We start from the raw sequence: 453,108 nt of genomic DNA, 5'->3' as shown, positions 1-453,108 counted from the left end.
TGAAGTTCAACGCAACATCGTCGCGCAGACGGTTCTGGGCTAAGGAGACAAGAACATGGATTTCGATTTTTCTGACGACCAGGAACAACTGCGCGACGCCGTGCGCAAGTGGGTGGACAAGGGCTACACGTTCGAGCGCCGCCGCGCCGCCGTGGCTGCCGGCGGCTTCGACCGCGCCGCCTGGGGCGAACTGGCCGAGCTGGGCCTGACGGCCCTCACCGTGCCCGAAGCGCACGACGGCATGGGCCAGGGCGCCATCGATGCCATGGTGGTGGCCGAGGAACTGGGCCGTGGCATCGTTCTGGAGCCCATCGCCCAGGCCTTCATGGCCAGCAGCGTGCTGTCGCACTACGCACCGGCCAACGTGCAATCGGCCTGGCTGCCCCGCGTGGCGAGTGGTGAAGCCTTGGTGGTGCTGGCCCAGCAGGAGCGCAAGGCGCGCTACCGCCTGGATGTTTGCGAGGCCAAAGCGGCCCCAGCGCAAGATGGATATTCGCTGACAGCTATCAAAAGCGTAGTAGCTGCCGGCGACAAGGCCGACGCGTTCATCGTGCCTGCCCAACTGGACGGCAAGACCGCCCTCTTCCTGGTCGAGCGCACCGCCACTGGCGTGACCACCCAAGGCTACGTCACACAAGACGGCAGCCGCGCCGCCGAGGTGAAGTTCACCAACGCCCCCGCCACGCTCATCACCACCGACGGCCTCGCCGCGCTGGAACTGGCCGTGGACACCGGCATCGCCGCCACCTGCGCCGAAGCCGTGGGCGTGATGGACAAGACCGTGGCCATCACCGTCGAATACATGAACCAGCGCAAGCAGTTTGGCGTGTTCATTGCCAGCTTCCAGGCGCTGCGCCACCGCGTGGCCGACATGAAGATGCAGCTGGAACTGGCCCGCTCGATGAGCTACTACGCCAGCCTCAAGCTGGGCGCCCCTGCCGCCGAGCGCCGCGCCGCCATGGCGCGCGCCAAGGTGCAACTGGGTCAATCGATGCGTTTTGTGGGCCAGCAGGCCGTGCAGCTGCATGGTGGCATCGGTGTGACGGACGAGTACATCGTGAGCCACTATTTCAAGAAGCTCACCCAGCTGGAAGTGGCCTTTGGCGACACGCTGCACCATCTGGGCGAAGTGTCCGCCCGCATGCAAGACACCGCAGGCGTGTTTGCCTGATGCGAACTGACGCAGCCATGTAACGCTCGCATGCCATGCTCGTGGATTCACCGATCCACGGGCATTTTTTCTTGTCGGAGACACCTTCATGAACAACAAATTCTGGCTGCAACGCCGATCTCTTCTGCTGGCAACCGCTGCAGCAGCTACCCTGGCCCTGGCCGGTTGCGCCACCAAGGGTCCCAGCCTGGCCGAAGCGCCGCCCATCGTCTTTGTGCACGGCAACGGCGACACCGCCGCACTGTGGCAAACCACCGTGTGGCGGTTTGAATCGAACGGCTGGCCGCGCGAACGCCTGCACGCCATTGACGTGCCCTACCCCCTGTCGCGTGATGAGGACGCCAAACCCCAGGCGGGCCGCACCTCGGCCGCAGAGCACATGGCCTACCTCAAGGCCGAAGTGGACAAGGTGCTCAAGGCCACGGGTGCAAGCCAAGTGGTATTGGTGGGCAACTCGCGCGGCGGCAACGCCATCCGCAACTACATCTACAACGGCGGCGGCGACAAGACGGTGAGCCACGCGATCCTCGGCGGCACGCCCAACCACGGCGTGTGGGCGATACCGGGGTTCCGAGAAGGCAACGAGTTCTCGGGCACGGGCCCTTTCCTCAAAGCGCTGAATGCTCCCAAGAACGCGGCGGGCGACGAGGTGAGCGGCCCCGTGAAATGGATGACGATCCGCTCGGACAACAACGACAAGTTCGCCCAGCCCGACGGTCTGTGGATAGGCCAGAAAGGCAAGCCCACCTACGTGACCGCCGCAGGCCCCGAACTCAAGGGCGCCACCAACGTGGTGATTCCGCGCATCGACCACCGCGAGACGTCGTACTCCCCCGCTGCGTTTGAAGCCACCTACCGCTTCATCACCGGCAAGGCACCGCAGGTCACCACCATTGCGGCTGAAAAGCAGGTGGTGCTCAACGGCAAGGTCACCGGCCTGGGCGTGGACCCGGCCGACCCCAAAACCGGCAACTTCGGCAACAACCTGCCCCTGGCGGGCGCGCAACTGGAGGTGTATGCCACCGACCCCGCCACGGGCGCCCGCGCGGGCAATGCCTTGCTGCGCAAGACCGTGGGTGCGGATGGCCAATGGGGACCACTGACGGTGCCCAGCGGCTCGCCCGTCGAGTTCGTGATCAGCGCACCCGGCTATGCCACCACCCACATCTACCGCAGCGGCTTTCCACGCAGCAGCAACCTCATCCACCTGCGCGCAGAACGCATGGCCGATGCCGACAAAAGCGCCGAGAGCGTGGTGACACTGACCCGCCCGCGCGGCTACCTGGACCCGGCACGCGACAAGATGCTGCTGGATGGCGCAGCACCTGCTGGTGTGCCCGCTGGGGCAGGTGTTGCATCTGCCAAGGTCAAGCCTGCGGGCGGCGTGCGCAGCATTGCGGGTGAGTTCAATGGCGAACGCCTGGTGGGACAGACCTGGCCGGCTGCCAGCGGCCATCTGGTGTTCCTGGAACTGACTTACTAAAGGAATAGGCGCTGCACCGTGTCTTTGCACCGTGTAGCACGCCCCCAAGAGCGGTCAAGACGGCCCCGATGGCTAGGAGCTCCGTCGCAGACAGTACGAAGGGCCTGTCAACCCTCTTTTCGGGGTCGCGAAGGCCCTTGCGGGCGTGCCAATCTAGGCGCGCGACGCAGCGTGCGCTCTTGCACACGTAAGGAGCGGAACGACGAGTGGCGCGCCCGCAGGGGCCTTCCCTTCGGGTTGCCCGGCCTGGGGGCCGTCTGCGGCGTTGCCCGCGCTTGCAAGGTGCCTACCTTGCTGCGCACAGGCGCCTTGCATCCCACCCCCAGGTCGGGCAACGCGATCCCCGAAAAGAGGGTTGGCAGGCCCTCACGGCAAGACGAAGCAACGACGCCAGCGGGGTCCTATTGGCCGCTCTACGCCAAAAGACGCGAGGACTTGGGGACGTGGGCCATCAGGAACTCCATCTGATCGGCCAGGATGCGCCGGTTACGCAGGATGAAGTCCTCCCACAGACTCGGCACATAGGGCGCATACAGCAGCGGCATGTGTGCCTGCTCTGGAGTGCGGGGGCCCTTGCGGTGGTTGCAGGGGCGGCACGCCGTGACCACGTTCATCCAGTGGTCCTGGCCGTTGCGGGCAAACGGCACGATGTGCTCGCGCGTCAGGTCTTCCTCATGAAAATGCCCGCCGCAGTAGGCGCACACATTGCGGTCGCGGGCAAAGAGCTTGCTGTTGGTCAGGCTGGGCTTGAGCTCGAACGGATTGATGCTGGGCACGCCCTTGGTGCCGATGATGCTGTTGATGGCGATCACCGATTGCTCACCCGAGATGGCGTTGTGCCCGCCCCGGAACCGGGCAATCTGTGCACCAGACTCCCAGCGCACTTCCCCGGCGGCGTAATGAATCACCGCCTGCTCCAGCGAAATCCACGATTGGGGCAGCCCTTGGGCTGACAGCTTCAAGACCTTCAAAACACGCCTCCTGGAACACAAAGTACACAAGGATCGGAACGCAGATGTCTCGCGGGCAGCCCTGCGCGGGGCCAGCCGTGGGTCACAATATACTCCGTTTTCATGACAAATTGGCGTCCTGCGCTTGATGGACTTGCGCATGCTGCTATCAAAAAGATAACAAACCGATGAAGATCTTTCGCGGATTCCACCACCCTGGCACTGCCAATGCCTGTGCGCTGACCATCGGCAATTTCGATGGTGTGCACCGGGGCCACCAGGCCATGCTGGCCTTGCTGAACAGCGAGGCTGCACACAGGGGCGTGGAAAGCTGCGTGCTGACGTTCGAGCCCCACCCCCGCGACTACTTCGCGGGCGCCCACCAAAAGCCCGAGCTGGCACCCGCACGCATCGGCACCCTGCGCGACAAGCTCACCGAACTGGCCCGCTGCGGTGTGCAGCAGACCGTGGTGCTGCCGTTTGACGCGCGGCTGGCCGCCCAGTCGCCCGACGCTTTCATCGACGAGGTGCTGGTGCGTGGTCTGGGGGCCCGGTACGTGCTTGTGGGCGACGATTTCCGCTTTGGCCGCCAGCGAGCGGGCGACTACGCCATGCTGGACGCGGCCGGGCAAGCCAAGGGCTTCGACGTAGCGCGCATGAACAGCTACGAAGTGCATGGGCTGCGCGTGTCCAGTTCCGCCGTGCGCCAGGCGCTGGCCGCAGGCGACATGGAAGCCGCGGCACGCCTGCTGGGACGGCCCTACACCATCAGCGGCCATGTGGTGCATGGCCGCAAGCTTGGGCGCGAACTGGGTGCTACCGCCGCCGGTGCAGGCGACGGCTTTCGCACCCTGAACCTGCGCTTTGCCCACTGGAAGCCTGCCGCCAGCGGCATCTTTGCCGTGCTGGTGCATGGCCTTGCCACCGAGCCATTGCCAGGGGTGGCCAACCTGGGCGTGCGCCCCTCGCTGGACCCGAACGACGTCAACGGCGGGCGCGTGCTGCTGGAAACCCATTGCCTGCATTGGCCCGCCTATCTGGGGCCCGAGGGGGCGTACGGTAAAATCGTGCGCGTGGAACTGCTACACAAACTGCACGACGAGCTGAAATACGACGGTCTGGATGCCTTGACGAAGGGCATCGCCAAAGACTGCGCCGACGCGCGTGCCTACTTTGCCTCGGCCCAGGCACCCAACCACACCGAAACCCGGCGCCAGACCACCCGCGACCGAATTTGAGGGAGCTGCTTCTCGCAGCGCCCGCCTGACGGGCCCGCCATCCTTCGCGCTCCAACCCCGTTCTTGCTCCGGGCCTTGCCCCGGAATGCCCCGTTTTTAAGGCTCCCTCATGTCCGACGACAACGCCAGCACTCCTTCCACGGATTACCGCAGCACCCTCAACCTGCCCGACACCTCCTTCCCCATGCGTGGCGACCTGCCCAAGCGCGAGCCGGGCTGGGTCAAGGACTGGGAAGACCAAGGCATCTACAAGCGCCTGCGGGATGCCCGTCGGGGTGCGCCCAAGTTCATCCTGCACGACGGCCCGCCCTACGCCAACGGCCAGATCCACATGGGCCACGCGGTCAACAAGATCCTGAAGGACATGATCACCAAAGCGCGCCAGCTCGAAGGCTTTGACGCGCTGTACGTGCCTGGCTGGGACTGCCACGGCCTGCCGATCGAGAACGCCATCGAGAAGAAACACGGCCGCAACCTGAGCCGCGACGACATGCAGGCCAAGAGCCGCGCGTTTGCCACCGAGCAGATCGCGCAGCAGATGGTGGACTTCAAGCGCCTGGGCGTGCTGGGCGAATGGGACAACCCCTACAAGACCATGAACCCCGCCAACGAGGCGGGCGAAATCCGCGCCTTCAAGCGCGTGATGGAGCGTGGCTTCGTGTACCGAGGCCTCAAGCCCGTGTACTGGTGTTTTGACTGCGGCTCTTCGCTGGCCGAGTTCGAGATCGAATACCAGGACAAGAAGAGCACCACGCTGGACGTGGCATTCAAGTCGCACGACCCCGCCAAGCTGGCAGCCGCCTTTGGCCTGCCAGCATTGGCCAAGGATGCGTTTGTGGTCATCTGGACCACCACCGCCTGGACCATTCCCGCCAACCAGGCGCTGAACCTGAACCCCGAGATCAGCTACGCGCTGGTGGACACGGGCGAGCGCATCCTGCTCGTGGCCGAGCCGCTGGTGGCCTCGTGCCTGGAGCGCTACGGCCTCGCCGGCAGCGTGCTGGCCACCACCCTGGGCAAGAACCTGGGCGGCCTGGAATTTGAACACCCGCTGTACGACGTGAAGAGCGAGGACGGAACCCAGGGTTACAAGCGCCTTTCGCCCGTGTACCTGGCCGACTACGCCACGGCCGACGACGGCACGGGTATCGTGCACTCCTCCCCTGCCTACGGCCTGGAAGACTTCAACTCCTGCCGCGCGCATGGCATGGCACTGGACGACATCCTGAACCCCGTGCAAGGCAACGGCACCTACGCGGCCGACTTCCCTCTGTTTGGCGGCCTGCACATCTGGAAGGCGGTGCCCGTCATCATCGAAGCCCTGCGCAACGCGGGCCGCCTGATGACCACCAAGGACATCACGCACAGCTACCCCCACTGCTGGCGCCACAAGACGCCGGTGATCTACCGCGCCGCCGCGCAGTGGTTCGTGCGCATGGACGAGGGCGAAGGCGTGTTCACCCAGCCCGGCATGAAGCCCGCCAAGACGCTGCGCCAGATCGCGCTGGATGCGATCGAACACACGAGCTTCTACCCCGAGAACGGGAAGGCCCGCCTGCACGACATGATCGCCGGGCGGCCCGACTGGTGCATCTCGCGCCAGCGCAGCTGGGGCGTGCCCATCCCGTTCTTTCTGCACAAGGATTCGGGCGAGCTGCACCCGCGCACCATGGAAATCATGGACCAGGCGGCTGACATCGTTGAAAAGGGCGGCATCGAGGCCTGGAGCCGCGTGACGACCGAGGAAATCCTGGGCGCCGAAGACGCGCCGCACTACACCAAGAGCACCGACATCCTGGAAGTGTGGTTTGACTCCGGCTCCACCTTCAGCCATGTGCTGCGCGGCACGCACCCCGAGGTGCACCACGACACCGGCCCCGAGGCCGACCTGTACCTGGAAGGCCACGACCAGCACCGCGGCTGGTTCCACAGCTCGCTGCTGCTGGCCTCGGCCCTCGAAGGCCGCGCGCCGTATTGCGGCCTGCTGACCCACGGCTTCACCGTGGACAGCCAGGGCCGCAAGATGAGCAAGTCGCTGGGCAACGGCATCGACCCGCAGGAAATCAACAAGAAGCTCGGCGCCGAAATCATCCGCCTGTGGGTGGCCGCCAGCGACTACTCCGGCGACATCGCGGGCGACGAGAAGATCCTGGCCCGCGTGGTGGACGCCTACCGCCGCATCCGCAACACACTGCGCTTCCTGCTGGCCAACGTGAGCGATTTCGATCCGGCCAAGGACGCCGTGCCGTTCGACCAGATGCTGGAGATCGACCGTTACGCCCTCACCCGCGCATCCGAGTTCCAGGCCGAGGTGCTGGCGCACTACAAGGTCTACGAATTCCACCCCGTGGTGGCCAAGCTGCAGCTGTACTGCTCGGAAGACCTGGGCGGCTTTTACCTCGACGTGCTCAAGGACCGCTTGTACACCACGGCGCCCAAGAGCCTGGCCCGCCGCAGCGCGCAGACCGCGCTCTACAACATCACGCACGCCATGCTGCGCTGGATGGCGCCGTTCCTGTCGTTCACGGCCGAAGAGGCGTGGAAGGTGTTCGGCAGCTCCGACTCCATCTTCCTGGAGACCTACGGCAACGTGGCGGGCGTGGGTGCCGGTGCCGACGAAGGCCTGCTGGCCAAGTGGTCGCGCATCCGCGAGATCCGCGATGCGGTGAACAAGGAGATCGAAGCACTGCGCGCCGATGGCAAGGTGGGCTCGTCCCTGCAGGCCACCGTTACCCTCACGGCGGCGCCCGAAGACCATGCGCTGCTGGCCAGCCTGGGCGATGACCTCAAGTTCGTGTTCATCACATCTGCTATTGAATTGGTAGCTGGTAGCGCATTACAGATAAGCGTCAAGCCCAGTTCTGATGCCAAATGCGAGCGCTGCTGGCACTACCGCAGCGATGTAGGGCAGGACGCCGCCCACCCGACGATCTGCGGCCGCTGCACCAGCAACCTCTACGGCGACGGCGAGAGCCGGGAGCACGCCTGATGGACCGCACATTGCAGGCCGGGCGTTCCGGCGCGAGCATGTGGCCCTGGCTGGCCTGGGCTGTGGTGCTTGTGGTGGTCGACCAGATCACAAAGACCCTGATCCTCAACCACTACCAGTTGGGCGATTCCACGTTCATCACCAGCTTCTTCAACATCGTGCGGGCGCACAACACGGGTGCTGCGTTTTCGTTCCTGTCGGACGCGGGGGGCTGGCAACGGTGGCTGTTCACCGGCATCGGCGTGGCAGCCACGATCTTCATCGTGTGGCAGCTGCGTGCCCACCCGGGGCAAAAGCTCTTTGGCTTTGCGCTGTCGAGCATTCTGGGCGGCGCGGTGGGCAATGTGGTGGACCGGCTGATGCACGGCTATGTCGTGGACTTTCTGGACTTCCATGTGAGCGGCTGGCACTTTCCGGCGTTCAACGTGGCGGACTCGGCCATCACGCTGGGGGCAGCGTGTCTCATTCTGGATGAGCTGCTTCGCGTGCGGCGCGAGCGCTGACGCCACCGGCATCCCCCGTGCAAGCCTTGCAACAGCCCGCCTCGTGCGGGCTGTTTGCTTTGTAGCGCCAGTTGCTCTTGCCGCATGCAGTGTCATGCGCATGTCACGGTCAGCGGTTGCAATGTAAACGTTTACATCAAATGTATTGCACCAAACTGCCATGAGCATTCTGGAAGTCGCCCGCGAGGCCGGTGTGTCGGTTGCCACCGTGTCGCGTGTTTTCAACCTGCCTGACAAAGTGGCCCCGGCCACGCGCGAGCATGTGGAGAACATCGCCCGCACCCTGGGCTATCTGCCCAACGCCAGCGCGCGCACCTTGCGCACCCAGCGCAGCCGCGTGCTGGGCGTGGTGTTGCCCACGCTCACCAACCCCGTGTTTGCCGAATGCCTGGAAGGCATTGCCCAGGCCGCCGTAGCGGGTGGCTACGCCATCTCGCCGTTCACCACCGACTACCGCCTGGACCAGGAAGACCGCGCGGTGAACCTGCTGCTGGCGGGCAACGTGGACGGGATGATCCTGGTGGTTTCGAACCCCGCCACCTCCACCGCACTGCAGCGGCTGGCCGAGGTGGGTCTGCCCTATGTGCTCGCCTACAACCACCACCCCGATCACCCCTGCGTGTCGGTGAACAGCGAGCTGGCTGTGGCCGACGTGGTGACCCATCTGGCCACGCTGGGGCACCGCCGCATCGCCATGGTCAGCGGGCTGCTCAGCGCCTCTGACCGCGCGCAACAACGCTGCCGGGGCTACGCGCGCGGCATGGAGCAGGCAGGCCTGCGGGCCCAGCCTGTGTTGCAGGTGCCCTTCGTGGCCGCTGCGCCAGAGGTGTTGGGCGAAGCCCTGAACAGCCAAGACCGCCCCACGGCCCTGGTGTGTTCCAACGACCTGCTGGCCATCCGCAGCATCCGCGCCGCGCACCTGGCGGGCCTGGCGGTGCCGCGCGACCTGAGCGTAGTGGGCTTCGACGGCATTGCGCTGGGGCAAGACCTCACTCCGCAACTGAGCACCGTGGTGCAACCCAATGCCGACATCGGCCGCCACAGCGTGGAGCTGCTGGCCCAGGCCGTGGCCAGTGGCAACCCGCTGGGCCCCGACATGGGTCTGACGCTGGCGCACCAGTTCCGCGCTGGCGAGTCCTGCGCACCGCCCGCCTCTTCCCTTGTTCCTCCCCTCACCTGAACCCAAGGAGCTGACCCATGAAAACAACCCTCAAAAACTTCACCCGCGCCACGCTGCTGGCCTGGGGCCTGGCCGCCGGTGCCACGGCCATGGCGCAAAACGCCATCTGCTACAACTGCCCGCCCGAATGGGCCGACTGGGGCAGCCAGATCAAGGCCATCAAGGCCAAGACCGGCATCACCGTGCCACCAGACAACAAGAACTCCGGCCAGTCGCTGGCCCAGCTGGTGGCAGAAAAAGCCAGCCCCGTGGCGGATGTAACCTACCTGGGCGTGACCTTCGCCATCCAGGCGCAAAAGGACGGCGTGGTGGCCGCCTACAAGCCCGCTGCATGGGCCGAGATTCCCGATGGCCTGAAGGACCCTGCAGGCCACTGGTTCACCATCCACTCGGGCACCCTGGGCTTCATGGTCAATGTGGATGCACTCAAGGGCAAGCCCGTGCCGCAGTCCTGGGCCGACCTGCTCAAGCCCGACTACAAGGGCCTCATCGGCTACCTGGACCCGGCATCGGCCTTCGTGGGCTATGTGGGCGCTGTGGCAGTGAACCAGGCGCGCGGCGGCACGCTGGACAACTTCGGCCCTGGCATCGACTACTTCAAGGCGCTGCAGAAGAACGAGCCCATCGTTCCCAAGCAAACGTCTTACGCCCGTGTACTGTCGGGCGAGATCGCGATCCTGCTGGACTACGACTTCAACGCCTACCGCGCCAAGTACAAGGACAAGGCCAATGTGCAGTTTGTGATCCCCACTGAAGGCACGGTGGTGGTGCCCTACGTGATGAGCCTGGTGGCCAACGCGCCGCACGCCGACAACGGCAAGAAGGTGCTGGACTTTGTGTTGTCGGACGAAGGCCAGGCGCTGTGGGCCAATGCCTACCTGCGCCCCGTGCGCGCCAGCGCCATGTCCAAGGAGGTGCAGGCCCGCTTCCTGCCTGCCAGCGAATACGCACGCGCCAAAACGGTGGACTACAGCAAGATGGCCGCAGTGCAAAAGGCCTTCTCGGACCGCTACCTGAAAGAAGCCCAGTAAGCCGGGGCGAGCTGGAGAGATGCACATGCGCCACAACAGCTTTGCTCCATCCCGCGCGCTGCTGCTGGCGTGTACCGCACCTGCCGTGGCATTCTTTGCAGCGTTCTGGCTGCTGCCCATCGTGCAGCTGATTGCGCTGCCCGCCAGCAAGGGCTGGGAGACCTACTTTGTGGTGCTCACCCACCCGCGCTACCTGCAAAGCCTGCTGCAGACACTGGGGCTGTCCCTGGCGGTGACGCTGGCCACCCTGGTGCTGGGCGCGGCCGTGGGCATCACGCTGGCGCGGCACCGTTTTACAGGGCGGCAGTTGCTGCTGTCGCTGCTGACGTTGCCGCTGTCGTTTCCAGGCGTGATCATTGGTTTTTTCATGATCTTGCTCGGTGGCCGCCAAGGCTTGGTGGCCGACCTGACGGACGCGCTGGGCCTGGGCCGCGTCACGTTTGCCTACGGCCTGGCCGGGCTGTTCCTGGCCTATCTGTACTTCTCGCTGCCACGGGCCGTTGCGACCTACACAGCGGCGGCCGGGGCCATGGATGCGGCGCTGGAAGAAGCCGCCCGCTCGCTGGGCGCGCCGCGCTGGCGGGTGGTGCGCGACGTGTGGGTGCCCGAACTCGCGCCCACCACGCTGTCGTGCGGGGCCATTGTGTTCGCCACGGCCATGGGCGCGTTTGGCACCGCGTTCACGCTGTCCAGCAAGTTCGAGGTGCTGCCCATCACCATCTACAACGAGTTCACCAACTACGCCAACTTTGCACTGGCCGCCAGCCTGTCGATCACCCTGGGGCTCATCACCTGGGTGGTGCTGTGGCTGTCCCGCCGTGTTGCGGGCCCGGCACCGGCTGCCGGGGCGTAACCACCACCATGCGCACGACCCAACAAGCCTCCTTCCCCCTGCTGGCGCTCACGGCGCTAGTGGCGGCGTTCATGCTCGCCCCCATCGCGCTGTCGGTGATGGCGGGGCTCGTCAACAACTACAGCACTGGCATTTCCAGCGGGCTCACCACACGATGGCTGCACGAGGTGTGGGACCTGTACGGCGGCACCGTGGGCTGGTCGCTGGGCCTTGCGCTGCTGTGTGTGCTGGGCAACCTGCTGATCGGGGTGCCCTGTGCCTATGCGCTGGCGCGCAGCCGCTCGCGCGCCGCACGCCTGTTTGAAGAACTGCTGACCTTGCCAGTGGCCGTGCCCGGCCTGGCCAGTGCGCTGGCCTTGATCCTGACCTACGGCACGCTGCAAGGCTTTCGCACCAGCTTTGCGTTCATCCTGGTGGGGCACATGGTGTTCACCCTGCCGTTCATGGTGCGCACCGTGGGCGCTGCATTCCAGCGCAAGGAACTGCTCTCGCTTGAAGAAGCGGCACGCTCGCTGGGTGCCAGCTTCGGGCAGCGCTTTTTGGGTGTGCTGGTGCCCGCCGTGTTGCCCGCCATCGTGGCGGGCAGCCTGATGGTGTTCACGCTGTCGGTGGGCGAATTCAACCTCACATGGATGCTGCACACCCCGCTGACCCGCACCCTGCCAGTAGGTCTGGCCGACAGCTATGCGTCCATGCGCATCGAGATCGGCTCCGCTTACACGCTGGTCTTTCTTATCGTCATCCTGCCCGTGCTGTGGGGCCTGCAGGCCGTCGGCACCCTGATCGAAAAACACCATGGAACTTGAACGCACGCGCGTGGAGATAAACCAATGCGCCAAAACCTACCCTGATGGCACGCGGGGCCTGCGGCCGACCGACCTCACTGTGGAGCCCGGCGAGGTCGTCGCCTTGCTGGGGCCATCGGGCTGCGGCAAGACCACACTGCTGCGCCTGATTGCCGGGCTGGAGGCGCCCGATGAAGGCAGCCGCATTGCCTTTGGTGGCACCGATGTGACGCGCCTGCCCATCGAGCAGCGTGGCATCGGCATGGTGTTCCAGCACTACGCCTTGTTCCCGCAAATGACGGTGGCCGCCAACATCGGCTACGGCCTCAAGATCCGCAACGTGCCCGAGGCCGAGCGCCGCCGCACCGTGGGCGAGCTGGTGGACTTGGTGCGCCTGCAAGGGTTGGAACACAAGCGCCCCGCCGAGCTCTCCGGCGGCCAGCGCCAGCGTGTGGCCCTGGCCCGCGCCGTGGCGGTGCGCCCCCGCGTGCTGCTGCTGGACGAGCCCTTGACCGCGCTGGATGCCAAACTGAAGGAGTCCCTGCGCGACGAGTTGGCCGACCTGCTGCGGCGCCTGCACATCACAGCCATCCATGTCACCCACGACCAGCAGGAAGCCCTGGCCATTGCCGACCGCCTGGCGGTGATGCACGCGGGCCAGATCGTGCAGGTGGGCGATGGCGAGACGCTGTACCGCGCGCCCACCCTCCCCTTTGTGGCGCAGTTTCTGGGCCGCGTGAACCGGCTCCAGCGGGACGCCGCCGCAAGCGCCCAGGCCGTGTTGATGCTGGGGGGGCTGCCTCTGCCCTGCCCTGCCGCCGTGCAGGCCCACACGGCCTTGCTCGTGCGGCCTGAAGACATCGAGGTGTCGGCCCTTCAAACTGACTGGGGTCAGGCCGAAGTCACGCGCCGCAGCTTTCTGGGCGACCGCGTGCAACTGGTTCTGACCCTGGCCGACCAGCCCCCGCTGATGGCCGATGTGCCGCGCGACCACCCCGCCCGCACGGGCGACACCGTGGGCGTGCGCATCGCCCCCGAGCGCCTCATGCCCTGCCACGAAACCAGCGACTGACCCAGCCAGCCCTACCCCGCCTGCACGCCTTTTAGCCATGACCACCACGCTGCTGCTCCAACTGTCTGACCCCCACATCCGCGAGCCCGGCCGCCTGGCCTATGGCCGCATCAATACCGCGCCCTATCTGGCCGAGGCCGTGGCCAGCGTGAACCGGCTGCCGCAGGCGCCCCATGCCGCCGTCATCACTGGCGACCTGACAGACTTTGGCCGCGCCGCCGAATACGAGCACCTGCGCGCCCTGCTCACGCCGCTGAACATGCCGGTGTACCTGCTGCCCGGCAACCACGACAGCCGCGAGCAGATGCGCGCGAGCTTTCCGCAGCACCACTACCTGGGGTCCGAGGGCTTCATCCAGTACAGCGTGCCGGTGGGCGGCATGCAGCTCATCGCGCTCGATACCGTGGTGCCCGGCGCCAGCGAGGGCAGCCTGTGCACAGAGCGCCTGCAATGGCTGGAGGAAGAGCTGGCACGCCACACCAGCCGCCCGGTGGTGATCGCCATGCACCACCCACCGTTTCGCACGCTGATTGGCCACATGGACGACATCGGCCTGCGCGAAGGCGCCGATGCGCTAGAAGCCATCGTGGCCCGCCACCCGCAGGTGGAGCGTGTGATCTGCGGGCACCTGCACCGGGCCATCCAGGTGCGGTTTGGCGGCACCATCGCGGCCACCGTGCCATCGCCCGCGCACCAGGTGCGGCTGGACCTGGCGCCCAACGCCGCCTCGGCCTGGATGCTGGAGCCGCCCGGCTTTGCGCTGCACGCCCTGCCTGCGGGGGGGCGGCTGGTCAGCCACACCGTGGCCAGCGGCCAATACGCGGGGCCCTACCCGTTTCATGACGGCGGGCAGCTGATCGACTGAAAAAACGGGCCCTGGCGACAAGACCTCCACCGCCGAGCACCCAGCCGCGACAGGGTCATCGCTGCACAACTCCTCAATCAGGAGTATGCTTATATGTCAGTTTTGTGACAAATGGTCCGGGTGCCGCAGTATTTTCTGCGCGCTCTTCATCCCGGAAGCCGAGCAGCCAGGCTCATGCCTCCCCGCCTGCCGCCGCCTACGGGCACAGAAATGAATGAAACCGCTTCCCTGCACGGGCGCCAGCTTTAACGCTTGCGTCTGCGCAGTGCATGGCGCATGCTCGTTTGGGTGGACACAAGAAGAAGAAACAACGGTTTTTCATGAAGCATCTCTTGAATCTGTTGGCAGCGGTGTCGCTGCTGATCTGGGGCACCCACTTGGTGCGCACCGGCATCCTGCGTGTCTTTGGCGCCAATTTGCGCCAGTTGATCGCGCACAGCGTCAGCAACCGGTTCACGGCCGTGCTGTCGGGCATCGGGGTGACCGCCGTGGTGCAGTCGAGCACGGCAACGGCGCTCATCGTGTCCTCCTTCGTGGGCCAGGGCCTGGTGGGCCTGCCCGCCGCGCTGGCTGTGATGCTGGGCGCCGACGTGGGCACCAGCGTGATGGCGGTGGTGTTCTCGATGGATTTGTCCTGGCTGTCGCCCCTGTTCATCTTCGCAGGTGTGGTGCTGTTCATCTCGCGCAAGGACACGGCCGTGGGCCGTGTGGGCAGGGTGCTGATCGGCCTGGGGCTGATGCTGCTGGCGCTGCGCCTCATCACCGAATCGACCACGGTGCTCACCCAGTCACCCACGGTGCGTACGCTGCTCGGGGCGCTGACCAGTGACCTGCTGCTGGAGATCTTCACCGGCGCCATCCTGGCCATCGTGGCGTATTCGAGCCTCGCCACCGTGCTGCTCACCGCCGCGCTGGCAGGCTCCGGCGGCATCCCGCCCGACGTGGCGCTGGGCCTGGTGCTGGGTGCCAACCTCGGCAGCGGCGTACTGGCGGTGCTGACCACGATGAAGGCCAACGTGCAAACGCGCCAGGTGCCACTGGGCAACCTGTTCTTCAAGATCATTGGCGTCATCATCATGACCCCGCTCACCGGGCTGTGGCTGCAGCATGTGCGCCCCTACGTGCCCGAAATCGCAGCACTGGTGGTGCTGTTCCACCTGGCATTCAACGTGGTGGTGGGCATCATCTGCATCGGCCTGACGGGCACAGTGGCGCGCGTGGTGCAACGCCTGCTGCCGAAGGAAAAGGCGCAGGCTGCGGGCACCCGCCCCCAGCATCTGGACCCCTCCGCCCTGGCCACGCCCTCGCTGGCCATCTCGTGCGCCGCGCGCGAGGCCCTGCACCAGGCCGACGTGGTCGAATCCATGCTGCTGGGCCTGCACAAGGTGATCCGCACCGACGACCTGCAGCTGGCGCAGGACCTGCGCAAACTGGACGACGAGGTGGACGGCCTGTACTCGGCCATCAAGTACTACATGACCAAGATCTCGCGCGAGGCCCTGGATGAACGCGAGGGCCGCCGCTGGGCCGACATCATCAGCTTCACGATCAACATGGAGCAGATCGGCGACATCATCGAGCGCGTGCTGATCGACATCGAGGACAAGAAGATCAAGAAGGGTCGCCAGTTCTCCGAAGCGGGCATGGAAGAAATCAACGAACTGCACGCCCGCCTGATCGACAACCTGCGCCTGGCGATGAGCGTGTTCCTCAACGGCAGCGTGCGCGATGCGCAAAAGCTGCTCGAAGAAAAAGCCCGCTTTCGCGACCTGGAACACGCGTATTCCGCCACCCACCTGGCGCGCCTGTCGGACAACACGGTGCAAAGCATCGAGACCAGTTCGCTGCACATCGACCTGATCAGCGAACTCAAGCGCATCAACTCGCTGCTGTGCTCGGTGGCCTACCCGATTCTGGAATCGGCCGGAGCACTGGCGCCCAGCCGGCTAAGGGCGATGGCGGACCAGGCTTGAGAAGCGCCTTCAGCAGAAATTCAAGCCTTTTCTGGTCTCTAGCGCTTTATCCATAAGCGCTAAAAGCTATTATTTTTATAGCAAAACCTCACCACTGCCGCTGTGCGGCGTTGTCTCGCCGTCACTCCACGTCCGCCACGTAGCGCTGCAGCCCCGTCCACAACGCATCCAGCGTGACCTTGCAGCGCGGGCTGGCGCGCAGGTCTTCGTGCATCACCACCCAGGTTTCCAGCCCGTACACAAACTGCTGTGGCAACACATGCACCAGCGCCGGGGTGCTACGGCGCGCCAGTGCCACCTGGCAAACGCCAATGCCGCCCCCGGCGCGCATGAAAGCCAGTTGCGCCACATCGCTGTCGCTGCGCACTGCAAACTGATCGCGCCGCCACGCGGGCACCGCCTTTTGTGCGGCGCGCAAAAAGGGCGTTTCTGCATCAAAACCAATCAGGCGGTGGTGGGGGAGGTCGGCCAGCGTCTCGGGCACGCCGTGCGCCTGCAAGTAGCTGGGGTGGGCGTGCAGTCCCAAGGGAATGCTGCCGACGCGGCGGGCGATCAACGCGTCCTGGCGGGGTTCGGTCATGCGGATGGCGATGTCGGCCTCGTGCTGCAGCAGGTCCTGCACGCGGTTGCTGAGCACCAGTTCCACCGTCAGCGCCGGGTGCTCGGCTTGCAGTTGCGCCAGGATGGGCGGCAGCACCTCCACGCCGATCACCTCGCTGGCCGTCACCCGCACCGTGCCCCGCACGCCGCCGCCATGGCTGTCGGCTGCGCGCACCAGGGCAGCGGCGGTGTGGCCCATGGCTTGCGCGTAGGGGCGCAGCGCCAGCGCCGCCTCGGTCGGCAGCAGGCCCTGCTGCGAGCGGGTGAACAGCACCAGTCCCAGCGCCTGCTCCAGCGCCGCAATGTGGCGCCCCACCGTGGGTTGTGTCACCCCCAGCGCGCGGGCTGCGCCCGAGAGCGATCCCTCTTGCACCACGCCCAAGTACGAGCGGTACAGCTCCCAGCCAATGTCTTTGTGTGCAGGTTGTGCCATACATAAATGTATAGCCATGCGCCGATTTTCGGTAATTCCATTTCACAACACCCACGACCACACTGCATCCATCACCACTTTTTTTTGGAGCAAAACATGGCAACCGCAGGCAATACGGTTCTGGTTCTCGGCGCGACCGGGGGCATCGGTGGCGAAGTGGCGCGGCAGCTGCGCGACCGGGGATGGCAGGTGCGCGCACTGCACCGGGGCGTGGCGCAGGCCGGGGAGCAACGCGACGGCATGGCCTGGATTCGCGGCGACGCGATGCGGTGCGAGGACGTGGTGGCCGCTGCCGCAGGCTGCGACGTGATCGTGCACGCGGTCAACCCGCCCGGCTACCGGCGCTGGAGCGAGCTGGTGCTGCCCATGATCGACAACACCATTGCGGCGGCCACCGCAGTGGGTGCCACCGTGGTGCTGCCCGGCACGATCTACAACTACGGGCCCGACGCCTTCCCGGTGCTGCGCGAGGACTCACCGCAGCGCCCCCACACCCGCAAGGGCACTGTGCGCGTGGAGCTGGAGCGGCGCCTGCAGCAGGCGACCCAGCCCCACCCGCTGAGTGCGGGCACCTGCCGCGTGCTCATCGTGCGGGCGGGGGACTACTTTGGCCCCCAGGTGGGCAACAGCTGGTTCTCGCAAGGCCTCGTCAAGCCCGGCCAACCCGTGAAGGCGGTGAACCTGCCCGGCGCACCCGGCGTGGGCCACCAATGGTCATACCTGCCCGACGTGGCGCGCACCATGGTGCAGTTGCTGGAGCGCCGCGCCACACTGCCCGCGTTTGCACGCTTTCACATGGCCGGGCACTGGGACGCCGACGGCACGCAGATGGCCGCCGCGATTGGCCGCACCGTGGTGGCACATGGTGGTGCGGCCCCGCACGTGCGGGCCTTTCCGTGGTGGCTGGTCACACTCGCCTCGCCGTTTGTGGCCACGCTGCGCGAACTGCGGGAGATGCGCTACCTGTGGAGGCAACCGGTGCGCCTGGCCAACGACCCGCTGCGCGCCGTGCTGGGCGAAGAGCCCCACACGCCGCTGGACGCGGCGGTGCAGGCCACGCTGTTGGGTCTGGGCTGCCTGCCAGGGGCCAAAGCGCCGCTCACAGCCCCAGGAAACCCGCAATCACCAGCCCGGCTTCCAGCGTGAACCGGCCCTGGGCAACCTGCGCGCGCACCTCTTCCAAGGGCAGCAGTGCAAACTCGTCCACCTCGCCGTCCTGGTTGTCGGGCGCCATGCCCTCGGGCACCACGGCGCGGAACCAGTCGATGCGCTCGACCATGTACCCCGCGCCGCCCCCCTCGCTGCTGGGGCGGCTGAACAGCACATGGCCACCGTGCGCCACGCCGGCAAGGGTGTGCACATGCAGCCCGGCTTCTTCCCAGGTCTCGCGCACCAGGGCTTGGGGCAACGAGTCGGCGGCCGAGATCATGCCGCCCATCAGCGTGTCCCACAGGCCTGGGTCGTTGGGTTTGTTCAGCGAACGCTTTTGCACCCACATGCGCCCATCGGACGCCAGCCCCACCAGGTGCACGGCGCAGGTGGTGATGCCCAGCACACGCACGGCACCCCGCTCCACGGTGCCCACGACTTCGCCGCTGGGGTTGGTCACCGCCAGTTGTTCGTTGCGCCACGGGCCACACAGGTTGGCGTCGCGCAGCGCTTCGGCCAAGGTGTTCAGGCCGTCGGTGGTGGCGTTGACGTTGGCACCAGAGGCCGCTTGGGGCGGCAGATGCAGACTCCATGCAGGGGCGCCGCCATGCTCACCCATTGATAGCTGGTAGCGCTTATCCAATAAGCGCTGGAGGCTTATTTTGCTTAGAAATCCTTCCGCCACCGACCCTACCACCTGCCCCGCCACCCGCAGGGGTTGGCGTGGCTGGCGGGCGGGCTGGTGCGCCAGTTGCCGCGCGCCCACCAGCCACTGGTCGAACGATGCGCCGGGGTAGGAGGCTGTCACAGCGTGAGGATGGTGCAGCCCGTGGTCTTGCGTGCTTCCAGGTCGCGGTGCGCCTGCTGCACGTCGGCCAGCGGGTAGCGCTGGTCGATGTGGATCTTCACCTGTCCACTGGCCACCACGGCAAACAGGTCGTCAGCCATGGCCTGCGTGCTTTCGCGCGCGGCGATGTGGGTGAACAGCGTCTGGCGCGTGACGTAGAGCGAGCCCTTGGCGCCCAATGAACCCGGCGCAAACGGTGCCACGGGGCCCGAGGCGTTGCCAAAGCTGGCCATGAGGCCAAAGGGACGCAGGCATTCGAGTGACTTGTCCCAGGTGTCCTTGCCCACCGAGTCGTACACCACCTTCACGCCCTTGCCGCCGGTGATCTCTTTGACCCGGGCTGCGAAATCTTCTTTTTGATAGTTGATGGCATGCGCCGCGCCGTTGGCCAGGGCCAGCTGGCACTTGGCATCGGTGCCTGCCGTGCCGATGAGCTGCAGGCCCAGCGCCTTGGCCCACTGGCTGGCGATCAGGCCTACCCCACCCGCAGCGGCATGGAACAGAACATGGTCACCGGGCTGCAGGCCTTCCACGGGCAGCGTCTTCTTGAGCAGGTACTGCGCCGTCAGGCCCTTGAGCATCATGGCCGCGCCCGTCTCAAAGCTGATGGCATCGGGCAGCTTGCATACACACTTGGCGGGCATCACCCGCACTTCGCAATAAGCGCCGGGGGGCTGGCTGGCGTAGGCAGCGCGGTCGCCCACCTTCAGGTGCGCAACGCCCTCGCCCACGGCTTCGACCACGCCCGCGCCTTCCATGCCGATGGTGGCGGGCATGTTCAGGGGGTACAGCCCCGTACGGTGGTACACGTCGATGAAGTTCAGGCCGATGGCGTGGTGGCGGATGCGGATCTCGCCGGGGCCGGGCTCGCCCACGGTGACGTCAACGATGTGAAGTTCTTCGGGACCACCGTGCTGGCGGATCTGGACGGCAAGGCTCATGGCAAAACGCTCCTGGATAACGGGTGTTGAACGGGTCCCAACGGGCATGGATAGGGCCTGTAACGGGCGAGACAAACGGCGGCCATCCTGCCATGAATCTGAAAGCCTTGTCCTGCCCTGCACCGTTACAGTGCAGCCCATGACTCAAAGACTCACGCCCGGTACGGCGGCGCTGCTGGTGATACCGCCGCTGCTGTGGGCTGGCAACGCCGTCACAGGCCGGCTGGTGCACGACCTGATCCCGCCCATCACGCTCAATTTCATCCGCTGGGTGCTGGCTTTCTTCATCCTGCTGCCGCTCGCGTACAACGTGCTGCGCAAGGACAGCCCGCTGTGGCCCCACTGGCGCCGCTATGCACTGCTGGGGCTGCTCGGCATTGGCCTGTACAACGCGCTGCAGTACATGGCGCTGCAGACTTCCACGCCCATCAACGTGACGCTGGTGGGCTCCAGCATGCCGGTGTGGATGCTGGCCGTGGGGGCGCTGTTCTTCGGCGCGACGGTCACGCGGCGGCAACTGCTGGGCGCGCTGCTGTCGATGTGTGGCGTGCTGCTGGTGCTCAGCCGGGGCGAGTGGTCGCAGCTGCTGGCTTTTCGCCTCGTGCCAGGCGATGTGTTCATGCTGCTGGCCACCATCTCGTGGGCGTTCTACAGCTGGCTGCTGTCGCGCACCAGCGAGCCCGCCCGCATCCGGGGCGACTGGGCCGCTTTTTTGATGGCGCAGATGGTGTTTGGCCTGGCATGGTCGGGCAGCTTCGCGGGCGTGGAATGGGCGATGGGCCACACCCACATCGCATGGGGCTGGCCGCTGATCGCAGCGCTGGCTTTCATCGCCGTGGGCCCCGCCGTGCTGGCCTATCGCTGCTGGGGCGTGGGGGTGGAGCGCGCCGGGCCTGCGGTGGCGGGCTTCTTCGTGAACCTCACCCCGCTGTTTGCAGGCATCCTGTCGGCCGCCTTTTTAGGGGAAACGCCACAGCTTTTCCACGGTGTGGCATTCGCACTGATCGTGGGCGGGATCGTGGTGTCGTCGCGGCGATAGCGACAGGCGGGGTCAACCTGCTGCGCCTTCGGCCGAGGCTTGTGTTGCGGCCTGCTGCAACAAGACTTCGAGCTCCGATACCGGCCCGGGCATGCCCAGCAAATAGCCCTGAAAGAGCTGGCAGCCATAGTCTGCCAGCAGGGCTTTCTGCTGTGCGGTTTCCACACCTTCGGCAATCACATCCAGCTCCAGGTTGCGCGCCATGCCGATGATGGTCTGCACGATCACGTCGTCGGTGTGCCGCACACCCAGGTTGCGCACAAAGGACTGGTCGATCTTGAGCTGGTCCAGCGGCAGCCGCGTGAGGTAGGCCAGCGACGAGTAGCCCGTGCCGAAGTCGTCCACCGAAAAGCGCACACCCTTGGTCTTGAGCAGGCCCATCTTGGCAATGGTGTCGTCCACGTTGTCCAGCACCAGCGACTCGGTCAGCTCCAGCTTGAGCAGGTGGGGCCGCGCGCCGGTCTCGCGCAGCACTTCGACCACGCGGGCCACGAAGTCGCGCTGGCGGAACTGCCGGGCGCTCACGTTGACCGACAGCGGTACGTGCCGGTAGCGGGCATCGTTCTCCCATGCCGCCAGCTGCTCGCACGCGGTGCGCAGCACCCAGTGGCCCATGGGCACGATGAGTTCGCTTTCTTCTGCCACGCCAATGAAGGCGCTCGGCGCAATCAGGCCGCGCTCGGGATGGATCCAGCGGATCAGCGCCTCGGCGCCCACGATGCGCCCGTCCAGATGGAACTGGGGCTGGTAGTGCAGCGCGAACTGCCGCGCGGCCAGCGCGGCCTGCAGATCCCCCTCCAGCTGCGCGCGCACGCTGATGGCAATCTGCATCTGCGGATCGAAAAAACACAGCGCATTGCGGCCCTGCGACTTGACCTGGTACATGGCGATGTCGGCCTGTTTGAGCAGATCGACCGAGGGCTGCAGCGCCCCGCCCATGAGCGTGGCCCCGATGCTGGGCGTGCTGTGGTGGCTGAGCCCGGCCAGCGAGTACGGCATGTTGAGCGTGCGCAGGATCTTTTCGCCCACGCGGCGCGCATAGGCAGCCGCCTCTTCGCTGTGCAGCGACAGCTCGTGCAGCATGACCACGAACTCGTCTCCCCCCAGGCGCGCCACGGTGTCCTCGCGGCGCACGCAGGTCTTCAGGCGCTCTGCCACCTGGCGCAGCAGCATGTCGCCCACTTCATGGCCCATGGTGTCGTTCAGCGTCTTGAAGTGGTCCAGATCCAGGAACAGCAAGGCCCCGTACTGCCCGCTGCGCACACTGGCCGCGATCACCTGCTGCATGCGGTCCATCAGCAGCCGGCGGTTGGGCAGATTGGTCAGAGGGTCGTAGAAGGCCAGGCTCTCAATCTCGGCGCTGGCGCGGCGCAGGGCCGTCACGTCGTGGTAAGTGATGACCAGACCGCCCTCGGGTGTGGGCCGTTCGGTGATCTGGATCGTGCGGCCATTGGGCAGCACCTGCTCATGGGGCTCATGGTGCTGGTTCTGCTTGAGCAGCCGCAGCTCCACCCAGCGCATGCGTTCTTCCTCGCTGGCGCGCGGCAGATGGTGCCGGGCGGTCTCTTCCATCACGCGCCGAAACGGCACCATGGGCGCCATCACGGCGCGCAGCCAGGGGAAAATTTCCTCAAACCGGCTGTTCCATTGCACCACGCGCTGCTCGCCATCGAGCAGTACAAAACCACTCACCATCGACTCCAGTGCCTGGTCGAGGGTGGCCTTGGACTGCGCAATGGCAAGCCGCGCCTGGGACATGCGGTCCAGGTAGCGCAGCGCCAGGTTGCCCGCTGCCACGATCATGGCCACAAACAACAACCCCGTCAGTGCAATGGCGTTGCGCTGGTCGCGCCAGCCTGCCAGCGCATCGCGCAGCGGAATGCTCGCCGAGATGCGCAGGTCCTGGTACAGGATGGGTCGGTAGACCACCAGCGCCGGCTCGCCACTCAAGCGGGCGGGTGCCTTCCACGCCTGCCCCAGGGCGGCCACCTCCTGCAGTGGCGGGGACAGCACGGGCGTGATCGCCTCTTCGCGGTTGGGCGCACTCAGCAGCAGCAGCCCTCCGGCACGCTCCAGCGTCACTTGCAGGCCTGTGATGTCCACACCCTGGACCAGCACCGAGCTGAGCGCCCCCACCGGCAATTCGGCAATGGCCACCACAAGGGAACTGTCGGCCATGCGCAGGTGGCGCGCAAAATACAGCACGCGCTCGGCAGTCGCAAAGCTCACCACCGGCGGGCTGATCATCAGGGTGGAAACGGGCTGCTCCAGCACAGACGCCAGAAAACCGGGAGGCAGCTGCAGCGGCAGCGCACTGCCAGCCGCATCGGAAGAGGCGATGGTCTTGCCGTTCGCGTCCAGCAGCGCCACATAGCGCACCATCAGGTTCTGCCGAGCGGAGCTGCGCAGGCGCTGGCTTGCAAGGTCAGGGTCCACCCATTCGCTCATCGAACCCGACAGGCCCAGCAGTTCGTCCATGCTGGCCAGCAGCACGTCCACCGCCAGCAGGGAACGATTGAGCGCCGCTTCGGCACCCGCCACAAAACGGGTGGCCTGGGCTTCGTAATCGTCCAGCGCCACCTTGCGAGCGTTCCATACCAGCGCGGCAGACACCATCACCACCGCCGCAATGAACACCGCCGCCCCGGCCCATACAAAGGCCCTGATGCGCAGTGGGGTCGTGGTATCCCTCATTTCGCCGGGGCCGCAGCCAGGCCACGGACGGGACCGATCGTCTGGTTCCACACCTGGGCGCAACGCGGCCCGCAGCGCTGCACCCAGCGCGGCAGCACGGTGGAGGCAAGGATCTCCTGGCGGCTGCGTTCATCCTGCGCAGACACCGGCACTACCACCATGCTGCCCTTGCGTCCCCCCACACAGGCGGGGATGCCACGGTTGCAGGCCATGCCGTCGGAGGTTTCGCGCTCGGACTCCTCCCAGATGGCGGCCTCCAGCCGGGGCAGCTCGCGCCGGAGCAGGGCACGCAGATCGGGCGGCAGCGCCTCCCAGGCGGCCTTGTTGGCGCTGAACACAGCCAGCCCCCAAGTCACGGGCAGCGCATGCACATGGGAGGTCATGGTATGCAGCCCCAGCGTGTTGCCCGACATGGTGCCGGTGATGGCGCACTCGGTATTGCCCGCCGTGAGGCTGGGCACGATCTGCGCGAAGCCAGTCAGCACGGGGATGCCGCCGAGCGCCCCGACAAAATCCGCCTGGGTGGATGACGACACGCGCGTGCGGCGCCCGGCCAGATCGGCCAGCCCGCGCAGGGGCTTCTTGCAAAACACCACCTGGGCCGGATACACATACATCGCCAGCGCCTCCACGCCGTGCTGGTCACGCAGACTCTTCTCCAGGTAAGGGCGAAACGCCGCCAGCGTGGTCTTGAGCGTGGCAATGTCGGGGTTCAGCCCCGCCAGATCGGGTGCGGTGTACTCGGGGTACTGGGCCGTGAACGAGCTCATGAGCGTGGTGCCAAAAGGCACCACACCCAGCTGCAGCAGGCGCAGCATTTCGGCGCCAGGCACGCCCGCTCGGTCAAAGGGCACGATTTCAGCGTCGAACCGGCCACCGCTCAAGCGGAGCAGTTCCTTGCTCCAGAAGGGCTCTTCCTGCCGGGTGTACTGGTTGATACCTGCCAGCCCCCCCACGATGCGCAGCTTGTAGGGCGCAGTGGCCGCTGCCGGGGTGGCCGCAGGCTGGCCCACAGCCTGTGGCGAACTACCCAGCGCGGCCCATGCCACGCACAGTGCAGCGATGCGGTGCAGAAGGCGGGAAGTCACAGCGGGTTTGGGCTGCATGGCAACTTCTGGCTCGTCAACCGGGGTGCAGTGAACGGCCACCGCCGCGCACCCTTCATGCCCAGGGCCATGCCAGCGCCCCAGCGGCATCCATGGATCGCATAGAGGTCTGGAAGGCCGCCCTGGGGAGGGATGCGCGGTGTCATGTTCCGGTACTTTCGGGTTGGAATGCTGGGGCACCATTCTTCACCAAGTTTTCCCCCTCGGCGGGCAAAGCTGTCTGCAAAACGCCACGCCCTGCCGCCAGGGAATCTCCTTCGCCCGCCAGTGACCACAGACGACGCGGTGACCTTCCGTCTCAGCGCGGGTCAGAAGGTCCCAGGATAAGCGCCGCCGTCCGCCAGCACGTTCTGCCCGGTCATATAACCCGCCTGCTGGCTGCACAGGAAAGCGCAGATGGCACCAAACTCCTGCGCCGTGCCATACCGCCCTGCCGGAATCTGGGCCTGCTGTTGCGCGCGAACATCGTCCACGCTCTTGCCAGCCTTACCGGCAGCAGCGGTCACGGTGGCGGCCAGTCGGTCGGTGTCGAACTTGCCGGGCAAGAGGTTGTTGATGGTGACGCCCCGTGCAGCGATCTTGCTGCGCGAGACCCCCGCCACAAAGCCCGTGAGCCCGCTGCGCGCGCCGTTGGACAGACCCAGGATGTCGATGGGCGCCTTCACCGCGCTGGAGGTGATGTTGACGATGCGGCCAAAGCCTCGCGCAGCCATGCCGTCAACTGTGGCCTTTATCAGTTCGATGGGGGTGAGCATGTTGGCGTCCACGGCCTTGATCCATGCATCGCGGTCCCAGTCGCGGAAGTCGCCCGTTGGCGGGCCGCCGGCATTTGTCACCACGATGTCAAAGTCACGGCCCGGGCCACCTGTCACGGAGAACACGGCAGCACGGCCCTCGGCGGTGGTGATGTCAGCAGCTACCGCCAGCACCGTCGGTTTGGAGCTTTTTTGGCCGCCAGCGCTTTCCTGCATTGCGTCTTCAGCTACCAATTGTGTAGCAGCCTGCTCCAGCGCCTGGGCATTGCGGGCGTTGATGACCACGTTGACGCCCTCACGCACCAGGGCCAGCGCACAGCCATAGCCCAAACCCTTGCTCGCGCCACACACCAGCGCCCATTTGCCTGCGATACCCAAATCCATAACAATCTCCGGTTCTGCTGCAAGCCGCAGCATTCACAGATCATCATAAGTGGAGAGCTGCAACATGAATTGGCTGCACCGCGGAGCCCTGGCCACCTGGCTGGCATGGGCCGCATTGGCACCCCTGGCAGGTAGCGCGCATGCGCAGGAGGCGGCGGTGGTCAAGCGTGCCACCCAGTTGCGCGACACCCCCGCCGACAGCGGTGCGAGCGTGGCCCCGCTGGAGGCCAACACCGTGGTCACGCGCAGCAACGAGCGCAAGGGCCCCTGGACCAAGGTGAGCACACAGCAAGGCGCCACCGGCTGGGTGCACATGTTCGACCTGGGACCGCAGTCGGGGTCGGCCACGCCCACCAACAACGCCGCCACCAGCGGCCTGCGAGGCCTGGGCGGGCTGTTTGGCGGCAACAGCGGCTCCACCACCACGGCCACGTCCACGGTGGGCATTCGTGGCCTGGATGCTGAAGACATCGCCAATGCGCAGCCCAATCCTGCCGCCGTCGGCCGGGCAGAAAGCCTGCGGGTGAATGCCGACCAGGCGCGCCAGTTCGCCAGCTCGGCGTCCCTGCAATCCCGGGATGTGCCCGCCCTGGCGCAGCCCGCACTGCCCACATCCAGTCGGGGCTCCGGCAGCGGGTCCAGCAACCCCTCCGACCCCAACTACAGCCCTAACTGAGGAAATGGCCATGAACCGGAATTCCACCTGGAAACGCCGCGCGCAGACGGCAGCCTTGTGCGCGCTGCTCGCCGCAGCGCCCCTGGCCGCCCACAGCCAGAACGTGATGAACATCCTCAACTCCCTGGGGGGCGGGCTGGGCTCGGCCATCACGGGGGGCAAAGCCGCTCCGGCGGCGCAGGGTGACGATCTGATCAGCCTGCTCACGCAGTCGATGGAGAACATCGACGAGGCCAAGGAAATCGAGATCGGCCGCCAGCTGGCCGCCCTGCTGCTGGGCGCCAAGCCCGCCCACCCGGACATGGCACTGCAGCGCTATGTGAACCGCCTGGGCCGGTGGGTGAGCCTGCAGTCGTCGCGCCCTGGCCTGCCGTGGACCTTTGTGGTGCTGGACGACGCAGGCTACAACGCCTTTGCCGCGCCGGGCGGCTATGTGTTCGTGACCAAGGGGCTCATTGACCGCTGCGCCGACGAGTCCGAGCTGGCGGGCATCCTGGCGCACGAGATCACGCACGTGACCTCCAAACACCACCTCCAGGCCATCCGGCAAAGCGCCATGGCGGGGGTCGGCACGCAACTGCTGGCCTCGCAGATCCGCACCAGCAACATCGCCGGGCAGCTCGTCAAGGACCAGCTGCTGTCGCTGTTCCGCACCGTCTACACCAAGGGGCTGAGCCAGTCCGACGAATTCGAGGCGGACCGCACCGGGGTGTCGCTGGCGGCCAAGGCGGGTTTTGACCCCTACGGTCTGGTCTCAGTGCTGCAGCAGCTGCGCACCGTCACGCCGGACAACCCCATGTTCACGCTGACGATGTCCACCCACCCCGCCGCACAGGCCCGTCTGGATTACCTGGAGCAATCCATGGGCCGCCAGCTCGATGGGCTGGGCGGGTCGCGCGCATCGATTGCACAGCGCCTGGGCGGCAGTGCGCCTGCCAATGCACCAGCACCCTCTGCCCGGCCTGCAGCGGCAAAGAAGGCGGGATAAGTCACCCCCAAGGAGAGCGCGCACCCGCTCTCCGCTGCCAGGTCAGGGCGCTTGGCGGCGCGCCAATTGGGTGAACACAAAAATACCCGTGATCACCAGTGCCGTGCCCGCAGCCACCCACACCGTGAACGGCTCACCCAGAATCCAGACCCCCATGAGGATGGTGGACAGCGGCCCCACCATGCCGGTCTGTGCGGTCATTCCAGCGCCCACGCGCTCAATGGCCATCATCACCATGAGCACGGGCGCAGCCGTGCAGAGCGTGGCGTTGAGGATAGACAGCCAGATCACCTCGGGCGCCACCACGGCAGCGCTGAAAGGCCGCAGCACCACAAACTGCAGCAGACACAGCAGGCACGCCACGGTGGTGGCCAGTCCCACCAGCCGCAGCGAACCCAGGCGCCGCACCATCTCGCCGCTGTAGACCAGATAGATGGCATAGCTCACCGCACTCAGGAACACCAGCAGGGTGCCCCAGGCTGCGTTGGTGCCCTGCAGATTGGCCTCGTGGCCGAACACCAGCACCACGCCGCAGTAGCTGATCAGCATGCCCACCGCCTGCCCCCAGGTAATGCTGCGCCGGTAAAGCACCCAGCCCAGCATCACCACCAGAGTGGGGTTGAGATACAGGATCAGGCGCTCCAGGCTGGCACTGATGTAGGCCAGCCCTGCAAAGTCCAGAAAACTCGCCAGGTAGTAGCCCGTGAGCCCCAGCCCCAGCACGCCCAGCCAGTCCTTGCGGGTCAGGGGGGGCTTGCCCCGGCTGGCCCACCAGGCCATCACGGCGAAGATGGGCAGCGCAAACAGCATGCGGTACATGATGAGCGTGACCGCATCGACACCATGGCGGTACGCCAGCTTGACGATGATGGCCTTGCCGCTGAAGGCGATGGAGCCCAGCAGGGCCAGGGTGAGACCGGTTGCTGCGTTTTTTGTAGCTGCTCGCGCTTTTACAGATTGGTCTATAGACACTTTTAATGTATTTTTCGGTTATCCATTGCGTTGCGCGGCAGCACAGCCCATGAAACTGGCACGCCCTGACGCGAGGTGGCCGCGGAACTGGCTTTGCCAGGCCGCTGGCCGCGTCCCCCTCCCGTAGCGCGCAGCGCGTAGAGAGAGGGGGAAGGCGCGAAGCGACTCAGGGGGTGTTCCATCAATACCCCGCCACCAGGCCGTCGCGACGCGGATCGCTGGCGGCCACATAGCCCTGTACCTTGGGGTCGCCCATGCGCCAGATGAACTGGCCGGCGCCAAAGTCCTGGTAGGAATCCTGGATCACCTCCATGCGGTGCCCCAGGCCCAGCAGGCCCTGCACCGTCGCGGCGGGCATGGCGGCCTCGACGTTGATCGACAGCCCTTCATTGAAGCGCCAGCGTGGTGCGTCGCAAGCCACCTGCGGGTTCTGGCCGTAGTCCAGCATGCGCACCAGGGTTTGCATGTGGCCCTGTGGCTGCATGTTGGCGCCCATCACTCCGTAGCTCATCACGGGCTGGCCGTTTTGCGTGAGGAAGGCGGGGATGATGGTGTGAAACGGTCGCTTGCCGGGCGCCACCAGGTTGGCTGGGTTGGGGCCCGCCGGGTCGGTGCTGAACGCCTGGCCCCGGTTCTGCAGGCTGATGCCAAAGGTGGGCTCCACACAACCCGAGCCGAAGCCCATGTAGTTGCTCTGGATGAAGCTCACCATCATGCCGTTTTCGTCGGCCGCAGTGAGGTAGATCGTGCCACCCTTGACCGGATTGCCAGCCCCGAAATCCTGCGCCTTGTTCATGTCGATGAGTTTGGCACGGGAGGCCAGGTACGCGTCATCGAGCATTTGCGCGGGGGTCACCTCCATGGACGATGGCTCGGCCACATGGCGGTACACATCGGCAAATGCGAGCTTCATGGCCTCGATCTGCAGATGCTGGGACGCTGCGCCATCCACGGGATGGCTCGTCAGATCGAATCGGTCCAGTATGCCCAGCGCAATCAGCGCTGCGATGCCCTGCCCGTTGGGCGGGATCTCGTGCAGGGTATAGCCTCGGTAGTGGCGGGCAATGGGCGTAACCCATTCAGGGCGGTGTGCTGCCAGATCCGCCAGTGTCAGGCTGCCGCCCTGGGCCTGCGAGAAGGCGACCAGCGCCTGGGCAATTTCGCCCGTGTAGAACGCCTGGCCTTGTGTGGCTCCGATGGCGCGCAGCGCTCGGGCTGCGGCGGCAAACTGGAACAGCTCCCCCACCTGCGGCGCGCGGCCCCAGGGCATGAAGCTTCGCGCAAACCCCGGCTGCGACTGCAGCTCAGGCACTGCAGCGGCCCATTTTTGCTGCACCACCACCGGCACCAGGTAGCCACGCTCGGCAATCTCGGCGGCGGGCTCCATCAGCGCGGCAAAGGGCAGCTTGCCGAAACGCTCGGACAGAGCGACCCACGCGCTGACGGCACCCGGCACAGTGACGGAATCGATCCCGCGTTTGGGAGGGCTCGCCGGGCTCTTGCCGTAGCGGCTGTGAAAGTACCCGGGTGTCCAGGCCGCAGGGGCGCGGCCCGAGGCATTGAGCCCGTGCAGGGCCTGTCCGTCCCACAGGATGCAGAACGCGTCGCTGCCCAGCCCATTGCTCACGGGCTCGCAGATCGTCATGGCCGCTGCCGCCGCCACAGCAGCATCAACGGCATTGCCGCCCTGCTGCAGCATGCGCAGGCCCGCCTGGGCGGCCAACGGATGCGAGGTGGAAACCACATTGCGCGCAAACACCGGCAGGCGGGTGCTGGCATAGGGGTGGGTGTAGCTGAAGTGCATCGAGCCATTATGGGTCGCATGCCATGTCCGCACATTGGGCATACGACAAGGGCCTGCCTGCCCGTCGGGCTTGGCCCCACCCCCAGCATCCCTGCTCAGCACTCAGCACGCCGCGGTGCGCTGAGCTGTCTTCTTGTGGATCCCTGCTAGCCGTGCTTGCGGAACACCCGGTGGTGCAGCCGCCTCAGCGACCACCACACGCCGCCCGCCACCACCGGAATGGCGATGGCCGCCGTGGTTTCCGGCGACAGGGGCCAACCAAGCTTCTGCGCCCCCTTGGCCAGGTAGCTCACCAGGCCCACGATGTAGTACGTGATGGCCGCCACCGACAGGCCCTCCACCGTGGACTGCATCTGCAGCTGCAGATCCTGCCGGTGGTTCATGGTGGTCAGCAGCGCCTGGCTGCTTTGCTGCTGCTCGATCTCCACGCGGGTGCGCAGCAGGTTGCTCATGCGCGAGACACGTTGCGACAGCGCATCCTGGCGCCGCGCCGCCCATTCGCAGGTGCTGCGTGCAGGCGTAAGGCGCCGGTCCATGAATTCCCGAATCGTCTGCATCCCGGCCAGGCGCGATTCGGCAATGTCCTGAATGCGCTTGTCCAGCAGTTCGAAGTACGCGCTGCTGGCCGAAAAACGCGAGTGGGTGGCCGCATACTGGCTCTCCACCTGCCCGGCCAGACGGGTCAGGCGGTCCAGCAGCGCAGGCTCTGCGTCGCGGTTGGCGGTGCGGATGGCGTCGGCCAGTTCGGCCAGTTCTCGTTCGGCAAAAGCCAGCACACTGGCGGCCTCGCGCGCAGCGGGCAGGCCCAGCAAGGCAGCCATGCGGTAGGTCTCGATTTCGAGCAGGCGCTGCACGAGGCGGCCCAGGCGGCGCTGCGTCATGCCGCCCGCGAGCAGCACCATGCGCGAGAACCCATCGGCGTGGATCGCAAAATCGGTGTAGACCTCGCCATGCCCGTCGGCCACCGTGGAGGCCACCAGCGTGTCCTCATGCAGCACATGCTTGACCAGCGACCCCGAACCAAAGGTGTGGGTGGGCAGTACCCACAGGTTCAGGCTGCACAGACAATGCCCGGGCAAAGCCGCCAGCCACCCGCGGGGCACCGCGTCTGCGGCGCTGGCCGGCTCCCGCTCGCCAAAGGCGTCGGCCGCCATGGGCACCATGAAGGTCCAGGACACAAATTCGGTGTGCAGCTCCCAGCGCATGCGGTAAGCCCCCAGGTCCATGCGCAGGTGCGTGGTGTCCGCATCGGGCAATGCCAGGTGGTGGTCGCGCAACAGAGCCGCCACATGGGCCCGGCTCGCTTCACGCCCTGCGGCATCGGCCAGCATCACGATGTGTGCAATGGCCAGCGGGGCCGTCATGGCCTCGGGCGGACGAGCGTGGATTTCGTTGTGCAGCATCGCCCGGTGGGGATGCTGTGGCAGATGGAATGGAGTGGACATGCGGGCCTCTTGCCCGCCATTGTGTACTGGCGCTGAGGGCGTGCTGCGGCTGCAGATCGCCAAAAAACAACGGCACCCGAAGGTGCCGTTGTTCTGGAGTCGGATGGAAAAGGCCGTGCCGTCAGTCTTCGACGAAGGCTTCCTCGCGCTTGCTCTTCACCGAAGGCAGCAGCACGATGATGAGCAGCAGTGCCGCAGCAGCCAGCAGGCCTGCCGACAGCGGACGCGTGACGAACACGCTCCAGTCGCCACGCGACAGCAGCAGTGCGCGGCGCAGGTTCTCTTCCATCATCGGGCCGAGGATGAAGCCCAGCAGCAGAGGTGCGGGTTCGGTGCCCAGCTTGTGGAAGATGTAGCCCACCAGCCCAAACGCACCCACCATCCAGATGTCCCAGGTGTTGTTGTTGGTCGAATACACACCCACCGCGCAGAACAGCACGATGGACGGGAACAGCCAGCGGTAGGGCACCGTGAGCAGCTTGATCCAAATGCCGATCAGCGGCAGGTTCAAGATGATCAGCATGGCATTGCCCAGCCACATCGAGGCGATCAGGCCCCAGAACAGCTCGGGATTGCTCGTCATCACCTGGGGACCAGGCTGGATGTTGTGGATCGTCATGGCACCCACCATCAGCGCCATCACGGCGTTGGGGGGGATACCCAGCGTCAGCAGCGGGATGAAGGAAGTCTGCGAACCGGCATTGTTGGCCGACTCGGGCGCTGCCACACCACGGATGTTGCCTTGGCCAAAAGGCACTTCACCGGGCTGGAGCTTGGTCTTCTTCTCCACGGTGTAGGCCGCAAACGCAGCCAGCAATGCCCCACCACCGGGCAGGATACCGAGGGCGGCACCCAGCGCCGTGCCCCGCAGCACGGCAGGAATCATGCGCTTGAAGTCGTCCTTGGTGGGGAACAGGCCTTCCACCTTGGCAGTGAACACTTCGCGCTCATCGTCAGGGCGCGAGAGGTTGGCAATGATCTCGCCGTAGCCGAAAACACCCATGGCGATGGTCACAAAGCCGATGCCGTCGGTCAGTTCAGGAATGTCGAAGCTGAAACGGGCCACACCCGAGTTCACGTCGGTACCCACCAGGCCCATCAGCAGGCCCAGCACGATCATGGCCACGGCCTTGAGCAGCGAGCCCGAAGCCAGCACCACGGCGCCAATGAGGCCCAGCACCATCAGCGAGAAGTACTCGGCAGGGCCGAACTTGAATGCCACTTCGGTCAACGGAGGTGCGAAGGCCGCCAGGATCAGCGTACCCACGCAGCCGGCAAAGAACGAGCCCAGGCCCGCCGCCGCCAATGCAGGGCCCGCACGGCCCTTGCGCGCCATCTGGTAGCCGTCGATCACGGTCACCACCGACGAGGACTCGCCCGGCAGGTTCACCAGAATGGCAGTGGTCGAGCCACCGTACTGCGCACCGTAATAGATACCGGCCAGCATGATCAGCGCAGCCACGGGTGGCAGCGCGTAGGTGGCTGGAAGCAGCATGGCGATGGTTGCCACCGGGCCGATGCCGGGCAACACACCAATGAGCGTGCCCAGCAAGCAGCCCACAAAGCAGTAAATGAGGTTTTGGAACGTGAACGCGACGCCAAAACCCATCGCGAGGTTGTCAAATAATTCCATGGTCGGTGCTCCTGCTCAACCCGTGATGAAACTCGGCCACACAGGGAACTGCAGCTTGAGCGCCCAGACGAATGCCACGTAACTGCCAATGGCCAACACGGTGGCCAAGATGAACACGGACTTCGCGTGGAACTCCTGGCCCGCCAGGCTTGCGATGAAGGTCAGTGCATAGATGCCCACGATGAGGCCCATCGCCGGGACACCTATGCTGGGCAAGCCGCCCAGCAGGATACCGAACGCAAAGTTGGCAGCCAAGATGAAGAACAGCGGCTTCCAGGCCCACTTTCCAATCTTGTCACCGTCTTGGGTTTCGACCGTAGTGGCCTTGAAGGTGATCGCGCCGCCGATGATGGCCAGCAAGATACCCAGCAGCAGCGGGAAGTAACCCGGACCCATGCGGGCCCCGTTTCCGACGTTGTACGTGGTGGCTCCCCACGCAAACGCAACACCAACCCCCATGAACATGAGGCCGGCAAAGAAGTCTTTTTGACTTTTGATTTTCACGAATTGTCTCCTTGGCGGGAAATCTCGACTGCGCGATTGTGCGTGCAACCAAGGCCCGCGCGGATGTGGATTCCACCTACATCCGGTAACGCTTGGGATGTCCTGCATAACCCTCGCGCGTCGGTGGTAGTGCGGATCGGGAAAGGCCGCAAGGCGTCTTTTTGCGGCCAATAGCATGGCTATTGGCAAGAAAAGCAACGCAGCGGACTGCCCGAGACCGCGCTATCACAGACCGCAGGGAGTTATGCAGGACATCCCTTGCTCCTGCGGAGCTGGTTCAAGGTCTTACTCCAGCGGCGGTGTCGCAGCAATCACCTCGTCCAGCGTGGTCAGGCCCTCTGCCACCCGCAGCGCGCCCGCCAGGCGCAAGGGCCGCATGCCATCCTGCACGGCCTGGCGGCGCAACTGGTCGATCGAGGGCGCCTGGTTGATCTTCTCCTTGAGCGCCTCGGTCACGGTGAGCAATTCATACAGGCCCATGCGCCCCCGAAATCCACCCATGCGGCAATCCACGCAGCCCACGGGCTTGTAGGGGTGATAGCCGCCACTGAGCTTCCACGGCTTGACCACCTCCACCAGCGTTTCGCGCTGCGCCGTTTCGTCCTTTTGTTTGCACTGCTTGCACAGCGTGCGCACCAGCCGCTGGGCCAGCACCCCCAGCAGCGTGGCATTGAGCAGATAGGGGGGCACGCCCAGTTCCATCATGCGGGTGATGGCCGACGGGGCGTCGTTGGTGTGCAGTGTGGAGAACACCAGATGCCCGGTCAGCGCAGCCTGAATGGCCATCTCGGCCGTCTCCAGGTCGCGGATTTCGCCCACCATGATGATGTCCGGGTCCTGGCGCATGAGGGCACGCAGGCCCTCGGCAAAGTTGAAGTCGAGCTGGGGCTGCACCTGGGTCTGGTTGAAGCTGGGCTCGATCATTTCGATCGGGTCTTCCACCGTGCTCACGTTCACCTCTTCGGTCGCCACCCGCTTCAAGGTGGAATACAGCGTGGTGGTCTTTCCCGAGCCCGTGGGCCCCGTCACGAGAATGATGCCGTGCGGGCGCTTGACCAGCGCCTCCCAGCGCTCGGCATCGTGCTGGGCAAAGCCTAGGGCGTCCAGATCCTTGACGGCATTGTCCGGGTCAAAGATCCGCATGACCATCTTCTCGCCAAACGCCGTGGGCAGGGTGGACAGGCGCATTTCCACCTCGTCCCCGCGCTGGTTGCGCGTCTTGATGCGGCCATCCTGCGGACGGCGCTTTTCCACCACGTCGATGCGGCCCAGCAGCTTGATGCGCGAGACCATGGCGTTGTGCACGCCCATCGGCATCTGGTAGACCGGGTGCAATACGCCGTCAATGCGAAAACGGATCACGCCCTGGTCGCGCCGTGGTTCCAGGTGGATGTCGCTCGCGCGCTGGTCAAAGGCATATTGCCAGAGCCAGTCCACCACCTTGACCACGCCCTGGTCGTTGGCGTCGAGCTGCTTGTTGCTCTTGCCCAGCTCCACCAGCTGCTCGAAGCTACTGCCCCCGGAGTTGCCCCCTGCCTTCTGCGCGGCACGCACGGACTTGGCCAGGGCAAAAAACTCTGCAGTAAACCGGTGAATGTCCAGCGGGCTGGCCACCACGCGGCGCACCGTGCGCCGGGACTGACGCTCCACCTCCGCCACCCAGTCCTCGATGAAGGGCTCGGCCGTAGCCACCACCACTTCCTTGGGGGTGACCTGCACGGGCAGCACCTTGTGGCGCTCTGCATAGGTGGCGCTCATGGTTTCGGCCACGCGCCCCACGTCCACCTTGAGCGGGTCGATGCGCAAATAGGGCAGGCCCGAGCGCTTGGCCAAGTACTCAGACAATGCCTCGATGTCCAGCGGCTTGCCATCGCTGGCACGTTCCATGGCCACGTTGGCCAGGCGCACCAGCGCGTGCTGGGAGCTTTCCGCCTGCGAGCAGCGGGCGATGGTGCGTTGAGCTTCTTCCTGGGAGATGACTTCATCATCGCTGAGCCACTGCACCATACGTCGCCAGTCCACCGGACCGACGTAGGGTCGCGCCGCAGTGCTGGCCAGGGAAGCGGAGATTGTTTTCATCAGATACCTTTCCGAAACGGGGCTGTGGGCGGCCCGGGGGCTCAGGCCGCGACGGGCTTGAATGCCCGTAGCCATTTGGTGGTCGGCAGGTCCCAGCGCGCCTGGATGGCCTGCGCCTGCACGTCGAGTTCCGCCCGCTTGGGGCGCGTTGGCGTCTTCTGGGCCAGCACCACGGTGTTGCCTTCTCGCGTGGGCTTGAAGGCCCAGAGTGCCTTGTCACCAAAGGCCGCCGCCATGCTCTGCAGGCTGCGCTCAAAGCTGGACGCCCGCCCGAACAGGTTGACCGTCATGCACCCCGTTTCGGTCAGCAAGGCGCGGCAGTCGGCATAGAAGTCTGCGCTGTCGAGCACCGGTGCTGCGGCCTCATGGTCGTAAAGGTCCACCGCCAGCGCATCCACGGTGCCCTGCCACATGGGGTTCTTGATCTCTTGCGCCGCATCGGCCAGCACCACCCGCAGCTTGGGGCCATCGGGCGGCAGCTTGAACCACTGCCGGCACACCGCCAAGACCTGTGGGTTGAGCTCGATGGCCGTGGTGCAGATGCGCAGCTTCTTGTGGCAGAACTTGGTGATGGCACCGGCCCCCAGCCCGAGCTGCATGGCGTGCCCCTTGGACACCTGGGGCAGGTCGGCAAACAACAGCCACGCCATCATGCGCTGCACGTACTCCAGTTCCAGTTCAAAAGGCTCTGCAACGCGCATGGACCCCTGAATCCACGGGGTGCCCAGGTGCAGGTGGCGCACTTCGCCGTCATCAGAGACGCTGACTTCGGGCAGTTCTTGTGATTTTTCTTTTTTGCGGGTCATTCACAACAATCAAAGCAGGCGGTGGGCTGCCATCAGGTCCGCCCAGGCAGCCAATTTACGTTCAAAGCTCCAGGAGGCATTGGCCGGGCTGGTCGAGGGCAGACGGTGCGATGCGATAGAGCGGGCGGGACCAGGCCCGGAACCCGAGCCCCCCCGCTGATCGGGAAGCACATCATCATGCGCCGCAGCGCGGGGGGGCCGGAAGCTGCTGAGCACCGCCGGGGCATGCTTGAAGCTCTCACCCCCATTGTGGGCGACGGCGGCGAGCTGCGGGCACGCCGCCTGCAAGCGCGCAAAGTCGTTGACCTGCGCGTTGCGGATGCTGGTGTCCAGGCTGCCCTCCCGCTCGCAGCTCTCATACACATCCCACAGGCCAAGCCCCCTTGCCAGCAACCAGTCGCAACGTGCGGCATACCCTTCGGCCCCTGCGGGCGGCAAGGGATGCTGCGGCCACAGCGCTTGCAAGATCTTCCAGAAATGGTTTTGCGGGTGTGCGTAGTACTGGCGCAGCCGCAAGGAGGCAGCCCCCGGAAAACTTCCGAGGACCAGCACCACCGTGCCTGCAGACACCACCGGCGGCAGCCCCTGGAGGCGCACCGGCGGAGCTGGCGCCGGAGCATCAGGGAGCGGAGGGGGCTGCGTCAGAGCGGCGTCGGGCATCCGCCGATTCTGAACCGAAACCCGTCAGCAACCCCGCGACATCCTCAAAAAAAACGATAGCTGTAAACCCTTTACCACAAAGCGCTGGCCTCCTAAAAACCTACCAATTGGTGGATCAGACGGAGACCAGAGCCTGCAACCGGGGCAGCGCAACCAGCGCATTGGCACAGGTGATACCCGCCAAATCCTCCAGCGGCTGACTGCGCAGCTCGGCCAATGCGCTTGCAATGCGCGGGAGTTCGCCGGGTGCATTGCGCCCTTGGGGCAGGCCTTCGAGCCGCTGGGCGGCGGTGGCATACAACCAATGGGGCGGGATGTCCGGCGCATCGGTCTCCACCACCAGGGCCTCTGCGGGCAGTTCTGCCGCCAGACGACGCAGCTGCAGCGCCCGGTCGTAGGTCATCGCGCCGCCAAACCCCAGCTTGAAGCCCAGGGCGATGAACGCCTGCGCCTGCTGCAGGCTGCCGTTGAAGGCATGGGCGATACCGCCTTGTACCGGCAGCTCCCGCAAGCCCTTGAGCAATTTGTCGGACGAGCGGCGCACATGCAGGATTACGGGCAGGTCGAACCGGCGCGCCAGCTGAAGCTGCGTGCGATAGAACTGCTCCTGCCGGGCTGGGTCCAGGCCGGGCACGAAGTAATCCAGGCCAATCTCTCCGATGGCCACCAGACGCTGGTCAGCCCGGTGTTGCTCCAGTTCCTGCGCCAGCAGCTCCAGATCTGCGTCGTGAGCGCGCCCTGTGTACAGGGGGTGAATGCCCAGCGCATAGCTATCGCCATGCCGATGGGCCAGGGCGCGCACCGTGGCCCAGTTGCTGCGCTCCACCGCCGGAATCACACAATGGGCCACGCCCTTGGCCCGCGCCTGGGCACGCACGGCATCGCGGTCGGGGTCAAATTCGGGCGCATCCAGGTGGCAATGGGTATCGATCCAGACAGTCATGGAGTGATGATGCCCCATCAGCCCCGACCGCTCCCTCGGCGTGAAACCTTGCAAGTGCACTCTGCAGCGATCCGTGCTAACGTGAAAACCGTGCGCCGTCTCGCGGCGTCTTCCGTAGAAAAGGTGACAGGATGCCCCGGCCCGCCCTCTACAGCAGCTCCCGCCACACCCGCCGCTCCCCGCCCGAGCCGGTTGAAAAAGCGCCTGCGCCCACCGAACAACCTGCGGCCAGTGTGATGGAGCCCTTTCCAAACCCTGCCATCAAGCCTGTGGCGGGCACGGCTCTGTCGCGGCGCCATCTGTACGCCCTGTGGGCGCTGATCGCGCTGCTGACCACATTGCTGCTCTACAGCCTGTGGCTGCACCAGCGCCCCGCCGCCCAGCGGATCACCCAGGAAGACATCGACGCCGCCGTGCTGCGCACGCTGGAGACGACCACCCCGCCCTCCGCCGCCGCCCGCGCCGTGGAAGCCATCTCGCCTTCCATCGTGCGCGTTGTGGGCTACGGCCGCAGCAAAAACGGCAAGGAAGAGGTGGAACGCGGCATCGGCACGGGCGTGGTGATTGTGGACAAAGGCATCATCCTGACCAACCTGCACGTGGTGGCGGGCTCAGACCGCATTGCCATCACCTTCCACGATGGCCTTGAAACCACCGCCAGCATCACGGGCGCCCAGCCCGAGAACGACCTGGCCGTGCTGCAAGCCCACAAAGTACCCGATGACCTCTTCGCAGCCCCGCTGCGCTCCACCCAGGACCTGCGCCCCGGCGACCACGTGGTGGCCGTGGGCTTCCCGTTCGGCATCGGGCCTTCGGCCTCAGCGGGCGTGGTCTCGGGCCTCCAGCGCGAATTCACCTCGCCCGAAGGCAAGCGCCAGCTCAGCAACCTGATCCAGTTCGATGCCGCGGCCAACCCCGGCAACTCCGGTGGCCCACTGGTCACGCTCGATGGCGAGGTGGTGGGCATCGTCACCGCCATCCTGAACCCCACGTCGGCACGCACCTTCATCGGCATCGGGTTTGCGGTGCCCATCGAGAACGCGGCTTCTGCCGTTGGCATGCCCCCCTTCTGATCCCGACCCTTCACAAGGAGCACCATGGAAACCACCCCATCGCCCTCTGCCATGAACAACGCCGCCACCGCCACCCTGATGGAGCAGGTGCTCTACGAAGTCAAGCGCGTGGTGGTGGGCCAGGACCGCTTTCTGGAGCGGGTCATGGTGGCCATGCTCGCACAGGGCCATCTGCTGGTCGAAGGTGTGCCGGGCCTGGCCAAGACGCTGACGGTGAAGACGCTGGCCAGCACCATCCAGGGCAGCTTCAAGCGCATCCAGTTCACGCCCGACCTGGTGCCCGCCGACCTGGTGGGCACGCGCATGTACAACCAGAAGACCGGCGAGTTCAGCACCACGCTGGGCCCGGTCTTTACCCACCTGCTGCTGGCCGACGAGATCAACCGCGCGCCCGCCAAGGTGCAAAGCGCCCTGCTGGAGGTGATGCAGGAACGCCAGGTGACGATTGCGGGCGAGACCCACAAGGTGCCCGAGCCCTTCCTGGTCATGGCCACGCAGAACCCCATCGAGACCGAAGGCACCTACGCGCTGCCCGAAGCCCAGGTGGACCGCTTCATGATGAAAGTGCTGCTGGGCTACCCCACCGAGGAGGAAGAGTTCGTGATCGCCCAGCGCGCGCTCGATGTGCCCGTGCAGGTGCTGCCCGTGGCCACCACCGCGCAGCTGGCGGCGCTGCAGGCCGAATGCCGCACCGTCTATGTAGACCCGTCGATGCTGCAATACGCCGTGAAGCTGGTGGCCGCCACCCGCGAGCCCACGCGGCATGGCCTCAAGGACCTGACCGGCTACATCAGCTGCGGCGCCAGCCCGCGCGCCACCATTGCCCTCGCAGAGGGCGCCCAGGCCCTGGCCATGCTGCGCGGGCGCAACTACGTGCTGCCCGAAGACATGACCGACCTGGCGGCCGACGTGCTGCGCCACCGCATCGCGCTGTCGTACGAAGCGCTGTCCGAAGGGCTGGATGCCGATGCCCTCGTCAAACGCATCATGGCCAAGATACCGGCGCCTGCTCGGCCTCTGCATCATGAGCAAAAAGTTGCCTGACACCACTTCAGCCACGGTCCACACGCTGCCCACCCTGCCCGGGCAGGCGGACCGGCTGCTGCGCGAGCTGGAGTGGAAGGTGGTCCGCCGCCTGGACGGGCTGCTGCAGGGCGACTACCGCACGCTGATGCGCGGCAGCGGCCTGGACCTGGCCGACCTGCGCGAATACCAGCCGCATGACGACGTGCGCCACATCGACTGGAACGTGACCGCGCGGCTGAACATCCCCCACGTGCGCGTGTTCACCGAAGACCGCGAGATGTCCGCCTGGTTTTTGCTGGACCTGAGCCCGTCCATCAACTTCGGCCCGCAGGGCAACGCCAAGCGCGACATCCTGACCGGCTTTGTGGCCGTGCTGTCGCGCCTGCTGACGCGCCACGGCAACCGCGTGGGCGCCATGCTCTACGGCGCAGGCAATGCACCCGCCCGCGCTGTGGATGCGGTGTTACCGCCCCGCAACAGCCGCGCCCATGTGCTGCATCTGGTGCACCGGCTGTTGACACCGCCCGCCCCTGCCACCGGCACATCCAAACCCGGCGGAGGCGCCACAGAACTGCACCGTTTGCTGCAAACGGGCCTGGCCAACCTGCGCCGCCGCTCCACGGTGTTTGTGGTGTCCGACTTCATCAGCGCACCCGGTTGGGAAAAGCCCCTGGCCCAACTCGCCCAGCGGCACGACGTGGTGGCCGTGCGCCTGCTCGACCCGCTGGAGCTGGAACTGCCCGATGTGGGCCTCATCACGCTGCGCGATGCCGAAAGCGGCGAGCAGCTGCAGGTGGACACCCACGACGCGGGCTTTCGCCGCCGCTTCGCCCGCCTGGCGACCGAGCGCGAGGCCGTGCTGCGCGAAGGCCTGACCCGCGCGGGCGCCGACACGCTGGAGCTGTGCACCGACGACGATCTGGTCGACGCCCTGCTGCGTTTCATGGACCTGCGCCAGCGCCGGGTACGCACCTCCCGAGCCGCGCCCTCCCGCGCTGCAGATCCGGCGCAGCACGCCGCCTGAACGAACCACGTCCCCGCCCGAAGGAACACACCATGGTTTTTCTCTGGCCCACCCTGCTCTGGCTGTTGCTGGTCGTGCCCCTGCTGGTACTGATGTACTGGTGGCTGCTGCACCGGCGCAAGAAAACGGCGCTGAGCTATTCCAGCCTGTCGCTGGTGCGCGAGGCCATGGGCCCCGGCCAGAACCTGCGCCGCCACATCCCGCCCGCACTCTTTCTGCTGGCGCTGGTGGCGCTGCTGCTGGCCACCGCACGCCCGCTGGCCGTCATCACCCTGCCCTCGCAGGACCAGACCATCATGCTGGCCATGGATGTCTCGGGCAGCATGCGCGCCGCCGATGTGGAGCCCGACCGCCTCACTGCTGCGCAGAACGCCGCCAAGGCCTTCATCGCCGAGCTGCCCCGCCATGTGCGTGTGGGCATCGTGGCGTTTGCCGGCAGCGCCCAGCTGGCCCAGCTGCCCACGCAAAGCCGCGAAGACCTCGTCAAAGCCATCGACAGTTTTCAGCTCCAGCGCGGCACGGCCACGGGCAACGGCATCATGCTGTCGCTGGCCACCATCTTCCCCGACGCGGGCATCGACATCTCCGCCCTGGGCGGCCGCCAGGCCATGCGCCCCAAGCCCATTGACGAAATTGGCAAACAAGACCCGGCCAAGGCTTTCACACCTGTGGCGCCTGGCTCCTACACCTCGGCCGCCATCATCATGCTGACCGACGGCCAGCGCACCACTGGCGTGGACCCACTGGAGGCCGCCAAATGGGCGGCCGACCGGGGGGTGCGGGTGTACACCGTGGGCGTGGGTACGGTGGCGGGGGAGACCATCGGCTTTGAAGGCTGGTCCATGCGGGTGCGGCTGGACGAAGAAACCCTGAAGGCCGTGGCCACGCGCACCAACGCCGAGTACTTCCACGCGGCCACCGCCGCGGATTTGAAGAAGGTGTACGAGACGCTCAGCTCACGGCTGACGGTGGAGAAGCGGGAAACCGAAATCTCGTCATTGCTGGCGTTGCTGGGGGCGACTTTGGCGTTGCTGGCAGCCGGGCTGTCGGTGTGGTGGCACGGGCGGATTTTGTGAGATTTTTTGGCTCTACAGCTTACTAGACAAGCGTAAATAGCTACTATTTTTATAGCATATAGCCTGTAGTGCTTGTTTCGGGCGTGCTTGGGATGCGAGTAAGCGCCATCGTGCACTCCTCAGCATTCTCCAAACCATAGACTTCAAAAAAGATAGCTGTCAGCGCATTACCAGCCAGCGCTACACCGCAAAATCTTTTGGAATCTGCTCACGCCGCTCCCAGCGCCATCCGCCCCGACGCCGTCGCCTGGCTCGCATGGCGCGTCTCTACCCGGTTGCGCCCCGCGCGCTTGGCGTCGTAGCACGCCATGTCGGCCGCATACAGCACCGACGGCACATCCTGCAGACTCGCATCCAGCACCACCAACCCGATGCTCACCCCCAGCGTGAAGCTGCGCCCCTGGTACGAAGGCTCCCACGCCTGTACCGAGGCGCGCAGCTGCTCCGCCACCGCCTGGCCCCGTGCCAGCGCGCATCCGGGCAGCACCACCGCAAACTCGTCGCCGCCCAGCCGCGCGGCCCAGCCGATCTGGCGCACCTGGGATTCGAGCAAGCGGGCCACATGGCGCAGCACATCGTCGCCCGCGTCATGCCCGGCAATGTCATTGACCACGGTGAAGTGGTCCAGATCCAGAAACAGCACCACGCCGTCCCCGGCTGCTTCGCTGCTGTCTGCATCCGGTGCACGCGGGCGCATCGAGCGTTCGGCCAGCAGCAGGCCCAGACGCTCGTCAAACGCATTGCGGTTGTATAGCTGGGTCAGGGCATCGTGCGTGCGCTCCCACGCCTGCTGCATCTGTGCCTCGCGTGCAGCGGTGATGTCCTCCAGAATCCAGACGGTGCCGCCTGCCATCTCGTCGGGCCGCACACCACGGCCCTGCACGCGGGCCCACACGGGGGTGCCATCCTTGCGCATGAAGCAGACATCGCCATCGAAGGCGCCATGTGCGGCGAACTCGGCCTGCACACGCTCGCCAATGCGGCCGTATTCAGCATCGTTGGCATACAGGGTGCGCGCCGGATGGCCCTGCAGTTCGCCCTCGGTGTAGCCCAGCATCAGGCAGGCCTGCCGGCTCACCACCTCCAGGATGCCGTGGCGCGAGATAACAATCCCCACGGAGGCACTGTCCAGCACGGCCTGGAACTGCCCGTCCAGCGTGGCCTTGTGCTGCTGCTGCAGGCTGCCCTGCTGCACCATGCCCTGGAACATTTGCACCAGTTCGCCCACTTCCCCCCCCGCACGCGGCCAGACGACGGTGCCTTGCGGCGGGCCAGCACGCGTGCTGCGCCGGAGCAGCTGGCGGGCACTGTGCGTGAGCTGCGCCAGCGGCTGCGCCATCCAGGCCATCAGCCCGGCCACAAGCAGCATGCACAGCGCCATGCTGGCGGCGGCCAGCCACCAGGCTTCGCGCTGTGCGCCCTGCAGGGGCGCCAGCAGCGCCTGCGAGGGGCTGACCCGCGCCACGATCCATTGCGGCAGCGGCATGCCCGCCATGCTGACGATGTGCTGGTCTTCAAGATGGGTCGTGCCCCGCCCCACCACCGGCTGGGCCTGCTCCAGCCAGCGGCTGTAGACGGGCGCCAGGCCCGTCTCGTCGCTCACCTTGCCCATGATGCGGGTCGGGTCCGAGTGCGAGAGGATGGTGCCGTCGCGCGTAAACACCAGCAGCCGAGAATCATCGCGCGCGGGCAGTGTCATGGACGGCGGCAGCAGGCCCTGCGATTGCAGGCGCAACGCACCCGCCACCACACCCAGCACAGTGCCGTCTTCGCGGTGCAGCGGCATGGTGAACATCACACGCGCGTCGCTGGTGCGCCCGGCAATCAGCTCGGACACCAGCGGCTTGCCGTCGATGAGCGTGCGGCGCAGCGCATCGCGCTCGGCGGGGTCCAGGTTGGAGGCCTTGTCCAGCCGCCCCCCGCGCAGGTTCAGCCGCAGTTCGCCGTTGTCGCGGGCGACCTGCATCGCATCAAAGAACTGAACGGCGGGCAGGCCCTGCTGGAGCAGCCATTCGAGGGCCGAGGGTGATTCGAGCATGGCGGGCGTAATACCAGCGGCCACCGTGCGCAACACCTTCTGGCTTTGCTCGATCTTGCTGGCCAGCAGGCGGGCCACCACCTCGACCTCATCGGTCTGCTGGCTCACCACCCGCCGCATGGCCTCTTGCCCGGAGGCCCGCGTAACCAGCCACGCCGACACCGCCCCCGACAGCCCCACGGCCAGCACCGCCACCAGCACCAACCGCAACACCAGCGGACCGGGCATTGACCAGCCCGGCGCGTCCTGTGGCGGCGCAGGGTGGGTCGGGGGCGTCATGGACACTCCGCGCAGGGAGCGCCCGATGGGCGCGAAGGGGTGGCGTTGGGCATGGGGACAGGTCAAACCGGACAGGTCCCAACAAATATACGCAGCCCCTGCAGCCCAAGGCTTGGGTAGAACCCTCAGTGAAACCCAAGGACAAACCCTGACGAGGAAGCCCCCCTGAGCCGCTGCGCGGCTTCCCCCGGAGGGGGACGCACCCAGTGGCCTGGCAAAGCCAGTTCCACGGGTGCGCTGGCGGGCGGCGCGCCAGTAGCAGAGGCGGTGCGCGCTATTTTTCGCGCGGCGCCGAAGCCATCCACACTGGGTTCAGTTCAGCAACCGGCCATCGACTGCAGCGCCCGAGGTTGGGGCAGGTTCAGCACATTGCCCGTGCCGTGGATAAGGCCCAGCTCCCGCAGATGGCGCAGTACGCGCGAGAAGGTTTCGGGGGCGATGCCCAACTGCGCCGCAATCAGGCGCTTGCGCTGGTGCAGCGTGACCTGCATGGTGCCGCTGTGGTCGGGCTGGGCGTGGTTGAGCAACCACTGCGCGCAGCGCGATTCGGCATCCTGCGCGAGGCGGCTCACGGCCAGCTCGGACTGCTGGCGGTAGCCCTGCGCCATGTCGAGCAACAGGCCCCGTGCACCCGCCGGCATTTCTGCAAGGCTGCGGCGAAACTCCTCGATGGGCAGGCGGCGCACCTGCACACGGGTATCAGCCACCATGTCCACCGGCAGCGGCATGCCCATCAGGGCCGACGCGGCATCGAGCCAGAACGGCCCTTCCACGGCCCCCAGCTGGTGGCGCAGGTAGCCATCGTCGAGCACACCGCGCAGCACGCGGCCACTTTCGAGGTGCAGCACAGACGTCAGCACCTCGTTGCGCCTGCGCAGCACTTCACCGGCGGCAATCACCTCGGTTTCGGCGGGCAGTGAGAAATAGGTAGAGGGCAGCATGGGACGGACTGTGCCGCGCCCCGGACCGCTGGGCATTGAGCAAGATCAAACCGAACCCTCGCGGCAGCCCTGCCGCTGCGCCAGGGTTGAGCCAACGCATGAACAACCTGCATGCCCCCCGAACGTCCACCCCAGGGAATGGCCAGTCACCTCACGGAAACAGTGTGTAACAAGGTTGTCACACCCGGCCGATATCGTGGGCATCTTGCTCAGAGCCCCCCATCTACCGTGACGCACAACCCCCTTTGGAGCCGACTGGAGGCGATGATGGCCTTGCTGTCCCCGGCTGCGCGCCATGGCAAGGGCCCTCTGGCACAACTCATGCGCGAAGGGGGCCTGCACTGCGTGTTCCAGCCCCTGGCCGACCTGCGCGAGGGCAGCGTGTATGCCCACGAAGCCCTGATCCGGGGCCCCGAGGGCACCCTTTTGCACACGCCCGATGCCTTGCTGGAGCTGGCGCGGCGCGAACACATCCTGCAGGACTTCGAGCTGCTGTGCGTGTTCACCGCCTTGCAGCAGTGGGGCGTTCAGAAGGCGCCGGGCCGCCTGTTTGTGAACATCAGCGCCGACGCGCTGGTGCACGGGGTGGCCCTGGTGGGCGCGCCGATGCTGGGCGAGGCCGTGCGCAGCTTTGGCGTGAGCGCCCGCCTTCTGGTGCTGGAAATCACCGAGCACGAGCGCGTGACCGACATGCCCCAGCTGCGCCAGGCCATCAAGGCGGTGCACGCCTGCGGCGCGCGGCTGGCGCTGGACGACTTTGGCGACGGGCGCTCCAGCCTGCGGCTGTGGTCCGAGGTGAAGCCCGACTTCGTGAAGATCGACAAATACTTCATCCGCGACATCAGCAACCAGCCCGAGAACCTGCAGATGCTGCAGGCCATCAAGGGCATAGCCCATATGTTTGGCACCAAGCTGATTGCCGAAGGCATCGAGACACGCGACGACCTGCGCGCACTGCGGGACCTGGACGTCCCTTACGGACAGGGCTGGCTGCTGGGCCGCCCTGCCAAGGCCCCGCGTGAGGCCGTGGAGAGCCCGGCACAGGAAGTGATGCAGGACCGCCGCGTGGCTGTGCTGCCGCACCTGGGCCAGACGGCGCGCCCGGGCATCCTGCGCAGCCTGCTGGTGGTGCAGGCGCCCACCGCCGCGCCCACCACCAGCAACGATGCAGTGGCCGCCATGTTCCATGAGCGCACCGACCTGCACGCGCTGGCTGTGGTGGACGGCACGCGCCCCGTGGCACTCATCAACCGCCAGCAGTTCATGAACCACTACGCCACGCTGTACTTTCGCGAGGTGCATGGCCGCAAATCGTGCCTGGCGTTTGCCAACCAGGCGCCGCGCGTGGTCGAGCTGGACTGTGACGTGGACCAGCTCGTGGGCATCCTCACCTCGCAGGACCAGCGGTATCTGAACGACGGCTACATCGTCACCGACAACGGCCGCTACCTGGGCCTGGGCACGGGCGACCAACTGGTGCGGGCCGTGACCGAGACCCGCATCGAAGCCGCGCGCCACGCCAACCCGCTGACCTTTCTGCCCGGCAACATCCCCATCAGCCTGCACATGCAGCGCCTGCTGGACCACCACACCGAGTTCGTGGCGTGTTATGCCGACCTGAACAACTTCAAGCCCTTCAACGACCACTACGGCTACTGGCGCGGCGACCAGATGATCCGCCTCGTCGCCCGTCTGGCCACGGCGCACTGCGACGCGCGGCGCGACTTTGTGGGCCATGTGGGTGGGGACGATTTCATGCTGATCTTTCAGAGCAGCAACTGGCTGCAGCGCTGCAAGAACATCGTGGACGCCTTTGCCCGCGAAGCGCTCACGCTGTTTGACGACGAGGCCCGGCGCGCCGGTGGCATCCAGGCCGAAGACCGGCATGGGGTGCCACGGTTCTTTCCGTGTACCACGCTGGCCATTGGTGCGGTGCGCATCACCCCCGGGCGTTTTCGGCATGCCGAGGAAGTGGCCAACCTGGCGGCCGTGGCCAAGCATGAGGCCAAGCAGGCAGCGACCGGTGTGGTGCTGCATGGTGGGTTTACTGAATCCGCCCTGGGCGCACTGGCTGCTACGCGGGCGCTGCAGGATGTGCTGGCGGCGTAGTTTCCGTCGGGTGTAGGGATGGGGCGATTCACGCTGCCAGCCAGTTCGCTTCGGACTCAGGCACGGCTTTGAGCGCCGCAGCTCCATCCGGTAATTGATTCTGCGCGCGGCCCCAATTGGAGTCTCGACCACCCGGCCTTTCAACTCCGCAAGCTATAGTTTTACTCGGCTGAGGCGTACCGGGTGTCGCAGTTTTTTTGCATCTGGATACCTTCCTAAATCCGAGGCTGCAAGCCGACTTGAGGAGGAGCCCGTATCCAGAAAATCCCGCACAGTCCAACTTGTTTCGCAAGATTTGCGGAATGCATCACCTTGAAGGTCACCAATGCTTGATTACGACGATCCAGATGTTGAAGCGCAATGGTTTGTAGACCGGCGCAAGGAAGTTGAAGAGTACTTGAGCCGCCAAGGCATCGCGCATGGTCAAGTCGGTGAGTTTCCGGCTTGGTCGGTCACACCCTATGTTTCCATTTGGGCCATAGAAAGTTTTAGAAGTCCCGGTAGCGTTGGCTGGTGGGCAATTTCAGGTGATTTGCCAAATGACTATGTCTCGGCGGAGGGCATCAACAGCCCAAGGGATGCCATGCGCGCTATAGCGACGTTGTGGCAAGAAGCGAGCGAGCACATGTTGCGTGGTGAAAAGCACCCAACTTTTAGCATCGGGGACGGCGACTCTGACGAAGAACTGGCGCCGTTGCTTGCGTCAAGGGCGAAAACTCTGCTCGAATGGGCAGATGATCCAGAGGTTTGGGAGGACGATGATTCTTAGCATTTCGCTCGGCGCGGACACTCAGCCGCAGGATGCTGATGCGCGGCGCTTGCTGCATGCCGCGCATGCTTGAGCATTAGGCGTCACAAAGACAACTCGCGCAGCATCTCCCCCCAACCACCCATGAACGAAGCCGAAATCGCCTCAGGCCTGCCAAGCACGCCGAACTATCAATACGCGCAGCGCATGGGGAATCAGCTCTTCCTTGCAGGCCAGGTGCCACAAGCTCCCGATGGCTCGATCATGGCGCCCGGAGATCCGTGCGCCCAGGCATCGCAGTGTTTGGAGAATCTGAGCAAGGTTCTGGCTGTTCACGGGTTTGCCGCGCCAGACATTCGCCGCCTTGTTGTCTACGTCGTTGGCGAACAGGCCGACCTTTCAGCGGCCTGGGGCGCCGTGACCGAGCACTTTGGGGGGCAAGTGCCTCCGGCAACGCTCTTGGGCGTCGCCCGCCTGGGATACCCGGGACAGGTGGTGGAGATCGACGCCACCGTCGTGAAGGGCTAGGAGTCTGCACGGCTTCGCTTGAGTGCAGAGTGACGCCTCCTCCACAACCCTCAAGGCCCTGTAGGCGCCCCCGCCTCAAACCACCGCCCAATCAGTGCCCGCTCCGCGTCGGTGATCTGCGTGGCGTTGTTCATGGGCATGAGTTTTTGCACCACCACTTGCTGGTAAATCGCCTGGGCGTGTTGCTTGACGCTGTCGGGTGAATCGAGCCGCAGGTTCTTCATCTGCACCGCCTCGCCGTGGCACAGGTAGCAGCGTTGCTCCAGCACGGCTTGCACCGACTTGTAGTCATTTTGGCCGCTAGCGCTTGCTGCAATTGCGCTAGCAGCTCCTGAAACAGGAGCACCACTGACAGCAGCCATGGGCGCGGGGCGCATCCACACGATGGCGCCGACGATGACGGCCACGCCCACCAGCGCATAGGGCAGCGGGTTGCCGTTGCGGCCCAGCTTGTAGCCGTGGCGCATCACAAAGAACTGGCGGATGGCGGCGCCCGCAAACATCATCAGGATCAGCACCAGCCAGTTTTGCGGGTGGCTCCAGGTAAAGCTGTAGTGGTTGCTCAGCATGGCAAACAGCACCGGCAGCGTGAAGTAGGTGTTGTGCACGCTGCGCTGTTTGCCGCGTTTGCCGTGGATCGGGTCCACCGGTTCGCCCGCCTTGATCTGTGCGATCACGGTGCGCTGGCCGGGGATGATCCAAAAGAACACGTTGGCACTCATGGCCGTGGCGATCATCGCGCCCACCAGCAAGAAGGCTGCGCGGCCAGCAAACCAGTGGCAGGCCAGCCACGAGGCGATGCACACCAGCACGAAGACGAGCGCGCCCACGATGGCGTCGCCGTTCTTCCTCTGGCCAAAGATGCGGCAGATCGCGTCGTACAGCAGCCAGAACACGACGAAGAACGCGAGCGCCACCACGATGGCCGTGACAGGCGCCCAGTCCATCTTCGACTTGTCGATGAGGTAGGTGCTGGCGCTGTAGAGGTACGACACGGTGAACAGCGCAAAGCCGCTGATCCAGGTGCTGTAGCTTTCCCAGAAGAACCAGTGGAGGTGGCCGGGCAGCTTGGGCGGCGACACGGCGAACTTGACCGGGTGGTAGAACCCGCCGCCGTGCACGGCCCAGAGTTCGCCGCTGACGCCCTGTTTTTTGAGGTCTTCGTCTTCGGGCGGCGTGAGGCTGCTGTCGAGGAAGACAAAGTAGAACGACGAGCCAATCCAGGCGATGGCGGTGATGACGTGGACCCAGCGCAACAGCAGGTTGGCCCAGTCGAGAAAGTAGCTTTCCATATCTCAACCTTGATGGCGCGTCAGCGCCAAACAGCAAACCTGCTCACCACTGCGGGCGCTCTGAGCAGAAATTTTGGTCGCGCACCTTGGCGGGCAAACCCGCCGGGGCACCGCTGCGACCCGTAAACCGTCAACAAATCCGTTGAAAAGTGTATGCAGGAATTGTTCCCGACTCCAGCCCCAATCCGAGGCATGGAGGCCCGGAATTACCCTCAGCCCGCCCCCTTCAGCGTCTGCAGCAGCTGTGCAGCCACCGCCACGGCGATCACTTCGGGCTCCTTGCCCTCAATGCCGGGGATACCAATGGGGCAGGTGACCTGTGCCAGTTCGTCCTGTGCAAAGCCGCGCCCGTTCAGGCGATTGCGAAACGTCGCCCATTTGGTCTTGCTGCCTATGAGGCCGATGAAAGGCAGGTCGCCCTGTTCACGCTGGCGGCGCAGGCAGGCGGCCACCACGTCCAGGTCTTCGGCATGGCTGAAGCTCATGATCAGTACGCGGCTGCCCGGCGCCAGGCGGGGCACAGCCAGTTGCACGGGCTCGGAGTGTTCGCAGACCACGCCCTCGGGCGTGGGGCTAGGGAAGATGCCGTCGCGGCTGTCGATCCAGGTCAGCGCAAACGGCAGCGGCGCCAGCACCCGCGCCAGCGCGTGGCCCACATGGCCGCCACCGAACAGTGCCACGGGGTGCTGGTGCGGCGACAGGCGCGCGCGCAGACCCGCAGCGGGGGCCAGGTCGGCAGCGGTCAGCACCTCAAAACCCAGGTACACCACGCCCCCGCAGCATTGCCCCAGCGCCGGGCCCAGTGCAAAACGCATGGGTGGCTGCCCCGGGGCCGGGCCGGGCACACCGCCCAGGCGGCGGCGCGCTTCGGCAATCGCCTGCAGCTCCAGATGGCCGCCGCCGATGGTGCCCACGATACGGTCTGCGAACACGGCCATCCACGCACCGGGTTCACGCGGGGCCGAGCCTTCGGTAGACTCCACCCTTACCAGACAGGCGGGGGCGGCTGCAAGGCCGTCCAGCAACAAAAGTACATCAGTCAATCCAGATCCTTCACGCCACCAAGGGTCGCCCGCCCCACGGGGCATCGTTCAGTTCACAAAAGCCATCATGCCGCCCACCCCCACCGAGCGCTCCTCCAGCCACCGCAGCCCCTGGCTGCTTGCCGGACTCATGGCCGCCGTTGCATCGCTGGTGGCGGCCTGTAAGTCGGCCCCCGAGCCACCAGCCCCGGCGCAGGACAGCACCATGCCCAGCCCGGACACCGCCAGCGTCAAGGGGCCTGTGCCCGCTGCCGCAGGCTCGGCGCGCGCGTCTGCCGCCAGCACGGCACGCGCCTACCGCGAAGACGCTGCCACCCACCTTTATGGCCTGAACGCACAGCGTGTGTACAAGGGCAAACTGCCGCCCATGCTGTATGCCATCGGCGTGCTGGAGGTGGATATCGACCGCGCCGGCAAGGTCACGCGCCTGCGCTGGATGCGTGCTCCCAAACACGCCCCCGAGGTGGTGGCCGAAATCGAACGCACCGTGCGCGCCGCAGCCCCCTTCCCTGCGCCCACGCGCATGGGCAAGGTCACCTACACCGACACCTGGTTGTGGGACAAAAGCGGGCATTTCCAGCTCGATACGCTCACCGAAGGGCAGCATTAGGTACATCCCCCTGAGCGGCTACGCCGCTTCCCCCTTCTCTCGAAATCGCTCCGCGACTTCGGGAAAGGGGACGATGCCCTCGCTGCGGGGCGGCCCTTGCTTGGCATCCCTGGTCCGGGCAGCGCCAGTAAATACGGCCACGCGATGCCACGCACCGCAGCAGTACGTCTCACGACCCACGGTAGGTCGAATAGCTCCACGGGCTCACCAGCAAGGGCACGTGGTAGTGCTGGTCGGCGTGCGCAATGCCGAAGTCCAGGCTCACCTGGTTCAGAAAATTGGGTTCGGGCAACTCCACACCCCGGGCCTTGAAGTACCCCGCCACATCAAACCGCAGCCGGTAGGTGCCGGTGCGCAGGCTGGCGTTGTCAAACAGCGGGGCATCGGTGCGGCCATCGTGGTTCAGCACCAGGCGCTTGATGAGGGTGGCGTTGTCGCCGTCGGTGGAGTACAGGGCCACCTCCATGCCAGCGGCGGGGCAGCCGTTCATGGTGTCCAGAACGTGGGTGCTCAATCCCATAGGGAATCTCCTGAAGTGGGGACCACGGCCGATCGGCGAGGATTGCCGGACCGCAGTGTGTAGACCAAAAGTGTATACACTTTTCGCCATCCACCGTATCATGCCGCCATGGAATCCTCATCCACCAGCGCCATTGTTGACGCTCTGACCCGCGCCATCGTGGAGCACCGCCTGCAGCCAGGCACCAAATTGGCCGAGCAGAAACTGGCCGACCACTTCGGCGTGTCGCGCACGCTGGTGCGCCAGGCGCTGTTCCAGCTCGCACAGAACCGCCTCGTCACGCTGGAGCCCGCGCGCGGTGCGTTCGTGTCCACCCCTTCGGTGGAAGAAGCGCGCCAGGTGTTCGCCGTGCGCCGCATGCTGGAGACCGAGATGACCCGCGCCTTCGTGCAGAGCGTAACCCCCGCCAAGATCAAGGCGCTGCGCACCCATGTGGCCAGCGAGAAGGCCGCCATGGACACCGCCGACGCCAGCAGCCGCACCGAGTTGCTGGGCGACTTCCATGTGCGCATGGCCGAGCTGATGGGCAACGAGGTGCTGGCGCAGATGCTGGGCGACCTGATCTCGCGCTGCGCCCTGATCACGCTGATGTACCAGTCGGCCAGCGCCGCAGAACACTCGCACGAGGAGCACGCCGACATCGTTACAGCCCTGGCCGCGCGCGACGAAGAACGCGCCGTCGCCCTGATGCAAAGCCACCTCGAACATGTCGAAGCCAGCCTGACCTTTGACCGCAAGCGCCCGGCCAGCGACCTGGCCGCCGCCCTGGCCCCCATCACTGCCTGACCTTCCGACGTTTTCCGCATTCCCATGATCTACGACTCCACCCAAGCCTACCCCCGCGACCTCATCGGCTACGGCAAGACCCCGCCCCACGCGCAGTGGCCGGGCGGTGCGCGCATTGCCGTGCAGTTTGTGCTGAACTACGAGGAAGGCGGCGAAAACGCCGTGCTGCATGGCGATGCAGGCAGCGAGCAGTTCCTCTCCGAAATGTTCAACCCCGCCAGCTACCCCGAGCGGCACATGAGCATGGAGGGCATCTACGAATACGGCTCGCGCGCCGGCGTGTGGCGCATCCTGCGCGAGTTTGAAAAGCGCAACCTGCCGCTCACGGTGTTTGGCGTGTCCACTGCTCTGCAGCGCCACCCCGAGCTCACAGCCGCCTTGGTGGAGCTGGGCCACGAGATCGCCTGCCACGGCCTCAAGTGGATTCACTACCAGCACATCCCTGAAGAGGTGGAACGCGCCCACATGCAAGAGGCCATGGACATCCTCCAGCGCATGACGGGTGAGAGACCCCTGGGCTGGTACACCGGCCGCGACAGCCCCAACACCCGCCGCCTGGTGGCCGACTTTGGCGGCTTTGAATACGACAGCGACTACTACGGCGATGACCTGCCCTTCTGGATGAAGGTGCGCAAAACGGATGGCAGCACGGCACCCCAGCTCATCGTGCCCTACACGCTGGACTGCAACGACATGCGCTTTGCCCTGCCACAGGGTTACTCGCACGCCGACCCGTTCTTTCAGTACATGAAGGACACCTTCGACGCACTGTATGCCGAGGGTGACCCCGACGGTGACAACGCCCCCAAGATGATGAGCATCGGCATGCATTGCCGCCTGTTGGGCCGCCCCGGCCGCATCACGGCGCTGCAACGTTTTCTGGACCACATCGCACAGCATGACAAGGTATGGGTGGCGCGGCGCATCGACATTGCGCGCCACTGGGCGCAGCATCATCCCGCGCCAACCGTGTGAGCCACATTGATGAACCAAATTGGACTCCAGCGCTTATCCGATAAGCGCTAGCAGCTCACTTTTTTGAAGCACCCACCATGCCACTGACCCTGGAACAACTCAACGCCGCCAGCCCCGCCGAGGCCTTGGCGCTGCTGGACGGGCTGTACGAACACTCGCCCTGGATTGCCGAGCAGGCCCTGGCGCAGCGGCCCTTCCGAACGCTGGCGCACCTGAAGCACGCGCTGGCGCAGGTGGTGCGCACTGCCGAGCTGGACGCCCAGCTGGGTCTGATCCGCGCCCACCCCGAGCTGGCGGGCAAAGCCATGGTGGCGAAAAACCTCACGGCCGAATCCACCAACGAGCAAAGCACGGCGGGCCTGACCCAATGCACGCCCGAGGAGTTCGAGCGCATCCAGCAGCTCAATGCGGCCTACAACGAGCGCTTCGGCTTCCCGTTCATCCTGGCCGTGCGCGGGCCGCGCGGCACGGGCCTGCCCAAGCGGGAGATCATCGACACCTTTGCGCGGCGCCTGGACAACCACCCCGAGTTCGAACTGGCCGAGGCCCTGCGCAACATCCACCGCATTGCCGAGATTCGCCTGAACGACAAGTTCGCGGCCGAGCCCGTGCTGGGCAACGACGTGTGGGACTGGCAGGAAAAACTGGCCGAACACTCCGACCCCGGCTTTGCCGAAAAAGGCCAGCTCACCGTCACCTACCTCACCGACGCGCACCGCGCATGCGCACAGCGCATCAGCCACTGGATGCGCGACTGCGGCTTTGACGAGGTGGAGATCGACGCCGTGGGCAACGTGGTGGGCCGCTACCACCCGGCGGGCCCAGGCGCACGCTACCTCATGACCGGCAGCCACTACGACACCGTGCGCAACGGCGGCAAATACGACGGCCGCCTGGGCATCTTCGTGCCCATGGCCTGCGTGCGCGAGCTGCACCGCGCCGGCAAACGTCTGCCTTTCGGCATCGAGGTGGTGGGCTTTGCCGAAGAGGAAGGCCAGCGCTACAAGGCCACTTTCCTGGGCTCGGGCGCTCTCATCGGCGACTTCAACCCCGCTTGGCTCGACCAGAAGGACGTGGATGGTGTGACCATGCGCGCGGCCATGCAGCATGCGGGCTTGTGCATTGACGACATCCCCAAGCTGCAGCGCGACCCTGCGCAGTACCTGGGTTTCATCGAGGTGCACATCGAGCAGGGCCCCGTGCTCAACGAGCTGGACCTGCCCCTGGGCGTGGTCACCTCCATCAACGGCAGTGTGCGTTTTCTGTGCGAGATGATCGGCACCGCCAGCCACGCGGGCACCACCCCCATGGACCGCCGCCGCGACGCGGCCGTGGCCGTGGCCGAGCTGGCGCTGTATGTGGAGCAGCGCGCCGCGCAAGATGGCGACTCGGTGGGCACCATCGGCCAGCTGCAGGTGCCCGCTGGCTCCATCAACGTGGTGCCGGGGCGTTGCCTGTTTTCACTGGATCTGCGCGCCCCCACCGATGCCCAGCGCGATGCGCTGGTGAGCGATGTGAAAGAGCAGCTCGCCCACATCGCGGCCCGGCGTGGCCTGCGCTACACCCTGGAAGAATCCATGCGCGCCGCCGCCGCGCCCAGTGCGCCCGCCTGGCAGCACCAGTGGGAGCGCGCCGTGGACACTCTGGGCGTGCCCGTGTTCCGCATGCCCAGCGGCGCGGGGCACGACGCGATGAAGCTGCACGAAATCATGCCCCAGGCCATGCTCTTTGTGCGCGGCCAGAACTCCGGCATCAGCCACAACCCGCTCGAATCCACCACCAACAACGACATGCAGCTGGCCGTGGACGCCTTCACCCAGGTGCTGCGCCAACTTGCCGAGGAACCACAATCATGACAACGAACAACAACTACGCCGCGCTGGACGCCTGGATCGACCAGCACTTCGACGAGGAAGTGCGCTTTCTGCAGGCCCTGGTGCGCGTGCCCACCGACACACCGCCCGGCAACAACGCACCCCACGCCGAACGCACGGCCGAGCTGCTCAAGGAGTTTGGCTACGAGGCCGAAAAACACGCGGTGCCCGCTTCCGATGTGCTGGCCTACGGCATGGAGTCCATCACCAACCTCATCGTGCGCCGCAAGTACGGTGCGCAGGGCGACGGCGGCAAAACCATTGCCCTGAACGCCCACGGCGACGTGGTGCCCCCCGGCGAAGGCTGGACGCACGACCCCTATGGCGCCGAGATCGTGGATGGCGCCATGTATGGCCGCGCCACTGCCGTGAGCAAGAGCGACTTTGCATCGTTCACCTTCGCCGTGCGCGCACTGGAAGCCGTGGCCAAGCCCACGAAAGGCGCGGTCGAGCTGCACTTCACCTACGACGAAGAATTTGGCGGCGAGCTGGGCCCCGGATGGCTGCTTCAAAAGGGGCTGACGAAGCCCGATCTGATGATTGCCGCAGGCTTCAGCTACGAAGTGGTCACCGCCCACAACGGCTGCCTGCAAATGGAAGTGACCGTACACGGCAAGATGGCCCACGCCGCCGTGCCGCACACCGGCGTGGACGCGCTGCAGGGCGCGGTGCACATCCTGAACGCGCTGTACGCGCAGAACGACGAATACAAGAAGGTCACGTCCAACGTCACGGGCATCAAGCACCCCTACCTGAACGTGGGCCGCATCGAAGGCGGCACCAACACCAATGTCGTGCCCGGCAAGGTGATGTTCAAGCTCGACCGCCGCATGATCCCTGAAGAGAACCCGGTGGAAGTCGAAGCCGCCATCCGCCGCATCATTGAGCAGGCGGCGGGCGAACGCGCTGGCATCAGCGTGGAGATCAAGCGCCTGCTGCTGGCCAACGCCATGACCCCGCTGGCGGGCAATGCACCGCTGGTCGATGCGATCCAGAAACACGCCCAGGCCGTGCTGGGAGAGCCCGTGCCCGCCGTGGGCACGCCGCTGTACACCGACGTGCGCCTGTATGTGGAGCGCGGCATCCCCGGCGTGATCTACGGGGCCGGGCCACGTACGGTACTCGAATCCCACGCCAAGCGCGCCGACGAGCGACTGCAGCTGGAAGACCTGCGCCGTGCAACCACGGTGATTGCGCGGGCGCTGTGCGATCTCCTGGCGTGAACTGTCAGGCAGAACTTGGGGGAAATTAGCCTCTAGCGCTTATCCATCAAGCGCTGGAAGCTGCAAAATTAATAGCGCACGGAAATCGTTTACGTTGGTGTGGGTAGGCCCCGTCACCACCAGATCCCCCAGGGGCTCAAAGAAGCCATAGGCGTCGTTGCGGTCCAGGTGGGCTGCGATGCGCAGGCCCGCCGCCTCGGCCCGCGCCAGCGTGTCGGGCGCCACGCGGGCACCCGCGTTGTCCTCCACGCCGTCGATGCCGTCGGTGTCTGCGGCCAGCGCCCACACACCCGGCTGCCCCTGCAGCGCCTGCGCCAGGCCCAGGCAGAACTCGCCCGCGCGGCCACCCCGCCCCCGGGGTGCGCCTGGCGGCTGTGGGCGTACCGTCACGGTCGTCTCACCGCCAGACAGGATCACGCACGGCCTTGTGAAGGGCTGACCACGCCGCGCCACGGCCCGCGCCAGCGCGGCGTGCACCTTGCCCACCTCGCGCGATTCGCCTTCGATTTCGTCCGACAAGATGTGCGCCTGCACACCCGCCGCCCGCGCGGCCTCGGCCGCAGCTTCCAGCGACTGCTGGGGCGTGGCGGTCATGTGCACCACATGGTGAGCAAACACGGCGTCGCCGGGCTTCGGGGTTTCCAGCGTGCCCGCTTCGAGGGCTGAGCGCACTGCAGAGGGTACCTCGATGCGGTAGCGGTCCAGGATGGACAGCGCATCGGCGCAGGTGGTGGCATCAGGCACCGTGGGGCCGCTGGCAATGACCGAAGGGTCGTCACCCGGCACATCGCTGATCGTGAGCGTCACCACGCGCGCGGGCGCGCAGGCCGCCGCCAGCCGCCCGCCCTTGATGCGCGAGAGGTGCTTGCGCACACAGTTCATTTCGTCGATGGCAGCGCCGCTTTCGAGCAGCGCCTTGTTGATGCGCTGCTTGTCCTCCAGCGTGAGGCCGTCGCCCGGGAGCGTGAGCAGGGCGGAGCCCCCGCCCGAGATGAGGCACAGCACGAGGTCGTTTTCAGTCAGACCCTGCGTCAGCGCCAGGATGCGCTGCGCAGCAGCCAGGCCCGCCGCATCGGGCACGGGGTGGGCGGCCTCAACCACTTCGATGCGCTGCGCCAGGCCTTGCGGCCGGGGCGGTGTGTGGTGGTAACGCGTGACCACCAGCCCCGACAAGGGTGCATCCGCAGGCCACAGTGCTTCGACGGCCTGCGCCATGGCGCCGCCCGCCTTGCCAGCACCCAGCACCAGCGTGCGGCCTCCGCTTTCGCGGCTGGGCGGCGGGGGCAAAAAGGCTGCAGTGTTGTGCAGCGGCAGCGCGCGGCGCACGGCAACACCGTAGAGATATTCGAGGAATTCGCCGCTCTGGCGAATGGGGTTTGGCACGGTGGGGGGGGTGGTCATGAATGGTCGTCTCCGCGAGCGATTGTGCGGGCACGGCCGGGGCATGACCGTGCGCAGAAGTCAAAACTACTTCAACCCAGCCCACGGCGGCATGACGCGGTGGCGACGCGGTTACCACGCGCAGCGCGGGATAACCCCATGTTCTGGCCCGCAACTGTTGTCTACAGTTCTTGTATGCAAGATTGACCAACAGTATCGCCTTCCTATCCAAAGGGTTCACATGCTCCGCTTTCTCAACTCCTTGTTTGGCCGGGTGGTCCTGGCCTTGATTGCTGGCGTGGCCATCGGGCTGCTCTGGCCCGACACGGCCGTGCAGCTCAAGCCGCTGGGCGACGGTTTCATCAAGCTCATCAAGATGCTGATCCCGCTCATCGTCTTTTGTGTGGTGGTTCACGGCATCGCGGGCACGGGCGACCTGAAGCGTGTGGGCCGCGTGGGCATCAAGTCGCTGATCTACTTCGAGGTGGTCACCACCATCGCGCTGGTGCTGGGCCTGGCGCTCGCGTTCTGGTTTGAACCCGGTGTGGGCATGAATGTGGACCCGAAGGCGCTCGACCCCAAGGCGATGGGCGCCTATGCAGACAACGCCACCAAGCTCACGGGTGGCGGCTTCAGCGACTTTTTGCTCAAGCTCATACCCACCACCGCCGTGAGCGCCTTCGCCAATGGCGATGTGCTGCAGGTGCTGCTGTTCTCCATCGTCTTTGGCTGCGCGCTGGCGCTGATGGGCGAGCGCGGCGCGCGCGTCACCAGCCTCATCGAAGACCTGTCGCACGTGCTGTTCAAGACCATGGGCCTGATCATCAAGCTGGCGCCGCTGGGTGTGTTGGGTGCGATTGCGTTCACGGTGGGCAAGTACGGCATTGGCTCGCTCAAGCAGCTGGGCATGCTGGTGGTGCTGTTCTATGCGGCAGTGGCCATCTTCGTGGTGGTGGTGCTGGGCCTGATCATGCGGTTTTCGGGCTTCAGCCTGTTCAAGCTGCTGCGCTACCTGCGCGAGGAGCTGGCCGTGGTGTTCGCCACCACGTCGTCCGACAGCGTGCTGCCGCAGATCATGGCCAAGCTCAAGCACATGGGCATCCGCGACTCGACCGTGGGCCTGGTGATCCCCACGGGCTACTCGTTCAACCTGGACGCGTTCTCGATCTACATCACGCTGGCGGCCGTGTTCATCGCCCAGGCCACGAACACGCCCATCTCGATGGCCGACCTGCTGACCATCCTGGCGATCTCGCTGGTCACGTCCAAGGGCGCTCACGGTGTGCCGGGCTCGGCCATTGTGGTACTGGCCGCCACGCTGCACGCAATCCCGGCCATCCCCGCCATCGGGCTGGTGCTGGTGCTGTCGGTGGACTGGTTCATGGGCATTGCCCGCGCCCTGGGCAACCTGATTGGCAACTGCGTCGCTACCGTGGCCATCGCGGCCTGGGAGGGCGACATCGACCGCGAGCGCGCACATGCCGTGCTGGACGGCCGCAGCACGCCGCCGCTGGCCCCCGAGGTCTCGCCAGAGATGGCGGCCCCGGTAGCGCCACAATCGGCCGCATGAGCATCAACCAGACCCAGATCGCCCAGCAGGTGGTGGAATCCATCCTTGCGCAAAAACTCTCACCCGGCGAGCGCCTGGGCGAGCAGGAACTGGCCGACCTCTTCGGTGTGAGCCGTACTCTGGTGCGCGAGGCGCTCATGCAGCTGCAGGCCCGTGGTTTTGTCGAAGTGCGGCCACGCCGGGGCTGGTATGTGGTGGAGCCCACGGTGGAGGACGCTCGCGATGCGTTCTCGGCCCGGCGCATCATTGAGTCGGGCATCCTGGCCGATGCGGGCCGCCCGCTGCAGAGCGTGACCCGCCGCCTGCGGGCGCACATCGCCGAGGAACAGCAGGCCATCGAAGGTGCAGATGCCGCCACACGCGCCTTTCTGCTCGCAGACTTCCACGTCTGCCTGGCCGAGGCGATGGGACACCGCAGCCTGAGCGACATCCTGCGCGACCTCACGGCGCGCACCACTTTGGCGGCCTCGCTGTACCAGTCGCAGCACGCGGCCAGCCAGTCGTGCGCCGAACACGCCTCCATCGTCGAAGCGCTGGAAGCAGGCAACACCACGCTGGCCCGAGAACGCATGCTGGCCCACATCGGGCATGTGGAAGGCGCCCTCAACCCCGGCCAGCCGCTGGTGCGGGACCGGCTGCGTGAATCCCTCGCACCGCTGACCAGCCAACGCACCAAGGCGGCATCGACAGCCCTGAGCTAGCCCAAGCCGGTCGCGCCCCGGCCACAAACCTTCCCATCGCCTGCATCCACTGCAGGCGGGTATTTTGCTGCGCCCCTCTAAGGGTTTACCGGGATAAGCGCGTCCTGTCATTTTGTATACGATTTTTGTATGGACACTTGTGCACCATCCGGCTCAGGTGTCCCTTCCGTATTCATACCCCCAACCCCCGAAAGACTCGCATGAACCCGCCTGTACACCCCGTGGACGAACACCTACCTTTGGGGCGACTCATGGCGCTAGGCTTGCAGCATGTGCTGGTGATGTATGCGGGCGCTGTAGCGGTGCCGCTCATCGTGGGCCGCGCCCTCAACCTCACGCCCGATCAGGTTGCCAAGCTGATTTCGGCCGACCTGTTTGTATGCGGGCTGGTCACGCTGATCCAGGCGCTGGGCGCCTCGCGCTGGTTCGGCATTCAGCTGCCCGTGATGATGGGGGTGACCTTCGCATCGGTGGCGCCCATGGTCTCGATGGCGCAGACCACGGGCGGCACGGCCGGGGCCGGGCTGATCTTTGGCTCGGTGATTGGCGCGGGCGTGCTTTCCATCCTGATCGCTCCGCTGGTCAGCCGCATGCTCCGGTTCTTCCCGCCGGTGGTCACGGGCACCATCATCGCGGTGATCGGCATCAGCCTGATGCGCGTGGGCATCAACTGGATCTTTGGCAACCCCGTGGGCCCCACGGCGCCCAGCGTGCCCAACCCCGAGCACCTCAAGTGGCTGGCCGATGCCCAAGCCGCTGCCGGAGCCCCTGGCTCTTCGCTGCCGCCGGTGCCCAAGGGCTTTGCAGTGGTGCCCACGGTGCCCAACCCCAAGTACGCGGACCTGACCGGCGTGGGCATCTCGGCCCTGGTGCTGCTGTCCATCCTGCTGATTGCCAAGTTCGCCAAGGGCTTCATTGCCAACATCTCGGTGCTGCTGGGCATCGTGATCGGCGCGGTGGTGGCCGTGGGCATGGGACTGATGAACTTCGACAAGGTGGCCAAGGCACAGTGGTTTGACCTGGTGCTGCCGTTTGAGATTGCCAGCCCCGTCTTCGACCCCATCCTGATCCTGACCATGACCCTGGTGATGATCGTGGTCATGATCGAATCCACCGGCATGTTCCTGGCCCTGGGGGAGATGACCGACCGCAAGGTGGACCAGGCGGCCCTCACGCGCGGACTGCGCACAGATGGCCTGGGCACGCTGCTGGGTGGCATCTTCAACACCTTTCCGTACACCAGCTTCTCGCAGAACGTGGGGCTGGTCGCCGTCACCGGCGTCAAGAGCCGCTTTGTGTGCGTGGCGGGCGGCGTGATCCTGATCGTGCTGGGCGTGCTGCCCAAGATGGCCGCGCTGGTCGAGTCACTGCCCACCATGGTGCTAGGCGGCGCGGGCCTGGTGATGTTCGGCATGGTGGCGGCCACAGGCATCCGCATTCTGGGCGGGGTGGACTTCAAGACCAACCGCTTCAACGCCATGATCGTGGCCGTATCCATCGGCGTGGGCATGGTGCCGCTGATCGCGCCCAACTTCCGCCAGTGGATGCCGCATGCCATCCACCCGCTGATCGAATCCGGTATCCTCCTGGCCTCGATCACGGCGGTGGCCCTGAACGTTTTCTTCAATGGCGCCAGCCGCGACACCTCCGCCGCTGTCAACGCCGCACGCCAGGCCGACGCCCACTAGCGTCCCGCTTGCACGCTGCCGAAAACCTGACACCGCCCGCGTGGCTCCGCCCCCTGTCCGCCATGGCTGCCAGGGGGTTTTGGCTTCATGCTGCATACGCATAAACCTGCATGCCAGCCGCCCACGCCATCGGGTACCCTTGTTTTGCATTCCGCCGAGGACTTCCAGGATTTCCGTATGACACAGAACATTTCCGCCGCCGAACAGGCCCTGCGCGACGCTGCGCGCGAATACCACCGCAATCCCACCCGGGGCAAGATTTCGGTCACCCCCACCAAGCCGCTGTCCAACCAGCGCGACCTGTCGCTGGCCTACTCGCCAGGCGTGGCCTATCCGTGCCTGGACATCGCGGCCGACCCCTCCAAGGCGTTTGACTTCACCTCGCGCGGCAACCTGGTAGCCGTGATCACCAACGGCACGGCGGTGCTGGGCCTGGGCGACATCGGCCCACTGGCCAGCAAGCCGGTGATGGAAGGCAAGGGCTGCCTGTTCAAGAAGTTTGCCGGTGTCGATGTGTTCGACATCGAACTGGCCGAGCGCGACCCCGACAAGCTCATCGAGATCATCGCGGCGCTGGAACCCACGCTGGGCGGCATCAACCTCGAAGACATCAAGGCGCCCGAGTGCTTTTACATCGAGCGCGAACTCAGCAAGCGCATGAACATCCCGGTGTTCCATGACGACCAGCACGGCACGGCCATCATCAGCAGCGCCGCGCTGCTCAACGGCCTGGAGCTGGTGGGCAAGCAGATCGGCGAGGTGAAGATTGCCGTTTCTGGCGCGGGCGCGGCCGCCATTGCCTGCCTGAATGTGATGGTGGGCCTGGGCGTGAAGATCGAGAACGTCTTCGTGTGCGACTCCAAGGGCGTGATCTACGAAGGCCGCCCCGGGGGCTACGATGAGTCGAAGGCGCGATACGCGCAAAAGACCGATGCCCGCACGCTGGCCGATGCCGTCAACGGCGCCGACGTGTTCCTGGGCTGCTCGGCCCCGGGCGTGCTCACGGCCGAGATGGTCAAGACCATGGGCCCCAAGCCCATCATCCTGGCACTGGCCAACCCCGAGCCCGAGATCCGCCCCGAACTGGCCAAGGCCGTGCGCCCCGACTGCATCATTGCCACGGGCCGCTCGGACTATCCGAACCAGGTCAACAACGTCCTGTGCTTCCCGTACATCTTCCGCGGCGCGCTGGACTGCGGCGCGACCAAGATCACCGAGGCGATGAAGCTGGCCTGCGTGCGCCAGATCGCCGACCTGGCCAAGGCCGACATCAGCGAAGAAGTGGCCAGCGCCTATGCGGGCAAAGAGCTGACCTTTGGCCCCGACTACCTCATCCCTACACCGTTCGACTCGCGCCTGATCCTCAAGATCGCGCCCGCCGTGGCCAAGGCCGCAGCCGAATCGGGCGTGGCCACGCGCCCCATCGAAGACATGGAGGCCTACAAGGAAACGCTGTCGCGCTTCGTCTACCAGACCGGCATGCTGATGCGCCCCGTGATCATGGCTGCCAAGGCCCTGCCCGACGCGCAAAAGCGCGTGGCCTACGCCGACGGTGAAGACGAACGCGCCCTGCGTGCCGCGCAGATGGCCATCGACGACAAGATCGCGCAACCCATCCTCATCGGTCGCCCTGCCGTGATTGCTGCGCGCATCGCCAAGGCCGGTCTGCGCATGCAGCTGGGCAAGGATGTGGAGGTGTGCAACCCCGAGGACGACCCACGCTTTCGCCAGTACTGGGAGCACTACCAGCAGCTCATGAAGCGCAACGGCGCCTCGCCCGAAGTGGCCAAGGCCGCCGTGCGCCGCTCCAACACCATCATTGCCTCGCTGATGGTCAAGCTGGGCGATGCCGACGCGATGATCTGCGGCCTGGTGGGGACGTATGAAACGCACCTGGAACGCATCCACAGCATCATCGGCCGCCAGGAAGGTGCCCACAACTACGCTGCCCTGAACGCGCTGATGACCAACCGGGGCACGCTGTTCATTGCCGACACCTATGTGAACGAAGACCCCACGGCACAGCAGCTGGCGGACATCGCCTGGATGTCGGTGCAGGAGGTGCAACGCTTTGGCATCCCACCCAAGGTCGCCTTCCTCTCGCACTCCAGCTATGGCTCGTCCAAGCGCGCATCAGCCCGCAAGATGCGCGAGGCGCGCGACCTGTTCGTGGCCGCCCACCCCGAGATCGAGTGTGATGGCGAGTTGCACGGCGATGCCGCGCTGGAGCCGAACATCCGCAACGCCTACATGGCGGATTCGACCCTGACGGACTCGGCCAACCTGCTGATCTGCCCCAACCTGGATGCCGCCAACATCCTCTACAACGTGCTCAAGACGACCACCAGCGGTGGCGTCACGGTGGGCCCCATCCTGATGGGTGCCGCTGCCACGGCCTACATCCTGACCCCGGCCGCCACCGTGCGCCGCGTGCTCAACATGACGGCCCTGGCCGTGGCCAGCGCTGCCGCCCGGCCACGCTGAGCGCGCTGTGCCGTGCTGACCGTGCGCAGTCCATGATCAGGCCTGCCCACACACCGTTGCAACGGGGCCCACGGGCCCCGTTTTTCATGGGCAAGCCAACCCCTCAACCGGCGCATGCACCATTTCGGGAAACCCAGCATGCTGACGTGCACCACTTCGGTGAACAATGGGGCGCAGCGAAACACCCGCGTACACAAACCGGGCATCGTTTTTGCTGACTGCAGGTGTATGGCCCCTGGATGGGGCCCATGCCTTCCCTCACCGCATTTCCCCTCGCCCGACAGGAGCCCCCGATGAAAAAGAGACTGTTCATGCAAACCGCTGCCGCCCTGGCCCTGATCGGCAGCACCTCACTGGCCCAGGCGCAGGCCACCACGCCCATCAAGTTCCAGCTCGACTGGCGCTTTGAAGGCCCCGCCGCGCTGTTCCTGCAGCCCGTGGCCAAGGGTTACTTCAAGGCCGCAGGCCTGGATGTGGCCGTGGATGCTGGCAACGGCTCGGGTGGTGCAGTGCAGCGCGTGGCCTCGGGCACGTACGACATGGGCTTTGCCGACCTGGCCGCCGTGATGGAGTTCCACGCCAACAACCCCGACGCACAGAACAAGCCCGTGGCGGTGATGATGGTCTACAACAACACGCCCGCATCGGTCATGGCGCTGAAAAAGAGCGGCATCACCAAGCCCGCCGACCTGGCCGGCAAGAAGCTGGGCGCCCCCGTGTTCGACGCAGGCCGCCGCGCGTTCCCCATCTTCCAGAAGGCCAACGGCATTGGCGCTGTGACCTGGACGGCCATGGACCCGCCCCTGCGCGAAACCATGCTGGTGCGCGGCGATGTGGACGCCATCACCGGCTTCACCTTCACCTCGCTCCTGAACCTGGAAGCCCGTGGCGCCAAGGCCGCCGACGTGGTGGTGCTGCCCTATGCCGATTTCGGCGTTAAGCTCTATGGCAACGTGATCATCGCGTCTCCAAAGCTCATCAAGGAGAACCCGGCCGCCATCAAGGCGTTCCTGTCGGCCTTCACAAAGGGTGCCAAGGAAGTGATCGCCAACCCCGCAGCCGCCATCGAGCATGTGAAGGCACGCGACGGCATCGTGAACGTGCCGCTCGAAACCCGCCGCCTGCAACTGGCCATCGACACTGTCATCAACAGCCCCGACGCCCGCGCCGAAGGTTTTGGCCAAGCCAAGCCCGGCCGCCTGTCGCTGATGGCATCGCAGGTGTCGGACGCGTTCAACACCAAGACCCGCGTGAACGCCGACGATGTGTGGAACCCCAGCTTTCTGCCCAGCACGGCGGAGTTGAACATCCTGCCGAAGAAGTGACACCCCCTGAGTCGCTTCGCGCCTTCCCCCTCTCTCGACTCGCTGCGCGAGTCGGGAGGGGGACGCCCCCGGTGCGGCGGGGCGGCCCTTGCACGGGGGCGCTGGCCTGGGCCGCGCCCAGCCCAACCTCGGTGCACAAACACTACTCACTACGGACCTCTGATGCAGGCTGCCGATTCCTATTTTGTCGACTTCCGCGACGTCTGGCTCGCCTACAACGACGAGCTGCGCGCCAAGAACCAGTTTGCGGTGGAGGCCATCGACCTGCAGGTACGCCAGGGCGAATTCATCGCCATCGTGGGCCCCTCGGGCTGTGGCAAGTCCACCTTCATGAAGCTGGCCACCGGTCTGAAGATGCCCTCCATGGGCAAGATCCTCATCGATGGCCAACCCGTGACCGGGCCGCTCAAGGTCTCGGGCATGGCCTTCCAGGCGCCTTCGCTGCTGCCGTGGCGCACCACGGTGGACAACGTGCTGCTGCCACTCGAAATCGTCGAGCCCTACCGCAGCAACTTCAAGCAGAAACGTAAGGAATACGAAGAACGCGCCCGCAAGCTGCTGCAGAAGGTGGGGCTGGCGGGCTATGAGGACAAGTTCCCCTGGCAGCTGTCGGGCGGCATGCAGCAGCGCGCCAGCATCTGCCGCGCGCTGATCCACGAGCCCAAGATGCTGCTGCTGGACGAGCCGTTTGGGGCGCTGGATGCCTTCACGCGCGAGGAGCTGTGGTGCATCCTGCGCGACCTGTGGACCGAGCAGAAATTCAACGTGATCCTGGTCACGCACGACCTGCGCGAATCGGTCTTCCTGGCCGACACGGTGTATGTGATGAGCAAGAGCCCGGGCCGGTTTGTGGTGCGCAAGGAGATCGAGCTGCCCCGCCCGCGCGACCTGGAGGTGACCTACACCAAGGAATTCACCGACATCGTGCATGAACTGCGCGGCCACATCGGCGCCCTGCGCAAGGCCGGCGCGCCCATCCAGCAGTAACCCGAAGACCTTCCCACCATGCACAAGAAAACCGTAGAGCGCTGGTCCCCCTGGCTGCTGCTGACCGCCACCATTCTGCTGTGGCAAATCATCTGTTCGGCCTTCAGCGTCCCCGAATTTCTCTTCCCCAGCCCCTGGGTCATTGCCACGCAGCTGGTCGAGTTCAGCGGCGTGATCGCCGCCCACGCTTGGCGCACCTACTGGGTCACGATGGCGGGCTTTGGCATTGCCATCGTGGTCGGCGTGCTGCTGGGTTTTGTGATCGGCAGTTCTCGCCTGGCCTATGCCGCCGTATACCCGCTGATGACCGCCTTCAACGCACTGCCCAAGGCGGCCTTTGTGCCCATCCTTGTGGTGTGGTTCGGCATTGGCGTGGGGCCTGCCATCCTCACGGCGTTTCTCATCAGCTTCTTCCCCATCATGGTCAACATCGCCACCGGCCTGGCCACCCTGGAGCCCGAGCTGGAAGACGTGCTGCGCGTGCTCGGCGCCAAGCGGTGGGACGTGCTGACCAAGGTGGGCCTGCCGCGATCCATGCCGTACTTCTACGGCTCGCTCAAGGTCGCCATCACGCTCGCGTTTGTGGGCACCACGGTGTCGGAGATGACCGCCGCCAACGAAGGCATCGGCTACCTGCTCATCAGCGCGGGCTCGTCCATGCAGATGGGCCTGGCCTTTGCGGGCCTGATGGTGGTGGGTGCGATGGCCATGGTGATGTACGAGCTGTTCAGCTGGATCGAAAAGCGCACCACAGGGTGGGCACACCGGGGTTCGCAAGGCGAGTAGGTAGGGTACATCCCCCTGAGTCGCCTTCGGCGCCTTCCCCGTTCTCTCGAATCGCTGACGCGATTCGAGAGAACGGGGACACCGCCAGCGCGGCGGGGCGGACCTTGCGCGGCGGTTCTCGACCAGGCCGCGCCGGTTTCGACGATTGCGCTCCTTGCCAGTGCAAAGGATGCGCCGGCACTTCCTCTTCAGAAGCAATGGGCCGTATTTCCCGCGCTGCCAACACGCCGCCGATATACTGCCCGCCCGTTGACCGCAGGACTCCCGGCATGCGCCTGACCGCCCTTTTCCACCCCATCGCGGCGTTTGCAGCGCCCCCCGCCATCCGGATCGCCATCGTCACGGCGGCGACCCTCTGTCTGGCGGCATGCGGCAGCACGGGCACCGCCCCCGCGCGCCCTGGCGATTCCACCAGCGCGCCGCTGGCGACATCTACCCCCGCACCCATCCGCATCGGGATCGCCCTGGGCGGCGGCGCGGCCAAGGGTTTTGCACACATCGGCGTGATCAAGATGCTGGAGGCCAATGGCTTTGCGCCCGCTGTGGTCTCTGGCACCAGTGCGGGCAGCGTGGTGGGTGCGCTGTATGCCAGCGGCATGAATGCGTTCGAGATGCAGGAAAAAGCTGTGGCGCTGGACGAAGCCAAGATCCGCGACCTGCAGCTCTCGTCCGGCGGCCTGGTGCTGGGCCAGAAGCTCGAAGACTATGTGAACGAGCAGGTGCGCCGCAAGCCGCTGGAGCAGATGGTCAAACCGTTTGTGGTGGTGGCAACGCGCCTCGAAGATGGCGAGCGCACAGTGTTTGCGCGCGGCAACACAGGCCAGGCGGTGCGTGCATCGAGCAGCGTGCCCGGCGTGTTCCAGCCCGTCACCATCGGCAAATACCATTTTGTGGACGGCGGCATCGTGAGCCCCGTGCCGGTGGACGCCGCGCGCCAGCTGGGTGCGGACATCGTGATCGCGGTGGATATCTCCAACAAGGCCCGGGGCCAGACGCCGGGCAACATGCTGGGCGCGCTCAACCAGTCCATTGCCATCATGGGCCAGAAGCTGGGCCAGGCCGAGCTGGCGCGGGCCGACGTGATCATCCGCCCGCAGGTGCTGGACATCGGCGCCGCCGACTTCAGCCAGCGCGCCAACGCCATCGTGGAAGGCGAGAAGGCCGCTCTGGCCGTGATGCCGCAAATCCGCGAGCGTGTGGCCCAGCTCCAGGCCGAGCGCAGCAAGGCGGCGGTGCAGGCCCAGCAGAAGGCGACCGAGGTGCAGCACCAGGCCTGCCTGGACAACCGCAGCCGGCTGCAGAAGCTGGCGGGCCTGGCCAAACTGGACGACTCCTGCCCGGCGCCCAAGTAGCGCGGCAAACAAACGATTCCGGCGCAGTGCCCTTCGGGTAAAGTCACCTGCGCCCCGGCCTGCCCGCACATCCCGGCACCGACTTCACGCCCCACTGCCCGCCCCGCCCATGTCTTCGCCGTTCTCCGCCGTCAAACCCAGCGCCAAGCTCTCCGACCAGGTGGCCAGCGCGCTGGAGGCCGAGATCCGTGCGGGCCGCATCCAGGCGTCCGACAAGCTGCCCACCGAGGCGGTGCTGGCGCAGCAGTTTCAGGTCAGCCGCACGGTGGTGCGCGAGGCCATCTCGCGCCTCAAGTCGCTGGGGCTCGTGGACTCGCGGCAGGGTAGCGGCGTGTATGTGCTCGCGCCGGGCATCGAGCCGCTGCAGTTCGATGTGCCCCTTGCCGCATCGCGCGAGGCGGTGATGCAGATCGTGGAAGTGCGCCGTGCGCTGGAGGCCGAGGTGGCCGAGCTGGCAGCCCTGCGTCGCACCGATGAAGACATTGCCGCCATCCGCGCCGCCATGCAGCACATTGCCGACGCCGTGCGCGCAGGCCGCGACGGGGTAGAGGAAGACGTGCTGTTCCACCGCGCCATCGCCCAGGCGGCAGGCAACCCGTTCATGATCAGCACGCTGGACTATCTGGCGCAGTTTCTCAAGGGCGCCACCCGCGTGACCCGCGCCAACGAGGCGCGGCGCGCCGACTTTGCCGACGCCGTGACCCATGAGCACACGCAGATCGTGCTGGCCATCGAGGCAGGCGATGCAGTAGCTGCCCGCGCTGCGGCGGCGCAGCACATGAAGAACGCACTGGCCCGCATCGAACAGGCCGACCTGGCCTTCTGGGCCCAGGACGGCGCGCGGCTGGCACAGCCGCTGGTGGCGGCATCCGGTCCACTGGTCTTCTGACCTTGTTGGCCGCCCTGCGGCGCGGGGACCTTGAGGCGGGAAAAGGTCTCTCCGAATTGCTATTAAATCAATAGCTATTAGCGCTTAACAGATAAGCGCTAGATAGCAAAAAACCTTGTAAACACGAGCGTAGCGCCCGCCGCAGATGGCTACCGATACGGGTTAACCCGAAGCGGAATAGAACGCGGTAATTTGTATGATAACCATATAAGCACATCAATCAAGGTACCGACAGGAGCTGCAAATCGGCCGCTTGCACTGACCCGTTGCTCCGTCTCCCACCCTTCCATCCCGGAGATATCCCTCACATGTCCACCCTCGCACTTCTCGGAATCGGCGCCGGCAGCATTGCCCTGCTTCTGTTGCTCATCATCCGTTGGCAAGTCCACGCCTTCGTGGCCATGATGCTCGTGAGCTTTCTCGTCGCCTTCGCCACGGGCATGCCCATCGGCGACATCATCAGCACGCTGATTGCGGGCATGGGCGGCACGCTGGGTTCGGTCGCCATCCTGGTGGCGCTGGGTTCCATGCTGGGACGGATGATCGAGGTCTCGGGCGGCGCAGCCAGCCTGGCCAACCGCTTCACGCAGCTGCTGGGGCCCACGCGGGTGCCCACGGCCCTCACGGCCGCCGCGCTGGTGCTGGCCATCCCGGTGTTTTTTGATGTGGGCTTCATCATCCTGGTGCCCATCGTCTACGGCTTTTGCAAGGCGGCGGGGGTCAACCCCATCAAATTCGGCCTGCCCGTAGCGGGCATCATGCTGGCCGCACACGTGGTGGTGCCACCGCACCCCGGCATCGTGGGTGGGGCAGCCATCGTCAAGGGCGATATTGGCTGGATCACCATCATTGGCCTGGCCATCTGCATCCCGCTCGCAGCGCTGTCGCAGGTCGTGTCGGGCTGGCTCAACCGCAAGGGCTACCCTATGCTGCCAACCACGGCAGAGCAGTTTGCGGCCTTTGGCAGCAGCCAAGAAGGCGCGGACTCCAAGGCCCCCAAGGCTGCCGTTGCCCCCGGCGTGGGCACCATCATGGCGCTCATCCTGATCCCACTGGCCCTCATCATGGCTGGCACCACCGGCGCCACGCTGCTGCCCAAGGGCGACAGCCTGCGCAACGTGCTGGGCTTCATCGGCTCGCCCATCTTTGCGCTGATGGTGGCCGTGGGCCTGGCCATGTTTCTGCTGGGCCGCAACCAGGGTTGGAACCGTGAACGCACCAACGCCATCATGGAATCCGCCCTGCCCCCCGCCGCCACCGTGATCCTGGTGACGGGCGCGGGTGGCGTGTTTGCCAAGGTGCTCACCGCCAGCGGCATTGGCACGGCGCTGTCGCAGAGCCTCACGGCCACGCACCTGCCGCTCATCCTGCTGGCGTTCATCATCTCGCTGGCGCTGCGTGCCGCCCAGGGTTCGGCCACCGTGGCCATCATCACCACCTGCGGCCTGCTGGCCGATGCAATGGCCGGTGGCGGGTATTCCCCCTTGCAAGTGGCGCTGCTCACGGTTGCCATTGGCTTCGGCAGCCTGGGCCTGTCGCACGTCAACGATTCGGGCTTCTGGATCGTGACCCGCTACCTGGGCCTGAGCGTGGGTGATGGCCTGCGCACCTGGACCGTGCTGACCACTGTGCTGGGCATCGCAGGTTTTGCAATGACCGCCCTGCTCTGGGTGGCCGTTGCCTAATTTTTTCTCTTTGCTCTAGAAAGACACCACTATGACCCAACCCACCGTCGGCATCATCGGCCTGGGCGCCATGGGCGCTGGCATTGCCAAAACCCTGCGCAACAACGGTTTCACCATCCACGTGTGCGACGTGCGCCCCGGCGTGGCCGATGCCTTTGTCGCGGACGGCGGCACAGCCCACGCCAACACCGCTGCGCTGGCAGCGGCGAGTGATGTGGTGGTGTCGGTGGTGGTCAACGCGGCGCAGACCGAGAGCGTGCTGTTCGGCGACGATGGCCAAGGTGGCGCAGCAGCGGCAATGCGCCCCGGCAGCACCTTTGTGATGTGCTCCACGGTGGACCCCAACTGGTCCGTGGCGCTGGAAGCCCGCCTGAACGTCCTAGGCCTGCACTATGTGGACGCGCCCATCTCCGGTGGCGCCGCCAAGGCCGCATCAGGCCAAATGACCATGATGACCTCGGCCAAGCCCGAGGCCTATGCCGCTGCGGGTGCCGTGCTCGACGGCATGGCAGGCAAGGTGTACCGCCTGGGCGACAAGGCGGGCGCCGGCAGCAAGGTCAAGATCATCAACCAGTTACTGGCCGGTGTGCACATTGCCGTGGCCGCCGAAGCCATGGCCCTGGGCCTGCGCGAAGGCGTGGAAGCCAGCGCCTTGTATGAAGTGATCACGAACAGCGCGGGCAACAGCTGGATGTTTGAAAACCGCATGGCCCATGTGCTGGCGGGCGACTACACGCCGCTGTCGGCTGTAGACATCTTCGTGAAGGACCTGGGCTTGGTGCTGGACACCGCACGCGCCAGCAAATTTCCCCTGCCGCTGGCGGCCACTGCGCACCAGATGTTCATGCAAGCCTCCACCGCAGGCTTTGCCAAGGAAGATGACAGCGCCGTGATCAAGATCTTCCCTGGCATCACGTTGCCCGAAGGAAAGGAGAAGGCATGACACGCGCGTTGCTGGGCTGCATTGCCGACGACTTCACCGGCGCGACCGACTTGGCCAACAACTTGGTGCGCGCAGGCATGCGCGTGGTGCAGGCCATGGGCGTGCCCCGGGCCCCTTTGGATACCGAGGCCGATGCCATCGTGGTCGCGCTCAAGTCGCGCACTATCCCCAAACAAGAAGCCATTGCCCAGTCGCTAGCGGCGCTACAGTGGCTGCAGGCACAGGGCGCGGAGCAGATCTACTTCAAGTACTGCTCCACCTTTGACAGCACGGCCGAAGGCAACATCGGCCCCGTGACCGATGCACTGATGCAGGCCCTGGGCACCGACTTCACCATCGCCACGCCCGCCTTCCCCGACAACAAGCGCACCGTGTTCAAGGGTTACCTATTTGTGGGCGATGTGCTGCTGAACGAGAGCGGCATGCAAAACCACCCGCTCACGCCCATGACCGACCCCAACCTGGTGCGCGTGCTGCAAGCGCAGACGGCCAGCCGCGTGGGCCTGATCGACCACAGTGTGGTCGCACAGGGCGAGGCTGCCATCCGCGCGCGCATCGACCAACTCAAGGCCGAGGGTGTGCGCATGGCCGTGGTCGATGCGGTGTCCAACGCCGACCTGCTGCGCCTGGGCCCTGCGCTCAAGGGCATGCCGCTGGTCACCGCAGGCTCCGGCGTGGCCATTGGCCTGCCGGGCAACTTTGGCGTGGCCCCCAGCAACGAGGCAGCCCGCCTCCCCGCCGCGCAAGGGCTGCAGGCCATCGTGTCGGGCAGCTGCTCGGTGGCCACCAACCAGCAGGTCATGGATTTCATCAAGGCGGGCAAGCCAGCCCTGGCCATCGACCCGCTGCGCATCGCCGCAGGCGTGGACGTGGCCGCCGAAGCGCTGGCCTGGGCCGAAGACCACATCGGCCAGGGCCCGGTGCTGGTGTATTCCACCGCCGAGCCCTCGGCCGTGCGCGCCATTCAAGGCAAACTGGGCTCCGAAAAAGCCGGTGCCATGGTGGAGGAAACCATTGCCGCCATTGCACGCGGCCTGGTGCAGCGCGGTGTGCGCCAGCTCATCGTGGCGGGTGGCGAAACCTCCGGCGCCTGTGTGCAGGCACTGGGCATCACGCAGATGCGCATTGGCGCGCAGATTGACCCCGGCGTGCCGTGGTGCCATGCGGTGGCCCCGGACGCCAAGGACGGGCTGCACATCACGCTGAAGTCGGGCAATTTTGGTAGCACCGATTTTTTCACCAAGGCTTTTGCACAATTGTTGGCATGACCTCTACCCCCGCCTTCATGGATGAGCGCCAAGCCCGCGACGAAATCTGCCGCGTGGGCCGCAGCCTGTTTGAGCGGGGCTATGTGCATGCCACCGCAGGCAACATCAGCGTGCGCCTGGCCGACGGTTACCTCATCACCCCCACCGATGCCTGCCTGGGCACGCTGCAGCCCGAGCGGCTGGCGCGCCTGGACGCACAAGGCCAGCAGGTGGCGGGCGACCGGGCCAGTAAGACCATTGCGCTGCACCGGCAGATTTACGAGGCATCGGCATCGACAGCCGCACCGGCCCGCTGCGTGATCCACACGCACAGCACGCATCTGGTGGCGTGCTCGCTGCAAGCCGACACCGCTGCAGGTGGCCAGCTGGCGCCCGATGCGCAATTGCTGCCGCCCATCACGCCCTACTTCGTCATGAAGGTGGGCCGGGTGCCGCACATCCCCTACCACCGCCCGGGTGATGCCGCAGCGGCAGCACTGGTGGCGCAGACCATCACCCGCTATGCCACACAGGGCAGCCCTGTGCGCGCCGTGATGCTGGCGCGGCTTGGGCCCAATGTGTGGCACGACACGCCTGCCGCCGCCATGGCTGTGCTGGAAGAGCTGGAAGAAACCGCGCGCCTGTGGATGCTTTGCCAGCCCCGCCTCACGCCGCTGACCGAGCCCCAGATCGAAGAGCTGCGCCAGAGCTTTGGTGCCCACTGGTAACTGGTAACGGACGGGCTGCGCACAAGGCGCGGGGATGAAAGAACACACACAAGGAGACACACCATGACCCTCTCTTTCTGGCGCAAAGCCTTTGCCCCCGTGTTGCTGGGCGTGCTGGCCACCGGCGGCGCAACGGCTGCGGACTACCCCGCACCCAAGCATGGGGAATGGGTCGTCAAGGACTTCCGCTTCCACACCGGCCAGACCCTGCCCGAACTCAAGCTGGCCTACTCCACCGTGGGCGAGCCCACCGGAGAGCCCGTGCTGGTGCTGCATGGCACCAATGGCTCGGCAGAGAGCATGCTCACACCCGGCTTTGCAGGCACGCTGTTTGGCCCTGGCCAGCCGCTGGATGCACGCAAGCACTTCATCATCCTGCCGGACGCCATCGGCACCGGCCGCTCCAGCAAGCCATCAGACGGCCTGCGCGCTGCCTTTCCAGCCTACAACTATGACGACATGGTGCAGGCGCAGTACCGCCTGTTGACCGAGCACCTGGGCGTGCGCCATGTGCGCGCCATCATTGGCAACTCCATGGGCGGCATGCACACCTGGGTGTGGGCCCAGCGCCACCCGGACTTCATGGACATTGCCGTGCCCATGGCCTCGCTGCCCGCCGCCATGTCAGGCCGCAACTGGATGATGCGCCGCCTGCTGGTGGATGCCATCCGCAACGATCCCGAATGGCAGGGCGGCAACTACACCCGCCAGCCCCGAAGCCTGCAGTTTGCGTCGGTGTTCTTTGGCACGGGCACCAACGGTGGCAATCAAGGCTTGCAAAAGCTGGCCCCCAACCGCGCTGCGGCCGATGCGCTGGTGGAGCAACGCCTCAAGGCCCCTTTCCGCGGCGATGCCAACGACCACATCTACCAGTGGGAAGCATCGCGCGACTACGACCCCGAGCCCGGGCTGGAACGCATCACCGCACGCGTGCTGGCCATCAACTCGGCAGACGATGAGCGCAACCCACCCGAGCTGGGTGTGCTGGACAAAGCCATCGCCCGCATCCCCCACGCCCAGGCCTACGTGATCCCTGCCAGCGCCGACACCATCGGCCACAGCACGGTGGGCCTGGCGCGCTTTTACCAAGACCGGCTGGCGCAGGTGCTCACCAGCGCACCGCGCCGCTGACCGCTTTTTTCACAGGAATCTTTCATGCCCCGCTTTGCCGCCAACCTGTCCATGCTCTACAACGACGTGGACTTTCTTGACCGTTTTGCCGCCGCCGCGCGCGATGGCTTCAAGGCGGTGGAGTACCTTTTTCCCTACGCCTACCCGGCGCAAGAACTGGCCGCGCGCCTGCAGGCCAGCGGCCTGCAGCAGGTGCTGTTCAACGCCCCGCCCGGTAACTGGGACGCGGGCGAGCGCGGGCTGGCCTGCCTGCCCGGGCGTGAGGCCGAGTTCCGCGACGGCATTACCAAAGCGGTTGAATACGCCCAGGCCCTGCAATGCCCCCGCATCCACGTGATGGCCGGGCTGGTGCCCCAGGGTGCAGATGCGGCCACCGTGCACGCCACCTACATCGCCAACGTGCGCTACGCGGCCGAACAGGCCGCGCCCCATGGCATCCAGATCCTGCTGGAGCCCATCAACGGCCGCGACATGCCCGGCTTCTTCCTGAGCCGCCAGGACCAGGCCCATGCGCTGATCGCCGAGATCGGTGCCCCCAACGTGAAGGTGCAGATGGACCTGTACCACTGCCAGATCGTGGAAGGCGACCTGGCCATGAAGGTGCGCCAGTACCTGCCCACCGGCAACGTCGGCCACTTCCAGATTGCCGGTGTGCCCGAGCGCCACGAGCCCGATGTGGGCGAGCTGAACTACACCTATTTGTTCAAGCTGCTGGACAGCCTAGGCTACGACGGCTGGATTGGCTGCGAATACCGCCCGGCACGCGGCGCGGCGCCCCATGCCACATCCGACGGGCTGGGCTGGCTCCAGCCCTGGCTGTAAGCCGCACGGCCACCGGCGGCCTACGCGCCATCAGTACGCCTTGAAGTTGGCCGCCACCCGCTGGTTCAGGTAGTCACCCGCAGCAATCGCCGGGTACTTCTTGCCCGGCCCTTCGATGATGGCGTCGCGGTTGGCCTGGGCAAAGAAGGCAATGCTGTAGCGCGGGCCCATGTACTCGCCCGGCAGCGGGTTCTTCACACGGTGGAAGTTGCTGGGCAGCTGGTCGTCGCTCCAGCGCATCAGCATGTCGCCGATATTGCAGGTGATGGCCTGCTCGTCGGGCTCCACCGAGGTCCAGGCCTGGGTGTCCATCTCCTTGCCCGGGCACACCTGCAGGCCGCCCTGGCCCTGGCGCTGAAAGAGCAGGGTCATGCAATCAAAGTCGGTATGCGCCCCGGCGCGCCACAGGCCCAGGCTGGCTTGTTGCTCGGGCGGGGTCGCAAAGTAGTGCAGCAGGCGCAGGGTGCTTTGGTAGCTGGCCTGTGCTGGGTCATGCGCGCGGGCAAAGAAGGCCTCGTCAAACCCCAGCTTCCACGCAAAACACGACAGCACCTGCATGGCCACCTGCCAGCACTGGCCCTCAAAGTTCAGCATGGTGGATTGAAAGCCCGCCAGCTCCTCGTCGGTGGGCCACAGTCCTGCCATGTGCGGGCGGGTGATCTGGTACGACTCCTTCTGGTCCGGTGTACCGGTGGAGGGACGCACCTGCGCGCGGCTCTCCCAGCCCACGTTGAGCGCCTTCTTGAGCGGGTACTGCGCCTTCACGGCATGCGGCAGCGCAAAGAAGCGCTCGGTCATCGCAAAGGCTTTGTGCACCTCGGCCAGGTCAATGCCGTGGTTCACGATCTGGAAAAAGCCGACATCGACTGCGGCGTCCCATAGCTGGTCGGCAATCTCGGTCTTGCGCTGAGCAAAGTGGCTGAGGTCGATGCGGCGGATCTCGCGGCTCGCGGTTTCCGAGCCCATCGCGCCCATGCGCGTTTCTTTTTGCAGCTCGGCGAGGTCGTAGGTGGCGGTGGTGGTGGTCATGCAGTTCTCCTGAAGACAAGTGGAAGGAAGAAAGGCCCTCCCGCTGGGTGCTTCAAGAGCGTTTGGCACCACCTGCTGCGGCCGTCCGTTCAACCCTTGAAGCCCCGGTGTGCAAGCGCACACCGCTGTGCGCACAGCGGGCTTCAAGAGCAATTTCCGACTGGCATCGCGTCGTGCAGGACTGCACAGGGGGCAACGCAGTGAACGCTTCTACTCTTGCCAATGGCGATGCAAGAAGAATGCCCACAACGCCTTGGGTTTGTGCCCGCGCAAAGTCAGAGCGCTTGTGTACAGCGCGCCGAAAGCCATGCACACATGTCACTGATTGTGATTGGCATGCCAAATGCATAGCGCCCCGCACCACAACGGCGGGCGTGCAGACGGCCTGGCGTTGCACAACGACAGCCACCAACCCACCATCGACGGAGACACCCCATGCACGCGCTCATGTCTGCACGCCCTGCCAGTTTTGACGACCCCACGTCCATCAACGACACCGACGGCACCTACCTGCGCCAGGCCATCGTCTGGTCCTGCACGGCACGAGCGCGCGGCAATCGTCCATTTGGCGCCGTGGTGGTGGGCGCAGGCGGCGAACTGCTTGCCGAGGCCTACTGCAACACCACCGAAACCGGCGACTGCACGGGCCATGCCGAAACCAACGCCGTGCGCCAGCTCAGCCCCCGCGTGGGCCGCGATGCACTGGCCAAGGCCACGCTGTACTCGTCGGCCGAGCCCTGCGTGATGTGCGCAGGCGCAATTTTCTGGTCTGGCATCGGTCGCGTGGTGTTTGGCATTGACGCCGTTCGCCTGCGGGTCTATCGCGGCGAGCGAGCGGAACAACGCGATGCAGAGCTGTCCTGCCGCGATGTGTTCGCAGCATCGCCCCATTCCATCGAGTGCATTGGCCCCGCGCTGATCGAGGAGGCCAGCGTTCCCCACATCGGCTTCTGGAAAGCGTGAAGCGAGCAGTAGCGCGCAAAATCGCTATCTTCTACCTGTTGTCTCTTGCAAGCCGCGCATCCTGCACCCCGCCCGTCCATGACTGAAACCGAAACCGATGTCGCCTCAGGCGCACTCCTGGGCCGCGCCAAACAAGGGCGCGAGCGCATCCTCACCGCCATCCGCGAGGCGGCGGTTGCCGAGTTCAGCCGCCATGGGTTCAAAGGGGCATCCACCAAGGCCATTGCCGAGCGCGCGGGCCTGACCAAGCCCCAGCTGCACTACTACATCAGCAGCAAGGAAGAGCTGTATGAAGAGCTGCTGTACTCGGTGCTCAACGGCTGGTCGGGCGCCTTCATTTTTGACAGCAACAGCGACGATCCCAAGAAGGTGTTGAGCAGCTACGTGCGCAAGAAGCTCGACTACGCGCTGGACAACCCGGGCCTGTCGCGCATCTTCACCACCGAGGTGCTGGGCGGTGGGCGCAACCTGGGCAAATACTGGCCCGTGGCCGTCAAGTCCACCCAGCAGAAGGTGGACCTCATCAACCGCTGGATTGCCGAAGGCCGCATGCGCGCCGTCAACCCCACGCTGCTGCTCATGCAGATCTGGGGCATGACGCAGCACTACGCCGACTACGGCGTGCAGGTGCACATCATGCTGGGCCTGGCGCCCGACGAGCCCATCGACCGCGAGCCCATCGTGCGTGAACTCACCAGCTTTGTGCTGCTGGGCTGCGGCCTCGCACCAGACTAAGGCCCCCGCCCCATTCTGGGCATCCCTTGGGTGCCCGAGGGGCGAAACCCGGGCAATTTGCACCAGCACGCGGCGTCAAAAGCCCCTTTCAGGCCGCGTTGATCCACCACAAAGACGTTTGACCGATTTCTGTGGCTGGCACAGCCTTTGCAATAGTTTGACCAATCGATCAAATCACATGGTCAAACAATGCAGACAGCCCCTGACACCGCCAGCGCCACCCGCACAGAACACACGTTCGAGCTGATCCTGCAGCGCAGCCAGATGCGCTTGCCCGTTGGCCCCGGCGAGAGCATGGCCGACGTGCTGCAGCTCGCTGGCGTGCCGCTGGAAACCCTGTGCGAGCAGGGCGTGTGCGGTACCTGCGTCACCCGCTGGCTGGACGGCGAGCCCGACCACCGCGACAACTGCCTGAGCGCAGCAGAGCAAGCCACCCACGTCGCCGTGTGCTGCGCACGCTGCCACGGGCCCACGCTCACGCTCGACCTCTGAACTTCAACAACCAGGAAGCCCCGCCATGCGCATCCTCGTGATCTATTGCCACCCGGTAGAGACCAGCTACAACGCCGCCCTGCACACCGAGGTGGTGCAGCAGCTGTGCGGCGCAGGCCATGAGGTGGACGACTGCGACCTGTACGCCGAGGGCTTCAACCCCGTGATGACACGCGAGGAGCGCCTGGGCTACCACGAGGTGCCCAGCAACCAGTTGCCCGTGCAAGGCTACGTGGACCGCTTGCTCTGGGCCGAAGCCGTGGTGTTCTGCTTTCCCACCTGGTGCTTTGGCATGCCGGCGATGCTCAAGGGATTTTTCGACCGCGTGCTCATGCCCGGCGTGGCCTTTGACATCAGCGATCCGCACAACGTCAAGCCCTCGCTCACGCACATCCAGCGCATCTCGGCCGTGGTCACTTACGGGCGCCCCCGCTGGACGGCCCTGTTCATGGGCGACCCGCCGCGCAAGTCCATCACCCGCTACATGCGCCTGCTCACGGGCGGCAAGGCGCGGGTGGACTACCACGCCTACTACCACATGAACGTGGCCACACCGCCCCGGCTGGCGGCCTTCAAGGCCCGCGTGGGCCAGGCGATGGCGCGCTTTGCGTAAGACCACGTTCTAAGGGCCACGGCATGCACGCATCCAACACTCCCGACCACATCCTGCGCGCCCGGTTGCCGCGCTGGCTGCTGCCCTCTGCGTGGCCGCAGCAGGGCCACCAGCCCGCACTGGCCGACCTGCACCTGGCCCAGGGCCGCATCGTGCAGGTGGTGCCCCACGGCACCCAGCCTGCGCCACATGGCACCGTGTGGGACGTAGCGGGCGCCTTGGTGTTGCCCGGCCTGGTCGATGCCCACACCCACCTGGACAAGGCCTTCACCCTGCCGCGCATGGGAGAGGTCAAACCCGGCCTGCTGGGTGCCATCGAGGCCATGATGGTGGATCGCCAAAGCTGGACCGAAGCAGACATCCACGCCCGCGCCAGCCGCGCGCTGCAATGGGCCTACGACGCAGGCACCGTCCACCTGCGCACCCACTGCGACTGGTGGGAGCCCGACGCGCAGCCACTGGCCTGGAACGTGTTGCGCGCACTGGCCCACGACTGGGCCGACCGCATCACGCTGGAGCGCGTGAGCCTGATCCCCTTGCACCTGTACGCAGACCGCAGCGCCGCCCTGCGGCTGGCCGCCACCGTGGCCGCCAGCGGCCCCGGCGCATTGCTGGGCGGCTTTGTGCATTCCACCAACTGGGACCCGCAGGCGCTGCGCCACCTGTTGGAAGCCGCACAACACCACGGGCTGAACGTGGACCTGCATGTGGACGAAGAACTGCACCCCGGCGCACAGGGCTTGGCGACCACGGCCGCACTGATCAAGGAGCTGCGCTTTGAAGGCCATGTGGTCTGCGGGCACACCTGCGCGTTGGCCGCACAGGACGAGGCCACAGCGCTCGCCACGCTCGACGCCGTCGCGCAAAAACCCATCACGCTGGTCACGCTGCCCATCACCAACCTGCTGCTGCAGGACGCCACCACCGGTCGCACGCCGCGCCAGCGTGGCCTGACGCTGGTGAAGGAAGCCCGTGCACGCGATATCCCGGTGCTGGTCGCCAGCGACAACGTGCAAGACCCGTTCTGCCCTGTGGGCAGCTTCGACCCGCTGGAGGCCCTGGCCACGGGCGTGCTGGCGGCGCAGCTGGATGCACCTTTCGACCAGTGGAGCGAATCGCTGTGCCGCACCGACTGGCTGCGCACCGGCCGCACTGGCACCACGGCGCTGCCCCTGCAGCCCGGTGCGGTGGCCGACCTGCTGGTCTTCACGCAGGCCGACCACTGGGGCTTTCCATCGCGCGCACAAAGCCGTGTGGTGCTGCGCCAAGGCCGCGTGGCCAGCGGCCATGCACCGGCTGCCTGGCATGTGCCCACCACCCAGTCCGCAAGGAGCCTCGCATGAGCCCCACATCTGCGCCCGTACCTGCGCCAGGTATCGCCCAGCCCCTGGCCCGCTACGCCGCGTGGCGCCGCGCAGGCGACTTCATCTACCTGAGCGGGATCATTGCCGTGGACCCTGTCGCCAGCCGCATCGTGCTTGGCTATGCCGACATCCCTGACGAAGCTGCCACGCTGATTGGCCGCACCGGCGAGTTCAGCAGCGACATCAAGGAGGGCCCCATCCTCGCGCAGAGCTGGTATGTGCTGGACCGCATTCGCCAGACCATTGAAGCGGCGGGCGGCCAGATGTCCGACGTGTTCAAGCTGGTGCAGTACTTCAAGAACCTGGACCACTTCCCACAGTACAGCCGCGTGCGCAAGCTGTTCTTTCCTGGCGAGCCCCCCGCATCCACCGTAGTGGAAGTGAGCGGCATGTTGCCCACCCCCGACATCCTCATCGAGGTGGAGGCCACGGCCTACCTCCCCTTGCGCTGACAACGCCTTCCTTCACGAAAGAACCACCGATGCTGCACGGCTACAACCCGCCCCACCGCTACCTGCCCTACCTGAGCTGGACCGAGATCGCCGACCTGCCCGACAAGGAAAACACCGTCATCGTGCTGCCCACCGGCGCCACCGAGCAGCACGGCCCGCACCTGCCGTGTGCGGTGGACACGGTGATCAGCGCGGGCGTGGTGGGCCACGCGCTGGCGCGCCTGCCGGCCGATGTGCCTGCGTTCGCGATGGCGCCGATCACCTACGGCAAGTCCGAAGAGCACCTGCACTTCCCCGGCACCGTCACACTGAGCGGCGAGACCCTGCTGGCCACCATGAACGAGGTGGGTGAGTCGGTGTACCGCGCGGGGTTTCGTAAGCTGCTGTTCGTCAACGGCCACGGCGGACAGCCACAGGTGATGGAGATGTGCGCCCGCGAGCTGCGCCTGCGCCATGGCGACTTCATCGTGGTGCCCAGCTTCACCTGGCGTGTGCCGCATGTGGCGGGCAAGTACCTGTCCGACACCGAAAAGAAGCTGGCGATGCACGCAGGCCACGCCGAGACCGCGTTGATGCTGGCGCTGGCCCCCGACACCGTGCACATGGAGCGTGCGGTAGTCAACTACCCACCCGTTTTTGATTCGCCCCTGCTCTCACCCGACGGCCGCCCGGCCTGCGCCTGGAGTGCGCGCGACTTCGGCCCCAGCGGAATCATTGGCGACCCGCTGCCCGCCACGGCCGAACAGGGCCACGCCATCCTCGACTCGCTGGCCGTGAGCTGGGCCGCCGCCATCACCGAGCTGCACAAGCTGCAATGGGCACGGCGCGCTGAGCCCACCTGGGGCCGCGCCCATCACACCGGGCACGTGGAGCACTCCAGCGCACTGGCCTGAAACCTGCGAACGCCACCGCAAAACCTTTTCGCCTTCCCCTTCGTTGTCCCTTCGTTCCACCTCCACCACCCTACCGGAGTACCACCATGATGAAGACCGCCTCCCGCCTTTCCAAACTTGGTGCAGCCGCGCTGCTCGCTGTTGGTGCCGTCGGCACCATGCAGGCCCACGCGCAGGAAAAGTTCACCTACATGACCAACTGGTACGCGCAGGCCGAGCATGGCGGCTTCTACCAGGCGGTGGCTACCGGTCTGTACAAAAAGTACGGGCTGGATGTGACCATCAAGATGGGCGGCCCGCAGGTCAACATCGTGCAGATGATGGCCGCCGGCCAGGCCGAATGTGTAATGGGGTCGAGCGACCTGCAGATGATCCAGATGCGTGAAGGCGGTGTGCCCGTGGTCAACGTGGCGGCCGTGTTCCAGAAGGACCCGCAGGTGCTCATCGCGCACGAGGACGTTAAGAAATTCGAAGACCTCAAGGGCAAAACCATCCTGATCGCCTCGTCGGCCCAGCGCGGCTACTGGCCCTGGCTCAAGGCCAAGTACGGCTTCACCGACTCGCAGACGCGCCCCTACACCTTCAACATCCAGCCCTTCGTGGCCGACAAGAACACCGCGCAGCAGGGCTACCTGACATCTGAGCCGTTTGCGATTGCCAAGGCGGGCGTCAAGGCCAATACGCTGATGTTCAGCGACCAGGGCTACCCAGCGTACGCCACCACCATCTCGTGCATGGAAAAGACGGTGAAGGACCGCGGCGCCGCCGTGGCCTCGTTCGTGAAGGCATCGATGGAAGGCTGGAAGAGCTACCTGGCCGACCCCGCCCCCGCCAACGCACTGATCAAGAAGGACAACCCCAACATGACCGACGAGCAGCTCGCCTACAGCGTGGCCAAGCTCAAGGAAATGGGCATGGCCACGGGTGGTGACGCCGCCACCATGGGCATCGGCATCATGACCGACGCACGCGCCAAGGCCAGCTACGACTTCCTGGTGGACGCCAAGCTCATCGACCCTGCCAAGGTCAAGCTGACAGAGACCTACACCACGTCGTTCGTCAAAGACCTCAAGGTTCTTCCCTGAGCCTGACAGCCCTGAAACAGCGGCCGGTGCGCTCCCTTGCACGCCCGGCCGCATCCATCGAAAGGCGACCATGACATCCCCCGCTGACTCTCCGCCGCTGGTGCACACCCCGATGCCAGCCACCTATTCCACACCCGCCGTGGAGGTGCTCTCCGCCGAAAAAACCTACCCCAACGGCACCCAGGCCCTGCTGCCGGTAGACCTGACCATTGAGGAAGGCGAATTCGTCACCCTGCTCGGCCCCTCGGGCTGCGGCAAGAGCACGTTGCTGAAAATGGTGGCGGGCCTGCTGGAGCCCACCGACGGCCGCCTGCACCTGTGGCGCAAGCCCGTGGCGCAGCTGGACGAGAGCGGCAAGAAGATGGCGTTTGTCTTCCAGTCGCCCACGCTCATGCCCTGGGCCAGTGTGCAGACCAATGTGCGCCTGCCACTGGACCTGGCGGGCGTGCCGCGTGCCGAGGCCGATGCGCGCGTGACCGAGGCACTGGCGCTGGTGGGCTTGTCAAAGTTTGCCAACGCCCTGCCCCGTGCGCTGTCGGGCGGCATGCAGATGCGCGTGTCGATTGCGCGCGGCCTGGTCACCCAGCCCGACCTGCTGCTGATGGACGAGCCCTTTGGCGCACTCGACGAAATCACGCGCCACAAGCTCGACGCCGACCTGCTGGATCTGTGGCGCAAGAAGAAGCTCACCGTGATCTTTGTGACGCACTCGATCCACGAGGCGGTGTTCCTTTCCAGCCGTGTGGTCATGATGGCCGCGCGCCCGGGCCGCGTGGTCGAAGAGTTCCGCATCGACGCGCCCTACCCCCGCACGGCCGACTTCATGGTGTCGCCCGAATTCAGCCGCTACGCCAAGCTGCTGCAGGACAGCCTGCTGCGCGCCAGCGTGGACACCGAGGAGACCGTGGCATGAGCACCCCTTTCCCTTCCGCACCCATGACGTCGCCCGTGGTCACCGCCCACCCCGCGGCCGCCCCGCGCTCAGCGCCTGCACCAGTCGCTGCCAAACCTGCCGCCAAGGCCACCCCCAAACGCCCGCCGCTCATGGCCCAGCCACGCGTGCAGCGCGTGGTGTACCCCGTGCTGGTGGGCTTGGTGCTGATCGCGCTGTGGCAGGGGCTGGTCACGGCCATGGAGCTACCACCCTACCTGGTGCCCTCACCCATCCTGATGATGAAGACGCTGTTCACCGACTGGGCCGCCCTGGGCGGCTCGCTGTGGGTCACCGTCAAGATCACGGTGCTGGCCTTTGTGGTGGCCACGGTGGCAGGCGTGCTGATCTCGTTCCTGTTCGTTCAGAGCAAACGCATCGAGACCGCGCTCTTTCCCTACGCCGTGCTGCTGCAGGTCACTCCCATCGTGGCCGTGGCACCGCTCATCATCATCTGGGTGAAGGACCCGACGGCCTCGATGGTGATCTGCGCCGCACTGGTCGCCCTGTTCCCCATCATCAGCAACACCACGCTGGGTTTGCGCAGTGTGGAACCTGACCTGCAAAGCTACTTCCAGCTCAACCGCGCCACGCGGCTGCAGACGCTGCTGCGCCTGCGCATCCCGAGCGCGCTGCCCTACTTCTTTGGCGGGCTGCGCATTTCCAGCGGCCTGGCGCTCATCGGCGCCGTGGTGGCCGAATTTGTAGCGGGCACCGGGGGCCAGGGTGCGGGGCTTGCGTACCAGATTTTGCAGGCGGGCTTCCAGCTCAACATCCCGCGCATGTTTGCTGCGCTGCTGCTGATCTCGCTCACCGGGGTCGCATTGTTCGTACTGATGGCGTGGCTGACGCGTGTCGCCCTGGGCGGCTGGCACGCCAGCGAAACGTCGCACGACTAGCCCTTTCAACCCCATCGCCAACACACCGCGCGCAGCCACTGGCGCGCGGCACGGGCTTCCTTTTGCCCAAAACGGCCACCAGCGGCCAAGGAGATACCGACATGACCAACGCCACCACCGCCCATCAACTGCCCGACCTGCTGCCCGACCTCGACTGGATCGCCGACCCGCTGCGCGTGGGCCGCCTCTCGCAGGACTTTGCCTGGTTCAGCCCCGTGCTCAAACGCGACCTGGCGGGCAAGCGCGGCGACATCGCCGTGCGCCCGCGCACCGAAGCAGAAATCCGGCAGGTGGTGGCCGCCTGCGCCAGCGCGGGCATCCCCCTCACCGTGCGCGGCAGCGGCACCGGCAACTATGGCCAGAGCACGCCACTGCACGGCGGCGTGATCCTGGACCTGTCGGGCTACAACGCCTTTGGCTGGGTGCGCGGCGGTGTGGGCCGCGCGCAGTCGGGCATCCGGCTGGCAGACTTTGACGCACAGGCCAAGCCGCACGGGCAAGAGCTGCGCTGGCTGCCCAGCACCTACCGCAGCGCCACGCTGGGCGGGCTGTTTGGCGGCGGCTTTGGGGGCGCAGGCTCCATCAACCACGGCCCGCTGGCCGCGCCCGGCAACGTGCTGGCCGTACGTGCGATGACGGTGGAGCCCGAGCCCCAGGTCACCGAACTGCGCGGCCCCGAGGCCATGCTGCTGCACCACACCTACGGCACGAACGGCATCGTGCTGGAGCTGGAAGTGGCCCTGACCCCCGCCGTGGAGTGGACCGAATGCATCGCCACCTTCGAGCAGTTTGACGCCGCGCTGGACTTTGCCGACCGCTTTGGCAGCGCCCCCGGGCTGGAGAAAAAAGAGGTGTGTTTTCTGGCCGCGCCCATCCCGCAGTACTTCACCAGTCTTGCAGAGCACCTGCCTGCCGACCAGCACGCGGTGCTGCTGCTGGTGGCCCCGCACTCCGAGGCCGGCATGCGCGACATGGTGGCGCAGCACGGCGGCCAGATTACCTACCGCAAGACGGCCGACGAAGTGGCCAGCAGCCACAAGACGCTGCTCGAATACACCTGGAACCACACCACCCTGCACGCCCTCAAGGTGGACAAGGGCCTGACCTATATCCAGAGCGGCTTCAATCCCATGCACCGCCTCAAGCAGGTGAAGGCGCTCGAGGCCGCGCTGAAAGGCGAGGTGATGATGCATCTGGAATTCTTGCGCACAAAGGAAGGCGCCTTCAACTGCAGCGGCCTGCAGATCATCCGCTACACCACCGAAGAGCGCCTGAACCAGATCATGCAGATCTACCGCGACCACGGCGTGCAGATCAACAACCCACATGTGTACATCGTGGAAGACGGCAAGCAGAACAACCTGGACCCGGCCGTGGTGGGCATGAAGCGCCGCTTCGACCCGCAGGGCCTGCTCAACCCCGGCAAGCTGCGCAGCTGGTATGCGGCAACACAATTGGCGCCCGAGACAAAGCCAGCGCGACAAACTGCCTGAGAGCGCCTCACAAACTTCCCTGGCGTCGTTGTCCCACCTTGCCGTACTCCTTGTACTGCCTGAGGCCGAACGCCTAGGGATGGCCGCTTCGCTGAGTTTTTTGAGCCGCTCTAAGTCCATCCCGCCCACCACTGCGCCCTCGTCCACAAGGCGAGAGGAAGGAAGCTCAGGTCAGATCCATCCGCTGCGCGCCAACCACTGCACCAGCAGCCGTGTCACCGTTTCAGGTTGCTCCATGGTCAGCATGTGGCCGCTGTCCGGCAAGAGGTGGTGCTCAGCACCGGGCACCAGCGCCGCAATCTCCGCCGAACATTCGGGCGGCGTGAGCTGGTCAGCCTCGCCGCATACCACCAGCACCGGGCAGGCCACGCCGGGCAGGTGCTGGCGGGCATCGGGCCGATGGATGACGGCGCGGTTCTGGCGAACCAGGTGGGAGGCGCCTGCGTCCAGCACAAAGTCGAGATAGGCCTGCACCAGCTCAGGCCGCGTGGCGTTGTCAGGATGAAAGGCAAAGGCCACGTTGGGCTCGATCACTTCGCGCAGGCGGCCTTGTTCAAAGAGTTCGATAGCGGCTTCGCGCAGCGCCCGCATATCCGGCGTCTCGGGCCGCGCGGTGGTGCCCAGCAGCGCGAGCCCGGCCACACGCTGCGGCGCCTGGCGCGCGGCCTCCGTGGCGATCATGCCGCCCATCGACGCACCCGCCAGCACCAGCGGCCCTGCGTGCTGCGCCAGCAGGCGTGCGGCAAAGTCTTCGATGCGGTGCAGGTTCACATCCTGGTGGGCCGTGGCGACAGCGGGGCGCAGCGCGGCGGGCAGCAGCGGCAGCACGCCGCGCCACATGCGTTCATCGGCAGCCAGGCCGGGCAGGAGCACAAGTTGGGGGGAGTGGGACATGGGTGAAAAAAGGCATCACCAAGTTGGTGCGCGATCAGCTAAAGAGAGACAGCCCCGGCAGCGGGGCACGGACCGCACATTGTGAACAGCCGATGACCGCTTGTCACCGCCCCCGGAATAGTTGCCCGCGATGGCTCGGGACTTGCTAGCATGGCCTGCATATGCCTATCCACGCCGCGCTCCACCACGTCACGCATTACCAATACGACCGGCTGGTAGGCCTCGGGCCACAGACTATCCGATTGCGGCCCGCGCCCCACTGCCGCAGCAATGTGATTTCGTACTCGCTCAAGGTCGAGCCCGCGCAGCACTTCCTCAACTGGCAGCAGGACCCGTTTGCCAACTACCAGGCGCGGCTGGTCTTCCCCGAAAAGACGCGCGAGTTCAAGGTCACGGTGGACCTGGTGGTGGAAATGGCGGTGTACAACCCCTTCGACTTCTTCCTGGAGCCCGAGGCCGAGAACATCCCGTTCAACTACAGCAGCGATGTGCAGCAGGAGCTGGCACCGTACCTGGCCACCGACCCGATGACACCGCTGGTGCAGGCCTATCTGGACAAGGTGGACCGCAGCAAGCAGCGCACCATCGATTTCCTGGTCAAGCTCAACCAGCAGGTCTCGCAAGACATCCGCTACCTGATCCGCATGGAACCCGGCGTGCAGACGCCCGAGGAGACGCTGCAAAAGGCCAGCGGCTCGTGCCGCGACTCGGGCTGGCTGCTGGTGCAACTGCTGCGCCACCTGGGGCTGGCGGCACGGTTTGTGTCGGGCTACCTGATCCAGCTCACCCCCGATGTGAAGGCGCTCGATGGCCCCAGCGGCACCGACCACGACTTCACCGACCTGCACGCCTGGTGCGAGGTCTACCTGCCCGGCGCAGGCTGGATTGGCCTGGATGCCACCAGCGGCCTGATGGCGGGCGAGGGCCACATCCCGCTCGCTTGCACACCCCAGCCCTCGGGCGCCGCGCCGATTGAAGGCGGCGTGGACAAGGCCGAGGTGGAGTTCAGCCACGAGATGCGCGTGACGCGCATCTACGAATCGCCCCGCGTGACCAAGCCCTACACCGAAGACCAGTGGCAGGCCGTGCTGGCGCTGGGCGAGCAGGTGGACGCCGACCTGGTGGCGGGCGACGTGCGCCTGACGATGGGTGGCGAGCCCACCTTTGTGGCCGTGGGCGACCGCGACGCGCCCGAGTGGAACACCGATGCCCTGGGCCCCACCAAACGCGGCTTTGCCACCGAACTCACGCACAAGCTGCGTGCCGAATATGGACAGGGCGGCTTCCTGCACTTTGGCCAGGGCAAGTGGTACCCGGGCGAGCAGCTGCCGCGCTGGGCACTGTCGATCTGCTGGCGCGCCGACGGCCAGCTCGCGTGGCAGAACCCCGCGCTGTTTGCCGACGAGCGTGACCCATCCCACTACACCAGTGCCGACGCCGAGCGTTTTGTGCGCCACCTCACGCGCAAGCTGGGCGTGACGGACCGATTCATCCAGCCCGGTTATGAAGACACCTTCTACTACCTGTGGCGCGAGCGCCGCCTGCCGGTCAACGTGGACCCGTTCGATGCGCGCCTGGACGACGAGCTGGAGCGCGCACGGCTGCGCCGCGTGTTCGAGCAAAAACTCGACAGCGTGGTGGGCTATGTGCTGCCGCTGCAGGCAGGCGAAGGCGCGGGCACGCTGGCAGGCAGCGTGTGGAGCACGGGGCCATGGTTCTTCCGCGACGACCGCATGCTGCTCATCCCCGGCGATTCGCCCATGGGCTACCGCCTGCCGCTGGACGCCCTGCCCTGGGTGAAGGCATCAGACACCGAGCACCTGATTCCGCAAGACCCGACCGCACCCCAGGGCCCGCTGGCCGCTGCCACCACGCTGCGGGCGCGGTATTCCGTGCCATCCGGCCCCGTCACCGGCGACCGTGATCTGCCCTACCTGGCAGGCGCCACCGCCCCTGGCGAGGCACGCCGCATGGCGCAAGGCACCGCAGGCGGCGACCACGCGCGCCAAACCGGGCAACCCGACCCGCATGCAGCTACGCAGCCCCCGGGCAAGTTCCAGTCGGCCGCAGGCCTGTCGCGCACGGCCCTGTGCGTGGAGGTGCGCGACCCACGCCGCGCCAGCGGCCCCAAGGCCGAGAAGGTGGGCGAGAAATACGGCGTGCTCTATGTCTTCATGCCGCCGCTGGCGCGCCTCCATGATTACCTGGACCTGCTGGCCGCCATCGAAGCCACGGCCGAAGAGCTGGGTGTGAAGATCGTGCTGGAAGGCTACCCGCCCCCGCGCGATGCGCGCCTGAAGGTGCTGGCAGTCACGCCCGACCCGGGCGTGATCGAAGTGAACATCCACCCCGCCAGCCATTGGAAGGAGCTGGTGCAGCACACCGAGTTTCTGTACCAGGCCGCATGGGAGACGCGCCTGTCGGCCGAGAAGTTCATGACCGATGGCCGCCACACCGGCACCGGTGGCGGCAACCACTTTGTGATGGGCGGCGCCACACCGGCTGACTCGCCGTTCTTGCGCAAGCCCGAGCTGCTGGCCAGCCTGCTGCTGTACTGGCACAACCACCCCAGCCTGAGCTATCTGTTCAGCGGCCTGTTCATCGGCCCCACCAGCCAGTCGCCGCGCGTGGACGAGGCCCGCAACGACCAGCTGTATGAGCTGGAGATCGCACTGCGCGAGATCGAAGCCAACCGCGCGGTCTACGGCCAGGACATGCCGCCCTGGCTGGTGGACCGCACACTGCGCAACATCCTGGTGGACGTGACGGGCAACACCCACCGCAGCGAGTTTTCCATCGACAAGATGTTCTCGCCCGACAGCAGCACCGGCCGCCTGGGCCTGCTGGAGCTGCGCGCTTTCGAGATGCCGCCCCACGCCCACATGAGCGTGGTGCAGCAGCTGCTGCTGCGCGCCCTGATCGCCCGCTTCTGGAAGACGCCCTACCGCGCGCCCGCCGCCCGCTGGGGCACCGAGCTGCACGACCGCTGGATGCTGCCCACGTTCATCCAGCAGGACATGCACGACGTCGTGGCCGAGATGAACGCCGCAGGCTACGCGTTTGACGCGGCCTGGTTTGCACCGCAGTTCGAGTTCCGCTTCCCCATGGTCGGCACCGTCAAGTCGATGGGTGTGGAGCTGACCCTGCGCAACGCGCTGGAACCCTGGCATGTGATGGGCGAGGAAGGCTCCGCCGGGGGCACCGTGCGCTATGTGGACTCGTCGCTGGAGCGCATCGAGGTGCGCGTGACGGGCATGAACGAAAGCCGCCATGTGGTCACCGTCAACGGCCAGCCGCTGCCCCTGCAAAGCACGGGCACGACCGGCGAGTTTGTGGCGGGTGTGCGCTACAAGGCATGGAACCCGCCCTCGGCCCTGCACCCGACCATTGGCGCCCACGCACCGCTCACGTTCGACATCGTGGACACCTGGATGAACCGCTCGCTCGGCGGCTGCCAGTACCACGTTGCGCACCCGGGCGGGCGCAACTACGACACCTTCCCGGTCAACGCGTATGAGGCCGAAAGCCGCCGCCTGGCGCGCTTCTCGCGCATGGGCCACACGCCGGGCCGGCTGGCGGTGCCGCCTGCGACCATTGAACTGCCGGGCAGCCGGGAGTTTCCGTTCACGCTGGATCTGCGGCGCAAGATGCGGAGGTAGAGAAGCCCCCCTGAGTCGCTGCGCGCCTTCCCCCCAGGGGGACGACGCCCTTGCTGCGGGGCGGCCCTTGCTTGGCGTCTCTGGCATCGGCCCCGCCAGTTTCGACGGTGCGGGTTACCCGCAGAGTGTTGTCGACCAAATGCCCGAAAATCGAGCGCAGTGAACCAATCCAACGACAGCCTCCCCACCCCCGACCCTTCTGACAGCGCAGCCCAGTTGGCGGCTGCACTGGCGCCTGCTGCGGCGTCCGGGCATTTTGACGAGTTGCGGGGTGCCAGCGTGGCGGACGCCCCCGGCGCTGCCACTGCATCAGCCACTCCCAAATCAATAGCAAATAAGCCATATATCACTAGCGCCTGGGCCCAATTCTTTGATCAATTGGGGCCCGAGGGCTTCCAGGACCTGGATCGGCGCATGCAGAGCCTGCAGCGCCAGGTGCGCGACAACGGCATCACCTACAACGTCTATGCCGACGCCGACGGCCCGCAACGGCCCTGGTCGGTGGACCTGTTCCCGCTGATCCTTTCGCAGGGCGCCTGGGCACACATCGAGCGCGGCGTGCTGCAACGCGCACGCCTGCTCAACCGCGTGATGGCCGACGTGTATGGCCCGCAGGAGCTGCTGCGCAAAGGCCTGCTGCCCAGCGCGCTGGTGCAGGGCCACCCGGGCTACCTGCGCGCCATGCATGGCGTGCAGCCCGTGGGCGGCACCCATTTGCACATCGCGGCCTTCGACATGGCGCGCGATGCGCAGGGCGACTGGTGGGTGGTGACGCAGCGCACGCAGGCGCCCTCAGGCCTGGGGTATTTGCTGGAGAACCGGCTGCTCATCTCGCGCCTGTTCCCCGAGGCGTTCAGCCAGATGCATGTGCAGCGCCTGGCCGCCACCTACCGCGCACTGCTCGACGGGCTGCGGCAGATGAGCCCGGCGGGGGCGGATGCGCGCATCGTGCTGCTCACGCCCGGCCCGTACAACGAGACCTACTTCGAGCACGCCTACCTGGCGCGCTACCTGGGCCTGACGCTGGTGGAGGGCAACGACCTCACCGTGCGCGATGCACGGCTGTACCTCAAGACGCTGCACGGCCTGCAGCCGGTGCACGGCATCTTGAAGCGCCTGGACGACGAGTTTCTGGACCCGCTGGAGCTGCGCAGCGACTCGCGCCTGGGCGTGCCCGGCCTGCTGCAGGCCATCCGCGCGGGCAACGTGCTGGTGGCCAATGCGCCGGGCTCGGCGTTCCTCGAATCGTCGGCGCTGCTGGGCTTCATGCCCGCGCTGTCGCGCCACCTGCTGGGCGAAGAGCTGGCCCTGCCGTCGCTGCCCACCTGGTGGTGTGGCGAGCGCTCGGCCATGCAGGCGGTGCTGCCGCAGCTCGCGCACAGCGTGATCCGCCCCACCTGGCCCATGGCGCAGCGCGTGCCCGTGCTGGGCGGTGCGCTGTCGGCGCAAGACCTGGCGCAGTGGTCCGCACGCATCGAAGCCCAGGGCGACGAATACACCGTGCAGGCCCACCTGCCACTGTCGCAAATGCCCACCTGGCGCAGTGACGCCGCAGAGGGTGTGGACCAGGACGGTGGCCCCATCGCCCCCCGCTCGGTGATGCTGCGCGTGTTTGCGGTGTGCGACGGCCCAGGCTCGTGGCGCGTGCTGCCGGGCGGGCTGGCCCGCCTGGCCCAGGGCGACAGCGGCATCACGTCGATGCAGCGCGGCGGCAGCAGCGCTGATGTGTGGGTGCAGACCGATGGCCCCGTGGACACCACCACGCTGCTGGCCCACAACCAGGCCGCGCCCGCCGTGGTGCACCGCAGCCGCCAGGTGACCAGCCGCGCGGCCGAAAACCTGTTCTGGCTGGGCCGCTACACCGAACGCACTGAGAACGTCACGCGCCTGGCGCGCATCACGCTGCAATGCCTCAATGGCGAGGACCAGACCTCGCAGCCGCTGCTGACCTGGCTGAGCGCCATGGGCGTGAGCCAGGGGCTGGTGCTGCCGACCGTGCCTGCGGCCGGGCAGGCACGGCGCGTGTTCGAGCGCTCGCTGATCGCCGGGCTGACGCAGCCCGCGCAGGTGACCAGCGTGGGCTACAACCTGCGCGGCATCCTGGGTGCGGCCTCGGCCGTGCGCGACCGTTTGTCGCAGGAACACTGGAACCTCATCGTGCGCGCCGAGGCGGAGTTTTTTGCGCCCCGCACAGGGGCCGAAGACGACGGCGACTATTCGCCGCTGGATGCGCTGCGCCAGCTGGAAGGCCTGAGCGGCCACACCGCCGCCATGACGGGCCAGCAGACCGACCGCATGACCCGCGACGACGGCTGGCGCCTGCTGTCCATCGGGCGCCATCTGGAGCGCCTGGGCTTTCTGGCCTCGGCGCTGGAAAGCGGCCTGCAGACCGGCGCCGTGCACGATGAAGGCGGCTTTGAGGCCATGGTGGCACTGTTTGACAGCACCATCACCTTCCACGCGCAGTACCAGCAGCGGCGCGACATGCCCGCCCTGCTGGACCTGCTGGTGATCGACCGCGACAACCCCCGCTCGCTGGCCTGGGTCGCGCAGACGCTGCGCGGGCGCATTGCCAAGATCGAAGCGGCCGCCGGTACGCCCGCAGAGTCCGCGGCCACGGGCATCCCCGAAGCGTCCGACCTGTCACTGGTGGCCCTGTGCGCACAGGATGCCGAGGGGCGCCATGCCGCGCTGGAGGAGTATCTGAGCCAGTGTGTGCGGGGTGTGATGGGCTTGTCGGATGTGCTGGCCACGCGCTACTTCACCCACTCCATCGATGCGTTGCGGCACAGCGTAGGAGCTTGACCATGAAGCTGCGCGTCATCCACGAAACGGTGTACCACTACAGCCCGGCGGTGCAAAACGCCCAGCACATGGCCCATCTGCGTCCGCGCACCGGCGTGGTGCAGCGCGTGCTGACCCACAGCCTGCAGGTGGACCCCGCCCCAACACAGTGCAACATGGTGCAGGACGTGTTTGGCAACACCCGCGCGTTCTTCAGCCTGCCGTTCACTCACGAGCAACTGCGGGTGCGCGCCGAAAGCCTGCTGGAGACCCTGCCCGTGCCCGCCGCACCGCCCGGCGAGCCCTGGGAGGTCGTGCGCGAGCGCCTGGGTTATCGGCGCGGCCAGCCCTACCACGCGGCCACCGAGTTCAGCTTTGCCTCGCCCTACATTCCCCGGCATACCGACTTTGTGGCCTATGCGCGCGAGAGCTTTGCACCCGGCCGACCGCTGATGCAGGCCGCCCGCCACCTGATGTCGCGCATCCATGCCGACTTTGCCTACACATCCAACGCCACCGACGCGGGCACGCCCGCGCTCGAATCGCTGCGGCTGCGCCGGGGCGTGTGCCAGGACTTTGCCCACGTGATGATCGGCTGCCTGCGCAGCCTGGGCCTGGCGGCGCGGTATGTGAGCGGCTACCTGCTGACCGAGCCCCCGCCCGGGCAACCCCGGCTGGTGGGGGCCGATGCATCGCACGCCTGGGTGTCGGTGTGGTCACCGGCAGCCGACGAAAGTGATGGCGCATCAGACGACAACACCTGGTTTGACCTGGACCCCACCAACGACCGCGCGGCGGGCGAGGACTACGTGACCCTGGCCATCGGCCGCGATTTTTCGGATGTGTCGCCGCTGCGCGGCGTGATCCACGGCGGCGACCACCATGTGCTGCAGGTGGGCGTGACGGTGGAGCCGGTGCCCGCCGCCACGGCCGCTATGGCCGCTGCGCCAGACGCACCAGATACACCCCTCACACCGCCGCAGGCACCAGAAAGTCCCGGCTGATCCGCGCGCCCAGGTCGTTCACCCGCTCCAGGAACTGGGTGAGGTAGGCATGCAGTCCATGGGTCAGGATTTCATCGATTCGTGCGAACTTGAGGTGTGCCAGCAGCCGCCCCGCGTGCCGCTGGGTCTCGGCCGACTGGCCGCTGCCCAGCATGTCGAGGTTGCCCAGCACCTCTTTCATGCAAGCGTGCAGTGAGCGGGGCATGTCAGCCCGCAGGATCAGCAGCTCGGCCACTCGTTCGGGTGTGATCACGTCGCGGTACACCTTGCGGTAGGTCTCGAAGCCCGACACGCTCAGCAGGATGGCGCTCCAGTGGTAGAAGTCGTAGTCTTGGTCCTGTGCTGTGGCCGCGCCCATGAAGTCGCTCTGCACCGCGTGGAACTTCACATCCAGCAGCCGCGCCGTGTTGTCGGCCCGCTCCAGAAAGGTGCCCAGGCGCATGAAGTGCAGCGCCTCGTCCTGCAGCATGGTGCCCACCGTCACACCCCGCGAGAGGTGCGAGCGGAACTTCACCCATTCGAAGAATCGCGCCGGGTCCTGCTCCAGTGCACCGCTGGCGATCAGGCGGTTCACTTCGAGCCAGGTCTGGTTCTGGATCTCCCAGGCCTCGGTGTTGAGCGCACCGCGCACGGCCCGCGCGTTCTCGCGTGCGGCCTGCAGGCAGGCCAGAATGGACGAGGGGTTGGAAGGGTCTTTGACCATGAAGTCCAGCACCTTCGCCGGAGTCACTTCGCCATGCTGGGTGGTGTAGGCGGGCAGCAGCTCGCTGATGGACAGCAACCCTTGCCAGCCCTGCTTGGCGACCTCGGTCGATTGCGGCAGCAGCGCGCTCTGGTAATTCACATCCAGCATGCGCGCCGTATTTTCGGCGCGCTCGGTATAGCGTGCCATCCAGAAAAGATGGTCAGCGGTGCGGCTCAGCATGGTCGCGCCCTCCCTTGGCGTCGTGTGTGGCTCGGTACTGGCTGCTCAAGGGGTTTCAATAGCCCCATGGCGGACACCTAGCAAGTTCCAGGCCGCCACCCTTGTCGCATCTTTGATGCAGGCAAAAAACCAAGAAAAAATGGCGCTAGCGCACGTCCTTGCTGGTTGTTTTGCTATTTTTTTTGACGTTTTGTTTGGGAGCCGGTGCGGGCTGCGGAGCCGGAGGGGCGACTGGGGCGGGCTGCCGGGCGGCTTCGCGCACCACGTCATGCACAAACCGCAGCTTGGCCAGCACCTCGCCTGCCAACGCAAACGGATAGGCATCTGGCTGTCCCAAGCTGCGGGTGAGGCTGTTGAGCAGCAGTGTCAGCGGCACCAGGTGCTGCACCATCGACTGGAAATCAGGCGCCGGGCTGGCAAACGGGTCGATGGCGCTGCTGCGCTGCGCCCCATAAATGCCCGGGATCGTGACCTCGGTCGCGTAGCTGGCCGACGTCTCCAGCAGATCGATCATGTGCAGGTAATGGGCCCATGTTTCGGCCCAGTCTTCCCAGGGGTGGGCAGCGGCATAGGCGCTGACATGGTGGTCGGCCCAGTCGCCCAGGTCGTTGCCCTTGGCGTAGTGAGCCTCCAGCGCGGCGGCGTAGTCCTGGCGCTCATCGCCAAACATCTGGCGGAAATCTTCCAGGCGGCCGCCGTCGCGCACCAGCTGGTCCCAATAAAAATGGCCGGACTCATGGCGCAGGTGGCCAATCAGCGTGCGGTAGGGCTCACCCAGCGCGATGCGGCGGCGTGCGCGCTCATCGTCATCGGCCTCGGCCACATTCAGCGTAATCGTTCCGCTGTGGTGGCCCGTCAACACCGGCGGACCACCTGGCACCTCGGCCAAAAATTCAAAAACGGGTCCGGTACGCCCGGGGGCGGGCTCCAGGCCCAAGCGGGCCAGGCTGTAAAACAGGCGCCGCTTGGCGGCCTCGATCTGCATCCAGCGGCCCATGTTCGCGGGCTCCGACAGATCGGGCAACACCCGGGTCTGGCGGCACGAGACACACAGTTCTGCATAGTCGTTGGCAGGCACGGCAAAGTTGCAGGCCTGGTGTTCGGTATGGTTGCGGCACATACGGTACAAGCGACCGCTGTAATCCGAGCCACCGCGCCCGCCCCGGCGGCGCCACAGGTCGGCGCCATCCTGCGGCGCAGGCGCCAGGGCCGCGATGGTCAACACATCGGGCAAAAATGCCAGCGCGCTGCCACAGTGCAGACACTGCACGCTGTCGAAAAAAACCAGATGACCGCAATGGTCGCAATTGAATACCCGCATGGTGTGGAGCTTATACCCGGTAGGGTGTGGCAAACGAGCAAGACCCAGGGGTATGCCTGCTGGCGCCCCATGAAAAAAGCAGGCTCCAGGAGGTACCCGGAGCCTGCTCAGCGGTCAGTGCCTATGCGCTACCGGCAGGAAGCCCGCAGCGCAATGTTCAGGCAATCCGGTCAGGGACGAACCACGATGCTGTTGCGCACTTCACGCACATTCTTGGTGTTGCGTGCAATGGCTTCAGCCTGGTTCTTTTCAGCCTGCGACTTGGCAAAGCCCGAGAGCTGCACCGTGCCGTTGAGCGTTTCCACGCTGATCGACGTGGCGGAGACGGATTTGTCTTCAGCCATTTTTGCCTTGACGGCGGTGGTGATGCCGGCGTCATCTACATAGGCGCCAACGGTCTGTTGTTCACGGGCCACCGAGCAGCCCGTGGCCGTGATGATGGTGATGCCAGCGACAGCGGCAAAGGCGAGTGCACGTGCGTATTTCATGGTGTTGTCCTTGTTTGAAAATGGTTGGGAACGCGGGTGCTGGAAGATTGCAATCTGCCGGTCTGTTGCACCCTCCGCGACCGGCGGACTGTAGGGATAGAGACAGGCTTCAGTAGGCGTGCTTGCGGCGCGACATCCAGAGCACCAGGGTTGCGAGTACGGCACCCGATGCTGCGGCGATCACCATCGATTTGCCGGGTTGCTCCGCCACATACTTGGTGGTGGCGTCTGCTGCATGCTGCATCTGGCGACGGGCACGGGCACTGGTTTCTGCGCAATAGCCGATGCTGCGGGCTGCTAGATCCTGGGCACGCGCTGCCAAGTCGTCAATGACGGGGTCGGTCTGGCTGCGAAGGGCACGTACGCCTTCTTCTGCTTTTTCCAGCGAGGTGTTAGCGGCCGTGCGGGTGGACTGCACGGCGTCTTGGGCGCTTTGCAGCACATCATCTGCGAGATGGCGTGCGCCGTTGGCAACTTTGTCGGTAGCGGTCTGGATACTCATGCGGAAACTCCTTGAAGGGGTGGATGCGGAATGCTTGGTTTCACGGCCGGGGCGTCAGCCCTTTTTGAGCAGACCCAGTACAAAGGTCACAACCGCCATGATGACGAACACGAAGAACAGAATCTTGGCGATGCCCACGGCACCGGCAGCAATACCGCCAAAGCCGAACAGGGCTGCGATCAGCGCGATCACCAGAAAAACAACTGCGTAGTGCAACATTTCTTTCTCCTTCTCCTCTTGAGGGGGCCGGTTGCCGGCGGGTGGGTTGGCACACGAATTTCAGCGCCTGGAATCCACTGTAAGGAGCATGGAGAGTCAAAGATGCCGGTGCCCGGCGCGCAAGCCTGTCGGCGGTGCAGCGGGCCGCCTGTAGGACGGCGCGCTGCGGCTCGCTATCCCTGGCCCAAGGCCGCTAGGTCAAGCGGCCAGAGAGGGCGGCTGCGACGACGCCTCGGCGCCATGGCGCTGCAGCGGGAGCACGGCAGAGACCAGGGTGCCGTTGCCCGGGCGCGAGGTGATGGACAGCCTGCCGCCCGCAGACTCCACGCGGTGGCGCATTCCCGACAGCCCGTGCGAGGTAGGACGCACCGTGGCGGGATCGAACCCCTCGCCATCGTCGCGCACCTGAACTGCCACATGCGTGGGGTAACCGTGTACCGACACCAGCACCTTGCTGGCTTTGGCGTATTTGCCGATGTTGGTCAACGCCTCCTGCACCATGCGGTACACCGTGAGTTGCGAGGCATCAGGCAACTGCACGGATTCCAGGCTCGTTTCCACTTCGATACCTGCGCGTTCGGCATATTCGCGCGTGAGGATCTCGATCGCGGCCGTCAGTCCGAGGTTGGAGAGCGATGAGGGCCGCAGGTCTTCAATGATGCGGCGCTTGAGCGCAATACCGCTGTTGAGCGTTTCGGTCAGGTGCTTGAGCCGCTCTGCCACCTCGGGGGCGTTGGCGTCGATCCTGGACTTGAGCCGCGCAACATCCAGCTTGGCCGCAGTGAGCAGTGCACCCAGCTCATCGTGCAGCTCGCGCGCAAGGTGCCCACGCTCATCTTCACGTACTTGCTGCAGATGGTTTGCCAGCTCGGAAAGAGTTGCGGTACGGGCCTTTACAAGGCCTTCCAGGCGGTCCCGTTCGCGCTCCAGCAGGGCCTGTTCGCGCTGGTTGACGACCTGCAGCGCCTGCGCCTGGCGCAGATACATGTAGAACGCCAGCAAGCCAATGACCGTCACCGTGGCAATGCCAATGCGCGACAGCATGAGCGACTGCTCGATCTGGTCCTGGCCTTGTTTCACGTGCATGTCGCTGCGGGCAATCAACTCCAGCGCGTGCTTGCGGATGGCCTCCATGTGCTCCTTGCCCACATCGGTATGCAGGATGAACTTCCAGGCATCTTCATTGCCCTGCCGGCGCAAACGCAGGCTCAGTTCCATCTCCGCGAGCTTGCGGGATATCTGCCGCGACAGCAGCGCAAATTCCTGCATGTCTTCGGGGGCATCCATGAACAGCCCGCGCAAGCCGTCCAGGTTGGTCTGCACGGTAGCCACCGCCTTGTCGTAAGGCTCCAGATAAGTCTCGTTGCCGGTGAGCAGATAGCCACGCTGCCCGGTTTCTGCGTCCAGCATGCTCTGCAGCAACAGGTTGACGGCCTTGCGCGTGTTCTGACCGTGGCTCATCTGCTCCACCGCATCTTGTGAGCGCATGTGACCCGTTTCGTTGATACCCACCAGCACCATCGCCGCCAGCAACGCCATGGGCAGGCTCAAGGCCATCTTGCGGACCTTGGGCAGCCAGATGCGGGTGTTTTCTTTAAGACTCATACGCGGTATTCTGGATAATGTGTGAAGACTGGGCACCACCCTGCCAACAGGGATGACGTGCCGGAGAAGCTTTCCAACCAACAAACATCAGGAGCGGCATCACCGCCCTGCGAAAGAAAGATCGATGATCAAGATTGGCATTGTGGATGACCACGCGATAGTTCGTTCCGGGCTGCGGCAGTTCCTGTCCGAGCATGTGGATCTGCGGGTGGAGGGTGAGGCCTCCAACGGCCGTGAAGCCATCGACCTGGTGCGCAACAAGGAAATTGATGTCCTGCTCATGGACCTGTCGATGCCCGGACAGAGCGGGCTGGATGCGCTGGCCATGCTGCGGGCCAAAGCCCCGGACATGGGCATCCTGATTCTGAGCGGCTACCCCGAAGAGCACTATGCGATCAACCTGATCCGCCAGGGCGCGAGCGGCTACCTGAACAAGGAGTGCGAACCCTCTGAAATCGTGGAGGCGATACGCACCATTGCGCTGGGCCGTCGCTACCTGACGCCTGCCGTGGCCGAACTGCTGGCCCAGCAACTCAATCGCAAGGACGACGCACCGCCCCACGAGCAGTTGTCGGAACGCGAGTTCCAGGTGTTCCTCAAGCTGGCCAAGGGAGAGACGGCAGGCGATATCGCCAAGGCCTTGTCGCTCAGCGTCAAGACGGTGAGCACCTACCGCACGCGATTGATGGAGAAGATGAGCCTGTCGTCCAACAGCGATCTGACCTACTACGCGCTCAAGAACCGCTTGATTGACTGACATGGAGCAGTGGCCTCAGTCCGGGGTCATTGGGCCTGACTCAGCCCGCTGGCGAGAAGAGTAGAAAACAAAAAACCCCGCCGCGCACGACCGCGCTGCAGGGCGCAGCATCACAGCGAATGGCCAGGCGACGACAGGGACTGGCCAGCTTCCATTCCCGCAGGACTGCTGCTGTGCTGGATGCAGTAGTCCACCAGCGCATCAATTTCGTTGGATTTGTCGAAGACCGCATCCACCCCCAGCTGTGCACAACGCATGCGCACATCGGGTGTCGCGTAGTTGCTCAGCACCACCATCTTCTGGCCAGGGCGGCGCGAGCGGCATGCCGCCAGGACGCCCAGCCCACTGCCTTGGCGCAGAAAAAGATCCACTATCGCCAGATCCCACTGTTCACCATGGGTGGCGAGCCAGTTCTTGCCCTCGTCCTCGGTCTCAGCGACCCCTACCGCCTCTACGGACGCCAACTCTTCGAGCGTCCCGATCAGGTTCTCTCGAATGGTGGCGTTGTCTTCAACGATATAGGTGAGGAGTTTCACAGAAGGGTCCCGTTTCACTACCAACGCACATTTACGCTGGTCGAGCCTCAAATTTAGTGGCTCAGCTGAGCGGATTCTGCCAGCCGCCGCACGCGGACGCTGTAGGAGTAATCCTACCGAGCAACACACACCGTGCAGTGCGGCGCACGCGCCACGTTCATCGTGCTCCACTCCATGGACCGTCCATCCAGCATCAACAAACGCCCAGCCAGTGACGTCCCGATGCCTGCAAGCAGCTTGAGCGCCTCGGCCGCCTGCAGGGCACCCACCACGCCCACCAGCGGGGCAAACACGCCCATGGTGGAGCAACGCACCTCTTCAAAATCCGCCTCAGGCGGAAAAATACAGGCGTAACAGGGCGACGCAGCCTGGCGCGGGTCCACCACCGTGATCTGGGCATCAAAGCGGATGACGGCCCCCGCAACAAGGGGCTTGCGATGGCGCACACAGGCCGCATTGACGGCGTGGCGTGTTGCGTAGTTGTCGCTGCAATCGAGCACCACGCAGGCGTCTTGCACCAGGGTATCGAGCACAGCGGCATCTGCGCGCGCCTGGAGCACGGTCACCTGCACTTCGGGGTTGATAGCTGCCATGGCGCTGGCTGCAGACGCCACCTTGGGCTGGCCGACGCGCGCGGTGGTGTGTGCGATTTGGCGTTGCAGGTTGGTCAGGTCCACCACATCGTCGTCCACCAGGGTGATGTGCCCCACACCGGCAGACGCCAGGTACAGCGCGGCAGGCGAGCCCAGGCCACCCGCACCGATGATGAGGGCATGGGACGCCAGCACCTGCTCCTGCCCCTCGATGCCCATCTCATCGAGCAGGATGTGGCGGGAGTACCGCAGGAGCTGGTCATCGGTCATGGCGAGAGTCTCAAGAAAAGAAGGGCAAGAAGGACAAGAAAAAAGGCCGGACTTCGCTGGAAATCCGGCCTTCAGCACAGGGAGCGAAAGCTCAATTTTCTTTCTTTTCGTCCTTGCGTTCCGTCAGTGTCTTGCTGACCAGCACGGGGCGGCCCTTGAGCTGGTTGAGCGCCTGCACGAGCTGGAAGTCCTTGTCCGAACCGAACTCTGGAGCCTTGCGTTCTGCTGCAGGCTTTTTGGCTTCTTCTTCCATGCGCTTGAGGGCGCTTTCACGGGCCTTTTCACGGGCCTCATCCTTCTTTTCCTCGCCTTGGCCGCTACCCAGGTGCTTGTCCAGATCGGCCTCGCGCATGCGCAAAGCAGCGAAGATGTTGCCTTCTTCCGATTCGTCGATCATCACGTCGGGCACGATGCCCTTGGCCTGGATCGACTTGCCGCTGGGGGTGTAATAGCGAGCGGTGGTGAGCTTGATGCCGGTATCAGGCCCCAGCGGACGCACGGTCTGCACCGAGCCCTTGCCAAAGGTCTGGCTGCCCATGATGGTGGCGCGCTTGTGGTCCTGCAGAGCGCCCGCCACGATCTCGCTGGCCGACGCAGAGCCTTCATTCACCAGCACCACGAGTGGCACGGACTTGAGGGCTGCGGGCAGGCGGCGCAGCGGGTCACCCCCGCCACGGCGCTGGTAGAAGTCGGGCGAGGCCTTGTAAGTGGCCTTGCTGTCCGCCAGTTGGCCGTTGGTCGTGACCACCGTGACGTTTTCTGGCAGGAACGCGGCCGACACGGCCACAGCCGCATCCAGCAGGCCGCCGGGGTCGTTGCGCAGGTCGAGCACCAGGCCCTTGAGGTTGGGTTCCTGCTTGTAGACTTCTTCCACCTTGCGCACAAAGTCATCGACCGTGCGCTCCTGGAACTGCGACAGGCGGATCCAGGCGTAGCCGGGCTCCACCACCTTGCCCTTGACGGACTGGGTCTTGATCTCTTCGCGCGTGATGGTGACCGGGAAGGTGCGGCTCTCGTCCTTGCGGAAGATGGTGAGCGTGACCTTGGTGTTGGGCTCGCCACGCATGCGCTTGACGGCATCGTTCAAGGACAGGCCTTTGACCGCCGTTTCGTCGATCTTGGTGATCAGGTCATTGGTCTTGAGGCCAGCGCGGAAGGCGGGAGACCCTTCGATGGGCGACACCACCTTGATCAAGCCGTCTTCCTGGGTGATTTCGATACCAACCCCCACAAACCGGCCGGAAGTGCCTTCGCGAAATTCCTTGAAGGACTTCTTGTCGAAATACTGGGAGTGCGGGTCCAGGCTGGCGACCATGCCGGAGATGGCGTCGGTGATGAGCTTCTTGTCATCCACCGGTTCGACATAGTCGGTCTTTACGAGGCCAAACACCGCCGACAGCTGCTGGATTTCTTCCAGCGGCAGCGGGGTCATCGCACCACGCGCGACCGTCTGCAACGAAACCGTCGTCAGAGCCCCAGCCACGACACCAACCGATACCCATCCCGCAATTTTGAGTTTGTGGCCCATACAACACCTTTACCGCTTCAAAACCAATATACACCTTGGAAGGACCAAACCCGCTGCAGTTCCGCGCAGGCACTCACTTTAGACAGGGTATCGGCGGGTTTTCCCCGTCTTTACCCAGGCTTTACGCCTTGCCTTGCGATGCCACTGCTGCAGCTGCCTTGGCAGCCGCTTCTGCATCGCCCAGATAGTAGTGGCGGATGGGCTTGAGGTCGGCGTCCAGTTCATATACCAACGGGATTCCGTTGGGAATGTTCAGGCCCACGATGTCCGACTCGGAGATGTTGTCCAGGTACTTCACCAGCGCGCGGATGGAATTGCCGTGCGCGGCGACCACCACGCGCTTGCCTGAGCGGATGGCCGGTGCCATGGCATCGTTCCAGAACGGCAGCACGCGGGCCACGGTGTCCTTCAGGCATTCCGTGAGCGGCACGCTGCCTTCGGCCAGAGCGGCGTAGCGGCGGTCGCTGCGCTCGCTGCGGGGGTCGGTGGCTTCCAGCGCTGGCGGCGGGGTGTCATAGCTGCGGCGCCACACCAGCACCTGCTCGTCGCCGTACTGCTTGGCCATGTCGGCCTTGTTCAGGCCCTGCAGGGCACCGTAGTGGCGCTCGTTCAGGCGCCAGTCCTTGACCACGGGCAGCCAGGTGCAATCCATTTCGTCCAGCGTGTACCACAGGGTGTGGATGGCGCGCTTGAGCACGCTGGTGAACGCCAGGTCGAACTCGTAGCCCTCGGCCTTGAGCAGCTTGCCGGCCGACATGGCCTGGGAAACACCGGTGGGCGTGAGATCCACGTCGGTCCAGCCGGTAAAGCGGTTTTCAAGGTTCCAGGTGGATTCGCCGTGGCGAATCAGAACGAGCTTGTACATGGTTTCCCCAGGAAAGGCAGGTCAAAAAAATGCGGGCCAAAACCCAGCATTCTAGAATTACGCTGTTCGCCAACCCAAGGAAGCTTCGTGAAATTCATTATTGATAACTGGTATCTGTTCCTCGTTGCACTGGCTTCGGGCAGCATGTTGCTGTGGCCGGTCCTCAAGAACGCCAGTGGCGGCTCGCTGACGCCAGCGCGCGCCGTGCAGCTCATCAACCGCGAAAAAGCGGTGGTCATCGACGTCTGCGAAACCGAGGAATTCGCCGCCGGCCACGTGAACGGAGCCAAGAACGTGCCCCTGGGCCAGCTCGAAGAGCGCCTGCCCACCGTGGTCAAGAACAAGGCCCTGCCCGTGGTGCTGGTGTGTGCCAGTGGCGCCCGCTCCAACCGCGCCGTCGCAATTGCCAAAAAGCTGGGCTACGAAAACGCCCAGTCGCTCGCTGGTGGCCTGAAGGCCTGGCGCGAAGCCAGCCTGCCTGTGGAAAAAGCCTGATCCGCCCCCAGTTATTGGGTCCGCGATAGTCTTGCCACTGATTTTTAGCCCCACAGGAAGAAAGAGGAAGGTCCGCCATGCAACCCGTGAAGATGTACACCACCGCCGTCTGCCCCTACTGCATCCGGGCCAAGCAGATCCTCAAGTCCAAGGGTGTGGAGCAGATCGAGGAGATCCGCATCGACACCGACCCCGCCGCGCGCAGCCACATGATGGAGATCACCGGCCGCCGCACGGTGCCGCAGATCTACATCGGTGACACCCATGTGGGCGGCCACGACGATCTGGTGGCGTTGGACAGCCGAGGCGAGCTCATGCCCTTGTTGGGCGCCTGACCCCCTCCCCGGGCGCTGCATAATGCAGCCCCATGTGCCCGCTGCGGGAGCTGCTCCCCGGCGGGTTTTGTTTTGCTAGCAATTTTGTAAGCTCAAAGAGACTTCACCATGGCCGATCAAGAAAACCCCGTGTTCCAGATCCAGCGCGTCTACCTCAAGGACCTGTCGCTGGAGCAACCCAATTCCCCCGGTATCCTGCTCGAACAAGAGCAACCCAGCGTGGACATCCAGCTGGGTGTGGAAGCCACTCCCGTGGCCGAAGGCATTTTTGAAGTGGCCGTGACGGCTACCGTGCAGACCAAGATCAAGGACAAGACCGTGTTCCTGGTCGAAGCCAAGCAGGCCGGCATCTTCGAAATCCGCAACGTGCCCGAAGACCAGATGGGCCCCATCATGGGCATCGCCTGCCCACAGATCGTGTACCCCTACCTGCGCGGCAACGTGGCCGACGTGATCAACCGCGCTGGCTTCCCGCCCGTCCACCTGGCCGAAATCAACTTCCAGGCCATGTACGAGCAGCAGCAAGCGCAGGCCGCCGGCCAAGCCTCGCCCATCATCACGCAGTGATGTAAAACGCCCCCTGAGTCGCTTCGCGCCTTCCCCCTCTCTCTACGCGCTGCGCGCTACGGGGGGGACGCAGCCAGCGGCCTGGCAAAGCCAGTTCCGCGGCTACCGCGCCTGGGCCACGCCGGTTCCACGGACGGCCGACGAAGCACAGCTCTGTGGGCCCTTGAAATCAATGCTATTTCGGCCTCTACCGCGCGATAGATAAGCGCAAGCAGCTATGAAAATCATAGTATTTGGCGCTGGTGCCTGGGGCTCTGCGGTCGCCATGAGCGCAGCCCAGCACCCTGCCGGGCACGCGGTCACCCTGTGGGCCCGCGATGCAGCCCAGGCGCAAAGCATGCGCGCCCAGGCACAAAACGCCCGCTACCTGCCGGGCATTGCCCTCCCCCCGGCCCTCTCAGTGGTCGATGGCGACTTCCGCGCGCTGTTGCCCGGTGCCGACCTGGTCATCGTGGCCACGCCCATGGCCGCCCTGCGCGGCATGCTGCTGGCGCTGCGCGGGTGCACGGCACCTGTGGCCTGGCTGTGCAAGGGCTTCGAGGCGGTGCCTGCCGGTGCCAATTCAGCATCTTTTGGGCTGCTGGCGCACGAAGTACAAGCCCAAGTAGCTCCTGATTTAATAGCAGGCGTATTCAGCGGCCCGAGCTTTGCGCAGGAAGTCGCCCTGGGGCAGCCCACAGCCCTGGTGGCCGCCAGCGCCCATGCCGCCGTGCGCGATGCGCTGGTCAAAGCCTTTCACAGCCCGAGCGTGCGCGTGTATGCCAACGAAGACATCGTGGGCGTGGAAGTGGGTGGCGCGGTGAAGAACGTGCTGGCCATTGCCACCGGCCTGTGCGACGGGCTGGCGCTGGGTCTCAACGCCCGCGCCGCACTCATCACGCGCGGCCTGGCTGAGATGACGCGGCTGGGCCTGGCGCTGGGCGCGCGGCCCGACACCTTCATGGGCCTGTCCGGCCTGGGCGACCTGGTGCTGACCGCCACCGGCGACCTGTCGCGCAACCGGCGCGTGGGCATGCTGCTGGCACAGGGCCAGACCCTGGCGCAGGCGGTGGAATCCCTGGGCCATGTGGCGGAAGGCGTCTACAGCGCCCGCACCGTGGTGCAGCGTGCGCAGACACTGGGTGTGGACATGCCCATCGCCGAGGCCGCCGTGGCGCTGCTTGACGGCCGCCTGCAACCTGCCGAGGCCGTGGCGCAGCTCATGGGCCGCGGCCCCCGGGGCGAGCTCTGACGGTAGAGGCCCCGCGCAAGACCTGACGGCTACCCTACCGACAGGCGCCGCAGCAGCCCCTCTTCATCGTCAGGGTGGAAGAAATAGGGGTAGAAGCTGCGCTCCACGCTGGCCAGCTTGGGCTGGCCGCCAAATTGGTCGATGAGGCGGCGCCCCTTGTCAGCGCCGATGTGCAGCAGCACGGCGGGCGCACCCACACGCTCGCACATGCGTTCGGGGCCGATCTGGTCAAAACACAGCATGCGCCGATAGAACGGGGCATGGCGCGGGTTCACCTCGATGACGATGTCGGTGGCGCGCCGGGCGCGGAAGGCCACGATCCACGCAATGTGGAAGATGGCACCCAGCACATGCTTGGAACGCACCCCGGGGTCCATTGCAAGCTTGCCCATTTCGCAGATGCGCGCGCCGCGCTGGCGCAGTTCGGCAATGAACTCGGGGTACTGCTCCTCCGCCGCCAGGTGCCCGTCGTCCATGCGCACCGAAATCGTCCCTTGCGACTGTCCATCAATCTGCACCACCAGGCTGCTCAGGTCGCAGTCGTGCGACAAGGTGGCCTGCATGCTGTAGCCCTTGCGGGCGTACATGCGGGCCAGCAGCCCCTGGCCCTTGCGGGACAGACGGATCTTGCAGGTCTTGGTTTCGGCATAGCCCAGGCGGCTCAGGTACTCGCCGGGGTAGGCCAGCTCGACAATGGTCTGTTCTTCGGCGTCCATGGCGGCTCCAGGGGTGGGCAAAGTGGCCTCTACCCGCCCGCGCGCCGTGCGTGGCGCGAGGCAGCCGGGGCCTCGTCGCTCCGTTGAAAACAGGGCGAAAGGCCAGCTTAGCGGCTTCTCTCGTCCCCTGGAGCCCGGGTTGGCATGGCAATCGGACGAACGGACGAACGACCTTGGCGAAAGGCATGCCCAGCAAAAAAGCCGCAGGGCACCATGGATAGGCGCCCTGCGGCTTTTTTGGCAATCCCCTTGCGGGGCAGGATCAGAACACGCCGAACAGCATGAGCAACAGAACAACGGACAGTGGGACGCCGAGCAGCCAGGCAATGATGGGCATAGTGATCTCCTGAAAAGGGTTGAAGGGGATAAGTGATTTCACTGTATGGCCCTCCTTTTCCCGCCCGTGTGCGCCAGCACGGCGCGTGGCCGTAGGCGCGCGCCTACCGGCTGTGGGAGCGGCACCCGCCCCACAGCACGATCAAAGCCCCAGTTCCAGCGCCAGCAGTTCGTCCACCGTCTGACGGCGGCGGATCAGGCGCGCCTGGCCATCGTCAACGAGCACCTCGGCAATCAGCGGACGCGTGTTGTAGTTGGAGGACATCGATGCGCCATAGGCCCCGGTGTCGTGGATCACCAGCAGATCGCCCACCTGGGCGGCGGGCAGGTCGCGTGGCAGCACCACGCCGCCGTCGCCCTGGGTGAACACGTCGCCCGATTCGCACAACGGGCCTGCCACCACCGTGGGTTGCTCTGCCGCCGCCGAGCCATCGCGACGCAGCACGCTCATGGCGTGGTAGCTGCCGTACATCGACGGGCGCATGAGTTCATTGAAGCCGGTATCGACCAGCACAAAGTGGTTGTTGCCCGCGTTCTTGGTGGCGCGCACCTGGCCCAGCAGCACGCCGGATTCGGCCACCAGATAGCGGCCGGGCTCGATCTCCAGGCCCAGCTTGTGGCCCACGATGGCCTCGGCCTGCTGGCGCGCGGCGTCCCACAGGCCGTGGTAATGCTGCGTATCGACCACCGGGTCGCCACCGCGGTAGGGGATGGACAGGCCGCCACCGGCCGAGATGGCGTGCAGGTCATGCCCGGCCGCATGCGCCGTGCGCACCAGGTTGACCATCGCACCACACACCTCCTGCAGGTGGCTGTAGTCCACGCCCGAGCCGATGTGCATGTGCAGGCCCACCAGCTTCAGGCCGTGCTGCTTGATCGCATCCAGTGCGGCAGGCAGGTCGGTGTGCCAGATGCCGTGCTTGCTGTGCTCGCCGCCGGTGTTGGTCTTGTTGCTGTGGCCATGGCCAAAGCCGGGGTTGATGCGCAGCCACACCGCATGGCCCGGCGAGCGCGCGCCCAGCTGGTGCAGCATGTCGATCGAGCCAGCGTTGACCGGCACGCCGTGTTCCACCACGCAGTCGAGCGTGGCGGCGTCGAACAGGTCGGCGGTAAAGACGATCTCCGACGGCTCTCCGCCGGCCGTGTAGCCGGCCGCCAGCGCACGCAGGATCTCGCCGCGCGAGACCGCATCCACCTTCACGCCCTGCTCGCGCATGAGCTTCAGGATGTGGATGTTGGAGCAGGCCTTCTGCGCGAACCGGATGGTCTCGAAATTGGACACCTGCGCAATGCGCTGGCGGATGGTGGCCGCGTCATACACCCACAAGGGGGTGCCGAACTGGTCGGCCAGGGACCACAGCTGGGCGGGCGAGAAGGGGTTGGACATGGGGACTCCGAAGGCACAAAGACTGATAGGACTTACGCAAATCGGGATGCAACAACCGCCTCGCCCTGGGGTGAACCGCTTGCCTGAACCCTGTTTTGCGTAAGTCATGACTGAATGGAAGCGCGGATGATGCCCCTTCCAAGGTATTTGGTCGAATGCTTTGATTTACATCCTCTATTCAATATGGATATGCTTTGCCCATGACCGACACCGCACTGGCCCACCGCATCACCCACCGGCACATCGAGGTGTTCCGCGCCGTGATGACCGCTGGCAGCGCCACCGGCGCCGCCGACCTGCTGCACAGCTCGCAGCCCACGGTGAGCCGCGAGCTGGCCAGGCTTGAATCGTTATTGGGCTATGCGCTGTTCGAGCGCATACAGGGCCGCCTGCGCGCCAACGCGCGGGCGCTGGCGCTGTGGGACGAGGTACAGCGCTCGTGGCAGGGGCTGGAGCGCGTGGTGGACCGCGCCGTGGCGCTGGGCCGGCCCGACGCCGTGCAGCTGGCAGTGCTGTGCCTGCCCGCGCTGGCGCATGCGCTGCTGCCCGGCGCGGCGGCGCGGCTGATGCAGGTGCAGCCCCACGCGCGCCTGTCGGTCACGCCGCAGGATTCGCCGCTGCTCGAAGAATGGATGAGTGCCCAGCGTTTTGACCTGGGCCTGTGCGAGCAGACCGCCGCCCCGCCCGGCACCCGCGCCGAGGTACTGCTCACCCTGGACGAAGTGGCTGTGCTGCCCGCAAGCCACGCCCTGGCCCGGCAACCCGTGCTGCAGCTGGCGGACTTTGCCGACCAGCCCTTTGTGAGCCTGTCGGCCGACGACCCCTATCGCCGCATCATTGACGCGCGCTTCGCCGAAGCCGCCGTGCCACGCACACTGCGCATGGAAACCCACAGCGCGGCTGCCGTGTGCGCGATGGTGGAGCACGGCCTGGGGCTGGCCATCGTCAACCCGCTGACGGCCCTGACCGCCGCAGCCAATGGCCGGCTGGTGGTGCGGCGGCTCGCGTTGTCGATCCCGTTCAGCGTGGCGGCCGTGCTGCCGCTGTACCGCCCACCGCTGCCCGAGGTGGCGCCCATGCTGGAGGCCCTGCGGACAGAGGCGGCGGAGGTGGCGCGCCGCCTGGAGGCCGTGGCGTGACCACTGCCGTCGCAGAGAGTTTGCTACTATTTATATAGCATTTCGCGCTTACCAGATAAGCGCCAGAGGCTATTTAGGCCAAAAATCAGGGCGGCGTGAGCGTGCGCACCTTCTCGGCCAGCCGCTGCTCCACCGAGGGCGACACAAACTTGGTCACCTCGCCGCCGAGCACGGCGATCTCGCGCACAAAGGTGCTGCTGATGAACTGGTACTTGTCGCTGGGGGTGAGGAACACGGTTTCCACCTGCGGCATCAGGCTGCGGTTCATGCCCGCCAGCTGGAACTCGTAGTCGAAGTCGGTCACGGCGCGCAGGCCACGCACCATGGCCTTGCCGCCACGCTCCACGACAAAATCGCGCAGCAGGCCAGAGAAGGCTTCGACCTGCACTTGTGGGTAGTTTTTGACCGCCTCGCGGACCATGTCGATGCGTTCTTCCAGGGTGAACAGCGTCTTCTTGTGGTGGCCCGCAGCCACGGCCACGATCACGCGTTCGAACAACTGGGTGGCCCTGCGCACCACGTCTTCATGGCCCAGCGTGATGGGGTCAAAGGTTCCGGGGTACACGGCGAGCACGTTCTGGGCCATGGCTGGTTGTCTCCTGTCTGGCTGTATAGACGTTGGCCCGGGCCCTGGGAGCGGATGAACCACCCGAGCCGCAGGGCCTGCGGGCCGCGTGCGCGCATTATGCAGTGCACTGCAACATGAACCGGCGGGCCGCCCTCTCCCCAAGAGATCACACCACCGCAATCCCCTGCAGTGCCACGTTGCCCGGTGCCAGCAGCATCAGCCGGGCCACCAGCGCCACCAGATCCTGCTGGCGCTGGGTGCGCGTCTTGGCCAGCAGCGCGCTCATCTGTGTGCGCACGGTCGAGATGCGCGAGCCGCGTGCGTCGGCAAAATCCTGCGGGGTCTGGCCGCGCATCAGCGCCAGCAGCAGGTCGGCCTCGGACGGGCTCAGGCGGTAGGCCTGGCGGGCCAGGGCGACGGCGGCCTCGCCGCACAGGCTGCGCTCCAGCACCACCCAGGCGATGCCTGGCGCGCGGTGGCACAGGCCCAGCGCGGCCAGGTCGCTCAGGGGCAGCGTCACCAGCAGCAAGCCGCCCTCGGTGCCGGGCAGCTCCACACAGCCGCTGCGGCCCTGCAGCGATTGCTGGAACAGCGCGCGCAGCGCGGCATCGGCCGTGCTGGCCAGCACCGGGCGGCGCAGCAGCGTGCGCAGGGCCACGCTTTCGGGCCGGGCGCTCAGCAGCCGGGCGCGTGCATTGGCGTGCAGCAGGCGGCCGGCAGTGTCAAAAAACAGCAGGCCCATGGGCATCTGCTCCATCAGCGACTCCAGGCCCTGGGTGCGCGCGCGCAGCGCCACCATCTCGCGGTGCAGAAAGGCCGCGCGCTGCACGCCGCCAAACTCTGCGCGAAAACGCGCGACTTCCTCCGGTGTGAAGCCCTCGTCGTCCCCCTGGCGGTACACCGACATGAACAAATTGCCCACCGGGTGCGACGCGCCCTGGCTGCCGCCAAACATGCGGGTGCCGATGCCGTACTCGCGCAGGAAGTCGCTGTAGATCTCGCTGCGGCGAAAGCCGCGCGTGGCGTGCACGGGCGCATCCGTGGCCACCCAGGCACCCGACGGGCCGGTGCGCGCACGCTGCGCCATGGCGTCGTCCCACAGCGGGTCTTGCAGGCGAAAGTGCGTGGCATAGCGCTGCGCCGCCTCGGGCGTCACGCCCATCGCCAGCAGCGCGGGCGCGCCGTCGCTCGATGGCGACTGCAGCCAGTAGTCCACCTCGGGGTGCGCGGCAAACTCCGCGCCCCACTGCGCCAGCTGGTCCAGATCGCTGGCCAGGAAGGCGCCGCCGAGCAGGTCCGCGCGAAAGCTGGCGGCGTAGCGGGCCAGCGTGTCGCCAAACCGGGTGCCGTCCGACACCGATGCCAGCAGATCGCAAAAAGCAGGATGCAAACCCATTCCCTTCATGCAGAGCCTGCTCCCGCCGGAAAGCTGCCCCAGCGTTTGCCCCCTACCCGTTACCTTTTGCAAAAGGCAGGCAGGCGGGCCGGACGCAGGCACCCGGCTTCGCACAGGCCATGTGTTTCATAGAAAGCGGCGGATCGTAGGAGCTGCCCCTGGCTGCCGTCATCATCTACCCGAATGAGAACATAGCGAGCGAGGCTCCTCCAGGTAGCGGATGGGCAAGGGCGCCGGGGCTTTCTACAGTCCCTGCGTGTCGCCGCTCGCGCCAGCGGGCGGCATGGTCCATTTCTTTCCAAGCCTCGCACCCATGAAACTCCGCCGCCGCATTTTCCGCGTTGCCCTGTTCCGCTCCGTGTCCGTCAGCGCCTGCCTAGCCGCAGGAAGCGCCCAGGCCCAGTGGGCCACCATCAACACCATCAGCAACCCGCCCGGCGCGTTCACCATTACCTGCACCGATTTCCCGGTGCCCGGCCCCCAACAGGTCTGCGCCGTTTCGCCGCCACTCCCCGTGGGCAGCACGGTCCGCGGCAACTGCGGCGGCAACGTCCGCATGGTCGATGACCCGGCCCGCCCCAACACCTGGCTGTACCAGGTGGGCCCCCGGCCCGCCAACCCACCCACGGCCACCTGCGACTTCACGGTGAACGCGCCCAACGTTCCCCCCGTCGGCGCCACCGCCGTGCCCACCCTGGGTGAATGGGCGCTGATCCTGCTGTCGCTCGCGGCGGCCACGCTGGGCATGGGGGCACTGCGTCGCAAGAAGTTTTAGGAATTTTTGGGTGCTAGCGCTTATCCATCAAGCGCTAATAGCTACACAAAAAATAGCAAATCCACGCAGCGCCGTCGCTCATCGTCGTTCATGTGAACGATGGCGGCTGCCGGGCCACAGCCTACGATCCGCAGCCCACCCCAGCCCGGCCTGCGCCGTTCCTTCCTTGTGATTCCCCGTCCGCCCCAGCCCACTCCCACCACCGTCAGCGACGCGCTGTTCGACACCCAGGCATGCCTGAACTGCGGCGCGGCGCTCTCTGGCCCGTTTTGCGCGCAATGCGGGCAGAAGAAGGCCGCGCGCATGGGCAGCAGCACCGTGCGCAAGGAAGCCTGGGAGCGTTTTCGCTGGTTTGAATGGAACACCCTCCGCAACGCACTGCGCGTGCTGCCCCAGCCCGGCACCACCGCACGCGAATACGTGCTGGGCCAGCGCAAGGACCACCCCCACCCGCTGACCCTGCTGTGCCTGACCATCGGCTTCCTGCTGATCGTGCTGGGCCACACCGACTACTTGCGGCCCGAGCTACCCAGCGAAGAGGCGCAGCGCATGGTCGCTCTGGTCACGGGCTACTCCAAGTGGTCGTTCTCGCTGGGCGCGGTGGCGGCTTTTGCCAGCATGTGGCTGGTGTTCCGCCGGTGGGGCTACAACGTGGCAGAGCTGCTGACCCTGGCACTGTATTGCCAGGCGGTGTTCATTGCGCTGCAGATGGTCAACCAGCTGCCGCTGGTGCTGGCGTCGTCGCCCGAGCTGTTCAGGTGGCACAAGGCCTGGTCTCCCTGGTACATGACGGCGCTGCAGACGCTGATGCTCATGGTGGCGCTGCGGCAGTTTTTGGTGCTGGATTGGCGGCGCGATGGCTGGCGGCTGCTGCTGGCCGGTGCGCTGTTCGCGGCGCTCAAGTGGCAGGCCACCCAGCTTTATGCCCGCGCAGTGGTCGAACTCGTGCTGTGGCAAATGGGCGCGTGAAAAGCGTGAACAAGTTCATGAAAACCTGTCGGGCCGCAGCCACATCCTTCACCTGAATGATGTTGCGGCGCAGGCATCAACCCTACCATCCGGCGCAGTTCATTCAACCTGATGAGGAGCACCCATTGAGCGGTGAAGAGCGGGACCCGCAGCCTGTGGGAATACCGGGTTTCGAGACCCTGATGGCTGAAAGCCTGGAGGCCCTGGGCGAGCCCGGCATGGTGGAGCGCCTGCTGCACCGCGTGGGCGAATCGCTGGGCAGCCACAAGGTGGTGCTGTTTTGCCCCCTGCCCGGCTCGGACGACCCGCTGGCCGCCTACCAATGGGGCATGCCCGATGATTTTCTGGCGCGCTATGCGAACCTGATCCAGGGCAGCGATGCGTGGAGCGAAGCGCTCGCGCGCCAGCAGGGTGAGGCGCTGGCACGCGGCGGTTCGCTGAGCCAGCAGCTCGTCAGCACCCCAGCCCTGCGCCGTGGCGCGTTCTATGCCGACTACCTCAAGCCCCTGGGCATCGATGCCATGGTCAACAGCATCGTGGAGGCCTCGCCCGAGGTGGGCATGCACGTGCTGGCGATGTACAACGACCTGGGCCAGAACGAGTTCACGCCCGAGCAATTTGCCCGGCTGCGCACCGTGACGCCCTGGGTGCGCAGCCTCATGCGCGCCCAGCGCCGCCTGCAGCAGGCCCGCCGCCACAGCAGTGCGCTGGAGCGCACGCTGGACCAGCTGCCGCTGGGGCTGATGCATGTGAACCAGCGTGGCGAGGTGCGCTACCTGAACGAACACGCCCGCGCCTGGCTGGGGGTGGAGGACGAATGCCGCATCCTGCTGCGCAACGCCACGGGCTGGCAGGCGCGCCAGCCCCTGCAACTGGCGCAGATCCACCCCGGGCTGACGCCACTGCTCACCGCCAGCCTGAGCACACGCTCGCCCGTCTCGGCCCGTCTGCAGACCCAGCACGACACCGCGCCGGGGACGCTGGTGGCACTGGCCGCGCCGCTGCGCAATGGCCCGGGGCCCGCCGCCGAGCCGCTGGCCCAGTTCATCCTGGTGCCCGAGGCACCACCCCACGCGGGCGCCACGGTGTCGGTGTGCAGCGCGCTCTATGGCCTGACCCCCGCCGAAGCCGCCCTGCTGCCCCTGCTGCTGCAGGGCATGACCCCGCGCGAAATGGCCGACAACCGGCACGTGAAGATGCCCACCGTGCGCTCCCAGCTGGCCAGCCTGTACGCCAAGACCGGCACACGCGGCCAGGCCGAACTGGCCCAGCGCGTGCTGCGCGTGGCGGCACTGGTGACGGCATGAGAACCCCCCTGAGTCGCCTTCGGCGCCTTCCCCCCGCTCTCGCATGGCTGCGCCATGCGGGCAGGGGGACGCGGCACTCACTGCGGGGCGGCCCTTGCTCGGCCGCCCTGGCTTGGGGCGCGACAGTATCGACGGCTGCGCGCAACACGCAGCGCAACCGGCCACCGCATTCACTGATCCCAACCCAAGGAACCCATCCCCATGAAACACCGCATTGTTCGCCCTGTCGCCTTCGCCTGCGCCACCATGCTGGGCCTGGCCGTGGGCGGCCTGGCCATGGCCCAAAAGACGGCTGCCGTGGCCAAGCCCAGCAAGGCCCAGCTGGCCGCTGAGCTGGCCGCTACGCTGCAGGCCTGCTCGTACGACGGCAGCCCACTGGCCTTCTCGCCACCCGACCTGTCCAAGGGCGGCGGCACCGGCAAACAGGTGGTGGCCGAGATCATGAAATACACCGGCCTGCCCGCCAACTTTGTGGTGGTGGAGGGCAAGGTGCCCAACGCGGCGGCGGTGATCATGCAGGGGCCTGACAAGGTGCCGCGCCGCGTGATTGCCTACAACCCGGCCTTCATGGGCGAAGTCATTCAGGCCACCAAATCCAACAACTGGGCGCCTGTGAGCATCATGGCCCACGAGATCGGGCACCACCTCTCGGGCCACACCATCGTGCCTGGCGGCAGCCAGCCACCCATCGAGCTGGAGTCGGACAAGTTCAGCGGCTTTGTGCTCTACAAGATGGGCGCGCCGCTGGCCGATGCCCAGCGCGCCATTGCCACGCTGATCCCCGAGAAGGACGGCGAAACCCACCCGGGCCGCAAGAAGCGCCTGGCCGCCATTGCCAGCGGCTGGACAGAAGCCTGCGAGCTGCAAGGCGGTGGGCCGCAGTGCTCCGGCGGGCTGCCAGTGCGCACGGCACCGGCATCCCCTGCGGCAGCGGCAGCGGCACCCACAGCCCCATCCCCCGCCCCGGCACCCACCACCCCGGTGGCCAAGGCGCCAGCTGCCACCCCATCGCCCGCGCCCGTGGCCGCACCACCCGCCAAGGCCCCGGCCCTGGCGGCAGCGCCTGCGGCCGAAACCCTGCCCAAGGCCGACGTGGCCGCCATCCCGTCCAAGGGCACCCAGTTCATCTACGACGAGTTCGGAATCCTGGACCCGGCCATCCGTGCTCAGTTTGAAAAGCAGATGTACGAGCACGCGCAGAAAACGGGCGTGGAGATCGTCACCCTGCTGGTGAAAGACCTGGGCGGCAAGAGCGCCAATGAATATGCCCACGCCATGATGCGCCAGCTGCGCGTAGGCAAGCTCGATGTGGGCAACGGCGCCGTGCTGGTGGTGGCCCCCGAGCAGAACCAGGCCGCCGCCGTGCTGGGCGCGGGCGTGGCGCTGGAGATGGACGGCCACCAGGACAAGGCCGAGCAGCTCAAGCGCTGGATCAGCACGGCCTGGCCGCTGTGCAAGAAGAAGAACGCCTGTGGCGGCTGGACCGAAACCCTGATGCTCGCCGCCGACCACCTGCGCCGCGATACCAGCCACGCAGACTGGACCATCGCCTACCAGTCGCTGGGCGACATTCAGAAGGCCGATGCCGCAGAAAGCGGCAAGGTCACCAACCCGAAGGACAGCAAGGTCTGGCGCAAGATCGTGCGCCTGTCGGGTACCGTGGAGAGCCTGAACCCGCCCACCGGCAACAAGGCGGCCTGGGTGAACGATATCAAGGTGAAAAACGGCAAGCAGGCCGTGCTGCTTCGCAGCGCCGAAGGGTTCACGGCCATGCTCTACGTAGACCCGCGCACCGCCGCCCTGCAACCTGGCGGCAAGCTGGAACAGGGCAGGGTGTACACGGTGATCGCCCGTGCGGACTGGATCTCGGGCAACCCCCAGCACACGCAGTCGCTGGATGTGCTGAGCTACGCCGTCACGGAGTAAGCCGCAGGCCCACCGCATGTCAGCCACGACCCTCACCATGCTCCTGGCGGGCGCTGCCAATCTGCTGCCCGCGCTGTTTTTCATGTTTACGGCACTGCTCGGCAGCAACGGGATGAACTCCACCCAGGGCGGAAAGCTGCTGGGCGCCCTGGCCGTGCTGCTGGTGCTGGGCTGGCTCGCCGCGCTGGGGCTTGCTCGCCACCTTGCCCACTGGGGCCAGGCGCGCGGCTGGTCCACCGTGGTCAGCGTGGCAGCGGCCAGCGGGGGCGCGGTAGTCGCTTTCACCGTGCTGGCGCTGCTGTCCACCCTGGCAGCGCTCCTGTGGGTGGGCGCATGAGCTCCGTGCACTCCCCCTGAAAAGAGAAGAACGCCAGAAAGAAGGACACCCCCCCATGCACCACCCCCTGCACCAGCCCTTGTACAACACCACCCTTGCGCTGCTGGCCGCACTCACCCTGCTGGCCGCCGGGACACACACAGCCCACGCCGCCGAACACTTCTGCGGCCAGACCTCTGCCCACCCCATCGACAAGACCCTGGCTGCAGCCGCCGAACGCAGCGGTGGCGTGACGGTGGACCTGCGTGACGCGCAGTCGGCCGCCTACGCCGCGTGGGACAAGGAGCTCAACCGCGTCTACGCCCAGGCCCTCAAGGCCGCTGGCCCCGCACGGCGTGACGCCCTGCGTTCGGCGCAGCGCGCATGGCTGGCGTTCGACACCGCGCAGGGCCAGTGGGACGCCATGCTGCATGCCGACCAGGGCACATCGGCCGCGCTCAACATCGCCGGTGCCGCGCTGGAACGCCGACGCGCGCGGGTGTGCGACCTGAGCAGGGACCTGCAAAACCTGAAGGATTCGGAATGATGCGTCGCACACTCCTGCGGCTGCTGCCCGTGCTGGCACCCGGACTGGCCCACGCGCAGGACCACCCCACGGTGTGGCTGCGCGTGCGCAACAACAGCCAGGAGGTGTTCGAGCATGTTTGGCAAGGCCTGCCGCGCACCCGCAGCGATGTGGACCTGGGCCCCTTGCGGCCCGGCCAGACCAGCCGGTGGCACGCCGTTCCGGCCACGCTGGCGCACTACCGCAAGACCCGCATCCAGCTGGCCCAGCGCCAGCTCACCGACGTGACCGACACCTCCTTCCCACAAGGCCGCGCCACACTGGAGCCGGGCCGCTACACCTTCGCCTACACGCTGGAGGGAGATGCACTGCGGTTGACGGTGATCCCGGAAGCCGGGACCACCGCGCCGGACAGATAACATCAAAAACAATAGCAGCTACCGCTTATCAGATAAGCGCTAGAACCCAATTTCATTCAAAAAATGGCGTCCATGAACACCTTCAGCACCTTGCACCCCGTCCGCATGGCGCGGCTCACGGCCCTGGCGGCCGCCCTGTTTGCGGCGGCCTGTGGCGGCGGGGACGCCAACGAGGCACCTACTCCCACTCCCACGCCAGCCCCAGGCACGGCGCCCGCACCAGGGCCCACGCCGGAACCCCCATCACCGCCCCCGCCGGCCCCCACAGCACCGCCGGTGCAGCCCCCGTCTGCACCACCCCCATCGCCGCCGCCGTCGCAGCCACCCTCGGTACCACCGCCGCCGCCACCTCCTGCGCCCCCCCCGCCCAGCGCGGGATGGAGCGTGGTTTCAGTGAATTCCCTGCTCGCGCCCCTGGCCATCGCCAGCGACCTGACCCCCAACCCCGGCCGGGGCTACTACCAGTGGCGCTCGGACCCGGGTGACGTGCCGCTCGCACAATCGGCACCACCCCAGGCCGCCTACCAGCGCTACCTCTGGAAAGACCTGGAAGGCAACACACCCGGCCAATACATCCTCGGCAACCTGGTGGCCGCGCGCGATGCCGCCCGGGCCGCTGGGCGACAGTTTGCGTTTCGCATCCAGGCCATGCGCGGCTACGGCACCAACACGCTGGACGTGCCCACCTACCTGCACGGTGCGGGCACGGCGCAGCCGCAATGCTCGGCACCCAACCCCGCCTGTGTGTGGGCGGCCCCGATGCCCGCCCCCACCCCGCCCGCGCCCGCATTGCCTCCCACGCTGGTGCCCAACTGGAACCACCCCTATGTGCTGGAGCGCATGCAGGCCCTGCTGCAGGCCGTGGCCGCCGCGCTGGGCGACACGTCGGACCTGGCCTGGATCGACGTGGGCCTGTACGGGCAGTACGGCGAGTGGGCCATGAGCACCAGCAACGTGGTCTACACACCGGCCCTGGAAACCCAAGGCATCACCCCGGCCTCCAACGCCACCAAGCGCAGCATTGCGCAGATGCATTTCGACAGGTTCCCGGATGCACAGCATGCGATGTTCATCCCGCATGCCAACCTGGATACGCTGCAGTACGCGTTCTTCCAGCAGACCACCACCACGCTGCCGGTGGGCCTGCGCTGGGATTGCCTGGCGCAGGACGGCTTCATGAAGCAGTGGACCGATCGCCCGAGCGACTGGGCACAGATCTCGGACCGCTGGAAGACCGCCCCCTGGATCGCGGAGTTCTGCCCCTTCGGCCCCGGCGAGTCCAAGACCAACGCCGCCACCGCGCGGCAGCAGGTGCGCGACTTCCATGTCTCCACCGTGGGCAATGGCAACCTGAACGCGCCGTGGTCCAGCTTTACGGGCACCGAACAGGCCCACCTGGCGGCCGTGGGGCGCGAGGCGGGCTACCGCTTTGCGCTGGGGCCCATCACTGTCACGGCCCCCACGCCCAGCACGGTGCAGGTGCAGGTGCGCGTGGACAACACGGGTAACGCACCGCTCTACACCCCTTGGCAACTGCAGGCTCAGCTGCGCGATGGCTCCGGCCAGGTGGTGGCCAGCCGGGAGCTGCTGAGCACCGCCCAGGCGCGTGCCATTCTTCCGGGTGTGCCCGCGCAGATCAACACCACCTGGACCTTGCCGATCCCACCTGCGGGCAGCTACACGGTGCACCTGGCCTGGGTGCGCCAGCCCACGCTGGCGGGGCTGCCGCAGACGCTGCGCTGGAACATGGCGGGCATTGAGGCCGACGGCAGCGCCCGGCTGGCGACGTTGAAAAGGTAGGCCGCTGCGGGTCTGCGGCCCTGCGTGCTTCAGGTGCTGCGCTGAAGCAGGTGCGCGTGCACGGCGCCGGCCTTGAGGTGGCGGTACAGCACCAGGCCACTCGCGGCCAGCTCCTCGTCCGTCCAGGCGCGGGGCGCTTCGAGGTAGACAAAGCCCTGGGCGGCCACAGCCTTGGAAGCGGCCTGCAGGGCAGCGACGAACAGGTCGCTGTCAAACGGCGGGTCCAGCAGCACAAGGTCGATGCTGGCGGGCGCCGCCTGTTTGAGGGCGGCAATCCCGTCGCCACGCTGCACGCGCACGGCCGTGGCCGAAAGGCGCTGCTGCAGGGTGTGCAGCTGGGCCACCAGAGCGGCATCGCTTTCCACCAGCTGCACGGCGGCCGCTCCACGCGAAGCGGCTTCGAGCCCCAACGCGCCCGTGCCCGCAAAGGCATCCAGGCAGCGCCAGCCGGTCAGGTCCTGGCCCAACCAGTTGAACAGCGTTTCGCGCACGCGGTCGGGCGTGGGGCGCAGGCCGGGGCGCTGGGCCACGGGCAGGCGGGTGCGTTTCCATTGCCCGCCAATGATGCGGATTTCGCCCGCGCCCTTGGGCGCTGCTGCGGCAACGGCCTTGTCCTTGGGCGCGCCCTTTTTGCCAGCGGCAACCGGGGGGGTGGCCGCTGCAGCCTGGGCTTTGCGGATCTCGGCGTTGATGGCGGTGGTTTTCAGGGTCGAGCGGCTCATGGCTTGCCCCCCACCACCACGGTCACCATGCGCTCGGGTTGCAGCTTCTTGGCCATGGCCGTGCGCACGTCGGCCACGGTGAGGGCTTCGACCTTCTTCGTCCACTGGTCCAGGTAGTCCAGCGGCAGCTCGTTCCAGGCGATGTTGGCCACGTTGCCCAGGAGCTTCTTGTTGCTGTCGATGCGCAGCGCAAAGCCGCCGATGAGGTTGTCCTTGGCGGCACGCAGCTCGGCCTCGGTGGGGCCTTCGGCCACAAAACGTGCGATCACGTCGCGCGAGACCTTCACGGCCTGGGCCGCCTGGTCGGGGCGCGTCTGCAGGCCCACCGTGAAGGCGCCGGCGTGCATGCCAGCGGCAAAGTAGCTGTACACGCTGTAGCTGAGGCCGCGCTTTTCACGCACCTCGTTGGTCAGGCGCGAGACAAAACCGCCGCCACCCAGGATGTGGTTGCCCACCAGCAGCGCCACAAAGTCCGGGTCGCGCCGCTGGAAGCCCGGCTGGCCAATCAGCACATGGGCCTGGGCCGAGGTGAAGGGGATGTTCTGCTCGGCGGGGGCAGCGAGCGCTGCGATCTCGCCCACGGGCGGCAGCGGCGCGCAGCCGGTGCTGGCGGGAAGGCGCGACAGCAGCGTGGCCACCAGCGCCTGGGCCTGTGTGCGCGACACGGCGCCCACAATGCTGACCTTGGCGCGGCAGGCGCCGATGTGCTGGGTGTGAAACGCCTGCATGTCGGCCACGCTGATGCGCGCCAGCGTCTCTGCGGTGGTCTGCACGCCATAGGGGTGGCTGCCGTACACGGCGGCTTCAAACGCGTGGTTGGCCACGGTGGCCGGGCGTGTCAGCGACTCTTTGATGCTGGCGCTCCAGCGGGCGCGGTCGCGTGGCCACACGTCGGCCGGAAAGCTGGGCTCGCCGATCTGGCGCGCGGCCAGACGGGCGGCCTTATCGAGCAGCGGCGGGTCGGTGAGCGAGCGCAGTGAATACTGCAGCCTGTCGTTGTCGGCGGCCACCTCGAAATTGGCGCCCAGGTCGGCCCAGGCCTCGCCCAGGCCGTTTTCGTCCAGCGCGGGTTCGGTGCTTGTGTCGCGCCCGGCCTTCACGCCCTTGCTGGCCATGGCGGCCACAGCGCTGGCCAGGCCCGACTGGCCCGCCGGGTCGCGGCGGCTGCCAGCATCGAAGTCGATCTGCACATCCACCATGGGGATGACCGGGCTTTCAACCAGGTAGACCTTGGCGCCGTTCCCCTCCGTCCAGTGCTGGATGGGCAGCAGCGCCCAGGCAGAATTCGAATATAAAACGGCTCCAGCGCTTATCAGTAAAGCGCGAGCAGCTATGTTTTTAATAGTAATCATGGAATAGGGCGCAAAGCGGGTTCAGTGGCGGGACGCACCGGGTGCGGGCTGTGCGCGGGGGCGGGGGGAATCCAGCGGCTGGGGCAGCAAGGTGGCCACCGTGAGCTGGTCGTCGCCAAAATATTTGGCGGCCACGGCTTGCACCTGGGCGGGCGTCACGGTGCGCAGCAGCTCCAGAAGGCGTTCGTTGGCGTCGAGCGGAAAGCCCTGAATCCAGTTGCCCCCCAGCTCCTGCGCCTGGTTCATCACCGAGTCGCGTTCGTACACGGTCGAGGCGATCCACTGCGTCTTCACGCGGGTCAGCTCAGCCTCGCTGACCCCATCGCGGGCGACGCGGGTGACCTCGGCGCGCAGCGCGTCTTCCACCTGCTGGGCCGTCTTGCCGGCAGCGGGCACACCGCTGAGCATGAACAGGCTGGGGCCACGGCCCGTGACCATGGCGCCGCTGCTGGCGCTGTCGGCCACGCGGTTTTCGCCCTGGGTCAGCGCACGGTCGAGCCGCGCGCCGTCGTAGCCGTTGAACACCGCCGACAGCACCATGAGCGCCAGAGCGTCGCGGTCGGTTTCGGTCAGGTTCTCCACACGGTTCAGGCTGGGCGCACGAAACGCCAGCGCCACGTAGGCCTGCTCGGCCGGAGCCTTGACGGCAATGCGGCGCAGGCCCTGCTGCGCGGGCTCGGTGCGGGGCTTGCGCTCGGGCAGCGCGTGGGCGGGCAGGCTGCCGTAATACTTCTCGGCCAGTGCGCGGACCTGGGCCACGTCCACATCGCCTGCCACCACCACGGCGGCGTTGGTGGGCGTGTACCACTGGCGGTAGAAAGCGCGCGCATCATTCGGTGTCATGGCATCCAGGTCGCTCATCCAGCCCACGATCGGGCGGCGGTAGGGCGATGCGGTGAAGGTGGCGGCAAACAGCTGCTCGGCCAGCATGGCGCGGGGCTGGTCTTCGGTGCGCAGGCGGCGCTCTTCCTTGACGACCTCCAGCTCCTTCTTGAACTCGTCGTCCGGCCAGTGGTTGTTGGCAAACCGGTCGGATTCGAGTTTCATCACATCTTCGAGCCGGTTGGACGGGATCTGCTGGTAGTAACCCGTGTAGTCGCGGCTGGTGAATGCGTTTTCGCGCCCGCCCAAAGCCGCCACACGCCGCGAGAACTCGCCCGGCGGCAACGTCTTGGTGCCTTTGAACATCATGTGCTCCAGCACATGGGCCACACCCGTGGTGCCATCCACCTCGTCCATGGAGCCCACGCGCACCCACACCATGTGCACCGCAGTGGGGGCACGCCGGTCGGGCTGCACGATAAGCTGCATGCCGTTCTTAAGCGTGAACTGCTGCGCGCCAGAGGCCGTGGCGGACGGCGTGGTGGAAGGCGCAGCGGGGGGTTGAGAGCCGGGAGGCGTTGCCGCAAAGGCAGCCCCGGACGAGAGGCAGGCCAGCAGGCCCAGTAGGGTGAAAGCACGTTTCATAGAATGGATGATTCTAAGAACCCTCCAATGTTCAGTTTTTTCAAGAAAAAGCCCGCCGCTCCGCCATCGACGCCTGCACCGTCCGATGCCCCCTCCCCGGCCGTTTCGCACGGCGCTCCGGCGCCTGCCGCCCCCCACACCCCGGTCGTGCCAGCGGCGACAGCTGCGGCGGCGCAGCCGCCGTCTCCGGCCCCTTCACACGCCCCAGCGCCCGTGCCCGCGCCACCGCCGGTCGAAGCCCCGGCTGCAGCACCGGCAGCGTTTGGCTGGCTGCGCAACCCGTTTGCCCCCAAGGCGCCCGAGGCAGCTCCGGCGCCCACGCCCGTAACAGCGCCAGCCCCACCGCCTGCGCCAGTGCCAGCCGCAGCGCCCCCGGCCACACCCGTTCCCACACCTGTGCCGGTGGCAGCCCCGGTTCAGGCAACTCCTGCGGCATCCATGCCGGTGGCAGCCCCCGCCATCGCTGCCCCAGCGCCCGCTTCTGCACCGGCAGCCGCCCCCGCGGAACGCAAGGGATGGCTGGATCGCCTCAAGGCCGGCCTGCGCAAAACCGGCAGCAGCATCACCACGGTGTTCACCGGCACGCAGATTGACGATGCGCTGTATGAAGAGCTGGAAGAGGCCCTGCTGATGGCCGACACCGGTGTCAAGGCCACCACCCACCTGCTGGCCGACCTCAAGCGCCGCGTGAAGGAGGCCAAGGCCACCGACCCCGCCGCTGTCAAGGGTTTGCTGGCCGACGCACTGACCGACCTGCTGCGCCCGCTCGAAAAAGCCCTGGTCATCGGCGAACACACCCCCACGGTGATCATGGTGGCGGGCGTCAATGGTGCGGGCAAGACCACGTCGATTGGCAAACTCACCAAACACTTGGCTGGCGAAGGGGCGGCCGTGTTGCTGGCGGCGGCCGACACCTTCCGCGCGGCAGCGCGCGAGCAGCTCGGCGTCTGGGCCGACCGCAACACGGTCGAGATCGTGAGCCAGGAAGGCGGCGACCCGGCCGCCGTGAGCTTTGACGCCGTCACGGCCGGCAAGGCGCGCGGCAAGGATGTGGTGCTGGTGGACACCGCCGGCCGTCTGCCCACGCAGCTGCACCTGATGGAAGAGCTCAAGAAGATCCGCCGCGTGGTGACCAAGGCCGACGCCACGGCCCCGCACGAGGTGCTGCTGGTGATCGACGGCAACACTGGCCAGAACGCTCTGGCCCAGGTGCGGGCGTTTGACGACGCGCTGCAGCTCACAGGCCTCATCGTGACCAAGCTCGACGGCACGGCCAAGGGCGGTGTGCTGGCCGCCATCGCGCAGGAGCGCCCGATTCCGGTGTATTTCATCGGCGTGGGCGAAAAGCTCGAAGACCTGGAAACCTTTAACGCGCGCGAGTTCGCGCAGGCGCTGCTCACCTGATGCAGCCCGGCGGTCCGGGCCGCCCCCTTCCCCCGCCAGCGTGATCCATGGCCCCTTCGGGGGCCATTTTCACGTTTACGAACTGCGGCAATTCCCCCATGATGGGCTTCCCCCTGGAAAGGCACGGAGGCCCATGTTCATTGAGCTGGTCAAAGGTGTTGCCCTGCTGCTGGCGCTGTGCTTTCTGCATGGGTTCAACATCCGCGTCTGGCGCCAGCATCCGCGCACCGGGCAGGTGTTCTCGGGCATTCTCTTTGGCACCATCTGCGTGGTGGGCATGCTCACGCCGGTGGTGCTGATGCCCGGGGTGATCTTTGACGCCCGCTCGGTGGTGCTGAGCATGGCAGGCCTGTTTGGCGGCCCGCTGGTGGCCTGCATCGCCGCCGCCATGGCCGCCACCGGCCGCCTGTGGCTGGGCGGCGCGGGGGCGGAGGTGGGCTTGATGGTGATCGCACTGTGCACCGCACTGGGCCTGGTCTACCGCGAGGGCCGGGCGCGTGGGCGCCTGGGGGTCGAGCCCGTGACGCTGGCGCTGTTCGGGCTGCTGGTGCACACCGCCGTGCTGGCGGTGTTTCAGCTGCTGCCGACCGAAGTGGTTCAGCGCGTCAACCAGACCCTGGCCCTGCCCTTTCTGCTGACCTTCACACCCGCCACGGTGGCCCTGGGCCTGCTGCTGCACGACGTGGAAGAACGCCTGGCCACCGAACGCGCACTGCACGGCACGGCCGCACGGCTGCGGGCCATTGCGCAGGCTATTCCCGACGTGCTGCTGGTGCTGGATGCCCAGGGGCGCTATGTGGAAGTGCTATCGCCCGACGACGCCCCGCTGGCCGCCAGCCCCGCCCAACTTGTGGGCAAGCGGATGCATGACGTGCTGCCCGCAGAGCAGGCCGACAGATTTGTGGAACTGATCCGCAGCACCTTGCTGTCGGGCCAGACGCAGAGCGTGGAATACGAGATGCAGACACTCTCGGGCACGCGGCAATTTGAAGGGCGCGCACAGCCCCTGGGGGTGACAGTGGGTGGCCAGGCGGCCGTGGTCTTCCTGGCGCGGGACATCACCCAACGCAAGCGCGCCGAAAGTGCGCTGCGCGAGTCAGAGCTTCGCTTTCGCTCGCTGCTGCGCAATATCCCGTCCATCTCGGTGCAAGGCTATCTGGAAGATGGCACCACGAGCTACTGGAACCAGGCCTCCGAGGAGCTGTATGGCTACACGGCCGAGGAGGCACTGGGCAGCAACCTGCTCGACCTCATCATTCCGCCCCCCATGCGCGACGCCGTGCGTGAACACGTACGCCACATGTTCGCCACGGCCGAGGCGATTCCCGCTGGCGAGCTGCAGCTGCAGCGCAAGGACGGTACGCCCGTGCATGTCTTCTCGAGCCATGCCTACATCCGGGTGCCAGGCCACCCACCGGAGATGTTCTGTATCGACATCGACATCTCGGGCCGCAAGGCGGCCGAGGACGAGGCCCGCTACCTGGCCTTCTACGACGCCCTCACGCAGCTGCCCAATCGGCGCCTGCTGGTAGACCGTCTGCAGCAGGTGTTGGCCAGCGGCGCGCGCTCGGGCTTGACCACAGCCGTGCTGTTTGTGGACCTGGACAACTTCAAGACCCTGAACGACACCCGCGGCCACGAGGTGGGCGACCTGCTGCTCAAGGAAGTGGCCCTGCGCCTGCGCGGCTGCGTGCGGGAGCAGGACACGGTAGCCCGGCTGGGGGGCGACGAGTTTGTGGTGGTGCTGCAGAACCTGAGCAGTGACCCGCCGGAAGCCGCCGCCCAGGCGCGCACGCTGGGCGAACTGATCCTGGCCCAGCTGCGCCAGCCCTACGATCTGGCCGGGCATGAACACCACTTCACAGCCAGCATCGGGGTGACGCTGCTGCGCGAGCACCGTGACTCGGTGGACGAGGTGCTCAAACAGGCCGACATGGCCATGTACCGCGCCAAGGACGCGGGCCGCAACACCCTGCGCTTTTTTGACCCTGACATGCAGCAGGCCGTGAACCGCCGCGCGCTGCTGGAAACGGAGCTGCACAACGGCCTGCGCCAGTCGCAGTTCCTGCTGCTGTACCAGCCCCAGGTGAACGCGCAGGGGCGGGTTACCGGCGCAGAGGCGTTGGTGCGCTGGCAACACCCCGCGCACGGCATGGTGCCGCCATCGGAGTTCATCCCGCTGGCAGAGGAATCCGGCCTCATCCTGCCCTTGGGTTATTGGGTGATAGAAACCGCCCTGCGCCAACAAGCCCGGTGGCGGCTGGATCCGGCAATGGCCCACCTGAGCCTGGCCATCAACGTCAGCGCGCGGCAGTTTCTGCAGGAAGACTTTGTGACACAGGTGCTGGCCTTGCTGCAGCGCACTGGCGCCGACCCGGCGCACATCAAGCTGGAGCTGACCGAAAGCCTGCTGCTGGACAACGTGGACAGCGTGATCGCCACCATGCGCGCACTCAAAGCCCAGGGCCTGGGCTTTTCGCTGGATGACTTTGGCACCGGCTATTCGTCCTTGAGCTACCTCAAGCGCCTGCCGCTGGACCAGATCAAGATCGACCAGGGTTTTGTACGCGACGTGCTGCTGGACCCCAGCGACGCAGCCATCGCACGCTCCATCATCGCGCTGGCCGGCAGCCTGGGTCTGGACGTGATCGCAGAGGGGGTCGAAACGGCAGCGCACCACCAGTTTCTGCTGGCGCACGGCTGCAAGGCGTTTCAGGGCTATCTGTTTGGCAGGCCGATGGCGCTGGAAGACTTTGAAGGGGTCGCGCGGGAGGTGCTGTGCCCGGAAGGCACCTCCAGCTGACCTTGGGCCGGTATCGGGATTGCATTCAAGGTACCGCGCAGAAGTGCCGATAACCAGGGGCCACGCCAGCCCGCACCGCGCCGGACCTCCGTGGAAACCATGGAGGTGCCCCATGAGAATCGAGTCGTCCACCCTGCAGATGCAGTCCCAGCATGTCGCCACGCGCATGCACAGCCAGACAAGCCGCCTGGAAATGTGGGTGGGCGACCGCCCCGCCAGCACGCCCCTCGCCCGCCAGCCACCGCCGCTGCAAATCTCCACCGCAGCCCGCCTGGCCCAGGCCGCCCATGCACCCCATGGGGTCACCACCTCGGTCGAGCCTCTGCCGGAGCGCGCCCGCGACGAGGGCCTGACGCCCCAGCTCGCCATGATCCGCGATCTGATCGAACGCATGACCGGGGTGCTCGTCCGCGTCTATGCCGGGCCGCAGTCCACCGACGCGCCCGCAGCTCCCCCGCCCCCCTTGGCCCCAACGAACAGCACGGCCGCAGCCCCGCGCCAGCGCGCGGGCTTTGGCCTGATCTATGAGCAGCGCGAAGTGCTGGAAGAAACCGAGCGCACCCAGTTTGCTGCAGCGGGCACTGTGCGCACCACCGATGGCCGGGAAATCCGGTTCACGCTGCAGCTGGATATGCAACGCAGCTACCGCGAGGAATCCTCCGTGAGCCTGCGGCTGGGCGACGCCGTGGCGGTGGACCCGCTGGTCATCAACTTCGACGGCACCGCCGCCCAATTGCAGGACCTGCGCTTTGCCTTCGACCTGGACGGCGACGGGCAGACCGAACAAGTGCCGCTGCTTGCCGGCAACCGGGGTTATCTGGCGCTGGACACCAACCAGAACGCGCGCATCGACAGCGGCCTGGAACTCTTCGGCCCGGACACGGGCAACGGCTTTACAGAACTGGCCCGGCATGACAGCGACGGCAACGGCTGGATCGATGAAGCCGACCCGGTCTTCCATCAGCTGCGCGTGTGGACCCCGAATGCAGATGGCAGCGGTAGCCTGCAGACCCTGGAGGAACTGGGCGTGGGCGCGGTGCAACTCACCGCCCAGGCAACGCCCTTCGCCCTGCGCACGGCGGACAACCACAACCTGGGCGCCGTGCGCTCCACCAGCATCTACCTGCAAGAAAACGGCAGCGCGGGCACGGTGCAGCAGATCGACCTGAGCGTGTGATCGCGATCCGAGAGTTTGAGCGACCCGTACCAGCGGCCGAGACGTCCGCAAACTGGGGAATGCCCAAGCTTCAGGCCAGCACCGTAGCGTGGGCCACCTGCGCATCCACCCAGTCAGCATATTCCGCAGACCCCTGCAGCGCGTGCGTGACCAGCTGCGGCAGCGCATAGGGATGCTGCGCCCGCAGCAGCGCCAGCAGCGGGTGCAGCGCACGGGGCACGGTCTTGCACACCAGCCGGAGCTCGCGGTCCTCCTGCAACGCGCCCTGCCAACGAAAGTAGGCCGTGATGGGCTCCACCTGCACACAGGCCGCCAGCCGCGCCTGCAAGACCAGCTGTGCCAGCCGCCGCGCTTCCGCTTCGGTGGCCACCGTGGTAGTGACAACGAGAATGTCGCAAAGGGCGGTCGGCTCAGTCATGCGCGTCTCCCGAGGGCGTTGGGCGGTGCAGTCTGCCATAGCGGGGGATGCAATGCCAGCGGCGCGAAAACCGCCAGGGATCCTCTGCACGAATCGAGCGGTAAGTGTGTGCTGCGGATCGGGAGGGGCGGCCAGGCGCAAGACGCAGCAATAGCCGTAGCTATTGCGAGTATTTGCAACACCGCAGACCACCCGAGTCCGCAGATCCAGACGGCGCGGTGATTCGTGCAGAGGGTCCCTAGGGATGTCCTGCACAACCCTCGCGAGGCGGTGGCAGTGCGGATCGGGATGGGGCGCAAGGCGTCATTCGGCAGCCAATAGACGGGCTATTGGCAAGAAAAGCAACGCAGCGAAACGCCCGGGCCATAGGGAGTTATGCAGGTCATCCATAGATCATGAAAACACTGTTCTATTTGTCGCAACAATCGGAAAAACTTGGCTACAAAGGGCTGGAACCCTGAACCCAGAACGCGCTCTGACAACGAAATACTGCGTTCATCGCGGCCTCTGCAGCCATAAAATTTCTTTTTGAATCAATGGCTTAGCAAAACCATCCAACCATATCGCGTTCGGATTCCTGGGCCAATGGTCCAGGCGACAGGCAGGCGGCATCGCCCACAACCGGAGGGGAACTCCTGGCTTAGCACTCTGTCCTATGGAGTGCTAATATCATGGCTTAGAGGAAAGGATTCCCGGAATGAACATTCAATCTGGAACCGCTACGACGACTTTGGCGCCCGCCAACCCCTGGGCGCTGGTGCCCCCATTGGGCAACCTGGACGCGTACATCTCCGCCGTCAATCGCCTGCCGCTGCTCACGCACGAAGAAGAGCAGACCTACGCGCGGCAGCTCAAGGACAACAACGATCTGGACGCCGCCGGTCGGCTGGTGATGTCGCACCTGCGTCTGGTGGTTTCGATTGCGCGCCAGTACCTGGGCTATGGCCTGCCCCATGGCGACCTGATCCAGGAAGGCAATGTGGGCCTGATGAAAGCCGTCAAGCGCTTTGACCCCGACCAGGGCGTGCGTCTGGTGAGCTATGCGATGCACTGGATCAAGGCCGAGATCCACGAGTACATCCTGAAAAACTGGCGCATGGTGAAGGTTGCCACCACCAAGGCGCAGCGCAAGCTTTTCTTCAACCTGCGTTCCATGAAGCAGGGGTTCAAGGCCGATGCGTCTGCCGCTGATGCAGCCACGCACCGCGATACGCTGTCGGACCAAGAAATCGACACGGTGGCTGCGCAGCTCAACGTCAAGCGCGAGGAAGTCATCGAGATGGAAACCCGCATGTCGGGCGGTGATGTGCTGTTGGACCCCGCACCCTCGGACGATGGCGAACAGGCTTTTGGGCCGATTGCCTATCTGGCCGACGCCTCGCACGAACCTACGGCCATGATCGAGTCGCGCCAGCGCGATGCCCTGGCCACCGATGGCATTGCCACGGCGCTGGGCAGCCTGGACGACCGCAGCCGCCGCATCGTGGAAGAGCGCTGGCTCAAGGTCAACGATGACGGCACGGGCGGCATGACGCTGCACGAGCTGGCAGCTGTGTATGGCGTGAGCGCCGAGCGCATCCGGCAGATTGAAGTGGCTGCAATGAAGAAGATGAAGAAGGCGCTGGCGGAGTACGCCTGAGCCTGAGGGCGGCGGGGTTAATATCCCCGGCTGCAGAAGTTGCCTCACGGGGCCCCAGTTCTGGGGCCCCGTGTCGTTTTGGCCCCTGAATGTTCTTGTTGAGGAGACCCCTTCCCATGTTGTCGTCACGTCCTGTTGTTTCTCGCCGTGCGTCTACGCTGCTGATTGCGCTGGCAGCCGCCTCCCCCTGGGCTCTCGCCCAGAACGCCGCCAAGCCCGGTGCCGCAGCAGCCGCCGCGCCCCTGGCATGGCCCACCAAGCCGCTCAAGATCATCGTGGGCTTTCCGGCCGGGTCTTCGCCCGACCTCACGGCGCGCACGTTCAGCGAGCCGCTGTCCAAGGCCCTGGGCCAACCGGTGATCGTGGAAAACAAGGTGGGCGCAGGCGGCAATATTGCGGCTGATGCCGTGGCCAAAGCGCGTGATGACCACACCGTCGGCCTGATGATCAACGGCAACATGACAATTGCCAAGCTGCTGAACCCGGCCGTACCCTACGACCCGCTCAAGGACTTGGCACCGCTGAGCCTCATCGGCACATCGCCCCTGATCCTGACCGCGCCCGTGAGCCAACCCGGAGTGCCCGCCAACAGCAGCGCCCGCGACTTCTTTGTGGCAGCCCGCAATGGCGGCGACAAGTGGAGCTATGGCACGCCCGGCGTGGGCACGGTGGGCCACATTGGCACCGAGTTGCTCAAGTCGCGCAGCAACATCAACCCGGTGCATGTGCCCTACCCGGGCTACCCGCAGGTGGCCACCGCCATGCTGGGCGGGCAGTTGCAGATGGCCTTGCTGCCCCCGGCCCTGGCGCAGGCCCAGGTGCGTGCGGGCAAGTTGCGCGCGATTGGTGTGACGTCTTCCGGGCGCAGCCCGCTGGCACCCGATGTGCCGAGCCTGGCCGAGGCCGGCATCAGCAACTTCAACCTGGAAATCTGGAACGCCTTTGCGGCGCCTTCGACCCTGCCCAAGCCCATCCAGGCCAAGCTGGCGGCGCTGATCAGCGAAATCGCGCGAAGCGAAGAGGTGCGCGGCAAGCTGTTCCAGCAGGGCTGGCAGACGGTGGGCTCGTCGCCCGAGGGGCTGGCCAACCGCGTGAAGGCCGACACCAACTTGCTGGGCGGCGTGATCGCGATGCGCGGCATCAAGGCGGAATAAATCTGCGCGACGGAAACGCCGCACGCCTTTGCTGCTAGCAAACATCAACCCGGGTCTGGCCGATGCGCCTGCCCGGGTTTTTTGTTGCAGGTGCTGTCAAACCAGCAGGCGGACTGGCGTGCCCGCAGAAACCTCAGCCCGCCTCGGCCAGCAGTGCCTTGACGTCTGCCGCCAGGGCCTGCGCGCCACTGCCATAGCGGTTGTAGATGCGCAGGCGCCCCGCCGTGTCATACACGTAGCTGCCCGCCGAGTGGTCCATGGTGTAACTGGTGGGCGTTTTGCCATCGACCTTCTTGTAGTAGATCTTGAAGTCCTTGGCGACCGCAGCCAGTTGCTCTGGCGAGCCATACAGGGCCAGAAAACTTGGATCGAAATTGGCCATGTAGGCCTTGAGCACTTCCGGCGTATCGCGTTCGGGGTCTACCGTGACGAAGATGCCCTGCAGGCGGTCGCCGTCCTTGCCCAGCATCTTCTTCACCTCGGCCAGCTCTTGCATGGAGGTGGGGCACACGTCCGGGCACTGCGTGAAGCCGAAGAACACCACCACCACCTTGCCCGCAAAGTCCTTGAGGTGTCGCGCCTGGCCGTTGTGGTCGGTCAGCGGGATGTCACGGGCATAGTCCGCACCGGTGATATCCACGCCACGAAACTCTGCCTTTTTCTCGGAACAGGCACTAAAAATGCCCGCAGCGCTTATAGATAAAGCGCTAACAGCTATCGTTTTAAGAGCACTTCTTTTCAGCATGGTCATGGCGGTCTTCACAGCACGTAGTGGTCCACCAGGAGGGCGGCAAACAGGGCGCTCAGGTGGATGAGGGAAAAGCGGAAGGTCTTGCGCGCGAGCGCGTCCGAATAGTTGCGCCACAGGGCAAAACCGTAGCCGCAGAAGCCCGCGCTCAGCACCACCGCAGCGGCCAGGTAGATCCATGAGCTCATGCCGTAAACGAAAGGCATCAGGCACCCGGCAAACAGGATCAGGGTGTACAGAAATACCTGCAGGCGGGTGAACTCGTTGCCATGGGTCACCGGCAGCATGGGCAGGCCAGACTTGCGGTAGTCCTCCACCCGGTACAGGGCCAGCGCCCAGAAGTGAGGAGGCGTCCACAGAAAGATGATGAGGAACAGGATGAGCGCTTCCGGGCCGACATCGTTGGTCATGGCCGCCCACCCGAGCACGGGCGGCATGGCGCCTGACGCACCACCAATCACAATGTTCTGCGGCGTAAGGGGCTTGAGAATCACTGTGTAGATGACCGCATAGCCAACAAATGTGGCGAACGTGAGCCACATCGTGAGAGGGTTCACCCAGAAGTACAACAGTGCGGACCCCGCACCACACAACACGGCAGAAAACAGCAGCGTCTGGGCGTTGGACAACTGGCCCTTGGCCGTGGGACGCCAGGCGGTGCGCTTCATCTTGGCGTCGATGCCCTGCTCCACGATGCAGTTGAAGGCGGCGGCAGCGCCCGCCACCAGCCACACCCCGGCACAGGCCAAGGCCATCAGCCCAAGTTGCGAGGCCGACGGAAGCCCAGGCACAGCCAGCACCATGCCAATGAGGGCACAAAACACAATGAGCTGGACCACGCGCGGCTTGGTCAGCGCATAGAACTGCGCAATGCGCGACGGCGTAGAAACAGCGGCGGGGGCAGCAACACTCATGCGGAAACTCTCGATGCACCCGAAGGCGCGGAAAACTCTTGCGGCGCGGACACCGCGCGGCTGGACACCAAGGCCCAGGTCAACACCACCACCAGCGCCGCAGCGCCACCGGTATGCAGCACGGCGGCCAGCAGCGGCCAGTCCAGCACCACGTTGGAGAGGCCGGTGGCCAGTTGCAGCAGCGCCAGCGCGGCCAGCAAGCGGGACTGAACCCGGAGCACGCCCGCCTGGCGAAGGCGCCAGCAAACGATGCCCAGGGCCAAGAGGACCACATAAGCCATGAGCCGGTGTACATAGTGGATGGCTGTGAGCCCGGCAAAACTGATGTGGCTGCCGTCCTGCAGCATACCCAGCGCGCGCCAGACCTGAAAACCCTGGCCAAAGTCCATGGCTGGCCACCAGCTCCCCTGACAGGTAGGAAAGGTGGTGCAAGCCAGCACCGCGTAGTTGGTGCTGACCCAGCCACCCAGCACCACCTGCACCGCCACGAGCACGCCGGTGATCACCAGGCCCCAGCGCACCCCGGTGGAGACACGCACAGGCAGCTTGCCCTGGGCGCTCTGGGTGTGGCGCACTGCCTGCACACATAGCAGCGCCAGCAGCACCAGCCCCCCGATGAGGTGCAGCGTGACGATGGCCGGAAAGAGTTTCATCGTCACCGTCAGCGCCCCGAAAGCCCCTTGCAGACACACCCAGAACAGCGTGAAGGTGGGCCACCACGGGCTGATGGGCGGACGCTCGCCCCCCATGCGCAAGGCCTTGCGGTGCTGCACCCACGCCGACACCGTGAGCACGATGATGAGCACGCCCACGCCCGTGGCCAGGTAACGGTGAATCATTTCAACCCATGCCTTGCCATGGGTCACAGGGCCGGTGGGCATGGCCTCCTGGGCTGCCGCGATCTCGGTGCGCGCCCCCACGGGGCTGGCGCTGCCGTAGCACCCGGGCCAGTCGGGACAGCCCAGGCCCGAGTCGGTCAGGCGGGTGTAGGCGCCAAAAAGCACCAGATCAAACGTCAGGAACAGGGTGAGCACCGTGAGTGCCTGCAAGCGCCGCATGGGGGAGCTGTTGCGGTTGCGCCAGCCCACCCAGGCGAGCGGCCCGAGCGCAATCAGCACGCCCAGCAGCATCAGCCGGGCGATGGGCGCCAGATCGTAGAGCGGCTGTGGGGTGTCCATCACGGCTTCCCGGGACGCCCGGCCTCATCCCATGACGAGGACGCACGCAACAGGCGTTCAAGATCCCGCTTGGCCTTGGCCGCGCCTGCCGCATCCATGGCTGCCGGAAAACGCATCATCCAGTTGCCCATGGGGTCCACCACATACAGGTGGTCCGCGATCTGGTGCCCCTCGGCAGGCGCAAGCCACGCATTGAGTGCAGCAGCATCCATGCGCAGCACCGTCGCTTTCTGCAATGCGGGCGTGAGCTCCGGGGGCACGCTGGTAGCGTCGTTCACCAGCCAGACCCAGTCCACGCGGTCTTTCTCCTTGCCCACACTTTCGCGCAGTTGCCGCTGCAGGTACAGGTGCTTCTGGCAGGCGGCATCACAGGCCCCTCCCGCAACGCTGACCAGAAGCCATTGCCCCTTCAGCGAAGCCAGGGGAACGGCCTTGCCATCGAGTGCCGTGGCGCTCACGTCCGGCAGGGTGCGCTGCGGGTTGATCAACTCGCCATAGTTGCGCCGGCCTTCGGGGCGGATGACGTAGTACGTGAAATACGAGGCGACGACAGGCGCCGCGCAGATGAGCAGCACGCCCAGCATCTTCAAACGCCCATGGCGCGTGCGCTGCGTCAAGGCCACGGCGCCCGCCGCTTCGGGCAGCGTGTGCACGGTGAGCCCCAGGGGATGGTCCCCCTGGGCTTCAGGCGGCAGGGTGGCTGCGCGGGCGAATGAACCGTCGGACGATTTGGAACCAGACATAGAGAAGTGCAATCAGGCCGCAGAGCCCGAACCATTGAAATGCGTAACCGTAGTGTTTGTCGACGCCTGCGCCGACCAAGGGCCAGTCGCGTTGAAGCCCCTCGCCTGCTTCGCCCGTCTGCAGCACCGTGAGGTGGGCAAGCGCCAGACCGGTTTCGGTGCGAAACGCTGCCAGATCGAGATTTTGCCGGATGCGAGAAGACCCCTGGGCACTGTCGGCGCCCTGGAACTCATACAAACGTGAAGGCGCGGGCGCCACACGGCCTTGCACCCGCACCGTCACATCCTGTGGCGTCTGCACCTGTGGCAGCCGCGTACGGTCCTGGAAATTGCGCGGCGCCCAGCCACGCTGCACCAGCACCGCCGCGCCACTTTGCCCTGCCAGCTGCAAGGGCGTCACCACAAAAAAGCCCGGACGCCCGTGCATCTGGCGGTTGTCGAGGTACACCGTGTGCTCCGACAGCCACCGCCCCTCCAGAACCACGGCACGGTGCACCAACGAAGAGGCGTCCTTCGAGGATGGATCTGCCACCGCAGCAGCAAGCAAGGCGCGGCCGTCAATGGCAGGCATGCGCCCCCGTTCGTCCAGCGCGGCCTGAAGCGCCTCTTTTTCGGCTGCGCGCGACAGCTGCCAGCGGCCCAGCGATGCCGTGACCAGCATGCCCGCCACTGCGGCGAGTGTGATCAACCAGAAACGCAGGCCTGCGGGACGGCGGAAAGTGGTCACGGGATAATGTGCTCCATGAAATACCTCGTAGTGCTGGCGTTCATCGCCATTCTGGCCAGCCTGGCATCCGCCCTGTTCTTCATGATGCGCAATGGACGCGATGACAAGTCCAAGGGCAACCACATGGCCAAGGCGCTGGCCGTGCGGGTGGGGATCTCCATCGTGCTGTTCCTGTGTATCCTGGTCGCCTGGCAGCTGGGCTACATCCAGCCTACTGGCCTGCCGGCAACCGCCCGCTAACCCCCTCCAACCGTGGCGAGCAGGACGCCGCCAGCGATGGACCAGGCTCTGCGCTGACAGCATGCATGCCAACAAAAAAAGCGCCGCGAGGCGCTTTTTTTACATGGCAGGCACGGTTTACATCCAGTAGACCAGCACGTACAGACCCAGCCACACCACGTCCACAAAGTGCCAGTACCAGGCAGCGCCCTCGAAACCGAAGTGCTTGTCGGCGGTGAAATGGCCCTTTTGCAATCGCAGCGTGATCACCAGCAGCATCAGCATGCCCAGGAACACGTGGAAACCGTGGAAGCCGGTCAGCATGAAGAACGTCGAACCGAACACGCCCGAGTTGAGCTTGAGGTTCAGGTCGGTGTAGAGGTGGTAGTACTCATAGCCTTGCACCAGCAGGAAGACAAAACCCAGCAGCACGGTTGCCCACATGAAACCAATCGTCTTGCCACGCTGGTTCTCGCGCAGGGCGTGGTGGGCAATGGTGAGCGTCACACCCGAGGTCAGCAGCAGAGCCGTATTGATGGTGGGCAGCCAGAAGGGGCCCACCGTCTGGAAGGGCTCGACGATGCCAGCCGGCGAAGCGGTCACGCCAGCAGCCAGACTGGGCCAGACCGCCTTGAAATCAGGCCACAGCAGTGCATTGTCCAGGCTTCCCAGGGCAGGTACAGAGTGCGAGCGCGCCCACCACAGGGCCGTGAAGAACGCGCCGAAAAACATCACCTCCGAGAAGATGAACCAGCTCATGCTCCAGCGGTACGACAGATCGATCTTGTGACCATACAGGCCACCTTCACTCTCACGCACCGCATCGCCGAACCACTGGTACAGCGTGAACAGCCACCACGCCAGGCCCAGCGCCAGGGAATACTTGCCCCAGTCGTGGCCGTTGATCCACTGCCCTGCGCCCAGAATGACGAAAAACAGGCCTGCAGCCGCCATCACAGGGTGACGCGACTCGGCAGGCACATAGTAGTACGGGGTTTCGCCGTGGGTTGATGCACTCATTTCAGCTCCTGACTCTCAAAATCTTTGTTTTCAGTATTTGTTCGTACCAACCAACACACACTCACACGATCCAATTCACTAGCCCGATCAGGCCGATGACCAGCAGAAAGACCGCGATCAATCCCACCACGATGATGTGCAGTGGGTTAAGTTTTTCGACATCCTGCTGGTATTCGCTGCCCTTGCGCAGGCCGATCAGCGACCAGGCCACGGCGCGCACGGTGCGCAGCAACGAGCCTTTGCGCGCATGCGGCTTCACCACGGGCTGCTCCAGTGGGGTATTCATGATCCAGCCCCTTCCAATGAGGAAATGGCCGGAAGGGATACATCCACGGCAGCTGTGGACTGCGGTGCTGCGGGTGTCTTGCCACCCACTTCAAAGAACGTGTAGGACAACGTAATGGTCGTCACGTCCTTCGAAATACGAGGGTCAATCACAAACGCCACTGGCCATTCCTTCTTCTCGCCGGGCTCCAGCGTGTACTGGTTAAAGCAGAAGCACTCCAGCTTGTTGAAGTGTGCAGCAGCCTGACGGGGCGCGTAGCTGGGAATGGCCTGCGCAGCCATGCGGCGGTTCTGAATGTTCTGAAACTGGTACATCACCGTGGTCAACTCACCCGGGTGCACCTGCACCGATCGCTGGGCAGGTTTGAAATCCCAGGGACCCCGCGCGTTGGCATCAAACTCCACCGTGATCGTACGGGTCTTGTCCACCTGCGTGTTGGCAGGAACCTTGACATCCTTGCCCGCCACGCCGTTACCAGGCACCTGACGCTCGGAGAGCGACAGGATGTTGATGCCCGTCATCTCGCAGATGTGCTTGTAGATGGGAATCAGCACATAGCCGAAGGCGAACATGCCAGCCGCGATCACGACCAGCTTGCCGACCATCTTGGCGTTTTCGCGGTGCAGACTCATGGCAGGTGTGGACTCAACGGGAAAGGAAGAACACCTTGGCCATGAACCCGACGAAGAACACCACCGCAATCGACGCCAGGATCAGCGCCATCCGCAGGTTGCTCTTTTTCTGCTCGGGTGTCATGGTCGTGATCCTCAGCCGATCACACGGGTGGCCGTGGCATCCAGCTTGGGTGGATTCTCAAAAGTGTGGAAAGGCGCTGGAGAGGGAACTTCCCATTCCAGACCTTCAGCACCGTCCCAAGGCTTAGCAGCTGCCTTTTCACCCTTGCCACGCATGGCAGGAACAATCACCGCCAGGAAGAAGTAGACCTGCATCAGACCGAAGCCCAGCGCGCCGACCGAGGCAATCGCGTTGAAGTCAGCGAATTGCATGGGGTAGTCGGCGTAGCGGCGGGGCATACCTGCCAGACCCAGGAAGTGCATGGGGAAGAAGGTGATGTTGAACGTGATCAACGAGCCCCAGAAGTGGATCTGGCCGCGCGTTTCAGAGTACATCACACCCGTCCACTTGGGCAGCCAGTAGTAGACACCAGCAAACATGGAGAACAGCGAGCCTGCCACCAGCACGTAGTGGAAGTGGGCCACTACGTAGTACGTGTCTTGCAACTGGATGTCGATGGGAGCCATGGCCAGAATCAGGCCGGTGAAACCACCCATGGTGAACACGAAGATGAAGCCCACGGCGAACAGCATGGGGGTCTCAAAGGTCATGGAGCCGCGCCACATGGTGGCGATCCAGTTGAAGATCTTCACGGCCGTGGGCACGGAGATCAGCATGGTGGCGTACATGAAGAAGAGCTGGCCCGTCACGGGCATGCCCGTCGTGAACATGTGGTGGGCCCACACGATGAACGACAGGATGGCGATGGACGACGTGGCGTACACCATGGAGGCGTAGCCGAACAGCTTCTTGCGGGCAAATGCAGGCACGATCTGGCTGATGATGCCGAAGGCCGGCAAGATCATGATGTACACCTCGGGGTGGCCGAAGAACCAGAAGATGTGCTGGTACATCACCGGGTCACCGCCGCCAGCGGGGTTGAAGAAGCTGGTGCCGAAGTGGCGGTCCGTCAGCGTCATGGTGATGGCGCCAGCCAGCACGGGCATCACGGCGATCAGCAGGTAGGCGGTGATGAGCCAGGTCCAGGCGAACATGGGCATCTTCATCAGCGTCATGCCGGGTGCGCGCATGTTCAGGATGGTCACGATGATGTTGATCGAGCCCATGATGGACGAGGCACCCAGGATGTGCATCGCGAAGATGCCGGCATCCATGGAGGGGCCCATCTGCAGCGTCAGCGGCGCATACAGCGTCCAGCCCGCAGCAGGAGCGCCACCGGGCATGAAGAACGATGCCACCAGCATGATGGCCGCAGGAATCATCAGCCAGAAGCTGAAGTTGTTCATGCGGGCAAAAGCCATGTCGGATGCGCCGATCTGCAGCGGGATCATCCAGTTCGCAAAGCCCACGAAGGCCGGCATGATGGCGCCGAACACCATGATCAGACCGTGCATGGTGGTCAGCTGGTTGAACAGCTCGGGGTTCACCAGCTGAAGGCCGGGCTGGAACAGCTCGGCGCGAATCAACAGCGCCAAGACGCCGCCCACCATAAGCATGGCGAAGGCAAACAGCAGGTACAGGGTACCGATGTCCTTGTGGTTCGTGGCATACACCCAGCGGCGCCAGCCGGTGGGACCATGGTGTCCATGGTCGTCGTGTGCGTGGTCGCCCGCATGCCCGTGGTTGTCGAGAACTGCACTCATCTTGGATTCCTCAATACGTTAGGGCGCTGATTACTTGCCGCGCTGGGCCACGATTTCAGCAGGCTGCACCAGCTGGCCGGTCTTGTTGGACCACGAATTCTTGGTGTAGGTGGCAACGGCTGCGATATCGGTATCGCTCAGTTGCGCCCATGCAGGCATGGCACCATTGGCTGCGCCCTTGAGCAGAACCTGGATCTGCTTGACATGGTCCGCGTCCAGCACGATGGCCGAACCGTCCAATGGCTTGATGGGGCCAGCGCCCTTGCCGTTGGCCTGGTGGCAGGCCGCACAGTTGGCGGCATACACCTTCTCGCCACGCTTCATGATGTCGTCCAGCGCCCAGACCTTGGTGGGGTCGTCCAGCTTGGCAGCAGCCTTCTTCTTCTGATCAGCCACCCAGGCGGTGTAGTCCTCAGCAGACACGACCTTCACATGGATGGGCATGTAAGCGTGCTCCTTGCCGCACAGCTCGGCGCACTGGCCGTAGTAGTCGCCAATCTTCTCGGCGCGGAACCAGGTGTCGCGCACAAAACCAGGGATCGCATCCTGCTTGATACCGAAGGCAGGCACCATGAAGGCGTGGATCACGTCGTTGGCCGTCGTAATGATGCGGATCTTCTTGCCCACTGGCACCACCATCGGGTTGTCCACCTTGAGCAGGTAGTCAGTCGGCGCATCCTTGACATTGCCACTGTCGGACATCACGCGATGGCTGCTGTCCAGCGTGGAGATGAAGGCCAGACCCTCACCCTCGCCGGTGATGTAGTCATAACCCCACTTCCACTGGTAGCCCGTGGTCTTGATGGTGAGGTCGGCGTTGGTGGTGTCCTTCTGGGCCACCAGCACCTTGGTGGCAGGCAGGGCCATCAGGATCACGATGATGAACGGAACAATGGTCCAGACCACTTCCACCGTCACGGATTCATGGAAATTGGCCGACTTGGCGCCCTTGGAACGGCGGTGTTTCCAAATCGAGTAGAACATCACGGAGAACACTGCAACAAAGATCACCGTGCAGATGATCAGCATCATCCAGTGCAGAAAATGTTGCTCTTCTGCGATCTTGGTGACCGGGGGATGCAGGTTCAGCTGGTTGACTGCAGGGCCGCCAGGCAGGTCCTGAACGGCATGGGCTGCGGAGCCCACCCATGCACCGGCAATCAGCAGCAGAGAAGCCAGCTTGTTGGAAATGCTCTTCATAGTTCTCACTTACTTCTAAGCCTCAATTTAACCAATCCCTTTCGCGCGCCTGCGTGGGGTCAGGCTGCGCGCAAGGCCATGCGGATCTCCGATGCCAGAGCCGGTCGAAGTTCGGGGCGCATGAAGCGCCCCACTTCGACCGTTCGGCCCTGCGCAGACAGCATGATCAGCGAACGGTCCCCAGACTTGGGCTCTACGCGAACCCAACTCCGGTCAAACTCGGCGCGCTCCAGCTTGCCTGCTGTCTCCAGTTCCACTACAAGGCGCGAACCCTGTAGCGAAATCCTCTCGCCATCCGCCGCATGGCGACCGTACATGGCGAATGCAATTCCTACCGCCACCATCTCCAGCCACGCAAAGGGCATGACCAGGCGGGCACCGAGTATCCAGAAGCACGTTGCGATACCCAGGGACACCACACACAAGGACAGATACATCCAGCCCAACTGCACCGGCGTGACCGAACAGTTGCGAACGAGACGCCAGTCAATGCGTTGACCCGACACCGTGGCAAAACGAAAAACCAAGCCCGTCACCAGAAGTGCTCACAAGACTGCCAGCTGGGTGCCTGTCATGCCCAAGGCAAGACAGGCGCAGCCCGCAAAGTTGCGCGGGAAGATGCCCGAAATCTCAATAACCCGGAATTGTAGCGTGCCTTGTTCCATGTCATTGACACGCCGTTACAGGCTAGTTCTCTTTGCCGCCCTGGCGCAACATGGTGCGCATGTCCTGCAGCGACACAGCGCTGCTGGAACTGACGCGCACCCGAGGCGCGGGCTTGAAGGCATGGCCATAAATGATTTCGAAAGTCAGTGCCAACTGACCACCTTGTTGCGGATCTGCCAACCGGTCGGACAGCACTTGGTAGAGCTTCTCGCGCCAGCGCCGACCGCGCAATGAGGGAAAGCGATCAGGGTGCAGATTGCAACCCAGCTCGCGCAGCTCTTGAACCAGCCGCTCGGGCGTGGCAAACGTGAGCGTGATGCGCTCCATGTCCATCACCGGTTCGGCAAAACCGGCGTGCACCAGCATGTCACCCCAATCGTGCATGTCGGTGAAGGCATGCCCTGCCGGGGGCCAGCCCAGCTCGGCATACACCGCATGCAGTTCTCGCAGGGTATCGGGCCCCAGGCACGAGAACATCAGGTAGCCATCCACCGCCAGGGCACGGTGCCATTGCGCGATCAGCGCCTGCGGGTCGGTTGCCGTGTGCAGCGCCATGTTGGCCCACAGCATCTGCACACTCGCATCTGCAGGCATACCCAGCTGGGGGTTGCCTGCGCTCCAGCGCGCAGGGCTCCACCACGGCTTGGCCAGCGCCTGCCGGGCAGAGTCCTCGCAATGGGCTGCCGTTTCGTAGATCTGGCAACGCGCTTTGGGATAGCGTGCGCTCACGAGCGCATGCGCCTGCAGGCCGCCACGCACTGCGTCCCAATGGCACCACGATTCAGGGGCCTGGCGAATCCACTGCAAGCGGTCCTCCATGCGGCGGGCCACTTCTTCATGAAGCCAGGGAGATACGGCGGGGGCTGCTGCATGCCAGCGGGCCGCAGCAACGGGATCAATGGTGGGGGGGCGCTCGGAGGACGTCATGGGCCGCGCGAGTATATTGATTCATGCTTTTTACGGGCCTGACAGGGATTTCGCGCCGTTTCCACACCTGGGCCCACCAGGTGCCCAGCCAGTGCGCGTTCTGCCACACCTGGCCCTCGCAGCGCATCTGCAACGCCTGCGTGGCGCGGTTTGCCCAGCCCACCACGCGCTGCCAGCGCTGCGCCCTGCGGGTGCCTGCAGGGGTAGAGGTCTGCGGCGCCTGCATCCAGACCCCGCCCAGCTTTGATGCCTGCATTGCCGCAGTGGACTACGCCTACCCCTGGGCCGATGCGCTGGCGCAGTTCAAGTTTCGCGGTGATCCGGGCTGGGCCAAGGCGCTGGCCACACTGATGCGCAGCACGCCGTGGATGGAACCGGCGCTGGAAGCGGCCGACCGCGTGCTTCCGGTGCCGCTGTCTACCGAGCGCCTGCGCGAGCGGGGCTTCAACCAGTCGGCCCTGCTGGCAAGGCACTTGGCAGGCACCAAAACCGACCACCACACCCTGCTGCGCCTGCACGCCACCGAGGCGCAGAGCAGCCTGCCCCGCGCCCAGCGCCTGCGCAACCTGCGCGGCGCCTTCGCCGTTGAACCCAGCCGCGCGGCAGCCCTGCGCGGCCAGCGGGTGGTGCTGATCGATGACGTGATGACCACCGGTGCCACGCTGCAGGCGGCCACCCTGGCGCTGCGCGAGGCAGGCGTGACGCATGTCACCGCCGCCGTCCTGGCGCGCACGGGGCGCGACTGAGCCCCGCAACCTCGAAGTACCAGCGGGATACTTTTGATTACGAGCGGTTGCTCAACTCACACGCCCAGCGATGACAATTGGCGGCATGTTCCATATCGTCCTCGTCGAACCCGAGATACCGCCCAACACGGGGAATGTGATTCGCCTGGCGGCCAACACGGGGTGCACTCTGCACCTGATCGAGCCGCTCGGGTTCTCGATGGAAGACCGCCAGATGCGCCGTGCGGGGCTGGACTATCACGAATACGCCCAGGTGCAAGTGCATGCAGGCTGGACCGCCTTCCTGCGGGATACCCAACCAGACCCGACCCGCATGTTCGCAATGACCACACACGGCTCGCAGCCCGTGCATTCCACCTGCTTCCTGCCGGGCGACTGGATGGTGTTTGGGGCTGAAACCCGGGGGCTTCCGCCCGAACTGCGCGAGAGTTTTCCGCCCGCACAACGCCTTCGCCTGCCCATGGTGGCGGGCCAGCGCAGCCTGAATTTGTCCAACGCCGTGGCTGTGACGGTGTTCGAAGCCTGGCGCCAGAACAGTTTTGCCATGCCCGACGGCGAAATCGCCGTGGAGCCAGAGGGCACCATCATCAGCGGATTTGCGCAGCTGGGTTGATGCCTGGCTGATTGTTGGTGGGCGCGCCACCCTGGCCGATGGCCTTGGGTTACTTGGCCTGCTGCCCGCGTTGGTCCGCCACGGCCAGGGGCACCTGCTCGCTGAGAAAGTCCAGAAACACCTTGGTGCGCGCGGGCAGCATGCGGCCGGACGGCAGCGCGGCATAGATGGTGTAGCGCGAAAAAATCCACGCCGGCAGGATGTGCACCAGTTCGCCACGGGCCAGGTGTTCCTCGGCCAGCAGGCGCGAGGTAACGGCCACCCCCGCGCCGTCTACCGCCGCGCGCAGAAGCAGCTCGGTGCTGACCGACTGCAGCACTGCCGGCACATCGACCTCTTGCGCGGGCAAGCTGCCGTTGAGCGATTGCAGGCGCAGCTTGCGCGCTGGCCCCAACTGCGCTCGCGCGGCCATCCCGGAGTCGCGCAGATAGTCGTGTTGCAGCAGGTCTTGCGGCTCGCGCGGAATGCCCTTGCGCTCCAGGTAGTCGGGCGATGCAACAACAATCGCCTCCCCCTTCAACAGGGGGCGTGCCACGATGTTGGCATCAAAATCCTCACCCGCCACCATGATGGTCACATCATATTCATCCACCCTCGCCGAGGCATAGGCGTCCAGGTCGATGTCAAGCAACAGCTTGGGGAACTCCGCATGCCACAGCGCCACCATGGGCGCCAGAAAGTTGGTCGCCAGCACCGGCGCCGCAACGATGCGGATGGTGCCGCGCAGATCGCGCGTGTTGGCCGCCGCTGCCGCTTCGGCGTCGTCGATCTCGTGCAGGATGGTGCGTACGCGCTGCAGATAGGCATCACCCGCGTCGGTGAGCGCCAGCTTGCGGGTAGTGCGCTGCAGCAGCCGCGTGCCCAGATGCTGCTCCAGCTCGGCCACCATGCGGGTGACCACGGGGGGTGACATGTCCATGGCGCGGGCGGCGGCGGCAAAGCCGCCCTCCTCCACCACACGCTCGAAAATTTTCATGGCTTGCAGGCGGTCCATGGTTCAGACCTCCTGCCCAAAAACACGAGCATCTAACGAGAACACAGTCCGTGGAACACGCTGGATCCAGGCCAGCGACCGCCGCGCAAGGGCCGCCCCGCCGCGCTGGCGGTGTCTCCCTTCCCGAATGGCGCAGCCATTCGAGAGAAGGGGGAAGCGGCGCAGCCGCTCAGGGGGTTGTCCTGCTACGCCGGAGCGCCGAAATTGCGCGCCAAAGACTCGGCCACGCACACCGGCTTGTCGCTGCCCTCGCGTTCCACCGTCACCAGCCAGGTCATCTGCATGCCATCGGGCGCCACGGGCTCGGCAGCCTGCAAGGTGAGGCGCGCGCGCAGGCGGCTGCCCACCGGCACCGGTGCCGTGAAGCGCACCTTGTTCAGCCCGTAGTTCACGCCCATGCGCGCACCCTCGATGGTCAGGCCCGTCTCGAAAAACTGCGGGATCAGCGACAGCGTGAGAAACCCATGCGCAATGGGCGCGCCAAACGGCCCGGCCTTGGCACGCTCGGGGTCCACATGGATCCACTGGTGGTCGCCCGTGGCCTGGGCAAACAGGTTGACCTGTTCCTGCGTGATGGTGATCCAGTCGGTCACGGCGACCTCCTGGCCCACGCAGGCGCTGACTTCGGAATAAGAGCGGAAGATTTTCATCGTCGCAATGTAGCCCCGCACCCAGGCGCGCCTTGTCTGCCGGGTGACAGGTGTTTTCCCGAGGGGCTGGTTGTACGTTCTGCTTCACGCTGTCCTTCAAGAATTGAGCCAGGCACAAATGCCTTGCCACTGCTCCAGGTCGCGCGCCACGCGGCCGGGCGCCACGTCAAACAGCGTGAGACCATGCGCCGCCAGGTGGATGTAGTTCTGCGTATCGCGCAGGTAGCCCAGCACCGGGAAGCCCAGGCTGTCCACAAAGTGGTGCAGCTGCTCGGCGGCCTTGGTGCGGGCGTCCACGCGCATGCCCACGATGCCGATCTGCACCCCTTCAGCGCGGCGGTGCTCGGCCAGCTGGTCCAGGAAACTGCGTGTGGCAAAGATGTCGAACACGCTGGGCTGCAGCGGCACGATGATCTTGTCGGCCAGCTTGAGCACATCGTTCAGCCGCCAGCCGTGCAGCCCGGCAGGGGTGTCGAGCACCGCGTGCGTGGTGCCCTTGGGCGGGCGGCTGATCACGTCCGAGCTGATGCCATCCCAGGCGCCAATGGGGCGCGCGGCTGGCGGGCGCAGACCCAGCCAGAGCTTGGCGGATTCCTGCCGGTCGGTGTCGCCCAGGATCACGGGATGCCCCTGGCTCGCGTAGTAGCCCGCGATGTTGGTGGACAGTGTGGACTTGCCCACACCACCCTTCGGGTTGGCGACAACAACTACTGGCATGACAACCTCCTTGGAATCTGCGTATCCATGAAAAACCAAGCCAAATCAGCCTCTAGCGCTTTATAGGCAAGCGTAAGCAGCTATTAAAATCGAAGCGCAACCATCCTATCAAGCGTGCTGCCCGCCGCGCTTGACGAAGAACAGCCCGGCGCCCACCGCCATCAGCAAGCCGCCAAACACACGGTTTTGCGCCCGCACCGCACGCGCGCTGCGCATCAGGCGGCGCAGCGCGCTGGCCCCTGCAGCGTAGCCGTGCATCACCACCACGTCCACCGTCACCGTGGTGGCGGCCATCACCACCAGCTGCGTCCACAGTGGGCGCGTGTCGGTCATGAACTGGGGCAACACCGCCACCATGAAGATGATGCCCTTGGGGTTGGTGGCGTTGGTCAAAAAACCCGTGAGGCAGCGTTTTTGCCAGGTGCCGGCCGACTCTGCTTCATCGCCCTGCACCGGCGATTTGTCCCCGGCACGCCACTGCGCAAAGCCCACATAGATCAGATAGCAGGCGCCCAGCACTTTCACCACGCTGAAAGCCACCTCGGACGCCAGCAGCAGCGAACCCACGCCCGCCCCGGCAATCAGCAAAATCAGCAACAGGCCCAGCTGCAGGCCCAGGATGGTGGCGCCCGTCTTGCGCACGCCGTACGACAGCCCATGGCTCATCGACAACACGGCCCCCGACCCCGGCGACACCGCAATCAGGCACGATGCCGCAAAAAAAGCCAGCCAAGTCTGAAAGTCCATGAATCACCAAGCCCGTGTGCGAAGAAGGGCGAGCATCTTAACAACGCCCCCGTGTCGCTGCCATGATCTGGATAAAAATGCCTGCTAGCGCTTGACCATAAAGCGCTACCAGCTATCAAAATAGAAGCATTTCAATGGCATGCCACGCGCACCCCCGCATCGCTACGGCAATGCCAGAATCCTGACACGCCCACGCCCGCCCGTCCGCACCCCTGCGACGCCCCTCCCAACGCCACCACTCTTGCCGCGCCTCCATGGAACACGCCCCCACCTGGCTCACCTACGGTTTCCTGTACCTCACCGCCGCCGTGCTGGCCGTGCCCATTGCCAAGGCGCTGGGCCTGGGCGCCATCATTGGCTACTTGGCGGCGGGCATCGCCATCGGGCCCTGGGGCCTGGGGCTGGTCAGCAACGTGCAGGACATCCTGCACTTTGCCGAGTTTGGCGTGGTGCTCATGCTGTTCCTGGTTGGGCTGGAACTGCAACCCAGCCGCCTGTGGGCGCTACGCCGCCCCATCTTCGGCACCGGCACGGCCCAGGTGCTGGGCTGCGCGGCCGTGCTGTTTGCGCTGGGCGCGCTGGCAGGCCTGCCCTGGCGCGTGAGCCTGGTGGGGGCGCTGGGCCTGGCGCTGTCGTCCACGGCGATTGCGCTGCAGTCGCTGGCCGAGCGCAACCTGATGCGCACGCAAAGCGGGCAGGCGGGCTTCTCCATCCTGCTGTTCCAGGACGTGGCGGCCATCCCCATCCTGGCCCTGCTGCCCGTGCTGGGCGCAGCCGCTGGCGAAGGCGCGGGCCACACGCCGGGCGAGATGGTGCTGGAGGTGCTCAAGATCGTCGGCGTGATCGCCGCCATCATCCTCGGCGGGCGCCTGCTGCTGCGCCCCGTGCTGCGCTGGATCGCCAAGAGCAACACCCCCGAGATCTTCACCGCCGCCGCGCTGCTGTTGGTGGTGGGCATCGCCTACCTGATGGTGCTGGTGGGCCTGTCGATGGCGCTGGGCGCATTCCTCGCCGGTGTGCTGCTGGCCGACAGTGAATACCGCCGCGAGCTGGAGGCCGACATCGAGCCCTTCAAGGGCCTGCTGCTCGGGCTGTTCTTCATCGCCGTGGGCATGAGCATCGACTTCGGCGTGATCCTGCGCTCGCCAGGCCTCATGGCCGCCATCCTGGTCGGCTTTCTGGCGGCCAAGGCCGTGGTGATCTACACGCTGGCCAAGATCGTCGGCATCCCCTACCAGGAGCGTCCGGTGTTCACCCTGCTGCTGGCCCAGGGCGGCGAGTTTGCTTTTGTGGTGTTCCAGGCCGCAGCCGGTGCCAGCGTGTTCCCGGCCGAGACCGCGTCGCTGCTCATCGGCGCAGTGGCGCTGTCGATGCTGATCAGCCCGCTGCTGCTCGTGGTGATGGACCGCGTGCTGCTGCGCCGCTACGCCAAACTCAAAACCACCACGCCCCAGGCCGAGGAAATCTCCGAGCCCCAAGAGGCGCCCATCATCATCGCGGGCTTCGGCCGCTATGGGCAGATCGTCTCGCGCGTGCTGCTGGCCCAAGGCATCCCCACCACCGTGCTGGACCACAGCGTGGACATGCTGGAAGTGGCGCGCACCTTCGGCTACCGCGTGTTCTACGGCGACGCCACGCGGCTCGACCTGCTGCGTATCGCCGGGGCAGAACACGCGCGCATCCTGGTGGTGGCCGTGGACGATGCCGAGCAGTCCCTGCAGATCGCCAAACTGGCGCGCGAGCACTTCCCGCACCTGCAGATCGTGGCCCGCGCGCGCGATGTGACGCACTGGAACAAGCTGCGCGACCTGGGCGTGACGCTGGTGCAGCGCGAGCTGTTCGAGTCCAGCCTGCAAAGCGCCCACACCGTGCTGGAGCTGATGGGCCTGCCACCCGCGCAAGCCACCGCCATCACCCAGCGCTTTCGCACCCACAACATCGCGCTGGCCGACCGCATGTACCCGCACCACAAGGACCGCGCCAAGTTCATCGCCGTGGCGCGAGAAGGGCGCAACCAGTTTGCGGAGCAGATGGCGCGGGAGCGGCAGGAAAGTGCGACGTTGAATGCGGCGGGAGGGGCGTACCCAGGGTATGGCGGGGCGGAGGGGGCCGAGGATGGGGAGGGGGCTACCTCCATCCAAAAATTGGATTAAAAATAGGTTTCTCCGCTCGACCATCATGACTTTTAGCTACACATTTAATAGCAAAAACCTCGCGCGGTGCGGAGGGCTCCAGAAAGCGCTTCTGCAGGGGTGACCAGCTCAACAAAGTGGCGCGCAAACCGCTTTCGCGCCAGCTACAAATCGCTTTCGCGCCACCTACTTTTGGCGCGATTTCTTTTCGCGACACACAAACTGACGCATCGGTGCTGGCCTACTGACATCCAGCGCACCACGCCTAATCGTTAGGTCAATGCCTAGACGTCAAGCACCGCAAGATTTGCTTCTGGGGCATGTCGCAACTTACGCTATGAGCCCCAAGCGGCCTCTTGCGTTAGGTCAGCTGACCGGAGCGAGAATGCGAGCAAAACTACCTGGGAGCTTTTCTTGACCACCGTTGCCATCACCCCTGCAATCAACGTCAGCAACAACGATGGCTTTGTGCTGTTTGGCGGCGTGAACGTACTCGAGTCCAAGGACATGGCGCTGCGCGCTGCGGAGGAATACGTCCGAGTCACCCGAAAGCTTGGCATCCCCTATGTCTTCAAGGCGAGCTTTGACAAGGCGAATCGCTCCTCTATCCACTCGTTCAGAGGCCCGGGCTTGGAAGAGGGTCTGAGAATGTTCGAGGCGGTCAAGGCAGAGTTTGGTGTTCCCGTCATCACCGACGTGCACGAACCATGGCAGGCGAATCCCGTCGCTGAAGTCGTGGATGTTTTACAGCTGCCTGCGTTTCTCGCTCGCCAGACTGATTTGGTCGTGGCTCTTGCCAGGACGGGCAAGGTCATCAACGTCAAGAAGCCTCAGTTCCTGAGCCCACCACAAGTGCTCAACATCGTCGAAAAAATCAGAGAAGCCGGTAGTTCTCCCGTCATTCTGTGCGACCGAGGAACCTGCTTCGGCTATGACAACCTGGTAGTGGACATGCTTGGCTTCGGAGTGATGAAGAAGGTCACCGGAAACTTACCTGTCATCTTCGACGTTACCCATGCCCTACAGCAACGCGAGGCGAATGCTGCCGTCTCTGGCGGTCGCCGTGACCAAGTGGTTGAACTGGCCCGCGCCGGTCTAGCAACAGGGTTGGCAGGACTCTTTCTTGAAGCACATCCCGACCCGCAACAGGCCAAATGCGATGGTCCCAGCGCTCTGCCGTTGGACCAGTTAGAGCCTTTCCTCGCACAGTTGAAAGCTCTGGACGACTTGGTGAAGTCATTCGCGCCTTTGCATATCCGCGCCTGAATGTGACATCGCGAATCAACAAATTCGATCTCGGCCGCTTGGGCTGCGGGCTGTGTTGAAGGGCGGCTCTTGGCCGAAGGCAGAAGTCTAGCCTCGGAGTTCAGATTGGGCTCCTGGCGGGGCCGCGTGCTGCTACATGGATTGCAACTTCGTTTCAACGATACGTTTCGCGTTGTCCCGGGATAGCCCAAACAGTCCCAGTTTTCGCGCCACACGGCGGTGGCGGTTATCTCAACTCCCTCAAGAAGGCACTGCGGTTTCTCGCACTCCAGTCATTTCATTGCAAAATATCAAACGATAACCATTCGCATTATAATTCATCACTTTCTCGCCAGCCAACGTCCCTTGCCACGTGAGCCAGCGCCCCCAGCGTTTGTTGTCCGCTCACCTCCATCGGGACCCCCATGTCTTCTCAGCCCCTGCGCCTCGCGCACGCCCCGCGCTTGCCATCCGTCCGCGCGGCCACTCTTTTCACCCTGACCCCGCTGGCCCTGTGCCTCGCCCAGGCCGCCATGGCGCAGCAGGGCAGCGCACCCACTGCAGACCCAGCAACGGCAGCGCCCCAGCTGCAAGAAGTCCGCATCAACGCCAGCACCGAAAAAGACATGGGTTTTGCGCCCGTGGAGGCACAGACCGCCAGCAAGGCGCCCATGCGGCGGTTGGAAACCCCACAGTCCGTCAGCGTGGTCACGCGCGAGCAAATGGAGTCGCGGCAGATCACCAACGTGCAGCAAGCGCTGCAGACGGTGGCGGGGGTCAGCCCGGTCAACTTTGGGCGCCGGGGGTTTGACGACCTGAACATCCGGGGATTTCGCTCCACCGAATCGATCCTGGTCGATGGCCTGGTGCAAAGCCCCGGCATGTGGGCCAAGCTGCAGCCCTACGGCTACGAGCGCTTCGAGGTGCTCAAGGGCTCGGCCTCAGTGTTGTACGGCCAGGTGCAGCCCGGCGGCATCGTCAACGCGGTGAGCAAGCGGCCCAAGAAGGAGGCGATCAACGAGGTGGGCGTGGAGGTGGGCAGTTTCGGCCAGCGCACGCTGCAGGCCGACATCAACAGGCCCCTGTCCGAATCGGGCAAGACGGCGCTGCGCATCAATGCGCATGTCTCCAACGTGGACGACCCCACACAGTTCGTTTACCGCAAGGACCGCTGGTTTGCGCCATCGCTATCCATCGACCTGGGCCCGCAGACCAACCTGGTGCTGTTTGCCACCTACAGCCAGAGCCAGTGGATGCGCCAGCAGGGCATCACGCCCTACGGCACGCTGCTGCCCAACCGCAACGGCACGCTGCCCGTCACGATGTTCACGGGCGACCCAAGTTTTGGCGGGTATGACGTAGAGAGCAAAACCGTGGGCTACACACTGGAGCACAAGATGTCGGAGGCCATGACCTTCCGCCAGAACGTGCGCTACGAGACCGAGAAGGGCACGGGCAACTTCGTCTCCAACCAGGCATTGCAGGCCAACCAGCGGCTGCAGAACCGCCAGGCCTCGCGCCAGTACATGGACTACGATCTGCTGGCCACCGACACCTCGCTGCTGTCACGCTTTGAAGCGCTGGGCGTGAAGCATCAGCTGGTGACGGGCCTCGATGCGCGCAGCGGCACCAGCCTGCTGGCCAGCCGCACCTGCCGCATCGGTGCGCTGGACCTGTTTGCGCCCGTGTATGGCATGCAGGCCACCTGCCCCGAGGCGCTGACGCAGGATGCGCCCGCCAAACTCACCGTGGCCGGGCTGTATGCGCAGGACCAGATCAAGTTTGGCCAGGGCTGGACGGCCCTGGTGGGCCTGCGCCGCGATTGGTCCACCAACGACACCAACAACCGCGTGGCCAACACGCAGACGCGCCAGAAGGACAACGCCACCACGCTGTCGGCCGGCCTGGTGTACGAGTTCAAGCCGGGCTGGGCCGCGTATGGCAGCTATGGCGAGTCCTTCCTGCCCCAGTCGGGCCTGACGTTTGGTGGATCGAACTTCGTGCCCGAAACCGGCAAGCAGTGGGAGGCGGGCGTGAAGTACGAGGCCCCCGGCGGCCAGATCACCGGCGCGCTCGCCGTGTTCGACCTGGTGCGCCAGAACGTGACCACCGCCGACCCGGTGAACACGGGCTTCAGCGTGCAGACCGGCGAGCAGCGCGCGCGCGGGCTGGAGCTGGAGCTGGGCGCCGACCTGAAGAACGGCTGGAAGATCACCAGCGCCTACACCTACACACAAAGCAAGGTCACGCGCGATAACAACGCGGCGATTGTGGGCCTGCCACTCAACCTCACGCCACGCCACACGCTCACGGCCTGGGCCACGTACAAGCTGCCGCAATACCAGCGCGTGACGCTGGGCCTGGGCGGGCGGTATGTGAGCGAGCAGATCGGCTCCTACCCCTTCACACTGCCTTCGTACTTCGTGGCCGATGCGTCCATCAGCTACGTGGGCGAGAACTACCGAGTGACCGCGGGCGTGAAGAACGTATTCAACAAGGCGTATTACGACGGCGCGATCAACGCCAACGTGGTCTCGCCCGCGTTGCCACGCAACTTCAGCCTGGGCGTGACGTACTTCTTCTGACGCGCAGCGCCACCCCGCCTCCCGCACGCCATGACCAGCCAGCGCACGCTCAACCGCCTGTTCACCCTGCACTCCTGGGCAGGCATCGTCACGGGGCTGTTGATGTTCATCGTGTGCTTTTCGGGTGCGGTGGTGGTGTTCAAGCACGAGATCGACCTTTGGGCCAATCCGTCGCTGGCGCAGCTGCCGCGCTCTCAAAAACCTGCCTCGCTCGACGCAGTGCTGACCCAGCTGCACACCCGCTACCCCGGCGCCACGGTGGAGACCATCGCGCTGCCGGATGCCGTCAACCCCAGCTACTTCGCCTTTGTGCGCGAGCGTGGCGCGCCCGCCAACACCCGCACCAAGGTGGCCTTGCGCTCCGACACCGGCACGGTGGTGGGCCCGGTGGACAGCCAGCTCGGCCAGTACCTGCGCATGCTGCATGTGTTCCTGTTCTTCGGGCCGCGGTGGATCGTGGGTTTCCTCGGGGTGGCGATGCTGGTGCTGATTGCCACGGGCATCGTCATCCACCGCAAGATCCTGGCCGAGCTGTTCACCCAGCGCTGGGGCCGCAGCTTTCGGGTGGTGATGTCGGACCTGCACAAGTCCGCAGGCATCTGGGGGCTGGGCTTTCACATCCTGATCGCGGCCACAGGCGCATGGATGGGGCTGGCGCCGCTGTTTGAGCAGGGCTACCAATACATCACCACCCCTGCAGCAATGAAGGCCACCAAGCCTGCGCGCAAGGCCGAGGCCAGCGAGCCCGTGCCCATGCAGTCGCTGGATGCGATGTATGCCGCCGCGCAGCAGGCCGTGCCGGGGCTGGAGGCGCGCTATGTGTCGCTGCGCCGCTGGGGCACAGGCACCGCCGAGGCGGGCTTCACCGGCAACCTGAGCGACCACCTGGCCAGCACCGCGCGGGTGGACATCAACGCTGCCACCGGCGTGCCCAGGAAGGTGCATGACCCGCGCACGGCGGGCTTCTGGTCGCTGGTCAATGGGCTGATGGAGCCCCTGCACTTTGGCGACTTTGGGGGGCTGGCGCTGAAATGGCTCTATTTCTTTTTGGGCATGACGCCCGCGTTTTTGTCGATCTCGGGCACGCTGATCTGGCTGGATGCGCGCCAGCAGCGCAGGCGCGAGGGGGAGGCTGCGCAGGGCGCTGCGGGCGGCATCGCGGCGGCAGGCTGACACCCACCAGCGTCTCTCTCACAGCGTCACAGCCTCGCCCACCATGCAACGTTTCTTTCTGGCACTGCACGCCACCACGCCCGCCGCGCTGATCGCGGCGGTGTTTGTGCACCTGTGGGGGCCTGCGGGCCTGCCCCCGCTGGCGCAGCGGCCCGTGTGGTCGGTGTGGGCGCTCATCGGCGTGTGGCTGCTGCTGTCGGCTGCGGCGGCGTGGGCGCTGCGCACGGTGGCGCTGTGGCGCGTCTCGCTGGGTGGCGCAGGCGCGCTGCTGGCCGTGGCCGGTGTGGCCGGGCTGGTGCTGGGCAGTGCACAAGGCCCTGCCATGTTCGTCAGCCTGGTCGCCATGGGGCTGGTCTGTGGGGGCATCGCGGTTTTCATCGGGCCCCAGCGGGTGCAGGCGCACCGGCGCAAGGCGTCGCGGTCTGCGGCCGTGGCCCGACCAGGCTCTGCAGTGCACGCAACCACCGCCCGCCCGCGCTGGCACCCACACCGTTGGGCCCGCTGGGTGGGGCCAGCCCACTGGCCCTTCTGGCTGACCGGTGTGCTGGCGCTGGAATCCTTCCGCCTGGCCCACATCGTGGCGACCGAACCCGCACGGTCGTCGGGCATGCTGGGCCTGCTGCTCGCCTTCTTCGTGGCCCTGCCCGCTGCCACCTTGCGCCACTGGACGCCCCGCACCGCCGTGCTGCTGTGGGCACTGGCCGCGTTGGCCTATGGCAGCCTGGCGGCCAAGGCGGGGCTCGTGCAGTGGGCTGTGGCGTCGGCGTTGTGTGCCCTGGCTGCGGGTGCACCGCTGCGGTGGCGCGCAGGACAGGCGTGGTGGGCGCTGCGCTGGCGGCGGGCGGGCCACGGGGCGCCGCACGCGCCCAGCCCAGGGCCCGAGCGCCACCCGCCGGAGGCTGCATGAATGAACTCATCGGCGCCAGCGCCGCGCTGGCCTCATTGATCGCACTGACCCGCTGGGCGCGCACCGTGCCCACCCGCGCCTGGGGCGACGGCACGCCCCCCGCCACTACGGCATCCCGGCGCGCCTGGGCTGTGGTTGTGGCTACCGTCGTGCTGCAGGCCCTCGCGGCCACCGCTGCGGCGGGGCTGGCGGCGGGGCTGGCGCTGGTGGTGGCGGCCTGGATGGTGCTGGGCTGGCTGCTGGTGCTGGCCATGAACCAATGGCCCGCGGGCAGCCTGCGCTGGGGACACCGCCTGGGCGCGCTGGGCGGGGCGGGCTGTTTGCTGGCGCTGGCCTGGCAGCTTCTTCGGGTGGGGGGGTTGGCGTCATGAAGCCCCCCAGTTGCCCAGGAGCAGGGACGTTGGCGGATTGTTTTTGGATAAAACAGGCCCCAGCGCTTGATCAGCAAGCGCTATCAGCTATGTTTTCAATAGCAAAATGTTTGAGAGACAGAGTGCTGCAAGCCCCTGCCCGCTCCCACAGCGCCACGGCACAATCGCGCCCATGGACCTGCCGCTCGACGCCCCCTGGATTCACACCCTGCGCTTCACGCTGGAAGTGGCCGCCACCATCGCGTTTGCCCTGTCGGGCGTGATCATGGCCGCGCGCAAGCGTCTCGATGCCGTGGGCGTGTGTGTCGTGGCCTTTGTGGCCGCGTTTGGCGGGGGCACGCTTCGCGACCTGCTGCTGGACCAGCGGCCTTTCTTCTGGATCCGCCACACCGAATTCGTATGGGGCATTCTGGCGCTGTGCATCGGCGCCATGCTGTTCATGCGCCAGCGGCACTTTCAGCCCACCGAGCGCGCCATGCTGCTGCCCGACGCCATTGGCCTGGGCCTCTTCGCCGCCGTGGGCGTGGACATCGCCACCGCCATCGGCATGCCGCCCATCATCAGCGTGATGATGGGTGTGACCACCGGCGTGTTCGGCGGCGTGCTGCGCGATGTGCTGTGCAACGAGGTACCCCAGGCCTTCAGCGACCACCGGCCCTATGCGCTGTGTGCCTTTGCGGGCGGCTGGGCCGACGTAGCGCTGCGCCACCTGCAAGCGCCCGACTGGGCACCGCTGGTGGTCTGCGTGCTGCTCACGGCTGGGCTGCGCGGGCTGGCGCTGTGGCGCAACTGGGAGCTGCCTGCGTGGCGGGTGTGATGGGGGCATCGAGCCCCAGCCGCGCCTGGCTGGCGCGCCTGTGACAGCATCGGGTGCACAGAAGCCACACACTGATTCCCGACAGACTGCAGGAGACACCCGCCCATGACCAGCACCCCCACGCCCGCCCACCTGCGTGCCACGGCCCTTATCGACAGCGACGCACCTTCCATCCAGGCCTTTGCCGCCCAACACGCACGCGGCACCACCGACCGCGAACGCGCCGTCGCCCTGTACCTGGCCGTGCGCGACGGCTTTCGCTACGACCCCTACCGCATCGACCTCTCCCCCCAGGGCATGGCGGCCAGCACGGTACTCGCCAACGGCTACGGCTGGTGCGTGCCCAAGGCCGCGCTGCTCACCGCCGCCTGCCGTGCAGCAGGCATCCCGGCGCGCATGGGCTTTGCCGATGTGCGCAACCACCTCAGCACCGAGCGCATGCGCGAGACGATGAAGACCGACCTTTTCATCTGGCACGGCTACACCGACATCTGGCTCGACGGCGCCTGGCGCAAGGCCACGCCCGCTTTCAACATCGAGCTGTGCGAGCGCTTTGGGCTGCTGCCGCTGGAGTTCGATGGCGAGAACGATTCGATCTACCACCCGTTCGACAAATCCGGCGCGCGCCACATGGAATATGTGCACCAGCGCGGCGCGTTTGACGACATGCCGCTGGCGCAGATCGTGGCGGACTTCCGCACGGTGTACAGCGGCTGGCTGCCCGAGGACGGCGCCACCCACAGCAGCATGGAGGGCGCCAGCTTTGCGCAGGATGTGGAGAAGGAGGCCCGCGCATGAGCAGCCATGCCGAGATCCCCCCGGGCTTTGCGCCACTGCAGTCTGGCGGCCCGTTCATCCAGCACAACGGCCCGCTCTACCTGCGCCACGAAGGCAGCGTGGTGCAGTTCGGCTTTCACGTGGAGAGCCGCCATGTGAACCCCATGAACAACCTGCACGGCGGCATGATGGCCAGCTTTTGCGACATGCTGCTGCCGCTGTCGGTGCACCGCAAAAGCGACCAGGTGGCCAACCGCTTCCTGCCCACCATCAGCCTGCAGATCGACTACCTGGCCCCCGCCCCGCTGGGCGCCTGGGTGCAGGGCGAGGCCGAGCCGCTGCGCGTCACGCGCTCGCTGGTGTTTGCTCAGGGACTGGTGACGGCCGATGGCGTGCCCTGTGCGCGGGTGAGCGGGGTGTTCAAGATCGGGCCTGCGGTGCCCAGCGACGCGGTGGAGTAAACGCCGACAGCCCGACAGGCCTGCGCCCCTTTTGGCGTTGCGCCAGTTACGGTATGCCCAACGCACCCACGACGTACTCCACAAACCGCGCCAGCTTGGGCAGTTGCCTCCGGTCGGGCGCATAGACCAGCTGCACGGGCCGCGGCGCGGGCAGGCAGGGCTGCATCACGGGCACCAAGGCGCCGCTGGCCAGGTCCTCGGCCAGTAGCACCTCGGGCTGCATGATGAGCCCCAGGCCGCGCAGCGCCGCCTGGCGCAGGCCGTCGCCCTGGTTGCAAACGAAGCGAGCGTTTTCGGGCCAGAAGAATTCCTCGTTGCCGTCGCGCAGCGTCCATTCCACGCGGCGCTGCCACACCGAGTGGCTGAGGCACTGGTGGCGGGCCAGGTCGGCGGCGCGCTCGGGCGTGCCGTGGCGCTGCAGGTACGCGGGTGCTGCGGCAATCACCATGCGGTAGGGGCGCAGCGGGCGGGCCACCAGGCCTTCATTCACCACCTGGCCAATGCGCACGGCCACGTCAAAACCCTCGCCCGCCAGGTCCACCACGCTGTCAGTGAGCTGCAGGTCCACGCGCACCTGCTCGTGGCGCTGCAGAAAGTCGGCCACCAGCGGGGCGATGACATGGTTGCCCAGCGTGAAGGGCGCGCTCACCCGCAGCAGGCCCTGGGGCACGGCGCGGCTGCGCTCCACGGCCGATTCGGCCCAGCGCACCTGCTCCAGCACGCGCTTGCTGTCTTCATAGAACGCGGCGCCCACCTCGGTCAGGCTGTTCTGGCGCGTACTGCGCTGGAACAGGCGCGCGCCCAGGTGGGTTTCGAGCTGCTGGATGTGCTTGCCCACCATCACCGCCGACACCTGCAGCTGGCGCGCGGCGGCCGCAAAGCTGCCGGCCTCGACCACGGCCACCATGACTTCCATGTTGCGCAGCTTGTCCATGGCTCCTGGATATTCCTAATCAATAGTTAGCACAAGCATAACTTGCACGTACTTTATGCATTGATTGATTCACAAAAGAATCGGGCTGTCAGTTCCTCATCAACCCTTTTTGACACCCAAGGAAAACACCATGTCCAAGATTCTTCTCATCGGCGCGAGCGGCACCATCGGCCAGGCCGTGCTGGCCAACCTGGGATCACGCCACGACGTGATCACCGTGGGCCGCAGCAGCGGCACGCACCGCGCGGACTTCTCGCAGCCAGGCGCGGTCGCCAACTTGTTCGAGGCCGTGGGCAAGGTCGATGCGATTGTGAGCACCGCAGGCAACCTGCACTTTGGCCCGCTGGCGGAAATGACGGCTGAGCAGTTCAACCTGGGCTTGCAAGACAAGCTGCTGGGCCAGGTGCAATTGGCGCTGGTCGGCCAGAAGTATTTGAACGATGGCGGCTCCATCACGCTGACGGCGGGCATCCTGTCGATCGAGCCCATCCGCAACGGCGCCAATGCCACGGCGGTGAACGCGGCCATTGAGGGCTTTGTGGCCGCCGCCGCCATTGAGCTGCCGCGCGGCCTGCGCATCAACGCCGTGAGCCCCACCATCCTGACCGAATCCGTGGGCGTGTACGGGCCGTTCTTCCCGGGGTTCGACACGGTGTCTGCCGAGCGCGCCGCGCGCGGCTACCAGCGCAGCGTGGAAGGGGCGCAGACGGGGCGAGTGTACCGGGTTCAGTGAGCCACACCACCTGGATTTGAAAGAAAAATAGCTGCTGCCGCCCGTCGAACAGGCGGCAGCAGCTATCAATTTGGTAGCTACAGTGATCGAAGGTGCAGATCAGTCGAGACTTGCGCCCGACTCCTTCACCACCTTGCCCCACTTCACCGACTCGGCCTGGATGAAGGCGGCGAACTGCGCGGGCGTTTCGCTCATGGCTTCCGCGCCCTGGTCATTGATCTTCTTCTTCACATCGGCCTGGTTCAGCACCTTGACCAACGCGGTGTTCAGCTTGGCCAGCACTGGCGCGGGCGTGCCTGCGGGGGCAAACATGCCGAACCACGACGTGGCTTCGTAGCCCGCCACACCCGCTTCGGCGATGGTGGGCACGTTGGGCAGCTCGGGTGAGCGCTTGGCGGTGGTCACGGCAATGGGCACCAGTTTGCCGCTGCGAACATGCTGGATGGCCGAGGGCATGTTGTCGAACATGATGCCGATCTGGTTGCCCAGCAGGTCGGTGACAGCGGGTGCGCTGCCCTTGTAGGGCACGTGCACCATGTCCACCTTGGCCAGGCTCTTGAACAGCTCGCCTGACAGGTGGATGGAGCTGCCGCTGCCCGACGAACCGAAGTTGAGCTTGCCGGGGTTGGCCTTGGCGTAGGCAATCAACTCCGGCACCGTCTTGAACGGCTGGGCGGGGTTGGCCACCAGCAGGTTCGGCACATTGGCCACGCGGGTCAGCGGCGCGAAGTCCTTCACGGGGTCAAACGGCATCTTCTTGTACAAGCTGGCATTGATGGCGTGCGTGCCCACCGTGCCCATGAACAGCGTGTAGCCGTCCGCGGGGGCCTTGGCAGCCATGGAGCCGCCAATGTTGCCGCCCGCGCCTGCGCGGTTGTCGACGATGACGGACTGGCCGAGTTCGGTGGTCAGCGCCTGGCCGATGATGCGCGCCAGGATGTCGGTGGTGCCGCCTGCGGCAAAGGGCACGACGATGGTGACGGGCTTGGTGGGATAGGCCTGGGCCATTGCTGCGCTGCTGCCCAGCAGGCCAGCACCGGCGATGGCGGCGCAGGCAGCGGCCGACAGCGCGAGGCGGCGGGTGGTGGTGATGGAACGGTTCATGGTTTGTCTCCTTCAGGAAGGTGGATGAAATGGGTCTCGCGAACGCGGCATCCGGCCGCGCCGTGGCCTCAACCGGGCGCAGAGGCCTCCGGGCGAGATCGGGGGTGCGCCCCTTGCGGGGCGGCAGGGGAAATCAGTTCAGGTTGTTAAACAGGCGCCACTCCCAGCGTGGTGCCTCCGCACACGTACAACACCTGCCCGGTCACGAAACCGTTGTCGGGCGACAGGAAGAACAGCGCCGCGCGCGCGACGTCGTCGGGCGTGCCCATGCGGCCCACGGCAATGCTGTTCAGGATGCGCTGCGTCTGCGGCGCACCGTCGGGGTTGCTCTGGCGGAACAGCTCGGTGGCAATCGGCCCGGGGCCGATGGCGTTAACGGTGATGCCGTCACGCCCCAGCTCCATGGCCAGCGTGCGCGTCATGCCGATCATTCCGGCCTTGGTGGCCGAGTAGACGATGCGCTCGTCTTTGCCCAGCGCGGCGCGCGACGACATGTTCACGATGCGGCCCTGGCCGCTCGCGCGCAGGCTGGGCAAGAACGTCTGCACCAGCAGCATGGGCGCGCGCAGATGCAGGCCCACCACGTCGTCCAGGTGCGCCGTGGTGGCGGTGTCGATGGTGCCGGGGCGTGTGGCGCCGGCGTTGTTCACCAGCGCCGTGACGTTGTGCTTTGCGGCGATCTCCGCCGCGCGATCGCGGGTCGAGGCCTCGTCGGTCAGGTCGCCCTGGTAGGACGTGAGCCGCGGGTGGCTCCAGCCGGGCAGCACGTAGTCGAGGTTGACCACGGCGCGGCCCTGGGCCAGCACGGCTTCGGCAATCGCGCGGCCAATGCCGTTGCTGGCACCCGTGATGACAGTGACCGGTGTGGGGTTGCGCTCAATCACGGTCACACGCGCTCCAGGATCACGGCAATGCCTTGCCCCACGCCGATGCACATGGTGCACAGCGCGTACTGGCCCGCGTGCTCGTGCAGGCGGTTGACGGCGGTGGTGACCAGGCGCGCGCCGCTGGCGCCCAGCGGGTGACCCAGCGCAATGGCGCCGCCCCAGGCGTTCACACGCGCGTCGTCGTCCTTGAGGCCCAGGGCACGCAGCACGGCCAGGCCTTGCGCGGCAAAGGCTTCGTTGAGTTCGATCACATCCATGTGGTCGATGGTCAGGCCCGTCTGCGCCAGCACCTTCAGGGTGGCAGGCGTGGGGCCAAAGCCCATGATGCGCGGCGCCACACCGGCCACGGCCATGCCCACCACGCGGGCGCGGGGCTTGAGGCCATATTTGGCGGCGTTGGCCTCGTCGGCCAGCAGCAGCGCGCAGGCGCCGTCGTTCACGCCGCTGGCGTTGCCCGCAGTCACCGTGCCATCGGGCCGCACCACACCCTTGAGCTTGTCCAGCGCTTCCAGGCTGGTCTCGCGGGGGTGTTCGTCCTGGCTCACGATGATGGCGTCGCCCTTCTTTTGCGGGATGTGCACGGGCACGATCTCGCGCGCCAGGTGCCCAGCCTTGATGGCGGCCACGGCGTTGAGCTGGCTGCGCAGCGCCATCTGGTCCTGGGCTTCGCGCTCGATCTTGAAGTCGGTGGCCACGTTCTCGGCGGTTTCGGGCATGGAGTCCACGCCGTACTTTTCCTTCATCAGCTTGTTGATGAAGCGCCAGCCAATCGTCGTGTCGTACACCGCGTTGTTGCGGCTGAAGGCCGACTCTGCCTTGGGCATGACAAAGGGGGCGCGGCTCATGCTCTCCACACCGCCCGCGATCATCAGGCCGGCCTCGCCCGCCTTGATGGCGCGCGCTGCGGTGCCCACGGCGTCGAGCCCCGAGCCGCACAGGCGGTTGATGGTGGCGCCGGCCACGTCGATCGGCAGGCCCGCCAGCAGGCTGCTCATGTGGGCCACGTTGCGGTTGTCTTCACCGGCCTGGTTGGCGCAGCCGTAGAGCACGTCGGTCACGGCCGCCCAGTCCACGCCGGGGTTGCGGTCCATCAGCGCCTTGATGGGGATGGCACCCAGGTCATCGGTGCGTACGCTGGAGAGCGCGCCGCCGTAGCGGCCGAAGGGGGTACGGATGGCGTCGCAGATGAAGGCTTGGCGTTGTTGGCTCACGGTTTTGTCTCCTCGTTTGTTGGGGGGGGATTCGGTCAGGCGGCTGCACGGATGGGCAGGCCCACCAGTTGCTCCAGCTCAGCGTGCGACAGGCCGGGCACGGTGTCGATGAGCTGCAGCTCGGCGGGCGTGCAGGCCAGTGTGCACAGATCGGTGTAGATGCGCTTCACGCAGGCGACACCGGTGAGCGGGTAGGTGCACTGCGCCACGATCTTGCTCGCGCCCTGCTTGGTCAGCAGGTCCATCATCACCCAGGTCTGCTTGGCGCCGATGGCCAGGTCCATCGCGCCGCCCACGGCGGGGATGGCGCCGGGCTCGCCCGTGCTCCAGTTGGCCAGGTCGCCCGTGGCGCTGACCTGGAAGGCGCCCAGCACACAGATGTCCAGGTGCCCGCCGCGCATCATCGCGAAGCTGTCGGCGTGGTGGAAGTACGCACCGCCGGGCAGCAGCGTGACGGGCTGCTTGCCCGCGTTGATGAGGTCGTAGTCCTCCAGCCCCGCAGCGGGCGCCGGGCCCATGCCCAGGATGCCGTTTTCGCTTTGCAGGATGACCTCGCGGCCTGCCGGGATGTGATTGGCCACCAAGGTCGGCTGACCGATGCCCAGGTTGACGTAGGCGCCGTCGTGGATGTCTTGCGCCACGCGCTTCGCCAGTTCTTCTTTACTACGCTTTTGATAGCTGCTCACGCCTGTTCCTTGTGCGATAGGGGCCGATTTCATGCCGATTTTTTGAAGCCGCCGGCCTGTGTGGCGGTGCGGTCGATCTTCACGACATGGGTCACGTAGATGCCGGGCGTGACGATGGCTTCCGGGTCCAGCGCGCCCAGCTCCACCACCTCGTGCACGGTGGCGATCGTGGTCTTGGCGGCCGTGGCCATCACGGGTCCGAAGTTGCGCGCCGACATGCGATAGGTCAGGTTGCCCCAGCGGTCGCCCTTCTCCGCCTTGATCAGGGCCACGTCGCCATGGATGGGGTACTCGAGCACGTAGTGTTTGCCGTTGATCTCACGCGTTTCCTTGCCCGCAGCCAATTCGGTGCCATAGGCCGTGGGGCAGAAAAAGGCGCCGATGCCCGCGCCCGCAGCGCGCAGGCGCTCGGCCAGATTGCCCTGGGGCACCAGCTCCAGCTCCAGCTTGCCACTGCGATACAGGTCGTCAAACACATAGCTGTCCACCTGGCGCGGAAAACTGCAGATGATCTTGCGCACCTGGCCCGCCTTGAGCAGCGCAGCCAGGCCCTGGTCGGCATTGCCTGCGTTGTTGTTGACCACCGTGAGGTCCCGCGCACCTTGGGCGATGAGGCCATCGATCAGCTCGCCCGGAATGCCGGCCGTGCCGAACCCACCTATCAACACCGTGGCACCATCCTTCACCCCCGCGAGGGCCTGGGCCACCGAGTCCGCCAATTTGTTGATCATTGCAACGCTTTCTTGGTTTCTCTGTTGTCTCTTTGAAATTTGTTCGCATATAGAACAAATGTTCGCTTAAAGAATTATAGTTGGCATACGTATGAATTCCCAAACCCCTGAAGCCAAAGACCCCAAACCGAGCGACAGCTATGTGCAGTCGTTCGCGCGCGGGCTGGAGGTGATCCGCTCGTTCAGCGCGGCCACACCGCAGCAAACCTTGAGCGAAGTCGCCGTGCAGACTGGCCTGACCCGCGCAGGCGCGCGCCGCATCCTGCTCACGCTGCAGACGCTGGGCTATGTGGAGACGGACGGCAAGCTGTTTCGCCTGAGCCCGCGCATCCTGGACCTGGGGTTTGCGTACCTGTCTTCGCTGCCCATCTGGAACCTGGCCGAGCCGGTGATGGAAGACCTGGTGGAAGAGGTGCGCGAATCGTCATCGGCCGCCGTGCTCGACGGCCTGGACATCGTCTATGTGCTGCGCGTGCCCACCCACAAGATCATGCGCACCACGCTGGGCGTGGGCTCGCGCCTGCCCGCGTGCTGGACGTCCATGGGCCGCATGCTGCTGGCGGGGTTGCCGGACGACGAACTGCAGGCCCGGCTGCAAGGCCACCCCATGCAGCGCTTTACCGAACACACCACCACCGATGTGGATGCACTGCTGGCCCACATACGCCAGGCGCGGCAGCAGGGCTGGTGCCTGGTGAACCAGGAACTGGAAGAGGGCTTGATATCGATTGCTGCGCCGCTGACCAACCGCACGGGGCAGACGGTGGCGGCGCTCAACATCAGCGGTCAGGCCAATCGCACAAGTGCGGCGGTGATGCAGGAGCGCCTGCTGCCCACACTGCTGAGTGCGGCCCGGACCATCTCGCGCATGATGGGCGCACCGAGGGGATGACGAAGGGAGGAAGGCACACCGAGAAAAGCCGATGATCCCCCCCCGCAACGAGCAGCCCGTGCTAAAGCACCGACTCCCGTCTTAGTTGGAGAGGGCAAGAACCGGAGTCGTAACTCCAGTCGCTCGCCATGACAGGTGAAATCAGTTCTTGCGAAACCCCAGCACCAGCACCACGCCGCCCAGCACCATCGCACCCAGGCTCATCCACTGGGGGATATTGACGGATTCTTTTTCCTTCACGGTGAGCTCCAGCGGGCCCAGCTTGGCTTGGGTGGTGTCCTTGGTAAAGCTGAAGCCGCCGGTCAAAAACCCGGCCAGCCCCACCACCAACAACAGCACACCAACGATTCGCATTGCATTCATGACACTTCTCCCGATGCCGGGTTTGGAGGACTGCGACAAAGTGGACCCGGCTCCCGACCTTTGCGCCAGCCCAATGTAGGTGCGCCAGCGCAGGGCCAGCGTAGGACGCCGCCCCGGCGCGATGTAGCAGGCGGGCGCGATCCGAACCGCCTTCCCCTGTGCGCTCCGGACTCTTGCCCTGCGTGCTACCCTCACGCCCCATGTTCAGCCCCTCCCAAGCCGATGTGCGCCGCTTTCTGTGCGGTGTGCACGCCAAGACCCAGAGCGGCGCCCCCATGGAAGCCATCGAGACGCTGGCCAGCCTGTGGATCGCCGAGCACCCCGAATACCATAGCGATTTGTCCGATGCCGATGCGGCCGTCACTCGTAACTACGACGAAACACCGGGGCAGACCAACCCGTTTTTGCACCTGTCGATGCACCTGTCCATCAGCGAGCAGTGCAGCATCGACCAGCCGCGCGGCATCCGCCAGGCGGTGGAGCTGCTGACGGCACGGCTCGACTCCTTGCACGACGCGCACCACGCCGCCATGGACTGCCTGGGCGAGATGCTGTGGGAGAGCCAGCGCGCAGGCCGTCCGCCCGATGGCGACGCCTACATCGCCTGCGTGCAGCGGCGCGCCACACGGGACTGACCACCCACGCTACATCCGCTGGCCGGTCACAACAACTTGAACGCCAGCACCGCCACCATGGTAGGTGGCAAGGCACCCAGCAGCAGCCCCAAGGGGTGGATGGCGTTGTCAGCGAACTTCTCTTTCAGGATTGCCGCGCCTGCGGGGTTGGGTGCATTGGCAATCACAGTCAGCCCCCCACCCGTTACTGCACCCGCCACCAAGGCGACCTTGAACTCGTCGCTCAGGCCTTCGACCAAAGAGCCCAGGTAGGTCAGCGCAGCGTTGTCTGTGAAGGCAGTGAGCGCCGCCGCCCCAAAGAACACGGCATTGGCGTCCATCTTCATGAGCACCGGCTGCAGCCACCACTGCTGCAACCCACCCAGCACCACCAGCCCGGCCAGGAAGAAAGCCACCAGCAAGGCCTCGCGCAGGATCAGCGGGTTTTGGTGGCGCTGGTAGGCCGTGGTGAACCCCATGAAAAACAGGAACAGGCCCATGAAGACTGCTGGGTGGTGCGCAAACAGCACGACAAGCCCCAGGAATACCAGATGCACCAGCATCACGGACACAGGCACGGGCGCCTCGTCCGTCGTGATCTTGCGTCCCATGTGCCCCACCTGTTGGCGAAACAGCAGCGTGGCGATACCGGCGTTGACCACCACCGCGACGGCCGCCTTCCAGCCAAAGTTGGACACCATGAACCACAGGTCCCAGTTCCACTGCGCCGCCACCATGAGCACCGGCGGCGCAGCGAACGGCGTGAGGGTGCCGCCGATCGAGATGTTGACGAACAGCACGCCAATGGTCGAATACTTGAGCTTGTTCGACAAAGGCTGCGAAAACAGGATGTCACGCAGCATCAGTGCCGCCAGCGTCATCGCAGCAGGCTCGGTGATGAAGGAGCCCAGCAGCGGAACGGCGGACAACACCACAAAGTACATCGCCACACCGCGCTGAAAAGGCATGCACCTTGCCAACACCCGCACCGCGGAGCCAGCCATCTGAAGAATCGGCCGTGTAGCCGCAATCACCATGATCGCGAACACAAACAGCGGTTCGGTGAAATTGCGCGAGTCCAGGTAGGCCGTGGCCTCCTGCTTGCCGCTGATGGAGAACATGAACAGCATGAGCACCAGCGCCCAGAAGCCGAAGACCACCTCGACCTCGCCCAGCAAATGCCAGATGCCCGCATGCTTGGGCTGCGTATGCGCCAGGCGTTCGAAATACTTGGTAGAGAAGGTGTGGAGGATGGCCAGGCCGAACAGGACGGCACCGATCACCTGGATCAGGGTGGGAGAGGAGTTCATGGGTCGCAGAAAAACCGCGTGGCGGCCCGACCAGCGCATGAACCTGCCGGGCCACCATGGCGCCGACACCCAACTTCCATTTTACCGTTGCACAACGGCGGCTCCGTGTAGGCGCAGCGCGCTTGGAACACCGCTCACGGCATACACACAACCATGCACCCTACTCGGGAGTCGCGCTTTCCAGACAATGCGGGCACCGTACCCGGAGGCACCATGCACAGTCACCCATCCGCACAACCCTTGTCTTCACCGCCCCCTGCGCCGATCCCTGGTCCCGTGGCCTGGCTGGGCTATGGTGGCCTGCTGCCGTTTGTGGCACTGGCGGCTGTAGGCCTGTGGGCACCCAGCACGCCTTGGTGGAGCGCGGCGCTACTGGCCTATGGCGCGGTGATTCTGAGTTTTGTGGGAGCGCTGTACTGGGGCTTCGCCATGGCGCTGAGCGGCCTCAGCACCGCCGAGCGCACAGGCTGCTTTGTGTGGAGTGTGGTGCCATCACTGATGGCCTGGCCTGCAACGCTGTTACCCCCAGCGGGAGGGGCAGCGCTGCTGGTGGCAGGCTTTGTGGCGCACCTTGTGCAAGACCATCGGCTGGCCGCACGCACATCGCTGCCCGCATGGTACCTGCCGCTGCGCTGGCGCCTGACAACCACGGCCTGCGTGTGCCTGGCCGTGGGCGCCATGGCTGCCAGCCGCTGACGATTCGATGGCCCAGCAAAAAGCCCGCCGAAGCGGGCTTTTATCAACGGTGGTCTGTCGTTTAACGGAAACGCGACTGGGGCACCGTGTGCAGATCGCCATCGAGGCCGCTGATGTAGTTGGACAGCGCCTTCAGCTCAGCGTTGGTGAACTGCTTGGCCACACCGCCCATGATGGCGTTGCCACGGCCCACATTGGCGTTCTTCTCCACCTTGTAGGACTTGAGTGCCACGAAGAGGTAGTCGGCATGCTGGCCGGCGATCTTGGGGTACGAGGGATCAATGGGCTTGGCGAAGTTGTCGCCGTGGCAGGACACGCAGGCGCCCTTCTTCAACAGCTCGGCCACCTGCACACTGGGTTCGCGGCCGGGCTTGGCGGGCAGCTCGGCCCCCGTCTTGCCGTGCTGTTCGTAGTAGGTCGACACGTCTGCGATGTCCTTCTCGGACAACGACTCGGCGATGCCGCGCATGGTGGGGTGCTTGCGCTCGCCCTTCTGGTAGGCGACCAGCGCTGCCGCAATGTACTTGGCGCTTTGGCCCGAGATCATGGGCACCTTGTGGATCTCAGGAAAGCTGGCCTGGTAGCCAACAATGCCGTGGCAGCCAATGCACATGGCAATCTTTTGCTTGCCGGCCTCCACGTCGCCTTTGGCTTCCTGGGCATGGGACAAGGCGGTCACGGAAGCGACAGCCAGGGCAAATAGCGTGGTCAGCGTTTTGTTCATTTTGCGCGCACAATCTCGTGGAGGTTCAGCTCTGGGCTCTGATCAGCCGCCGATTATAGCCAGCGCCCTGTCAAGCCCATTCATCAACGATCCGGTGTTTTCCCCCATGAAATTCCAAGGCTCCCAGAACTACGTCGCCACCCAGGACCTGATGCTCGCCGTCAATGCCGCCATCACGCTGCAACGGCCGCTGCTGATCAAGGGCGAGCCCGGCACGGGCAAGACGATGCTGGCCGAGGAAGTGGCCCAGGCGCTGGACATGCCGCTGTTGCAGTGGCACATCAAGTCCACCACCAAGGCCCAGCAGGGCCTGTATGAATATGACGCCGTGAGTCGCTTGCGGGACAGCCAGCTCAACGACGGCGACAGCGCCGAGCGCGTGAAGAACATCCGCAACTACATCATCCAGGGCGTGCTGTGGCAAGCCTTCACGGCCGACCGGCCCGTGGCACTGCTGATCGACGAGATCGACAAGGCCGACATTGAATTCCCGAACGACCTGCTGCGCGAGATCGACCGCATGGAGTTCTACTGCTACGAAACACGCGAACTCATCAAGGCCAAGCACCGCCCGGTGGTGTTCATCACGTCGAACAACGAAAAGGAGCTGCCCGACGCCTTCCTGCGCCGCTGCTTCTTCCACTTCATCAAGTTCCCCGAGGCCGACACCATGCGGCAGATCATCAACGTGCACTTCCCCACGCTCAAGAGCGAGCTGCTCAGCGTGGCGATGAAGACGTTCTACGACGTGCGCAACCTGCCCGGCCTCAAGAAGAAGCCATCGACCAGCGAACTGATCGACTGGCTCAAGCTGCTGGTGGCTGAAGACATTCCGCTCACCGCCTTGCAAAGCGCCGACAACAAGGTGGCGGTGCCCCCGCTGGTGGGGGCGCTGCTCAAGAATGAACAGGACGTGAGCCTGTTCGAAAAGCTGGTGTTCATGAATCAGCGCAACCGCTGACTCCCCGGCAATGTCCCAACACCCTACCCCTTCGCTGGCAGACGGCATTGCCGACGCCATTGGTTTTGTTGGCGGCGCACTCGCCGGTTTCTGGCTGGGCCAGTGGCTGGGCATGGACATCTTTGCGCCAGGCTACGGCACCCCGGCCCTGGTGGGCATTGCCCTGGTGGGACTGGGCGGCGGCCTGGGCCTGCACGCTGCGCGGCGCTGGCAGACCAGTCGGCGCAACAAGCCCTCCAAGGATTGACGAAGAGAAAAGACCCATGGCTTTTGTAGAACCAGTCACCCTGCGCGACCGAGGCATCCGCCTGGAGCCCCTGGCGCTCTCCCACGAACACGGCTTGGCCGCCGCTGCGGCCGATGGCGAGCTGTGGAAGCTACGCATCACCTCGGTACCCGAGCCCCAGGACACCCGCGCGTACATCGAAGCCGCCTTGAAGATGCGCGAAGACGGGAACCGCTTTGCCTTTGCTGTGGTGGATGACGCCACCGGCAAGGTGCTCGGCTCCACCAGCTACCACGACATCGTGCCGGCCGTGAAGCGCGTGGAGATCGGCTGGACCTGGTACTGCCAAAGTGTGCAGCGCACCCACGTCAACACCACCGCCAAGCTCTTGATGATGGGCCACGCCTTCGACACGCTGGGCTGCCATGTGGTGGGCTGGCGCACCGACAACTACAACTTTGCATCGCAAAAAGCCATCGAACGCCTGGGCGCCAAGAAGGACGGCGTGCTGCGCGGCCACGCGCTGCGCCGCGACGGCACCATTCGCGACACGGTGATGTACAGCATGCGCTCAGGCGAGTGGCCTGAGGCCAAGGCGCAGTTGCTATATCTTTTAGAGCGTCGAACGCTTACCAAATAAGCGCTGGAGGCCAAAATCATGCTGATCGACTTCTTCTACACCCTGCGCTCGGCCAAGTTGCCCGTGTCGGTCAAGGAATACCTCACCCTGCTCGAAGCCCTGCAGGCCGGTGTGGTGGGCCCCAAGTCGGATGACGCATGGAGCCTGGACGACTTCTACAACCTCTCGCGCCTCACGCTGGTCAAGGACGAGAAGCACTACGACAGGTTCGACCGGGCCTTTGGCGCCTACTTCAAGGGCGTGGAGATGGTGGCCGACTTCACCAAGGAGATCCCGGCCGATTGGCTGCGCAAGATCCTGGAAAACGAGCTCACGCCCGAGCAAAAGGCCGCCATCGAGAAGATGGGCTGGGACGAGTTGATGGAGACGCTGAAGAAGCGCCTCGAAGAACAAAAGGAACGCCACGAAGGCGGCAGCAAGTGGATCGGCACGGGCGGCACCAGCCCGTTCGGCCACGGCGGCTACAACCCGCAGGGCGTGCGCATTGGTGGCGCGGGCAAGAACAAGAGCGCGGTGAAGGTGTGGGAGCAGCGCGCTTACAAGGATTACGACGACCAGCAGGAGCTGGGCACGCGCAACATCAAGGTGGCGCTGCGCCGCCTGCGCAAGTTTGCGCGCGAGGGGCATGAGCTGGAGCTGGACCTGCCCGACACCATCCGCAGCACGGCCGCCAACGCGGGCTACCTGGACATCAAGATGGTGCCCGAGCGTCACAACAACGTGAAGGTGCTGCTGCTGATGGACGTGGGCGGCACCATGGACGAACACATCCAGCGGGTGGAAGAACTCTTCAGCGCGGTCAAGAGCGAGTTCAAGCACCTCGAGTTTTATTACTTCCACAACTGCGTGTACGACTTCATGTGGAAGAACAACCGCCGCCGCTTTGCCGAGAAGTTTCCGACCCTGGACATCATCCGCAAGTACAACAAGGACTACAAGCTGATCTTTGTGGGCGACGCGACCATGAGCCCCTACGAAATCCTGCAGCCCGGCGGCAGTGTGGAATACAACAACGAGGAAGCGGGCGCCGAGTGGATTCAGCGCCTCACGCACGCCTTCCCCAAGTTTGCGTGGATCAACCCCGAGCCCCAGGGCGTGTGGCAGTACCGCCAGAGCATCAGCATCATCCAGCAACTGGTGAGCAACCGCATGTACCCGCTGTCGCTCAAGGGGCTGGAAGAGACCATGCGGCTGCTGTCGAAGTAGGCGGGATGGGGCCCCAGCGCTTTGGAGCCCATCGCGCGGAACTGTCTGACACGACGGGGCTGATTTTCGGTGCATAGTGGCGGTGGGCCGGTTTTGCAGCCAGCCCCAACCACCCAAACCACCTTCTCCTGCCGTGCCTTTTCGCGTCCTGCGCCCCACTGCCCTTTTCTCAACGCCGGCCCCATGGTCGGCGTTGCTGCTTTTCAGCGCGCTGTGCCTGCAGGGCTGCAGCCTGCTGCCGCGCGGTGAGGATAGCGAGAGCACAGGCTCGGCACCCACCCCGGCCATTGCCGAATCGGGCACGCCCTCTTTCGCCGTTCAGGTCAACGCCCCCGCCAACGTGCGCGAGACGCTGGAGCGCCACCTGGAGCTGCAGCGCTTTCGCCACCTGCCCGATCTCCACGCCAACGAGCTTCAGCGCCTGCTGGGCGCAGCCGATGCCAACGCCCGCGAACTCTTGGGCACGATGGGCTACTTCGCACCCACCATCACGGTGGAGCTGACCGAAACGCCCGACAGCAAGGCTGCCCCTCGCACGGTGGTGGTCACGGTACAGCCCGGCACGCAGACCCGCATTGCCAGCGCGGACATCGACTTCACGGGCAACACGGGCGGCACGGACAGCTCCAGCGCGGAGCGACCAACAGAAGAAACTGGTACCAGCGCCGGCATCCGCCAGCAGCAGCGCGTGCAGCGCAACTGGTCCCTGCAGCCGGGCCAGCCGTTCACCCAGTCTGCCTGGGACTCGGCCAAGAACGACGGCCTGCGCCAGCTGCAGGCGCGCCGCCACCCCACCGCCCGCATCGCCAGCAGCCGGGCCGAGATCGATGCCGACCAACACGCGGCAAAACTCAGCGTGACCTACGAGCCCGGCCCGCCCTACCGCTTTGGGCCGCTACGGGTAGAGGGCAGCCAGCGCTACGACCCCGACGGCGCCCGGCGCCTGGCACGCCTGCCTACAGGTGCGGTGTATGACGAGACCGAACTGCTCGACGCCCAGCTGCGGCTGGCCAGCAGCGGTTACTACGATTCGGTGTTCCTCACGCTCGACACCGAGGGCACTGACCCGCAGGCCGCGCCCGTAGTGGCCCAGGTGCGTGAGGCACCGATGCAAAAGCTGGTGTTCGGCCCCGGCTTCTCAACGGACAGCGGCGCGCGCCTGTCGCTGGAGCACATCCACAACCAGTTGCCCGTCATCGGTTGGCGCGCGGTGAGCAAGCTCTCGCTGGACCGCGAGACCAAACACGCCAGCAGCGAATGGACCGACCTGCCAAACAACAACGGCTGGCGCTGGTTTGCAGGCGCCCAGCTGCAGCGCGAGGCGACGGGCGACTACGACGTCAACAGCGGGCGCGTGCGCTATGGCCGCAGCAAAAGCACCAAGAACATCGACCGCAACTACTTCCTGCAGTACGACTACGCCAACAGCCAGGGGCTTGCCGCCAACGTGCAGTCGCCGTCCGACACCAGCACGGCCCTGAGCGTGAACTACGGCTGGACGGGCCGCTACTTCAACAGCGCCACCGCCCCCACGCGCGGCCATGGCATCGCCGTGGAGCTGGGGCTGGGCACCACGCTGCGGCCTGAGCGCGACCCGTTTGTGCGCACCCTGGTGCGCTGGCAGTCGTTCATCCCCGCAGGCCGCGTGCAGGACGCCGCTGGCGTGGGCCGCAGTGCCCGCGTGGCCTTGCGCGCAGAGGGCGGGGCCGTGCTGGCGCGCGATGGCGCGCAGATCCCTGTCACCCAACTCTTCCTGACCGGGGGCGACACCACCGTGCGTGGCTACGGCTACCGCAGCATCGGCGCCCGCACCGACAACGGCCAGCTCTACGGCGGCCGCTACCTGGCCGTGGGCAGCGTCGAATGGCAGCGCCCCATCGTCTACCAGGGCGCCATGACCGACTGGGAGAGCACGCTGTTCGTGGATGCTGGCGCGGTGGCCGACCGCCTGGGCGACCTGGACCCGCGCGTGGGCATTGGCGCTGGCGTGCGCTGGCGCAGCCCTGTGGGGCCGCTGCAGGCCGACTTGGCCTATGGCGTGAAAACCAAGGAGGTGCGGCTGCACCTGCGGCTGGGGTTCAGCTTCTGATGAGCGCTGCACCCATGCCCCCCCACTCCCCGACACCCCGCGCACGCTCCTCCGATTTCAGCGCAGGGGCATCGCACCACCAGGGTGGCCAGCACCCTTCGCCACGCCGTGGCCGCCGTGTGCTGCGTGCACTGGGCTGGCTGTTGGTCGCAATGATTGCGCTGCTGATCGCCGCCGCAGCCGCCGTGTGGTGGTGGGCAGGCAGCAGCACGTCGCTGGCCCTGGCGCTGGCGCGCGCGGCGCAGTACCTGCCCGCCAACCAACAACTGGAAAGCCGCGAGGTCACCGGATCACTGCGCAGCGGGGGGCGTATTGGCTGGCTGCGCTGGCGCAGCCCCAGCCTGTCGGTGGAGGTGACCGACATCCGCCTGGGCTGGCAGCTGGCCCCGTTGCTGCAACGCCGCCTGGAGCTGGGCGAGGTGCATGCCGCACGCGTGCAGATCACGCCACTGGGCAGCCCGCCCAGTGCAGAGGCACCCACGCCCCTGACACAGCTGGTGCTGCCCTTGCAGATCGGCGTGCCGTTCCGCGTAGACCAGATCCAATGGGCGGGTGCCCCGGCCGTGGAGGCCCAGGGCCTGGCCGGCGACTACCGCTTTGACGGGCGCGAGCACCGCCTCAACGTCGCTAGCGTGGCGCTGGCCCAGGGTCAATACACCGCGCGGCTGACGCTGGAGGCCCAGGCCCCCATGGCGCTGAACGCCACTGTGGACGGCACGGTGAGCGCCGCCGTGCCCGGCGGCACCACCGCCCTGCAGGTGGGTGCACACGCTACCCTGCAAGGCACGCTGGCCACAGCGGCAGCGCATCTGCAACTGCAGGCGCGCATCAGCCCCACCGCCAAACCAGCAGCACCGCCACCACCCGCCGCAGAACCCATGCAGGCCGACCTGCAGGCCACGCTGGCACCCTGGTCCCCACAGCCCCTGCAATCGGCCCAGGCCACGCTGCGTGCCGTCAACCTGGCAGCTCTGTGGCCCCAGGCCCCGACCACCCGGCTGCATGGCACCGTGCAGGCCGGGCCCACCGGGAGCGGAGCAACGGCCGGCACTGGTTGGTCCCTGCAGGCACAACTGCGCAACGAACTGGCAGGCCCGTGGGACCAGGCCCGCCTGCCCATCACCACCCTGCAGGCCGATGCCAACTACGACGGCACCCGCTGGACGGTGCCCGGGGCCACTGTGAATACAGGCACCGGCGCAGTCACCCTGCAGGGCAACTACACCCCCGCCACCGGCGCGCTGGAGGGCCAGGCTGAACTGCGCAACCTGCGCCCAGACGCCCTGCACACCGCCTGGGCAGCCGCCCCGCTGGCGGGCCGCGTGGGCGCGCAGATGCAGGGCGACGTGGTGCGCTTTACGGCAGATATCCGCGCCACCGGCACCGCCGCCTCCGGCAAAACCCCCACCAACCGCCCCGCCTTGCTGCGCATCAACACGCTGACCACCCAAGGTAGCTGGCAACCCCCGTCACCCACCCAGCCCGGCGGCACCTTGCAGCTGGAACGCCTGCTGCTGGACGCCCTGCAGGCCCGCATTGAAGCCACCAACCTGCGTGTGGCCCCCGGCGATCTGTCGGGCCAGGGCCAGATTGCGCTGACCGTGCCCGGCGCCACAGCGCGCGCCCAGGGCAGCATGGCGCCCCAGGAGGGCGCGGGCGACCTGCAGGTCCAATGGACCGACGTGGACCAAACCCAGCGCTGGCTGGCCAGCCTGCCGCTGGTGGGCCCCCGTTTGAATGAATCCTTGCGGGGTGCCACCGCCAAAGGCGCCGTGCAGCTGAACGCGCGATGGAAAGGTGGCTGGCAGACAGCGGCCCGGCAACTGCAAGCCGCCACCGCAACCACCAGCGACAGCACATCCCCCAACGCCAGCCGTGCGGGCAACACGCCGCCATCAGACAAAGCCACCTTCGAGCTGCAAGCCAAGCTCTCCACCCCGCTGCTGGACCTGTCACTGCCTCCCAGTAAAGATGAGGGCGGCGGTTCCACAGCCGTGCAACTGCGCGCTGTGCAGGCCGGCCTCTCGGGCACCCTGGCGCAGGCCACGCTGACGCTGGATGGCGAAGCCCGGCTGAATGCATCCCAGCCCCAGCAGATGCAGCGGCTGGCCCTGCAAACCCGCGCCACGGGCGGGCTGACCACACCCACGCAAGGGGCGCAGGTGCAGATCAGCGAACTGCGGCTGGTGGCACAAGACACCGCACGCCCCGGCCCCTGGACGCTGCAACTGGCCGAGCCCGTATCTATCACCGCACGCGCCACCACCGGTACACGCTCGCCAACAGCGGGCTACACCGTGTTGGCCACTGCAGGCCAGGCCCGCCTGACTGGCCCCCTGCCCGGCACCGCCGTGCTGCGGTGGCAGCCCCTGCGCGTGGCCACCGGCGCGAACCCTGTGCAATTGCAAACCCAGGGCACCGTGCAGGGCCTGCCCATGGCCTGGGTCGACGCGCTGGGCCTGGGCAACACCCCGGCCGCCGCAGGCCGCCCTGCCCAGCCGCTGCTGGCCCGCATGGGGCTGGCCACCAGCATCGTGCTGGACGGGCAATGGAACGTGGACAACACCCAAGGCACCCTGCGTGCCAGCGCCAGCCTGCGCCGCGCCAGTGGCGACCTGCGCATCCTGGCGGGCGACGCCACCGCCATCACCGCCGTGCAAAGCAGCGGCCAGGGCACGGGCGCAGGCGCCACGGCGGTGATCGCCACCGAGGCCTCGGCAAGCCCCTCGGCATCAGCTGCTGCATCCGGTGCAGGGGCAGGCACCGCCGCCGGTGTGCGCCAGGCCGAAGTTACCGTCGAGATCGAAGGCGAGGCCCTGCGCGCCCAACTCGCCTGGGCGAGCGACCGGGCGGGCGAGGTGCAGGCCAACGTCAGCACCCGTCTCACACCCGGAGCACCCGGCGCCTCCGCCGCTGCGGGCGCCAGCCCCTCCTCGCCCGTCAACTCTTCGCCAGCCACCTCTTCGCCCTTCACCTGGGCGCCCGATGCACCCCTGGCCGGCACCCTGCGCGCGCGCCTGCCCGACGTGGGCGTGTGGTCGGCCCTGGCCCCGCCCGGCTGGCGCGTGCGCGGCACGCTGGACGCCAGCGCCACCTTGTCAGGCACCCGCAATGCGCCGCGCTGGGCCGGCACGCTGGGGGCTGATGACATGGCCGTGCGCTCGGTGGTTGATGGTGTGGACCTGCAAGGCGGCCGCCTGCGTGCCACGCTGCAAGGCAACCAGCTCAGCATCACCGAGTTCCGTCTGCAGGGTGGGCGCGGCAGCGGCGCGCGCATTGCGGGCTTCAGCGGCAACCGCACTTCCGCACCGCAAGACGGCGGCACACTCACCGCCACTGGCCGCGTGAGCTGGGGTGACAGCGCCACCGCAGCCACCGGCCTGTCGGGCATCACCATGTCGCTGCAGGCCGAGGCCAAGGCCCTGCAAGTGCTGGTGCGGGCCGACCGGCAAATCAGCGTGTCAGGCCAACTGCAAGCACAGCTTCAGCAAGGCCAGATCAGCCTGCGCGGCAAGCTCACTACCGACCGCGCCACCATCATCCTGCCCGACGAAACCGCGCCCACGCTGGGCTCGGACGTGGTCGTGCGCTCTGCTGCCAAAGACCGCGAAGACCAGGCCAAGGCCCAGGCCGCCGCCAAGGCCAACCAGGTAGCGGCCCAGGCCGAAACCGCCAAGCCCCCCGACATCGCGATCACCCTGAACCTGGGGCGCGACTTTGCCCTGAGCGGCCAAGGCATCACCACGCGGCTGACGGGCGAGGTGGACATCCGCAGCAGCGCCGTGCCCGGCGCCCCACCCCGCGTGACCGGCGAAGTGCGCACCGACGAAGGCCGCTACCGCGCCTGGGGCCAGATGCTGGACGTGGAAACGGGCCTGATCCGCTTCAACGGCCCGTACAACAACCCCTCGCTCGACATCCTGGCGCTGCGCCCCAACATCAGCGTGCGCGCGGGGGTGCAGGTCACCGGCAGCGCCCAGGCGCCGCGCGTCAAGCTCTATTCAGACCCCGAGCTGCCCGATGCCGAAAAACTCTCGTGGGTGGTACTGGGCCGCAACGCCTCCGCAGGCGGCGCCGAAGCCGCCGTGATGCAGCAGGCCGCCCTGGCCCTGCTGGGCCGCCGTGGCGGCGGCAACACCAGCGCCAACATCGCCAGCCGCATTGGCCTGGACGAAATCGGCTTTCGCAGCGCCACCACCGGCGAAGACGCCAGCGCCGCCGCCCTCACCTTCGGCAAACGCCTGTCCAAGGATTTGTATGTGACGTACGAGCGCAGCCTGTCGGGCACGCTGGGCACGCTGTACATCTTTTACGACCTTACCCGCAGCCTCACGCTGCGCGGGCAAACGGGCGAGAAGAGCGCGGTGGACATCATCTACACGGTGAAGTACGACTGAGGCTGGCACTCCGGCGGGCGTGCGCGTGCCCACTACAATGCGCGGCTGTCTTGCTCCTCGTAGTTCAATGGATAGAACGAGTGCCTCCTAAGCGCTAGATACAGGTTCGATTCCTGTCGAGGGGACCAGCGACCAGTCCGTAAGAGTCCAAACTCTTCCGGACTTTTTTATTTCTCCTTTGAAATCAGTATCTTAGCTGTCCAGACCCGTCCAACCCAATCCACCCCCATCCGCGCAAATTGGGGGCACATTTGGGGGCACATTTTTCAAAAGTGGGGGCACATTTCTTTTATGCCCCCACCCCAGGGGGAGATGCCCCATGGCAGAGGGCGGCCTCAGGGCGGTTTTACGCACGCCAGCAGGCCCAAACACCCCCTAAAGCCCACCGAACCCACACGCGGCAGCCGGATGTGCCTCCAGCCGCGCCGGTTTGTGCCCCACGCCTGACCCACAACCAGGCCTCCGTCCCGGGATAACTCCGCCGCGCACGATTGGGCCGAAGCACCCCCCTGAAACCCACCGAACCCACCAACCGCCCGCCGGTTGTGCCCCCAGTTCGGCCCTGATGTGCCCCCAGCCACTCCGGTTTGTGCCCCCAGAACTGACCGGCCGCCCTCGCCTCTCCGCCCGCTGAGCCAATTTTTGGGCGCGCGATTGGCCGTCCACAACCCCCCAAATCCAACCAAACCCACCACGCGGCGAGCTGCCCACCGGCCCAAAGTCCGCCTTTCGGAGTCCGCCCCGGCCACTTCGCCCAACTTCAGCATGTGTAGAGCGCACACACATGCAGCACTCGTTTGTCCACGGCCGTCCGTCCATGACCATAGAGGCATGCACACATCCACCGACATCCACCACGCAAAAAACACCCCTGCCTCTGAGCTGCGCCCTGTGCGCAATCGCCTGCTACGCCTGGCTGACGTGAAGCACATGACCGGCCTTGGCCGCAGCACGATCTATGCAGCCATTCGGGCCAAATCCTTCCCGGCCGCCGTGAACCTCACAGCCCACGCGGTGGCCTGGCGTGAGTCGGATATTGATGCGTGGATCGCTGCCCGCCCACCGGCCGCCCTGCCCATCGAACCGCCCGCACCCGTTGCTGCCAAGCCCGCGCCCAAGGCAGCGCGCACCCGCGCAACGGCCAGCGCTGCAACAAAACGGAGCCGCTCATGAGAATGCGCTGCCCCCACTGCAAGAGCTGGGCGAACGTTCGCAACAGCGTCGAAGTAACGCCCCTGCTGCGCGAGCTGTTCCTTGTCTGCAAGAACGCCGCCTGTGGCCACACCTTCGCGGCCGCGACCGAGATCAACCGCACGCTGTCCCCATCGGCTACGCCTGATCCGTCCATCCTGCTGCCCCTGAGTCCCCACGTCCGGCGCCGTGACGTGATGGAACAGATGGCACGACACCCTATCGCCCAATGCGACCGCCTGCCCCCGGCTGATGCCGACCGCCCGGGCACGGATACCGACGCCACAGAGACCGAATCGGCCGCCCTGGCGCCGTAGGTCCACCCTACCCCCAAAGCACCGCCTTGCGGAGCCGTTTTGCGGCCCTGCGGCCCGACCTACGCCCGAAGAACCCTGTTTGCCCCTTTTGCCCTTGATTCCCATGACCACCACCCCCAGCTCCTGCAGTCCTGGCCAGCCTGTTTTCCGTCCGTGCAATACCGCACACGCCGCGAACTTGCCGCGCCAGTTCGCCCCCAAACACCCACCAAAATCAACCAAACCCACCACGCGTCGCTATACTTCGGGCGTTACGTCACAAAAAGGCGTAATCGGGATTGGCGTCCCGTGTAACCCGCTGCGACGCAAGCCGCAGCCTCTCCCGCAGAGCAACTGCGGCTTGTTTGTTCGCGCCTCCAAGTTTTGGCGGCTCGGATGGGGAGCCGCAAGGCTCGCCGGTTCGCGCAAGCGGGTTCCCGGTACGCCAACCTGTTCGAGCCGCCGCCCCCAATTGGCGTTGGGAGTGACGGTTTTTGCAAACCGAACTCGCTTGGAGGCCTCCCATGGCTGACCGTACCCCCTCGGGCGCATCCGCGTCCGGCGCAGCTGCACGCGCGCATTCCTCTCCCTCTTGCTCTTGCCCTCCCCCGCTGTCTGACCGCGCCCCGCGTTCGCTGGCCCTTGATGCCGACGACAACGCAGGCGACCTGCGCACCACGCTGCAGGCCTATGGCGCCATCGAGAAGCTCATGAGCTGCCACGGCTCAAAGGACAGCCAGACCATCGTCGCCCATCGCGACGAACTGGGCGCCTTGCTTCGTCTGGTGAATGAGCGTTTCGCTCACGACCTGGACGCGCTCGATTCCACGCTGCAGACCCTGCACAGCGCCCTGGGCGCACGGGAGACCCTGCAATGAAGACCTACCTCATCAAGTGCATTGACGGGGCGGGCACATTCCACCGCTACACCCAGCAGGCCGCATCGCATGCGGCCATCGGCTCCAGCGCTTTCGAGCGCTTTGGAGACCTGCGTTTGCTGAGCGTGCGGAGGGTCTCATGAACGCGCCCGTTCGCATCAACCTCCAGCACGCCTACGAACAGAACCGCCAGCGCATCGCACAACTTTGGAACGAGGCACAGGCCATTGCATCGGACGATGCAGCGAGCCGCTATCTGGTGCGGCAGGGCTTGCGGGGGCACGACGCCGCGAACTGGCCCGACGCTTTGCGCCTGCATCCATCGCTCGACTACTGGCACACCGACAGCCAGGGCAGCGCCGCGTGCATTGGCGCCTTTCCCGCGCTGCTGGCCGCGCTGGAGATTGATGTTCACCCGCACGGGTTGTTCAAGCCCGCCGTGCGGCACACCGTGGCCCTGCAGCGCTTTTATCTGACCCCGCGCGGCACGCCTGCGCCGGTGCCTTCGTTCATCAAGGCCACGGGCACCGATGGGCACATCAAGGGCGCGGCCGTGCGGCTGTCTGCACCGCGTGTGCAAACCGATGGCGTGGTGCTGGGCGTCGCCGTGGGCGTGGTGTCCGCGCTGCGCTTCTCCTCTGCACTGCGCATGCCAGTGTGGGCTGTTGCAGACGCTGCAGCGCTCGCGCATTTCCTGTGGCCACGCGAGGTCACGCACCTGCATGTGTTCACCGACACCAGCGACGCGGCCCACGCGGTCCCGGCCTGCGAGCTGGCGCGCAAGGCTGCGCGCTGCGGTCTCAGCAGCTATGTGCAGACGGTCACGCCACGCACTGCCAACACCACCTCCGCCCCCAACGTTTGAAGGAATCACCATGGCAAAGAAGAAGGCCAACGCCACAAGCACGGGCGCGGCATCGAACGACACCAGCGCACAAGCCGCAGTGCAAGCAGCTCCACAAGGAGCTGCACCAGCTCGCGCACCGGCGCTGCAGTTCACCGTGTTCACGTCCACCGAGCCCGAGCGGCTTACCAAGGTGCTGAGCCTGAATCGCGACGGCACGCTGAACAAACAGGCGGCCGCTTCGATGATGGCGGGCACCGCGCAGCGCGTGCGCGTGTCAGGGCTGCAGGCCCTGGCCCAAGCGCTGGACAGCCTCACACCGGCTCAAGCGGTGGGCTGGGGAATCTGCGCGCCCGAACAAGCCGCCATCGTGGCGGAGCGGGATGCTCAGGTGAACGACGGAGCGCATGGAGCTATCTCCCGCACGCGCCAGCACTTCGCGTTCCCGCGTGGTCCGGGCGTCTTGATGCTGGACCATGACGGGTGCCCGAATGGCGAGCTGAACGCCGATGAACTGCGCCAGCGTTTGATCGATGCATGCCCTGCCCTGGCCGATGCGCCGATGCTCTGGCGCCCCAGCTGTTCGGCGGGTGTGCAGGCCCCGGATGGGCGCGTGCTGTCGGGCCTGGACCGGCACCGCCTTTACATCCCTGTGCGTGATGCCTCGCGCATCCCCGATGCGGGCAAGACGCTGTTCACGCTGCTGTGGGCATTTGGACAAGGTTGGTATGAGGTCGGGCGCGCTGGCCAAGCGCTGGAGCGGTCCCTCATTGATGCGACCGTATGGCAACCCGAGCGGCTGGACTTCTGCGCCCCTCCCGTGTTGCTCGATGGCCTGGACCGCCCTGGCGCTGCAGCGCGCATCTATGGCGATCCCTCTGCCTTGTTCGACCTTGGCCTGATCGAGTGCGACGGCGAGACCCGCAAGCAGGTGCAGAGCCTCAAGCGTGCGAAGCGCGAGGCCATCGCCGGGCAGTGCGCGGCGCAGCGTGAACGCTGGGCCAATGCGAAGGCGCCATCGCTGGCCATGCGGCGCGGCATCCCGTTGGAGAAGGCGCGCGATGTGCTGGTGCGGGCCAGTGAGAAACGGGTTTTGATGGGGCATTTCATGCTCACATCGGCAGAGGGTGAACCCGTGTCGGTGGGCGAGATTTTGGACGCGCCCGACCGCTGGCACAACGCGCAGTTCGCGGACCCGCTGGACCCGGACACCGACCGCCGCGTGGCCGTGGTGAACCTCAAGAGCGGACAGCGGCCGTACCTCTACACGCACCGCCACGGGGGCATGCGTTTTGAGCTGATGCGGCAGTCGGCGCGCGTGCAAATTGGGCGCGGGATGCGTGTCGCAACAACCGATGCAGTCCTGTCCGTGTTGAAGTCGCGCGGGGAGCTGTTCGACTATGGCGAGGGGGCGATTGCCTACGTCAGCGAGGGCAAGGCGCGGCCGGTGTCGCCCGACTGGTTGACCGACCACATGGGGCGTGTGTGCGACTTCTACTCCGTGCGCAAGCGCAAGGACTCTGCAGGGGATGACCAGACCGAGGAAGGCGCGGAGGATGCACCGCTGGGCGTGGCGCGCGCCATCCTGGCCAAGCATGGCGAGCGAGGTTTCAAGAAGCTTGTCGCCGTGGTCACTGCGCCCACGCTGCGGCTTGATGGGAGCATTCTGGATCGCCCTGGCCATGATGACGTTTCCGGGCTGCTGTTCTACAGCGAGCATCCGAACCCGCCGAAGGTGCCGACCAGCCCGAGCCCGGCCGATGCGCTGGCCGCGCTGCGGTTCCTGTGGCGGCCTCTGGCCCTGTTCCCGCTAGTGGACGATGTGGCGCGCGGGGTGGTGCTGCATGGCCTGCTGTCGGCCGCGTTGCGGGCCAGTCTGCCCACGGCCCCCGGCATCGGTTTGGATGCGCCTGCGGCGGGGAGTGGCAAGACGCTGCTCGCGCGCTGTATCGGCATCCTGGCGATGGGGACCGACCCGGCCATCCTGCCGCCCGCAGACACCGACGAGGAAACGCGCAAGCGCCTGTTCGCCGTGCTGCGCGAGGGCCAGCGCGTGGTGCTGTGGGACAACGTGCGCGAGCCCTTGGGCTCTGCATCACTGGATGCGTTCTTGACCGCGCCCACGTTCGCCGACCGCATCCTGGGTTCGAGCGAGACCGTGACGCTACCGAACCGGGCCTTGTTCATCGCCACGGGCAACAACCTGCGCATGACCTCGGACACCTGCCGCCGGGTGCTGACCGCCCGCATCGATACGCAGAGCGAGAAGCCCTACACGCGGGACTTCGCGTTCGACCCCGCGCAGATGATGACGAACGACCGGCTGCACTATGTGGTGGCGGCCTTGACCATCGTGCGGGCCTACATCACTGCGGGGCGGCCGAAGGTGGCCAGCGGGCGCACCGCGAGTTTCGAGCATTGGGATGATCTGGTGAGGCAGCCGCTGTGCTGGCTGGCGGGTCTGGTGCGGCAAGCCGGGGACCCGGAACTGCCATCGTTGGGCGACCCGATGGAGGCGGCCGCCAGGGCCTTCGAGCAGGACCCGGAAACAACAAAGCTCGCTGCGATGCTGGAGGCGTGGCACGAGGCGTTCGGGGGCATGCAGACCACGGTGGCCAGTGTCATCCGCCGGGGCGATACCGACGAGCGGCTGGGCGGGGCGATGGACGAGATCGCCGGGCAGGCCGGGAAGGTCAACTCGCGCATGCTGGGCCGGTGGGTGGAACGTATGACCGGGCGCATCGTCGGGGGCAAGCAGTTCGTGCGGATTGGCCTGCGGGCTGGGGTGCTGCATTGGTCGGTGGGCAAGGTGGGGGCATCGCCACCTGCCCCGACTTTGCAAACGCAAAACGTGAACGCGCCATCGGCCGCCGAACACCCACCAAAAGCCACCAAACCCACCAATCCGGGGCAGACCGGGCACGAACCGACCGATTCGCAAAATCAAAACGTGAACGCGCCGTTGACCGGCAGACACCCACCAAAAGGCACCAAACCCACCAAAAACGGGGGTTCGGACACCTCCAATGCACCCGGCGTGGTGGGTTTGGGGGGTTTTGGGGGGTTTCCGGCGGTCAATCCGCGCGCCAAAAATTCTGAGACCGGCGAAGCAGCAAATTCGGCCGGTGACGATGTGGAGTTCTTCCAATGACGGCCCCGCATTCATCGCCTTTGGTGGGTTTGGTGGCTTTTGGGGGGTTTACTTCGGACGACCGGCGCACCGAGATTCACGAAACCAAGGTTGAACCCGACCCGGCCTTGGTGGGTTTGGTGCGTTTTGGTGGGTGTTTGGCGGTCAACGGCGCGCACAAAATTTGCGCCGATGCCGTTTCAAGCGAGCCCGCCGTGGTGGGTTTGGTGGGCTTTGGTGGGTTCCTGGCGGCGAATCGAGCGAGCACGTTTAGCGCTGACGGTGGTTTGACCGATGCCGACAAGGCCCTGGCCAGGGCCGCCCGCGGCATTCTGCAGACGCTGGAATCCGCTGGTTTGACCCTGGCTGTGACGGATGCCGGAGCGCTGCAGGTCTCGCCCGCCAGTGCCTTGCGCCCCGACCAACGAGTGGCCATTCGCGACCACCGCGCGGGCTTGGTGGCCCTGCTACGGCTGCGCGGCGTTCTGTTCATTGATGACGAGCGCCACCGCTGCAGCGACTGCGTGCATCTGCAGCGCAAGGGCTATTGCGCGATGGCGCAGAAGGGCCTGATGCCCGGGGTCAATCCGTGGTTCACGCCTGCGCCCCACGTGCTGCAGCACTGCCACTTTTTCCACCCGAACGCGGTGGAACTGGGGGCGCCATGAGCAAGGCCACTTTCGCCACCGGCGACACCACACCGGCCAAGGCTCCCATGTCCAACGCCGAACGCCAGCGCAAGCACCGCGAGAAGCGCAAGGCGGAGTTGCAGGCACTGCGCGCTGGCGCTGCGGCCCCGCTGTCGCTGCGGCTGGCTCTGCCCTTGCAATCGGCCGCACCTGTTGTGCCAACTGTTTCGGCCCGTGCCCTGCCCGATGACTCGCCATCCCTGCGCCTGCAGCTCGATGCAGCCCGCAAGCGCTGCGAAGCGCAGGCGGCAGAGCTGGCGGCCCTGCGTGCGGAGCATGAGCCCTTGGTGGCCCGTTTTCTGGCCTTGCGCACGGTATTGAGGGCCGTCCTCGGCAAGTTCTCACCGGCGGCCCGGCATGTGGCGCGCAGCCACTTGCAGGAGACCGGGTTTATCGAGTGGCTGGACGCTGATTGAACGCTGCGGGGCACTGCCCCGCGCCTGTTGTTCCCTTCTGTTGTTCCCTTCTGTTTTTTCCGTTGTTTTCTTCCTTTTTTCACCTCTGAAAGTTCACCATGTTCGCCAATGAATCCAAGGCCCGCGCGGCCTATGTGTCCGCCAATCGCAAGCTCGAAGCCGCCCTGTCGGAGTACACGCAAGCGCGCACCGAGCTGCACAAGATCACGGGGGAGTTCTCTGCTGTCGATCAGAAGCTGTCCCTGCAGTTCAGCACCCGCTCGGGCAAGACCCAGACCGCCGAAGTTGTTCTCACCGACTGCTGAAAGGAATCACCACCATGACGACCCAAACCACCAAGACCGCCACGATTCAAGACGAGTTGGCCCAGGCCCAGGCGGCCTACGACAGCGCGCTGGCGAAGTTGCTCAAAGCCTGCGCGGATTTCAACGAGGGCTCGGGCAAGCAGTACGCGGAGCTGATGCAGCGCCATGCGGACCTGCGCGGCAAGATTGCCGCCCATGAGGCTGCGGCAGAGGCCGCCACGCTGGAGTTCAAGCAGTTGCTGGCGGCTGCGAATTTTGAGAAGACGAAGGCCGTGAAAGAGGCGCTGTTCAAGAAGAACGATGCGCTGGCCATTGCCGAAGAACTGCGCGAGGCGCTGGCCGATTCGGAGCGTACGACGTTGTCCCTGCGCGCCAGTGCGTCGCGCGCTGCGCAGACCTACGCCAACGCGCACGACGCGGCCTATGGGGCCTATGCGCGGCTTGAAGCCTACAAGGCCCTGGCAGAGTCCGAAGAGGCGCTCACGCGGGCCATGGCGCTTATGACGCATGCCTCGGAGCCCACGGGCATCGACCGGCAAGCCGACGATCCAAGGGCCTACCGGATGAAGTTCATCTGGCAGCGCCTGTCGGCCGTGGCGATGGAGCGGCCAGAGGCGCAGCAGCGGCCCGAAGTGGAGGCACTGGGGCCGCTGGAGCTGGGGGCGTTTGCGGGGCGTGCGTTCCTCACGCCGGTGAAGGTGATGCAGCTGCAGCGGGCGGAGGCGACCGCGACGGCCTGAGCATCACGATGAAGCGAGCCAGGCATGCGCCCTGGCGCTGAAAGACAAAAGGCCCCGGCAGTGATGTCGGGGCCTTTTTGCGTTGGTCGGTTAGGTACCGCCGGTGGCGGTTTCAGAAAGCGGAAGCTCAACGCTTGACATGAGCAGTGGCCGACCGGCGCAGTCGATTGGATATGCGTTCTATGGAAAGACTAGCCATCAACTTTTGCGTACGCGGAGGCGTGCCATTTGGTGCCGGACACTTGCCACGGGAGCGCCTCTTGCACACGCACCCTCTTATGGTTGCCGCCAGTAAAGACATAAGTCTGCAGCTCTTGAAAATGCCGCCGCTTCTTTGAATACGAGAAAGTCACGAGAAACACTATCAGCGGCTTGTCGATTCCTTCCCACTGCCGCCCAATGGCGTCGAGATTGAGCTGATGTGTGTCATTGTCAGTCCGGCTGTAGCCGACAAAGATGAATGTGTCAGCTTCGCTGGCTGCACTTGCCAGCTTCTCAATTTCATTTACGGTTTCAACCTTTGCCGGTGTCCATTCCCATTCTGCTTTCGCCCAGGCCTTCGCGTTTGAGTCTTGGATTACCGCGTCAGTTTTTCCGCCCGTTTCGAAGCATGTGTATAGACCGAGGTGGTCTGCAGCCATCTTGACCGTAGACGCGATATGTGTAGTCCAAAGCGCGCGACGACTGATGTCAATACGATCTGGCGTTATTGGAAAGTCCCGATACCAGAACGCATTGAACAAGGCGACGAAATCCTTAGTACGACTTTTCATGATTTGATGACAAACGTTTGAATTCAGCGGCCGCCGGGGGTGGTACTCAGGAATGAAGGCTAGACCACTGCTGGCGGCTCGCCCGGCAGCTCCTCCTTTGCGTGCACTAGTAGCTCGAAGACAGCGATGATGGCGCCCCACCAAGCAGAGAGTACGCGCCCCATCAGGGCGAATTTGACTCTGGAGTCTTAAGTCCTGAGGGCAAAACACTATCTGGAAGGATTCTGTCCCACTCGTCCTTGAAGAGGTGGCGGTGAACAGTTCGTTGGTACACCTCGTTGAAGTGCTCTTTGGCAAAGTACTTGATCATCCAACGTTGTTGATCGCCGGAGTGCTTCAAGTTAAAGAACGCATGAATGCCTTCCTCGGCAATCGTTGGGCTCACGTCTTCGAAGTCCTCGCATGAGGCCACGGTATAGGGCATGGAGTCAAGCCATGAGAGGTCAAGATTCGCCTCAGCCATTTTCTTGCGCACGCCTTCTGCCAAAAGGTATGCTGACGTGCCAAACAAGTACCAATCTTCGAGCGTCACGACGAGCGGAAAGATTGGCCGATCGTTTCGCGGCCAATGCGTGTGGCCTGCCAGTGCATCAGCTATGTTTTTGTATAGCTGTATGACGGCTTTCGCCAGGTAGTCCACTTGCTGGCCAATGATTGCTGGGTCAACCGCCGACTTAGCACCCACGGTCATCCGCTTGGCCTTGCATTCGACAAACAAGTTCGCCCGGGCGTCGGTCACTATCCAGTCCACGCCGTCTTTTCGAGCGCGCCCCACCTTGTACTCACGCTCTTCGTAAATCGTGAATTGAGGGCTTGGGAATGTCTTGCTCAGCACCTCACCAAAGTAGGCTTGAAACGAAGCACCAAATGGGTCGTTGAAGCCTTCTGCTTGAGCGATTTCGTAGAAGAGGCCTTGGCTTACCCGGCTCATGACATAGTGGGGAATAGGGCAATGGAGGCGCTCAGGGTGCGTCAAGTCCAAGCCCACGAGCGGTTTGGCTTCGAGTGGGTTCCACGTGTACATCCAGGTGTCGTCGTACCTGGCTGCGTCATTGACTTTTGATTGGAGTTCTTCGAGAGGCTGCGACAGTTTGTCAAACACAGTTTTGGATCGCTCCAGCTCAATGGCAACCGATCGGTAGTCCTGGTGAGCGGAGATCGTGCATTTGTGCTGTAGAAGGCCCACAGTGGCAAAGCCCACGAGAAACCATTCCTTCGTGCTGACCCCAGTCTGGCGAATCAGTAGGCGCTCCACGTCGGGCTCAGAGAACACCTTGAAGTAACGCATGAGCGCATTGAGTTGGCGCGTGCGCTGCCATGGAAACTGAAGATGGCCTGTCGGGTTCAAGCTGTTGCAGGCCTGGTCCGGCGTCATTGCCGGCCCCACCATGTCATTGGTGACTGTGCGCAGCATATTGAGCACGCGTGCCATGTTGGGCCAGGGGCGAAGACGAAGCGTTCCCCTTGGCGTCGCGTTCAACGCGATTTCGCGCGCAAGAATGGCGATCTCCCACTTGTGAAGTTCGGCCTTTAGCTTTATGAATCCTTGGCCGGTCCATACCTTCTCATTCGAGGAATGATGGTCCACCGCTTGGAAATACCACCATATGTCGTCGATTGAATCCTGTAGGTTGTACTGGCGCAGGAGATTTCGAAGCGGCTTGTATCGAAGGTAGTTGTTCAAGGTCTGAGCCAGGTTGAAGCTACAGCGAGCTGACAGACCGCAATCCGCCTTGACGAGGGTTGATGCCCCCCTGGATGGTCGCCTCTCACCGAATGCTGACGCGCCATCATCATATGTCCGCAACGTAACCGGGCACTCGCCCTCACTTATGAACGGCCAGACAAAAGCCGTCAAATCCCGTCACCCGAAAATGCGCGAAGACCGCCCACCAAGCCGCACCGTGCCTCGCGCAGTCCATGGTCGGCAAGGTCGTCAATTGAGGGCCATTTAGCGGGCAGGTGAGGCGGGGTCTCCACTGCGCGCCACCCCTCTACGTGGTAGTTCGTGCGTGGCGCGTAGCTGCTTAGGTCATTCCTCAACGTTGATTGCACTCTGGCCGTTACTACGGCTGCTGGGATACCAGCTGTCGGCTAGGACCAACATATGGCGTTTGCCACAAGCAGCCGCGCAGCGCCTGAATTAAGCCGCGCCGCGAAGCGGCGTCGGCTTGAATGAAATGTTAGGCCGCACCACCGTTACCCTCTAGGGATTCAATGATGGCTTCTATCTTCTCGCGGTAGCTCTCGCCGATCGCCTTTCCATGAACATCCAAGCTCGCATCAATTTCAATCAGCTTTAACTTCAACGATGCGATGGCGTTTAGACGCTGGAGTTCTAGAACTCGCGCCTGCACCACAGAGCTGTCGAGTAGCGCGTTTGCAGACCTCGCAAGTTCTTTGCGCGTTTCAGACAGCTCGAGTGATTGCAGATACACAGCAATGCCAGCTGCGGAGAAAGCTAAGCCTGTGAACAAAGCATTCACTGCGCCGAACATATCGCCGAACGTTCCTCTCTCAGGAACATGCTGAAGAGCGAAGAGGGAAATGAGCCAGATCGATATCACGATCGAAGGTAGAAGGATAAAGATGAGCTTTTTGGACATAAGCTACCTGTAGTGCGGCCTAACGCAAAGATAACCGGCGCATTGCCGCAACTTGTTCGAGTCGACCGATCGGTTAGCCGGCACCGGCAGGCCTTCACCGTCAGCCATTCTTTTCGGCGCTCTTCACTGTTCGAAGATCTAGGGTAAGCCTCTCGCCAGATGGCGTTGCCGACCAGAAGAGGTCCATTCCTCCAGCAATATTCTTCGTGTATTGGATATTGACGAGACCTAGGGCCTTTAATTGAACCGAAATAGTCTGAAAGACTTGATCTTCGAGGTCTGGCGAACTGCCTGAGGCGGATGACATCTTGAACAAGCCTTTCTCGAGGACACCCTTGACAGTGGAAGCCGCGGGATGACGAACGAGGTAAGGCGAAATGATGGAGAAGATTTGCCGCCAAGTCGGGCGCGCAGTCCAGAGATAGCCCGACCTACCTTGAGACCAGTGCTTACCAGACACCTCGATAGCTTCGTCGAGTCCTGCGAGATTTTCAACCTTCGCCGCCGGAGCGGTTCGTAAAGCTGCAAGCTCAGTTGAAAGAGCCGCGTTCCTCTTTCTGAGTTCGTTAATCTCGGCCAGCACTTCTTCCTTAGCGATGCGATCCGCCCTAATCCATCCTCGTGCGGGATACGTCTTGATGGTCTTGGAGAGACTGAGTGCCACAATCCCTGGTAGCTCATTTGCACTGTTCCAAAAGCGTACAAGTCTGCCCGTCGACACCTTCTCTCTAAACTTATCGAGCTTCGCCCGAAGCTCGGGATCCCTCTCCGACTTCCCCAATGGAATATCGTCCGGAGCTTGATGCAGAAGGGCTATGACCTTCAAGTCCTTCGCCACCGCATAGTCGTACTCTTGTTCTGTATAACTGATACCGGCAGAGGTTAGAGACCCGTAGCGCCCACCGATCACGAGAAGGTAGTAGTCACAATCATCAATGACCCTCTTGATGAATGCAAACTGCTCCTCGTCTACGGCGGGGAATAGCTCCATTCCGGCGGGGATGCAGTCCATCTCCATTAATGCCTGGATTACGCGCTGACGTTCATCCTTCAAGTCTGCGTATGTAGAGCTGACGAAAATTTGATATCTCTTGTCCATGATGATTGCTCATTCTTCTCGGCAAAAGGCCAGTTGTCGTTGGCGCCGCAAGGGGCTTGCAGCCTAGCTTTTCAGTACGTCATTGCATGGAAACAAGGTACCAGATTCAGCCATGAAACCCGCCACCCTCCTATGCTGCGCACCGCACGGTTGCTGGATCAATGCTGCGAGTGCGTTCGTTACAAACACTATAGCTTGCGCACGGACTACCGCCCAAACTTTGATTTGGCAGCCGCGCAAGACCACTACTTTCCAGTGCATACGAGCTCATCGGCTCTTTGACCGCGTTCCATCCAAGTAGTCGGCCCACCACTGCATCAGCTTGATACGGTCCGCCATGTACGTTGTCCGGTGGTACGCCGCCCGGATCTCGTTCTGTTCCCTGTGCGCGAGCTGCCTCTCGATCACATCCGGGTTCCATCCGTGTTCGTTGGCCACGGTCGAGAACAAAGCCCGGAATCCGTGGGCCGTAGCGATGCTCTTGTAGCCCATGCGCGCGAGTGCTGAGTTGAACGTGTTCTCGCTCAGTGGCTTGCTGGGGTAGTAGGGACTAGGGAACACCAGGTCGCGGCCGCCGCTGATGGCCTCGATCCTGGCCAGCACTTCGAGGGCCTGTTTGGACAGGGGCACGCGGTGTTCTTCCCTCATCTTCATGCGCTCTGCGGGGATGGTCCACAGGGCCGCCTTGCGGTCGAATTCCACCCAGCGTGCGCCGCGCACTTCCCCAGGCCTGCAAGCCGTGAGCATGAGCATGCGCAGGCCCAGAACGATGCTGGGGGCGCCGTCGTAGGCCGCGAGCTTGCGCATGAACTCGGGCAGCTCTTTTTCCGCCAGGGCGGCCCGGTGCTGGACGGTGCGTGGCTTGAGGATCTCGGAGGGCACGAGATCGAGCATGGGATTGGCGTCGATGCGCTGGTGCGTTACGGCCCAACGATAGATGGCCTTCACGCGCTGCAGCACGCGGCCGGCCTGATCGCTGGCGCCACGGGCCTCCACCGCTTTGACGGCTTCCATGACGTCCCGGGCTTTCAGGCTGGCCATCGGCCGCGAACCAAGGGTCGGGAACACATCCGATTCAAGCGAAGCCCGGATGCGGCCCATGGTGACGGGCTCCCAGCGGGTGGACTGGTGTTCGAGCCAGTCGCGGGCTACGGCTTCGAGAGTGTTGCGGTTTTCGTGGATAACCCGAGCCTTTTGCTCCTTGCGGGCCTCCCCGGGGTCTTGGTCGTCTTGGAGCAGTTTGCGGGCCTTGCTGGCGGACTCCCGGGCGGCCTTGAGACTGATATCGGGGTAGACGCCAAAGGCCAGGCGCTTTTCTTTTCCGGCGAAGCGGTACTTCATGCGCCAGTAGCGCCCACCTGCCTTGGAGATTTCGAGATACAGGCCCAAGCCGTCAGCGTGTTTGCCAGGTTCAGAGAGGGTGCGGAGCTTCGTGTCGGTGAGTTTCAAGGGGGCACCAAAAAGGGCTGGGGGCACAAATGGGGGCACATTCTGCCCGTATGATTCGCGGACCTAATATCCACGAGGCCTAGCGGCCAGACTTCGAGAGCTGTCGAGGGGACCAGATTTATGGTCAAAACTGCCCCTAGCGCTTATTGGACAAGCGCTAGCAGCTATCAAAACAGTAGTATTCAAAGAAGAAGCAACCCCGTGGCAGGGTCTTCGCAGTGTGTGCGGCGGGCCTGCCCGCCAAGCAGCTACCCAGCGCAACACACCGCAGCCACATGCTCCAAGACATCCAGAAAACCCTGTGGGCCACCGCAGACAAGCTGCGCGCCAACATGGACGCCGCCGAATACAAGCACCTGGTGCTCGGCCTCATCTTCGTCAAATACATCTCTGACACCTTTGCCGCCCACCACGCCACGCTGGTGCTGCGCCTGGCAGACCCCGACGACGAATACTTCTACGGTGATGCCGACCCCGCCGACATAGCGGCCGAGCTGGAAGACCGCGACTACTACAAAGAAGCCAACGTCTTCTGGGTGCCCGAAGCCGCGCGCTGGGAGCAATTGCGCAATGCCGCCAAGCAGCCCGACATTGGCAAACGCATTGACGACGCCCTCACGCTGATCGAGGCCGAGAACCCGACGCTCAAAGGCATCCTGGACAAACGCTACGCCCGTGCACAGCTGCCCGATGGCAAGCTGGGCGAGCTGGTCGATTTGGTATCGACCATCGGCTTTGGCGACACCCCCGACGTGGCCCGCGACACCCTGGGCCAGGTGTACGAATACTTTCTGGGCATGTTCGCCAGTGCCGAAGGCAAGCGCGGCGGGCAGTTCTACACCCCCGCCAGCATCGTCAAAACCCTGGTGGCCGTGCTCAACCCACACACCGGCAAGGTGTACGACCCGTGCTGCGGCAGCGGCGGCATGTTTGTGCAGAGCGAAAAGTTCATCGAAGCCCACGGCGGCAAAAAGGGCGATGTCTCCATCTACGGACAAGAGAGCAACCCCACCACCTGGCGCCTGGCCGCCATGAACCTGGCCATTCGCGGCATCGACTTCAACCTGGGGCGCGAACCCGCCGACACCTTTGTGCGCAACCAGCACCCCGACCTGCGCGCCGACTTCATCCTGGCCAACCCGCCCTTCAACATCAGCGACTGGTGGCACCCCAGCCTGGAGGGCGACGCCCGCTGGGTGTATGGCGACCCACCCCACGGCAACGCCAACACCGCCTGGCTGCAGCACATGCTGCACCACCTCAAAGCCACCGGCCGTGCTGGAATTGTTTTGGCGAATGGCAGCATGAGCAGCAGCCAGAACAACGAGGGCCAGATCCGCGCCGCCATGGTCGATGCCGACGTGGTGGAAGTGATGATTGCCCTGCCCGGCCAGCTGTTTTTCAACACGCAAATCCCGGCGTGCCTGTGGTTTTTGGCCAAGAGCAAAAAGCGCAAGGGCGAAGTGCTGTTCATCGACGCCCGCAAGCTCGCCACCATGATCAGCCGCGTGCAGGGCGAGCTGACCGACGAGGTCATCGACCGCATCGCCGCCACCGTGGCCGCCTGGCGCGGCGAGCCCGCGCCCACTGCCAACCCCGTTCGGGCTGCGACTGTCGAAGCCAGCGCACCCCCAACCGTTCAGGCTGAGCCCGTCGAAGCCCACCCCCACCACCCCGCCATCTACCAAGACATCCCCGGCTTCTGCCGCAGCGTCCCCCTGGCCGAGATCGCCCAACACGGCCACGTGCTCACCCCCGGCCGCTATGTGGGCGCCGAGGCGGTGGAGGACGACGACGAAGCCTTTGCCGACAAGATGGTCAAGCTGACGGAGAAGCTGGGCGAGCAGATGGCCAAAGGCGCAGAGCTGGATGCGGTGATTCGGCAGAAGTTGGGGGGGCTGGGGTATGAGTTCTGAATGGCGTACTCAAAAAATATCATCGCTGGGAGAATTTGACAGGGGCAAATCCAAGCACCGCCCAAGAGATGCAGCGCACCTCTACGGTGGTCCGTACCCGTTCATTCAAACCGGCGACATAACAAATTCAGGCGGCCGCGTTACCAGTTTTCGCCAGACATATAGCGAAGCAGGTCTGGCTCAAAGTCGCTTGTGGCCCGCGGGCACACTTGCAATAACCATTGCAGCAAATATTGCAGAAACAGCGCTGCTAACTTTTCCCGCATGTTTTCCAGACAGCGTTGTTGGATTTACCGCTGATCCCGGAAAGGCAGATGTTCGTTTCATTGAGTATCTTTTTCAGGCTATGCGCAAGCAGGTCAAAAGCCATGCCTATGGTTCTGCGCAGGAGAACATCAATCTTGAGGTACTGCGAAACCTTGAATTTCCTATTCCACCACTGAATATCCAGGCTGCAATTGCCGACTACTTGTCGCTTCTCGACGACCGCATCACCCTCCTGCGCGAAACCAACGCCACGCTCGAAGCCATTGCCCAGGCGCTGTTCAAGTCGTGGTTTGTCGATTTCGACCCCGTGCGCGCCAAGATGGAAGGCCGCGCCCCCGAAAGCATGGACGAGGCCACAGCAGCGCTGTTTCCCGATGCGCTGGTGGAGTCGGAGTTGGGGCGGGTGCCGAAGGGGTGGCGAATGAGCCACCTGGCCGACCTGACTTCAACACACCATGGGAGCATCCAAACAGGGCCCTTTGGCAGCCAACTCCATGCGTCGGACTACGTGGACTCCGGCGTGCCGGTGGTCATGCCAAAAGACATCAAGGACCGCCGGGTCATGACCGACTCGGTTGCACGAGTGAGCCAGGAAAACGCCGATCGCCTTTCAAGACACCAACTGATCGCGGGCGACATTGTTTTCAGTCGCCGGGGTGACGTAGAACGTCACGCTCTCATTACACAAAGAGAGGCTGGTTGGCTGTGCGGCACAGGTTGCCTTTTGCTTCGCCCAGGCAAAAGTTGGCGCTCTTCAACCTTTTTGTCCATGGCATTGGACGCAGCTCAGGCCCGCACTTGGCTGGTACAGCATGCGGTGGGTGCCACCATGCCAAACATCAACACCGGCATCCTTGGCTCGGTTCCCGTGCTCCTGCCGCCAGATGCGCTGCTTTCTGCCTTCGAGGATGTAGTCTCGGCAACTGAACTGCAGCGCAGTCACAACTCATCAACCGCAGAAACCCTCTCCACCCTCCGAGACACCCTGCTCCCCCGCCTGATCTCCGGCCAGTTGCGCTTGCCCGAAGCATTGGCTGAAATGTCCGTGGAGGCCGCGAGATGAGGAACTTAGACACTTTGAACCGCTGGTTGGTGGAAGCGCCCGAGGATGCCTTTTTGGGGGCAAAGTGCATAAACGCAAATCCGTTTAGCACCAAAGTTGTCAAAAACTTCCAATTGAATCAAAGACCTAATCGGTTAATTGCAATTCCACTTGAGATTTTCATGGCAGCGCGAGCCTGGCACCGACGCCATGACCGAAGTCCAACTCACCTGCTCCCCAGTCACGGCGCCATAGCGGTTTTTTCCTTGGGGCGTGCATGGGGGGACAGGACTGAAATGGGGCAGCAGCTGATGCCCATTGATAGCCTGGAGCCGCAACGACGTTTGGGGCTGCGGCAGCAGAAGTTGCCTTGTTCTGTGAAAGCACGCTTGCATACCGCGCTTTCATATTAAAGAATGCTTTAATACCGCAGCCGCTTATTAAAGAATGCTTTCATACGATGCGCAGCACCGGCACTTTCATCACATCCGCCACGCTCGGCGAGCCGGTCCAGGCGTTTGTGCCGCATTCGCTGCCCCCCGCCAAACCGCCGCTGGCCCCTGAGTCGTTTGCAGCGGCCAACCACGCGGCGGAAATGGCGCTGGCCCGCTTGGCCGGGGTGGCAGGGCTGGTGCCCTCTGTGGACTGGCTGCTATACAGCGCCATTCGCAAAGAGGCGTTGCTGACATCGCAGATTGAAGGCACGCAAGCCACCCTCACCGATCTGTTCGACGACGAAGCCGGTTTTGCTGTGAGCAACACCGACGACGTGGAAGAGGTGACCAACTACCTGCGCGCGTTCAGGCTGGTGCAGCACAACCTGCGTGACCCGGCCGGCCTGCCCATCAGCGTGCGCCTGCTGTGTGACGCCCACCGGTTGCTGCTCAGCGGCGTGCGCGGCACGGGCAAACAACCCGGTGAGTTACGCCGCTCGCAAAACTGGATTGGTGGCACCCGGCCGGGCAATGCCGTGTTTGTGCCGCCTCCGGCCGAGCGTGTGGCAGCGCTGCTGGGCGATATGGAGCAGTTCATTCACCAAGCCCACAGCCCATTGCCGCCGCTGGTCAAGATTGCGTTGGTGCACGCGCAGTTTGAAACCATTCACCCGTTTCTTGACGGCAATGGCCGCATTGGCCGCCTGCTGATTGCCGCACTGCTGGAGCATTGGGCTTTGCTGCCAGAACCCTTGATGTACCTGAGCGGCTACCTCAAACAACACCAGGCCGACTACTACCGCCACCTCTCTACAGTGCGTACGCAGGGCGACTGGGAGGGCTGGGTGGGTTTCTTTCTGCACGGCGTGGAAACCGCCGCATCCGAGGCTGAACGCGGCATTGTGGCGATTGCCAGCCTGGTGGCCGCAGACCGCAGGCGCCTGCTGCAAGCGCCCAAGGCGGGCCCAGCCAGCTACCGCTTGTTTGAACTGCTGCCCATGATGCCGCGCTTCACCGTGGAGCGGGTGCGTCAGCAATTGGGCACCAGCTTTCCCACCGCAAACGCAGCAGTGCAGATGCTCAGTGAGCTGGGCATAGTGACAGAGTTGACGGGGCAAAAGAAGAACCGCAGCTACAGCTATCAGCCCTACATCGAGCTAATGAAACTCTGAAAGGTGCGAGCAAAAGCCCATGACCGAAGACCAGCTCGAACGCGAAACCCTGGCCTGGCTGCAGGACGTGGGCTACGCCCACATGGCAGGCCCCGACATCGCCCCCGACGGCCCCGCGCCCGAGCGCAGCGACTACCGGCAAGTTCTGCTGGCGGGACGCCTGCGCGCTGCGCTGGTACGGCTGAACCCCAGCATGCCCGCCACGGCGATTGATGACGCGCTGGCGCAGGTGCAAGACCTGGGCGTGCCGGCGCTGCTGGCGGCCAACCGGCGGTTTCACCGGCTGCTGGTGGCCGGTGTGCCGGTGCAGTACCAGCGCGGCAACGAGACGGTGGGCGACTTTGTGCGCCTGGTGGATTGGGCCACGCCCGAGCGCAATGACTGGCTGGCGGTGAACCAGTTCAGCGTGCGCGGGCCGCGCCACACGCGCCGGCCGGATGTGGTGCTGTTTGTGAACGGCCTGCCGCTGGTGTTGCTGGAGCTGAAGAACCCCGCCGACCAGGCCGCCAGCGTGTGGAAGGCCTACGACCAGATCCAGACGTACAAGGAGCAGATCCCGGACCTGTTCCACACCAACGAGGTGCTGGTGATTTCGGACGGCACCGAGGCGCTGCTGGGGTCGCTGAGCGCAAGCGCCGAGCGCTTCATGGCGTGGCGCACGATTGACGGCGCCACGCTGGACCCGCTGGGCCAGTTCAACGAGCTGCAGACGCTGGTGCGCGGCGTGCTGGCGCCGCAGTACCTGCTGGACTACCTGCGCTACTTTGTGCTGTTTGAAGACGATGGCCAGCTGGTGAAGAAGATTGCGGGCTACCACCAGTTTCATGCGGTGCGCGCCGCCATTGCCCAGGTGGTGGCTGCCGCCACGCCAGGCGATGGTGCAGACCCAGCCACCAAGGGCAAGGGCGGCGTGGTGTGGCACACGCAGGGCAGCGGCAAGAGCATCACCATGACCTGCTTTGCCGCCCGCGTGATGCAAGAGCCCGCGCTGCAGAACCCCACCATCGTTGTCATCACCGACCGCAACGACCTGGACGGCCAGCTGCTGGGAGTGTTTGGCCTGGCGCAAGACCTGCTGCGCGAGCAGCCCGTGCAGGCCCGCACCCGGCAAGAGCTGCGCACGCTGCTGGCCAACCGGCCCTCGGGCGGCATTGTGTTTGCCACCATCCAGAAGTTCATGCCCGGCGAGGACGAAGACAGCTATCCCATGCTGTCGGACCGCCACAACATCGTGGTGATTGCCGACGAAGCGCACCGCACGCAGTACGGGTTTGAGGCGCGGCTGAAGGTGCGCAAGGCTGATGTGAAGGCCGATGGGAAGGAAAATTTCAAGCCAAATCAGGCTCTAGCGCTTGATACACAAGCGCCACCAGCTACCAATACAGTAGCAAACCCCATCACCACAGGCAGCGGCACCGCACCCGCACACCGTGCCGAGTTTGCGCCGCCCACCTACCGGGTTGGCACCGAAGCGAACACGGTGGAGCCCACCCGGGAACACTACCAGGTGGGTTACGCCCAGCACCTGCGCGATGCACTGCCCAACGCCACCTTTGTCGCCTTTACTGGCACACCCGTGAGCGGCACCGACCGCGACACGCGCGCGGTGTTTGGCGACTACATCCACGTGTATGACATGCAGCAGGCCAAGGAAGACGGCGCCACCGTGGCCATCTACTACGAAAGCCGCATGGTGAAGCTGGGCCTGAAGGCCGACGAGCTGCCCAGCATCGACGCCGAAGTGGACGAGCTGGCCGAGGACGAAGAAGAGAGCGTGCAGTCGCGGCTGAAAAGCCGCTGGGCCGCGCTGGAGCAGGTGGTGGGCGCCGAGCCCCGCGTGGCGCGTGTGGCGCAGGACCTGGTGGCGCATTTTGAAGAGCGCAACACGGCACAGCGCGGCAAGGCCATGGTGGTGGCCATGAGCCGCGACATCTGCGCGCACCTGTACAACGAGATCGTGCGCCTGCGCCCCGAGTGGCACAACGCCGACCCCGAGCTGGGCGCCATCAAGATCGTGATGACCGGCAGCGCCAGCGACAAAGCGCTGCTGCGCCCGCACATCTACAGCGCGCAAGTCAAAAAACGGCTCGAAAAGCGCTTCAAAGACCCGGCTGACCCGCTGCGCATCGTGATCGTGCGCGACATGTGGCTGACCGGCTTTGACGCGCCCTGCGTGCACACCTTGTATGTGGACAAGCCCATGAAGGGCCACAACCTGATGCAAGCCATTGCCCGCGTGAACCGCGTGTTCAAGGACAAACAGGGCGGCCTGGTGGTGGACTACATTGGCATCGGCAACGAGCTCAAAGCCGCCATGAAGGAATACACCGCCGCCCAAGGCCGCGGCCGCCCGACGGTGGACGCGCACGAGGCCTTCAGCGTGGTGCTGGAAAAGATCGACGTGCTGCGCGCCCTGCTGCACGGGTTTGACTACAGCGGCTTTCTGACGGGAGGCCACCGCGTGCTGGCGGGCGCGGCTGATCATATTTTTGGGCTGCAACGTCAGGCTGGACAGGACGGCAAAAAACGTTTTGCCGACACGGCCCTGGCGATGAGCCATGCCTTCACGCTGTGCTGCACGCTCGACGAAGCCAAGGCGGTGCGCGAGGAGGTGGCCTTCATGCAAGGCGTCAAGGTGATCCTGACCAAGCGCGACATCACCGCCAAACAGCGCACCGACGAACAGCGCGAGCTGGCGGTGCGCCAGATCATCAGCCAGGCCGTGGTGTCTGAAAGCGTGGTGGATATTTTTGACGCCGTGGGGCTGGAGAAGCCCAACATCGGCCTGCTGGACGAAGGCTTTCTGGCCCAGGTGCGGGCGCTGCCCGAGCGCAACCTGGCGGTGGAGCTGCTGGAGCGCCTGCTGGAGGGCGAGATCAAAAGCCGCTTTGCCAGCAACGTGGTGCAGAGCAAAAAGTTCTCGGAGCTGCTGGGTGGGGTGATCGTGCGCTACCAGAACCGCAGCATTGAAACCGCCCAGGTGATGGAAGAACTGCTGGACATGGCCCGCAAGTTCCGTGAGGCGCATGGCCTGGCCGACAAGCTGGGGTTGAGCGAAGACGAGGTGCGCTTTTACACCGCGCTGGCCGAGAACGAGGCCGCCGTGCGCACGCTGAGCGACGACACGCTGAAAAAAATCGCCCACGAACTGACCGACAACCTGCGCAAGAACCTGACCGTGGACTGGACCGAGCGCGAGAGCGTGCAAGCCAAGCTGCGCCTCATGGTCAAACGCATCCTGCGCAAGTACAAATACCCGCCCGACCTGGAAGCGGCAGCGGTGGAACTGGTGCTTCAGCAGGCACAGGCGCTGGGTGATGCGTGGAGCGAGTTGGCTGCAGCCTGATGGAAGTTTCCCAATGGGCGTCTGGCACGGAGCCCCGCTGAATCCAGAGGCGCTCCCCTGCAATAGGGCGCACAGCTCAGCAGTTCAGTCAGTGCGACCGATCACCCCTTTGAACTTTGTGTGCCTTTGTTTGTGCTTTGGGGCTTGGAGCCTTCAAGAGCAGGGTCCGGGGCCTCACCAGCTTCTTCGGTATTGACCGCCGTACCCGCTGCCGCGCCGCCCAGCGCACCCGCAATGCCGCCCAAGGTGCCTCCGACGACCACGCCCACCGGACCAGCGACTGCAACGCCCACGGCCGCACCGGCAGCCGCGCCCGCCATCATGCCGCCGCCCACCAGCACGGAATGGGCCTCGCGCTCTGCGTCTTCGGGCTCCAGGGCGGTCTGGGCGCCAGGTCGTGGGTCTTGCGACGGGATGCCGTAGCCGGGGCGGGCTTGGTCGGCCAGGTCTTCATCCACCGGTGGGATGGCCGGATGAGGGAGTGTGGATGGATGCATGTGCGTCTCCTGGGAAGTGGGTGACAAAACAAAACGGTTTCATCTCCCTCTCTTTTAGGGTCCACTCAGCGCCGTGTGCGCCATCCTGCAGACCGTGAGGCTGTCGGACAATGCCCGGTGCCCACGCAGACGCAGACGCAGACGCACAGCTTCTCAAGTCAATACGCCACTTGCCCACCTAAGAACCTGTTCAAGCTCTTTTCGGGGTCGCACAAGTACCTTGCCGGGATAGGATGCAAGGCGCGGTGCGTAGCCAATAGCTCGGCTATTGGCAAGCGCCGCAACGCTGCAGACCGCCCGGCAAGGCACTTGCCCGAAGGGTTGGAGTGAAATCGGGCGATTGGAAGCCCCGGCTGCTTGCATGGGCACAAGCCCATGCGGCGCATCCGTTGCATCCACTCATCCTGATTGCACTCCAATGCGATCCCCGAAAAGAGCTTGAACAGGTTCTAAGATCACCCCATGTCGGCATCCCCTTCCCCCTCCATCCTTCCCTTTGCCCCACAGCCCTCCGCCAGCGCACTGGCGCAGGCGCTGGGGATTCCCGTTTTTTCTCCGCACTGGCACATGCCGCAGTACCCCGACGGGGCCGTGGGGCCGTGGCAGATGAAGCGCACTGGGGTGGGGCTGGACCGTGGTTACCACAGCGGCCCGTGTGTCACCTCGGGATCGACGGTACTGATGCGCCAGAGCGCTGCAGGCGGGTGGGAAACCTGGATGTCACTGTCGCCGATGGAAGTGGAAAGCCAGGAACTGGCCTGCCGCCATGCGCGGGGCCACACGGTCGTGATGGGCCTGGGCATGGGCTGGGTGGCGGCCAACATCGCGCTGCAGCCCACGGTGGAGCGCGTGACCGTGGTGGAGCGGGATGGGGATGTGCTGGAGCTGTTTGGCCGTTGCCGCGTGCTGGAGGGGCTGCCGGAGTCCGCAGCGCGCAAGGTAGAGCTGGTGCAGGCCGACGCGCTGCAGTGGCACCCCCAGGGCACGCCCGTTGACTTCCTGTATGCAGACATCTGGCTGTACCTGGCGGAGCCACAAACCCTGGCGGAGGTGCAGCGCATGCAGGCCAACGTGCACGCCGACCAGGTGTACTTCTGGGGGCAAGAACTGGTGCTGGGTGCCATGGCCAGCGCACAGGCGGCGCCCGGTACGCCCGCATGGACCGACGCGGTGGACCATGCCGTGCGCGAGACAGGTTTACCGCTGCTGGCGCAGGCAGACGAAGGGTATGCCAACCTCATTGCACGGGTGTTGCAGCTGCGCCAAGGCGGCCGACCTACCGCCGGTTGACCGGCTGGCAGCCCAGCCAAGGGCGTCGGGCTATTGCGTTATTTGGTGAGCCACTTGCGCTGCGCGCGCGGCTGTACGGTGATGTCGACGCTCTGGTGCACGGCAGGCTGGCCGCTAGCGGCGTCGGTTTCCACCACGTCTTCCAAAGCGATGTCTTTGACCTCTGAATGGGTCGCTTCTTCCAGGTCAGCCAGGATCGCGCTGACCTTGCGTTCAGCCTCAGAGACCTTGGAATGTGGCAACGGCGAAGTGCGCATCATGGGCGGCTCCTGTGAGATAGACCCATTCTGGCCACGGAGCGCGCTCTGTGCGTGTCATCCTTTGCCGACGGCCGGGTGTCAGCGGGACGGCCATCCCGGAGGTCTGGATATGCCCAGGCGGTGCGCGATGGCGCCGGTCGCCCTCAGGCCGCCTGAGGCGCTGCGCGGTCGGCGCCAGAGGGCTGACCAGCAGTCATCGCACTGCCCATGGACGCCGCCACGATGCAACCAATGGCCAGCCACTGGATGGCGCTCAGGTGCTCGCCCAGCAGCAGCAAGGCGAGCACAGCAGCCACCGCAGGCTCCATGCTGATCATGATGCCGAAGGCCTCCTTGGGCAGGCGCTTCAGGGCCATCATTTCGAGCGAGATCGGAAGGGCGCTGGACACCGCCGCCACCGCCAAGCCGATGAGCAGCACAGTGGGCGACAGCAGCGCAGCGCCCGCATGTACCACGCCCACCGGCACCACCACCAGCGCCGCCACCAAGAGGCCCAGCGACACCGTGTGCCCGGCGTGCAGGTGCCCGGCGCGCTTGCCGAACACGATGTACAGCGCCCAGAACACCGCCGCGCCCAAGGCATACAAAACTCCCACCGGGTCCAGCGTGCTGCCGTTCAAACCCAGCGGCAGCAGCATGCCCAACCCGGCCATGGCCAGCGCCACCCACACAAAATCCACGGCGCGCCGCGAAGACCAGATCGCCACCGCCAGCGGCCCTGAGAACTCGATGGCCACCGCCAGCCCAAACGGCAGGGTGCGCAGCGACATGTAGAACATAAGGTTCATGCCCCCCAGCGCTGCGCCGTACAACATGACGGCACGCGCATCGGCCCGCGACAGATGCCAGCGCCACGGCCGCCACAGCAACAGCACCAGCAACGCCGAAAAGCCCACGCGCACGGCGGTGGTGCCCTGCGCCCCCACCACCGGAAACAGCCAGTGCTTGGCCCATGAGGTACCAATGCCCAACGCGGTGACGGAGCCCAGAACGGCCAGAAATGGGAAAAAACGGTGCAGAAGGGAAGCGCTCATGGGTTGAAAATATAGTGTGACCCCTGCGTGCTTTTTGCTCGATTTTCAGGGCCCGCGTGCAACTTTCGCTCACCACCACGAGGCGCCCCATGCCCGCCACCCCAGCACTCGACCGCTTTGATATCGCCATCCTGGACATCCTGCAGACCGACAACACCACACCCCAGCGCGTGATTGCGCAGGCGGTCAACCTCTCGGCACCCGCTGTGCAGCGGCGCATCCAGCGGCTGAAAGACAGCGGCGTGATCCGCGCCAACGTGGCCGTGCTGGACCCTGTGAAAGTGGGCAAACCGCTGACCATCGTGCTGGAGGTGCACCTCGAAAACGAGCGCCCCGACCGCACCGCCCCGCTGCGCGCGCGCATTGCCGGCGAAGACGCGGTGCAGCAGTGCTACAGCGTGACGGGCGAGGCGGACTATCTGCTGGTGGTGAACGTGGCGTCGATGGCCGACTACGAGGCGCTGACGCAGCGGCTGTTTGAGGGGGATGACAACATCAAGCGGTTCAGAACGTCGGTCGCACTGGCCAGCCTGAAGACCGGGCTGCGTGTGCCGCTGGACCACGCGCTTCCAACTGCCTGACTACAGCCCCAACGCCCTGCGCATCTGCGCGCCCGTGAGGCGCTGGCGCGGGCCGCCCAGCAGCTCGCACATGCGCGCATTCAGCGGCGCCTCCATGCCCTGCTGAGCCGCCAGCCTCACCACAGCCCCGCTGAGTGCATCAATCTCGGTCACACGCCCGGCTTCCAGGTCGTCCCACATCGATGAGCGCGCCTTGGCGTCGATCTGCAGCATGCGTTTTGCCAGCCGGGTGAAGAGCCAGTTGGGCAGGCGCAGCACATGGGGCAGCAGCGTGGGCGACACGGCGGTGACCTGGGCGGGTGCGATGCCTGCGCGCGCCATCACACGCAGCGCCTCAGTTTGCAGGGCAGCAAAGACGCGGCGGCAGTCGCGGTCGAGCAGCTCTTGCCGCAGAGGCAGGTCGGACAGCGCATTGACCGGGTTGTTGAGGTTGAGCAGCAGCTTGCCCCACTGCACCGCACGGATGTCGGCGGGCAACACGGTGGCCAGGCCTGCAGCGTTGAAGACCGGCGCGATGCGTTCGGTGACGGCATCACGCTGCAGTTGCAAATGGCCCGCTGTAGCGCGGTGCACCTGGGCTCCGCGCAGCACCACGTTGTAAGGCACCATGCCCGCCAGAACACTCAGGCCCGGCGCCCGGGCTGTGACACGGGCCACGTTGTCAACGCCGTTTTGCAGCGAGATGACGGGCGTTCCCGGCGCACAGGCGTCGGCCAGTTCGCGCGCAGCGGATTCGGTGGCGCCGCTTTTGACGCACAGCAGGATGATGCTGTCCGGGCCCGGCGCAGCGTCGGCCAGTGTGTGTGCCAGTTGCAGCGCAGACACGGGCACGGTACGGTCAAAGCCATCCAGGTCCGTGACTTTGAGGCCGTGCAACGCGATGGGCTCCAGCGCATGCGGACGGCCCACCAGGCAGACCGGCTGGCCGTGCGCGGCCAGGCGCCCACCCACATAACAACCAATGGCGCCTGCGCCGAGAACGATGAAGTGCATGCGGATGCTTTCTGGATCAACGGAAGACGGTGCCCCGCGATGGATGCGGCGCCTGCGCATTGTGCGGCGACACGCCCACAGGGCCTGGCGCAGAGGCGACGGTATCTGCAGACACCTGCAGCCTGCATATTTTGAGCTTTTTTGGCCCCTGGCGCTTATTCATCAAGCGCCGATAGCTATCAAAATAGAAGCACCATCAACAAACACCACCTGCGCCCAACGGGACTTCCAGCAGCAGCCCTCAGCCAAACCGCACCGTCACCAGCAGCCCCCCCAGACGCGGCGAAGCGCTGAGTTGCACCGTGGCGCCATGGCCTTGCGCAATGGCCTGCACGATGGCCAGGCCCAGGCCGCTGCCCGGGGCGCCTTCCGAGGTTTCGCGCACAAAACGCTGCATCACGCGCTCGCGGTGCTCGGGGGCGATGCCGGGGCCGCTGTCTTCCACCGTGAGCACGGCAGCATCACCCTCGCGGCGCACCTGCAGGTCCACCCGGCCGCCGGGCGGGGTGTACTTGATGGCGTTGTCCAGCAGATTGCGCGCCAGCATGCGCAGGGCTTCGGCATCACCACGCACGGTAACGGGCACGTTGGCGGCGTCGGAGTGAAGCAGGCCTACATCCATGCTGCGCGCCTGCGCGGCGGGGGCCACGTCGGCCAGGGCCAGCTGCGCCACGGCGTGCAGGTCCACGGGTTCGGTGGTGGCGGTGCTGGCCTCTTGCCGGGCCAGGGTGAGCAATTGCTCCACCAGGCGCGTGGCGCGGTCGATGCCGGCCGACAGGCGTTCGATGGCGACGGCACGCGCGGCATCATCGCCCGCGCGCTGCAGGCCCTGCAGCTGCAGGCGCAGCGCGGCCAGGGGCGAGCGCAGTTCGTGCGCGGCATCGGCCACAAAATGCTCCTGCGCGTCAAAGGCGCGCTGCACGCGCTCGAACAGCAGGTTGAGTTCACTGACCAGCGGCTGCACTTCGTCGGGCAGTTGCGCATCGCTCACGGGCGAGAGGTCATCCGCCTGGCGCTGCGCCAACTGGCGGCGCACGCGCTCCACCGGGGCCAGCGACCGGCTCACACCCCACCACACGGCCAGCACCAGCAGCGGAGCCATGATGGCCAGCGGCGCCAGCGTTCGCAACGCCAGGCTGCGGGCCATGTCGCGCCGCGCGGCCATGTTCTGCGCCACCTGGATCACCTGCGAACGCGTTTGCATCGAGAACACCCGGTAGGTACCGCCGCGCGCCTGCACGTTGGCAAAGCCCAGCACGGCGATCTGCGGCAGGGCCGCGCCCACGGCGGATTCAAAAATGCGCAGGCCTTCGTTGGTCCACACCTGCACGATGAATTCGTGGTTTTCGTCCTCGGGGTCCAGGCCCCTTCCCAGCCCTTGCGCATCCACCGGCAGGCCCGAGCGCAAGGCCAGTGCGGTTTGCTGCATGTGGTAGTCGAACAGCGCATCCGCCTCGTCCAGCGCACCCCGGTAGGCCAATGCGCCCTGCACTGCGCCGGCCAGCACGATGGCGGCCAGCAGGAACACCAGCAGACGCATGCGCAGCGAGCGCGGGAGCAGGCCCTGCAAGGGGTAAAAAAATTGGTTCATCTACATCTTCGGCACGAGGTAGCCCACCCCGCGCACGTTCAGCACCAGCTCGGGCCCCAGCTTCTTGCGCAGGCCGTGGATATAGACCTCCACCGCGTTGCTGCTCACCTCGTCGCCCCAGCCGTAGAGCTTGTCCTCGAGCTGCTGGCGCGACAGCACCATGCCGGGCCGTGCGATCAGCGGCTCCAGCACCGCCCATTCGCGTGCCGACAGCACGACAGGCGCGCCATTCACCGTGGCCTCGCGTGTGGCGGGGTTGATGCACACGCCCTTGTGCTCATACACCGGCTCGGCCCGCCCTGCAGCGCGGCGCAGCAGGGCGCGAATGCGGGCGAGCAGTTCATCAAGGTCGTAAGGCTTGAGCACGTAGTCGTCCGCCCCCGCGTCGAGCCCCTCGATGCGCTGGGCCACGGCATCACGTGCGGTGGCCACCAGCACCGGGGTGCGGTTCTTGCGCGCCCGCAGGTCGCGCAGCACGGCCAGGCCGTCGCGCTTGGGCAGACCCAGGTCCAGCAAGACCAGGTCGTAGGGCTGGGTGCGCAATGCGGTGTCGGCCGCGTCGCCATCACGCGCCCAGTCCACGGCGTAGTGCTCGGCGCGCAGCAGGTCTTGCACGGCTTCGCCGATCATGGGGTCGTCTTCAACTAGCAAGAGGCGCATGGTGGGCAAGCATAGCCAATGAAATCAATCGGGCCACCGAAGTGGCCCGTGCAGGCATCGCATCACAGCGGGCCACAAAGCTCAGCGCAGCGGTTCTGGCCAGGAGTCTGTCGGACTTGGAGCGTCGAAGCGAAAATTGGCCCCAGCGAGGACAGCTTTTGCCGGATTTGCAGCCCCATAGCCGAGCTATGGGGCAAAAAGACGGAAAAAAAATGGACCGCTGCGGCCAATTTGCAGCCGACGATTTCCAAGTCCGACAGCCTCCTACGCGTTTCGTCGCAGACAGTACCGAAAGTACGGCAAGACGGAACAACGACGCCAGGAGAGCCTTTGGGACCGCTTAGCCCAAACGCACCGGCACAAAGATCTTGTTGCCATCGCGCTCGATCAGCAACGCCACCGACTTGCCCGTGGTGGCCTTGGCCATTGCCGCGCGCACCTGCTCGATGTTCTTGGCGGGCGCGCCGTTGATGGCCAGCAGCACATCCCCCGGCTGCACACCGGCCGCCGCAGCGGGGCCGCGCGCCTGTTCGATCACCAGGCCCTCGGCCACGCCTACCTCGCGGCGCTCCTCGGGGTCCAGCGGGCGCAGCGACAGGCCCAGCTGGCCCTTGCCCACGGCATCGTCGTTGCGCGCCTGCTTGGTCGCCTTGTCGCTGGCGTCGCCCAGCGTGGCGGTCAGCTCCAAGGGCTTGCCCTGGCGCCACACCGACAGCTTGGCCTGCTGCCCCGGCTGCGCCTGGCCCACCCAGGCGGGCAGGTCGCCCGAGGCCACGATGGGCTGGCCGTTCACCTGGCGAATCACGTCGCCCGCCTGCAGGCCTGCCTTCTCGGCCGGGCTGCCCTTGCTGACGCTGGCGACCAAGGCGCCTTCGGGCTTGTCCAGCTGGAACGATTCAGCAAACGCCTGGTTCACCTCCTGCACGGCCACGCCCAGCTGGGCGTGGCGCACCTTGCCGGTGGCCACAATCTGGTCCTTGATCTTGGCGGCCAGCTCGATGGGGATGGAGAACGACACGCCCTGGTAGCCGCCCGAGCGGCTGTAGATCTGCGAGTTGATGCCCACCACCTCGCCACGCGCGTTGAACAACGGCCCGCCCGAGTTGCCGGGGTTCACCGCCACATCGGTCTGGATGAAAGGCACCAGGCTGTCGTCGGGCAGCGAGCGGCCCTTGGCGCTGACCACGCCCGCCGTCACGCTGTTTTCAAAGCCAAAGGGCGAGCCGATGGCCAGCACCCATTCGCCCACCTGCAGGTCGCGCGTGCTGCCCAGGCGCACGGTGGGCAAATCCTTGGCGTCGATCTTGAGCACGGCCACGTCGGTCTTGGGGTCGGCGCCCAGCACCTTGGCGCGGAACTCGCGCCGGTCAGTGAGCTTGACGACCACTTCGCTCGCGCCCTTGACCACGTGGGCATTGGTCAGCACCAGGCCATCAGGGCTGACGATGAAGCCCGAACCCTGGCCATGGGTGGGTACGTTGGGCTGGCCTTGCGGGCCCGCGCCGGGGAAACCGAACTGGCGAAAGAATTCGTAAAACGGATCGTTTGGGTCGATCTGCGGGCCACGGCCCTGGCGGGCAGCGGGTTGCTCGTCATCGTCGTCGTCATCGTTGGCCATCGCCGTCTTGGTGCTGCCCGTGACGCTGATGTTGACCACGGCCGGGCCGTTCTGCGCGGTGATCTGCGCAAAGCTGGGCAGCGCACCGCCCGGGGCCATGGCCGTCTGCGCCACGATGGGCGTGGAGGGTGTGACCGCGCGGGCCTGGTGCCCGCTGATGAGGCCGGCGCCGGTGGCGCCCACAGCGCCCGCGGCCACCAGGGCCAGGATCAGGCGGCGGGGAGTGGATGCAAGCGTGTTGTTCATGGTGTCTGCCTTTTCAATCAGGGTTGCGATGGAAGGCAGTGTGGGCACGGACACTTAGACGAAACTTAGGCGGAGTCGGTAAGCCATGAACCCGCGGGTATCGGTGCCGCATCCTGGTTTTCTACGGCCCGGCAACTACCTCAGTCTTTGATATCGCACGGCCCCACGCCAGTGCCACCGTGCAAGGGCCGCCATGCCGCGTATGCGGCGCTGCGCTTGCGTGCACGGGTGGCGTCCACCCGCTCTCGCATCGCGGAGCGATGCGAGAGCGGGGGGAAGGCGCGAAGCGACTCAGGGGGGTGTTCTCTGCTTCACAGGAACATGCCGCCCGACACCTCGATACGCTGGGCGTTCACCCAGCGTGTGGCCGGTTGCAGCAGCGAAGCGACCAGCGGGCCGATATCGTCCGGCACGCCCACGCGGCCCAGAGCCGTCTGCGCGGCCACAAAGGAGTTGAGCTGCGCGTTGTCGCGCACCGCGCCGCCGCCAAAGTCAGTCTCGATGGCGCCCGGGGCCACCACGTTCACGGTGATGCCACGCGGGCCGAGTTCTTTGGCCAGGTAGCGGCTCAGCACCTCGATGGCGCCCTTCATGGCCGCGTAGGCGGCGTAGCCCGGCAAGGCGAAGCGGGCCAGGCCCGACGACAGGTTCAGGATGCGGCCGCCGTCGTTCATCAGGGGCAGCAGGCGCTGCGTGAGAAAGAACACGCCCTTGAGGTGCACGTTGACCAGCGCATCGAACTGCGCTTCGGTGGTTTCGGTGATGGGCGCATGCACGCCCATGCCCGCGTTGTTGACCAGAAAGTCAAACCGCTCGCGCTGCCAGTGGCTGCGCAGGGTTTGCTGCAGCTGCGCAGCGAAGGCTTCGAAGCTGGCTACATCGCCCACATCCAGTGGCAAAGCCACAGCACGGCGGCCCAGCTTTTCGATGTCGGCCACCACAGCCTGGGCTTCGGCGGCCTGCTGGCGGTAGGTCAGCACCACGTCGATGCCGCTGTGTGCAGCGGCCAGCGCTGCGCTGCGGCCCAGGCCGCGGCTGCCGCCGGTGATCAAAACGACGGGGGTGGGGGTGGGGGCTGAAGAAAGGGATGAAGCGCTTGTCATGGCAGGGTCCTTTGCAGTGTCTGAAGCCCGGTCACACCGCGTGACCGGGTCTGGAGATGAACTTTATTGGAGTGCCAATCAAAGATAAACCATGCAAAATATGATTCATTGTCCATTCAATAAGAACAATGAACCCTTTAGACCGCATGCAGATCTTTGCCCGTGTGGCCGAGCTGAGCAGCTTTACCCAGGCTGCGCAGGTGCTGGGCCTGCCCAAGGCCAGCGCCTCTCTGGCCGTGCAGCAGCTGGAGGCCCACCTGGGCACGCGCCTGCTGCACCGCACCACGCGGCGCGTGCAGCTGACGCAAGACGGGCAGGCCTTTTACGAGCGCTGCAAGGACTTGCTGGACGATGTGGACGAACTGCAGGCCATGTTCCAGCAGCCCGACGGCACTGCGCTGCGCGGGCGCGTGCGCATTGACATGTCCACCGGCATTGCCCGCCAGCTGGTGCTGCCTGCGCTGCCCGATCTGCTGGCCCGCCACCCGCTGCTGGAGGTGGAGCTGAGCAGCACCGACCGCCGCGTTGACCTGGTGCGCGAGGGTTTTGACTGCGTGATCCGCGTGGGCCCGGTGGCAGAACCCGGGCTGGTGGCCCGCCCTCTGGGCCTGGTGCGCGTGGCCAGCTGCGCCAGCCCGGGCTACCTGGCGCGCAAGGGCACACCCCAATCACTGGCCGACCTGGCGCAGCATGACCTGGTGCACTACGTGAGCACGCTGGGCACCAAGTCCGCCGGATTTGAAACGATGGGCGACGACGGCAGCCCGCAGTTTCACCCCATGGCTGGGCGTGTCACCGTCAACAGCGCCGAGGCCTACCTGGGCGCCTGCGCAGCAGGGCTGGGCCTGATCCAGGCGCCTTTGCTGGGCGTGCGCGAGCTGATCGATCGGGGGCTGATGGTGGAGGTGCTGCCGCACCACCCTGCCCCGCCCATGCCGGTGACGCTGATCTACCCCCACCGGCGCCACCTGCCCCAGCGTGTGCGGGTGGTGATGGACTGGCTGGCCGCAGTGGTGCAGGCGCATCTGCAGAGCGAGGCCCATGGCGCACCTGCCGCCGCATGAAGGTTTCGCGCGGCGCTTCGACTACGCGCAGTCAATGGTTTCCAGTGGATTGAGACCGAATCGACAGCTATTAATTGAATAGCTACTAGCGCTTACTGGATAAGCGCTAGAGGCCAAAATCACTTAAAAATCACATGAACAGTGTCATCGCGACCCTCACCAAGTCCCGCCCAGCCTCACCCGGTGAAGCGGTACACGATGGCCCCCTGCACCACGTCGCCCGGCGCCAGCCAACGCACGGGAAACCCTGGCTGGTTGGGCGCATCGGGATACTCCATGGGCTCCAGGCAGATGCCGTCGCCCGGCTGCCATAGCCAGACGCCCTGCTCTGCGCCCCGCCCCAGGTCGCGCACCGGATCAGCCTTGAGGCCGTGGCCTGCGTAAACCTGCACCCCGGGCGCGGTACTCCATACCTCCATGGTGCGACCAGTGAGGGGCTCGCTCAGCAGCGCCGCAAGACGCAGGCCTTGCGAGGGCGTGACGGGTGACACCGGTGGCGTCCGCACCGCGCCCTCTTCGTCCCACACATGGTCATCCAGCACCAGGTAGTGGTCCAGCCCACCCGCCAGCGACAGCTGTTCGCTGGGCTCCGCCACGGCGGCACCCACGCTGCGGGCTTCGCGAAGGTCGAAAGGCGTGGCATCTACAGGCTGCACCAACCCGCTAGGACACACATCTGCCGCAAGCGGTACATAGCGGCTGGCGGGCACTTGCAGGGTGTGGCCGTGGGTGCTGCCAGCGCCCGCCAGGTTGAAGAACGCATGCCCGGTGATGTTGAGCAGCGTGGGGGCGTCCAGCGCCTCGCCCGTCCACGCCATATGCAGCGCGTTGTCGGCCGTGATGTGCAGGCGCAGCTGCAGGCGGAGCGTGCCCGGCACGCCGTCGTCCTCAGTGCGAAAGGTGTGGCTCAGGGTGAGCGCATCGGCCTGCACGTCATCCACCGCAAACACCTGAAAGCGGCTGCCCTTGGGCCCGCCATGGTGGTGGTGGGGGCCGCTGTTGGTGGGCAGTTGCCGCTGTGCGCCATCGGGCAGAGTCAACAAGCCACTGCGCAACCGCCCAGCCCAGCGGCCGATGAGGGCGCCCATGGAGAGTTGCCCGTCCAGGTAGCCCTGCTGGCTGTCGTAGCCCAGCGCCACATCAACGAGGCCGCCCTGCCCGTCGGGCACCGCCACTTGCACCAGCCGTGCGCCGTAGTTGCTGACGGCCACCTGCAGGCCACCAGCACCGCGCAGGGTGAAGAGGTCAGTCGGCTGGCCGTGAAGCTCTTGCTGAAACGCTTTGCGTGAAAGGGAATAGGCCATGGCTGCGAGTCTATTTGGTGGCGGACGCAGCGGGCGCATCGCGCGTGACCAGCCAGATGCCCCCGCACACCAGCACCAGGGCCAGCAGGTTCTTCCACTCCAGCAGCGCCTCGCCCAGGAAGACCGCCGACAGCGCCGCGCCGAAGATCGGCACCGTGAAGTTGAACACCGTGACCTGGCTCACGCGGTTGTACTTGAGCAAGATGCTCCACAGCGAGAACGCGGCTGACGACAGCAACGCCAAATACACCAGCAGCAGGGCCGAGCCCCAGGTGAAGCCAGCCAGCGAACCACCCAGGCCCCAGCCAATGGCCAGCAACGCCACGCCGCCAAGCCCCAGTTGCCAGCCCGTCATCACCACCGAATCCATGCGCTGCGACACCTGCTTGCCGTAGATGCTGGCAGCGGCCAGCACGAAGGCGGCAATCACCACAAAGCCTTCGCCCAGCAGCGTGAAGTCCATGTCCAGCGTGCCGCGCCCCAGGTTCACCACCATCACCCCCGCAAACCCCACCACGCAGCCCCACAGCTTGGCGTGGCTCAGGCGGTCGTTGTGATAGACCCAGTGCGCAAGCAGCACGCTGAAGAAGGTGCCGGTGGCATTCATGATGGAGCCCTTGACCCCCGTGGTGTGCGCAAGGCCCACATAGAAGAACACGTATTGCAGCGTGGTCTGCGCCAGGCCCAACACCACCAGCTGGCGCCCGGCCACAAAGCCCAGACCCCAGATGGCCTTGCGCGTGGCCACGGCCCAGGCCAGCAGGATCAGCCCCGCGCCCAGAAAGCGCCAGCCTGCAAACACCAGCTGCGTGGGAATGTCATTGCGGGCGATGCCGAACCAGGCGTAGCCGGTCTTGATAGCGGGGTAGGAGCTGCCCCAGAGCAGGCAACACAGCAGCGCCAGCGCGATGACGACCCTGGGGTCGGAAAAACGGGGATGTCCCATGTGAGTTCTTGGTCTCTCTAGTGAAACAGCCCGTGCAAAGACGGGCTGTGAGGGGGAGGTTTGCAGCCCCAGGACGCAGCCTGCAAGGCCACCGTTGCAGTGATCCGTTGCGCTACGCGCCACCACCAACGCATGCGAAGGGCGCGGCCCAGGCGAGGGCAGCCGCGCAAGGGCCGCCCCACCGCGGATGCGGCGCTTTGCTTGTGTGCGCTGGCTGCGTCCCCCTCCCGTGGCGCGCAGCGCGTAGAGAGAGGGGGAAGGCGCGAAGCGACTCAGGGGGTGTCACTTCAAGTCACCGGTGCGGGGTTGAACAGCACCAGCGCGTTGTGCAGCTTCCACTGCTCGGCCCAGGTTTTTTTGCGGCCACTCGCCACGTCGAGCAGCAGGTGGAACATCTCCCAGCCCAGCTCTTCGATGGTGGCTTCACCGTCCGCAATCTTTCCGGCGTTGATGTCCATCAGGTCATGCCAACGGCGCGCCAGGTCGCTACGCGTGGCCACTTTGACCACGGGGCATTCGGCCAGGCCATAGGGTGTGCCCCGGCCGGTGGTGAAGACATGCAGGTTCATGCCGGCGGCCAGCTGCAGCGTGCCGCAGATGAAGTCGCTGGCGGGCGTGGCGGCGTACACCAGGCCGCGCTGGTCGTGGCGCAGTTTTTCGCCCGGAGCCAGCACGTGCGCGATGGGCGCGGTGCCGCTCTTGATGATGGAGCCCATGGCCTTCTCGGCGATGTTGGACAGGCCGCCTGCTTTGTTTCCCGGCGTGGTGTTGGCCGCGCGGTCCACGCGGCCTCGGTCAAGATACTGGTCGTACCAGCCGAGTTCTCGCACGATGGCTTGCGCGACTTCAGGCGTGGCGGCGCGGCTGGTGAGCTGCTCCACGGCGTCGCGCACCTCGGTGTTCTCGCTAAACATCACCGTGGCACCCGCGCGCACCAGCAGGTCTGCGCAAAAGCCCACGGCGGGGTTTGCGGTGACGCCCGAGAACGCATCGCTGCCGCCGCACTGCACGCCCAGCACCAGCTCGCTGGCCGGGATGGTCTCGCGGCGGCGGGCGTTGAGGCGTTCGAGGTGCGGGCGCGCGCTTTGCACGATGTGGTCGAGCATGGACATGAAGCCCACATGCTCGTCGGCCTGCAGGCACACCGTCTCCGGGCCAAGGGCTGCGTCGCGCTCGTCGGTGATGGGGAAGCTGCCCGGGGGCAGCAGGCGGTCGGGCTGCAGCTTTTCGCAACCGAGACTCACCACCATGACCTCGCCCCCAAAGTTGGGGTTGAGGCTGATGTTGCGCAGGGTGCGGATGGGGATGATGGCGTCGGGCGCATCAATGGCCACGCCGCAGCCGTAGGTGTGCTCCAGGCCGATCACGTCGTCGACGTGCGGAAACGAAGGCAGCAGCTCGTCCTTGATGCGGCGCACCGCCAGGGCCACCACGCCCGCCACGCACTGCACGGTGGTGGTGATGGCCAGGATGTTGCGCGTGCCCACCGAGCCGTCGGCGTTGCGGTAGCCCTCGAAGGTGTAGCCGGTCAAAGGCTCCGGCACCGGCGGCTTCACCGTGGCCATGGGCAGGCCCTCGAGCGCGCGGGCCGAGGGCATCTGCAGCAGGCGCTCGTGCACCCAGCTTCCCGCCGGGATGGCCTTGAGCGCATAGCCGATGGGCACGTTGTAGCGGCGCACCACATCGCCCTCGGCCATGTCCTGCAGCGCCACCTTGTGGCCCTGGGGCACCTTGTCACGCAATGTGATGCCTGCGCCTGGCACGCCGGGTGGCAGCACCGTGCCGGCAGGAAGGCCTCCGTCGTTGGCGACGATGGCGACGTTGTCATCCGGGTGCATGCGGATGGTGAGGGCGGGTCGGTTCATCGGTGGCGCGGTCTCGTCAATTTATGCAATCTCATCAGGTATCAGGCATCAGGCTGCATGGGCAGCACGGTAATCCAGTTCGGGTTGAGCCCCACATCGTGCTCGGCCACCTGGGTCAGGGCACCGCTGCCAGGCGCGATCAAGTGCACACCCACACGGTGGCTGATCTGGCCTGCGGCAATCAGGTGGCGCCCGTCCGGAGTGATGGCAAAGCCCCGGGGCTGCAGTTGCGTAGGCCAGTGGTCGATGGGGGCCAGCAGGCCGGTAACCGCATCGACGGCAAACCCGGCCAGGGTGTGGCTGTTGCGCTCGCTGGTGTACAGCCAGCGGCCATCAGCGCTCAGGTGCAGGTCTGCGCCCCAGGCCGGGCCTGCAAAGCCCGGTGGCAATGTGGGCAGGCTTTGCAGCAGCTCCAGGCCTCCGCTGGCTTCGTCCCAGGCCAGCACATGCACGCAGGCATCCAGCTCACCCAGCAGATAGATGCGGTCGCCCCGCGCGTTGAAGCGCAGGTGCCGGGGACCTGTGCCTGCTGGCAGTGCGACCACGGCAGGGTCGGTGGGTTGCAGCGCGCCCGTGGCGGCGTCGAATCGGTAACGGTGCAATTGCCCACCCCCCAATGAGGCGGCCAGCACGAAGCGGTTGCCGGGGCTGACCAGCGCACTGTGGGCGTGGCGACCGGTGGCGTACGTGGTGGCACCACGCCCCGCAGCGACCACCCCGTCGGCAGCGATGGCCTGCACCGCGACCAGGTCCGCACCGTAGGAAGCACTCAGCAGCCAGCGCCCCGTGTTATCGGTGGCCAGGTGGGCCATGCTGGCGGGCAACGCGGCCTCGCTCAACACCTCGGCGCAACCCGCGCGCGCATCCACCGCCAGGGTGACCACGGCCAGCGGGTCGCTGCGGCGCGCCACATACAGGCGGGTGCCGTTCGGGCTGAGCGCCATGGGCATGAGCTGCCCGCCCAGCGCCAGGACCTGCTCGGTGCGCAGCTGCCCCGAATCCGACGCCAGACGGAGCACATGCAACTCACCGCTGTCAGCGCAGGAGACAAATACCAGGGTATCGGTAGCCATCGTGTGTGTAACCATTTCAGTGCACCACGGAGCTGCCCACTACCCTCGGCCGATGGAACGAGCAGGGACCAGGCCAGAGGCGCCGAGCAAGGGCCGCCCCGCAGTGAGGGCGTCGTCCCCCTTGAGGGGGAAGGCGCCGAAGGCGACTCAGGGGGTGCTTCATTTCTTCACAGTCCCATCGCTCGGGGCAGCCACAGCGAGATGGCTGGCACGTAGGTCACCATCAGCAGCACCACAAACAGCGCCACAAAGAACGGCATCATGGCCTTGGTAACCACACCGAGCGGCAGCTTGGCCACGGCAGCACCGGTGAACAGCACCGTGCCCACGGGCGGCGTGATGAGGCCAATACCCAGGTTGACCATCATGATCATGCCGAAGTGCACCGGGTCCACACCCAACAGCTTGACCACGGGCAGCAGGATGGGCGTGAGGATCAGGATGAGCGGGGACATGTCCATCAGGCAGCCCAGCAGCAGCAGCATGATGTTGATCATGGCGAGGATGACGTACTTGTTGTCCGACAGACTGGTGAGGAAGGCTGTGACCTTCATCGGGATCATCATCATCGTCATCAGGTAACCGAAGGCCGCCGCAAAGCCGATGAGGATCATCACCACCGTGACTGTCTTCACGGTGCGGTGCACCAGCTTGGGCAGGTCGCGCCACTTGTAGTCGCGGTAGATGAACATGGTCACGAAGAACGCCCACACCACCGCAATCGACGCCGACTCGTTGGCCGTGAACACGCCCGACAGGATGCCGCCCAGGATGATGACCATGGTCATCAGGCCCCACAGCGCCTCCACACAGATCTTGAGCGCCTGCTTGAGCGGGATGACCTCGCCCTTGGGGTAGCCTTCACGGTGCGCGGTGAACAGGCACAACGCCGCGAGCGTGAGGCCCATGAGCAGCCCCGGCAGCACACCGGCCATGAACAACGCAGCAATTGAGACCGTGCCACCTGCGGCCAGCGAATACAGCACCGCGTTGTGGCTGGGCGGAATCAGGATGGCCTGCACCGAACCGCTCACGGTGACTGCCGTGGCAAAGGGGCGCGGGTAACCCTTCTTTTCCATCTCGGGGATCAGCACCGAGCCGATGGACGCCGTATCAGCCACCGACGAGCCAGAGATGGCGCCGAAGAAGGTGGACGCCAGAATGTTGACCAGCGACAGCCCGCCCCGGATAAAGCCCACCAGCACGCCCGCAAACGCCACCAGGCGCCGCGCCATGCCACCCTCGGCCATGATGGCGCCAGCGAGCACGAAGAACGGAATGGCCAGCAGCGAGAACTTATTGACGCCAGAGGCCACCTGGATCATCACGGCATCGAGCGGAAGGTCAATCCACAACGCACCGACCAGGGCCGAGAGGCCCAACGAATAGGCGATCGGCACACCGATCATCATGAGCACGAAGAAGGTGCCCAGCAGTACCAAGGTATCCATGATCAGGCGCCTTCCGTCAGTTCTTCAAAGCGCACGATGCGCCGGTGGTTCTGCGGTCCGAAGACCATCTTCTCCAGCACAAACAGCAGCGTGACGGCCGCGCCGATGGGCAGCGACGCATAGGTGGCGCCCACGGGCAACCAGGGCAGCTCGGCAATGCCCTGGCCCCAGGTTTCAATGCACAGGTTGGTGCCATACCAGGCCACAAAGCCGCAGATGACCAGCATGAGCAGATCCACCAGCACCGCCAGCAGCCGCTGCAACGGGGCGGGCAATTTTTCGGTGAGCATGTTGACGGCGATGTGCCCGCCCGCACGGTAGGCCGCCGCAGCGCCGATGAAGGTGAACACCATCATGAGCAGGATGGCGATGGGCTCGGGCCACTGCGAGCCCGTGCCCATCACGTAGCGGCTGAACACGCCCCAGGGGATGATCAGCGACATGAAGAAGATGGCGGTGCCGGCCGCCCAGATGGTGGCTAGGTAGAGCCGGTCCATCCAGCGCAAAAAGGGGTGGTCCATACAAGCAGGTCTGAAAGACAAAGAAAAAAAGGCGCAGGCAACCCACCAGGAGCTCGCCCGCGCAAGACGCAAATCCAGTGCTTACTTCACCGCCTCAATGCGCTTCATCAGGTCTGCATAGTTGGCGCCGTACTTGGCACGCACGGGGGCAGTGGCGTCATAGAAGGCCTTGGTGTCCACGTTGATGAACTCCACACCGGCTGCCTTGAGCTTGGCGGTGTAGTCCTCCACGCTCTTGTCCCACAGGGCGCGCTGCTCCAGCTGCGCTTCGCGGCCAAACTTCTTGAGCAAGGCCTGGTCGTCCTTGGAGAGCTTGTCCCACGTGACCTTGGAGACCACCAGCAGTTCGGGAATGATCAGGTGGTTGGTCTGCGTGTAGAACTTGGCACCGGTGCTGTAGTGGTTGCTGGTGAAGAAGCTGGGCGCATTGTTTTCAGCGCCATCCACCACGCCGGTCTGCAGGGCGGTGAACACTTCGCCATAACCCATCGAGATGCCGTTGCCGCCCATGGCATTCATGGTGTCCACGAACAGGGGGTTGCCCATCATGCGCACCTTCTGGCCCTTGAGGTCCGCCGGCGTGCGTACGGGCTTCTTGGTGTACAGGCTGCGCGACCCGCCATCCATCCAGCCAATGGCCACCAGCTTGGCGGGCGACGCGCTGATCTTGGCCAGCAGTTCATCGCCAATGGCGCCGTCGATCACTGCACGCATATGGTCCTGGCTGCGGAACACGAAGGGCATGTTGAACACATTCACCTCAGGCACCACCGTGCCCACCGGGCCGAGCGAGGTGCGCAGGATGTTGATGGCGCCGAACTGCGTCTGCTCGATCATTTCCTTCTCGCCGCCCAGCACGCCACCGGGGAAGGTCTGGATCTTCAGGCGGCCATTGGTGGCGGCGTCAAGCTTCTTGCCCATGTTCTCCACCGCCACCACATTGGGGTAGCCAGCGGGATGCACGTCGGCCGCCTTCAGCACCATGGACTGGGCCTGGGCGGCAACGGGAAGCATTGCCATCGCGGCCACAGCGGCGGCGCAGGCAGTCAGCAGGGATCGGCGAAAGGTCATGGTTTGTCTCCGGTGTAATGGTTTTTGAGTGATGCGAAATGGACGGGAATCCCGGCGCCAAGGGTCATTCGGAAGGACCGGTGCGCACGAACGGACCGCCCTGGTAGATGACGGCGGGGTCGCTCAAGTCGGGGTGCGGGTCGGCCGCCTCCACCTTGGCGCGGAAGGGCTCGGAGCTGTCCTGCGGGCGGTAGCCGATGTGGCGCGCCAGGGTGTTGTCCCACCAAGTGGTGGTGTTGTCGCCCATGCCGTAGATGATGCTGTGGCCCACCACCGGTGCCGTGAGGCTGGCAACGACCAGGCGCTCCAGGTCGTCGTAGCTCATCCAGGTGGCCAGCATGCGGCGGTTGCGCGGCTCGGGGAACGATGAGCCAATGCGCAGGCACACGGTTTCAATGCCATAGCGGTCAAAGTAGAAGCGCGACAGGTCTTCGCCAAAGGCTTTGGACACGCCGTACAGGCCGTCAGGCCGGGCCGGGTCGTTGGGGCCCACCACTTCGTCCTGGCGATAAAACCCGGTGACGTGGTTGGAGCTGGCAAACACCACCCGCTTGACGCCTTGCTTGCGCGCCGCTTCATACAGGTTGTAGACACCCACGATATTGGCCTGCAGGATGGGCTCCCAGGGCTGCTCGGTGGAGACGCCCCCGAGGTGCACCACGGCATCAACGCCCTCCAGCAAGCTGAGCACGGCGCCCGCGTCTTCGAGGCGTGCGGGGCGCAGCTCCTCCCCTGCGCCTTCGTCGCCCAGGTTCGCGATATCAGACAACCGCAAGGTGGCGCAGTAGGCTTTCAGGCGTGCACGCAATTCCTGGCCCAGGCCTCCGGCAGCTCCGGTCAATAGCAGGCGTTGGAAACGAATAGGCGTCGGATGGCAAGGCATGGCGGTTACAAAGGCAGAGGTTCTTGGTACAGTGGCAACAGATTCAGTTGAACGTCATCAGTTGTCGTACAACGAAAAGCAATGTACCGCTTCTGCCCCCGGCGCCCCATAGGGATAACACCAAGAAATGACCACCGATACCCCGCTTCGCCGCAAGCCCCGCACACTGGCCCTGGAGCTTGTCGAATCCCTGGGAGACCGCATCCGCGACGGCCGCCTGGCCCTGGGCGACAAGCTGCCCACCGAGGCCGCCATCATGGCCGAGTTCAGCGTGAGCCGCACCGTGGTGCGCGAGGCGATTTCCAAGCTGCAAGCCTCTGGCCTGGTTGAAACGCGGCACGGCATCGGCACCTTTGTGCTGGGGCTGGGGCAGGCGCCCGGCTTCAAGATCACCCCCGACCAGTTCAGCACCCTGCGTGACGTGATTGCCGTACTGGAGCTGCGCATTGGGGTAGAAACTGAAGCCGCCGCGCTGGCCGCGCAACGCCGCACCGAGGGCAACCTGAAAGCCATGCGCGAGGCGCTGGACGCCGTGGCAGCCGCCGTGGATGCGGGCCGCGACGCGGTGGCGGCGGACTTCCAGTTCCACCTGGAAATCGCACGTGCCACGCAGAACAGTCACTTCGCCGAACTGATGGGCACGCTGGGCAGCATGATCATCCCGCGCGCCCGCCTGGCCGCCATGGATTCGGCCAATGACGAGCGGCGCCAGTACCTGCGCCGTGTCAACGGCGAACACGAAAGCATCTACGACGCCATCGTGGGCCAGGATCCCGATGGTGCACGGGCCGCCATGCGCACCCACCTGGCCAACAGCCGCGAACGTCGGCGGCGCGCGCAGGCCGAAGCGGGCTGAATCACCCCAGCCGAGTCACTCATTCATGAACCCTGGGGAATCATGGCCAAGGTGAGGTACTCGGTTGTCCCATCAGTAGTTACCCGACACCCGAGAGGACTTCTTATGTTGTACGATGACATACAGCGAAATGTTGCAATGCTTTCGCGCGTTCGGGGCTGCGGCGCCTTTCAAACCACCAGGAGTTGTCTGTCGTAAAGCCCTCAGCGCACATTGAAAGACATCCTTCCTGGGTGCAGCGCCAGTTTGCGCTGCGCAATCTGCGCACTCAGCATGCAACCGCCCCTTTTTTTCTCAACACCCTCTTCTTCACCACCACACCACCACCATGCATGCAAACCTGATTGGCGGCGCCTGGACTGACGGCGTTCGCACCTACCAGAACACCAACCCCTCTGACACGCGCGATGTGATCGGCGACTACGCCGTGGCGAGCCGCGAGCAGGCGCTGGAGGCCGTCGCCGCAGCGCACGCGGCCTTCCCGGCATGGAGCCTGTCCACGCCCCAACAGCGCTTTGACATTCTGGACGCCGTGGGCAACGAAATCATCGCGCGCAAGGCCGAGCTGGGCGACCTGCTGGCCCGCGAAGAAGGCAAGACCCTGCCCGAAGCGATTGGCGAAGTGGGCCGCGCCGCGGCCATCTTCAAGTTCTTTGCTGGCGAGGCGCTGCGCCCCGGCGGTGAGCTGATCCCGTCCGTGCGCCCTGGCGTGGGCATCGAGATCACACGCGAACCCCTGGGCACCATCGGCATCATCACGCCGTGGAACTTCCCCATCGCCATCCCGGCCTGGAAGATCGCGCCCGCATTGGCCTACGGCAACTGCGTAGTGTTCAAGCCCGCCGAGGTGGTGCCCGGCTCCGCCTGGGCGTTGGCAGACATCCTGCACCGCTCAGGGCTGCCTGCCGGTGTGTTCAACCTGGTCATGGGCCGGGGCTCGGATGTGGGCGCCGTGCTGCTGGAAGACGAGCGCATTGCGGGCGTGAGCTTTACCGGCTCCGTCGGCACGGGCCAGCGTGTGGCCGCCGCCTGCGTGCCGCGCGGTGCCAAGGTGCAGCTGGAGATGGGCGGCAAGAACCCGTTTGTGGTGCTGGACGACGCCGACCTGAACGTTGCTGTGGGCGCCGCCATCAACAGCGGGTTCTTCTCGACCGGCCAGCGCTGCACCGCCAGCAGCCGCTTGATCGTGACCGAAGGCATCCACGACCGCTTCGTGGCCGCCATGGTCGAGAAAATGAAGACCCTGAAGGTGGACGACGCCCGCAAGGCCGGCACCGACATCGGCCCCGTGGTGGACGACCGCCAGCTCGCGCAAGACCTGGAATACATCGGCATCGGCCAGCAGGAGGGCGCCAAGCTCGCCTACGGCGGCGAAGCCCTGGAGAAGAACGCCGACGGCGCGCCCGGCTACTACCTGCGCCCCGCCCTGTTCACCGAGACCACGCCCGGCATGCGCATCAACCGCGAAGAAATCTTCGGCCCCGTAGTCAGCGTGCTGCGCGCGAAGAACTATGAAGAAGCGCTGGCCATGGCCAACGACACGCCCTTCGGCCTGGCCAGCGGCATCGCCACCACCAGCCTCAAGCACGCCACGCACTTCAAGCGCCACGCGCAGGCCGGCATGGTGATGGTGAACCTGCCCACGGCGGGCGTGGACTACCACGTGCCGTTTGGCGGCCGCAAGAGCAGCAGCTACGGCCCGCGCGAGCAAGGCCGGTATGCGGCCGAGTTCTACACCACGGTCAAGACGGCCTACACCCAGGCCTGAACCTGGCGCCGCCGCCGACGCGGCGGCGCCAGCAGCCACGGTGCTTGCCCTGCGTCAAATTGCCACAAAATCCGGCCCTGGCGCCGATGCAGAAAGCGAGTAACGCTATAACATTTATAGCAAACTACCCCGCACCACTGTGTGGCCGCAGTATCATCGCGCCCCATGACCGCCCTCCCACGAACAACCTTTGCCGCGCTGCGCCTGTGGGTGCTGGCATGGTTCGTGGCGTCGATGGGGGTGGCGATTGCATCGCCGCTGGTGAACCCGCAATCCTTCGAAGTGATCTGCTCGGGCACCGGCGCCATCAAGCTGCTGGTGCAGACCGACGATGGCACGGTGGAGATGGGTGCCATGGGCATGGACTGTCCCTTGTGCGCCACTCCCAGCGCGCCGCCCCCCACCCCGGTAGCCGCCGTGCTGCCACCCCACCCCCTGGCCCATGCGCTGCAGCCCGTCGAGGCCGCCCGCATCGCAGCGGCCACGGCAGCCCCCCTGCCCGCACGCGGGCCCCCATCGCGCTCTTGATCTGAAGCCTGTTGGCAGTACCCCGTACCTGGTGGTCGGGCGCTGCCTTGTTCCCGCTGGTTTCCAGACCGCGCAGCCCTGCGTGCACTCCACGCGGGCCTGGTTGCGCTGTCGCCTCAAGACAAGAGCGTTTTCATGTCCCGTTCGTACTCCTCCTCCCGCCATGCTGCGGGCTCTCCGCGCCTGCCTCTTTCTCCTTCGTGCTGGGGCGTGTTCGCCACCTGCGCGCTGGCCTCCCTCTCCGTCCCTGCCCAGACCACCACGCCCACGCTCAAGGCCGTGGACGTGGTGGACACCGCCGCATCCCCCAACGGCAAGCTGAACCTGGACACACCCGTGGACACCGGCAGCCGCCTGGGCCTGACGGCGCGCGAGAACCCGGCCTCCGTCACCGTGGTGGATCGCGCCACCATCGACGCACGCGGCGCACAGGACACGCAGGAAATCCTGCGCGCCGTGCCGGGCGTGGTGGCGCACAACGCGCCGGGCTCCATGTCCGCGCACTACCGGGGCTTCACCAGCAACTCGGTCGCGCAGCTGTACAACGGCATCAACCCGCAGTACGGCAGCGCCACACGCGCGGTCGATAGCTGGATCTACGACCGGGTCGAGGCCATCGGCGGCGCGTCGAGTTTTCTGTACGGATCGGGCGGCGTGGGCGGCTCCATCAACTACATCACCAAGACGGCCGAGCGCAGCGACTTCACCGAGGGCCAGCTGCGCCTGGGCTCCTACGACCTGAAGGAAGTGTCGGTAGGCCTGAACCGCCGCATTGCAGGCGGCGATGGCAGTGCAGGCCCTGCCCATTACGCGCGCATCGACCTCAACCACCGCAACGCAGGCAGCTGGATCGAAGGCACCAGAACACAGTCCACCCAACTGGCGACCTCGCTGCTGTCCGACCTGGGCGGCGGCTTCACGCACACACTGGCCTACGAATACCAGAGGGACCACGTGGACCGCCCGTACTGGGGCACACCGGTGCTCAACCCCGCCGTGGGCGCGCTGGCCATCGACCCGGCCACGCGCTTCAAGAACTACAACAGCGCCGACGGGATGTACGAGCAGCGCGTGCAATGGCTGCGCTCGGTGGCGCAATGGCGTGTGTCGGATGCGCTGCAGCTCAAGAACACGTTCTACGTGTACGACGCCCTGCGCGACTACCGCAACGTGGAGACCTACACCTTCAATGCCACCAACACGGCGGTCACGCGCACGTCCCCGCTGTTGCAACGCCACGACCAGCAGCTCGTGGGCGACCGGCTGGAGGGCACGTACCAAGGCCAGCTCGCAGGCCGAAAGAGCGACTGGGCCTTTGGCCTGGACGTGAGCGTGAACAAGCAGACGCGCTTCCCGTTCGGCCCCTCGGTCACCGTGGGCACGGTCAACCCCTACCACTTCTCCACCGAGAACTTCTTCGACATTCCCGGCATGTCACCCGTCCTGAATCCTGACAAGGACAACAAGATCACCAACACGGCGCTGTACCTGGAAAACCGCACGGCCGTGGTGCCTGGCTTGAATCTGATCACCGCACTGCGGCACGAGCGCATCGAGCTCGACCTGGTGAATCGCCGCGCCGTCACAGCCACCGCGCCCGCCACTTTCAGCCGCAGCTACAGCCCCACCACCGGCCGCCTGGGCGTGGTGTGGGACATTGCACCCGGCGCCAACCTGTATGCGCAGGCCTCCAACGCGGCGGACCCACCCTCGGGCTCGCTGGCCTCGGCCTCGTTTGCCGACGTGCGCAACAACAGCGAACTGACCACGGGCCGCCAGATCGAGGTGGGCAGTAAGTTCAACTTCTGGGACGGCAAGGGCAGCGCCACGGTGGCAGCCTTTGACATCCGCCGCAAGAACATCGCATCGCAAGACCCGTCCAACCCCAACATCACGGTGCTGGTGGGCGAGCAGTCGTCCAAGGGCGTCGAACTGTCGGCTGGCATTCGGCCCACGCCGCAATGGCAGTTGCAGGGCAACCTGGCGCTGACCCGCGCGCGGTACGAGAACTTTGTGCAGGGCGGTGTCTCGCGCGCGGGCAATGTGCCCCAACTGGTTCCGCAGCAGGTGGCCAACCTGTGGACCTCGTACGCGATCACGCCCACCGTCACGGCCAGCGTGGGCGTGCGCCATGTGGGCAAGGTGTACGGCAACGCCGCCAACACCAAGTTCTGGCCGTCGTACACGCTGCTGGACCTGGGCCTGGCCTGGAAGGTCAACAACACCACAACGCTCACCACCCGCGTGCGCAACGCCACCGACCGCATCTACGCGGCAGAGACGCGCGACCAGGTCTACCTGGGCGCACCGCGCACGCTGGACGTGACGCTGCACACCGCGTTCTGACGCAGGCAAGGAACCGGACATGCCACACGCCAAACGCTGGCTGTACCTCGTCCACCGCTGGCTGGGCGTGCTGCTGTGCGCCTTCTTCGCCATGTGGTTCCTCTCGGGCGTGGTGATGATGTACGTGGGCTACCCCAAGCTCACGCAGGCCGAGAAGCTGGCCCACCTGCCGCCGCTGCGCAGCGCAACGCTGGGCACGGTGCCTCTGCTGGAGCCCGCTGACGCCTTGGCGCGCGCAGGCCTGGCAGGGCCGCTGCAGGAACTGAGGCTCGCCGTGGCCAGCGGCGGGCGGGCGGTGTATCTGGTGGTCCCCGCCGCCCCCACAGGCGACGCCGCACCACGCCCGCGCAGGGCACCGGCGCCTGCGGTCATCAACGCCCTCACAGGCGAGCGGTTGCAGCGCGTAGACGCCGAGCACGCCCTCGCTTCGGCTCGCGCCTTCGCGCAGGAGCCCGGCGCACGGATCGCACACCTGGGCACGATCGACGAAGACGCCTTCACCCACTCGCGCGCGCTCGACGTGCACCGCCCCCTGCACCGCCTGCACCTGGGCGACAGCGCGGGCACCGTGGTCTATGTGTCGGGCACCACGGGCGAGGTGGTGCGCGATGCACCGCTGCAAGAGCGCGCCTGGAACTACGCAGGCGCCTGGATCCACTGGCTCTACCCCTTCCGGGGCAATATCTTCAACGGCTACTGGACAGACATCGTCAACTGGCTTTCCATTGCGGGCATCGTGCTCACGCTGACGGGCACCGTGGTGGGCGTGCTGCGCTGGCGCTTCCAGGGCCGATACAAGACCGGTTCGCGCACGCCCTACCGGGGCTTCATGATGCGCTGGCACCATGTGTTCGGGCTGGTGTTTGCGCTGATCACATTCACCTGGATCTTCAGCGGCCTCATGTCCATGAACCCATGGAAGATTTTTGACAGCGGCGCCGCGCCACTGCGCCAGCTGGCCATGAATGGAGGCCCGCTGGTGTTGCCCCCGCAAGCCGCCACCGTGCAGGCTTTGCTGTCAGGCGTTTCGCCGAACACGCGGGAGCTGCGCTGGGTGCAAAGCGCGGGCCACCCGCTGGTGCTTGCTTACAGCCCGACCGGCGCCCCCGCGCTGCTCGATGCGACCACCGCCGCGCCCCACCAGTGGCCCCCTGGCGCGGTGGCCGAGGCTGCAGCGCGCCTGCTGCCCCACGCCGTGACGCGCACCGAAACGCTGACCGCCTACGACCTGCATTACTACGACCGCGCCACCCACACCATGACGGGTGGGGGCGACAAGCCGCTGCCCGCGCTGCGCCTGGTGTTTGACGACCCCCATGCCACCTGGGTCCACATCGACCCCCACACCGGCGCCGTACTCGGCCGCACCGACAGCCACCGCCGTACCAGCCGCTGGCTGTTCTCCATGCTGCACAGCTGGGACTGGCTGCCGCTGCTGGAGCGGCGCCCGCTGTGGGACATCGTTCTCATTGTGCTGAGCCTGGGCGGTACGTTGCTGAGCGCAACGGGGGTGGTCATTGGATTGCGGCGGCTGGGCGCCAAGTTCGCATTAGTAGCGGGCCCGGCGTCGCAGCTTGCCGGACAGGGCCGCCGCAGGCGCGCCCGTGTCTTGCCTACGACAGGTGCCTGAGCCGTCATTTTTTGTGTGATACTTTTTGTTTCAAACAACTACACTGGGCTTCACCCACCGCACGTCCATCCCGGGCGTGCGGGGGCTCCATCCCTCGCAGAGATTTTCCCCATGCAACTGATCCGCACCATCACTGGCGCCGCCCTCCTGTTGGCCGCTGGCACTTCGGCCTGGGCCGCCACCGACTACAACCGCCCACCTGCAGGCGACGCGCAATACCGGCAGTGCCTGAGCTACTCTGCCACCGTCTACGAGGGTGGCAACGAGCCCAGCCCCATCAAGGGCCAAACCAAGGCCCAGGCCTGGTGCACCTGCATGTGGAACGAAACGCCCGAAGATTTCAAGGGCAACCTCGTGAAGTTCGCCGAAACCCGCAAGGGCAAGGAAACCAACAAGCTGTGCGAGAAGCACTCCGATTGGAGCGAATGAAAAGGGTCCGCTCACAGCAGCGCACTGCCAGCCGCCCTCGGGCGGCTTTTTGTTGGACGGGAGCGGGATGCCTCAGCGCAGGTCACCCCCGGCTACGCAGCGTGCGGCTCAGCAAGATCACCGGCACCAGCCCCACGGCCACCAGCGCCAGGGAAGGCAACGCCGCCTCACCCAGCCGCTCATCGCGCGCCAGCTGGTAGGCCACCACGGCCAGGGTGTCGCTGTTGAAGGGGCGCAGCACCATCGTGGCGGGCAGCTCCTTCATCACGTCCACAAACACCAGCAGCGCGGCAGCAGCGGTAGACCGCTTGAGCAGCGGCCCATGCACGCGCGCCATCAGGCCCACGCTGCCCATGCCCAGCATGCGGGCAGAGTCATCCAGGCTGGGGGGAATTCGCGCGTAACCGCTCTGAATGGACTGCAGCGCCACCGCGCAGAACCGCACCAGGTACGCCCATACGATGCCCAACGCCGTGGCCGTGACCAGCGCGCCCACGCCCCACTGCGGCATGGCCGCCTGCAGCCACCCCACGGGCAGCAGCAGGCCCACCACAATGACGGCACCTGGCACGGCGTAGCCCACGCTGGCCAGTTGCACCACGCCGCGTGTGATCGCATCAGGCTGGCGGCGCACCGCAAACGCCAGGGCCAGCGCAATCATCACGGCCAGCGCAGCGGTGATGCATCCCAAGCGCACGCTGTGCCAGGCCCATTCCATGAAACGCTCCCACGGCAGCACCGACCAGTCGGCCGCCAGCGGGCGCAGCATGAAGAGAACCGGGGCGACAAAACCCATCACCACCGGCACCGCGCACACCACCCAGGCGGCCCAGCGGCGTGCGCCGCGCAGCGCCAGGGGCTGTGCCTCGGCCGAGCCTGCGCGCCCGCCGCCCGTGGCGAAACGCATGCGCTTTTGCGCGCGATGTTCCAGGTGCAGCAGCGCCATCACCACCACCAGCAGCATGGTGGCCAGCTGCGCGGCGGCCAGGCGGTTGTCCATCGACAGCCAGGCCTTGTAGATACCGGTGGTGAAGGTCTGGATGCCGAAGTAGCTGGCCACGCCAAAGTCAGCCAGCGTTTCCATCAGCACCAGCGCAACGCCTGCAGCGACTGCCGGGCGTGCCAGAGGCAGCGCCACGGCGCGGATGCGGCGCGACAGCGGAGCGCCCAGCAGGCGCGCGGCCTCCATGAGGTGCGCGGCACGCTCGCCCAGCGCCGTGCGCGCCAGCAGGTACACATACGGGTACAGCGAAAAGATGAACACCCACACCGCGCCGCCCAGGCTGCGCACCTCGGGCAGCAGGCGGCCTTCCAGGCCAAAGGTGTTGCGCAGGCCCACCTGCAGCGGGCCGCTGAACTGCAGAAAGTCGGTGTAGGCATACGCGGTGACATACGCGGGCATGGCCAGGGGCAGCAGCAGCAGCCATTCAAACGTACGGCGGCCCGGGAAATCAAACAGCGTCACCGCTGCCGCCGTGCCTGTGCCCACAATGGCCGCGCCCAGGGCCACCAGCACGCTCAGCCACAAGGTGGTCCACACATAGCCAGGCAACACGGTGGCCGCCATCTCGCGCAGGATGGCGCCCGCCTGCGCATCGCCCTGCCCCAAGGGCAACCAGGATGCCAGCACGGCCAGCACGGGCAGCGCCAGAAACCCCGCGAACAGGATCAAAGGGATGGTGCGAAAGGCAGAAAAAGGCGTGCGGCGCAAGGCGAGTGGCTCGGCAAAGTAAGAAAGCGCACACCCGCTGGCAGGCTCAGGCCGGGCAACGATCAGGAATGCAAATGCGAATTTTAAGCATTCGTCCCTGCCCGCCTAGAATCAAGCGATGTTTCTAGAGGTCTCCCAACTCGAAGTGCGCTACGCAGGCCGCCCCAACGCGGCGGTGGAAGGCGTCACGCTGGGCCTGCATGCAGGCGATATCGGTGTGCTGATCGGCCCCTCTGGCTGCGGCAAAACGACACTGCTGCGCGCTGTGGCAGGGCTGGAGCCCGTGACGGGCGGCGAGATCCGCCTGACCAAAAGTGTGGTCAGCAGCGCCACGCTCAGCGTGCCGCCTGAGCTGCGGCGCATTGGCATGGTGTTCCAGGACTACGCGCTGTTCCCGCACCTGTCGGTAGGCCGCAACGTGGCGTTTGGCATCCACCAGTTGCCCCGTGCCGAGCAGGCCGCGCGCGTGGCCGAGGTGCTGCAGCTGGTGGGGCTGGAGGGCAGCGAGAACCGCTTTCCGCACGAGCTTTCTGGCGGGCAGCAGCAGCGCGTGGCCCTGGCTCGGGCTTTGGCACCACGCCCGCAGCTCATGCTGCTGGACGAGCCTTTTTCGAACCTGGACGTGGACCTGCGCGAGCGCCTGGCCCACGAGGTGCGCGGCATTCTGAAAGCCGCTGGCGCCACGGCCCTGTTTGTGACGCATGACCAGTTCGAGGCCTTTGCCATTGGCGACGTGATCGGCGTGATGCACGAAGGCCATCTGCACCAGTGGGACGATGCGTACACGCTGTACCACCGCCCCGCCACACGGTTTGTGGCCGACTTCATTGGCCACGGCGTGTTCGCCCCTGCCACGCTGCTGCAGCGCGGCAACAACGTGGTGGCGCAGACGCCGCTGGGCGAGCTGACCGACCTGGAAGAATGCCCCCTGCCCAGCAGCTACCCCGGTGGCGAATGTGATGTGCTGCTGCGTGCGGACGACATCGTGCACGACGACCATGCCCCCGTGCAGGCGCAGATCGTGCGCAAGTCGTTCCGGGGTTCGGAGTTTCTGTACACGCTGCGACTGGCCAGCGGCCACACGGTGCTGGCGCATGTGCCCAGCCACCACGACCACGCCTTGGGCGAGTGGATAGGCATCCGCGCACAGGTGGACCATGTGGTGACATTCCCCCGCGAACAGGGAACCACCATCTAAGCCAAAATAGGCTCTATCGCTTATCCACAAAGCGCTGGTTGCTATTACTTTTGATGGCTCATTGCGCCACGGCGCACTGCGGCCTTCAGGATTTTCCCTTGCGCTGCAGGCTTTCCAAGGCATTGAGATCCACCTGCGACATGAAGCCCCGCAGATCCTTCACGCCCATGTTGTCGCCCTCAATGCTGACCACCAGGCCGTTTTTCAGGATGGTCTTGAACTCGGCATGGCTGCCGTCCTTTTCATAGCGCTGGTGCAGGGTGCGGCCACCCTCCTGCCAAGTCTTCTCGGCGCTCGTTGGGTCTTCTTTTTCGCCCTGGGCCATGCCCATGGCCATGACCGCCATCTGCCCCAGACCGCCGATGTCCACGATCTCCAGGCGCACCTGCTTGTCATCGCTGCCGTACTGCGCACTGGCCTGGCTGGTGGGCAGGCCCAGGGCGGCACCGTCCTGCACATCAAAGCCCGTGCGCGGCAGGCCGGCGAGCTTCTCGGGCAGTGCCGCCTTGAGCGACTGCGCCGCAATGGCCTGGCCACCCCCCAGCGCACCAGCGGCGGCCTTGGCGGCATCACCAGCAGCAGCGGCAATGGCGGCGGGGTCCTGGCTCTTTTGCGCTTCTTCCATCTTGCGGGCAGCCTCTTCCATCTTCTTGCCTGCGGCCTCCAGGCCGGCGGTGTCGATGGACACCTTGCCGCCCGGCGTATTCATCGTGATGGCGGGCGCGTCGGCCCCGCCAAACATCGCTCCGCCACGGGGCAGAAAGAGCGCACTTACGGCGCCGATGACCACCCCCATCACAATGGCCGCGATGATGACCACCACGGTGTAGACCACCGACTTGTCGGGGGCGTTTTTCATGAGCACCGGCAGGCCGGTGTAGAGCAGGTAGATGGAGTACAAAGCCGCCAGCAGGCCCAGCATGGATAGTGCAGGCAGCAGGCTGAACACCCCGCCCAGCATGGCCGCCGTGCTGGCATACACCGCCACCTTCAAGGCCTGGATGGAGTTTTTCTGGCCGCCAAAGGTGGAGGCCAGCGCATCGATGATGAGCCCGAGCACGAAGATGCCCACGAGGCTGAGCACATACGACACCACCATGTTCACCAGCCCCGAGACAAAGGGCACGCGGATGGTGACGCCAAAGCCCCCAAAACCGATCAGCGACATGCCAATGAAACCGCAGACTGCCGGAATGGCGGCCAAAATCATGGCGTAGCGGGTGTACAGGGTGGCGGCGTCGGTGCTCTCGGCCTCAATGGTGACCCAGGTGTCCTTGGGTTGCAGAAGAATGCTCTTGGCGCGCTCAATCAGGTTCATGGTGCCCTCCCGGCAGTGTGGGTGAGCCTGCGCACGCATTTGCAAGCGCTTGCAGGCGAAAGACGCGGACGATACGGGAAATTGCGTGCAATAGAGATCGGATGTGCAGACCGCGCGGCTGCAAACGTGGAATATGCACGCTTTTGCCCACGGAAACCACCCCCTGCCCCCAGAGCGCCAGCTCAGGCTTTGCGCAACTGATCGACCGTATCGTGCAGGTGCTGCGTCCAGGTACGGCGGTCGCGCTCGCCCGCCAGTTCGGGGGGGCCGTAATGCACCACAGCCTCGATGGGCGGGGCGCACAGCGTGCGCCAGATGGAGCCCACCAGGGTTTCGTCGCCGATGTAGCTGGGCGCAAAACTGGTGGCACCCGTGGCCTTGTCGGCAAAACGCAGGCCCACGGGCTGCACCGGAGCCTGCGCCACCACAGCGGCTTGCAGCAAATTGGCGTGAAAAGGCAGCATCTCGCGCCCATCGCCCGTGGTGCCCTCAGGGAACACGGCCAGCACCTCGCCCCGCTCCAGCGCCTCCTGCATCGACCGCACCATGCGCAGCGCATCACGGCGCGAGCTGCGCTCGATGTAGAGCGTGCCTGCGGCCGTGGCCAGGGTGCCGATCAGCGGCCAGCCCTGTACGTCGGACTTGGAGACAAAGCGGCAATGCCGCGCCGCGTGCATCACCGGGATATCAAGCCACGAGATGTGGTTGGCCACCAGCATCACCGGGCCGGTGAGCGGGGGCTGACCCAAGATGCGCAGGCTGATGCCAAGGTGCGCCAGCAGCTGCAGCGACCACACCTGCACCCGGGCATGCTGCTGGTCCGGCGAGAGCGCTGGAAAACGCAACGCCACGATGGCCAGCCCTTTGACAATGTGGCCCAGCAGGCGCAGCAGGCGCCAGCAGGCACGCAAAGACTTCACCGCAGGGCCTCGCAGCGTCGCACTACCTCAACCCCGGTCAAAAGCCACCTGGCCACCGACGAGGGTCATGCGCACACAGCCAGGCAGTTCGTAGCCCGAGAACGGGGTGTGTTTGCCCTGGCTGCGCAATGCGTCGTCCTGCACCGTCCACGCCGCCTGCGGGTCAAAGATGCACAGGTCGCCCACGCCACCTTCCACGATCTGGCCGACGCTGGCCTGCAGTGTGCCCAGGGCGCTGCCGAGCACGCGCGCGGGTTCGGACGTGACGGTGGCGAGCGCACGCTGCAGGGGCACACCGCTGTCCTGCGACCACTTGAGCGCGAGCGACAGCAGCAGCTCCAGCCCCGTGGCGCCGGGCTCGGCTTCGGCGAATGGCAAGGTCTTGGCGTCTTCATCGACCGGCGTGTGGTCAGACACCAGGGCGTCGATGGTGCCGTCGGCCAGCGCGGCGTTCAGCGCATCGCGGTCGCGCTGCTGACGCAGCGGGGGCGACAGGCGGGCGCGGCTGTCGAAGAAGCCGATGTCCACGTCGGTGAGGTGCAGCGAGTTGATGCTGACATCGGCCGTCACCTTCAGGCCCTCGGCCTTGGCGCGGCGGATCAGCTCCACCCCCGCCGCGCTGCTGATGCGGCACAGGTGCACGCGGGCGCCGGTGGTCTTGAGCAGTTCAAAAATGGTGTGCAACGCAATCGTCTCGGCCGCCACGGGCACGCCCGACAGGCCCAGGCGCGTGGCCAGCGGGCCGCTGGCAGCCACGCCCTTGCCCAGGTGCATCTCTTGCGGGCGCAGCCACACGGTGTAGCCAAAGGTGGCGGCGTATTGCAGCGCGCGCTGCAGCACCTGGGTGCTGGCCAGCGGCACCTCGGCCTGGCCAAAGCCCACGCAGCCGGATTCGGTCAGCTCGGCCATCTCGGTCAGCACCTCGCCGGCCAAGTTGCGCGTGAGGGCCCCCAGAGGGAACAGACGCGCCTGGTGCAGCTTTTCGGCGCGGAACTTGAGCATCTCGACCAGGCCGGGCTCGTCGAGCACAGGGTCGGTGTCGGGCGGGCAGACCAGGCTGGTCACGCCGCCGGCCACGGCGGCGGCCATTTCGGATTCGAGCATGCCTTCATGCTCGTGGCCGGGCTCGCGCAGGCGTGCGGCCAGGTCCACCAGGCCAGGCAGCACGATGCAGCCAGCTGCATTGATGGTGCGGTTGGGCGCAAAGTCGGGGGGCACGCGGTTGACGCTCACGATGCGGCCTGCCGCCAGCGCTATGTCGCAGGTCTGGTCAAGCCCCGAAGCGGGGTCGATCACACGGCCGTTCTGGATCAGTATCTTCATGATTTCAAGCCAAATTGGCTGCTAGCGCTTATTGGATAAGCGCTAGCAGCTATGAAAACAGGAGTATTCATTCCAAGCGTCATGCTTCGTTACCAGCAACGATGGACATGACAGCCATACGGACCGCAATACCGAAAGTCACCTGCGGCAGGATCACGCTCTGCTTGCCATCGACCACGGCGGAGTCGATCTCCACGCCCCGGTTGATGGGGCCGGGGTGCATGACGATGGCGTCGGGCTTGGCCAGTTGCAGCTTCTCCTGCGTGAGGCCGAAGCTCTTGAAATACTCCTGGCTCGACGGCAGCAGCGCACCGCTCATGCGCTCGTTCTGCAAGCGCAGCATGATGACCACATCGGCATCCTTGATGCCTTCTTCGAGCGTGTGGCACACGCGCACACCCATCTGCGCCATGTCGGACGGCACCAGCGTGCGCGGGCCCACCACGCGCACTTCGGCGCAGCCCAGCGTGGTCAGGCCGTGGATGTCCGAGCGCGCCACGCGCGAGTGCAGCACGTCGCCCACGATGGCCACAGTGAGGTTGCTGAAGTCCTTCTTGTAGTGGCGGATGGTGTACATGTCCAGCAGCCCCTGCGTGGGGTGGGCGTGGCGGCCATCGCCTGCGTTGATCACGTGCACATGGGGCGCCACGTGCTGGGCAATGAGGTACGGCGCGCCCGACTCGCTGTGCCGCACCACGAACAGGTCGGCCGCCATGGCCGAGAGGTTGGCGATGGTGTCGAGCAGCGACTCGCCCTTGCTGGCCGAGCTGCGCGCGATGTCGAGGTTGAGCACGTCGGCCGACAGGCGCTTGGCCGCGATCTCGAAGGTGGTGCGGGTGCGCGTGCTGTTCTCGAAAAACAGGTTGAACACGCTCTTGCCGCGCAGGAGGGGCACCTTCTTCACTTCGCGGTCGTTCACGCTCACGAAGTTGGCCGCCGTGTCGAGGATGTGCGTGACGATGTCGCGCGGCAGGCCTTCGATGGACAGCAGGTGGATGAGTTCGCCGTTGCCGTTGAGTTGGGGGTTGCGCTTGTGCAGCACGGTCAGGCCTCTTTGACTTGGAATTGGAAGATGCCGCTGTCGTCACGCGCCAGGGCCAGCGACTGGGCGGCAGGCAGGGCCACACGCGCGGCGGCAAAGTCGGCCTGCACGGGCAGCTCGCGCCCGCCCCGGTCCACCAGCACGGCCAGGCGCACGCTGGCGGGGCGGCCGTAGTCGAACAGCTCGTTGAGCACGGCGCGGATGGTGCGGCCGGTGTAGAGCACGTCGTCGAGCACCAGCACATCGGCACCGTTCACATCAAACGGCAGCGCCGTCTGCGCGCTGGCCGACAGGCCGCGCTGGGCGAAGTCGTCGCGGTGCATCACCGACGACAGCACGCCTGCGGGCCCTTCGAGGCCCAGGTCTTTTTGCAGGCGCTCGGCCAGCCAGGCGCCGCCCGAGGCTATGCCCGCCAGGCGCGTGGTGGGGGTCAGCATGCTGCGCACTCCGCGCAGCAGTTCGCGGTACAGCGCCTCGGCATCAAGCACCAGGCTGCCGGACACTCCGGGGGAGGGGGTGGTCATGGGAGATTCCTCAAAAACTGTTCCAGGATGATGCAGGCCGAAGCGGCGTCGGCATCCTTGGCGCCACCTGCGATGGCTTCGGTGGTGCTGTAACGCTCGTCCACCTCGAACACCTGCAAACCAAAGCGGCCGCGCAGCTGGCGGCCGAACTTGAGCGCGCGTTCAGTGTTCTCATGGCTCGCGCCATCAGGGTGGTAGGGCACGCCGATCACGATGGCGTCGGGCTGCCACTCCTTGATGCGCTGCGCCACCTGCACAAAACGGGCGTCGCCCTCGGCCTTGATGGTGGCCTGCGGCGTGGCGCTGCGCAACATGCGGTTGCCCGTGGCGACCCCCGTGCGCTTGAGGCCAAAATCGAAAGCAAGAAAGGTCTGGAAATGCGCAGGAACGGCGGGCTGAACGGGCAGGCCGGTCATGCGTGCCCCGCCTCGGGCGACAACATCCAGGCCTTGAGGCCCAGCAGCGAAAGGGCCCGGTCGTAGCGCTCGGGCACAGGGGTGTCGAAGATCACGGACAGATCGGCCGCCACGGTGAGCCAGGCGTTCTCGGCCAGCTCCGATTCAAGCTGGCCCTCACCCCAGGACGAATACCCCAGCGTGATGAGCACGCGGCGCGGGCCTGCGCCCGTGGACAGCGCTTCGAGCACGTCCTTGGAGGTGGTCATCTCCAGCCCGCCGGGGATGGTCATGGTGGAGGCATATGCCGATTCATCGGTTTCTGCCTTGTCCATGAGCATGGGCTCATGCAACACAAAACCGCGCTCGGTCTGCACCGGGCCGCCTTGGAAAACAGGTTCCTGGGTGAGATCTTCGCGCCGCAGCGACAGGTCCACCTTGTCAAAAAGGCCTTTGAGGGTGATGTCCGAAGGCTTGTTGATGATGAGGCCGAGTGCACCGCGTTCGCTGTGCTCACACAGGTAAACGACGCTGCGCGAGAAAGACTCATCTTCCAGACCGGGCATCGCAATCAGGAAGTGATGCGTCAGGTTGATGGGCGCAGAATCGAAAGACATTCGGCAATTTTAACGGTGAACATGGCACCCTCCTCCGAGCCCTCGTACCCCAGCGGTCTGGTCTGGTTCCGCCGCGACCTGCGCGCGAACGATCAGGCCGCTCTTTACCGCGCACTGACTCAATGCCAGGAGGTGCACTGCGCCTTTGTTTTCGACCGAGAGATCCTCGACGCCCTGCCCCGGGCTGACCGGCGGGTGGAGTTCATCCGCGAATCGCTGGTGGAGCTGGATGAAACGCTGCGAACGCTTTCCGGGCATGAACAGGGTGGCCTCATCGTGCTGCATGCAGTGGCCAGTGATGCCATTCCAGAACTGGCCAACGCCCTGGGCGTGCAGGCCGTGTTTGCCAACCACGATGACGAGCCCCAGGCCCTGGAACGCGACCGACTGGTGCGCACACGGTTGGCCGCTGCCGGAAGGGCATTTCACACCTTCAAGGACCACACCATTCTGGAACGCAGCGAGGTGCTGACGCAGACCGGCAATCCGTACAGCGTGTTCACACCGTACAAGAACGCCTGGCTCAAGAAGGTGGATGCGTTTCAACTCACCGGCTACCCCGTGGAGCGCCATGCACACCGGTTGGCACCGCGCCCGCAGGCGCACTGCCAGGCGGTGCCCACCCTGGCACGCCTGGGTTTTGAGGCCACGGCCCTATCGCAGCTCAATCTGCCCACGGGCGCCAGTGGCGCGCAGCGGCTGTTCAACGACTTCCTGGGCCGCATCGAGCGGTACGAGGACACGCGCAACTTTCCAGCTGTCAAAGGGCCCAGCTACCTCAGCGTGCACCTGCGTTTTGGCACCATCTCGCCGCGCCTGCTGGCCCGCACCGCGCATGGGCTGATGCTGCAAGGCAACCGGGGCGCCGCCACCTGGCTCAGCGAGCTGATCTGGCGGGACTTCTACTTTCAGATCCTGCACCACCATCCCCATGTGGTGGGCCACAGTTTCAAGCCCGCGTATGACGCGATCCAGTGGGAATCAGGCCCCGAGGCCAACACCCTGTTTGCCGCCTGGTGTGAGGGGCGCACGGGCTACCCGCTGGTGGATGCGGCCATGGCGCAGATCAACCAGACGGGCTACATGCACAACCGCTTGCGCATGGTGGTGGCGAGCTTCCTGGTCAAGGATCTGGGCATCGACTGGCGCTGGGGCGAAGCCTACTTCGCCACGCACCTCAATGACTTCGATCTGGCCGCCAACAACGGTGGCTGGCAATGGGCCAGCTCCAGCGGGTGCGATGCCCAGCCCTATTTCCGCATCTTCAACCCCGTGAGCCAGAGTGAAAAGTTCGACCCCGAGGGCAAGCTCATCCGCCGCTATCTGCCGCAGCTGGCGAGTTTGCCTACCAAGGCGTTGCACGCGCCCTGGCTGGCGCGCCCGCTGGAGTTGCAGGATGCGGGAGTGCGGCTGGGGGATACCTACCCGCTGCCGGTGGCGGAGCACGACGCGGCGCGGCACCGCACCCTGGAGCGGTATGCGGTCGTAAAGTCTGCTGCGGTCTGATCCCCGCACTCACCGGCGGGTGGCAGGCGGTGGAACGCTGTCGGGCCCAGCGGGCTCATCCGGGCTCATCTGCATGCCCTCGCCCCCCAGCGGCGCCCCCGCCGCCAGCCGAAGGCGCAGCCGCACATCGGTGCGGTTATCGGCATTGGCAATCGCTTCTTCGGGCGATATGGCACCGGACTCGACCATGGCCAGCAAGGATTGGTCGAAGCTCCACATGCCTTGCTCTGCGCTGCGGGTAATGGCGGTCTTGAGTTCGTCGATCTGCCCCTTCTGGATCAGCTCGGCCACATAGGGCGTGAGCAGCATGATTTCGGTGGCAGGCACTAGGCCACCCGCCAGCCCCGCCACCAGGCGCTGCGCTACGACAGCGCGCAGGTTGAGGGACAGGTCCATGAGCAATTGGCGGTGGGCGTCTTCGGGGAAGAAATTCACAATGCGCTGCACCGCCTGGTTCGCATTGTTGGCATGCAGTGTGGAAACACACAGGTGGCCGGACTCGGCATAGTGCAGCGCGTGCTGCATGGTGGCCCGGTCGCGGATTTCACCAATCATGATCACGTTCGGCGCTTCCCGCATCGCGCGACGCAGGGCCTCGTCATAGGACAGCGTATCGAGCCCCACCTCGCGCTGTGTCACGAGTGACTTCTTGTGGGTATGAAGGTATTCGATGGGGTCTTCCACCGTCAGGATATGCCCGCCCGTGTGGGCATTGCGGTGGTCCAGCAGCGCTGCCAATGTGGTGGTCTTGCCAGAACCCGCCGACCCTACCGTGAGTACCAGCCCCCCTTTGAGAAACGCCAGTTGCTGGAGCACGGGCGGAAGGCCGAGCGCCGCCAGGCTGGGGATCTGGGCAATAACATGGCGGATCACCATGCCTACCTGCCCACGCTGCCGGTGCACATTCACACGAAACCGCTCGCCCTCCGGGGTCTGCAAGGACAGGTCGCACTCCATGGTGGCATCGAACTCCTGCCGCTGCGTTTCGCGGAGGATGGAATACGCCATCTGCCTGACATCGTCGGCGGACAGCTGCTGCTGCCCCATGGCCACAAACACGCCCTGCCGCTTGAGCGTGGGTGGCGCACCCGCCATGATGAATAGATCAGACGCCCTTTCCCGCACCACCACAGCCAGACAAGCCAGGAGGCGAGGGTCCGGAGAAGGTACAGTTGCCGTCGGCTCCATCAGGACAGCCTCCAAAGGAAAGCCGCCGTGGCCAAGACCCGCACCAACAGGCATATTGGCAGGCCACAGGCCCGCCGGTTCAAGGCAGACCTGTGGTGCACATGCATGCTGTCTAGGCCTCTGCGGTTGCCGCGATGCGGGCGTAGTGCTGAATGAGGCTCAGCAGTTCTTCGTCGGAGTAAGGCTTGCCCAGGTAATGGTTAACGCCCAGCTCCATCGCATGCTCGCGGTGCTTTTCAGCGATGCGCGACGTGATCATGATGATGGGCAGATCGCGCAGCGCACCGTCTGCACGGATGTTCCGCGCCAGGTCGAACCCGTCCATGCGTGGCATTTCGATGTCGGACAGCACAACGGTGGGGCGCTCTTCCTGCAGACGCTCCAGCGCTTGCAAGCCATCGGCCGCGAGCGCCACACGGTAGCCTTCGCGCTGCAGCAAACGCTGCGTAACCCGGCGCACCGTGATCGAATCGTCCACCACCAGAACCAGAGGCACCTGGCTGGGGCCCGCCAATTGGGGCGAGACGACCGACTTGCCCGCACCCGAAGAGCCATCGGCCTCCAGCACTGAAGGCAGACCGGCGCTGGCGGCACGCACCTGGTCGCCATACACCGTCGCCAGCGCCACGGGGTTGTAGATCAGCACCACAGCACCCGATGCCAGCACCGACATGCCGGCCAAGCCAGGCAAACGGGACAGCTGCGGACCCAGGTTCTTCACCACGACTTCCTGGTTGCCCAGAACTTCGTCCACGTGCATGGCGATGCGCTGCGATGCGCTGCGGAAGATCACCACAGGGCGCGTCTTTCCAGCAGGCTCGTTGCTGCGGGAAGAAGCCTGCAGGAGCGCTCCAGCCCAGAAGAAAGGCAGTTGCTCCATGCCGTCATCAAAATGGCCCGTGCGGTATGCAACCTCCAGGTCTGCCGCAGACGTGCGCCGAACGATCTCGACCACGTTGGCCGGCACGCCGATCGCGAGGTCACCCGCGCGCAGCATCACCACCTGCGTCACCGCCGTGGTCAAGGGAAGGACCATGCGGAAGGCCGCGCCCTTGCCAGCTTCTGTCGAGGTCTCGATCCGACCGCCCAGTGCATTGATCTCGGCACGCACCACGTCCATGCCAATACCACGCCCTGCCAAGCCGGTCACCTCGGAAGCCGTGGAGAACCCGGGCATGAAAATCAGGTTGGCAGCTTCGGCATCGCTCAACTCGGTATCGGGCGCCACAATGCCCTGCGCCAACGCCTTTTCACGGATACGGGGCAGGTTCAGTCCGGCACCGTCATCCCGGAACTCCACCGACACGTCGTTGCCTTCGTGGTGCAACTCCACAGTGATCGTGCCCGATGCAGGCTTGCCTGCGGCCGTGCGCACCTGCGGATCTTCAATGCCATGGGCCACGCAGTTGCGCAACAGATGCTCGAACGCGGGGGTCATGCGGTCCAGCACACCACGGTCCATCTCAATGGAGCCGCCGGTGATGTCGAGCTTGATCTGCTTGTTGGTTTCCTTGGAGGCCTGGCGCACCACGGCATACAGACGTTCAGCAATGCCTTCGAACTCCACCATGCGGGTGCGCAGCAAGTCGCGCTGCAGCTCCCGCGCCTGGCGGCCTTGGGCAATCAGGTCGTCTTCCGCACCTTCCATCGCGCGCTGCAGGTTGCGCTGCACGGTGGCCACGTCGTTCACCGACTCGGCCATCATGCGTGTGAGCTCCTGCACACGGGTAAAGCGGTCAAACTCCAGCGGATCAAAGCCCGCCGCCGAGTCCTTCGACAGGGCCAGGCGAGACTGCATCTGCGACTCAGCTTGCAGCTCGATGTCCCGCAATTGCTGGCGCAGACGGTCCAAATTGCCCGACAGGTCAGTCAGCGAGCTGCGGAACTGACCCAGCCGCACATCCAGGCGCGAGCGGCTGATCATCACCTCACCCGCCTGATTGACCAACCGGTCCAGCAACTGGGCACGCACACGCACCGACTGGTTAGCAGCAACACGCAAAGGCGCGAGCTGCGAAGGACCAGGCAGGCGCACCGCTGGAGCAGAGGACACGGCAGACGCGGGTGCTGCTGCTGGCACTGGAGCTGATGGGGCCTCGGAGGCTTCAGGCTGGCTGCGCGGTGTTTCAACGGGCAGAGAAACCACCGTATCGGCGGGCCCCTGGCCAATCGCACGCAGCGCATCAAAGTTCGCCTGGATGCCGTCAAAACTACCCTGCAAAGGCTCGATTTGATCGGATGTCACCGTCTCAGCGTCAAGCTGCTCGATGGCGGATTCCAGCCGGTGGGCCATCTCACCAAGGCGCATGGCACCTGCCAAGCGCGAACTTCCCTTGAGGGTGTGCAACGCACGCAGCACTTCACTGCGGGCACCAAGGTTGTCGGGACGCGAGGCCCATTGGCGCAGCGCACCACCAAGCTGTGGCAACAGCTCGGCAGCCTCTTCCTCAAAGATCGGGAACAGATCCGGGTCGATAACGTCAATCGCATCGATATCGTCGTCCACATCCGAGCCAAGCGCCACAGCATGGGCGATCGCATCATCAATACGCTGATCGTGGTCGTGGATGACGGCCGACAAAGCAGGGGCCACATGCCCTTTGGGGCCCACAACAGCCGCAGGCTCCGGCATGGCTTGCAGGTCCGGCTCGGGTTCGGCAGGTGGCAGTGGCTGCACCACTTCTGCTTCCACCGGAGCAGTCTGGTCCTGCACCGACAACAACTCGTCTGCAGCCTCCTCTTCAGGCGGTGACAAGGTGTTGTCCACCTCGGTTTGCAGGATCTGGCGCAGCTGCTCCAGCACCTCCTGACTTGGTTCCTTGAGGAAACCTGCCGCAAACTGGTGCAGCAAACGACGGATGTCTTCCGCCGCTGCCATGAAGGCCTGGGCCTGCTCCTGTGTGCCGCCAGACTGCAGCGTCACGTGTTGAAGCGCGTGTTCGAGCACCCTGGCCATCTCTGACAGGGCATTGAACCCCACCGTGGCCGAGCTGCCCGCCAACGAGTGCGCCAATGCCACGGCCATATCGGGCAGAGGCTCGTGCAGCTCCAGCGACCATTCCTGCAGGCAGGTCACCAATCGGCGCGACCACTCGTCGGCCTCGTTCAGATAAACGTTATAGAGCGGGATGCCAATGCGCAGGGTGTCAATGACCTTCACCGCGTCATCGCTGGCGCTGTCTTCCGACTCCTGCGGCACGGCCTCGATGGCCTGCGGCACTTCAGAGGCAGCCTCAAAGGCCACAGCCTCTGCGGCTTCTACGACTTCGGCCGGCACATCCTGACCCACAGATTCCGACTCATCGGCACTAAGCAGGAGGGGCTCGGGATCTGTCCCGCTCGGCACTTGATGGGATTCGACTTCATCGAGCGACTCGACAGGCAGAACAAAGGCCCCATCCTCTGCAGGTTCGTCGGGCACCACAGGTGCCTGCGACAGAGCACCCACCTCGGGAGCGGTCGCGACAGGTTCCAGGTCTGGGAGTTCGAGATCCAGAACAAAGTCGACACTGGAGGGGGCGATAGCTTCAGGAGCAGCAGGCGCCTCATTGAGCGCAGCGGCGAACACGGAGAAATCGATCTCCTCGGCCACCTCGGGGGCTGGAGCAATCGCCTCTGCCGGCAGTTCGGGCACATGGTCGAAAATTTCGGTGGCTTCGAAGTCCGGCATCGCCAGCTCTTCTTCCAGGACCTTCGGAACCTCTGCAACCGTTGGCGCGGGCACCTCAGGAGGCAGGTCATCCAGCACAGCCACCTCAGGCTCAAGCGCCACTTCAGCCAGGACCGGGGCTTCTCCGTCGGCAGACGGCACCACCAGCGGCAACAGGGTTCCGTCCAGGCGCATGGCATCCGCAGATTGCCGGAACGCGTCCGGTTGCCAGCCAGAGGCTTGGCCCACCGCAATGTCGTCCGCCCAGCGGCTGAAGGCCCGCAACGCGTCGGAAGAAAGCTGTAGCAAACCAGGGTGCATGGGCTTTTGCTCAGCCAGCCAGGCATTGAGCAACTGCTCCATCGACCAGGCGGCCTCACCAAAATCGTTCAGCCCCACCATCCGCGAACTGCCCTTGAGCGTGTGAAAGGCACGCCGCAGCGTGGTCTGCTCACTCAGGTTGCCCGGATCATCCTTCAGCACCTCGATCGCAGCCAGACCATTGACTACCACCTCGCGCGCCTCTTCCAGGAAGACCTCCAGCAATTCGTCCTCGACCTCAGGCACCTGCGCAGGGGCTGGTGCGGGCGCTGCCGCAGCCAGGGGCAAGGGCGCCGGCTCGCTGCCTGCTACAGCGGGCAGATCGAACGAAATATCAGGGGCCAGTGAATCCGCCTCTACGGGAGCCAATGGCTCAGCGGCGGCCGCTGCGGGCATGTCAGGCAACGAAGGCAGCGAACCGAAATCGGTCGGCTCGCTGAGCGGCTCCTGCACAGGAAAACGCGGCACCACGTCAGGCAGGGGAACGGCCGACCGCTCCTCCAGCTTGGCAGGAGTCTCTTCCAAAGCGTCCGAGGCACGCGGCCGACTCTTGCCCGTGAGAATGCGCAACTCGCCCAGTTCCTCGTCATACACAAACAGCTTGCGCGCCATGGTGCGCTGGTAGCTGAGCATGTCGATCAGAAAGCCCAGGGCGCCCAAGCTGTTGCCCAGTTTCTCGAACACGCCCTGGCGGTCCGACGCGGGGACTTCATTGATGAGCAAACGCTCCACCATGTCGCGCATGCGAACCACGGCGAGCGATGCCTGGTCCAGCCCCAGCACCGACAGCACGCCGCGCATTTGGGCAAGATGCCCCGGTACGGTTGCCAGGACTGCAGTGTCCTGCGGGCTGCGGAAGAACTGGTCCAGCGCCTTTTCCGCCTCGCCGAGCGTGGAGCGCAATTCGTCCACCACACTACCCATGGTCTGGTTGTCGCTGACCCTGCGGTACAGCTCTTCCATCCATTGCTCGAGAGGTTCTGGCTCAGCGCCCGCCCCCACCGCATCCAGGCGCTCTGCCAGTCGGCCCGCGCGGATTTCCATCTGATTGCCGTCCGCATCCAGCTCTTCAAAGGCTGCTTGCAGATACAAGACCGAGGTGGCTACTTCCATGGCCAGCGCGGCCGAAGGAGGTTCACCCGAGCGGGTGGTGGATTCCAGCGCGCGGGTCAGCGCCTGAGCGAGGCTTTCGCTACCGGGGTGCAGCTTGCGCAGCGAGTCGCAGACCAGACTGAATTGGTCCGCCGCTGGCTTGAGCTTGTTGCGGTCGCCGCCCGCCAGGGCAGACCAGGTTTCCGTGGCAGCAGCTATTCGCTTGCGTGCCTGCGCCAGCATGGCAGGATCAAACCTGCCAAAACGGGCTGCTTCATAGTCCACCGGCTTGAACCGATCAAGGGCAAAAGCCTGCCGGACCGCCTGCAAAGACGGAGCAGCACTGTCATTGGATTCGGCTGGCTTGGCCTGCGAACAGAAGAACAGCAGATCCTGAACCAAGCGGTCTGCAATCGTCGTGTCACCCTTGGCAAGGGTGGAGTACTGCATCAGCACGCGGGATGCCACACGCTTGACGTAGACGTCCGCAGGCAAAAGGCCGGAGCCGAAAGCCTCAAAAAAGCCTGCGCATATCTTCCAGAAAGCGCGGGACTGGCGGTCTTGCTGGGATGCCACAAATCCCAGGCAGGTATCCCGCAAACTCAACGAAGCCCTGAGATCGCCGGATTTGACGATTCTTAGAACTGCCGCATCCAGGCGAGCACGCGCCTCAGGCCCGTAGGGCAGCGGCGTGGCTACAACAGCCCCCTCGGGCTCGCGAAACCGGCGTTCCACGGGCCACAGATCGGCCGGATGGACACGGTCGGCACCTGCCAGGGCCTGGGCATCGCGGTACTGGGGAAACAACGCGACAGGCGACGCTGCCTTGCCAGCCAGAACGGTTTCCAGGTATTCGATCAGCGCAAAGCTTGCACGCTCAATCACTGCGGCAGCATCGTCGCTGCAGGTCTCAGGCCGTTGAACGAACTTCTGGACTGCCGACTCCATGGCGCGCAGGACCAAAGCTGGAGGGCCCATGCCCACCATTTCCAGCGCACCACACGCTTGGTGCAACTGCTGGCGAGCGATGCGCAGTGGGCCTGCGTCCAGCGCTGCAAGATCCGACTCGCGTGCGGCTTCTGCATCTCGCACAAAACGGCGCATGGCCTTGACAGCGCCATCCAGAGATTTGCGCAGTTCGTCAAGCACCCACGCCAAAGGACCCAGGTCCTGATCCCCCTGGGTCCCATCCGCGGCCGGTGCATTGTTGACATCAATAGATGACATGGATTCGTCCCCGGCTGCTATGAGCCAGCTGGTTGATGACTACAGCGTCAGGCAATCTTGAACCGTGCCACCGATTGGCGCAGTTCCTCAGCCATGTGCGACAGCTCGCGCACCTGCTGCGCTGTGGTACGGGTACCTTCACCCGTCTGCTCGGTCACCGCAAAAATGTGCTGGATGTTGTCGGCCACTTCGTTGGCCAAAACGGCTTCCCGCGAAGTTGAAGACGAAATCTGCTCAATCAGTTCGGCGAGGCGACGCGACACGCGGTCAATCTCGGTCAGCGCGGTACCGGCGCTGTCAGACAGGCGGGCCCCTTCCACCACACCCTGCGTGGAACGCTCCATAGCGGCCACGGCATCCTGGGTGTCGGTCTGAATCGCCTTCACCAGCGCAGAAATCTGGCGCGTCGCATCAGCGGAACGTTCGGCCAGTCGCTGCACTTCTTCCGCCACCACCGAGAAGCCACGACCGGCTTCACCAGCGGATGCGGCCTGAATGGCTGCGTTCAGAGCCAGCACGTTCGTCTGTTCGGTAATGTCAGAGATCAGCTCCGTGATTTCACCGATCTCCTGCGACGATTCGCCCAGTCGCTTGATGCGCTTGGAGGTGTCCTGGATCTGGTCACGGATGGAGTTCATACCGCCGATGGCGTTTTGCACGGCCTGCAGACCGGAGTCAGCCGCTTGCAGCGACTGGCGGGCCACCGTGGCGGATTCTTGCGCCTGTGTAGACACCTCGTTAATGCGGGTCGCCATGTCGAGCACCGAGCGGCCGGTTTCGCGAATTTCGCGCAGTTGCTCGGTCGATGCTGCCAGCAGTTCGGTGGAGGTGTTGTCCACCTGCGCCGTCGTTTGTGCCACGCGGGTCGCCGTGTTCTGCACGCTGCCTACCAGTTGGCGCAACTCTTCCACCGTGTAGTTCACCGAGTCGGCAATGGCGCCCGTGATGTCTTCCGTCACCGTGGCTTCTTGCGTCAAGTCACCCTCAGCGACCGATTGCAGTTCGTTCATCAAACGCAAAATGGCAGCCTGGTTGGCGTCGTTGACGCGCTTGGCTTCTTGCTCCTGACGCTTGGCGTCCTTCTGCTGCATTTCAGCAGCCGCCTGGCGGCCACGGCTGTCGAGCAGCTGAACACGAGAAATGCCCACACCGCAAAAGATCACAAACAAACCAGCAAGCGCAAGAGCTGCCAGTTGGCCGCCACCCACACCCGTCTGGGCCGACAGTTTGGTTTGCAGTCCTTCGAGCTGACGGCGCAGAGGCTCACTGTCAGCAATGATGGCGGACTGCGCTTCACGGGCCGACACCAGACCTTGCAGGTTACCCAGAATGGCGCTGGCCTGGGTGCGGGTCTGCTCATAGAGCTTCACCAGAGCTTCCAGCTGTTCGCGGGTCTGGGCATCCTTGGTGGCAGCCAGACGCAGTTCAGGACTGCCATCCAGCAGGCCTTGGGCGATTTCCTTGAACGAATTCAAGTCCTTGCCCAGCAGGAACACAGCCTCAGGACTCACGCCTTCCATGGTCTGGAATTCGTTGGCGGACTTGCCGATACGCTGGGTCAACATCACCAGCTGGCCAGCCGCAGAAATCTCAGCGGCCGGGGCGTTTTGCTGCAGCTTCAGGGACGACACAGTTTCTGCGATTTCGAGCAGGTCCGAGGACTGGCGGTTGATGGTGCGCAGAGCATCGCCCACCTGGGTCAGGATCTTCTGCTGACCCATCACCACGCTGGCATTGCGCTCGGCACGTTCCATGAGCGGGTTCACGGCGTCCAGATCGGGCTTGTAGGGCTCGCCCAGGGATTCCACGCCAAGTTCGCCATCACCCGCGTTGAGGGCACGCACATTGCGCGCCAGCACGCCGGAGCTTTCCACCACGTCCGGGAAGGCCTGGGGACTACCCACCAGGGCCTGAGATACGGACTTGGCGAGACGCTGTGATTGCATCAGGGACTGGCCGGTAGCCGCAAGCTGCTGAGCTGATCTGTCTGCCTGCTGCAGCACCCAGAAGGCAATCAACGCGAGAACCGCCACGCCGATACCAAGCAGCGCGAGCAATCGACGCTGGTGAGCGGCGGCCGTGGCACGCCCCAGCACCGGCAGTGCGATCAGGTCTTCCTCTGCGTCCGATGCGGCCAGTTCCGGCGAATAACCATCTGGATCGCCCTGCACGCTGTTCATCGCTTCAGCCTGGTAGGTGTCGCGCAGCTGCGCACCATCCAGCGAACCCGTGGCAAGAAGATCCTGCCCGTCGTCGGCGGCGCCGGCAGTCGCGCCGGTTTCCGGCGTGGCAGGTTTCCGGTTGAACAGTTTTCCAAATTGATTGACGACGGACATGGTGCAGCCTTACAGAAAAACTCAAGCACTGATGCTCAGGAAAGCGGGATGTTGGGACAGGATCTGCAAGTTCAGCTCCTGCCAGCGTGTGCCGCTGGAATCGATATAGGTGGTGCCAAAGAACGCGGGCGAATCCTCGGCGGGCGGCTCAGAAGACACAAATGCATCGGTCCCACGCAGGCCTGCAAGGCGATCCACCAGCAACGCTGCATTGACCTCCAGGGCGGCATTGAAGGCCAGCAGGCTGGCTTCGGACAAGGCCTGCTCCGTGCGCGGAGCGGCTGAACCCAGAAGGCCTGCCAGATCCACCACGCCGACCAGCCCGCCGCGCAGGTTGGCCACACCCAGAAACCACCGCTGGGTGTAGGGCACCGCCTGGATCGAGACCCAGGGAAAGATCTCCCCCGACTGACCCAGTGGCAGCAAGTAAAAACTCCCGGCCGACTCGACAGCCAGCCAGGATGAAACAGAGGACCCTTCGGTTCTTGCAGCCTGAAGGCGGCTGGCAAGTCGGGTCTGGAGCTCTCGCAGGGCTTCGCGGTTGGCCATGAACGCGCCGCAGCCTTAGTTCAGAGCGTCAATTTTGGCCTGCAGTTCAGCGGGATCCACGGGCTTGGTGATATAGCCGCGCGCACCCTGCCGCATCCCCCAGACGCGATCCGTTTCCTGGTTCTTGCTGGTGCACATGATGATGGGCACATCGGCGTACAGCGGGTCGCGGGTGATGGCACGTGTGAGCTGGAAGCCGTTTTGGCCGGGCATGACAACGTCCATGAGGATCAGGTCGGGCTTTTCCTCCGCCAGACGGCGGAAAGCCTCATCGGCATTTTCTGCGGTGCGTACCTGCATGCCTTTTTTCTGAAGCAGGTCGGTCAAAAACATCAACTCGGTCTTCGAGTCGTCGACGACCAATACTTTCTGGATGGGCATTACATCGCTCCTTGTTGGGCATTGCCAAATTGCTGCACGGCTTGCAGCAACTGGTCTTTGGTAAACGGTTTGGTGAGATATTCTTGGCAGCCGACCATGCGCCCGCGCGCTTTGTCGAATACACCATCCTTGGAGGACAGCATCACCACCGGAGTATCTGCAAAACGGGCATTGCGCTTGATGATGGCGCAGGTCTGGTACCCGTCGAGCTTGGGCATGAGGATGTCGCAGAAAATCAGCTGAGGCTGGTAATCATTGACTTTGGCCAAAGCATCAAAGCCGTCGTCGGCCAACAAGACTTCGTGCCCCCCCTGCTTGAGAAAAATCTCGGCGCTTCGACGGATGGTGTTGCTGTCATCCACCACGAGCACTTTGAAAGATGCGCCTGTTGTAGTCAATTGTTACTGCTCCTGATGGAGAAAAAAACAACGCAGCAGCACATGATGCTGGTGCGCCTCAAATCTGAACCATCTCGAAGTCTTCCTTGCGGGCCCCACACTCGGGGCAGGTCCAGTTCATCGGAACCTGATCCCATGGTGTATTGGGTGCAATGCCGTGCTCAGGTGAACCCTCTGCTTCGTCATAAATCCAACCGCAAATCAAACACATCCAAGTTTTAGAGTCGATCACAGCTTAAAGGGCCTTCACATAGAATGCAACGATTGTATCTAGTCATCTCCGTGGGCTGCGGCTTCGGTGCCACCCCTCAAGCAGGATCTGGTCCATGACCATCAAAGCATCCCCTCCCCCCCCCGAAAGCATAGATATTGAAGATGACGGTTTGGAGGACGCAAGCCCTGCATGCGTGCTCGTCTTCAATGCCAGCGACCCCAGCGGCGCTGGCGGACTGACAGCCGACATCACCACCATTGCCTCCGTGGGCGGGCATCCGATTGCCGTGGTCACAGGCGCCTATGCCCGCGACACGGCGCAGATTTTCGACCACTTCAGCTTTGACGACGAGGCGGTGGCCGAGCAGGCCCGGGCCGTGCTGGAAGACCTGCCGGTCCAGGCCATCAAGGTCGGTTTCGTGGGCAGTCCGGAGAACATCAGCACCATCGCCGAGATAACCACAGACTATGATGAAGTCCCGGTGATAGCGTACATGCCCAACCTGTCCTGGTGGCGCGATGAGCTGATCGACGAGTACCTGGATGCCTTCCGCGAATTGTTGTTACCGCAGACCTCGGTGTTGGTTGGAAACCACAGCACCCTGTGGCGCTGGCTGTTGCCCGACTGGACCAGCGACCGCAGCCCCACAGCCCGCGACATTGCCCGGGCCGCCTCCGAAATGGGCGTGCCCTATACCCTGGTCACCGGCATTCCCCTGCCCGAGCAGTTTGTCGAGAACGTGCTGGCCTCCCCCCAGACCGTGCTGGGCAGTGGCAAGTTCGAACTGTTCGACGCCACTTTCTCCGGCGCGGGCGATACCTTGTCGGCCGCCCTCACAGCCCTGGTGGCCAGCGGCAACGACCTGGGCGAAGCCACCAGCGAAGCTCTGGGCTACCTCGACCGCTGCCTGGATGCCGGCTTTCGCCCCGGCATGGGGCATATCGTGCCCGACCGCATGTTCTGGGCCCAGCCCGACGATGACGAGGCCGATGGTGACGAAGAAGAACTCCCGATTGACGAAGCACAGGCCCTCGAAGGCTTTGTGATGCCCCCCCATGACACCAAGCACTGATCTCAATATCCCCCTGTTCGAACGCGCCAAGGCGCTGATCCCCGGCGGCGTGAATTCGCCCGTGCGGGCCTTCAAGGCCGTGGGCGGCACGCCGCGTTTTGTGAAGCGCGCCAAAGGCGCCTACTTCTGGGACGCCAACGACCAGCGTTTCATCGACTACATCGGCTCCTGGGGCCCGATGATCCTGGGCCACGGCCACCCCGCTGTGCTCGAAGCCGTGCAGAGCGCAGCGCTCGAAGGCTTCAGCTTTGGCGCACCGACCGAACGCGAGGTGGAGCTGGCCGAGGAAATCCTGAGCCTCGTGCCGTCGATGGAAATGATCCGCCTAGTCAGCTCGGGTACCGAAGCGGGCATGAGCGCCATCCGCCTGGCCCGTGGCGCCACAGGCCGCAGCAAGTTCATCAAGTTCGAAGGCTGCTACCACGGCCATGCCGATTCGCTGCTGGTCAAGGCCGGATCGGGCCTCGCCACGTTTGGCAACGCCACCAGCGCGGGCGTGCCGCCCGAGGTGGTGCAGCACACCCTGGTGCTCGAGTACAACAATGTCGCTCAGCTCGAAGAGGCCTTTGCCCTGCACGGCAAGGAACTGGCCTGCGTGATGATCGAGCCCATCGCGGGCAATATGAACCTGGTGCGCGCCAGTGTGCCCTTCATGCGCCGCTGCCGCGAGCTGTGCACCGAATACGGCGCGCTGCTGGTGCTGGATGAGGTGATGACGGGCTTCCGTGTGGCCCTGGGCAGCGCGCAGAGCGTGTACGCCAAGAGCATCCCCGGCTTCAAACCCGACATCACGGTGCTGGGCAAGGTCATTGGCGGTGGTATGCCGCTGGCAGCCTTTGGTGGCCCGCGCGCCATCATGGAAAACCTCGCACCGTTGGGCGCCGTGTACCAAGCAGGCACGCTGTCGGGCAACCCTGTGGCCACGGCCTGCGGGCTGGCCACGCTGCGCGAGATCAAGAAGCCGGGCTTCTTCGACGCACTGTCGGCCACCACACGCTCCCTGGTTGATGGCCTCGCCGCTGCGGCGGCGGCTGAAGGCGTGCCCTTCAGCACCGACAGCGAAGGCGGCATGTTCGGCTTCTTCCTGATGCCCGAGCTACCCCAGAACTACGCCCAGGTGCTCAAGACCGACAGCGCGCGTTTCAACCAGCTGTTCCACGGCCTGCTTGATCGCGGTATCTATATTGCACCTGCGCTGTACGAGGCCGGTTTTGTCAGCGCCGCCCACACACCCGAAGACATTGCCGCCACCGTGGCTGCCGCGCGCGCAGTGTTCAAAGAGCTATCAAAATAATAGCTACCAGCGCTTTACCACCAAGCGCTAGAGGCTTTTTTTATTGATATTTTTTTGTAGCAGGGGGCGCAGCGCCCTCGCTTCACGCGGCCGTCATGCAATGCGGGCAGGCTCGGGTGTTTTACCCCACACCACCCGCGCCATGGCACACAAACCCCTCGTCTCTACCTCCCACCCTTTCCGCGACGCTGCGCAGGCCGATGCCGGGCGGCGGCGCTTCGTGCGCCAGCTCGGCATCGCTGCAGCCGCGCTGGGCACCCTGCCGCTGGCGGCCTGCGGCGGCGGCGATGACGATGCGCCTGCCGTGCAGTTTGCACACGGCATCGCCAGCGGCGACCCGCTGGCCGACCGCGTGATGCTGTGGACACGGGTGACCCCACCCGCTGGCCACACCAGCGATATCCCTGTCGAATGGGAACTTGCCACAGACAGCAACTTCACCTCCATCGCTGCCCAAGGCAAGACCACGGCGCTGGCCAGCAAGGACTTCACCGTCAAGGTCGATGCCACCGGGCTCAAGGCGGCCACTGCGTACTACTACCGCTTTCGTGCGTACGCTGCCCACACCGCCACCGGCCGCACGCGCACCCTGCCCACCGGCAGCGTGGCGCAGGTCAAGCTGGCCGTGTTTTTGTGCGCCAACTACCCCGCCGGCTACTTCAATGTGTATGCCGACGCGGCCCGCCGCAATGACCTGGATGCCACCGTCCACCTGGGCGACTACGTCTATGAATATGCCCGGGGTGGATATGCGTCAGCCAACGCAGGCGCGTTGGGGCGCCTGTCGCAGCCTGCCCACGAGATCCTGAGCCTTGCCGACTACCGCCAGCGCCACGCCCAATACAAAACCGACTCCGACCTGCAGGACCTGCACGCAGCCGCCCCCATGATCGCCGTGTGGGACGACCACGAGATCACCAACGACACCTGGAGCAACGGCGCAGAAAACCACCAGAGCGCCACCGAAGGCAGTTTCAGCGCGCGCAAAGCCGCGGCCATGCAGGCGTACCACGAGTGGATGCCCACCCGCAACGTGCAGCCCGAGCTGATCTACCGCAGCTTTGCATTCGGCAACCTGGTGGCGCTGCACATGCTCGACACCCGCGTGGTGGCACGCGATGAGCAGCTCGACTACGGCCAGTTTTTCACCGCCACCGGCTTTGACGCCGCCGCGTTCACCGCCGCCGTGGGTAGCACTAGTCGCCAGCTGCTGGGCACCACGCAGACACAGTGGCTTCAGCAGCAGATGGCCACATCCAGCGCTACCTGGCAGGTGCTGGGGCAGCAGGTGCTGATGGGTCGCATGAACATTCCCGCGCCCATCCTGATGGAAACGCTGCAACCCGGCGCAGGCGTCACCGTCAGCCAGTACGCGGCCCTGGTGGGACGCGCGCAGACAGCGCCCGCCAGCCTCACACCGGCCGAGCAGGCCATCCTGGCGCAGCCCTCCATTCCCTACAACCTGGACGCCTGGGACGGCTACCAGGTGGCACGCGAGACGGTGCTGGCCACCTCGCGCAGCCTGGGCAAGAACCTGGTGGTGCTGTCGGGCGACACCCACAACGCCTGGGCCAACGAGCTGCGGGACATGAGCGGCAATGCCGTGGGTGTGGAATTTGCCACCTCGTCCGTCACCTCGCCGGGGTTTGAGGAATACCTGCCGAACGAAAACCCCGCCACACTGGCCGGTGCGCTGCAGCAGCTCATCGCGCCGCTGAAGTACTGCGATACCTCGCGCCGTGGCTACATGGTGCTGACTGCCACCGCCACGGAGTGCCGCGCCGACTGGGTGTACGTGAGCACCATCACCAGCCGCAACTACACGGCCAGCACCGACAAATCTCTGAAGGTGCTGGCGGGCGCGGCGGGCACGGGGCACATTGTCGCGGCATAAGCTCAGGCTTACAGCAGCCCGCGCAACTCGCGGGCGGCCTCCTGCAGCAGTGGCAGCATGTCGCGCTGCAGACTGCTTTCATCCACCTGCTTGGGCGACGCCACCACATTGAGCGCCGCCACCGTGTCGCCCTGCAGATTGCGCAGGGGCACGGCCAGCGCGTGCACGCCCAGTTCGTGCTCTTCCACCGCCAGGCAATAGTCATCGCGCCGCACCTTGGCAACCACCTGCCGCAGCGGGCCGACCTGGGTGATGGTGTGGGGCGTGAGGCGGTGCAGTGAGCAGGCCTTGAGCCACGCAGTGAGTTGCGCAGGAGGCAATGCCGCCAGCAGCACGCGCCCCGTGGACGTGGGGTGCGCCGGCAGCCGTGCCCCCAGGTGCAGGCCATAGGCCAGCACGCGCGACGGCGCGCCGTACACCCCGCTGCGCGCCACGATCACCACCTCGCTGCCATCCAGCACCACGGCCGAAAACGACTGCTGCGTCTGCGCCGCCAGCCGGTTGAGCGTGGGCTGCAGCACACGCGGCAGGCGGGCCGAGGCCAGGTAGCTGCCTGAAAACCGCAGCACCTTGGGCGCCAGCCAGAAGTAGCTGCCATCCGTCTCCAGATAACCCAGGTGCGCCAGCGTGAGCAGGTGCCGCCGCGCCGCCGCGCGCGTGAGGCCGGTGCGCTGCGCAGCCAGCGTGGCATTGAGCCGCTGGCGCTCGGTGTCAAAACTCTCCAGCACCGCCATGCCCTTGGCCATGCCTTCGATGAAATCTGCCTTGGCGATGGGTACGGTGGTCATGGTTTGCCTGGGGCGCCTGGGGTCGGTCGCCTGGTCGAAGACTGGAGGTGAGCCGAGGCTATGGAAGATTGCGCGATGATCGCACATCAGATTCATCAATCGCACGATAGCGGCGTGGGCCGGGCTTCAATTGACATGGATCAACCTACGCTTGGCCCTGTTCCTTTACCGCTTTCTAACGCCTTTGTGAGGTTGTCCACCATGCGTACCCAGGTTGCCATCATCGGCGCAGGCCCCGCCGGTCTGCTGCTCGGCCAGTTGCTCTACAAATCCGGCATTGACGCCGTCATCATCGAACAGCGCAGCCCCGACTACGTGCTGGGCCGCATCCGTGCCGGCGTGCTGGAGCAGGTCAGCATGGACCTGCTGGACAAGGCCGGTGTCGGGGCCCGTGCCCATGCCGAAGGGCTGCCCCACGATGGCATCGAGCTGCTGTTCAAGGGGCAGCGCCACCGCATCGACCTGCACGAGCTGACCGGCGGCAGCCGCGTCACGGTGTACGGCCAGACCGAAGTGACGCGCGACCTGATGGACGCGCGCGCGGCAGAAGGCTTGACCACCGTGTACGACGCGCAGAACGTACAAGTGCACGACTTCGAAGGCCAAAGCCCCCGCGTGACCTACCAGAAGGACGGCCAGACGCACGAGTTGGCCTGTGACTTCATCGCAGGCTGCGACGGCTACCACGGCGTGTGCCGCGCCAGCGCCCCGGCCGACCTGCTCAAGACCTACGAACGCGTCTACCCCTTTGGCTGGCTGGGTGTGCTGGCCGATGTGCCGCCCGTCTCGCACGAACTGATTTACGCCAACACCGAGCGCGGCTTTGCGCTGTGCAGCATGCGCAGCGCCACCCGCAGCCGCTACTACGTGCAGGTGCCCAACACCGACAAGATCGAGAACTGGACCATCGACCAGTTCTGGGCCGAGCTGGGCAATCGCCTGGACCCTGAGGCACGTGCCAATCTGGTCACCGGCCCGGCGCTGGAGATGAGCATTGCCCCGCTGCGCAGCTTTGTGGCCGAGCCCATGCGGTTTGGCCGCATGTTCCTGGCGGGCGACGCGGCCCACATCGTGCCGCCCACGGGCGCCAAGGGCCTGAACCTGGCGGCAAGCGACGTGGGTTACCTGTGGACCGCGCTCACCGAGTTCTACACAGAGAAATCCGCCGTGGGCATCGACACCTACTCCGACCGCTGCCTGCGCCGCGTGTGGCGCGCCGAGCGCTTCTCGTGGTGGTTCACCTCGCTGATGCACCGCTTTCCCGAGACGGGCGAGTTCGGCCAGAAGATCCAGGAGGCCGAGCTGGACTACCTGGTGAACTCACGCGCTGCTTCGGTGTCGCTGGCCGAGAACTATGTGGGACTGCCGATGAATTTCGGCACCTGAACCTCATCTTCATCCTGACAGAGGGCATAAAAAAAGCGGCTTCCTTGGAAGCCGCTTTTTGCTGGATGACCGCCGGTCGAATCAATGGCGGAAGTGGCGCACGCCACTGAACACCATGGCTACGCCGCGCTCGTTGGCGGCGTCAATCACTTCGTTGTCGCGCATGGAACCACCGGGCTGAATGACGCAGGTGGCGCCTGCATCGACCACCACATCGAGGCCGTCGCGGAAGGGGAAGAAGGCGTCACTGGCTACGACCGTGCCTTGCAAGGTCAGGCCTGCGTGGCCCGCCTTGATGCTGGCGATGCGGGCCGAGTCCAGGCGGCTCATCTGGCCCGCACCCACGCCCATGGTCATGCCACCCTTGCAGAACACGATGGCATTGCTCTTGACGTACTTGGCCACCTTCCAGGCGAACAGCAGGTCTTCCATTTCTTCCAGCGTGGGCTGCTTCTGGGTCACGACCTTGAGGTCGATGAGCGACAGCTCGTGGTTGTCGGCGGTCTGCAGCAGCAGGCCCGAGCCGATGCGCTTGGCGTCCATGGCGTTGCGGCCGCGTTCCCAGTCGGTCTTGCCACCATGCGCGGGCAGTGCAATCTTGAGCAGGCGCACATTGGCCTTGGCCTTGAAGATCTCCAGCGCCTCGGCCGTGAAGTCGGGGGCCATCAGCACTTCGACAAACTGCTTGCTCACCTGCTGGGCGGCCGGGCCGTCCACCACGCGGTTGAACGCGATGATGCCGCCGAAAGCGCTGGTGGGGTCGGTCTGGAAGGCCTTGCTGTAGGCGCTCAGCGCGTCCAGGCCCACGGCCACGCCACAGGGGTTGGCGTGCTTGACGATCACGCAGGCGGCGGCGTCAAAGCTCTTCACGCATTCCCAGGCGGCATCGGCATCGGCGATGTTGTTGTAACTCAGCTCCTTGCCCTGCAATTGCACGCCGGTGACCAGCGAGCCAGGCGCGGGGTACAGGTCGCGGTACAGCGCGGCTTGCTGGTGGCTGTTTTCACCGTAGCGCAGGTCTTGTACCTTGGTGAAGATGCCGTTGCTCTGGCCGGGGAACTGGGTGCGCGTGGGCACGTAGGTTTCCGACAGTTTTTCTTCTTCGAACGTGACGGACGAGAGGTAGTCGCTGATGGCGCCGTCGTACTGGGCGATGCGATTGAACGCAGCCACCGACAGCGAAAAACGCAGCTTGTCGCTGAGCTTGCCACCGGCCTTCAGCTCGGCCAGCACGGCCTCGTACTGGTCGGCCGAGGTGATCACGCCGACGTCCTTCCAGTTCTTGGCAGCGCTGCGCACCATGGCGGGGCCGCCGATGTCGATGTTCTCGATGGCGTCGGCCAGCGTGCAACCGGCCTTGGCCACGGTGGCTTCAAAGGGGTAGAGGTTGACCACCAGCAGGTCGATGGTGTCGATGCCGTGTTCCTTCAGCGCGGCCATGTGTTGTGGGACATCGCGGCGCGCCAGGAGGCCGCCGTGCACCTTGGGGTGCAGCGTCTTCACGCGGCCGTCGAGCATCTCGGGGAACTGGGTGACCTCGGCCACTTCGGTCACGGGCAGGCCTTTGTCGGCCAGCAGCTTGGCGGTGCCACCGGTGGACAGGAGCTTGATGCCTAGCGCGTGCAGCGCTTGGGCGAATTCGACGATGCCGGTCTTGTCGGAGACGGAAAGAAGTGCGTTCATGGTGTGGGAGGGGAGAGTTTGAATAAAAACAGGCTCTAGCGCTTATCCATCAGGCGCAAAAAGCTACAAATTAAATAGCAAATAACACAATGACGTCAGAGCAGCTTGTGCTCGACGAGCTTTTTGCGCAGCGTGTTGCGGTTCAAGCCCAGCCATTCGGCCGCGCGGGACTGGTTGTTGTCGGCTTGCTGCATCACGACTTCCAGCAGCGGCCTTTCGACCACACGCACCAGCATGTCGTACATGCCATCGGGCGTCTCGCCGCCCAGGTCGCGAAAGTAGCCCTGCAGGCTCTCGCGCACGCATTCTTCTATGTGTTTCTTGCTCATGCAGCCAATCCCTCTTGTTCTTCTGGTTCTGCGTCCAAGCCCGTGGCGGCAGGCAGCCGGTCCATCTGTTGCCCGAGGGCGTCCAGGTGGTCGGCCACGGCCTGCCACTGCGTAGTGCAGTCTTCGATGGTGTTGATGTGTTGCCTGAAGGCCTCGCCGCCCGGCAGCGCGCGCAGGTACCAGGCAATGTGCTTGCGCGCACTGCGCACCCCGGTCAGCTCGCCATACAGGCTGTAGTGGTCTTGCAGGTGGTCCAGCAGCAGGCGGCGCACCTCGGCCACCAGCGGTGGTGCCAGGTGTTCGCCCGTGGCCAGAAAGTGGCCGATCTCGCGGAAGATCCATGGTCGGCCCTGTGCGGCGCGGCCGATCATGATCGCGTCGGCCCCGGTGGCGGCCAGCACATCGCGCGCCTTCTCGGGCGAAGTGATGTCGCCATTGGCCACCACGGGCACCTTCACCGCCGCCTTGACGGCTGCGATGGTGTCGTATTCCGCGTGGCCCTTGTAGCCCTGCTCACGCGTTCGGCCATGCACGGTCAGCATCTGGATGCCGACGGCCTCGAACTGCCGCGCGAGTTGCACGGCGTTCTTGTGCTCCTGGCACCAGCCGGTGCGCATCTTCAGCGTGACGGGCACGTTGAAGGGCGCGCAGGCCTCGACCACGGCAGCGGCAATTTCCACCGCGAGTGCTTCGTTCTGCATCAGCGCAGAACCCGCCCATTTGTTGCAGACCTTCTTGGCCGGACAACCCATGTTGATGTCGATGATCTGCGCGCCGCGTTCCACGTTGTAGACCGCAGCCTCAGCCATCATCGGCGCATCGGTGCCGGCGATCTGCACGGCAATGGGGCCCGGCTCCCCTTCATGGTTGGCCCGGCGCGAGGTCTTGAGACTGTTCCACAAGTCCTTGCGCGAGGTCACCATCTCGCTCACCGCATAGCCCGCACCCAGCGCCTTGCACAGCTGGCGGAACGGCCGGTCGGTGACGCCCGCCATCGGAGCGACGAACAACCGGTTCGCCAAAGGAATGTGGCCGATGTGCATGGGCGGGGTGGGATAGGGAGGCAGCAGCAGATGCTGAAAAAGGAGGCAGGATTGTACCTGCTCAAAATTTCAGCAAATGAAATGTCGCGACCGCTGAAAATCGGACGGCTTTGTCACCCTCAGGCGCAGCTGGGGCGAGTACCACCCCGCAGGGAGCAAGGTCATCGCGCGGCGAGGTCAGCGTCCGCGGTGCGCACCGGTGCAGCGCCGCGCAGCGCATAGTGCCACCAGGCATCGGGGGTGTTTTCAAACTGGTGGCGGGCCATCGTCGCACGCAGCCAGGCGCGGTTGTGCAGCACATCGGGCGAGAAGCCCTGGGCGGCCGACTCTGCCCCCGCCAGCACCTCCCCCGCAGGCGTGCCCATGTCCACATCGTGCCCATCGGCCAGTGGCCCGCGCACCACCTTGCTGGCCTTCATGCCGTCCACCACACGCACCTGCACCACCCAGCCGCCACCAGTGGCCGGGCAGCTGGCTTGCAACACCATGCCCTGCGCCTGCAATTCCTGGCCCACCCGCTGCAAGGCGGCGCGCGCAGAAGGTGTTTCGCTGCAAGGGCTGGCGACATGCACCTCAGCGGGTTGCAGTTCAGGCACCGCTGCCTGTGGGCTGTGCACACAGGCAGCCATCAGCAGCGCCAGGGCCAGCGGCAGCCAGCGAGAGCCGACAGGCGCGCCAGCCAGAGCGGTGCTGCTGGGGAAGACGTGGGTTTCAAAACGTTGCATGCTGCCTCCTCCTTGGGAATTTTTCGGGGGACGGTGTTGTTACCACGATAAGAAAGGAGCCCCTTGCAAGCCATGCGCAGATGGCGCAGCCCGGCGTAGGACAGCGCCCTCTGGCACCAAAGCACCGGCTGCGCAGCCCTACACTTGGCCCCTATGGAAATCTGGATGCACCAGCTGCTGGAATGGCTTGCGCTGCCGCAGTTCGGCCTGAGCACGGTCTTTGTGGTGGCGTTCATCTCCGCCACGCTGCTGCCTTTGGGCTCGGAGCCTGCGGTGTTCGGCCTGATCAAGATCAACCCTGAACTCTTCTGGCCCGCCATCCTGGTGGCCACGGTTGGCAACACGCTGGGCGGTGGTGTGAGCTGGTGGATGGGCCTGGGCGCTCACAAGGTAGTGGACAAGGCCCGTGGCAATGCCACTGAAGTTCGCGCGCTGAACTGGCTTCGGCGCTTTGGCGCCCCCGCCTGCCTGATGAGCTGGCTGCCCGTGGTGGGCGACCCGCTGTGTGCTGTGGCAGGCTGGCTCAAGCTGCCGTTCTGGCCTTGCCTGGCCTATATGGCTGTGGGCAAATTCTTCCGCTATCTGGTTATGACGAGCGTGTTGCTGTACTTCATGCCAGGGCATCTGGCGATGTAGTGGCCCGCCGAAGGCACCGGGATCAGGGCGGCAATAGACGGTCCCAGTTCACGGGCACCGTGGTGTCCACGTGCAGCGTGATCGCCTCTTCGTGGGACTGCAGCGGGTGGGCGCGGGCCCACTGGGCGTCCAGCACGGCCACATCCGCCTCTGACGCACCGGCTCCGGCCAGCGCGCGCTGGCGCACACGCTCGCGCAGCACCGGCAAGGGGGCCTCGAACGACAGGATGTGGCAGGGCACTTGCACAGAATCGGCCAGGGCCAGGAAAAGCGCGCGGGCATCGCGGTCCAGCAAGGTGGCATCCACGATCACGGAGTAGCCTGCCACCAGCACCTCGCGTGCCACTTGCGCCAACCGCTGGTGCGTGCGGAATGTAGCCTCGGCGGTGTAGATGCCGCCAGGTACGCCGTCGCTGGAAGCATTAGGTGCCAGGCCGAACAGGCGCTTGCGCTCCACATCCGCCCGCACGCGCACCAATCCACGCTGGCACGCCAGGGTCAGCGCATGGGTGCTCTTGCCCGCCCCCGAAAAGCCATGGGCCAGCCACAACGCAGCAGGGCGCGCCACCGGCCAGCGCGCACGCCGTTGCCCCGCAAAACCCGCCGCCAGTTCCAGATATTCCTCCAGGGCTTGCACAGCCTGCGCACTGCCATCACCGCAGGTTGGATTCAGCCGCAGGGCAGCAACCCGCGCCCGCACCAACGCGCGGTAGGCTCCGTAGTACCGCAAAACGGACAGGCCCGCGTAGTCTCCCGTGTGCTCCAGCCACCGGTTCAAAAACCGCCAGGCCAGATCGGCCCGGCCATGGGCCGCGAGGTCCATCACCACAAAGGCGATATCGGCCACACAGTCGATCCAGCGCAAGGCGGGGTTGAACTCGATGGCATCGAACAGCTGGGCCTCGCCATCGATGAGTGCAATGTTGGCCAGATGCAAATCGCCATGGCATTCGCGCACCCGACCGGCTGCCCGCCGTGCCTCGAATGTGGTGGTCAGGGTCCGCCCCTGGTGCCGGCACCAGCCGACCACCTGCGCTAGCAGGGGGCCCTGACCGGGCAACGCGCTTGCCACGGGTGCGCGCAGAGCCGCCACACAGTCATCCACTGGCGCTTGCACCGCTGCCGCCGTGCCCCAGCTGTCGGTGCTTGCAGCGATGGCAGCTGCGTCGTGGAACTGCGCCACATGGCACGCCAGCTGGTCGATCTGCGCAGGCAACACGCGATGCGCATCCAGTGCAGTGGCGAGTAGTGCGTCCTGGGCAAAACGTCGCATCCACACGACGGGTTCGGCGCCTGGCAGAGCGTCTTTCCACGGCACGACCTGAAGCGTGGTGGGGGCGCCATCCGCCCCAGCAGTCACCTGACCCACCAAACCTACAAGGCCCAAGTACAGGCCCGGCGCCGTGCGGCGATTGATGCGCAGCTCTTCCTCGCAGGCGGCGTGCCGCAGGGCATGGGTACTGAAGTCCAGAAAGTCCAGCTGCAAGGGTTTTTTGAGCTTGTAGGCAAAGTCACCCGCAAGCAGCACCCAGGAGATGTGGGTCTCGATACATTCCACGCGCTCTACAGGGTGGGGAAAAGCCTGCGGTTGTTGCTGCAGCAGACGCACAAGCTGCTGGGCGGTGGCGAATTCGGCCGACAGGTCGGTGGATGAGGGCATGGAACGGACGCGGGGGAAAGGCACCAACGCACAAGCGCGAAAGGCAGCCATGCCACCCAACGTGGGGGATGGAAACAGGCGTTCAGTGTGAACACCGAAGGCCGCTTGTCAACCCGGCCAGCACAAACAACGGCCAGCAGCTACAGGAAAGCGTTGCTGCTGGAGATCGACAAGTCCGACAGCTGCGAATCGCCTTTGGCAACGGGCTCCTCGACCACCACCTGGTTGCGCCCGCCTTCCTTTGCCATGTACATGGCGGTATCGGCCCGCGAGAAGAACTCCAGCACCGATTCCCCCAACACATACTGCGTCACCCCGACCGATACCGTCACCCGGCCCTTGAGCAATCCGGTCCAGGCATGGGTTTCCACCTGCGCGCGAATGCGCTCACAGGTATTGAGCGCAGGCAGCAACGAAGTGCCTGGGAAGATGAGTAGAAACTCTTCACCCCCATACCGGCCAAACACATCGCCCCCGCGCACGCCCTGCTGCGCGATGCGCGCAAAGGTGCGCAGCACCTCGTCGCCCCCCAGATGTCCCAGCTCATCGTTGATGCGCTTGAAGTGGTCAATGTCCAGCACGGCCAGGCACAACGGGATGCCACTTTCGTCGGCCAGCTGTTTTTGCTCTTCCAGCGCGGCCAACACGTAGCGGCGGTTGAAGCATCCCACCAGCGGATCGCGCTGGGCGTCTTCCTGGATGTTCTTGATCTTGCGGCTTGCATGGTAGAGGCTGCGGTACAGGCGCTGCACCCGGCCCATGAGGGCAATGAAGGCGGGCAAAGAGACCGCCAGAGCCACCCAATGCAATGCCTCCAGACGCAGCAGGGCGTTGTTCTGCTGCTCCAGGTAGTGCAGCCCCACCACCCCGGCATAGAGGCACAACATGCAGGCCGCCAGTGCCAGCAGGGTGGGCCGTGGCACAGTGAAAATGCCATAGGCCACGGCCACAAAGGTGAATGGCGCCAACAGGATTTGCGTAACGGGCGCCAGGTAGACAATGCCGAGCATGCACGCGAGCGCTGTAGCCACCATGGCCAGCTTCAGGTGCCGATGCCGCACATTCTTGTGCAAGCCCGTGTTGAAAATGCCCCAGAAGGTCGCACAGACCACCGCCACCAGCACGCCCAACACGGCGAGCACCTGGAGGTCCACCATGCCCAGCGCACAAAACCCCAGCATCGCCAGCGCATAGAGCCCCATCAGCCCTGCGGCCAGCAACCATTTTTCGCGCGCAGTGCGCCCGCTACGCGGCCCCATTCCATCCAGCGCGCGGCGGGCCGGGCGCACCATGGCTGAAGACGAGTCATCGAACTCCATGACAGCGTCGGACAAGGGAAAGGCGTCCGTCGCCGAAAACGGATTCTTGCGACCAAAAAACATGTGGAGGCAGGCCTGAGCCAGGGTTCGTTCGGGTGATGCTTCACCGAAATGCGCAGACTGCAGGCACCAACACCCGGCAGACGAGCCCGCGCATCTTACGCAGAACTGACACCCTCGCGCTCCGTGTTTTCCAGTAGCACCTCCAGCGGCGCAGCAAATCTGTGCAATGAATGCGACGCGAGCCCCATCGGAAAGACTCCCAGCCCCGGTTCCACGCATGCGGTGCGGGGAGAACACGGCCCTTCTTCAGGCCACTACAACCCGCCGGCGCGTCCACCAGCCTTCCATGCTGTAAACCAGCAGCGCCGCCCAGATCAAGACAAACCCCACCAGGCGCGCTGGCTCGAACGGTTCATGGAACAACCACACGCCCAGCGCAAACTGCAGGCTGGGCGAGATGTACTGCAGGATGCCCAAGGTGGACATCGGGATCAGGCGCGCACCCGCCGCAAACAGCAGCAGCGGAACTGCCGTCATGGGGCCCGCAAGCAGCAGCCAGCCGACGGTGGCGGGCGTGCCCTGCACCAGCGCACCCTGGCCTTGCCACGCCCACCAGCCCAGCACAACGGCGGCCACCGGCGCGAGCACCAGCGTCTCCAGCGCGAGACCCTCCAGTGCGCCCAGCACAGCAACCTTGCGCAACAACCCATAGAAGCCAAAACTCAAGGCCAGCACCAGTGCAATCCAAGGCAGGCGCCCAGCCTGCACCGCCAGCCACAGCACGCCAGCGGCCGCCACGGCCACCGCCATCCATTGGCCCGAGCGAGGGCGCTCACGCAGAAATACAAAGCCCAGCGCGACGTTGACCAGTGGAAGGATGAAATAGCCCAGGCTGGCGTCTACCACGTGCTGGTTTTGCACCGCCCACACATAGGTAAGCCAGTTGCCCGACAGCAGCATCGCAGACAGCACAAATGCCGCCAGCACCTTGGGCTGACGGAGCACGGTCCCCATCCACGACCATTGTCTGCGCACCATCAGTACGCCAAATACAAACACCAGCGACCACAGTGTGCGGTGCATCACCACTTCGAGCGAGGGCACGTCTGCCACCTGCTTGAAGTACAGGGGGAACAGGCCCCAGGCGATGTAAGCCAGGGCGGCGTAGAGGATTCCAGTGTTCATAGAAATCGATGCTCAGGGGGATGCGTGGCCCCCCTGCCAAACGGTCGTAAAAAATCCCTGCATGCCAGGGGCCCTGCAGGGATTGCGGGCCACCGGGCCATGACCCGATGGCGTTTTCAGTGATTTTTAGACGTTGAACAGGAAGTTCAGCACGTCGCCGTCCTTGACCACGTATTCCTTGCCTTCGGCGCGCATCTTGCCAGCATCCTTGGCGCCCTGCTCACCCTTGTAGGCGATGAAATCGTCAAAGGCAATCGTCTGCGCACGGATGAAGCCGCGCTCGAAGTCACCGTGGATCACGCCAGCCGCCTGGGGTGCCGTGTCACCAATGTGGATGGTCCACGCGCGCACCTCCTTCACACCCGCAGTGAAATAGGTCTGCAGGCCCAGCAGCTTGAAGGCGCCGCGGATCAGGCGTGCGAGGCCGGGCTCGGTCTGACCCATTTCGGCCAGGAACATGTCACGGTCTTCGTCGCTCATTTCAGCCATCTCGGCTTCCATCTTGGCGCAGATGGCCACCACGGGGGCGTTCTGGCTGGCAGCGTAGTCCTTGAGGCGGTCGAGGAAAGGGTTGTTCTCAAAGCCGTCTTCGCTCACGTTGCCCACGAACATCGCGGGCTTGGCTGTGATCAGGCACAAGGACTTGAGCAGCGGCTGCTCTTCCTTGGTGATCTCGACCGAGCGGGCGGGCTTGCCTTCATTAAGCGCAGCCTGGATGCGCGTGAGCAGCGCCACCAGCTTGGCGGCATCCTTGTCGTTGCCCGACTTGGCAGCCTTGGTGTAGCGATTGAGCGCCTTTTCGACGGTGCCCATGTCGGCCAGGCACAGCTCGGTCTGGATCACCTCGATGTCCGAGATCGGGTCCACACGGCCAGCCACGTGGATCACGTTGTCGTCTTCAAAGCAGCGCACCACGTTCACGATGGCGTCGGTTTCTCGGATGTGGGCCAGGAACTGGTTGCCCAGGCCTTCACCCTGGCTGGCACCGGCCACCAAACCAGCGATGTCCACAAACTCGACAATGGCGGGCACGATGCGCTCGGGCGAGATGATCTGGGCGAGCTGCTGCAGGCGGGGGTCAGGCACTTCCACCACGCCCACGTTGGGCTCAATGGTGCAGAACGGATAGTTTTCGGCGGCGATGCCGGCCTTGGTCAGCGCGTTGAAAAGGGTGGACTTGCCGACGTTGGGCAAGCCCACGATGCCGCATTGGAGGCTCATGGCAGGGCTTTCTGGATTTCGGAGACAAACCACCGATTTTACGGGCCAGCCAGCTATCACCCTTTCACGCCATGTTCACACCGTCAGTCGAAGCGCAGATTGGCCGCCACCCGCTGACCCACGCGCAGCATCTGGCCCGCCCCCTGGCGCACGATGGCATTCATTCCGAACGTGATGGCGCCATCGAGCCGTTGGTCCTTCCGATAGGTCCGCAGGGTGTCCCCCACCGATGGGTTGCTTTCGGCTGTCGCGGGGTCGATGTCAGGAATTGGGCACCGCGAACAGGGTTTGACGGGCTGCAGGTGGATTTCACCCTCTTGCGCATCCACACGCACCAGATCCACTCGGTCCTCGTCGTGTGCGTCCACCCCGGCCAGGACCACATTGGGCCGAAACCGCTCGATCCCAGCGGCGGCATGGCCTGCAGCCTGAAGTCGCACGTTCAGCTCATCCATCGATGCCTGGCTGGCGAGCAACAACGGAAAACCATCGGCAAACTGGTTCGGCGCCTCGACACCGCCCGTCCATTCCATGCTGGACAAGCGGCGGTATTCAGGATCAAAACGGACAAGGCGGCAGGGCTGACCGAGGAAGTCCGTAAACCACTGCGCCGCCACGGCACCCATGTCCCATGCGGGCACCGTGTCGCGCCACACGGTCACCTTGGCGGGCGCCTCGACCGCATCGATGGCCACATGCAAGGCCAGCATGCCAGGCGCACGCAGCACCATCTCATCGCCTTTGAGCTGCGGGCGAATCAGCGCCATGCGCGGCAGCGTGCGCTGGGTTACAAACATGCCCTCAGCGTCTACCACCATCCAGGCACGGTCCAGATCGAGCCCCGTATCGGTGAGCAAGGCCTGCTGCACTTCAATGCCGGCACACGACTTGACGGGATAGACAAACAGGCGCGCGATGGTGCCCGACAGATCGGAATCAGGGTGGAAACTCACGCGAAGGTGCTCCTCAAAAATGACCAGTTGGACAGCGAGCCCGATTTTGCACCGCGCCCAAGGGCCCAGGCCCGCTCCTACAATGCCGCCATGGCCCAAACCTTTGATATCTGTATTCGCGGCACCGGCATTGTGGGCAAGACGCTGGCACTGCTGCTGGCCCGCGAACGGCTGAAAGTGGCCCTGCTACCTGCACCCGGCCCGAAGGCCCCCGCAACCGCCGATGTGCGGGCCTATGCGCTGAACGCAGCATCGCGCAAACTGCTGGAATCGCTTCGCAGCTGGCCCGATGCAGAGCACGCCACAGCCGTGCGATCCATGCAGGTACAGGGAGACCGGGATGGCGCCGTGCATTTTGATGCGGCCACCCAAGGGGTGGAAGCCCTGGCCTGGATCGTTGACGTGCCCGCCCTGGAGGCCCGCCTCGCCGAAGCTCTGCGCTACCAGCCCCAGGTGGAAATGGTCGATGCCCCCGTGCCGGCGGCCCTGACCGTGGTGTGCGAGGGCCGCGCCAGCAGCACGCGCGAAGAGTTTGGTGTGGGTTTTCAGGTGACGCCGTATGGGCAACACGCCATCGCCACCCGATTGCAGTGTGAACGCGCCCACGAACAGGTGGCACGGCAATGGTTTTTGCCCGACGGCATTCTGGCTTTTTTGCCTTTGGGCGGGCCGCAGGGGAACTCCGTGGCGGTTGTCTGGTCCGTCTTGCAGGAACAGGTCGCGCCGCTGATGGCCTTGTCCCCTGAAGAATTCGCGCAGAAGCTCCAGATGGCCAGCCAGGAATCCCTGGGGTCGCTGACGCTCAGTGCGGAACGAGCAGCCTGGCCCCTGCAGCTTGCAAAAGCAGACCGCTGGTGTGGCAGCTTGCCATCCACCGGAAAAAACCCGCGCAGCTGGGTGCTGGCTGGTGACGTGGCGCACAACGTGCATCCGCTCGCAGGCCAGGGGTTGAACCTGGGACTGGCAGACGCCCAAGCCCTGGCCAGCGCACTGCATGGGCGCGACTACTGGCGCAGTGTGGCTGATGTACGTTTGCTGCGGGGCTACGAGCGCGAGCGCAAGGCAGCCCTGCTGCCGATGGGATTGGCGACGGATGGCCTGCAACAACTCTTCTCCCGCCAGGAAGGGCCGCTGCAGGCGCTGCGCAACTGGGGAATGAAGGGCTTTGAACTGAGCGGCCCGCTGAAGCACTTCGTGGCCCGCCAGGCCATGGGAAATTACTGACCACACCGGTGGCTGCCCTCTGGAAGCCACCAGACCGTTTTAACGAGAACACCATGAAACTGATTCCCACCCTGCTCGCTGCCGCCGCACTGGCCTCCGGCTTTGCCGCCACCGCACAAGAAGCGGACATCCGCAAGGCGCTCGCTGAACGCATTCCCCAAATGGACAAGATTGACGAGGTGCGCCCCACCCCCATGAAAGGCCTCTACGAGGTACGCATCGGGACGGACCTTTTCTACACGGACGCCAAGGGCAACTATGTGATCCAGGGTGAACTGATCGATACGAAAGTGCGCCGAAATCTGACCGAAGACCGCATTGCAAAGCTCACAGCCGTCGAGTTCTCGGCACTGCCCCTCAAAGACGCCTTCACCATTGTGCGCGGCGACGGGAAACGCAAGTTGGCCGTTTTTGAGGACCCCAACTGCGGCTACTGCAAGCGTTTTGAACGCGACCTGCAGAACGTGGACAACGTGACGGTGTACCTGTTCCTGTACCCCATCCTCAGCCCCGACTCTGCGGAAAAATCGCGCAACATCTGGTGCTCCAAAGACCAGGTGACGGCCTGGCAGGATCTCATGGTGCGGGACAAGCCTGTGCCTGCAGCGAGCTGCGATACCAGCGCCTTGCAGCGCAACCTGGCATTTGGCCGCAAGCACAAGATCACAGGAACGCCTACGCTGATTTTTGCCAACGGCGCCCGCGTGCCGGGAGCCATCGGCGCCAAGGAAGTGGAAAAGCGCCTGGCCGAGGCCAGCAGCGAAACCCCTGCCGCCAACTAATACGCGTTTTGCATGCGCGCAGGCCCCGCTCCCACGGGCCGCGCCATCTGACCACAAGGCCCGAACCTGCAGTTGCCCATGCCCTCAACCCGCAAGCCAGAATCCGCCGCCATTCACTACCACGTTGAGCCAGCGGACCTGCACGGTCATCTGTTTCGCATTGCACTGACGATTCCCCACCCTTCGGAGCAGCAAGAGGTCTCGCTGCCGATCTGGATTCCGGGGAGCTATCTGGTGCGGGAGTTCTCCAAAAATCTGCAAGAGCTCAAAGCCCACCAGGGCACGCGGGAAGTGAAGCTCACGCAACTGGACAAGCATCGGTGGCAAGCTGAATGCAGCCCCAACAAGCCCCTTGTGCTGTCCTACGCCGTCTGCGCCTACGACACCTCGGTGCGCACGGCCTGGCTGGACGCATCGCGCGGGTTTTTCAACGGCACCAGCCTGTGCCTGCGCGTGCAGGGCCAGGAAACGCAGCGCCACACGCTCGATATTGCCAGCACGCCTGCTACGGCCACCTGGTCAGTGGCCACCGGCTTGTCCCCCGTCAAGACAGACAAGAAGGGTTTTGGTCTCTACGCTGCGGCGAACTACGACGAGCTGGTTGACTGCCCGGTGGAAATGGGCCTCTTCTGGACCGGCCGCTTCACGGCCCGGGGCGTTCCGCACCGCTTTGTGGTGGCTGGTGCCGCGCCCTCTTTTGACGGTAAGCGCCTGCTGGCAGACACCCAGAAGATCTGCGAGACCGCAATCCGCTTCTGGCATGGTGAAGGCAAGGCGCCTTTCAAGAGCTACCTGTTCATGCTCAACGCCGTGGGCGACGGCTACGGAGGGCTGGAGCACCGCAACTCCACCGCGCTCATCTGTGGTCGGCGCGACCTGCCACGGGTCGATGAGGCCCGCACTGGTGATGGATACACCACACTGCTGGGCCTGATCAGCCACGAGTACTTCCACGCGTGGAACGTCAAGCGGCTGCGCCCCGCCGATTTTTCCCAATACGACTACAACCGCGAAAACTACACGGAGCTGCTGTGGTTCTTCGAGGGCTTTACCAGTTACTACGACGATTTGCTGCTGCGCCGTGCAGGGTTGATTGACGACGCGGCGTACCTGAAGCTCATCACCAAAACCATCAACCAGGTGCTCCAGACACCAGGCAGGGCCGTGCAGACCGTGGCGCAAGCCAGCTTTGACGCCTGGGTCAAGTACTACCGCCAGGACGAAAACACCCCCAACGCGACGGTCAGCTATTACACCAAGGGCTCGCTGGTGGCCCTGTGCCTGGACCTGGCCCTGCGCCGCGAAGGCAAGACCAGCCTGGATGAGGTCATGCGCACGCTGTGGCTGCGGTGCCAGGGCGGCCCGATGTCGCAAGACGATTTGCTGACAGTATTGAAAGAACTGTCCGACCGGCCCTTCGATACAGAACTGGCGCGGTGGGTGCACAGCACCGCAGAACTGCCGCTGGCAGAGTTGCTGGAAGCCAACGGCGTTTTGCTCAAGGCGGAGCCCCCCCAATGGGCGCAGCGGCTGGGGCTGCGGGTGGGAGAGAACCACAGCGTGCAAATCAAGACCGTGCTGCGAGGTGGCCCTGCGGAAAAGGCGGGCATGGCGGCTGGCGATGAGTGGCTGGGCATCGATGTGAAAGGCCAGGGGTGGCGCATCAGCAAGCTGGAGGACGTGGCGTTCTATGCTGGCACCGAGACATCCCTGACAGCGCTGGTGGCACGGGACGGCCGACTGCTGCGGTTGCCGCTCGAACTGTCGGCCCGCAGTGCGTCCACACCCCCTAAGAAGACCTCCCGCACCACCACCGCCACGGTGCCAGACACGGTGAGCCTGTCGATTGCCAACGCTGCCGCCCTGGGGCGCTGGTTGAACTGAGCCAGGGACATGACACCGGAGCGGTACGGTGTTCTACCTACCGGCGCATAGGTTCGGGCATGCTTGGGTATATTCGTTCGTGCTTTCATAACTACCTATAAACCCAGGAGATTTCATGTCTTACGAAACTATCGAGGTTCGCATTGAGGCGGACAAGGTTGGTATCGTCACGCTCAACCGGCCCAAGCAGCTCAACGCGCTGAACGACCAGCTCATGGATGAGCTGGGCGCGGCACTGAAGGCCTTTGATGCGGACGAAAAAATCGGCTGCATCATCGTCACGGGCAGTGAAAAGGCGTTTGCTGCAGGCGCCGACATTGGCGCCATGGCGAAATACAGTTTCGCAGACACTTACAAGGGCGACTACATCACCCGCAACTGGGAAGCGATCCGCTCCATCCGCAAGCCCGTCATTGCCGCTGTCAGCGGTTTTGCGCTGGGCGGTGGCTGTGAGTTGGCCATGATGTGCGATTTCATCATCGCCGCTGAAAACGCCAAATTCGGCCAACCCGAAATCAAACTGGGCGTGATCCCCGGCGCAGGCGGTACGCAGCGTCTGCCGCGCGCAGTGGGCAAATCCAAGGCGATGGACATGGCCCTGACCGGTCGCATGATGGACGCGGTGGAAGCCGAACGTTCCGGCCTGGTCAGCCGCGTGGTGCCCTACGACAAGCTCATGGACGAAGCACTGGGTGCCGCCATCATCATTGCAGGCTTCTCCCAGATCGCCGTGATGGCGGCCAAGGAGTCGGTCAACCGCGCCTTCGAAGGCAGCTTGTCGGACGGTGTGATGTTCGAGCGCCGCCTCTTCCACGCCCTGTTCTCCACCCAGGACCAAAAGGAAGGCATGGACGCTTTCATGAACAAGCGCACCGCGAACTTCACACACCAATAATTTTTGTTCTATAATCTTGGACTGCGGTCGTATAGCTCAGTTGGTTAGAGCGCAGCATTCATAATGCTGATGTCGGTGGTTCAAGTCCACCTACGACCACCAAATCCAACCCACAGTGCATGCGCACTGTGGGTTTTTTATTGGGCAGCCGCACGCAAAAATCATAGCTGCCGACGCTTGGTACCATTGGTTTTTAATGGGAAACCGCTGGAAATCCTTTAAAACCAAGCGCGAGCAGCTATTATTTTTGAGAACTGCGGGATTGGCCCCGCTTTTAGAATCGCTGTTCCAGCCCCTGGATGTAAACCATGAACCGCTGCACCACGACTTCCTCTCCTGCTTTCTCCCTCACTTCGCAGACGGCCCCCGCGCGAAAGCTCATCGCGGCTGTGGCCTGCGCCCTGCTCTGCGGCACCCTGCCGGTGTCCGCCCAGGTACAGCCCGGGCTTGGCGGCATGCGGACCTTTCCCGATGCGGCCCAGCGCGGCACCCTGACCCTCAACACGGCATCGGAGGCCACGCTCAATGGCCGCACCATCCGCCTGGCGCCCGGCATGCGCCTGCTGAGCCCTCAGAACACGCTGGTCATGATGCACACGGTGCTGGGGCAGAGCTACAAGGTGAACTACGTCATCGAAAACAGCACCGGCATGCTGATCACCGCCTGGATCCTGACCCAGGGCGAAGCCGAGCAGCCACGCAAGGGCAGCGACACGGTCGAGCGCAACTACCGCACCGAGTACGACGTCATCCGCAAGTGATGCGTTGACCCATCAGCCGCGCCCTGCGCCTCGGCGCGGTCCTTGAATGTTTGCGGTGCGCTGCGGTGCTCCGCCCTTTTTCTTTCTGATTGCAAGAGAGCCTGCCATGGCCAAAAAAGTCTTCATCAAAACCTTCGGCTGCCAGATGAACGAGTACGACTCGGACAAGATGGCCGACGTGCTCCACGCTGCCCAGGGCTACGAGCCCACGCAGAACGTGGACGAAGCCGACCTCATCCTCTTCAACACCTGCTCGGTGCGCGAAAAGGCGCAAGAGAAAGTCTTCAGCGACCTGGGCCGCATCAAGCACCTGAAGGCACGCGGCGTGAAGATTGGCGTGGGTGGCTGCGTGGCCAGCCAGGAAGGCGCCGAGATCATCAAGCGCGCCCCCTATGTGGACGTGGTGTTTGGACCCCAAACCCTGCACCGCCTGCCCGAGATGCTGAACCAGCGCGAGCGCCTGGACAAGCCGCAGGTGGACATCAGCTTTCCTGAGATCGAGAAGTTCGACCACCTGCCGCCCGCGCGCGTGGAGGGCGCCTCGGCCTTTGTGTCGATCATGGAAGGCTGCAGCAAATACTGCAGCTACTGCGTGGTTCCGTACACCCGGGGCGAAGAGGTGAGCCGCCCGTTTGACGACGTGCTGGTGGAAGTGGCAGGGCTGGCCGACCAGGGCGTGAAGGAAATCACCCTGCTGGGCCAGAACGTGAACGCCTATCTGGGCAAGATGGGTGGCACGGCCGAGATTGCCGACTTTGCCCTGCTGCTCGAATATGTGTCCGACATCCCGGGCATCGAGCGCATCCGCTACACCACCAGCCACCCCAATGAGTTCACCCCTCGGCTGATCGAGGCCTATGCCAAGCTGCCCAAGCTGGCCAGCCACTTGCACCTGCCCGTGCAGCACGGCAGCGACCGCATCCTGATGGCCATGAAGCGCGGCTACACCGCCATGGAATACAAGAGCACGGTGCGCAAGCTGCGCGCCATCCGCCCCGACCTGGCCATGAGCAGCGACTTCATCGTGGGCTTCCCCGGTGAGACCGAAGACGACTTCAACAAGATGATGAAGTTGATTGACGACATCCACTTTGACAACAGCTTCAGCTTCATCTTCAGCCCCCGCCCCGGCACCCCAGCGGCAGGCCTGCACGACGACACGCCGCACGACGTAAAGCTGCGCCGCCTGCAGCACCTGCAAGGCGTCATCAACGCCAACATCAAGTCCATTAGCGAGAGCCGCGTGGGCACGGTGCAGCGCATCCTGGTGGAAGGCGCTTCCAAGCGCGATACCACCGAGCTGATGGGCCGTACCGAATGCAACCGCGTGGTGAACTTTGTGGGTCAGTCACGCCTGGTAGGCCAGATGGTGGATGTCACCATCACCGAAGCCAAGGCCTACACGCTGCGCGGCGAAGTGCTCACCCGCGAGGCGGCAGTCGCAGCCTGACGCGCACCCGGCGCCCTTGGCAATGACGGCAGACACCCCGCCAAGCGCGGATCTTCGCAAGGCCGACGGCCCGCTGCACGGCCTCTCGTTCCAGCAGCTTTTGCTGCTGGCCTTCCTGCTCATAGCGGGACTGCTGGGGGTGAGCTCGTTGCGGGCGCTGTACACCCTGGAGCAGCTCATGGTGCAAAGCCGGCTTGGTGCCGCCGAGGCCACCACGCTGAGCACAGCGGCCCAGGCATTGAACCAGCGCGGGCAGGCCCTGGAACGCGCGGCACGCCAGTCCCTGGTGCTGCGGGATGCGCCGCTGCGGCGCAGCTTCAACGAAATGTCCGTAGAGGCACAAGCCGTTCTCGACCAGTTGCACCAGGGCGGCCTTCCCGAAGACCAGGCCAGCCAGTGGCGTGCGCATCTTGACGCCGTGAAGGCACTGCTGGATGCACCGCCGGAACGGGCCCTGGAAAACGAGCAACGGGTAGCGGAAGAATTTGTCACGCTTGAAGCGCTGCATACCGCCATCGTGCAATCGGTCCAGGAGATCAATGCACAACGTAACCGCGCGCTGCAGGACCGGGTGGAAGCGAGCCGCCGCAACGTGACGCACCAGGTGGTAGGGGTGATCGTCCTGGCACTCGTCCTGGCCCTGGCGCTGGGCATCTGGCTTGCCCGTCCTTTCAAGCGGCTGGAAGGCACGATCCGGCGTTTGGGCGAGAACCAGCTTGAAGCGCCCGTGGTGATCTCCGGCCCCGACGACGTACGCCGCGTGGGGCAGCAGCTGGAATGGCTGCGCCTGAGGCTGCTGGAACTTGATTCGGACAAGGCCCGCTTCCTGCGCCATGTCTCGCACGAACTCAAGACGCCGCTGGCCGCGATGCGCGAGGGCGTGGCGCTGCTGCAGGACGGTGTGACCGGTGAACTCAATGCCGACCAGCGCGAAGTTACACAGATCCTTCACCACAACACATTGGTTTTGCAAGGTGAGATTGAAGCCTTGCTGCGCTTTAATGCTGCAGCCTTCGAGGCACGCCAGCTGCAGCGGCGCGACACCGATCTGCTCGCGCTGCTGGAAGCCCAGGTGGAAGCCCAGCGGCTGCAATGGCAAGCCCGGGGCCTGCGGGTGCTGGTGGAAGGATCCGCCATCTCTCTGCCCATTGACGCCGACAAAATCGCCTCGGCAATCAGCAACCTGCTGTCCAACGCCATTCGTTTTTCGCCCAAAGGGGGAACGGTGCGGCTGTCCCTCTCGCGCCATGCGGGCTGCGTGCGCGTGGACGTTTCGGACCAGGGCCCCGGTGTGGCCCAGGCAGACCGTGACCGCGTGTTCGAACCTTTTTACCGTGGCATCCGCCAGCCGGACGACGCAGTGCGCGGCACCGGCATCGGGCTTTCCATCGTCCAAGAGTACATCGTCGCCCACGGCGGCCAGGTGCGGTTGGTGGAAGATGGCGTCCACACCTTTTTTCGCATGGAACTACCGCATGCTGCCTAGTTGTCTTCCCGTCCACCCCACCAACATGCGCGCCCTCGACTTTCCGGTATGGGTGATGTTGCTGGCTGCAGCCATCACGTTGGCCGGATGCAATGCGACGGCGCCCCAAGCGGTAGCGGCACCTGTTCCGCCCATGACCGCCCCCACGCCAACCCCGGTGGCTACGGAATCCCCCAGCCCCAACCCAGCCGCCGCCACCAGCGCTCCTTCGGATGCCACCCCGGTCCTGCAGGTGCTGGCTCAAACGGACCGTACCCTGCGCATGGCCCCTGCAGAGCTGGCCAAAGAGATTGCCCGCCTGGGCGAGGCGGAAGATGCCTCGGTGGAGACTCCCCTCCTTCTGGCCGCAGCTTTGGCCCAGACGCGCCAGCCCGTCGATACGGCCCGTGCCCTGGGCCTGGTGCAGCGTGTGATGAGCAACACCACGGCAGCGGCGCAAGCCCTCCACCCCCTGGCGCGGCTGATGGAGTCGCGGCTTCTGCAGCAACGCAGACTGGAAGACCAGCTGGAGCGGCAGGGCCAGCAACTGCGCGAGGCGCAGCGCCGCAACGACCAGCTCAACGAACGGCTGGAGGCCGTGCGCGCCATCGAACGCAGCCTGACCACGCGCCCGGCCCCGCTTCCTGCCGCCCCCGCCTCGCCCCCGGGCAGCAGCCCCCAGCGCCCCACGCCCTGATCGCTCAGGAAGGTGTCAAAGGAAACCGCCATGGCAGCTGCCCCCACCCCATCCCGCACAACGCCCCGCGCCCGCGTCCTTGTGGTGGACGACGATGCCGACATGCTGCGACTGCTGTCGCTGCGCTTGCAGGCCGCCGGATACGACGTGATCGCCGTGGGCTCGGCCGAGGCGGCCTTAGCGCAGCTGGACATGACACGCCCACAGCTCGTGCTGAGCGATGTGCGCCTACCTGGGCGTGATGGCCTCGCGCTGTTCGACGAAGTGCGTGCGCGACACCCTTCGCTGCCGGTGATCCTGCTCACTGCCCACGGCACCATTCCCGACGCGGTGGAAGCCACTTCGCGCGGGGTGTTCACCTACCTCACCAAGCCCTACGACGGCAAGGAACTGCTGGAAAAGATTGCCCAGGCACTGGCCCTGAGCGCCCCAGCTGTCACACATGCCCACGCCCATGAAGCATGGCGTGCCGACATCGTGAGCCGTTCCAACCGCATGACCGACCTGCTGGCCGAGGCCTACATGGTGGCCCAGTCGGACGCCAGTGTGCTGCTGCTGGGCGATAGCGGCTCGGGCAAGGAGCTGCTGGCCCAGGCCATCCACCGCGCCAGCCCGCGCGCGCGCCACCCCTTTGTGGCGGTCAACTGCGGCGCTATCCCCGAGGCCCTGCTCGAATCCGAACTGTTCGGCCACGTCAAAGGGGCCTTTACCGACGCAGTGAGCAACCACAAGGGGCTGTTCCAGGCGGCGGAAGGCGGCACCTTGTTGCTCGACGAGATTGGCGACATGCCGCCCGCCCTGCAGGTGAAGCTGCTGCGGGTGCTGCAAGAGCGCGCGGTGCGCCCCGTGGGTGCCAGCCAGTCGATTCCCATCGACGTGCGCATCATCTCGGCCACGCACCGCGACCTGGAATCCGCCATGGCCACGGCCCAGTTCCGCGAAGACCTGTACTACCGGCTCAATGTGGTCACGCTGGCGCTGCCCACCCTGGGAGACCGGCGCGAAGACATCGCGTTGCTGGCCAATCACTTCCTCGACAAGCTGGCGCGCAAGTACGACAAGCGCCTGTCAGGCTTTGCACCCGAGGCGCTCAAGGCACTGACCCTGGCCGCCTGGCCTGGCAACGTGCGCCAGCTCTACAACGTCGTCGAACAGGTGTGTGCCCTGTCAACCACGCCCCTGGTGCCCCTGACGCTGGTGCAGCGCGCGCTGCGCACGCCATCTACCCAGGTGCTGAGCTTTGCCGAGGCCCGGCAAAGGTTTGAGCGCGAGTACCTGGTGGGCCTGCTCAAGATGACGGATGGCAATGTAGCCGACGCGGCGCGCCTGGCACAGCGCAACCGCACAGAGTTCTACCGACTGCTGCAAAAGCACGCATTGACCCCCGGGAACTTCAAGAACGACGCAATGGACAATGAAGACGTCGCTGATGAGCGACACGACTAGGTCGTTGATTTGATTCAGTTTTTCTCTTGCACCCCGCCCCGCTGTCGCCATTCGGCGACAAAAACACTGGATTTCCCCCCTAATCCACGGGTCGCACAACTGCTTACATGCAATTGATGACTTAAACCATTGATTTAAAACAGTTTTTTGAAGCTGGCACAGGGTTTGCCCTAGTCTCAGCATGCAAGCTGTTTTTTCTCACTGTTCACGCTTCACCGGCCGCCTCCCACAGGCCGCGATAGCGCTGGCCGCCACCCTGTTGGCAGGCGCCGCACAGGCCCAGAGCTTCGATTTCGACAGCGTCACCCGCATCGCCCGGGAACGGGCGGAGAAGCCCTATCGCGCATCCAGCGACAAGCTCCCCGCCGACCTCGCCAAACTTAACTACGACCAGGTGCGCGACATCCGCTGGCGCCCCGACCGTGCCCTGTGGCGCGCCGAAAAGCTGCCGTTCGAGGCCATGTTCTTCCACCTGGGCCTGTACCAGAAGGAGCCGGTGCTGATCAACGAGGTGACGCCGCAGGGCGCGCGCCACATCGGCTACAGCCGCGCGGACTTCGACTACGGCAAGAACCAGGTGCGGCCTGAGGCCTGGGGCGACCTCGGCTTTGCGGGCTTTCGCCTGCACAACCACCTCAACTCCAGCGCCTACAAGGATGAGCTGGTGGTCTTCCAGGGCGCCAGCTACTTCCGCGCACTGGGCAAGGGTCAGCAATACGGCCTGTCAGCGCGCGGGCTGGCCATCGACACCGTGGGTGGCAGTGGCGAAGAGTTCCCACGCTTCACGGAGTTCTGGCTGGTGCGGCCGGATCCCTTGTCCACGCAGGTCACCGTGTATGCGCTGCTGGATTCGCCCCGTGCCACCGGCGCCTACCGCTTCGACATCCAGCCGGGCACGCAGACCACCACCACCGTGCGCAGCCGCATTTTTGTGCGGCCCACCACGGGCAGCAAGCCCATCGCCACGCTGGGCATTGCGCCGTTGACCAGCATGTTTTTCTTTGGCGAGAACCAGCCCCGCAAAGAAGACTTCCGGCCCGAGGTCCATGACTCCGACGGGCTGATGATTGCCACGGGCGAAGGCGAATGGCTCTGGCGTCCGCTGCAAAACCCCAAGCAGACGCTGGTCACATCGTTTGCCACCAAAAATCCCAAAGGCTTTGGCCTGATGCAGCGCGACCGCCAATGGTCGAACTATGAGGACGTGGAAGCCCGCTATGAGCGCCGCCCAAGTGCCTGGGTGCGCCCCCTGCACGACTGGGGCGCTGGCCGCGTCGAACTGGTGCAGCTCAACACCCCCGACGAAACGCACGACAACATCGTGGCGTATTGGGTACCCGCCCAGATGCCCGCCCCCGGCCAGCCCCTGGAATTTGCCTACGAGCTGAGCTGGCAAGGCGATGAACAGCAGCGGCCGCCCGGGGCCTGGGCCACGCAATCGCGCCGGGGCGTGGGCTACACCAAAGAGACCGCTGCCGCCTTGCGCCAGCAGGCGCAGTACGTGGTCGATTTCGACGGCCCCGCCCTCAAGGCTTTGCCCGCTGACGCCACCGTGAAAGCCGTGGTGACCAGCGATGCCAACGGCAAGGTGCTGGAAAACATCGTCTACCGCAATCCCGCCACCGAGCAGTGGCGCATGACCGTTCGCGTACAGCGCCAAAAGGCCGATCGACCGATCGAGCTGCGCGCTTTTCTTCAACACGACAACAACGCTGTGAGTGAAACATGGACGCACATCATTCTTCCCGAGTAAGCCCCCCGGTGCCCCATCACCCCCAACGCAGCACGCTGCGCGAGGAACGGCATCCCAATGCCGTCACCGCGCCGCCCGTCCACCGGGGTTCCATGGCACCCGTGCCCTGGCGCGGCTTCTGGAACAGCATGGGCACAGCCCTGCTTCTCAAGCTGACCGGTCGCACCGAAACCAGCCCTCCCGCATCGCCCGAAAACCGGCCAGCCCAGGAATGGGAGGGTGCTGCGCAGCGCCGCCGCTGGACCTTTGCGGTGCTGACGGTGCTGACCACGGCCCTGGCGAGTTTCCTGTTTGCCGGCGTGCAGCCTGAGTATGAGAACCCGTGGCTGGGCTATGGGCAGATCGCGCTGTTTGCCCTGCTGTCGGCCTGGGTGGTCACCGGCTTTCTCACCGGCTTGATGGGCTTTTGGGTCATGCTGCGCGGCGACAGGCATGCGCTGTCCGTGCGCAGTGTGGTGGAGCATGAACTGGCACCCGACGCGCGCACGGCCATCATCATGCCGATCTGCAACGAGGACGTGGCCACCGTGTTTGCGGGGTTGCGGGCAACGTGCGAGTCGGTGGCATCGACCGGCCACGGGGCCACCTTCGACGTGTTTGTGCTGTCCGACAGCTATGACCCAGCCATCGCCCAGGCTGAACGCGCCGCCTGGGAGGAACTGCGCAGCGCCCTGGCGCAGCACAGCCAGCAACCCCAGGTGCAGGTGTACTACCGCCTGCGCGCCCGCCGCACGCACCGCAAGGCCGGCAATGTGGCCGACTTCTGCCGCCGCTGGGGCAAGGACTACCGCTACATGGTGGTGCTGGACGCCGACAGCGTGATGAGCGGTGACTGCATCGTCTCGATGGCCAAGCTCATGGAAGCCAACCCCACGGCGGGCATCATCCAGACGGCAACCCAGGCCATCGGCCACGTCACGCTGCACGCCCGCGCGCAGCAGTTCGCCTCACGCGTCACCGGTCGCCTGTTTACGCTGGGCATGCAGTACTGGCAGCTGGGTGAATCCCACTACTGGGGCCACAACGCGATCATTCGCGTGGCACCCTTCATGGAACACTGCGCCCTCGCGCCCATCAAGGGCAATGGTGGCCTGGCGGGCGGCATCATGTCGCACGACTTTGTCGAAGCCGCGCTGATGCGCCGCGCTGGCTACCACGTGTGGCTGGTGTCGGACCTGATTGGCAGCTATGAACAGCAGCCCCCCGACCTGCTGGCCGAACTGCAGCGCGACCGCCGCTGGTGCCAGGGCAACCTGCAAAACGCACGCTTGATGGCCGAGCCCGGCATCCACGCGGTGCACCGCTCGATGTTCATCACGGGCGCCATGGCCTACCTGTCGGCGCCACTGTGGCTCGCCTTCCTGACACTGGGCACGGCGCTGTGGCTGTCGGGCGCCAAGCTCGTGGCCGACTGGCACATCCTGCCGACCGAATTGCTGTCGCTGTGGGCCTGGACGCTGTGCATGCTGTTCCTGCCCCGCATCCTGGGTGTGGCCGCCGTGTTCATGCGCCGCGAGCAAAAGGAATACGGCGGTGCCGTCAGCCTGCTCAAGAGCGCCGCGCTGGAGAGTGTGCTGGCCATCCTGCAGGCCCCCATCCGCATGCTGGCGCATTCGCTGTTCGTGCTGATTGCGCTCACCGGCCTGAAGCTGGAATGGAAGTCGCCCCCGCGCGAAGCCCATGCCGTGCCCTGGCGCCACGCCGTGCGCCAGCTGGCACCCATGAGCCTGGTGATTGCCCTGCTGGCAGTCGGTGTCGCCGTGATCGATAGCAGCGCCCTGCTGTGGCTCATGCCTGTGGGCCTGCCCCTGGCGCTGGCAATACCGCTGGCCGTGTTCACCAGCCAGATCGCGTTGGGCAAGGCCATGCGCGCACAACGCCTGTTGCTGATCCCCGAGGAGTCCTGGTCACCGCCGGTGCTGCGCCGAGCCTGGCTGCATGCAAGCCGGCTGGCACGGCCAGCGCCGCTGGCAGCGTTGTAGGCATGTGACAATTGCGCCACAAGCCACAAGCCGGTGCATGCACCGGCTTTTTTGCGATTGCCACATTATTTATAGCAATAAAATGTTTACCAACAAGCGCTAGCGCCGAAAATCAGCAAATTCCCCAGCAGCAGGGTGGCGCCCCCCGCTGTTGGGGCACCGTTACGATACGCATCCCTTCCAACCGGCCCCTGTGCGTGAAACCGATTCATCGCGGTTTCTGCGGTGTGCAGCCCTGTCATCGATGCAATCGTCTCTGTTTTTAACTGTCGCCCGCCGGCGGCTGTGCCATGCCAGCGCACTCGCACTGGCCCTTGTCATCACTGGCTGCGCCGTGCCCACGGCACAGGCTCCTGTGGCAGCACCGGCCCCGGTCGTTGCACCAGCGCCACCGACTCCACCACCCGAGCCCCCTGGGCGCATCATTTTTGCGGGATTTGCGATGCATTCGCAATCCAAGGTTTTCCGCAACGACGTGCTTCTGGCCGAAAAGCTGGTCAAAGACATCGATCCGAATGCGCTGATGCTCAAGCTGGCCAACCCGGCACGCGATCAGAGCGCCGACTGGCCGCAGGCCACTCCCGAGAACTTCGCGCTGGTGATGTCCAAAATGGCCGAAGTGGCGCGCCCGCGAGACCGCGTTCTGCTGCTCATTTCGACCCACAGCAACCCCGGTCTGCTCAACATCAACGCGGGCGGCAAACACCTGCCGCCGCTCACCCCCCAAATCCTTAGCAATGCGCTGGCCCCGCTCAACGATGTGCCAACGCTGGTGGTGCTTTCCGCCTGCTACAGCGGCGCGTTCATCGAGCCCCTGAAAGCTCCGAACCGCGTGCTGCTCACTGCCACGGACGCCCGCCGCACCACTTTCAATTGCCAGTACAAAGGCGACCACACACCGTTTGCCGAAGCGCTGTTTGGCCAGGCGGGCGCAGAAAACCGTTCTGTGACCGACTGGATGGGCGAGGCGCAGAAATCCATCGCAGCGCAGGAAAGGCGCCGCAAGGTCCCCGCATCCCAGCCGCGCATCTTTGTCGGTGACGAGGCCAAGGCCTGGGCGAATCAACCTCTCAAGAACTGGTTGCAAGCACCGAAAGCGCCATAAGCCGGCCGCCACAAGCCCGTCTCCCCCGAATGCAAAAAACCCGGAAGAAGCCGCGCCTCTTCAGGGTTTTTGCATTTCAGCGCCGGGGGCTCAGAAAGGCATCTTGGGCATGCCGCCCCCGCCCATACCCTTCATCCCGCCCATCTTCTTCATCATCTTCATCAGGCCGCCGCCCTTCATCTTCTTCATCATGCCCTGCATCTGCTCAAACTCCTTGAGCAAGCGGTTGACCTCTTGCACCTGCACACCCGCCCCGTTGGCGATGCGCTTCTTGCGCGTAGCCTTGATGAGTTCGGGCTTGCGGCGCTCCAGCGGCGTCATGCTCTGGATGATGCCCTCCTTGCGTTTGATGTCCTTCTCGGCCTTGTCCATGTCCAGTGCGCCTGCCTTGGCAGTCAACTGAGACGGCAGCTTGTCCATCAGGCTGGAGAGCCCGCCCATCTGCTTCATCTGCTGGATCTGCGACAGGAAGTCGTTCAGATCGAACCCGTCGCCACTCTTGACCTTGGCCGCCAGCTTTTGCGCGGCCTCCATGTCCACCCCGGCGGTGACCTGCTCCACCAGGGCCACGATGTCGCCCATGCCCAGAATGCGGCCCGCGTGGCGCTCGGCATCGAACACCTCCAGGCCATCGAGCTTTTCAGACACACCCGCAAACTTGATGGGCGCGCCCGTGATCTGGCGCACGGACAGCGCAGCGCCGCCGCGCGAATCGCCGTCGAGCTTGGTGAGCACGATGCCAGTGAGCGGCAGCGCTTCCTTGAAGGCCTTGGCCGTGTTGATCGCGTCCTGGCCCTGCATGGCATCAACCACGAACAAGGTTTCGACCGGGTTCAGCGCGGCGTGCAGGTCCTTGATTTCCTTCATCAAGGCTTCATCGATGGCCAGGCGACCCGCCGTATCGACCAGCAGCACGTCAAAGTAGTGCTTCTTGGCGTAGTCCAGTGCGGCGTGGGCGATGTCGAGCGGCTTCTGGTCGGGCGTGCTGGGAAACCATTCGGCACCGGCCTGCTTGGTCACCGTCTTGAGCTGCTCGATAGCGGCCGGGCGGTACACGTCGCCCGACACGGTCAGCACCTTCTTCTTGCGCTTTTCGATCAGGTGCTTGGCCAGCTTGGCCGTGGTGGTGGTCTTGCCCGCGCCTTGCAGACCCGCCATCAGGATCACGGCGGGCGGCTGGGCGGCCAGGTTGATGTCAGCCACGCCTTCGCCCATGGTGGCGGCCAGTTCACGATTGACGATGCTGACCAGCGTCTGCCCCGGCTTGAGCGAACCCAGCACTTCCTGGCCCAGGGCCTTCTCTTTGACACGGGCGATGAAATCGCGCACCACCGGCAGGGCCACATCGGCTTCGAGCAGGGCCATGCGCACCTCGCGCAGCATGTCCTGCACATTGGTTTCGGTGATGCGGGCCTGGCCACGCATCTCCTTGACGAGGCGCGTGAGTTTGTCGGTAAGGGCGGAGGCCATAGGGGAGATGTCCGGTGTTGCCTGCGCGCCAGGGTGCTGGCGGTGGGGCGAAAGGCTAAACTGCGATCCATGATTTTACCCAGTGCTTCCCCTGCCAGCTGGCTCCTGGCCCTGGCCGCTGCCGTGGCATACGCCGTTCCGGCTGCCGCATCCTCGCGGCTGGGCGCTACAGCGGCGCGCAATGCACTGCTGGTGGCCTGGTTGCTGCATGGCGCCGTGCTGGTATGGGGCCTGTGGGGCGATTCCCCCCGATTTGGTTTTGCACCCGCCTTGTCGATGACCGCCTGGCTGGTGCTGACGGTGTACGCGGTAGAGCGGCAGCTGTTTCCGCAGATGCAGTCACGCTGGATACTGGCAGCGCTGGGGGCGGTTGCCATTGTGCTGGCGATGCTCTTTCCGGGCCAGCCGCTGCATGTGACCGCTTCCGCCTGGCTGCCGCTGCACTTGGCGCTGGGCATTGCCTGCTATGGCTTGTTTGCCGCCGCCGTGGTGCACGCCTGGCTGATGACACGGGCAGAGCAACGCATCCGGCAGGCCGAAGACCCCCACAGCGGCATCCCCCTGCTCACGCTGGAGCGCCTGACCTTCCGGTTTGTGACGGCGGGCTTCATCCTGCTGACTGCCACGCTGCTGGCTGGCTGGCTGTTTGGTGACACGCTGTACGGCAGGGCCTGGCGGTGGGACCACAAGGCCGTGTTCTCGCTGCTGTCCTGGATCACGTTTGCCACGTTGCTGGTGGGCCGAGCACGCTTCGGGTGGCGGGGACGCAATGCCGTGCGCGTGCTCTACGCCGGATCAGCGCTGCTGTTGCTGGCCTATGTGGGCTCCCGCTTTGTCATGGAAGTCGTCCTGGGCCGCAGCGCATGAAATACCTGGTCTTGCTGGTGGTTCTGGCCATCGCCATCGGTATCTGGCGCAGCCGACGCGCGCCAGATGCAAACGCTTCCAAAACGCCTGCACCTCCGCTGACCCTCCCGCAGAATATGCTGGCCTGCGCCCACTGCGGCGTTCACATTCCGCAGGCAGATGCACTGATGGTGGGCGAACAAGCCTACTGCTGCACAGAACACCGGCGCCTGGGCCCGGTCTGAAACCGACCATGCCACCGCTGTCCGCAAGCACCTTTGCGTCCACCATGGATGCGCCATTTGTGCGCCTGTGGCGCGGTTTTCTGACAGGCCGCGTCATGGTCGCACTGGCCCTGCTGGTACTGCAAGGGGCCGGGCAGGCCATCAACCAGACCACCGAACCCGCCGTGCTGGCAGTGTGTGTGGCCTATCTGGTGGCCGCCGTCATGCTGCGCGTGCTCGGCAGGCACAGACCGCCTTCACCCAAGACCGGCCCCCAGTGGCTCCCCTCCATTGGTGTTGACCTTGCAGCGATTGTCGCCCTGCAACTGCTGAACGCGGGCACCATGAACTACACCCCCCTGTTTGGCTTGCCCATCCTGATGGCAGCCGTGCTGGGAACGCTGACCTTGGCACTGGGCACCACAGCAGGCGTCACGCTGCTGCTGCTGGGCTGGGCCTGGTGGCTCGGCTCGGGCACTGCGGGCGACGACGCACCGCGCTACCTGCAAAGCGCGCTGACTGGCACAGGCTATTTCATCGTGAGCTATCTTGTGCACCAACTGGCAACACGCCTGGCGCGCGAGCAGGAAGTGGCGCAGCAAAGCCAGGTTGCTGCCCGCGTGCAGACGCAGGTCAGCGCACTGGTCATCCAGAACCTGACCGATGGGGTGTTGGTCGTGGACGAAAGCGATGTTGTGCGCATTGCAAACCCCGCAGGGCTGCAGTTGCTCGGGGGCACCTCGCTGCCCGAGCTGCCATTCATCCTGGCATCCGAGACACCCTGGAATCCGCTCGTGATCCTGGCTCGGCGCACCTTCCGCCAGGAACAGCCCCAGACCGCCGACGTAGACCTCCTGCACCCGGGACAAAGCCCCACCGGGTTGCATGTACGCACGTGGTTGACTTCGACGCGCGAGGCAGCGCGGCAGACGCAGACCGAGCGCCTGTGCGTGATGTTTCTGCACGACCTGCGCGAGATGGAAGCCCGCCTGCGCACGGAAAAGCTGGCGGCCATGGGCCGCATGTCCGCCGCCGTGGCCCATGAGATCCGCAACCCGCTGGCCGCCATCGTGCAGGCCAATGCCTTGCTCGAAGAAGACCTGCACGACCCGGCACACAAGCGCCTGGCCCACATGGTGCAGCAGAACGCCGACCGCCTCGCGCGCATTGCCGAGGAGGTACTGGATATCGCCCGCGTGCAGCACCAGATCAGCCATGCGCCCGCGTCCACCTTGCCCCTGGACGAAACGGTGTCGCAAATATGGAATGACTGGCAGGCCCAGGACCCCGTGCAGCGCCGGGCAGTAGTGATGCTGGAAGCGGGCAATCCGCAGGTGGAATTCGACACCGAACACCTGCGCCGCGTGCTCGTGAACCTGCTGGACAATGCCCTGCGCTATGTGGGACAGGAGCCTGACTCCCTCACGGTGACCACCCGCACCTTGCCCTCCGGCCAGACCAGCCTGCAAGTCTGGAGCGACGGTGCCCCCATGGACAAGTCCGTGGAGCGTCACCTGTTCGAACCGTTTTTTTCCTCCGAAAGCCGCTCCAGCGGCCTGGGCCTCTATATTTGCCGCGAGTTATGTCAGCGCCATGGAGCGTCCATCAGCTACCAGCGGCTGACCCGTACCACCTTGCGGGGCGAGGTAGGCGGCAACGCCTTTACCGTCGGCTTTCGCCGCACCACACGCCCTGCCGATGCTGCCACGCTGTTTGACACCATCGTGGTCTGAAACGCCCTGCCATGAACGCACCTACCGCTTCCATCCTCGTCGTGGACGACGAACCCGACCTGCGCACCTTGTACGAACTGACCTTGCTGCGCGAAGGCTATCGGGTGGAGACCGCATCCAGCGTCCAGGAGGCGCGCGAACAGCTCAAGGCCCACCGCTTTGACGCCGTCATCACCGACATGCGCCTGCCCGATGGTTTCGGCATGGAACTGCTGCAGGATCTGCGCGACCAGCAGCGCCGCGAGCGCTGCGTGGTCATGACAGCGTATGGCTCCGCAGAGAACGCCGTGGAAGCCCTGCGCTCTGGTGCCTTCGACTATCTGACCAAACCCGTGGATCTGAAGCAGTTCCGCTCGGTCGTCGCATCGGCCGTACAAGGCACCGGGGGTGTCCCCGCGCCCCGGGCCGCACGCACCGGCGGCGTACAGAGTCGGCAGGGCGCGTTCAGCGCAGACCCCTTGGCAGCGGGCACCGCACTGGACCGGCTGGTGGGCACCTCAGAGGCCATTCGCAACGTCAAGCAGCGCGTGGCCAAGGTGGCACGAGGCATGGCGCCCGTGCTGATTCATGGGGAATCCGGCACGGGCAAGGAACTGGTTGCGCAAGCGCTGCATGCCAGCAGCCAGCGTGCCGATGGTCCCCTGGTTGCCGTGAACTGCGGCGCCATCCCAGAAAACCTGCTGGAGGCAGAATTTTTTGGTGCCCGGAAAGGCTCTTACACCGGTGCCACCCAGGATCGGGACGGCTACTTTCAGGCAGCCCGTGGCGGCACGCTGTTTCTGGACGAAATCGGTGACCTTCCCTTGGCCATGCAGTCCAAATTGCTGCGCGCCATCCAGGAGCGCAGCGTACGACCTCTTGGCTCCACCCAGGAGGAGACGGTGGATGTGCGCATCGTGAGCGCCACACACCGCGACCTGGCCGCCGACGTGCAATCGGGCCGCTTCCGCCAGGATCTCTATTACCGGCTCAACGTGATCGAAATCGTGATCCCCCCGTTGCGCGAGCGGCGTGAAGATCTGCCTGTGCTGTGTGCCGCACTTCTGGCGCGCATCGCCCAGGAATCTGGCATGCCAGTGCCTTCTCTGACAGAGCATGCGCTCCAAGCCATTGCCGCACACCCCCTGACCGGCAACGTCCGCGAACTGGAAAACCTGTTGCACCGGGCCGTGGCACTCAGCGACGGAGACGAGCTGCATGTGGACTGGCCCTCTGGCACCCCCGCCCCATTGGTGGCGCGGACGCTACCAGCCCCCACCCTCCCCAACCACACCGAGGCGCAGCCTGCCTACCAATCACCACAGCCCGCCGCCAGCACGGGCTGCTCGGTCCCTCTGCCCAATGACCTTCAGGCCTGGCTGGACCAGCAGGAGCGGGACATTCTGATACGAGCCTTGCGCGAAGCGGGTTTCAACAGAACCGCCACCGCAGCCCGGCTGGGCATCAGCCTGCGTCAGATACGCTACCGCATCGCCCGGCTGAACATCGCCGTCCCCAATGACCAGGACCCGCATGACGAGATCGGCTGACGCGGCACCAGGCAGATCAACGCCTTGGGACGGTGGATGGCACCGTGCAGCAACTAGGCTGGAATCCCCCAACCATGGTGTGCGCCCTGCCCCGGCAAGTTCCTCCATCGACCTGATCGTGGTGCATTCCATCAGTTTGCCGCCAGGCACATATGGCGGGAATGCGGTGCAACAGCTATTCACCAATTCGCTGGACTGGGACGCACACCCCTACTACCAGAGCATCCGTGGTTTGGCCGTTTCGTCGCATTTCTTCATTGACCGCACCGGCGCCCTTTGGCAGTTTGTGGACTGTGATCTTCGGGCCTGGCATGCTGGCCAGTCGGCCTACCGTGGCCGCAGCCAGTGCAACGATGACTCGATTGGCATTGAACTGGAAGGCCTTGAAGGGCTTGCGTTCGAACCCGCGCAGTACCAGACCCTGACAACGCTCTGCCAGGACATCGAACAGCGCTACCCCATTGAACACATCGCAGGGCATGAGCACATCGCGCCCGGGCGCAAGCAGGACCCAGGCTCCGGCTTCGATTGGGCGCAGGTACAAAAAGCACTGAACTGGCCCATGCAACGTTTTCCGGCAGCCACCTGGCCTGACATTCAAGCCGCTCGCTGAGGGCGCTGTGGCAGCGCCACATTCAGCGACTTTTTTCTATGTGCATTTGCACATCGTCGCGTCCCCAGACACCACGCGGCCTCGCGCAGAAAATCCGCTCGAAACGCTTGTGTTTGCGAGGTTTTCGCCCTGCTTTTCCGCAGGGGCAACGGGTTCCGGCGGGGTCAGCAGAAGGCCCTGCGGCGCCGCTGACATGCTGTTTCGTTTTTCTGAGGGCAATACGACGGTACACTACCGGTAGTGTCTTGAATGCATGTGACACACCATATATAGTGTGCGCCAGACAGTAGTCCGCCGCACCACTCACACGCTGCGACGGCATCCAGGCCGCGCACCACACCCCAGACAGCCCACAGAAGAGGACCCCCCATGCAAGCTGCTTTGAACACGCCTTCCACGCCCCATGCCGCCTCCCCCGAGGCCCCAAACACCCAGTCCGCACCAGCAGCGGCGGGTAACTCGCTGGCGCACTATCAGATCATTCGCCGCAACGGAGCAGTCGTTCCCTTTGAGCCGCAAAAAATTGCGGTGGCGATGATGAAGGCATTTCTGGCAGTGCACGGCACGCAGGGCGCCGCCTCCGCCAGCGTGCGCGAGGTGGTGGACACGCTCACCCAGAATGTGGTCCGCGCCCTCATGCGCTCGCGTCCCGGTGGCGGCACCTTCCATATTGAAGACGTGCAGGATCAGGTTGAACTGGGCCTGATGCGCGGCGAACACCACGAAGTCGCCCGGGCCTATGTTCTGTACCGCGAGCGCCGCACGCAAGAGCGTGCCCACCACCAGGAACAGCTCGCGCCCGCAACCCCCATGTTGAACGTGATCGACAACGGCCAACGCGTGCAGCTGGACATCCTGCGCCTGCACGGGCTCATCGAATCGGCCTGCGCCAACCTCGGCGCCGACATCCAGGCCGCGCCCATCGTCGCCGAGACCATGCGCAACCTGTATGACGGCGTTCCCATGGACGAGGTCTACAAGGCGTCCATCCTCGCCGCCCGCACCCTGATCGAAAAAGACCCTGACTACACCTATGCCACGGCCCGCCTGCTGCTGCATACCATCGTGCGCGAAGTGCTGGGACGCGAGGTCGCCCAGAGCGACATGGGCCAGGCCTACAGGGACTATTTCCCCGCCTTCATCCAGAAGGGGGTGGACAACGAGCTGTTGGACGAGCGCCTGCTCAAGCAATACGACCTGAACCGCCTGGGCGCCGCGCTCAAGGCCGAGCGCGACCTTCAGTTCGACTACCTCGGCCTGCAGACCCTGTATGACCGCTACTTCCTGCACGTCAAGAAAACCCGCATCGAACTGCCCCAGGCGTTCTTCATGCGCGTGGCCATGGGCCTGGCACTCAATGAAACCGACCGCGAGGCCCGCGCAATCGAGTTCTACGAAGTGCTGTCGTCCTTCGACTTCATGTCGTCCACCCCCACGCTGTTCAACAGCGGCACCCTGCGCTCGCAGCTGTCCAGCTGCTACCTGACCACGGTGCCCGACGACCTGGATGGTATCTACGAATCGATCAAGGAAAACGCCCTGCTGTCCAAGTTTGCTGGTGGCCTGGGCAATGACTGGACCCGCGTGCGCGCCCTGGGCTCCCACATCAAGGGCACGAACGGCGAATCGCAAGGCGTGGTGCCCTTCCTCAAGGTGGTCAACGACACCGCTGTGGCGGTGAACCAGGGCGGCAAGCGCAAAGGCGCCGTCTGCACCTACCTGGAAACCTGGCACCTGGATATCGAAGAGTTCCTGGAACTGCGCAAGAACACTGGCGACGACCGCCGCCGCACGCACGACATGAACACGGCCAACTGGATCCCTGACCTGTTCATGCGCCGCGTGATGGAAAAGGGCACCTGGACATTGTTCTCGCCCTCCAACGTGCCCGACCTGCACGATCTGTTCGGCGCCGACTTCGAGAAGGCCTATGTGGCCTACGAAGAGAAGGCCGCGCGCGGCGAGATCAAACCCGCCAAGACGGTGCAGGCCACCGACATGTGGCGCAAGATGCTGACCATGCTGTTCGAGACCGGCCATCCTTGGATCACCTTCAAGGATGCCTGCAACGTGCGCTCGCCCCAGCAGCACGCTGGTGTGGTGCACTCGTCCAACCTGTGCACTGAGATCACACTCAACACCAGCGACACCGAAACCGCCGTCTGCAATCTCGGTTCGGTCAACCTGCTGCAGCACATCAAGGACGGCCAGATCGACCACGAGAAGCTCAAGAATACCATCACGGTTGCCATGCGCATGCTCGACAACGTGATCGACATCAACTATTACGCCGTCAAGAAGGCCCGCGACTCCAATCTGCGCCACCGCCCCGTGGGCCTGGGCGTCATGGCGTTCCAAGACAGCCTGTACGAACTGCGCATTCCCTACGCCTCGCAGGAGGCCGTGGAATTCGCCGACAAGTCGATGGAGGCCATCTGCTACTACGCCTACTGGGCCTCCACCGAATTGGCCCGGGAACGCGGCCAGTACTCCAGCTACAAGGGCTCGCTGTGGGATCGCGGCATCCTGCCTTTCGACACGCTGGACATGCTCTCGCAGGCCCGTGGCGGATATGTGGAAGTGGATCGCTCGTCCACCCTGGACTGGGATGCCCTGCGCAAGAAGATTGCACAGGACGGCATGCGCAACTCCAACTGCGTCGCCATTGCCCCCACGGCCACCATCTCCAACATCATCGGCGTTGATGCCTCGATCGAGCCTTCGTTCGGCAACCTGTCGGTCAAGTCCAACCTGTCGGGTGAATTCACGGTCATCAACGGTGGGCTGGTGCGCGACCTCAAGCGCCTGGGACTGTGGGATGACGTGATGATCATGGACCTCAAGCACTTCAAGGGTTCGCTGCACCCCATCGATCGGGTGCCACAGGACATCAAGGCGCTGTACTCCACAGCGTTTGAAGTCGAGCCGCAGTGGCTGGTGGAAGCCGCATCGCGTCGCCAGAAATGGATTGATCAGGCGCAGAGCCTGAACATCTACATGGCCGGCGCATCGGGCAAGAAGCTCGACGACACCTACAAGCTGGCCTGGATCCGTGGCCTCAAGACCACGTATTACCTGCGCACACAAAGCGCCACACACGTCGAAATGAGCACCGTGAATACACGCCAGCTCAATGCCGTTTCATCGGGCAATGACAGTGGCGCATCGGCAGCGTCGGTGCCCGTTGCAGCGAAACCCAGCGCACTCGATGCGGCAGTTGCTGAAGCCACCCATCAAGCATCAGCAGTGCCTGCTACGGACGTCAAGTTCTGCGCTATCGATGATCCCGGCTGCGAAGCCTGCCAATAAGAACTTCGCACGCGACACCTTGGGCTCTTCCGAGGTGTCGCGCATGTGCTGTGAAGCAACAAATCCTTGCTGCACAACGCTTCAGTGCTTTTCTTTTCGCAGCACTGCTTTCATAATCCGAACACTGGAAAATCTATGTTGACCTGGGACGAAGAAGTCAAGCCCTCATCGCAAAATCAACTGGACGGTGGACTGAACCAAAGCCACCCGGCGGGACAGCCGCCTTTGCCTTTCCAAACCCCCTCACTGCAGGAAGTGCACGCACCGATGACGGCCTCTGCAGCACCGCACGCAACACCTGCCGCAGCCACGCAACGCCGCGTGAACGCCGCCGACAAACGCATCATCAACGGGCAGACGGATGTCAATCAGCTGGTCCCGTTCAAATACAAGTGGGCCTGGGAAAAATACCTGGCCACCTGCGCCAACCATTGGATGCCTCAGGAAGTGAACATGACGCGCGACATCGCGTTGTGGAAGGACCCCAATGGCCTGACCGATGACGAACGCCGCATCATCAAGCGCAACCTGGGCTTCTTTGTCACGGCCGACTCGCTGGCTGCCAACAACATCGTGCTGGGCACCTATCGCCACATCACGGCACCCGAGTGCCGCCAGTTCCTGCTGCGCCAGGCCTTTGAAGAAGCTATCCACACGCACGCCTATCAGTACATCGTGGAATCGCTGGGGCTGGATGAGAGCGAGATTTTCAACGCGTACAACGAAGTCCAGTCCATCCGCGACAAAGACCAGTTCCTGATCCCCTTCATCGAGGCGATCATGGATCCGAACTTCCACACTGGCACGCCCGATACCGACCAGACGCTCCTCAAGTCGCTGATCGTGTTTGCCTGCCTGATGGAAGGCCTGTTCTTCTACGTCGGCTTCACACAGATCCTTGCACTGGGCCGCCAGAACAAGATGACTGGCGCCGCCGAGCAGTACCAGTACATCTTGCGCGACGAGTCGATGCACTGCAACTTTGGCATTGACCTGATCAACCAGCTCAAGCTGGAAAATCCCCATCTGTGGACCGCTGAATTCAAGGCCGAGATCAAGGCGCTGTTCCTCAAGGCGGTTGAACTCGAGTACCGCTACGCTGAAGACACCATGCCGCGCGGCGTGCTGGGCATGAATGCATCGATGTTCAAGGGATACCTGCGTTACATCGCCAACCGCCGTGCCACACAAATCGGGCTGGAGACGCTGTTTCCCAATGAAGAAAACCCGTTCCCGTGGATGAGCGAGATGATTGACCTCAAGAAGGAACGCAACTTCTTCGAGACCCGGGTTATTGAATACCAATCCGGTGGTGCGCTGTCCTGGGACTAGCGCCTTTTCGCAACACACCACCATGGATTTTTACACCACGCCCACCACCACAAGCAGCGCTGCAGTGCGTTGCGGTGCAGGGCGTTCCCGTGTTCATGGCGATGGGGATTTCTCCATCGCCATGGATCGCTTCGTGTCCACTGCAGACAGGAAGTGCTCTTTGCAAATTGACCCAAGGAGAACATGATGGCAACTGCGAAAAAACCAGCCGCTAAGAAGGCGACCCCAGCGAAAAAAGCTGCACCTGCAAAACCAGTAGCAGCGAAGAAGGCTGCACCTGCCAAGAAGGCAGCAGCACCGGCAAAGAAAGCCGCTCCCGCCAAGAAGGCAGTAGCAGCGAAGAAGGCTGCACCTGCCAAGAAGGCAGCAGCACCGGCAAAGAAAGCCGCTCCCGCCAAAAAGGCAGTAGCAGCGAAGAAGGCCGCACCCGCCAAGAAGGCAGCAGCACCGGCAAAGAAAGCCGCTCCCGCCAAGAAGGCAGTAGCAGCGAAGAAGGCCGCACCTGCCAAGAAGGCAGCAGCACCGGCAAAGAAAGCCGCTCCCGCCAAGAAGGCAGTAGCAGCGAAGAAGCCTGCCGCCCCAGCCAAGAAGGCGGCTCCCGCCAAGAAGGCAACGGCTGCCAAGAAGGCCGCTCCCGCCAAGGCTCCTGCAAAAAAAGCTGCACCGGCCAAGAAGGCCCCCAAGGCGCCTGCCCCTGCGGCAGCAGCTCCAGCAGCACAGACCACCCTGAATCCTCAGGCAGCCTGGCCCTTCCCTACGGGCAACAAGCCTTAATCCTGGCGTATCACACGCTCAACCCGGTGCCTGCGCACCGGGTTTTTTTGTGCCTGTTCGTGTTGCACACCACACGCCGTGCAACACAAGAAGCCGGCAGCAATGGCGCCCCGTGACTTCATGGAAAGCTGGCCCTATTACGCGGGGATGAAATCCAGTGTGTAGTTTTGCGGGCCCCGCTGTGCAATCTTGAGGGCTCCTACCCGGTTGCCCAGCTCGGCGCAACGCACCAGCGGCCAGCCCTTTTCCAGGCCGAACAACAACGCGCCCCGCCAAGCATCACCACACCCCGTAGGATCCACCACTTGGGCAGGCACCACGGCGGGTACATGGGTTTTCTGACCATCCACCCAGACCTCGCAGCCCTCCGCGCCCAGCGTCACCACAAGCCCCTTTACCTTGCGCGAAATCTCTGCAAGCGTCCAGCCCGTGCGGTCGCAAAGCATTTTCCCCTCGTAGTCATTGACCGTCACCCAGGAAGCCTGGTCCACGAACCTCGCCAGCTCTTCGCCATTGAACATGGGCAAGCCCTGGCCCGGGTCAAATACAAAAGGAATACCGGCCGCCACAAACTGGGCCGCGTGTTCAAGCATGGCGTCACGACCATCCGGCGCGATGATCCCCACGCTCACCCCCACATCTGCCTCGATGCGGTTCACATGTGCCTGCATCATCGCCCCAGGGTGGAAGGCGGTGATCTGGTTGTTGTCACGGTCCGTCATGATCATGGCTTGTGCGGTGTAGGTGTCCTGGACCTGCCCCACATGACGCGCACTGATACCCAGCAATTCCAGGCGCTGCAGATAGTCAGCGCCATCGCTGCCCAGCATGGCCATTGGCAATGGCTCACCGCCGAGCAACTTGAGGCTATACGCAATGTTGCCCGCACAACCACCAAAGTCGCGCCGCAACGAAGGCACCAGGAAAGAGACGTTCAGGATGTGCAGCTGGTCGGGCAGTATCTGCTCGGCAAAACGGCCCTCGAAGGTCATGATGGTGTCGAACGCCAGAGAACCACAAATGAGGGCAGCCATATCAAAGAAGTAGGTTGGTAAAAAATCAGGGATAAAACGCCAGCAACCGATAGCCAGCAACACGCGCTCCGCCGGTGGTCACAATCACTGACACGGACGAACTCCATTCGCCCCCTGCAGACAACTCCATGGGAGCCCCCATGTCAGTGGGCAAAAGCACACGCCGAAGCACTGGCTGGTCCTGCGCATCGGTCAACGTCAACTCGACGGCGGGCATGGCCAGAGGTATCGAGGCCTTGCTCTTCATGGTCAGCGCGAGTTGATAGCTATCACCTCGGGCCTTGTTGAACGAAGAACTGTCGATGACCACATCCGCAATCTGGCGCGGCGGCGCGATCTCGCAGTGCAAGGGAGCGCACAACGCCATCAACCATGGCCTGGCACGCGCATCCATCGCGGCAAGGCGGTCACGCTCCTGAACAGCGACCTGCAGCGCAAGTCCCGCCACAGACATCAAAAGCAGCACTCCAAGCACCGTGCGCACCATCGGCCTGCGCCAGAACGCCTTGCGCCGGGCAGCGACTACAAAGCTGACTTCCTGTCCGGCCTCAGGGTCATCGTCCTCGGCAACGGCATCCGACGCCTTTCGGACCGAGGATCGCTTGCGAGCCGATGCCTGCAACACGGCTGCGGGCGAATGGTCTTCCACGAGCGCAAGTGCCTCCGGCTCGGGTTCAGGCGTCGCGGGCTGCGCAAAACCCACCGGCGGCACGGGCTCTTCAGCCCGCTCTTCCGGCTCCGCACCTTCCACCGGCAACGCCGTCTTGGTAGGCAACTCCAGTGCGGGATATCCCATAGGGGTCAACGCCACGGCTGCAGCTGGATCAGAAGCCACCTCTTCGCCGTCTCGAAGAGCAGCAGCAGGTAACTCATACCCTGCAGGGAGTGATGTTCCATCGCCTGCACCGGGCAAGACGGCTGACAACGAGGCAGTAGGGTGCTCCCCCTTGGGCAAAGAGGATGGCCTATCAGCTGCCACCTCGGGAAAGGCCAAAGGAGGCAAGGCGACGGCATCGCTCCGCATCCCTGCAACATCCCCGCCCGTTGTTGGCACATTGCGCACGGAGTCCGGGCGCCAGGCAAATGGAGTGAAGGGGCCGATTCCCGCATCGGCACCAGGTGCCACCGCCCCGGCTGCCGCAGACAGAAACGCGGGCACCGCAGGCTGTGGAACCTCCAGAACCGGAGCCACCACCTGGGCCTGTGCATCCGGCAACCCCGCCATTACGTCGGAAGTACCTGCGGGAAACAGCGAAAACGCTGGTTTTTCGGAGGCTGGCGATAGCGCCCCCGCAGATGGGGCAACCGGTGGTGGCGAAGAAGTCGGCTCACCCCATGACCGCCCCGTCTCTGCCTTGCGCGCCACCGGCATGGATGGCGGACGTATGTCGGTCAACGAGACATCGGGCAACAACGCTGGTGGAGCCGCTGGAAGCAGGTGCGCCGAAGCGTCAAACACCTCTTTGCATTGACCACAACGCACCCACCCTTGCGAGATGCGCAATTGGTCCGCCACCACCTTGAACGAGGTAGAGCAGGACGGGCAGCGAGTGATCTGGCTCATCAGCGATGGATTGTAGAGGCGCGTGCGACCCCGGCGAAGCGGGCTTCGGCCCCGTCTTAGCGGCGGGCGATCATCAAGATCCAGCCATCTTCTGTATCCGCCACATCAAGCTGAAGCCAGGGAGCATATGCCTCTTTCAACTCCTCAGCCTGACGTTCCAAAATGCCTGCCAGCACCAGATTCCCGCCGGGCGCGACGTGGCTGCACAAGAGGGGCGCCAGCACGCGCAAGGGGGTGGCAAGAATGTTTGCCAGCACCGTCTGGTATTCACCCCGTGCCTTGTCGGGCAGTCCCGCGTGGAGCCGCACGTCATTGGCCTGTGCATTCAGCGCGGTGGACTCGACCGCCGCAGGATCAATATCGACCGCATCGATGTCCGTGGCACCAAACTTGGCCGCACCAATGGCGAGGATGCCAGAGCCACAGCCATAGTCCAGAACCCGGCCCAGCGGATTGCCCATGGACGACTCGGTGGCACCGTTACGGGCAATCCAGCGCAGACACATGCGCGTCGTGGGGTGGGTGCCGGTGCCAAACGCCAGGCCCGGATCCAGCCGGATGCTGCGCTTTGCCTCGGCGGGAAGTTCGTGCCAGGTAGGAACTATCCAAAAATCCGGCGTGATGTCCACAGGCGCAAATTGCGATTGCGTGAGCCGCACCCAGTCCTGCTCGGGCACGTGGGCAACCCCCAGCACCTGGCAGCCCGCAAAAAAATCCTGCACCACCAGCAGTTGCTGGGCCTCCCGGGCTGCCACCTCCGAAGGAAAGAGCGCTACCACCCTGCTGCGCTGCCAGCCGTCCTTGGGCGGCGGCATGCCAGGCTCGCCAAACAAGGCCTGCTCGGCGTCGGTCTGGGCATCAGCATCCTCCACCGAAACGCTCAGCGCATCCAGCGCATCCAGCGCATCGCTGACCGCCTCGATCCGGTCCTCGGGACACATCAGACTCAGCTCAAACATAGAAGCCTCTCAGAAAAAGTGAAATGCTGGCACCCGTTGCCAGGAGCCAGCATGTGAATGACTGCGCAATACGATTTCAGCGCTTGTGCTGCGACAGCCACTCTTCCAGGTAATGGATGTTGGTGCCACCGGCCATGAACTTGGCGTCCACCATCAGCTCGCGGTGCAGCGGCACGTTGGTGTTGATGCCTTCGATCACCGTCTCGGACAGCGCCGTGCGCATGCGGGCCAGGGCCTGCTCGCGCGTGTCGCCGTGCACGATGATCTTGCCGATCATCGAGTCGTAGTTAGGCGGCACAAAGTAGTTGGTGTACGCATGCGAATCCACACGCACGCCGGGGCCGCCTGGTGGATGCCACGTTGTGATACGCCCGGGCGACGGAATGAACTTGTAAGGGTCTTCTGCATTGATCCGGCACTCGATGGCATGGCCCCGGATCTCGATCTGGCGCTGGGTGAACGGCAGCTTCTCGCCGGCCGCGACCATGATCTGCGTCTTCACGATGTCCACGCCGGTGATCCACTCGGTGACGGGGTGTTCCACCTGCACACGGGTGTTCATCTCGATGAAGTAGAACTCGCCGTTTTCGTACAAGAACTCGAACGTGCCCGCGCCACGGTAGCCGATCTTCTTGCACGCGGCCACGCAGCGCTCGCCGATCTTCTCGATCAGTTTGCGGGGGATGCCGGGGGCTGGAGCCTCTTCGATGACCTTCTGGTGGCGGCGTTGCATGGAGCAGTCGCGCTCGCCCAAATACACCGCATTGCGGTGCTTGTCGGCCAGGATCTGGATTTCGATGTGGCGCGGGTTCTGGAGGAACTTCTCCATATACACCGCAGGATTGCCAAACGCAGCGCCCGCTTCGGCCTTGGTCATCTGCACCGCATTGACCAAGGCAGCTTCGGTGTGCACCACGCGCATGCCACGGCCACCACCGCCGCCTGCGGCCTTGATGATCACCGGGTAGCCCACGGCCTTGGCGATTCGGCGGATCTGCACCGGATCGTCGGGCAACTCGCCCTCAGAGCCCGGCACGCAGGGCACGCCTGCGCGGATCATGGCCTGCTTGGCCGACACCTTGTCGCCCATGATGCGGATCGACTCGGGGGTGGGGCCGATGAACTGGAAGCCACTCTTTTCCACGCGCTCGGCGAAATCTGCGTTCTCAGACAGGAAGCCATAGCCGGGGTGAATGGCCTCGGCGTCGGTCACCTCGGCGGCCGAGATGATGGCTGGCATGTTCAGGTAGGACAACGGCGAGGGCGCTGGGCCGATGCACACCGCTTCTTCGGCGAGCTTGACGTATTTGGCGTCGCGGTCGGCCTCGGAGTAGACCATCACGGCCTTGACACCCAACTCATGGCAGGCGCGCTGAATGCGAAGGGCGATCTCCCCTCTGTTTGCGACCAGGATTTTCTTGAACATGCGCGCCTTATTCGATGACGAACAAAGGTTGGCCGTATTCCACGGCCTGACCGTTTTCACCCAGGATGCGGGTGACGGTTCCCGACTTGTCGGCCTCGATTTCGTTGAGGATCTTCATCGCTTCGATGATGCAGATGGTTTCGCCTTCCTTGACCTGGCTGCCGACTTCAACAAAAGCCTTGGCGCCAGGGCTGGACGAACGGTAGAACGTGCCCACCATGGGTGACTTGACGATGTGGCCAGCAGGGACTGCAGGGGCCGAGGGCGCAGGCAACTCGGCAACTTGGGCGGCGGCAGACGCAGGGGGCGCAGGCGCTTGCATCGGGGCGGGGACGTACTGCTGAACGACACCACCCACGCTCTTGACGATGCGGACTTTGCCCTCGGCTTCCGTGATTTCGAGTTCAGATACGTTCGACTCGGACACGAGATCGATGAGGGTTTTGAGTTTTCGCAGATCCATGGGAGCTCCAACGGCTATAAAACTGATAGGACTTACGCCAATCGGGACGCAGTAGCCGCCTCGCGTTGGGCGAGCCGCCTGCCTGAGCCCTGCTTTGCGCAAGTCATGACTGAATAGGGCGCGAATTTACTCCAATTTCAGCCTATCTCCGTCTTCCACAGGTATTTTTGATGAACTACATCATGTCGATACCCAGCCGGGGCCTACAAAAATGCCGAACAGAAGGCTTGGTCGATCAGCGCAGAGGCGCCCACAGCTGGAGGTCTTGCGGGGTGATTTGCCCCATTTTACGGTGCAGGACACGTCCATTGCCCCCGAGCACCACGGTAAACGGCAGGCCACCGGTAAGGTTGCCCAGTGATCGCCCCAGGTCGGTACCGCCCAGTCCGGCAAGGCCCACGGGGAACTCCAGCGGAATACGCTGCAGAAACTTGCGCACGGCAGAGGGCTGGTCGATGGCCAATCCCAGAACTTGCCATCCGTTCGGCGCCTGTTGGCGATAGAAAGCATTGAGCATGGGCAGCTCTTCCACACAGGGCGGGCACCAGGTGGCCCAGAAGTTCAGCAGCAGCGGCTTGCCAGCCAGAGACTTCAGCGCCACCACGCCCCCTTCAGGCTTTTCAAACTCCATCGCCCAGAGCGCTTCTTCCACCCCCTGCTCCATGGCATGGGGCTGGAACTTCCACCATGCCAGGCCGGCACCCCCCAACGCTGCTGCGCCTGCCACCCCGGCGTACAGCAGTCGCCTACGTGCGGCCGACGGTTGCGCATCGCTGGTGGCGGGGATGGACTCAGGGCGATCGGAAGGGCTTGTCATGGGGCAGGGGTTTCCTGGAGCAGGCGCCGAACGGCGGTCATGTCACCGCGCGGCACACGCCCTTGGGCATCCGGGCGCAAAGCGCCGCGCAGGTCATCGAGGTCATAGATCATCAAGTGCACCCCGATCATCTCATTGAGTTCGGGCGACTTGCTGCCCAGGCTCAGCGCTTCGACCGACTCACCATGAAAACCGGTGACCGTGCGTGGCTCGTAGTCCACATGGTGATCGATGAGCGCTATTTCTGCAGATTTGGAGTCATCGCAGAACAACTGCAGGTAAATGTCGGACAGCCGCGTGGCCGTACCATGCCATACAGCCCCTGCCAGATGGGGACGGAATGCCGCCATGCGCTCCATCCACACGAGGGCCAGCTGGCGCAGCGCCCGCAGCTCGTGCGGCTGCGTATCGGCACAAAAGAGCTGGATGTACTCCCGCACGGCGGCCTCGACTTGGTCGTTGCTCGGCAGGGGTGTGCGGGCAGGCAGGCCCATCTGGCGCAGCGCACGGCGCTTGGCCGGGCCCCATTCCAGGCCCTCTTCCACCACCAGCCGGGCCGTGGTGTGGGCGATTTCGTCGCTCAAAGGTGTGTGCATGGCGGTAGGGAATGGTGGTGGCAGGGAAAGAAACCGCATTGTGGCCCGAAGCACCTGCCTGGACTACGGGTTACCCCTAGATATGCCCAGGGTCACTATATTTTTCATAGCTTCTCGCGCTTATCCACCAAGCGCTGGAGGCTTGTTTTTTATTGAACCTTAGAATCTGCGCCCATGCATATACACATACTGGGCATCTGCGGCACGTTCATGGGCGGCTTGGCCGCGCTCGCACGCGAGGCAGGGCACAAGGTGACGGGTTGCGACGCTGGCGTTTACCCGCCGATGAGCGACCAATTGCGGGCCCTGGGCATCGATCTGATCGAAGGTTTTGGCGCCGACCAACTGGCCCTGCAGCCCGACATGTTTGTCATCGGCAACGTGGTCAGCCGCGTCCGCCTGCCGGACGGTTCGCCCAAATTTCCGTTGATGGAAGCCATCCTGGACGCAGGCCTGCCCTACACCAGCGGCCCGCAGTGGCTGGCCGAGCATGTACTACAAGGCCGCCATGTGCTGGCGGTGGCTGGCACCCATGGCAAGACGACGACCACCTCAATGCTGGCCTGGATTCTGGAAAGCGCCGGTCAGCAGCCGGGTTTTCTGATTGGCGGAGTACCGCTGAATTTCGGCGTGTCCGCCCGACTGGGGGCGCCCCGGCGACCATCACCCGGCAGTGCGCCGCTGGGGGATGCGCCGCTGTTCGTGATCGAGGCTGACGAATACGACACAGCCTTCTTCGACAAGCGCAGCAAGTTTGTGCACTACCGCCCCCGCACTGCCGTGCTGAACAACCTGGAGTTCGACCACGCAGACATCTTTGACAACTTGGCCGCCATCGAGCGGCAGTTTCACCACCTCGTGCGCACGGTGCCGCCGTCGGGCCGTGTGGTGGTCAACGGTCTCGAAGAAAGCCTCACCCGCGTACTGCACACGGGCTGCTGGAGCGAAGTGTCCAGCTTTGGTGAAGCCGTCAGCGACTTTTCCGCCGAAGGCGATCCCCAGGCATTCGACGTGCTGCACCAGGGGCGCAAGGCCGCCCGGGTGGAGTGGGCGCTGACTGGCGTGCACAACCAGCTCAACGCACTGGCGGCCATTGCCGCCGCTCACCATGTAGGCGTGAGCCCCGAGCAGTCCGCTACGGCACTGGCCACCTTTCAGAACGTGAAGCGACGCATGGAACTGCGCGGCACCGTGAATGGCGTTGCGGTGTATGACGACTTTGCCCACCACCCCACTGCCCTGAGAACCACGCTGGACGGCCTGCGCCGCAGCCTGGGCCAGGGTGCGCGCATCCTGGCGGTGTTCGAGCCCCGCAGCAACACCATGAAACTGGGCGCCATGAAGGCCCAACTGCCGTGGGCGCTGGAGCCTGCCGACCTCGCGTTCTGCCACACGGCCGGGCTGGACTGGGACGCAGCGCAGGCCCTAGCCCCCCTGGGCGTGGGCCCAGGCCTGCGGGCGCAAACCGCTGCCGACATCAACACCCTGGTAAAACAGGTCACAGCGGCAGCCCGCCCGGGGGATCACATCGTGTGCATGAGCAACGGGGGATTTGGCGGCATCCACGCCAAACTGCTGGAATCGCTACAAAATAAATAGCTGCTGACGCTTACCTGGCAAGCGCCAGAGCCTGATATTCTTCAAAAACTAGAACGATACCGCCATGCCGGGGACGTCCACGCGCACCACGGGCTTGGCGAGCGCCGCGCTGGCAGCGCGCGCAAAGTCACGGGACCATGCCGGGTCGGCCAGCAACGAAGCCCCCGCAGCGCGGGCCACTGTGAGCACCTTGTCCGCCAGCAGCACCTTGCCGCTGGCGCGCAGGGGTTCGCAATCGAGCGCGGTGAACTGATCATCCAGCCAGCGCCTGCCAGCCTCGTGGCCCATGGGCTCGGCGCCCTCCAGATCAAAACGGAATTCCTGGTTTCCGGCCAGACGGACCGACACTTCGCTGTGCATGATGGTTTGCCTTTCTATCTACTGAAACCGTGGCGGCGACTGCCGTGCTCCCTTGCACGGCCCGCCACGGGTTTCCAGTTTAGGGCCTTCGGCCAGCAGCGCAGATCACCGCGCGCGGCGCGCCTTCACGGCGTCAGACAGCTCAGCCAGCGCCGTCAGCGAATCGTCCCAGCCCAGGCAGGCGTCCGTGATGCTCTTGCCATACTCCAGCGCGCCGGGCTGGTCCTTGCCCGGTGAGAACTTCTGGGCACCGGCGGTGAGGTGGCTCTCGATCATGAGGCCGAACACACTGCGCGAGCCACCGGCGAGCTGAGCGGCGATGTCGCGCGCCACGTCGAGCTGCTTTTCATGTTGCTTGCTGCTGTTGGCATGGCTGCAGTCCACCATCAGGGTGGCGGGCAGCTTGGCGGCTTCGAGGTCCTTGCAGGCAGCGGCCACGCTGGCAGCGTCGTAGTTGGGCGTCTTGCCGCCGCGCAGGATCACGTGGCAATCCTTGTTGCCCTTGGTGTTGACGATGGCCACCTGGCCGTTTTTATGCACCGACAGGAAGTGGTGGCCCCGGCTGGCCGACTGGATCGCGTCGGTGGCAATGCGGATGTTGCCATCCGTGCCGTTCTTGAAGCCGATAGGCGCCGAGATGCCGGAGGCCAGCTCGCGGTGCACTTGGCTTTCTGTGGTGCGGGCGCCAATGGCGCCCCAGCTGATGAGGTCGCCGATGTACTGGGGCGAAATCACATCCAGGAACTCGCTGCCGGCGGGCATGCCAAGGCGGTTAATTTCGATCAGCAGCTGGCGCGCAATGCGCAGGCCTTCGTCGATGCGGTAGCTTTCGTCGAGGTACGGGTCGTTGATGAGGCCCTTCCAGCCCACCGTGGTGCGTGGCTTCTCAAAGTACACCCGCATCACGATTTCCAGGGTGTCGGCGTACTGCGTGCGCGCGGCCATGAGGCGGCGCGCGTACTCCACAGCGGCAGCCGGATCGTGGATGGAGCATGGGCCGATCACCACCAGCAGGCGGTCATCCTTGCCGGCCATGATGTTGTGGATGTTCTTGCGGGTCTGGGTGATCAGCGTCTCGACCGGCGTTCCACGGATCGGGAAAAAGCGGATCAGATGCTCGGGAGGAGGCAACACGGTAATGTCCTTGATACGTTCGTCGTCGGTCTGGCTGGTTTTCTCGACGCTGCGGTACCAGGCATCGCTGGTCGGGGTGGTGGTGGCCGTCATGGTTGCTTCCTCGTGGAGTAAAAGTAGTTGGAGGGATGAAAAAACGGGAGGGCAGAAAAACAAAAACCGCCGGGCTTTGCAGCGTCGGCGGTTGGTATGGGAAGGTTGTGTTTGCTTGCGCGTTTTCCTCTCATCCGCCGGGGACCGAGATAAAAAACCAAAAATAAAACGCGCTGCGAACTTGCATGGCAGCCAATGTAGCACAGGAGTGCGGCAGTGCAGCACCCCCGGATTGTTGCGATTGCGCGACAGCAATGGTAATCCGGATGCCTACCAGGCCCCACTTCCAACCCCCTGATTCAACGCCTCCAGCGACGAAACCAAGCGCTCGCACGCTGCAGGACTGACAGCTTGCGCGGCGGCGCCCGATCCTGCAGGTCACTGGGTGGATCGCTCTGGTGCTCATACATGTCGATGAGCAGCAGCGCCTCGCCCAGCGTGCGCCAGGCCAGAAGCTCGAACTGGTCGAAGCTTGCACTTTCCTTCGGGCTGCGCCGCTCCAGCATCTGCTGCCAGTCCGCGATCGCATTGCGCAACTCCCTCAGCGCACGCTCATAGGCCCCGAACTCGTACAACGCGTGCCAAGCCGATCCCAGGCCCGTCAGGAACAACTGGTGCTCGCGGGCGCAATGCGACAAAGTCAACACACGCCGGGTGATGGCGGTGGTATCGGTGCTGGTGCGGCGGATCCGCACCGCCTCGTCGATCTGCGTTGAGAGCGCGCTCAAGCTATCGCGCAGTTGACGAGACTCCTCATCGGCCACGCCTTCACGCAGAAAGCGGCTGATGTCACCAAATGATTGAAGGGTCAGCAGCTGACTGGGGCGCGTCGCGGGCATGCGCCATTTTGCGCTGCCAGAGCATGCACCATGGGCTTTGTGCACCGCACAAGGCCAAAGATGGTGGAAGCGAGCAACAGTCAGCGTGTCGAGCCGAAGCAGGAACGCTGTCGCCGATCGTCAGGCCGTGCCACCCACCGTCAACCCCTCGATACGCAGCGTAGGCTGGCCCACGCCCACGGGTACGCTCTGGCCTTCCTTGCCGCAGGTGCCTACGCCGCTGTCAAGGCGCATGTCGTTACCGATCATGGTGACTTTCTTGAGCGACTCGGGGCCGCTGCCGATGATGGTCGCGCCTTTCACGGGGTATTGGATCTTGCCGTTTTCCACCCAGTAGGCTTCGCTGGCCGAGAACACGAATTTTCCCGAGGTAATGTCCACCTGTCCGCCGCCGAAGTTGCTGGCGTACAGGCCCTTCTTGATGCTGCCGATGATTTCCTGCGGGTCCTTGTCGCCGCCCAGCATGTAGGTGTTGGTCATGCGCGGCATGGGAATGTGGGCATAGCTCTCGCGGCGACCGTTGCCGGTGGGTGCCACACCCATCAGGCGCGCGTTGAGCGAATCCTGGATGTAGCCCTTCAAGATGCCGTCCTCGATCAGCACATTGCGCTGGCTGGCGTGGCCCTCGTCGTCCACGTTGAGCGATCCACGGCGGTCGGCGATGGTGCCGTCGTCCAGCACCGTCACGCCCTTGGCCGCCACGCGTTGGCCGATGCGGCCGCTGAATGCGCTCGAGCCCTTGCGGTTGAAGTCGCCTTCCAGCCCGTGGCCAATGGCTTCGTGCAGCAGGATGCCGGGCCAGCCCGACCCCAGCACCACCGTCATCTCACCCGCAGGGGCGGGGCGCGATTCGAGGTTGACCAGGGCCGCATTCACGGCCTCGTCCACGTACTTGCCCATCTGCTCGTCGTCAAAATAGGCCAGGCCGAAACGACCACCGCCGCCCGCCGAACCCATTTCGCGGCGGCCATTCTGCTCGGCGATCACTGTGACCGACAGGCGCACCAGCGGGCGCACATCGGCCGCCAGGGTGCCGTCGGCACGGGCCACCAGCACCACGTCGTATTCGCTCGCCAGCCCTGCCATGACCTGCGCCACGCGCGGGTCCTTGGCGCGGGCGCGCTGCTCCAGCTTTTCCAGCAAGGCCACCTTGGCGGTGCTGTCGAGCGAGGCTATGGGGTCCACGCCGGGGTACAGGCTGCGGCCTGCCGCTACTTTTTTAGGAGCTACTCGCGATTTACCCGCCTGCGCTGCGGCCGAAATAGACCTTACAGTTCGGGCTGCGTCCAACAAGGACGCCTCGGAGATGTCGTCCGAATAGGCAAACGCCGTCTTCTCGCCGCTCACCGCGCGCACACCCACACCCTGGTCGATGCTGAAGGAACCAGTCTTGACGATGCCCTCTTCGAGGCTCCAGCCCTCGCTGCGGGTGTACTGGAAGTACAGGTCGGCATCGTCCACCTTGTGGGTGCGGATCTCGGCCAGTGCCCGTGCCAGATGGCTTTCGTCAAGCCCGAAAGGGGTCAGCAACAATTCGCGAGCGACATCGATGCGCTGGCTGGTGGCCGCACGCTGGGGCGCGGCAGTGGTGGAGCGGAAAGTCATCGGGGCATTTTAGGCGCGCAGCCCCACCCTGCCGGACAAGGGGGCACATGCCCCTATGCCTCAAAGCGCCCACGCAAAGCGTCAGGCCGTCGTCTGGTCGTCCAGCGCGGCCTGGGGTGCATGGGTCTGCACCGACTCGATACCGGCATCGCGCGCCTTGGCACCGGAATACATCTGGCTTTGGCCGATCACCTGGCCATTGCCCGCCTTGAGCGTGAAATAGGGCGATCCATCCTTGGCGCTCAGGCGACCGAACCGGCCATCATCGGGAGCGTTCTTGCGCACGGATTCGATGCCGTTCAGTGCACTGGCCCGTGATTCGTACATCTCGCTGGTGAGGATGATCTGGCCATTGGAGGCCAACAGGTTGAAGACAAATTTATCGTTCTTCGACTTCTTCAGCTCGAACTTCGCCGCCATAGGGAATCCCTCCGGTTGCATAGGCCAAGGCACAGTTGGCCTGCCGGTTTGTACCCTCTTGCCGCCCTGCACGCAACGCCTGGGTAAAGACCCTGGAAGGTGTTCCTGATCTCCCAGCGGAGCCTATGGCTATAGGGCAGGCCGAGCGTCCTTGGGGTCCTGCTTCTGGGCCCGGGCCACCGACATCAGGATGCCCAGCGCCAGGCCCAGGGTGACCATGGCGGTGCCGCCATAACTGATGAAAGGCAGCGGCACGCCCACCACGGGCAGGATGCCGCTGACCATACCCATGTTCACAAAGGCATAGGTGAAAAAGATCATCGAGACCGCCCCGGCCATCAGGCGTCCGAACAGGCTGGTGGCCCCTGCGGCGATGGCCAGGCCGCGCCAGACCAGCATCAAAAAGCAGACCAGCAGAAACAGGTTGCCTGCCAGCCCGAACTCCTCGGAGAACGCGGCAAAGATGAAGTCGGTGGTGCGCTCGGGGATGAACTCCAGATGGGTCTGCGTACCCGCCATGAAACCCTTGCCCCACATGCCACCCGAGCCGATGGCGATCATGCCCTGGATGATGTGGAACCCCTTGCCCAGCGGGTCGCGTGTGGGGTCGAGCAGGGTGCAGATGCGCTGCTGCTGGTAGTCGTGCAGCACCGACCAGCGCACGCCGTCCGCGCACAACTGGTCCCCCAGCAACACCAGGGCCAGGATGCCCACGCCCCCCAGCACCACCGGTGGCAGCACCAGTTTCCAAGAGAGCCCGGCAAAGAAGATCACGGACAGGCCAGCTGCCAGAACCAGTAGCGACGTACCCAGATCGGGCTGCTTCATGATCAGCCCCACCGGAACGGCCAGCAGCAGCCCTGCCGCCGCAAAGTCGAGCGGGCGTAAGGTGCCCTCGCGTTTCTGGAACCACCAGGCCAGCATCAGGGGCATGGCAATTTTCAGGATCTCGCTGGGCTGGATGACGATGCCCACATTGATCCAGCGCGTCGCCCCTTTTTTGGTGATGCCAAACAGCGCCACCGCCAAGAGCAGCGCCACGCCAGCCGCATACAGCGGCACAGCGAACAGCATGATTTTCTGGGGCGGCACCTGGGCCACCATGAACAAAATGGCACCCGCAATGAGCATGTTGCGCCCATGGTCCGAAAACCGTGTGCCGTGGTCGTAGCCCGATGAATACATGGCCACCAGCCCGGCGCAGGCGAGCAACGCCACCACCAGCATGAGCGGCAGGTCAAACCCGCGAAACAGGGGAAGAAAACGCTGGGCGAGCGAGGGCTTTTCAAAAACAACGGCCATCGCGGGATTATCGCGGCCCTTGGGGCCGCGCCACCGTCACCCCGCCTGGCGGAAGGCCATCACCGCCTGGTTGCGCAGGGTGCGCAGCAGGCCCAGGGCCTTGTCGTCCACCACGATGCCCCCTGCCGTGGACTGGTCGGCATAGATAAGCGCAAACGTCTGCCCCTTGATCTGCAGCGGAAGCAGCAAGAACGAGGGGGCATTGAGCCCCGCGCGGTACCACTCGGGCAGGCGGGCCTGCATCTTGGGCTCCGTCGCGTCGTTGATGAGCGTATCGGCACCGCGCAGGCAGACGGCGGCAAACAGGTCGCCCGGCGCCTTGAGCGGGACTTTCATGGCACGCACGGCGGCATCGCTACCCTCGCCCAGGCCAAAGCGGCCGGTCAGCAAATCGGTGCGTGCCTCACGCAGGCAAAACACCATGCGCCGAAACCCCAGCGCGCGGAACATGGTCTCCAGGATCATGCGCAACACGTCGTTGAGCTGAAAACTCTCGACCATGGCATTGGTGATGTCCTGGATGCCCGCTGCCAGCACTTCGTTGACCTGCGCGACCGACACGGCGCCGCTGGCCTGCGACTCCAGCACCGCTGGCAAGGGCTGGGTTTCGCTGGCCCGCAGCTCGTGCGAGCCCAGGGCGTCATCCTGCGCGGGCCCGGCACCGGCCGCCGGGGGCAGCTGCAGCAGCCGCGCCGCAGGCGTGCCGGGGGCTACGCGCAGGTCCAGCGCCTCGGCCAGCGCCACCAGCTTGTGGCGGGCGCGCAAAGTGCCCTCCGAAATCGCTGCGGCAGACAGCGCCAGGGTGCGGGAGTAGCGGGTGCCGATCTGGCCCAGGTGGGCTTCCAGCGACGCGGCATCGCTCGCCAGCAGGGTGCTGGCCACCTCATTGGCAGCCATTGCCACCCAGCGCAGGCGCTCCACCCCCTGCTCCGGCGCACGTTGCATGGGCGAGCCCAGGGGCTTGCGCATGCAGCGCTGCAGGCTCTCGGGCAGCCCCCAGACGCGGGCCACGCCCACCCCCAGGTCCTCGAAGCCCAAGCCCAGCACCTGCAGCGCGGCCGACTCTTCGCCCCCCTCCACGCGGCCAGTCTCCATCAGGGCGCGCACCTGGCGCGCCTCTTCCGGAAAATAGAACTCGCACAACATGCGGCCCAGGTTCTGGAACATCGCGCCAATGAAGGCCTCTTCAGCCGCCTGGCCGGGCTCGCACAGCTCCGCCGCCACAGAGCCAGCCATCATGGCGCGCAAAAACTCCTCGCGCATCTGGCTTGCATGGGCCTTGTCCTGCATGTGGTCCAGCAGCACCAGGCTGAGTGCCATGTTGCGCACGGCGTTGAAGCCCACCAGGCTCACGGCCCGCGACACGGTGCTGATGGTGCCCCGGCCCGCATGCGCGAAATGCACGCTGTTGACCAGGCGCAGCAACTTGTTGGTGAGCGCCACATCCTTGAGGATCTCGTGTGTGAGATCGCTGATGCTGTCGTCCTCGGAGTTGGCCACGCGCTGGATGCGCGCCACCGAGTCCGACAGCGCCGGAAAGTCGCTCTTGTGGCGCATGCGCCGCAGCAGGAAGTCGAGCGTGGCATTGCTGGCGGCCGTGGGCGCGCTGGCCGGAGCGGCCCAGGCACGCAAGGCATCGCGAAACTCCGCCGCCGACGGATAGCGCTGGCCCGGCTCGCGCGCCATCGCACGTTGCAAAATGGCCCGCAGGGCGTCGTCCACGCCCGGCCCCAGGTCTTCCGGCAGCACCAGGGTTTCGTTTGCAACGCGGTACAGCGCCTGCCAGGCGTCTTTCTGGTGGATCAGTGGCCGGCCCGTGAGCAGCTCCACCAGCACCAGGGCGGCCGAATACACATCCATGGCCGGTGCAGGGGCCGCCCCGGCCGCCGCCTCGGGCGCGAGGTACGCCGGGGTACCACTGGCCAGTTGCGAATCCGGCACAGCCTGCACCGGCGCCGCCATGCCAAAGTCCATCACCCGCGCGTGGCGCTGGGTGTCGATCATGATGTTGGAAGGCTTGAGGTCGCGGTGCACGATGCCGGCCTGGTGTGCGGCCTGCAGGCCATCCAGCACATCCACCATCAGCGCCACTGCGTCGTGCGGCGTGCAGCGCCCCTGCTGCGCCAGATGCTCGGCCAGCGTCTTGCCTGGAACGTACTCGAACACGATGTAGGGCTGGCGGCCCTGCACATCGGCCTCAAACACCGGAACGATGAAGGGGTGCGCCAGACGCCCCACATGCCGGGCTTCGCGCAGCCAGTGCTCCAGCACCGACGGGTCCTGGTCCTCCACGGGGCGCATGAGCTTGATGGCCACCTCGCGCTGCAGGCGCGGGTCCAGCGCCAGCCACACGGTGGCCTGGGCGCCCCGGCCCAGCAGCTTTTTCAGTTCAAAGCGGCCCAGCGACGTGGGAGGCTTGTCGGTGGATCCCAAAGCCCAGCGTTTGGCGGTGGAAAGCGGGGCAAAATCAGTCATGGTGGGGATCAAGGCAGCGGGCCCACCGCGTGGTGCCCATGCCATGCATCTTATGTCTCGGCCACCCCTTTCACAGCAGTGATTCCCCTGCCCTGTCGTTTTCCCCCTCCATGACCACCACCCACCTTCTGTACCTTCACGGCTTTCGCTCTTCGCCCCAGTCTGCCAAGGCGCGGCAGATGGCCGCGCAGGTGGCGCAGCACCACCCGGGTGTCACCTTCTGGTGCCCCCAGCTGCCGCCCTCCCCCAAAGCGGCGATGGAACTGGTCGCGCAGGGCATTGCCCCGTGGCGCGGAGCAGCAATGGCGGTGATCGGCTCCTCGCTCGGTGGCTTTTACGCCAGCTGGGTGGCGCAGCACAAGGGCTGCCCCAGCGTGATGCTCAATCCGGCCGTGCACCCGGCGCGTGACCTTGCGCGGTACATCGGCGAGCAGACCACCTGGCACGACCCAGCGGAGCGGTTTTACTTCCAGCCTGAATACATTGACGAGCTGCACGCGCTGGACACCACAGGCCAGCCGCCGGCAGCGCCCGAGATGGCCATCATTGCCAAGGGCGACGAGGTGCTGGACTGGCGTGAAATGGTGGCGCGCTACCCGCAGGCGCGGTTGGTGGTGCAGGAGGGGGGAGAACACGCCCTCGCCAATTTCAGCGACTACCTGCCCCAGGTGACGGAGTTCCTGGCTCTGGCCTGACATCGCCCGGGCGCCGGGGGCACCAGCGCATCAGAACCTCTTCAACGTGCCTGGGATGCCCGGGTGCCACCCGCCCCCATCCAGCGGGCATAGTCGTCCGGGTAGGCTGCACGGTAGCGCTTCATGTGGAAAGCCGCTTCGTCGTCCTTGCCCAGCATCACGGCACTTTCAACCAGCACTTCAATGACGCGGGGCTCGGGGGAGTAATGCAGCAGTTCCTGGGCCAGGGCGTTCATGCGCGCTGCGTTGTCGCGTGTCAGCCCCGTGGTGGTCAGGCGCGCAAAGTCCAGCGGGCCCGAAAACAGCAGCGAATGGGACACCTTGGCCTGCGTGTCCTCACGGTACGCGGCAGCCCGCTGCGCACCGGGCTTGTAAAGCTGGCTCACGCGGTGGTAGTCCCAGGCGGCAAGGCCGCAGGCACCCAGGACTGCCAGGGCGGCCACCAGCGCAGCAGCCCCCGCAGGCCACGCGCGCCCATCCCATGCTTCGTCGCGCCGGGGCCAGACCAGGATCGCCACCGAGAGCAAGGCCACCACCTGGAACGGCCCGTACCACAGCGGGTATTCCAGCATGCTGTGCAGTCCGATGAGCGCCAGCACGCCCCAGGCCAGCTGGCGCACGGGTTCGGTTTCGCGCCAAGGCCGGGCCCACAGGCACCCTGCCACGACGACCCCGCACAACGCCACGGCAGCGGGCAGGCCCAGCTCTACGGCCAGGTGCAGGGGCAGGTTGTGCGCGTTGTCCAGCAGCACACAAAAGCGCTCGCCCGGGAACAGCGTGATGTAGTGTGCGTAGTCCAGTTCGCCCCAGCCCCAGCCCAGCCACGGTTTCTGCGCAATCAGGGTGAGCACGTTGGACCACAGCACCCGCCGACTGGTGCAGCTGTGCGATCCGTCCGTAAAACGGTGGAACAAGGCATCTGCGCGCACGCCCTGGAACCTCCAGAGCGCCTCGGGCAGCACCCAGGCGGCCACCAGAAAAACCGCAAACCCTGCGATACCCAGGCGCAGCGCCTCCCCACGGCCCGCGCCACGCCACACGACCAGAAGCACCAGGACAAGCAGCCACTGCACCACCACGGTCCGCGACGCTGTGGCGGCCCCGCCCACGGCGATCCACATCAGCGCCACGGCGGTCAGCACGCCCCACACGCCGGAGGAAGGTGCGCGGCCTGGGCTGGCCGCCCCGGCCAAGTCCGCGTTGCCTTGTGGACGGGCATGCAGCGTCCACCACAGCCAGGCCCACGCCCCCAGGCTGAGCAGGGTGGCCTGCTGGTTGCGCTGGCGCAGGTTGCCCACCGCCTGGCCCGGCACCGAAGCGTGAATCCAGGGCCCCAGGCCGACATCGCCAGCAAGGTACTGCACCAGCCCGATGACGCTGGCCACCAGCGCGGCCAGCCCCAGCCCACCCGCCAGCAGCCAACCCCAGCCCGCAGGCCCCCTGCGCTGCGCGACCCCGGCACGTGCCCACCCGGCTGCCAGCAGCAAAAGCACCGCCCCACACACCCAGGACGCGATCAGCGGCCAGAAGTTGGCGATTGGGGAGTCAGTGACGGCAAACAGAAACGGCAAAGCCACTGCGAGCATGGCCAGCGGAACGGCAATGGCATCAAAAAACATGTCGAAAGAACCGGGCCATCGTGCAAAGCCCTGGATCATAGGGGCAGGCCCGGGGCCGTCGGACCGGCTCGGCACCCATGGGACAATGCCGCCCATGCACGCATTGTTTGAAGAAGCCGGCAAGTTCATGGCCGGTCGTATCCTGTCCGAAGCCGATACATCCGCCCAGGTTGAGCTCGACTCGGGCAAGCGGGTCAAGGTCAAGGCCGCCAACATCCTCCTGAAATTCGAGAAACCCTCGCCTGCCGACTTGATTGCCCAGGCCCAGGCCGTGGCCGAAACCATTGAGCTGGACCTGGCCTGGGAGTTCGCGCCCGAAGACGAGTTCGGCTTTGCCGACCTGGCGCGGGACTATTTCTCTGAAAACGCCACCCTGGCCCAGCAGGCCGGTGCGCTGTTCCGCTTGTACGACGCCCCGCACTACTTCCGCCGTGCGGGCAAGGGCCGGTTCAAGAAGGCATCGGCCGAGATCCTGCAGCAGGCGTTGGCCGCCATCGAGAAGAAAAAGGCCATCCTCGCGCAGATCGACGAATGGGCCGCCGCGCTGGGACGGGGCGAATGCCCGCAGCCCATCCGCGACCAGCTTTACAAGATCCTGTTCAAGCCCGACAAGAACGCGCCCGAGTACAAGGCCGTGGTGGACGCCAGCCGCGCCACGCACACCGCGCCGCTCGACCTGCTGCAAAAGGCGGGCGCCATCGATTCGGCCTACCAGTTCCACTGGAAGCGCTTCTTGTTCGAGAACTTCCCCAAGGGCACAGGCTTTCCCGCCGTCACCGCACCCGCCATTGCGGACGAGCTGCCGCTGTCCACCGCGCAGGCGTATTCCATCGATGACTCGCAGACCACCGAAATCGACGATGCGCTGTCGGTGCAGGGCCTGGGCACGGGCACCGTGGTGCTGGGCATCCACATCGCCGCGCCGGGTCTGGCCATCCAGCCGGGCAGCGCCATCGACCAATTGGGCCGTGCGCGCCTGTCCACGGTGTACATGCCGGGCTACAAGATCACCATGCTGCCCGACGACGTGGTGCAGACCTACACGCTGGACGAAGGCCGCGCCAACCCGGCCGTGTCGCTGTACGTCACCATCGACGAAGCCACGCTGGAATTCAAAAGCTCTGAAACCAAACTGGAGCGCGTGCACGTGGTCGCCAACCTGCGCCACGACCAGCTCGACAGCGTGGTGACCGAAGAATGGCTCTCCAACCCGGCGTTCGAGCATCAAAACGACTCCCAGCGCTTGTCTGACCTGCGCCCCCAGCTATCATTTTTGCACCGCCTTGCCAAGGACCTCAAAGCCCGCCGCGAAGTGGTGCGTGGCAAGCCCGAGAACTTCAACCGGCCGGACTACAACTTCCGCCTGGTCGGCAACAACGGTGCCGAGCCCACGGGCGATGAACAAGTGCAGATCAGCGTGCGCCAGCGCGGCGCGCCGCTCGACCTGATCGTGGCCGAGGCCATGATCGTGGCCAACAGCACCTGGGGCAGCTGGATGGCCGAGCTGGGAGTGCCCGGCATCTACCGCAGCCAGGCCAGCATGGCGCCCGGCGTGAAGGTGCGGATGGGCACCAAGGCGCTGCCGCATGCGGGCATCGGCGTCAAAGCGTATTCGTGGGCCACGTCGCCCCTGCGCCGCTACACCGACCTGGTCAACCAGTGGCAAATCATTGCCTGCGCCCGCCACGGCAAGACCGCTGCGCTGGCCGCGCCTTTCAAGCCCAAGGATGCCGACCTGTTCTCCATCATCAGCAGCTTTGACGGCGCCTACAGCGCCTACAACGGCTACCAGGCGGGCATGGAACGGTTCTGGACGCTCAAATATGTAGAGCAGAACGGCATCACCGAGCTCAACGCCACCGTCTTCAAGGAAGGCCCGGGCGGCAGCTTCCTCGTTCGTGCAGACGATATTCCGCTGGTCTTCCCCGTGCTGGGCGCGCAGAACCTGCCGCGCGGCGCGCGCCTGAAGGTCAAGCTGGGCGAGGTGGACGAGATCACCCTCGATATCCATGGCACCGTGATCGAGCGCCTGGATGACCCGGCCGACACCAGCGACGACGGCCCGGTGGACGATGCCGAGGACGACGATACCGTGGCCGGACCGATTGCCATTGCAGTGGACGTGAACGAGGCACCCGCCGAAGCCGCTGCGGCAGCACCAGCCGCCTGATTCCCCCTGACAGCCCCTGATAATTGCTGGCGATGAAACTCCCTGCCTTCCTCCGCACCTTCAGCACGCTGCAGCTCGCGTTGGGCATCTCGGTGGCCGTGCATGCCGCGCTCATCTCGGTGCGTTTCATCGACCCCGAGGGCTTCAACCGCGTGTTCCAGGACACGCCGCTCGAAGTCATCCTGGTCAACGCCAAGTCCAACGAGCGCCCCGACAAGGCCCAGGCGATTGCCCAGGCCAACCTGGCCGGCGGCGGCGATGCCGAGAAGGGCCGCGCCACCAGCCCCCTGCCCTACACCGCGCTGACCACGGTGGGCGACGACTACGAAGAAGCCCAGCGCAAGATGGACGCGATGCAGGAGCAGCAGGCGCAATTGCTGGCCCAGTTGCGCAAGCAGCTGGCCACCATGCCCGAGCCCGATCCGCGCCAGGCCAGCCAGAGCGCCGAGCAGGCCAACGAGCAGGAAAAGCGCCGCCAGCTCGTCAAGCTGCTCGCCGAGATCGAAAAGCGCATCAATGAAGAAAACTCGCGCCCCAAGAAGCGCTACATCAGCCCCGCCACGCGCGAAGAGGCCTACGCCATCTATTACGACGGCCTGCGCCGCAAGGTGGAAGACAAGGGCACCGAAAACTTCCCCGAACAGGGCGGCAAGAAGCTGTATGGCGAGCTGACCATGATCGTCACCGTCAACCACGACGGCCGCGTGCTCGACACCGAGGTGGTGCAAGGCTCGGGCAACCCCACGCTGGACCGGCGCGCCGAGGCGATTGCCCGGGCTGCCGGCCCGTTTGGCGCGTTTGGCGCCGACATGCGCAAGAAGGCCGACCAGATCGCCATGGTGGCGCGCTTCAAGTTCACGCGCGATCAGACGCTGGAGACCAGCGTCCGCTAGTCGCCACCAGGCCCTGCCCGCGGCGGCCCTGCCAACCCGCCTTTTTTCATACCGCACGATTTTTTACCCATGAGCCAAGCCGCCGACCTGTACTGCGTGATGGGCAATCCGGTGGCGCACAGCCGCTCCCCCGCCATCCACGCCCGCTTTGCCGAACTGACGGGTGAGCACATCGCCTACGAACGCCGCCTGGTGCCCATGGATGGTTTTGCCCAGGGCGTGCGCGACTTTGTGGCCCAGGGTGGGCGCGGTTGCAACGTGACGGTGCCGTTCAAAACCGACGCACCACTTCTCGCCACCGAATGCAGCGAGCGCGTGCAGCTGGCCGGTGCGGCCAACACCCTCACCTTCCGCGCCGACAGCAGCATCTATGCCGACAACACCGACGGCCTGGGCCTGGTGGCCGACATCACGCGCAACGCGGGTGTGTCGCTGGCGGGGCGCGATGTGCTGCTGGTGGGCGCCGGTGGCGCCGCTGCGGGCGTGCTGGGCCCGTTGTTGCTGGCAGGAGCCCGCCACATCACGGTGGCCAACCGCACGCTGGCCAGGGCGCAGGCCCTGGTGCAGTCGCACAGTGCGCTTGCATTGCTACAAAAATCAGAGCTTATTGCGCTTACTCCACAAGCGCTAGAGGCCAATTTTGATGTCATTATCAATGCCACGGCCAGCAGCCTGGCCGGTGCCGAAGTGCCGGTATCCGCCAGCGTGCTGCGCCCCGGTTGCCTGGCCTACGACATGATGTATGGCCCCGCCGCGCAGGGTTTTCTGGATTGGGCCCGCCAACACGGCGCCGTTCCGCGTGACGGCCTGGGCATGCTGGTCGAGCAAGCCGCAGAAGCCTTCTTGCTGTGGCGCGGCGTGCGCCCGCCGTCGGCCCAGGTGCTGCAGGAAATGCAGCAGGCCAACTCATCCAAATAACAACACCCCACACGAGGAGACACACCGCGATGAAAGCCGTGCTGCGCTGGCTGGGACTGGTGGTGCTCGCCTTCGTGGCGCTGCAGCTGTTCTTTGTGGTCCGTATCGCGGCCATGGTGGTCATCGACCCCGAAACCACCAGCTTTCAGCGCTCCGAGGCCTGGACGCTGCTCACCACCAAAGGCAACGTCCCCTGGCGCCAGCAGTGGATGCCCTACGCCAGCATCTCCGACCAGCTCAAGCGCGCCGTGATCGCCTCGGAAGACGATGGCTTTGTGAGCCACGACGGCGTGGACTGGAACGCCATCGAAAAAGCCTGGGAGCGCAACGCAAAGGCCGAGGCCCTGGCCAACAAAGCCCAGGCCCGAGCCCCCGACCGCCCCGTGCGCGCCCCCAAGATCCGTGGCGGCTCCACCATCACGCAGCAACTGGCCAAGAACCTGCTGCTATCCGGCGAACGCACGCTGCTGCGCAAGGGGCAGGAATTTGTACTCACGCTGCTGCTGGAGCAGCTGCTGAGCAAGCAGCGCATCCTGGAGATTTATCTGAACAGCGTGGAATGGGGCGAAGGCGTGTTCGGCGCCGAGGCGGCCGCGCAGCACTACTTCCGCAAAAGCGCCTCGCGCCTGAGCGCCACGGAAGCCGCGCGGCTGGCGGTAATGCTGCCTGCACCCAAGCGGTTTGAGAAGACACCGGGGTCGGCGTATCTGGCGGGAAGGACGCGGACGATTTTGGGTCGGATGGGGAGTGCGGAGCTGCCGTGAAGGATCCAGTGCTCAACGGAAGGATTTGCTGATGATATTCACGCGAGCCGAGCGTTGGGTGGCCGCCGCAAACATCGCACTGGTTGTTGTCTTTAGCGCCTGGAGCCTCGGGGTCGCCTATGGCGAGATTCCACTTTCAGCATGCTGTGGCGTTCCGAGCTATGTCGAGGCCGTGCTGGCAACACTGAACTTCCCTTCGTGGTTGCCCTCCGCACTTGCCGCGAAAGCTCTCTATGGTCAGGACTTCACCGCATTCATTGCCTTCAAGCAACTGGTGTGGATCACCCTCTGCGGGCCGCAATGGTGGGCCTACATCTCCATCTATCGGTTTTTGAGAAATCGGCGACGCTCCTCTCCGTAGCAGTACCTCGGCATCAGTCTGGGGAGCAAATTGCCAAGCTAAAAGCGTCTACCCCCTTCGCGCTAGCAGCAGCGTTACTGGTTCCTCCGGCCGTAAAGTCACCTGCAACTTCGGCACACACACCGCCACCCCCTCCGGCAACCGCAGCCGGTACCGCTGCAGCAACATAGCCGCCAGCAGCGTCATCTCCAGCATCGCAAAGTGCTGCCCAATACAGACGCGTGGCCCCATTCCAAACGGTATCCACGCGCCTCTGGGGATGGCCGGGGCGTCATCCAGAAAACGCTCCGGCACAAAGCGGTCGGCCTGGGCAAACCAGCGTTCATCCCGGTGCAGCACCCAGGGCGTGATGCGCAGCATGGCGCCCTGGGGCACCTCCACGCCGCCCAGCGTGATGGGTGCGGTGGTGCGCCGGGTCATCAGCGCGGCAATGGGCGGGTACAGGCGCAGCGCCTCCTTGAGGGTTGCGGCCAGAAAGGGCAACCGGGCAAGGTGCTCGGGGCCGGGCGTCTGGCCCGGGGGCAGCACGCTGTCCACCTCGGCCTGTGCGCGTTGCGCGGCCTCGGGGTGTTCGGCCATCAGGCGGCTCCACCACAGCAGCGTGGTGGCGCTGGTCTCGTGCCCGGCCTGGAAGCTGACCATGCACTGGTCGAACACTTCCTGCGGCGACAGCGGCTCGCCGGTGGATTCGTCGCGCAGCGCCAGCAGCATGTGCAGCAGGTCAGTGCGTGGCGGGGCGCCTGCTGAATCTGCCGCATCCCGGCTGCGCGCACCGATGTGGCGCTGCACCAGCCCCTTGAGTGCCTTGAGCGCGCGCCGCTTGGCGGCCTTGCCGGGCAGGGGCAGCCAGTCGGGCAGCGTGAAGGGCATGAACATTTCTCGGAAGGCTGTCTCCGACAGCGTCTGCGTGGCCCAGGCGGCATCGCACGCGTCGGCCTGGGCCGATTCGCTGAACAGCGTGCGCAGGATCACGTCCATGGCCACATCGGTCCAGAGCATGTCCATGGGCACCAACGCTTCGGCCTGGCCAGCGGGCACGGCGGCGTCGAGCGCGCTGCGGGCAGCATCGGTCATGAGCTGCGCGTAGCCCGCCACGCGTTTGGGGGTAAAAGCAGGCATCAGCATGCGGCGCTGGCGCTGCCAGGTGTCGCCCTCGGTCACCAGCACGCTCTGGCCGAACACCTGCTCGAACACGGCGATGCCGCGCTCCCAGCGGATCAGGTGGTCTGCGTGGGTGACCAGCGCCTCGCGCACGAGGTCGGGCGACAGGAGGTCCCAGGCATCTTCATTAACCAGGCGCATGCGGGTGAGGTCGCCATGGTCGCGCTGCAGGCGGGTGACGAAGCCCAGGTAATCGGCACGCATCTCCTGCAACAAGGGCAGGCCCCACCAGCGGCTGGGCGGGCCACCGGGCTCGGGGTGCCGGGCTGGCGCAAGCTGCGCAGAGGGGGGAGGTGTTGCGGGCTTCGATGGGGCAGTGGTGGTTGCGTGGTTCATGGTGCGGATGGTGCGGCGCAGCAGCGGGCAGGTATTGAACGAATTCGACATCGCCCCTGGCCTACACTCGCGCCCCATGGCAACCCTGGTCCCACCTTCCGCACGGCATCCGCAGGGGCTGATCCCCTCGGGCCAGCTGTGGCTTCCGTGCGCCAGCCTGTCGGCCTGCCTGCGCGGCACCATGGTGCGCAGCACACTCGGCTACACGCTCACGGATGAGCAACGCATCAACCGCTTTCCGGCCACACCCCTTTGCAGCCTGAGCTGGTGGTTTGAAGGCCGCAGCGAAGCCCTGGTGGCAGACCGCCCCGACACCCAGCCCGGCCTGCAGAGCCCGCGCGAGGCGTATCCCGGCCGCTGGGTGCTGGCGGGCCCCCAGACCCGGCCCAGCGCCAGCTATTGCGCAGCGCCCACCCACGCCATGATGGTGATGTTCATGCCCGACGCGCTGCACCAGCTCACCGGCCTGGAGCCCGAGGCGCTGACTGACCGTTTCGTGGATGCGCAAACCGTGCTGCCACCCGACTGGATCGCGATGTGCGAAGCCGTGCAGCACCAGCCGGGCGATGCCGCCCGCATGGACTGCCTGGAGGCGTTTCTGGAACCCCGCTGGCAAGCCTGCCGTCCGGCGCAGGCGCTGCAGGTGCAGCGCTACGGTGACTGGGCCATGCACCTCGCGCAGCGCGCCGCTGTATCGGCTCCCGGCCGCAGCCTGCGCCAGCTGGAGCGCCGCATCAAGCGCTGGGCCGGGCTGCCGCTGCGCGAGCTGCGCGGCTTTGGCAAGGCCGAGCAGGCGTTTTTCGACACCATCGCTTCGGACGCCGCGAAGGGTACCGTGAAATGGGCCGACGTGGCGGCAGGCGCGGGCTTCTCGGACCAGTCGCACCTGTGCCGCGTCACGCGGCGCATCACCGGCTATGCCCCACAGGCGCTGTACGACGGCATCTACGGCGACGAGGCGTTCTGGGCATATCGCATCTGGGTGTAGTGGCCAGGGTAGCTGCAGCCGCCCGGCTGGGGCCCGCCACAGTACACGCCCGACAGGGCACACCCGCCACGTATCATCCCCGCCATGCTTGCCAAGTTGATGAGTTTCCTTCTGCTGGGGATCGTGCGGTTTCTGACCGGTTCCCAGGCCCGCTGGTACGGCTGCCCGCCCAAGGCCGAGCAGCGCATTTATTTCGCCAATCACCAGAGCCACGCCGACATGGTGCTGATCTGGGCGGCGCTGCCCGAGGAGCTGCGCAGCATCACGCGGCCCATTGCCGCCAAGGACTACTGGACCAAGACGCCGTTCCGCCAGTGGATCACCACCGCCGTGTTCAACGCCGTGTATGTAGACCGTCAGGCCACGCCTGCGCGGCCCCCGGCTCCCCTGGCGGCGGAGCCGGTGGGCGTGCTGGAGGCCCTTGCCACCGCCGCCAGCGACGCGGACACCGCCATGGCGGGCGGCCCCGATCCGTCGCCCGAAGCCCCGCCCCGCGCGCCCACCCCCGAGGAGCTGCGCGCAGCCCTGCCCGAGTCCGACCCGCTGGCCCCGCTGGTGCGTGCGCTGGAGAGCGGAGACTCCATCGTGATCTTTCCCGAAGGCACGCGCGGCCATGGCGACGAGCCGCAGCCGTTCAAGTCGGGCCTGTTCAAGCTGGCGCAAATGTTCCCGCAGGTGGTGCTGGTGCCCGCCTGGATCAACAACGTGCAGCGCGTGATGCCCAAGGGCGAAGTGGTGCCAGTGCCCATCCTGTGCTCAGTGACTTTTGGAGAGCCCGTGCAGCTGGAGGCAGGTGAAGAGCGTCGCCCGTTCCTCGACCGGGCACGCCGTGCAGTCATCGCGCTAAGGGAAGTCTGAACATGAACAACTTCCTCCGCAATTTGACTGCCACCCAGCAGGTCGGTGCCCTGTTCCTGGTGATGTTTGGCATCCTGTCCGTCGTCACCATCTGGGCCTTCGTACGCAATCTGCGTGAACACGCCAGCGACGACCCTGAGTCCGAAGCCCGCATTCTCGAAGCCAAGCGTTTCTGGGGGCTGCTCAAAACATCCTGGATGATGGCTTCCGTCTTCTGGATTGGCTGGGTGCTGGGCGACACGGTAGCCACCGTGCTGTTTGCCATCGTGGGGTTTTTTGCGCTGCGCGAGTTCATCACGCTCTCGCCCACGCGGCGTGGCGACCACCGCAGCCTGGTGCTGGCGTTTTTTGTGGTGCTGCCGCTGCAGTTCTGGATCGTGGGCAGCAAGCACTTTGACCTGTTCACGGTGTTCATCCCCGTCTACGTGTTCCTCGCCCTGCCCGTGGTGAGTGCGCTGGCCAACGACCCGCAGCGTTTTCTGGAGCGCAACGCCAAGCTGCAGTGGGGCATCATGGTCTGCGTGTACGGCATGAGCCACGTGCCCGCGCTGCTGCTGCTGGACTTTCCGGGCTACCGCGACAAGGGCGCGTTTCTGGTGTTTTTCCTGGTGTTTGTGGTGCAGACCTGCATGCTGGTGCAGCACCTGCTGGGGCGGCGCTTTCCGCACAAGCCCGTGGCGCCGCAGGTGAGCCAGAGTTTTCAGTGGACGAGCTGGCTGGCCGGTGTGGCGGCCGGGGGGCTGGCCGGAGGGCTGCTCACGTTCATCACCCCGTTCAAGCCCGGCCAGGCGCTCGGGATGGCGCTGCTGGCCTGCGTGGCGGGCAGCCTGGGGCACCTGGTGATGAAGGCCCTGAAGCGCGACCGCGGGATCACCAGCTGGGGCATGCAGGGCATGTCGGTCACCGGTGCGGGTGGCCTGCTCGACCGGGTGGACGCGCTGTGTTTTGCGGCGCCGGTGTTTTTCCATTCGGTGCGCTGGTACTTCGGTCTGTAAATGAACCGACCCAGAAATTTTCAAGAAAATTGGCATCCAGCGCTTTACCAACAAGCGATAGCAGCTATCAAATAGTGAGCAAATGCGCATCTTAGGCATCGACCCCGGCCTGCAGACCACCGGATTTGGCGTGGTAGACATGGACGGCCACAAGCTCAGCTACGTGGCCAGCGGCACCATCCGCACCACCACGCTGGCGCTGGGCGATCTGCCCGGGCGCCTGAAGATCCTGTTCGACGGCATCACCGAAGTGGCGGCCCGCTATGAACCCGATGTGGCCTCGGTCGAGATCGTGTTCGTCAACGTCAACCCCCAGTCCACCCTGCTGCTGGGCCAGGCACGGGGCGCCTGCATCACGGCCCTGGTGGCGAGCAATTTGCCGGTGGCCGAATACACGGCGCTGCAGATGAAAAAAGCCGTGGTCGGCCACGGCCGCGCCGCCAAGAGCCAGGTGCAGGAGATGGTGCGGCGCCTGCTCAGCCTGCCCGGCGTGCCAGGCACCGACGCGGCCGATGGCCTGGGCATGGCCATCACACATGCGCATGCGGGTGCTGCCATGGGGCGGCTGGGCGAAGCCGCCACGCTGAACCGGCGGCAGCATGCGATGTACAAGGGCGGGCGGAGTTACTGAACCATTGGCCTTATGAGCCGCCACAACGCAAGGAGCCTGCGCATGAATTTCGGCATCGTTCTGTTCCCCGACGTCGAAGAACTCGATTTCGTCGGCCCCTGGGAAATGCTCACGATGTGGAGCCGCTACGCCGATGGCCCCCAAAACTGCATGACTGTCGCGCAGACGGCAGCGCCCATCACCTGCGCCAAGGGGCTCTCGGTCAACCCCCACCACGCTTTCGACAACTGCCCACCGCTGGACTACCTGCTCGTCCCCGGTGGCCAGGGCACGCGGCGTGAAGTGGACAACCCGGCCATGCGCGATTTTGTGGCGCGGCAGGCGCAAACCTGCCAGGCCGTGTTGTCCGTCTGCACGGGTGCTTTTGTGCTGCACGCGGCTGGTCTGCTGGGCGGCAAGTGCGCCACCACACATTGGGGGTCCCTGGACCGCCTGCGCGCACTGGGCGATGTGGAGGTTGTGGAGCAGCGCTGGGTACGCGATGGGTCGGTGTGGACGTCCGCCGGGGTATCAGCAGGCATGGACCTGATGCTGGCGTTCATCGCCCATGTAGGCGGCGAAGAAGCCGCAGGCAAGGTGCAATTTGGGGCGGAGTACTACCCTGACGCAAAGGTGTATGGTGATTTCCGGGGTCATCCGCAAGCACCGAGGTACATCCGCAACGGTCCCACGTAAAAAAACCGCGCCCGAAGGCGCGGCCCCACCAGGTATCAAGCTAAAGCCGCAGGCCCACCTTCAGGCCTTCGGGCCTTCAGGTCAGGCCACCTGCGTCTTCATCCGGTCCGCCCGCTCCTTGGGTGACGGATGGGTAGACAAAAAGCTGGTCGAATCCCCGCCCGACATGGCGGCGAGTTTTTCCAGCGCAGTGACGCAAGCGGCGGGCTGGTATCGCTTGGCCTTCATGAAGCCCATGGCGTAGTCGTCAGCCTCGCGCTCGTTGCTTTGCGAATGCTGTGCGCGCACCACTTTCTCGAACAGGTCACCCAGCTGCGAGCTGGCAATGGCACCGGCCTTGCCGTTGCTCGACGCCACGGCATTGCGCAGCGCGCTGGTGCGCAGGGCGGTCTGGATGCGGGCCTTGGTGTGGCCGGCCTTGACGTGGCCGATCTCGTGGCCGATCACATAGCGCACTTCATCGTCGGTGAACTTGTCCATCAAACCCGAATACACCCGGATGGTGCCGTTGGCCATGGCAAAGGCGTTGATCTCGGGCGTGAGGTAGACCTTGAAGTTCATCTTGAGGCCGTCGTGGGTGCCCAGGCCCGAGGTGAGCTTCGTGAGGCGCTTGGCATAGGGGTTTCCTGCCGGGGCCACCTGGTTCTGGCTGTCCATCTCGGCGGACATATGGTCGAACGTGCTCTTGAGTTCCTCGTCCGACAGGCTCTCGGACTTGGCCAGGTCCTTGCCTGCATCCAGCATCTTGCCCAGGTCAAACTGCGCCCACACGGGTGATACGGCGCTCACGCCGGAAGCCAGGGTTACGAGCGTCAACAATTTACGGCGGTCCATGGGGGTTCCCTCTCTGACGTGGTCAGCTTCTTGATTGGTCTTGAATCGATGGATCGATTGTGTTTTTGCGCAACCAACTGCAAGCAATGGTTGGCGCGCGCCGAAGGATAGCCACGCCAACGGCGTTTCTCGCTGGCGGCCGTGTCTTCAGATGTAAGAACTGTGTGCCGATGCTGGCGGGCGGGCCGAAACGGTGGGGGCTGGGCGAGGTTGCGGCGCCGGAAATCTTCGCAGAATTCAGACAAAAATGGCCTCAGCGCTTGTGCATCAGGCGTTTTAAGCTATCAAAAACAGAGCGACCATTCACACAGCGCCGACTGGCCCTGGCCGTGCCTGTGTACACCGCGCCCCAAGGTATCAGCGCCCCAGGCCCCGCTTGAGTTCCTTGAGCAGCAACAGCACCTGGTTGGACGCATGGCGGCAGCTGCTGTTGAGCAGTTGCACGGCCTTTTGCTGCTCGCCCGCCTGGAACGCAGTCACCACATCGGCCGCCTGCTGGTGAAAGTATTTGTGCCGGGCCACCAGCATGTCGAACGCGGGGTAATGCCCCAGCCGCACGCGCCCCGTTCCATAGAGCCATCGGCCCAGGTCGCAGCGGTCGTCCTGGCAGATGCGTTCGGGCCGCATCACTTCCTGCGAGCGGCCATTGACCATGTCCTGCAGCTGCAGGCGCCAGCGCTCATGGCTGGCAATGGCCGCGTCGATATCGATTTCGGTCATGAGCATGGAGGCGTACTCGGCGTCCAGCACCAATTCGCTGCCGTTGTCTTCCATGGCCCAGGTGGTGTCAGGGCTGGTGGGATCTTGCTCCCGGATCTTGAACAGACGACTGAAAAAACCCATGCTTGGTCCCTGTGGAGGCACCCCGTCCGCCAGCACCAGGAATGGTCCTGCCGGAAATGCCTTGAAACATTCTGTGGGGCGCGCGCGGTTTTGGCTACCAAAAAATGACCTCTTGGTAAAAACCGTGCGCGTCAACCCTTCTGGCCCTGCCAGCTCTGCCCCGGTAGCCAGCAGCAATGTGGCCAGGGCCAGACAATGCACGGATGACTCCCAGTGCTCAACGCCCCGCCCTGTCCATGCTCGACCTCGTCGCCGTCCGGGAGGGCGGGACCGTAGCCGATGCGCTGCAGATTGCCCTGCGCACCGCGCAACATGCTGAAAAGCTAGGTTTTGCCCGTTACTGGCTGGCAGAGCACCACAACATGGCGGGCATTGCCAGCTCAGCCACCGCCGTGCTGGTGGGCCACATTGCCGGTGGTACCTCGCGCATCCGTGTGGGTTCTGGCGGCGTGATGCTGCCCAACCACGCGCCTCTGGTGGTGGCCGAGGCCTTTGGCACCCTGGCCGAGCTGTACCCGGGCCGCATCGACCTGGGACTGGGCCGCGCGCCGGGCACGGACCCCACCACCATGCGCGCACTGCGCCGCAGCCGGGTGGAGACAGCCGATGATTTTCCGCAGGACGTCGCAGAGTTGCAGCGCCTGCTGGCCCCGGCCGAACCAGGCCAGCGCCTGATCGCCATGCCCGGTGCGGGCACGAACGTGCCGATCTGGCTGCTGGGCTCCAGCCTGTTTTCGGCGCAACTGGCGGCGGAGCGCGGGCTGCCATATGCCTTTGCCTCGCACTTTGCCCCGCGCCTGCTGCACCAGGCCATTGACCTGTACCGCAACCTGTACCGGCCGTCCGCCGCCTGGCCCCAGCCCTATGTGGTGATCGGGGTGCCGTTGATCGCAGCGCCCACGGATGAAGAAGCGGAGTTTCTGGCCAGCAGCACCTACCAGCGGGTGCTGGGCATTCTGACCGGCGACCGGCGCCGCCTGCTGCCGCCCGTTGAGAACTACGCCGCGCAGCTGCAGCCCCAGGAGCGCGCCGCGATTGGCGACTTTCTGGCCGCTGCCGTGATCGGCGGGCCGGACACGGTGCGCGCGGGCCTTGCACAGCTCACCGAAGCCACCGGGGCCAATGAGCTGATGCTGGTGAGCGATGTCTACGACCCAGCACTGCGCCTGCGCTCGCTGGATGTTGCGGCACAGGCCCACGCCGAAGCGTGGGAAAGCCGCTGAGTGCCTTGATAAAAGAGCTTAGGTCTTCTGTCCGGTGTAGACGAAAGTTTCTGCCTTGCTCGCACTCTGCCCCATGATCACGATCGCTTGGGTGGTGTCGTTGTACAGAACAACGTGTTGAACAACCACGCCATCGCCCACGGGGCAGGTGGCTCCGCTGAAGGTGAGCGGCAGATCAAACACGTTCCGGCCGCTGGCGCGGGGCACCACGGTGCCGCGAATGGAGCAACCCGGGTAGGAGGGAATCGACACCAATCCACCTGTGGAAATGGAAACCGACACCAGGGGCTCTCGCACCTGATTGCCAATGCCAGTGCCGGAATACGTACCCAGCAACTCGCTCACGACAGCAGGCTGCTCGTAGAGCACGCCATAGGTACCGGTGAACTTCACGCCCTTGGAATCCGTGACCTGCACCGAGTCCCGCACCGCGTACTTGCCGCTATAGCTGACCGCCACCGTCGTCCGGCTGGCAAGGTTTGCCTCATCCACCACATTGAGATAGCGCCCGGTGCCAGAGACAACATCTGGGCCTGACGTCTGAACGGCGCCTTGCGATATGCCCACCACGGCGCCCACTGCATCGGTCAGGATGCTCCAGGATTCGCCGTTCTCCAGCACCACACCCTGCACATTCAGAGGGTCGGTGGTCGCCCCGGTCCACAGGCCTTCCACGCCGGTGACCACGGTCGCAGGAGGCTTCGGCGCAGGTGGCGCCACATCATCCCCGCCTCCGCCGCAAGCAGATAACACCAAAGCGGCAACCAGTCCTCCCAGGGCAGTCGTCTTATTCACTTTCTTCTCCTTTGTGAGTCAAATCTGGGGGGCTGCGCCATGGCGCGGCCCCAACTGCCGCATCTTAAGCGCAGGCACCGCAAGCGGCACAGGGCAAAATGGCATGCGGTGGCGGGCCGTCTCACCCACGCCACATCCGGTTCGAGGAGAACTTCATCAGAGGCAGCCACCCTTTCCAGCCATCCAGTTTCCATGGCTCTAACGCCGCGCCGGTGTTTTATCGCGCCAGGTAGCCGCCATCCACCGGGTAATACGCCCCGGTCACAAACGACGCCTTGCTGGACGCCAGCCAGGTCACCAGCTCGGCCACCTCTTCAGGTTGCCCCAGGCGACCGATGGGGTGGGCGCCCACCAGCATCGCGTTGATGCCAGCATCCTGCTCCAGCCCGCTGATCATGGGCGTATGGATAAAGGCAGGCCCGACGGCATTGATGCGCACGCCATGGGCGCTGTATTCAATCGCAGCCGCCTTGGTCAGCCCCACCACACCATGTTTGGCCGCGGTGTAGGCCGGGGCGGTGGCAAAACCCACCGATCCCAGGATGGATGCCATGTTGATGATGGAGCCGCCGCCATTCTTGAGCATGGCTGCGATCTGGTATTTCATGCCGTAAAACACGCCGGAGAGGTTGATGTTGATGACCTGGGCCCAGCCATCCAGGGGGTAATCGGCCGTGGCCGCCTGCGGGCCGCCGATGCCCGCGTTGTTGCAGGCGATGTCCAGCCGGCCGTAGTGGGCCACGGTGCGGTTCACCAGCGCTTCGCAGTCCTCAGGCTTGCCCACATCGGCAGCCACAAAAATGGCATCGCCCCCGGCTGCGCGTACCAGCGCCGCCGTTTCCTCACCTGCCTGCACATTCACATCCGACACCACCACCTTGGCGCCTTCGCGCGCCCACACCAGCGCAATGGCACGCCCAATGCCCGACGATGCCCCGGTGACCAACGCAACCTTGTTCTTCAGCATGAAACACTCCTTGTTCATTCAGAACACCTGCAACCCGATGCCACAGATCGCTTTTCATTCTGCGCGCCCAATGCGTCAGCGCCTTGACCTGGGTCATCCCGCTGGCAAGGGTACTGGCCCACAGCCATGGGCCTTGGGTACCGGCTACCATCAGGGGCTGCAAGGTTTTCGCCCGCATCAGCCTGTTGTGTGACCGCCTGATTTCCACGCCACCGCCATACCGCCCGCACCCGCATGCCTGCTTTTTCCTTTGAAGCCCTGGACGCCCAGGGCCAGACCCGCAAGGGCCTCATGGAGGCCGACACCGCAAAGGCCGCGCGCAGCCTGCTGCGATCCCAGGCCCTGGTGCCCCTGGCGGTAGAGCTGGTGCAGACCGGCCAGTCGCTGGATGGCAGCTCGGCCAGCCTCAGCCAGCGCCTGTTCACGCGGCCTGTGTTCAGCGCCACGGGCCTTTCGATCTGGACGCGGCAGATTGCCGGGCTGGTGTCTTCCGGCCTGCCGCTGGAGCGCGCCCTCACGGCACTGTCCGAAGAAGCCGACGACGAACGCCAGCGCCACCTGGTGGCCGCACTGCGCGCTGAGGTCAATGCCGGGGCCACGTTTGCGCGCGCCCTGTCGCAGCACCCGCGCGAGTTTTCCGATATCTACTGCGCGGTGATCGGCGCGGGCGAGCACAGCGGCAACCTGGGCCTGGTGCTGGAGCGCCTGGCCGACGACCTGGAAGAACGCCAGGCGCTCAAGGCCAAGCTGGTGGGCGCTGCGCTGTACCCCGCCATCGTGACCATCGTCGCTATCGTGATCGTGCTCTTCCTCGTGGGCTACGTGGTGCCCCAGGTGGCCAGCGTGTTTGCGGGCACCAAGCGGGCGCTGCCGTTTCTGACCGTGGCCATGCTGGGCATCAGCGCTTTTGTGCGCAGCTATGGCTGGATGATGCTGATTGCTTCTGTTTTGATCGCTTTTGGCACACGCTGGGCGCTGACCATCGGGCATATTCGCGAAAAATTCGATGCTGCCTGGCTCAACCTGCCGCTGGTGGGCAAGCTGGCGCGCGGCTACAACGCGGCGCGTTTTGCGGGCACCTTGGCCATGCTGGCGGGTGCGGGCGTACCCATCCTCAAGGCGCTGCAGGCCGCCGCCGAAACGCTGAACAACCGCGCCCTGCGCGCCGATGCACTCGAAGCGCTGGTGCTGGTGCGCGAAGGTGCGCCCCTGGCCTCGGCGCTGGCGCAGAAAAAGCGCTTCCCCGGCCTACTGTCCATGTTTGCGCGCCTGGGCGAGCAGACGGGGCAACTGCCGGTGATGCTGCAGCGCGCCGCCAGGCAGCTTTCCACCGAGGTCCAGCGCCGCGCCATGGCGCTGGCAACCATCCTGGAGCCTTTGCTCATCGTCGGCATGGGCCTGATCGTGATGCTCATCGTGCTGGCCGTGCTGCTGCCGATCATCCAACTGAATCAGTTCGTGAAGTGACTTTATGGCCGTGACCCTGGACGACAAGCTGGTGGTGGCGATCTCATCGCGGGCGCTGTTCAACTTCGAGGAGGAAAACCGCGTCTTCGAGCACGAGAGGGATGACCGCGCCTATGTGGACCTGCAGCGCCAGCGCCTGGACGTGCCCGCCGCGCCCGGCGTGGCGTTCTCGCTGGTGCGCAAGCTGCTCGCCTTCAACACCTCGGAGCACCAGCGGGTGGAGGTGGTGCTGCTCTCGCGCAATGACCCGGTCAGTGGCATGCGCGTGTTTCGCTCCTGCAACGCCCATGGCCTGCCCACCATCCAGCGCGGCGTGTTCACCCAGGGGCGTGACCCTTTTCGCTACCTGCGACCGCTGGGCGCACACCTGTTCCTGTCTGCCAACGAGGCCGATGTGCGCGAGGCGCTGCACCTGGGCTACCCGGCCGCGCGGGTGATCACCGAATCGGTACAGGCAGGCGACGCCAACCCGCAGGAAGTGCGCATTGCCTTTGACGGCGACGCCGTGCTGTTCTCCGATGAGGCCGAGCGTGTGTACCAGGCCGAAGGCCTGGCCGCCTTCCAGCAGCACGAAACCGACAAGGCCGCCCTGCCTCTGCCCGATGGTCCGTTCAAGCCCCTGTTGGCGGCGCTGCACCGACTGCAATCCGCCGGAGAAGCTGGCGGCACCACCGGCATGCGCATCCGCACCGCACTGGTCACGGCGCGCAGCGCCCCGGCGCACGAACGCGCTATCCGCACGCTGATGGACTGGAACATCGATGTGGACGAAGCCATGTTCCTGGGTGGCCTGCCCAAGGGCGAATTCCTGCGCGAATTCGAACCCGACTTTTTCTTCGACGACCAGACAGGCCATGTGACCTCAGCCGCCCGTCATGTGCCAGCCGGCCATGTGAACAGCGGTATCTCCAACCCCCTGCGCCCTGCTGGCGATTAACCCGGGGCCGGGCACGGACCCGCGTTCCTTCGAAAAGTTTTGCAATCCCCTGCAACTCCCGGTGAAAGCTGCAAGCCTTGGGTTGCATTCCGCCCACGCACGCCCAGCTGTGCCAACATCGTTGCCAGTCCACAGAAGGAGCCTGTTTTGCGCATCAGATTTTCCCTGGCCGCCTGCGTGATGAGCACCCTGGCGACAGCCTTGGGCACCACTGCGCTGGCCATGCCCCCTGCAACTGCGCCAGCGCCACCAGCCCCCGCCGCCAGCCCCTCCGCTGAATCCCAGGCAGCCCTGACCAAAGGCGAGATCAAGGCTATGCGCGAGTTCAAGATGCTGGACTTCAATGGGGACGGCAAGCTCAGCCGCACCGAGGTCAAGCTCTTTCCCCGCCTGGCCGCCGCGTTCGACGATGCGGACACGGACAAGGATGGCTACGTGTCTTACGAGGAAGTGCGGGCCTTTGCCGCCAAGTACCGCGCGGAGCGGGATCAGCAGCGGGCGGCCCAGGCAGCGGCTCCCGCTTCATCGCCCCGGCCTTCAGGCCAGAACGGGGCAAAAATTGAATGAAATAAGGCTCCAGCGCTTATCAGTTATGCGCAATCAGCTATAATTTTAGGAGCAAAACCCTCACAAGCCGCCAGTGCGCTTGATCTTGGGGTCGGAGTAGGTCAGCGGCTCGTTCTTGACCTGCTGGGCCATGCGCTCCTGCAGGGTCATCTTGTTGATGTCCTGCGCCACCTCCACCGCACTGCCACTGGCCCGCCACATCGACTGGATCAGCTCCAGCAGTTGTTTGTAGATCGGCTCCTTGGGGGGCTCGGGCGGTTCTTCCACGGTGTCTTTTTTCTTGACCTCGGTCCAGTCCCGGTTTGCTACATCGGGCGCGGAGGGCTTGTCGGGCTCGCGCACGATGGCGCCCTCGCCCAGCCGGTCCATGGATTCGACGGGATTGGATGCATTGATGGGCCGCACCGGCGGCGCGCCAGAGGCGCCAGTGGAATACAAATCAGCGCCCTGAGGACGCCAACTCGGCGATCGGTCGACAGGTGGCATTTGCATGGCAGTGGCCCCAATGGTTGATGAATAGATATGCTCGAAGTGCAGAGGCTTTTTCGCCGTCTTCGTAATCTATTACGGCAAAAAGAAGGGGAAATTTAGGTCTTTTTCACCGATTGGCTCAAATTTAGGGTTTTCCCTAATCTTTGTCACCCTTTTGGGAGCATGCGGGGGCTGGATCGGCTCACAGCCGACCGATTGCACTCATTCCCCCACCGAGTCTGGAGCTACTGGCTTGTGGGGGGAGCGGGCACGGCAGGGCTTGGCACTGCCGTTGTGCCTTGCCGGTGGAGACACCGGGATGACCTCGTACAGGGTCAGATCAGAGAAAGCGTTCCAGCAACCGGCGCGAATGCCGGTCCAGCGCCGTGGTGTCTTTGACGCGGAACTGCACGCCGTCGCCCCCGGCAATCAGCAGGCGGGTGCGTCCGCCCAAGCGGCGGATGTCTTCCTCGGCCTTGAGGACGAGGCTGGCAGGGCCCCGGTCCGTCTCCACCTGCCAGGTGCTGGGGGTGGAGAAGCTCGATACTGCAATGATTTTTTCGATAGTGGGCACAAACTCTCGCACTTCCAACTCTTCTTCGATGAGCTGGCGGGCGGGGGCTGGCAGCTGGTCCAGCCGGTCGATCCACAGCAGTTCGTGGCCGTCAGATCCGATCAGCGAGAGCCCTTCGGCGGGTGCCGCGATGGGGAAGGCCCGCACAGGCGTGACGCCCTCGTGGGCCGTGCCGTCGGCCAGGGTCAGAACCAGCCGACCGTGTGGATTGCGCGCCAAGGTGAACGTGGCGGAGGCGGTGGACGGCGATTGCGGGAAGGAAGGGGTGTTCATGGCGTTTTCCTGCAGTGCAGTCATCACGGGTTGCCCGCCGGGTGGGCCGGGTGCAGCAGGCTGCTGTCGATGATGACGCCCGCCGCCTGCGCATCTTCTTCAGCACGGCGCGCCTGGGCTTCGTAGAGCCGCCAGTAGGCGCCCTGCTTCTCCATGAGTTCGTCGTGGGGACCCACCTCCACGACCTCGCCCCGGTCCATGACCACCAGGCGGTCGGCCTTGCGCAGGGTGGACAGGCGGTGGGCGATGGCAATCGTGGTACGGCCCTGCACCAGGTTGTCGAGCGCCTTCTGGATTTCCTTCTCGGTCTCGGTGTCCACGGCCGAGGTGGCCTCGTCCAGGATCAGGATGCGCGGGTCGATCAGCAATGCGCGGGCAATGGAAATGCGCTGGCGCTCGCCGCCCGACAGGCCCTGGCCGCGCTCACCCACCAGTGAGTCGTAGCCATGGGGCAAGCGCAGGATGAATTCATGGGCGTGCGCAGCGCGGGCCGCCGCCACGATCTCCTCGCGGGTGGCCTCGGGCTTGCCGTAGGCGATGTTCTCGGCAATGGTGCCGAAGAACAGGAAAGGCTCCTGCAGCACCAGGCCGATGTGGCGGCGGTAGTCGGCCACAGCAAAACGGCGGATGTCGATGCCGTCGACCTGGATGGAGCCATCGCTCACGTCATAAAAACGACTGATCAGGTTGACCAGCGTGCTCTTGCCTGAGCCGCTGTGGCCCACCAGGCCGATCATCTCGCCGGGGCGGATATCTAGATCCAGCCCCTTGATGACTGCGCGGCTGCCGTAGCGAAAGCCCACGCCCTGCATGGTGATCGCGCCCTGAACCTTGTCCACCTTCACGGGTTGGGCCGGGTCGGGCACGTTGCTCACATGGTCCAGGATGTCGAAGATGCGCTTGGCGCCAGCGGCGGCCTTTTGCGTGACCGAGACAATGCGGCTCATTGAATCCAGCCGCCCGTAGAAACGGCCGATGTAGGCGATGAAGGCCGTGAGCACACCCACCGTGATCTGGTTGCGCGACACCAGCCAGATGCCGAAGCCCCACACCACCAGCAAGCCAATTTCAGTGAGCAGCGACACGGTGGGCGTGAACAGGCTCCAGGTCTTGTTGAGCTTGTCGTTGACTTCCAAGTTGTGTTGGTTGGCGTCGCGAAAACGCTGGGCTTCGCGCTTTTCTTGCGCAAAGGCTTTCACGACCCGGATGCCCGGGATGGTGTCGGCCAGCACGTTGGTCACTTCGGACCACACGCGGTCGATCTTTTCAAACCCGGTGCGCAGACGATCGCGCACGGTGTGGATCATCCAGCCAATGAAGGGCAGCGGCACCAGCGTGACCAACGCCAGCCATGGGTTGATGGAGAACAGAATGGCCGCCGTCATCATGATCATGAGCACGTCGGTCACAAAATCCAGGGCGTGAAGGGACAGGAAGACGTTGATGCGGTCCGTCTCGGAGCCAATCCGCGCCATGAGGTCACCCGTGCGCTTGCCGCCAAAGTAGTCCAGCGACAGGCGCAGCAGGTGCTCGTAGGTGGTGGTGCGCAGGTCGGCGCCGATGCGCTCGGACACCAGCGCCAATATGTAAGTGCGCGCCCAGGAGAGGCCCCAGGCGGCCAGCGCCGACAGCAGCAGGCCGCTCAGATACAGAAGCACCAGGCCGGGTTCGATCTGCTTGCCGTTCTGGAACGGGATCAGGATGTCATCCATCAGCGGGATGGTCAGATACGGCGGCACCAGGGTGGCGGCGGTGGACGCCAGCGTCAGCGCAAAACCGGCGGCCAGTTGCTTGCGGTAGGGCCGGGCAAAGCGCCACAGGCGCAGCAGCACCCAGGTGGAAGTTTGGGGCGGCTGGGCACGGGCGCAGGCCGGGCATTCTTCGGTGTCGGGCGGCAGGGGCGTGTGGCAGGTGGGACAGGCGGGTTCGTCGGCCTCATCCTCGGCGCCGTTGTCACCCCGGGCGCTTTGCTGCTCAAAACGCTGCAGCAGACGCAGGGCCTGGGCGTGGTGCGCGAGGGTAAAGCGCCACAGCGCCAAGCGCTCGCGAGGGCTGTGCAGCTCCAGCGAGCCCACACCGCCATGGTCCTGCAGCTTGAGCGCTAGGCCATCGCCCAGGGGCCAGCTGCGCCAGGCCGTGGTGCCCGCATCACAGGCCAGCAGCCGTTCAGACGTCACCACCACCCAGCCTGCCGCAAAGCGCAGCGCCGTGCTCAGGTCAACCTGAAGCGCTGCCAGTACGTTTTCCTTGGAAGCGAGCATGGCCCGCAAATCGGCCCCCAAAGGGCCAGAAAAGACACCCGAGGCGTCCACAGAATGGTGATGTTGCATTTTTGGTTGGGTTTTCCGCCCCCGGCTGCCTGCGGTGACCGATCTCGCGAAAGCGCGAATTCTCCCCGATACTGCATGCCACGGTGCGACGGCATCCTCATTTAACGCCTCTGACGCTCATTTGGCTGACACTGCGCACAGCCCCAGGACTGGAGCACAATCCTCGTCCACAAAAGTTTCCTTTCACAGTTTCTTCCTCTCCCGCATAGCCCATAGCCCATAGCCCTTACCCGGCCGGACCAACTCACCCGCTGCAATCCATGGCGAAACTCAACGACATCCAACTGCTTCGCATCAACTACCTGCGCGGCCCCAATATCTGGACCTACCGGCCTGTACTGGAAGTCTGGCTGGACCTGGGCGAGCTGGAGGACTATCCCTCCAACCTGCTGCCCGGTTTCAACGACCGACTTACCGCCTGGCTGCCCGCACTGATCGAACACCACTGCGGCGTGGGCGAACGCGGTGGATTCCTGCAGCGCCTGCAGGAAGGCACCTGGTGCGGCCATGTGCTGGAGCACATCGTGATCGAGTTGCTCAACCTGTCGGGCATGCCCACCGGTTTTGGCCAGACCCGCAGCACCAGCCAGCGTGGCGTATACCGCATGGTGTTCCGGGCGCGCGACGAAAGCGTGGCGCGCGTGGCGCTGACCCAGGGCCACGCGCTCATCATGGCCGCCATCAACGATGAGCCGTTTGACGTGGCTGCCGCCGTGGCCCGTGTGCGCACCGAGGTGGACGACCAGTACCTTGGCCCCAGCACCGCGTGCATCGTCACCGCCGCCACCGACCGGGGCATCCCGCACATCCGCCTGAACGACGGCAATCTGGTGCAACTGGGCTATGGCGCCAGCCAGCGCCGCATCTGGACGGCTGAGACCGAGTTCACCAGCGCCATCGCCGAAGGCATCGCCAGCGACAAGGACCTGACCAAGAGCCTGCTCAAGTCCTGCGGCGTGCCCATCCCCGAGGGCCAAGTGGTCAACAGCCCCGAGGAAGCCTGGGAAGCCGCCCAGGACATCGGCCTGCCTGTGGTGGTCAAGCCCTCTGACGGCAACCACGGCCGGGGTGTGACGCTGGATCTGCACAAGCAGGCAGACATCGAGGCCGCCTACCACGTGGCCTACCCCGAGGGCAGCGACGTCATGGTCGAGAGCTTCATCCCCGGCGACGAGCACCGCCTGCTGGTGGTGGGCGGCAAAGTGGTCGCAGCGGCACGTGGTGAAGTGGTCACCATCACCGGCAACGGCCGCTCCACCGTCAAGGAGCTGATCGACACCCAGCTCAACTCCGACCCGCGCCGTGGCTACGAAGAAGAGTACCCGCTCGAAATCATCGACCTGGCCACTGACACCAAGGTGCAACTCGAACTCAAGCGCCAGGACCTGGGCGCCGACTCGGTGCCCGCCGCTGGCCGCCAGGTGGTGGTGCAGCGCAACGGCAACGTGGCCGTGGACTGCACGGACGACGTGCACCCCGAGGTGGCCTACATCGCCCAGTTGGCGGCTAAGGTGGTGGGGCTGGACATCGCCGGCATCGACTTGGTGGCCAAGGACATCTCTAAACCCCTGCACGCCCAGGGCGGTGCCATTGTCGAAGTGAACGCAGGCCCTGGCCTGCTGATGCACCTGAAGCCCGCCGTGGGTGCACCGCGCCCTGTGGGCCAGGCCATTGCAGAGCATCTGTTCCCGTCGGAAGACGATGCGGGCCAGGCAGGCCGCATTCCGCTGGTGGGCGTGGCGGGCACGCGTGGCACGTCAACCATCGCGCGGGTCGTGGCCTGGCTGCTGCACCTGAGCGGCCACCACACGGGCTTGGCCTGTCGCGAAGGGCTGTTCCTGGACCGCCGCTGCGTCGAATCGACCGATTGCGCGCATTGGGAAGCCGCCCACCGCCTGCTGATGAACAAGACCGTGCAGGCCGCCGTGATCGAAAGCGACGCGCGCACCATTCTGCGCGACGGCCTGGCCTACGACCGCTGCCAGGTGGGTGTGGTCACCGACATGGACGGCGTGGAAACGCTGGCCGAATTCGACGTGCACGAACAGGACCAGATGACCAAGGTGATGCGCACCCAGGTGGACGTGGTGCTGTCGGAAGGCGCAGCGGTGCTCAACGCCGCCATCCCGCAGGTGGCCGACCTGGCGCCGCTGTCGGACGGTGCCGTGGTGCTGTATGCCCAGGACGCCACCCTGCCCGTGATCGTGGAACACCGCGCCAAGGACAACGGCCGCGCCGTGGTCGTGAAGAACGGCCGCGTGGTGCTGGCCACGGGCAGTGCAGAACATGTGCTCGGTTCGCTGGCAGACCTGACCTTTGGGCGCAATGCCGTGGCGCCCGACACCGACGCCCTGCTGGCTGCCATCGGCACGGCCTGGGCGCTGAACATTGCCCCCGACCTCATCGGCGCTGGCATCAAGACCTTTGAGCCCGAACTGGTCCCCACCGCCGCACTGCGGTCGTGATGGCACCTCGCGCATTAGCTTTAGTTTGTTGTTTGACCTCGCATCCCACGACCTGAACAGGGCCTCAGCGCCCTGATGGACCACTGAAAGAGACTTCCATGGATGTATCCCGCACCCGGGCCCTGCGTGGCCCCAACCTCTGGAGCCGCCACATGGCCATCGAGGCCGTGGTGACCTGCGCCGAAAACGAGCGCGCCGTGGGCCAGATGGCCGGGTTCGAAGCCCGCCTGCGGGCCCTGTTTCCCGCCATCGGCGCGCTGCACCCCGAAACCGGGGGCGGCGATGTCTCGCTGGCCCATGTGCTGCAGACTGCCGCCCTGGCATTGCAGGCGCAAGCAGGTTGCCCTGTCACCTTTGCGCGCACTACCGCCACCACCGATGCGGGTGTGTACCAGGTGGTCGTGGAATACAGCGAAGAGGCCGTGGGCCGCAAAGCCTTTGAGTACGCGCAGCAACTCATCAAGGCGGCGCAAGGCGAAGGCAATTTTGATGCCGACACCGTGATTGCCGAGCTGCGCGAACTCGACGAAGACGAGCGCCTGGGCCCCAGCACCGGCTCCATCGTGGACGCCGCCGTGGCGCGCGGCATCCCCTACCGCCGCCTCACGCGCGGCAGCCTGGTGCAGTTTGGCTGGGGCTCCAAGCAGCGCCGTATCCAGGCCGCCGAGGTCGATTCGACCAGCGCCGTGGCTGAGTCCATCGGCCAGGACAAAGACCTGACCAAGCGCCTGCTGCATGCGGCCGGTGTGCCCGTGCCGCTGGGCAAGCCGGTCGAAAGCGTGGACGAAGCCTGGGAAGTGGCCTTGAAGGTGGGCCTGCCCGTGGTGGTCAAGCCACAGGATGGCAACCAGGGCAAGGGTGTGACGGTCAACATCACTGACCGCGCCCAGCTCGAAGAAGCCTACAAGAACGCCGCCGAATACGGCACCGTGATGGTCGAGCGCTTTTTGCCGGGCCATGACTTCCGCCTGCTGGTGGTCGGCGACCAACTGGTGGCCGCTGCACGCCGCGAGCCGCCCCAGGTGCTGGGCGACGGCCAGCACACGGTGCGTGAGCTGGTCAACCAGGTCAACCTCGACCCACGCCGGGGCGAGGGCCATGCCACCTCGCTCACCAAGATCCGGCTCGACGACATTGCCGTGGCCCGCCTGGCCATGCAAGACCTGACGCCCGACTCGGTGCCCGCCAAGGGCCAGCGCGTCGTCCTGCGCAACAACGCCAACCTCTCTACGGGTGGCACCGCCACCGACGTGACCGATGATGTGCACCCCGAGGTTGCCGCACGCGCTGTGGCCGCCGCCCAGATGGTGGGCCTGCACATCTGCGGCGTGGACATGGTGGCCGAGACCGTGCTGCGCCCGCTCGAAGAGCAAGGCGGCGGCTTTGTGGAAGTGAACGCCGCCCCCGGCCTGCGCATGCACCTGGCACCCAGCTACGGCAAGCCCCGCAACGTGGGTCAGGCCATGGTGGACAAGCTCTACGCCCATGGCGACGATGGGCGCATCCCAGTGGTGGCCGTCACCGGCACCAACGGCAAGACCACCACGGCCCGCCTCATCGCCCACCTGTTCACCGCCCAGGGCCTGCGCGTGGGCATGACCAACACCGACGGCGTGTACGTGAACGGCCGCCAGATCGACAGTGGCGACTGCAGCGGCCCCAAGAGCGCCCGCAACGTGCTGCTGCACCCCGAGGTGGATGCAGCCGTGTTCGAGACCGCCCGTGGCGGCATCCTGCGCGAAGGCCTGGGGTTTGACCGCTGCCAGGTGGCCGTGGTCACCAACATCGGTGCGGGAGACCACCTGGGCCTGAACTACATCACCACGGTGGAAGATCTGGCCGTGCTCAAGCGCGTGATCGTGCAGAACGTGGCCACCACAGGCTACGGCGTGCTCAACGCGGCCGACCCCATCGTGGCCGCCATGGCACCCGCCTGCCCCGGCAAGATCATCTTCTTTGCCAGCGACCGCCACCATCCCGTGATGGCCACGCACCGCGCGCAGGGCCACCGCACCGTGTATGTGGATGGCGACTCCATCGTGGCTTCGGAAGGCTCGTGGCGCGAGACCATCCACCTGCGCGACGTACCCATCACACGCAACGGCAAGATCGGTTTTCAGGTCGAGAACGTCATGGCGGCCGTGGCCGCCGCCTGGGGTGTGGGCATGCCCTGGCAGACCATCCGCCGGGGCCTGTCAGGCTTTGTGAACGACAGCGACAACGCGCCCGGCCGCTTCAACATCATGGACTACCGGGGCGCCACCGTGATTGCCGACTACGGCCACAATCCCGACGCCATGCGCGCCCTGGTGGGTGCCGTGGACGCCCTGCCCGCCAAGCGCCGCAGCGTGGTGATCAGCGGCGCGGGCGACCGCCGCGACGAAGATATCCGCGACCAGACCGTGATCCTGGGCGCCGCATTTGACGACGTGATCCTGTACCAGGACGCTGCCCAGCGCGGCCGTGCCGATGGCGAGGTGATGGCCCTGCTGCGCGAAGGCCTGGCAGGCGCATCACGCACCACACACGTCGAAGAGATTCGCGGTGAGTTCATCGCCATCGACGCCGCCCTGGCGCGCCTGCAGCCCGGCGACCTGTGCCTGGTACTGGTGGACCAGGTCGAAGAAGCCCTCGCCCACCTGGCCCAGCGCTGCACCGAAGCCGGGGCCGCTGCGTGATGGCCCTCAAGCAAACGGCCACCTCGGCGCTGCTGGCCCTGGCCGCAGCAACCGCCTGGGTGGGCGCAGCTGGCACAGCGCAGGCAGCGCCTGGCGAAAAAATCGGCACGGTGGACACCGCCTTCCAATGGATCGGCCGCGACCACGACATCCTCGTGGAAGCCTATGACGACCCCGGCGTGTTGGGCGTGACCTGCTACGTCTCGCGCGCACGCACGGGCGGCATCAAGGGCACCCTGGGCCTGGCCGAAGACCGCGCTGAAGCCTCCATCGCCTGCCGCCAGGTGGGGCCTATCAGCTTCCCCGAGCCGCTCAAGAAGCAGGAAGAGGTGTTCAGCGAACGCATGTCCATCCTGTTCAAGCGCCTGCGCATCGTGCGCATGGTCGACCCGGCCCGCAACACGCTGGTCTACCTCACCTACTCCGAAAAGCTCATCGACGGCTCGCCGCAGAACAGCGTGACCGCCGTGCCGGTGGACCGGGCCATGGCCATCCCTCTGCGCAAATAAGCGGGCAAGGCCGTACACAACAGAAAACAGAAAGGGGCCATGGCCCCTTTCTGTTTTTTATATAAAACCAGCACCTAGCGCTTATCCATCAAGCGCCAGCAGCTATCAAAACAATAGTATTCATCAAGCCTGGCTGGCAATCTGCCGCAGCGCCTGCTCAAACACCTCCACCGGCTGACCACCTTGAATCAGGTGGCGCTCGTTGATGATGATGGCGGGCACCGAGTGGATGCCATTTTGCAAATACAACTGCTCACGCTCGCGCACCTCTTCGGCAAAACGGTGAGACGCCAATAGTTCACGCGCCTCGTCCACATTCAGCCCGACCTCACCCGCCACGCGCACCAGCACTTCGTGGTTGCTCGGGTCTTGCCCATCGGTGAAATAGGCTTTGAACAGCGCATGTTTGAGTGGCGGCTGCAGGCCCTTCTCTTCGGCCCAGTGCAGCAGGCGGTGCGCGTCAAAAGTGTTGTAGACGCGGCTGCGTTTGCCTTTACCAAAGGTGAACCCCAAGTCCGCACCACGCGCGGCAATGGCCTCGCGGTTGCGTTCGAGCTGCTCGGGCGTAGAGCCATACTTTTCCTGCAGATGCTCGTTGATGTCCTGGCCCTCGGGGCCCATCTGCGGGTTCAGCTCGAAAGGCTGAAAGTGCATGTCAAGGGCCACTTCGCCCTTCAGGCGATCGGCCGCCTGCTCCAGCGCCTTGAGGCCGATGATGCACCAGGGGCAGGAGACATCGGAGACGAAATCGATCTTGAGGGTTTTGGTAGTCATGGCAAGCTCAAAAAATCAGAGCTGGATGGTAGACCAATGCATTGGCCTTCGCAGGAGGGCGCTTTTGTGCCCCTGAAGCGCCCGCTTCCTGCCCCAGTGTTATCTAGTGTGGCGTTGCACGCTAGCGCAGAACGCCAGGCTTCAGTCCTCCTCGTTTCTGCCGATATCCGTCAGACAGCTATGAAATATCCTGAATGAGTGCGATCAGCCTCTCCCCTCTTTCCACAAGCTGGAGCCCGTCAGGAAATTCCACCCAAGCATCGGTGACGGCCTCTGCGCAGGCTTCTTCACGCGTGCCGATAGCGAGCGCCGTATCGCCGGACGTGACCCGCAACAGCGTCACAAACTTCACTCCATCTGCCATCCCGGAAGCCGTGCCTTCGACGATGGGTGACACCCGGTTTCTGCACGTTACCCAGTGGCCCTCGGCGATGGAGTCGATCGACGTCACCTACGAAGCAATCGCCCCATCGCAGACCAGCAGCCGGCAAATGCAGGTATGGGAGCAGACACCGACGACCGCTGTGGATCAGATCATCGGCCGAAACGCGAGCGCCACGACGGAAAAGGCGCGGTTTGCCGGTTTGGGGTCTGCCCTGATAGAGCAGGCCGCCCGCACCGGCTCGAGCTACCGTCAGACTGTGGTGAACCTGGGTGCAGTGAGTTCGCCCGACAAAATTCAAGGCAAGGCTACTGGCGCTATGTGGGGCATTCAATCCAGCCCCAGCGCCAGTGCGACATTTGCCATCACCACTCAATCTGGCGCCACGGTGCGGATCTCCATAGCCGACCAGCGGGAGCAACGCGCCACAGGCTCTGGCATCGCTGTGCAGATCGAGGTGGATGGCAACCTTACGCAGCAGGAAAAGGACGCACTCCAATCTCTGGCAGAAGGTTTCGATCTTGCTATCGAGGGCTTGACGGCTGAATCCCCTGTGCTGCGGCTGGACGGTCTGCTGAAGTTCGATAGCAAGCTTTTCACCAAGCTGGAATTCAAGGTGGATATCTATGGGGTGGACCAGGATGGCGTCCGCATCCTGAAGCTCGGTGCCAACATCAGCGCAGACGCCAAAACCCGCGAGATTGAACTCAAGAGCCCTGAAGGCACCGTAAGAATGAAAACCGATTTGCGGCAGCCCGCGCTATGGGGCACCGCAGACCAGAAGGCCTACGCTGTGCGACAGTACCTCAGCCGCATCGACAAGGCAGCAGAGCGCGGGCATGCAGACAGCGGCTTGGTTGACCTGTTCAAGTCCAGCTTCGCCGCCCTGAACGGCGGCTATGAATCGGCAAACTCCCCTGGGAGGTCAGGCAGCGCCAGTATCAGCTTTGGCGACCCGGTCGATCTGACGCGCGACGCCAACGCCTTCAGTGAAGGCGACAAGAGCCTGCTCACCGGCCTGGCGGACTTTGATGCATCGATTACCGCAACCCGCCGTGCGTCCAATCCGCGCCGCACCAAAGAGGTTGACACCTTCGAATACACACTCAAACAGTCCACTCAGGTCTCCGGATCATCACCCAGCAACCGCGGCTTCATACAGACCCAGTCCGCCAAGCTTTCTGCCGCCTATCACCAATCGCTGCACTCAAGAGCAGCACCAAAGTTGACATCAGACTCTGCAACCCAGAACTATTCCTACGAAAAGGTGGAAGACAGCAGCAGCACGCAGGTAGAGCTAGGCTACGAGAAGGATGAGCCTGTGCGCGCACTGATCACGCAGGCCGCCTCGCAATCGCTGCATGTCCTCAAGGTGGAAAACAACAAGATCACCGAGAACACGGCAGAGCCAGCTCATGTGCAGTCAAAGCAGACAGATTTGCTGCCCTTGCTGAAGCAATTGAAACGGCAGCAGGATGCGAACCAGTTGACGGATGACGAGAAACAAAAGCAGCTGCAGGAATGGGGCGGAATGGTGCTGGGAAGCTTGGCCACGGATTAGCACCGCTGAATAATTTCGTTGACGCAGCGCCCGTGCGTTCTCTGCTGCGCAAACTGACAAAGACGCCGAACACCCGCGCTAACCCGTTCGATCCGCCGAGAGCATCTCTCGAAGTGCTGTCTTTGGCACTTTGCCATAGCTGTTCTTGGGCAAAGCCTGCACAAAGCGGTACAGCCGAGGGCGCTTGAAACGGGCTATATGGGCCAGGCACAGCGCGTCCAGTGCATCCGGGCTCACGCCCTCCTCCGCCACCACAAAGGCCACAGGCACCTCGCCCCATTCCGCATCGAGCTGCCCCACCACGGCCACCTCGCGCACCTGGGGGTGCAGCAGAAGCACCTCCTCCACCTCGCGCGGGTAGATGTTGGAGCCGCCAGAGATGATCACGTCCTTGGAGCGGTCCTTGAGGGTGAGGAAACCATCGGCATCCAGCGCGCCCATGTCGCCGGTGTAGAGCCAGCCATCGCGCAGCGTCTGCGCCGTGGCTTCGGGGTTGTTCCAGTAGCCGGGCATGACGGTGTCGCCGCGCACCACCACCTCCCCGGTCTCGCCTGTGGGCATCGGCTGGCCTGCAGCATCGACCACACGCACCTCCACCAGCGACTGCGCCACGCCGACCGATACCATGCGCTCGGCCCAGCGCGGGTGGTTGCGGTCGGCCAGCTGGGCGCGCGACAGGGCCGTGATCGTCATGGGGCTTTCGCCCTGGCCGTAGATCTGCACGAAGCGGTTGCCGATCACGGCCAGCGCGTTGCGCAGGTCGTCGGCATACATGGGACCGCCACCGTAGACGATGGTCTTGAAGCCGCTCACGTCGGCACCCGTGGCGCGCACATGGTCCACCAGGCGGTGCACCATGGTGGGCGCAGCGAACAACGTGAGCTGGCCCACGCTGGCCGCAAGCTGCACCAGCTCCGCAGGCTCGAAGCCACCCGACAGCGGAACCACATGCCGCCCGCCGCGCAGCACCTGGGCGTAGTTGTAGAGGCCAGCGCCGTGCGACATGGGCGCGGCGTAGACCATGGCGTCGCCGGGCAGCACATCGTCCACGTCGGTGAAGTAGCAGGCCGTCATGGCCAGCAGATTGCGGTGGGTCTGCATCACCCCCTTCGGGCGGCCAGTGGTGCCGGAGGTGTAGAACAGTGAGGCGACATCCTCGGGTGCGCGGTCGCAAACGTCCATGAGCGCGTGCGTGACGGCGGCGCGGTACGCTTCGGAGCCGAACACCAGCAGACCGGCATCCGCCGCCCCGGCCTCGCGCGCGGCCGGTGCCAACGCCTGCGATGCCAGCACCACACGCGCGCCGGAGTCGGCCAGCACGTAGGCCAGTTCTTTGGCATGCAGCTTGTAGTTGACCGGCAGCGACACGGCCCCGGCCCACACGATGGCGTGCAGGGCCTCCAGGTACTCGGGCGCATTGGCGGCGTAGATGGCCACTCGGTCACCGGGGGCAACGCCGCATTGCGTGTGCAGATAGGCGGCCAAGGCGGCAGCGCGTGCGCCCAGGTCGCCGTAGGACCACAGCACGTCACTCCCCTGGAGTACAGCGGGCTGGTGGGCATGCAGCAAAGCACTGCGGCGCAGCAGGTGGGCGATGTTCATAGTGTGCACTCCACAACAAGGGGATTTTTCAGGGTCAGCCGCCTCCACAGCCGTGGAGACCTGTTGGCACTGCAGGCACTGTAGGCACGCCGGGCGCTGGCGCACAGTCGCCAAAATACCCAAGGGATAACCCGGCCCGCCCCCGAAACACCCAGTTACCACGCGCGTCCAAATCCCCACAGGCTGTGGCGTTGAAACTCCGTTGCCTAGACTGCATCTGATCCCATGCGCGCGGCCAGCCCACCCAGGCGAGCGCACCACCGTTTTTACCCAACGCCTTGCAGGCAACACCCCATGAACCTGGACCAGCAAAAATCCATTCTCAGCATCGCCCTCCTGGCCGCGTTTGCGGACGGCAACAAGGACGACGCCGAGCGCGAAGAGATCCGCCGCATTGCCCAGTCGCTCGCGGGCGACGCAGGCATGGCGGACCTTCCACGCATCTACCAGGACGTGCTGCTGCGGCGCACCAGCGTGCAGGCGGCGGTGCAGGCCTTGAGCGACCCCATGCACCGCCAGCTGGCCTACGAGATGGCCGTGTGTGTGTGCGACGTGGATGGCCGCCAGACGGCGGCAGAACGCGAGTTTCTGAGCAGCCTGAAGGCGGCGCTGCAGCTGGGCGCACCGCAGACCGACGCGTTTGACCGGGAAGCCGATGCGATCGTGGATGTGGCCGAAAAGGCCGTGCCTTTATCCGTGCCTGTGTCCGCGCCCATCGCGATCCCAGTGGCAGCAGCCGCCGCAGCCCCCAGCAGTGCTTTGGATGCCGAGCTGGACAAATCCATCCTCAACTACGCGCTGCTCAACGGTGCGCTGGAGCTGCTGCCGCAGTCCTGGGCGTCAATGGCCATCATTCCCATGCAGGTGAAGATGGTGTACGGCATTGGCAAGGCCCATGGCGTAGAGCTGGACCAGGGCCACATCAAGGAGTTCATCGCCGCTGCGGGCGTGGGCATGACGTCCCAGTACCTGGAGCAGTTTGGCCGCAAGCTGCTCGGCGGCTTGCTGGGCAAAGCGGCGGGCCGGACCATCGGCGGGCTGGGCAGCGCCGCCACCGGCATGGCGTTTTCGTTTGCCACCACCTACGCGCTGGGGCAGGTGGCCAAGCGCTACTACGCCGGGGGCCGGGTCATGAGCACGGCCATGCTGCGCGAGACCTTCCAGAACCTGCTGGGCCCCGCCAAGCAGATGCAGTCGCAGTACCTACCGCAGATCCAGCAAAAGGCCGCCACGCTGGACGCGGGGAAGATCATGGCGATGGTGCGCGGTGCCTGACACGCCACAGCCACTGCGGCAAACGCTATATTATTAATAGCTACCAGCGCTTAACAGATAAGCGCCAGATGCCATTTTTAATCATAATCCAGTGGCGAGGCCCGCGTGGGCCAAACGCAATCAGGCCAGAGCGTTGCGCCCGCGCTGACCCGCGCGCAAACCAGGTGGCGCAAACATCGGCCCATGACAGAATCGGCCCATGCTCGACCACACGGACCCTGTCGCCTCCATCATCCCGGCCATGTCGCTCGACTCACCGTCCGACAACGCCATGACGGCGCTGTCCCGGCTGGCACTGGGGCCCGTGAACACGGCCTACTACATGGCCGTTTTCGAGCGCTTTGACAACACGGGCCGCACCACCACCACCTGGAACTGGGCGGCCTGCCTGGCCACCCTCAACTGGATGCTGTTCCGGCAGTTGTGGACCCCCGCGCTGGTCTACCTGGCGGCGGCCGAAGGGCTGGCGCTCATCGTGTATGGCATCGGCCGGACGTTCCTGCAATGGCCGCCGGGCGTGGAACTGGGCGTGCTGGGCGCCTTTGCAATGCTGGCCTTTGCGGTGCCGGGCCTGTATGGCAACGCCATCCTGTATGCCGACATCCGCAAACGGGTGGCCCGCGCGCTGGCAGCCTCACGCACGCTGCCCGAGGCCTGTGTGCTGCTGGAGAAGCAGGCCAGCTCACGCAAGCGGCTGCAGGCACTGGTGCTGGCCAACCTGGTGCTGGTGGCCGCAGCCGCGCTGGCATACCTGGTATGGGCCCCTTCAGACACCAAGCCGCTGGCCCTGGAGCCTGCCGTAACGGTGGCGCAAGCCACGGCGGCGGCGTCCCGGCCCAGCGCTGCGGCTTCTGCACCAGCCGCTGCTATTACGGCGGCGCCTTCACCCGTACCTGTTCCGGTTCCTGCGCAAGAGCCCCCTACCCCAGCCCTTCCCGCCACCACCGCCTCGGCTCCTGACCCAGCGAAACCGGCAGCGGCCCCGCCCACCGCCAAGTCTGCGGCCCCGGCAACCCCCGCGCCAAAGGCCGCAACACCAGCCAGCACGCCAGCGCGATCCTCTGAGGCCAACCGCCCCGCTCCGGCTACGCTCTCTGCAGCCTCCACGGTGTCCAAAACGCCCTCTTCAGCGCCCGCCACGGCAGCCCCCAAGCCCTCTGCAAAGACAACGCCCCCCGCCGAGCCCGCCAGCCGCGCGGCCTCTGCAGCCAAGGCCAAAACGCCCAAAGCCTCCGCTTCGGCCGCTGCGCCAGCATCCTCAGCCCCTCTCCCCACCGTGGGCACGGCGGCGGGCTACTACATCAACGTGGGCCTGTTTGCCGACGAGGCCAACGCCCGCAAGGCCCAGGCTCGCTTGCTCAACGAAGGGCTACCCGCCTTTCGCCAGGAGCTGAACAACGCCAAGGGCCGCCGCATCCGCGTGCGCGTGGGGCCCTATGAAAGCCGGGCGAAGGCAGAGGCTGCAGCCGCGTCGATCCGGGCGATGGCGCTGGAAGCTGTGGTTTTCAAGCAATGAGATGGGTACCGCGTACCTTGAGCTCTTTGGAGGTAGCGGCTGCGCGGTGCCTGCTTCCCTCTTCGTGCAGCGCCTGATTGGTAAAAATTCGCTGTTCCATTCGATAGGAAACTCATAACATATGTAACAGCAGGTTATCTTCACATTCCAAATCAGGGGTCACGCATGTCTTTCGCGAAGTCGCTTTCCAAAGTGTTGGCAGTAGGGGTTTTGGCACCGATCATGGTGGCTGGCGCACAGGTCGACGATGTGGGGGGTATCGCATCCGGTGGAAGCGTGTCCATGCCGAGCCCTATGGTCGCAGCGGCCATCAGCGCGGGCTCCCTGTCCCTGACAGGCGGAGAATCCACCATGTCACCCCGTTTTTTCCGCTCAGGTACGCCGGGTGATGCCTGCTCAACGTTCAGTTCGGGTAACTTTCAATACACGACCGTTCCCTTCCAGACCAATGGCAGCGGTTCATTGCGGGCTATCGTCGATCCGCAAACCTGCGGCACAGGCGTTTTTGTAACGTTCCACGTCGGCGCCTTCAATCCATCCAGCATCTGTAGCGGGTATCAGTGGTCCTTCGGCTCTTCGCAGGCCTTTGACCAAACCTTCTCGGTCCCGGCGAACACCGCCATGACCATGGTTCTTTCTGGCGTGGCCAATGCCCCCGGGGTGAACTGCGGCCCGGTTACGTATTCCCTGGACGGAACAGGCGGTGCCGCGTCGTCCATTCCCGTCAACAACCCATGGGCGATGGCGGTTCTGGCAGCATTGGTCGGCGTTGCGGGCTGGAGACTTCGCAGTTCTCGCCAGGCTTGATGGACTGAGCGGCCCCCTCTCGGGTGCATAGGGGCGCGCGGCCCTGCCTTCATCAACTCCTGGAGTCTGCTGCCACCCAGCCCAGGATCTTTTCAATCACCCAGCCAGGGTCGTCCAGCGGCAGATCATGCCCGGCCCAAGGATGGACCGCCACGGGCACATGCCAGGCATTGGCGATGGCTTGCGAGCACTGGCCATGCACCAACCCATCCTCGCGGCTTGCCAGCAGCAGCATGTTGGCCAAGGGGGGCTTCTTTGGAGCGCGGTAGCGGGCCGCAGCCGCTAACTGGCGCAATGTGTTGGCAACCGACACCGGGCGCTGCCTGCGTATCGCAACCCAGCCTGGCACCACCTGCTGTCGGTGCAGCGCGCGGTTGCTGGTCAGGCGCAAGACCTCCTGCTCCACCTGTTCCGACGGACTCCCTCCGAAAGCGAGGCGCAGCAATGCGGCGTAATTGCGTGGCCGCAGCCGTTGGTAGAAGGGGCTAAAAGGCCACAGGCTGGTGTTGATCAACACACAGCCCACCAGCTCCTCAGGCGCCACCCGCGCCCACTCGGTCGCCACCATGGCGCCCAGCGACATGGCCAGCACCCGAAAAGGTGGCCGCACACCTTGCGCGGCCAGCTGGGCACGGCAGGCGTCCACCATGCCCCGCACCGTGGCGGGCGACACGGCCCGGTGCAGCAGGCCATTGCCAGGCAAGTCTTGCACCACAACGCGGGCACCCGGCAGGGCGTGCTCGAACGCTTCGACAAACGAGCCCCAGTGCGCGGCCTCGCGCGTGAGGCCTCTGAGCAGAATCCATGGATGGTGCATGGGGAACACCTCTTCAGTACCACGCGGCCAGGGCATCCGCCCTGCGCTGCGCCCGCGCTTCGGGAGCTGGCACCCAGCGCTCGTGGCTACAGGCCGCGCGGGCCAGAAAATCGAGCAGTGACAGATGGCGCCGCAGCACCCGCTGCTGGCGGTGGTTGATGAGCGGGTTGAAGATGCCGTTGCGCGAAAACAGCTGGCGCGGGTTCTTCTTGATCCACAGCCACGACCCCATCTCCAGCGTGAGCGGCAGGAAGGTGTGTGTGGGCGCCTCGCGGCAGGCCTGCAGGTACAGGTGGTCCCACAGGTCGCCGTGCGCCAGGTACTGGGCGCTTTGCGGCTCGATGACGTACTGGTGGTGGCTGTGGGCCTGCAGAAAGATCTCCTGCAGCGCATGCAACTCGGCCAGGTGCGCAATGGGCTTGCGCGTGTGGGCAAACGGAAACCACAGGCGGTCACGCACGCCAAACCCCGAATGGCAGTCGATGGCCATGCTGAAGGGCCGCGCCAGCAACTCCTGGGCCACCACCTCGCACAGCGCCTGGCTTTCGGCCTCCATGGCATCGCCCGCGCGCCCCCGGTACCAAGGCAGCCCCGCGCTGATGCGTTGCCCGCCGATCCAGGGCGGCACGCGGTCCGTGGCATCGACCGGTGCATTGCGCATGAGGTCCACCCCGCGCGGATTGGCGCGTGTGGCGGCCCACATGCCACCCGGGTTGACCACCGGCATGAAAACCAGGCGCATCTGCTCCAGCTGGCGGTGCAGCGTGGTGTCCCACTGCAGCCGCATGACCACGTTCTGCAAGTAGGCGATGACCACCTCGGCGCCGATGCGCTCCAGCCCATGCACGCCTCCGAAAAAGCCGATGGCAGGCACGTCCAGCGACGGGTTGCCCACGCCGATGGCATGGATCGGAAAGCTGTGGCCCGACGCCAGCTGCACCTGCCGAACCACCTGCACCTGCAGATGGGGTGCCCCCAGCTCGATGATTTTTTCGAGCGCCAGCAACTCGGGCAGCGTGTTCATGGTGGATGGCGATGGAGGCGTGGGACCGTGCAGCAAGGCGATAGGCAGCAAGCATAGCCCCGGCCCGCACGCGCCAACAGCGCCATGACGCATCTGTGTGAATTCGGCGAAACGACTCGGAACTGTCACACAAGCGCGTTAACTTGCCCGCAGACACAACCCTTCGAAGAGGCACACGATCATGCTCTGGAGATTGCTCGGACTGCAGCGGCTGCTGGATGAACTCTTCGATGCCCCGGGCTGGCCCAGCTTCGATTTGCCCAGCCCCGACGGATGGACCCACTATGAAGACGCCGCAGCTGCAGCGCAGGACTGAGGTGCACCGCATCGTCCTGCTGTGCGGCACCCTCGGGTGTGCGCTGGCCTGGGGTCTGGTGGAGTTGCTGGCGCTGCAGCGCCAGCGCTACCACCAGTGGCGCCAACGCCACGAGACCCCTGCGCACCGCTGACGCAGCAGCAAGACGGACACATGCGCGCATGCATTTATGCGAGCGCGTGATCGCACGCAGCACACACGGCCTTCAGCAGACGCCAACTGCGCACGGCCCCTCACTCGCAGCGTCTTTCTACAGCCCTTCTCAGAAGCCTCTAATGCTGGCGGGTCTTCGTTTTTGCACGGTATGCCGCAGTCGCACCTAAAATTGCGCACCTTCCCTTCATTGGGGGGAGGCATATTGCAACTCTGAACAAAGAAGAATCACCATCATGGCAACTGCAAAAAAGACTCCAGCGCCCGCGAAGAAGGCCGTCAAGGCGGCAGCACCTGCTGCTGCAAAGAAGGCGGCACCTGCCGCCAAGAAGGCTGCAGCCCCCGCAGCGAAGAAGGCCGCCGCACCAGTGGCCAAGCCTGTGGCTGCAGGCATCAAGCCGATCAAGACTGCCTTCAACAAGACCACGCTGATCGCCCATCTGGCCGAGCAGGCTGGTGTGGAACCCAAGGCCACCAAGGCCGTGCTGGCCGCACTCGAAGCCACCATCCTGGGTTCGGTGCACAAGAAGGGCTCCGGCGAATTCACGCTGCCCGGCCTCATGAAAATCGGCCTGCAGCAAATCCCCGCCAAGAAGAAGCGCTTCGGCAAAGACCCCTTCACCGGTGAAGAGCGCTGGTTCCCCGCCAAGCCTGCAGCCGTGAAGATCAAGACCCGCGCGCTGAAGAAGCTCAAGGACGCCACGGTCTGATCTCAGCCGCTGCGAAGGGCGTGACGGGGTGATGCCCCATCATTCCTTCTCCGCAAAAAAAGGACCTGTTGCCCAAGGCAGCGGGTCCTTTTTTACGGGTGGACTCGAAAAGCCGCAGAAGGCGCTGCCACGGCACCCCGTCAGATTGAGATCACGTTGGGGGCAGCAGGGCTGGCATGCAGCAGCTCGACCTGTGCTGCACGGCGCGAGAGCACAGCGCCCTGGTTGATGTAGCCCTTGTCGGTGATTTCTCCAGCATCGGGGTCGGGCGGCGCCGCCATCACCAGTGCACGCGCGGGGCACTGCGATGAACCCGCGCCAGCAGTGCGGCGGGCCTGCATGACACCGCGCAGGGCGTCGTCCAGCCGCGCACGGTCCGCTGCACCGGCGGCAGAGGGAAACACCAGCATGCCCACTTCGTCCCGGTTGTGGCCCGTAAGCACGATGTCCTGCACCAGGGGTGCCAACTCGGACACCAGTTCCACCCGCAGCGTGCCCACTGACACCCAGCTCCCACTGGAGAGCTTGAAATCCTCAGCCACCCGGCCGTTGAAGACCACGCCACACTCCGGCCGCGCGGGGTCCACCAGGTAGCCTGCGTCACCGATGCGGTAGAAGCCATCGCTGTCAAACGCGGCGGCCGTCTCGGAGGGTGCATTGCGGTAGCCCGGAAACACCGACACACCCTTGACCCGCATTTCGAGCTTGCTGCCGTTGGGCACCAGCTTGAGCTCAAGCCCGGGCAACGGCGCACCGATACAGCCAGCGCCCTCCATGCGCCAGTGGGCGCTGGTCACTGCGGGCGATGTCTCCGTGGAACCCCAGGACGTGGTCAGCCACAGCGGCGACGCGGGCCGCACGCGTGCTGCCACGGCCTCCAGCCGCTGCCAGGTGGAAGGGGCCAGCGCTGCCGCGGCATAGAACGCCAGGCGCATGCGCGAGAGGATTTCAGCGGCCAGCGCGGCGTCTGCCTCCAGAAACGGCAACAGCATGTCGAAACCACGCGGAACATTGAAGAGCATCGTCGGCTTCACATCGCACAGGTTGCGCACCGTCTTCTCGATAAGCCCTGGCACGGGCCGCCCTTCATCGATGTAGAGCGCGCCCCCATGGCACAGCACCATGTTGAGGTTGTGGTTGCCGCCAAAGGTGTGGCTCCACGGCAGCCAGTCCACCAGCACAGGCTTTTCGTGGGCCAGGAACCGCCAGGTCTGGGCCATCATCTGCTGGTTGGCGCACAGCATGCGGTGGGTGTTGATGACCACCTTGGGATGGCCCGTGGAGCCCGACGTCAGAAGGTACTTGGCAGGGTCGTCGGGCTGGATGGCCTCAAACGCCTGCGACACGGCCGGGCTTTCCACGCCCGCGAGCAGTTGAGTAAAAGGCAAGGCGCCAGGCACGGCCTCGGCATGGCGACTGAAGACCTTGACGGCATCGGACGCGTACCCCGCCAGGGCGGGCGCGTAGACCGAGGCGTCCGATGCATAAACCAGCGAAGGCTCCAGCACCGCAAGCATGCTGTGCAGGCGGCCCGGGTCTCGGGATCGTGCATAGGCGCTCGACAAGGAACAGGGCGTGATGCCCACATGCATCGCCGCCAGCATGAGCACCGCGTGGTCTGCCGCGTTGTCGGAAAGAATGGCGATGGGGCGGCCCGCCGGCAGCTTCAGGTCCAGCAATGACTGCGCAACGGCGCCCACAGCCTGGCGCAATTCGCCATAGGTCAGGGTGCGCCAGTGCTCGGCCGTCTCGTCACGCTCCGCCAAGGCCAGCGCGTGGGGTGTCTCGCGCGCCCACTGCTCCACCCATTCACCGACGCAGCGCGCATACGCGCCCAGCGCCACGGGGGAACGCAATACGAACGAGCCGTCGTCCTGATGGACCAACACCGTGGCGGGCGGTGCGATTTGGTTTTCATCGCCAAGAAATTCGGGGTGCATGGTGTGGGTGATCTCTCGTGTTCTTGGGGCAGCAACAAAAATGGGCAAAACAGCGCTAACCAGCGGCGCGGCGGCGCGCAGCACCACTGCTGGAAGCGCTTGGTTGAACCCGTCGAATAAACCCATGCGGCAGGACCGCACGGTGCAATAGCGGATTCAGACCGGCGAACAAAACTCAGCGAAGCGGTTCTGGCCGGGCGCTGCGTCGCAGGCAGTACGGGTAGTACGGCAAGACGCGGCAACAACGCCAGAAGGGTTCTGTTAGCCGCTCTCAGTCCAGGACGCGGGCGTCTTGCTTGGCACGCAGAAGGTCTACCAGCAAGGCGTCGCGTGCAGCCACCAGTTCCGCACTGGTTCTCCCTCCAAGCGCCTGCGTAACGCCGTCAGCGACACGGCTTTGCAGCGCTGGCGTCATCTGCGGAGCCCCCAGGTCCTGCCACCAGTCTTCGATGGGGCCGCCGAGGTGCGCGAGCAAATGGGCGATTCCACCTTCGCCACCGGAGAGGTGCAGGTTCATGAAAGGCCCCATCAGCGCCCAGCGCAGCCCCGGGCCATGGGCAATGGCGGTGTCGATGTCGCTCACACTGGCAACCCCCTCGTGGACCAGATGAAACGCCTCCCGCCACAGCGCCGCCTGCAGGCGGTTGGCAATGTGCCCCTTGATTTCGCGCCGAACATGGATGGGGCGCTTACCGATGGCGGTGTAGAAATCCATCGCGGTAGTGATCGCCTGGGCCGATGTCTTTTCGCCTCCGCCCACCTCCACCAGCGGGATCATGTGCGGGGGGTTGAACGGATGGCCCAGCACCACGCGCTCCGGGTGTTTGCACTGGGCCTGCATGGCCGTAACAGAGAGCCCTGAAGAGCTGGAAGCCAGGATGGCATGCGACGGGGCGGCTTCGTCTATGCCGCGCAGCAGATCCACCTTGAAGTCAAGCCGCTCCGGCCCGTTTTCCTGCACGAAGTCCGCCTGCCCCACGGCGTCCTCGAGCCGAGCATGAAAGCACAGCCTTGCCGTGCTGGCGCCCGGCGCAAGCCCTTGCCGCTGGAGCACCGGCCAGTGCAGCGCCACGGCATCGTGCAGGCGCTGCTCGGCCCCCGGAGAAGGATCTGTGGCATCCACGTTCAGCCCCCGGGCGAGAAAATACGCAGCCCAGCTTGCACCAATGACGCCAGTGGCGACCACCGCCACCCGGTTCACGGAAGCATCCATGTCCGTGCCCTTCAGGACTCGGCCGTGAAGCCGATCTTCTTGACCAGAGGCCCCCAGCGATCTGCCTCCGCCTGTTGCGATGCGGCCATCTCTGCGGCGGTGGAGCCCTTGGCAATCAGGCCCACCACAGCCAGGCTGTCGATCACCGACTTTTCCTTGATCGCCATGTTGATGGCAGCGTTGGCGGCTGCAACCACGCTGGCCGGTGTCTTGGCGGGTGCGTAGAAGCCAAACCACTCCTCGGTCGTCAGCTCGGGGAAGCCCTGCTCTGCAAAGGTGGGCACCTCGGGCGAAAACGGCGAACGCGCCTGGCCAGAGGTGGCGATCAACCGCAGCTTGCCCGCCTTGTGGTTGGGAATGAAGTCGCCGCTGGGCGTCACCATGGAGGCAATCTGCCCACCCACCACATCGGTCACACCGGGAATGGAGCCCCGGTAGGGCACATGCTTGAGGTCCACACCGTTGTTCAGCCCCAGCAGCGCACCGATGAAATGGGGGGTGGAGCCCGCCGCTGGCGAGCCGTAGTTGGCCTGCCCCGGGTTCGCCTTGGCCCAGGCCAGGAAGTCCTTCACGTTCTTCACCGAGGCTGGCACCAGCGGCCCCACGGCCAGCCCATGGTGCATAACGGCGGCGATGGACACCGGCACGAAGTCTTTCGTGGGGTCGTAACTGAGTTTGCTGTAGATGTGCGGATAGATGGACGTGCAGGAAAACGGCGACAGCGTGAGCACGCTGCCATCGGTGGGGGCGCCCTTGAGCGCCTCCAGCGCAATGCGCCCGCCGGCACCGGGCTTGTTCTCCACCACGGCGGCATTGCGGGTATAGGACGAACCCGCCAGCTTCTCACCCACCCTGCGCGCCACGCTGTCACCCGCGCTGCCCGCCGGGAAGCCGTAGAAAATCTTCACCTGCTCCAGCGTCTGGGCAATCGCGCTCCAGGGAGTCAGTGTCCCCAGCGCGGTTGCATAGCCCAGGTGGTTCATGAATTGGCGGCGTGTCTGCATCATCTGTCTCCTCTTTCTTGGTGGGTGAAATCGCAACAACTCAATCGATCGCAAAGGCGGGGCGAACGCCGCCTGCGCGGGGCAGACCCATGAGGGCGCGGGCCTCTGCCGGCGAAGCGGGCTCCATGTCCAGCTCCCGAATGATGCGCACGATGCGCTCCGTCAGCTGCACATTGGTGGCCAGTTCGCCCTGGCGGAAATACAGGTTGTCCTCCAGCCCCACGCGGGTATGCCCACCCAGCAGCAGCGCCGCCACATTGGCTTCGAGCTGCGAGGGGCCGATGCCACTCACGCAAAAGATGCTGTTGCGCGGCAGGGTGTCCACCATCATCTGCAGGTAGCGCGGCGAATACGGCATGGCGTTCTGGAAGCTGCGGTGCACGTTCATCACGAGGTTGATGAAATGCGGGCCCTCGTCGTGCCCCTCATCGATCAAGGTGGTGGCATCCTGCAGGATGTGTGTGGGGCTGAACACCTCCCACTCGGGCTTGATGCCGCGTGCCTTCATGCCCAGTGCCAGTTCGCGCCCTTTGCTGAGCGGGGTGTCCATGAGGATCTCGCGGCCGTCAAAGCTCAGATTGAGCGTGGTGGCATCCAGGGTGCACATCTCGGCCCCCGCATCCATGCCCTTGATGCGCTCTTCCCAGGCGATCTCCCAGCGGTCACCGGACAGCGGCCGCACCATGTCGCCATGCACACCACCGCCGGTAGAGTTGTTGATGACGATGTCGCAGCCTTTGGCCCGGATGCGGGTGTTGATGTCGCGGTAGATATCTGCGTTGCAAGTGGCGCCGTCATCCGGGCGCCGCGCATGGATGGCCACCACGCTGGCCCCTGCGTTCCAGCACCGCTGCACATCGTCGGCAATTTCACCGGGCTGGGTGGGCAGGTGCGGGTTCTGCGACTTGTGGGCCATGCCACCGGTGGGAGCGATGGTGACGATGACTTTGCGCTTTGTCATGACATGGACTGGTGGAAAATGGTAATGCACCCATTATTTTTTTTAGCGTCTGCATACTCAGTCATCGCGATGACATTTGGACTCAGGGTATACGAGGACGCCTTTCTCCTTCACTCTGGAGCCTCACACCATGCTGGTCAAACTGGCGCCGCCGACGGTCGCCGATCTCCTGAAAAACTCAGCCTGGTTTCCCTTGCTGGACGAGAGCGCACAGCGACGCGTCCTGGACGACCTGCGTGAAGTCGAAGTGGCCCAGGGCAGCGCCCTGTGCCGGCGCGGCGACGTACCCCTGCACTGGTACGGTGCCGTTGAAGGACTGCTCAAGTGGACGGTGACCTCGGACAACGGGCGCTCGGTGACCCTCGGCGGTCTTTCTGCAGGCAGCTGGTTTGGTGAAGGAACCCTGCTGCGTGGCGTGCCGCGCACGGCGGACATCATTGCGCTGCGCCCCAGCCGGGTTGCGCTTTTACCCGTGGACACCTTTGAATGGCTGCACGCCACCCAGCGCAGTTTTGACCACTTTCTGCTGCGCCAGATCAACGAGCGCATGCACTGGTTTCTGGGCAATTTCACGGCCCACCACCTGCTGGACACGGACAGCCAGGTGGCGCGGGCGCTGGCAGGTCTTTTCCATCCCTGGCTGCACCCTGGCAGCGACCCTCACCTGCAGGTATCGCAGGAGGAAATCGCCAATCTGTCCGGTGTCTCGCGCCAGCGCTGCAACGCTGCACTCAAGCGCCTGGAGGCCGAGGGTGTGCTGCAGATCGAGTACGGCGGTATCACTGTGGTGAACCTGCAAGAACTGCGCCGCAGAGTGGAATGAGGGCCGGCGCGGCGTTCGACGGGCGCAGGTGTGCAGGCCTATCGGGTGTTCACGGATTTCGGCCTGCTGCCATCACGAACGCCAAGGTCGCAGCGATCACATCGTCGGAACGATCGCGGTGGGGTGAATGCGCGCAATCGGACAGTTCCAGCAGCTGTGTTCCGGGCACGCGGGCAGCAATGCCGTGGATCTGGGCCAGCGTGCCGTACTCGTCATTGAGCCCCTGCACAGCCAGTACGGGCACACGCACGGTGCCCAGCTCTTTTTCGATGTTCCATGCGCGAAATGTCGGGTCGAGCCAGATGCGGTTCCAGCCCCAGAAAGCGGAGTCCGGGTCGTCGTGGTAACGGCCCAGCGTGCGGGGCAGGTCGGTGGTCTGGTAGGCGTCCCGCGCCTGCTCGATGTTCTGGATGGTCACATCCTCCACAAAGAGGTGGGGCGCCAACACCACCAGACCGCTGACCCTCTGCGGGAACATCGATGCGTACAGCAAGGCAATGGATGCGCCATCACTGTGGCCAAAAAACCAAGGCGGCTCGTTAACGCCCACAGCCTTCAAAAAAGCAGGCAATACCTCCCGCGCCTGCCGGTGCATGAAGTCCACACCCCAGGCTTCATCGGGCGCCCGTGGGGTGGAACGCCCATACCCCGGCCGCGAGAACACCAGACCCCGAAAGCCTCCCGCCTCGCACAGCTGCTGCGGGAAGTCCTTCCACATCGCCAGCGACCCCAGCCCCTCGTGCAGGAACACCACCAAAGGTGCAGACCGGCGCTCTGGCGCAATCCACTGGTATTCCACCCGCACTGGCCGACCTCGCCAGTCAATGGCGGCCCATTCGCTGCCCCCGCTGGTACTACCGCGCATGCCCCCGTTCACGCCCGGGACTCCAGCTCGCGCAGCCTGAAACGCTGGATCTTGCCCGTGGCGGTCTTGGGCAGCTCCGGTACGAACTCGATGAAACGCGGGTACTTGTAGGGCGCGAGTTTCTCCTTCACGAAGGCTTTGAGCTCGTCCTGCGTCGCGGCCTTGCCATCCTTGAGCACCACAAACGCCTTCGTCTTGGTAAGGCCGTCTGCGTCCTGCTTGCCGATCACGGCGGCCTCCAGCACGGCGGTGTGCTGCATCAGCGTGGCCTCCACCTCAAACGGCGATACGTAGATGCCGCTGACCTTGAGCATGTCGTCGCTGCGGCCTGCGTAGGTGTAATAGCCGTCCGCGTCGCGCACATACTTGTCGCCGCTTTTGGTCCACCCGCCCTGGAAGGTGTCGCGCGTCTTCTCGCGGTTGTTCCAGTACATCAAAGCAGCGCTGGGGCCCCGGATGTAGAGGTCGCCCACCTCGCCATCGGGCACGCTCTGGCCGTCCTCGCCACGCAGTTGCACCTCGTAGCCCGGCACGGGCTTGCCGGTGGTGCCATAGCGGATGTCGCCCGGGCGGTTGGACAAAAAGATGTGCAGCATCTCGGTGGAGCCAATGCCATCGATGATGTCGCAGCCAAAGTGCGCCTTGAAGCGCTGCGCGATCTCTGCGGGCAGCGCCTCGCCCGCCGAGGAGCACATGCGCAACGCCACCGCAGCACGCGCTGGCAACCGGGGTGATGCGAGCATGCCCGCGAAGCCTGTGGGGGCGCCAAAAAACACCGTAGGCTGGTGGTCCACCCAGCGTTTGAAGGTGGCATCGGGCGTGGGCCGCTCGGCCATCAGCACCACGGTGGCGCCCACGGACAGCGGGAAGGTGAGCGCATTGCCCAGGCCGTATGCGAAGTACAGCTTTGCGGCTGAGAAACAGACGTCCTGCTGGGTGAGGCCGAGCACCGGCTTGCCATACAGCTCGGCCGTCCACCACAGGTTGCCGTGGGTGTGCACCGTGCCCTTGGGCTTGCCCGTAGAGCCCGACGAATAAAGCCAGAAGCCCGGGTCGTCCGCGCCGGTGGGCGCTGGTGCGGCCAACGGAGACGCACTGTTCAAGGCCGCCTCCAGATCGCGGGCGCCCGCATGCAGCTTGCCCACCGGCAGCGATACCAGCAGCGTGCCCACTTCATGAGGACCGCGCGCCATGGCCTCGGACAATACAGGCAGCAAGGCCCCCGATACCAGCGCCGCCTGCGCCCGGCTGTGCGCCAGCATGTAGGCATAGTCGTCTGCGGTCAGCAGGGTGTTGACCGCCACCGGCACCACCCCTGCATACAGGCAGCCCAGAAAGCACACGGGCCAGTCGCTGGTGTCGTGCATCAGCAGCAGCACCCGCTCTTCGCGCCGCACCCCCGCCTCAGCCAGCACGCTGGCCAGCCGCCGGGCGCGGTCTTCCAGATCGCCATAGCTCAGGCGCCCCCGGTCGTCGATGTAGGCCGTGCGCTCGGCATGCGCCCGGTTCAGGTCGAACAGATGTTCGGCGAAATTGAATCGCTCTGGCAGGCTGGTCATGGGGATGTCTCCGTATTGTTCTGGGCAATTCACAGGCCTTGGCAGGCCTCATAGACCGAGCGATGCCAACACACCTGGGCTGGCTTGCACCGCACTGCGCTGGTGGTAAAAGTCGAGCGCACGCAAGCCGCCCAGCTCTGCACCTCCACCAGCGCGCCCCGGCCCCCCGTGCTGCGACATGGGCATCACATTGCCGTGCCCTGTGTGAGCCTGCGCCACATCGGGTGTGACGACATGCACACGCCCGTGGCTCGCTGCCAGCTGCACGGCCGCAGCTGCCAAGGCTGCCTCGTCAGCACCAAACAGCGAGGTCACCAGCGATCCTTGGCCCCTGTGCGCCAGCGCCAGGGCATGGTCCAGGTCACGGTAGGGCAGTAGCGTGGCGACAGGGCCGAATACTTCCATGTCATGCACCGCAGATGCCGCATCGGCATCGCGCGCACCCAGCAGCACCGGCCCCATGCAGGCCGCTACGGCAGGGTCGGCATCCACCAGCGGGCGTGCGCGGCCATCGTGCAGCAGGTCGGTGTGGGCGCTCAAAGCGGCCAGACCTTCGCGCACCGCGTGCAATTGCGCGGCGCTGACCAGGGAACCCATGCGCACGCTCTCGTTGCGCGGGTTGCCCACGCTGATGCCTGCGAGCTTGGCACCGATGGCCTCGGCCGCAGCGTCGTATACCGCAGCGGGCACCAAAATGCGGCGGATCGCCGTGCACTTCTGCCCGGACTTGACCGTCATCTCGCGCACCACTTCACGCACCAGCAGGTTGAAGGCATCGCTGCCCACGGTGGCATCGGGCAGCAGGATGGCAGAGTTCAGGCTGTCGGCCTCGATATTGGCCCGCACCGAGCGGTGCGCCACGGCCGGGTGCGACCGGATGACAGCCGCAGTTTCCGCCGAGCCCGTGAAGGAGACCACATCGAAAGGCTGCAGCTGGTCCATCAAACCCGCAGAGCTGCCCGCGATGACCGACAGCGCGCCCACGGGCAGCACACCCGCATCGATCACATCCTTGACCATGCGCTGCGTGAGCCAGGCCGTGGCGGTGGCGGGCTTGACGATCACCGGGACGCCAGACAGCAGCGCAGGCGCCGCCTTCTCCCACAGCCCCCAGGCGGGAAAGTTGAAGGCGTTGATGAACAGCGCCACACCCCGCGTGGGCACCTGCAGGTGCTGCGACAAAAAGACCGGCTCCTTGCCCAGCTTGACCGCGTCGCCATCGCGCAGCACCCGCACATCACCCAGCGCATCGCCCCACCGCGCATACTGGCCCAGGGTGAAGATGCCGCCGTCGATGTCCACCGCCGAATCGTTCTTCACCGTGCCAGAGTTGGCGGTTGCAATGTCGTAGTAACTCTCACGGTGTGCCTGCAGTACCTTCACCACCGCCGCCAGTAGCGCGGCCCGCTCACGGTAGGTCATGGCGCGCAAGGCGGCGCCGCCGCGATCCCGTGCAAAGGCAAAGGCTTCCGGCAGATCCAGCCCCGTGCAATCGACGCGCACCAGCGCGTCGCCCAACACCGGGTCGCTGAGCACGGTGCCCGGGCCGTTTCCGGTTTGCCAGCGTCCAGCGGCAAAGTTGGCCAGGAGTTCAGTCATGCAGGTCTTTCAAAAAAAGGGATCGGTATGGCGAGAAGCGCCAGAAAGGAGGGACCGCTTTAACGTGTGAACTGGATCTGCCCCTCCGGCAGCAGATAGAGCACCAGCGCACGCCCCTGGGCCACCGTGGGGCGGTGGGCGCTGGCCGGTGGATAGACGCACCACCCAGCGGGGTGCCCGTCGAAGGTGGCACCGGCCGTGAGCGGCAGGATCAAATCGATTTCCCCCAGAGGGTGGCTGTGGTGAGGGCCCGCAATGTCCTGCATGTCCACCACATCGACGGAAAAGCGGTGCAATGCATCGTCAGCCTTGAAGACGCGGCCGTAGCGGATGCCGCCACCTTCGCGGTCGCACAGCCACCCCTCTTCCACGCCCACCAGGCAGGCCGCTTTGAGCCCTGCATAGGCAGCGCTGTCAGGCCCATGGGTCTGGTTGAGCCAGTCCTGCAGTTCGGAATCCAGAGGTCGCCCGGCGATCTGCGCGGTCAGATCCACCAGGGCTTGATGAAATGCGGCTTTGTGGGGCATGGCTTCTCGGGGGCTAGGAAAATGGGGGCCCGTACACCTTTTTGATCTGTATCCTTGTGGATTTTTCAGATGTGCAGTATTTTGCTTGCACATGAACGATAGGTAATGCATGACCGAATGTCAAGCACTATAGTGCATAAATTGTTTTCTCCGACGGGGTGGAAACGCGCCGTGGTGAGGCGTCCCTGAGCGCGCTCGACCTGCCACTACCCACCAATACCCGCCAATGGGCTGTAAGAACCTGTTCCAAGAAAGATGGGCATGACCGAACAAGAAGACGCAGAAACCGCGCTCTCCACGCCTGCCGACAACATGCCGGGGGCTGCGGAAGAGGCCAAGAACCCCCTGCTGGTCGCGCTGGGCGAGCGCGTGCGCAACCTGCGCGCACAGCGCGGCCTCACGCGCAAGGCCGTGGCGGTGGCGGCCGACGTGTCCGAGCGGCACCTGGCCAACCTCGAATACGGCACCGGCAACGCGTCCATCCTGGTGCTTCAGCAAGTGGCAGGCGCCCTGCACTGCTCGCTGGCCGAGCTGGTGGGCGACTTCACCACACGCTCGCCGGAATGGCTGCTGATCCGGGAGCTGCTGGAGCACCGCAGCGAGCCCGAGCTGCGCCGTGCGCGGCTGGCGCTGCACGAACTGTTGAGCGGCGGTGGCAGCGACACGGCACGCCACAGGCGCATCGCACTCATTGGCTTGCGGGGCGCGGGCAAATCCACCCTGGGCCCCCTGCTGGCGCGCGACCTGGACGTGCCCTTTATTGAGCTGAGCCGCGAGATCGAAACCCTGGCGGGCTGCAGCGTGCGGGAGATCCACGACCTGTACGGCACCACGGCCTACCGCCGCTACGAACGCCGCGCCCTCGAAGAAACCGTGCAGATCCACAGCGAAGTGGTTATCGCCACGCCCGGTGGCATCGTCTCGGACCCCGCCACCTTCAACGAGCTGCTCGCGCACTGCACCACCGTGTGGCTGCGCGCCGCACCCGAGGAACACATGGGCCGCGTGCTGGCCCAGGGCGATATGCGCCCCATGGCCGCCAGCAAGGAGGCCATGGACGACCTGCGCCGCATCCTGGAAGGGCGCGCGGCCTTCTATTCCAAAGCCGACCTCACCATCGACACCTCCGGGAGCAGCCTGGAAGACAGCCTGCAGCAACTGCGCACCGGAGTGCGCAAGCTGATGACCGCCCGGCCAGGCTGACCTCCTCCCCACCACCAGCCCACAGCCTCGAAGCTCTCTGGGGCTGCCGCCGCGTGGTTTCAGAAAAATCCGCAGAAAACAGCGACATGCATTGACTTGTCTATTTATATGCACGATGATGCACATCAACGATGCATTCAATGCACTATTATTCCTGTTAGCAGATGGATGGAGACCCCATGACCACACCCGCCCCCACCCGCGTGGACTACCGCACCGATCCCACCCAATACCGCCACTGGGCGCTGGCCGTAGACGGCCCGGTGGCGCGCCTGTCGCTCGACATCGCCGAAGACGGTGGCATCCGCCCCGGCTACAAGCTCAAGCTCAACAGCTATGACCTGGGTGTGGACATCGAGCTACACGACGCACTCAACCGCATCCGCTTCGAACACCCCACGGTGCGCACCGTCATCGTCACCAGCGCCAAAGACCGCATCTTTTGCTCGGGCGCCAACATCTTCATGCTGGGTGTCTCCAGCCACGCCTGGAAGGTGAATTTCTGCAAGTTCACGAACGAGACGCGCAACGGCATCGAGGATTCGTCCAAACACTCGGGCCTGAAGTTCGTCGCCGCCGTGAATGGCGCATGCGCGGGCGGTGGCTACGAGCTGGCCCTGGCCTGCGACGAGATCGTGCTGGTGGACGATCGCTCGTCGGCCGTGTCTTTGCCTGAAGTGCCGCTCCTGGGCGTGCTGCCCGGCACCGGCGGCCTGACCCGCGTGACCGACAAGCGCCATGTGCGCCACGACCTGGCCGACATCTTCTGCACCAGCGTGGAAGGTGTGCGCGGCCAGCGCGCGGTGGATTGGCGCCTGGTGGACCGCATCGCCAAGCCCGCGCAATTTGCCGCCGCCGTCGATGAAACCGCCGCACGCCTGGCCGAAGGCAGCCCCCGCCCTGCCAACGCACAGGGCGTGCCCCTGACCCGCGTGGAGCGCGAAGAAAGTGCCGACAGCCTGCGCTACGCACATGTCAGCGTGGACATCGACCGCACCCGCCGCACCGCCACGCTCACGCTGAAGGCCCCCACCGGCGCGCAACCGACGGACATCGCTGGCATCGAAGCCGCAGGCGCTGCCTGGTGGCCGCTGGCCCTGGCGCGTCAGCTGGACGATGCCATCCTGAACCTGCGTACCAACGAGCTCGATATCGGCACCTGGCTGCTCAAGACCGAAGGTGATGCCCAGGCCGTGCTGGCCAGCGATGCCACGCTGATCGCGCACCAGGACCACTGGCTCGTGCGCGAAACCATTGGCGCACTGCGCCGCACCTTTGCGCGGCTGGATGTGTCGTCGCGCAGCCTGTTTGCGCTGGTCGAATCCGGCTCGGCCTTCGCAGGCTCCTTGGCAGAACTGGCGTTTGCGTCCGACCGCACCTACATGCTCGCCCTGCCCGACGATGCCGAGCGCGCACCCAAGCTCACGCTCAACGAATTCAACTTCGGCCTGCTGCCGATGGTGAACGACCAAAGCCGCCTGCAACGCCGCTTTTACGAAGAAGCCACGCCCATGGAGGCAGCCCGCTCGGCCGCCGGCAAGCCACTGGACGCCGATGCCGCTCTGGCACTCGGCCTGGTCACCGCCGCCCCGGATGACATCGACTGGGACGACGAGATCCGCATCGCCATCGAAGAACGCGCGGCCATGTCGCCCGACTCGCTCACCGGGCTGGAGGCCAATCTGCGCTTTGCCAGCAAGGAGAACATGAACACCCGCATCTTCGGCCGCCTGACCGCGTGGCAGAACTGGATCTTCAACCGCCCGAACGCCGTGGGCGACAAAGGCGCGCTCAAGGTCTATGGCACGGGCCAGAAAGCCGGTTTCGACTTGAATCGCGTCTAGCCCCAACCCCGACCGTCCGGTTTTCCATCCAACGAGGAGACATCCATGAGCACCATCAACTACAGCGAGAAGATCCCCAACAACGTCAACCTCGGCGAAGACCGCACGCTGCAGCGCGCGCTCGAAGGCTGGCAGCCCAACTTCATCAACTGGTGGGACGACGTGGGCCCCGAGGGCTCCACCAACCACGAGGTGTACCTGCGCACCGCCGTGAGCGTGGACCCCAACGGCTGGGCGCAGTTCGGCCACGTGAAGATGCGCGACTACCGCTGGGGCATCTTTTTGAACCCCGGTGACGCCAACCGCGAAATCCACTTTGGCGACCACAAGGGCGAAAAGGCCTGGCAAGACGTGCCCGGCGAGCACCGCGCCAACCTGCGCCGCATCATCGTGACGCAGGGCGACACCGAGCCCGCCTCGGTCGAGCAGCAGCGCCACCTGGGCCTGACGGCGCCCAGCATGTACGACCTGCGCAACCTGTTCCAGATCAATGTGGAAGAAGGCCGCCACCTGTGGGCCATGGTCTACCTGCTGCACAAGCACTTTGGCCGCGATGGCCGCGAAGAGGCCGAGGCACTGCTGCAGCGCACCTCGGGCGACGTGGACAACCCACGCATCCTGGGCGCGTTCAACGAGAAGACGCCCGACTGGCTGGCGTTCTTCATGTTCACCTACTTCACCGACCGTGACGGCAAGTTCCAGCTGGCAGCGCTGGCCGAGAGTGCCTTCGACCCGCTGGCGCGCACCACCAAGTTCATGCTGACCGAAGAGGCGCACCACATGTTTGTGGGCGAAAGCGGCATCTCGCGCGTGCTCAGCCGCACCGCGCAGGTGATGAACGACCTCAAGACCGACGACCCCGCCCGGGTGCGCGCGGCCGGCGCCATCGACCTGCCTACCATCCAGCGTTACCTGAACTTCCACTACAGCGTGACCATCGACCTGTTCGGTGCCGACCAGTCCAGCAACGCCGCCACGTTCTATAGCTCCGGCCTCAAGGGCCGCTACGAAGAGGGCAAGCGGAGTGACGACCACATCCTCAAGGGCCAGACCTACAAGGTGCTGGAAGTTGTCAACGGCCAGTTGCAGGAGAAGGAAGTGCCCATGCTCAACGCCTTGAACGAGGTGCTGCGCGACGACTTCATCAAGGACTCGATGGCAGGCGTAGGCCGCTGGAACAAGGTGCTGGAAAAGGCCGGCATCCCCACGCGCCTGGCGGTGCCACACAAGGCCTTCAACCGCCAGATCGGGGCGCTGGCGGGCATCAAGATGTCACCCGACGGCCGCGTGGTGAGCGAAGCCGAATGGACAGCCCGCAAGGCCGAGTGGCTGCCCACGCCCGAGGACTTTGCCTTCGTTGCCTCGCTGATGGGGCGCGTGGTGGAGCCCGGCAAGTTTGCGGGCTGGATCGCGCCGCCGGTCATGGGCATCAACCGCCAGCCCGTCGATTTCGAATACGTGCGGTTTGGTTGATCCCCCTGAGCCGCTGCGCGTTTTCCCCCTGAAGGGGACGCCTCCAGCGGCCCGGCAAAGCCGGTTCCGTGGTGGCACTGGCATCAGGTCGCGCCACTGGTTACCGCTGCGCGCAATGGCGCAGGGACATGGCACCGGAACAACTGTTGGAAGAAGAATATGGGCATGACCACCACCACGCTGATCGACAACGGCATCCTGAAGCAGCACCTGATCGACCCCGAGATCTGCATCCGCTGCAACACCTGCGAGGCCACCTGCCCGGTGGGTGCCATCACACACGACGACAACAACTACGTGGTGCGCGCCGATGTGTGCAACGGCTGCATGGCCTGCATCTCGCCCTGCCCCACCGGCTCCATCGACAACTGGCGCACCATGCCGCTGGCGCGCGCCTACAGCATCGAAGAACAGCTCACCTGGGAAGAACTGCCGTCCGAACTCACGCCCGATGAACTGGCTGCCGAGGGTGTGGCAACGTCGACCGGCGATACAAAGCTGCCGTCCGCACCGGCTGCACCGACCACGCCCATGGAGCCGGGCACGCAGGCGTTCCGCTCGGCGCAGTACGGCGCCACGGTGCCGCCCTGGTCGGCCGCACACCCCTACACCAACCTGTTCCCCCCGAGGAGCCCCACCACCGCCACCGTGGTTGGCAACTTCAACTGCACCGAGGCGGGCTTTGAGAGCGAGACGCACCACGTGGTGCTCGACTTCGGCAGCATGCCGTTCCCGGTGCTGGAGGGGCAGTCCATCGGCATCATCCCGCCCGGCACCGACGCGCTGGGCAAGGCGCACCACGCGCGCCAGTACTCCATCGCCAGCCCGCGCAATGGCGAGCGGCCCGGCTATAACAACCTGGCGCTCACGGTAAAGCGCGTGACCACCGACCACGACGGCAACGCCGTGCGCGGCATCGCTTCCAACTTCGTGTGCGACCTGAAAGTGGGCGATAAGGTCCAGGTGGTGGGGCCGTTTGGAAGCTCCTTCCTGATGCCCAACCACCCGCGCTCGCACATCGTGATGATCTGCACCGGCACCGGCAGCGCCCCCATGCGCGCGATGACCGAATGGCGTCGGCGCCTGCGCAGCAGCGGCAAGTTTGAAGGCGGCAAGCTCATGCTGTTCTTCGGCGCACGCACGCAGCAGGAGCTGCCGTACTTTGGCCCGCTGCAAAACCTCCCCAAGGATTTCATCGACATCAACCTGGCGTTCTCCCGCACCGCCGGGCAGCCCAAGCGCTATGTGCAAGACCTGATGCGCGAGCGCGCCGCTGACCTGGCTGCGCTGCTGCGCGACGGCAACAGCCACTTCTATGTCTGTGGCCTGAAGAGCATGGAAGAAGGCGTGGTGATGGCCCTGCGCGACATCGCCAGCGAAGCCGGCCTGGAGTGGGACGCTGTGGGCGCCGCACTCCAGCGCGAAGGACGGTTGCACCTGGAGACCTACTGAGCTGCATCGCCGCCGGTCCGTAGGCCGGCGGCACGGGAAGTGCGCTGGTGGTGGTGCGCCTCCAGGTTGGTCGGATTGCGCATCAAATTTTGAGTTCAATAGGGCCCTAGCGCTTGATGGATAAACGCAAAAAGCTATCATTTTTATAGCATTTAAGCCATCCACCACGCTCGCAGCAGTTGCGCATAGTCAGGCGAGAAATGAACGGCGCAGTTTCGCGCACGCGCCCCGCCCTTCCCGCCAGCACAGCCAAAGCGCCACGCTGCACTATCCAGAAGAATCCCACGCACCTTTGCGCGCCTCGCAAGATGCAGAAACCGAGTCCACTGAAATCGAGAAATCGGCTGTGCGCCGAGGTGGTAGCGGGTGCAGCGCAAGGCGCGGGCTGCGGCCAAGGCTGGCCGCCTTGGCAAAGCCCGCAACGCCGCGATGCGCCTGCTGCCACCCCGGCCCGAAGTGTGAGGGCCTGGCAGGGCCGCCCTCGTCGTTGCCGTGCTCGCCGGGTGTGCAACCCGCCTGCGCCCGCCGCCTAGAGGACGGCCCTGCCAGACCCTCACGCACAGCCGATTTCTCGGTTTCAGTGGACTGGTGCGCGTTTGCTTACGGCAGATGGAAAAAGGACGACCCGCCTATAGGACAGGGACTACAGAAATTGCCCTGGTGCATTTTGAGAATGAATTCACACACGGCCCCCGTGTGCAATTTTTCTTTTCTTTCACCAGGAGATATCAATGTCCAGCAACAACCCTCAAGGCCAGAACCAGCACACCGACAACAACGACTCCCAGCGCAAGAACCAGGGCAGCCGGCAGGCCGAGCAAAGCAACGACCCATCTGGCAACCGCCAGCAGGGGCAGAACGACCCTTCGGGCTCCAGCGGCAATCAGGGAAGCCGTGAGCAACATGGCGACTCTTCCCGCCGCACACCCCAGAACCAGCGCTGATCCGTCGAGCGGCGCCTTGCCGTGAGACTGATACAGGCCAAACGGGCGCACGCCAAGCCGCAAGCCGGCGGTGGGGCGTCCGCCTTGTGACCTCGGGCCGCGCTGCCTCCACCTCGGAAGCAGCGCGGCCTTACTTTTTGCCTCTGTTGCGGCCTTCATTCAGCGCGCCACACCACTGCGCTTCGTTTTTCTTTCATTCATTGAGCCAGCACCCTCTGCCATGAACACATCCAAAACGCCCCCTTCCGACAAAGCGGTCCATGCAACGGTCCAGAAGCAGAGGCGGATCCAGACCGAGCAGGACCGCCACGACACACACCAGCCTCCAAAGAGCAAGGCACGACCCACGCAGGGCAAAGGCAGTCCAGCGGCACCGGGGCCGGGTCACGCGGAATCGGCACCTCCGCTGCCCGACCAGCACCTCACCAAACCGGGCCTGGAGGCGGACATGGAACTCAAGCCCCAGTTCGAGGCAGCCCATTACCGGGGTAGCGACAAACTCAAAGGGTTCTCTACCCTGGTCACTGGCGGTGACTCGGGCATTGGCCGCGCGGTGGCCGTGCTGTTTGCCCGCGAGGGCGCGGACGTTGCCATTGCGTACCTGGCGGAACATGAAGATGCCGAGCAGACTCGCCAGCTGGTGGAGGCCGAAGGCGGCCGGTGCATTCTGATCCCCGGCGACGTTAAAGACGCTGCGTACTGCGCGGATGCCGTGCGGCAGGTGGTCACCGCTTTTGGCAAGCTCAATGTGCTGGTCAACAACGCGGCATTCCAGGAGCATGCGGCATCCCTGGAAGATCTGACGGCCGAGCGTTTTGACGAAACGTTCCAGACCAATATCTACGGCTACTTCCACATGGCCAAGGCAGCCCTGCCCCACCTGCACCGGGGTGACTCGATCATCAACACCGGCTCCGTCACCGGGCTGCGCGGCAGCAAGGAACTGATCGACTACTCGGCCACCAAGGGGGCCATCCATGCGTTCACCAAGGCCCTGGCCCACAACCTTGCCGACCAAGGCATCCGAGTGAACGCTGTCGCCCCCGGGCCGGTATGGACCCCGCTCAACCCAGCGGACAAGGCGCCAGACGACATCGAAAAATTTGGTGCAAAGACCCACCTGGGCCGCCCGGCGCAGCCCGAGGAGATTTCACCCGCCTACGTGTTTCTTGCAGCGCCGTGCTGCTCCAGCTACATCACCGGCACGGTGCTGCCGATCACGGGCAACGCCGGCGACGGCGCGTGAAGAGAGCACCGCCTCACATCACGCCAGATCGCGGGCGACCAGCGGTTCAATCCCAGCCCACTCCTCGTCCGTGAACAGGCGCGAGCGGGTGTGGAAAGCCTTGCCGGTGCTGCCCTCCAGCGAAAACGTGCCGCCGTGCCCGTCAATCACATCCAGAATGAGCTGCGTGTGCTTCCAGTATTCGTACTGCGATTTACCGATGTAAAACGGCGCGCCGCCCACATGCCCCAGCAAGACATCCCCCGCCCCAATGGTCAGGTCGGTGGGCAAGTAGCAGTTGGCGGCACTGTTGTCGCAACACCCGCCCGACTGGTGGAACATCACGCTGCCATGCTGCGCCTGCAACTGCGCAATCAGCGCAAGGGCTGCGTCGGTGGCAATGACTCTCTCGACCATGGTGATCTCCTGGTGCGCCAATGCAAAAAGCTGCCGCAGAACGACTCTGCCGCAGCGTCACCAGCGGTTCACAGGCCGTTCCTGGCTAGGCGTCTCTCCCGCAGACAGTAGCGACGCTACGGCAAGGGAGAGCAACGACGCCAGGGACGGTCTGTGGACCGCCACCACCATCAGAAGAAGCCGAGCTTGTTTTCCGAGTACGAAACCAAGAGGTTCTTGGTTTGTTGGTAGTGGTCCAGCATCATCTTGTGCGTTTCGCGCCCAATGCCCGATTCCTTGTAGCCGCCAAACGCCGCGTGCGCAGGGTAGGCGTGGTAGCAGTTGGTCCACACCCGCCCGGCCTTGATGGCGCGGCCCATGCGGTAGGCCACATTGCCGTTGCGGCTCCACACGCCCGCCCCCAGGCCGTACAGCGTGTCGTTGGCAATGGCCAGCGCTTCGGCTTCGTCCTTGAAGGTGGTCACGGCCAGCACGGGACCAAAGATTTCTTCCTGGAAGATGCGCATCTTGTTGTGGCCCTTGAACAGCGTGGGCTGCACGTAGTAGCCGCCTTCCAGGTCGCCACCCAGGTGGGCTTGGCCACCGCCAGCCAGGACTTCGGCGCCTTCGGCCTTGCCCAGTTCCAGGTACGACAGGATCTTGGTGAGCTGCTCCTTGGAAGCCTGCGCGCCCATCATGCTGTCGGAGTCCAGCGGGTTCGCATGTTTGATGGCCGTCACGCGCTTCAAGACACGCTCCATGAATTTGTCGTAGATGCTTTCCTGGATCAGCGCTCGGCTGGGGCAGGTGCAGACTTCGCCCTGGTTGAACGCGAACAGCACCAAGCCTTCCACACACTTGTCGAGGAAGGCATCGTCCTTGTCCATGATGTCGGCGAAGAACACGTTGGGGCTCTTGCCGCCCAGCTCCAGCGTGGCGGGAATCAGGTTGTTGGCGGCGGCCTGCGCAATCACGCGGCCGGTGCTGGTGGAACCGGTGAAGGCGATCTTGGCAATGCGCTTGCTGGTGGCCAGCGGCATGCCCGCCTCACGGCCATAGCCGTTGACGATGTTGAGCACGCCGGGCGGCAGCAGGTCGGCAATCAGCTCGGCCAGGATGAGGATGGAAATGGGGGTGGACTCTGCAGGCTTGAGCACCACGCAGTTGCCCGCGCCCAGGGCAGGCGCCAGTTTCCACGCCGCCATCAGGATGGGGAAGTTCCACGGAATGATCTGGCCCACCACGCCCAGTGGTTCCTGGATGTGGTATGCCACGGTGTTCTCGTCGATGTTGGAGAGGGCGCCTTCCTGCGCACGCACGCAACCCGCAAAGTAGCGGAAGTGGTCCACGGTGAGTGGGATGTCGGCGTTCAGCGTTTCGCGGATGGCCTTGCCGTTGTCCACGGTTTCCGCATAGGCCAGCAGCTCCAGGTTCTGCTCGATGCGGTCGGCAATCTTCAGCAGGATGTTGCTGCGCGTGGCGGCGTCGGTCTTGCCCCAGGCGTCGGCAGCGGCGTGGGCGGCGTCCAGCGCCAGCTCGATGTCTTCGGCGGTGGAGCGGGCGGCCTGGGTGTAGATCTTGCCGTTGACGGGCGAGATCACATCGAAGTATTGGCCCTTGACCGGGGGCACAAATTGGCCGCCGATGAAGTTGTTGTACTGGGGCTTGTAGGCGATCTTGGCGCCAGCGGCGCCGGGGGCTGCGTAAACGGTCATGTTGTCTGTCTCCGGTGGATTTGTGGACATCTGGTCGACACACCGCGCCGCCAGATAGAGGACATGACTCAAAACCCGTGCCAGCCTGCCCCACCTGCTAAGTGTTTGATTTTTATGGCTTTGTTTGCGCGTCCGCAACAATGCACAACCCATCGGCCGTTAAGGTGTCCGCTCCAGAACGCGACACCTGTCACGAAATGGAACAGTTGAAGCGGCCCCTCAGCGCTTGCTATTGCCCTGGCCTCTGGCCACCGCCATACTGGCTTTCAAACAGGGCGCGTTCATGACGCCCGGGCAGGAGACAAACACCATGCGATCCACTTCCACATCTGTGGCACTGCGGCAAGCCCGCCAGCACCTGCTGGAATCAGGCCAATGCCCCATCGGCCTCGTGGACGAGCGCCTGGCACGGTCGTGGCAGCGCAGCCTGGACAGCGGCCTGCTGCCCACCGGGCGGCTGGGCAACCCCGACAACCTGGAACATCAGGCCTTGCGGCAGTTGCGCGGCCACCACCAGGAGTTGCTGGCGCATTCGCGCCCCGTGATGGAGTACCTGTTTGAGCAGGTACGCGACAGCCAGAGCGTGGTGGTGCTGGCCAGCCCCTGCGGCACGCTGGTGGACACCTGTGGTGACGCCTACTTTCTGGGCAAGGCCGAACGGGTGGCCCTGACCAGCGGCGCCTCGTGGCACGAAAAGCAGCGCGGCACCAACGCCATCGGCACCGCGCTGGCCGAAATGGCGCCCGTGGAAGTGCACGGCGCAGAACATTTTCTGGAGCGCAACGGCTTTCTGACCTGCGCCGCCGCACCCATCCTATCTGCCACCGGGCAGATACTGGGCATTCTGGACATCTCCAGCGAACACAGCCGGGGCAATCCGCACACGCTGGGGCTGGTCAGCACCGCCGCCCACATGATCGAAAACCGGCTGCTGGTGTCGGGCAGCCAGCGCCATGTCCGCCTGCACCTGCACACGCACCCCGAGGGCATTGGCACCGTGGCCGAAGGCATCGCGCTGGTGTCGGAAGACGGCTGGGTGGTGGGCGGCAACCGAAGTGCGCTGGCGCTGCTGCGCATTTCGGTGGCGCAGCTGGGCAGCATCTCGCTGGACCAGATCCTGAACGTGGGCCTGCAAGAGCTTCTGGCGCGCCACCACCGCCGGCCCGACGCACCGCTGTCCTTGCGGCGGCACGATGGCGCCCCGCTTTTTGGGCTGCCAGTGCCCGACAAGCGCACGGTGCGGACCCTGGCGCCATCCGCGCCCGCCCGCCCGCCAGAGGATGCGCTGGCCCAGCTGGACACTGGCGATGCCCGCTGGCGCGCAGCGGCCGCCAAAACACGGCGCATTCTGGGCAAGCCCATCGCCCTGCTCATCCAGGGCGAATCCGGGGTGGGCAAGGAGTGGTTTGCGCGCAGTGCACACCAAAGTGGACCGCGCCGCGACGGCCCCTTTATCGCCATCAACTGCGCCGCAATGCCCGAGTCGCTGATCGAGTCCGAACTGTTTGGCTACAGCCCCGGGGCGTTTACCGGCGGCCGTCGGGAGGGGCGCCTGGGCCTGCTGCGCGAAGCCCATGGCGGCACGCTGTTTCTGGATGAGATTGGCGACATGCCGCTGGCCCTCCAGACGCGGCTGCTGCGCGTGCTGCAGGAGCGGCAGGTGGTTCCACTGGGCAGCGCGCAGCCGGTTGCCGTGGACTTTGCCCTCATCTGCGCCTCCAACCGCAAGCTGCGCGAAGAGGCGGAACAGGGACGGTTTCGCACCGACCTGTACTACCGGATCAACGGTCTGGCGGTCGAGCTGCCCCCCCTGCGCGAGCGCACCGACTTCGAAGCGCTGAGCCAGCGCATGCTCCAGGACATTGAACCTGCCCGCCCCCTGCGCCTGGACCCTTCGTTGACGGCAGCGCTGGAAAAATACCGTTGGCCGGGCAATCTGCGCCAATGCGCCAGCGTGCTGCGCACCGCCTGCGCCATGCTGGACGCGCACGAGGAGGTGGTGGAATGGCACCACCTGTCGGATGACTTTCTGGAAGAACTGCAAAACGTGGATCGTTTTGCCACGCCAACCACCCCGGAGCGCCCTCCGCAAAACCTGGATGAACTGTCCCAATCGGCCATCCAGCAGGCGCTGGAGAGCTGCCGGGGCAACATGAGCCACGCAGCGCGCACCCTGGGCATCAGCCGCCAGACGCTGTACCGCAAGCTGGCCCTGCGCAAGGAGCGGCTCGCCGCCTCTGATGTGCAGCACTCCGCACGAGGCCTGTTGTCAGGGCGCTGACGTTCAGGCCAGCATCAGGCGCTGGCCCGCATGCTGCCCCGATTCCAGTGGCTGGGCAACGCCGGAGAGCTTGAACGTTGCGACCGTTTCCACCAACTTCCTCGACTGGGTGCTCAGGCTGGAGGCTGCTGCGGCCATCTCCTCCACCAGTGCTGCGTTTTGCTGGGTGGCCTGGTCCATCTGGTTCACCGCCACATTGACCTGATTCACCCCTTCGCTTTGCTCGGTTCCGGCCGCGCTGATTTGCGCCACCGTCTCCGTCACCCGCTCAATGGACGAGACCACCTCTTTCATGGTCTGCCCGGCGGTGCCGACCAGCACGGTGCCAGCCTCAACCCGCTCGACACTCGTGGCAATGAGCGTTTTGATCTCCTTGGCGGCCTCCGCAGAGCGTGCCGCGAGGCTGCGCACCTCCGAGGCCACCACGGCAAAACCCCGTCCCTGCTCACCCGCCCGGGCAGCCTCCACGGCCGCATTCAGGGCCAGGATGTTGGTCTGGAACGCGATCCCGTCAATGACACCGATGATTTCGGAAATCTTCTTGGAGCTTTCGTTGATGCCGCTCATGGTGTCCACCACTTTCGACACCACATCGCCCCCTTGCTTGGCCACCGTGGATGCACTCTGGGCGAGGGCATTGGCCTGGCGTGCATTCTGCGCATTGTTTTGCACCGTGGAATTGAGTTCCTCCATGGCGGCAGCGGTCTGCTCCAGCGCACTGGCCTGGTTCTCCGTCCGGGTGGAAAGGTCGCTGTTGCCGATGGATATCTCCGCGCTGGCCGCCGCCACGGTTTCCGAACCACTGCGCACCTGGCTGACGATGCGGGTCAGCGAGTCCTGCATCACGGCCAGAGCTGCCAGCAGGGGGCTGAATTCATCCTGCGACGTATCCACCACCGCCGTGGTGAGGTCGCCATTGCGCACGCGGTCAGCCACGGCTTGTGACTCGGCAACCCGGCGCAGGAGGGTAGCGCCGATGTGCCACGAAAACAGCAGCAACCCGATAGCCACCACCACGACGGAGCTCACCAGCGCACGCAAGGTCAGCTTGACGTCCCGCCCAATCTCGGCAAGGCTGGCATCGAGCAGCTTGGACTGGTGTTCCTTCTCCTTGGCAAGAACGGCCAGCACCACATTGCGCGTAGGTATCGTGGACGCGACCAGGAAGTCAAACGCTGGCTCCTTCTTTCCTTCCTTGATCAACTGCAGGTTCTGTTCGGCAACCCGCCAGAAAGCTTCCAGTCCTTGGGTCAATTCGGCACTCAGTGCCTTTTCCGATGCCGAATTTACTGCTTGCTGGAAGCCCGCAAGGTCTTTGTCAATCAGGCGCCTTTTCTCGCCGATATCTGCGAGCGTGGCGGCCAGGTCTTCGGGTGTGCGGACCAGGATGGCATGGCGAACCTGCAAGGAAACCCGCGTGACGTTCAACTCCATGGCACTGGCCTGAAGCTGGCGCGGCACCTCTTCCCGAGCCACCAGTTCGGTCTGGTGATTGACCTCACCCAGATAGATCCAGGCCAGTACGGCGATCCCGGCCAGTCCTGCAATCAGCAGGAAGGAAATGGCATGAAGACGTCTGGCAATGCTCATGGTGTCACCTCTGCAAGGAAGAAATCTGCGTTGCGGCGGCGCTCTAGCACTGCCCCCTGGGCTTCCTGCCAATTGCGACAATTTGCAACCAACCGGGCATCTTGGCGGATTGAACGCGCTTCTCGAATGCGGGTCAATGGGGCCGCCCCTGCATGGCGGCAAGCGGGTCTTCAGGGGTCACAGGGCGAGGGGCTATGCTTTACCCATGAGCTCCCGCAAGACCTTGTTGATCGTTTACCACTCGATGACGGATGGCACGCGCCAGATGGCAGATGCAGCACGGGCAGGCGCTTGCTCCGACAAGGATGGGGCCGTTCAAGTGCGACTGCTGCATGCCTCACAGGCTGGCGCCGCAGACGTGCTGGGCGCGGATGGGTTCATTTTTGCCACTCCGGAAAACCTTGCAGCCATCAGCGGACAACTCAAGGATTTTTTTGACCGCAGCTACTACGCCGTGCTCGACCACGTCAATGGCCGCCCCTATGCATGCCTGGTCTGCGCGGGCAGCGATGGGCACAACGCGGCCCGGCAGATGGAACGCATTGCGACCGGCTGGCGCCTGCGGGCCATCGCAGAGCCCCTCATTGTCTGCACCCACGCGCAGACGCCGGAAGCGATTCTGGCCAGGAAGAGCATCGGCAGCGATGAACTGGAACGCTGCCGAGCCTTGGGCGAAGCGATGGCGCAGGGTTTGGCGCTGGGCGTTTTTTAGGCGGGCCACTGCGCCCAGAAACCAGGTGGGCTAGGCTCAGCGCACCACCTGAAACGCGGCACGCGCCGCCGAGTCCCGCTCCAGCTGGCGTGCAATATTGCCGCAGACCAGATCACACAAGGCATCGACCGACTCATCGGTCAGCCGGTAGTACACGCTGGTCCCGCGCCCCTCGCGGGCCACAAGGCCGTGTTTGGTCATCAACGACAGATGCCTGGAGACATTGGCCGCCGTGTAGCCACATTGCTGCGCCAGGTCTCCCACGTTTTTCTCTCCGTCCCGCAGCAAATTAAGGATGCGCAGCCGCGTGGGTTCGGCAAGAACCTGGAAGTAGGCAGCGACCTGCTCAAGGGCTTCGGGGGGCATTTCTTTCATCGCGGGATCTCCGTGCATTGGGAACACATGATACATTATTGACTAATTAGCTGATTAGTTAAATAATCAATCTCACAAAGATTCCCTGGAGCCGCCATGAAGTCCCTGACCCTGTTGACCGCAGCGCTTTCCCTGGCCGTGTCCGGCGCCTGGGCGGCTGGCGACACCGCTGCGCAGCCGGTCGCAACCTTTACCGTCAAGCCCGCTGCCTCCCAGCTGGCGAGCAGTGTGGACGCCCAGGTCGAGGCCGTGCGGGACGCCACCCTCTCCGCCCAGGTACAGGGTGCAGTGATCAGCCTCTCTGTCAAGGCGGGCGACCGCGTCACGGCGGGCCAGGAGCTGGCACGCATTGATGCGCGCGCAGCGCAACAGAGCGCCGCCGCCAGCGCGGCCCAGGTGGACGCGGCGCGCGCCGCCCAAAACGTCGCGACCAAGGAATACGAGCGCCAGAAGCAGCTGTTCCAGAAGCAATACATCAGCCAGGCCGCACTGGACCGGGCAGAGGCCCAGTGGCGCGCCAGCCAGTCGCAGGTGCAGGCCCTGCTGGCGCAGGCAGGTGCGGCCGCCACGCAGTCGGGCTTCTACGTCATCAAGGCGCCATTTGCGGGCGTGGTGGGCCATGTGCCAGCCACCCTGGGCGACATGGCCATGCCGGGCAAACCCCTGATGACCGTGTACGACCCTTCGCTGATGCGCGTTACCGCCTATGTGGGGCAGCAACAGGCCGCCACGCTGCGCGATGGAGGCACTGGCGAGCTGCAGGTGGACATTCCGGGGGTCTCCGCTTCGCGCATCGCGGTCCCGGCATCCAAAGTGCAGGTGCTGCCCACCGTAGATGCACAAAGCCACACGGTGCAAGTGCGCGTAGAGCTTCCAACCAGCGTGGTGGGCGTGGCGCCCGGCATGTTCGCCCGCCTGTGGCTGGACGCTGGCAAGGGCGCCGCCGCACCGGCAGCAGCTGCCTCAGGGCCGCTGCTGGTACCCGCCAGTGTGGTGGTGCGGCGCGCGGAAATGACGGGCGTCTACGTGCTGGACGGCCAGGGCCGGCCGCTGCTGCGGCAGGTGCGCCTGGGGCGGCCCGCTGGCGACATGGTGGAGGTGTTGAGCGGCGTGCGCGCAGGCGACCGCATTGCACTCCAGCCCCAAGCTGCTGCCAAGGTGCGCTGACATGAGCACCCCCAAAAATCCTTCTCCGCTCGGAATCTCCGGGCGCATCGCCGCCTTGTTTCAGGGCGCGCAAATCACACCCTTGCTGGCTGTGGTGGCGTTTTTGCTCGGCGTGTTTGCCGTGCTGGTCACCCCCCGCGAGGAAGAGCCCCAAATCGACGTCACCATGGCCAATGTCATCGTGCCGTTCCCCGGTGCCTCCGTGGCAGATGTGGAGCAAATGATTGCGACGCCCGCCGAACAGGTGCTGTCGCAGATGCAAGGCACCGAGCACGTGACCTCGGTGTCCCGGCCCGGCGTCGCGGTGATGACGGTGCAGTTCAAGGTGGGCGTGCCACGCACCGAGGCGCTGGTGCGCCTGCACGACACCTTGCGCAGCAATGCCGACTGGCTGCCCAAAGGGCTGGGGGCCATGGACCCGATCATCAAGCCCAAGGGCATCGACGACGTGCCCGTGGTAACGCTCACCCTGCACAGCCGCGACGAAACCTCCGGTGCCTTTGCGCTGGAGCGAGTGGCCCACAGCCTGGAGGCCGAGATCAAGCGCGTGCCCGGCACCCGCGAAGTGCAGACTCTGGGCGGCCCGGGCCGCGCCGTGCTGGTGCGCATGGACACCAACCGCATGGCAGCCACCGGCACCACAGTGGACGACCTGCGCCGCGCCTTGCAGTCGGCCAACATGGGGCTACCCGTGGGCGAGCTGCTGGGCGGCGACCGAACCATTCAGCTGGACAGCGGCCCCGTTCTGGCACGCGCCGATGAGGTGGCCGACCTCATGGTGGGCGTGCGCTCGGGCAAGCCGGTGTTCCTGAAAGATGTGGCCGATGTTCAGGACGGTGCCTTGCCCGCCAGCCGCTACGTCTGGCATGGGGTTCCACGGCGCACCGCCAGCACCGCCAGTACCAGCGGCGAAGCCCCGCAGAGCGCCGTGGACGAATACCCGGCCGTGACCCTCACGGTGACCAAGAAGGCGGGAGAGAACGCCATCGACGTCGCCAATGCGGTGATGCAGCGGGTCGAACAACTGCACAACACCGTGATTCCCGACGGCGTGGAGGTGACGGAAACCCGCAACTACGGCGCCACCGCCAACGACAAGGCCCAAAAGCTCATCCAGAAGCTGCTGTTCGCAACAGCGTCGGTGGTGGCACTCGTCTTCCTGGCCCTGGGCCGCCGCGAGGCCGCCATCGTGGGCGTGGCCGTGGTGCTGACGCTCACGGTGACGTTGTTTGCGTCCTGGGCTTGGGGCTTCACCCTCAACCGGGTATCGCTGTTTGCGCTGATTTTCTCGATCGGCATCTTGGTGGACGACGCCATTGTGGTGGTGGAGAACATCCACCGCCACCAGCTGCTGCACCCCGGACGCAGCCTCAAGGACATCATCCCCCACGCGGTGGACGAGGTGGGTGGCCCCACCATTTTGGCCACGTTCACCGTGATTGCTGCCCTGCTGCCCATGGCGTTTGTGAGCGGCCTCATGGGCCCCTACATGAGCCCCATCCCCATCAACGCCAGCATGGGCATGCTGCTGTCGCTGGCCGTGGCGTTCGTCATCACCCCCTGGCTGGCCCGGCTGTGGATGAAGGAGCACACTGGCCATCCACCAGGGCATACCAGTCCGGTGCACAGTGGGCTCAGCGCTCGCATCGCGCCCACCTTCGAGCGGGTTTTCAGCCCCTTGCTGGATGACACCCAAGGCCGGCGCAATCGCCGCTGGCTGGGGCTGGGCGTGGCGGCACTCATTGCCTTGTCGGTCGCTTTGCCGGTGCTCGGATGGGTGCAGCTGAAGATGCTGCCGTTCGACAACAAGTCCGAGTTCCAGGTGGTGGTGGACATGCCTGCGAGCACCCCGGTAGAGCGCACGGCCGCCGTGCTGCATGAGCTGGGCGCACACCTTGCGACCGTGCCCGAGGTGACCGACTACCAGGCCTACGCAGGCCTGTCTGGCCCCATCAACTTCAACGGTCTAGTGCGCCAGTACTACCTGCGCACGGGGGGCGAGGTCGGTGACATCCAGGTCAATCTGGTGGACAAGCAACACCGCAAGGACCAAAGCCACGCCATTGCCATGCGGGTGCGCCCCGCCTTGCAAGAGATCGGCAAGCGCCATGGCGCCAATGTGAAGGTGGTGGAAGTGCCTCCCGGCCCGCCTGTGCTATCGCCCATCGTGGCCGAGGTGTATGGCCCCGAGGCCGATGGCAGGCGCGAAGTGGCGCGTGCTGTGCGCGCCGCGCTGGCCGCTACCGAAGGCATTGTGGACGCCGACGACAGCAGCATTGCCGACGCCCCTCGCAAGCTGCTCATCGTGGACCGGCGCAAGGCGGCCCTGCTGGGCATTCCCCAGCAGGCCATCGTGAGCACGCTGCATGCGGGGCTGAGCGGCGAAGCCACCACCTGGCTGCGCGACGCCAGCAAATACCCGGCGCCCGTGCTTTTGCAATTGCCCGCAGAAAGCCACGGCGACCTGGAGGCACTGTTGCGCCTGACGGTCCGGGGTTCTCAAGGCCAGTTGGTCCCCATCCGCGAGCTGGTCACGGTGAGCGACACCCTGCGCGAACAGCCCGTGTATCACAAGGACCTGTTGCCGGTGAATTTTGTGGTGGCCGACATGGCGGGCCGTGTCGACAGCCCGCTGTACGGCATGTTCCAGGCGCGCAGCGCGATTGCCCGCATCGTGGCGCCTGACGGCGGATCGGTGCAGGAATACTTTGTGCGCCAGCCTGCGGATGCCCTGCGGGGCTACGCCATCAAATGGGATGGTGAGTGGCAGATCACGTTTGAGACCTTCCGCGACATGGGCGCTGCCTACGCGGTGGGCCTCATCCTGATCTACCTGCTGGTGGTGGCGCAGTTTGGCTCCTACCTCACGCCACTCATCATCATGGCGCCCATCCCGCTGACCATCATCGGCGTGATGCCCGGCCATGCCTTGCTGGGCGCGCAGTACACGGCCACCAGCATGATCGGAATGATTGCCCTGGCGGGCATCATCGTGCGCAACTCCATCCTGCTGGTGGACTTCATCAACCTGCAGGTGCGCGAGGGCGTACCCCTGAAGACGGCCATCGTCCACTCGGCCATCACCCGTGCACAGCCCATTGTGCTGACGGGGCTGGCGGCCATGATCGGCGCGTTCTTCATCCTGGACGACCCGATTTTCAATGGCTTGGCCATTTCACTGATCTTCGGCATCTTTGTTTCCACCGTGCTCACGCTCGTGGTGATCCCCACCCTGTACTACGCAGCGTACCGGGACCGCAGCGCGGGTAGCGGCACCAACGGTGCCGGTCCCGCCAACCCACCTGACAACAGCCCCTCAGAGGCTGCCGTTCACCACGGAGCGCAGTGAACAACGCGCCGAACGCACTGAACGAACGATCGGGCAACCATCCTTCAACCACAGGAGACAACCATGGCACATGTAGTGATTATTGGAGCGGGTATCGGGGGCATGCCGGCTGCGTACGAAATGCGCAGCAAGCTGGCACGCGAGGATCGGATCACAGTGATCAGCGCGGTGGACTACTTCCAGTTCGTGCCCTCCAACCCCTGGATCGCCGTGGGCTGGCGAAAGCGCGATGACATCGTCCTGCAGATCCGCCCCTTACTGGAGCGCAAGGGCATTGATTTCATCGCCCAACCGGTGAAATCCATCGATGCTCCGGGCAAAACCGTCATGCTGGAAGACGGAAGCACCGTGGCCTATGACTACCTGGTGATCACCACCGGCCCCCGGCTGGCGTTTGAGGAAGTGCCTGGTTCTGGCCCTCTGAACGGGCACACACATTCGGTGTGCTCCGTGGACCACGCCGAGCACTTCTGGCGCGACTACCAAAAGTTTCTGGAAGCCCCCGGCCCCATCGTCATTGGCGCCATGCCAGGCGCGAGCTGTTTTGGCCCGGCCTACGAGTTCGCATTCATCGTTGCAGCGGACCTGCGCAAGCGCAAGCTGCGCCACAAGGTGCCGATCACCTTTGTCACCAGCGAGCCCTATATCGGCCACCTGGGCCTGGGCGGCGTGGGCGACAGCAAAAGCATGCTGGAGAGCGAGCTGCGCAGCCAGGACATCAAGTGGATTCACAACGCGCGCACCACGCGGGTCGAAGCGGGCAAGATGTTTGTCGAGCAGCTGGACGACAAGGGCCAGGTGCACCAGCAACACGAGCTGGGCTTCAAGCTGTCGATGATGCTGCCTGCCTTCAAAGGGGTCGATGCCGTGGCGTCCGTACCCGGGCTGTGCAACCCGCGCGGGTTCGTGTTGATCGACGAGCACCAGCGCAGCAAGGCCTACCCCCATATCTTCTCGGCCGGGGTCTGCGTTGCGATTCCGCCCGTCGAGGTGACACCCGTGCCCACCGGCGCACCCAAGACGGGCTACATGATCGAGACCATGGTCTCGGCCATCGTGCACAACATTGCCGCCGACATTGCGGGCCAGCCCGCCACTGCCACCGCCACATGGAACGCCATCTGCCTGGCCGACATGGGGGACACCGGCGCGGCCTTTGTGGCCCTGCCCCAGATGCCACCGCGCAACGTCAACTGGTTCAAGAAGGGCAAATGGGTGCACTTGGGCAAGATTGCTTTCGAGAAGTACTTCCTGAACAAGATGAAGTCGGGCAATTCCGAGCCCATCTACGAGAAGTACGTGCTCAAGCTCCTGGGCATCACCCGCTTGCACGAGCAAAAGCCCCATTGACCGGCGCGGGACCACGCACCCACCCCCATTTTCTATCGTTTCTTAACAAGGAGTTCATCATGACAACCTGGCAAATCGTTCGTTTGGTCGCAGGCACCTTCATCCTGCTTTCTCTGGCGTTGGGCATTCCCGGCAGCCCTGTTTTTGCCAGCCAGTGGCGGCTGGCCTTCACGGCGTTTGTGGGTGTGAACCTGCTGCAGAGCGGGCTCACCAAGTGGTGCCTGATGGAGACCATCTTGCGCAAGCTGGGCGTGCGCCCAGGCTGCTAAGGAGGACCACGCCATGCGCAAACTCCTCCTGAGCGCTGCCTTGCTGGCCTGCGGCATGGGTTCAGCCCAGGCGGCAGATTTGCACGAGGCTTGGCTGGCCGCACGGCAGCAACACCCGGACATGGCAGCAGCGGCGGCCACACGCGCCGCAGGCGAGGCCCGCCGCGTGCAGGCCAGCCGCTTGTGGAACCCCTCTGTGACGGCCCAGGCTGCGGCAGGCGCGATGGGCTCACAGACCTCCGCCCAGGGGGCTGCGTTTTCCATGCCGGGGACACCACAGACCTCTGGGGTGGGTTTTGACACCTCAGTCCGCAGCGGCCCGGGTACACGCTGGGGTGTGGAGGCGCGCATGCCGCTGTACAACCCCGAGCGCAGCGCACAGGGGCGCCAGCTGCTGCTGTCCGCCGATCTGGCAGAACTGCAGGCCGCCTCGGTGCAGCAACAGCTGATGCTGCGAACGGCCCAGCAATACTTCTCGGCCGTGCTGGCGCAGCAGCAGCGCGCGTTGCTACTGCGCCAGCAGGAGGCAACCGATCAGGCTCTCAAAGAGGCGCAGGACCGCTTTGCATTGGGGGACTCGCCGATCACGGATGTGCGCGAAGCCGAGGCGCGCGCGCAGGCCAACGCTGCACTGGTGCAGGCTGCCGATGTTGAGATGCAGATTGCGCGCCAGGCTCTGGCCCAGACCACAGGCTGGAGTCCTGCGCAACTGCCCCCCCTACACCTGCCCGCCTCGTCGGGCAACGAAACCACCGTCTTGCGCGATGGCAAGCCCCTCGCGCCCCTGTCTCACTGGCTGGATCTCGCCGCGCGCGACAACCTCCGGGTGCGCACCCAGGCGCAGGCCCTCGCACTGGCCGAGCAAGAGGCAACCAAGGCGGCGCGTTTTGCCAGCACCAAGGTGGACCTGGTGGCCCAGACGGGAGGCGACCACCTGTCAGGATCTGGCCGGTGGGGCTCTGCCAGCAACTCCGCACGCCAGTACATGGTGGGTGTGCAGATCCAGGTGCCGCTGTACACCGGTGGCCAACTTGATGCGCGCCATCAGGAACTGCTGCGCCTTCAAGACAAGGCCCAGGCCGACCTCGACAGCGCCCGGCTTGCCGTCGCCCAGCAGGTACGCACCAGCTGGCTGCACCTGCAGGCCGGGACCGCCCGGACCCAAGCCCTGGAGTCGGCGCTCAGGGCGGCCCAGGTTCGGCTGGAGGCGACCCAACTGGGTCGCCAGGTGGGCGACCGCACCACACTGGATTTGCTGCAGGCACACAATGACGCCATGCAGTCGCAATCCAACCTGCTGGGGCACCAGACCCGCATGGCGCAAGAACGCCTGCAGCTGATGGCGTTGGCGGGCCAACTGGATGAGGCCGCGTTGCAAGCGGCCACCGACACAGCGCACATGCTGGCCCCGCCCACACCTTGAACGCATCCAACCATGCCCTCATCCCACACCCTCACCCCGCCAGCGCCATGACCCCCCACCCCGCCCCCACGCTTCCCCTGGTCGTCGATGTCCGTTCGCCCGGCGAATTCGCCGCAGGCCATGTGGCTGGCTCCATCAACCTGCCGCTGGACAGCCTGGCCCAGCAAGCCGCTGCAGCGCTGCCGCACCGCGACCAACCGATGGTGCTTTGCTGCCTTTCGGGCGCTCGCTCGGGCATGGCAGTCCAGTGGTTGCGCACGCAAGGCTATAGCCAGGTGTCCAATGGCGGCGGTGTGAGCAGCGTGGCCCTGCAGCTGGGCCGCCCCATCGAACGCGACTGATGAAATCAGACTCTTGCCACCGCCACACTCGGAGCATTGAGTCCATCGAACCTGCAACAGGAGACCCCCGTGAAGCCCCAGATAGAAGCCTTCTTTGACGACGCGACCTGGACCGTGAGCTACGTGGTGTTTGACGAACCCGGGGGCCACTGCGCACTGGTGGATTCGGTGCTGGACTACGACGCAAAATCAGGACGCACCCGCACGCATTCTGCGGATCGCCTGGTAGCGTTCGTCCAGAGCAAGGGTTTGACCGTGCAATGGATTCTGGAAACCCATGCCCATGCCGACCACCTGTCCGCCGCGCACTACCTTCGCGGCAAGCTGGGAGGAAAAATCGCCATCGGAGCCGCCATCACCCAGGTGCAAGAGGTGTTCAAAGCCATCTTCCACCTGGAGCCAGAGTTCCACCCGGATGGCCGTCAGTTCGACCACCTGCTGCACGACGAAGAAGTGTTTTCTATTGGCCAGCTCGAAGCCAAGGCGCTGGCCGTGCCGGGCCACACCCCTGCGTGCATGGCGTACCAGATCGCAGACGCCGTGTTGGTGGGCGACACCCTGTTCATGCCCGACGTCGGCACCGCGCGCTGCGACTTCCCGGGTGGCAATGCGCACACGCTGTACCGGTCGGTGCGCAAGCTGCTCAGCCTGCCCGCACAGACCCGCCTTTTCATGTGCCACGACTACCCCCCCGCAGAGCGCGCCCCGGCCTGGCAGACCACGGTCGCCGATCAGCGCACCCACAACATCCATGTGCACGACGGCATGACCGAAGCGGCATTCGTCGAACTGCGCACCCGGCGCGATGCAACGCTGGACATGCCCGTTCTCATCCTGCCGTCGGTGCAGGTCAACATCAGGGCCGGGGCGATGCCCCCGGCAGAAGACAACGGCATGACCTATCTCAAGATTCCCGTGAACGCGCTGTGACACGCTATCCACGAGCCCCCTCAGAAGATCCCGGAGATTTCCATGAGCAACGAACAAGTCACCGTTGAGCTGGTCCAGCAAGAGGACTACCGCTTTGACATCCATTTTGGCGGCACCGTCCCCCACCTGATCGGCGATGAACCCGTCCCGTTGGGCTCGGGCAAGGGCCCATCGCCGGTGCAGCTGCTTTGCGCAGCGGTGGGCAACTGCCTGAGTGACTCCCTGTTGTTTGCGCTGCGCAAATTCAAACAGTCACCGGAGCCCTTGCGCGCCACCGTGGTGGCCCAGGTGGGCCGCAACCCAGAGGGACGCCTGCGTGTGCTGCGCATGGACGCCACCTTGCAACTGGGCGTACCTGCCGCACAACTGGAACACCTGGACCGCGTGCTGGGCCAGTTCGAAAGCTATTGCACGGTAACCCAGAGCGTGGGGCAGGGCATTCCCATCGCGCTGAAAGTGCTGGACGCCAACAACGCCGTCCTCAAATGACACCACGGCATATCCACCGTCACACAACTAAAGGAAACACCCGATGAAAACAGCCCACGATCTCGTGGCTGCGGCGAAAGCTCAGGTCCATGAAGTCCCCATCGACCAAGCCGATGAAGCCATCCGACTGGCAGATGTGCTCATCGACGTGCGTGAGGCCGATGAGTATCAGGCCGGACACATACCCGGTGCCATCCACGCCTCGCGCGGCGTTCTGGAGTTCAAGCTCAGCAGCACGCCTGCACTCACCTCGCGCGATCTGAAGGTGGTGCTGTACTGCAAGACCAGCGGGAGGGCCGCCTTGGCAGCCTGCGCCATGCGCGACATGGGCTACCTGCAGGTGCAGTCCATCGCAGGCGGCTTTGACGCCTGGGCTGCGGCGGGCAAACCCGTGGCGTCTCCCGAGCCACCGTCTTTCGACTGATTCGGTGGTGCATCAGCCATGCGCCACCTCCTGTGCAAGAAAGGTCCCGCCCCCGGGGCCCATGCGTAACCCAAAGGAATTGTCATGAACGTCAACGTTGGAACCATTGATCGCGTGCTGCGCATCGTGGCAGGCTTGGTGCTGATTGCCTTGGCCGCCACCAACACTGTGGGATGGTGGGGCTGGTTGGGCGTTGTCCCCTTGGCCACCGGCCTGTTCCGCTTCTGCCCCGCCTACACACTGCTGGGCATCAACACCTGCCCCTTGAAAAAGTAGCCCGACGCGGCAAACGCTGCGCGTGCGGTTCAGGCATTTCCCGTACGTGCAGCACTGAGCACTTGTCTACGTTCTAGCCGGAGATCGTGAACAGACGCTTCGACAATTTGGCCCCACACATCTCAAGCCGGACCACCACCTGCGCACAACAGGCTGCCGAAGGGCTGACGCCCCGTGCAAGGTCACCTGCACCGCCACCGGCGGATGGTCTGCATCGCCCAGGCTCTGACTGACGCGGAGCAGTTCGACAGCTCCACGCTTTCCCGACGTCGCAGGCCCGGGCACCAGAGTTTCTCCCCGTAATACCCAGTGGGTGAAATACGCCCATGGGCCTCCAATCCCTGCATACCCCTCCCTGCGAAGCGCTTCTTGGCGCAGCAGATCAATTGTTTCCAATACTGGAACAGTTAGTTTGCGACTGGGTAGTTTTTCTCTGAACAGCACCGGCGTACAGTTCAATCCATCGATGAGCCGAACCCGCAAGGCGACTCACCGAACCCGGTTTGAAGTAGTTTTCAGCATCCGCTTTTGGCGCTTTGTTCCGGCTTTTTTTGAGACGCTTTTATCCAAGGATTTGCACCATGAACACGACTGCCCGTTTCCTCTCTATCGCCGCTGTTGCTGCTTTCGCCTCTTTCGGCGTCCACGCTGACGAAGCCGATGGCTCGCAATTTGCGCTCCAGTTCGACACCAACCGCACCCGTGCTGAAGTGCAAGCGGAAGCCGCCACGGTGGCCCAGACCCGCAGCCAGGAACCCGCGGGCTCGCGCGTGGTGACATACACCTCCACGGCTGATCGCGCTGCAGTGCGTGCCCAGGCAGCCGAAGCCCTGCGCACCGGCAAGATTCCCCACGGCGAATTCAGCGCCATGTAATTGACGCAGTTGCGGGCCTTCCCATGGCGGTGGCACTTCGCGGGTGCTGCTGCCATGGGGAGTGTTTTCCTCACTGTCAGGCAAGCAAACTGGGCTCCCACTGGGAGCCCTTTTTGTTGCTACACCTATGCCTCGGCAAGCAGCTGTCTCTCCCTGCGCGTTTTGCGCATCCGGCGCGGGGACCGAGGATGAAGGCGGTTCCCACGGGGCTTCCTTCTTTGCTCTTGCCAGCATCTCCGAATCGCAACGCAATTATTCTGGGCAACTAAAGTCGTAACCCACTGCCAAGCATCCTTGCAGCCCAGGCGCCCTGCTCAACCAAGTGGCTGTCAACCTAAAGTCGCAAGCCCTTCCAAGAGCGCTGCAGCAATCACTCAAATACGGGTTCGATAAGTCAGCGCTTTCCGTTCGACAGTCTCAATTGTGGCCCACAGTGGCAGCTACCCCTGCGGCGCTCCTGATCCATCTCACTGCACGCTCACGCACCTCAGGCGAGAACTTGTGCGTCTTCTTCATGGCTCAATCCTCTCAGAGTGTTGAGTCTCCTCAGAACTGAACTGACCCCCAGAAGTTGGACGGTTGCCTCGCCGCCAATCAGGCGGTGTTTCTCAGCCGGTATCCCACCGGGCTGAGTCCGTTCAATCTGAGCTTGATGCGCTCGTGGTTGTAGTAGTGGACGTAATCATGCACGCCCGCTTCGAGCGTATCAATGCTATCGGGCCTTTCGAGATGGAAGTACTCGGCTTTCAGTGTGCCGAAGAAGCTTTCAATCGCCGCGTTGTCAAAGCAGTTGCCCTTGCGGCTCATGCTTTGCTCGACTCCGCGTCGCACGAGCATCGCTCGGTAGGGCTGCATCTTGTAGTGCCAACCTTGGTCGGAATGCACGATCAGGCCTGCGACGCAATTGGTCCGCGATAGCGCGGCCTCAAGCATGCTGGAAACCATCTCGAAGACCGGCCGCCTTGCCATGCGGTACGCGACGATCTCGCCGTTGTACAGGTCCATGCAGGCCGACAGGTAGAGCTTTTGGCCGCTTACATTGAACTCGGTGACATCGGTCGCCCATTTCTGGTTCGGCGCGGTCGCGCAGAAGTCGCGCTGCAGAACGTTGGGTACGTGCGCATCGCTGGTGCCCGGGACATGCCAGGAGCGCTTCTTCGCCCGGATCAACGCACGTAGCCCCATCTTTTGCATCAGACGCTGCACGCACTTGTGGTTGACCGGTTGTGCCATTGAATTGCACAGCGCTGCCGTGATCCGCCGGTATCCGTAGCGGCCCTTGTGCTCGTCATAGACAGTGCGGATTCTGGCTTCCATGGCGCTTTGCTGGTCGGCGCGCTGGCTCGCCTGGCATTGGTAGTAGAACGTGCTGCGCGCCAAGCCTGCTACCTGCAACAGATCCGCCAAGTTATGGTGTTGCCTCAACCCGGCAATCAGTCGCGCTTTGTCGGCGCAGCTGATCTCTTCGACCGGATCAAGGCCTGCAATTTTTTTAAGTACGCGACCTCCGCGCGCAGTCGGTCGTTCTCTTCCCGCAGGGCTTTCTCCGCATCGGCGACGACCGTGCTCGACGGTGCGGCAGAGCGTCGTTCTGGCTTCATCTTGGGCTGTTCTTCATTCCTGGTCTCGCACGCCTGCAGGCGGCCTTGATCGAGATTGCGCCGCCAGACCACAATCTGGTTGGGATTGCGGATGTCATACAGCGCCGCGACCTGACGACTGGAAAGCTGCTCGCGATCCTGATGAGCCAGCACCTGCAACTTGAACTGCACACTGTACGCGCTGCGCTTGGGGCGCAAACCATCGATGCCGTGCAGGCGGTAGTGGCTCACCCACGTGCGAACCTTCTCCTCGGGAACTGACCACCGCCGAGCCAAGAGCTTCGCGCCGCCTTCGCCTGCCAAGAAGCTTTGGACCACTTCCAGCTTGAACTCCGTTTTGTACTTCTTCATGTAACCCCTTGAAGTTTGTCCAACTTCTGGGGGTCAGTTCAAACCAGGGACGATTCACGTAGAGTCAATGCGCCCTTCTAAGTCGTGGTCTGCACATGCAGGCGACTGGACTTACAGCGGTGCAAGGCGTTGTAGTACTCCAGGCGCCGGCCGTTGGCGCCATAGGCGATGGATTCGATGCGCAAGAGCGGCTCTGGGGTCTCCAGCTGCAGCAGCCCGCAGGTCTCAGCATCGGGCAGCACGGCGTCAATCCAGCGCTCGGCGCGCACCAGACGCACACCGTACTGGCGGCGCAGCACGTCGTACAGCGAGCGGTCGTCCAGGCGCATGCGGTGCAGGCCGGGTGCCAGGTCGGCGGGCACCACCGTCTCGACCAGCAGGCGCAGCTCGCCGTCCACGCTGCGCAGCCGCTTCAATGCCACCACCTGGGTGTCGTCGGTGAGGCCCAGCGCGCTGATCTCCTGCGGCGTGGGGTCGCGCAGCTGCTGCAGGAGGACTTGGGTGCGCACCGAGCGGCCCTTGCGCTCCATCTCATCGGAGAAGCCGAGAACGGTGGAGACGAAATCCTCGTCGCGTTCGCGCGCCGCGACGAAGGCTCCGCGGCCCTTGATCTTGTAGATCAGGTTGTTGCGCACCAGGTCGGCCAGTGCCTCGCGCACAACGATGCGCGAGATGCCGAATTGCTCGCCGAGCTCGGCCTCGGAGGGCAGCTTGGCGCCGATGGCCAGTTCGCCCTGCAGTATCTGCAGGCGCAGGGCATCGCGGAACTGCGCCCACAGGGGCGATTCGGAGTTGCGGTCGAGCAGGGGCTGGAGTTCGGTCGGTGCATTCACGTCAGGACGGGCTCAGGGCCGGATGGATGGTCAATGGTGCATGGAAGGCCGGCGCTGCCGCATTGGTATCGGGCGCTGCCGTGGCCAGGCGCACGCCATGGCGTTCGCGCAGCGCGCTGGCGCAATTGTGCAACTCCTGCCGTTCGCGCCCGGCATCCCAGCCCAATGCCTGCCCGGCAATGCCGGCCATTTCGGCCAGCGCCGCGTCCGTGACGAGGCCACGGATGGCCAGCAGCGTGCGGCGGATCACCAGGTCGTCGAGGTGGATCACACCGGTTTCGGTGCACAGCCAGGCCACTTCCGCCACCGAGTAATCGGGGGCATGCTGCAGCGGCTCGTCACCCGCCACCTTGAAATGCTGGGCCATGCGCAAGGCCTGGGAGCCGTAGCGGCGCAGCAGCGCCTGGGCGCGGGCACGCGCCAGGCCAGCATCCTTGGCAATGCGGTCGATGAAGCGCTCGGTCGCCTGCGCGCCCTGTGGCATGTCGGTGCCGCCGCCAATGGGCAACTGCCGGGTCGAGGCGGTGCGCGCTCGCCCCAGCAGGCGCAGCACCTCGTCGGTGGCCTCCTCGGCCAGCGCGCGGAAGGTGGTCCATTTGCCACCCACCAACCCCACCACCGGGATGTCGCGCGATGGCGAGGGTGCGTCGATCACCACCGAATGGTCGCGCGAGATCTGCCCTGGTTTGTCGGCGTCCGAGCGTGCCAGCGGCCGCACGCCCACATAGGTGTAGACCACGTCGCGGCGGCCGAAGGCCAGGTTGGGGAACACCTCGCCCAGCACGTCCAGCAGGTAGTCCACCTCGGCCGGCTCGGTGGCGATCTGGTCGGGGTCGTCCACCGGGATGTCGGTGGAGCCCACCAGCACCCGATCCAGAAACGGGTAGACGATGCATACGCGCCCGTCCAGCGCCTCAAAGTAAGCCATGCGCCCGCCCAGCGCGTCGCGCAGCAGGGGGTGGTCGAGCACCAGGTGCGAGCCCTTGGTGCCCATCACGCGCGGCCCCGCGCCGCCCAGCAACTCGGTGCTGCGGTCGAGCCAGGCGCCGCTGGCATTGACCACGGCATCGGCCGTCACCTGCACCACTTCGCCCGTGACTTCGTCGCGCAGCGTGAGGGTCTTGCCCGCACAACCCATCACACGGCAGTGGTTGCTGGCCGCCGAACGCGGCTGGTCGCGGCAGGCGTCGCGCACCAGCTCCAGCACCAGCCATTCGGGGTGGCTGATCCAGGCGTCGAAGAAGGTCGCCGTCCAGCGCACGGCCGCGCGAAATAGCAGGCGGTCCGCCGGCTGCACACGGCTGATGTGGTGGTTGGGCATCACGCGCTGGCGACGGCCCAGCAGGTCGTACAGGCGCAGCCCAGCGGCCACGGCGAGCAGGCCGCGCGTGCGCTGGGGCGGCGTGCGGCCCAGGAACTTGAGCGCGCTGCTCATCAGCCCGCCGAAGAAGCTTGACAGCGGCACCACGGTCTTGAGCGGCTGCACCAGGTGCGGCGCGTTGCGCAAGAGCAGGTTGCGCTCGCGCGTGGCCTCGGCCACCAGCGAGAAGCTGCCGCTTTCCAGGTAGCGCAGGCCGCCGTGGATCATGCGCGAAGGCGCGCTGCTGGCACCGGCGCTGAAGTCGCCCTTGTCGACGATGAGGCAGTCCACGCCCTGCAGCGAGAGGTCGCGGAACACGCCCACGCCGTTGATACCGGCGCCCACGATCACGGTGGAGAAATGGCGACCCGCCACGGCGGCCGGGCGCACGAATGGCAGGGGGGTGGAGGCGCTCATGGCAAGGCCTCCACGCGCTGCGGCGGGACGGGGGCCGCCGTCGCCGCAGGGGGCTGTGGCGCGCGCTCGGGCGCGTGGCCGGCCAGATGGCCGAAGACAGGGGACATGGTGGCGATCAGTTCGTTGAAGGAGGCGTTGAAATCCGCGTGGGCACGCGCCTGGCTGGCATCGGGCTCGACCGTGTCGCAGTTCGCGTGCAAGGGATGGGGGTCGATGCCCTGGGACCGGGCGGCATAGATCGCCGCGCCACGGGCACCGGTTTCGTCGTCTGCACAGCGCTCCACCGGGTGCCCCAGCAGGCCCGCCAGCAGGCGCACCAGGCGGGTATCGCTGGCGCCGCCGCCCAGCACGGTGGAAGCCGAGACCGGCAAGTCCCCCGCCGCCAGCCGCGCCGTGTGGCGTGCATGCAGGGCCGCCACCGCATCGACCACGGCACGCGCCATGTCGCCGCGCGTGTGGTGGCTCTTGAGGCCCACGAAGCCCGCCGTGACGCCGCCTCCGCCGTTCACGAAGGGCAAAAAGCGCAGTCCGCCGGCCCCCAGGGGCACGGACATCGCCAGGTCGACCACCGCACGCGCATCGGGCAAGCCCAGCACGCCGGCCAGCCAGGCGATGTTGGCCATCGACGAGGGGCTGTTCTCCATGTACAGGCGCCGGTCGCGGGAACCGTAGTTCACGGTGGACGCCACGTCTGGCAAGGGTTCGAGAACCGGCCCGATCACGGCATTCACGCACCAGGTGCCCAGCACCGACACCGCACGGCCCCGCTCTTCGGCTCGCACGGCCGTCATCGCGGCCAGCAGGTCGATGGCGCCCATGGCCACGGGAATGCCTGCGGGCAGGCCATGCGCGGATGCCGCCGATGACTGCAGCGTGCCGATAACCTCGCCACTGCGCACCAGTGGCCCGAAGGCCTGCGGCCCCAGGCCGGCGATGCCAGGGGCGGAAAAGGCCAGCGGCGACCAGTCACCACTGGCCACGGACAGCAGGCCTGCCGTGCTCGCGTCGCTGGCATCGGTGGCGATCTGGCCCGTGAGCAGAAAGCCCACGTAGTCCTTGGCGAACATCAGGCGCTGCAGCGCGCCGCTGCGCACGGCATCGCTGCCCAGCAGCTCGGCGGCAATCACGGTGGGCTGGCCGGGCCAGGGCTGGCAGCCGACGTCTGCCAGCAGCTGCGGCCCGTGGCTCGCGGCCAGGGACTGGGCGCGTGCGCCGGCGCGCTGGTCGGTCGAGGCCACGGCGCGCCCGCCTGCGAGTTCACCGCGCGCATCCAGCGCGTACAGGCCTGCGCCATGCCCCGTGCAGCCGATGGCGCGCACATCGGCCACGCGGCGGCCCAGTTGGTGGGCCACATCGCGCAGCACGGCGGACAGGGCCGAACGGAGCATGGGCTCGCCCACTTCGCAACCACCGCCTGGCAGGCGGTCGTGCTGCAGGGGCATGCGGGACAGGGCGACGGTGCGGCCGCTCGCGGCCTCCAGGGCCAGGGCTTTGAGGCTGCTCGACCCGAGGTCGATGCCGATCAGTAGTTGGGTCTTCATGTCATAACAGCTTCCACCGAACCAGCGGATATATCCAGTAGTGTTTCCCCTAACTATCTGGAGATTCGATCCACGCTTACATTCTACCTGTCATAACAACTGTCGTGACACCAAGCACCCCATCGCAGCCCTGGATAAAGCAGCATCCCATGCTGCACCGTTCAACAAGAGGAGACAAAAAATGAGGCGTAATTTCCTGAAGTCCGCAGCCGCCGCCGGTATCGGCTTGGCCGGCACCAGCGCATTCGCACAGCAGCCTGCAGCGGCCCCCGCCGCAGCGGGCGGCCTGCGCGGCAACCCCAGCGACGTCTACGTGATGAACGTTATGGTCTCGGGCGTGGAGTACTGGTTTCCGGTCTACGAAATGATGAAGCAGCTGGGCCGCACCCTGGGCGTGCGCACCCGCTACACCGGCACGCCGGAATACGACGTGAACAAGCAGCTGGCGTCGTTCGAGCAGGAGCTGGCCCGCAAGCCCGCCGGCATCCTGCTGCACCCCATGAACCCGGACCCGTTCATCGAACCCATCAACCGCGCCGCGGCGATGGGGATCCCGGTGGTCACCTTCGCAGCCGACTCGCCCAACTCCAAGCGCACGTCGTTCATCACCTCAGACAACGAGCGCGAAGGTGCGCAGGCGGCCGATGCGATCGCGGCATCGCTGAACGGCAAGGGCGAGTTCGCCGTGCTGGAGAACCCCGGCCAGGACAACCACGACCGCCGCATCGCCGCCTTCATCAACCGCATGAAGACCAAGCACCCCGGCATGAAGCTGGTGGGCCGCGCCGCGAGCAACCAGGACCCGAACAAGGCCTACCAGGCCGTGCAGAGCCTGGCGCAAGCCAACCCCAACCTGGGCGCGCTGTTCATGCCCGAAGCCAACTCGGCCCTGGGTGCGGCACAGGCCAAGGTGGAGACCAAGAAGAACATCAAGGTGATGTGCTGCGACGTGAACGCCAAGATCCTGGACATGATCAAGTCCGGCGACGTGTTCGGCGCCATCAACCCCAACCAGGGCATGCAGGGCTACATGGGCATGATGATGCTGTTCCTGGCCAAGAACCCCGGCCTCATCGACCCGATGAACGACGCCAAGCGCAACGGCACCAACCCCATGGCCGTGCCCTTCCTGGACAACGGCCTGGCCGTGGTCAGCAAGGCCAACGCCGACGACTTCTACTGGGACAAGTACCTCGCCCGCCGCGGCACCAAGGGCATCAGCGAGTGAGCACCACCACCATGGGCGCTCCCCTGCTCGCGCTGCGTGGCATCTGCAAGCGCTTCGGCGCTTCGCATGCGCTCTCGGGCGTGGACTTCTCGCTGCAGGCGGGCGAGATCCACGCTCTGTGCGGCGAGAACGGCGCGGGCAAGTCCACGCTGATGAACATCATCGATGGCATCCACCAGCCGGACGCGGGCGAGATCCTGCTCGACGGCCGCGTGGTGGCCATCGATGGTCCGGCCCAGGCCATGCGCCTGGGTATCGGCCTGGTGCACCAGGAAATCGCCCTGTGTGCCGATGCCACCGTGGCCGAGAACATTTTCATGCCCGAGATCAATGCCGGCCGGCAGGCCTGGATGGACTACGCCGGCCTGAACGCGCGCGCCGCCCAGGTGCTCAGGCGCCTGGGCCAGGACATCGACCCCGCCGCCTGCGTGGGGGACCTGCCCATCTCCAGCCAGCAGCTGATCGAGATCGCCAAGGCGCTCACGCTCGACTGCAAGGTGCTGATCCTCGACGAGCCGACCGCCGCCCTCACCGACAACGAGTCGGCCGCCCTCTTCCGGGTGCTGCACGACCTCAAGGACCAGGGCATAGCCATCATCTACATCAGCCACCGCATGGCCGAGATCTTTGCGCACTGCACGCGCGTGACCGTACTGCGCGATGGCCGCAACGTGCATTCGGGGCCGCTGGCCGAGCTCGATGCCGATGGCCTGGTGCGCCGCATGGTCGGGCGCGACCTGGGCAACTACTACCCGCCCAAGCAGAAGGACGCAGACCGCGGCGAGCATGTGCTCGAAGTGGGCGACCTGGCCGACGGCGAGCGCGTGCACGGCGTCTCGTTCACCGTGCAGCGCGGCGAGATCCTGGGCATCGCCGGGCTCATGGGCGCCGGGCGCAGCGAGCTGGCGCAGACGCTGTGCGGCCTGCGCCCCGCCACCGGCGGCAGCGTGCGCCTCAACGGCAAGCAGCTCGCCATCCGCAAATACAGCGATGCGCTGCGCGAAGGCATTGCCTACCTCAGCGAGGACCGCAAGGCCGCAGGCGTGTACCTGGACCTGCCGATCGCGCAGAACATCGCCTCCATGGCGCTGGCGCGCGTGAGCTCGCGCTTCGGCCTGCTACAGCGTGCGGCCGAGCACCGGCTGGCGCAGGAGCTGAGCGCGTGCCTGAAGCTCAAGTCCGACGGCGTGCAGATTGAGGTGGCCAGCCTCTCGGGCGGCAACCAGCAGAAGGTGGCCATCGCCAAGCTGCTGGCCACCAACCCCGCGGTGCTGCTGATGGACGAGCCCACGCGCGGCGTGGACGTGGGTGCCAAGTCGGAGATCCACCACATCCTGCGCGACCTGGCCGGCCAGGGCGTGGGCGTGGTGGTGATCTCCTCGGAGCTGCCCGAGATCATCGGGCTGTGCGACCGGGCCCTGGTGATCCGCGATGGCCGCGTCGCGGGCGAGGTGCAAGGCGAGGACATGACGGAAGAGGCCCTGCTGCGGCTGGCCTCGGGACTGGAACGACAACAAGAGGAGATGGTATGAATCACCCCGCACAACTGGATGCCGGCAGCGTGGCCGGCCTGCAGCCCCTGCGCGAGAAACCCCAGGGAGGGCCCGGCAAGCCGGGCGGAACCAGGCTGACCAGCATGCGCGAGATGGGCCTTCTGGTCATCATCCTGGTGCTGTGCATCGGCATGAGCTTCGCCTCGCCCTACTTCCTGACCTGGGACAACATCCGCGCCATGCTGCTCTCGTTTTCCATCGAGGGCATCGTGGTGGTGGGGATGACCATCCTGCTCATCGTGGGCGGCATCGACCTGTCGGTGGGTTCGGTGGTGTGCTTTGCGATGGTGGTCACGGGCAAGCTGTTCCTGATGGGGTTCGACCCCTGGACGGCCGGGCTCATCGCGATCGCTGCCAGCGCCCTCATCGGGGCCATGATCGGCGGCTGCGTGGTGCGCATCGGGCTCAACCACTTCATCGCCTCGCTGGCTTTCATGGTCATCGTGCGCGGCCTGTGCCTGGCGCTCACCCAGGGCACGCCGCAGTCGCTGTTCTCGCTGCCGGCCTCGTTCAAGTTCATCGGCCAGGGCACGCTGTTAGGCATTCCGGCGGTGATCCTGATCTTCCTTTTCATCGTGGTGGTCAGCGACTTCGTGCTGCGCCGAGCCAGCCTGCTGCGCCGCGTGTTCTACACCGGCAGCAACGAGAAGGCGGCGCTGTACTCGGGCATCCGCGTGGGCCACGTGAAGTTCTGGGTCACGGTGCTGTGCGCGGCCTCGGCCGGCCTGGCCGGGGTGATCTACACCGCGCGCTTCGGCGCAGCCACGCCGACCTTCGGCGTGGGCATGGAACTCAACGTGATTGCCGCAGCCGTGATCGGCGGCGCTAGCCTCAAGGGCGGCTCGGGCACGGTGCTCGGTGCCGTGCTGGGCCTGGCCCTGCTCTCGGTGGTGACCAGCTCGCTGATCCTGCTGGACGTGTCGCCGTACTGGCAGGACGTTATCAAGGGCCTGATCCTGCTAGCCGCCGTGACCATCGACCACCTCATGAACACCCGAAAGACCAAGCGATGAATGCCGTGATGATGAACGCAGCGATGAAGACCACCACCCTGGGCCCTTCGAGCATCCAGTGCTCGGCCATCGGCCTCGGTACCTGGGCCATGGGCGGCTGGATGTGGGGCGGCCAGGACAGTGCCGCCGCCACCGAAGCCATTGCCGCCTCGCTCGATGCCGGGGTCACGCTGATCGACACCGCGCCGGCTTATGGCCTGGGCGCCTCCGAGCAGCTCGTCGGCGCGGCGCTCAAGGGCCGCCGCCACGAGGCGGTGATCGCCACCAAGTGCGGCCTGGTCTGGCATACGCAGCAGGGCACGCACTTCTTCGACGAGGATGGCCACCCCGTGCACCGGCACCTGGGCCGCGCATCGATCTTCCACGAGGCCGAGGAGAGCCTGAAACGCCTGCAGACGGACTACATCGACCTGTACATCACCCATTGGCAGGACAGCACCACGCCGGTCGAAGAGACCATGGACGCCCTGCTCGACCTCAAGAAGCAGGGCAAGATCCGCGCCATCGGCGTGAGCAACGTGGATGCGCCGACCCTGGCCGAGTACCTGCGCCATGGCCCCGTGGATGCCGCGCAGGAGCGCTACAGCCTGATCGACCGCGAGATCGAGCAGACCCTGCTGCCGCTGTGCGGCCGCAACAATGTCGCCATCCTGGGGTATTCCTCGCTGGCGCTGGGCCTGCTGGCCGGCCCCATCGACCCGGCTCGCCAGTTCACGGGCGATGACCAGCGCGCCAGCAATCCGCGCTTCAGCGCGGCCAACCGCGCCCGGCTCAAGGCCTTCTTCGACGAGCTGGAGCCCCTGCGCCGGCAGTTCGGCTGCTCGTTTGGCCAGTTGATGATTGCCTGGACGCTGGCCAATGGCAGCGTGTCGGTGGCGCTGTGCGGTGCGCGCACGCGGGCGCAGGCCACCGAGAACGCGACCGCCGGTGCACTGGAGCTGCCCGAGGAGGCCGTGCAGCGCATCGACGACGCCGTAAGCGCCCACCTGAAGGCCCTGGCCTGACCCGTATCCATCCCCCAACCCAAGGACTTCTTCGTATGTCGAAAGACAAGACCGCACGCCTGAACCGCCTGCTCACCAACGGCCGCTGCCTGGACATCGCGCTCGACCATGGCGTGTGCAACGAGCCCAGCTTCCTCAACGGCCTGGAAGACATGCCCCAGGTGATGGACAAGCTCGTGGCCGCCGCGCCCGATGCCATCCAGCTCAACTACGGACAGGCCGACCTGCTGCAGGACCGCCCGGGCCGCAACAAGCCGGCGCTGGTGATGCGCATCGACATGGGCAACCCCTACAACGCCACCGCCCACCGCGTGATGTGGGCCCTGCTGCAGAACGAGCACGACCCGGTGCTGCCGGCCGTGCAGCGCGATGCAGCCTGCGTGGTGGTCAACCTGTTCATGCTGCCCAATGAACCCGACCTGTTCCGCCAGTGCGTGCAGAACATCGCGCGCGTGCGCGCCGACTGCGACCGCTACGGCATGCCGCTGATGATCGAGCCGCTGGTGATGCGCCCGCACAGCGACCAGGGCGGCTACATGGTCGACGGCGACGCAGAGAAGATCGTCACCCTGGTGCGCCTGGCGCGCGAGATGGGCGCCGACATCGTGAAGGCCGACCCGACCACCGACCCCGCCGAATTCCACCGCGTAGTGCAGGCCGCGCGCTGTCCGGTGCTGGTGCGCGGCGGCGGCCGCGAGGACCTGCAACAGGTGTTCGCGCGCTCGCGCGTGCTGCTGGACCAGGGGGCCGTGGGCATGGTCTACGGCCGCAACGTGTACCAGCACGCGAAACCATCGGCCGTGGTCGATGCGCTGATGGCCATGATCCACCGCGGCGCCAGCGCGGCCGCCGCCTGGGACATCTACAGCACGGGAACGCACGCATCCTGACGCAGCGAAAGCACCACGCGCAGGAGGCTGCGCGCTGAAGAGAACAGAAAAGAAAAACAGAGAGGGAGCCCAGGAGAAAGAGCCCTGCGGCCGGTGGGGGTGATGCCACCGGCCGGCGTGCCTGCGCGCGCCTTCGAAAGGCTGTCGGAAAGATCGAGGAAGAAGGTTCACCAAGAACCACACACAGGAGACGACGATGAAAATCCGGTATTACCTGATGGCACTGCTGTTGCCGTTCGCCACCTTGCTCACGCATGCGGCGATCACGGGGGTCAACCCCATGACCACCCTCACCACCATGGCGGCTGCGGTCACACAGGCCGCCGAGGTTCCGCTGCCGCTGCAGGGGCCGGGCCTGGGCAATCTCACCTACACCTCGACCGAGCTGTTCAAGCCGGTCTCCATGATCACCCGCGCCTCGGGCGACGTGCCGGCCACCTACCCCGGCCGCAAGGACTACGGGCTGAACGTGGGCATCATGCTCAACGGCTATTTCCTGACCTCCTTCGCACCCGACAGCGGCTTAGGCCCCGGCGGATTTTTGCTCTACGACGTGTCCAACCCGCGCGCCATCGTGCTCGTCAAGAAGATCTACGAGCCCGAGGGCCGTACAAAGGAGTTCCGCGAGGCGCACGCCTTCGGCACGGCCAAGATCAATGGTCGCCAGTACGTGGTGGTGCCCAGCATCAAGGGCATCGAGTTCTGGGACTTCACCGACATCAACAACATCCAGCAGGTCAAGAAGCTGGCGCTGCCCACCGTCAATGGCGGCGACTACGCCAACGTGGCCTGGCAGCTGTGGTGGCAGGCCCCTTACGTCTACGTGGCCTCGGCCAACGACGGCGTCTACATCGTCGATGCCAGCGACCCGGCCAACGCCGTGATCGCAAATCGCGGTGCGGGCAAACCCAACCCCGTGCCCACCGGCGAGCTCGGGGGCTTTCGCGTCGGGCCCATCTTCACCATGGGCAACCACATGGTGCTGACCTCGATGGACAACACCGATGGTTTTGCGAGCCTGGACATCTCCGACCCGCTCAACCCCAAGGTGCTGGACAACGTGGGCTCCAACCCCAACTACTACGCCACCTGCTTCGACGGCAAGAATCTGCATGCTTCGGCGCGCGGTGGCGGCGCCAAGATGTACAGCTACGACCTGTCCGACCGCACGCAGTTCGTGGTGGAGGACAACCGCCTGGTCATCGACGAGCAGCTGTACTGCGGCATGCAGGACCACTACGTGTTCCAGGGCGCGCAGTTCAAGGTGCACAAGGTGGACGTGAGCAACCCACTCAACCATGTCGAGGTGGGCCAGGGCAGCCTGTTCGCCACCAACGACCCCGAGTACTCGCACTCCGACCACGGCCAGGTGGCGCCCATGGGCAACCTGCTGTTCATCGGCAACGACCACGGCTCGGGCAGCGGCTTCATCGTGCACGAGACAACACGCGACACCACACCGCCTGCGGTCAAGCAAACATCGCCCACCCAAGGCGCCAAGCAGCAGGCGCTGACCTCGCGCATCGGCGTAGGTCTGACGGACAGCATCCTGCCCGAGAGCGTGAACGCGAGCACCTTCATCGTGCGCCCTGTCAATGGCAACACTCTGCAAGGTACCTACAGCGTGCAACTGGGCATCATCAATTTCCACCCCGCGCAACCCCTGGCAGCAGGCACCACCTATGAAATCCTGCTCCCCGCAGGCGGCGTGAAAGACTATGCAGGCAATGCCATCGCCAGTCAGTACCGTTCCGTGTTCCACACCGGCAACGCCACCGACATCAGCCTGATGAACCACTGGCCTCTGACCAGCGGGCTTGCCGATGAGATCAGCGCCAACAATGGCACGGCCTCGGCAGCCGACCAGTTCGGCAGCATCGGCCTGAATTTTGCGCAGCGCACCGGCGGCGTGCAGCTCAAGAACGATGGTGTGGCCACCGCCCTGGGTGGCACAGCCTCGCTGGCGTTCTACATGAAGACCACGCAGAACGGTTCGGCCACCGCCTGGACTGCGCCCGGCATCTTCGGGCGCGACCAGTCCGGCGGCGCGGACGACGTGTTCTGGGGCTGGATCGACAACACCGGCCGCATGAACCTCTCGGTGGGCAACGCGGCGGGCAACAACCCCGGCACCCGCTCCACTGCTGCGGTGAACGATGGCAACTGGCACCACGTGGTGATGACGCGCGACGCGGCCTCAGGCGCACAGACGCTGTACATCGACGGCGCCAAGACCAGCTCGACAGGCCTCACCGGCACCAAGGGCCTGTCCAACAAGTTCGCGCTGCTCGGGCAGATCCAGGGCAACGCCGACTTCTTCCGCGGAAGCCTGGCCGATGTGCGCATCTACGGGCGTGTTCTCAGCGATGCCGATGTCGCGCAGCTGCGCTCGCAGGCCATCATAGGCGATGCGGGCGTGAGCGGCGGGCCGCAGCTGGTGAACGGGCAGATGAACTTCGCCCCCACCCGGCTGGGCGGTGGCACGGGCGTCACCTACCGCTGGAACTTCGGCAACGGCACGCAGACCGCCTTCTCGTCCCAGGCCAACACCACCTACAGCTACAACCGCCCCGGCCACTACACCGTGACCCTGACGGTGCGCGACGCAGCGGGCCTGGAGACCTTCTACACCTACAACGTGACGGTGACCTTCCCGACCACGGCCACGGCACCCACGCATTCAAGCAACATCGTCGGCGACGCCAACAGCATCTACACGGTGAACCCGGACAGCGGCACGGTCGCGGCCATCGACGCCACGGCCCTGACCAAGCGCTGGGAAACCCGCGTGGGCGACGAGCCCAAGACCTTGGCACGCGGGCCGGACGGCCGTCTCTGGGTCACCGTGCAGGGCGAGGACAAGCTCGTGGCCTTGAACCCAGCCGATGGCAGCATCTCCGCGACCATTGCGCTGGCCTATGGCAGCGGCCCCTATGGCGTGGCGTTCACCCCCAACGGCGGCAAGGGACTGCTCTCGCTGGAAAGCAAATCTACCCTGCTCACCTTCGATCCGGCCAACGGCAGCATCACGGGAACACTGGCGCTCGAAGGCGACCTGCGCGGCATTGCAGTGGCGGCAGACTCTCAAACTGCCTACATCACACGCTTCAAGTCGACGATGACGGGCGGCCAGTTGCACAAGGTGAATCTCAATGGCATGCAACTGCTGTCCACCATCGCTCTGCCTGTGGACACGACTACAGTGGACACCGAGAACAGCGCGCGCGGCGTGGCCAACTACCTGAGCCAGGTGGTGATCTCGCCCGATGGCTCGCGCGCAGTGCTGCCGGGCAAGAAGGACAACATTGTGCGCGGGCGCTTCCGCGACGGCAACGACCTGCTGCACGACCAGACGGTGCGCTCCATCCTCTCGCAGGTGGATCTGACCCAGGCCACGCACCTGCTGCCAGAGCAGATCGACTTCGACGACCGGGCCCCCGCGCGCGCCGCCCTCTTCTCCCCTGCGGGCGACTACCTGTTCGTCGCGCAGATGGAGGGTAACAACATCGCCATCGTCGATGCCTACACCCGCGCTGTGCGCGGCGAGATAAAGGCCAGCAGCGCGCCGCACGGCCTGTACCTGGACGCCACACGCAAGCGATTGTTCGTGAACAACTTCCTCGCGCGCTCGGTCACCGTGCACGATGTGGCTGACGTGCTGGCCTCGCGCAGCGCGGCAGCCGTGTTCCTGCAGAACATCGCCACGGTGGCGCAGGAGCCCATGGCAGCGGCCGCTCTGCGCGGCAAGCTGGTGTTTTATAACGCCGCCGACCGGCGCATGAGCAAGGACAACTACATGTCTTGCGCGAGCTGCCACGCCGACGGTGGCGACGACGGCATGGTCTGGGATTTCACCCAACGCGGCGAGGGCCTGCGCCGCACCATAAGCCTGCAAGGCCGGCGCGGCACCGGCCACGGCAAGCTGCACTGGAGCGCCAACTTCGACGAGGTGCAGGACTTCGAGAACGACATGCGCAGCGCCTTCGGCGGCACCGGCTTCTTGAGCGACGCGGACTTTGCCGCGACCAGCGACCCACTGGGCACACCCAAGGCCGGCCGCAATGCGCAGCTCGATGACCTGGCCGCCTACCTGGCATCGCTCAACAAGTACCTGCGCAGCCCGGCGCGCGCCGCCGATGGCAGCCTCACGGTGGAGGCTGCGCGCGGGCAGACCCTGTTCGCAAACGCCAACTGCGCCAGTTGCCATGCGGGCGGGACTTTCCAGGATGGACTTCGGCACGATGTGGGCAGCATCCAGCCCTCGTCCGGCAAAGGGGCTAACCAGCCACTGCCCGGTGTGGGCTTTGACACGCCCACCCTGCTGGGCAGCTGGACGGCCAAGTCCTACCTCCACAACGGGCAGAAGGCCAGCGTGCTGGATGTGATCACCGATGGGCACGGCAACGCCGCCGGCTTGCCCGCCGCCGACCAGCAGGCACTGGCTGCCTACGTGCGTTCGCTGGACGCCACGGCCGAGTACACCACCCGCCTGCGCTCCAACCACAGCAACCTGTGCGTCAACATCCGTGGGGCCTCGGCCAATGCTGGTGCAGTGGCCATCCAATGGCCCTGCGGCACGGCCAACAACGAAACCTTCACGGTGCGCAGCGGGGCAGGCGGCTATGTGCAGTTGGTGGCGCGGCACAGCAACCTGTGTCTGGCGCAGGACAGCGCCGCAGCGAGCGGCGCCAGCGTGGTGCAGCTGGCCTGCAGCGCGGGCAACACGGCGCAGTGGTCGCTAGTGAGCTCTACTCTACGCAACCGCGCCTCAGGCGCTTGCCTGGACGTGCCCAACAATGCGACGGCGCAGGACACTCCCCTTCTGACCTGGACCTGCAACGGCGGCAACAACCAGAACTGGGTTCAATTGCCCTAACCAATCATTGCGCCAGGGACCATGCAACAGCTGTGGAGAGGCAAATAGCAACGCTGCGTGGAACCCGGGCGCTCGCGACGGGCTGTTTTCAGCATCTTGATCGTGAGAATCAACTCTGTACCCTGAAAATCAAAACAGCAAAGATGCCGAGTTCTGGTGCGTATGGTTTCCAAATGGCAAAGGTTGCTTGGGAGTTGGGGAGTTGCTTCAGGCGGATGGTGACCGATGTGATTCAGGTCTGGCTGGGTGTGTTGAATCACCCGACACAGGGGCTGGAGCAGGCGGAGCCCATTTTTAGGAGGGCGCTACGGCCCCTGTTTAGAAGCGACTTTCACGCACATCGCGAAACACAGGATGGACCCAACGATCGTTTTGCAGCGATTGCAGTCAGTGGAAGTGGCACACCGAATTCACGGTGTTAGCCCATAGCAGTCGTTGCCGATCTCTCTCCTAGTTGGGCAGGTGACCATCCGCCCGCACTCTCCAGGAGCGAAGCTGCAGCCCGATCTACCATCCTCTGAATACGTTGCCTTACTACTAACCACAGCAACGAGTTGATGTTGCAGCGTCCAGCGCTCGCTTAGCCTCTAGCGCGGAATCACTGAGGCTCAAGTCCTTGAGAATTGTGCATTTCGGTGCCGGACCCCCAACACACTGAGCAGTGCAGGCAGTCACAAACTTGCTCAGGCTGCGCTCTAGCGCCAGCAGTTCGGCCAGTTTGTCGCGCACGGTATCAAGGTGCACCTGCGCGATTTCCCTGGCCTCCACGCAGTCCGTATCGTCGCTGGATGCGAGGTTTACCAAGGCTCTGGTGTCCTCGACGGAAAAACCAAAGTCACGGCAATGTCGGATTAGCGTTAGCAGTTCCTGAGCGTCTGCGCCGTACACCCGGTGGCCGCTAGGGCGACGCATCGCTTCGGGGATCAGGCCGACTTCCTCGTAGTACCGGATCGCGGAAACATTTAGCCCGGTGCGCTCCGCCAGCGCCCCGATGGTCAATTGCGCGGAAGGGGTATTCATCGAAAGTCCTTGCATCTCAAGCCGCTTGAGGTTCTAGAGTCAGTCTATCTGAACTGCTCTCGCAAAGGAATCGCAATGAAGAAGCCTCTTCTGACCACCATCGGCCTGGCGGGCGCGTGTGCGGCATGCTGTGCCGTTCCCCTGCTCGTACCCATCATCTCGGGTCTGTCAGTGGCTGGCGTCGTCGGTCTGGATTGGGAACGATTGACCTCGAGCCGCGAATACATGGCTCCAGTGCTAGGTGTCGCCGCCGCGTTTGCAGTGGCGCTCGGGCTTTGGCTCTTCCGGCGGCAGCGCACTGGAAAGGCTTGCGCCCCTGACGTGATCTCCCCGAGCAACGCGCTCCAAGCTTCCGGCTCATGCGGCTGCAGCGGCACGCCGAAGGCCTCGACAGGCGAGACCCGGTGATGACAAGCGCATCTAACGGTCTCCTTGCCTGCACGCTGAACACAGACAGCCTCACGGCCAGGCTTGCACGCATTTCCCTCTTGGCTGAACGCTACTTGTTGTCCGAGCGGCAAGACGGGCCCACCCTTCGGCTGCGATACGCGCCAAAGGCAGCGGCCGAACTCCGGGACATCGTGGCGCAGGAAAGCCAGTGCTGCCCGTTCCTCACCTTCGACCTGAACGAAGCAGCTGCCCACGTAGAACTTGCAATCACCGCACCGCAGGCTTCAGCCGACTCCGCCGCCTTGCTCCACAAGCATTTCAGGGGTGCAGCGTCTTTAGCCCCGGCCAGAGGCTGCGCCGGAAGCGGGTGCGGTTGCGCCGCGTAGTCGTCTTGTACCCCCTCACTCCCATGACTCAATTTCGACACGTGATGCTCTGGCTCTTGCTGCTGGCGGGCATGCCAATTGCCGCTGCAGCGAAGGCCGTGGTGACCACGCCGCAGGTGCGCGCGCAATTGGTGGTGCATGCACCTGACGGGCTGCGCGCAGGCAAGGCGGCCTGGGCCGGGTTGCTCATCGAGCACCAGCGTGAATGGCACACCTACTGGAAGAACTCGGGAGACTCCGGCCTTCCCACGCAGCTCACTTGGGAGACGGTCGGTGCCACTGCGGGCGACATTCAATGGCCGACGCCGAAGCGCATGGTCATCGGTTCGTTGGCCAACTATGGATACGACGGCACCTTGCTGCTGCCCGTACCGTTAGCAATCACGGACGACGCAGCCAGTTCAACAGCTAAGCTGAAGCTCAAAGCCGATTGGCTGGTGTGCAAACAAGAGTGCATCCCGCAATCAGGTGAGTTTGAATTGCTGGTTCCCACCAATGCACCGTCCATTGGGCATGCCACTCAGTTCGCCAAAGCGCTCGCTTCCCAGCCGCAGCGGCTTGCGGGTGTTGAAGCACAAGGCCGGGTTGATGGCAATGTGTTGACCGTTACCACGCGCGGCATGCCTGCGAGTTGGACCGGCGATGTGGTCGAGTTTTTCCCCGAAGAGCCCGGTGTTGTTGAACCGGCAGGCTCCGTCGCCGTGTCGCATCAAGGCAGCGATATCGTGTTGCGCGTGCCGCTGTCCGGGCAGCGCAGCGAAAGTCCGCAGACCATGAACGCCGTTCTCACGCGGCCGGGCAACGTAGCCGGCATAGCCATCAACTTCGCCGTCTCCGGCTGGAGCGACACTGGCTCGGCAAATGCGACGCCCCCCGCGCTGGAACAAGCCGTACCCGATGCACCGGCAGGGCTGCCGGTGGCGCTGGCGCTGGCCTTCGGCGGAGGACTACTGCTCAACCTGATGCCATGCGTGTTTCCCATCTTGTCGCTCAAGGTGCTGTCTTTCGCGCAGCATGCCGATGACCGGAAGGCGCTGATCGCAGGTGGCCTGGCCTACACGGTGGGTGTTGTCCTGTCGTTCGTCGCGCTGGCAGGCTTGCTTCTGGCACTGCGCGCTGGCGGCGAAGCGTTGGGCTGGGGGTTCCAGCTTCAGTCGCCCTGGGTCGTGGCGGCACTGGCGGTCTTGTTCACCCTCATCGCGCTCAACCTGCTGGGCGTGTTTGAGTTCGGGTCGTTCCTCCCTGGTGGGGTGGCATTGATGCGGGCGCGTAGTCCTCTACTGGACCATGGATTGACTGGGGTGTTGGCTGTCGGCGTGGCCTCACCCTGCACCGCGCCGTTCATGGGTGTGGCGCTGGGGGCCGCACTCACCATGCCATTGCCACAAGCACTTGCGGTATTCGCATCCCTGGGCCTTGGCATGGCCGCGCCGTACCTGCTGGCCAGTGCATGGCCGGGGCTATCCCAGCTGCTGCCGCGTCCCGGCGCATGGATGGTCCGGTTCAAGGTGCTTATGGCCTTCCCGATGTTTTCCACCGTCGTGTGGCTAGTCTGGGTGCTGGCTCAGCAAGTGGGCGTGGACGGCGCGGCGGCGCTGCTTGCATTACTGGTTGCAGTGGCATTTGGAGCTTGGACCTATGGGCTGAACGGCGTCAGTGCCCGCAGCGCGGTTTTGTACAAGCTTGCAGGCGGATTGATGGTCGCTGCGGCCGTAGTGTTGGCCTGGCCTTTCATGGGCACCAAACCAGAGCCAATGGCGTCTAGCAGTGCGATCAAAGCCGCATCCGCCTGGCAGGAGTGGACGCCGCAGGCAGTCGCCGAGGCACGTGCTGCCGGACAACCGGTGTTCGTGGACTTCACAGCAGCCTGGTGCGTCACCTGCCAGGTCAACAAACGGACGACGCTGAACGATGCAGCCCTGCAGGCAGAGCTTGGCAGCAAAGGCGTGCGGCTTTTGCGTGCCGATTGGACGAACCGCGATCCGGTTATCACTCAAGAGCTGGCTCGACTGGGCCGCAGCGGCGTGCCCGTCTATGCCTTGTACAGCCCTGGCGCAGCGCAGGCCAGCCTGCTCCCCGAAATTCTGACCATTACCAAAGTTCGCGAGGCCACAGCGCATTGGCCTGTCGTGTCCCCCATCACCAAGGAGTCCCTATGAAGCACCTCATCACCACTACCGCCATTCTTCTGGCGTTTTCCGCAATCCCTGCCGCCCACGCCCAGGCTGTCGTCGGGCAAGCTGCCCCAGCCTTCCAGACGGTGGATGTGCAGGGCAAACCGGTGCGGCTGGCTGACTTCGCCGGCAAGCATGTTGTTCTGGAATGGTTTAACCCGAGCTGCCCTTTCGTGCAAAAGCACTACAACAGCGGCAACATGCCAGCCACACAAAAGGCCGCCATGTCCAAGGGGGTCGTTTGGATATCCATCAACTCTGACGCGAGGGAGCCCGGAGACAAAAAAGCAGAAACAGGGCACCCCAAGTGGCTGAACGACAAAGGAGCATCGCCAACGGCGGTAGTGCTTGACGGCGCGGGCACGCTCGGCAAGAGCTACGGAGCCCGCGCAACGCCTCACATGTTCGTGATTGATCCGCAGGGCAAGGTGATCTATGCAGGCGCAATCGACAGCAAGGCCAGCACGAACCCGGACGACATCAAAACGGCCACCAACTATGTATCCCAGGCACTGGATGAATCGATGGCAGGCAAGTCTGTGAGCAAACCGAAGTCACAGGCCTATGGTTGCAGCATTCACTATGGGTGGGGTGATAAGGTAAAGAATCTGTTCATCCCGGCGGGGTAACCTTCGCTACATCACTGACACACCAAGAGCCCTGGCAAATGCAACACGTGAGAGACACGCTGGAACGGCAGCAGATTTGGATTTACTTCGGGACGGTTGTTGTTGCCGGCGTTGTAGCGTTGAGTGTTTCTGGAACAGGGGCGTTGGAACGTGCGATCAATCCGGCCCTGGCCGTGATGTTGTATGTGACGTTTCTTCAGGTTCCTATGGCGGAACTCAAGCGCGCATTTGGCCAAGTTAGGTTTTTGGGGAGCCTACTGGTTGCCAACTTTGTGCTCATCCCATTGCTGGTTGGGCTACTCATCCAACTTCTGCCGGCCGATCCTATGCTTCGGCTAGGCGTACTGCTGGTGCTGCTGACGCCTTGCATCGACTACGTGGTCACGTTTGCTCATCTTGGCCGGGCGGATGCGCGATTGCTACTGGCAGCGACACCTGTTCTGCTGATCGCGCAAATGGTGTTGCTGCCCGGATACCTGCGCGTTTTTCTGGGTGAGGACGCGGCACGCTTAGTTCAGGCTGGGCCCTTCATTGACGCGTTCGTCTGGCTTATTGCCGTGCCTTTGGTTCTGGCTGCAGCAACGCAGTTCTGGGCAGCCAAGAGCAAGCTCGGTTCACGCATTTCCACGGCACTCGGCTTGTTGCCGGTGCCCGCGACCGCCCTTGTGTTGTTTGTGGTGGTTGCCGCGGTGGTCCCCCAGTTAGGCCCCGCAATCGGCGCGGCGCTGCGGGTGGTTCCGGTCTACATCGCGTTTGCCGTACTGGCCCCGTTGCTCGGTTGGTCGGTAGCGCAGCTGTTCAGGTTGGAAGCGCCAGCGAGGCGCTCGGTTGCGTTCAGTGCCAGCACTCGGAACTCGCTCGTGGTACTGCCACTTGCTCTGGCGGTGCCTGGTGCGGTACCCATCCTGCCGGCAGTCATCGTCACGCAGACTTTGGTGGAGCTGTTGGCTGAACTGGTCTATGTGCGGTGGATGCCAAAGCTGGGGCAGCAATAGCAACCGAGAGGCAATCTCTTCGGTGTGCGGGGAAATGAACGTTGGGTTGATGCAGCGCATGCGTCATGCGCTCGAGGCATCAAGGTCCGGTTCCGGCCTTAGCGGTCAGTTAACCGCAAAGTTTGAGCGACTGCAACCAGCCTGAAGCGGTCCAAGCCTGTGGTCCCTCACCCATGGGTTTACGACTTTATTTCCAAAACGCACTTCGCGCCAAACCCGCATGGATGCGAGAGCGTGGTTTACGACTTTATTTGCGGGTTTACGACTTTAATTACCAGGAATAATTAAGGACCTTATTCGACTAATGTTTTGGACTTTTTAAACAATTTTTATGGACTTTTTTGGTGATTCCCTCAGAATGGACGCGTGCATTGGAAACCAGACCCCCTCCTCTACCCCAGCCATTTAAGAGCACGCGTCAAGAGGGGACGAGGCCTGCTCCAGGGCGCCGAGTACCTGCCTTGGCTTTACATACGCGACGTTCCTTCACGCGGCACTTCGTTGGGTGGGCATGGCATCGTTACGGGTCGCCCGCATCAAGGTCTTTCCGATCTGGAGGCCACCTATCTGTACCTTATGGAACGTCGTGAGAGTGTGGTGGACATTCGAGAGCAATGGCCTATCTTGGATTTGGATAGGACTCTAGAGCTCTGTACGGAACTTGAGGTTCGACACATATATAAGAGAGGGTTGCCGGAGCCCTTCACGATCGACTTTCTGATCACGGAACTGACGGCGGACGGAAAGAGCTACCGTGCAGCGAGCGTTAAGACTTCTGAAGATGCGGCCGATCCGTCAAAGAGATTGCGTTTAGAGGTGGAGCACAGATGGTGTCAAGAACGAGGCATACCTTGGACGTTGGTAGATACGTCGCGCTTCAATAAGACACTACTTGAAATCCTGCGCTTCATGCGTGGGTGGTTTCGCCATCGTTTCAATCCGGAAACACAACTTGATCCACGCTTCTTACTTGCTTTCGAGAGCTTCTACAAAAGCAACGAGTTGCTCAGTGAGTTAGTGGCAAGGCTCACCAAGACTCTTCGACTCCCCAATTCGCAGGTGCTGGACATGTTTCGGTACTGTGCTTGGTCAGGTCAAATAGATATCTCGCTTGGTCATCCGTTGGCGCTCAATCGACCACTGTTTTTGAATCAGAAGAAGCGATGACTGATTTTCGTGCGCTACCCAATCAGCCAACCCTTCATGTAGGCTTGGCACTGCATGACTCCGAACGACCAGGTCGGTATCTTCGCCTAACTCATATTTTTGAGGATGGGGTATATGCGATGTGGGTGGGCACACCCGAAGAAGCCAGGTATGCCAAACGACCGATTTTCTATTCTTGGAATCAACTTAGCGCGCTCACCTCACCTACATCGAAATGGGGTCGCATAGTACTTCCACAACAGCTCTCCGTGCCAGCCGAAAGCGGTAGTTCTCAGGCAGGAAAAATTCAATCAGCATGGGTCCAGATCGCGCCTGTAATACAAGCATTTGAAAATAGGACGAACCTATCGAGACATCACTTTACCGCCTTAATTCGAGAGAGAGCTTTAAGCATAGACGTTGCGGAAAAGACGCTGCACCGTCTCATCCTTCGTTACTACTACTTCGGCAGCACAAAAATAGCACTGGTTGCACTGCCTCGCGGCCCCAAGCGCACCACGAGGGGTCGTGAAGAGTCAGGTGAAAAAGACCATGCAAATGGCGAAATTCCGGATAAGGCCAATAATCGCCGCGGCCGGAAAACTATTCTGAGCGATGAACTAGGTCCTAATAATTTTGTTGTCACTCCGGATGATGTCGACGACATGCTCAGATGCTATAAGCAATTGCTCAGAAAGGGGCCAACAAATAAGACCACTGCGCACGAAACCTACTTAAGCACTTTTTTCCAGAAGAGCCACCCTGATACTTATCGCCAGTACATAAAAAAACAGATATCAGAGCCAGTAACCTATCGCCAGTTTTGCTACTACATAAATGGTGAGTTGCAGCTTACGGAAGACTTAGCACGAAATGAGCGCAGGCTTCGTCGTGACCCTGCCAACACCAACTCGCTAGTTTCGGCAGGTCCAGGTGAAATATATGAGATCGATTCTACCGGAGGGCGACTCTACCTAGTCTCCAGCGAAAAAAATCCTGTAGTGGTAGGCAAACCAACCATTTACTTCCTAATTGACCGGTGGAGTAGATTTGTCGTCTCAGCGTACATCTCTTTGCGCGCGCCTTCGTACGAGGAAGTTCGCAATACGCTCTTAATTGCATTTACCTCTCGCGAAAAACGCTTCTCGAGATTGGGCATAGAAGTTTCTGACAATCAATGGCCTATAGGCTGCATTCCAGCCGTTATCTGTCCTGATCGTGGATCCGACTTCATGAGTGGATCTATGTTGCAAAGCGTGGTCGATGATCTGCGCATCGACCTGACGCCACTCCCCCCTCTATGCCCAGACGGCAAAGCAATAGTAGAGAGGCTAATCCGCACTATCAAGCAGCGCATGGCGGCATCGGGGATGAAAGGTGTTTACGCAGACCGTCCCTTAGATCCTCAATCAAGAAGGGCCGCACGTAAGGCTGAAGCTGCTGCAGTGCACACACTTGCGGATGCGTACCGAGCGTTAATCGAAATTGTGAAGGACTACAACAACCGTCCCCATCAAGCCCTCAAGCGTCGAAAAATCCTTACACAACACGGCATCGAACCTACGCCGAAAAATGCGTATGTTTGGGGACTCGAAAACATAACGGGACTTCGGTCTGCACCGTACACGGAAGAAGACTATTACCGACTGTTACTCAGTTCAGATAAAGCGAGTATTTCAGGAGGTGTTCTTCGCTACAAGACTCGTGCATATCATCCCTCTAACGAGGCCGCAATCGACTACATCAGGCGATCGCCCAGAAACAGGCCTTCTCTGGACATCCGACTCGACAAGACGCAGCCAGCGGTAATCATGATAGCGAGCAGACACGGCGAATGGCCGTGTTTCGTGATGGGCGCTGGTGACGCAAGGGACAGCGAAGGAATTTCAATTGACGAGGAGGAGGCCTTCGCGGCTGTCAATGCACGCCTTTGGGCCCGCTCCGACCATGAAAGTCGACGCGTACGGGTTGCCGCAAAGGCGGCCAAGCCTGTCAACAACCGGCATAAGAGCGCCCCCGCCGAACGTTTACCTAATGTTGATATGCAACGAGCTAGGTATCAAGAAACCGCAAAACTCAAAAACAAGTTGCATGCCCAAACACACACAGAGTTCGAAGAGCACACGGCCAGTGCGTCCGTTGGGAAAAGCTGGAGTGAAGTGGAGCGAGAGGAGAAGGCTCGATTGGTAGAACTAGTGAAGCTAAACAGGAGCAAGCGATGAAGGATGTTGAGATATTCCCTGCGGTGTATCACGATACAGGAGTTTCTCGATTTGCAGGCAATCCGTTCATTGAGGCAATGCCGCCTCTGGAGCAAAGCAAAAGTGACTTTCTGACTAACCTCGCGCACTACCCAGCGAAGCCGTCGGCAACGCTTCGCAGGAGTAGCGAGGTCGTTCGACTGATGGAGCTGTCCACCATCAACGACATCGTCTACCCTTTCCCTGAATATCAAAAGGCTGGCTTCACCCTGGCCAAGATGGCCCGCGACACTTATGTAGCGCGCCACCCTTTGACTACGATGGACCGGCAGAGGAGGCACGCCATTGCCACCACCGGAACCAATGGTCTACCAATGCCCGCTGACTGGAAACCTTCGGCTAAAGGCTACTTCATGATGTCTGTTAGCGGGCAAGGCAAGACTACTTTCGCAGCTGCAGCTTTGCTGAGATACAAGCAGGTTATTTGCCACTCGAATTATCACGGAGCTGATCTGAAATGCCATCAGGTCGTATACGTTCTTCTCAGAGTGCCTCACGACGCAACACTCAAGTCGTTGTGCCTGCAATTCTTCAACGAGATCGACCGACTGCTAGGAACCGACTATTCGCGGAAGGCGGCAGCGCTACGCAATATTGCGCCCATGGTCGACTTGATGAACAAAGTCGCAACAGCTGTCTCCTTGGGCTTTATTGTCGTTGATGAAGTTCAGAATTTGCGCAGCGCGCGCGCCCAAAATGCGGAGCTTGTACTAAACCTATTCAGTGAAATCATTGAGCGGCTCGGCATTAGCTTGTTGGCGCTTGCAACACCAGCGGTCCAAGCTGTCGTAGAAGGAGCGGTACGAAACACCCGCAAACTCGCTTCCTTCGGGAGCTTGGTAATTGAGCCGATGGCAAGGAATAGCCCTCAGTGGGAAGAATTCTGCGATACGTATTGGGACTATACGTTTGTCAAGACAAAGACAAAGCTGACGAAAGAAATCCTTGATGCTTGGTACACGGCCTCAGCGGGAAATACGGCCTTCGCGGCGCTCGCGTTCACACTATCTCAGCACAATGAGATTGGCGGGCGCGAAATTATCGACGCTACTGCGTTTCAGCGAACCGCGGCGACTGACATGGCATTTCTTGGACCGGCAATTGCAGCCTTGCTCAGCAAGAACCCTGCAAAGCTTCGAATGTTTGACGATCTGCTGTTCAGTCCTAGGTACAAAGCTATGCGCGCCCTGCTTGGGGCAGAGGAGCCTGCTCGACCCAAAGGGGTAAAAAACGATGAGTTTGACGATGTACACGAAGAGAGCGTGCCCCCCAGTCCCGCTGCGACAAAGAACAAAAAAAGGGCCTCGCCTCGGCCGGTTGACCTCCCCTTAGAGGATCCGCTGGCCCGCTGAGACTACTTGCTGATTGACTGGAGTTAGCAAACGTGCACCGCGCTCGCCTCGCTTCAACAACTATCTGCTACACGCCTGAGCTGCTCCATGACGAACTGCTGTATTCATGGCTGTGCAGGTTAGCAATCTTGAATGCGTGGGGAACGGGCCGAGACGCAGTGAGGAAAATTTTTGGTGGCAGGACGGTTACACCCAGCCTTACCCTTCCCACTCACTTCGATGCCATGAACGAGCGATACGCGGGGGCGCTGCCACACGACTCTTTCGCCGCTCTTATGGAAGCCAGTACGCTGCTACCGTATCACAGGCCGTTCTTGGATCACGAGCGCTATGCACAACTAATGGAGGACTCGCGCTCAAGTAACTCCCTTGACTTGAAACTGCGGCTTGGTCTCGTTGCAAACCGGTTCGGAATCAACACGCCACACCGCTTTTGCCCCGCATGTGTAGCCGAAGATATTGAGATGAACGGCTGCCACTACTGGCATCGGCAGCACCATCTACCCGGAGTGAACTGCTGCGTCCGCCATTCTCTGCAGTTGCAACAACAAAGTGTCCCAAAGGAAGGCCTATTTGGCCAACCCCTAATGTATCCAGGCCTTCCTAGCGGCGAGGAATGCATAACCCCTGAATGTGGTTTTCAATTCCGATTTGCGCAACTATCAGCGGATCTCCTGCTGGCAGCACTACCGCCGATAAACAATGCCGATCGCTCCAACGTATATCGAAACCGCCTGTCGGCAAAAGGCTTTCAGTCGAGCCGTCGAAGCCTCGACTACCAATTAGTTGCAACTGAGGTGAGGCACTACTTTGCCGACTTCGCTAACTTTCAGCATCAATCACGACTGCTGCAGACCGCCAGAAGTCCTTTGCGCTGGATTGAAGATCTGGTTGAGCGTCCTGACCGCTCATTGCATCCGATATGCCACCTGCTGATGATTGATTTTTTATTTGGCTCCATAGCAGAGTTCAGCTTGGCAGTTGACGCAGAGCGGTCTTCACGCGAAGCGACACGAGGAAGTGCGCACGCGATTCCTCGTGGTGAGACAAAGAAATCCCTACAAGTACCAGGCCTTGAAATAGAACATCTCCTACGCAACCCGTCATTGTCCTGCCGTCAGATAGCTCAACAAACGGGCAAGAGTGTCGGCACCATCGTCAAGTATCGTAGACAGCGAAAAATCGAAGTGAAAGAGCGTCGTAAATTCGTCGGCGCCCAAACTCGAACTTCGATAGGGCACGACTTGTTGTCAGGTTTGGAATTGCAGTCTATTGCCCTTCGTAATGGGGTTTCCGTGCAAACTATATATCGGGAATTAGCGTACGAGAAGGGCACCAAACTGCACCGCCAACGTTCACTTTTCATGGCACAACGAACGTCTCGGCGTGACCGGTGGATGGGAGTGTTAAAAACGCCTGGCGTTGAGGGAATCTCCAAAGCAAGGTCTCTGGGCTTTTCTGACTATGCTTGGCTCTATCGACATGATCGCAGTTGGCTACTTACTTCCAATGCGCAATATCGCAAATCGGTGAGCACGCGTGGTACGGTGAATTGGCCGGCCCGAGATCAGGAGCTCTGCTCGAAAGTTCTCACTAGGATGATCTTGCTATTAAGGGCTGAACCACCCATGCGAATCTCAGTAGCTCGGCTTTGCTCAGGGCTGGGGCAATCCTCTCAATGGCGCCGCGACAAACTACCCCACTTTAAGGCGCTCTTATCACGTTTTTCGGAGACACCTGAGTCGTTCAGAATTCGGAGGGTTAACTTCGCAATCGATTTTTTAGTGCAACGAGAGTCCGACATTAAATTATGGAAAATTCAGCGTGCTGCAGGCCTTCGTATATGGCCTGCGGACCTTATCGCGTACGCTCAACGACGAATCAACGAGCACACCTAAAGGTCTTGGGCACCAACTAACTCTCTAAGCCCCTTCATGGTATTCCTGCCATACGTTCCCACCCCTTACCCAGACGAAGTTCTGTGCTCGGTTCTCACAAGATTTGTAGTTCACAATGGTGAGAGTGTTTTTCGAAAAATATCAAATTCTGTAGCCCACCTCAGTCCCAATCTTTCAATTTATCAGGCAAGCCCGCCTCATCCTGCAGTCGTAGCATTCATCACCGATCAAATGGGGCTACCAGGAAATGAAGTCACCGATAGGTTAACTACAAGTCAATTCTTTCGAGTATTCAACACGGCTCACAAGAGACCGCTGAACCTAGAGACAGCGGGGTATGGAACACGAAGTGGGAGACTTCGGTCCCTTGGATTCATTCCTTGCAATCACCAACCCGCTGTGCGTTTCTGTCCATCCTGTCTTGATGAGGACTTCAAAAAATACGGTGAGCCCTATCTTCATCGAATTCATCAGATGCAGCCCGCATTGACATGCACAGTTCATGAAGAATGGTTAAGAATTTCATGCCCCAAGTGCAAAATGCTTGTTGTGCCAATTAACAGAATGGTACTTCGACCTATGCCCATCGTCTGCGAATGCGGCGCGGATCTACGGTCATTGCCGGTCAGAAAATCGCCAGTAAGCAGTGCCTTCAAGCGATTGAGTAAATTTTGTGCGGATTCAATTTTTTCTAAAAATTCACTGTGGTCGCACGCTCAAGTCAAGTCCGCCGCCAGCGAAGCTCTTGGACTATCGCCGCATGACTTCTCCACAGGATATATCAAATCTCTTATCAAAGTTTACGGTAAGCCAATCAGCATTTCTCCTCACAAATTCGTTATCGCGCCGCCGAGCAGCGACTGCCATCTCAGACTCAATCTGGATTTGGGGAGGTTTAAAGCTGAGGACTTTGCATCCCTCTTCACTGCCGCTGGACTAACCTTCGACGAATCCGCACTATTAATTTCAAAAAATAGAACTGTCGGCATTCACATCAAGCAAAGGAGTCCGAAGTACGTCTACGGTTTGAAGCACGCCGAAGAAGTCCTCCTGAACTTTTCAAAAGCATACCCAGGCGAGGTGGCTACGAAATTCCAGAGATCTCACCCTCGACTCTACTGGCTCCTGAGGATCCATCATCCAGATTCGATTAAAAGATGGTGTCCAAAGTTGAAAACACTGCCGCCGATTGAGAGCGATAGAAAGAAGTTAGGTCGACTATTAAAAAAAAATGGAGATTTTAAAAAAATATTCGCCAGTGCATCGCGCCCCCTCTTTAGAGCAATTATAAGGGACCAGAACTGGCTGATAAGCACCGCAAAATTAAGCCCATCAGATTTTACAGCCCCCCCACTCAAACCGATCACCAAACTTACATCAGCAAAAATCCCTGCCTCCAAAAATTTGAGCACTCCCACCAACAGAAAAAAAGAACATAAAAATCCAAAAATAGATGACATTGAAAGAGACCTCGTATTCGCATTAATGAAGGCGATTCGCATAGAACGGCGCCCTCATAAGATCACCAGATCAAGACTTTCTCAACTATCATCAAGAGGAGTTTCTTCAATTACCAGAGCAACCCCACCCGGCAGTAGGCTGCACACGATGATAAGCAAAATCAACGCCGACAAAGATCGTAGATTGGCACTGTGGGCAGCACAAGCGTTAGCTCTTGCAGAGACAAATATGACGCCTACAACAGTTCTGCTAGCGGCAGGGCTCAACACGACTTCCCGTAACAGGGAACACGCGCGCTCTGCAATCGATTTGCTTTCAAGCGGATTAAGTCGTCAAGCAATTCGTGAATCTTTTAACACAGACCCAGAGCAGATAGCCCGATTACACCGCCTCAACCGAGTCGACTTAAAACCTCTGAATTAATACAAGCGACATCTTCTAGTCAAATATCGCGAATAATCATCTGACTAAAATCCTTCAACTGCTCTGCGGAGGCGGCTTGCCGCCGATGCTGATATTCCGCCCCCGACGAACCCGACCTCCTCAGCGCCTAGAACTTCGAGGGGGCCACGACGGCATTTACAGCACCATCAAACACATAAATTATGACGACAGGGCGTAATTCACTCGTCGGCTGAACCTAAAAAGTGAGACATCAATTAAGTGATGCAGCAAAAGTGACTAAATTGACGATTACCCACAGGACCAACCGTTTTAAAAGCAATTGTCTTAGTGGCCATACAGGAGGCATGTGACGGCAGAGGTATATTGCTGCGGAAGCTAGATGCACTTGACCACAAAGTACACTGCAAGGTGACCATGCGTTCCGTGTCTACTTGACCAGACCAGGGTATGGTGCCGGTTAAAGTTGCTGGGTATAAAAATGGTTCCTGTGCTCCGGCCAACATCAGATCTACCACGAGATGTGGCGTAAGCCTACTGGCGTTCGCTACGAGCATGCGGGAGATACTGGCGGACAATACGCCACGCAACTCGTGCCCACCCAATCACATGATTTCTAAGCCCCCAGAGTCCATGGAGCCTAAAACTAAGCTCAAGGCGCTCCTCCATAGGATTCATACCCAGGTTGACACAACGTTCTCTGGACTGGGGGTCATTGTGTGGGATGGCGTGTCTACGATACCAATCCTCCCTATGCGAAGTGAACAGCCAAGGGGCATCCATGACAAAACCACATTTGAAGTCTTGATGAATATCTCGCGGGAGGGGAGCCCTTTTCACGATGGATTTCACGTCGTTGACACAGCTCTTGCGCTCATCCAGGTGTCAGTCTATTTTTCACCCGCGATTTCCGCGCAAGTGGAGACTCCTGCGAACGGACTGAGGTTCGGTGGGCGCTACCTTGCAGCTGCCTTCGGGTCTTGCCTTGAGGGCGTGATTTGCACGGGAGTTGTGTCGAAGCAATATGGCCCGATAGTTTTTGAGCACGGAAAGGTGGCGTGATGTTTAGCCTTCTTCCGATGACAAAAGTGATTTCGATGCTAGCTGGACTGTATGCGCTGCTGGCTTTTCTTGTGGCGCTTGGAATGGAACGGCTAGGTATTGAGGTCAGCTTCCTTCGCGTGTTTAGCGGTGCGGTAGTGATCGATCTCGGACTACTGTTCTTCGTCTACGTTGGTTGGCGCTGGATATGGGAAAAAGTGCCCCGTCTCAATCAATGGCTCTATCCCGATCTCAACGGAACCTGGGCTGCATCCATTGACTGGGTAAAGGATGGAAAAACTGGTCTTGCACTGGGTACCGTGTCGATCAAACAGAATTTTTTCACGCTTTCTATTGAGATGGATGCCCCACGATCTGAGTCGCGCACCATAGCGCTTTCAGTCAAGAAAGATCCGGAATCCGCGCGGCCCTTGCTCCACTACATCTACGAGGTGAGGGAAAAGTATCAATCGCCCGGGCAGAACATGGTTTACCAGGGAGCCGCGTCTTTGGTCGTCGATGTCGCCACCTATGATCGCCTCAGCGGCAACTATTTCACCAGTCGTGAATCCGGCGGTCATTTCGAGTTCCGACGCACGCTGTAAAAACGATCACCAATATGGAGCCGTTTGGAGGGGGGCAATCTTTGATTGGTCGGCGATTTGAATTGAGGCCTACATGTCGGAGACGCATGTCAATTCTGCCCCCATACCGACTCCGCACCAGTTAGAAACTCGGCCGACGATCAAGAAGACCATCGGTTTAGAAACCCCCTGCGCGATGTCCTGCCAGTGCTTGAGGTCGACGCCTGATGGCAAGGGGGCGTCTTCAGGGTGCGTGTGCCATTCGCCGACGTAGTCTATTGTCTCGCCGCTTTCTTTCCAACGACGCCGCGACACCCGCTGGTGATGTGTGGCATGACGGAAGAATCCGAAACGCCGCTGAACATCTGCCGCCGTCGGGAAGGTAGCTTCTGTCACGTGGGTGTGGGGGCCGCGGCGGTAGCCCATCAGAATGCCGCCAGCCTCGGGTGCGGACGCCGTCAGCTGCCTGAGGCCCAATAGCCGCTCCAATAATTGCGGCTCAATGAGCAGCATCGCGCCATTACGGCCGAATGGCAGTGGCTTGAGCATCACGAGGCCCGCAAGCGGGGCAGGCAGCCAATCGAGAGACGTCCTGATTTTTGACGCCGTAGACGTTCGCATTGGCCATCGCGCTGGTTCGGAATCGCGGGCTTGCCCGTCCGTATTGAAGCCAGTCGACTACAACTTCCAAGCACAGCGCCGCCGCAGCCATCGGTGCGCTGACCGCGTACGGCGTGAAGCCATTGCAGCCCAGTTGTTTGCGCGTGGGCAGCTCTTTCAGGACCGGGAAGCGCTCCTGCCGATAGTGATTGTGCTCAGCCTGCAACAGGCATCGGAAGCATCCGAGGCGGCGCCCCTCTGCCCAGAAAGTCTGGACGCATTCCCCGTTCCCCCGGATCCGTACGTGGAGCACCGGTACTTCAGTGCCTTTGTCCAGGCGCATGGCGTTGATCATCTCGCTCACAATCTCCTCGCCAGTTGCATCAATCACCAGATCCGCATCGAAGAGGTCTGGGAGTCCCTTGACACTGCGGACGCGGGCCCGGATTTTTGCGAATGGGAACTGTCGCTTGAGCTCTTCGGCCAATGCTTCGGCTTTGCTCTTGAAGAGCGCAGGGTAGCCCAGCACATGCCGGCCAAGGTTCTCCGGCTTCATGTCATCGTAGTCCACAAGGTCCAGACATCCTGCACCCGTGCCGGCGCCCAGCCGCACGAGACCCGGTGCAACATGCGAGCCGATGGCACCGCAGCCGACTACGGTGATCTTCTTTCCTTTCAGGTCGGGGAACGTCAGATTGCGGCTGTGGACGAAGTCCGGGCCGAACTCGGTGATCGCCAGCCTACTGATCTTGCTCGTTCCCCCTCTCGTGTGGAGAAATTGGCGATAGAGCCTAGGCTTCCTGGCAGCGCCAAGCCGATGTAGCGGATCCAGATCAAAACCGAACCCTAGCCACCCCAGCGGTGTGTGGATGGCGAACGTTGCGATGGAGTACTTGAGATACTGTGTCTCGCGTTCGAGCACGCGTTGAAGTTGCTGGTACAGCCGGTGATCCCATGCCTGGAGCCACGCGAATAGCTCTTTGATGGTCGCCGGGATTGCTTTCGGTACCGCAGGCCGCGTCTGAGTTGCGAACAGCCAGCACGGACACTTCGTCTCTTTGGGAGGCTGGGCCCCTAACGCCAAGGCAAGCGCTTCGACTTCCTCCTTGTTGTCGGCGACAACGGCGTGCGAAGCACCTGCAATGTCCAAGAACCAGTAGTTCGACGACTGGGTCGTTCGGTCAACGTTCCCGATCAGCACCGAATAGACGGCGGAGGATTCGCCGTGCGACCAGTGCTGCAGGAATTCGTCCTGGATGTCGTCGTGCCTGAAATCAGGGTCATGCCGGATGCGATCCAGCACGAGTTGCGCCTGGTCCAGGCACTGCGCAATCGATTCTGCCGGATCGAACCGGTCCAACACCACTGCGCCAGAGGCAAAGTAGCACAGACCTCCCGATGCATACACGTGCGGCGATAGGGGCGGCAGGACATCGAGGTGATCGAGGATCCTGATCGAGGGGTAGGTCAGAAAGTCCCAGTCGGTGACGCTGAGCCTGACCTTGATCGGCCCGCCCTTACACGGAAGTGCTCCATCGAATGACCGCGTGCCTCGCCGATAGCCGCTGGGCGTGAAGCCGCGCGACCTCAGCAGCCGGAGCGCCTCGCCAAGGAGCGATGCCGCAGCCTCCGGCATTGCTCAGCCTGCGCTTGTCGAATTCACTACTGGGCGAGATACCCGATCTGCGCCGACCAGCCGGACGACGTCGTCGCCGCTGTCCGGCTCAACCAGGTCCGTCCGGTAGGGCACGCGGCTGCCCAACTGTGCTCGGAGGATATCGATCGCGTCACCGGCCAAGTGCGATGCTTTCATTCTGGCTGCCTGGATCTGGGAAGCCAGTGTTGCAGCAAGGGTCGATGCGTGTTGGCGGCCATTGGCATCCAGGCGCTTGTTGAAATCTTCCTTGCCTTCTGCGATAGCGGGCTCGTGCACGTTGCCCTTCAGCGCGATCGACAACGCCCGTGCGGATCTCTCAAGCGCCACGTCGTCGCGCCCACGCTTGGGTTCGAAGGCTTGCGCCACGGCGATCATGATGCACACTGAAGTGGGGCCGTCGCCGGCCTTCCAGTGCAGGTCACGCCAGGCCTTCAGGTAACGGCACACGCGCTGCAGTTGCTCGGTGTGCTCCTCGACACGGTCAAGGAACCACCGAGATACCTCTTCGGGGTCCGACGGTTTCCATTCGCCCGAGCGCGTCGCCATCATGATGTCGACCATGTCCTCCCACTGCTGCAGGGTGAAATCCTCTTCTGCAAATTCTGCGGCGAGCGCTTCACGTGCGTCCGATTTCGCGGCCGCATCGAACACGCGTTTCTCGACGATTTGCGCAAACTGTGCTTCCGGCGCCGCGTACAACGGGATATCGATATGCGCCCAGGCATTTATCTGCACCCGAATGCATGTGTCCTTGCCGCTGTACAGCTTCCAGCCCTTTTCTTTGCAAAGATCCTTCAAGAGGCCTTCGACCAGTTTGAAGTAGAGCTGGGCCATGGCGTGCGGAGGCCCACTTTCCTCCCACACAGACACTGGCAGGTAGACACCGAAGTCCCAGTCCATTTCCTGGGGCGGATGCCAGGCTGGCTGCACGCAGGTTTGGTACGACCACGAGCCTTGTGTCCGGAAACGCGGGGTGACGGCCTTGTCCATGCCCAGCGCCTTGATCGTCGCTTCTCGGATTCGTGGCCTCAAGTGATCGCGGATCTCGTTCTTGGCTTCAACCAGCACCCGGCGCTGGTCCTTGGTAGGTTCGATACTGTTGATGAACACTTCTTCGGCAGTAGCGAAGAGCAGGCGGTTGAGTTTGAGCATGTTTCTTGGGCCTCAGGTGCGTGCGTTCTCGCCGTGGAAGAAGATCGGTTTGGAGGGCGAATGCTCCAAAAAGGTTTGGAATTCCGGCTTGCTGATGCAAACTTTGGAGCGTTGGGTAGCTGCGCTCAGCAGAACTTCGCGGGCGTTTTTGTCTGCAATGTCCAATGCAACAGCACGGGCACGTTCGTCGTGAAGTTCGTCGTCTACATGGCAGTAGTGTTTTCCCAGGCGGTGCGTCAGCATGAAATCGCTCAAGACCTCCTGCGCCGAAATGGAGAGGCCGAAGAGACGCCGGGACATCTTGATCGGCCACCCGCCGCCCCAGTCTCGGACCCCACCTTGCCGGTCTTGTCTGGGGTCCACAGTGAAGCGCGACGACATCGTGCCGACCGCCATCAGGCGGACGTTGTCGATGTCCTGGCCGAAGAACTTGTGGGCCTCATGCAAACCAAGGAGCCCGGGGGCATTGGCGTATAAGCCGCCATCGACATACTGGCTGTTGTTGAAGCAGTGTCTTGGGAAGTACGCCGGGGCTGCGCTGGTGGCCATCGCGACGTCTACGATGGTGAAATGGCGATCCCGCTTGAAATCGACATGATGCGGCGTCTTGAAAACTACCGGTTCACCGGTAGAGTAATTCAGACTCGGGATGATGACAGGGTGTTTGCATGCACCCAAGAGCCGGTCGCCAAATAGCTTGGAGTCAGACAGTAGCTTCTTCAGCGGCTCCGGTGAATAAGGCGACCGCCAGAATCCGAAGAGTGACCAGCGCTTGTCGAAAATCTCCTCCCCGTGGTCGACAAACAGGTCTACGATATCTTGCGCCGGAATCTCAAGGGCAAGTGCCAACGCCAGGATCCCACCGATTGAAGTACCTGTGATCAGATCGAAACGCGATGCAAGCGGCGCTTCGATCTCTTTCTCGACATCCGCTATGACTTTTGCGGTGTACAGCCCTCGGAAGCCTCCACCAGAGAGGGCGAGAATCTGAAAGGGCTTGCGCACATTGTGGGGCATTGGGGATAACTGGTTGTTTCTAGCACTCCGCGATGGCGAGTGCTATGAAACACTATATATGGGTATCAACCAGTGTCAATACACTACCAGTAGCGCAGTATAAACATACAGCCTGCTTTTAAATACAGCTTAATTGCGCCTTGGCTGATCGCTTTCTGCCGCGCTGCGCCACTGGCGTCTACCCTCCCCAAGGTACACATCCAGCGCGCGGTATTTCATCGGCCCTCCTTCACTTCCGAATTCTGGTCACCCACGATTCCAATGGATGGCGCTCCCAGCTGCCGTTCCAGCGGACTCAGCAAGGTGCGCTCCCCCCCTTTGGATTCGAACGATGCAGCAGCCGTCTTGGGCATCAGAACCAGCTCAAGGCCCAGCTCGGACGCCAGCGCCATGGCATTGCTGATGCGCGGGGAGACTTTGCCATCGAGGATCTGCCGCACGGCCAGTGGCGTGAGCCCCGTGTTGGTTGCCAGCGCCGCCAGGGTCACCCCCTGCTCTTGCTTGGCGGCTGACAGTGCAGCAGCGAACTGACCAACGGTTTTCATAAGTAAACTAAAGAAAAAACAACGAATCTTTAGATAAGTATAGCCATCTATCGCTCGCGATGAATACTAGACTATAGAATGAGCCCTAAAAATTCAGTTAACTATAGATTCTGTAAAGCGATGCATTACGACGCCGTCCTCATCCCCATGGACAAGCCCCGTATCCAGCTCCTGGAGCCTTGTATTGCAACGCCCGAGCCTTGAATGGAATCCAGCCCAGGCTGTACTTGCTGGACTGAGGTTGCCCCTGAAAACTGGAGTTTTTACCTCAGCCCGATGCAGTACGAGCAGCGCTGGTACGAGGCACAGCGTAAAAAGGCCGCGTGAACCGTGGGTTATTGACCAGGCCTTTGTGCATTTGAAATTATCTGTACCGCCCTCAACTCAGATTCATGCAAGCAACCGACATGAGATCGCTGAGCCGCGAAGCGCGGCACGAGCGCCGCGTGCAGGTCATCCGACTGCGTAAAGCCGGTAATACCTACGACGAGATTGCAGCGCTCACGGGTCTGAGCCGCACGGGCGTCTTCAACATCTGCAGGCGCCATGCGGCACACGGCGCCAAGGCTCTGCACGACACCATTGGCGGACGCAAGTTCGGAGAAAACCGCTTGCTCGATGCCGACCAGGAGGCCCTGGTGCGAAAGCTCATTGCCGACAAGACGCCAGATCAGCTCAAGATGCCCTATGCGCTGTGGACCCGCGCGGCAGTGGCCCAACTCATTGAGCAGCGCTTTGGCATCCGGCTGCAAGTGCGCACCATGGGCAAGTACCTGGCCCGCTGGGGCTTCACACCACAAAAGCCTATGAAGAAGGCTTACGAGCAGTCGCCAGCGGCGGTCAAGAAATGGCTCGATGAGGACTACCCGGTCATCGCCGCACGCGCCAAGGCTGAAGGAGCCGAGATTCACTGGGGCGACGAGAGCGGGCTGCGCAGCGACGACGTGCGCGGCAGGAGCTTCGCGCCCAAGGGCCAGACACCGGTGGTGCGGGTCAACAACAAGCGCCATGGCCTGTCGGTGATCTCCACCGTGACCAACAAGGGCCAGATGCGCTGGAGCAGCTTTGACGGGGCGCTCAACACCACGATTCTGATCGACTTCCTGCGCCGACTGATCAAGGGCCAGAGCAGGAAGCTGTTCCTGATCCTGGACAACCTGCGGGTGCACCACGCCAAGCCGGTCAAGGCCAGGCTGGCAGAGCACGCTGACGCCATCGAGGTGTTCTACCTACCGAGCTACAGCCCGGAGTTGAACCCCGATGAGATGGCCAATGCAGACATCAAACAGGCGGTGACCAAGCTGGCCCCGGCGCGCACGAAGATGCAGTTGGTGAAGGCCACGGCCAAACACTTGCGCAGCGTGCAACGTCAGCCCGAGCGCATTCGAAAGTACTTCGACCACGCCCCGGTTCGCTACGCTGCTTGAGTCAAGTTCACAGGGGGCGGATCAATAAGAGCTACACGAAACAGGGGCAAGGTCAGTTCTGTCATGTGCGCCAGCCAGATCTCGCGAACAAGCGTCCAGGGAAGTAGTTGGATTCACCTGGTGACTGGTGCAGCCAGCTAGCAGTTGCTGATGGCCTTGATTTGGATCGCCGCAATCAGCCTGAAACTGAATAAGCAATTCTGGGTTAATTTTCACCGGCTATGGTTTGCGTGTAAATCAACAACTAGCCTGCCTGCTGGGTGCCAGCACCCCTTTTTCATCAAGCTTTGCACGCGCTGCCGATATCTCAATGAATCTGGCGCTTTCTCCTCACGTCCCCTGTGCCGACGGGAATTGCACCACCAGCAGGCGGCGACGATGTTGGGCGCTACATCGCGGCCTTGCTGTTGGCGCGCAGTGAGATGCTCTGCAGTGCACCGAAGGAACTTACGCCACCGTGTGGGCGCGCTTGATTGCGAAAGTTCAGGAAGCGTGGGCTCAATCATTTTTAGCCCGCAGTAAAAGCAGCAGCCCTGTTGGGCGATCGCGGACTGGATACGGAGTTTGGCCAGCTTGTTCATTTGGCAGCAGGGGTAGTGTTGAAGCTACTCCCGTTGCCGATATCCGGACAGGTCGGGCGCCGGGGCATCGCACCACTCGGCTATGCGCCAGGTAACCCGGACGCGGCCGGGTTCGCGTTAGCCCGGACAACCAATAATTTATATCGCTGCGTCCAGTCGGCGCAAGTACCGGCTGTTGCACGCATGCGTCATGCTGACTCAACAGGTAACTCGACTTGCTGCGCCGGATCCTTCGCCCTGTGCACAAACAGCTCCACCGGTGGCACCTTGATCAGCGACTCTGCCCGTTCGATGGTGCCGTGCAGCCAAGTGTCCCAGTCCCCCTTTTCCAGCGGAACCACCGTACGTTTGTCCTGCATGTCCGGCGCGCGCTTGGGGTCAGGCCTGTGCATCAGGTTGAGCACCGGCACTTCATCGCAGTTCTGCGAGATCATGGTTTCTCAACAGCAGTAACTGTTACCGGCACTTATCACCAGCGCGCTGCGACCACCAATTCGCAAACGCAAGAAGGTCGGCGTGATGCGAATCCGTGTGTACCAACAGGTCGCCCGCGTTGGGCGACCCGGTAATCCCACGCAAAATCAATGCGCGATGGATCGCGGCATCGACGCCCACGAAGTACGGCAAGTAGTCGTCGACGAAGGCGATCGGCTTTAGGGAGTTGAGCGTGTCGGCCTTAGGGCTCGCGGCCGTTGCCACGTTGTCGGTGGCGTGGACCAGGTGAATCGGGAATCCGTGCAGTCTCAGGTTGTGCTCGCGAGCTGCCCTGAATTCCGCAGGCAAGGCCGTGACGCATACCAGTTCGTAGCCCGCCGCGGCGAGCTTGTGGCACGCCTCAATCGCTCCTGGAACCGGCGGGATCGATGACCAGAACTCGTTGTCGAAGGCCCGCCGAAGCAGATCAAGCCTATCCCCTTCAACTCGCTCCACTTCCCATCTGTCGATGGGCCAGTAGGCGAGCGGATCGCGCTCGCCAGGGTACGTGCCGAACGCCTTCTGCCAAGCGCTGGCATAGGCCAAGCCGTAGTCCAGGAGGACTCCGTCAGCGTCAAGCGCGATGATTCCTTTGGTCATCAGGAAGTTTCGCACAGCAGAGCACGCCTGCACGCGCGGGTTGGGGGGCTCCCTTGTTGTCGGGACTGCTAAGCGGCAACAGTTACGTGTGCCTTCGAGAGGATGTGTTTGCCTCGCGGTGCCCCAGAACTGACGATGCAATGAGACCAACGGCGCCACCAACGATGGCCATGTCGGCGATGTTGAATGCCGGCCAGTGCCAGCCGTGCAGGTGGAAGTCCAGATAGTCAATCACGGACCCGCGCACAGCCCGGTCGAAGGCATTGCCCAGGGCGCCGCCCAGGATGAGGCTATAAGCCAAGCCCTCGAGGCTGCGCACCGGCTTGGCGAGCAGCCAAGCGAGCCAGGCCGACGCGCCCAGGGCGATGGCCAGGAAGAACCAGCGTTGCCATCCGCCGGTGCCGGCCAGGAAGCTGAAGGCCGCGCCGGGGTTCAGTACGTGGACCAGGCTGAAGAACGGTGCGACCTCGCGCGACCAGCCGAGCAGGGTGGTCAGATGAATCCAGGTCTTGGCAGTCTGGTCTGCGGCAAAGACTACAAGCGCAAGGCAATACCAGCGAGCTGGTCGGTTGACATACTTCATCGTTCTTGTTGGTTAGACCAGATCGCAGGGCCGTGGTTGGATTCAGCGCGTTGCCGCACCGTGCTCGGCCGTGAGTGCTATTGACGCGGACAGAATTTCAGCGAGTTCCGGTCTCACAGCATTGGCGCGAAGGCACTGACCGTGGCCCGGCCAGGGTTGCCAAGCGGCAGCCTGCCCGAGAGGTGGCCAAGCGGCACCAGCAGGATCCTAAACAGCTGGCCCGCGGCTTCCCGCACGTCACGCTCACGCGCGGCCAGGGCCAGCATGTACCAATGACTCCGCAGATGAAGCCAGAAGCGCTCTTGGCCAAGCACGTGCGCGGCCTCCAGGACCTTCCACCGGTCAGGTCCTCGGGATCTCGCCCGCTCCACGAGGTGAGCAAATGCTGCCCCGCGCTGCCGATCGTCTATGGCTGTCAGGTTCGTCATTTGAGACTCAGGATGCGCCGGGCACCGTTCAAGACGATCAGACCCACCACGGTGCCGATGACCAGATCAGGGTAGTTGGATCCGGTCATGGCCACCAGGAAGCCAGCCAGGATCACGCCCGCATTGGCGATCACGTCGTTGGCCGAGAAGATGTAGCTTGCCTTCATGTGCGCACCGGCATCCCGCTTCTTGGATATCAAGACCAGGCAGATGACGTTGGCGATCAGGGCCACCAGGCCCATCCCCATCATCAGGCCCGAGACAGGTTCGCTCCCGGCGATGAAGCGTCGAACGACCTCGCTGAGTGCCATGAGCGCAAGCGCCAGTTGCAACCAGCCCGCCGTGTGAGCCGCACGCGTCTTAAGGGCAGCTGCTCGGCCGACGGCAAACAGGGACAGCCCATACACCGCAGCGTCGGCGAACATGTCGAGCGAGTCGGCGATGAGCCCGGTCGATTGAGCGATGAAGCCCATCACGATCTCGATCACGAACATGGCCGCATTGATCGAGAGCAGTATCCATAGCAGCCTGGCCTCGGCCGCATTGTCAGGCGGGTCGATTTCATCGTCGTCACCCATGACCGCGTCCGATTCCAGCAGCTTGGCGCCCAGACCCAACGGCTCCAGGCGTTGCAGGACCTGCGCCACCGGAGCGCCATGCACTGCGGTCAGCTTGCGGTTGGCCAAGTCGAAGGACAGGGATTTCACCCCGGGAACGTCTTGCAGGGCCAACTTGATCATGTTCTCTTCCGATGGGCAATCCATCTTCGGGACATGGAAGGTGCTCTTGAAGCTGCCGGCGGCGCTATCGTCTACCGCGGCCGAATGCACCAGCTTCGCGCCCAAGCCCAGCGGTTCGAGACGCTGCAACACCTCGGCGACCGGCGCGCGATGCACGGCCACCAGCTTTCGGCCCGGCAGGTCGAAGGTGAGCGACTGCACGCCTTCGACGCTTTGCAAGGCCATCTTGATCATGTTCTCCTCGGACGGGCAATCCATCTTCGGAACGGCAAAGGTACTTTCGAATTTTGTGGTGGCGCTCATGGGTATTCCTCGGACTGCATAATTGGAAACCCTCTAGCAACTACAAAGTCAAGCCCGCTGCAAGGGCGGCTCATCCATGAAGATCGGCGACCTGGCCAAGGCCACCAATACGCTTCCCGAAACGGTCCGCTTCTACGAGCGCGAGGGACTGCTGCCGTCCCCCGCCCGGACCGAGGGGAACTACCGCAGCTACACGGCTGAGCACGCCCAGCGGCTCGCCTTCATTCGGCACTGCCGCAGCCTGGACATGACGCTGGCTGAGATCCGCACGCTGCTGCACTTCAAAGACGCTCCTTCCGAGAATTGCGGCGTCGTGGATGAGCTGATTGCAAGTCACATCGAGCAGGTCGTGGTCCGCATCCGGGAGCTGAAGGCGTTGGAAGCCGAATTGCGCTCACTGCACCGCAGCTGCTCGGTTGGCCGTGCCGCGGTCAACTGCGGCATCCTGGGTGGACTTGAGCGCGCGGCCAAGCAGAATTCAAAGAATGTGCGCTCGTTACCACTCGGTTCTTGACGCAGCGCGGCTGCGCGAATTCTTTCGAGCCATCCGCGACAGCGGCTTGGATGTTCTCGATCGAGATGTCTTTCCAGGACGCTTTGCGCCCATCGTGAGGCGCCCGCCCGAGCTCGAATCGGGCGACGAGGCGGTTCCTGAGCGCGAGGCCGTTGTCGCGCGGTTCGGCCTGATCCCTTTCTGGGCCACCGATATGCGCAAGGTGAAGCTGACGTACAACGCCCGCTCCGAAACAGTTGCCACCGCGAGGCCGTTCCAGGCCGCTTGGAAGAAGGCCCAGCACTGCATTGTCCCGGCTGAGGCCATCTACGAGCCAGACTGGCGCTCGAACGTGCACGTGCCCACACGTATCAGCGCGGCCGACGGCAGCCCCTTGGCGATCGCCGGGCTATGGAACACTTGGCATTCGCCTGCAGGAGAGCGCGTTCATACCTTCACGCTCATGACGGTCAACGCCGACTCCCATCCCGTCATGTGCAACTATCACCGCCCAGGCGAAGAGAAGCGTATGGTCGTCCTGCTGGACGAATCCCAGTACGACGCCTGGCTGGACGCGCCCGCCGAAGGCTCGATGGACTTCATGCAGGCTTGTCCGCCTGAGCGCCTGGCAGCCACCGGCGAGCCGGTCGAGCGAGCGCCGGCTAAGGCCGTTCCTCAAACAGCTTCCCTATTCGACTAGCGTGTCGGTGCCCCGGGCACGAAGCTCACGACCTTCGCGTGGCCGGTCGCATGCAGAATCCTGACCTCCTGCCGCAGCGCTTCGTTCACCGAGGCCATGGCCTGAAGCTGCTTGCGCAGGTCCAAGTTCTCGGCGCGCAAATCACGGGCAGTCTCCTGTTCGCGTTTGAGCGCCGCCTTGAGGCTGTCCTCGCTTGCGCCGGGCTCTCGGCCGCTCAGGCGGCGAACCTCCTTCGCGACATCCGGGTAGCGGTTGTGAATCAACGCTGGAGTGACGCCGACCTCGACCGCTAGGGCTGTGATCGTCGGAACGGCCTCGGCACGCTGCAGGCGTGCCAGAGCCTCCCACAGATCGGCGGTCGTTGTGTCTCGATTGCGCCCGCGAACCTCTTCGGGCGCCTGGCGTCGGTCCCATCTGGCTTTCATAGCGGTTCGATCCCCGGCCCCAGCTGCTTCAAGACGTCTTCGACCCGGTGGAGGTCTCGTTGCACGCGCTGGACCGCTGCCGGTCCCAACTCGCGGGCCTCCACTTGGAGCTCCAGTTGGTGGGCGTGTATTGCCTGCCACGCGATCCGCTGGGAACTGTCGATCACAGAGTCATTGCAGGCGCCGCACCGCCACGGCTCATACAGACCGGCCCCGCCACAGCCATCATCCTGGGCCAAGCAGTACGAATGGCCGGTGCTGCGGATATTGATCCAATCGGCCGTCTCCTCGATGAGAGTTTCGCGGCTAGGGAAGTCGTGGGCCCGCATGCTCACGATTCGCTGGCCGGCGCGCCCCGCCAGGGGCGTATCCGCGTGGAGCCAGCCTTCGATCAGCTCGACTTTTCGGGCACTGATCTCCGTGAACAGGTCTTCAAACAGCGCGTCATCTTGCATAGGGTTCGCCGCATACAGCTGCGTCATCTCGATGCTCGAGTGTTTGAACTGCTCCTTGAGGAAGAGGACATTTCCCAGGCGATGCCGCACGAAGGTCCAGGCGTACGCCCGGCGCAGTTGGTGAGGCGAGAGGCGCCAATCAACGCCGGCGTAGGCGGCAAAGCCTTTCATCCGGCCGGCCCAATGCAGGCCGGACACGGTCCGGATCTGCGGTGTCGGGCCTGAATTGCTCAGGAACGTTTGCCCAGTCGATGCGCTTGCTGCTGGGGGTCAGGTTCGACTGCTCGAAGTAGGGCCACAGCTCCCACACGTCGTCGCGGTAACGGCTCAGGACTTGGGTGGCGCCGGCCGGGCCCGGCGCAGAGCTGACGACCAGGTCAGCTGGCGCGCCGTCAGGGGCGGTTGCCGGGGCCATCGATGGTTGTGCGTGGCTAGGCAAGTGCGCCTCCCGAGATGCGGTACCGACTCCAGAATTTCAGAGGCTTGCTGCGGGCGGCCTCTCTGGACTGGGTCACCAGTTCCTCATCGAATTTGTCCATGGTGAACAGGTCAATTTGAGTGCGTATGAGCGTGAAGTATTCAGCCCATTCGCGGGACCTCGTGTTCCTGCTCTCGGCTTCCAGGAACCAGTAGAAGCTGAAGAGGCGGTGCAGGTCTTCACTGGTGCCGACCACGGTGTAGCTGCGACAGCTGAAGCAGCTCAAGAAATACGAGCAGCGCTGGTACGAGGCACAGCGTAAAAAGGCCGCGTGAATCGTGGGTTAAGAACTACACGAAACAGGGGCAAGGTCACTCGGGCCTGGACCGGTGCCTGCGCCGCCATGGGGCGGGCAACCTCAACGCCCTCAAGCCCCAGGAGCCACAGCCTGTGCACAAGGCGTTCAAGAGCTACGAGCCTGGCTATGTGCACATGGACGTGAAGTACCTGCCCCAGATGCAGGACGAATCGCAACGGCGCTACCTGTTTGTGGCCATCGACCGGGCCACGCGATGGGTGTTCGTACAACTCAAGGCCAACAAGACAGCCGCCAGTGCACGGGCCTTTCTGAGGGCATTGCACAAGGCCTGTCCGATCAGGATCACCAAGCTGCTGACCGACAACGGCAAGGAGTTCACGGACCGCCTGTTTGCCAGCAGGGAGCGCGAGCCCAGCGGCAACCATGAGTTCGACCAGTTGTGCCAAGAACTGAGTATCGAACACCGGTTGACCAAGCCCAGAACACCGAGAACCAATGGCATGGTCGAACGATTCAATGGCCGCATTGCCGATGTGCTCAAGACCCACCGGTTCAACAGCCGCGAGGACATGGAGCAGACCTTGCTGCGCTATGTGGTTTTGTACAACCACCAGCTGCCGCAGTCAGCACTCAAGAGCAAGACGCCGATGCAAGCCATGAAGGATTGGTATCAGGAGCACCCGCACCTGTTCCACAAGCGACCCTATGATCGTCCGGGATGCGACACATAGCAGTTTATGTTGGTTGCATCACAGCCCATTCATCCGATTCAAGATGGGTTGGCCGGACGCATACAGTTGATGGAGATGCGGTCTCCGAACTGAATGGTAAATCGGGTCAGGGCAGCTTTCCAATCCCGGATGGGCATGGTGAACCGCCCCGGGGCGGTTCACACCCACCGGGCTACTCATAACGGCGCACTGTGCATAACGACTCAAAACGGTCGCTCAAACGAATAAAAATTCAGGGGACTTCTCGGTCAGATTTCCGCAGATTGCCGCCGAAACACCGTTGCACCTGCCAATGGGCTTCGGTTCGAGGCTCGACGGCGTCTAGATCAACCGGGTCGATTCACCATAGAGCGTAGGGCGGCACTTCAATGTCAATATCTTGTTGAGTGCCACGCGACCCCGTTTTCGTCCATCGTGACTTCTATGGTGGCCTGTGCGATGAGAAAGTTTATGCAAGCAACTGCCTCACCTGTTGCCAGGCTCAGTTGCTGCGCATCCTGTTCTCCGATGGAGCGATGAAAGAGTGCAGCGAACGTATCGATGATCCGTTGAGGCCCGGTAGTCAATGTCTGACGTAACCGATTCAGTGCACTATTTTGGCCTGACCTGAGCGAGTCAAGGCGTTCATGCAGTCCATAAAAGGGCTCGTTGTGAGAGGGGAGTACCAACACATCGTTGGGAACATCCCTCATTAGTTTGTCGAGCCCTTCGTACCACTCCTTCAGCGGATTGGCCTGTGGCTCGCTGGCGAACACCGAAACATTCGACGAAATCTTCGGTAGCACCTGGTCGCCGGAGATCAGCAGTTTCAAGTCGGGGCAGTACAGAGAGGCATGTTCTGGTGAGTGGCCGCCGGTGGTGATGATCCGCCAGCCATATTTACCCAACTGGACGTGGTCGCCGTCCTGCAACCGTCGGTAGCTGTCAGGCAGAGCGTGGATATGTTTACCAAAGCTGCCGAAGCGACTGCGGTAGCTTTCAATGGCTGCCTCCGACCAGCCGGCGCATCTATTGAAGAGCACGCCGTCGGGCGGGGCTTCGCGGTTCGTGTCGGCATGCATCACGCGGCAGGTCAGGTACTCCAGCCGGCTCATGTGCAGCGGCACACCAAAGCGACGCGTGAACCAACCAGCCAAGCCGATGTGGTCTGGGTGCATGTGTGTGGCGAAAACGCCTTGGAGTGGCCGTGCCAGCGGCCCGTGCGCCATGAGGGCCAGCCAGTCGGCCACGGTGTCGGGGTTATTCAGGCCGGTATCTACCAGCACCCAGCCATCATGGGTATCTATGGCCCATACATTGATGTGGTCGAGTCGGAATGGCATCGACAGTCGGATCCAGCGTACGCCCGGGGCGATCTCGACCCAGTGTCGTGACGATGGTGGCTTGAATGGATAAATAAGTGGATTGGCTGCGAGTTCAATCATTGCTATCGTTTCATGAGGTAAGCGACGGTATAGCCACTAGGTGCATCAGACCAATGGCTTTTTAGAATTTCACTGCTTGTTGTCAACCAGCAAGGGTGCGTCAATGGGCATATCTTCTTGGATTACCCACTCGACTGAGTCGAGCCTCAGGCGGGTCAATTGCCTGAACACTTCGATCAAATCGCTTTGCGTGGCGTAGTGAGAAGCCCCTGGCGTTAGCACCGCGCGCAAGGTTGCAGTTTCCCGATGCTGCTTTTTTTCAACGATGATCTGGGCACGTTCTATAGCCGGGATCCGGATGATCAGCTCTTCCACGTTGCGTGGATAGATGAAAATTTCGCGTACTTTGACACCTTGGCCCACTCGGCCTTGCAACAAACTGATTCGTTCGACGAGACCATCCGGGGAATGGGCCAGCGCTTGCGCCACATCGCCTGTGCCAAAGCGGACCAGAGGCCAACCGCTGTCCAGCGTGGTGACCACTATCTGGCCGGGTTCGCCCGGCGGAAGGGGTGCGCCGGTGTGCGGGTCGCAGATCTGGACGAGCCGGTCAGGCTGGACCGTGTAGCCCAGTTGTCCTAGTTCCTCGTAAGCAATCAGCCCGAAGTCGCCGGTGGCATAAGCCGAGAACGTGCGGATTGCGTATTTCTGCTCCAATGCGCGGCGCTTGCCCATCCAGTCACCCAGTTCGCCGCCCAGCATTGCGGAGCGGACCTTCCATTGAGAAGGCAGGTCGTAGCCCATGCGCTCAAGCGTTTCGACCAAGGTCACGAAGAAGGAGGTGGAGGAGCAAATGCAGGTGATGCCCAGTTCCATGATGAGCTGCGCTTGTTGCTCGGCGCCGCCGGGCCCGCAGGGAATGAGCGTCGCCCCGGTGGCAGCAATGCCCGCATCTAGCAATAGGCCGGCTGGAACAAGATGGTAGGACCAGGTGTTGAGTACACGGTCACCGGGGCCGATTCCCGCCTGCCTGAACACATGCGAGAAGCCCTTGCCAGTGTCTTCGTCGAAAGAATGGGGTTCATAGACGGGGCCTGGGGAGACATAAATGCGGCGGATAGATGTGTCGTCGGCAGCGAGAAACCCACCGAATGGCGGTGACTGGCGCTGCTTATCAAGCAGTGAATCCTTACTTGTGACGGCGAGCCGTGCAAGGTCGGCAGGGCCTTGGAGATCCTGCGGCGTCATCATTGCAAGCTGATAGACCGCGCGGATGGCCGGGGCGCGGTCGTAGGCGAATTGCTGCGAAGCACGCAGTAGTCTGAATCGATCGGTGGTGGGTAACGTATGCATGGCGTTGCCGTCCTAGTGGCCCGTGAAGCGCGGGGTGCGTTTTTCGTTGAATGCGGCCAGGCCTTCGTGGAGATCGGCGCTGTGGGAATGCACTTCAGAGGCCAGAAGCTCCAATCGCAGGGCGGTGTCTAGAGGCTGTTGCAAACCATCGTCGACCAGCGTTTTCATGCGGCGCAGGCCAAGGGGGCTCTTCGTGGCAATTTTGTCGGCCACGGCTTGTGCAACGCTTTCGAGCTGGTCGTCGTCCACCACTTGGTTGACGAGGCCCGCTTCCACAAGATCTGCCGCGTCCACGAAGTCACCCGTGAAGAGAAGGTACTTGGCGCGTGTGGGGCCAATGACCCGCGGCAGGCGCACCGACCCCCCCCCTCCGGGGATCAGGCCGTAGTTGGCATGTGCGTCGCCAATTTTGGCGCTCCTTGCCGCCAGCACTAGATCACAGCACAGCACCAGTTCGAGCCCGCCCGCCAGAGTTATGCCGTTCAGGGCGGCGATCACGGGTTTTGGAAAGCGGTCAATCCGGTTCATGGTGGACAGTACGCTGTCCAGAAAGCCACTGGTGCCACTTTCGCCCGCTTGCGTCTTGACGTACTTGAGGTCGGCGCCCGCGCAGAAGGCCCGTCCAGTGCCCGTCAATACGACGGATATCACGTCTCCGCGGCTCTGTGCTTCGTTGAGTGCGTGGTCTATTCCCCGAAGCACCGCCGGGGTCAGCGAGTTCATTGCATCAGGTCGGTTCAGGCGAATCCACATGGTGCCTTTTCGTACGTCTGTAATCACAACCGGTGTCGACATCAGGGGTTCCTTGCTGGCTTGCGTGTTCATGGATCGATTCTGCTTTTGCCTCTGTTTTGAGGGACATGGGGTTTTCCATTACCCATAGGTTAAAAATTCTACCCTAAAGTAAAACAATTAAACAAATGGAGTTCTTCATGCGAAGTAAGAGCAGCCCGCTCATGTTCCCGCTATCGGGTATCAAGATCGTCGAGTTCGAGGGGATCGGCCCAGGGCCCTTAGCTGGGTTCATGTTGATGCAGATGGGCGCTGACGTTACTGTGGTCGGGCGGCCAGGTGCGAGCGCATTGCCTGATGAGCTCACTCCGAAGGACGGGGCGCTCTTGTCGCGCGGCAAACGACGCGTCACATTGAATCTCAAGAACGACGAGGACAAGGCGCGGGCGCTGGACATGGTCGCGCAAAGCGACGGGTTGATTGAGGGCAACCGCCCGGGTGTGATGGAGCGCCTGGGTTTGGGTCCCGATGTATGTGGTGAATACAACCCGCGGCTTGTGTATGGGCGCATGACGGGCTGGGGGCAGGATGGGCCGCTGGCTCAGGCCGCCGGGCACGACATGAACTATGTCGCTCTCACTGGGCTCATGTCGATCACCGAGCAACCGGGACACCCTCCCATGCTTCCACCCACAGTGGTTGGGGATGCTGCCGGCGCCCTCGGGTTTGCATTTGGCATGGTGTCGGCGTTGCTAGGCGCGCGGGATAAGGGCCAGGGCTGCGTGGTTGACGGCGCCATCATTGATGTGTTGGCAATGCTGTCGCCGCTCGTGCAACTGATTCGTCAAGGTGGCGGATTGGAAGGCAGCGAACCCAGTGTCTTCCATGACTCACCCTTCTACGACCGCTATCTGTGCAGCGATGGGCGATACATCACGGTCGGTGCAATCGAGCCACAGTTCTATGCATTGCTGTTGACGCAATTGCAGCTGACGGATGTCGACCCCGCACGGCAAATGGACAAGACTTTGTGGCCGTCTCTCAAGGCGCGGATTGCGCAGCGCTTTGCTTCCCAACCTAGTACGTACTGGAATGCACTGATGGAAGGCACTGACAGTTGCTTTGCGCCGGTGCTCACCATGGCCGAAGCCGCCGCTCATCCCCACAACGTGGCTCGTGGTTTGTACAGCGTGACTGAGCAGGGCGATATTGAGACTGCGCGGGGCATGCGATTCCTGCCGCTTTGCTGAGCCGCGAATGTGATACCAAGGGTAATCCCTGGCAAGCAGTTGAGAATTTTACTGTACAGTAAAAACATCTTACGCAAAGTAATTTATTTGACTTTCATGGATCAAGAAGATCCGCCACGGAGAAATGCGATGGAAGATATCTATGTGGTTGGTGTGGGGATGACGCCATTCGGACGGCATCTGGACAAAGACATCAAGGCGCTCACACGCGAGGCCACGGCGGCTGCTTTGGCGGACGCGGGATTGGAAAAAGAAGACTTGGAAGCGGCCTTTTTTGGGAACACTTCCCAGGGGCATATGGATGGCCAGCACATGATTCGTGGGCAAATTGCGCTGCGGGCCATGGGGATTGGGCGCATTCCGGTGGTGAACGTCGAAAACGCTTGTGCAAGCGGCTCGTCGGCGTTCGTTCTAGCCTGCAATCACCTCAAGTCGGGTGCTGGCGATGTCGCTTTGGCTGTTGGTGCAGAGAAGATGTTCTCATCCGACAAGCTCAAGATGTTCTCGGTGTTTGACAGTGCCTGGGATCTCTCGCGTGCAGAAGAGATTCGTGGGGAGTTGATGAAGATGGGGCGCGACGTGGCGGTGCCCGAGGGGAGTACCTCACCCAGGCCGTACAGCGTTTTCATGGACGTGTATGCGGCGTTTGCACGATCGCACATGCGCACTTTCGGGACGACGCAGCGCCAGTTAGCCGCCGTTTCATCCAAGAACCACGCGCACTCCATGCACAACCCGCTGTCGCAGTACCGGATGGCTTACAGCATCGAAGAGGTGCTCGCCGCGCCGCCGATCACCTACCCATTGACTCTGCCCATGTGCTCCCCGGTGTCTGATGGCGCAGCAGCAGCCATCATTTGCACACGCTCGGCGCTTATGCGCTTGAACATCGATGAAAAGCGTGCCATCAAGGTGTTGGCGGCAGTAGTGCAAAGCGGTTCCGACCGGAGCGAAGACGACTACACCAACCACTGCACAGCACTGGCTTCGCGCAGGGCATATGAACTGGCAGGTGTTGGCCCAGCAGATATCTCGGTGGCCGAGGTGCACGATGCCACGGCCATGGGTGAAATCATTCAGACAGAAAACCTCGGTTTCTGTGAGTTCGGCATGGGCGGTGTGATTGCCGAGCGGGGTGATACCCGGATTGGTGGCCGCATTCCCGTTAATCCGTCCGGCGGCCTGGAGTCTAAGGGGCACCCTGTTGGGGCCACCGGTATTGCCCAAGTCCATGAGTTGGTAACTCAGCTTCGCGGGGAAGCCGGACTGCGGCAGGTGACTGACGCAAGGATTGCGCTGGCAGAAAACGGTGGCGGTCTTGAGGGCATTGAAGAAGCTGTTGCCTGTATCACCATCTTGGCGCGCTGAGCGCTGCACTCAATAAGAGACAAGAGAAACAGTATGGATGTCAAAAATACCATTGCCTTCGTCACAGGAGCTGCTTCAGGCCTGGGGCTCGCCACTTGCAAGGCATTGCTTGCGGCCGGAGCGAGCGTCATGGCGGTTGATCTGGACGAAGAGCGCCTTGCGAGCGAGGTGCTGCCGATGGGCGAGCGCGTGCGAATCCAGAAGGTTGATGTTTCGGACGAGGCCAGTGTGAAGGCTGGCGTAGACGCGGCAGTGGCGGAATTTGGTGCGCTGCATGTGGCGGTAAATTGCGCGGGAATTCTGGGTCCCTGCAAGACGCTTTCAAAGGGCGAGTTATTCCCGATGGATCTTTGGAACCGGGTGATCGCCATCAACCTGACCGGGACATTCAACGTGGTGCGCTATGCGTCGTTGGCCATGTCGCAGAACGAGCCCAATGTCGACGGTGAACGGGGGGTCATCGTGAACACGTCATCTGGTGCTGCGTGGCAGGGTCAAGTGGGCCAGGCCGCATATAGCGCCAGCAAAGCGGCGGTCATTGGAATGACGCTTCCGGTGGCGCGGGATCTTGCGCAACACGGAATCCGAGTGGTGGCCGTGGCGCCTGGTCTGTTTGAGACCGCCATGTCTGCAGGCATGCCAACGAAGGTGTCGCAAAACATTATTGACAACGTCATCCTCTTTCCTCATCGCATGGGGCAGGCACAAGAGTTCGGTGGACTGGTTCGGCACGTTGTGGAAAACGCCTATTTGAATGCCACCACGATCAGCCTGGATGCGGGTGTCCGTTGTTAGTCGTGGTCCATTGATCGCTGCGAGCATTCCCGCAAATGGATGCGTAGACCCTGCAAAGGTCTTATGAAGGAAATTCGATGGACAAAGCCAAGAATTCAGAGTGGAGGTACCAATGAATGCAGCCATTCAAAGCCAGCGGGAAGGCGTGGTGCTGACAGCCCAGAATCTGCTGCTGCAGTTCGGTGGAGTTGTGGCGCTGAATGATGTTTCGATTGATGTGCGCAAGGACGAGCTGCTGGCAATCATCGGGCCGAACGGAGCGGGAAAGTCTTCTCTGATGAACTGCCTGAGCGGGTTCTACCGCCCCAAGAAAGGCGAGATATCCCTGGCCGGGCACAACGTGCGCGACATGGCGGTTCACGACGTGGCGGCACAGGGCCTAGCGCGCACCTTTCAAGGTACGCACATTTTTTCGGGCATGACCGTTATCGAGAACCTGATGGTGGGGCGCCACATGCACATGCGGGCCAATCTCGTGCAGTCATTTTTCCATTTCGGCCCGGCAAAACGGGAAGAAGTTTTGCATCGGGAGGTGGTGGAAGAAATCATTGAATTTCTTGAAATTGAATCCATCCGGCATGCGCCGGTGGGCAGCCTCGGTTATGGGCTTCGCAAGCGCGTGGACTTGGGGCGCGCACTGGCCCAAGACCCGAAGATTCTGTTGATGGATGAGCCTATGGCCGGTATGAATACTGAAGAGAAAGAAGACTTGGCACGTTTCATTCTGGATGTGCGCGAGGCAAAGCGCATTCCTATTGTTTTGGTGGAGCACGACATGGGTGTGGTGATGGACCTGGCTGACCGCATCGCTGTGCTGGACTTTGGACGCAAGATCGCCGATGGAACGCCCAAGGAGATCCAGGCTAATCCCGCAGTGCTTAAAGCCTATCTTGGGGAGGGCGTCCAATGAAACTCGAAATCGCGACCCTTCCCCAGTTGCTGCGCAAGCATGCGCATGCTAACCCCAACCGTCTTTCCCAGCGCCATAAGCAGCGCGGCATTTGGCGGGAGTACAGCTTTGCGGATGTGCAGCGCAACGTTCGAGAGATTGCGCTGGGCATGCACCAAGCAGGCGTCAAAGCGGGTGAGACCATTGCCATCATTGGTGAGAATGAGCCGCAGCATTACTGGGCCGAGTATGCCGCGCATGCACTGGGATGCAAAGTTGTATCCATGTACCCGGACCTCACTTCGGAGGAGGTGGCCTATCTTTTGGACGACAGCGAAGCAGTCATCTTGTTCGCGCAGGACCAAGAGCAGGTTGACAAGGGCCTGGATGTCCGGAACAAGACGTTGAAGATGCGCCACATTGTGTATTGGGATGAAACGGGTATGTGGTCGTATAACGACCCCATCCTGCAAACCTTCGATGGCATGCAGCGGCAAGGGCGTGAAATCCATCAACGTAACGGAAAGATGTACGACGCGCTAGTGGATGCGGGAGCCCCCGATGACATAGCGGTTCTTTCTTACACTTCCGGCACGACGGGGCAGCCCAAGGGCGTGATCCTCACGCATCGCTTTTTGATCGACAACGCCCAGCGCTTGATCGATTCCATGGATGTGAAGCCGGGTATGGAATACCTGAGTTACATCGCGCCATCCTGGGCCACTGAACAAATATATGGCATCACCATGGGATTGGGATTGCCCATGGTAGTGAACTTCCCCGAGGGCCCGGAGCAGGTGTTGTCCAACATTCGGGAATTGGCGGTGGAAGGTATGACATTTGCTCCGCGCCAGTGGGAAAGCATGGCGTCCTCTGTGCAGGCGCACATGCTCGACGCAGGACCCATTCGACGAGGTGTCTACGAGTGGGGCATGAAGATCGGTCACACCGTTAATGTGGGGCGCTTGGATGGAAAACCCGTTGGCCTGCTGGACCGGTTGCTGTTTCCTATCGCCAATGCACTGGTTCTGCGCCCGTTGCGAGATCTGCTCGGCCTGACCCGGCTGCGCTGTGCCAGCTGCGGTGGTGCCACCATGGCACCGGATGTGTTTCGCATGTTCCATGCCATGGGTATACCTCTGCGCAACATCTATGGCTCCACCGAAACCGGGTTGCTGACATGCCACCAGGGTGACCGATTTGATCTGGAGACCGTAGGGCACTGGATGAAGGCGCATCCAGAGGCGGGCCCACCATTGGAATGGCGCTTGAGTGCGGACGGAGAGCTGCAGATTCGTGGCGGAAGCCCGTTTCTGGGCTACTACCGCAGAGAGGGTTCCGTAGAGTCGAAGGTGAAAGATGGCTGGTTCTACACGGGCGATGCCGTAACGAAAACTGAGCTAGGCGAGCTCGTGTTCCTGGAGCGGTTGTCGGACCTCAAGCGTTTGCGCAGCGGAGAAACCTTCCCGCCGCAGTTCGTCGAGACCCGCCTTCGGTTCAGTCCCTTCATCAAGGACATCATGACGGTGGGAGACGAGACGAGGGACTTCGTGGCCGCTCTCATCAATATCGACATGGCTGTTCTGTCGCGGTGGGCAGAAGACAAGCGGATCGGATTTTCAACCTTTACCGATTTGTCACAGCGGCCAGAGGTCGCAGAGTTGATCAGTCAGGAAATTACCCGTGTGAATCAGTTTTTGCCGGCGCATGCGCGGGTCAAGCGATTCGCCAATTTTCCAAAAGAGCTTGATCCGGACGAGGGCGAACTAACACGTTCGAGAAAGCTGCGGCGCGAATTCCTGGAGGTGCGATACGCCACGCTGATCAACGGTTTATATGACGGCTTGCACGCCGTGCGTATCGATATTCCTGTGACCTACCAGGACGGTCGGCGCGGCAATTTCGAGGCTCTGGTGTCCATCCATGACACGGACGCCGCAGGGTCAGACCACCTGGGCGCAGCCCGAAGCAGAGGACGGAAATGATCGATTTTATTAACTACCTGATAAACGGTGCGCTGTCAGGGCTTCTGTATGCGTTGATCGCCATGGGTTTCGTCGTGATCTATCGCGCGTCAAAGGTGTTCAACTTTGCACAAGGTGAGTTGGTGGTCTTTGGCGGCTACATGGTGTGGTGGACGATTATTCAGATGGGTCTACCGCTGTGGGTCGGATTGCCCGTGGCATTCGTTAGTGCTGCAATTTTTGGTTTCATGATTGAGCGGATATTTTTTGCCCGTCTGGTTGGGGAATCCGTCTTCTCGATGGTCATGGTGACGATCGGTCTCTTGATTCTGATCCGAGGCGTTGTGTTGGTGCTTTTTGGTCCACAGGTGCGTGCTTTTCCGATCATCTTTCCTCTGGATCCGATCATCGTTGGCGATCTCATCGTCTCCCGTTCGATGCTCTACGGTGGAATTATGACCATCTTCATCGGCGTTGGCCTCTCCTGGTTTTTCAACCGGACAAGGGCTGGCTTGACCATGACGGCCGTGGCGGAAGACCACCAGGTGGCCATGTCCATGGGCATCTCGGTGCAGCGTTCCATTGCCTTTGCGTGGGTGCTGGGATCCGTGCTTTCCACACTGGGGGCGATAGTGCATTTGAGTGGCCGCTCCATCAACATGATGAGCTCCGACATCGGCCTGGCTGCCTTGCCGGTGGCCTTGCTGGCTGGGTTGGAGTCCCTCGCAGGTTTGCTGATCGCCGGTGTTTTGGTGGGTGTGATTCAGGGTTTGGCTTCGGCCTATCTCGATCCCCTGGTGGGGGGAGCGCTGGGCTCCGTCTTTCCTTTCATCATCATGCTGGTGGTGTTGTTAATTCGTCCCACCGGCATGTTCGGGTGGAAAACCATTGAGAGGGTATGAGCATGGATCCCGCAGGTGTATTCGCGACTTCTTTCGCCAAAGACCAAGCACTAATTCGCACGCGCAGCCAGGCGGTGGCATTGGGCCTGTTTGTTATAGCGTTGTTTGCGCTGCCCCTGATCAGCGAGGTCCGCTGGGTGGCGATCATGACCTCTATGCTGATTACTGCAGTGGTGGTCATGGGGCTGCAGATCAATACTGGTCTAGCGGGTCAGATCAATTTGGGTCAAGCTGCGTTCATGGGGGTTGGTGCGTATGCAACAGCGCTCCTAGCGACGAAAGGCCACCTGCCTTTCTGGCTGGCTTTGCCCATCGGCGGGCTGTGCGCGGCGCTTTTTGGGCTGGTGTTTGGATTAACCGCAATGCGCATAAAGGGTTTTTACCTTGCCTTGACCACGATTGCTGCGCAGATTTTGTTCCACTTCTTTGTGCTCAACCTGCCTGCCAAGTGGCTGGGGGGATCTAACGGCATCACTCTGGAACCAGCACAGCTCCTTGGTTTCGTTTTCAACACCGATACCCGCATTTACTACCTGTGTCTGGTAGTGGCCTTCATCATGATTGCGGGCGCCTACGGCGTCGCACGCAGCCGCCATGGTCGAATTTTTGCGGCAGTGCGCGATGACGACGTGGCCTCAGGAATGATGGGCATCAATGTCGTGCGCACCAAGGTACTTGCCTTCTTGCTGGGTGCGTTTTACGCGGGCATCGGTGGAGGGCTCTGGGCTTACTACGTCAGGTTCGTGGCGATTGACCAGTTCACCCTGATCCACTCGATATGGTTCATCGCGATGATCATTGTGGGTGGCATGGGGTCGGTGACGGGCGCGCTGATCGGCGTGTTTGTTATCCGTACTGCCCAGGAGACGATCACCATCGTGGGCCCTTCACTGGTCGAGAACTTTTCCTTCCTGAGCGGAGATGTTGTTTTCGCAGTGATGAATATTTTCCTGGGTGGAGTCATCGCGGCCTTTCTGATCTTTGAGCCACGCGGTCTGATGCACCGGTGGAACATCGTCAAGCGGTCTTATCGCATGTGGCCTTACCCATATTGACCGCAATCCTGTTTTCTGCAGCCACCTTAGGCGCTGGGAAGGGCTGCTCCAATGCAAAGCGCTACTACAAAAGGAGACTTTTTTTATGAAAACGAATCGAGCAAAGTTGTCGGCAATGGTCAAACTGGGGCAACGCGGCGCTTTACTGGCGTCAGCCTTGTGCCTTGGCGGCATGGCACAAGCTCAGACTACTTACAACGTGGCTGGCCTGGCTGACTTCACCGGACCTTTCGCAGACATCATGAAAGATATGACGGGATGCCGCCGTGCGGTGCTCGACTGGTGGAGCGAAGAGGTCGGTAAAGCGCAGGGCGTCGCATTGCGAATCAAGGATTTCGACACCCGCTATGACGTCGCCCAAGTGGCCAGCCTCTGGCCAGGCATCAAGTCCGAGCTCAACCCGGTGGCTGTTCTGGGTGTGGGCGGTGCAGATACCAATGCGCTGCAGCAGCGCTTGCCTAGTGACAAGGTGCCTCTTGTCCAGTCGACAGCAGGATATGGATTTGCTTGGAAGGGTGATAACTGGGTGTTCAATGCCCGTGCCACTTACCCGCACGAAGCGGCTGCGTTTTATGTGTGGATGCAGAAGAAGTCGGGTTCGTCTGCTCCTCTCAAGGTGGGGGTGATTTCATCGGAAGTATCGCCGGCCTACGTGGACATCCACAAAGGTGTCGAGAAGTTCGCTAAGGACAATCCGAAGATCATTGAAGTCGTTGAAACGATTTATACCGAAGCACAGCCGACCGACCTTACCCAGCAGGTCAGCCGCCTGGTCCGCAAGGGGGCCACGGTACTGCAGGTGTTCAACAATACAGCATCGGTAGTGGCGACACGGCGCGCCCTGCAAAGCCTTGGAAAAACCAATATTCCGATAGTGGTTAGCGCTCATAACGGGTTGCTTTCGTCGGGGAAAGCGCTGGGTGACCTGAGCCAAATGGATGGAAACTATGAGGTCTATGGCATGGCCATGGCCGCCGAAGGCGCAACACCGGCACGGGACTTCTTCGAGAAACTGCGCAGCCAATACAAGTTGCAAGCCGCCTATAACTCTGCCTGCATTATGGGCATGAGCCAAGCGATGTTGACGGTTCGTGCCGTTGAAAATGTTGTCAAGGTCAAAGGTGCTGGCGGTGTGACGGGCGAAGAGGTTCGCGCTGCACTGCTGTCCACCCCCATGCCTACCGAGCGCAGTTTTGGCTTGTTGCCCAATATCAAGTTCAACAATGATGCGCCGTTCCCGACCTCGGGCACAGCCGTCAACATCGGCACCGTCGAAAAGGGAAAGTACAAACTTCTCGAGCAGAACGTTCCGGTTCCTGTGTTGAACAAGTGGTAATTGCAAATCGGCCTGGGTCTCGGGCCACCGAGACCCAGGCCACATCATCTGGAGCTACCCGTGCTTGAACTGAACAACGTTGAAGTCCTCTACAGCGACGTCATTCTTGCTGTCAAAGGCATTACCGCCAAAGTCCCCGCTGGACAGTGCGTGACCTTGCTGGGCGCCAATGGCGCTGGCAAGAGCACCACGCTCAAGGCCATCTCCAACCTGGTCAGGACAGAGGATGGTCGTGTGACGGCGGGGAGTATTCAATTTGATGGTGCGGACATCACCGGTGCCAACCCCGTCGATGTCGTTCGCAAGGGGTTGGTACATGTCATGGAAGGGCGCAAGGTTCTCCGCCACATGACAGTGGAGCAGAACCTGGTGGTGGGCGGTCATATGGGCAGCGCTGGCGATGCCAAGGAAATGCTTGATGAGGTGTATAGCCGCATCAAGCGTCTGAAAGCCTTGCGTACTCGCACAGCAGGTTACCTGTCGGGCGGCGAGCAGCAATTGCTGGTAATTGGACGGGCCCTGATGGCCAAGCCTAAGTTGGTGATGATCGACGAGCCTTCGCTCGGCTTGGCTCCGCTGATGGTCGATGAGGTCTATGGTTTGCTGAGTGACCTCAAGACCAGCGGTCTGACTCTGCTGATCGTGGAGCAAAACACCCGCGTCGCTCTGGATTTAGCCGACTACGGCTATGTGATGGAGAGCGGACGGATCGTGTTAGAGGGCCCCTCCAACAGCTTAAAGACCAACGAGGACGTTCGAGAGTTCTACCTCGGCCTGACGGTCGATGGGGAGCGCAAGAGTTTCCGCGACATGAAACATTACCGCCGCCGCAAGCGCTGGCTGGGTTGACCGCATTGGGTCAGTCGTTTTCCAAGTTTTCAAGGATGGGTTTATGAGCATCGTTTCCAATGCATTGCTGAGCGAACAAGAAGTCATTATTCGGGAGTCTGCCCGGCGTGTCGCGACTGAAGTGGTGGGTAGCACGGCCGCCGAACGTGATCGCACGGGGGCTTGGCCACACGACGAAATCAAGGCAGTTGCCGACGTAGGCTTCATGGGCATGCTCGCCCCGCCAGCATACGGCGGTTCCGGGCTTTCATTCGTGGAGTATTGCCTGGCTATTGAAGAATTCGCAGCGGCCGATGGTGGCTTCGCCACCATGATGCACGTCCACAACTCAGCTGCGCACGTGTTACGTAGTTTTGGAACCGAACAACAGATGGCCCGCCATCTGCCGGATCTGGCCAGTGGCAAGCGCATTGGTGCCTTTTTATTGTCAGAGCCCCATGCAGGCTCGGATACCGCAGCCATCCGGACCACGGCTAAGCGGGACGGCGACGTTTATGTGATCAATGGCAGCAAACAATGGATTTCCAATGGCAGTGAAGCGGGCTTTGCGCTCGTCGTGGCAGCAACTGCGGAACCAGGTGCCCGTCACCGCTTCAGCCTGTTCATCGCGGACCCCGAAGATCCAGGCTACCAATGCTTGCGTATCGAAAGGAAGCTGGGCCAGCACACGGCCCACACGGCTCAGATTCAGCTGGACAACATGCGTGTTCCAGTTCAGAACATGATCGGTGAGGAAGGGCGCGGGTATGGCAAAGCACTATCGCTGTTGTCCGATGGGCGCATCGCAATCGCCGCCCTGGCCATCGGCATTGCCCGTGCAGCGCTGGAGGCAGCCATCCGCTACGCCAAAGAGCGCGAGGCCTATGGCAAGCCACTCACCGAACTGCAGGCCATTAGCTTTGATTTGGCGGAAATGGCCATGCAGGTTGAGGTGGCGCACCAGTACATGCTGTATGCAGCTCGTCTTACGGATGCGGGCCTGCCAACCAGTAAGGAGGCCTCCGTTGCTAAACTCTATGCCAGCGAAATGGCTGAAAAGGTTTGCTCTGCGGCGCTGCAAGTGCATGGTGGCTACGGGTATGTCAACGACTTCCCGGTCGAGCGCTATTATCGCGATGTGCGCGTTACAAAGATCTACGAAGGCACTAGTCACATTCAAAAGTTGATCATTGCGCGCAGTATCTTGGCTGGCTGATGAGCACGGCCTTTCTCCGCAGGCCTATCGGCGAAAGCAGTTCGATACACTTTGCCTCAGTTAGCGATACGAATGCCCTCAAGGAAAACAACACCAATGAGTACGCCAATTGAGGCAAAGCCCAAGTCACTGACACGCAATGCTGCCAAAAGATCGGGCAAGGGCGCAAA

Annotated in this window: 402 protein-coding genes, 2 tRNA genes and 3 pseudogenes (2 of these 407 only partly in view); 230 read left to right on the top strand and 177 right to left on the bottom strand. The window is 64.3% G+C overall.

The genetic code is table 11. The features are described from left to right. The 3 genes from ACQ4MJ_RS02565 to ACQ4MJ_RS02555 form a co-directional block, all read left to right on the top strand. Positions 1-43, top strand: partial view of an acyl-CoA dehydrogenase family protein gene (locus ACQ4MJ_RS02565; protein ID WP_008905006.1) — the final stretch only. Its footprint begins 1,139 nt before the window's first position; only the last 43 of its 1,182 coding nucleotides appear in the window; its start codon lies off the left edge, out of view; the stop codon is at positions 41-43. Between the two features lie 12 nt (positions 44-55). After that, complete coding sequence (locus ACQ4MJ_RS02560; RefSeq protein WP_431150251.1) at positions 56-1,171, top strand: acyl-CoA dehydrogenase family protein; 1,116 nt, start codon at positions 56-58, stop codon at positions 1,169-1,171. Positions 1,172-1,259: 88 nt separating this feature from the next. Continuing rightward, positions 1,260-2,654: an alpha/beta fold hydrolase gene (locus ACQ4MJ_RS02555; RefSeq protein ID WP_431150253.1), complete on the top strand. Its 1,395-nt coding sequence runs from the start codon at positions 1,260-1,262 to the stop codon at positions 2,652-2,654. A 413-nt stretch (positions 2,655-3,067) separates the two neighbouring features. Here the strand turns inward: ACQ4MJ_RS02555 and ACQ4MJ_RS02550 are convergent, their stop codons facing one another. Then, positions 3,068-3,625 (bottom strand): HNH endonuclease, encoded by a 558-nt coding sequence (locus ACQ4MJ_RS02550; protein ID WP_055401504.1) that lies wholly within the window; start codon positions 3,623-3,625, stop codon positions 3,068-3,070. Between the two features lie 167 nt (positions 3,626-3,792). Between ACQ4MJ_RS02550 and ACQ4MJ_RS02545 the strand changes: the two genes are divergently transcribed. The 10 genes from ACQ4MJ_RS02545 to ACQ4MJ_RS02500 all read left to right on the top strand — a co-directional run bounded on the left by ACQ4MJ_RS02545 (position 3,793) and on the right by ACQ4MJ_RS02500 (position 16,093). After that, positions 3,793-4,842 carry a bifunctional riboflavin kinase/FAD synthetase gene (locus tag ACQ4MJ_RS02545; protein ID WP_431150256.1) on the top strand — a complete coding sequence of 350 codons (1,050 nt, stop codon included), beginning with the start codon at positions 3,793-3,795 and terminating at the stop codon, positions 4,840-4,842. A 109-nt stretch (positions 4,843-4,951) separates the two neighbouring features. Then, on the top strand, positions 4,952-7,831 hold the full coding sequence (gene ileS, locus ACQ4MJ_RS02540) for an isoleucine--tRNA ligase (protein ID WP_431150258.1): 2,880 nt from the start codon (positions 4,952-4,954) through the stop codon (positions 7,829-7,831). Then, positions 7,831-8,334 (top strand): signal peptidase II, encoded by a 504-nt coding sequence (gene lspA / locus ACQ4MJ_RS02535; protein WP_121420870.1) that lies wholly within the window; start codon positions 7,831-7,833, stop codon positions 8,332-8,334. The genes ileS and lspA (ACQ4MJ_RS02535) overlap by 1 nt, the downstream gene beginning before the upstream one ends. A 160-nt stretch (positions 8,335-8,494) precedes the next feature. Continuing rightward, the gene (locus tag ACQ4MJ_RS02530; protein ID WP_431150260.1) at positions 8,495-9,514 is read left to right on the top strand and encodes a LacI family DNA-binding transcriptional regulator; all 1,020 of its coding nucleotides are present in this window, start codon (positions 8,495-8,497) and stop codon (positions 9,512-9,514) included. 17 nt (positions 9,515-9,531) lie between these two features. After that, the gene (locus ACQ4MJ_RS02525) at positions 9,532-10,545 is read left to right on the top strand and encodes an ABC transporter substrate-binding protein (protein WP_306554223.1); all 1,014 of its coding nucleotides are present in this window, start codon (positions 9,532-9,534) and stop codon (positions 10,543-10,545) included. Positions 10,546-10,564: 19 nt separating this feature from the next. Beyond that, a complete protein-coding gene (locus ACQ4MJ_RS02520) occupies positions 10,565-11,398 on the top strand; it encodes an ABC transporter permease (protein ID WP_431150263.1) in 834 nt (277 codons plus the stop codon). An 8-nt stretch (positions 11,399-11,406) separates the two neighbouring features. Further along, positions 11,407-12,204, top strand: a complete 798-nt coding sequence (locus tag ACQ4MJ_RS02515) for an ABC transporter permease (protein WP_431150265.1) — start codon at positions 11,407-11,409, stop codon at positions 12,202-12,204. Continuing rightward, the gene (locus ACQ4MJ_RS02510; protein ID WP_431150267.1) at positions 12,194-13,255 is read left to right on the top strand and encodes an ABC transporter ATP-binding protein; all 1,062 of its coding nucleotides are present in this window, start codon (positions 12,194-12,196) and stop codon (positions 13,253-13,255) included. Before ACQ4MJ_RS02515 ends, ACQ4MJ_RS02510 begins: the two co-directional genes overlap by 11 nt. A 37-nt stretch (positions 13,256-13,292) precedes the next feature. Then, the gene (locus ACQ4MJ_RS02505; protein ID WP_218300459.1) at positions 13,293-14,120 is read left to right on the top strand and encodes a phosphodiesterase; all 828 of its coding nucleotides are present in this window, start codon (positions 13,293-13,295) and stop codon (positions 14,118-14,120) included. 320 nt (positions 14,121-14,440) lie between these two features. Beyond that, entirely contained in the window at positions 14,441-16,093 is a 1,653-nt protein-coding gene (locus ACQ4MJ_RS02500; protein ID WP_121422825.1) for a Na/Pi cotransporter family protein, read from the top strand. Between the two features lie 121 nt (positions 16,094-16,214). Here ACQ4MJ_RS02500 and ACQ4MJ_RS02495 read toward each other — a convergent pair whose 3' ends face one another. Then, a complete protein-coding gene (locus tag ACQ4MJ_RS02495) occupies positions 16,215-17,126 on the bottom strand; it encodes a LysR family transcriptional regulator (RefSeq protein ID WP_431150270.1) in 912 nt (303 codons plus the stop codon). Positions 17,127-17,222: 96 nt separating this feature from the next. Here ACQ4MJ_RS02495 and ACQ4MJ_RS02490 point away from each other — a divergent pair, with 96 nt between their 5' ends. Further along, on the top strand, positions 17,223-18,272 hold the full coding sequence (locus tag ACQ4MJ_RS02490) for an NAD(P)H-binding protein (RefSeq protein ID WP_431150272.1): 1,050 nt from the start codon (positions 17,223-17,225) through the stop codon (positions 18,270-18,272). Here the strand turns inward: ACQ4MJ_RS02490 and ACQ4MJ_RS02485 are convergent. Then, a complete protein-coding gene (locus tag ACQ4MJ_RS02485) occupies positions 18,226-19,083 on the bottom strand; it encodes an NUDIX hydrolase (protein ID WP_431150274.1) in 858 nt (285 codons plus the stop codon). The two genes, ACQ4MJ_RS02490 and ACQ4MJ_RS02485, sit on opposite strands and share 47 nt — an antisense overlap. Beyond that, positions 19,080-20,063: a quinone oxidoreductase family protein gene (locus ACQ4MJ_RS02480; RefSeq protein WP_431150277.1), complete on the bottom strand. Its 984-nt coding sequence runs from the start codon at positions 20,061-20,063 to the stop codon at positions 19,080-19,082. The genes ACQ4MJ_RS02485 and ACQ4MJ_RS02480 overlap by 4 nt, the downstream gene beginning before the upstream one ends. Before the next feature lie 139 nt (positions 20,064-20,202). On the opposite strand from ACQ4MJ_RS02480, the gene ACQ4MJ_RS02475 reads away from it, so the two are divergent. Next, the gene (locus ACQ4MJ_RS02475) at positions 20,203-21,102 is read left to right on the top strand and encodes a DMT family transporter (protein ID WP_121505642.1); all 900 of its coding nucleotides are present in this window, start codon (positions 20,203-20,205) and stop codon (positions 21,100-21,102) included. 12 nt (positions 21,103-21,114) lie between these two features. On the opposite strand, the gene ACQ4MJ_RS02470 is transcribed toward ACQ4MJ_RS02475, so the two are convergent. The 3 genes from ACQ4MJ_RS02470 to ACQ4MJ_RS02460 all read right to left on the bottom strand — a co-directional run bounded on the left by ACQ4MJ_RS02470 (position 21,115) and on the right by ACQ4MJ_RS02460 (position 26,041). After that, on the bottom strand, positions 21,115-23,796 hold the full coding sequence (locus ACQ4MJ_RS02470; RefSeq protein ID WP_207401971.1) for a bifunctional diguanylate cyclase/phosphodiesterase: 2,682 nt from the start codon (positions 23,794-23,796) through the stop codon (positions 21,115-21,117). Continuing rightward, positions 23,793-24,902 carry a TRAP transporter substrate-binding protein gene (locus tag ACQ4MJ_RS02465; RefSeq protein ID WP_431150280.1) on the bottom strand — a complete coding sequence of 370 codons (1,110 nt, stop codon included), beginning with the start codon at positions 24,900-24,902 and terminating at the stop codon, positions 23,793-23,795. Before ACQ4MJ_RS02465 ends, ACQ4MJ_RS02470 begins: the two co-directional genes overlap by 4 nt. 308 nt (positions 24,903-25,210) lie before the next feature. Next, positions 25,211-26,041, bottom strand: coding sequence for an SDR family oxidoreductase (locus ACQ4MJ_RS02460; RefSeq protein WP_431150282.1), 831 nt, complete (start codon positions 26,039-26,041; stop codon positions 25,211-25,213). Between the two features lie 64 nt (positions 26,042-26,105). Here ACQ4MJ_RS02460 and ACQ4MJ_RS02455 point away from each other — a divergent pair, with 64 nt between their 5' ends. After that, positions 26,106-26,717, top strand: coding sequence for an SH3 domain-containing protein (locus tag ACQ4MJ_RS02455; RefSeq protein ID WP_121505639.1), 612 nt, complete (start codon positions 26,106-26,108; stop codon positions 26,715-26,717). Positions 26,718-26,727: 10 nt separating this feature from the next. Beyond that, complete coding sequence (locus tag ACQ4MJ_RS02450; protein ID WP_228896545.1) at positions 26,728-27,705, top strand: M48 family metalloprotease; 978 nt, start codon at positions 26,728-26,730, stop codon at positions 27,703-27,705. Positions 27,706-27,747: 42 nt separating this feature from the next. Here the strand turns inward: ACQ4MJ_RS02450 and ACQ4MJ_RS02445 are convergent, their stop codons facing one another. The 9 genes from ACQ4MJ_RS02445 to ACQ4MJ_RS02405 all read right to left on the bottom strand — a co-directional run bounded on the left by ACQ4MJ_RS02445 (position 27,748) and on the right by ACQ4MJ_RS02405 (position 38,551). Then, positions 27,748-28,677, bottom strand: a complete 930-nt coding sequence (locus ACQ4MJ_RS02445) for a DMT family transporter (protein ID WP_431150285.1) — start codon at positions 28,675-28,677, stop codon at positions 27,748-27,750. 181 nt (positions 28,678-28,858) lie between these two features. After that, the gene (locus tag ACQ4MJ_RS02440) at positions 28,859-30,481 is read right to left on the bottom strand and encodes a gamma-glutamyltransferase family protein (protein WP_431150287.1); all 1,623 of its coding nucleotides are present in this window, start codon (positions 30,479-30,481) and stop codon (positions 28,859-28,861) included. 146 nt (positions 30,482-30,627) lie between these two features. Continuing rightward, positions 30,628-31,884 carry a DUF3422 family protein gene (locus ACQ4MJ_RS02435; RefSeq protein WP_228896822.1) on the bottom strand — a complete coding sequence of 419 codons (1,257 nt, stop codon included), beginning with the start codon at positions 31,882-31,884 and terminating at the stop codon, positions 30,628-30,630. Positions 31,885-32,047: 163 nt separating this feature from the next. Continuing rightward, a complete protein-coding gene (locus ACQ4MJ_RS02430; protein ID WP_055401467.1) occupies positions 32,048-33,559 on the bottom strand; it encodes a tripartite tricarboxylate transporter permease in 1,512 nt (503 codons plus the stop codon). 15 nt (positions 33,560-33,574) lie between these two features. Further along, entirely contained in the window at positions 33,575-34,063 is a 489-nt protein-coding gene (locus ACQ4MJ_RS02425; protein WP_055401465.1) for a tripartite tricarboxylate transporter TctB family protein, read from the bottom strand. A 285-nt stretch (positions 34,064-34,348) separates the two neighbouring features. Beyond that, on the bottom strand, positions 34,349-36,142 hold the full coding sequence (locus tag ACQ4MJ_RS02420; RefSeq protein WP_431150290.1) for a GspE/PulE family protein: 1,794 nt from the start codon (positions 36,140-36,142) through the stop codon (positions 34,349-34,351). A gap of 41 nt (positions 36,143-36,183) precedes the next feature. Beyond that, the gene (locus tag ACQ4MJ_RS02415; protein WP_431150291.1) at positions 36,184-36,948 is read right to left on the bottom strand and encodes a spermidine synthase; all 765 of its coding nucleotides are present in this window, start codon (positions 36,946-36,948) and stop codon (positions 36,184-36,186) included. 9 nt (positions 36,949-36,957) lie between these two features. Continuing rightward, positions 36,958-37,608, bottom strand: coding sequence for a DNA-deoxyinosine glycosylase (locus tag ACQ4MJ_RS02410; RefSeq protein ID WP_431150293.1), 651 nt, complete (start codon positions 37,606-37,608; stop codon positions 36,958-36,960). Between the two features lie 115 nt (positions 37,609-37,723). Beyond that, on the bottom strand, positions 37,724-38,551 hold the full coding sequence (locus tag ACQ4MJ_RS02405; RefSeq protein ID WP_431150295.1) for a TatD family hydrolase: 828 nt from the start codon (positions 38,549-38,551) through the stop codon (positions 37,724-37,726). Positions 38,552-38,682: 131 nt separating this feature from the next. Between ACQ4MJ_RS02405 and ACQ4MJ_RS02400 the strand changes: the two genes are divergently transcribed. Genes ACQ4MJ_RS02400 through ACQ4MJ_RS02385 form a run of 4 tightly spaced genes read left to right on the top strand, consistent with a single transcriptional unit; the run spans position 38,683 to position 42,750 of the window. Continuing rightward, positions 38,683-39,624 carry a S1C family serine protease gene (locus ACQ4MJ_RS02400; protein ID WP_431150297.1) on the top strand — a complete coding sequence of 314 codons (942 nt, stop codon included), beginning with the start codon at positions 38,683-38,685 and terminating at the stop codon, positions 39,622-39,624. 24 nt (positions 39,625-39,648) lie between these two features. After that, positions 39,649-40,668, top strand: coding sequence for an AAA family ATPase (locus ACQ4MJ_RS02395; protein WP_055401455.1), 1,020 nt, complete (start codon positions 39,649-39,651; stop codon positions 40,666-40,668). Beyond that, on the top strand, positions 40,649-41,674 hold the full coding sequence (locus ACQ4MJ_RS02390; RefSeq protein ID WP_431150300.1) for a DUF58 domain-containing protein: 1,026 nt from the start codon (positions 40,649-40,651) through the stop codon (positions 41,672-41,674). The genes ACQ4MJ_RS02395 and ACQ4MJ_RS02390 overlap by 20 nt, the downstream gene beginning before the upstream one ends. Positions 41,675-41,706: 32 nt before the next feature. Next, complete coding sequence (locus ACQ4MJ_RS02385; protein WP_121420892.1) at positions 41,707-42,750, top strand: VWA domain-containing protein; 1,044 nt, start codon at positions 41,707-41,709, stop codon at positions 42,748-42,750. 208 nt (positions 42,751-42,958) lie between these two features. Here ACQ4MJ_RS02385 and ACQ4MJ_RS02380 read toward each other — a convergent pair whose 3' ends face one another. Next, positions 42,959-45,067, bottom strand: coding sequence for a diguanylate cyclase domain-containing protein (locus ACQ4MJ_RS02380; RefSeq protein ID WP_431150301.1), 2,109 nt, complete (start codon positions 45,065-45,067; stop codon positions 42,959-42,961). A 317-nt stretch (positions 45,068-45,384) separates the two neighbouring features. After that, positions 45,385-46,008 (bottom strand): Crp/Fnr family transcriptional regulator, encoded by a 624-nt coding sequence (locus ACQ4MJ_RS02375; RefSeq protein ID WP_055401449.1) that lies wholly within the window; start codon positions 46,006-46,008, stop codon positions 45,385-45,387. Between the two features lie 264 nt (positions 46,009-46,272). Between ACQ4MJ_RS02375 and ACQ4MJ_RS02370 the strand changes: the two genes are divergently transcribed. The 3 genes from ACQ4MJ_RS02370 (at position 46,273) to ACQ4MJ_RS02360 (ending at position 49,393) form a co-directional block, all read left to right on the top strand. Next, positions 46,273-48,117 (top strand): EAL domain-containing protein, encoded by a 1,845-nt coding sequence (locus tag ACQ4MJ_RS02370; protein WP_431153123.1) that lies wholly within the window; start codon positions 46,273-46,275, stop codon positions 48,115-48,117. A gap of 325 nt (positions 48,118-48,442) precedes the next feature. Next, positions 48,443-48,886: a DUF4826 family protein gene (locus tag ACQ4MJ_RS02365; RefSeq protein WP_431150304.1), complete on the top strand. Its 444-nt coding sequence runs from the start codon at positions 48,443-48,445 to the stop codon at positions 48,884-48,886. 123 nt (positions 48,887-49,009) lie between these two features. Then, the gene (locus ACQ4MJ_RS02360) at positions 49,010-49,393 is read left to right on the top strand and encodes a RidA family protein (protein WP_431150306.1); all 384 of its coding nucleotides are present in this window, start codon (positions 49,010-49,012) and stop codon (positions 49,391-49,393) included. Positions 49,394-49,443: 50 nt separating this feature from the next. On the opposite strand, the gene ACQ4MJ_RS02355 is transcribed toward ACQ4MJ_RS02360, so the two are convergent. Next, positions 49,444-50,685 carry a urate hydroxylase PuuD gene (locus ACQ4MJ_RS02355; protein WP_431150308.1) on the bottom strand — a complete coding sequence of 414 codons (1,242 nt, stop codon included), beginning with the start codon at positions 50,683-50,685 and terminating at the stop codon, positions 49,444-49,446. A 212-nt stretch (positions 50,686-50,897) separates the two neighbouring features. After that, positions 50,898-51,728: a xanthine dehydrogenase accessory protein XdhC gene (xdhC, locus tag ACQ4MJ_RS02350; RefSeq protein WP_431150310.1), complete on the bottom strand. Its 831-nt coding sequence runs from the start codon at positions 51,726-51,728 to the stop codon at positions 50,898-50,900. 67 nt (positions 51,729-51,795) lie between these two features. Here xdhC and ACQ4MJ_RS02345 point away from each other — a divergent pair, with 67 nt between their 5' ends. Further along, on the top strand, positions 51,796-52,338 hold the full coding sequence (locus tag ACQ4MJ_RS02345) for an energy transducer TonB (RefSeq protein WP_431150312.1): 543 nt from the start codon (positions 51,796-51,798) through the stop codon (positions 52,336-52,338). 169 nt (positions 52,339-52,507) lie between these two features. On the opposite strand, the gene uraH is transcribed toward ACQ4MJ_RS02345, so the two are convergent. Beyond that, the gene (gene uraH, locus ACQ4MJ_RS02340) at positions 52,508-52,858 is read right to left on the bottom strand and encodes a hydroxyisourate hydrolase (RefSeq protein ID WP_055394878.1); all 351 of its coding nucleotides are present in this window, start codon (positions 52,856-52,858) and stop codon (positions 52,508-52,510) included. A gap of 108 nt (positions 52,859-52,966) precedes the next feature. Here uraH and ACQ4MJ_RS02335 point away from each other — a divergent pair, with 108 nt between their 5' ends. The 4 genes from ACQ4MJ_RS02335 (at position 52,967) to ACQ4MJ_RS02320 (ending at position 57,716) form a co-directional block, all read left to right on the top strand. After that, positions 52,967-53,644, top strand: a complete 678-nt coding sequence (locus ACQ4MJ_RS02335; RefSeq protein ID WP_055394876.1) for a GntR family transcriptional regulator — start codon at positions 52,967-52,969, stop codon at positions 53,642-53,644. 24 nt (positions 53,645-53,668) lie between these two features. Next, a complete protein-coding gene (gene puuE / locus ACQ4MJ_RS02330) occupies positions 53,669-54,619 on the top strand; it encodes an allantoinase PuuE (protein ID WP_431150315.1) in 951 nt (316 codons plus the stop codon). 77 nt (positions 54,620-54,696) lie between these two features. Further along, on the top strand, positions 54,697-56,475 hold the full coding sequence (gene uraD, locus ACQ4MJ_RS02325) for a 2-oxo-4-hydroxy-4-carboxy-5-ureidoimidazoline decarboxylase (RefSeq protein ID WP_431150316.1): 1,779 nt from the start codon (positions 54,697-54,699) through the stop codon (positions 56,473-56,475). Then, positions 56,472-57,716, top strand: coding sequence for a M20 family metallopeptidase (locus ACQ4MJ_RS02320; RefSeq protein WP_431150318.1), 1,245 nt, complete (start codon positions 56,472-56,474; stop codon positions 57,714-57,716). Before uraD ends, ACQ4MJ_RS02320 begins: the two co-directional genes overlap by 4 nt. A gap of 39 nt (positions 57,717-57,755) precedes the next feature. Here ACQ4MJ_RS02320 and ACQ4MJ_RS02315 read toward each other — a convergent pair whose 3' ends face one another. Beyond that, a complete protein-coding gene (locus tag ACQ4MJ_RS02315; protein ID WP_431150320.1) occupies positions 57,756-59,117 on the bottom strand; it encodes a glycerate kinase type-2 family protein in 1,362 nt (453 codons plus the stop codon). A gap of 220 nt (positions 59,118-59,337) precedes the next feature. Here ACQ4MJ_RS02315 and ACQ4MJ_RS02310 point away from each other — a divergent pair, with 220 nt between their 5' ends. The 15 genes from ACQ4MJ_RS02310 (at position 59,338) to otnI (ending at position 77,434) form a co-directional block, all read left to right on the top strand. Next, complete coding sequence (locus ACQ4MJ_RS02310) at positions 59,338-60,666, top strand: C4-dicarboxylate transporter DctA (protein WP_431150321.1); 1,329 nt, start codon at positions 59,338-59,340, stop codon at positions 60,664-60,666. After that, positions 60,663-61,367 carry a GntR family transcriptional regulator gene (locus ACQ4MJ_RS02305; RefSeq protein ID WP_121505618.1) on the top strand — a complete coding sequence of 235 codons (705 nt, stop codon included), beginning with the start codon at positions 60,663-60,665 and terminating at the stop codon, positions 61,365-61,367. The genes ACQ4MJ_RS02310 and ACQ4MJ_RS02305 overlap by 4 nt, the downstream gene beginning before the upstream one ends. 200 nt (positions 61,368-61,567) lie before the next feature. Further along, positions 61,568-63,055, top strand: a complete 1,488-nt coding sequence (locus ACQ4MJ_RS02300) for a nucleobase:cation symporter-2 family protein (RefSeq protein ID WP_431150324.1) — start codon at positions 61,568-61,570, stop codon at positions 63,053-63,055. Between the two features lie 177 nt (positions 63,056-63,232). Then, positions 63,233-65,539, top strand: coding sequence for an NADP-dependent malic enzyme (locus tag ACQ4MJ_RS02295; RefSeq protein WP_431150326.1), 2,307 nt, complete (start codon positions 63,233-63,235; stop codon positions 65,537-65,539). 293 nt (positions 65,540-65,832) lie between these two features. Continuing rightward, positions 65,833-66,864, top strand: a complete 1,032-nt coding sequence (locus ACQ4MJ_RS02290) for an ABC transporter substrate-binding protein (RefSeq protein ID WP_228896500.1) — start codon at positions 65,833-65,835, stop codon at positions 66,862-66,864. Positions 66,865-67,026: 162 nt separating this feature from the next. Beyond that, a complete protein-coding gene (locus ACQ4MJ_RS02285) occupies positions 67,027-67,851 on the top strand; it encodes an ABC transporter ATP-binding protein (protein ID WP_431150328.1) in 825 nt (274 codons plus the stop codon). Positions 67,852-67,869: 18 nt separating this feature from the next. Then, entirely contained in the window at positions 67,870-68,637 is a 768-nt protein-coding gene (locus ACQ4MJ_RS02280; protein WP_055394856.1) for an ABC transporter permease, read from the top strand. A gap of 269 nt (positions 68,638-68,906) precedes the next feature. Then, entirely contained in the window at positions 68,907-69,989 is a 1,083-nt protein-coding gene (locus ACQ4MJ_RS02275) for a patatin-like phospholipase family protein (RefSeq protein WP_238385492.1), read from the top strand. 109 nt (positions 69,990-70,098) lie between these two features. Continuing rightward, positions 70,099-70,878, top strand: a complete 780-nt coding sequence (locus tag ACQ4MJ_RS02270; protein ID WP_055394854.1) for a FadR/GntR family transcriptional regulator — start codon at positions 70,099-70,101, stop codon at positions 70,876-70,878. Between the two features lie 308 nt (positions 70,879-71,186). Then, on the top strand, positions 71,187-72,563 hold the full coding sequence (locus tag ACQ4MJ_RS02265) for a GntP family transporter (RefSeq protein ID WP_431150331.1): 1,377 nt from the start codon (positions 71,187-71,189) through the stop codon (positions 72,561-72,563). Between the two features lie 31 nt (positions 72,564-72,594). Then, positions 72,595-73,506 carry an L-threonate dehydrogenase gene (gene ltnD / locus ACQ4MJ_RS02260; RefSeq protein ID WP_431150333.1) on the top strand — a complete coding sequence of 304 codons (912 nt, stop codon included), beginning with the start codon at positions 72,595-72,597 and terminating at the stop codon, positions 73,504-73,506. Further along, positions 73,503-74,774, top strand: coding sequence for a 3-oxo-tetronate kinase (gene otnK, locus ACQ4MJ_RS02255; protein WP_431150335.1), 1,272 nt, complete (start codon positions 73,503-73,505; stop codon positions 74,772-74,774). Before ltnD ends, otnK begins: the two co-directional genes overlap by 4 nt. A gap of 17 nt (positions 74,775-74,791) precedes the next feature. Then, a complete protein-coding gene (locus ACQ4MJ_RS02250; protein ID WP_431153124.1) occupies positions 74,792-75,481 on the top strand; it encodes an aldolase in 690 nt (229 codons plus the stop codon). 63 nt (positions 75,482-75,544) lie between these two features. Continuing rightward, positions 75,545-76,612, top strand: coding sequence for an alpha/beta fold hydrolase (locus ACQ4MJ_RS02245; RefSeq protein ID WP_431150337.1), 1,068 nt, complete (start codon positions 75,545-75,547; stop codon positions 76,610-76,612). 24 nt (positions 76,613-76,636) lie between these two features. Continuing rightward, positions 76,637-77,434, top strand: a complete 798-nt coding sequence (gene otnI / locus ACQ4MJ_RS02240) for a 2-oxo-tetronate isomerase (protein WP_431150339.1) — start codon at positions 76,637-76,639, stop codon at positions 77,432-77,434. A 30-nt stretch (positions 77,435-77,464) separates the two neighbouring features. Here otnI and ACQ4MJ_RS02235 read toward each other — a convergent pair whose 3' ends face one another. Beyond that, positions 77,465-78,463, bottom strand: coding sequence for an isopenicillin N synthase family dioxygenase (locus ACQ4MJ_RS02235; protein WP_431150341.1), 999 nt, complete (start codon positions 78,461-78,463; stop codon positions 77,465-77,467). 435 nt (positions 78,464-78,898) lie between these two features. On the opposite strand from ACQ4MJ_RS02235, the gene ACQ4MJ_RS02230 reads away from it, so the two are divergent. From ACQ4MJ_RS02230 to ACQ4MJ_RS02180, 11 genes are all read left to right on the top strand, one after another. Next, positions 78,899-79,426 carry a nucleoside deaminase gene (locus ACQ4MJ_RS02230; RefSeq protein WP_431150342.1) on the top strand — a complete coding sequence of 176 codons (528 nt, stop codon included), beginning with the start codon at positions 78,899-78,901 and terminating at the stop codon, positions 79,424-79,426. 78 nt (positions 79,427-79,504) lie between these two features. After that, positions 79,505-80,161, top strand: coding sequence for a TetR/AcrR family transcriptional regulator (locus tag ACQ4MJ_RS02225; protein ID WP_218300432.1), 657 nt, complete (start codon positions 79,505-79,507; stop codon positions 80,159-80,161). A 189-nt stretch (positions 80,162-80,350) separates the two neighbouring features. Next, a complete protein-coding gene (locus ACQ4MJ_RS02220; RefSeq protein WP_431150344.1) occupies positions 80,351-80,653 on the top strand; it encodes a 2Fe-2S iron-sulfur cluster-binding protein in 303 nt (100 codons plus the stop codon). A 25-nt stretch (positions 80,654-80,678) separates the two neighbouring features. Then, positions 80,679-81,266: an NAD(P)H-dependent oxidoreductase gene (locus ACQ4MJ_RS02215; protein WP_431150346.1), complete on the top strand. Its 588-nt coding sequence runs from the start codon at positions 80,679-80,681 to the stop codon at positions 81,264-81,266. Between the two features lie 23 nt (positions 81,267-81,289). After that, positions 81,290-82,609, top strand: coding sequence for an amidohydrolase family protein (locus ACQ4MJ_RS02210; protein ID WP_431150349.1), 1,320 nt, complete (start codon positions 81,290-81,292; stop codon positions 82,607-82,609). Beyond that, on the top strand, positions 82,606-83,082 hold the full coding sequence (locus ACQ4MJ_RS02205) for a RidA family protein (protein ID WP_431150351.1): 477 nt from the start codon (positions 82,606-82,608) through the stop codon (positions 83,080-83,082). Before ACQ4MJ_RS02210 ends, ACQ4MJ_RS02205 begins: the two co-directional genes overlap by 4 nt. Before the next feature lie 29 nt (positions 83,083-83,111). Next, positions 83,112-83,975, top strand: coding sequence for a creatininase family protein (locus ACQ4MJ_RS02200; protein ID WP_431150353.1), 864 nt, complete (start codon positions 83,112-83,114; stop codon positions 83,973-83,975). A gap of 86 nt (positions 83,976-84,061) precedes the next feature. Beyond that, complete coding sequence (locus ACQ4MJ_RS02195; RefSeq protein ID WP_431150354.1) at positions 84,062-85,060, top strand: ABC transporter substrate-binding protein; 999 nt, start codon at positions 84,062-84,064, stop codon at positions 85,058-85,060. A gap of 112 nt (positions 85,061-85,172) precedes the next feature. Beyond that, on the top strand, positions 85,173-85,973 hold the full coding sequence (locus ACQ4MJ_RS02190) for an ABC transporter ATP-binding protein (RefSeq protein WP_431153125.1): 801 nt from the start codon (positions 85,173-85,175) through the stop codon (positions 85,971-85,973). After that, complete coding sequence (locus ACQ4MJ_RS02185) at positions 85,970-86,890, top strand: ABC transporter permease (RefSeq protein WP_431150356.1); 921 nt, start codon at positions 85,970-85,972, stop codon at positions 86,888-86,890. The genes ACQ4MJ_RS02190 and ACQ4MJ_RS02185 overlap by 4 nt, the downstream gene beginning before the upstream one ends. 101 nt (positions 86,891-86,991) lie before the next feature. Beyond that, on the top strand, positions 86,992-88,383 hold the full coding sequence (locus ACQ4MJ_RS02180; protein ID WP_431150358.1) for an FAD-binding oxidoreductase: 1,392 nt from the start codon (positions 86,992-86,994) through the stop codon (positions 88,381-88,383). Between the two features lie 171 nt (positions 88,384-88,554). Here the strand turns inward: ACQ4MJ_RS02180 and ACQ4MJ_RS02175 are convergent, their stop codons facing one another. Beyond that, positions 88,555-89,277, bottom strand: coding sequence for an alpha/beta fold hydrolase (locus tag ACQ4MJ_RS02175; protein ID WP_431150359.1), 723 nt, complete (start codon positions 89,275-89,277; stop codon positions 88,555-88,557). Positions 89,278-89,438: 161 nt separating this feature from the next. Here ACQ4MJ_RS02175 and ACQ4MJ_RS02170 point away from each other — a divergent pair, with 161 nt between their 5' ends. The 3 genes from ACQ4MJ_RS02170 (at position 89,439) to ACQ4MJ_RS02160 (ending at position 96,724) form a co-directional block, all read left to right on the top strand. Further along, a complete protein-coding gene (locus ACQ4MJ_RS02170) occupies positions 89,439-92,936 on the top strand; it encodes a DUF2126 domain-containing protein (protein WP_431150360.1) in 3,498 nt (1,165 codons plus the stop codon). 159 nt (positions 92,937-93,095) lie between these two features. Beyond that, positions 93,096-95,741: a circularly permuted type 2 ATP-grasp protein gene (locus tag ACQ4MJ_RS02165; RefSeq protein WP_431150362.1), complete on the top strand. Its 2,646-nt coding sequence runs from the start codon at positions 93,096-93,098 to the stop codon at positions 95,739-95,741. A 2-nt stretch (positions 95,742-95,743) separates the two neighbouring features. After that, positions 95,744-96,724: a transglutaminase family protein gene (locus tag ACQ4MJ_RS02160; RefSeq protein WP_431150363.1), complete on the top strand. Its 981-nt coding sequence runs from the start codon at positions 95,744-95,746 to the stop codon at positions 96,722-96,724. Here ACQ4MJ_RS02160 and ACQ4MJ_RS02155 read toward each other — a convergent pair. From ACQ4MJ_RS02155 to ACQ4MJ_RS02130, 6 genes are all read right to left on the bottom strand, one after another. Next, positions 96,690-97,649, bottom strand: a complete 960-nt coding sequence (locus ACQ4MJ_RS02155) for an alpha-E domain-containing protein (protein WP_431150365.1) — start codon at positions 97,647-97,649, stop codon at positions 96,690-96,692. The two genes, ACQ4MJ_RS02160 and ACQ4MJ_RS02155, sit on opposite strands and share 35 nt — an antisense overlap. A 145-nt stretch (positions 97,650-97,794) precedes the next feature. Next, complete coding sequence (locus tag ACQ4MJ_RS02150; RefSeq protein WP_431150366.1) at positions 97,795-98,970, bottom strand: zinc-binding metallopeptidase family protein; 1,176 nt, start codon at positions 98,968-98,970, stop codon at positions 97,795-97,797. 170 nt (positions 98,971-99,140) lie between these two features. Then, positions 99,141-99,458 (bottom strand): BON domain-containing protein, encoded by a 318-nt coding sequence (locus tag ACQ4MJ_RS02145; RefSeq protein WP_055395483.1) that lies wholly within the window; start codon positions 99,456-99,458, stop codon positions 99,141-99,143. Positions 99,459-99,567: 109 nt separating this feature from the next. Continuing rightward, positions 99,568-99,960 (bottom strand): hypothetical protein, encoded by a 393-nt coding sequence (locus tag ACQ4MJ_RS02140; protein ID WP_055395485.1) that lies wholly within the window; start codon positions 99,958-99,960, stop codon positions 99,568-99,570. Between the two features lie 54 nt (positions 99,961-100,014). Continuing rightward, positions 100,015-100,179 carry a DUF1328 domain-containing protein gene (locus ACQ4MJ_RS02135; RefSeq protein ID WP_010463174.1) on the bottom strand — a complete coding sequence of 55 codons (165 nt, stop codon included), beginning with the start codon at positions 100,177-100,179 and terminating at the stop codon, positions 100,015-100,017. A 198-nt stretch (positions 100,180-100,377) separates the two neighbouring features. Continuing rightward, on the bottom strand, positions 100,378-101,784 hold the full coding sequence (locus tag ACQ4MJ_RS02130; protein ID WP_121420923.1) for a sensor histidine kinase: 1,407 nt from the start codon (positions 101,782-101,784) through the stop codon (positions 100,378-100,380). Between the two features lie 124 nt (positions 101,785-101,908). On the opposite strand from ACQ4MJ_RS02130, the gene ACQ4MJ_RS02125 reads away from it, so the two are divergent. Continuing rightward, positions 101,909-102,541 carry a response regulator gene (locus ACQ4MJ_RS02125; protein WP_010463169.1) on the top strand — a complete coding sequence of 211 codons (633 nt, stop codon included), beginning with the start codon at positions 101,909-101,911 and terminating at the stop codon, positions 102,539-102,541. Between the two features lie 110 nt (positions 102,542-102,651). Here ACQ4MJ_RS02125 and ACQ4MJ_RS02120 read toward each other — a convergent pair whose 3' ends face one another. The 4 genes from ACQ4MJ_RS02120 to gpmA all read right to left on the bottom strand — a co-directional run bounded on the left by ACQ4MJ_RS02120 (position 102,652) and on the right by gpmA (position 106,333). Continuing rightward, positions 102,652-103,077 (bottom strand): response regulator, encoded by a 426-nt coding sequence (locus tag ACQ4MJ_RS02120; protein WP_431150369.1) that lies wholly within the window; start codon positions 103,075-103,077, stop codon positions 102,652-102,654. 113 nt (positions 103,078-103,190) lie between these two features. Further along, positions 103,191-103,940, bottom strand: a complete 750-nt coding sequence (locus ACQ4MJ_RS02115; RefSeq protein ID WP_055395491.1) for a HesA/MoeB/ThiF family protein — start codon at positions 103,938-103,940, stop codon at positions 103,191-103,193. A gap of 91 nt (positions 103,941-104,031) precedes the next feature. Continuing rightward, a complete protein-coding gene (locus tag ACQ4MJ_RS02110; protein ID WP_055395496.1) occupies positions 104,032-105,468 on the bottom strand; it encodes a S41 family peptidase in 1,437 nt (478 codons plus the stop codon). A 121-nt stretch (positions 105,469-105,589) separates the two neighbouring features. Beyond that, a complete protein-coding gene (gene gpmA / locus ACQ4MJ_RS02105; protein WP_055395498.1) occupies positions 105,590-106,333 on the bottom strand; it encodes a 2,3-diphosphoglycerate-dependent phosphoglycerate mutase in 744 nt (247 codons plus the stop codon). Positions 106,334-106,420: 87 nt separating this feature from the next. Between gpmA and ACQ4MJ_RS02100 the strand changes: the two genes are divergently transcribed. The 4 genes from ACQ4MJ_RS02100 to ACQ4MJ_RS02085 all read left to right on the top strand — a co-directional run bounded on the left by ACQ4MJ_RS02100 (position 106,421) and on the right by ACQ4MJ_RS02085 (position 108,961). After that, complete coding sequence (locus ACQ4MJ_RS02100; RefSeq protein ID WP_121420926.1) at positions 106,421-106,828, top strand: rhodanese-like domain-containing protein; 408 nt, start codon at positions 106,421-106,423, stop codon at positions 106,826-106,828. Positions 106,829-106,905: 77 nt separating this feature from the next. Then, positions 106,906-107,163 carry a glutaredoxin 3 gene (gene grxC / locus ACQ4MJ_RS02095; RefSeq protein WP_015015481.1) on the top strand — a complete coding sequence of 86 codons (258 nt, stop codon included), beginning with the start codon at positions 106,906-106,908 and terminating at the stop codon, positions 107,161-107,163. 108 nt (positions 107,164-107,271) lie between these two features. Beyond that, positions 107,272-107,730 carry a protein-export chaperone SecB gene (gene secB / locus ACQ4MJ_RS02090; RefSeq protein ID WP_055395502.1) on the top strand — a complete coding sequence of 153 codons (459 nt, stop codon included), beginning with the start codon at positions 107,272-107,274 and terminating at the stop codon, positions 107,728-107,730. 217 nt (positions 107,731-107,947) lie between these two features. Continuing rightward, positions 107,948-108,961 carry an NAD(P)H-dependent glycerol-3-phosphate dehydrogenase gene (locus ACQ4MJ_RS02085; protein ID WP_431150373.1) on the top strand — a complete coding sequence of 338 codons (1,014 nt, stop codon included), beginning with the start codon at positions 107,948-107,950 and terminating at the stop codon, positions 108,959-108,961. 29 nt (positions 108,962-108,990) lie between these two features. Here the strand turns inward: ACQ4MJ_RS02085 and ACQ4MJ_RS02080 are convergent, their stop codons facing one another. Both ACQ4MJ_RS02080 and lysA read right to left on the bottom strand, forming a co-directional pair. After that, complete coding sequence (locus tag ACQ4MJ_RS02080; RefSeq protein WP_431150376.1) at positions 108,991-109,677, bottom strand: N-acyl amino acid synthase FeeM domain-containing protein; 687 nt, start codon at positions 109,675-109,677, stop codon at positions 108,991-108,993. A 478-nt stretch (positions 109,678-110,155) separates the two neighbouring features. Beyond that, positions 110,156-111,400 (bottom strand): diaminopimelate decarboxylase, encoded by a 1,245-nt coding sequence (gene lysA / locus ACQ4MJ_RS02075; RefSeq protein WP_431150378.1) that lies wholly within the window; start codon positions 111,398-111,400, stop codon positions 110,156-110,158. Between the two features lie 200 nt (positions 111,401-111,600). Here lysA and ACQ4MJ_RS02070 point away from each other — a divergent pair, with 200 nt between their 5' ends. Continuing rightward, positions 111,601-112,539: a LysR family transcriptional regulator gene (locus ACQ4MJ_RS02070; RefSeq protein ID WP_431150380.1), complete on the top strand. Its 939-nt coding sequence runs from the start codon at positions 111,601-111,603 to the stop codon at positions 112,537-112,539. Positions 112,540-112,624: 85 nt separating this feature from the next. Here the strand turns inward: ACQ4MJ_RS02070 and coaD are convergent, their stop codons facing one another. Together coaD and ACQ4MJ_RS02060 are read right to left on the bottom strand one after the other, a co-directional pair. Continuing rightward, positions 112,625-113,125, bottom strand: a complete 501-nt coding sequence (coaD, locus tag ACQ4MJ_RS02065) for a pantetheine-phosphate adenylyltransferase (RefSeq protein ID WP_055395514.1) — start codon at positions 113,123-113,125, stop codon at positions 112,625-112,627. 148 nt (positions 113,126-113,273) lie between these two features. Continuing rightward, on the bottom strand, positions 113,274-114,497 hold the full coding sequence (locus ACQ4MJ_RS02060; RefSeq protein ID WP_431150382.1) for a helix-turn-helix transcriptional regulator: 1,224 nt from the start codon (positions 114,495-114,497) through the stop codon (positions 113,274-113,276). 319 nt (positions 114,498-114,816) lie between these two features. On the opposite strand from ACQ4MJ_RS02060, the gene ACQ4MJ_RS02055 reads away from it, so the two are divergent. From ACQ4MJ_RS02055 to ACQ4MJ_RS02020, 8 genes are all read left to right on the top strand, one after another. Continuing rightward, entirely contained in the window at positions 114,817-115,278 is a 462-nt protein-coding gene (locus ACQ4MJ_RS02055) for an IPTL-CTERM sorting domain-containing protein (RefSeq protein ID WP_218300414.1), read from the top strand. A gap of 168 nt (positions 115,279-115,446) precedes the next feature. After that, positions 115,447-116,247, top strand: coding sequence for a hypothetical protein (locus tag ACQ4MJ_RS02050; protein ID WP_431150384.1), 801 nt, complete (start codon positions 115,447-115,449; stop codon positions 116,245-116,247). Between the two features lie 182 nt (positions 116,248-116,429). Next, complete coding sequence (locus tag ACQ4MJ_RS02045; protein WP_431173689.1) at positions 116,430-117,554, top strand: helix-turn-helix transcriptional regulator; 1,125 nt, start codon at positions 116,430-116,432, stop codon at positions 117,552-117,554. Between the two features lie 201 nt (positions 117,555-117,755). Beyond that, complete coding sequence (locus tag ACQ4MJ_RS02040) at positions 117,756-119,480, top strand: TPM domain-containing protein (RefSeq protein WP_431150387.1); 1,725 nt, start codon at positions 117,756-117,758, stop codon at positions 119,478-119,480. Between the two features lie 16 nt (positions 119,481-119,496). Then, positions 119,497-119,817 carry a hypothetical protein gene (locus ACQ4MJ_RS02035; protein ID WP_306554689.1) on the top strand — a complete coding sequence of 107 codons (321 nt, stop codon included), beginning with the start codon at positions 119,497-119,499 and terminating at the stop codon, positions 119,815-119,817. Between the two features lie 55 nt (positions 119,818-119,872). Beyond that, positions 119,873-120,343, top strand: coding sequence for a lysozyme inhibitor LprI family protein (locus tag ACQ4MJ_RS02030; RefSeq protein ID WP_431150390.1), 471 nt, complete (start codon positions 119,873-119,875; stop codon positions 120,341-120,343). Beyond that, the gene (locus ACQ4MJ_RS02025) at positions 120,343-120,741 is read left to right on the top strand and encodes a hypothetical protein (RefSeq protein WP_147433254.1); all 399 of its coding nucleotides are present in this window, start codon (positions 120,343-120,345) and stop codon (positions 120,739-120,741) included. Before ACQ4MJ_RS02030 ends, ACQ4MJ_RS02025 begins: the two co-directional genes overlap by 1 nt. Before the next feature lie 72 nt (positions 120,742-120,813). Then, entirely contained in the window at positions 120,814-122,541 is a 1,728-nt protein-coding gene (locus ACQ4MJ_RS02020) for a DUF4832 domain-containing protein (protein WP_431150393.1), read from the top strand. A 29-nt stretch (positions 122,542-122,570) separates the two neighbouring features. On the opposite strand, the gene rsmD is transcribed toward ACQ4MJ_RS02020, so the two are convergent. From rsmD to ACQ4MJ_RS02005, 3 genes are read right to left on the bottom strand one after another with little or no spacing between them, the layout of a single operon-like run. Then, complete coding sequence (rsmD, locus tag ACQ4MJ_RS02015; protein WP_431150395.1) at positions 122,571-123,263, bottom strand: 16S rRNA (guanine(966)-N(2))-methyltransferase RsmD; 693 nt, start codon at positions 123,261-123,263, stop codon at positions 122,571-122,573. Beyond that, a complete protein-coding gene (locus tag ACQ4MJ_RS02010) occupies positions 123,260-124,615 on the bottom strand; it encodes a M16 family metallopeptidase (RefSeq protein WP_431150396.1) in 1,356 nt (451 codons plus the stop codon). The genes rsmD and ACQ4MJ_RS02010 overlap by 4 nt, the downstream gene beginning before the upstream one ends. Positions 124,616-124,636: 21 nt before the next feature. Further along, on the bottom strand, positions 124,637-126,082 hold the full coding sequence (locus ACQ4MJ_RS02005; RefSeq protein WP_431150398.1) for a M16 family metallopeptidase: 1,446 nt from the start codon (positions 126,080-126,082) through the stop codon (positions 124,637-124,639). A gap of 27 nt (positions 126,083-126,109) precedes the next feature. Here ACQ4MJ_RS02005 and ftsY point away from each other — a divergent pair, with 27 nt between their 5' ends. The 3 genes from ftsY to ACQ4MJ_RS01990 all read left to right on the top strand — a co-directional run bounded on the left by ftsY (position 126,110) and on the right by ACQ4MJ_RS01990 (position 131,466). Continuing rightward, positions 126,110-127,486, top strand: coding sequence for a signal recognition particle-docking protein FtsY (gene ftsY / locus ACQ4MJ_RS02000; RefSeq protein ID WP_431150399.1), 1,377 nt, complete (start codon positions 126,110-126,112; stop codon positions 127,484-127,486). A gap of 133 nt (positions 127,487-127,619) precedes the next feature. Next, positions 127,620-130,289, top strand: coding sequence for an EAL domain-containing protein (locus tag ACQ4MJ_RS01995; RefSeq protein WP_431150401.1), 2,670 nt, complete (start codon positions 127,620-127,622; stop codon positions 130,287-130,289). Positions 130,290-130,401: 112 nt separating this feature from the next. After that, the gene (locus ACQ4MJ_RS01990) at positions 130,402-131,466 is read left to right on the top strand and encodes a hypothetical protein (protein ID WP_431150403.1); all 1,065 of its coding nucleotides are present in this window, start codon (positions 130,402-130,404) and stop codon (positions 131,464-131,466) included. Between the two features lie 70 nt (positions 131,467-131,536). On the opposite strand, the gene cutA is transcribed toward ACQ4MJ_RS01990, so the two are convergent. After that, the gene (cutA, locus tag ACQ4MJ_RS01985) at positions 131,537-131,884 is read right to left on the bottom strand and encodes a divalent-cation tolerance protein CutA (protein ID WP_121508607.1); all 348 of its coding nucleotides are present in this window, start codon (positions 131,882-131,884) and stop codon (positions 131,537-131,539) included. A 697-nt stretch (positions 131,885-132,581) separates the two neighbouring features. Between cutA and rpoH the strand changes: the two genes are divergently transcribed. Further along, complete coding sequence (rpoH, locus tag ACQ4MJ_RS01980) at positions 132,582-133,523, top strand: RNA polymerase sigma factor RpoH (RefSeq protein WP_055398595.1); 942 nt, start codon at positions 132,582-132,584, stop codon at positions 133,521-133,523. 116 nt (positions 133,524-133,639) lie between these two features. Beyond that, positions 133,640-134,677: a Bug family tripartite tricarboxylate transporter substrate binding protein gene (locus ACQ4MJ_RS01975; RefSeq protein ID WP_121505573.1), complete on the top strand. Its 1,038-nt coding sequence runs from the start codon at positions 133,640-133,642 to the stop codon at positions 134,675-134,677. 133 nt (positions 134,678-134,810) lie between these two features. Here the strand turns inward: ACQ4MJ_RS01975 and ACQ4MJ_RS01970 are convergent, their stop codons facing one another. From ACQ4MJ_RS01970 to ACQ4MJ_RS01950, 5 genes are read right to left on the bottom strand one after another with little or no spacing between them, the layout of a single operon-like run. Continuing rightward, entirely contained in the window at positions 134,811-135,428 is a 618-nt protein-coding gene (locus ACQ4MJ_RS01970) for an SCO family protein (protein WP_121508606.1), read from the bottom strand. A gap of 8 nt (positions 135,429-135,436) precedes the next feature. Then, the gene (gene cyoE, locus ACQ4MJ_RS01965) at positions 135,437-136,339 is read right to left on the bottom strand and encodes a heme o synthase (protein WP_055398593.1); all 903 of its coding nucleotides are present in this window, start codon (positions 136,337-136,339) and stop codon (positions 135,437-135,439) included. Further along, on the bottom strand, positions 136,336-137,517 hold the full coding sequence (locus ACQ4MJ_RS01960; protein WP_431150407.1) for a COX15/CtaA family protein: 1,182 nt from the start codon (positions 137,515-137,517) through the stop codon (positions 136,336-136,338). Before ACQ4MJ_RS01960 ends, cyoE begins: the two co-directional genes overlap by 4 nt. Beyond that, complete coding sequence (locus tag ACQ4MJ_RS01955; protein ID WP_431150409.1) at positions 137,517-138,260, bottom strand: hypothetical protein; 744 nt, start codon at positions 138,258-138,260, stop codon at positions 137,517-137,519. Before ACQ4MJ_RS01955 ends, ACQ4MJ_RS01960 begins: the two co-directional genes overlap by 1 nt. Next, the gene (locus tag ACQ4MJ_RS01950) at positions 138,202-138,987 is read right to left on the bottom strand and encodes an SURF1 family protein (RefSeq protein WP_431150412.1); all 786 of its coding nucleotides are present in this window, start codon (positions 138,985-138,987) and stop codon (positions 138,202-138,204) included. Before ACQ4MJ_RS01950 ends, ACQ4MJ_RS01955 begins: the two co-directional genes overlap by 59 nt. A gap of 15 nt (positions 138,988-139,002) precedes the next feature. Here ACQ4MJ_RS01950 and ACQ4MJ_RS01945 point away from each other — a divergent pair, with 15 nt between their 5' ends. Then, the gene (locus ACQ4MJ_RS01945) at positions 139,003-139,227 is read left to right on the top strand and encodes a twin transmembrane helix small protein (protein WP_055398589.1); all 225 of its coding nucleotides are present in this window, start codon (positions 139,003-139,005) and stop codon (positions 139,225-139,227) included. Positions 139,228-139,344: 117 nt separating this feature from the next. On the opposite strand, the gene ACQ4MJ_RS01940 is transcribed toward ACQ4MJ_RS01945, so the two are convergent. From ACQ4MJ_RS01940 to ACQ4MJ_RS01905, 8 genes are all read right to left on the bottom strand, one after another. After that, positions 139,345-140,226 carry a cytochrome c oxidase subunit 3 gene (locus ACQ4MJ_RS01940; protein WP_431150415.1) on the bottom strand — a complete coding sequence of 294 codons (882 nt, stop codon included), beginning with the start codon at positions 140,224-140,226 and terminating at the stop codon, positions 139,345-139,347. 61 nt (positions 140,227-140,287) lie between these two features. Further along, complete coding sequence (locus ACQ4MJ_RS01935) at positions 140,288-140,512, bottom strand: DUF2970 domain-containing protein (protein WP_055398587.1); 225 nt, start codon at positions 140,510-140,512, stop codon at positions 140,288-140,290. Beyond that, the gene (locus tag ACQ4MJ_RS01930; protein WP_121505569.1) at positions 140,509-141,144 is read right to left on the bottom strand and encodes a cytochrome c oxidase assembly protein; all 636 of its coding nucleotides are present in this window, start codon (positions 141,142-141,144) and stop codon (positions 140,509-140,511) included. Before ACQ4MJ_RS01930 ends, ACQ4MJ_RS01935 begins: the two co-directional genes overlap by 4 nt. 13 nt (positions 141,145-141,157) lie before the next feature. After that, a complete protein-coding gene (locus ACQ4MJ_RS01925) occupies positions 141,158-141,268 on the bottom strand; it encodes a cytochrome oxidase small assembly protein (RefSeq protein WP_212742253.1) in 111 nt (36 codons plus the stop codon). 11 nt (positions 141,269-141,279) lie between these two features. After that, positions 141,280-142,911: a cytochrome c oxidase subunit I gene (gene ctaD, locus ACQ4MJ_RS01920; protein ID WP_055398585.1), complete on the bottom strand. Its 1,632-nt coding sequence runs from the start codon at positions 142,909-142,911 to the stop codon at positions 141,280-141,282. 30 nt (positions 142,912-142,941) lie between these two features. Further along, positions 142,942-144,111 carry a cytochrome c oxidase subunit II gene (coxB, locus tag ACQ4MJ_RS01915; RefSeq protein WP_055398584.1) on the bottom strand — a complete coding sequence of 390 codons (1,170 nt, stop codon included), beginning with the start codon at positions 144,109-144,111 and terminating at the stop codon, positions 142,942-142,944. 59 nt (positions 144,112-144,170) lie between these two features. After that, complete coding sequence (locus tag ACQ4MJ_RS01910; RefSeq protein WP_121420957.1) at positions 144,171-144,647, bottom strand: DUF2244 domain-containing protein; 477 nt, start codon at positions 144,645-144,647, stop codon at positions 144,171-144,173. Positions 144,648-144,798: 151 nt separating this feature from the next. Next, positions 144,799-145,704, bottom strand: coding sequence for a biotin synthase (locus ACQ4MJ_RS01905; RefSeq protein ID WP_431150421.1), 906 nt, complete (start codon positions 145,702-145,704; stop codon positions 144,799-144,801). Between the two features lie 23 nt (positions 145,705-145,727). Between ACQ4MJ_RS01905 and ACQ4MJ_RS01900 the strand changes: the two genes are divergently transcribed. Both ACQ4MJ_RS01900 and ACQ4MJ_RS01895 read left to right on the top strand, forming a co-directional pair. Then, the gene (locus ACQ4MJ_RS01900; RefSeq protein WP_431150424.1) at positions 145,728-146,450 is read left to right on the top strand and encodes a ComF family protein; all 723 of its coding nucleotides are present in this window, start codon (positions 145,728-145,730) and stop codon (positions 146,448-146,450) included. Between the two features lie 85 nt (positions 146,451-146,535). Then, a complete protein-coding gene (locus tag ACQ4MJ_RS01895; RefSeq protein ID WP_055398580.1) occupies positions 146,536-147,063 on the top strand; it encodes a tRNA (cytidine(34)-2'-O)-methyltransferase in 528 nt (175 codons plus the stop codon). 49 nt (positions 147,064-147,112) lie between these two features. Here the strand turns inward: ACQ4MJ_RS01895 and ACQ4MJ_RS01890 are convergent, their stop codons facing one another. The 4 genes from ACQ4MJ_RS01890 to ACQ4MJ_RS01875 form a co-directional block, all read right to left on the bottom strand. After that, a complete protein-coding gene (locus tag ACQ4MJ_RS01890) occupies positions 147,113-148,057 on the bottom strand; it encodes a LysR family transcriptional regulator (RefSeq protein ID WP_431150428.1) in 945 nt (314 codons plus the stop codon). A 185-nt stretch (positions 148,058-148,242) separates the two neighbouring features. After that, positions 148,243-148,707 (bottom strand): MaoC family dehydratase, encoded by a 465-nt coding sequence (locus ACQ4MJ_RS01885; protein ID WP_056066019.1) that lies wholly within the window; start codon positions 148,705-148,707, stop codon positions 148,243-148,245. Between the two features lie 96 nt (positions 148,708-148,803). Next, entirely contained in the window at positions 148,804-149,424 is a 621-nt protein-coding gene (locus ACQ4MJ_RS01880) for a ParA family protein (protein WP_121505563.1), read from the bottom strand. A 108-nt stretch (positions 149,425-149,532) separates the two neighbouring features. Continuing rightward, a complete protein-coding gene (locus ACQ4MJ_RS01875) occupies positions 149,533-150,171 on the bottom strand; it encodes a LysE family translocator (protein ID WP_055398576.1) in 639 nt (212 codons plus the stop codon). Positions 150,172-150,425: 254 nt separating this feature from the next. On the opposite strand from ACQ4MJ_RS01875, the gene kefC reads away from it, so the two are divergent. From kefC to ACQ4MJ_RS01830, 9 genes are all read left to right on the top strand, one after another. Further along, positions 150,426-152,324, top strand: a complete 1,899-nt coding sequence (gene kefC, locus ACQ4MJ_RS01870; protein WP_431150433.1) for a glutathione-regulated potassium-efflux system protein KefC — start codon at positions 150,426-150,428, stop codon at positions 152,322-152,324. A gap of 393 nt (positions 152,325-152,717) precedes the next feature. After that, positions 152,718-153,569, top strand: coding sequence for a 3-deoxy-8-phosphooctulonate synthase (gene kdsA / locus ACQ4MJ_RS01865; protein WP_431150436.1), 852 nt, complete (start codon positions 152,718-152,720; stop codon positions 153,567-153,569). 404 nt (positions 153,570-153,973) lie between these two features. Next, positions 153,974-156,133 (top strand): TonB-dependent siderophore receptor, encoded by a 2,160-nt coding sequence (locus tag ACQ4MJ_RS01860; RefSeq protein WP_431150439.1) that lies wholly within the window; start codon positions 153,974-153,976, stop codon positions 156,131-156,133. A gap of 30 nt (positions 156,134-156,163) precedes the next feature. Further along, positions 156,164-157,306: a PepSY-associated TM helix domain-containing protein gene (locus ACQ4MJ_RS01855; RefSeq protein ID WP_431150442.1), complete on the top strand. Its 1,143-nt coding sequence runs from the start codon at positions 156,164-156,166 to the stop codon at positions 157,304-157,306. 43 nt (positions 157,307-157,349) lie between these two features. Further along, positions 157,350-158,213, top strand: coding sequence for a hypothetical protein (locus ACQ4MJ_RS01850; RefSeq protein ID WP_431150445.1), 864 nt, complete (start codon positions 157,350-157,352; stop codon positions 158,211-158,213). Next, positions 158,210-158,584 carry a hypothetical protein gene (locus ACQ4MJ_RS01845; protein ID WP_431150447.1) on the top strand — a complete coding sequence of 125 codons (375 nt, stop codon included), beginning with the start codon at positions 158,210-158,212 and terminating at the stop codon, positions 158,582-158,584. The genes ACQ4MJ_RS01850 and ACQ4MJ_RS01845 overlap by 4 nt, the downstream gene beginning before the upstream one ends. Before the next feature lie 172 nt (positions 158,585-158,756). Then, positions 158,757-159,401, top strand: coding sequence for a trimeric intracellular cation channel family protein (locus ACQ4MJ_RS01840; RefSeq protein WP_121505556.1), 645 nt, complete (start codon positions 158,757-158,759; stop codon positions 159,399-159,401). A 105-nt stretch (positions 159,402-159,506) separates the two neighbouring features. After that, positions 159,507-160,199 carry a transglutaminase-like domain-containing protein gene (locus tag ACQ4MJ_RS01835; RefSeq protein ID WP_431150451.1) on the top strand — a complete coding sequence of 231 codons (693 nt, stop codon included), beginning with the start codon at positions 159,507-159,509 and terminating at the stop codon, positions 160,197-160,199. Beyond that, complete coding sequence (locus ACQ4MJ_RS01830; RefSeq protein ID WP_431150454.1) at positions 160,196-160,639, top strand: PaaI family thioesterase; 444 nt, start codon at positions 160,196-160,198, stop codon at positions 160,637-160,639. Before ACQ4MJ_RS01835 ends, ACQ4MJ_RS01830 begins: the two co-directional genes overlap by 4 nt. 46 nt (positions 160,640-160,685) lie before the next feature. Here the strand turns inward: ACQ4MJ_RS01830 and ACQ4MJ_RS01825 are convergent, their stop codons facing one another. Beyond that, entirely contained in the window at positions 160,686-161,573 is an 888-nt protein-coding gene (locus tag ACQ4MJ_RS01825) for a LysR substrate-binding domain-containing protein (protein WP_431150457.1), read from the bottom strand. 130 nt (positions 161,574-161,703) lie between these two features. On the opposite strand from ACQ4MJ_RS01825, the gene ACQ4MJ_RS01820 reads away from it, so the two are divergent. Then, the gene (locus tag ACQ4MJ_RS01820) at positions 161,704-162,306 is read left to right on the top strand and encodes a short chain dehydrogenase (protein WP_431150460.1); all 603 of its coding nucleotides are present in this window, start codon (positions 161,704-161,706) and stop codon (positions 162,304-162,306) included. Positions 162,307-162,405: 99 nt separating this feature from the next. On the opposite strand, the gene ACQ4MJ_RS01815 is transcribed toward ACQ4MJ_RS01820, so the two are convergent. From ACQ4MJ_RS01815 to ACQ4MJ_RS01795, 5 genes are all read right to left on the bottom strand, one after another. Continuing rightward, a complete protein-coding gene (locus ACQ4MJ_RS01815) occupies positions 162,406-163,410 on the bottom strand; it encodes a Bug family tripartite tricarboxylate transporter substrate binding protein (RefSeq protein ID WP_431150463.1) in 1,005 nt (334 codons plus the stop codon). Between the two features lie 146 nt (positions 163,411-163,556). Next, positions 163,557-164,300: an SDR family NAD(P)-dependent oxidoreductase gene (locus ACQ4MJ_RS01810; protein WP_431150466.1), complete on the bottom strand. Its 744-nt coding sequence runs from the start codon at positions 164,298-164,300 to the stop codon at positions 163,557-163,559. Then, the gene (gene pcaF, locus ACQ4MJ_RS01805; RefSeq protein WP_431150469.1) at positions 164,297-165,508 is read right to left on the bottom strand and encodes a 3-oxoadipyl-CoA thiolase; all 1,212 of its coding nucleotides are present in this window, start codon (positions 165,506-165,508) and stop codon (positions 164,297-164,299) included. Before pcaF ends, ACQ4MJ_RS01810 begins: the two co-directional genes overlap by 4 nt. A gap of 35 nt (positions 165,509-165,543) precedes the next feature. Then, positions 165,544-166,194, bottom strand: a complete 651-nt coding sequence (locus ACQ4MJ_RS01800; protein WP_342720778.1) for a 3-oxoacid CoA-transferase subunit B — start codon at positions 166,192-166,194, stop codon at positions 165,544-165,546. Positions 166,195-166,223: 29 nt separating this feature from the next. Further along, a complete protein-coding gene (locus ACQ4MJ_RS01795; RefSeq protein ID WP_431150472.1) occupies positions 166,224-166,925 on the bottom strand; it encodes a 3-oxoacid CoA-transferase subunit A in 702 nt (233 codons plus the stop codon). Between the two features lie 91 nt (positions 166,926-167,016). Here ACQ4MJ_RS01795 and ACQ4MJ_RS01790 point away from each other — a divergent pair, with 91 nt between their 5' ends. After that, on the top strand, positions 167,017-167,817 hold the full coding sequence (locus ACQ4MJ_RS01790; protein ID WP_121420975.1) for an IclR family transcriptional regulator: 801 nt from the start codon (positions 167,017-167,019) through the stop codon (positions 167,815-167,817). Between the two features lie 141 nt (positions 167,818-167,958). Here the strand turns inward: ACQ4MJ_RS01790 and ACQ4MJ_RS01785 are convergent, their stop codons facing one another. Then, positions 167,959-168,180, bottom strand: coding sequence for a hypothetical protein (locus ACQ4MJ_RS01785; protein WP_176886849.1), 222 nt, complete (start codon positions 168,178-168,180; stop codon positions 167,959-167,961). Between the two features lie 200 nt (positions 168,181-168,380). Here ACQ4MJ_RS01785 and ACQ4MJ_RS01780 point away from each other — a divergent pair, with 200 nt between their 5' ends. Continuing rightward, the gene (locus ACQ4MJ_RS01780; protein WP_431150477.1) at positions 168,381-168,815 is read left to right on the top strand and encodes a DUF1841 family protein; all 435 of its coding nucleotides are present in this window, start codon (positions 168,381-168,383) and stop codon (positions 168,813-168,815) included. Between the two features lie 26 nt (positions 168,816-168,841). Here the strand turns inward: ACQ4MJ_RS01780 and ACQ4MJ_RS01775 are convergent, their stop codons facing one another. Next, positions 168,842-170,104, bottom strand: a complete 1,263-nt coding sequence (locus ACQ4MJ_RS01775; RefSeq protein ID WP_055398597.1) for a putative Na+/H+ antiporter — start codon at positions 170,102-170,104, stop codon at positions 168,842-168,844. 213 nt (positions 170,105-170,317) lie between these two features. Here ACQ4MJ_RS01775 and ACQ4MJ_RS01770 point away from each other — a divergent pair, with 213 nt between their 5' ends. Beyond that, on the top strand, positions 170,318-170,800 hold the full coding sequence (locus ACQ4MJ_RS01770) for a DUF3429 domain-containing protein (RefSeq protein WP_431150481.1): 483 nt from the start codon (positions 170,318-170,320) through the stop codon (positions 170,798-170,800). Between the two features lie 61 nt (positions 170,801-170,861). Here ACQ4MJ_RS01770 and ACQ4MJ_RS01765 read toward each other — a convergent pair whose 3' ends face one another. After that, positions 170,862-171,524 (bottom strand): c-type cytochrome, encoded by a 663-nt coding sequence (locus ACQ4MJ_RS01765; protein WP_431150484.1) that lies wholly within the window; start codon positions 171,522-171,524, stop codon positions 170,862-170,864. Between the two features lie 106 nt (positions 171,525-171,630). Here ACQ4MJ_RS01765 and ACQ4MJ_RS01760 point away from each other — a divergent pair, with 106 nt between their 5' ends. The 17 genes from ACQ4MJ_RS01760 to ACQ4MJ_RS01680 all read left to right on the top strand — a co-directional run bounded on the left by ACQ4MJ_RS01760 (position 171,631) and on the right by ACQ4MJ_RS01680 (position 189,532). Then, positions 171,631-172,485, top strand: a complete 855-nt coding sequence (locus ACQ4MJ_RS01760) for an AAA family ATPase (protein ID WP_431150487.1) — start codon at positions 171,631-171,633, stop codon at positions 172,483-172,485. A 10-nt stretch (positions 172,486-172,495) separates the two neighbouring features. Then, the gene (locus tag ACQ4MJ_RS01755) at positions 172,496-172,732 is read left to right on the top strand and encodes a hypothetical protein (protein WP_055401590.1); all 237 of its coding nucleotides are present in this window, start codon (positions 172,496-172,498) and stop codon (positions 172,730-172,732) included. Between the two features lie 16 nt (positions 172,733-172,748). Next, positions 172,749-173,351, top strand: a complete 603-nt coding sequence (locus ACQ4MJ_RS01750) for a GNAT family N-acetyltransferase (RefSeq protein ID WP_121420978.1) — start codon at positions 172,749-172,751, stop codon at positions 173,349-173,351. A gap of 18 nt (positions 173,352-173,369) precedes the next feature. After that, a complete protein-coding gene (locus tag ACQ4MJ_RS01745; protein ID WP_426305008.1) occupies positions 173,370-174,557 on the top strand; it encodes a vWA domain-containing protein in 1,188 nt (395 codons plus the stop codon). A 133-nt stretch (positions 174,558-174,690) separates the two neighbouring features. Next, on the top strand, positions 174,691-176,646 hold the full coding sequence (locus ACQ4MJ_RS01740; protein WP_431150491.1) for an autotransporter assembly complex protein TamA: 1,956 nt from the start codon (positions 174,691-174,693) through the stop codon (positions 176,644-176,646). A 14-nt stretch (positions 176,647-176,660) separates the two neighbouring features. Further along, on the top strand, positions 176,661-181,043 hold the full coding sequence (locus ACQ4MJ_RS01735) for a translocation/assembly module TamB domain-containing protein (protein WP_431150494.1): 4,383 nt from the start codon (positions 176,661-176,663) through the stop codon (positions 181,041-181,043). Between the two features lie 53 nt (positions 181,044-181,096). Continuing rightward, a tRNA-Arg gene (locus tag ACQ4MJ_RS01730) sits at positions 181,097-181,171 on the top strand. A 703-nt stretch (positions 181,172-181,874) separates the two neighbouring features. Continuing rightward, entirely contained in the window at positions 181,875-182,216 is a 342-nt protein-coding gene (locus ACQ4MJ_RS01725; RefSeq protein WP_082565041.1) for a helix-turn-helix transcriptional regulator, read from the top strand. Then, positions 182,213-182,551, top strand: a complete 339-nt coding sequence (locus ACQ4MJ_RS01720) for an ogr/Delta-like zinc finger family protein (RefSeq protein WP_082565042.1) — start codon at positions 182,213-182,215, stop codon at positions 182,549-182,551. The genes ACQ4MJ_RS01725 and ACQ4MJ_RS01720 overlap by 4 nt, the downstream gene beginning before the upstream one ends. 503 nt (positions 182,552-183,054) lie before the next feature. Further along, positions 183,055-183,408, top strand: a complete 354-nt coding sequence (locus ACQ4MJ_RS01715) for a hypothetical protein (RefSeq protein ID WP_056746846.1) — start codon at positions 183,055-183,057, stop codon at positions 183,406-183,408. Further along, entirely contained in the window at positions 183,405-183,551 is a 147-nt protein-coding gene (locus tag ACQ4MJ_RS01710) for a hypothetical protein (protein WP_156401031.1), read from the top strand. The genes ACQ4MJ_RS01715 and ACQ4MJ_RS01710 overlap by 4 nt, the downstream gene beginning before the upstream one ends. After that, positions 183,548-184,273: a DUF7146 domain-containing protein gene (locus tag ACQ4MJ_RS01705; RefSeq protein ID WP_431150500.1), complete on the top strand. Its 726-nt coding sequence runs from the start codon at positions 183,548-183,550 to the stop codon at positions 184,271-184,273. The genes ACQ4MJ_RS01710 and ACQ4MJ_RS01705 overlap by 4 nt, the downstream gene beginning before the upstream one ends. Positions 184,274-184,283: 10 nt before the next feature. Next, positions 184,284-187,403: a hypothetical protein gene (locus ACQ4MJ_RS01700; RefSeq protein WP_431150503.1), complete on the top strand. Its 3,120-nt coding sequence runs from the start codon at positions 184,284-184,286 to the stop codon at positions 187,401-187,403. Then, on the top strand, positions 187,400-188,050 hold the full coding sequence (locus ACQ4MJ_RS01695; RefSeq protein WP_431150506.1) for a hypothetical protein: 651 nt from the start codon (positions 187,400-187,402) through the stop codon (positions 188,048-188,050). The genes ACQ4MJ_RS01700 and ACQ4MJ_RS01695 overlap by 4 nt, the downstream gene beginning before the upstream one ends. Continuing rightward, complete coding sequence (locus ACQ4MJ_RS01690; protein WP_431150508.1) at positions 188,047-188,487, top strand: hypothetical protein; 441 nt, start codon at positions 188,047-188,049, stop codon at positions 188,485-188,487. Before ACQ4MJ_RS01695 ends, ACQ4MJ_RS01690 begins: the two co-directional genes overlap by 4 nt. A 98-nt stretch (positions 188,488-188,585) precedes the next feature. Then, positions 188,586-188,792: a hypothetical protein gene (locus ACQ4MJ_RS01685; RefSeq protein ID WP_431150511.1), complete on the top strand. Its 207-nt coding sequence runs from the start codon at positions 188,586-188,588 to the stop codon at positions 188,790-188,792. A gap of 14 nt (positions 188,793-188,806) precedes the next feature. After that, positions 188,807-189,532 (top strand): hypothetical protein, encoded by a 726-nt coding sequence (locus ACQ4MJ_RS01680; protein WP_431150514.1) that lies wholly within the window; start codon positions 188,807-188,809, stop codon positions 189,530-189,532. 191 nt (positions 189,533-189,723) lie between these two features. Here ACQ4MJ_RS01680 and ACQ4MJ_RS01675 read toward each other — a convergent pair whose 3' ends face one another. The 5 genes from ACQ4MJ_RS01675 to ACQ4MJ_RS01655 all read right to left on the bottom strand — a co-directional run bounded on the left by ACQ4MJ_RS01675 (position 189,724) and on the right by ACQ4MJ_RS01655 (position 195,459). Further along, positions 189,724-190,305 carry a hypothetical protein gene (locus ACQ4MJ_RS01675; RefSeq protein ID WP_056746853.1) on the bottom strand — a complete coding sequence of 194 codons (582 nt, stop codon included), beginning with the start codon at positions 190,303-190,305 and terminating at the stop codon, positions 189,724-189,726. Between the two features lie 163 nt (positions 190,306-190,468). Then, the gene (locus ACQ4MJ_RS01670) at positions 190,469-191,989 is read right to left on the bottom strand and encodes a hypothetical protein (RefSeq protein WP_431150517.1); all 1,521 of its coding nucleotides are present in this window, start codon (positions 191,987-191,989) and stop codon (positions 190,469-190,471) included. A 499-nt stretch (positions 191,990-192,488) separates the two neighbouring features. Then, positions 192,489-192,911, bottom strand: a complete 423-nt coding sequence (locus ACQ4MJ_RS01665) for a hypothetical protein (RefSeq protein WP_431150519.1) — start codon at positions 192,909-192,911, stop codon at positions 192,489-192,491. A gap of 100 nt (positions 192,912-193,011) precedes the next feature. Further along, positions 193,012-194,010: a DUF4062 domain-containing protein gene (locus ACQ4MJ_RS01660; RefSeq protein ID WP_431150522.1), complete on the bottom strand. Its 999-nt coding sequence runs from the start codon at positions 194,008-194,010 to the stop codon at positions 193,012-193,014. Between the two features lie 267 nt (positions 194,011-194,277). Continuing rightward, a complete protein-coding gene (locus ACQ4MJ_RS01655) occupies positions 194,278-195,459 on the bottom strand; it encodes a tyrosine-type recombinase/integrase (RefSeq protein WP_431150525.1) in 1,182 nt (393 codons plus the stop codon). Between the two features lie 275 nt (positions 195,460-195,734). On the opposite strand from ACQ4MJ_RS01655, the gene ACQ4MJ_RS01650 reads away from it, so the two are divergent. The 4 genes from ACQ4MJ_RS01650 to ACQ4MJ_RS01635 all read left to right on the top strand — a co-directional run bounded on the left by ACQ4MJ_RS01650 (position 195,735) and on the right by ACQ4MJ_RS01635 (position 203,636). After that, on the top strand, positions 195,735-197,375 hold the full coding sequence (locus ACQ4MJ_RS01650) for an N-6 DNA methylase (RefSeq protein ID WP_431150528.1): 1,641 nt from the start codon (positions 195,735-195,737) through the stop codon (positions 197,373-197,375). Then, positions 197,365-198,705, top strand: coding sequence for a restriction endonuclease subunit S (locus tag ACQ4MJ_RS01645; RefSeq protein ID WP_431150531.1), 1,341 nt, complete (start codon positions 197,365-197,367; stop codon positions 198,703-198,705). The genes ACQ4MJ_RS01650 and ACQ4MJ_RS01645 overlap by 11 nt, the downstream gene beginning before the upstream one ends. Before the next feature lie 439 nt (positions 198,706-199,144). Beyond that, entirely contained in the window at positions 199,145-200,290 is a 1,146-nt protein-coding gene (locus ACQ4MJ_RS01640; protein ID WP_409889182.1) for a Fic family protein, read from the top strand. A 19-nt stretch (positions 200,291-200,309) separates the two neighbouring features. Beyond that, positions 200,310-203,636, top strand: a complete 3,327-nt coding sequence (locus tag ACQ4MJ_RS01635) for a type I restriction endonuclease subunit R (RefSeq protein WP_431173688.1) — start codon at positions 200,310-200,312, stop codon at positions 203,634-203,636. A 101-nt stretch (positions 203,637-203,737) separates the two neighbouring features. On the opposite strand, the gene ACQ4MJ_RS01630 is transcribed toward ACQ4MJ_RS01635, so the two are convergent. Next, on the bottom strand, positions 203,738-204,133 hold the full coding sequence (locus ACQ4MJ_RS01630; protein ID WP_431150534.1) for a hypothetical protein: 396 nt from the start codon (positions 204,131-204,133) through the stop codon (positions 203,738-203,740). Positions 204,134-204,595: 462 nt separating this feature from the next. Here ACQ4MJ_RS01630 and ACQ4MJ_RS01625 point away from each other — a divergent pair, with 462 nt between their 5' ends. Next, a complete protein-coding gene (locus ACQ4MJ_RS01625; RefSeq protein ID WP_055394315.1) occupies positions 204,596-205,423 on the top strand; it encodes a hypothetical protein in 828 nt (275 codons plus the stop codon). Between the two features lie 38 nt (positions 205,424-205,461). Here ACQ4MJ_RS01625 and ACQ4MJ_RS01620 read toward each other — a convergent pair whose 3' ends face one another. Continuing rightward, complete coding sequence (locus tag ACQ4MJ_RS01620; protein ID WP_431150536.1) at positions 205,462-205,683, bottom strand: hypothetical protein; 222 nt, start codon at positions 205,681-205,683, stop codon at positions 205,462-205,464. 143 nt (positions 205,684-205,826) lie between these two features. Beyond that, positions 205,827-206,717, bottom strand: coding sequence for an EamA family transporter (locus ACQ4MJ_RS01615; RefSeq protein WP_431150539.1), 891 nt, complete (start codon positions 206,715-206,717; stop codon positions 205,827-205,829). An 89-nt stretch (positions 206,718-206,806) separates the two neighbouring features. Here ACQ4MJ_RS01615 and ACQ4MJ_RS01610 point away from each other — a divergent pair, with 89 nt between their 5' ends. After that, positions 206,807-207,298 (top strand): Lrp/AsnC family transcriptional regulator, encoded by a 492-nt coding sequence (locus tag ACQ4MJ_RS01610; protein ID WP_218301872.1) that lies wholly within the window; start codon positions 206,807-206,809, stop codon positions 207,296-207,298. Here ACQ4MJ_RS01610 and ACQ4MJ_RS01605 read toward each other — a convergent pair whose 3' ends face one another. The 5 genes from ACQ4MJ_RS01605 to ACQ4MJ_RS01585 all read right to left on the bottom strand — a co-directional run bounded on the left by ACQ4MJ_RS01605 (position 207,299) and on the right by ACQ4MJ_RS01585 (position 213,509). After that, the gene (locus tag ACQ4MJ_RS01605; protein WP_431150544.1) at positions 207,299-208,291 is read right to left on the bottom strand and encodes a 2-dehydropantoate 2-reductase; all 993 of its coding nucleotides are present in this window, start codon (positions 208,289-208,291) and stop codon (positions 207,299-207,301) included. A 241-nt stretch (positions 208,292-208,532) separates the two neighbouring features. Beyond that, positions 208,533-209,882, bottom strand: a complete 1,350-nt coding sequence (locus tag ACQ4MJ_RS01600) for an ATP-binding protein (RefSeq protein WP_431150546.1) — start codon at positions 209,880-209,882, stop codon at positions 208,533-208,535. Beyond that, positions 209,883-210,542 (bottom strand): response regulator transcription factor, encoded by a 660-nt coding sequence (locus ACQ4MJ_RS01595; protein WP_431150549.1) that lies wholly within the window; start codon positions 210,540-210,542, stop codon positions 209,883-209,885. A gap of 340 nt (positions 210,543-210,882) precedes the next feature. Continuing rightward, positions 210,883-212,406, bottom strand: coding sequence for a DegQ family serine endoprotease (locus ACQ4MJ_RS01590; RefSeq protein WP_431150551.1), 1,524 nt, complete (start codon positions 212,404-212,406; stop codon positions 210,883-210,885). A 311-nt stretch (positions 212,407-212,717) separates the two neighbouring features. Beyond that, positions 212,718-213,509 carry an SDR family NAD(P)-dependent oxidoreductase gene (locus ACQ4MJ_RS01585; RefSeq protein ID WP_431150554.1) on the bottom strand — a complete coding sequence of 264 codons (792 nt, stop codon included), beginning with the start codon at positions 213,507-213,509 and terminating at the stop codon, positions 212,718-212,720. 128 nt (positions 213,510-213,637) lie between these two features. Between ACQ4MJ_RS01585 and ACQ4MJ_RS01580 the strand changes: the two genes are divergently transcribed. Next, on the top strand, positions 213,638-214,573 hold the full coding sequence (locus ACQ4MJ_RS01580; protein WP_431150557.1) for a LysR family transcriptional regulator: 936 nt from the start codon (positions 213,638-213,640) through the stop codon (positions 214,571-214,573). A gap of 176 nt (positions 214,574-214,749) precedes the next feature. On the opposite strand, the gene ACQ4MJ_RS01575 is transcribed toward ACQ4MJ_RS01580, so the two are convergent. The 8 genes from ACQ4MJ_RS01575 to ACQ4MJ_RS01540 form a co-directional block, all read right to left on the bottom strand. Next, positions 214,750-215,877 carry an aldose epimerase family protein gene (locus tag ACQ4MJ_RS01575; protein ID WP_431150559.1) on the bottom strand — a complete coding sequence of 376 codons (1,128 nt, stop codon included), beginning with the start codon at positions 215,875-215,877 and terminating at the stop codon, positions 214,750-214,752. Positions 215,878-215,887: 10 nt separating this feature from the next. Beyond that, a complete protein-coding gene (locus ACQ4MJ_RS01570; protein WP_431150562.1) occupies positions 215,888-216,823 on the bottom strand; it encodes a DMT family transporter in 936 nt (311 codons plus the stop codon). 287 nt (positions 216,824-217,110) lie between these two features. Beyond that, complete coding sequence (gene garD, locus ACQ4MJ_RS01565) at positions 217,111-218,688, bottom strand: galactarate dehydratase (RefSeq protein WP_431150565.1); 1,578 nt, start codon at positions 218,686-218,688, stop codon at positions 217,111-217,113. Between the two features lie 41 nt (positions 218,689-218,729). Further along, entirely contained in the window at positions 218,730-219,761 is a 1,032-nt protein-coding gene (locus ACQ4MJ_RS01560) for a lactonase family protein (protein ID WP_431150567.1), read from the bottom strand. A gap of 167 nt (positions 219,762-219,928) precedes the next feature. Beyond that, entirely contained in the window at positions 219,929-221,212 is a 1,284-nt protein-coding gene (locus tag ACQ4MJ_RS01555) for a TRAP transporter large permease (RefSeq protein WP_176886894.1), read from the bottom strand. A gap of 2 nt (positions 221,213-221,214) precedes the next feature. Next, a complete protein-coding gene (locus tag ACQ4MJ_RS01550) occupies positions 221,215-221,733 on the bottom strand; it encodes a TRAP transporter small permease (RefSeq protein ID WP_176886896.1) in 519 nt (172 codons plus the stop codon). Positions 221,734-221,814: 81 nt separating this feature from the next. Then, positions 221,815-222,804: a TRAP transporter substrate-binding protein gene (locus tag ACQ4MJ_RS01545; protein ID WP_431150571.1), complete on the bottom strand. Its 990-nt coding sequence runs from the start codon at positions 222,802-222,804 to the stop codon at positions 221,815-221,817. A gap of 64 nt (positions 222,805-222,868) precedes the next feature. Next, positions 222,869-223,687 (bottom strand): NAD-dependent epimerase/dehydratase family protein, encoded by an 819-nt coding sequence (locus ACQ4MJ_RS01540; protein ID WP_431150573.1) that lies wholly within the window; start codon positions 223,685-223,687, stop codon positions 222,869-222,871. A 127-nt stretch (positions 223,688-223,814) separates the two neighbouring features. Between ACQ4MJ_RS01540 and ACQ4MJ_RS01535 the strand changes: the two genes are divergently transcribed. From ACQ4MJ_RS01535 to ACQ4MJ_RS01510, 6 genes are all read left to right on the top strand, one after another. Next, on the top strand, positions 223,815-224,543 hold the full coding sequence (locus ACQ4MJ_RS01535) for a FadR/GntR family transcriptional regulator (protein WP_055394348.1): 729 nt from the start codon (positions 223,815-223,817) through the stop codon (positions 224,541-224,543). A gap of 328 nt (positions 224,544-224,871) precedes the next feature. After that, positions 224,872-226,311, top strand: a complete 1,440-nt coding sequence (locus ACQ4MJ_RS01530; protein ID WP_431150577.1) for an aldehyde dehydrogenase family protein — start codon at positions 224,872-224,874, stop codon at positions 226,309-226,311. Between the two features lie 165 nt (positions 226,312-226,476). Beyond that, on the top strand, positions 226,477-226,839 hold the full coding sequence (locus ACQ4MJ_RS01525) for a DUF2946 family protein (protein WP_121422557.1): 363 nt from the start codon (positions 226,477-226,479) through the stop codon (positions 226,837-226,839). Between the two features lie 135 nt (positions 226,840-226,974). After that, positions 226,975-229,185 carry a TonB-dependent receptor gene (locus ACQ4MJ_RS01520; RefSeq protein WP_431150580.1) on the top strand — a complete coding sequence of 737 codons (2,211 nt, stop codon included), beginning with the start codon at positions 226,975-226,977 and terminating at the stop codon, positions 229,183-229,185. A gap of 19 nt (positions 229,186-229,204) precedes the next feature. Then, the gene (locus tag ACQ4MJ_RS01515) at positions 229,205-230,815 is read left to right on the top strand and encodes a PepSY domain-containing protein (protein ID WP_431150583.1); all 1,611 of its coding nucleotides are present in this window, start codon (positions 229,205-229,207) and stop codon (positions 230,813-230,815) included. A gap of 111 nt (positions 230,816-230,926) precedes the next feature. Next, positions 230,927-231,244, top strand: coding sequence for a hypothetical protein (locus ACQ4MJ_RS01510; protein WP_055402051.1), 318 nt, complete (start codon positions 230,927-230,929; stop codon positions 231,242-231,244). Between the two features lie 82 nt (positions 231,245-231,326). Here the strand turns inward: ACQ4MJ_RS01510 and ACQ4MJ_RS01505 are convergent, their stop codons facing one another. Beyond that, a complete protein-coding gene (locus ACQ4MJ_RS01505; protein WP_431150586.1) occupies positions 231,327-232,955 on the bottom strand; it encodes an ABC transporter permease in 1,629 nt (542 codons plus the stop codon). 118 nt (positions 232,956-233,073) lie between these two features. Here ACQ4MJ_RS01505 and ACQ4MJ_RS01500 point away from each other — a divergent pair, with 118 nt between their 5' ends. Beyond that, the gene (locus ACQ4MJ_RS01500; RefSeq protein ID WP_055402047.1) at positions 233,074-234,153 is read left to right on the top strand and encodes an ABC transporter ATP-binding protein; all 1,080 of its coding nucleotides are present in this window, start codon (positions 233,074-233,076) and stop codon (positions 234,151-234,153) included. 85 nt (positions 234,154-234,238) lie between these two features. On the opposite strand, the gene ACQ4MJ_RS01495 is transcribed toward ACQ4MJ_RS01500, so the two are convergent. The 7 genes from ACQ4MJ_RS01495 to ACQ4MJ_RS01465 form a co-directional block, all read right to left on the bottom strand. Then, the gene (locus ACQ4MJ_RS01495; RefSeq protein WP_121421089.1) at positions 234,239-235,471 is read right to left on the bottom strand and encodes a Yip1 family protein; all 1,233 of its coding nucleotides are present in this window, start codon (positions 235,469-235,471) and stop codon (positions 234,239-234,241) included. Positions 235,472-235,653: 182 nt separating this feature from the next. Continuing rightward, entirely contained in the window at positions 235,654-236,391 is a 738-nt protein-coding gene (locus tag ACQ4MJ_RS01490) for a lysophospholipid acyltransferase family protein (protein ID WP_121505518.1), read from the bottom strand. A gap of 27 nt (positions 236,392-236,418) precedes the next feature. After that, positions 236,419-237,714, bottom strand: coding sequence for a dihydroorotase (locus tag ACQ4MJ_RS01485; protein ID WP_431150591.1), 1,296 nt, complete (start codon positions 237,712-237,714; stop codon positions 236,419-236,421). 79 nt (positions 237,715-237,793) lie between these two features. Beyond that, positions 237,794-238,756 (bottom strand): aspartate carbamoyltransferase catalytic subunit, encoded by a 963-nt coding sequence (locus tag ACQ4MJ_RS01480; RefSeq protein WP_008903259.1) that lies wholly within the window; start codon positions 238,754-238,756, stop codon positions 237,794-237,796. A gap of 2 nt (positions 238,757-238,758) precedes the next feature. Next, positions 238,759-239,280: a bifunctional pyr operon transcriptional regulator/uracil phosphoribosyltransferase PyrR gene (pyrR, locus tag ACQ4MJ_RS01475; protein ID WP_055393349.1), complete on the bottom strand. Its 522-nt coding sequence runs from the start codon at positions 239,278-239,280 to the stop codon at positions 238,759-238,761. Then, the gene (gene ruvX / locus ACQ4MJ_RS01470) at positions 239,277-239,696 is read right to left on the bottom strand and encodes a Holliday junction resolvase RuvX (protein ID WP_055393351.1); all 420 of its coding nucleotides are present in this window, start codon (positions 239,694-239,696) and stop codon (positions 239,277-239,279) included. Before ruvX ends, pyrR begins: the two co-directional genes overlap by 4 nt. Then, positions 239,693-240,292: a YqgE/AlgH family protein gene (locus ACQ4MJ_RS01465; protein WP_055393353.1), complete on the bottom strand. Its 600-nt coding sequence runs from the start codon at positions 240,290-240,292 to the stop codon at positions 239,693-239,695. The genes ruvX and ACQ4MJ_RS01465 overlap by 4 nt, the downstream gene beginning before the upstream one ends. Before the next feature lie 21 nt (positions 240,293-240,313). Here ACQ4MJ_RS01465 and ACQ4MJ_RS01460 point away from each other — a divergent pair, with 21 nt between their 5' ends. Further along, complete coding sequence (locus ACQ4MJ_RS01460; RefSeq protein ID WP_431150597.1) at positions 240,314-241,798, top strand: cryptochrome/photolyase family protein; 1,485 nt, start codon at positions 240,314-240,316, stop codon at positions 241,796-241,798. Between the two features lie 9 nt (positions 241,799-241,807). Here the strand turns inward: ACQ4MJ_RS01460 and ACQ4MJ_RS01455 are convergent, their stop codons facing one another. The 7 genes from ACQ4MJ_RS01455 to ACQ4MJ_RS01425 all read right to left on the bottom strand — a co-directional run bounded on the left by ACQ4MJ_RS01455 (position 241,808) and on the right by ACQ4MJ_RS01425 (position 253,171). After that, positions 241,808-242,986, bottom strand: a complete 1,179-nt coding sequence (locus ACQ4MJ_RS01455; RefSeq protein WP_055393357.1) for a PilT/PilU family type 4a pilus ATPase — start codon at positions 242,984-242,986, stop codon at positions 241,808-241,810. A gap of 112 nt (positions 242,987-243,098) precedes the next feature. Beyond that, the gene (locus ACQ4MJ_RS01450) at positions 243,099-249,275 is read right to left on the bottom strand and encodes an Hpt domain-containing protein (RefSeq protein WP_431150600.1); all 6,177 of its coding nucleotides are present in this window, start codon (positions 249,273-249,275) and stop codon (positions 243,099-243,101) included. Positions 249,276-249,322: 47 nt separating this feature from the next. Next, positions 249,323-251,611, bottom strand: coding sequence for a methyl-accepting chemotaxis protein (locus tag ACQ4MJ_RS01445; protein WP_055393361.1), 2,289 nt, complete (start codon positions 251,609-251,611; stop codon positions 249,323-249,325). Positions 251,612-251,632: 21 nt separating this feature from the next. Next, positions 251,633-252,160 carry a chemotaxis protein CheW gene (locus tag ACQ4MJ_RS01440; RefSeq protein ID WP_055393363.1) on the bottom strand — a complete coding sequence of 176 codons (528 nt, stop codon included), beginning with the start codon at positions 252,158-252,160 and terminating at the stop codon, positions 251,633-251,635. A 15-nt stretch (positions 252,161-252,175) separates the two neighbouring features. Further along, positions 252,176-252,541 (bottom strand): response regulator, encoded by a 366-nt coding sequence (locus ACQ4MJ_RS01435; protein WP_010459520.1) that lies wholly within the window; start codon positions 252,539-252,541, stop codon positions 252,176-252,178. Then, on the bottom strand, positions 252,541-252,939 hold the full coding sequence (locus ACQ4MJ_RS01430) for a response regulator (protein ID WP_034692846.1): 399 nt from the start codon (positions 252,937-252,939) through the stop codon (positions 252,541-252,543). The genes ACQ4MJ_RS01435 and ACQ4MJ_RS01430 overlap by 1 nt, the downstream gene beginning before the upstream one ends. Positions 252,940-252,997: 58 nt before the next feature. After that, the gene (locus tag ACQ4MJ_RS01425) at positions 252,998-253,171 is read right to left on the bottom strand and encodes a rubredoxin (RefSeq protein WP_008903269.1); all 174 of its coding nucleotides are present in this window, start codon (positions 253,169-253,171) and stop codon (positions 252,998-253,000) included. 94 nt (positions 253,172-253,265) lie between these two features. Between ACQ4MJ_RS01425 and thiD the strand changes: the two genes are divergently transcribed. From thiD to ACQ4MJ_RS01410, 3 genes are all read left to right on the top strand, one after another. After that, positions 253,266-254,225 carry a bifunctional hydroxymethylpyrimidine kinase/phosphomethylpyrimidine kinase gene (gene thiD, locus ACQ4MJ_RS01420; RefSeq protein WP_218301742.1) on the top strand — a complete coding sequence of 320 codons (960 nt, stop codon included), beginning with the start codon at positions 253,266-253,268 and terminating at the stop codon, positions 254,223-254,225. Beyond that, positions 254,209-255,519 (top strand): glutamate-1-semialdehyde 2,1-aminomutase, encoded by a 1,311-nt coding sequence (gene hemL, locus ACQ4MJ_RS01415; RefSeq protein WP_431150606.1) that lies wholly within the window; start codon positions 254,209-254,211, stop codon positions 255,517-255,519. Before thiD ends, hemL begins: the two co-directional genes overlap by 17 nt. A 142-nt stretch (positions 255,520-255,661) precedes the next feature. After that, positions 255,662-257,413, top strand: a complete 1,752-nt coding sequence (locus tag ACQ4MJ_RS01410) for an alkaline phosphatase D family protein (protein WP_431150609.1) — start codon at positions 255,662-255,664, stop codon at positions 257,411-257,413. 8 nt (positions 257,414-257,421) lie between these two features. On the opposite strand, the gene ACQ4MJ_RS01405 is transcribed toward ACQ4MJ_RS01410, so the two are convergent. After that, a complete protein-coding gene (locus tag ACQ4MJ_RS01405) occupies positions 257,422-258,201 on the bottom strand; it encodes an IclR family transcriptional regulator domain-containing protein (protein ID WP_121505510.1) in 780 nt (259 codons plus the stop codon). Positions 258,202-258,402: 201 nt separating this feature from the next. Between ACQ4MJ_RS01405 and pobA the strand changes: the two genes are divergently transcribed. Then, complete coding sequence (gene pobA / locus ACQ4MJ_RS01400; RefSeq protein ID WP_431150613.1) at positions 258,403-259,587, top strand: 4-hydroxybenzoate 3-monooxygenase; 1,185 nt, start codon at positions 258,403-258,405, stop codon at positions 259,585-259,587. A gap of 81 nt (positions 259,588-259,668) precedes the next feature. Here pobA and purH read toward each other — a convergent pair whose 3' ends face one another. From purH to ACQ4MJ_RS01380, 4 genes are all read right to left on the bottom strand, one after another. Then, complete coding sequence (gene purH / locus ACQ4MJ_RS01395) at positions 259,669-261,270, bottom strand: bifunctional phosphoribosylaminoimidazolecarboxamide formyltransferase/IMP cyclohydrolase (protein WP_431150616.1); 1,602 nt, start codon at positions 261,268-261,270, stop codon at positions 259,669-259,671. A gap of 95 nt (positions 261,271-261,365) precedes the next feature. Next, positions 261,366-261,599 (bottom strand): Fis family transcriptional regulator, encoded by a 234-nt coding sequence (locus ACQ4MJ_RS01390; RefSeq protein ID WP_015015597.1) that lies wholly within the window; start codon positions 261,597-261,599, stop codon positions 261,366-261,368. Next, positions 261,596-262,642, bottom strand: a complete 1,047-nt coding sequence (dusB, locus tag ACQ4MJ_RS01385) for a tRNA dihydrouridine synthase DusB (protein ID WP_426305073.1) — start codon at positions 262,640-262,642, stop codon at positions 261,596-261,598. Before dusB ends, ACQ4MJ_RS01390 begins: the two co-directional genes overlap by 4 nt. Positions 262,643-262,803: 161 nt before the next feature. Beyond that, positions 262,804-263,367 (bottom strand): D-Ala-D-Ala dipeptidase, encoded by a 564-nt coding sequence (locus ACQ4MJ_RS01380; RefSeq protein WP_431150621.1) that lies wholly within the window; start codon positions 263,365-263,367, stop codon positions 262,804-262,806. Positions 263,368-263,532: 165 nt separating this feature from the next. Here ACQ4MJ_RS01380 and ACQ4MJ_RS01375 point away from each other — a divergent pair, with 165 nt between their 5' ends. Then, positions 263,533-264,003, top strand: a complete 471-nt coding sequence (locus ACQ4MJ_RS01375; protein WP_176886973.1) for a YqaA family protein — start codon at positions 263,533-263,535, stop codon at positions 264,001-264,003. 22 nt (positions 264,004-264,025) lie between these two features. Here the strand turns inward: ACQ4MJ_RS01375 and ACQ4MJ_RS01370 are convergent, their stop codons facing one another. From ACQ4MJ_RS01370 to ACQ4MJ_RS01350, 5 genes are all read right to left on the bottom strand, one after another. Further along, the gene (locus tag ACQ4MJ_RS01370; RefSeq protein ID WP_431150625.1) at positions 264,026-265,663 is read right to left on the bottom strand and encodes an AAA family ATPase; all 1,638 of its coding nucleotides are present in this window, start codon (positions 265,661-265,663) and stop codon (positions 264,026-264,028) included. 140 nt (positions 265,664-265,803) lie between these two features. Further along, entirely contained in the window at positions 265,804-266,997 is a 1,194-nt protein-coding gene (locus tag ACQ4MJ_RS01365) for a diguanylate cyclase (protein WP_431150627.1), read from the bottom strand. Positions 266,998-267,291: 294 nt separating this feature from the next. Continuing rightward, positions 267,292-268,170, bottom strand: coding sequence for an EamA family transporter RarD (rarD, locus tag ACQ4MJ_RS01360; RefSeq protein ID WP_055393385.1), 879 nt, complete (start codon positions 268,168-268,170; stop codon positions 267,292-267,294). A 126-nt stretch (positions 268,171-268,296) separates the two neighbouring features. Next, positions 268,297-269,391, bottom strand: coding sequence for a redox-regulated ATPase YchF (ychF, locus tag ACQ4MJ_RS01355; RefSeq protein ID WP_121421105.1), 1,095 nt, complete (start codon positions 269,389-269,391; stop codon positions 268,297-268,299). An 83-nt stretch (positions 269,392-269,474) separates the two neighbouring features. Continuing rightward, positions 269,475-270,344, bottom strand: coding sequence for an MOSC domain-containing protein (locus ACQ4MJ_RS01350; protein WP_431150629.1), 870 nt, complete (start codon positions 270,342-270,344; stop codon positions 269,475-269,477). Between the two features lie 90 nt (positions 270,345-270,434). On the opposite strand from ACQ4MJ_RS01350, the gene ACQ4MJ_RS01345 reads away from it, so the two are divergent. The 13 genes from ACQ4MJ_RS01345 to ACQ4MJ_RS01285 all read left to right on the top strand — a co-directional run bounded on the left by ACQ4MJ_RS01345 (position 270,435) and on the right by ACQ4MJ_RS01285 (position 285,788). Further along, positions 270,435-271,568 (top strand): FAD-dependent monooxygenase, encoded by a 1,134-nt coding sequence (locus ACQ4MJ_RS01345; protein WP_431150631.1) that lies wholly within the window; start codon positions 270,435-270,437, stop codon positions 271,566-271,568. Positions 271,569-271,621: 53 nt separating this feature from the next. After that, positions 271,622-272,350 (top strand): DsbC family protein, encoded by a 729-nt coding sequence (locus ACQ4MJ_RS01340; RefSeq protein ID WP_055393390.1) that lies wholly within the window; start codon positions 271,622-271,624, stop codon positions 272,348-272,350. A gap of 78 nt (positions 272,351-272,428) precedes the next feature. Then, positions 272,429-274,234: a M61 family metallopeptidase gene (locus ACQ4MJ_RS01335; RefSeq protein ID WP_431150633.1), complete on the top strand. Its 1,806-nt coding sequence runs from the start codon at positions 272,429-272,431 to the stop codon at positions 274,232-274,234. Positions 274,235-274,349: 115 nt separating this feature from the next. Then, a complete protein-coding gene (locus ACQ4MJ_RS01330; RefSeq protein ID WP_176886979.1) occupies positions 274,350-275,129 on the top strand; it encodes an enoyl-CoA hydratase in 780 nt (259 codons plus the stop codon). Between the two features lie 25 nt (positions 275,130-275,154). After that, positions 275,155-275,231 (top strand) — tRNA-Met (locus ACQ4MJ_RS01325). Between the two features lie 206 nt (positions 275,232-275,437). Next, positions 275,438-275,890 (top strand): hypothetical protein, encoded by a 453-nt coding sequence (locus tag ACQ4MJ_RS01320; protein ID WP_431150636.1) that lies wholly within the window; start codon positions 275,438-275,440, stop codon positions 275,888-275,890. 106 nt (positions 275,891-275,996) lie between these two features. Next, positions 275,997-277,340 carry a tRNA (N6-isopentenyl adenosine(37)-C2)-methylthiotransferase MiaB gene (gene miaB, locus ACQ4MJ_RS01315; protein WP_306554604.1) on the top strand — a complete coding sequence of 448 codons (1,344 nt, stop codon included), beginning with the start codon at positions 275,997-275,999 and terminating at the stop codon, positions 277,338-277,340. A gap of 22 nt (positions 277,341-277,362) precedes the next feature. Further along, the gene (locus ACQ4MJ_RS01310; RefSeq protein ID WP_431150639.1) at positions 277,363-278,826 is read left to right on the top strand and encodes a sensor histidine kinase; all 1,464 of its coding nucleotides are present in this window, start codon (positions 277,363-277,365) and stop codon (positions 278,824-278,826) included. Between the two features lie 25 nt (positions 278,827-278,851). Continuing rightward, positions 278,852-279,502 carry a hypothetical protein gene (locus tag ACQ4MJ_RS01305; RefSeq protein WP_431150641.1) on the top strand — a complete coding sequence of 217 codons (651 nt, stop codon included), beginning with the start codon at positions 278,852-278,854 and terminating at the stop codon, positions 279,500-279,502. 30 nt (positions 279,503-279,532) lie between these two features. Beyond that, positions 279,533-280,948, top strand: a complete 1,416-nt coding sequence (locus ACQ4MJ_RS01300) for a sigma 54-interacting transcriptional regulator (protein ID WP_431150643.1) — start codon at positions 279,533-279,535, stop codon at positions 280,946-280,948. A gap of 181 nt (positions 280,949-281,129) precedes the next feature. Then, entirely contained in the window at positions 281,130-282,701 is a 1,572-nt protein-coding gene (locus tag ACQ4MJ_RS01295; RefSeq protein ID WP_431150645.1) for a glucan biosynthesis protein G, read from the top strand. Further along, positions 282,674-284,683, top strand: a complete 2,010-nt coding sequence (gene mdoH, locus ACQ4MJ_RS01290; protein ID WP_431150647.1) for a glucans biosynthesis glucosyltransferase MdoH — start codon at positions 282,674-282,676, stop codon at positions 284,681-284,683. Before ACQ4MJ_RS01295 ends, mdoH begins: the two co-directional genes overlap by 28 nt. A gap of 244 nt (positions 284,684-284,927) precedes the next feature. After that, positions 284,928-285,788: a C13 family peptidase gene (locus ACQ4MJ_RS01285; protein ID WP_431150650.1), complete on the top strand. Its 861-nt coding sequence runs from the start codon at positions 284,928-284,930 to the stop codon at positions 285,786-285,788. 90 nt (positions 285,789-285,878) lie between these two features. On the opposite strand, the gene ffh is transcribed toward ACQ4MJ_RS01285, so the two are convergent. Then, the gene (gene ffh / locus ACQ4MJ_RS01280) at positions 285,879-287,258 is read right to left on the bottom strand and encodes a signal recognition particle protein (RefSeq protein WP_121421114.1); all 1,380 of its coding nucleotides are present in this window, start codon (positions 287,256-287,258) and stop codon (positions 285,879-285,881) included. Positions 287,259-287,327: 69 nt separating this feature from the next. On the opposite strand from ffh, the gene ACQ4MJ_RS01275 reads away from it, so the two are divergent. From ACQ4MJ_RS01275 to ACQ4MJ_RS01235, 9 genes are all read left to right on the top strand, one after another. After that, positions 287,328-288,125, top strand: coding sequence for a cytochrome C assembly family protein (locus ACQ4MJ_RS01275; protein WP_055395019.1), 798 nt, complete (start codon positions 287,328-287,330; stop codon positions 288,123-288,125). Next, positions 288,122-288,349, top strand: coding sequence for a PP0621 family protein (locus ACQ4MJ_RS01270; RefSeq protein ID WP_431150654.1), 228 nt, complete (start codon positions 288,122-288,124; stop codon positions 288,347-288,349). The genes ACQ4MJ_RS01275 and ACQ4MJ_RS01270 overlap by 4 nt, the downstream gene beginning before the upstream one ends. 8 nt (positions 288,350-288,357) lie before the next feature. After that, complete coding sequence (locus ACQ4MJ_RS01265; protein ID WP_431150657.1) at positions 288,358-290,061, top strand: two-component system sensor histidine kinase NtrB; 1,704 nt, start codon at positions 288,358-288,360, stop codon at positions 290,059-290,061. A gap of 11 nt (positions 290,062-290,072) precedes the next feature. Beyond that, the gene (locus ACQ4MJ_RS01260) at positions 290,073-291,590 is read left to right on the top strand and encodes a sigma-54-dependent transcriptional regulator (protein ID WP_228896260.1); all 1,518 of its coding nucleotides are present in this window, start codon (positions 290,073-290,075) and stop codon (positions 291,588-291,590) included. After that, positions 291,574-292,203: a 1,6-anhydro-N-acetylmuramyl-L-alanine amidase AmpD gene (gene ampD, locus ACQ4MJ_RS01255; RefSeq protein ID WP_176886985.1), complete on the top strand. Its 630-nt coding sequence runs from the start codon at positions 291,574-291,576 to the stop codon at positions 292,201-292,203. Before ACQ4MJ_RS01260 ends, ampD begins: the two co-directional genes overlap by 17 nt. Positions 292,204-292,572: 369 nt before the next feature. After that, entirely contained in the window at positions 292,573-295,512 is a 2,940-nt protein-coding gene (locus ACQ4MJ_RS01250; RefSeq protein ID WP_431150661.1) for a ribonucleoside-diphosphate reductase subunit alpha, read from the top strand. A 135-nt stretch (positions 295,513-295,647) separates the two neighbouring features. After that, a complete protein-coding gene (locus ACQ4MJ_RS01245; protein WP_218301718.1) occupies positions 295,648-296,844 on the top strand; it encodes a ribonucleotide-diphosphate reductase subunit beta in 1,197 nt (398 codons plus the stop codon). A 22-nt stretch (positions 296,845-296,866) separates the two neighbouring features. Continuing rightward, positions 296,867-297,031: a hypothetical protein gene (locus ACQ4MJ_RS01240; RefSeq protein ID WP_158603296.1), complete on the top strand. Its 165-nt coding sequence runs from the start codon at positions 296,867-296,869 to the stop codon at positions 297,029-297,031. Next, positions 297,031-297,618, top strand: coding sequence for a hypothetical protein (locus ACQ4MJ_RS01235; RefSeq protein ID WP_055395059.1), 588 nt, complete (start codon positions 297,031-297,033; stop codon positions 297,616-297,618). Before ACQ4MJ_RS01240 ends, ACQ4MJ_RS01235 begins: the two co-directional genes overlap by 1 nt. A 137-nt stretch (positions 297,619-297,755) precedes the next feature. On the opposite strand, the gene ACQ4MJ_RS01230 is transcribed toward ACQ4MJ_RS01235, so the two are convergent. The 8 genes and pseudogenes from ACQ4MJ_RS01230 to ACQ4MJ_RS01195 form a co-directional block, all read right to left on the bottom strand. Further along, positions 297,756-298,652, bottom strand: coding sequence for a carbohydrate kinase family protein (locus tag ACQ4MJ_RS01230; RefSeq protein ID WP_121508595.1), 897 nt, complete (start codon positions 298,650-298,652; stop codon positions 297,756-297,758). 25 nt (positions 298,653-298,677) lie between these two features. Beyond that, positions 298,678-299,463, bottom strand: coding sequence for a DUF3426 domain-containing protein (locus ACQ4MJ_RS01225; RefSeq protein WP_431153126.1), 786 nt, complete (start codon positions 299,461-299,463; stop codon positions 298,678-298,680). 687 nt (positions 299,464-300,150) lie between these two features. Then, a pseudogene (locus ACQ4MJ_RS01220) lies at positions 300,151-300,216 on the bottom strand (MJ0042-type zinc finger domain-containing protein); the annotation flags it as partial. 56 nt (positions 300,217-300,272) lie between these two features. Beyond that, positions 300,273-301,175 (bottom strand): 50S ribosomal protein L11 methyltransferase, encoded by a 903-nt coding sequence (gene prmA / locus ACQ4MJ_RS01215; RefSeq protein WP_431150666.1) that lies wholly within the window; start codon positions 301,173-301,175, stop codon positions 300,273-300,275. A 76-nt stretch (positions 301,176-301,251) separates the two neighbouring features. Next, positions 301,252-302,601 (bottom strand): acetyl-CoA carboxylase biotin carboxylase subunit, encoded by a 1,350-nt coding sequence (accC, locus tag ACQ4MJ_RS01210; protein WP_055395037.1) that lies wholly within the window; start codon positions 302,599-302,601, stop codon positions 301,252-301,254. A 7-nt stretch (positions 302,602-302,608) separates the two neighbouring features. Next, complete coding sequence (accB, locus tag ACQ4MJ_RS01205) at positions 302,609-303,064, bottom strand: acetyl-CoA carboxylase biotin carboxyl carrier protein (protein ID WP_121421124.1); 456 nt, start codon at positions 303,062-303,064, stop codon at positions 302,609-302,611. A 235-nt stretch (positions 303,065-303,299) separates the two neighbouring features. Then, entirely contained in the window at positions 303,300-303,881 is a 582-nt protein-coding gene (locus ACQ4MJ_RS01200; protein ID WP_218301715.1) for a TlpA family protein disulfide reductase, read from the bottom strand. Further along, positions 303,878-304,477, bottom strand: a complete 600-nt coding sequence (locus ACQ4MJ_RS01195; RefSeq protein WP_121421126.1) for a hypothetical protein — start codon at positions 304,475-304,477, stop codon at positions 303,878-303,880. The genes ACQ4MJ_RS01200 and ACQ4MJ_RS01195 overlap by 4 nt, the downstream gene beginning before the upstream one ends. A gap of 174 nt (positions 304,478-304,651) precedes the next feature. On the opposite strand from ACQ4MJ_RS01195, the gene mpl reads away from it, so the two are divergent. Further along, a complete protein-coding gene (gene mpl, locus ACQ4MJ_RS01190) occupies positions 304,652-306,076 on the top strand; it encodes a UDP-N-acetylmuramate:L-alanyl-gamma-D-glutamyl-meso-diaminopimelate ligase (protein ID WP_431150669.1) in 1,425 nt (474 codons plus the stop codon). A 48-nt stretch (positions 306,077-306,124) separates the two neighbouring features. Here the strand turns inward: mpl and ACQ4MJ_RS01185 are convergent, their stop codons facing one another. From ACQ4MJ_RS01185 to ACQ4MJ_RS01155, 7 genes are all read right to left on the bottom strand, one after another. Continuing rightward, complete coding sequence (locus ACQ4MJ_RS01185) at positions 306,125-306,436, bottom strand: hypothetical protein (RefSeq protein WP_055395047.1); 312 nt, start codon at positions 306,434-306,436, stop codon at positions 306,125-306,127. 105 nt (positions 306,437-306,541) lie between these two features. Next, positions 306,542-307,663: a 3-deoxy-7-phosphoheptulonate synthase gene (locus tag ACQ4MJ_RS01180; RefSeq protein ID WP_121508589.1), complete on the bottom strand. Its 1,122-nt coding sequence runs from the start codon at positions 307,661-307,663 to the stop codon at positions 306,542-306,544. 299 nt (positions 307,664-307,962) lie between these two features. Next, positions 307,963-308,502 (bottom strand): hypothetical protein, encoded by a 540-nt coding sequence (locus ACQ4MJ_RS01175; protein ID WP_121421129.1) that lies wholly within the window; start codon positions 308,500-308,502, stop codon positions 307,963-307,965. Between the two features lie 120 nt (positions 308,503-308,622). Further along, the gene (gene tldD / locus ACQ4MJ_RS01170; RefSeq protein ID WP_431150670.1) at positions 308,623-310,107 is read right to left on the bottom strand and encodes a metalloprotease TldD; all 1,485 of its coding nucleotides are present in this window, start codon (positions 310,105-310,107) and stop codon (positions 308,623-308,625) included. A gap of 81 nt (positions 310,108-310,188) precedes the next feature. Continuing rightward, positions 310,189-310,527: a YegP family protein gene (locus ACQ4MJ_RS01165; RefSeq protein WP_055394907.1), complete on the bottom strand. Its 339-nt coding sequence runs from the start codon at positions 310,525-310,527 to the stop codon at positions 310,189-310,191. 129 nt (positions 310,528-310,656) lie between these two features. Continuing rightward, a complete protein-coding gene (gene rodA, locus ACQ4MJ_RS01160; RefSeq protein ID WP_055394909.1) occupies positions 310,657-311,829 on the bottom strand; it encodes a rod shape-determining protein RodA in 1,173 nt (390 codons plus the stop codon). A 36-nt stretch (positions 311,830-311,865) separates the two neighbouring features. Then, the gene (locus ACQ4MJ_RS01155; RefSeq protein ID WP_431150672.1) at positions 311,866-314,304 is read right to left on the bottom strand and encodes a protein kinase domain-containing protein; all 2,439 of its coding nucleotides are present in this window, start codon (positions 314,302-314,304) and stop codon (positions 311,866-311,868) included. 110 nt (positions 314,305-314,414) lie between these two features. Here ACQ4MJ_RS01155 and ACQ4MJ_RS01150 point away from each other — a divergent pair, with 110 nt between their 5' ends. Further along, the gene (locus ACQ4MJ_RS01150; protein WP_431150674.1) at positions 314,415-314,999 is read left to right on the top strand and encodes a YqiA/YcfP family alpha/beta fold hydrolase; all 585 of its coding nucleotides are present in this window, start codon (positions 314,415-314,417) and stop codon (positions 314,997-314,999) included. A gap of 41 nt (positions 315,000-315,040) precedes the next feature. Here the strand turns inward: ACQ4MJ_RS01150 and ACQ4MJ_RS01145 are convergent, their stop codons facing one another. Next, the gene (locus ACQ4MJ_RS01145) at positions 315,041-316,618 is read right to left on the bottom strand and encodes a Wzy polymerase domain-containing protein (RefSeq protein WP_431150676.1); all 1,578 of its coding nucleotides are present in this window, start codon (positions 316,616-316,618) and stop codon (positions 315,041-315,043) included. 94 nt (positions 316,619-316,712) lie between these two features. Between ACQ4MJ_RS01145 and ACQ4MJ_RS01140 the strand changes: the two genes are divergently transcribed. The 5 genes from ACQ4MJ_RS01140 to ACQ4MJ_RS01120 all read left to right on the top strand — a co-directional run bounded on the left by ACQ4MJ_RS01140 (position 316,713) and on the right by ACQ4MJ_RS01120 (position 321,724). After that, positions 316,713-318,788 (top strand): ribonuclease catalytic domain-containing protein, encoded by a 2,076-nt coding sequence (locus ACQ4MJ_RS01140; protein ID WP_431150678.1) that lies wholly within the window; start codon positions 316,713-316,715, stop codon positions 318,786-318,788. Between the two features lie 32 nt (positions 318,789-318,820). Next, positions 318,821-319,681, top strand: coding sequence for an energy transducer TonB (locus ACQ4MJ_RS01135; RefSeq protein ID WP_055394913.1), 861 nt, complete (start codon positions 318,821-318,823; stop codon positions 319,679-319,681). 69 nt (positions 319,682-319,750) lie between these two features. Continuing rightward, positions 319,751-320,599, top strand: a complete 849-nt coding sequence (gene aroE / locus ACQ4MJ_RS01130) for a shikimate dehydrogenase (protein WP_431150680.1) — start codon at positions 319,751-319,753, stop codon at positions 320,597-320,599. Between the two features lie 29 nt (positions 320,600-320,628). After that, positions 320,629-321,363, top strand: coding sequence for a monofunctional biosynthetic peptidoglycan transglycosylase (gene mtgA / locus ACQ4MJ_RS01125; protein ID WP_431150682.1), 735 nt, complete (start codon positions 320,629-320,631; stop codon positions 321,361-321,363). A gap of 31 nt (positions 321,364-321,394) precedes the next feature. Beyond that, a complete protein-coding gene (locus tag ACQ4MJ_RS01120; RefSeq protein ID WP_431150684.1) occupies positions 321,395-321,724 on the top strand; it encodes a hypothetical protein in 330 nt (109 codons plus the stop codon). A gap of 48 nt (positions 321,725-321,772) precedes the next feature. Here ACQ4MJ_RS01120 and ACQ4MJ_RS01115 read toward each other — a convergent pair whose 3' ends face one another. Continuing rightward, the gene (locus ACQ4MJ_RS01115; protein ID WP_431150686.1) at positions 321,773-323,221 is read right to left on the bottom strand and encodes a cytochrome P450; all 1,449 of its coding nucleotides are present in this window, start codon (positions 323,219-323,221) and stop codon (positions 321,773-321,775) included. 76 nt (positions 323,222-323,297) lie between these two features. Here ACQ4MJ_RS01115 and ACQ4MJ_RS01110 point away from each other — a divergent pair, with 76 nt between their 5' ends. The 5 genes from ACQ4MJ_RS01110 (at position 323,298) to ACQ4MJ_RS01090 (ending at position 327,368) form a co-directional block, all read left to right on the top strand. Next, positions 323,298-324,209, top strand: a complete 912-nt coding sequence (locus ACQ4MJ_RS01110; protein ID WP_431150688.1) for an AraC family transcriptional regulator — start codon at positions 323,298-323,300, stop codon at positions 324,207-324,209. A gap of 84 nt (positions 324,210-324,293) precedes the next feature. Then, positions 324,294-325,067 carry a lysophospholipid acyltransferase family protein gene (locus tag ACQ4MJ_RS01105; protein ID WP_121508584.1) on the top strand — a complete coding sequence of 258 codons (774 nt, stop codon included), beginning with the start codon at positions 324,294-324,296 and terminating at the stop codon, positions 325,065-325,067. A gap of 2 nt (positions 325,068-325,069) precedes the next feature. Then, a complete protein-coding gene (locus tag ACQ4MJ_RS01100) occupies positions 325,070-326,062 on the top strand; it encodes a phosphatidate cytidylyltransferase (RefSeq protein ID WP_055395967.1) in 993 nt (330 codons plus the stop codon). An 82-nt stretch (positions 326,063-326,144) separates the two neighbouring features. Further along, positions 326,145-326,693, top strand: coding sequence for a crossover junction endodeoxyribonuclease RuvC (ruvC, locus tag ACQ4MJ_RS01095; protein ID WP_055395965.1), 549 nt, complete (start codon positions 326,145-326,147; stop codon positions 326,691-326,693). A gap of 42 nt (positions 326,694-326,735) precedes the next feature. After that, entirely contained in the window at positions 326,736-327,368 is a 633-nt protein-coding gene (locus ACQ4MJ_RS01090; RefSeq protein WP_431150689.1) for a DJ-1/PfpI family protein, read from the top strand. 81 nt (positions 327,369-327,449) lie between these two features. Here ACQ4MJ_RS01090 and ACQ4MJ_RS01085 read toward each other — a convergent pair whose 3' ends face one another. Continuing rightward, a complete protein-coding gene (locus ACQ4MJ_RS01085) occupies positions 327,450-328,202 on the bottom strand; it encodes a M48 family metallopeptidase (RefSeq protein WP_431150691.1) in 753 nt (250 codons plus the stop codon). 357 nt (positions 328,203-328,559) lie between these two features. After that, positions 328,560-329,045, bottom strand: coding sequence for a CZB domain-containing protein (locus ACQ4MJ_RS01080; RefSeq protein ID WP_055395973.1), 486 nt, complete (start codon positions 329,043-329,045; stop codon positions 328,560-328,562). Positions 329,046-329,248: 203 nt separating this feature from the next. Here ACQ4MJ_RS01080 and ACQ4MJ_RS01075 point away from each other — a divergent pair, with 203 nt between their 5' ends. Continuing rightward, positions 329,249-330,268: an LLM class flavin-dependent oxidoreductase gene (locus ACQ4MJ_RS01075; protein ID WP_431150693.1), complete on the top strand. Its 1,020-nt coding sequence runs from the start codon at positions 329,249-329,251 to the stop codon at positions 330,266-330,268. A gap of 18 nt (positions 330,269-330,286) precedes the next feature. On the opposite strand, the gene ACQ4MJ_RS01070 is transcribed toward ACQ4MJ_RS01075, so the two are convergent. Continuing rightward, entirely contained in the window at positions 330,287-331,063 is a 777-nt protein-coding gene (locus ACQ4MJ_RS01070) for a hypothetical protein (RefSeq protein ID WP_431150695.1), read from the bottom strand. A 217-nt stretch (positions 331,064-331,280) separates the two neighbouring features. After that, positions 331,281-332,030, bottom strand: coding sequence for an SDR family NAD(P)-dependent oxidoreductase (locus ACQ4MJ_RS01065; RefSeq protein WP_055395971.1), 750 nt, complete (start codon positions 332,028-332,030; stop codon positions 331,281-331,283). Positions 332,031-332,264: 234 nt separating this feature from the next. Here ACQ4MJ_RS01065 and gspF point away from each other — a divergent pair, with 234 nt between their 5' ends. The 3 genes from gspF (at position 332,265) to ACQ4MJ_RS01050 (ending at position 335,001) form a co-directional block, all read left to right on the top strand. After that, entirely contained in the window at positions 332,265-333,497 is a 1,233-nt protein-coding gene (gspF, locus tag ACQ4MJ_RS01060; protein ID WP_431150697.1) for a type II secretion system inner membrane protein GspF, read from the top strand. 4 nt (positions 333,498-333,501) lie between these two features. Further along, entirely contained in the window at positions 333,502-334,434 is a 933-nt protein-coding gene (locus ACQ4MJ_RS01055; protein ID WP_121421141.1) for a 5'-nucleotidase, read from the top strand. A 180-nt stretch (positions 334,435-334,614) separates the two neighbouring features. Then, a complete protein-coding gene (locus ACQ4MJ_RS01050) occupies positions 334,615-335,001 on the top strand; it encodes an EF-hand domain-containing protein (protein ID WP_431153128.1) in 387 nt (128 codons plus the stop codon). Between the two features lie 60 nt (positions 335,002-335,061). Here the strand turns inward: ACQ4MJ_RS01050 and ACQ4MJ_RS01045 are convergent, their stop codons facing one another. The 3 genes from ACQ4MJ_RS01045 to ACQ4MJ_RS01035 form a co-directional block, all read right to left on the bottom strand. Beyond that, positions 335,062-335,493, bottom strand: coding sequence for a hypothetical protein (locus tag ACQ4MJ_RS01045; protein ID WP_029414343.1), 432 nt, complete (start codon positions 335,491-335,493; stop codon positions 335,062-335,064). Between the two features lie 319 nt (positions 335,494-335,812). Continuing rightward, entirely contained in the window at positions 335,813-336,319 is a 507-nt protein-coding gene (locus ACQ4MJ_RS01040; RefSeq protein WP_055395969.1) for a DUF1854 domain-containing protein, read from the bottom strand. A gap of 23 nt (positions 336,320-336,342) precedes the next feature. Further along, positions 336,343-338,649: an ABC transporter ATP-binding protein gene (locus ACQ4MJ_RS01035; protein ID WP_218301693.1), complete on the bottom strand. Its 2,307-nt coding sequence runs from the start codon at positions 338,647-338,649 to the stop codon at positions 336,343-336,345. A gap of 260 nt (positions 338,650-338,909) precedes the next feature. On the opposite strand from ACQ4MJ_RS01035, the gene cphA (ACQ4MJ_RS01030) reads away from it, so the two are divergent. From cphA (ACQ4MJ_RS01030) to ACQ4MJ_RS01020, 3 genes are all read left to right on the top strand, one after another. Further along, positions 338,910-341,114, top strand: coding sequence for a cyanophycin synthetase (gene cphA / locus ACQ4MJ_RS01030; RefSeq protein ID WP_431150700.1), 2,205 nt, complete (start codon positions 338,910-338,912; stop codon positions 341,112-341,114). A 98-nt stretch (positions 341,115-341,212) separates the two neighbouring features. Further along, positions 341,213-343,792 (top strand): cyanophycin synthetase, encoded by a 2,580-nt coding sequence (gene cphA / locus ACQ4MJ_RS01025; protein ID WP_306553340.1) that lies wholly within the window; start codon positions 341,213-341,215, stop codon positions 343,790-343,792. Continuing rightward, positions 343,792-344,301: a CreA family protein gene (locus ACQ4MJ_RS01020; protein ID WP_121508574.1), complete on the top strand. Its 510-nt coding sequence runs from the start codon at positions 343,792-343,794 to the stop codon at positions 344,299-344,301. Before cphA (ACQ4MJ_RS01025) ends, ACQ4MJ_RS01020 begins: the two co-directional genes overlap by 1 nt. Before the next feature lie 123 nt (positions 344,302-344,424). Here the strand turns inward: ACQ4MJ_RS01020 and ACQ4MJ_RS01015 are convergent, their stop codons facing one another. Then, positions 344,425-345,075, bottom strand: a complete 651-nt coding sequence (locus tag ACQ4MJ_RS01015; protein WP_121508573.1) for a DsbA family oxidoreductase — start codon at positions 345,073-345,075, stop codon at positions 344,425-344,427. Between the two features lie 194 nt (positions 345,076-345,269). Here ACQ4MJ_RS01015 and ACQ4MJ_RS01010 point away from each other — a divergent pair, with 194 nt between their 5' ends. Then, entirely contained in the window at positions 345,270-347,018 is a 1,749-nt protein-coding gene (locus ACQ4MJ_RS01010) for a hypothetical protein (RefSeq protein WP_431150701.1), read from the top strand. A 78-nt stretch (positions 347,019-347,096) separates the two neighbouring features. Here the strand turns inward: ACQ4MJ_RS01010 and ACQ4MJ_RS01005 are convergent, their stop codons facing one another. After that, positions 347,097-348,620 carry an AMP-binding protein gene (locus ACQ4MJ_RS01005; protein WP_431150703.1) on the bottom strand — a complete coding sequence of 508 codons (1,524 nt, stop codon included), beginning with the start codon at positions 348,618-348,620 and terminating at the stop codon, positions 347,097-347,099. Positions 348,621-348,914: 294 nt separating this feature from the next. Here ACQ4MJ_RS01005 and ACQ4MJ_RS01000 point away from each other — a divergent pair, with 294 nt between their 5' ends. From ACQ4MJ_RS01000 to ACQ4MJ_RS00990, 3 genes are all read left to right on the top strand, one after another. Next, positions 348,915-349,895 carry a YcjF family protein gene (locus ACQ4MJ_RS01000; RefSeq protein ID WP_431150705.1) on the top strand — a complete coding sequence of 327 codons (981 nt, stop codon included), beginning with the start codon at positions 348,915-348,917 and terminating at the stop codon, positions 349,893-349,895. 199 nt (positions 349,896-350,094) lie between these two features. After that, the gene (locus ACQ4MJ_RS00995; protein ID WP_431150708.1) at positions 350,095-351,411 is read left to right on the top strand and encodes an SPOR domain-containing protein; all 1,317 of its coding nucleotides are present in this window, start codon (positions 350,095-350,097) and stop codon (positions 351,409-351,411) included. 165 nt (positions 351,412-351,576) lie between these two features. After that, positions 351,577-352,218: a hypothetical protein gene (locus tag ACQ4MJ_RS00990; RefSeq protein WP_306554960.1), complete on the top strand. Its 642-nt coding sequence runs from the start codon at positions 351,577-351,579 to the stop codon at positions 352,216-352,218. A gap of 52 nt (positions 352,219-352,270) precedes the next feature. Here the strand turns inward: ACQ4MJ_RS00990 and ACQ4MJ_RS00985 are convergent, their stop codons facing one another. Continuing rightward, on the bottom strand, positions 352,271-353,035 hold the full coding sequence (locus tag ACQ4MJ_RS00985; RefSeq protein ID WP_306554962.1) for an alpha/beta fold hydrolase: 765 nt from the start codon (positions 353,033-353,035) through the stop codon (positions 352,271-352,273). A gap of 13 nt (positions 353,036-353,048) precedes the next feature. Then, on the bottom strand, positions 353,049-354,059 hold the full coding sequence (locus tag ACQ4MJ_RS00980) for a M14 family zinc carboxypeptidase (RefSeq protein WP_121421154.1): 1,011 nt from the start codon (positions 354,057-354,059) through the stop codon (positions 353,049-353,051). Positions 354,060-354,240: 181 nt separating this feature from the next. On the opposite strand from ACQ4MJ_RS00980, the gene ACQ4MJ_RS00975 reads away from it, so the two are divergent. The 3 genes from ACQ4MJ_RS00975 to ACQ4MJ_RS00965 all read left to right on the top strand — a co-directional run bounded on the left by ACQ4MJ_RS00975 (position 354,241) and on the right by ACQ4MJ_RS00965 (position 355,238). Continuing rightward, positions 354,241-354,375 (top strand): hypothetical protein, encoded by a 135-nt coding sequence (locus tag ACQ4MJ_RS00975; protein ID WP_255424299.1) that lies wholly within the window; start codon positions 354,241-354,243, stop codon positions 354,373-354,375. Beyond that, entirely contained in the window at positions 354,344-354,508 is a 165-nt protein-coding gene (locus tag ACQ4MJ_RS00970) for a hypothetical protein (protein WP_199727071.1), read from the top strand. The genes ACQ4MJ_RS00975 and ACQ4MJ_RS00970 overlap by 32 nt, the downstream gene beginning before the upstream one ends. A 256-nt stretch (positions 354,509-354,764) precedes the next feature. Continuing rightward, positions 354,765-355,238: an HU family DNA-binding protein gene (locus ACQ4MJ_RS00965; RefSeq protein ID WP_121421155.1), complete on the top strand. Its 474-nt coding sequence runs from the start codon at positions 354,765-354,767 to the stop codon at positions 355,236-355,238. A gap of 140 nt (positions 355,239-355,378) precedes the next feature. Here the strand turns inward: ACQ4MJ_RS00965 and ACQ4MJ_RS00960 are convergent, their stop codons facing one another. The 4 genes from ACQ4MJ_RS00960 to ACQ4MJ_RS00945 all read right to left on the bottom strand — a co-directional run bounded on the left by ACQ4MJ_RS00960 (position 355,379) and on the right by ACQ4MJ_RS00945 (position 360,356). Next, a complete protein-coding gene (locus ACQ4MJ_RS00960; protein ID WP_431150713.1) occupies positions 355,379-357,178 on the bottom strand; it encodes a feruloyl-CoA synthase in 1,800 nt (599 codons plus the stop codon). A 271-nt stretch (positions 357,179-357,449) separates the two neighbouring features. Beyond that, positions 357,450-358,391, bottom strand: coding sequence for a 3-hydroxyacyl-CoA dehydrogenase NAD-binding domain-containing protein (locus tag ACQ4MJ_RS00955; protein ID WP_431150715.1), 942 nt, complete (start codon positions 358,389-358,391; stop codon positions 357,450-357,452). A gap of 11 nt (positions 358,392-358,402) precedes the next feature. Further along, on the bottom strand, positions 358,403-359,395 hold the full coding sequence (locus ACQ4MJ_RS00950; protein WP_431150717.1) for a Bug family tripartite tricarboxylate transporter substrate binding protein: 993 nt from the start codon (positions 359,393-359,395) through the stop codon (positions 358,403-358,405). A gap of 40 nt (positions 359,396-359,435) precedes the next feature. Further along, positions 359,436-360,356: a 3-keto-5-aminohexanoate cleavage protein gene (locus ACQ4MJ_RS00945; protein WP_431150718.1), complete on the bottom strand. Its 921-nt coding sequence runs from the start codon at positions 360,354-360,356 to the stop codon at positions 359,436-359,438. Positions 360,357-360,486: 130 nt separating this feature from the next. Between ACQ4MJ_RS00945 and ACQ4MJ_RS00940 the strand changes: the two genes are divergently transcribed. Next, a complete protein-coding gene (locus tag ACQ4MJ_RS00940) occupies positions 360,487-361,179 on the top strand; it encodes a Crp/Fnr family transcriptional regulator (RefSeq protein ID WP_228896186.1) in 693 nt (230 codons plus the stop codon). A gap of 49 nt (positions 361,180-361,228) precedes the next feature. Here ACQ4MJ_RS00940 and ACQ4MJ_RS00935 read toward each other — a convergent pair whose 3' ends face one another. Genes ACQ4MJ_RS00935 through ACQ4MJ_RS00920 form a run of 4 tightly spaced genes read right to left on the bottom strand, consistent with a single transcriptional unit; the run spans position 361,229 to position 365,729 of the window. Beyond that, positions 361,229-362,044, bottom strand: coding sequence for an alpha/beta fold hydrolase (locus ACQ4MJ_RS00935; protein WP_431150720.1), 816 nt, complete (start codon positions 362,042-362,044; stop codon positions 361,229-361,231). 8 nt (positions 362,045-362,052) lie between these two features. Then, positions 362,053-363,603 carry a benzoate-CoA ligase family protein gene (locus ACQ4MJ_RS00930; RefSeq protein WP_431150722.1) on the bottom strand — a complete coding sequence of 517 codons (1,551 nt, stop codon included), beginning with the start codon at positions 363,601-363,603 and terminating at the stop codon, positions 362,053-362,055. Positions 363,604-363,651: 48 nt separating this feature from the next. Beyond that, positions 363,652-365,202, bottom strand: coding sequence for a 3,4-dehydroadipyl-CoA semialdehyde dehydrogenase (locus ACQ4MJ_RS00925; RefSeq protein ID WP_431150724.1), 1,551 nt, complete (start codon positions 365,200-365,202; stop codon positions 363,652-363,654). A gap of 59 nt (positions 365,203-365,261) precedes the next feature. Then, positions 365,262-365,729: a DUF4863 family protein gene (locus ACQ4MJ_RS00920; RefSeq protein ID WP_431150726.1), complete on the bottom strand. Its 468-nt coding sequence runs from the start codon at positions 365,727-365,729 to the stop codon at positions 365,262-365,264. Between the two features lie 261 nt (positions 365,730-365,990). Here ACQ4MJ_RS00920 and ACQ4MJ_RS00915 point away from each other — a divergent pair, with 261 nt between their 5' ends. From ACQ4MJ_RS00915 to ACQ4MJ_RS00890, 6 genes are all read left to right on the top strand, one after another. Further along, positions 365,991-366,932: a helix-turn-helix transcriptional regulator gene (locus tag ACQ4MJ_RS00915; protein ID WP_055393330.1), complete on the top strand. Its 942-nt coding sequence runs from the start codon at positions 365,991-365,993 to the stop codon at positions 366,930-366,932. 179 nt (positions 366,933-367,111) lie between these two features. Further along, positions 367,112-368,776 carry a 2,3-epoxybenzoyl-CoA dihydrolase gene (gene boxC / locus ACQ4MJ_RS00910; RefSeq protein WP_431150728.1) on the top strand — a complete coding sequence of 555 codons (1,665 nt, stop codon included), beginning with the start codon at positions 367,112-367,114 and terminating at the stop codon, positions 368,774-368,776. 45 nt (positions 368,777-368,821) lie between these two features. Then, entirely contained in the window at positions 368,822-370,249 is a 1,428-nt protein-coding gene (gene boxB / locus ACQ4MJ_RS00905) for a benzoyl-CoA 2,3-epoxidase subunit BoxB (protein ID WP_431150729.1), read from the top strand. Between the two features lie 165 nt (positions 370,250-370,414). Beyond that, the gene (gene boxA, locus ACQ4MJ_RS00900) at positions 370,415-371,701 is read left to right on the top strand and encodes a benzoyl-CoA 2,3-epoxidase subunit BoxA (RefSeq protein ID WP_121422866.1); all 1,287 of its coding nucleotides are present in this window, start codon (positions 370,415-370,417) and stop codon (positions 371,699-371,701) included. A gap of 731 nt (positions 371,702-372,432) precedes the next feature. Further along, positions 372,433-372,645, top strand: a complete 213-nt coding sequence (locus ACQ4MJ_RS00895) for a hypothetical protein (protein ID WP_055395311.1) — start codon at positions 372,433-372,435, stop codon at positions 372,643-372,645. 220 nt (positions 372,646-372,865) lie between these two features. After that, positions 372,866-373,891: an SDR family oxidoreductase gene (locus tag ACQ4MJ_RS00890; protein ID WP_431150735.1), complete on the top strand. Its 1,026-nt coding sequence runs from the start codon at positions 372,866-372,868 to the stop codon at positions 373,889-373,891. 18 nt (positions 373,892-373,909) lie between these two features. Here ACQ4MJ_RS00890 and ACQ4MJ_RS00885 read toward each other — a convergent pair whose 3' ends face one another. Continuing rightward, complete coding sequence (locus tag ACQ4MJ_RS00885; protein WP_055395315.1) at positions 373,910-374,287, bottom strand: DUF779 domain-containing protein; 378 nt, start codon at positions 374,285-374,287, stop codon at positions 373,910-373,912. 170 nt (positions 374,288-374,457) lie between these two features. Beyond that, positions 374,458-375,981 carry an acetaldehyde dehydrogenase ExaC gene (gene exaC / locus ACQ4MJ_RS00880; protein ID WP_218301670.1) on the bottom strand — a complete coding sequence of 508 codons (1,524 nt, stop codon included), beginning with the start codon at positions 375,979-375,981 and terminating at the stop codon, positions 374,458-374,460. Positions 375,982-376,291: 310 nt separating this feature from the next. Here exaC and ACQ4MJ_RS00875 point away from each other — a divergent pair, with 310 nt between their 5' ends. Continuing rightward, positions 376,292-378,262, top strand: coding sequence for a sigma-54-dependent Fis family transcriptional regulator (locus tag ACQ4MJ_RS00875; protein WP_431150738.1), 1,971 nt, complete (start codon positions 376,292-376,294; stop codon positions 378,260-378,262). Between the two features lie 3 nt (positions 378,263-378,265). Here the strand turns inward: ACQ4MJ_RS00875 and ACQ4MJ_RS00870 are convergent, their stop codons facing one another. Further along, positions 378,266-379,852, bottom strand: a complete 1,587-nt coding sequence (locus tag ACQ4MJ_RS00870; RefSeq protein WP_431150740.1) for a methyl-accepting chemotaxis protein — start codon at positions 379,850-379,852, stop codon at positions 378,266-378,268. Positions 379,853-380,057: 205 nt separating this feature from the next. Between ACQ4MJ_RS00870 and ACQ4MJ_RS00865 the strand changes: the two genes are divergently transcribed. Next, the gene (locus ACQ4MJ_RS00865) at positions 380,058-380,564 is read left to right on the top strand and encodes a flavodoxin family protein (RefSeq protein WP_431150742.1); all 507 of its coding nucleotides are present in this window, start codon (positions 380,058-380,060) and stop codon (positions 380,562-380,564) included. A gap of 36 nt (positions 380,565-380,600) precedes the next feature. Here the strand turns inward: ACQ4MJ_RS00865 and ACQ4MJ_RS00860 are convergent, their stop codons facing one another. Continuing rightward, the gene (locus tag ACQ4MJ_RS00860) at positions 380,601-380,939 is read right to left on the bottom strand and encodes an ArsR/SmtB family transcription factor (protein WP_055395322.1); all 339 of its coding nucleotides are present in this window, start codon (positions 380,937-380,939) and stop codon (positions 380,601-380,603) included. A gap of 96 nt (positions 380,940-381,035) precedes the next feature. Between ACQ4MJ_RS00860 and ACQ4MJ_RS00855 the strand changes: the two genes are divergently transcribed. The 11 genes from ACQ4MJ_RS00855 to ACQ4MJ_RS00805 all read left to right on the top strand — a co-directional run bounded on the left by ACQ4MJ_RS00855 (position 381,036) and on the right by ACQ4MJ_RS00805 (position 391,832). After that, positions 381,036-382,106, top strand: coding sequence for an efflux RND transporter periplasmic adaptor subunit (locus ACQ4MJ_RS00855; protein ID WP_431150744.1), 1,071 nt, complete (start codon positions 381,036-381,038; stop codon positions 382,104-382,106). A gap of 1 nt (position 382,107) precedes the next feature. Continuing rightward, complete coding sequence (locus ACQ4MJ_RS00850; RefSeq protein ID WP_431150746.1) at positions 382,108-385,455, top strand: efflux RND transporter permease subunit; 3,348 nt, start codon at positions 382,108-382,110, stop codon at positions 385,453-385,455. Positions 385,456-385,518: 63 nt separating this feature from the next. Then, complete coding sequence (locus tag ACQ4MJ_RS00845) at positions 385,519-386,805, top strand: NAD(P)/FAD-dependent oxidoreductase (protein ID WP_431150748.1); 1,287 nt, start codon at positions 385,519-385,521, stop codon at positions 386,803-386,805. A 59-nt stretch (positions 386,806-386,864) separates the two neighbouring features. Then, complete coding sequence (locus ACQ4MJ_RS00840) at positions 386,865-387,074, top strand: YgaP family membrane protein (protein WP_431150749.1); 210 nt, start codon at positions 386,865-386,867, stop codon at positions 387,072-387,074. 13 nt (positions 387,075-387,087) lie between these two features. Then, a complete protein-coding gene (locus tag ACQ4MJ_RS00835) occupies positions 387,088-388,497 on the top strand; it encodes a TolC family protein (RefSeq protein ID WP_431150750.1) in 1,410 nt (469 codons plus the stop codon). Continuing rightward, the gene (locus ACQ4MJ_RS00830) at positions 388,494-388,838 is read left to right on the top strand and encodes a rhodanese-like domain-containing protein (RefSeq protein WP_431150751.1); all 345 of its coding nucleotides are present in this window, start codon (positions 388,494-388,496) and stop codon (positions 388,836-388,838) included. The genes ACQ4MJ_RS00835 and ACQ4MJ_RS00830 overlap by 4 nt, the downstream gene beginning before the upstream one ends. Before the next feature lie 69 nt (positions 388,839-388,907). After that, on the top strand, positions 388,908-389,768 hold the full coding sequence (locus ACQ4MJ_RS00825) for an MBL fold metallo-hydrolase (protein WP_431150752.1): 861 nt from the start codon (positions 388,908-388,910) through the stop codon (positions 389,766-389,768). A 42-nt stretch (positions 389,769-389,810) separates the two neighbouring features. Beyond that, complete coding sequence (locus tag ACQ4MJ_RS00820) at positions 389,811-390,257, top strand: OsmC family protein (protein WP_431150753.1); 447 nt, start codon at positions 389,811-389,813, stop codon at positions 390,255-390,257. A 43-nt stretch (positions 390,258-390,300) separates the two neighbouring features. Continuing rightward, positions 390,301-390,681 (top strand): rhodanese-like domain-containing protein, encoded by a 381-nt coding sequence (locus ACQ4MJ_RS00815; protein ID WP_228896146.1) that lies wholly within the window; start codon positions 390,301-390,303, stop codon positions 390,679-390,681. Positions 390,682-390,765: 84 nt separating this feature from the next. Further along, entirely contained in the window at positions 390,766-390,957 is a 192-nt protein-coding gene (locus tag ACQ4MJ_RS00810; RefSeq protein WP_121421177.1) for a YgaP family membrane protein, read from the top strand. Positions 390,958-391,538: 581 nt separating this feature from the next. Continuing rightward, positions 391,539-391,832 carry a hypothetical protein gene (locus ACQ4MJ_RS00805; protein ID WP_055396511.1) on the top strand — a complete coding sequence of 98 codons (294 nt, stop codon included), beginning with the start codon at positions 391,539-391,541 and terminating at the stop codon, positions 391,830-391,832. Positions 391,833-392,426: 594 nt separating this feature from the next. Here ACQ4MJ_RS00805 and ACQ4MJ_RS00800 read toward each other — a convergent pair. The 4 genes from ACQ4MJ_RS00800 to ACQ4MJ_RS00785 form a co-directional block, all read right to left on the bottom strand. After that, positions 392,427-393,784 (bottom strand): IS3 family transposase gene (locus tag ACQ4MJ_RS00800; RefSeq protein ID WP_431150754.1). Its coding sequence is split into 2 segments (ribosomal slippage): positions 392,427-393,284 and positions 393,287-393,784, totalling 1,356 coding nucleotides; the frame shifts between segments, so codons are not numbered across the junction. 77 nt (positions 393,785-393,861) lie between these two features. Next, positions 393,862-394,617, bottom strand: a complete 756-nt coding sequence (locus ACQ4MJ_RS00795) for a GntR family transcriptional regulator (RefSeq protein WP_431150755.1) — start codon at positions 394,615-394,617, stop codon at positions 393,862-393,864. A gap of 1 nt (position 394,618) precedes the next feature. Then, positions 394,619-396,394, bottom strand: coding sequence for a glycerol-3-phosphate dehydrogenase/oxidase (locus ACQ4MJ_RS00790; RefSeq protein ID WP_431150756.1), 1,776 nt, complete (start codon positions 396,392-396,394; stop codon positions 394,619-394,621). Then, entirely contained in the window at positions 396,391-397,935 is a 1,545-nt protein-coding gene (locus ACQ4MJ_RS00785) for an FGGY family carbohydrate kinase (RefSeq protein WP_431150757.1), read from the bottom strand. The genes ACQ4MJ_RS00790 and ACQ4MJ_RS00785 overlap by 4 nt, the downstream gene beginning before the upstream one ends. A gap of 181 nt (positions 397,936-398,116) precedes the next feature. Between ACQ4MJ_RS00785 and ACQ4MJ_RS00780 the strand changes: the two genes are divergently transcribed. From ACQ4MJ_RS00780 to ACQ4MJ_RS00755, 6 genes are all read left to right on the top strand, one after another. After that, positions 398,117-399,163: a substrate-binding domain-containing protein gene (locus ACQ4MJ_RS00780; RefSeq protein WP_007854385.1), complete on the top strand. Its 1,047-nt coding sequence runs from the start codon at positions 398,117-398,119 to the stop codon at positions 399,161-399,163. A gap of 11 nt (positions 399,164-399,174) precedes the next feature. Further along, complete coding sequence (locus ACQ4MJ_RS00775; protein ID WP_431153130.1) at positions 399,175-400,695, top strand: sugar ABC transporter ATP-binding protein; 1,521 nt, start codon at positions 399,175-399,177, stop codon at positions 400,693-400,695. Next, positions 400,692-401,729: an ABC transporter permease gene (locus ACQ4MJ_RS00770; RefSeq protein WP_145697279.1), complete on the top strand. Its 1,038-nt coding sequence runs from the start codon at positions 400,692-400,694 to the stop codon at positions 401,727-401,729. The genes ACQ4MJ_RS00775 and ACQ4MJ_RS00770 overlap by 4 nt, the downstream gene beginning before the upstream one ends. Then, complete coding sequence (locus tag ACQ4MJ_RS00765; RefSeq protein ID WP_431150759.1) at positions 401,726-402,733, top strand: aldo/keto reductase; 1,008 nt, start codon at positions 401,726-401,728, stop codon at positions 402,731-402,733. Before ACQ4MJ_RS00770 ends, ACQ4MJ_RS00765 begins: the two co-directional genes overlap by 4 nt. Before the next feature lie 35 nt (positions 402,734-402,768). Further along, entirely contained in the window at positions 402,769-403,623 is an 855-nt protein-coding gene (locus tag ACQ4MJ_RS00760; protein WP_007854399.1) for a class I fructose-bisphosphate aldolase, read from the top strand. A gap of 196 nt (positions 403,624-403,819) precedes the next feature. Further along, the gene (locus tag ACQ4MJ_RS00755; protein WP_431150761.1) at positions 403,820-408,499 is read left to right on the top strand and encodes a LamG-like jellyroll fold domain-containing protein; all 4,680 of its coding nucleotides are present in this window, start codon (positions 403,820-403,822) and stop codon (positions 408,497-408,499) included. A 537-nt stretch (positions 408,500-409,036) separates the two neighbouring features. On the opposite strand, the gene ACQ4MJ_RS00750 is transcribed toward ACQ4MJ_RS00755, so the two are convergent. After that, a complete protein-coding gene (locus tag ACQ4MJ_RS00750; protein WP_431150762.1) occupies positions 409,037-409,519 on the bottom strand; it encodes a MerR family transcriptional regulator in 483 nt (160 codons plus the stop codon). Between the two features lie 75 nt (positions 409,520-409,594). On the opposite strand from ACQ4MJ_RS00750, the gene ACQ4MJ_RS00745 reads away from it, so the two are divergent. From ACQ4MJ_RS00745 to ACQ4MJ_RS00695, 11 genes and pseudogenes are all read left to right on the top strand, one after another. Further along, complete coding sequence (locus ACQ4MJ_RS00745; RefSeq protein ID WP_431150763.1) at positions 409,595-409,927, top strand: hypothetical protein; 333 nt, start codon at positions 409,595-409,597, stop codon at positions 409,925-409,927. A gap of 391 nt (positions 409,928-410,318) precedes the next feature. After that, positions 410,319-412,454 carry a protein-disulfide reductase DsbD family protein gene (locus ACQ4MJ_RS00740; RefSeq protein ID WP_431150764.1) on the top strand — a complete coding sequence of 712 codons (2,136 nt, stop codon included), beginning with the start codon at positions 410,319-410,321 and terminating at the stop codon, positions 412,452-412,454. Then, positions 412,451-413,098, top strand: a complete 648-nt coding sequence (locus ACQ4MJ_RS00735; RefSeq protein WP_431150766.1) for a redoxin family protein — start codon at positions 412,451-412,453, stop codon at positions 413,096-413,098. Before ACQ4MJ_RS00740 ends, ACQ4MJ_RS00735 begins: the two co-directional genes overlap by 4 nt. A 38-nt stretch (positions 413,099-413,136) precedes the next feature. Then, entirely contained in the window at positions 413,137-414,093 is a 957-nt protein-coding gene (locus ACQ4MJ_RS00730; protein WP_431150767.1) for an arsenic resistance protein, read from the top strand. A gap of 576 nt (positions 414,094-414,669) precedes the next feature. Next, positions 414,670-415,260, top strand: coding sequence for a TnsA endonuclease N-terminal domain-containing protein (locus ACQ4MJ_RS00725; RefSeq protein WP_082564904.1), 591 nt, complete (start codon positions 414,670-414,672; stop codon positions 415,258-415,260). Beyond that, entirely contained in the window at positions 415,257-417,461 is a 2,205-nt protein-coding gene (locus ACQ4MJ_RS00720; RefSeq protein WP_082564903.1) for a DDE-type integrase/transposase/recombinase, read from the top strand. The genes ACQ4MJ_RS00725 and ACQ4MJ_RS00720 overlap by 4 nt, the downstream gene beginning before the upstream one ends. After that, positions 417,458-418,852: an ATP-binding protein gene (locus tag ACQ4MJ_RS00715; protein ID WP_056642864.1), complete on the top strand. Its 1,395-nt coding sequence runs from the start codon at positions 417,458-417,460 to the stop codon at positions 418,850-418,852. Before ACQ4MJ_RS00720 ends, ACQ4MJ_RS00715 begins: the two co-directional genes overlap by 4 nt. A 32-nt stretch (positions 418,853-418,884) precedes the next feature. Next, the gene (locus ACQ4MJ_RS00710) at positions 418,885-420,750 is read left to right on the top strand and encodes a TnsD family Tn7-like transposition protein (protein WP_082564902.1); all 1,866 of its coding nucleotides are present in this window, start codon (positions 418,885-418,887) and stop codon (positions 420,748-420,750) included. 36 nt (positions 420,751-420,786) lie between these two features. After that, a pseudogene (locus ACQ4MJ_RS00705) lies at positions 420,787-421,245 on the top strand (TniQ family protein); the annotation flags it as partial. 84 nt (positions 421,246-421,329) lie between these two features. Continuing rightward, positions 421,330-422,634: a hypothetical protein gene (locus ACQ4MJ_RS00700; RefSeq protein WP_233250702.1), complete on the top strand. Its 1,305-nt coding sequence runs from the start codon at positions 421,330-421,332 to the stop codon at positions 422,632-422,634. A gap of 1,058 nt (positions 422,635-423,692) precedes the next feature. Then, a complete protein-coding gene (locus tag ACQ4MJ_RS00695; protein WP_156391408.1) occupies positions 423,693-424,259 on the top strand; it encodes a hypothetical protein in 567 nt (188 codons plus the stop codon). Between the two features lie 69 nt (positions 424,260-424,328). Here ACQ4MJ_RS00695 and ACQ4MJ_RS00690 read toward each other — a convergent pair whose 3' ends face one another. The 5 genes from ACQ4MJ_RS00690 to ACQ4MJ_RS00670 all read right to left on the bottom strand — a co-directional run bounded on the left by ACQ4MJ_RS00690 (position 424,329) and on the right by ACQ4MJ_RS00670 (position 429,209). Continuing rightward, positions 424,329-424,787, bottom strand: coding sequence for a Mov34/MPN/PAD-1 family protein (locus tag ACQ4MJ_RS00690; RefSeq protein WP_158276489.1), 459 nt, complete (start codon positions 424,785-424,787; stop codon positions 424,329-424,331). Then, positions 424,759-426,474, bottom strand: coding sequence for a ThiF family adenylyltransferase (locus ACQ4MJ_RS00685; RefSeq protein ID WP_056642852.1), 1,716 nt, complete (start codon positions 426,472-426,474; stop codon positions 424,759-424,761). Before ACQ4MJ_RS00685 ends, ACQ4MJ_RS00690 begins: the two co-directional genes overlap by 29 nt. Before the next feature lie 3 nt (positions 426,475-426,477). Next, positions 426,478-427,647 carry a CBASS cGAMP synthase gene (locus tag ACQ4MJ_RS00680; RefSeq protein ID WP_056642848.1) on the bottom strand — a complete coding sequence of 390 codons (1,170 nt, stop codon included), beginning with the start codon at positions 427,645-427,647 and terminating at the stop codon, positions 426,478-426,480. Positions 427,648-427,659: 12 nt separating this feature from the next. Continuing rightward, on the bottom strand, positions 427,660-428,664 hold the full coding sequence (locus ACQ4MJ_RS00675) for a CBASS cGAMP-activated phospholipase (protein WP_056642845.1): 1,005 nt from the start codon (positions 428,662-428,664) through the stop codon (positions 427,660-427,662). 215 nt (positions 428,665-428,879) lie between these two features. Beyond that, the gene (locus ACQ4MJ_RS00670) at positions 428,880-429,209 is read right to left on the bottom strand and encodes a helix-turn-helix domain-containing protein (protein WP_056642842.1); all 330 of its coding nucleotides are present in this window, start codon (positions 429,207-429,209) and stop codon (positions 428,880-428,882) included. A 392-nt stretch (positions 429,210-429,601) separates the two neighbouring features. Between ACQ4MJ_RS00670 and ACQ4MJ_RS00665 the strand changes: the two genes are divergently transcribed. Beyond that, on the top strand, positions 429,602-430,636 hold the full coding sequence (locus ACQ4MJ_RS00665) for an IS630 family transposase (RefSeq protein WP_056642839.1): 1,035 nt from the start codon (positions 429,602-429,604) through the stop codon (positions 430,634-430,636). 212 nt (positions 430,637-430,848) lie between these two features. Here the strand turns inward: ACQ4MJ_RS00665 and ACQ4MJ_RS00660 are convergent, their stop codons facing one another. The 6 genes from ACQ4MJ_RS00660 to ACQ4MJ_RS00635 form a co-directional block, all read right to left on the bottom strand. After that, on the bottom strand, positions 430,849-431,142 hold the full coding sequence (locus tag ACQ4MJ_RS00660; RefSeq protein ID WP_366931137.1) for an HNH endonuclease: 294 nt from the start codon (positions 431,140-431,142) through the stop codon (positions 430,849-430,851). 263 nt (positions 431,143-431,405) lie between these two features. Continuing rightward, a complete protein-coding gene (locus tag ACQ4MJ_RS00655; RefSeq protein ID WP_199227788.1) occupies positions 431,406-431,651 on the bottom strand; it encodes a hypothetical protein in 246 nt (81 codons plus the stop codon). 22 nt (positions 431,652-431,673) lie between these two features. Next, complete coding sequence (locus ACQ4MJ_RS00650) at positions 431,674-432,291, bottom strand: 5' nucleotidase, NT5C type (protein ID WP_020228492.1); 618 nt, start codon at positions 432,289-432,291, stop codon at positions 431,674-431,676. 82 nt (positions 432,292-432,373) lie between these two features. Further along, a complete protein-coding gene (gene lspA, locus ACQ4MJ_RS00645; RefSeq protein WP_020228493.1) occupies positions 432,374-432,874 on the bottom strand; it encodes a signal peptidase II in 501 nt (166 codons plus the stop codon). A gap of 113 nt (positions 432,875-432,987) precedes the next feature. After that, the gene (locus ACQ4MJ_RS00640) at positions 432,988-433,302 is read right to left on the bottom strand and encodes a DUF3703 domain-containing protein (RefSeq protein ID WP_020228494.1); all 315 of its coding nucleotides are present in this window, start codon (positions 433,300-433,302) and stop codon (positions 432,988-432,990) included. After that, entirely contained in the window at positions 433,299-434,345 is a 1,047-nt protein-coding gene (locus ACQ4MJ_RS00635; RefSeq protein ID WP_056642836.1) for a cation transporter, read from the bottom strand. Before ACQ4MJ_RS00635 ends, ACQ4MJ_RS00640 begins: the two co-directional genes overlap by 4 nt. Positions 434,346-434,421: 76 nt before the next feature. Between ACQ4MJ_RS00635 and cadR the strand changes: the two genes are divergently transcribed. Continuing rightward, complete coding sequence (cadR, locus tag ACQ4MJ_RS00630) at positions 434,422-434,859, top strand: Cd(II)/Pb(II)-responsive transcriptional regulator (protein ID WP_020228496.1); 438 nt, start codon at positions 434,422-434,424, stop codon at positions 434,857-434,859. Next, positions 434,831-435,538 carry an SOS response-associated peptidase gene (locus ACQ4MJ_RS00625; RefSeq protein ID WP_082564899.1) on the top strand — a complete coding sequence of 236 codons (708 nt, stop codon included), beginning with the start codon at positions 434,831-434,833 and terminating at the stop codon, positions 435,536-435,538. Before cadR ends, ACQ4MJ_RS00625 begins: the two co-directional genes overlap by 29 nt. Here the strand turns inward: ACQ4MJ_RS00625 and ACQ4MJ_RS00620 are convergent. The 3 genes from ACQ4MJ_RS00620 to ACQ4MJ_RS00610 all read right to left on the bottom strand — a co-directional run bounded on the left by ACQ4MJ_RS00620 (position 435,535) and on the right by ACQ4MJ_RS00610 (position 437,092). After that, positions 435,535-435,963: a hypothetical protein gene (locus tag ACQ4MJ_RS00620; RefSeq protein ID WP_020228498.1), complete on the bottom strand. Its 429-nt coding sequence runs from the start codon at positions 435,961-435,963 to the stop codon at positions 435,535-435,537. The two genes, ACQ4MJ_RS00625 and ACQ4MJ_RS00620, sit on opposite strands and share 4 nt — an antisense overlap. Next, positions 435,960-436,616 carry a tyrosine-type recombinase/integrase gene (locus ACQ4MJ_RS00615; RefSeq protein WP_108499779.1) on the bottom strand — a complete coding sequence of 219 codons (657 nt, stop codon included), beginning with the start codon at positions 436,614-436,616 and terminating at the stop codon, positions 435,960-435,962. Before ACQ4MJ_RS00615 ends, ACQ4MJ_RS00620 begins: the two co-directional genes overlap by 4 nt. Positions 436,617-436,849: 233 nt before the next feature. Then, a complete protein-coding gene (locus ACQ4MJ_RS00610) occupies positions 436,850-437,092 on the bottom strand; it encodes a hypothetical protein (RefSeq protein WP_056642833.1) in 243 nt (80 codons plus the stop codon). A 119-nt stretch (positions 437,093-437,211) separates the two neighbouring features. On the opposite strand from ACQ4MJ_RS00610, the pseudogene ACQ4MJ_RS00605 reads away from it, so the two are divergent. Beyond that, positions 437,212-437,886, top strand: a pseudogene (locus tag ACQ4MJ_RS00605) (DDE-type integrase/transposase/recombinase); the annotation flags it as partial. Positions 437,887-438,257: 371 nt separating this feature from the next. Here the strand turns inward: ACQ4MJ_RS00605 and ACQ4MJ_RS00600 are convergent. The 3 genes from ACQ4MJ_RS00600 to ACQ4MJ_RS00590 all read right to left on the bottom strand — a co-directional run bounded on the left by ACQ4MJ_RS00600 (position 438,258) and on the right by ACQ4MJ_RS00590 (position 441,428). After that, positions 438,258-439,310 (bottom strand): MBL fold metallo-hydrolase, encoded by a 1,053-nt coding sequence (locus ACQ4MJ_RS00600; RefSeq protein ID WP_056642830.1) that lies wholly within the window; start codon positions 439,308-439,310, stop codon positions 438,258-438,260. Between the two features lie 69 nt (positions 439,311-439,379). Continuing rightward, positions 439,380-440,603, bottom strand: coding sequence for a phenylacetate--CoA ligase family protein (locus ACQ4MJ_RS00595; protein WP_056642827.1), 1,224 nt, complete (start codon positions 440,601-440,603; stop codon positions 439,380-439,382). Positions 440,604-440,615: 12 nt separating this feature from the next. Further along, the gene (locus ACQ4MJ_RS00590) at positions 440,616-441,428 is read right to left on the bottom strand and encodes an enoyl-CoA hydratase/isomerase family protein (RefSeq protein WP_231940633.1); all 813 of its coding nucleotides are present in this window, start codon (positions 441,426-441,428) and stop codon (positions 440,616-440,618) included. A gap of 95 nt (positions 441,429-441,523) precedes the next feature. Between ACQ4MJ_RS00590 and ACQ4MJ_RS00585 the strand changes: the two genes are divergently transcribed. The 11 genes from ACQ4MJ_RS00585 to ACQ4MJ_RS00535 form a co-directional block, all read left to right on the top strand. Next, positions 441,524-442,585, top strand: a complete 1,062-nt coding sequence (locus ACQ4MJ_RS00585; protein WP_231940634.1) for a CaiB/BaiF CoA transferase family protein — start codon at positions 441,524-441,526, stop codon at positions 442,583-442,585. A 129-nt stretch (positions 442,586-442,714) separates the two neighbouring features. Continuing rightward, entirely contained in the window at positions 442,715-443,953 is a 1,239-nt protein-coding gene (locus ACQ4MJ_RS00580; protein WP_056642825.1) for a thiolase family protein, read from the top strand. Between the two features lie 33 nt (positions 443,954-443,986). Then, a complete protein-coding gene (locus ACQ4MJ_RS00575) occupies positions 443,987-444,748 on the top strand; it encodes an SDR family NAD(P)-dependent oxidoreductase (RefSeq protein WP_056642823.1) in 762 nt (253 codons plus the stop codon). 112 nt (positions 444,749-444,860) lie between these two features. Then, entirely contained in the window at positions 444,861-445,658 is a 798-nt protein-coding gene (locus tag ACQ4MJ_RS00570; protein WP_056642819.1) for an ABC transporter ATP-binding protein, read from the top strand. Then, entirely contained in the window at positions 445,655-447,622 is a 1,968-nt protein-coding gene (locus ACQ4MJ_RS00565; RefSeq protein WP_056743885.1) for an AMP-dependent synthetase/ligase, read from the top strand. Before ACQ4MJ_RS00570 ends, ACQ4MJ_RS00565 begins: the two co-directional genes overlap by 4 nt. Continuing rightward, complete coding sequence (locus tag ACQ4MJ_RS00560; protein WP_056743883.1) at positions 447,619-448,503, top strand: branched-chain amino acid ABC transporter permease; 885 nt, start codon at positions 447,619-447,621, stop codon at positions 448,501-448,503. The genes ACQ4MJ_RS00565 and ACQ4MJ_RS00560 overlap by 4 nt, the downstream gene beginning before the upstream one ends. Beyond that, positions 448,500-449,558, top strand: coding sequence for a branched-chain amino acid ABC transporter permease (locus tag ACQ4MJ_RS00555; RefSeq protein WP_231940635.1), 1,059 nt, complete (start codon positions 448,500-448,502; stop codon positions 449,556-449,558). The genes ACQ4MJ_RS00560 and ACQ4MJ_RS00555 overlap by 4 nt, the downstream gene beginning before the upstream one ends. An 85-nt stretch (positions 449,559-449,643) precedes the next feature. Next, the gene (locus tag ACQ4MJ_RS00550; RefSeq protein WP_083235468.1) at positions 449,644-450,894 is read left to right on the top strand and encodes an ABC transporter substrate-binding protein; all 1,251 of its coding nucleotides are present in this window, start codon (positions 449,644-449,646) and stop codon (positions 450,892-450,894) included. 60 nt (positions 450,895-450,954) lie between these two features. After that, on the top strand, positions 450,955-451,743 hold the full coding sequence (locus ACQ4MJ_RS00545) for an ABC transporter ATP-binding protein (protein ID WP_056743881.1): 789 nt from the start codon (positions 450,955-450,957) through the stop codon (positions 451,741-451,743). 43 nt (positions 451,744-451,786) lie between these two features. Further along, positions 451,787-452,938 (top strand): acyl-CoA dehydrogenase family protein, encoded by a 1,152-nt coding sequence (locus ACQ4MJ_RS00540; protein ID WP_056743879.1) that lies wholly within the window; start codon positions 451,787-451,789, stop codon positions 452,936-452,938. Between the two features lie 96 nt (positions 452,939-453,034). Then, positions 453,035-453,108, top strand: the 5' end (the start) of a protein-coding gene (locus ACQ4MJ_RS00535) for a TetR/AcrR family transcriptional regulator (RefSeq protein WP_056743877.1). The gene runs 607 nt beyond the window's last position; the window shows 74 of its 681 coding nt (coding positions 1-74); the start codon lies at positions 453,035-453,037; its stop codon lies beyond the right edge, outside the window.

Origin of the sequence: Acidovorax facilis (assembly GCF_050626955.1) — a bacterium.
Taxonomy (GTDB): domain Bacteria; phylum Pseudomonadota; class Gammaproteobacteria; order Burkholderiales; family Burkholderiaceae_C; genus Acidovorax; species Acidovorax facilis.
Note: the sequence above shows the minus strand (reverse complement) of the source record. Positions and strands in the feature narration are given on the sequence as shown.

Coding starts and splice junctions, on each gene's coding strand:
- ACQ4MJ_RS02560 (WP_431150251.1), top strand. CDS start 56: ATGGATTTCGATTTTTCTGACGACCAGGAACAACTGCGCGACGCCGTG.
- ACQ4MJ_RS02555 (WP_431150253.1), top strand. CDS start 1,260: ATGAACAACAAATTCTGGCTGCAACGCCGATCTCTTCTGCTGGCAACC.
- ACQ4MJ_RS02545 (WP_431150256.1), top strand. CDS start 3,793: ATGAAGATCTTTCGCGGATTCCACCACCCTGGCACTGCCAATGCCTGT.
- ileS (WP_431150258.1), top strand. CDS start 4,952: ATGTCCGACGACAACGCCAGCACTCCTTCCACGGATTACCGCAGCACC.
- lspA (WP_121420870.1), top strand. CDS start 7,831: ATGGACCGCACATTGCAGGCCGGGCGTTCCGGCGCGAGCATGTGGCCC.
- ACQ4MJ_RS02530 (WP_431150260.1), top strand. CDS start 8,495: ATGAGCATTCTGGAAGTCGCCCGCGAGGCCGGTGTGTCGGTTGCCACC.
- ACQ4MJ_RS02525 (WP_306554223.1), top strand. CDS start 9,532: ATGAAAACAACCCTCAAAAACTTCACCCGCGCCACGCTGCTGGCCTGG.
- ACQ4MJ_RS02520 (WP_431150263.1), top strand. CDS start 10,565: ATGCACATGCGCCACAACAGCTTTGCTCCATCCCGCGCGCTGCTGCTG.
- ACQ4MJ_RS02515 (WP_431150265.1), top strand. CDS start 11,407: ATGCGCACGACCCAACAAGCCTCCTTCCCCCTGCTGGCGCTCACGGCG.
- ACQ4MJ_RS02510 (WP_431150267.1), top strand. CDS start 12,194: ATGGAACTTGAACGCACGCGCGTGGAGATAAACCAATGCGCCAAAACC.
- ACQ4MJ_RS02505 (WP_218300459.1), top strand. CDS start 13,293: ATGACCACCACGCTGCTGCTCCAACTGTCTGACCCCCACATCCGCGAG.
- ACQ4MJ_RS02500 (WP_121422825.1), top strand. CDS start 14,441: ATGAAGCATCTCTTGAATCTGTTGGCAGCGGTGTCGCTGCTGATCTGG.
- ACQ4MJ_RS02495 (WP_431150270.1), bottom strand. CDS start 17,126: ATGGCACAACCTGCACACAAAGACATTGGCTGGGAGCTGTACCGCTCG.
- ACQ4MJ_RS02490 (WP_431150272.1), top strand. CDS start 17,223: ATGGCAACCGCAGGCAATACGGTTCTGGTTCTCGGCGCGACCGGGGGC.
- ACQ4MJ_RS02480 (WP_431150277.1), bottom strand. CDS start 20,063: ATGAGCCTTGCCGTCCAGATCCGCCAGCACGGTGGTCCCGAAGAACTT.
- ACQ4MJ_RS02475 (WP_121505642.1), top strand. CDS start 20,203: ATGACTCAAAGACTCACGCCCGGTACGGCGGCGCTGCTGGTGATACCG.
- ACQ4MJ_RS02470 (WP_207401971.1), bottom strand. CDS start 23,796: ATGAGGGATACCACGACCCCACTGCGCATCAGGGCCTTTGTATGGGCC.
- ACQ4MJ_RS02465 (WP_431150280.1), bottom strand. CDS start 24,902: ATGCAGCCCAAACCCGCTGTGACTTCCCGCCTTCTGCACCGCATCGCT.
- ACQ4MJ_RS02460 (WP_431150282.1), bottom strand. CDS start 26,041: ATGGATTTGGGTATCGCAGGCAAATGGGCGCTGGTGTGTGGCGCGAGC.
- ACQ4MJ_RS02455 (WP_121505639.1), top strand. CDS start 26,106: ATGAATTGGCTGCACCGCGGAGCCCTGGCCACCTGGCTGGCATGGGCC.
- ACQ4MJ_RS02450 (WP_228896545.1), top strand. CDS start 26,728: ATGAACCGGAATTCCACCTGGAAACGCCGCGCGCAGACGGCAGCCTTG.
- ACQ4MJ_RS02440 (WP_431150287.1), bottom strand. CDS start 30,481: ATGCACTTCAGCTACACCCACCCCTATGCCAGCACCCGCCTGCCGGTG.
- ACQ4MJ_RS02435 (WP_228896822.1), bottom strand. CDS start 31,884: ATGCTGCACAACGAAATCCACGCTCGTCCGCCCGAGGCCATGACGGCC.
- ACQ4MJ_RS02430 (WP_055401467.1), bottom strand. CDS start 33,559: ATGGAATTATTTGACAACCTCGCGATGGGTTTTGGCGTCGCGTTCACG.
- ACQ4MJ_RS02420 (WP_431150290.1), bottom strand. CDS start 36,142: ATGAAAACAATCTCCGCTTCCCTGGCCAGCACTGCGGCGCGACCCTAC.
- ACQ4MJ_RS02415 (WP_431150291.1), bottom strand. CDS start 36,948: ATGACCCGCAAAAAAGAAAAATCACAAGAACTGCCCGAAGTCAGCGTC.
- ACQ4MJ_RS02410 (WP_431150293.1), bottom strand. CDS start 37,608: ATGCCCGACGCCGCTCTGACGCAGCCCCCTCCGCTCCCTGATGCTCCG.
- ACQ4MJ_RS02405 (WP_431150295.1), bottom strand. CDS start 38,551: ATGACTGTCTGGATCGATACCCATTGCCACCTGGATGCGCCCGAATTT.
- ACQ4MJ_RS02400 (WP_431150297.1), top strand. CDS start 38,683: ATGCCCCGGCCCGCCCTCTACAGCAGCTCCCGCCACACCCGCCGCTCC.
- ACQ4MJ_RS02395 (WP_055401455.1), top strand. CDS start 39,649: ATGGAAACCACCCCATCGCCCTCTGCCATGAACAACGCCGCCACCGCC.
- ACQ4MJ_RS02390 (WP_431150300.1), top strand. CDS start 40,649: ATGAGCAAAAAGTTGCCTGACACCACTTCAGCCACGGTCCACACGCTG.
- ACQ4MJ_RS02385 (WP_121420892.1), top strand. CDS start 41,707: ATGGTTTTTCTCTGGCCCACCCTGCTCTGGCTGTTGCTGGTCGTGCCC.
- ACQ4MJ_RS02380 (WP_431150301.1), bottom strand. CDS start 45,067: ATGACGCCCCCGACCCACCCTGCGCCGCCACAGGACGCGCCGGGCTGG.
- ACQ4MJ_RS02375 (WP_055401449.1), bottom strand. CDS start 46,008: ATGCTGCCCTCTACCTATTTCTCACTGCCCGCCGAAACCGAGGTGATT.
- ACQ4MJ_RS02370 (WP_431153123.1), top strand. CDS start 46,273: ATGATGGCCTTGCTGTCCCCGGCTGCGCGCCATGGCAAGGGCCCTCTG.
- ACQ4MJ_RS02365 (WP_431150304.1), top strand. CDS start 48,443: ATGCTTGATTACGACGATCCAGATGTTGAAGCGCAATGGTTTGTAGAC.
- ACQ4MJ_RS02360 (WP_431150306.1), top strand. CDS start 49,010: ATGAACGAAGCCGAAATCGCCTCAGGCCTGCCAAGCACGCCGAACTAT.
- ACQ4MJ_RS02355 (WP_431150308.1), bottom strand. CDS start 50,685: ATGGAAAGCTACTTTCTCGACTGGGCCAACCTGCTGTTGCGCTGGGTC.
- ACQ4MJ_RS02345 (WP_431150312.1), top strand. CDS start 51,796: ATGCCGCCCACCCCCACCGAGCGCTCCTCCAGCCACCGCAGCCCCTGG.
- uraH (WP_055394878.1), bottom strand. CDS start 52,858: ATGGGATTGAGCACCCACGTTCTGGACACCATGAACGGCTGCCCCGCC.
- ACQ4MJ_RS02335 (WP_055394876.1), top strand. CDS start 52,967: ATGGAATCCTCATCCACCAGCGCCATTGTTGACGCTCTGACCCGCGCC.
- puuE (WP_431150315.1), top strand. CDS start 53,669: ATGATCTACGACTCCACCCAAGCCTACCCCCGCGACCTCATCGGCTAC.
- uraD (WP_431150316.1), top strand. CDS start 54,697: ATGCCACTGACCCTGGAACAACTCAACGCCGCCAGCCCCGCCGAGGCC.
- ACQ4MJ_RS02320 (WP_431150318.1), top strand. CDS start 56,472: ATGACAACGAACAACAACTACGCCGCGCTGGACGCCTGGATCGACCAG.
- ACQ4MJ_RS02315 (WP_431150320.1), bottom strand. CDS start 59,117: ATGACCACCCCCCCCACCGTGCCAAACCCCATTCGCCAGAGCGGCGAA.
- ACQ4MJ_RS02310 (WP_431150321.1), top strand. CDS start 59,338: ATGCTCCGCTTTCTCAACTCCTTGTTTGGCCGGGTGGTCCTGGCCTTG.
- ACQ4MJ_RS02305 (WP_121505618.1), top strand. CDS start 60,663: ATGAGCATCAACCAGACCCAGATCGCCCAGCAGGTGGTGGAATCCATC.
- ACQ4MJ_RS02300 (WP_431150324.1), top strand. CDS start 61,568: ATGAACCCGCCTGTACACCCCGTGGACGAACACCTACCTTTGGGGCGA.
- ACQ4MJ_RS02295 (WP_431150326.1), top strand. CDS start 63,233: ATGACACAGAACATTTCCGCCGCCGAACAGGCCCTGCGCGACGCTGCG.
- ACQ4MJ_RS02290 (WP_228896500.1), top strand. CDS start 65,833: ATGAAAAAGAGACTGTTCATGCAAACCGCTGCCGCCCTGGCCCTGATC.
- ACQ4MJ_RS02285 (WP_431150328.1), top strand. CDS start 67,027: ATGCAGGCTGCCGATTCCTATTTTGTCGACTTCCGCGACGTCTGGCTC.
- ACQ4MJ_RS02280 (WP_055394856.1), top strand. CDS start 67,870: ATGCACAAGAAAACCGTAGAGCGCTGGTCCCCCTGGCTGCTGCTGACC.
- ACQ4MJ_RS02275 (WP_238385492.1), top strand. CDS start 68,907: ATGCGCCTGACCGCCCTTTTCCACCCCATCGCGGCGTTTGCAGCGCCC.
- ACQ4MJ_RS02270 (WP_055394854.1), top strand. CDS start 70,099: ATGTCTTCGCCGTTCTCCGCCGTCAAACCCAGCGCCAAGCTCTCCGAC.
- ACQ4MJ_RS02265 (WP_431150331.1), top strand. CDS start 71,187: ATGTCCACCCTCGCACTTCTCGGAATCGGCGCCGGCAGCATTGCCCTG.
- ltnD (WP_431150333.1), top strand. CDS start 72,595: ATGACCCAACCCACCGTCGGCATCATCGGCCTGGGCGCCATGGGCGCT.
- otnK (WP_431150335.1), top strand. CDS start 73,503: ATGACACGCGCGTTGCTGGGCTGCATTGCCGACGACTTCACCGGCGCG.
- ACQ4MJ_RS02250 (WP_431153124.1), top strand. CDS start 74,792: ATGGATGAGCGCCAAGCCCGCGACGAAATCTGCCGCGTGGGCCGCAGC.
- ACQ4MJ_RS02245 (WP_431150337.1), top strand. CDS start 75,545: ATGACCCTCTCTTTCTGGCGCAAAGCCTTTGCCCCCGTGTTGCTGGGC.
- otnI (WP_431150339.1), top strand. CDS start 76,637: ATGCCCCGCTTTGCCGCCAACCTGTCCATGCTCTACAACGACGTGGAC.
- ACQ4MJ_RS02235 (WP_431150341.1), bottom strand. CDS start 78,463: ATGACCACCACCACCGCCACCTACGACCTCGCCGAGCTGCAAAAAGAA.
- ACQ4MJ_RS02230 (WP_431150342.1), top strand. CDS start 78,899: ATGCACGCGCTCATGTCTGCACGCCCTGCCAGTTTTGACGACCCCACG.
- ACQ4MJ_RS02225 (WP_218300432.1), top strand. CDS start 79,505: ATGACTGAAACCGAAACCGATGTCGCCTCAGGCGCACTCCTGGGCCGC.
- ACQ4MJ_RS02220 (WP_431150344.1), top strand. CDS start 80,351: ATGCAGACAGCCCCTGACACCGCCAGCGCCACCCGCACAGAACACACG.
- ACQ4MJ_RS02215 (WP_431150346.1), top strand. CDS start 80,679: ATGCGCATCCTCGTGATCTATTGCCACCCGGTAGAGACCAGCTACAAC.
- ACQ4MJ_RS02210 (WP_431150349.1), top strand. CDS start 81,290: ATGCACGCATCCAACACTCCCGACCACATCCTGCGCGCCCGGTTGCCG.
- ACQ4MJ_RS02205 (WP_431150351.1), top strand. CDS start 82,606: ATGAGCCCCACATCTGCGCCCGTACCTGCGCCAGGTATCGCCCAGCCC.
- ACQ4MJ_RS02200 (WP_431150353.1), top strand. CDS start 83,112: ATGCTGCACGGCTACAACCCGCCCCACCGCTACCTGCCCTACCTGAGC.
- ACQ4MJ_RS02195 (WP_431150354.1), top strand. CDS start 84,062: ATGATGAAGACCGCCTCCCGCCTTTCCAAACTTGGTGCAGCCGCGCTG.
- ACQ4MJ_RS02190 (WP_431153125.1), top strand. CDS start 85,173: ATGCCAGCCACCTATTCCACACCCGCCGTGGAGGTGCTCTCCGCCGAA.
- ACQ4MJ_RS02185 (WP_431150356.1), top strand. CDS start 85,970: ATGAGCACCCCTTTCCCTTCCGCACCCATGACGTCGCCCGTGGTCACC.
- ACQ4MJ_RS02180 (WP_431150358.1), top strand. CDS start 86,992: ATGACCAACGCCACCACCGCCCATCAACTGCCCGACCTGCTGCCCGAC.
- ACQ4MJ_RS02175 (WP_431150359.1), bottom strand. CDS start 89,277: ATGTCCCACTCCCCCCAACTTGTGCTCCTGCCCGGCCTGGCTGCCGAT.
- ACQ4MJ_RS02170 (WP_431150360.1), top strand. CDS start 89,439: ATGCCTATCCACGCCGCGCTCCACCACGTCACGCATTACCAATACGAC.
- ACQ4MJ_RS02160 (WP_431150363.1), top strand. CDS start 95,744: ATGAAGCTGCGCGTCATCCACGAAACGGTGTACCACTACAGCCCGGCG.
- ACQ4MJ_RS02155 (WP_431150365.1), bottom strand. CDS start 97,649: ATGCTGAGCCGCACCGCTGACCATCTTTTCTGGATGGCACGCTATACC.
- ACQ4MJ_RS02150 (WP_431150366.1), bottom strand. CDS start 98,970: ATGCGGGTATTCAATTGCGACCATTGCGGTCATCTGGTTTTTTTCGAC.
- ACQ4MJ_RS02145 (WP_055395483.1), bottom strand. CDS start 99,458: ATGAAATACGCACGTGCACTCGCCTTTGCCGCTGTCGCTGGCATCACC.
- ACQ4MJ_RS02140 (WP_055395485.1), bottom strand. CDS start 99,960: ATGAGTATCCAGACCGCTACCGACAAAGTTGCCAACGGCGCACGCCAT.
- ACQ4MJ_RS02135 (WP_010463174.1), bottom strand. CDS start 100,179: ATGTTGCACTACGCAGTTGTTTTTCTGGTGATCGCGCTGATCGCAGCC.
- ACQ4MJ_RS02130 (WP_121420923.1), bottom strand. CDS start 101,784: ATGAGTCTTAAAGAAAACACCCGCATCTGGCTGCCCAAGGTCCGCAAG.
- ACQ4MJ_RS02125 (WP_010463169.1), top strand. CDS start 101,909: ATGATCAAGATTGGCATTGTGGATGACCACGCGATAGTTCGTTCCGGG.
- ACQ4MJ_RS02115 (WP_055395491.1), bottom strand. CDS start 103,940: ATGACCGATGACCAGCTCCTGCGGTACTCCCGCCACATCCTGCTCGAT.
- ACQ4MJ_RS02110 (WP_055395496.1), bottom strand. CDS start 105,468: ATGGGCCACAAACTCAAAATTGCGGGATGGGTATCGGTTGGTGTCGTG.
- gpmA (WP_055395498.1), bottom strand. CDS start 106,333: ATGTACAAGCTCGTTCTGATTCGCCACGGCGAATCCACCTGGAACCTT.
- grxC (WP_015015481.1), top strand. CDS start 106,906: ATGCAACCCGTGAAGATGTACACCACCGCCGTCTGCCCCTACTGCATC.
- secB (WP_055395502.1), top strand. CDS start 107,272: ATGGCCGATCAAGAAAACCCCGTGTTCCAGATCCAGCGCGTCTACCTC.
- ACQ4MJ_RS02085 (WP_431150373.1), top strand. CDS start 107,948: ATGAAAATCATAGTATTTGGCGCTGGTGCCTGGGGCTCTGCGGTCGCC.
- ACQ4MJ_RS02080 (WP_431150376.1), bottom strand. CDS start 109,677: ATGGACGCCGAAGAACAGACCATTGTCGAGCTGGCCTACCCCGGCGAG.
- lysA (WP_431150378.1), bottom strand. CDS start 111,400: ATGTCCAACCCCTTCTCGCCCGCCCAGCTGTGGTCCCTGGCCGACCAG.
- ACQ4MJ_RS02070 (WP_431150380.1), top strand. CDS start 111,601: ATGACCGACACCGCACTGGCCCACCGCATCACCCACCGGCACATCGAG.
- coaD (WP_055395514.1), bottom strand. CDS start 113,125: ATGGCCCAGAACGTGCTCGCCGTGTACCCCGGAACCTTTGACCCCATC.
- ACQ4MJ_RS02055 (WP_218300414.1), top strand. CDS start 114,817: ATGAAACTCCGCCGCCGCATTTTCCGCGTTGCCCTGTTCCGCTCCGTG.
- ACQ4MJ_RS02045 (WP_431173689.1), top strand. CDS start 116,430: ATGGCTGAAAGCCTGGAGGCCCTGGGCGAGCCCGGCATGGTGGAGCGC.
- ACQ4MJ_RS02040 (WP_431150387.1), top strand. CDS start 117,756: ATGAAACACCGCATTGTTCGCCCTGTCGCCTTCGCCTGCGCCACCATG.
- ACQ4MJ_RS02035 (WP_306554689.1), top strand. CDS start 119,497: ATGTCAGCCACGACCCTCACCATGCTCCTGGCGGGCGCTGCCAATCTG.
- ACQ4MJ_RS02030 (WP_431150390.1), top strand. CDS start 119,873: ATGCACCACCCCCTGCACCAGCCCTTGTACAACACCACCCTTGCGCTG.
- ACQ4MJ_RS02025 (WP_147433254.1), top strand. CDS start 120,343: ATGCGTCGCACACTCCTGCGGCTGCTGCCCGTGCTGGCACCCGGACTG.
- ACQ4MJ_RS02020 (WP_431150393.1), top strand. CDS start 120,814: ATGAACACCTTCAGCACCTTGCACCCCGTCCGCATGGCGCGGCTCACG.
- rsmD (WP_431150395.1), bottom strand. CDS start 123,263: ATGAGCCGCTCGACCCTGAAAACCACCGCCATCAACGCCGAGATCCGC.
- ACQ4MJ_RS02010 (WP_431150396.1), bottom strand. CDS start 124,615: ATGATTACTATTAAAAACATAGCTGCTCGCGCTTTACTGATAAGCGCT.
- ACQ4MJ_RS02005 (WP_431150398.1), bottom strand. CDS start 126,082: ATGAAACGTGCTTTCACCCTACTGGGCCTGCTGGCCTGCCTCTCGTCC.
- ftsY (WP_431150399.1), top strand. CDS start 126,110: ATGTTCAGTTTTTTCAAGAAAAAGCCCGCCGCTCCGCCATCGACGCCT.
- ACQ4MJ_RS01995 (WP_431150401.1), top strand. CDS start 127,620: ATGTTCATTGAGCTGGTCAAAGGTGTTGCCCTGCTGCTGGCGCTGTGC.
- ACQ4MJ_RS01990 (WP_431150403.1), top strand. CDS start 130,402: ATGAGAATCGAGTCGTCCACCCTGCAGATGCAGTCCCAGCATGTCGCC.
- cutA (WP_121508607.1), bottom strand. CDS start 131,884: ATGACTGAGCCGACCGCCCTTTGCGACATTCTCGTTGTCACTACCACG.
- rpoH (WP_055398595.1), top strand. CDS start 132,582: ATGAACATTCAATCTGGAACCGCTACGACGACTTTGGCGCCCGCCAAC.
- ACQ4MJ_RS01975 (WP_121505573.1), top strand. CDS start 133,640: ATGTTGTCGTCACGTCCTGTTGTTTCTCGCCGTGCGTCTACGCTGCTG.
- ACQ4MJ_RS01970 (WP_121508606.1), bottom strand. CDS start 135,428: ATGACCATGCTGAAAAGAAGTGCTCTTAAAACGATAGCTGTTAGCGCT.
- cyoE (WP_055398593.1), bottom strand. CDS start 136,339: ATGAGTGTTGCTGCCCCCGCCGCTGTTTCTACGCCGTCGCGCATTGCG.
- ACQ4MJ_RS01960 (WP_431150407.1), bottom strand. CDS start 137,517: ATGGACACCCCACAGCCGCTCTACGATCTGGCGCCCATCGCCCGGCTG.
- ACQ4MJ_RS01955 (WP_431150409.1), bottom strand. CDS start 138,260: ATGTCTGGTTCCAAATCGTCCGACGGTTCATTCGCCCGCGCAGCCACC.
- ACQ4MJ_RS01945 (WP_055398589.1), top strand. CDS start 139,003: ATGAAATACCTCGTAGTGCTGGCGTTCATCGCCATTCTGGCCAGCCTG.
- ACQ4MJ_RS01940 (WP_431150415.1), bottom strand. CDS start 140,226: ATGAGTGCATCAACCCACGGCGAAACCCCGTACTACTATGTGCCTGCC.
- ACQ4MJ_RS01935 (WP_055398587.1), bottom strand. CDS start 140,512: ATGAATACCCCACTGGAGCAGCCCGTGGTGAAGCCGCATGCGCGCAAA.
- ACQ4MJ_RS01930 (WP_121505569.1), bottom strand. CDS start 141,144: ATGAGTCTGCACCGCGAAAACGCCAAGATGGTCGGCAAGCTGGTCGTG.
- ACQ4MJ_RS01925 (WP_212742253.1), bottom strand. CDS start 141,268: ATGACACCCGAGCAGAAAAAGAGCAACCTGCGGATGGCGCTGATCCTG.
- ctaD (WP_055398585.1), bottom strand. CDS start 142,911: ATGAGTGCAGTTCTCGACAACCACGGGCATGCGGGCGACCACGCACAC.
- coxB (WP_055398584.1), bottom strand. CDS start 144,111: ATGAAGAGCATTTCCAACAAGCTGGCTTCTCTGCTGCTGATTGCCGGT.
- ACQ4MJ_RS01905 (WP_431150421.1), bottom strand. CDS start 145,704: ATGACGTCCTCCGAGCGCCCCCCCACCATTGATCCCGTTGCTGCGGCC.
- ACQ4MJ_RS01900 (WP_431150424.1), top strand. CDS start 145,728: ATGCTTTTTACGGGCCTGACAGGGATTTCGCGCCGTTTCCACACCTGG.
- ACQ4MJ_RS01895 (WP_055398580.1), top strand. CDS start 146,536: ATGTTCCATATCGTCCTCGTCGAACCCGAGATACCGCCCAACACGGGG.
- ACQ4MJ_RS01890 (WP_431150428.1), bottom strand. CDS start 148,057: ATGGACCGCCTGCAAGCCATGAAAATTTTCGAGCGTGTGGTGGAGGAG.
- ACQ4MJ_RS01885 (WP_056066019.1), bottom strand. CDS start 148,707: ATGAAAATCTTCCGCTCTTATTCCGAAGTCAGCGCCTGCGTGGGCCAG.
- ACQ4MJ_RS01880 (WP_121505563.1), bottom strand. CDS start 149,424: ATGCCAGTAGTTGTTGTCGCCAACCCGAAGGGTGGTGTGGGCAAGTCC.
- ACQ4MJ_RS01875 (WP_055398576.1), bottom strand. CDS start 150,171: ATGGACTTTCAGACTTGGCTGGCTTTTTTTGCGGCATCGTGCCTGATT.
- kefC (WP_431150433.1), top strand. CDS start 150,426: ATGGAACACGCCCCCACCTGGCTCACCTACGGTTTCCTGTACCTCACC.
- ACQ4MJ_RS01860 (WP_431150439.1), top strand. CDS start 153,974: ATGTCTTCTCAGCCCCTGCGCCTCGCGCACGCCCCGCGCTTGCCATCC.
- ACQ4MJ_RS01855 (WP_431150442.1), top strand. CDS start 156,164: ATGACCAGCCAGCGCACGCTCAACCGCCTGTTCACCCTGCACTCCTGG.
- ACQ4MJ_RS01850 (WP_431150445.1), top strand. CDS start 157,350: ATGCAACGTTTCTTTCTGGCACTGCACGCCACCACGCCCGCCGCGCTG.
- ACQ4MJ_RS01845 (WP_431150447.1), top strand. CDS start 158,210: ATGAATGAACTCATCGGCGCCAGCGCCGCGCTGGCCTCATTGATCGCA.
- ACQ4MJ_RS01840 (WP_121505556.1), top strand. CDS start 158,757: ATGGACCTGCCGCTCGACGCCCCCTGGATTCACACCCTGCGCTTCACG.
- ACQ4MJ_RS01835 (WP_431150451.1), top strand. CDS start 159,507: ATGACCAGCACCCCCACGCCCGCCCACCTGCGTGCCACGGCCCTTATC.
- ACQ4MJ_RS01830 (WP_431150454.1), top strand. CDS start 160,196: ATGAGCAGCCATGCCGAGATCCCCCCGGGCTTTGCGCCACTGCAGTCT.
- ACQ4MJ_RS01825 (WP_431150457.1), bottom strand. CDS start 161,573: ATGGACAAGCTGCGCAACATGGAAGTCATGGTGGCCGTGGTCGAGGCC.
- ACQ4MJ_RS01820 (WP_431150460.1), top strand. CDS start 161,704: ATGTCCAAGATTCTTCTCATCGGCGCGAGCGGCACCATCGGCCAGGCC.
- ACQ4MJ_RS01815 (WP_431150463.1), bottom strand. CDS start 163,410: ATGAACCGTTCCATCACCACCACCCGCCGCCTCGCGCTGTCGGCCGCT.
- ACQ4MJ_RS01795 (WP_431150472.1), bottom strand. CDS start 166,925: ATGATCAACAAATTGGCGGACTCGGTGGCCCAGGCCCTCGCGGGGGTG.
- ACQ4MJ_RS01790 (WP_121420975.1), top strand. CDS start 167,017: ATGAATTCCCAAACCCCTGAAGCCAAAGACCCCAAACCGAGCGACAGC.
- ACQ4MJ_RS01785 (WP_176886849.1), bottom strand. CDS start 168,180: ATGAATGCAATGCGAATCGTTGGTGTGCTGTTGTTGGTGGTGGGGCTG.
- ACQ4MJ_RS01780 (WP_431150477.1), top strand. CDS start 168,381: ATGTTCAGCCCCTCCCAAGCCGATGTGCGCCGCTTTCTGTGCGGTGTG.
- ACQ4MJ_RS01775 (WP_055398597.1), bottom strand. CDS start 170,104: ATGAACTCCTCTCCCACCCTGATCCAGGTGATCGGTGCCGTCCTGTTC.
- ACQ4MJ_RS01770 (WP_431150481.1), top strand. CDS start 170,318: ATGCACAGTCACCCATCCGCACAACCCTTGTCTTCACCGCCCCCTGCG.
- ACQ4MJ_RS01765 (WP_431150484.1), bottom strand. CDS start 171,524: ATGAACAAAACGCTGACCACGCTATTTGCCCTGGCTGTCGCTTCCGTG.
- ACQ4MJ_RS01760 (WP_431150487.1), top strand. CDS start 171,631: ATGAAATTCCAAGGCTCCCAGAACTACGTCGCCACCCAGGACCTGATG.
- ACQ4MJ_RS01755 (WP_055401590.1), top strand. CDS start 172,496: ATGTCCCAACACCCTACCCCTTCGCTGGCAGACGGCATTGCCGACGCC.
- ACQ4MJ_RS01750 (WP_121420978.1), top strand. CDS start 172,749: ATGGCTTTTGTAGAACCAGTCACCCTGCGCGACCGAGGCATCCGCCTG.
- ACQ4MJ_RS01745 (WP_426305008.1), top strand. CDS start 173,370: ATGCTGATCGACTTCTTCTACACCCTGCGCTCGGCCAAGTTGCCCGTG.
- ACQ4MJ_RS01735 (WP_431150494.1), top strand. CDS start 176,661: ATGCCCCCCCACTCCCCGACACCCCGCGCACGCTCCTCCGATTTCAGC.
- ACQ4MJ_RS01725 (WP_082565041.1), top strand. CDS start 181,875: ATGCACACATCCACCGACATCCACCACGCAAAAAACACCCCTGCCTCT.
- ACQ4MJ_RS01720 (WP_082565042.1), top strand. CDS start 182,213: ATGAGAATGCGCTGCCCCCACTGCAAGAGCTGGGCGAACGTTCGCAAC.
- ACQ4MJ_RS01715 (WP_056746846.1), top strand. CDS start 183,055: ATGGCTGACCGTACCCCCTCGGGCGCATCCGCGTCCGGCGCAGCTGCA.
- ACQ4MJ_RS01710 (WP_156401031.1), top strand. CDS start 183,405: ATGAAGACCTACCTCATCAAGTGCATTGACGGGGCGGGCACATTCCAC.
- ACQ4MJ_RS01705 (WP_431150500.1), top strand. CDS start 183,548: ATGAACGCGCCCGTTCGCATCAACCTCCAGCACGCCTACGAACAGAAC.
- ACQ4MJ_RS01700 (WP_431150503.1), top strand. CDS start 184,284: ATGGCAAAGAAGAAGGCCAACGCCACAAGCACGGGCGCGGCATCGAAC.
- ACQ4MJ_RS01695 (WP_431150506.1), top strand. CDS start 187,400: ATGACGGCCCCGCATTCATCGCCTTTGGTGGGTTTGGTGGCTTTTGGG.
- ACQ4MJ_RS01690 (WP_431150508.1), top strand. CDS start 188,047: ATGAGCAAGGCCACTTTCGCCACCGGCGACACCACACCGGCCAAGGCT.
- ACQ4MJ_RS01685 (WP_431150511.1), top strand. CDS start 188,586: ATGTTCGCCAATGAATCCAAGGCCCGCGCGGCCTATGTGTCCGCCAAT.
- ACQ4MJ_RS01680 (WP_431150514.1), top strand. CDS start 188,807: ATGACGACCCAAACCACCAAGACCGCCACGATTCAAGACGAGTTGGCC.
- ACQ4MJ_RS01675 (WP_056746853.1), bottom strand. CDS start 190,305: ATGAAAAGTCGTACTAAGGATTTCGTCGCCTTGTTCAATGCGTTCTGG.
- ACQ4MJ_RS01665 (WP_431150519.1), bottom strand. CDS start 192,911: ATGTCCAAAAAGCTCATCTTTATCCTTCTACCTTCGATCGTGATATCG.
- ACQ4MJ_RS01660 (WP_431150522.1), bottom strand. CDS start 194,010: ATGGACAAGAGATATCAAATTTTCGTCAGCTCTACATACGCAGACTTG.
- ACQ4MJ_RS01650 (WP_431150528.1), top strand. CDS start 195,735: ATGCTCCAAGACATCCAGAAAACCCTGTGGGCCACCGCAGACAAGCTG.
- ACQ4MJ_RS01645 (WP_431150531.1), top strand. CDS start 197,365: ATGAGTTCTGAATGGCGTACTCAAAAAATATCATCGCTGGGAGAATTT.
- ACQ4MJ_RS01640 (WP_409889182.1), top strand. CDS start 199,145: ATGCGCAGCACCGGCACTTTCATCACATCCGCCACGCTCGGCGAGCCG.
- ACQ4MJ_RS01635 (WP_431173688.1), top strand. CDS start 200,310: ATGACCGAAGACCAGCTCGAACGCGAAACCCTGGCCTGGCTGCAGGAC.
- ACQ4MJ_RS01630 (WP_431150534.1), bottom strand. CDS start 204,133: ATGCATCCATCCACACTCCCTCATCCGGCCATCCCACCGGTGGATGAA.
- ACQ4MJ_RS01625 (WP_055394315.1), top strand. CDS start 204,596: ATGTCGGCATCCCCTTCCCCCTCCATCCTTCCCTTTGCCCCACAGCCC.
- ACQ4MJ_RS01620 (WP_431150536.1), bottom strand. CDS start 205,683: ATGATGCGCACTTCGCCGTTGCCACATTCCAAGGTCTCTGAGGCTGAA.
- ACQ4MJ_RS01615 (WP_431150539.1), bottom strand. CDS start 206,717: ATGAGCGCTTCCCTTCTGCACCGTTTTTTCCCATTTCTGGCCGTTCTG.
- ACQ4MJ_RS01610 (WP_218301872.1), top strand. CDS start 206,807: ATGCCCGCCACCCCAGCACTCGACCGCTTTGATATCGCCATCCTGGAC.
- ACQ4MJ_RS01605 (WP_431150544.1), bottom strand. CDS start 208,291: ATGCACTTCATCGTTCTCGGCGCAGGCGCCATTGGTTGTTATGTGGGT.
- ACQ4MJ_RS01600 (WP_431150546.1), bottom strand. CDS start 209,882: ATGAACCAATTTTTTTACCCCTTGCAGGGCCTGCTCCCGCGCTCGCTG.
- ACQ4MJ_RS01595 (WP_431150549.1), bottom strand. CDS start 210,542: ATGCGCCTCTTGCTAGTTGAAGACGACCCCATGATCGGCGAAGCCGTG.
- ACQ4MJ_RS01590 (WP_431150551.1), bottom strand. CDS start 212,406: ATGAACAACACGCTTGCATCCACTCCCCGCCGCCTGATCCTGGCCCTG.
- ACQ4MJ_RS01585 (WP_431150554.1), bottom strand. CDS start 213,509: ATGACAAGCGCTTCATCCCTTTCTTCAGCCCCCACCCCCACCCCCGTC.
- ACQ4MJ_RS01580 (WP_431150557.1), top strand. CDS start 213,638: ATGAACCCTTTAGACCGCATGCAGATCTTTGCCCGTGTGGCCGAGCTG.
- ACQ4MJ_RS01575 (WP_431150559.1), bottom strand. CDS start 215,877: ATGGCCTATTCCCTTTCACGCAAAGCGTTTCAGCAAGAGCTTCACGGC.
- ACQ4MJ_RS01570 (WP_431150562.1), bottom strand. CDS start 216,823: ATGGGACATCCCCGTTTTTCCGACCCCAGGGTCGTCATCGCGCTGGCG.
- garD (WP_431150565.1), bottom strand. CDS start 218,688: ATGAACCGACCCGCCCTCACCATCCGCATGCACCCGGATGACAACGTC.
- ACQ4MJ_RS01560 (WP_431150567.1), bottom strand. CDS start 219,761: ATGGCTACCGATACCCTGGTATTTGTCTCCTGCGCTGACAGCGGTGAG.
- ACQ4MJ_RS01555 (WP_176886894.1), bottom strand. CDS start 221,212: ATGGATACCTTGGTACTGCTGGGCACCTTCTTCGTGCTCATGATGATC.
- ACQ4MJ_RS01550 (WP_176886896.1), bottom strand. CDS start 221,733: ATGGACCACCCCTTTTTGCGCTGGATGGACCGGCTCTACCTAGCCACC.
- ACQ4MJ_RS01545 (WP_431150571.1), bottom strand. CDS start 222,804: ATGACCTTTCGCCGATCCCTGCTGACTGCCTGCGCCGCCGCTGTGGCC.
- ACQ4MJ_RS01540 (WP_431150573.1), bottom strand. CDS start 223,687: ATGCCTTGCCATCCGACGCCTATTCGTTTCCAACGCCTGCTATTGACC.
- ACQ4MJ_RS01535 (WP_055394348.1), top strand. CDS start 223,815: ATGACCACCGATACCCCGCTTCGCCGCAAGCCCCGCACACTGGCCCTG.
- ACQ4MJ_RS01530 (WP_431150577.1), top strand. CDS start 224,872: ATGCATGCAAACCTGATTGGCGGCGCCTGGACTGACGGCGTTCGCACC.
- ACQ4MJ_RS01525 (WP_121422557.1), top strand. CDS start 226,477: ATGACCGCCCTCCCACGAACAACCTTTGCCGCGCTGCGCCTGTGGGTG.
- ACQ4MJ_RS01520 (WP_431150580.1), top strand. CDS start 226,975: ATGTCCCGTTCGTACTCCTCCTCCCGCCATGCTGCGGGCTCTCCGCGC.
- ACQ4MJ_RS01515 (WP_431150583.1), top strand. CDS start 229,205: ATGCCACACGCCAAACGCTGGCTGTACCTCGTCCACCGCTGGCTGGGC.
- ACQ4MJ_RS01510 (WP_055402051.1), top strand. CDS start 230,927: ATGCAACTGATCCGCACCATCACTGGCGCCGCCCTCCTGTTGGCCGCT.
- ACQ4MJ_RS01500 (WP_055402047.1), top strand. CDS start 233,074: ATGTTTCTAGAGGTCTCCCAACTCGAAGTGCGCTACGCAGGCCGCCCC.
- ACQ4MJ_RS01495 (WP_121421089.1), bottom strand. CDS start 235,471: ATGAACCTGATTGAGCGCGCCAAGAGCATTCTTCTGCAACCCAAGGAC.
- ACQ4MJ_RS01485 (WP_431150591.1), bottom strand. CDS start 237,714: ATGAAGATACTGATCCAGAACGGCCGTGTGATCGACCCCGCTTCGGGG.
- pyrR (WP_055393349.1), bottom strand. CDS start 239,280: ATGACCACCCCCTCCCCCGGAGTGTCCGGCAGCCTGGTGCTTGATGCC.
- ruvX (WP_055393351.1), bottom strand. CDS start 239,696: ATGACCGGCCTGCCCGTTCAGCCCGCCGTTCCTGCGCATTTCCAGACC.
- ACQ4MJ_RS01465 (WP_055393353.1), bottom strand. CDS start 240,292: ATGTCTTTCGATTCTGCGCCCATCAACCTGACGCATCACTTCCTGATT.
- ACQ4MJ_RS01460 (WP_431150597.1), top strand. CDS start 240,314: ATGGCACCCTCCTCCGAGCCCTCGTACCCCAGCGGTCTGGTCTGGTTC.
- ACQ4MJ_RS01455 (WP_055393357.1), bottom strand. CDS start 242,986: ATGGAGCCGACGGCAACTGTACCTTCTCCGGACCCTCGCCTCCTGGCT.
- ACQ4MJ_RS01450 (WP_431150600.1), bottom strand. CDS start 249,275: ATGTCATCTATTGATGTCAACAATGCACCGGCCGCGGATGGGACCCAG.
- ACQ4MJ_RS01445 (WP_055393361.1), bottom strand. CDS start 251,611: ATGTCCGTCGTCAATCAATTTGGAAAACTGTTCAACCGGAAACCTGCC.
- ACQ4MJ_RS01440 (WP_055393363.1), bottom strand. CDS start 252,160: ATGGCCAACCGCGAAGCCCTGCGAGAGCTCCAGACCCGACTTGCCAGC.
- ACQ4MJ_RS01435 (WP_010459520.1), bottom strand. CDS start 252,541: ATGCCCATCCAGAAAGTATTGGTCGTCGACGACTCGAAGACCGAGTTG.
- thiD (WP_218301742.1), top strand. CDS start 253,266: ATGACCATCAAAGCATCCCCTCCCCCCCCCGAAAGCATAGATATTGAA.
- hemL (WP_431150606.1), top strand. CDS start 254,209: ATGACACCAAGCACTGATCTCAATATCCCCCTGTTCGAACGCGCCAAG.
- ACQ4MJ_RS01410 (WP_431150609.1), top strand. CDS start 255,662: ATGGCACACAAACCCCTCGTCTCTACCTCCCACCCTTTCCGCGACGCT.
- ACQ4MJ_RS01405 (WP_121505510.1), bottom strand. CDS start 258,201: ATGACCACCGTACCCATCGCCAAGGCAGATTTCATCGAAGGCATGGCC.
- pobA (WP_431150613.1), top strand. CDS start 258,403: ATGCGTACCCAGGTTGCCATCATCGGCGCAGGCCCCGCCGGTCTGCTG.
- purH (WP_431150616.1), bottom strand. CDS start 261,270: ATGAACGCACTTCTTTCCGTCTCCGACAAGACCGGCATCGTCGAATTC.
- ACQ4MJ_RS01390 (WP_015015597.1), bottom strand. CDS start 261,599: ATGAGCAAGAAACACATAGAAGAATGCGTGCGCGAGAGCCTGCAGGGC.
- dusB (WP_426305073.1), bottom strand. CDS start 262,642: ATGCACATCGGCCACATTCCTTTGGCGAACCGGTTGTTCGTCGCTCCG.
- ACQ4MJ_RS01380 (WP_431150621.1), bottom strand. CDS start 263,367: ATGCAACGTTTTGAAACCCACGTCTTCCCCAGCAGCACCGCTCTGGCT.
- ACQ4MJ_RS01375 (WP_176886973.1), top strand. CDS start 263,533: ATGCACCAGCTGCTGGAATGGCTTGCGCTGCCGCAGTTCGGCCTGAGC.
- ACQ4MJ_RS01370 (WP_431150625.1), bottom strand. CDS start 265,663: ATGCCCTCATCCACCGACCTGTCGGCCGAATTCGCCACCGCCCAGCAG.
- rarD (WP_055393385.1), bottom strand. CDS start 268,170: ATGAACACTGGAATCCTCTACGCCGCCCTGGCTTACATCGCCTGGGGC.
- ychF (WP_121421105.1), bottom strand. CDS start 269,391: ATGAGCCTCCAATGCGGCATCGTGGGCTTGCCCAACGTCGGCAAGTCC.
- ACQ4MJ_RS01345 (WP_431150631.1), top strand. CDS start 270,435: ATGGCCCAAACCTTTGATATCTGTATTCGCGGCACCGGCATTGTGGGC.
- ACQ4MJ_RS01340 (WP_055393390.1), top strand. CDS start 271,622: ATGAAACTGATTCCCACCCTGCTCGCTGCCGCCGCACTGGCCTCCGGC.
- ACQ4MJ_RS01335 (WP_431150633.1), top strand. CDS start 272,429: ATGCCCTCAACCCGCAAGCCAGAATCCGCCGCCATTCACTACCACGTT.
- ACQ4MJ_RS01330 (WP_176886979.1), top strand. CDS start 274,350: ATGTCTTACGAAACTATCGAGGTTCGCATTGAGGCGGACAAGGTTGGT.
- ACQ4MJ_RS01320 (WP_431150636.1), top strand. CDS start 275,438: ATGAACCGCTGCACCACGACTTCCTCTCCTGCTTTCTCCCTCACTTCG.
- miaB (WP_306554604.1), top strand. CDS start 275,997: ATGGCCAAAAAAGTCTTCATCAAAACCTTCGGCTGCCAGATGAACGAG.
- ACQ4MJ_RS01310 (WP_431150639.1), top strand. CDS start 277,363: ATGACGGCAGACACCCCGCCAAGCGCGGATCTTCGCAAGGCCGACGGC.
- ACQ4MJ_RS01305 (WP_431150641.1), top strand. CDS start 278,852: ATGCGCGCCCTCGACTTTCCGGTATGGGTGATGTTGCTGGCTGCAGCC.
- ACQ4MJ_RS01300 (WP_431150643.1), top strand. CDS start 279,533: ATGGCAGCTGCCCCCACCCCATCCCGCACAACGCCCCGCGCCCGCGTC.
- ACQ4MJ_RS01295 (WP_431150645.1), top strand. CDS start 281,130: ATGCAAGCTGTTTTTTCTCACTGTTCACGCTTCACCGGCCGCCTCCCA.
- mdoH (WP_431150647.1), top strand. CDS start 282,674: ATGGACGCACATCATTCTTCCCGAGTAAGCCCCCCGGTGCCCCATCAC.
- ACQ4MJ_RS01285 (WP_431150650.1), top strand. CDS start 284,928: ATGCAATCGTCTCTGTTTTTAACTGTCGCCCGCCGGCGGCTGTGCCAT.
- ffh (WP_121421114.1), bottom strand. CDS start 287,258: ATGGCCTCCGCCCTTACCGACAAACTCACGCGCCTCGTCAAGGAGATG.
- ACQ4MJ_RS01275 (WP_055395019.1), top strand. CDS start 287,328: ATGATTTTACCCAGTGCTTCCCCTGCCAGCTGGCTCCTGGCCCTGGCC.
- ACQ4MJ_RS01270 (WP_431150654.1), top strand. CDS start 288,122: ATGAAATACCTGGTCTTGCTGGTGGTTCTGGCCATCGCCATCGGTATC.
- ACQ4MJ_RS01265 (WP_431150657.1), top strand. CDS start 288,358: ATGCCACCGCTGTCCGCAAGCACCTTTGCGTCCACCATGGATGCGCCA.
- ACQ4MJ_RS01260 (WP_228896260.1), top strand. CDS start 290,073: ATGAACGCACCTACCGCTTCCATCCTCGTCGTGGACGACGAACCCGAC.
- ampD (WP_176886985.1), top strand. CDS start 291,574: ATGACGAGATCGGCTGACGCGGCACCAGGCAGATCAACGCCTTGGGAC.
- ACQ4MJ_RS01250 (WP_431150661.1), top strand. CDS start 292,573: ATGCAAGCTGCTTTGAACACGCCTTCCACGCCCCATGCCGCCTCCCCC.
- ACQ4MJ_RS01245 (WP_218301718.1), top strand. CDS start 295,648: ATGTTGACCTGGGACGAAGAAGTCAAGCCCTCATCGCAAAATCAACTG.
- ACQ4MJ_RS01240 (WP_158603296.1), top strand. CDS start 296,867: ATGGATTTTTACACCACGCCCACCACCACAAGCAGCGCTGCAGTGCGT.
- ACQ4MJ_RS01235 (WP_055395059.1), top strand. CDS start 297,031: ATGGCAACTGCGAAAAAACCAGCCGCTAAGAAGGCGACCCCAGCGAAA.
- ACQ4MJ_RS01230 (WP_121508595.1), bottom strand. CDS start 298,652: ATGGCTGCCCTCATTTGTGGTTCTCTGGCGTTCGACACCATCATGACC.
- prmA (WP_431150666.1), bottom strand. CDS start 301,175: ATGTTTGAGCTGAGTCTGATGTGTCCCGAGGACCGGATCGAGGCGGTC.
- accC (WP_055395037.1), bottom strand. CDS start 302,601: ATGTTCAAGAAAATCCTGGTCGCAAACAGAGGGGAGATCGCCCTTCGC.
- accB (WP_121421124.1), bottom strand. CDS start 303,064: ATGGATCTGCGAAAACTCAAAACCCTCATCGATCTCGTGTCCGAGTCG.
- ACQ4MJ_RS01200 (WP_218301715.1), bottom strand. CDS start 303,881: ATGACAAGCCCTTCCGATCGCCCTGAGTCCATCCCCGCCACCAGCGAT.
- ACQ4MJ_RS01195 (WP_121421126.1), bottom strand. CDS start 304,477: ATGCACACACCTTTGAGCGACGAAATCGCCCACACCACGGCCCGGCTG.
- mpl (WP_431150669.1), top strand. CDS start 304,652: ATGCATATACACATACTGGGCATCTGCGGCACGTTCATGGGCGGCTTG.
- ACQ4MJ_RS01185 (WP_055395047.1), bottom strand. CDS start 306,436: ATGCACAGCGAAGTGTCGGTCCGTCTGGCCGGAAACCAGGAATTCCGT.
- ACQ4MJ_RS01180 (WP_121508589.1), bottom strand. CDS start 307,663: ATGACGGCCACCACCACCCCGACCAGCGATGCCTGGTACCGCAGCGTC.
- ACQ4MJ_RS01175 (WP_121421129.1), bottom strand. CDS start 308,502: ATGCCCGCGACGCGCCCCAGTCAGCTGCTGACCCTTCAATCATTTGGT.
- tldD (WP_431150670.1), bottom strand. CDS start 310,107: ATGACTTTCCGCTCCACCACTGCCGCGCCCCAGCGTGCGGCCACCAGC.
- ACQ4MJ_RS01165 (WP_055394907.1), bottom strand. CDS start 310,527: ATGGCGGCGAAGTTCGAGCTGAAGAAGTCGAAGAACGATAAATTTGTC.
- rodA (WP_055394909.1), bottom strand. CDS start 311,829: ATGGCCGTTGTTTTTGAAAAGCCCTCGCTCGCCCAGCGTTTTCTTCCC.
- ACQ4MJ_RS01155 (WP_431150672.1), bottom strand. CDS start 314,304: ATGACTGATTTTGCCCCGCTTTCCACCGCCAAACGCTGGGCTTTGGGA.
- ACQ4MJ_RS01150 (WP_431150674.1), top strand. CDS start 314,415: ATGACCACCACCCACCTTCTGTACCTTCACGGCTTTCGCTCTTCGCCC.
- ACQ4MJ_RS01145 (WP_431150676.1), bottom strand. CDS start 316,618: ATGTTTTTTGATGCCATTGCCGTTCCGCTGGCCATGCTCGCAGTGGCT.
- ACQ4MJ_RS01140 (WP_431150678.1), top strand. CDS start 316,713: ATGCACGCATTGTTTGAAGAAGCCGGCAAGTTCATGGCCGGTCGTATC.
- ACQ4MJ_RS01135 (WP_055394913.1), top strand. CDS start 318,821: ATGAAACTCCCTGCCTTCCTCCGCACCTTCAGCACGCTGCAGCTCGCG.
- aroE (WP_431150680.1), top strand. CDS start 319,751: ATGAGCCAAGCCGCCGACCTGTACTGCGTGATGGGCAATCCGGTGGCG.
- mtgA (WP_431150682.1), top strand. CDS start 320,629: ATGAAAGCCGTGCTGCGCTGGCTGGGACTGGTGGTGCTCGCCTTCGTG.
- ACQ4MJ_RS01120 (WP_431150684.1), top strand. CDS start 321,395: ATGATATTCACGCGAGCCGAGCGTTGGGTGGCCGCCGCAAACATCGCA.
- ACQ4MJ_RS01115 (WP_431150686.1), bottom strand. CDS start 323,221: ATGAACCACGCAACCACCACTGCCCCATCGAAGCCCGCAACACCTCCC.
- ACQ4MJ_RS01110 (WP_431150688.1), top strand. CDS start 323,298: ATGGCAACCCTGGTCCCACCTTCCGCACGGCATCCGCAGGGGCTGATC.
- ACQ4MJ_RS01105 (WP_121508584.1), top strand. CDS start 324,294: ATGCTTGCCAAGTTGATGAGTTTCCTTCTGCTGGGGATCGTGCGGTTT.
- ACQ4MJ_RS01100 (WP_055395967.1), top strand. CDS start 325,070: ATGAACAACTTCCTCCGCAATTTGACTGCCACCCAGCAGGTCGGTGCC.
- ruvC (WP_055395965.1), top strand. CDS start 326,145: ATGCGCATCTTAGGCATCGACCCCGGCCTGCAGACCACCGGATTTGGC.
- ACQ4MJ_RS01090 (WP_431150689.1), top strand. CDS start 326,736: ATGAATTTCGGCATCGTTCTGTTCCCCGACGTCGAAGAACTCGATTTC.
- ACQ4MJ_RS01085 (WP_431150691.1), bottom strand. CDS start 328,202: ATGGACCGCCGTAAATTGTTGACGCTCGTAACCCTGGCTTCCGGCGTG.
- ACQ4MJ_RS01080 (WP_055395973.1), bottom strand. CDS start 329,045: ATGGGTTTTTTCAGTCGTCTGTTCAAGATCCGGGAGCAAGATCCCACC.
- ACQ4MJ_RS01075 (WP_431150693.1), top strand. CDS start 329,249: ATGACTCCCAGTGCTCAACGCCCCGCCCTGTCCATGCTCGACCTCGTC.
- ACQ4MJ_RS01065 (WP_055395971.1), bottom strand. CDS start 332,030: ATGCTGAAGAACAAGGTTGCGTTGGTCACCGGGGCATCGTCGGGCATT.
- gspF (WP_431150697.1), top strand. CDS start 332,265: ATGCCTGCTTTTTCCTTTGAAGCCCTGGACGCCCAGGGCCAGACCCGC.
- ACQ4MJ_RS01055 (WP_121421141.1), top strand. CDS start 333,502: ATGGCCGTGACCCTGGACGACAAGCTGGTGGTGGCGATCTCATCGCGG.
- ACQ4MJ_RS01050 (WP_431153128.1), top strand. CDS start 334,615: ATGAGCACCCTGGCGACAGCCTTGGGCACCACTGCGCTGGCCATGCCC.
- ACQ4MJ_RS01045 (WP_029414343.1), bottom strand. CDS start 335,493: ATGCAAATGCCACCTGTCGACCGATCGCCGAGTTGGCGTCCTCAGGGC.
- ACQ4MJ_RS01040 (WP_055395969.1), bottom strand. CDS start 336,319: ATGAACACCCCTTCCTTCCCGCAATCGCCGTCCACCGCCTCCGCCACG.
- ACQ4MJ_RS01035 (WP_218301693.1), bottom strand. CDS start 338,649: ATGCAACATCACCATTCTGTGGACGCCTCGGGTGTCTTTTCTGGCCCT.
- cphA (WP_431150700.1), top strand. CDS start 338,910: ATGGCGAAACTCAACGACATCCAACTGCTTCGCATCAACTACCTGCGC.
- cphA (WP_306553340.1), top strand. CDS start 341,213: ATGGATGTATCCCGCACCCGGGCCCTGCGTGGCCCCAACCTCTGGAGC.
- ACQ4MJ_RS01020 (WP_121508574.1), top strand. CDS start 343,792: ATGGCCCTCAAGCAAACGGCCACCTCGGCGCTGCTGGCCCTGGCCGCA.
- ACQ4MJ_RS01015 (WP_121508573.1), bottom strand. CDS start 345,075: ATGACTACCAAAACCCTCAAGATCGATTTCGTCTCCGATGTCTCCTGC.
- ACQ4MJ_RS01010 (WP_431150701.1), top strand. CDS start 345,270: ATGAGTGCGATCAGCCTCTCCCCTCTTTCCACAAGCTGGAGCCCGTCA.
- ACQ4MJ_RS01005 (WP_431150703.1), bottom strand. CDS start 348,620: ATGAACATCGCCCACCTGCTGCGCCGCAGTGCTTTGCTGCATGCCCAC.
- ACQ4MJ_RS01000 (WP_431150705.1), top strand. CDS start 348,915: ATGAACCTGGACCAGCAAAAATCCATTCTCAGCATCGCCCTCCTGGCC.
- ACQ4MJ_RS00995 (WP_431150708.1), top strand. CDS start 350,095: ATGCTCGACCACACGGACCCTGTCGCCTCCATCATCCCGGCCATGTCG.
- ACQ4MJ_RS00990 (WP_306554960.1), top strand. CDS start 351,577: ATGTCTTTCGCGAAGTCGCTTTCCAAAGTGTTGGCAGTAGGGGTTTTG.
- ACQ4MJ_RS00985 (WP_306554962.1), bottom strand. CDS start 353,035: ATGCACCATCCATGGATTCTGCTCAGAGGCCTCACGCGCGAGGCCGCG.
- ACQ4MJ_RS00980 (WP_121421154.1), bottom strand. CDS start 354,059: ATGAACACGCTGCCCGAGTTGCTGGCGCTCGAAAAAATCATCGAGCTG.
- ACQ4MJ_RS00975 (WP_255424299.1), top strand. CDS start 354,241: ATGCTCTGGAGATTGCTCGGACTGCAGCGGCTGCTGGATGAACTCTTC.
- ACQ4MJ_RS00970 (WP_199727071.1), top strand. CDS start 354,344: ATGAAGACGCCGCAGCTGCAGCGCAGGACTGAGGTGCACCGCATCGTC.
- ACQ4MJ_RS00965 (WP_121421155.1), top strand. CDS start 354,765: ATGGCAACTGCAAAAAAGACTCCAGCGCCCGCGAAGAAGGCCGTCAAG.
- ACQ4MJ_RS00960 (WP_431150713.1), bottom strand. CDS start 357,178: ATGCACCCCGAATTTCTTGGCGATGAAAACCAAATCGCACCGCCCGCC.
- ACQ4MJ_RS00955 (WP_431150715.1), bottom strand. CDS start 358,391: ATGGATGCTTCCGTGAACCGGGTGGCGGTGGTCGCCACTGGCGTCATT.
- ACQ4MJ_RS00950 (WP_431150717.1), bottom strand. CDS start 359,395: ATGCAGACACGCCGCCAATTCATGAACCACCTGGGCTATGCAACCGCG.
- ACQ4MJ_RS00945 (WP_431150718.1), bottom strand. CDS start 360,356: ATGACAAAGCGCAAAGTCATCGTCACCATCGCTCCCACCGGTGGCATG.
- ACQ4MJ_RS00940 (WP_228896186.1), top strand. CDS start 360,487: ATGCTGGTCAAACTGGCGCCGCCGACGGTCGCCGATCTCCTGAAAAAC.
- ACQ4MJ_RS00935 (WP_431150720.1), bottom strand. CDS start 362,044: ATGCGCGGTAGTACCAGCGGGGGCAGCGAATGGGCCGCCATTGACTGG.
- ACQ4MJ_RS00930 (WP_431150722.1), bottom strand. CDS start 363,603: ATGACCAGCCTGCCAGAGCGATTCAATTTCGCCGAACATCTGTTCGAC.
- ACQ4MJ_RS00925 (WP_431150724.1), bottom strand. CDS start 365,202: ATGACTGAACTCCTGGCCAACTTTGCCGCTGGACGCTGGCAAACCGGA.
- ACQ4MJ_RS00920 (WP_431150726.1), bottom strand. CDS start 365,729: ATGCCCCACAAAGCCGCATTTCATCAAGCCCTGGTGGATCTGACCGCG.
- ACQ4MJ_RS00915 (WP_055393330.1), top strand. CDS start 365,991: ATGACCGAACAAGAAGACGCAGAAACCGCGCTCTCCACGCCTGCCGAC.
- boxC (WP_431150728.1), top strand. CDS start 367,112: ATGACCACACCCGCCCCCACCCGCGTGGACTACCGCACCGATCCCACC.
- boxB (WP_431150729.1), top strand. CDS start 368,822: ATGAGCACCATCAACTACAGCGAGAAGATCCCCAACAACGTCAACCTC.
- boxA (WP_121422866.1), top strand. CDS start 370,415: ATGACCACCACCACGCTGATCGACAACGGCATCCTGAAGCAGCACCTG.
- ACQ4MJ_RS00895 (WP_055395311.1), top strand. CDS start 372,433: ATGTCCAGCAACAACCCTCAAGGCCAGAACCAGCACACCGACAACAAC.
- ACQ4MJ_RS00890 (WP_431150735.1), top strand. CDS start 372,866: ATGAACACATCCAAAACGCCCCCTTCCGACAAAGCGGTCCATGCAACG.
- ACQ4MJ_RS00885 (WP_055395315.1), bottom strand. CDS start 374,287: ATGGTCGAGAGAGTCATTGCCACCGACGCAGCCCTTGCGCTGATTGCG.
- exaC (WP_218301670.1), bottom strand. CDS start 375,981: ATGACCGTTTACGCAGCCCCCGGCGCCGCTGGCGCCAAGATCGCCTAC.
- ACQ4MJ_RS00875 (WP_431150738.1), top strand. CDS start 376,292: ATGCGATCCACTTCCACATCTGTGGCACTGCGGCAAGCCCGCCAGCAC.
- ACQ4MJ_RS00870 (WP_431150740.1), bottom strand. CDS start 379,852: ATGAGCATTGCCAGACGTCTTCATGCCATTTCCTTCCTGCTGATTGCA.
- ACQ4MJ_RS00865 (WP_431150742.1), top strand. CDS start 380,058: ATGAGCTCCCGCAAGACCTTGTTGATCGTTTACCACTCGATGACGGAT.
- ACQ4MJ_RS00860 (WP_055395322.1), bottom strand. CDS start 380,939: ATGAAAGAAATGCCCCCCGAAGCCCTTGAGCAGGTCGCTGCCTACTTC.
- ACQ4MJ_RS00855 (WP_431150744.1), top strand. CDS start 381,036: ATGAAGTCCCTGACCCTGTTGACCGCAGCGCTTTCCCTGGCCGTGTCC.
- ACQ4MJ_RS00850 (WP_431150746.1), top strand. CDS start 382,108: ATGAGCACCCCCAAAAATCCTTCTCCGCTCGGAATCTCCGGGCGCATC.
- ACQ4MJ_RS00845 (WP_431150748.1), top strand. CDS start 385,519: ATGGCACATGTAGTGATTATTGGAGCGGGTATCGGGGGCATGCCGGCT.
- ACQ4MJ_RS00840 (WP_431150749.1), top strand. CDS start 386,865: ATGACAACCTGGCAAATCGTTCGTTTGGTCGCAGGCACCTTCATCCTG.
- ACQ4MJ_RS00835 (WP_431150750.1), top strand. CDS start 387,088: ATGCGCAAACTCCTCCTGAGCGCTGCCTTGCTGGCCTGCGGCATGGGT.
- ACQ4MJ_RS00820 (WP_431150753.1), top strand. CDS start 389,811: ATGAGCAACGAACAAGTCACCGTTGAGCTGGTCCAGCAAGAGGACTAC.
- ACQ4MJ_RS00815 (WP_228896146.1), top strand. CDS start 390,301: ATGAAAACAGCCCACGATCTCGTGGCTGCGGCGAAAGCTCAGGTCCAT.
- ACQ4MJ_RS00810 (WP_121421177.1), top strand. CDS start 390,766: ATGAACGTCAACGTTGGAACCATTGATCGCGTGCTGCGCATCGTGGCA.
- ACQ4MJ_RS00805 (WP_055396511.1), top strand. CDS start 391,539: ATGAACACGACTGCCCGTTTCCTCTCTATCGCCGCTGTTGCTGCTTTC.
- ACQ4MJ_RS00790 (WP_431150756.1), bottom strand. CDS start 396,394: ATGAGCGCCTCCACCCCCCTGCCATTCGTGCGCCCGGCCGCCGTGGCG.
- ACQ4MJ_RS00785 (WP_431150757.1), bottom strand. CDS start 397,935: ATGAAGACCCAACTACTGATCGGCATCGACCTCGGGTCGAGCAGCCTC.
- ACQ4MJ_RS00780 (WP_007854385.1), top strand. CDS start 398,117: ATGAGGCGTAATTTCCTGAAGTCCGCAGCCGCCGCCGGTATCGGCTTG.
- ACQ4MJ_RS00775 (WP_431153130.1), top strand. CDS start 399,175: ATGGGCGCTCCCCTGCTCGCGCTGCGTGGCATCTGCAAGCGCTTCGGC.
- ACQ4MJ_RS00770 (WP_145697279.1), top strand. CDS start 400,692: ATGAATCACCCCGCACAACTGGATGCCGGCAGCGTGGCCGGCCTGCAG.
- ACQ4MJ_RS00765 (WP_431150759.1), top strand. CDS start 401,726: ATGAATGCCGTGATGATGAACGCAGCGATGAAGACCACCACCCTGGGC.
- ACQ4MJ_RS00760 (WP_007854399.1), top strand. CDS start 402,769: ATGTCGAAAGACAAGACCGCACGCCTGAACCGCCTGCTCACCAACGGC.
- ACQ4MJ_RS00755 (WP_431150761.1), top strand. CDS start 403,820: ATGAAAATCCGGTATTACCTGATGGCACTGCTGTTGCCGTTCGCCACC.
- ACQ4MJ_RS00750 (WP_431150762.1), bottom strand. CDS start 409,519: ATGAATACCCCTTCCGCGCAATTGACCATCGGGGCGCTGGCGGAGCGC.
- ACQ4MJ_RS00745 (WP_431150763.1), top strand. CDS start 409,595: ATGAAGAAGCCTCTTCTGACCACCATCGGCCTGGCGGGCGCGTGTGCG.
- ACQ4MJ_RS00740 (WP_431150764.1), top strand. CDS start 410,319: ATGACTCAATTTCGACACGTGATGCTCTGGCTCTTGCTGCTGGCGGGC.
- ACQ4MJ_RS00735 (WP_431150766.1), top strand. CDS start 412,451: ATGAAGCACCTCATCACCACTACCGCCATTCTTCTGGCGTTTTCCGCA.
- ACQ4MJ_RS00730 (WP_431150767.1), top strand. CDS start 413,137: ATGCAACACGTGAGAGACACGCTGGAACGGCAGCAGATTTGGATTTAC.
- ACQ4MJ_RS00725 (WP_082564904.1), top strand. CDS start 414,670: ATGGAACGTCGTGAGAGTGTGGTGGACATTCGAGAGCAATGGCCTATC.
- ACQ4MJ_RS00720 (WP_082564903.1), top strand. CDS start 415,257: ATGACTGATTTTCGTGCGCTACCCAATCAGCCAACCCTTCATGTAGGC.
- ACQ4MJ_RS00715 (WP_056642864.1), top strand. CDS start 417,458: ATGAAGGATGTTGAGATATTCCCTGCGGTGTATCACGATACAGGAGTT.
- ACQ4MJ_RS00700 (WP_233250702.1), top strand. CDS start 421,330: ATGCCCATCGTCTGCGAATGCGGCGCGGATCTACGGTCATTGCCGGTC.
- ACQ4MJ_RS00695 (WP_156391408.1), top strand. CDS start 423,693: ATGACAAAAGTGATTTCGATGCTAGCTGGACTGTATGCGCTGCTGGCT.
- ACQ4MJ_RS00690 (WP_158276489.1), bottom strand. CDS start 424,787: ATGCTCAAGCCACTGCCATTCGGCCGTAATGGCGCGATGCTGCTCATT.
- ACQ4MJ_RS00685 (WP_056642852.1), bottom strand. CDS start 426,474: ATGCCGGAGGCTGCGGCATCGCTCCTTGGCGAGGCGCTCCGGCTGCTG.
- ACQ4MJ_RS00680 (WP_056642848.1), bottom strand. CDS start 427,647: ATGCTCAAACTCAACCGCCTGCTCTTCGCTACTGCCGAAGAAGTGTTC.
- ACQ4MJ_RS00675 (WP_056642845.1), bottom strand. CDS start 428,664: ATGCCCCACAATGTGCGCAAGCCCTTTCAGATTCTCGCCCTCTCTGGT.
- ACQ4MJ_RS00670 (WP_056642842.1), bottom strand. CDS start 429,209: ATGAAAACCGTTGGTCAGTTCGCTGCTGCACTGTCAGCCGCCAAGCAA.
- ACQ4MJ_RS00665 (WP_056642839.1), top strand. CDS start 429,602: ATGCAAGCAACCGACATGAGATCGCTGAGCCGCGAAGCGCGGCACGAG.
- ACQ4MJ_RS00660 (WP_366931137.1), bottom strand. CDS start 431,142: ATGATTGAGCCCACGCTTCCTGAACTTTCGCAATCAAGCGCGCCCACA.
- ACQ4MJ_RS00655 (WP_199227788.1), bottom strand. CDS start 431,651: ATGATCTCGCAGAACTGCGATGAAGTGCCGGTGCTCAACCTGATGCAC.
- ACQ4MJ_RS00650 (WP_020228492.1), bottom strand. CDS start 432,291: ATGACCAAAGGAATCATCGCGCTTGACGCTGACGGAGTCCTCCTGGAC.
- lspA (WP_020228493.1), bottom strand. CDS start 432,874: ATGAAGTATGTCAACCGACCAGCTCGCTGGTATTGCCTTGCGCTTGTA.
- ACQ4MJ_RS00640 (WP_020228494.1), bottom strand. CDS start 433,302: ATGACGAACCTGACAGCCATAGACGATCGGCAGCGCGGGGCAGCATTT.
- ACQ4MJ_RS00635 (WP_056642836.1), bottom strand. CDS start 434,345: ATGAGCGCCACCACAAAATTCGAAAGTACCTTTGCCGTTCCGAAGATG.
- cadR (WP_020228496.1), top strand. CDS start 434,422: ATGAAGATCGGCGACCTGGCCAAGGCCACCAATACGCTTCCCGAAACG.
- ACQ4MJ_RS00625 (WP_082564899.1), top strand. CDS start 434,831: ATGTGCGCTCGTTACCACTCGGTTCTTGACGCAGCGCGGCTGCGCGAA.
- ACQ4MJ_RS00620 (WP_020228498.1), bottom strand. CDS start 435,963: ATGAAAGCCAGATGGGACCGACGCCAGGCGCCCGAAGAGGTTCGCGGG.
- ACQ4MJ_RS00600 (WP_056642830.1), bottom strand. CDS start 439,310: ATGATTGAACTCGCAGCCAATCCACTTATTTATCCATTCAAGCCACCA.
- ACQ4MJ_RS00595 (WP_056642827.1), bottom strand. CDS start 440,603: ATGCATACGTTACCCACCACCGATCGATTCAGACTACTGCGTGCTTCG.
- ACQ4MJ_RS00590 (WP_231940633.1), bottom strand. CDS start 441,428: ATGAACACGCAAGCCAGCAAGGAACCCCTGATGTCGACACCGGTTGTG.
- ACQ4MJ_RS00585 (WP_231940634.1), top strand. CDS start 441,524: ATGGAGTTCTTCATGCGAAGTAAGAGCAGCCCGCTCATGTTCCCGCTA.
- ACQ4MJ_RS00580 (WP_056642825.1), top strand. CDS start 442,715: ATGGAAGATATCTATGTGGTTGGTGTGGGGATGACGCCATTCGGACGG.
- ACQ4MJ_RS00575 (WP_056642823.1), top strand. CDS start 443,987: ATGGATGTCAAAAATACCATTGCCTTCGTCACAGGAGCTGCTTCAGGC.
- ACQ4MJ_RS00570 (WP_056642819.1), top strand. CDS start 444,861: ATGAATGCAGCCATTCAAAGCCAGCGGGAAGGCGTGGTGCTGACAGCC.
- ACQ4MJ_RS00565 (WP_056743885.1), top strand. CDS start 445,655: ATGAAACTCGAAATCGCGACCCTTCCCCAGTTGCTGCGCAAGCATGCG.
- ACQ4MJ_RS00560 (WP_056743883.1), top strand. CDS start 447,619: ATGATCGATTTTATTAACTACCTGATAAACGGTGCGCTGTCAGGGCTT.
- ACQ4MJ_RS00555 (WP_231940635.1), top strand. CDS start 448,500: ATGAGCATGGATCCCGCAGGTGTATTCGCGACTTCTTTCGCCAAAGAC.
- ACQ4MJ_RS00550 (WP_083235468.1), top strand. CDS start 449,644: ATGAAAACGAATCGAGCAAAGTTGTCGGCAATGGTCAAACTGGGGCAA.
- ACQ4MJ_RS00540 (WP_056743879.1), top strand. CDS start 451,787: ATGAGCATCGTTTCCAATGCATTGCTGAGCGAACAAGAAGTCATTATT.